A 461,373-nucleotide genomic window follows, 5' to 3' on the forward strand; every position below is an offset into this window, starting at 1 on the left:
CGCCGAGCGTATCTTTGGCCCAGCGGGTATGAACATTGTCCATATAGTTTTCACCATTTTTGAATTTGACTGTAGGGTCCTCGCTTCTCACCATTGTTACCGATACCGCAGGCTCGATTTTTCCATTCACAATTTTAATTTCTTTCGCTGGCTCATTCGATTTGGCAGTCTCTTCTTTATTGCTGCATGCAGCTAACAGACTAAAGCTCATCGCAAGAAGCAGACATCCCCACATCATTTTTCTTTGTTTTTTCATGCTCTTTCCCCCAAGTAAATTATTCTTTTACCGCACCGATAACGATCCCGGCTGTGAAAAACTTTTGAAGCACAGGATAGATGAGCAAAATCGGTATAGCCCCAATTAAGACCTGAGCTGCCCGAATAGAACGATTGTTAATTTTCGCAATGTCATTCACATTGCTGGCATCGACAACCGGTACAGCAATTAGAGATTTGAGGAGCGTACTGAGTGGTACATTGTCTCCCCTCATATAAATGGAGCCCGCAAACCATTCATTCCAGTCGTTCACCACCATAAATAGTCCTACGGTTGCAAGGACAGGCAAGGATAGCGGCAGAAACATGTTGAAAAATACCTGCCAGTGATTGGCTCCGTCCATAAAAGCAGATTCTTCGATCTCCTTCGGTAATGCTTTGAAGAAGTTCATGATGAGAACGAGATAAAAGACATTGACCAAACCTGGAAGCACAAGTGCCCAGATGGAATTATACAAGCCAATTTTGGTGACGAGCAGATAGGTAGGAATCAGACCGCCATTAAACAACATGGCAACTACAAACAGGCCTACAAACAGTTTGTACCCAGCAATGCCGTCTCTCCCGCTGCCTTTGGATAACACATAAGCTGCCATACAGTTGATCATAAGTCCAAGCACCAGACTTAACACAGTACGCTGTATTGAAATCCATATCGCTGGCAGGAAAGCGGGATTCTCAAGTGCTTTCAGATAGGAGTTAAAGGTGATATCGATCGGAAAAAAAGTAACTCTGTTTGCCATAACGGCTTCTGTTGAACTTAGCGATATCGCAACAACATGAAGCAACGGTATAACACAAATTAGTGCCAGTAATATCATGAGTACATTATTAAATGTCTGAAACCAGCGCTGAGGCGTAGACATCACTTGCATAAGATCCCACCTTAGAAAATTTTATAGTCAGCTACTTTGTAGGCAATCCGGTATGCACCCAGAATTAAAATCAGACTGACGATGGACTTGAATAAACCGATTGCAGTAGAGAAGCTGTAGTTGCCATCAATCAGACCGATCCGATAAACAAAAGTATCGATGATATCACCTTTTTCATATACCAGAGGGTTATATAAATTAAATATTTGATCAAAGCCTGCATTCAGTATTTGACTGAGTGAAAGTGTTAGTACCACAGCTATCGTTGGAATTAGAGATGGTAAAGTGATATGCAGCATTTGTTTCCATTTGCCTGCTCCATCAATCTGAGCTGCTTCATACAGTGCTGGATTGATTCCAACTATGGCCGCGAGGAAAATGATGGAACCATATCCAAACTCTTTCCACACTTCACTCGATACCACTGTAAACAGAAACCAATTGTTATCACCTAGAAAGAAGATGGGGTTGAATCCTAATGCCTGCAGTGCCTGATTAACAAGACCGCTGTCCGGGTTAAGAAGCTCAATAAAAATGCCGCCTAGAACAACCCATGAAAGAAAGTGTGGGAGAAAAACAAATGTCTGAACGGTACTTCTTAATACTTTGCGGCGGACTTCATTAATCAGCAGTGCAAAGCCCATCGTCGAAATAAAACCAAAAACCAGTTTTAACACCGCGATCCGAAGTGTATTCCAGATGACTTGCACGCTGTCTGGATATTCAAATAGAAATTTGAAATGTTCCATGCCTACCCATTCGGATCCCGTTATCCCCAGATAAGGTTTGTAATCCTGAAACGCCATGACTAGTCCGCCCAGGGGCATGTAAACAAATACAAGAACCAATAGTACGGCGGGGCTTAACATTAGGTAGAGCTGCCAGCGATCTCCTCGTCTATTGATTTTCATTTTGTCCTTTTTTGGGGCTGCCAACTCCATTTGAGACCTCCTCATGTCTGATGTAGAATAGTATTGCTGGATTTATTGTAAGCGCATACAAGTCTGCAGGATATAATGCAATACAAAGGATGAATAGCGTTTTCTTAACTTATAGTTGAAAATGCTTATCGTAAAAAAGCCGCCATACCGGCGACTTCATTACGTATATCGTTCTATGGGCCAACCTAATGTACGACAGGCTGCTCTTTATAACTATTTTTGGAAAGAGCGTTTGTACTCAAGGAGCATTGAAAGCTGTGCTGTCCACTCGTCAAAATGTGTATCTCTCCATTGGGCATGTGCAAAGAGCATGTTGTAGAAACGGGAACTGTAACCTCAACATGGAATAGATGTTCATCCCGTTTCCAGTCTACACTTGCCAGGCCGTAAGGTGTAACTGTAGAGGCTTTAGCCCATGTAATACCTCCGCCAATCATAGGAGCGACTCGGAAAGTCTGATATCCGCCGCTGGTGGGCTCCAGACCTGCCAGCCTTTTATAAAGCCAATCGCCCACAGCTCCATTCGCGTAATGATTAAAGGAAACCATTCCTCCATTCGATTCTTCTGCTGACTTATTGCCGCTTAGTTCCTCAATATTTACAGTTCCATCAGGTCTGAGTGCATCCCAGCGTTCCCAGATCGTTGTCCCTCCAGCCTTCACCTCGTATAGCCAGGATGGACATTCCTCCTGTAACAGCAGTTCATATGCAGCGTCAAGCTGTCCATTGTCAGAGAGGGCAAATAGCAGATAAGGGGTTCCGGTAAAGCCTGTTGTAAGGTGATTTCCAGCTTCGTGAATTAATCGAGTCAAATTATTCACCATTTGCTTTGTTTCCTCACCTTCCGTCATACCAAAATGAAGGGGGAGCACATAGGCCGTCTGAAATTCTTCTTTCATATTCCCCTGTTTATCAGTAAATACCTTCCGGTACGCGGTAATAATTTTTTTTCTTAAATCGTAGTAATAGGATACATCTTCGGTGTGCCCTAGAATGGAAGCAATCTTTGCCATAATGCCACACGAGTTAGCGAAATAAGCGGTGCCTACCCATTTCCCTTTTTTAATCCATGCTTTGGCATCTCCTTCCGGTGCAGCCCAGTCGCCAAAATGGAACGGGAAACGCCAAACATAACGATCTGCAGGCGAGACGGCTAGGAAAGAAGACCACCATTTCGCTGCTTTTAGAAATTTCTTCATGGAATCATATTGTTTTTCAAGAACCTGTTTATTGCCGCGTGCCAAGTATTCAGCCCAAGGGACCAGAATACTGCTGTCTCCCCAACATGAATTAGCCATTGCAGGCCAGTGATCTCCACCTCGGGGAATAACCATAGGAAATCCGCCACCTTTGGATTGTTCTGCACGCATATCCATCAACCATTTATCAAAGAATCGGCTCATGTCAAAGTTAAAACAAGCTGTTGAAGCAAAAACAGCAATATCCCCTGTCCATCCCTGACGTTCATCCCGTTGCGGACAGTCTGTTGGAATATCAACAAAGTTGGAGCGCCCACCCCATCGAATGTTACTCTGAAGCTGTGTTAACAGTGGATTGGAACATGAAAAATGACCAATCTCCTTGAAATCAGAATGCAACACGTAAGCCGACAGTTCAATCTGGTCCGGATCTATCCCGGTCAAACCCACATAACGAAACCCCATATAAGTCAACCGAGGTGAATACGTTTGCTCTCCTTCCAGACAAACATATGTCGCAGCAGCCTTCGCGGTACGTAAAGATTTTACGAAGAGTTCCTGTTCTACCAATACTTCAGCGTGTCGGAACACAATCTTTTGATTGTGTTTTCCTACAATTTTGGCTGTGATTACGCCTGCAAAGTTTTGACCAAAATCATAGATGATTTCACCACTCGGTGCTACTGTGCGGGATACCGGTTTCAATTCTTCCTGTACACGCACGGGCAAACCATACTGCGCTAATAGTTCCGGATTTTTGCGAGGGCGGGTTATATCTACCGGCTTCCATCGAACAAGGTCCAAATCAATAGCGGCATCATAATGTTCACCGTCATACCATTCTGCCATACGATAGTTTCCATGCAGAGTAACTTCCCACGTTGGATCGGTAACGATTAAATCTGATGTACCGTCTGTATACTCAATGTACAATTCCAGCAATAATGCTTGACGATCAGCACTAATTTTATTTTTGCGAACATAATTAAATGAACCGACAGCCCATCCCCCTGCTACTACAGCTGTGACTGCGTTTGATGATTTCAGTTGATGTGTAACATCATAGGTCTGGTACTGGATCTGATGATCATATGAAGTAAACCCTGGAGCAAAGTAATCTTCTCCCACCTTTTCACCATTCAGAGCAAGTTCATATACCCCCAGTGCCGTTACGTTTATCCACGCCCTTGTCACCGTCTGCGTGAGTTCAAAGTTACGGCGAAACGTCATAGGTACAGGAGAAACCTTTTTAGGGAAATCGTAGGACATATCGGTAATCCATTGAGCAGACCATTTTGTACCCATTCTGCCTGTCTTGAATAAAGCAAAATGCTCTGCCTGTTCTCCACTGGTTCCGGTTGCTATGATCCTGACATGATATTCCGTATGCGGTTTTAGCGGCCCGGTGTAAAGATTGTTAATCTGATCTGTGGTGGTCACACGCCAGTCACCAACTTCAATGATGGCTTCTTGCAACTTTTCTCCAGCTCGATCTGAAGAAAGTGCAAACGAAATCATGGGTGCATGATCTGTAATACAGCCGAATTCCAATCCGTTGATCTTTATGGAAGATAGCATTAACATTATGGCCTCTCCTGCCTTGTCAAAATATTATACATCCAGCTCGGAAACTATTTTTTTATAAACTCTGGTCTCATTCGGAGCATGTAACGGAGTCCATACTTGAGCAAAAAATGGATCTATTTTTGCACGTTCAGCATAATTCCAACTCTCACGTTCACATTCAGGGCACCAATGACCCGCATGCAGCACCAGTTTCGGACTGGCTTGGAATGTATGTCCAAATGCACATGTAAAACTCAATTTATTTCTCCAGTTTCCTTTTTCCATCTCTGAGGACAAGCATTGTCCTCCCCGAAATGCAGCGGCCGACTTTACATCATTAATTCCGAGATCCCTCTCAGGTTTGGTGTCATCGTATCCATGATCAATATGAACTACGGTGTTCCAGTCTTTGAAATGCTGGAACTCGCTTAATTTATCAGGGATGCTGTTCCATGCCTCTTTACTGCCCCAATACGCATCAATGTGGTCTTCCACATTCTCTTCGATGAACCGCAATGTGCCATGTTCCGTTCGGGCCGGTTTTTCAAATATTTTTTTCATGACAGTTCCCATGATTCGTTCGCCAAACGGCAGTTTACACAGAATTTTCGCCGCGGTTGCCTGAGAACCCAGATTTTCAAGGTAACAACGATAAAAATAATCCATACCGTCCTGACGGAAATGCAAATAATCGTTTAGCTTGTCCGAATCGAGGTAGTACTGTCCGTGAAAATTACGAGTGGCATACCATTTCGGATTAATCACATGGTCAAGGTTTTTGAAACCAATTGCCCCGTAGAGTTTTTGGTACATCTCAAAGGTACTGACACGGCAGGATTCTCCGCCTCCTATATTGTAAACATGACACCAGAAATCCTCTGGCAGCTTGCCTGTAAACTCATAATTGCACAAATTCTCCATCATTCTGCCAGAGTCACGGTCGGATACATACTCCAGGACGTTGTCCAGACAGTTGTGAAACATAATCGCATCCATAATTTTACTCATGGCGGGTCCCATAATTCCGGTTTGGCGCAGGCTTACCCAGTATTTGAGCCCGGATTCAATCACAAGACGCTCGGCTGCAATTTTAGAAACGGCATAATAGTCAAACATGCTTGGTTTAAGGGGATCACCTACTCGCCCCCAATGGATAGGTGGCATGCGATCACCGGTCTCTGCGATGGTTCCGATAAATACCAGCTTGGTATGGTCCTCTTGGCCATGTTCGTATATAGCACTCACCAGATTTTTGACGGCACCATAATTAATTTGCATAGCTTTCTTGGGAAAATAATCTGCAGCAGGTGACACAAATGCAGCAATGTGCAGAATCAAATCTACATCTTTGACACATTCAAGCACTTTTTCATAGTCCAGTATGTCTCCATACTTTATCGTTACTTCGTTCAACTCTTGATAAGGCTCCAGGGCCTTGCGATCCTTTTCCGTATCCAGACACAACGTAACAATGTCATACAGATGGCTGTCTTTGATCATTCTTTTCAGGCTTTCCTGTCCCATGCCACCGGATGCACCAGTAATAAAAACACGTTTTTTGCTGATCATGGTCTGACTCATGTTGTTTCCTCCTGTATGTTCGTGATTTAAGATATAGTCACTTCTGGTCTTTCGGAAGAGGGGACAAACGTTCTTTTCGAAGCATTCGTTTGATGCCTTGCATGATCTGACCATTCAGTATGTCAATCAGCCCGGCTGCGATATGGTAGCCAAAACGGCCTGTACTCGATACCGACATGGAACGAATGCTGTTGTTCGGCATCATTTTCATCAGAAACATGCCATTTTTGCGCTCCATGTCCCGCTCGGGACCTTCAGGCATCTTTTGTGATCGCTTAAACTGTTTTTTGCCAATACCGATAACCGATGTATAAAATAAATTTCCTATAAAGGATTCCCGCAATTCATCCAATCTGGAATCCAGAGTATATTTCGTTAATTGTTTGTTCGATGATTCTGTTACTTTCCTGCCAAGTAGAATTTCAAATTCTTCCATGCTCACTTGGGATAACAAATGGGGAGAAAAGTAATGCTTTAATTTTTCGCGAGAATACGGGCTTGCAATGTCAGGCTGGCTGGTGATAGAAATGCTGGCTGACAAGCGAATATCTGCTGCGGAAGCAGCAACCAAGACCTGATAATCCCCATTTTCTACAACCCACTCTTTCCGGTCCACATGATAGTAAGCGAGATCATTTAGAGTAAAGCTCATGTTCACTTGCTTTTTTTCACCAGGCTTCAAATATACTTTGCCAAAAGCACGAAGTTCCTTGGCAGGCTTAAACACATCTGAGGTTGGGTTTGCAACATATACCTGTACGATTTCTCCGCCCTCTATGTGCCCGGTATTCGAGATTTCACATGTGACTATGAAGGTTTCTGAATCTTGCTGGACTTGCAGCGATTCATAAGCAAACTGTGTATAACTAAGTCCATGACCAAACGGATAGCGTACACCTTTTCCTTGCAAAAAATCATAATAGCGGTAGCCTACATAGATGGATTCCTTGTAAAGCTCTGACTTCTGCTGCACAAACTGTTCACCAAAGGGTACGTCTGTATAACTGTTCATCCATGTCTCAGCGAGCTTTCCGGAAGGACTTTTTTCTCCGAAAAGGAGTTGAGCCGCAGCTTCACCCCCCGCTTGACCAGGCAAGTACATGTTCAAAATTGCATGAACCTCATCTTCAAAAGGCAATTCGACAGGTGAACCCCCAAATAATACAAGAACAATTTTTTTGTTCAGCTGGACCAGCTTGCGCAGGAGAGCAAGTTGATTATCAGGTAATGTCATCGACTCCCGGTCATAGCCTTCACTTTCTGTATAATCGGTTTGTCCTGCGAAGAATAAGACAACATCAGCCGACTGTGCCTTTGCCATAGCTGAACTAACATATTCCGGTTCTGATTCAAACTCGGACTCTCTGTAGCCACTTGCATAATCGTAGCGGATGCCGCGTTGATCAAAAGCAGTTTTTGGCGAAGTAAGCTTGCTCGGGTTGATCAAAGAGCTTCCGGCCCCCTGAAAACGCATCTTCTCAAACAATTCACCAATGACAACATAGTTTTGCAATGGATCTAATGGCAGGATGCCATCGTTTTTCATAAGAACAGCACTATCGGCTGCGATTTCACCTGACAGGTTATGATGTTTTTCTCTGTCAAAAGCAAGGCTGTACTGAATATCGTGTGTACGCCGAATCAGATTCAAAATATTGCTCACCGACTGATCCAGCGAAGAAATCGGTAATTCACCACTATCAACTGCATCTATAATTGACTTTCTAAAATATTCGCAATCACCTGGCATCTCCAGATCCATTCCTGCCTTAATGCCATCTACCCGATCAGATACAGCACCCCAGTCACTGATCACCGCACCATCAAAACCCCATTCTTCTCTTAGAATTTCAGTCAATAGTCTGTGATTTTCAGAGCAGAAGACACCATTAATCTTGTTGTATGCACTCATCACAGTTACTGGCTTTGTGTTTTTGACAATTCGCTCAAATGCTCTGAGATAGATCTCATGTAATGCACGCTCATCCAACACAGAATCTCCCATGAAACGATAATTTTCGTTGTTATTTACAGCGAAATGTTTCAGTGAGACTCCAATCCCTTCATTTTGAACACTCTCGACAAAAGCGCAGCCAAGAATTCCCGAGAGGTAAGGGTCTTCAGAGAAATATTCGAAGTTTCTGCCGCACTTGGGATTTCTTTTAATGTTAACAGCAGGACCAAGGAGAATATTAACCCCGAAATGGTGACACTCCTTCGCTATAGCTGCACCCATCTTACGAATATTGTCCGGGTTCCAGCTGGCAGCAAGCGTAACTCCTGTGGGAAAAGATGTTGTTTCCTCACTGTTGTTTAGACCGAGATGGTCTGCCTTCTCTCCTTGTTTGCGTAAGCCGCAAGGCCCATCCGTCATATATATAGATGGTATGGACAATCTCGGGATTGGATTTGTTTTCCAAAAATCCACACCAGCCATTAAAGCCGCTTTTTCTTCTACCGTCATACGTTGAATCAGTTCATCAACGGTCTGCATGATTTTTCTCCCTTCGCTCCGGATGCATTAGTTAAGATTTATTGTATTCCATTATGGAAGTGCTATCTTTCATATCTGTACTTAAAATTTCAGATTTGTTCTTAAAATATATTGACTGTCTCGGACGAGTTTGCTATTTTGATATGAATAATTAGAATGCTGGCACTCCATTCATTCGTTTATACTGGAGGAAATTTTGTTGAAGAGCTTACAAAAAACATTGAAATTTCTATACCAATCTACATTGATTCCGACGTATTTGTATAACCATCAGCACCATAAATTTAGTCATCCTGCTCAGAGTGAATTAACTCATCCGCCACTTGAGTATCTCTCTGAGCTTTTGCTTTCACACGAAGAGGTTACATATTTGTCTACTTCCTTCTTTGCTTATTATGGTGCGATCAAAGTTAGCTCCCTTCCGGGCCATGTCATTCTTGTCGGACCCGTCAGTCAAACACCTTATTTGAAAGACACACTGCGTATCGCTAAAAAAGCCTTTGTCGTTTCCGGTCAAGATGAAGCAAACTTCGAAAGTTTTCTAAAGCAGATCATACCAATGCCGCTGCAGCAATTTCTAAATCATCTTGTGACCATTCATTATTTTGTGAACGGCCAAGAGATGAGTTACTTGGACTTACTTCAAAAGAATTCAATGAAGGAAATTAACAACGAGCAAACAAAACGAATTTACGAGAATAAAGAAAACTTATATTTTAACAATTCCTACGAGATTGAAAACCGGATGTGTTATTACATTGAGAACGGTAATGAGGTTGGCCTTAAACAATTTTTGGAACAGCCATTTATGGTCCATGAGGGTATGACCGCTGGCAACACTATTCGTCAGACGAAAAATACGTCTATCGTTGCGATTGCACTGGCTACACGAGCCGCCATTCGAGGTCAATTAGACACAGAAGTTGCTTTTCAGTTATCCGACCTCTATCTCCAAGAGATTGAACAATTATCGACTCCTGAATCCATTCAAAATTTTATGAAAGAAGCATTGTTTAATTTAGCCAGGAGGGTCCAAGCCGCAAGGTACGATACAGAAAATGACGTAAGCATGCGAAGTCTGATTCAATATATTTTTAATAATGTGCATCAGAATTTGACCGTTGATCACGTGGCAAAACATTTCGGTTACAGTCGTACCTACCTCTCAACTACTTTCAAAAAAAAGATCGGTAAAAGCCTGCATCAATTTATTATGGATTGCAAGCTAAAGGAAGCTCAGAATTTGCTTGTTTATACGAACAAACCCATTAGTGAAATTAGCAACTATCTTTGTTTTTCCAGCCAAAGTCACTTCCAGACCGTATTCAAAAAATCCTTAAATATTACACCTGCTCACTTCAGGCAGCAGAGCAGCCATGGTGTGCGTCAGAATAAATAATCCTAATATTGCATTAAATATCTTGAGTCAGTAGAGTTTAACTTCTAATTTGAATGTATTTAAAACGGTTTACAACAAAAGAAGCTTTCCCTTATGGGAGAGCTTCTTTTTCTAATGAATCAGGCTTGTTTTCGGGCATCCAATTCTTGAATGATCTTAGGATATTCTTTATCAAGCTTATATTTATACAAGGCCACAGCAAGAATAAGCAAAATGAAAATAGGAACGTAAATGTTCAGGGCAATAATCGCTTGTTTAGCTCCTGCTCCCTGTGTAGCAGCCTGCTCGACATATCCTCCTAATGCAAGCAGCCAACCGATCATAGCGGTTCCAACTGCTGTTCCTACTTTGGAACCAAATGCGATAACACTATTGGTCAATCCAACCAGACGTTTATTGAACTTCCATTCCCCGTATTCGATCGTATCCGTCGTCAGAGCTGTACCCACGGCCATAAGCGGAATCGTGCCAAGAGCCTGAAAAATGGAGCAGACCAGTCCCAGAATAATGCTTTCCGGTGAGATCAGTCTGATCACAGCCGCGATTAACGCTATAATAATGCCGCCCAAGGCTGTATTCCGTTTCCCAAAACGTTTGATGAAAGGTCCGGAGAGTGAAAACCCGATAATAACGGGTATCAAACCGATTGCCCCCATCAAACCAACCAGGCTGACATTTCCCCAAATGTATTTGGCAAAATAGCTTCCTGCGGCTACGTTAAGAGCAAACAATACATTTACAACTGTCATCACGATGAGGATTTGAACCCAGTACTTATTTGCAAACAACATTTTAAGGCCTTGTGACAGCGGAACTTTATCCTGAAAAAAACCAAGTTCATCCAATTGAACATTATTATACTTTTCTTTGTTGGATAAAAAGGCAACGAATATACCGATGGCAGCAACGGCAGCAAATACACCGGCTAAGATCGTCCATTCCTTTCTTCCTCCCCCCATAGCTGTTACCACGGGAATGAAAGCAATGGCAACAATCATACCGGACAAATATCCTCCTGCGGAGCGGAAAATCCCCATCAATGAACGTTCATAGTTGTTACGTGTCGTTAGTGCCATTAGGCTTGAATAAGGAATAGATGTTGGTGTATACACAAAAAGATAAAAAATAAGATTGGTCACGACAGCATAAATAATTTTTCCTGTTGGACTGATGTCGGGAACAGAAAACACGAGCAGCAGCGAGACGAACAAAGGGATGGTCATCCAGCGAAGCCATGGACGAGCCTGCCCGTATTTCGACTTGGTGCGGTCCACAAGCACTCCCATTCCTACGTCTGCAAACGCATCCAATATTTTAGTTAACAGTAGTACTGTACCGACAATTGCAGCGGATACACCGACTACATCGGTATAATAATACGTAATTAAGCCAAGCAAGCCGCTGGAGATGTTAAGACCAAATTGACCCATGGAGTCTCCAAGTAATCTGCGTGTCGGGATTTCTCGTTCAGGTTGATTGGGCTTAACGTTCTCGGTTACGATGGGTTGTTTGTTTACTATGGTTCCCATGCTGTTTCCCTCCGGTATCTGGTTGGTTTAGCGCTCGAATGAGCCCTCTATCTTATATCTTTATTTTAATAACTCTATGATGGGAGGGATATAACGCATAACAAATATGGAATAACGTAATCTAAATGATTGGTTTAACTGAATGCAACAGTTCGAATGTAGTATCAACTCTCCCGATTCTTTTCATTTTCTATTTATGCCCTCATCCTCATATATATCAGGTTTTGTAACTGGATATTTGATCTCTCATATTAAAAGCGGAACCTCGGATGTTATCGGAAAAATGCTGTATTTCTTCTGCAATGACCATCTGATGTTCAACGGCCTGAACCATCGTTGTGCTTTCTGTATGCGCTTGTTTGGCAATAGAAGCTAAATGCTGCATTGAAGCGCTGACCTCCTCGGAACTTGCGGATAACTGCTCAGAAGCAGAAGAGATCTCTTGCATCTGACTGGCAACGTCTTTGGCAGATTCAAGAATCATTTCGAATGCTTGACCTGCTTGTTCTACTGCATTTATCGTTTGTGCCAACTCTTTTTTTCCTTGAGCTACGCTAGTGCTTGCTGAAACCGTATCTTCCTGAATGTGGCTGATCGTATCGAATATGTTACTTAACGATTGACGGGTTTGATCTGCCAGTGAACGAATTTCACTTGCAACAACGGAAAAGCCTCTTCCTTGTTCCCCGCTTCTTGCAGCCTCTATACCTGCGTTAAGAGCGAGCAATTCCGTTTGACGAGCAACTGTCGCTATAAGTTGAACGATTTCTTGAATAGTAAAGGAATGCTGATTCATTTTTGCAACAGAGCTTTCTATTTCATCCATCGTGCGATTAAAGAGGTCAATGCGGAGCTTAACGTTCTGTAAAAGTTCCTCTCCCTTTCGAGCTTGTTGTTCAGTCATAGATGAACATTCTGTAGCTTCATTATTTGACTCACTGATCAGAGCAATGCCCCGGGCTACTTCATCTATGGCTCGCACCGTTTCTTCTGCTGACTGAAGTTGTACAAGCGCTCCGTCTGAAACGGCAGTTGCCGACTGAGCGATTTTCCTCATTGAACTGGAAGAATTCTCCAAATTGTTTATTAGAAGCTGGCTTGTATGTACAACCACATTTGAATTATCCTGGGCTGAACGAATGAAGCCTGTAAGACCGGTTCGCATGACTTCAAACATATTTGCAAGTTTGCCAATCTCATCTGAAGCGCTTGATTGAAATGACTGGCTTAAATCTCCATTATGAATCCGTTCCGTTCCTTTAACGAGACGTTCCGTAGGCTTAATAATGGAACGCGCGAGTAGCAGTGAGATGACGATAACAAGTAAAGTCACGAATAACTGATATGTGACGGACTGCCAAAATGCATTTTTGTTGGACGTGATCAAGGTATGAATATTGGAATTCACATCAATCACACTTTTGGATTTTAATCCAAGGATTAATTCGTTTAGTTTCTGTCCCCCCTCCAATTGACCTTGGTCAATGTAACTGGAGTATGCTTCCTGAATCTGATCTACTTCATTTTTTTCGGATGGATTCAATGCAGAATACTCTTGCAAAGCTTGCTTGAACTTTGCTAACAATTGTGCACTTGCTTCTTCAACGGATTCTTTAGACGCATATCCGATTGCTGGAAGCATCATTTGAACCTGGTATTCCATCAGACTCTCCTGCATCTCCTGTGCTTTCAGCGAGGAGGTAAACTGAACTTTTCGTATCTCTTCTAACTTTTCATTTTGGATTAAAGATTTGTAATTTTGGTAACTTAGCGCTACGAGATAAAGTACAATAACAGTCCCAAACGCAAATAGCATTTTCTTGCGAATACTCATTTGATATCCACCTTCTCTAAAGTTACATATTTGTAATTATTATGCCTTTATGCATGTACGAGTTAAGGGAAAGGCTATACAAAGGATAAAAGTCGCCTTCATGGCGACTTTTATCTGAAATCAAGCTGAAAAGAAAGATCAGATTCTATGTGTCACTTTGTACTGCCTGATTCAAGGCTGCAAGTAATTGTGATAAGGCTTCCTCTGTCATCCCTGTGAAAGGTATCAGATTCCGCAGTGGCAAATATTGCATGGAGGCTTGAACCATTTCAGCCGATACTGCACTGGATTGAACCTCACCTTGATCCTGATCCGCTTGAGGTTGCATTTGAGAAAGAATCGCCGTCGTTTTGGGATTTGCAAGCAACTCCCCGAAGGTGGTATCGCGATGGTATGTTGGTATAATCTCACGGGATGTAGAATGTACGACAACTGTTGTTGCAAGCCTGATATCTTGAGATGATGCACCTACCAATATCTCGAATTCGCCGCTGTCCACATGCCAATCGGATCGCTCTACATCGTAATATGCAAATGAACGTTTATTGAGAGTTAGGGTGACTTGTTTCTCTTCACCAGGTTTTAAGTCTATCTTAGTGAAGCCCTTCAGCTCTTTGTCTGGACGTGTAACACGGGATGCTGTGTCATGAACATATAATTGAATAATCTCCTTACCCTGCACGAAACCAGTATTCTTGATGTTTACCGAGACGTTGATGCAATCTGTATCGTTGATCTCCCTTTTATCAACAATCAGGTTGGAGTATTCAAATTGTGTGTAGCTTAGTCCATGACCAAAAGGAAACAGCGGTTCTATATCTTTAGCTTCATAGTACCGATAACCTACGAATATCCCCTCTCTGTATTCAACCTGGTTTCCATCACCAGGGAAAAACAATGCGGATGGACTATGCTTTGTTGAACGCGGGAACGTCTCTGCCAGCTTGCCGCTCGGATTGGCATCACCAAATAAAATATCAGCGATTGCGCCTCCAGTAGCCTGCCCCCCCAGATAAGCTTCAAGAACGGCTTTGGCGTTGTGGAGCCAAGGCATTACGACAGGGGCACCATTGCTCAACACGACAATTACATTGGGTTGAACGGCAGCTATAGCGGTAATGAGCTCCTGATGATTATTGGGAAGATTAAGATGTTTGCGGTCATATCCCTCAGATTCATAACGGTCAGGCAACCCTACAAACAAGATGGCTACATCAGCTGCCGCTGCCGTTTCCAGAGCAACTTGTAATAATGGAGCATTGGTTTCATCCGAGCTTAGTTCATATCCCTGCGCATAGGTGAGTTGCGCTTGATCCCCGGCAGAACGAAGCAATTCTTCATAAGGGATGTCCACTTTCGTTGGATTAATGTGTGAACTTCCCCCGCCCTGGTAACGGGCCGATTGGGCTAGTTCTCCAATCACAGCGATATGACCCGTTTTCTGCAAGGGTAGGATTCCATTCTCGTTTTTTAGCAATACCATGGTCTCTTGGGCCACCTGTCTTGCAAATGCATGATGCTCTTCAGCATTGTACGTGGCATCTTGCTGCATATGATCTGCACATTTAAAAATAACCGTAAGCAAGCGTTCGACCGCTTGATCAAGTAACGAGATGTCGAGTGTGCCTTCTTCAACCGCTTGAATAATTTTACGTTGGGCTTCACCATTGGAAGGTGGCATTTCAAGTTCCATGCCTGCCGCTACGCTAGGAACAATCTCACTGACTGCACCCCAGTCCGACATGACAAATCCGTTATGACCCCATTCATCTCGCAATATATCATTCAGGAGGTAAGGATTCTCCGATGCATAGGTCCCATTCACTTTGTTGTAGGCAGACATAAGCGTCCATGGTTGGGCTTGTTTGACCGCTTTTTCAAAGCCGGTTAAGTAAATTTCGCGTAATGTCCTTTCATCCACTACGGCATTAACAGACATTCGACGATCCTCCTGATTGTTCACGGCAAAATGCTTCAGCGAAGTGCCGACTCCCTGGCTTTGTACACCGCGAATGTGAGATGAAGCCAGTTCACCCGTAAGATACGGATCTTCGGAAAAATACTCAAAGTTTCGTCCGCACAGCGGGGAGCGCTTGATATTCGCACCTGGCCCCAGTAAAACAGCTACATTCTCGGTTTGGGCTTCTTTACCTATGGTGCTTCCTACCTGTTCTATCAGGTCGCGATTCCAGGAGCTAGCCAGCCCGCTGGCTGTAGGAAAACAAGTCGCAGGTACACTTTCGTTCAGCCCCAGATGATCCGATTCTCCATCTTGTTTTCGTAGTCCATGTGGTCCGTCGGCTAGCATAATCGATGGAATACCCAATCTTTCGATTCCTGTAGTTGTCCAGAAAGTGCTGCCGGAACACAGACTGGCTTTCTCCTCGATGGTCATTTGATCTATGAGCTGTTTAATATCTCGTTTCATCCATTGACACTCCTTTTCGCTATGTATCATTCAAAGGTATCTATTTTATTCTAAGGTTGAGAGAGAAGAAGGCATATAACGCTTTCTTAAGATTGCATAACGCATTTCGCAAGGTTTATTTTAATTTTTGTATCCTTCTATATATCTATGGATAACTACATCCAAAGACTGATAACGATTTCTTAATATTTACAGGTTTATATCGAAATCCGGATTGTAATGCCTAGGATGATTGCCTACAATAAGAAGACTAATCATCAGGAAGGAAGTTGTTGCACTTATGTATGCCCTTTTAATTGTAGACGACGAGAAATCTGTGGTGGATAGTCTTGCTCTCACGATTCCTTGGGAAGATAGCGGCATTGAAGAAGTGCATCGTGCCTATTCCGCCGAAGAAGCCCTGGATATCACGTCCCGGTTTGCGATTGATGTGATGATTACGGATATACGTATGCCTGAAATGGATGGTCTTGAATTAATTCGCCTGATTCGTTTATCCGTTCCTCGCATTCGGAGTATTATTTTGTCAGGACACGATGAATTTGAATATGCCCAGCAAGCTATTCGCTATCAGGCGATGAATTATATGCTTAAACCTGTGGATACTCAGGCACTTGTCAAGGCTGTTGAAGAGGCCATTAAGAATATCGAGCAAGAATGGGAAAATATAAGTTCAATGCAGCAGATTCAGCACATGTTACATGCTAATCTTCCCGTTTTGCAAAATCAGTTTCTTAATGATTTACTTCAAAACAAACCTATGAGTCAGCACATTTTGGAGGAGCGCCTGAAGATTCTTGATCTTCCTATCCGTATGGAAGACAACTATCGAATGATGGTGATTCGAATGGAAGAGGAATTTTCAGGATATGATCTTCAATCTCTTTCCCTCCTTGAATATGCGATTACCAATATTGCAGATGAAGTTTTCACTCCATTTGGATTATGGCATTGTATTACCGATCAGGGGTATCTGGTGTTCCTCATTCATCATGAGGATCGTAAAACACTAAACTCTGTCGATTCTTTTGCGGTTAAGCTGCAAAATCATGTGCAGAAATTTCTAAAAGGGGCAATCTCCATCTGTTTGGGACAAGAGCGACTTTTTCCTGAAGGATTAAGCGAAGGTTTTAATCGGTGCGTGGCGGTTATTCAACAAAATGTCGGTGAGCATAAAAGCTATTTTATTACCGTCGACGATCAGCTGCCGAACCCCGTGATGGATCAAGGTTATCTTCAACTTTTGGAGCCTCCTCTTCTGCCGCAATTGCTGGAAGCTGGAAACTGGGAAGAAGCGATCGCCAAAATCAAACGTGTGCTTTCAGTGGATGGAGAAGGATCGGACCTGTCTCATGAAGTTCTTTATACATGTTTGCTGTACCTGTCATCTACCTTTGCCATTGTATTCCGCTCACAACATTTTACGTTAGATGAGCTCCTCAATGAAGAGTTCGATTTGATGATTCGAAAGAAAAGTCAAATTTCGAGTCACCGCGTATATGCCTGGGCTGAGAAAATAATTCAATTTCATCGAAGCAGAGCGATAAATCAGATCAGGCATACTCACGATGACATTGTTTCAAGCGTGCATGCTTACATTCAGAATCATCTTTCAGACGGGATCTCGTTGCAAATTATTGCAGATCATGTTGGACTGCATCCGGTCTACTTGTCTAAAGTCTACAAAACAGCGACAGGAGAAACGATTGGCGATTATCTGTTTCGGCTTCGCATGCAAAGAGCTGTTCATCTTCTGACCCAAACCGACCTGAAAGTTGCTGATGTGAGCAAAAAGCTTGGGTTTATGGCACCCCCACATTTTATAAAAATTTTCAAAAAACAATATGGCTGTACACCTCAAGAATATCGGAACCGTTAATTTTACAACAAGATCATCTGTTAATTTATAATATGAAAAAAACCTTCCATCCCATCGATGATTATGGGTGGAAGGTTCTTCTTTGTATTATGCATACTCCTCTTTCGTTGACAAACCACATCTAAGTTGATAGCATAATTTAATTGAACTTAAGGAGGTTATTCTCATTCAGCCCAAACAAAGGTTAGAACAGGAGCGTACCAGCTTGCGGCAGAAACGCCGGATCGAAATTATTAAAGCGGCTACTGCTGTATTTGCACGCCAGGGTTTTGAGCAAACGACGATGCAGGAAATTGCAAATGAAGCGATACTGGGCGTTGCGACCATTTTCCGTTACTTCCCAAAGAAAGAACACCTTATTGTGGAAGTTGCAGCTAACATCGTGCATTCAGAAATTGAGATACTTCAAGACGTATTGAATGACGAAGGTACGTGTTATGAAAAAATGGAGCGCATTTTTGACGCCTTGGTTTTCTATCATCAGGCCCATCATCAACAGAATTCCAAACTTATAGAAGCTTTTGAATGTTATGTTGCATTGTCTAAAGCACCCTTGGAGAACTTACAGATTTATCAGGATGCATATGACCAACTGATCCACCTGTTTACGGATCTTGCCTATTTAGGCGAACAGGATGGTTCTGTGCGCACTGACATGAATACAGTAGAAACATTGATTACAATGATGAATGTATTCGGTAATTTCTCCAAAAAAATGTCCATGCTGCATGATACGGATGCATTCAATACCCGGGTAGACTTGAATCAACAATTTAACATTCTAAAAACGACGTTTCTTTCAGCACTCAAAGCTTAAAGATATCTTTTTTATTTAAATGTTTGATTCCGTCTGAACTTTGGTATTTGGTGTTACTCTGTTCTTATTCATATTCTCTTGCATAATGGATTCACCTTCAATATCGATATTAGGTAGAAGTCGATCCAACCATTTAGGCAAATACCAAGCGTGTTTGCCGAGTATTGTCATGACAGCTGGTACAAGTGTCATTCGTACGATAAAGGCATCTACCAGGATGCCAAATGCAAGGGCGAGCCCCATCGATTTGATGATTGTATCCTCGGCAAAAATAAAGCTGGCAAACACAGCAATCATAATAAGTCCGGCGGCTGTAACCACAGGCCCGCTGTGAGTTAATCCACTTCTTACTGAACGGTGGGCGTCGCCCGTGTGGGTATAATCCTCACGCATTCTGCTGACCAGAAATACTTCGTAATCCATTGCCAGTCCAAACAAAATTCCTGTTACAAGTATAGGTAAGAAACTCAATACGGGACCAGGTTCTGGGATGCCGAACAAGCTACCGAGGTACCCATCCTGTATAACCCATACGATAAAACCGAGTGTTGAACCTAACGTGAACAAGAAGCCGGCAACGGCTTTAATAGGAACCAGGATAGAACGGAATACGAGCATTAGCAGAACGAAGGCGAGTCCAACGATAAGCAATGCAAACTTAGGCAGTGCCTCCTGTAATTTTTCAGATATATCAATATTGACTGCCGTTCCACCGGTTACCATAATCTCTACTTTGTCTTTTTTTGGCACGTTCTCCGATTGATCCCGAATAGCTTGTACTAGTTCAGTCGTGCGAATATCATGTGGTCCAGTCTCAGGCAATACGGTAATGATTGCTGCTTGTCCTGAAGGACTAGGGATCGCAGGCGATATACTTGCAACACCGGGAATATCTTTAATGTAAGCCGTTGCCTCTGCAATCTTGGTCTGGCTATCCTTGCCTTCACTGGTTTTGGCTACAACGACAAGTGGACCATTAAAGCCGGCTCCAAAACCCTCTGCTAATAAATCATAACCTCTTCGTTCCGTGGTTTCGGTTGATTTAAGCCCACTGTCTGGCAAGCCTAGTTCCATGTGCAGGAATGGCAATGTACATACGGTAAGAATGACTATGGATAGAATCGAAATTAACCACGGTTTTCGCGTGATCATTCCTCCCCAGGCATTATCTTTGTTCTTATCTTTCTTTTGGCCCGACCATTTGCGCAGCCAGCGATTTTCCCGTGCCGGACTGATCCGATTTCCAGCAACAGCCAGAAGAGCAGGAACAAAGATGATGGCAATAAGCACAGCGACAAATACACTGATTGCTGCGGCCAAGCCCATCATGGTTATAAACGGAATTTGAACAACGGAGAGCCCCACAAGGGCAATAATAACGGTCAGGCCTGCAAAAACAACTGACCCTCCGGCAGTAGCATTGGCTTGCGCAATGGCCGTCTCACGGTCATAACCTTCAGCCAGCTGTTGACGGTAGCGGGATATAATGAACAAAGCGTAGTCAATACCTACGGCTAAAGCAAGCATTACAGCGAGCGTGATTGAAAATGAAGACATGGATACAAAGTTTGATCCAACGATTACGGTCATCAAGCCAATTCCCAAACCGATCACGGCTGTCAGAATAGGTAATCCGGCTGCAAGAAATGACGTGAAGGTAAAAGCCAGAATCATAAACGCAATCAGAATTCCAATGACTTCAGAGATGCCGCCTACTTCAATTTCAGAGAAAGCCACACTGCCTCCGAGTTCTGTCTGCACTCCATTCTTCGTTAATGTTTCAGCTATGTTTAATACATGTTCTTTTGAATGTTCTCCTACTTCACTTGCGGCTTGTTTGTACGTAATATCAGCATATCCGATTTTTTTGTCTGGACTTAGTGTCATGGTTTCGTATGGATTGGAAACGGAGACGACGGACAGATCCGTTTTAACATCTTTCAATGCCTTTTTTATTTTCCATTGATTCCCCTCTGATGTGAGCAATCCCTGATTCGCTTTGAAAATTAGACGAATCTGACCACCACCATCCGACGCGGGGAATTCTGAGTTTAGTACCTCGGCAGCCTGGTCGGATTTTGTTCCGGGTATGGTCATCTCACCTGTAAACGAAGTCCCCATGCCTAGACCGAGAGATGCCATTACAATGAGAAGTGTGAGTGTTGCCGTAATTACTGTTTTTCTTTTTCTCGAAGACCAAGCTCCGAGACGATATAACCATTTTGCCATAATAAATGTCATGCCCCTTTCAAAACTTTCTGCAATTAGGAAGTGTGTCATCACCACCCTATGTCTGTATTGTATTGAAAAATAGACGAAAAAAAATCGTACATAAGGGCATTCCCCAAATGTACGATCGGGCATGATTGGGCATGTACGTTAGCTAAATCAAGACAATGCGAGTCATTAATTTTACTTAGAGATGCAGAAGTCCCTTTTCGACAGCGACAGCAACCGCTTCAGACCGTGAATCTACGCCAAGTTTGTTGTAAATATTCGTAAGATGAGCTTTCACCGTACGTTCGGCAATGCCCATATCAAAAGCAATCTCCTTGCTACGCATCCCTCTTGCGATGGCTTGCAGAACAATCGTTTCTTTATCGCTAAGCAAGGTAGGCCCCGTTTTTTTGGCTAACGATCGGGTCTGATGAGCAAATACTCTAGCTGTAATGTCTGGCTGAAGCAAAGTCTCTCCACGAAGTGCAGAGTCCAATGTGCGGAACAGATTTTCACGGCTGGTATCTTTTAAAAGATATCCTTTGGCACCCAGGGATAAACCTTCAATCATGAGTTCGTCCTCGTTATATGTAGTAAGAATGATAACGGGAATAAGCAGGCCTTGCTCATGCATTCGTTTCATTGTATCCAGTCCCCCAAGCCCCCCCGGCATGTTAAGGTCCATCAGGATGACATCAGGTTCTAAACTTTCCATGAGCTTTAATGCTTCAACACCTTCGCTCGCTTCTCCTACAATGCTATAATTATCATCTGTTTCAAGAATAAGCTTCAGACCTTCTCGAACAACCCAATGGTCGTCAACAATCAAAACTTTGTGCTTCATGCGGCTATCCCTCTTCTCCTACCAATTATAATGGAACGCTTAAGTATACAGCTGTTCCCTGTGGATTACTTTCAATCTCAATACTCCCACCAATGAGTCTAGCGCGCTCTTGTATACCAATCAAGCCGTAGTGGCCATGTAATTTTCCGATGTGATCCGTGTTAAATCCCTGGCCGTTATCAACGATGTCCAGATTAAACTGATTATTGCTATGGCTGGTAGTTATCTTGACAAGGTTCGCTTGTGCGTGACGGGCGATATTCATAAGGGTTTCGCTCAAAATATGCAAAATATGCTCCATCTGCACCTTGGACAACTGTGAAGAGAGCTCTCCCTGAAATTCAATTGTAATGCCAGTCGCCTGTCGGAAACGTTCCAGTTGTTCTTGAAACGCTTCGCTCAGCGTGATGGAAGGGGTAGATTTTGTGCGTAAGTCATCAATTGCTCGTCGTGCATCCGCCAGTGATTGTCTAGCCTGTGCCATGGCATTACGTATAATTTCCTGTGCTTTGAGCTGATTCCCCTTTTCCTGATGAATACTAGCAGCCTCCAACTGCATAATAATTCCGGCAAGACCTTGGGCCAATGTGTCATGTAAGTCCCTTGCCATCCGCTGTCTCTCACTAGTGAGTGTAAGTTCCTCTACTTTTTGGTGAGCCAGCTCTAATTCCCGCAAGAAATTTTGGGTCCTGACACGTGCATTTACTTGTTTGTAAAACAATGACGCGTAAGATATGACTACAACCATCATGAGTAAAAGTAATAAAACAAGCAATGCCGCCTCAGGGCCAGTTCGATTAAATAAAGTTAGAGAACAAAACATGACATAGAGCACAAATGCTACGAAAACCACTTTTGCTGTTTCGAAATAGATCGCAACGGTTTGCCCGATCAATACAGGTATAAGACCAATCAGAATCGCCGGCATGCCATCCGGCATAAGAATAGCACTACCGTATATTAAAATTGCTTGGATTATAATATATAACGGCCTAGAATAAGCAACGACTGAACCTGTTATCCAGTAAAAGTAACTATGGGCGAGCATCACTATGACAAAAAAAACACTTGAAATAATGGTAGGTGCTGACATGTTCTGTAATATAAGAGTTGCAGTGGTAACAAGGCAGAGCCATATTAACACAGGGATCCGTGAAGCGGATAAAGGATCGATATGTTCTTTTACATCTGAAGCGGTATTTGGTCTTCTTTTAAACCACATTAGATTCACCTCGGTATCCAGTATACCTCTTTTCACCAGGAATAATAGTACTTTAGTACATGCCCTTTCGGACATAAGAAACTAAGAGCGTTTTAAAGAAAAAACTTATCACACGTTTGCTAGGTAAATTTAACTGATGACAAAGACTCTGTACAGGAAGTTCTTAGGTCTTTGAAGTATTTGGTTTTTATCAAATACCTTCTAGCCTTGAAGCCCTTAGTCGATTCAATCACTCATAAAGAGACTCATCTCAAACTTAGACACTTATCTAATCGGAAAGGGGAACATGTTGTTGTCTATTTCGGTAAGCGAAACAAGTTTTTGTCCTAACCTCCAAGTTCTCGTACCAATGTTCGATCTTCTAATACTGAGCACTTATGTTTTACCTTCATCTTGTCAGTTGCTCTTAAACAAATTTGAAAATTTTCATGTATTTAGGTACTTAATGAAGTCTTAAGTGCACGTAATAATATTAGATGTATATCTAATCGGAAATCGGTACAAGTTCTTGTCCTTAAAACCAACTATTCCACCTTTTTTTTATATAATAAGTTTTATGGTAGATTTCAGAGTGTGCTTCTAAAGTTATAGATAACCTCCCCCTTTAAGATGCCTATCAAAATCAAAGAAGCCGCTAATAGTAGCGGCTTTCCACCGGGTTGCGAATCGTTGTAATGCCGAGCATTCTAGACAGCTCATTGTCATCAAAACCGATGATCGCCTGCTTTCCATCCGATGCCGAATATACAGAATATTGATACCAATCTTTGTACACGAGCAATCCGCGGCTTTCCATAAATGTTTCATAGGCAATGCGTCTGCTCTGAACATTATGGCTCTCCACCCTTCCGAACATGTTAGCGATTTGCGTGTACCCTCTGGATACGAGATGTTCGAGCGCCAATCGATAACCATTGGCTTGATCCAGTGCAACCGAAGTAATCTCGTCATTGCCCATGCGTTGCCAGGATACAATGGGTCCATACTGGCAATAATCTTTGAGCATTCTCGGATCGTTGACACAGGCCATGATGACAATACCATCCACCCTTTTGCTGCGCAAATCTTCAAAAGCCTGCAATTCGATTTCTTTATCCCCTGCGGGATGTGTAGATAATAGTCTGATAGCCGTAATCCATGGCTGTATCCATAAATTGATTCATGAATGTAAGCATGGAATGAACCATTTCTCCTGTTGCAGAATTCACAATCCCGATCTGTTTGGTACGTCCCGTCGATAACGAATGTATGTAATTTTATGAGATTAATCTATCCATATTATACCAGACACTTTAACACTTCATATTCAAAGAATTTATTTCAGCTCCGTATTAAACTAACCTACCCGTTAGTTTAATGAATTGAAGGTCTGGATGACGATTAGATACACGCCTAATCGGCAATAGGAACATGTTCTTGTCCAATACGTTAATCGGTACAAGTTCTTGTCCTCAGCAGCTAGTTTCAGTTCGATTTTAATACCTAACCACGTGTTATTTACCCCTCTTAATTTGTCAGTTGTCCATAACAATGTGAACATTTTCATGTATTATGGTGCTAAAAAAGGTTTTAAGTCCATGAGTGCATTGTTTAGATATACATCTAATCGGTAATCGGACTATGTTCTTGTCCATTTCGGCAATCGGTACAAGTTCTTGTCCTTAGCTTGGGACAAGAACTTGTACCGATAAAATAAAAAAGCCGCTAAAATAGCGACTTCAATGGGAACATGTTCTTGTCCCTCGACACGTGATCAGCTGCTTTTCTAATTTTATTGTGCTACCTTTTCCCGTTAGCTTAACGATTAAAAGCCTTGTTTCAGAATAGTTTATTTAATAATTCCTTTTGAATTGGCTTAATATTAATGATACTTCTAATGCCTTTTGCCTTCAGTTCAGCATCCTCTATTGTATTGGCTAACCCTAGCTCTAACAGAGTGCCAGCTGCAACAGTCCCCGTTCTGCCCTTGCCTCCACCACAATGAAAGGCGACCTTCTTACCGGCATTATATGCTCCAACAACCTCATGAATGGCTTGTTTAAAAAGTTTGGCTTCATATTCTTTCGTATCGTCATCAAGCGGAACCTTTATCCACTTCACCTGATCTGTTGGATACGCGCACTCTGTTGCTTCTTCCCTAAGATCCACCACGACTTCTATACCTTCGTTAAGAACCATTGCCTCTACGTCCGCAGCTCCGCCCATAAAAACTTTATTAGCAATAAGTGCATGGTATTTCTTTTCGGCATGATCCATGTTACTTACCTTCTTTCAAGAACTGCTCGATTCGAGCTTTAATTGAATCGCGGACCTCAGCGAATGTAGCTGTGATTTCTTCCTCTGTACCTGTCGCCTTGGCTGGATCATCGAAGCCCCAGTGCCATCTTTCAGCTTTGTCATTACGTACAACTGGACAATTATCGTTTGCGTGACCACAAAGCGTGATGATGTAGTCTGCTTGTTTTAAAATTTCAGGATCAATCACTTCGGATGTATGACTCGAGATATCGATTCCAGCTTCTTTCATCGATTGAACAGCACGAGGATTTAAGCCATGCGCCTCTAATCCAGCACTTTTCACCTCATATTTGTCACTACCAAGTGCTTTTAAAAATCCATCGGCAATTTGGCTTCTGCAAGAGTTTCCTGTACACAAAAAGTAAACAAGTGGTTTGTTGTTCATGATTATTGATCTCCTTTATCTTTGGCTTGGCTTACTTGTACTTTCGCTTCGCCCATTTTTGAGTTAATTAACGTTTTTATGATCATAGCGATAACAACCAATGCTACTGTGATTAAGGCAATCATTAACCAAACATTTATGTTTGTTGAATAAATCAAGTGTAGCCACAAATACAGTCCTGTTAACGTGATAAAGAGCGTTGGGATGGTGAGCACAATTCCAATTTTGAAATAACTTCCCCACGTGATTTTTACATCTTTGCGAGATAGTACATGTAGCCACAAAAGTGTGGCGAGCGATCCAATCGGTGTAATTTTTGGACCCAAGTCACTGCCGATAATATTGGCATAAATCAGCGATTCTCGGATGACACCTTGCGTACTCGTTCCATCAATAGCAAGCGCATCAATCATCACCGTCGGCATATTGTTCATAACCGAAGACAATACTGCAGCTAGAAAGCCCATGCCAAGTGTGGAGATGTAGAGCCCCTGGTCGGCAATAGCTTGAATGACCTTCCCCAGTTCATCCGTCAATCCCACATTTCGTAGCCCGTAAACGACGACGTACATACCAATGGAGAAAATCACGACTGCCCATGGAGCCCCTTTAATGAGCTTCCATGTTTGAATAGCGTGACTCCGCCTTGCAGCTAAGATAAACAAAATGGCTATAACCACAGCGATAACAGACACCGGAACTTGAATGAACTCGCTCATCAAGTATGCAATCAGTAGTACGACTAAGATCACCCAAGATATGTTGAACAGTTTTTTATCCTTGATCGCTTCGGCTGGCTTTTTGAGCTGACTGACTTCGTAGTTCCCTGGAATACTCTTTCTAAAGAACAAGAACAGGACAAGAAGACTTGCCAATATTGAAAAGAAATTCGGAACGATCATACGACTTGCATACTCCACAAAGCCAATACCAAAGTAATCGGCAGAAACGATATTGACGAGGTTACTCACGACAAGCGGAAGTGAAGTTGTATCTGCAATAAAGCCACTTGCGATGATAAAAGGTAAAATCATCTTTGGATCAAATTTGAGCGCTCGGACCATAGCAAGCACAATGGGCGTTAAAATCAGTGCGGCACCGTCATTTGCAAAGAAAGCTGCTACTCCTGCTCCAAGCAGCACAACATAAACGAACATCAGCTTACCATTACCTCTTGCGAGCCTTGCCATGTGTAGTGCAGCCCATTCAAAAAATCCGATTTCATCTAAAATCAGCGAAATTAAGATAATTGCTACGAAAGCAAGCGTGGCGTTCCATACGATTCCTGTGACTGTACCTACATCGGATAGACTCACAACTCCAAAAAGAAGAGCAAGGACAGCTCCAGCTGACGCTGACCATCCAATATTAAGTCCCTTAGGTTGCCAAATGACAAAAGTCAGTGTCAGCAAAAAGATTAAAATCGCAATAATGGTCATGCTTCCTCCTGAGGACCGCAGCAGTTTTTCAATCCTGCTATTTTATCTTTCATGGATGGCAGATACGGATACACACACTGAACATATGCTTCTGCATCTGGATTAAGAGAGTAGTACACCCACTGCCCTTTTTTCTTTTCATTAAGTAGACCGGCTGCCTTTAGTTTTCGAAGATGCTGACTGGCGTTTGGTTGTGACATGCCAATAATGTCTGTGATATCACATACACAAAGTTCCTGTTCCTGAAGTAATGCAATGATGGTCAAACGTGTTTTATCAGCTAATAACTTATACGCCTCAGCCATCTCCTGAATTCTTTGTTCCATATGTACACCCCCTGTGATTAGTCTTGTCGGCTTCATTTAATGATATAAGCATATAATAAATAACTTATATAAGCAATGACGAATATAAGGTGTCTTAGTGCATCAAAAAAAGTCGGCAATAAAGATTACCTACTTTACAAAAGTGTACCTTCATTAAAATCACCTCAAGAATAGTTATAATCACTAATTATAACATCCTCCTGAGATTCAATATCTCACAATCTTATCACAAGTGATTGTACAACTTTTTTCGCATCTTTCCCTGAGCCTCGAATCGTCGCCGAAGCAAATGAGGTCTGCCACGGTATACCTACAAAATGAATATTTTCATCGCTTTGTTTTAAAGGTACACCTGACGAATCAAGAACGTTTAATCCACTAAGATATTCGAAATTCGGAATATACCCTGTGGCAAAAATAACGGTATCCACATTTTCACGAGTCTCATCTGCCCACACTATCCCATTTTCCGTAAAAGCTTTAAACATCAGTTTGGCATCGGGTTTACCTTGATCAATAGCACTTTTATATATACCGGTATCAAGGACACCGTCACTGCTTTTTTGCAATAATCGTTTGCCCCAATTGGATTGATCAAGCCTAAGTATGGTTAGCCAAAAGTGAATATCTTTCCCTCCAATGACCTGAGGCTTGAATTTGATCGGGCTTCTGGATGCAATCGTTACATGCGCCGTCCGAGCAAGTTCAACCGCTATTTGGATCGCCGAGTTTCCGCTTCCAACAACAATGATCCGTTTGTTTTTAAACTCTTTCTCATTTCGGTAGTCCTTGGCATGAAGCATCTCCCCCTTAAATTCATGCATGCCAGGAATGTCTGGAATATGAGGATTTACGAATGCTCCGCTTGCACAAATGATGGACCGTGTACGAAACCGTTCTCCCCTTGAGGTATGGATTGTATAGATATTGCTTTTCTTATCTACTTTGATTACTTCTTGCCCTGAGTGTATTGGAAAATTGTAGGTAGCCGCATAAGACTTTAAGTATTGAACAACCTCATCTCTACGCGGATAAACATTTGCACCGCCTGGAAATGGGAGTCCTGGTAATGAGGAATACGACGCAGGTGAGAACAACGTTAAGCTATCATAATAATTTGCCCATGATCCTAGATGTTCTTCACTTTTTTCAAGGATGATAAAGCTCCGTTTAGCTTCCTGCAAGTAATAGGCTGCTGCCAAACCGGATTGTCCACCACCAATAATGATGCAATCATAAACCACATTTTTCAATTTATTTTCTCCCTCCTTCTATAAAAAGCTACTGCATCACGATTCGGATGCAGTAGCTCTAAATTCTTGATTATCCGCAGCAGGAATTTGATCCTGCTTTTTCCGTTTTTGAAGGTGAGCAGCAATCCGAAGATGCTTCCTTCACCTGAGCCGGTTCACAGCAGCTGTCCGCGCTACTAGCACTTAAACTACAAACCCCCGTCTCCGGCAGTTCCAGTTCTACTTTTTGTGCTGACTCCATATCTCCCACTAGAGCTGCTACAATGGATCTGACTTGCTCATATCCCGTTGCCATTAAGAAGGTTGGCGCTCTTCCATAACTTTTGGCACCAACGATATAAAAGTCCTTTTCAGGTTGACGGAGCTCTTTTTCGCCATGTGGTCGAACTGTTCCGCAGCTGTGGATGTTGGGATCAATTAATGGTGCAAGCTCATAAACACATTCTAAGTTTGGGTCCGTTAATACCCGTACTTCTCGCACCATCGATAAGTCAGGACGAGAACCTGTGTTACCTACAATTTCATCGATGTGATCAATAACCACTTGTTCATCTTTAATGGTTCCGGAAACCTGGATCTGTTCACCTTGTTTTTGAAGCTTTTCAATATGAAATGCTGTCAGGACCTTTACGACACCGGATTCAACCACCTTTTGGATACGAGTACCCAGTTCCCCCCTTGCCTGAAGCCCATCTAGTTCTCGTCCGCCATAAACATCCTCGATATTTTTTTTGCGAACAGCCCACACAATCTCAGTCCCTGATTCTTCTTTTTGAAGCTCTACAAGTTCAAGCAACGTGTTAATCGCAGAATGTCCGCTTCCTACAACAAGCACCTTTTTGCCACTATACCGATTTCTCTCTTTTCCTAATACCGCAGGAATACCATATGAAATGTGACTTTTAAGCGCTTTTTCCACTTCTGAAAATACACCGTCTGAACGAAGCGGGTTAGGATTGGACCATGTCCCCGTGGCATCGATAACAGCCCGCGCTTCATAAATAAACGAAGATCCGTTTTGTTCAACATGGATCACAAACGGCAGTTTCTCACGCCCATTTGTTTTCACTTTACTTAACCCTTTACGACTGATCGCAGTAACTTTCGTATTCAAATGCACATTTGGACTTAATTCAGGCAGCGCAGCCAAAGGTTTTAGATAATGCTCAACAATCTCCTTACCCGTTGGGATCTTTTCGTTTTGTGGAGCAACCCAATTCGTCTTTAGCAGCAACTCTTTAGCAGCTTTATCGATGTTATATTGCCATGGCGAAAACAGTCGTACATGTTCCCATTTTCGAATGTTTGCCCCCACTTCATGTCCAGCTTCAAACAACATAAACGGCTCACCTTTTGAAATGAGTTGTGCTGCTGCCGCAAGACCAACCGGTCCAGCTCCAATGATCGCAACAGGTAAGTTGCCCTTCTCTTGCACTGGTGCTTCGCAGCAGCTCACTTGGTTTACAGGAATATTTTTAATCATCTTAGTTTCCTCCTCGTAATTAGTTGCATTTTGCAAGTATTACATTAAATAAATGGGATAAGTATTACCCCAGTGGTGTACAGCATACGCTGGATTTCGCCATACTTTCGTTTAACAGTTTAACGGCGTTAATGACCATATCCCGTTCAAACTCAGACATATGCGAAAAAACTTCTTTTAAGTAATCATTCATCTGCTCATCAATGACCGTAGCAACAAACTTACCTTGTGTAGTCAAGGATAATATGTAAATCCGTCGATCTTCAGGTAGGGGCGTTTTTTGAACCAAACCCAACTTTACGAGACTTTGAACCTGGCGGCTAAACGTCGTGATGTCAATGGAGAGTGCATCTGCGACTTGCTGAATGGATGGATTATGTTTACGATCAATCTCATAAATGATATGACTCTGAACAAGTGAAATATCCAGCCCTCCTGCGGTGCAGCAGTTTTTATCCAACAATCCAAAACGCCGTGTCATGATCTGAAACATCTCTCTTACGTTGTTTTCCAATTAACTCACCTCTTGTTATAGTTATACCCTCATTATTTGCAAATTGCAAATGTTTTTTTATTTATCTATTCCCCTTCCCATTTCAAATTAGATTGTGATGTATAAACATATACAAAAAGAAAACATAGGAGTGATCAACTTGGCAATTCTGCGGCAAGCTAGAGAAGTCGATCTGGGAAGCATTCTGACTATTTATAACCAAGGTATTGAAGACCGTATTGCCACGCTAGAAACAGATATAAAAGATGAAGCTTACATGTCTGAATGGTTTAACAAGCACCAGGGACGTTACTCGGTACTTATAGCCGAACAGAATGATCAAGTGGTCGGATGGGCTTCTATCAATTCGTATAGCTCAAGAAGCGCGTATGACGGTGTCGGTAACCTCTCCATTTATATTCATCGTGATCATCGTGGCAAAGGGGTCGGAAAACAGTTGCTTGAGAAATTAGAGGAAATCGGTAAGCAGAATAACTTTTATAAGTTTGTTCTATTCCCCTTTCCATTTAATACGCTAGGTCAGAGCTTATATCATAAAGCTGGATACCGAGAAGTAGGTGTTTTTCAGAATCAAGGCGTTTTAGAAGGGAAATTTGTAGATGTGATGGCAATGGAGAAAATTTTATAAGCATCGCGAGCCGTATTTGATCTTATAATACTTAGGTTTTCGAATTACTTGAATACGATACATTAAACTAACCTGCCAGTTATAAATGTATTGAAGAGCAAGATACCGATTAGATATACGCCTAATCGGTAATCGGACTATGTTCTTGTCCCTCGACATTCGCCCTAAAAAACTAATAAATTGCAACATTCTTTGAATCACTTCTCTCTCTCTCTCTCTCTCTCTCTCATGACGTAAGTCTACGTTAGTTGAAGAAAAGCAACCAATCACATTGATCGGCTGCTTTCTTGATTGTATTGAGCAAACGTTTCTCGTTAGCGTAACTATTAAAATCCTTGTTTCAGAATATTTTAATCCGGCCATGGGACATTTTCTATTTATTTTCAGCGGGTGTCGCACTTCATATTACAATCCGCCATTACATTATTCCAAGTTTTAAGTAAATGAGCTTGAACAAGTTCTGTTCCCTCTTCACTTACATTTAAGTAAGCTAACCTGCCTGTTAGCTAAAGAAACAGATTACATTATCCCACTCGACAGCTGGAACGGAGATTTTGCCTCATTGGAAATATGGCTGAGTAAATTTAAAACTTGATCAAGACTTACGAAAAAGATACGTATCCTTTTAGGCTAATACAAACTCAATAACTTCCCGATTGAATTTTTCTTTTTCCTCATAGAAAGGGGCATGTCCGCTGTTTTCAAAACGAACAAGTTTTGACGTCGATACGATTTCGTGAGCTTGTTCGGCGGCGGGGAATGGACACACTTGATCGTGAACTCCATGCAGCATCAGTGTCGGGACACGGATGGCTTCAAGATCGGAGCGAAGATCCTCGTAGCCGATCGCTTTTACCGTTTCGATCGTAGCATGAACATTCGCCTTCATCCCCATGTGCCATAACCAGTTTTCTATCCCTTGGGAAGGCACCGTGTGGAAAAAACCTTTAAACATACTCGTTAGCGTTTGCGGCCGATCGGCTTGAAGTCCGGCGATCAATCCGTGTACCGCTTCTTCAGGCAGCTTACTCAACGTCGCTGCTCCGAAAAGCATCAGTTTGGAAACTTTATGTCCCAGATGTCTGCCCATATACCGCGTTACAACGCCGCCGCCCATAGAAAAACCGGCCAGTGTAACGTCGTTGAGATTAAGCTGGTCGATCACTGCCTTAATATCGTCTGCCATTCGATCATAAGTGTACCCGTTCAGCGGGTGGTCGGAACGGCCGTATCCTCGTAGATCGATTCCGATAAAACGGATACCATGTTGAGGCAGTACCGATTGCTGATACTCGTAGATCCTATGATTGACAGGCATACCGTGCACAAATACAACAGGTCTGCCTTCGCCTACATCTTCCACATAAAGAGTAACATTTTCCTCGACCTCAATATAATGACCATTAGCTGTATGCAACATTATAATTTCCCCCTTGTAGTTAAGCGTTCCATTCTATATCGTCACGGTAGATTTCATAAGCGCGGTCGTACTCCATGATTCGGGCTACCTCCGTAATGAAATCTTCGTCATAACCCGCTTTTCTGAACAAATGAAATCCCAGTTCCGACTAATGCGGCAGGCCGGCGCAAGCTCAGCCAAACGATCGGGAGCTTTGCGGCTCGTTGCGGCGATGCCGTCAAGCAATCCCATTTTTCCGTAAACCCAAGAAACTGTACACACACTTGTCAGTAAACATTGTTCTGGAAGAGAGCGTATATAGCGATACAAGCGACCGTTATGCATTTCATGGCGTGTTCCGAATCCCCCGGGAATAAGAAAAGCATCTAAATCCGGTTCTTCGACAAATGAAATATTCGGGATTACTGTCAACCCGTCCTGTATTTGTACAGGACTAGGCGAGTCTGCTACCAAAAACACGTCCAATTACGGATCAAGTCTTCTCGCTACCGAAAACACGCCGTAAGGTGCGGCATAGTCGATGACTTCCGCATCTTTAAACACATAAATTCCTAATCGAAATCCGCTTTTCCTCATCACGATGGTTCCTCCTTGAAGATGTTGTTGGCTTGAGAACATCTTCATGTTATCATCGGTTTATCCATTTTAAAAACAAAAATATATGATAGAATCCATTTGTTTTTTCGATACCTAGGAGGAAAAATCATGTTGGAGACCTTGGAAGGACGATCATTGCTTACTTTTTTGGCAGTATTGGAAGAAGGAAATTTCAGCCGTGCCGCTGAAAAGCTGGGATATGTACAATCGACGGTTACTTCACAGATCCAGTTATTGGAGCAAAGCTGTAATAAAAAACTTTTTCACCGACTTCCCCGTGGCGTAAAACCGACTGAAGCGGGCGAACAGTTTGCACGTTATGCCCGAAAATTTGTACAGTTGGGTCATTCGCTCGAAGAAGCATTGGAAAATTTGGATCATCCCCGAGGCACATTGCGTTTGGGATCATTGGAATCTTTTTTGGTGACACGAATGTCCAATTTTATGCATTCTTTTTTCACGGAATATACAGAAATCCATCTGCTGCTAGAAACGGGATTTCAAGCCGACATTGTTGAACAGGTTCAGTCTCATGTACTCGATTTCGGAATCGTACCGATGGACCCCAAAAAAGAAGATTTGATTTTTGAACCGCTGGTCGAAGAGGAAATGATCGTTGTCGCCTCCAAGAATCTGGCTCATTTGATCGAAAACGAAGGATGGGAAAATACTTCGGGGATTCAGATGATCGGTTTCGGTTCCCGCTGCGTATATCATACGGAAGGACTCAAACTGTTAAGCGAAATGGGGCTACCCCCTGGAATCCGTTCGACCGGATTTGCAAGTACCGAACTTGTACGACAGGTCGTGACTTGCGGACTTGGCGTTGCTCTTGTGCCGAAAATCTCTGTGACGCAAGAACTTGCGGAATGCAGCGTCATCTCGCTCCCCCTGCCTCGACAAGTCACCTTCGTTCACGGCATCGTCCGGCACAAAAAACGTGTATTGAACACGCCTTCCAAAGTGTTTTATAGGGCATTGATTGAATATTTTTCCAATCGAACTTCGATAGAACCGATCTGATATAAAAATGTCCCATACCGAACAGGAAAATCGTTCCCAGATATGTATTATGGTATTTAATGAAGCGTAAAAGCCTGTGATTAATGTTTAGATATACACCTAATCGGCAATCGGACTATGTTCTTGTCAATTCCGGTAATCGGTACAAGTTCTTGTCTTTTGCTCGGGACAAGAACTTGTACCGATAAAATAAAAAAAGCCACTAAAATAGCGACTTCAATAGGAGTATGTTCTTGTCCCTCGACAACATTATCCCATAGTGTTTGAGAATTCTTTTTTTCATTCGATTGCTTGTTATCTATTTCTAATTTATTTCTGTGTTTTGTCTCTCGCCATTTCTGCGTCAGCCGAACCTTCATATTTTAAGTTTGGGTTTGTGAATGAACTTTCAGAACGTTTCTAATACTACATATAAATACTTCGATAAAGGTGGGTTTTTGTTGCGGATCTTTATTGTCTCCATTGTACTCTTGTTACTTAGTGTAGGGTTTGTAATATGTATGGATTTGTTGGTTGGTTTACCTTTATCCGTATCTCTCGAGAATATCATATCTCCATTTACCTTTATGACCCCTCAGGAGTTGGTTACTGTCGTCATTTTTATGCTATATGTCATCGTCAAACCGATTAATGTCCATTTGAAAAAGCAAAAACAAGCAACAAACAAAACATATAAGTAAATGGAGTTAACGTCTGGCCATACCTCGAAAAATGCTGACCATAAGTAACGCGACTGGAATGCCTGCTCCAGCCACGACATAAACCGTCTGTAAGACAATATTGCCTTCTTCAATATGTTCTGCAAAGTTGCTTGACAGAATCAAGCCTATCAAGAAAATTAACAGACCTATAGGCAAAACGGTGCTCTGACGATCCCCTATTCTAAAAATATCAGCAATGGCTATGACGGCCGCGTAAAAGAAAATAGAGATTTTAAAAAAAACGCCGATGATCAGAGTTAAAACAACGAAGACATCTAGTCGTTGAATAAATGTCCCAATGTTAATTAAACTAATCATGTAAAGCGTAGGAAACGTAGATCTTTCAACAATATCTACCCCAAGTGTTGTAATTTTGAGCACACTTGAATAACTGAGCACTAAACCACTGACAATTACGGCAGCGAATCCTGCCTTTTTTGCATGGATTGGCTTGTCCAACATGGGAAGTATCATGGTAAAGCAGATTATCTCACTGTATGGGAATTCAATCGTTTGTTTCATTGTTGTTTCAACGATGGGTCTCCATCCATCTGCCATCGTGGGCAATATCCGATCAATTTCTAGACTCCCTGATAAGATCAGTAATACACTACTGATAAAGCCGATAAAGCAAAGCACAGTTAGGAAAATTTGGCCTGTCCTTGCCAATACTTCTATCCCTTTATTTAAGACATATGCAGCGGTCAACATCATTAATGATGTGATAACCACCGATGGGGTCTGATCTAAAACTGAATTTTCTAGAAGATCTGCCCCGTCACGAAGATCCCGTGCTGCACCATAGATGAAGAAAAGAATGTACAAGATACCTACGCATCGTCCCCCGCTACTACCTAGAATATCCTGAGTGTAACCGATGAGTGTACGCTTGGGAAACAAGCGATATAATTTCATGTAAATCCCTATAAGGAACAAACCGACTGATGCCCCAAGAAGAGTGGCGAGCCAGGCATCCTTACCAGCCTCAATTCCTAAGGAGACCACGAGTGCTGTTCCCATGTCAAAAAGAATAATAAGGGTAAACAATTGCATTGGACTAATGCGTTCGTTTTTCATGCTGCACCTCCTACTTCCTCACATATATCTTTATATATTTCTTGATCATAGCTCCTGCAAGCAAAAGAACAGGAATACCTACACCGAACAACAAAAATACGGTCAGCAGCAGTAGGTCTCCCTCTTCGATTTGCTCTGCAAAATTCCCCGAAAGCATGAAGGAAGCGAATAAAATAATAAGCCCGATGGGATAAACGAGATTTCGATATTCTTTGATTCGAAAAACATCTGTAGCTGCCATAACACTCGCATAAAAAAAGATCGCAACTTTGAAAAAGTCACCGACAATTAATGTTAATACACCCACCACGTCAAGTCGCTGAATAAACTCGCCTAGATTAATCAGACTGATTGTATATAACATGGGGAAGGTAGCTCGTCCGGATATCCCTGTTCCCAACACAGCTATATTAATTGCACTGGAGTAACTGAGAATCACACCGCTTATTAGCACAGCGACAAATCCCAATTGGATTCCTCTCTTCTTTGAGTGCACATATGGCAGTAACATCGTAAAACATATTAGCTCCTCATATGGAAACTCGATGGTTTGCTTCAATGTGATGTCTATTACTGGCTTCCATCCATTTCCCAGGACGGGTAAAAGGCGATCGAACTCTACAATACCAGAAAGAAAGATGAGTACATTACTCACCAAAGCTGTTATGGCCAAAATAGCAAAAAATATTTGGGCAGTCCTGGCTAATACCTCAATTCCCCTAATTAGTACATACCCGACGGCAAGGATCATAACAGAGCTGACGATCGTTCCAGGAGTTAGATCCAGTGAGGTACTAATGAGCAAATCAGCACCTTCTCGTAGATCTCGTGCAGCACCATGAATAAAAAAGAGTATGTATAACACACCTAAGAACCAACCTATTCGGTTACCAACGATGGCTCTTGCATATCCGGTGAGCGAAAGATCCGGATACAGACGATAGAGTGCAACATATACGTGAAAGATCAGCAGACCGCCCAACATTCCAAGCAAAATAGCCAGCCAGGCATCGTTCGCTGCTTGGGTCGCCAATACGCGTATAATGGCTGTTCCCATATCAAATAAAATGATGAGAATCATGAATTGACCTGCACTGATTTTTGCTTTTTCCATGCCTTATCCTCCGCTACTTTGTATGCTGAACCTATTTTTTCAAATCACTTATGTTGGTTTTGGTGATCTTGCCCGTGCGGCGTATTTTCGATTCCACTTTCACTTGAAATTCGCATGTGGCAAACAGCCTTCCCCATTCTTTCTCCAGTGTCTTCCACTTTGCAGGATTTGCTCTTTCAGCGGCATTGCCAAAACCCAGTACATCCGTTTTGTGTCGCTGTACTTTCCGAACAGCGTTTGTAACCTCTTTCTTCAATGCATCATTCCACTCTGATTCAAGTTGACGGAGTACCTTCGACTGAGATGGATCAATTTCAGCACAGGTTAGTTCACCGAGTGACCCAATATTGCGGATGGAAATCGTAATTACAGGATGATCGTTTTGAAATCTAGCTTTGATTTTCGTCTTTGTACGAATTACCTCAATTGCAATTGCCCCTTTCTTATCCTTACAATCCAGACTGACAATCGTATTCTTTATCTTACCGTTAACCCAGGATACACCTCTAGCTTCGTCGTCATAAAGCCATTCAATTAATCGTCCTTCTCGAAAAATAGCCATTCCTTCTGCAATCAACTTCGCAGGGACATCACTTCGCTCCAAAATTGATTTTTGAGAAGCAAGGCTGGTATTTCCTACAAGATGAATACCACTTATCACGGGACCTCCTCCTTTTACAAGTAGACCTCGAATAACATCATCCACTCCAGCTTCGTAAGTTTCGCCTAGAAAATCAGCTGTTGTTTGCAATTCCCCTAGCATGGAATTAGCTGGGATATTTTCAAGTGGCGTTAATGTTTTCAGAACTATTTCTGCGCGGCTTCCTTTGGCTATGAACACCCTTGTCTTCAATCGTGGTTCCGCGTCTCGCTCCATAAAGTCAAACACTTCTCCCATTCCCTCGCGAGCGAGCTCCTCCCCTATAATAAAATCCCGAACGTGCTCCACCGTTAATCTACGAGGAACTTTTTTTGATGCTTTACGAATGGCTTCAAGGAGCGTTGTTCCATTTGCTGAATATAAAACCACTGGCACTCCACTGCCACCAGCTTGTTGTCCTGCAATTTCTCGCGCGTTCACTACCTGAAGTGAGAACGTATACTCGTTTGTATCGGGGGTCTTGTCGATCCCCATGGCAAGTGGAATAGCCAGTTCATTCAACTCTCGGTAATTCCAGCACCCGGTCAATACCAGAGAGCCCATCAAAAGGCATACTAACATTAACAGTAAAGTTCTTCTGATTAGCATGTACGTTCTCCTTTCGCCAGTATGGTCTGAGATTCACCTTAGAACGGATCACTTTATTCTGGTGGGTTCTGACTATTTTTTAAATCAGGTCTAGTCTTAGGTGATTTGAACAGAGCACGCCATATGGTGTCCTTTTGCTTTCCTGCACCAAATGGAGCGAAGGGTGACAAATACGGAATGCCAAGTGAACGTAGACTGGTCATGTGTGCAATAAGTACTATCATCGCAAGGATAATGCCGTAGAATCCCAATGTCGATGCAACAAACATCATGGGAAACCGAATTATTCGAGCTGTTGTCGTAAGTGCAAAGGCTGGCATGGTAAAACTGGCAATTCCCGTTAACGAAACGATAATCACCATCATTGCTGTTACAATACCTGCTTGAACTGCTGCTTGTCCTAATACTACAGCTCCGACGATTGAAACTGCTTGCCCAACCGCTCGAGGCATACGTGTACCTGCCTCTCGCATAATTTCAAAGGCAAGCTCCATTAACAGTGCTTCAAGTACGACTGGAAACGGAACACCCTCTCGTTGAGAAAGTAGGTTGATCGCAAGTGCTGTTGGGATCATCTCATGATGAAAGGCGGTAAGAGCTATGTATACAGATGGCAGCAGAATAACAATGAAAAAACTGACATACCGAATCATCCTCATAAAAATAGGGAAATCAAAACGCTGATAATAATCTTCTGCGGCCTTAAAGAATTGCGAAAACGTCGTAGGCAAAATTAGGGTGTTTGGAGTTCCGTCTACTAATACTGCAATGCGTCCTTCCATTAGATTGCCTGTAATAATATCTGGCCGTTCCGAATTATATACCGTTGGGAAGGGAGTAAATGTCTCATCCTCAACCAATTCCTCGATGTATCCCGTTTCCAGAATCATATCAATACGAATATCTTTTAATCTGCGTCTTAATTCGTCCACCAATGCATCGTCAGCAACGCCCTTTAAATACATCATCTTCACTTCGGTATGGGAAACATTACCAATTTTTAACGATTCCATCCAAAGGTTAGGACTCTTCAATCTTCGACGAATCAAGGATACATTTGTTCCAATTGACTCGGTGAAACTATCCTTTGGACCCCGAATGTTCACCTCGGTTTCGGGTGGGGAAACACTGCGTTGTTCCCCCCCCCGTACGCCCCCCAATAGGCACTGGTTGCAATCGTCGAGCAAAATTAAGACGTCTCCTGACAATAAGCCGTACATGATATCATTCCAGTCATTTGTGACGCTGACGCTACCAACAGCCAGTGCTCTATTATGAAGCAAGTCATGTAACTCTTGTGATCCCTCAGACGAATGGTAAATCTCCTGTAGCTCAAGCCTCATCGTATAAGATATAAATTCGTTGATCTTCTCCTCGTTAGATAACCCTTCTACATATACTGCAGCAACCTGTCGCGATACCCCATTTCGATCTGTTATTTGAAAAGCACGGGTAATTACATCCGGACTTTGACCAAGTTTTCTGTTGATTCGCTGTAACGTATGATTCAAGTTACTTTGAATTTTTCCATTCTCGTCATTGAACCCCATCTCGCATGCGATTTCTGTGGTCATCTTTTTTTTGAAAAAACGGAGGTGTCTTTTGGTGGTCATGGATGAATCTCCCTCTGAATCGAATTAATTTGTATTATAAGTAGTGTAAGAAAAAATTATTCAGACTCGGGGTGCCTTGATCCTTATCCCTTCTATTGCTTCACTCCAAGCCAATACAAAAAAACTGCAATCTTTTCAGATTACAGTTTGAAAATCACACATTCACATAGTAGACATATTGGATTCTATATTTGACTCAGTCTGACCAAAGTACTAAACCCTTGTAATAATGGCTAACTGTCTTCTTTTATTCGATAGATTTCTGAATTATTACGGTTTGATTGCGCCCCCCTTGTTTTGCTTGATACAATGCATCATCGGCTGTTTGAAAAAGCTCTGTAGCTGACAGCGAATGAAGCGGAAACTCAGCGATACCAGCCGATAATGTAACGGATTGATTTATAACCATGATATTCTGTTCAACCGATATACGGATGTTTTCGGCAACCTCGAAAGCCATCTTCGAATTCCGATTCCGAAGCAGTACAACAAACTCTTCTCCTCCAAATCGGGAAGATACATCTTCCGATCCCAAAGCTGACTGAATTACTATAGCAGTTTGTTTTAGAACCTCGTCTCCAGCTGAATGTCCAAAGGTATCATTGATTAGCTTAAAGTGGTCGATATCGAAGACAATGATGGAAAAAGGAATCTCCGCCTCTATCCACCGCTGAATAGCTTCTTCGAAGGTTCTGCGATTGTTTAATCCGGTTAACACATCAGTTCTCGCATCAATCTCTAGCCGCTCTGTTTTCTCCTTGATGTTTTCCATTGCTTCGATGATTTTATGTGTAAGCAAGTCCGCTTCTCTGTTCCAGTGTGCTTTCACTGCGGGCAACTTCGTTTCACTTGTGGTCACTTGATATACGAGATTAGCTAGACTTACAAAAGGATGCGCTAGTTTGCTTGCAACTCTTAATACAATTAAAATTAGTATTACAAACGGCCCCAAAGTATAGAGTAGTAGCAAGTTAATTTGATTATTTAATTGATCAAATATTGTTTTGGTGGGGGTAACAACAACAATTCCCCAATGGGTTGAAGGAACTTTGACATAGCCAGCAAGCGAATCTGCACCGGCCAAATTGGAATACCGCTCTTTGCCCTTCAAACTATTAAGTAACTTCTGTACTACAATATTTTGGCTAATATTCTTACCAATTTGATTGATATCTGGATGGAAAAGCACGGTACCTTTGCGATCCACAATAAAGAAATAAGATCCATTGCCTGTCTTCATCTGGCTCCCAAAGGATAGATTCAATATATTATTCTCTTGTAAAAGTATACTTCCACTTAATGCACCCTTATATTTTCTCTTGGCATTAAAGATGGGTTCGCTGACAAAGACGATTTGCTGTTTCGTATACGGGTTGATGTAAGCTTCCGAAATGTATGAGGCCTTTGATGAGACGGCCGCTTTAGCAGCTTCTGAACGAACAGGTTTGCCTACTCTTACGTGAGAATAAGGAGACATAGAACGTTGTAACCCTGTCTCATCTGTTAAGGTAACACTATTAAAATAATTGCTACTATTCCGTATCATCTCAAGTGTATTTTGCAGCTTCGACTTGTCTGAGTACTCTTCATTCTGAAAATACGCAGTGCCGTACTTCAAGCTTTTTTGCATTGATTGAAAAAGCGAGTCAAGTTTTTGACTCATTTGTTTAGCACTTTCATAGTTTAACTGAAGCTGGTTGGTAATAAGGTATTGTTTCTGTGAGGTATAAGAGGTGAATACCATAATGGCCAGTGACAACAGTATTGAAACTATCACGAGTCCACTAAGCAATGTGGTAAGACTGATTTGTCTGAGATGTTTTTCTTTTCTAGGTAATATAGTTTTGTTCTGTGCAATCATTCTTACTTCCCCCGAATTTACATTTAAAGAATATGTTCCATATCATCTTATAATATAATATCAAGTGGAGAATTGAGGAAGAGGTTGTTTTAATGTATTGTCACAACTCGATTATGGAATTGAACAGGAGAAGAGCCTTGATATCAAATCAACGTGACAATGTAGGTAATAACCTAATTTGTCCTAGGGACAGAAGAAATTTACTCGTACTAAAAAGATCAGTAAACAATTTTCTCCTCTTGTTCTGAAACTAAATTCCTCCAGAGTTCATATTCATACGAATTCAGTTTAATTCTAGCAGAAATCCTTAATTCGATGACATCCCCGTGATTGTTGTAGTAAAAACAGATGCTTCGCGAATATATTTTACTCCGTAGTGTTTCCATGACAATCTAAGTTCCTTAAACTAAACTGCAATGAAACAATGTTCTTGTCCTCAACTGCTAGTTCCAGTAGCAATACTTCGATCTTTTAATACCTGACCACTTATATTTTACGTTTTTCGTGGCAGTTGTCCTGAAACAAGATGAATATCTTCATGTATCACGGTGCTTAATGAGTTTTTAAGTCCATATGTTCATTGTTTAGATATCCACCTAATCGGTAATCGGACTATGTTCTTGTCAATTCCGGCAATCGGTACAAGTTCTTGTCCTTAGCTTGGGACAAGAACTTGTACCGATAAAATAAAAAAGCCGCTAAATTAGCGACTTCAATGGGAATATGTTCTTGTCCTCCGACATCAGTGGTTATCGCCTGAATCCTCTTATTTAATTCAAGAATCGAAACGTTGGTTCGACTGCCCAGGATAAACTGGGTGACACGAGGATCATACATTGGATTAATCGGGTACACCGATTGCACGATCAGCCGGATATCTGGCTGTGAGGCCATGATAGCCTGACAAATTTGCTTTATTCTGCCAGAAATCTCATTCACGTCGGAGCTGAATGCAAGATCATTCACTCCTATGAGTAAAACTACAATTGATGGCTCCAGTTCATAGACCGTTTCCCGCAACTTTTGCAGCAATTCGCTTGTTGTATCTCCCCCTACTCCCCGGTTGTACACAGGCATTTCTCCACTATACATTTCGTGAATCGGGAATCCCTCGGTGATTGAATCTCCAATAAACGAAATTCCTTTCTTCGTCGCATGCGGATTCAGTCTTCGAAACGAATCAAGTCGGTTCTTCTTAGCTGCACTTACGAATTGATTACCGAATTCGGTTATAAACAATTGAATCATCTCCGGTGATAATTTGTCCATCGATATCATCCTTTTCTTATAGGGTCAGTCCGCCGTCAAAGTAATGACGGGATCCTGTCATGCAACGAGAGTTAATAATCTTTCCGCTTTTCAATTCCGAAACTTGTTGAGTATGTTGGAGAAACTTAACCTAAATCAATTTCTAATCTAAATAACTGGAACCACAAAACAATATGGCTTACACCCGTCCGCAGACACTGTCACTGTAATGGCGCCAGCCTTAGCTTTGGAACGGATAACTGCGAGTACCTTACCGTCAAATGTAGTTCTTTCAGTGTCAAAAAAATTCTCCAGGCTCGTTGGATCGGCGCTTCCGAAACCCTGCAATATTCCCTCACCCTCTACAGCTATTGATACCTTCCGATCAACTGCAGTCTGTAGAGTTCCCATACCATCTCGTAAGGATATATTAATATATGCAAGGTCACTACCTGTAGCCTGAAGAGATTCACGATCAACCTTCACAGCTAACTCCAATTCTTCTCCGGCTGATTGAAGTTTCATTCGTCCTGTTTCTTGACCATTCACGTAAGCAACTGCGGTTAACTCTCCGGGCTGATAAATTGTATCAAAAAGGGCTTTGAACCGATTGTCATCTCCAACAGGTGCTCTGCCAATAGATTGATTATTTATAAGCAGTTCTACTTCCTCTGCATCAGAATATACTTCAATTTTTACAGGTTTATTTTCATAACCGGGCCATGTCCAGCTAGAGATAGAATCACTCCAAGACCAACTAGTTTTACTGATTTTGTCATGATAATGTTCTGGTCTTTGTACAGTAATATATGGTTCTTTTCTTAATTCCCATACAATTTCTCTATAATAGGATTGTGGTCTACGGTTGCCTGTTATATCAATATCTCCGCAATAAGCAATGTACCATGGGTATGGTCCATAGATTCCTTTGCTGTCATCCAATGTATAATCGAGCTTTCCTATTCCTGCTTCGCCAAGGTAATCCCAACCTGTCCAAGTGAAATCGCCAATAAGGTGAGTATTTCTCTTTACCATTTTCCAGTTGGTGTCAATATCTTGAGGAAAGGTTTCAGTGCCGCAGATAATTCTGTTCGGATACAAAGAAGCATCCAGCTCATATCGACCACTCATATAGTTATATCCTGCAATATCAACACCAGCAAACGTTTCCTCAGTTAATTTTCCAACTTTTTCATGAGTAACAATTTGATTCATCATCCCCATGAGACTTGACATCAAATTATTGATTTCTTTCGTTTCTTCCTCGGCTACTGTTGATGAAATTGTGTTATCATTTAACTCTGCCATGATTTCACCTAATTGATCCGTAATGCAGATCATTCCATTCACAGCGTTTATGATAAATCTAGTTCCGTCCAAAGAGCGTGTCTTTTCTGCAATTTTGCGGTTCCAGTTTGCTCCTTCTTTGGTCCCGGCCTCCTGTATCTCATTGCCAATGCTGTAAATGATCACGGAAGGGTGATTGTAATCTTTATCAACCATGGCTTGTATATCTTTTTCCCACCACTCATGAAAATTCAAATGATAATCATGATCAACCTTTGAATTACTCCATGCATCGAATGCTTCATCCATAACAAACATTCCGATACGGTCACATGCATCTAGCATTGCTTTGGATATAGGTTGATGGCTACTTCTCACCGCATTAAATCCTGCTTCTTTCATTAGTTCAATACGTCTTTCTTCTGCTCTTTCAAATGTCGCTGCTCCTAGTACGCCATTGTCATGGTGAATACAAGCCCCTCGTAACTTCACTACTTCTCCGTTAATTCTTAAACCATGTTTTCGATCTAACTGTAATTTCCGAATACCAAATTGATTTTCCTCTTCATCAAGGACTTCATTATTTACCACGATTTTCGAGGAACACGAATATAAATAGGGAGTATCTACAGACCACAACTTCGGCGAGTGTACATCGAGTCTCTGTCTAACAGTAACTGCTTCACCCGCATATGCAGTTAAAGGCAATTTATCCGATGCTACTATGTTACCGCTACCATCTTTGACTTCAGTTAAAACATAAACGTTCTTTGTGACATTTCCATCGTTTTCTACAGATGTACAAACCTCAACAATTGAAAGGTCTTCTCTAATATTTGGTGTGGAAATTTTCACTCCGTCCACCTGAATATGTAACAAATCACCAATAATGATTTTTACATCACGATAGATTCCACTTCCGGTGTACCATCTCGAATTGGGCTCAGCACTTGTATTTGCGATCACCTTAATTTCATTCTCAGCACCAATTTTCAAAAAACGATTTGCATTTATATAGAAATTACTATAACCATAGGGGCGTTTACCGGCAAATTCACCGTTAATATAAACCATTGCATTCATGTATACGCCTTCAAATTCAAATGTAACTACTTTATCACTGTATTCCTCGGGTGCATAAAAATTTCTCTTATACTCATAAGTCCCTCCGGGGAAAAAGCCTGTGTGTGTTTGATTTTTAGTATCAGGTCTTCGTTGTTCCATGATCATAGCATCATGAGGTAATGTGACTTCTATAGGCTTCGAAGTAGCCTCACCGAGATTAGTCATACTTTCTATTGTGCTTAGTCTTCTACTATACAACCATTTCTCGTTAAATTTCTTTCTTAACATTTGTCTGCTCCCCCCAAAATAAACCCAATTATAATAATACTCATTATTTATATGGCGTGTTCAACGAGTGATATCATCGTAACAAAAAAAAATAAAAGGAGCATTGTTCCTTTCAGATTAGATCGCTAAGTTTGTGTGTCCATTTACGACTATTTAATTAATAACCAACCATTTTTTCTGTATTGTTCCGGGGTCATACGATATGTTTTTTGAAAAAGCTTATAGAAATAACTCCGGTTCATGTAACCAATAGCTTCCACAATTTCAGCAATAGTCATATTCGTATTTAAAAGCAATTCTTCTGCCTTAGAGATCCGGATTTTTTGTAGGAATCCTGAGAACGTAAGACCCGTATGTTTTTTAATAAGCCTCGTGAAATAATCCTCCTGAAAGTGAAACTGATAGGACAACTTTTTTAATGAGACATCTTTATAATTCTTCCTCATGAACTCCTCTACTTCAATGAAGAGCAGATCATTCATTTTATTTAGCTGTGTTGTCGTAAGATCTGTTTCATACTCCCTTGTCAAAAAATCAAATATTCGAATCATTAATCCTTTAACAATATAATTGCTCCCTTTTTTATTCATCGATTTTTCTGCACAAACCTGTTCGATTAAAGGGTAAATAAAATCATCTCCTTTAGGCGTGAATTTCAGAAATTGCTTTATACCTTTTTGTTCCAACAACGCTTTTCTTATAAATTGATGAAGATTGCTGTTTCCCAATTCCGCTAAGAATATTTCATCAAAAAAATTCTCATGCATGCATATGAATATTACGAAGTTATCCTGATTTTTTACATAATCAGCATGTTCACTGTTTCTATCGATAACAACTATGGAGCCTCTAGAAAAAGAGTGTTTTTTGCCTCCAATCATTTGGCTAAACTCTCCTTCTACAACATATGCCATTTCTATATAATCGTGGCGATGTACCTTGGTCATACCCAGATCAAATTGATCTATAATGTAAGTTAACTTAGGTGAATCAAGATTAAAAGATACTATTACTTTGGATTCCGGGAGATTTCTCCAAAAAATTAGAAAAAAGGAATCTATAATATGGTGTATACCCTCTTTATTATCAAAATTTAAGATAATATATTTAGAAAGTATTTGAGTTAGCATATTTTCATCCAATGTTGGTACTTTGCCAGTATTACTGAGTTCTTTATACTGATCAAGCAATTTCATACTTCTTACTCCCTTTAAAATGGAAATATTATGACTTATATAACACATACTTAATAAAAGTTTCATATGTTATTGATTATTTACAAATTGTTCAATTAAAATTTGTTGTGTCTATGTCCTTGATCCGCTTATTTTTCAATAGTTGATCACATAATCGTTGCTGTGCTTATACTACCATCAGAAGAAAAGTTTATATACACTTCTATGACTGAACAAGATATGCTCAAGGCTGATTACACATAATTTTAACTTTCCCCAGGGCCAATGAACTGAAAGAAGCGTCACTAACATCTTTCACCTCAACGATTTTTCCACTCAAAGGAGACATACTTACTTCTTTCTCAATTTTTACAGTCTCCCCCAGCCAGCAATCCGTTCGCATAGGCTTCGGTACCAGCTACAATTGCACCGCCTATCCCTGCCATGAAACATGAATAATAGAAAAAAACCTGAATCCACCACTGAAACTAACTCATTGGGAGATTCAGGTTTAGCTATGCTCGCGCATAGTAACAAGCCCATGAGCTCCATAAAAAACGAAGTTATCTTCATCCTTCTTTCCAGAATCCCCAGTTGTTCTGCAAATTTTCCTCGAAGACCACGCTCCGAGACGATATAACCATTTTGCCATAATAAATGTCATGCCCCTTTCAACTTGCTGCAATTAGGAAGTGTGTCATCGCCCCCCTATGTTTGTATTGTATTGAAAAATAGACGAAAAAAATCGTACATAAGGGCATTCCCTAAATGTACGATCGGGCAAGGTCGGGTACGTACGTTCATTAAATCAAGATGCATGCGAGACAATTTTTAAGTAACAAGCTTCTCAAGGTTCTGTGCTCTACGGATTTCAATCCGATCCTACTCTGGAACGGATGCTACGAAGTAATAATAACCATTCAAATGTCTGTAAATAAAAGATCAGCTCTCTGTTTAATGAATGGTTGAATGTCATGTGACGCTCGTTGTTGGAATTCCATCTTATCACTTATTTCATCATAATATATATTACCCTTTAACAGCGCCAGCGGTCATACCGTCTATGAAATATTTCTGAAAAGCAATGAATAGTATGAAAATTGGGATGATGGAGAAGAAGGAGCCCACGATCAATAGGTCATAGTTATTGCCATATGGAGTTAACAACGTTTTCAAACCGATTGGAAGTGTATATTTACTCTGATCTCCGAGCACCATGAATGGCCACAACAGATTATTCCAGCTATTCATCCCATTCAAAATAGCCATTGCCGCAAAGGATGGCTTCATAATCGGCATAATTAGTCTGAAATAAATCGCATACTCGTTTGCGCCATCAACCCGCCCAGATTGAATAATCTCTTTGGGTATGCTTCTTAGATATTGCCTGAAGAAAAATATTGTCGCGGCATTAGCTATACCCGGTAGAATGATTGCCGAATAGCTATTCACCATTCCCAAATCATTAATTAGGCTGTACAAAGGAACCAGCAATATTTCGAAAGGCACCATCATAATGAGCAAAACACATATAAAGAGGAAGTTCTTACCTTTAAAATCATATGCAGCAAAACCATATCCAACAAATGCGCTTACAAAAAGTGTTAAAACCACTTGAACAATTGTTAGAATCATACTATTCCAAAACCACACAAAATAATCATGTTCTCCAGTAAACAGAAAGATAAAATTATCAAAACTCATGATTTCAAAATCCAAACTTAGGTTAAGACCATATCTAACTAATGATTCACCTGGTTTAAAGGAAGATAGGGCCACTGCATAGAATGGGATCATAATTATAACGAATAGTATAATGAATAAACAAATAATTACTATTCTAGAGATGAAATCACTCCCTGTCTGACTTCTGCCCACTCTAATCCTCCTCCCTTTTGAACATTCCACTAAATTTCAACTGCGTTAAATTGATAACCATAGCAATGACTAACAGAACGATACCAACCGCAGCTGCGTAACCCAGCTTATTCTGCTCAATCCCTTGTCTATACAGATATCCAACAATGGTTAAGCCAATATTTTGGGGTGATTTGTTACCGTTGAACATCATCAGACTCTCGGTAAACATGGCTAAACCTGCATAAACACTAATTGTGGTAACATATACCGTGGTCGGCTTCAATAATGGCATTGTGATCATTCTAAACTTCTGCCAAGCAGATGCCCCGTCAATTGAAGCAGCCTCATAATATTCATTGTCAATGCTTTTCAAACCGGATAGATAGTAAAGTATATTCACGCCCGTCCATCTCCAACATGCGAGGATTAACAGTGCTGTCATACTCCATGCTCCGTCTTTCAAAAATTTAATAGGCTCTACACCAAATAGACCCAGGAAACTGTTCATTAATGAACCTTCCATTTCACCGAATGTAAGACGGAAAATGGTCCCCGCAACTGCGACAGATGTCAAGGCAGGGAGAAAGAACGAAGATTTAAAAAACTCTCTTCCCACCATTAACTTACTGTTGATCATAACGGCGAATAACATGGGAAAGGGAATTAACAGCACTAAGGTTCCTAACATGTACACAACGCTATTTTTAATAGATATCAAAAACACTTTATCTGTAAGCAATTTCGAATAATTTGCTTCACCAATCCATTTAGGATCCTGCCCCAACATCCGATCTTGAAAACTCATTACGAATGAATTTACAAGCGGATATAACCAGAAGATCAAAAATATGAGTATAAATGGCAATACAAAAACATAAGGCGCAACTTTTTGAGAGTATACAAATTTCTTTATCATATTCTCAATCTCCCTTAACTATGGTTAAACCTGCCGACCACTATACCTGCCAACAGGTTTAATCGAATCATTTACTTATTATATTTATTTCAATTCTTGTTCAATTGCTGCTTGTGCTTCATCCAACGCTTCCTTCACGTCTTGGCCATCTTCAAAGATCGCATTCAAAGTAACCGTATTGAATATATTGCCGATGGTTGGTGAAGCTTTAACGGACTTTATCGCTCTAATTTCGTCCTTGATTTCATTCAAAGTATCAAATGCATTTGTTTTAAAGTATTGGACGTATTCATTTTCAGGGTTTTTCGTAACTGCATCATCTTTCCATACTTCCATGTTGATTGGGTCAAATCCAAGTGTATTCCAAATTTCAGTAGTAGCTTCTTTCGAAAGCTTAGCAAAGGCTACAAATTCTTTTGCCAACTGAACGTCTGTACCATTCTTAGTAACAACTGTGCCAGTACCGCCTAAGCCAACGGAACGAGGGTTACCTTCTTCGAATACAGGCAATGGAGCTATTGCATACTTCCCTTTAAGGTCTTTCATTTCGTTTACAAAGCGGGACATGTACCACTCAGGCATTAATGCACTTGCGTAGTTGCCTTTGTTATATTCGCCTTTTGCTTCTTCTGTGTCGGGTTGTCCGCCAGGGATCGTATGAATAACATTGTTCTTCTGTAGATCGACTAACATTTCAAGCGCTTTAATCATTTCAGGCGAATTCACTTTTGGATTACCATTTTCATCAGTAAAATCAGCATTTTGCTGAGCTAGTAGCAGCGATGCTTGGAACGAAGCTGACGTATCAGCAGTACCTAAGTACTTGCCAGTCTTTTCGTAAACCTGGATACCTGCTTGTTTGTAATCTTCCCATGTTTTGATGGTCTTGTAGTCAACACCTGCTTGTTCGAGAATTTCAGTGTTGTAGAAAGCAAGCGTAGCACCTACGTGATAATCAAAGCCATAAACCTGATCGGCTTTGGAGTAAATCTCGACACGTGAAGGAACAACAGCTTCTTTGTATGGTGCATATACATCATTCAAAGATTCCAGGGGAACGTTGTCACCTTCCAAGAATTTAGGGAATTTACCAAGCTCGATATCCGCGATATCAGGAGCACCTTTTCCGCTTGTAACTGCCAATAAGAGCTTGTTGTGCATATCATCGTAAGGCATAACCGTTACATTCAACTTAATCTGTTTGTCTGGGTTCTGTTGGTTCCATAACCCCAGCATTTTATCCAAATGCTTGCCGTGCAAATCTACGAATGTCCAAAATGACAATTCTGTTGCATTCTCACCGGCATTAGCGCCTAATTGCTTTGTTTCCGTTTTTGAACCAGAAGAATTACCACATGCAGTAAAAACAAGTGACATAATAAGGAGTGTAACGATGGAGATTAAAGCACTGCGTTTTTTCATTTGTTCGTCATCCTCTCTCTTTTGTTATGCATTTGAAAAGTCGGCTGACTAGTTAGTTCTGTTAATTTAAGCGGTAAGCGCTTTCCGTGCCGTATTATAATATATATGAAATAACCTTTATATAACCAATTGATTATAAAATCATAAAGTTTATGGGGAGACGCTACTCTTTGAAAAAGCTGGCCCTCTAACCTAAATGAAACAATGTTTTTGTCCGTTGACAAATCATGACTTACCAAGAACTTGTTAGTACTGATAAAATAAAAAAAAGCCGCTAAAAATAGCGACTTTAATGGGATCCTGTTCTTGTCCCTCGACATGATATGAGTGATGTTTTACAGCCCACCTATTCGAACCTTTTAATCTGTCTTTACTCCACTTCGCTGACTTTCATAATAATTCGCAATCTCCACAATTAAAGCACCCATTCGTTCTTGTTCTGAAGGTCTTTACTCATGGAAAGTCTCTCCCCCATTCTTCAGTAATCCAACTCGTACCTCTTCTACGTGAACCTGAACCGGATAAGTCCGAACCTGTCCCGTATCAGGATCAAGCACCTGACCATCCGTCAACGAAATCTTCCAGTCACAGATTGGGTCGAACAGGACGTCCCCGGATATAATTCCTTCTGCAATCGTGCCTCCGCGCGGGCCAGGGCTTTTATTCTCAAGAGCATAGATACGTCCGTCCGTTGTCTTAAATATCGCAATCTCTTCATTACCTAAGCGCACTACTCGTCCCAGTCTCTCTGTGAAATCATCTACATTGCCAACAAGATAATACGTGTATTCATTTTTATTCAGTTTCGGTTCCATCATGCAGCCCCTTCCTGTTTCTAGTCCTGTTTCGTAGAGATACTAATCTCTTCAAACATCCTTTCCCTTAAATTCGAATTATTCAAGATTTCACTCCATGGTTCCTTCACCTGCGCCAGAGCGACCTCCATTCGCTCAGCCAAAACCCGGCGGTTATCCAGATCATTGACTACAGCTTCCGTGACGGATTCCAATCCCATCCTTTCAATCCATTCCGAGGTCCGCTCCAGATATTTGCCTGTCTCCCGGTAATGCTGCATGAACGCCGCGACAATCTCCAGAAGTTCTTCATCTGTTCGCACCTTACACAGCAGTTCAGCAAGTCGGGCTTTAATTCCGCCATTACCGCCAACGTAAATTTCCCAAGCTCCCTCATTACCGACGATCCCAATATCCTTGGTTGTTGACTCCGCGCAGTTACGCGGACAGCCGTTAACGGCAAGCTTGAACTTGGCCGGCATATCTAACCGCTCGAACTTCTTCTCAAGCATTATTCCCATCCCCATCGAATCTTTCGTACCAAAACGGCAGAACTGTGATCCCACGCATGTCTTGACCGTACGAAGCGCCTTCGCATACGCATAACCGGACGGCATGCCAAGGTCCTTCCAGATCTTTGGTAGGTCCTCTTTTTTGACCCCAAGCAGGTCCAGCCGCTGACCACCGGTTACTTTAACCAGCTTGACGTTGTATTTCACCGCAATATCAGCAATAAGTCTGAGATCGTCCGGAGTGGTTACCCCGCCGTACATTCGCGGCACAACGCCAAATGTTCCATCCTTTTGAATGTTCGCATGCATCCTTTCATTCACAAAACGTGAATCCTTCTCGTCCACATGCTCAGTTGGCCAGATCATACCCAGATAGTAGTTCAGCGCAGGACGACATTTAGAGCAGCCCTCCGGGTTATCCCATTCCAGCGCATATCTTACTTCTTTAGATGTGATCAGCCCCTTTTCTTTAATCGCCGTCACGACTTCATCTCTGCTCAGTGTGGTACAGGAACAGATTGCTTCCTGTTTCGCCGCCGCTGAATCATACTTGTCTCCGAGCACATATTGAAGAATCTGCTCTACAACCGGTCGGCAACCTCCACAAGAACGCGATGCACTTGTGGCCACCTTGATCTCTTCTACTGTGGTTAATCCTTTTTCGTTAATGGCATCCACAATGTGTTTTTTCGTCACACCATTACAACCACATACGATTTCCTCATCCGCCAGCTCTGCGGCTGTATTCCCGGTTTCGACCGAGGCTTGTCCCATAATCGCATTATGAATGGCTTCTGTCATTACCGTGCCTGTTCGAATCCACTGCTGCAGTCTGGAAGATTCCTTTCCGTCACCAATCAGAACACCGCCGACGATCCGTCCGCCGCGCAGGAGAACTTTTTTGTAAATACGTAACCACTCATCATGCATCCGCACTATAGACAGTCCTTCTGCATCCATAAACTCACCAGCGGAGAACACGTCTACACCAGATATTTTTAGTTGAGTAGATACCACAGATCCTTCATATGGCTTCGTATCCACTCCGCACAGATGCTTCGCAAGGACAGCTCCCTGTTCAAATAGTGGAGCTACCAGCCCATATGTAATGCCCCGATGCTCGTTGCACTCCCCTACTGCATAAACATCCGGTGCTGAAGTACGCATATAATCATCCACAAGAATCCCGCTATTAACCACAATGCCGCTTTTCTTGGCTAATGCAGTGTTTGGTCGAATTCCCACCGCCATGACTACGAATTCTGCATCCAGCGTCGTTCCGTCGGTAAAACGAATCCCGCTGACCCGATCATCTCCGAGAAACTCCTCAGTCTGTTTGCCGGTAGCAAATTTCAATCCTTGGCTTTCCAGCTCTGCCTGAAGCATTAGTGAGGCGGTATGATCGAGCTGACGTTCCATTATCTCCTCAAACAGATGGACCACTGTCACATCCATCCCCAGTTTGAGCAGCCCCTTGGCAGCCTCCAATCCGAGCAGGCCCCCACCAATAACAGCAGCCTTCTTGTACTGATCTGCTGCATGCAGCATGTTTTGGCAATCTGCGATATCTCTAAAACCTACAATCCCCTCTTTATCTGCTCCTGGTACCGGAAGCATAAACGGATTGGAACCGGTTGCAACAATGAGCTTGTCATATGGAACCTCCATACCATTGTCTGCCTTCACAATTTTTTGTTCCGTATCAATATGTGTTACAGTCGTTCCGGTATATAGCTCTATTCCATTCTCTAAATACCAGTTCCTGTCATTCAAAATAATGTCTTCTACTGCTTTACTCTTCTCTAGCACATACGATAACTGAATACGATTGTAGTTGGGATAAGGTTCACTCCCAAATACGGTAATTCTGTAGGTGCTGGGTGCCAGTTTTAAGATCTGTTCCACCGTGTTGATCCCAGCCATCCCGTTACCAATCAAGACTAAATGCCGACGTTCTTGTACTTTTACCATGCAAAAACCTCCTACTACCTATATATTCCTATCCATGACAAAGAAAACTTGTAACCTACTAAACAACTAACATACAATCGAACCATTTTTGGCAGTATTTATTGTATTTATATCAAAGAAGGTTATATAGGGCAACTCTTATTTTAATTTTTAACAAAATAATCACCTGCCCGTTAGTTTAATGCATTAACGACTAAATAATGATTAGATATACATCTAATCGGCAATCGGTACAAGTTCTTGTCCTATCATTAAGATTTTCTGAGGTGTATGAATCGTTTCTTTGTCTGATGCGGAAATTTCCATATAGATCCATTCGAATTATCTACCTTGCAATTCAAACTTTCCCATCAAAAGTTTTGTTTTGGTAGTATTTTTTTCTCGTATGCAGGTGCATTCACGTACTGGCTTGCGGGTAGAGCCTCACATACCAAACATGTGTAACGTATAGAAATTTAATATGCTTTGCATTGTATTCTTGGCTGTTTGGTAAGAGGCTTTTCAATATGTAAAAGAAGCTTAACGTCTAAATATTGCTCCATGAGATAGACAACTTTCCTCATAATGGGCCCTGTAATTTTCTGAATTATAGTTAGTTGTCTACGCCCCCAGTGATTACTGCACATAGTATGTGGAGAAATATCACGGAGGTGAGTTCATTGATCAATCATCACGGGAAACGGATTTGTAGACGTAAATTCAAAAAACATGTACCTTGCGGTGCGAAGGTTAAGGTAGTAAAGGTTAAACCTAAGGTTACAGTTAATGCACCACAAGGCGTACCAGGGATTCCTGGTCCAATAGGGCCGATAGGTCCCAAAGGGGCCACTGGTGCTCAAGGGATACCGGGTCCAGTCGGATTGCAAGGAATTCCTGGTATACAAGGACCCGTGGGTCCGGCTGGTGCGGTCGGAGCAGTTGGCCCAGCAGGCCCGGTTGGCCCAGCAGGTGCAACAGGAGCAACAGGTCCTGCCGGGCCAACGGGGGCTGGAATCTCCGATTTCCTGAGTGTTTTCCGAGCTGATCCCGGCACAGGTACGGACACCGTTCCAGGAAACTCGCCAATTACGTTGACTGGTGTTTTGGCTAACGTGGGGGGTGCCTTTACCTTCGTGCCGCCATCTTCAACGATAACCATCAATGAAACAGGAAGTTACTTTATCTCTTTCTCCATTCATAATCAGGGCGATGCCGATTTCAACCTTACAGTGAATGGGACGCCCATCACACCTGTGCCTTTCACAGGTAATGGCGGAGGCCCCATATCTGCTGAAGTTATTATTACGGTCACAACAGTTCCGACAACGATTCAACTGGTCAATGCGAATGCAACTCCTGTACAGTTGCATAACAATCTGAACACCACGGTGACTATTCTGAAACTGACTCCTTAATGTCGATCCACGATATAGTCTATGTCAGCATAGAAATTAAAGTATATGCTTTTTGTCCAGTCCATAAGTCTATTTATTGAAAAGATAGTATGGATGGCTAGGATTCAGGAGCGGCGGGATGCTGTTGTTAAAGACATGACCGCTGCTCTTTTCCTTTTCGTAGCCGAGACCTAAGTGAGGAGAATGGATTCTAGATCGGGAGGATTGTTATTGAAGGGTCAGCCTTCGGATAACAGTGATTAGGCTCGAACAAATCTTGTTGTAAGATAACATAGAACATAGTATATGGTGCAGAGTTCGGAATGTTACGGTACATATGGCTGGAGAGCGGATGCCTCATTGATTTTATAATCGCCGGGAATGGATGAACCATCGCGACATTAAACCTCTAATGCCCGCAACTTACGCTGTTGATAATCAAGCATGGCTTCGTATAACAATTGTCCGTTAAAGTCGCAGGTCCCTCCTCATCTATTGCAAAAGGAACTCGTGTCAGTTGTCTCATAATATTTTAAGTTTTTATTACAATGGTTTGACGGCCTCCGTTATTAAAGGTCATTCTATTAAGCCTAATTTTCTATTATATTAATTACTGTTGGGAGAGAATGTATCACTTTTTTTTAAAAAAGGTTTGCTTTGCTAATCATGGTACCCATATATTTTCCGAGCATATCAAAATTCTAGTCAGTCTGCTCAAGTGCTGAGAATTATGTTAGGTATCTCGATCTTTGTGTCTATGACCCAAGCTACATATATAAAGCTAGACTTCTTAAACAGATTTAATTCATGTTGCATCTTTAATAACTTGAGAATAGTCACTACGATGAGCCTGGATTGATTAGAAACAGGTGGATCAGCGGCCTTTTTTAACGAGCAATATTAATCATAGAATTTTTACACACTCAATAAGGGCTTTTTCAATGCCTGTTCTCTGAGTAACCCTAAGTATTCGGACGAGTTCTGACGATTGCATTTTTTCATATCCCACCCGTTCGTTCAACATAAAAGACAGCCGATCCATTGATCGACAAATATTTTGCATAAGATGGGAGATCATAAAAGTGGAAGGGAGCGTTATCAGCTAAAAGTAAAGAAATCAAAAATAAGGAGGGATTTTGTTGAACAAACAAAGAGCAATTGAAATTTCGGAATCGACCATTATGAAAAATGTAACTTATCAGGATGCACTGGTTTTTATCCAGCATGTTAATGAGGATGAGACGGCTCGAATCTATCCGATCGGAAATTCGGAGCAGGAAATGACAGTACCTTTGTCCAGTTTAACTGAGCATCCCTAGTTTGTAAGCTCGCTTCTTACAGTCCTGTTTCAAAGGGGTAACAAATCGAACGCCGTATCTTGACATGAGATACGGCGTTTGATTTTTAGTGGGGAAGATTACCGGAATTTTGTGGCTGAACCGGTGCAGGAGCGTAACCATTTTGCATTTGCTGCATGTCTTGCTGGGTAAGCTGCGGCACTTGGTAAAAGCCATTTTTATTTTGATAAATCGAGATCTCATAAGCCATCTCTATACAGTTTGGTAAGGAATCTGCAAGTACGCGACGTACAACCGGATTCGTTGTTTCCAATTGCTGCTGTTGTTTTCATTACAGCCCCTGATTTTACTGAGTTTAACATACTAAGGGATATGGATTGATCACATATCTCAGCTGCCGATTGAATTGGTTTTGTCGGTTGACTTGGTTTCATCCCATAAGTAAAATCATTATCTTGTTTCATTTTATAGCTCTGGGTCCGTTTTGAAGGATCTTGTCCGGTTTTGAAACTTTCCAATGTAATGTTATATTCATCAGCCATAAATTGCTTCTGACGCTGTAAGATATCCCGAAGTTCTGGATCTTGTACGTGCTCACTCAGCATGGTATACGTGTTCATTGTATTGATACTTCCTGCCAATACCTCATGGACATCAAACATCTCATGTCCGCCATGATTCAGTTGGGGTGGAACTATGCCTGTCTCAATGTTTTGATGGTTTTGCTGCTGCATTTCGTATGTCCTCCTATGTGTTGTTTCCTGCAAATAATGATTCCTTACATTCGCAGTCAGTGTTTATTATTAATATCATGGACTCAATATATTCAGAATAATTTTTATAGATCACCTGTACCAAATTCTTTCATCCAACTCTTGTTTAGAATGGTCGCAATCTTCGTAGTTTATCAGCTAGATCTCAAAAAAGTTATTCTCCTTCTCATCTACACGCAGCTTTACGTGTTGTTCACAAAGATTAACTAAGACCAACACCTGTTCATAAGCCAATGTACGCGTATACGCAAATATACTAGGATGATTAGCTTATAAATGTGTCCACTGTTCTCGTTCTCTATCAATCTCATTAATTAATCTAATAAGTAACTCCTTTTTTAACTGATATTTTTTCCCAGTATCCGTATCACCTATATTCATGAAAAATTCCCACGCTATTTATGGATACGATTCTCCATGACTAAAACGAACGATCCTGCCTTAGTTTAATGAATTGAAGGGCCAAGATGACGATTAGATACACGCCTAATCAACAATAAGAACCATGTTCTTGTTCCTTGACATGCCCGGTAAAATCCTTGTATTACGTGCAGCTCCCAGCACGTAGTGCACTCCTTCATGACGAGGGTGGTCAGCCACTATTTTGTTAAGTTCACTTCTTCCCTACACTTTCATTGTTATTCTATTAAGCCTAATTTTTTGTTATATTAATTAGTGATAGAGAGGACGTATCAGTTTTTATAAAAAAAGGTTTGCTTTGCTAATCATGATACACTTCTACTTTTTAGTGTTATATGTGGAATATCATATATTTTACTTTCAACCATATCAAAATTCTTGTCAGTCATCTGCTCAAGTGCTGAGAATTATGTTAGGTATCTCGATCTTTGTGTATATGACACAAGCTACATATATAAAGCTGGACCCTCTTAACACATTTAATTCATGTTGCATCTTTAATAGCTACCTGCTCTTTTTCTGTTAAAAATACAGAGTGACAAGAAAACATTGATTCTCTCTGCCGACTTAGTATGGATTTTAGTTCTTGTGAGAAAGCTGTACGGTTCAATAAAGATTGATTATGAGGTGAACAATGAACGGAACATTAGATCAATTGCGATACATCGAAAAATATGAAAGTTGGGAAGGATCATTGGAGGTTAAAGCTTCGGTAGATTTATTTAATACGGAGATATATTCGCTTAATACGTTTATCGATACTAAATATGCACTAACCACGGAAGATCTAAGTACAATTCATTTTGTTAAAAAGCATTTTCACGAGATATATACGATCTTCTTAGAAAGTTTGTTGGAATGGCAATTATACGGCATTGCTTATGAGATATATGATGAATAAAATCACTCGTTTGAATCGATTTATCCTAAAGAGATAGAGGACCTCCATTCATATGTAGGTCTTCCTATACTTCAGATTCTACATGAATATGCTAAAGATGCGCATTCATACTATTCCCTTAATTTTAACAAAAACTGCAGAATTTCTATTGAACACGGCTTTACAGCCCTATTCCATAAAAAAGAACTCATCGATCTCTCCCCTTCGGATATTGATTCTGTAATTAGCGGACTTCAATATATTGAACCCGATTGTTCACAGTGGGAAAAAGGTTTTTGGAGGTTAAAACCAAAACTTGAGAATAGTGACTACGATGAGCCTGGAGTGATTAGAAACAGGTGGATCAGCGGCCTTTGTGATTAACGAGCAATATTAATCATAGAATTGTTAGTCGTCCTAAGAGCATTAAAATGAATTCTAAATAAAAACTGCTTCATTATCTTCAAACTATTTACACACTGCTCTGCATTGTTGAGTATAGATTTGTGTTGTTGAACTTTTTTCATGCCCTGGCAGACTTTACTCTTGGTATCAAAAATTCTTTTTCTATTTTTCAAAGCCTAGCTGAGAATAATATTCCATAGCAGTCAGTGCAGAGAGTTTTCAGGCAATCGGTACAAGTTCTTGTCTCTCTTAAATCTGAACTAGTTGTTATATTTCAAAATCATTATTTAGTGGCTGAACGTTATCATAAACAAAAAAAGGCACCTCTGTGGGGAGGTACCTTTGGCTAATTTATCCGCAAGACATGTTTCTGGCTGAGCAAGGATAAACATTGAATAATGCTACAGATTTCAAACACCATAAATAGATTTAGTTGTCATTGTATACAGCTTCTCTTTTTCGCAGTACCACTACGATATCTGTCTGAGGTACAAATAAATTATAATTCGTTACATGCACTTGTCTCGTTTCGGTTACGGATTCAATCTTTAATTCAGGAGGAAGACAGCGCTCTATGTGAGTAATTAATGTTTCTTTGGTAAATCTCCAAATTACACCATCAATCGAAGAGTTCGCCATATATCCACCGTCCGTTACAGAACCTGAAAGAGACTTGAGAACGACCGGGTCTGCAATGATAATAGATCCACCGTCACGTAACAGTCTGCAGCTCTCTATGAAGGCTTTTTTGTGATAGCGAATGTGATGAAAGCTTCTTGCAAACAAAATCATATCGCAACTATGGTCAGGTAAAGAAGTAGGCTTATCAATGAAAGCATGGATATAAGAATCAAACCTTCCCCACTTCTTTCCAAGTTTTAGAGCATTTAAATTCGGATCCATGTTGAGAAAACGAACATCCTTCTGCTTGCGAAGATACTTGTTCAATAAACCTGTACCACAGCCCACTTGTAGAACATCGCCCTTTAAAGGGGGGAGAACTTTGTAGACATTACGAGGAATAGGGAAATTTTGAACGTACATGGCCAATTCGTAGAAAATCGGATAACGCTCTTGCAATCGAACCAATTTACTAGTGTAGAAAGGTTTCCGTTTTTTGTGACGTTTGAAGTCCCATTTGTTCAAATAGTAGACAGGGGTTAACAGCAAGAACAAAATAATAAAAACACTTTGGACGCTATAAATTCCAAGTTTACTAAAAAGATCATTGGAATTCTGAGGCATCATTTGTTTAGATGTATTCAAAATGACCCAATCCCCTCTCACAACACTATAAATGGTGTAGAAGCTGTTCTAACATAACAAATAATTCAAAGAAGAGCCGTTTACGATGATGCATCACCATGATTTTGTTGAAATCGCTTATGTATACGAAGAAGAAGGCTTTCATTAGATTGGGGCCAATGTATTTTGGTTTCCAAAGGCGACTTGTTTGTCATCCACCTTGGTGTATCACAGGTGTTTCAACCATTTGGATTTGAAGGAACAAGCTCCGCTATATATTATGAACTGTCTGTATAAGCCTTTTTTGGAGAAATAATTTTTTTGTGGAGGCATCAATTAGACAATGTTTGTCGAGCGGCGTAATGAATTACGCAACATATTCTTGTCTCTCATCATAGCATCGAAAAAGCCGCCCACAGGCGACCTTTTGAGCAAGAATACGATTTTCAACTTGAGGACGCTGGATTATAGAGGTCTGCATCATGTTCGGAGATCCAATCAATTTGCTTGTATCCACGGCCAGCCATCGTTTGCTGCCGCACATCCAGAACCTCTAATTTCGGTGCCTGCCAAGGCACTTTTTTCGTTTCCATCAGTCGTCCCCTCCTTTCAACAAAAACTAGAACCAAGACGCGAGCACCCTTACATTACTTGCGCACTACAAACCTTTTAAGATACAATATGTATCTTTGTGAAAATTATAAGACACAATACGTATCTAAGTAAACAACTATTTCATCCCTTTCTATATGAAGTGCGACATCCCTCATAAAGGCTGTGCTAATTCATCTATCGGTTACCTTGATCGGAACCATCTTTTCGTAATTCTAGTCCCCTACCCCCTTTTTTTTGTTGTATTTACAACAAAAATATTATCATTTATAATTTTCTAAAAGAACGTTTAATTTGTTTATAATTAAAAAATGAATTTCTGAAAGGATTATTAGAAATGAAATCAAAAAAAATAGACTTTATTGAGGAACTGAAGATCGCTTTTGAAATTAGAGAAGAAGTGTTTGTGAAAGAACAAAATGTACCACTTGAAGATGAGTTTGATGATTATGATAATTTAGATGGACAGTGTGAGCACATCCTGGTCTATTTTAATGAACGACCCGCCGGAACAGGCAGAATTATTATTCAAGATGGCGTAGGTAAACTCGATCCAATATGTATCTTAAAACCTTATCGCCAATATGGTCTTGGGAAATTAATCGTTACATCACTGGAAGAAATTGCAGAAAACAAAAAAATATCCAAAGTTAAATTACACGGACAGACACATGCAGAGGGGTTTTATCACAAGCTAGGATACAAGACGACCTCCGATGTATTTATGGAAGATGGAATTCCGCATTATCTAATGGTAAAAGAATTATTATCGAAATGATGCCGTTATCACGTGTAAATCAATATTTAATTTATGCAATAGGTATCTTAATTCTAACTCTTGGCATTACGTTGACCATACAATCAGAGCTTGGAAGCTCTCCATTCGACGCTCTTCTAGTCGGATTGTCCCTAAACGTAGGTTTAACTATTGGCAGCTGGGAGATTATTATCGCTCTAGTTATGATATTTTTAAATTCGTTGCTACAAAAACAGAAACCTGAATATTTGGGTTTAGTAACTGCACTTATAACAGGCATTTGTATTGATTTCTGGCTGTTATTGTTACGGACTTGGGTGGCACCTGATCTATTGTTTTTGAAATTTTTGTGTTTCGGCTCTGGTTTGGTTGTTGCAGGAATAGGAACGGCCATGTATCTACAGACCAATTTTGCACCGATTCCGATCGATCGGTTAACACTCTCACTACAAAAAATAACTCGAACGAATATATTTTTTGCGAGAACTCTGATTAATGTTGTAATCCTGTTCATGGCATTCATTTTTAATGGACCCATAGGTATAGGAACTGCACTGGCTGTCTGCTTCAGTGGGGCCATTTTAAATGTTTTTATACCATGTATTGGAGAAATGATGGAAAAATGGAGTTCAACAGAATCAGGAAGTAATGAGGTCGATGGAAACCATTCCGTTTAGAATACCCGAGGGCAAGAACTTGTACCGACAAAATAAAAAAGCCGCTAATATAGCGACTTCAATTGGCACATGTTCTTTCCCACGACACCGTACTTTGCATTGCTTAATTGTTACCTATCTTTTTTATTTGTGATTTTGGATTCCAATTCTTAGAAGGTTTTCTACCTTCTGAAAACCAATTACAACCATTGTTTATCCAGACTTCTCTCCACATTCGATATGATTCCTCATTGTTGTAAATTCCATCATCATCAAATCCGTACTGAAATCCGCAACAAGGACATATTTCGTCAGAGGGTACACCTCTATGATCATATGGTGCTTCATACAGCCCTTGATAATTGCACACTAAACAATTTTTTTTCATCCATATCCAGCCTCAATGGTTATTGGTCTATTCCATCAAATCGGTTACTGCACCTTTTGAAGCAGAAGAAACTAATTTGGCATATTTGCCGAGTACACCAGATTTTACTTTCAGCGGAGGTTGTACCCAAGCTTGTGCTCGAGTGGCTAACTCTTCTTCTGATACCTCAACCTTCATCTCCTGAATATCACTGTTAATGGTGATAATATCCCCATTTTGGAGCAACGCGATTGGTCCGCCTACTTGTGCTTCAGGGGATACATGTCCGACTACAAATCCATGTGAGCCACCAGAGAATCGACCGTCTGTGATGAGAGCAACTTTCCCGCCGAGCCCTTTGCCTACGATGAGTGCTGTAACGGAAAGCATCTCCGGCATACCTGGGCCACCCTTTGGACCACAATAGCGTATAACCACGACGTCCCCTTCTTTGATTTCATCATTTGTAATCGCTACTGTCGCCTCATCTTCGCTATCATACACCTTAGTTGGGCCAGAGAATTGTTGGATCTTCATACCAGACATTTTGGCAACAGCGCCTTCAGGAGCGAGGTTTCCTCGAAGTACAACTAATGGTCCATCTGGCTTCAGCGGATTATCGAGTGGACGTATAATCTCTTGATCATTCGGAAGTGGATCAGCTTCCGCTAAATTCTCCGCTAACGTTTTACCAGTTACCGTGAGGCAATCCCCATGAAGTAATCCTTCAGCAAGTAATAGCTTCATTACCCCTGAAACGCCACCAATATCGTTCAAATCCTGCATCACATATTGACCACTTGGCTTCAGATCCGCCAAATGAGGAACACGCAGGCGAATGCGTTCAAAATCATCTAAGGTTAAATCGACTTCTACCGAGTGCGCAATCGCTAGCAGATGGAGAAATGCGTTAGTTGATCCTCCCAGAGCCATAACAACAGTAATTGCATTCTCAAATGCTTTCTTCGTCATGATGTCTCTTGGGTAGATTTCCTGTTCAAGCAGTGAGATGACCTGCTTACCTGCTGCTTCGCATTCTAATGCTTTATCCGCTGAAATCGCTGATGTCGAAGAAGAACCAGGCAAACACATCCCCATGGCTTCTGCAGCTGCGGCCATCGTATTAGCGGTATACATACCCCCGCAAGCCCCTGGGCCTGGGCAAACACTACATTCGACCTTATGTAGCTGTTCATCTGTTATTTTGCCATCTTGATATTGACCAACGGCTTCAAAAGCTGAAACGATATCCACTTTTTTGCCATCGAGATTACCTGGTTGAATGGTTCCCCCATATACATAAACGGAAGGAATGTTCATGCGTCCAATAGCCATCAGACATGCAGGCGTATTCTTGTCACAACCACCGATCGCAACAACGCCGTCAAAACGCTCAGCTCCGGTCACAATTTCAATTGAATCAGCGATAGCTTCCCTACTAGGCAGTGAGAACAACATCCCGCCATGACCCATTGAAATCCCATCTGAAACGGTAATTGTATTAAAAATTAGTGGAGCACCTCCATTATTGCGTGCGCCCTGCTTAGCTTGCACTGCTAAATCATTAATGTGCATATTACACGGTGTGACCTCACTCCAGGTACTCGCTATTCCGATCATTGGCTTTTTAAAATCCTCATCTTGAAAACCAACTGCACGCAGCATGGCTCTATTCGGTACCCGGTTAGCTCCTTCACTGATTACCTTGCTTCGAATCCGAAGATCTTTTTTATTGTCCATGTTTCTTCCCTCATTTCAAAGTATTTCGTTCAGTTCCTGCATCGGCCTGATAAAATTTTGTTTCATTAGTTTATGGGCTTCTTCACTATTTTTGCCTTCAAAAGCTTGAATAATCAAATCATGCTCTTCGACTGAAGCAAGTGTAGCTGTCATAGGTTGTTTTAAAAACACATATTTAAATCGCCTAATGTGAATCTGAAGAGAGGCATTAAATGTGGCTACATAAGGATTATCTGAGAGCTCCACAATATAATTATGAAATTGCTCATCCACCTCCATGGCCTGATACACTTGACCATTTTTAATGGAATTTTCAAATTCCAAATTAATAGATCTTAGTTTCTCGATCTGTTCTGGAATAATAATTTTGGCGGTGATTTCAGCAGCCAAGGCCTGAAGAGCAGCCATGGTTGAATACATCTTGAAAATATCGTTTTTCTCAACATTCGTTACTTTTGTTTCTTTTCCTGGATGCATCGACACGAGGCCTTGAACTTCGAGTAACTGAAATGCCTCTCGAATCGGAGTCCGGCTGACTCCAAGGGATTCAGCCATTTCCGCATCAATCAGCTTTTCACCTGGTTGCAGTGTTCCATCAATAATCCATCGCTGAATCTGAGAAAACGCTCTTTCTTTTGCGGACATACGGACGGGTAAGGCAAAGTCTTTAGGAATTGGCATTGTTTTTCATCCTCATTACAATTTTCTTATATGCAATATATCGCATACACGATTAAGATGCAATTAATATTTCATTTTTTACTATGTCCTTATATAAAATTTTAAGGACCATTTTCTCTCGCCATCAAAAAAAGACCCCCATAAGCGATCATAAGGGGGCTCTCTGTCTTTTTCTGGCTGGTTCTGTCAACTTTAATATTTTCTAAATTGATTCGGCGACATTCCGGTCCGTGATTTAAAAAATTTAGAAAAATTGGCCGGATACTCGAAACCGAGCTTATAAGCAATATCGGAGATCGGTTCTGAAGAACCGGATAGCAAGTTTTTGGCATGATGGATGATCTGATAGTGAATATGTTCTTGTGTATATTTTCCTGTTTCTTTCTTTAACAGATCACTTAAATAATTGGTGGAGTACCCCATTTCTTTGGCAAGCTCTTTCACACTGGGTATACCGTTCTCTCCCAGTTGATGCAAGGTGAAGCTCTCTTTTAATATTTGCTCAAATCTGTCCACCACATCATGATGGATCGTTTTTCGGGTAATAAATTGTCTCCCATAGAATCGCTTTGCATAGTTAAGCAATACTTCAAGATTGGAAACAATTAAGTCCGTCGAATATATATCTATATTCTGATTGAACTCCTCAACGAGGATATGCACGATTTTGGTTACGATATCCTTCTCCTTCTCTGATAAATGAAGCGCCTCATTCGCTGCATAAGAAAAGAAAGAATACTCATCCATTTTGTTTCCTAATGCACTTTTTCTAATCAAATCCGGATGAAAACATAGCATCCAGCCTTCCGCACCGTAATCACCCGGATCGTAATCAACCGTTAATAGCTGTTCCGGTGCCACGAAGATCATACTTCCTTCATTGAAATCATAGTGGCGACGGCCATACTTGATATCAAAATTCTCACCGTTTTTTAATGAGATCGTATAAAATCCGTTGACAAACTGTCTATTCTGGTATGCCATCCCGGGATTAAATTTGTTTAGTTCTATACAGGTTATCAGAGGATGTTTGGGTTTGTTATACCCTATTAACTCATGCAATGAAGAGATTGAATCAATTCGGATTATTTCGTTCATCGTATCACCCTTTTGTCATTGCCATTGGAATTTAATTCCTGTCATTTCCTCTGAACGTTTCCATAATTCTCTGGCCATTGTTTCATCATAGGATAATTTGTTCGATGAGTGTGCAACGGGATATCCTCTCATATTCATCAGTTTTGATGGTCCATAAAACTCTCCGGCTTTGGCGTTTTCATCAAAAGCAGCCCGAAGGGTGGGTAAAACCCCCATTTCCACACGTTGCGCAAAAAATAGGTTCATTCCGCTCATGAGAGCCGAGTTTCTTTGTAAGTCCGTAGCTGTCCAACCCGGATGTGCAGCCGTGATTCTGGGGTGATTCCCTTCTTTATTTAACCTTCTTGCAAGCTCATACGTAAAGTAAAGATTTGCTAATTTACTGTCACCATAAGCTTTCTGCGTATTATATTTTCTCGCTTCCCAGTTCAAATCTTCAAAATCGAGATTTCCCATCGTATGAGCTAAACTAGATAGCGCTATAATTCTTGATGCTTCTATCTTTTTCAACAGCGGCATGAGTAGGCCAGTTAACGCAAAGTGGCCTAAATGATTGGTCCCAAACTGGTTTTCAAACCCGTCGACGGTTTTGGAGTAAGGACCAAACATAATTCCTGCATTATTGATCAGTATATCCAACCGGTCATAGTTTTCCATCATTACATTTGCAAAAGCTCTAATAGAACTCAGATTGGACAAGTCTAATTTCCTAACGTCAATATCAGCATTTCTAAATTCATTTTTGATTTCCTTGACAACTTCTTTACCTTTATCCACATTCCTTACAGCCATAATAACCTTTGCGTTCTTACCAGCAATGATTTTTACAGCTTCTTTCCCAAGACCGCTCGTTGAGCCTGTTACGATAATTACTTTTCCTTGTTGATCAGGTATTTTGGTTGCGTCCCAATGCTGTTTACTCATATTCGTCTCCTGCCCTTCTCTTCATTCACTGACTTCAGCTCTTATTGACTCATTATTTTCTTAATATTAGGATACTACTGATCAACAGCATGGTACATATACGCATCCACTACGAATTTATCCGAATCTCTGTATTAATTTGCTTGTTCTCAGAGAATCCCTAACCCAATATTTCGCTCCAGGCTCTCCTTCCTCAACAACAGCTTTCCAACCCCGTTTCTTATAAAAATTCAATGCTATTTGATTCTCGGAAACACATTTTAATGTGACTGGCGTTCCCAGTTCGGCTACAGCTCGTTTGAGTAACAGATCGCCAACACTTTTGCCAGCAGCGGTGGGGTGAACAAACAAATTATGAATAAATCGATTAGGTACATACAATGAGGTGAATCCGAGAACATGGGCATTCTCCTCTACAAGAAGGATTTGTTCTTCCAATGTATCCCGGTCAAAATCATCATGATCTAAGAATTATGTTAGCATTTTAATGGGGGTCAAGTAAGTACCAGTTGTATTCTTTTACAACATACCAATTCGGCTATTTGGGAAATTCGAAACAATTATGTAGTTCAACTGAATAGTCCACTATAAGTGCTTCAAGTTTTGTCAGCTAAAGTATTATGATATGAACTTGCATTTATAAACCGATCGGTTTATACTGATACAAAAGGTTTAGAAAGTGAGGAAAATCTAATGAATAATTTAGCTCCCCCATTCACACATGAGACAGCAATCCAAAAAACTCGTATGGCAGAAGACAGCTGGAATAGCCGAGACCCTCAGCGTGTCTCACTTGTGTATACCGAGGATTGTTATTGGAGAAATCGGAGCGAGTTTATCACAGGCCGCCAAGAAATTGTTTCTTTACTAACTAGAAAATGGGCCAAAGAACTGGACTACCGCCTTATTAAGGAGCTTTGGTCATTTACGGATAACCGTATTGCAGTGAGATTCGCATATGAATGGCATGATGATAGCGGCAACTGGTTCAGATCGTATGGAAACGAGAATTGGGAATTTGCTGATGACGGCTTGATGAAGCGAAGATTTGCTTCGATTAATGACATGCCGATTAAGGAATCGGAACGAAAATTTCATTGGCCTCTCGGCACACGCCCTGCTGAACACCCAAGCCTAAGTGAGTTAAACCTATGACTCGTACTGTTTTTGAAAAATCGGATGTCGTCCCTCTCGTTACGGAGGTATTTCGTGAATTAGGTTATGAAGGTGCATCTTTAAGTAAAATTACAGCCCGTACGCGTCTATCTAAAGGAAGCTTATATTATTTCTTTCCAGGTGGAAAAGATGAGATGGTTGCTGAAATTCTTACTCATATTGATCAATGGTTTGTCAAGAATATTTTTGAACCGCTCGAAAAGAATGAACCCCTGGCAGCCATTGATCATATGTGGCAAGAGGTCGATACTTATTTTCAATCTGGACAGCGTATATGCCTTATTGGTGCATTCGCTTTGGACGGAACAAGAGATCGATTCGCTTCTGTAATTCAGCAATACTTTATAAGATGGATTGAAGCCTTGAGCGCGGCGCTAGTTCAAACAGGTATCTCTAAAGAGACTGCTGATCAGTTATCAGAGGAAACAATTGCTAGTATTCAAGGAGCATTGGTTCTAAGTAGAGCGCTTAATGATGAATCCTTTTTTGAACGTACATTGGCAAATCTTTCGCAACGAGTCTCAACTTATGTCTCTAAAAGCAACTCTGGTCACTAACACAAAAGTATTCTCTTTAACGTTTTCATTAGCGACTTTATTTTATGGGAGGTCAATATCATGAGCCATTTTGTCGCAGATCAATTGAAATTTGTTCGCCGTCAGGCAGTTGATTATGTAAGGAATATAAATGACTCTGCATCCGAAATCATTCCAACAGGTTTGAAAAACAATATAAAATGGAATCTGGGCCACATGTATGTTGTACATGAGAAGTTCGCTTTCCAACTTACTGGTGAAGAAACCAAATATCCTGCTAATTTTAGTAAGTTGTTTAATCCAGGAACTAACCCGTCTGACTGGGATACAGAGCCTCCAACGTTGTCTCAATTAATCGACTTGTTAACTGAACAAATGGAAAGGGTTGAATCGGTACTTTCAAGCAAATTGAAAGAAGAAATCAATCCTCATTACAAGTCTTCTACAGGACTTAGCTTTACGAATGCAGAACAATTACTGAGTTTTCTGATTTACCATGAAGCAATGCATTTTGCAACAATTAAAAATATCAAGAGCATAATTGAATCCGACTAAGGAAACGACTGGGCTGGAGGATAAAAAAAGAAGCTACAACAAAAGGTCTTGGTAACGCCCAACCTCTTGATGTAGCTTCTTTTGTATTTCTACTCGCTTTACACAGCGAATTCAACATAACTTTAAGCTTTGCGAAGCATTTGTCTATCGCTTAGGTGTGAAAGCATATCCTTCGTTATGGCCCTCAAGTCGTAGCGGGCATGAAATCCCCATTCTGTTTTCGCCGCCGTAGCATCAATGGAATGCGGCCAGCTATCGGCAATTGCTTGCCTCTTCGGATCAACATCATAATCCAGGATGAATCCGGGAATCTCTTCCCGAATCGCGGCAGCGATCGCCTCTGGGTCGACGCTCATTGCGGTGACATTAAATGAGTTTCGGTGTATCAATCGGCATGAATCCGCTTCCATTAAATCAATGATAGCGTTTAGGGCATCCGGCATATACATCATGTCCATGTTAGAGTTTTTGGCGATATAAGATGTATACCGACCCGTCGTCACAGCTGCATAGTAAATTTCCACCGCGTAATCCGTCGTTCCTCCACCGGGAGGCGTCATATAAGATATCAATCCGGGGAATCGTAACCCCCTCGTATCCAGACCGTATTTATAAAAATAATAATCACAAAGTAGTTCGCCGGACACCTTGTTCACACCGTACATCGTATTGGGCCTCTGGATCGTATCCTGCGGTGTATTGTCTTTGGGAGTCGAAGGGCCAAAAGATCCAATGGAGCTTGGAGTGAAAAATTGGCAACCGAGCTCCCTGGATATCTCAAGTGCATTCATCAGTCCGCCCATATTCAAGTTCCAGGCAAGCAGGGGCTTCTCCTCTGCCGTAGCCGACAGTAGCGCAGCCAAATGCATGATGGTATCTACTTCGTACCGCTTGGCGATTTCAAACATCGCCTTATCATTTGTCACATCCAGCAGTTCGAATGGTCCGGATCGGGTAATTTCGTGGGACGATGACCTGAGATCCGTAGCAACGACGTGATCCGCACCATAAATTTCACGTAATTTAACAACTAACTCAGAACCGATCTGGCCCAGTGCTCCGGTCACCAATATCTTCTTCATAAGACATTCCTCCCGAAATAGACTCCCGTAGGTGCAACTAAATCAGCTTCATTTCTTTGCCAACTTTTTCATAAACGGAAATCACCTGATCCAGCATCTCCTTGGAATGCGCAGCTGTCGGCATGTTGCGTATTCTTCCGGTTCCTTTCGGAACCGTAGGGAACAGGATTGCCTTGGCGTAAACGCCTTCTTCATAGAGGCGTTTGCTGAACTGTTGGGTGGTTACTTCATCGCCAATGATACAAGGTGTGATTGGTGTTTCGCTTTGGCCTACATCATATCCAAGCAGGCTCAAGCCATTTTTCAAATGATTGCCGTTCTCCCACAGCTTCTCAATCAGCTCTTTGTCATTCATCAAAATGTCGACAGAAGCGCTACACGAAGCGATTACAGCCGGAGGCAACGATGTTGAGAACAAAAACGGACGGCTTCTCAGCTTCAACCATTCAATCAGTTGTTTCTTACCCGCGACATAACCGCCGACAACGCCGATCGCCTTGGAAAGAGTGCCAATTTGAAAGTCGATACGGTCGGACAATCCAAAATGCTTCACGGTTCCAGCACCTGCTCCGAGAACGCCTGAACCATGAGCATCATCCACATAGGTAATCAAATCGAATTCTTCTGCTATTTTCACGATTTCGGGCAGATTTGCGATATCACCATCCATGGAGAAAACCCCGTCGGTAATGACCATAATTTTATGGTACTGACCGGATTCCTTGGCCTCTTTCGCCTGCTGCCTTAAATCATTCATATCCGAATGCTTATAGCGGATCACCTTGGCTCTCGACAGACGGCAGCCATCAATAATCGAAGCGTGATTCAGCTCATCTGATAAAATCGCATCATGCTGGTCCATTACCGCGGATATAGCAGCCATATTGCAGTTAAATCCCGATTGATACACGATAACGGCTTCCGTTTTTTTGAAAAGGGCAAGTTTTTCTTCAAGCTCAATATGAATATCCATCGTACCATTAATGGTTCTCACAGCCCCTGCGCCTGCCCCGTATGTCTGAGCTGCCTTAACTGCAGCATCAATCAGGCGATTATCTGTTGCCAGCCCCAAATAGTTATTAGAAGACAAATTGATTAGAGACTTTCCGTTGATTCGAATAACCGGACCATTTGCACCCTGTAGCGTATCGATAACGTTATATAGACCTTTAGACTTTAGATCTTCGATGTTCGAACTTAAAAATTGATCCAATGCTTGACTTGACATTCTATTCCCTCCTCGATATACGTATGTCCTCGTACAGGAGACAAGAAATTTCTGTTTTAAAACCTTGTTATAAAAGGAATTTTCCTGATTTCAATGTAGCATCTTTTTTATTTTTTGTACACATATGGTGGACAAAATGACAAAAAAATCCGCAAATAAACATAGCGATTGCTTCCCCGATTTCCGGAAGCAATCGCTACTAAATCTTTGTTGATATCTTTTATTTTATTTCACTCATAAACTCCCTAAAGTTTTCGACGATTTCTTTGGATCGGGTATGGTGTAAATAATGTCCTCCTTCGAATGTCATCACTTTCCCATGTACAGAATTTTTAACTTGCTCTTCATGGAGAGGTATCCAGTTTTTCGTTTCTGTATCATTCGCTTGTAAGAAGAAAATCACAGGAAGTTCTTTGGGGAAGGTCAAGTTCTCAGTTGCTTTGAAATTAGAGCTGAAGTTTTCTCCTTCATTCAGGTTGTTCGGATTAAACGTATTTTTGAGTGAGAGTATTCTAATTTGTTCTCTGGTTTCATCATTAACGTCTGGTGCAATCAGTTGATCAGGGGCCAGTTTCATTAATAATCGGTAGAATCCTGATTTTTTAAGCAATTTGTAAGTATCAGTTGGAAATGGAGCATCGTTACCTCCCTGTGTTGGAACGCTGCTATCAATCCCGACAAATGCACTTACTTCGTTTGGATATTTGTTCACATAGTCGAGTCCGTAAATTCCTGAAATGGAGTGACCCATAAGCGTGTAACGATGAATATTAAGCTGCTGTAACGCTTCATGAATCTCAATAACCATATTTTCCGTGGTACGCTCTTTTTCAGTTACGTCACTTAATCCGTAACCGAAAGGCTCAATGACAACGACTTTGTAAAATGGTGATAGCTCATCGATTAGCGGTTTGAAATCAAGGGCTGGAGCTGGGGTTCCATATCCGGGAAGTAATACAACAGTTTCTTCCCCTTTTCCTTGAATGAACACATTCATGTTTTTTCCGTCGACCGCTACAAACTGACCATAAGGTTGTATCTTCCCTGCCTCCGATTTGTTGCTAAATACATTAACAATAAAAACAGTGGCGATAAATAATGTGATCAAGATAACTAGGGCTCCGACTATTTTGAGCAAAATGCTTAATATTTTTTTCATCATGATGTTTGTCTCCTGCTCAGTTTGATTGTTGTAGAAATGTTTGAAACTCCATTCACCTTACTTTTTTAGTGAAATTTCAAATTTGGCGCCAGCCTCACCAGCAAATACAATACGGCCGTTTTCGGGTAAAACAACAACATTCTTACCGCTGACCACGCTGTGATTAATACAAATTCCGTTCTGATCATAGACAGCAAAGGCTCCATTTGTAGGTAACTTCACTGTCATGACTTTTCCTTTCGCGGTAGCGGGTACAGAAAACCATTTGGCATATCCATCTGCTTGAATGGTCGTTGCGGATCGTTCACCCGAATAGATGGGTTTCACAAGTTCCTCACTGGCGAATACATAACCGGAAAATGTAAGATACTCTCCTCCGTACTTTTTGGAGAAATGAATGTCCATCGGATCTCGTCCGGCAACACCCGGAATCTGCAATTGATTGGCTGCTTCGTCTGCTCCAATAATTTTATTATTGGACATATACCCTGGATTCTCTTTACTCATATGAATAGGCAGGATTGATGTAGCATTAAGATAGAACATGGATGTGTATTTCGCATTCACCAGATAATATTTTTTACCATCACGCTTTGCCCATGCAGCGTTAATCTCCTTGGGTAATGTATTGGCTTTGAGCTTCTCCGAATTATATTCGGAGAAAGCCACCTGTCCGAGTTCTGGAACGGAGATATACGAACGGGACCACAGGTAGGTATTCCCATTTTTCTCCACAACGAATTTCAACTTTTCTGACCCATCTTCATTCACAAAAGTACCATCGGCTGTATACGTGTATTCTTGAAGGGGATTACTTGGAGCCGTGAGAGAGGAGACCGTCATTTGTCCAGCTTTATTTATCTGGATCTTCGTCACTGAATTATTACCACCATATCTCCCTGCAAACTTGGATATTTCTTTAGGCATCTCAGCCTTCACAGGTACACCAAATGATTTTTCCGGTTTCCGTGCTTTAATAATGCCCTTTTCTTCAAGTGCGCTGAGTAATAACTCACTCGCAATGAATTGATCGGTTACGCTTGACCCGTCTGAAGAGATCACGGCTGCAGCCATGTTGTATTCCGGAAGTACGACGAGTGAGGAGTGATAAGATAACGTATCTCCACCTTTCGTAACAGCCTTGATGCCGTAGTCACTGAATGGGAACAAGTCCACACTATCCCACCCTAATCCGTACGACATAGAAGAATCACTATCCTTTGGCCACATGCCTCTTCTGTATTCTTTTTTCTCCATGGCTTCTACCGACTTGTTGGAAAGAATCCCCTGAACCTCTCCTGTGAAGATTTGGGAAAATTTCACCAAATCCTTAGCGGTGGAATATAAGCCTCCTGAAGCAATGATATTATAATTTTCTTGTGGAAGCTGTCCCTTATACGAAGGAGAGTAGATTCCCGCCATTTCTACCGGGTTAACCACATCTTGTGGTGTTTTTGTATGATCCATTTTTAGAGGCTCTGTAAAGTGTTTGTGTATGAATGCCGTAAAACTCATGCCACTGACTCGCTCCACCAAAATTTCAGCTAAAGTAAACCCGTCGTTTGTATAAACCGAATATGCACCGGGATCTGCCTTCAGGTTTTGATCCGCCAATTGATCGAGAAACATATCATGTGAATACGAGTCATTGTCCCCGTACAATATGGCACTGCTGGTTGAAGTGCCCATAAGACCAGGTGAATGATTCAGTAACATACGGGGTGTAATCTGTTTGTATCGTTTATCTTTCATTGTAAAATCAGGCATATAGTTCACAACAGGCACATCCAAATCGATCTTGCCTTCATCCACCAGCTTCATTACTGAAGCTGTAAGAAACATTTTACTGGTTGAACCAATGCCATAGATCGTGTTCGTAGTAAGAGGTACCTTGTCGTTTAGATCGTTCTTCCCCGTTTGACCGGACACTATAATCTCTCCACCATCAATGAGCGCATATTGCAGACTCGTCGTACCGTACGTTTCAGTCAGTAATTTGGCTTTTTCGATTACGGTTTTCTTCGTTGTCTCATACGTAAGGCTACTGTTATTATCTATGGCAGCCGGTGTAGCCGTTGCAGACATTGGAGCAAGTATCGTCAGTATGAGAGTCACAGCAGCTATAGTATTTCTTTTTTTTGCTGTCCTCACACTTATCTTTGTTACCTCTCTTGGCTTCACTGTTGCATCCACTCCTGTCTTCGTTATTATGCTAGGCCACCTTATCGGGAGCGCTAAAGACAGTATAACTAACCAAGATGTCCCCCTAATTACTAGAGTATGAACGGAGGATGAACAGGCCAAAAAAGTTTGAATTATCATGTGAAATAAGGTTTATACATGGTTGCATGGCCTGGAAAAGGCATGCAGTCCAATTAATCTGCTCGTGTTGTGATAGGCAAGATGAGGATGAAGGTTGTTCCTTGTCCGTATTCGCTCTCAACCGAGATGTCCCCTTGATGAAGTGAGACAATCTGTTTTACAATAGCCAGTCCCATACCGCTGCCTTCATATATCTGGCTATGTGAACGATCTGCTTTAAAGAAGCGGTCAAATATACGCTTTTGGTCTTCCGGGAGGATACCAATACCCGAATCTGTTATACGGATCGTCACGTTCTTGATATTTTGTTTGATCTTGACTTCAATTCGGGCGCCATCTTTGGAAAATTTGATGGCATTGCCGATGATGTTGAACCACACCTGATTTAATTGTTCATGATCGGCAGTGATTTTGGTGGGCTGCAAATCTAGATCGAACTGAATGTTGCGGACCGACCATTGGGGTTGAATAGCGACGATTACTCGTCGGATCTGTTCATCCAGGCTGAACGTGGACAGTCGCATTTGCAGTGACTGAGATTCGAGCAAGCTCAGCTTCAGCAGACTATCACTTATTTTCGACATTCGTGCAGTTTCAGTAATGATAATGTCCAGATAAGAGCTTCGTTCGTCATCCGGAATGTCTTCCTGCTTGAGCGCTATGGCAAAACCTGAAATGGAGGTAAGCGGAGATTGAACTTCATGGGAGACGTTTGCTACGAATTCCCTGCGCATCTGCTCAAGCTGCTGTAAGTCGTGCATCATCTCTTCGAAGCTGCGAGCCAAAGTACCGATCTCACCCTTTTGTGTAATATTAAGTTTGACGTTGAAATCGCCAGCAGCTATAAGACGGGTCGCTTCTGTCAACTTTTTGATCGGTCTTACCAGAAAAATAGCTGCAATTAGCATCAATAAGCTTCCTGCTACAAAAGAACAAATCAAAAAGGTCACAATAAACTTGATGAGAAATGAGGTGGAAGAGGAAGTGAGGGGCTCTACAAACATGGCTTTGCTTCCTATTTCAGTTTTTATCGGCAATCCCAGGAAGATGGTATCGATTCCATTAATTTGTATCCTTCCTCCATTCAGCACTTTCTTCACTTGTTCCGTAGTCACCTGGAATGGATGTTGTCCATTAAGTTCTCCATAGGTTTGAAACTGATCCGTCGCTTCATAGATTTGAATGTGGTAGGAGTTGAGTTGTTTCATTTCACTTATGAGCATTTCTGCTTCGCGTACCGGCAATGTCTCGTAGATACGTGCGATATCCTGACCAAAGTCAAGCAAGTTGCTTTGCAGGTTTTCATTTAACTTATCTTGAAATATCCAGGTTGTAGCAAGAAAAGAAAGGATTGTACCTCCGATCACGGACACCAGAAAGGTCAGGACTACACGTGTGTATAGAGAGCCGGTCACTCTTGCACCTCTAGACGGTAGCCCAGTCCCCGAACCGTTTCGATACGAAAATCGGAGATATCGGCGAAACGTTCGCGTAAACGTTTAATATGTACGTCTATCGTTCGATCATCACCAGTATAATTAATTCCCCATACTTGATCGATTAATTGCTCCCGCGTATAGACTTGTCCCGGTAATCCAGCTAGTTTATACAATAATTCGAACTCCTTAAGCGGCAAGGTGAACGTCTCTTTACCCCACTGGACCTTATAAGACTGCCGGTTCAGAATAACGTTTCCTAACTGGATCGTCTGCGTTACACCTATACGGTATCGTTTCAGCAGTGCCTTGACTCGAGCCATCAACTCAAGTGGATCGAATGGTTTCGTCATATAGTCATCTGTTCCGAGTTGAAAAGCTTGTACTTTCTCCCAGGTTTCGCTTCTTGCCGTCAGCATTAGTAATGGAAGATCCGGATTGGCTCTTCGAAGTTCCTCGTATAATGTCCAACCGTCCATGACTGGCATCATAATATCAAGAATCACCAAATCCACTGGCGTAGAGTTATAGATATCCAGAGCTTCCTTTCCGTCTGCGGCGTTGATGGCTGTAAATCCGTTGTTACGCAAAAATAAACCAACGAGCTTGCGAATGTTCGCATCGTCGTCAGCAACCAATATTGTAGTCATCGTTTGCACTCTCCTAAAAAGAATAATTCATGGGTTGAGCAAGGGTAAGAGTTCTAAATCATGCTACCTCATTGGCTGAGATCATGCAATGGGGATGATGTGAGAAATGATCTCTTGCGGTGCTTTAGATCGAAACTTTAGTATAGGAAAGAAACCTTCGTTAATGCGATGAAGGTTTCTTTTTACTTGGAAAGCAGATGGTTATTGTTATTATCGCATTGGCGCAAAATGGCTGATGGAAGACAGGATTTTTTCTGTTTCCGAGATAATATCCGGTGTAAGCTTAAGCTCAATTGCTTTGAGATTCTCTTCAATCTGAACGGGTCTGCTGGAGCCAATAATGGCAGAGCTTACCGCTGGTTGTCGGAGAATCCATGCTAATGCGAATTGAGATAAGGTTGCCCCGAGTTCGTTAGCCATATCCGACAGCTGTACAGTACATTGGAGCACATCCTCACGTAAATAACTGTTGATGACACCATTCGTTTGATTATTCGCAGCTCGTGTGCCTTCTGGAATTTGTTGTCCCGGTTTGTATTTGCCTGTGAGTATGCCCTGTGCTAGTGGAGAGAACACAATGAGACCAAGCCCCTCCTGCTCGCATTGCTCAATCACACCTTCTCTCTCGATATATCGCTCAAACATATTGTAGATTGGCTGATTGGAAATTAACGGACGCAAGTTCAGACGTTTGCTGATTCCAGAGGCTTCCGCAATCTGTGCGGCAGTCCATTCACTGACACCTGCATATAAAATCTTACCTTGCGCTTGCAGATCATCCAATGCTCGAAGCGTCTCTTCAACAGGAGTTTCGGAATCAAAACGATGACATTGGTATAGGTCAATGTAATCTGTGCCCAATCGTTTCAAGCTCGCCTCACACTGCTCGACGATATGTTTACGGGACAATCCACGTTCATTCGGTCCCGATCCTTGCGGGAAAAACAATTTTGTAGCAAGGGCATAACTACTGCGTGAATACGACTTCAACGTACTTCCCATGACCTCTTCAGCACCTGTATATGAATTCGACGTATCAAAAAAGTTGACACCGAGTTCGTATGCTTTATGCATACATGCACGCGCTGCCTCCTCAGAAGTGGCCGATCCATAGGTCAGCCAGCTTCCCAATCCAATTTCACTAACTTTCAATCCACTTCTACCCAGCTTTCTGTATTTCAACTGAATCACTCCTTTTTGAGAATGGTTTGACTAGAGGCTATTTATGAAAACGCTCTATTGTACTATCTTAGGATAGTAGTTAAACTTAGGTTTAAGTCAATACCTTCAACCTTTTTTTTGAAAGGAAGATTTGTTTGGAATTTACGATTAAACAAGTTGCAGAACGCACCCAGTTGCCTGCTTCCACGTTGCGGTTCTATGATCGGACAGGTCTGATGCCTTTGTTGAAAAAGACAGAATACGGTACCCGTAAATATTCCGAGATGGATATATGTTGGCTGGAATTAGTACGCTGTCTGAGAGATAGTGGTATGCCACTTGAGGATATAAAAGCATTCATGCTGCTCTGTCTGGAAGGTTCAAGTACTAGTGAACAGAGGAAAGAAATGCTTCAGCAACATCGGCAAAACATAGTGAAGCAATTGGACGTGTTGAACTGTAGCCTGGGAACCATTGATTACAAGCTGGATCACTATAATGAGATTGGCATCTTTCATATCGATACCCCATAATATGATTGTTGTTTATCAGACGGGTGGCCTTTTCAAGTTTAGCTCTGAAAATACGGTTACGAGGAGTGATTTTCATGCGACAACCGATCCAAGACGAATCATGGTACTCATACCCCGGAATGGTTGCAATAGTGACTGCGCGTCATGAGGGAAAGCAAAATATTATGGCTTCAGGATGGCACACGTACATCGGCTCTTCACCAGGAATATATGGCATATCTCTTCGCAAAGAGACCTATACCTATACACTAATAGAGCAAAGCGGAGCATTCGGTGTACACTTTTTGCCTGCACATTGTTCAGAAATAATTCAAGCCGTTGGAACATACAGTGGAAGAGATTTGGACAAATTCAAGGAATTTAATATTGAGTATGAAGAAGGACTTCAAGTCGATATACCTGTTCTTACGGATGCCTACTTTGCTTATGAATGCCGTTCGCTGAGCATTACAAGTTTTGGCGACCATGAGTGGATCGCAGGAGAAATTGTTCAGCGCTATAGAGATGATTCATGTTTTTTAGAGAATGGACTCCCCGACTTCTCAAAGCTTGAGATTCCATTATATGCAGGCCGATCAACCTACAAAATACTAAATCAGGAAAGCGCGGAAAAGAACCATCCATTGCATCTCAATCGATCGAAGTAGAACTAAATCGACTGATTAGAGCTAAATAGAAGGAGTCCCCTTTTGGGAACTCCTTCTATCATTCCGGGTTTTTGCGGGTTGTTGTATTGATAATACTGGGTTTGACATGCTCACCCACATTTTTTTGACTTCGTCGTTCGAGGCCTCTCTCCCACGGGCTTTCTCACATTAACTTTAATATTTACGAATGATTCATCTGTTTCTTGGTATAGTACATTTCCATCACTTGATAAATAGTTTCACTTTTAATGGGTTTACTGATGTATTCATCCATTCCTGCCTTCAAGCATCGATCCCTATCTCCTCTTAGAGCATTTGCAGTCACTGCAACGATATAGGGACAGTCTTCAGGAGATAGATTCTCTTTGATCGCTTGGGTCACTTCAAATCCATTTAATTTTGGCATCTGCACATCCATAAATACTATATCGTATGCATTTCTCTTGACAGCTTCTAACGCTTCTTTTCCGTCCACGACATGATCTACGAAGTGTCCCTTTTTTTCAATCATTTTACTAAGGACAAGCTGATTCATATCATTATCCTCTGCAATCAGAATATGGAGAGGGATGTCTCTGTTCTTTTTTGGGGACAGATCTAAGCGCTGGCTGACTTCCTTATTGTTTTTTTTAAAGCAGGCTGTAAATATAAACGTTGTGCCAGGCTCATCTGCATCCTCAATCCATATATCTCCATGCATAAGTTCTATCAATTTTTTGCTGATTGCCAGTCCCAATCCCGTTCCTTGTGTTTTGCGGGTCATAAAGTTATCCAATTGGTAGAATGGCTCAAATAATTGTTGCCTTTTCTCTACTGGAATTCCCACTCCCGTATCTTTGACTTTAAACTCGAGAAACACGTTCTCATCACATTGTTCTTTAACCCGTACTTCAATTTCAACGCTACCTTCGAGAGTAAACTTCACGGCATTACCGATGAGATTAGTCAGTACTTGCTTTAAACGAGATGCATCACCATAAAGCGGAATTGGCAGCGTCTTATCCAAACAAATAAGAATGTCTAACTTCTTTTCGCGGATCAAAGGTTTCACGATTTGCACCGTTTCTGTCACAATTTCTTGAAGATCAAATGGATCAACCACTAAATCGGTTTTCCCTGACTCGATCTTAGAAAAATCAAGGATATCATTGATAATAGTAAGTAAGGAATCTCCACTTTTTTGAATAATTTGAATATATTCTGTTTGCTCCTGGCTCAGTCCCGGGGTATCTAGAAGAAGATCTGTCATTCCGATCACACCATTCATAGGTGTCCGTATTTCATGGCTCATCATCGCCAGAAAATCGCTTTTCGCCTGATTCATCCTTTCAGCTGTTTCTTTGGCAATGAGAAGCTTTTTCTGTTCCGTTATGTCCTTGGCTATTAAATAGTAGCCGACATTGACATTATTAATAATAATTGGGGCAAGCGTTACCAATACTTCCGTTTCACGGCCGTCCTTGTGCAAAACAGTGTTCATTTTCTTCTCAGCCAAACCATAGTGACTCCGCAGAATGAGGCCTAAATTACTAGCCCCAATAAATCTCCCTATACTTTTTCCAATCATTTCGTTTACTGCATAACCTGTCATCTTGACAGATGCAGGATTAGCATTAATAATGTTTCCACTCATGTCAAATGAAATAATAGCATCATGATTATACTTTTTGAGCGAGGTGTAACGTTCGATGGTTTCTTGAAGCCTGAATTCGATCTGTTTCTGTTCGGTAATATCCTGAAGTACTCCTTTTAACTCTACGGGCTGTTGATGTTTGTCATAAATGATTAACCCACGTAATTGAATATACTTTACTCTAGCTTCGGACCGAGCGTATTTAAATTCAAAAACAAATGGATCTCTTTGTTCTACGTTTCTTATTTTTTCTCGCAAAGATGCAACATCTGCAGTACTCATTACCTTATAGATATCTTTTGCACAATAATATGGGTTTGTGCGCTCAAGTTCAAAGATTTCCATTACCTGTTCAGAAATGGTGATCTGATCATGAACTACATCCCACTCCCAGCTTCCAATCTTCGCCAAGCGTTCGGCATTTTCAATAATGCCTTTACTGTGCGAAAGTTTCCGTTCAGATCGGATACGATCAGTGATATCTACAATAAAGCAAATAAAATAAAGGAGTTCAAACGTTACGTCGTCGCTGACGGGAGTTACATGAAAAGAACACCATAATTCTTCGCCATTCTTTTTAATGCAACGCCTTTCATATATATTTTCTGTTACTTTGTTCTCAAAAAGTCCAGCTTCTTCAACGTGATCCTTCGAGGAATCCTCGGGATGCGTTAAATCCTGGCAACGGAGCTCTATCAGTTCTCCCCAAGTGAAACCGGTCATATGACAAAAAGCAGGATTCACTTTCAGCCAATTTCCCGCTGGAGCTATGAGAGCAACTCCAATCGGTGTATGGTCATATATTTGTTCGAAGAATTCATGATGATTAACCTTCTGAACCTGCATTGAAAGCTCTCCCCTACTTCATTTTATGATTTAGAACCATTTTCCCAAAAACTTTATTCTTTGTAAATCAAAATAAAACGAGATAAAACGTTTTTAAATATTAGCCTTTATCACATATGTAATTTGACTTCCAGTAACGGACAAGATGACACTGAATTTAGCATTGGACTACATTCTAATCCTCAAGTTTACGATAAGATAGTATAGGCTCATAAATAATTATGCTTTATTTACTTCCGAGGGGGAACAGAACGTGAAACACAAGCGCAACAAAAGAATGGATTTAAGATTAAAACTATATTCGATCATCCTTGTCCCACTACTGGCTATGGGCGGCCTGATTTTGTGGGCAACGAACTACTCCAGTGAAAATTCATCCTTGATGACAATGCAGCATAACAACCAGAAGCTTGCAGTGAACATCGCTACTGAGATGGGTAAGGAATCAGCATTAATCAACTCGTTATATACTTCAGGTTCGGAGGAAAGCTCTGAATACAAAACACTTAGAGAACAGCTTGTTAAGGCTCGCCTTCAATCGGGGGCCCTTTATGTTTATATGTATAATAAAACACCGAATGGATGGGTCTACACCGTGGATGGCGCGGATTGGGACGATCCGGAATACAGTCCTTACGGGACTGCGTTTGAGCTGAACTCTCAAACTCTAGAACGTTTGGCAAGCGGTGAAGTTGTAACGACTGGCATTGTCGAAGATCCTGTCTGGGGACTGCTTATGTCCTCTTTTACACCAATTAAAGATTCGCAAGGAACGATTATTGGTTATTTGGGTATGGACCAGTCTGCAGCAGAAGTTGAAGGCGTTTCTGCATTAACGTTGAATAATACGTATGGTAAAGTTATCCCGATTTTTGCAGTAGTTTTAATTTTATCGTTCATCATCATGTGGCTTGTCGTAAGAGGGATCCTTCGTCAAGTATCTGACATTAAGTCAAGCCTGGAACAGGTCTCTTCCGGAAATCTCCGGGTTGTATCCACTCAGATGACAAACGACCAACTCGGGGACATCAGTAACCTAATTAATACTATGGTTGTTCAACTAACGAACATTATGAAGGGAATACAACAAGGCTCCGCTACACTGCAACAGTCTTCTAAAAATATTGCCAAAACGTCTCTTACCAATCAGCGTCAGTCTGAAGAGCTTTCCAGAGCTATCGAAGAAATTGCCATAGGCTCCATGAAACAAGCTGAAGAGACAGAACACTCCGTCCAGCATTCTGAAAATCTGGGCAGTATTATGAATGAAGTAGGTTCTTATGTGGAACAGTTCACCCGTACTTCCGATCAGTTATCTGCATTGCAAATACAAGTGACACGCCAACATGAGGTTCTGCTAGAAAAGGGCCGTGAGAACGCCAAACTTGTTGAGGATCAACAGAGTATTTCCAAGTCGCTGACGACACGTTCGGAACTTGCTTCTTCCATCAGTGGACAGATTCACAACATATTAAAACAAACTCAAATCTTATCTTTGAATGCTTCGATTGAAGCAGCCCGTGTTGGTGAAGCAGGTAAAGGCTTTGGAGTTGTTTCTAATGAGATGGGACATCTCGCTCAAGAATCCGAACGTTCGATTCAGGAGATTGATGAGATACTGAGTTCGTTTGTTCAAGAAATTCATCATATGGGAACGCATCTGGATTCAAATATGTTAGCTGCCAAGGAGCAGGAAGAACAGATCGCTGAATGTCTTCAAAGCTTCAAACAGGTAAGCCGGTTATCCTCTGAAGTGCATGAGCTTGCTCAACGTCTGGAAAATCGGACAATCCATATGCAATCCATTCGCCAAGAGGTGGAGCAACATTTGAGTTACATTGCTTCCACAACTGAGGAAACATCAGCCATGTCCGAAGAAGTTTCCGCCAGTGCTGTAGAGCAACAGCGTTCGGCCAATGAACTATCAGGCATTTCCGGAGAGCTAACCCTCCTTGCTGATAACCTCAAATCGTATTCAGATCAATTTCAAATCGAAATCCATGATACGGATAAATAATAAGTAAAGACCGATGCTTGATTCAATAAAGTGTCGGGCTTTTTTTTATCGTTTTGACATTTTGTTTTACTTCATAGTTTGAGTTACGGTTCTCTGTAACTAAAATTCAGCCGGCCAGTGTTTCATTACATAGCGGTTTGTTTTAAATTATCAACAGCTGGCTTTTCGCATGATTACAAGCCGGACTAGCAATACTAAGGATTAGTTGGCTATAGCTTACATAACGGAGGTCTCATCATGGTATTCACAATCACAATTATCATCGTTGCACTCTTTGCAATATGGGGAGCCGTTGCTCCTGATCAGCTGGCTGATGTGGCTAACGTGGCCTACAACTTCTCGATTCACAATTTTGGCTGGTTTTATCTGCTGGCGACACTGTTCTTCCTGATCTTCGCCTTCTATCTGGCGTTCAGTCGATTCGGCAATATCAGACTGGGGGATGACGATGATGAACCGGAATATTCTACGATTTCCTGGCTGTCCATGCTTTTTAGCGCTGGTATGGGGATTGGACTGGTTTTCTGGGGAGTTGCCGAACCGCTGTCCCACTTTTTATCTGCACCGGAAGGAGCAGAAGCCGGAACCGCTCAGGCAGCAAGACTTTCCATGCGGTATTCCTTCTTCCACTGGGGGCTGCATCCTTGGGCGATCTATACCGTTATCGGCTTAGCGCTTGCTTACTTCCAGTTCCGAAAAGGGTATAAAGGGTTGATTAGTTCCACCTTTATCCCTTTGATCGGAGAGCGTCTTGCGGCAGGCTGGCTTGGCAAGGCCATCGATATTTTGGCGGTCATCTCCACCATTTTTGGTGTAGCGACATCACTTGGACTGGGTGCACTGCAGATTGGTGGAGGACTGAATCACTTATTCGGTATCGCTAACTCCACGACGGTACAGGTGATCATCATTACGGTAGTAACCGTACTTTATTTAATCTCGGCAACCTCCGGACTGGACCGAGGGATTAAAATTCTAAGCAATACGAACCTCGTTATAGCTTTGCTATTGATGTTATTTGTATTGGTGACCGGACCGACTACGTTTATCTTTGACACATTTACAACAACCTTAGGTAATTATTTGCAAAATATTGTTAACATGAGCTTGAGACTAACGCCGTTCTCAAGAGAAACCTGGATTGGAGCATGGACTTTATTCTACTGGGCATGGTGGATCGCGTGGGCTCCGTTTGTCGGAACTTTTATCGCAAGGGTATCCAAAGGAAGAACGGTAAAAGAATTCGTGATTTACGTGATGCTCATTCCAAGCCTCTTCGGATTTGTCTGGTTCTCTGTCTTTGGTGGAACAGGTCTTCACATGGAGTTGTTTAATGCTGCAAATCTGGCGGAAGCTGTCAAGCAAGATACGACAACGGCTCTATTCCTTATGTTGGAGCAACTACCTTTAGGCACGATTGTAGCTTTCATTGCCACAATCTTAATCATGATTTTCTTCATTACGTCAGCGGATTCGGCTACGTTTGTTCTTGGCATGTTAACAACAGATGGTAATTTGAACCCGAGTGCAAGAGTCAAATTAACCTGGGGTATCTTTCAATCGGCAATTGCGGTCGTACTGCTGATTAGTGGGGGATTGAATGGTCTTCAGACAGCCTCTATTGTAGCTGCGCTGCCATTCGCAGTTGTACTTATTGGCATGTGTGTGTCCCTTCTCAAAGCTCTGCAAGCTGAAGATCGAGAGCGCCGTCAGAAGGAAAAACGACAGCGCCAAAAACTGAAACGACTGCTGGAAGAACAGGAAAACCTGCAGATCTGAATAGCCGGCAGGTAATGTATCCTTGATCTCTAACGTATGCAATCTCTACAGAAAGAAAGGACACTCACTTTTGTGTGGGTGTCCTTTTATTTATTCATGATGTTACTCCATTCGATTACATCACATTGTCCATAATCATTATCACCCACAGCAACCATGGTACCATCTGATTTCAGTCCTATGGTATGGGTACATCCTGCTGAAATAGCTCTAATATCTTGCCATTCACTTATAACGCATTGCTGATGTTTATTCGAACCCACAGCAATGACTGTACCGTCCGATTTTAGACCTACCGTATGATAACTTCCTGCGACAATAGCTACAATATTACGCCATCCGCTTACGTCACATTCACCTTCCTTATTCCTACCCACAGCCACAACCGTACCATCCGATCGAAGCCCAACCGTATGAAGGTACCCGGCGGAAACAGCTAATATGTCGCTCCAATCGTTAACGTTACATTGTCCATACTTATTGTTACCAACGGCTATTACTGTACCGTCTAATTGGAGGCCGACTGTATGCCAGTCCCCCGTCGTGACCGCTACAATATCGCGCCAGCTGTTAACGTTGCACTCCCCTTCGTTATTTCGCCCCACTGCAACCACGGTTCCATCTGACTTAACCCCGACAGTGCGACACCAACCAGCTGAAACAGCAACCATATCGCGCCATTCGTTTACATTGCATTGCCCGTGCTTATTCCAACCTGTAGCTACTGCCGTACCATCAGATTTAAGACCGACGGTGTGGGCATTACCCGTGTTCGTAGCCATATGAACATTGCCAGCATCAACTGCGACGATGTGGTTCCAATCGCTTACGTTACATTGTCCGTAGTTATTATCACCCACTGCTGTCACTGTACCGTCTGATCGAAGACGGGCGGTATGACGACGACCCGCCGCTATAGTAGAGTTTCTAAGTTGTTTCGTGTCAAACCATGCTTTTTCTCCTGAATTGTAGTCCATATCTCCCTCCACCAATTGAAAACCTGCGATTTTCAAGCAGAATATTTGCACTAATGAAAAAAACCTCAGATGATATAACTATTCTGAGGTTAATCCATTCATTATGTTATCAAAATTCTATCATGTTGCAGTCTTTTAATTCTAGTGACAGTTGTATCAGTTGTTTTCAATACCTTTGATAACTTCAACCTTTTTATCCCCTGCTGTTTTCGCTACCTCTAACGTGGTTGTGCCTTGGATCGCAACGATTACACCAGCAGCTAACATAGAAATGATTAAAGTTGCACTCAGGGCAGTGGAAATTTTTTTCTTGACCATAACAATACCTCCTTCACTGAATAATAACAATATTTCACTTTATTGTTGGGTAATTTCATCGGGTGATTGTATTATAACTTACTGATAATATTTGTAAAAGGATTTTACGATGCTCAAAGAAAGTCAGTTTCTACTGAATCCATATCTATGCTCTACTAAAAACAATCGAAGTCTCCTGATTTTCTTGCAGTGTTAAGTTCACGTATTTCTGCTTGCCATGCATGTGAACTTGTACCTCTACTCCATCGACCAGCGCGGTTGTCCATGGCAACCCCGAACTCAGTCGAATGGTGTTATTTTGAATAAGTGAGGACAAAACTACGCTTGTTATCCCCACGGATTGGTCCCAAGACAAACGGCTTACTTGCACTTGTGTTCTTGCCATTAGCCCTTCGATGTGACCCGATATCCAGTCTGAAGAAAGTGCAGGCAACACTTCAATCTCTCCCGTGTTGGAATAGAGCAGTGCTTCCTGTACCGTAGCAACTACACCAAAAGCTGTGTCCGTACAATAACAATGATTTCTACGGTTGGTATCATGATCAGTCATTAAAGAATCATAATAACCCCCTTCGATCATCATCGGCAGAAGTGAATGAAGGACACCATCTGCATTTTTCAAGCGTGCATGTACGAGTGCTTTATGCATCCAGCCATGTCCTGCTGTGGCATCCGTTGTGTTAAACTGGTCTCTGTTTGCCAGAGCTACAGCAGAAGCCGATGCGAGGTCAGCATCACTGTGGGTTTCATACGCAGGCCAGGCAGCATATAAATGACTCAAATGCCGGTGATTGTTGTTTTCAATATACTCGGCCATGGCCCATTCGCAGAGCGCACCATCTTCATCGTAACGATATGCTGGTAACTGTTCCAGCAACTTGTTCCACTTGCCTACCGCTTTGTCATATCCTGGGCGCTTTAAAGCCATCTCCGCTTGAATAACCATGTTTAATCCATCTCGTGCTGCAGAAATGTCCATCGTAGCGTTAGCGGTGATGGTGCTGTTATAACCGATTGGGTGATTTTCAGGAGAGTACGTAGGAATAATCATATAACGCTCTCCGGCAAGTAATGATTGTTTGCCTGGTTCATAACGTGATTGTCCCGCAACATCTGTGAAATACTCAGGTGTACAGATTTGCTCCCAGAAGTTAGCCTGTTTAGTGAGCAGCGGTAGCAAAATATCTTGAAGCAGATTCAGCGTACCGCGTTCTTTCAAACTAACAAATGCCTCATCAGATAAGCCGTTATCATTGACAGATAACAGCGGTTGCAGACGATCAATGTTCATGTCCTCTACTATGGGAATATCGCGATTGCCGAAACATTGCCAGTATTCAAAAATAGGAAGTAAACACCAGCTCGCGCCGGCATTCCAGTATTCAAAAGGATAGTCGTTATCATATTCGACATGCATAGCACGATCTCCGTCTGAGTTAACACTTACCTGAATCGCATCATGCATGCCGTAGGCCATACGGGCATTCGCTTCGAAATCCGGGGCATTTCTGAGAAAAAATGAGATGTACCCAAGCTGAGCTTGTGTCAAACTCCCCGTATTCATGGCTGCGACCTGCAGGTTCACATTCGCATCAAGTGTGTAAATGCCTCTCCATCCCGGATTCCACTCCCCTGTCCACATTCCGTATAAGCGAGGTGCACTGCTTCCGCTGCAACAGATCATAGCATACCGCCCCTGGTTATAGACCTGTTCCATAAAAGCATGATTAATTCGCTCTGGGGATGCTTGTTGCAGTTCGATGAGTTTCAGATTATCTACATCCTTGTGTTCTTCATCACCATCGAGGGCAAAACGTACAGTGTTAAATTCACGGGAATGCCATGCGGCATGTAATGAAAGTGCCTGTTCATAATCAAATGCACATTGCGCATGACTATACTTCTCCACGACCGACTGGGTGTGCTGTAACAACTCATCTACAAGGAAGTAGCTTGAGCAGTCGGCAAAGTTCTCTATACTGCCCATTTCATGAGTTCGTCCCGAAGTTGTGATCAGAAATACGGCATCGGCATCTTTAATCTGAATTGCAGGGTTCCGTTCAAGTCCTACATTCATCTCCTCGTGAGTATCTTCCAGCACAATACGTTCCTTCGTACCATTAACAACAATAACTTGAGTGACTCCGGCATATCCTCCATGGCACAACTCACTGCCAGCATAAGATGGATAGTGGGCCACTTGAGCAAGATAACGGGCTTCGGGATCCACCAGTTTTTTGTATTGAAGTGCATGAACTTCGGACATCCCATTATGCGCTCCGTCCATATGTGATATATCATCAAGCTGCAACACCATAGTTATTTTTTTGCCAAGATCCGAATGCTCCAGCTTGGTGATGGACACGTCATCTGTTCTGGATGTAAACGAGGTCCGTACCCACTGGCCATCGTTGTCACGATATTTTACGCCAGTTTCAGCCGTTTCATAGTTCGTCCAACGTTCATAATCTGCAACTTGTCCTCTGTTCACCATGTTCAAGCGAAGCTGATGACCTGGATGGTAGCTGTAATAGAATGTTCTTACACGGGTCTCACCATTGTTGTGTTTGATTTTCCATTGGTCATTCTGTTCAAATACATTTTGTCTGGCTTCCTGCAATTGACTAGTCAGTTCTGGTGGTATCTCTCTGGGGTCAGCGGAAGGGAAATTGAACCACATATGTTGAAAAATAAAGCTGTCGGAATACGGTGAACCTGACGTGATATAGCCGTTTCTTCCATTACCACTCACCATGCCATCTCTCCAGGCATGACCCGGATTTAAAGCGGGTATTTCGGTATAATGCAGAGCGTAATTGCCTCTATCGTACAGATTAGTTCGCGTTTTCGTTTTTCCCAACTTCTTCTCCCCCGTTTCCCAATCTTGGATTCATAGATATAATTATAAAGATGAGCAATGGAGTTGTGTTATCACAAGAGCCGACCAAGTTCCGTTCATGATGTCGCATTATGACAGAGGAGAATAGACCATGAATCTACCCCCGATAGATATTGATGATATGGATATCAAGTTAAAACTCGATGACCTTGTCCTTAACGTACTTTATGTAAAATTCGGTTATTTTCATCAAACGATGCCCAAACACAGCCACAGTCATGGAAGCTATGAGCTTCATTATATTCCGAGCGGTAAGGGGCTTCTTATTGCCGACGGCCAGCATTATTCCTTAACGCCCGGCACGTTGTTTATGACTGGCCCTGAGGTCGAGCATGAGCAAATTCCAGATCAAACGGACCCCATGGCTGAGTATTGTATTTTCTTCGAGATTATTACGGGACCACTTCAACTGAAACAAAACACAAGAGATCTTCCGAGAAAGGGGCTTCTCTCGAGGTGGCTACTGGATACGCCTTTCTGGATCGGCCCCGATCAGGAAAACATGATGACTTTATTTGAGATGCTTGCTCGGGAGGTGTCACTCAAACATATAGGTTTTCATCAAATGACATCGAACATACTTGAGATGATTGTAGCTCGAACAATCAGACATTATTACCAAGGTACCACCGCGGTACTGAATGCACCTGTTAAAACATTGAATGATAGCAGGCTTGTGACCATTGAGAACAGTTTCTTATATGATTATCAATCCATAACATTGAAACAGCTTGCAGATAAAATTGGACTAAGCACAAGACAGACAGAAAGGACCGTGCAGAAGCAATACGGAATGTCGTTTAAGGACAAGAAATGGCAAGCGCGTATGGAGGCTACAGCGCAGCTTCTGCTGACGACCGATTTGCCGATTCGGGAGGTAGCGATCGCGGCAGGTTTTTCAACACCGGAACGATTCAGTCATTCGTTTAAAAAATATTATAACCAGTCTCCCTCAAAATATCGCAGTGAGAATCGTGTAGAAGTTATGAATTGATAAAGGTTACGGTTACAAATGAGCTACCATAACTGCGGTCTAACTCTTCCGGTAAGCAACTTTATGAAAAGCGTTGATATAACGAAATAGTGCTTTACCGTCATCAGGCACATGCTTGCTTCTACCCAGTGGCAACATCATTGCCTGATACGGCTCAGGCACCATGCTATATTGATGAACATAGGAAGTCAGGACGAAGCCGTTGCGTTGCCAGAACTGAATACGTTCCAGATGTGCCTCCGTTGTCCCGGACTCCGCCTCGATAATTATACCTTTGACCCCATGTTCCCTTGTTGCCCAAGCTCGAAGCTGTTTCAGCATCCATGTTCCTATACCCGATCCGCGCAACTTCTGTTCAACCGCGAGATAATCGATGATCAGGATGCGTTCTTCGCCCTTCCCCCCGAGTCCAGTAACGGCCATTGCGACCACTTCCCCATGATGCATGCCCGTGTGTAAGTAACCAATGCCCCGATCCAGCATACTGCGCAGAATCACTTTTGTCTTGGCGCCGTATGGAAAAGCCTCTCGATAGATCCGCTCTATTCGCGCCCACAAGGCTTTATCCCAGGTCTCTATCGTTGTAAACTCTAATTCAAGCACTTTTATCGCCTCCAGATGGTTATCACAATTCCTGTCTCATGTTGTCGATCAACAGAGTCTGTTCCCCCTTACCTTATCTCAAGCGCCGCGGTTCTTCTGCTTTTTTCATTGATCGTGATCCAATCCATAACATGCTTAATGAAGCAACTACCAATAACACAATAAGGGCTACAATAACAGCAAAAAAGGACTGATCAAACGCAAATCGCGCGGCCTGTTTCAATGTTTCCGAGACTGTTCCAGGCAGCCCTTCTGCTACGATTAAAGCTTCATCCAAACTATCTTTCACATTTACTGGAACAGTCAATCCTGTTGGGATTTTCATGGTTAATGTGTACACAAGACCTGATAGACTGCCGATTATGGCTATTCCTGTAGCTCCACCAACTTCATATCCCACACTTTCCATCGATGCAGCCATACCTGCTTTTTCATACGGAGCACTACTCATTATAGAATGAGATGCTACCGTCATCCCGCCACCTAAGCCTACTCCAAAAATGGCTAGTCCAAATACCTGACCAGCAATGCCCGAATCAAATTGTACAAGATAGATTCCTAATCCTGCTGCTGTAAGGAATAGAACAGCACCCTTGATATAAATAACATTGAAGCGATTCAAGAGCATTCCGGTCACTGGAGCTGCAATGACAGATGCAAAAGGGATCGTTAACGTATATACTCCGGCTAGTAGTGGGCTGAAACCTTCTATTAATTGAAGGCGTTGCGTCACAATATATTGGATTCCCGTCATAGCAAATAAACCTACCAATGCCGTAATAAATCCTGTGGTAAACAGAGGTATCTTAAATAATGAAAGGTCAATAAGTGGGTCAGAACTTCTGTTTTGACGACGTATAAAGATAAGAAGTGCCACAATGCCGACAGCAGCTCCGATTACTGCAAAAGTTACCGAACCTTCGCGGCGAGTAAACTCCTTGATCGCATAAATTAGAGTCACCAAGGCAATCATAATTTGGATTGAACTGGTTAAGTCAAATTTTTTACTTCTATTCCCTTCATGTTTAGGAACGATCAGTATGGTTAGTGCAAATGCTAGTATTGCAATCGGTAAATTAATTAAGAATACAGATCCCCACGAGAAATACTCGAGAAGAAGTCCACCAACAATGGGTCCAAGTCCTGCACCTCCTGAGGCAACAGCACCCCAAATACCAATAGCCAAGCCTAACTCACGGGGATCTGTAAACGTAACTCTGACGATTGCCATGGTAGCAGGCATCATAATCGATGCTCCGACAGCAAGAAGTACCCTTGCCGCGATCAAAACATAGGGGTTGGGAGCAAATGCCGCAGTAAGTGAAGCGATTGAAAATATAATCAAACCTATTAAGAAAACCCGTTTATAACCCAGGCGGTCTCCTAATGTCCCCATTGCGGGAAGCAAACCCGCCATAACAAGTGAGTAACCATTTAATATCCATAATTTTTGTGAAGCAGTCGCACCTAATTCATGTGTTAACGTTGGCATAGCCGTGTAAAGAATGGTCATATCCATGACGATGAGTAAGAGTGCACTGGATACAATGATTAAAATCATCCAGCGTTTGAATGTTGACATAAGTAATCTTCCTCCGTACGAATTATTTTAAACTTTTAACATATTGAACTATAATGTATAGGGTAACCCTATAGTCAACAAACATTTTCAGCGAATTTAATACATAGCTATAGAGGCATGGAGGATAGAAAAATGTCGAATATATCAAACGAATATTTCACAACCAGTGAACTAGCTAAAACTTGCGGAGTGACTAAACATACCCTTTTTCATTATGATGATATTGGACTGTTAAAACCTGAATTTGTCAATTCTAAAGGCTACCGTTATTATTCCGTTCAACAATGTCTTGTACTTGATTTGATTATTGTGCTCAAAAAAGCTGGGAGTTCACTAGAGGAAATCAAGGTGTTTCTCCAGAAGCAAAATACGCCTCTATTAATCAATATGTTAAAAGAAAAACAGGTGGAGTTGGAAAGAGAACAACGTAGAATTACTCAGATGCAAAATATTTTGACAAGTGCCATCAAGATGACAGAGGAAGCAACAGTAGAGTTACGAAACGCACCAATGATTCTAGAATGCCTAGAGGAATATTTTATAACTACCCAACTGGATATAGGTGATGGTGATAAGGAGTTTGCCAAAAAATTAACCGAACATCGAGACTTTTGTGAAACACACTATATCGATCATGAATTTGCGATTTGGACGATTATAAGTAAAGACCGATTTGAATCCGGGGGCTATTATCCTGAATACATAGCAAACCAAATAAAGACCTCCATTCCTGAAGAAAAGATGTTGATCAAACCTGCAGGTTTATATGCAGTTATAGATCACAAAGGATCATACGATAGCATGCCACAAACGTATTCTGTCATTAAAAATTTCATTGCAAGTAAAGGAATGAATATAAGCGGAGATGTATATGCATTGGAACTGCACACCTATTGGACAGAAAAGAATCCAGACGACTATAAAATACGGATATTTGTTCAAGTATCACATTGATCTCTTCCTCATTTGCATGCCAGATGAATAACAAAATCCCCCCTTCTTTTTAAAAGGGAGGATTAATGTTAAACGTTTAATATGTTCACTCTCATTTGACTCTAAAATGGTGATGAGCATATTTGCTGACAAGAGGTACAGCACTGAATAGATAACCTACCGTCAACACGATTATGGCAGCAGTTAACAACCAGAGTGCAGGCCCTAGAAAGATCGCGACAACAATACCTAATGAGATAAGACTGTTCACGATTGTAAAAAGAGGATTGTTGGTCTCCAACTCGACTGTGTAGGGCTGGAGTACATAGTACAACAATAGATGATGTACTGAGAAAAAAACAGCCAGCGTAATGATTAAAATCCAGATAGCAAGAAGTGAATCTATATTCCGTCCCTCACTTAATATGAGTACAGGCACACTTGTGACAGCCGCAAAACACAAGCCTAATTTTAAATTGGTGCTTAATATATATTTAAACCTCAAAAGGGAATGCTGTTTCGCATCCTTACGGTAAAATGCATAACGCATAAGTGGTATATCGCAATGATAGAATAACATTTTGCAGATTTGACTACCTACCGTCAGACTTAGCATGGCTAGAATGAGTAAAGGCGTAAATCTTTCTACTACATTCAGCGAAATATGATCTTTGAAAATGAATGCCAAGCAAGATAACAATAAACCAATGATCATAATAGCGATTAAACGTCTGTGGATCGGTGCGAGAAGGAGATTCGAGTGCCTCTTAACAAATAAATCATGCATCTGCTCGTATCCCTTTTTGTTTACGGTGTTCTGGACGCTCTGCTCAATGACATGGAGGTTAGTGGATGAAGGCTGGCTAAGATCGCTCCCCTTCGACTGGATCATTCTTTGTTGAAGATCAGCGATCATGAGTTCTGTGTTCAACAGCGGATCAGCATTATTTGTTACTGCGCGCACTGCGGCTGCATATTCCGTATGTTTGAGCAAAATATACCCGGCGACAGTTCCTGACAACACGATGATGGTCACAAACCAACGTTGATCCAATATCGTAGCCCCAAATAAAGGAATGCTCCATTGGGTTAAAGGAAGGTAAGCGAGAGCAAGTGCGATTAACATTGTTAAACTCGTAGCCCACGTTTTCTGTATGAGAACAATGCCTTTCTGCTGAAATATTGCCAAATGTAAAAATTCGCATAAGACTCTCCAACAAGTCATGATTCCGACGACTTGCAATACATGGCTGATCGAAAAATTGAAAAATAAGGAGACCAGTGTAAAGGCCACTCCTTGATATAAGAAAAATGTGGTATACCTGTGAAACAGTATAGCTCGCATATATCGAGTTGGCGCTATTCGCATAAGCTTGATCGCAGTATACTTCATCTTATTTGTTTCCAGCACTTTCGCACCCGTCACTGCACCCATCACGCCACTAATGCAAAAATACATGTGAAGAGCGAGTACAAATCGATCCGTATAATGATCTTCCGTCCATAAAAGTATGGGCAATGCGAGCATTCCGCAGAAGTAGATTAAACTTTCTAATAAACCAGCTCCAAACATTAGAACTACTGCGACTGCACCTAATGTGCGTTTCGCCCGGAAAGCAGCATATGTTTGGTCACTAATGAGAGGGCCTACCACCGGTAACCTTTGCATGAAATATATTAAACGGTTGACTAGCGTGATCACCTGCAACTGCCACATGAGAGAAACTGTATTAAAGATTCCCTGCATCGGCATTCTCCTTCTGGCTACCCTCTTCGCCTTCATGTCGCAATAACTCAATAATCTGTGCTTCAAAGTCGGGTTGAGTGAGAATATCAGGTGAAATCCGAGTCAAACTCCCTTGATTTAAAATAACTAACTCGTCGCACAGATCCGTTGCCAGTTGCAGTATGTGAGTTGAAAAAATCAGGATATGGTCCCTTTTCAGATCACGCAGCAGTTGTTTCATCTCGCTCGCAACAATGACGTCAAAGGAAGTGAGCGGTTCGTCCAGTAGAATCACAGCGGGTTTCATCAGTAAGAATAGCATCATTTGAACTTTATTTTTCATTCCGTGTGAATACTGTTTAATGAGTTTGTGACGGTCTTCTAATGTCATGTGCATCATATCGAATAAGTCATCAATATTGTTTCCTCGCCCTTCGATTACATCAGCGTTAACATCTATAAAAAATCGTACAAACTCATATCCCGTCAGAAATTCTGGCAACATAGGCAGTGAATAAACATAACCTACATCATCTACCTCTAAGTGCCGCGATGTCGCATCGTTAACTAGTTCCATTGCGCCGCCATCCGCCTGAATCTCGCCACCTAGGCAATTGAATAATGTTGTTTTTCCAGCGCCATTTCGACCAAGAAGGCCATAGATTTTTCCTTTTTCAAATTGAAAGTTTAGATCGTTTAAAACATTTTTCTCACCAAAACTCTTCCTTACATTCTGTAATACCAGTTTCATTAATTAGCTCCTCGCTTTCAAAACCCTTATTTTCGTCCATATACAAATTGATTAATTGTTTAGTTTTCATACTTATCAATCCCTTCAAATTATTTTCATAAAAGGATAGCCATTCACATCCCTTTAGAAGGTAAATCGTCTTAATGGAACCCAGTAGATAATCTTGGGAAATTAGACAATTACTTAATCTTGTATTCGATCTTGATTTATAATATTCCTTGTTGTATCTAGGAATAAAAAACCGAACCATCTAATGATAGTTCGGTTTTGAACAGTAGATTTCTTTCCATATAGACCATAGCTGGTTGTGAGTTTCACTAGTAATGATCGGAACCATTCCCCTACGTCGTCCTTCTGTACATTTTTTTATTCCGAGTCATCCGCTATAAGGGGTCTGTTACCCATAAAATCCCAATATGTATATTGTCTATCGCAACTACTCCTGTGTCGAACGTATACCCGAATGAGTCAGATATCGTTGTCCATGAGGATAGCTTAAAGTCGCCAGCATTTGAGTCAAAATCTGCGTTTGTATAGAAAATGGCGTTTGGGGAGTGAAGTTATACACTTATTTTATGAAATAACCGAATGTTTGAAGAGTAGATTTTATACAGAAAATAGTTCGCTAAATCTATTAAAACAAAGGAGTATATCTATGCTCAAAATTTTCTCCAAAATCTATTCTGAGTATTTAGTAATTCCACGACCATTTCGCATGCTTATTTTGTGGGGGTGGATTTCATGTTTTTAACAGTTGGATTTAAGTTTAAATGGTTCTTTTTTTGATAGGTCCTAAACACATGGAAGAATAATAAAACTAAAAACCGTTGATCATATTTCAGATTAACAACGGTTTTAAGAATTGAATTTCTTTAGCAGTTTAACGTACCCGATAAAATTTGATAGAAACGTTCCTTATCGACTTCCCGAGAAATTTCTACGTTGCCATTACGGGCTGCTTCGAATGAGGTACCTCCCATTAACGTTTGCTTTTGGGTTTCCACGCGGACAAATCCTTTTTCGAATTGACAAACTTCGGGATAAAAAATACTAACAGCCGCGAGCGGATCGTGTAGAGTCAGCTTGTTCGAGCTTTCCAGCCACGAATTACCAAAATCAAATACGGATTTCATCAATTCGGATTTCGCAGGGAAAAGTTCTCCAGCTCTGGTTGCCTCTATAGTCAATTGTTCTGTAATCTCCAGTGTGATGGCTCGGTGAGTCGCTATGTTAGAAGCGAAAACAATTTGAGATGCGAGCGGATCTGCCCATGAGTTCCAATTGTAATAGGGCTCAGGCAATGGTTCATGGCCGAAATATCCATTCATCACATAGAGTCCTTTTAACAGGTATGCAGCATCAGGATAGGTATTGAACAACGTTGCAATATTCGTCATGTTTCCAATGCCGAGTAACACTATTTCACGTGGATGAGACCTAATCATCTCGTACATAAAAGCAGGCGCATCCGATTTGTCATAGATATCATGTTCCCAGTTGGATAAGGCCGCCGCACCGTCAGGCTTTGGATAGACAGGCACAGGCTGCAACGTTGTGTCCAATCCAGCAATAATCGGAATGTCTCTGTTCACGTTTCTACATATCGCACTCGCAATGGCTGCCCGCTTCTCCGGCTCTCCACAAACGGTGGTAATGCCGACTAAGTCACACCGTGGCTCTTTTAATAAATAGGCTAGACAGATCGCGTCATCAATGTCTCCACCAATATCAGTATCAAGTAGAACGTTTTCCATGTTTTAAACCTCCTGTATATGAAATTAGCTATACAAGAGAACAGTGCAAATCCCCATACTGTACCTCCAGCATTTGATATAGCTCAGTTTATCATAAATCTTTAGACAGATATCAAAATGTTTGCGCTTGGCCGATGGGTTGTAACTCCCCCACTCTCTCTCATGTTCCTTCCCCTAATATAGCAAGATATTGTAGAATAAAGGGTAGTCATTATGCTTCTTTGCTGCACAGGGGGAAAAATATGTTGAAGGAAAAGTTTTCAAAAGAAAACGCTTCTATTTTTCAAAAACTGGCGCTGGGCCTGGTTTTGATGTTTGTACTAATCATCCTGATCTTTTGGTGGATCTATCGATTAAACGTGGATGAAATTCAGCGTGAGCTGCAGAAGAACAAACTGGGTGAAGTGCGTTTCATGTCTTCCCAGCTGTCCAATCAATTCGAGCAGGTATTAATGAATGCGCTGACATTATCGGAGGACCAATCGGTTAGAGGTTATACGTATGCGCTCACTTTCGGGAATGATTTTGCTAAATACAAAGCCAAACTCGAGCTAATGGAGAAGTTGGCCCTTAACAGTGCTTCAACGGCTTGGAACAATACGATCATTCTATATTATCCAGATGAGAAGGCTACCGTATCTTCGGACCGTGAATTTTCATTTCAGCCGTTTGTCATGTCCAAAGATCCGCTGGATAAATGGACGTTACATATGAACAAGGATGGTACGGGGTATTATTCGCATCTTACCAAGGGACATCGAGGACCGATGTACATCGAGATTCGAATATCCTTGGAGGTGTTGCAGAAAATGATGTCTGAATATACTTCCGGGACACCAATGCTTTATGATTCGCATTTTAAGACAGCAATCCGGGGATTAGGCTCCTCACAACTTACCGAAGCTGACGCACAGGTTATTCCACAGATCAGAAATGATAGCGGTTTCTTCGAAATCGAATTTCAGGATCAGAATTATTTCATCAGTTATATGAAAGCAAGCATTCTCGATTTGTACTTTATTGATTACCATCTTACCAATCAATTGCAACAGTCAATCTCACGTAACAACACATTATTTGTGCTGGCCCTGGTGGCGATGCTTCTGCTCTCTCTACTGTACACTCTGGCGCTACGGAATCAGATCCAACAACCGATTATTCGTCTACGCAAAGCGATTGATCGTTTTGACCGGGGAGATTTCTCCAGCCGTGTTGATGAAACACAGACTCTTGAGTTTCGAATATTAGGCCGGTCGTTTAACAGAATGGCCGAGAATACCCAGACGTTAATCGAGCAGGTGCTACTTGGAGAGCTTTCGGTCAAAGAGGCCAGGTTGAGGCAGTATCAAGCCCAGATCAATCCACATTTTCTATATAACTGCCTCAACTATATTCAAAGCAAATCCAGTGTCAAAGACTATGAATCTGTAACCGCCATGACCTTGGAACTGGCTGCATATTGCCGTTATATTCACCGCATTGAAGATATGGATACAACGCTTGGTGAAGAGCTCCGTTTTGTGAATCATTACATGTCCATCATACATATGCGAAAAAAAAGTATTACCTGTGAGATTCATGTGCCAAAACAGCTTCTACCTATTCGTATTCCTCGCATGATCCTGCAACCGCTCGTTGAAAATGGTGTCAAACACGGGATAGAACCTTCCATGGGTCCTGGGGAAATTACAATTCGTGCAGAGCAGGATCAGGAGTTCATACGTATCACAGTTGCAGACAATGGTGTAGGCATGCCAGCAGAACGGCTTGAACTCATCAGTGAGCATATGGATGAATTAACACGTCCAGAAGAACAGATTGGAACTGGGGTCCGAAATGTGAATCAGCGAATCAAGCTTACATATGGCAAACGATCGGGCTTGTCCATACAATCCAGCCTATATGAAGGTACCACGTACATCATTACTATACATAAGGAGGATATTGCAGATGCATCAGATTCTGTTAGTTGACGATGAATCCTATGTGATCGACGATCTTGAGATCTCATTCCCATGGGATCAATACCGTATTGAGCGTATTCACAAAGCATACTCCGGCATGCATGCATTATCCATTCTGGAGGAACAAACGGTAGACATTGTGATCACTGATATTTCAATGCCGGTAATGAACGGACTTGAACTGATACGGCAGATCAAGGCGGTAAAGCCCAATCTTCCCTGCATTTTGCTTACCGGTTATGCCGAGTTTGAGTATGCCAAAGAAGCGACGAAATATGGTGTTGTCGAGTATTTATTGAAACCGCTGGATGTCGAAAAGCTGGCATCCTGTCTGGAAAAAACAGTGCTGTCCATTGAAGAACAGATTCGCAGGGCTTTGTCCTATGAACAAGCCATAAACTCATTTCGTGAGCACCTGCCTTCGCTGAAGGACAGATTACTGAATCAACTGATTGAAGGTAATCGTTATTCAGAAGATGTTTTGAACGGCAAGTTGGGCCATTGTCAGCTACCATTCCATGCCCAAGATGAAGTACAGCTTGTTCTGGTGCGGCTGGAAGAGCATTTCACCAGGTATACGACGACCAGTTTGCAATTGTTTGAATACGCTGTGACCAACATTGCATGTGAGTTGTTTAATACGGCTTTTTATACCTGGCACTGTAGGGATCATTACGATTATCTGGTCTTTTTATTAAAGTCAGCTGGACCTGAAAACAACGAATTGGATACTTCACCAGAGACGGATCACAGTGAGCAACCCATGAAGCAAAATCAGGATCTCACCCATCTTTCCCTACAGTTGCATCACAATGTTAATGAATACCTGAAAGGTGGTATTTCGGTTATTCTTAGCCATGGAGGCAGACTCAGGCAAGATATTCGTGACATGTACGAGCAAGCCCTATCGGCTCTCAAAAAGCAGGTAGGTAACGGCACGGGATACTTCCTTTCCCTCGAGGAAAGTTATCGCCCCGTATCCATTCGTTCTTTGCATATATTATATGAACCCCCAACCTTCAATCATTTACTTGAAACGGCACAATGGGAAGTATTCAAAGAACGTCTACACCGAATTAAGATCGGATATAGTGCATTACCTGAACAAACCGAAGAACATATGGACGAGATTCAGATTGTATTGTTATCATCCTTTCATTACATTGCCCACAAAAACCAAGCGTTGTTGTCCGATCTGGTAGGAAATGAATGGGTTCCACGTGTGCCCTTTCGTTCAGTCTCCCAACTTACGGATTGGGCGGATAACATGCTTGATCGGCTGCGTATAAAGCTGGAAGAACAGTCTTTTGATGAGCAACATGACGTTATTCATCAGATCAAGACATTTGTTTCTTCTAATCTGCACTCCCTCAGTCTTCAATCGATCGCAGATCATGTATCCTTGCATCCGGTATACGTCTCCAAGCTGTTTAAACAATTTCAAGGTATCAGCTTAAGTGAGTATATTTTAAGTGTGAAAATGGATCTTGCCCTCTACCTGCTCAATCATTCGAAGGATAAGGTATATGAGATTTCAGAAAAACTGGGGTATGCCAACTCCCAATATTTCATCAAGGTGTTCCGTGATAAATTCGGGATGACACCGCAGGAATACCGGGAACAGTAAAGCGCGTATCGTGAAGAAAGTTAACGTTAAAACAAAGCAAAAAACCGCGCTTGACGTACACAGGTAAATGAAACCCCTTGTACGTGAAGCGCGGTTCGTTTTTTATTTTATCGTGTCATACCATGCATTGACTTCTTCCGTGATCTCTTTACCTCCAGAAGTCATGTACTGCTGCGCAAAAGTATCAAATTCCTCAATCGGCGCTTGGCCATAAATGATTTTGTTCAATACTTCTTTTTCCAGCTTGGTTAGCATATCGCCTCTGGCAACCTGTGTTTTCGTTGGAACACCCGTGAACATCTGAGGCATTACAATATCTTTTTGATCAATGACAATTTTGGCTGCCTTAATCTGTTCAGGGATTCGGTCCGCCAGGTTTTTCTCATACTGAGTGGTCGGCTCTTTCCCATTCGCAAGATCAGCTAACGTATTCATCATCAGGTTAGGAATGATCGCTCCATCAAAGGTTAATGAATAACGGATCGCATCAATCCAGCCGCCCGGAATTTTGTCGCTTTGCTGCTCTTTATATACTTCACCGTCAGGGCCGATATCATAATCATAGCCTTTGGCAAACCCGTGTACGAATGTTGTGCTGTCCGGATTAGCCCAGTTATCAAACAGATAGTTCTGGTATACAAAGAATGCGTCTTTGTGTTCCATATCTTTGTTGATCAGAACAGCACCCGTGCTAATTGGTGTTCCGTGACGTCCCATTTTACCATTAGGACCAGCAGGAAGTGGATATGCTTTATATTCAGCACCTGGCACATTTTGCTGCAGATCCGGGATTGGCCAGCCTGTCATCCAGTAAGGACCAACGATAATACCAGACTTGCCGGCAGTGAATGCTTCAGCGGCCTTAGGCTCATCGTACAGCCCCGCTTCCTTATCAATGTAACCTTTCTGCATCCACTCTTTCATCTTCTCCAGTGCCGGTTTCATCTCGGGTTGGATAGAGCCGTATGCAAGCGAACCGTCTGCTGCTTTATTCCACTGATTCGGCATCGCTCCGAACATGCCAAAGATCCAGCCGGATTCTGCCATCCATGTGTTCAAATTGTTTTTGAACCCTACAGAGAGAGCAACGGTGTCCTTCTTCCCGTTTCCATCCGGGTCTTGATTGACGAAGGCATCCATTACCGTTTCTAATTCATCTAATGTTGTTGGGGCTTTCAGATTCAACTTCTTAAGCCAGTCTTCACGAATGTACATCACTGGATCATTGTTGTAAGCGTTCTCCAGAATAGGAATTGCCATTCGTTTACCATCACGGATGTAAGGATTCCATACATTTGGATCTTCCGCCATCGCTTTTTTATACGTATCCGAAGCATATTTATCGAACAGTTCTCCTGCATCCACGAATTGACCTGATTCAATTAAATCACTAATTAATGTTTGGCTTCCGCGGAAAGAGATAATATCCGGCATTTTCTGACCTGATGTGAGCATGAGACGAAGTTTGGTCTGGTAAGCATTATTTTGTTCACTGACCGTCCATAAATATTTAATATCGATCCCTAGTGTATCGTGAGCCCACTTTGTATGCACGTTATTTTCAATGTTTTCCCCATTTTTGAACTTCAAGCTACTGGTGATCGGGAATACCGTCGAAATGGTAACCGGTTCAACATACTTACCATTTTCAAACGGTGCCGAATAAAATTCATTACTTTCGCTAGGATTTTTCTGTGATGTAGAATCGTTGCTGCATGCTGCGAGTACACTAGATAACATTGTAGCAGCCATCAACATACGAAGCGGCTTTTTCCATGTTTTAAACATGTTGTCTCCCCCATATCATATAAAATTTAGTTAACCCTGAATTGGTCTTACTCTTTAACAGCACCAAGTACAATCCCTTTAACGAAAAAGCGTTGCAGTAAGGGGTACACCACCAAGATCGGTGCCATGCCAATGAAAATCTGAGCCGCCTTGATCGTCCGTTGTGAGATATTCTCAAGGTCTTCGGGACGCACGGAAACTTTACTGAAATCTTGCTGAACGATGATCGTCTGCAGGAAGGTGGCGAGTGGATATTTTTCGTGATCTGTCAGGAAAATCAAACCGTCGAACCAGGCGTTCCAGTGCCCTACCATGGAGAACAGGGATAGCGTAGCGATGGCAGGCATCGACACGGGCAAAAAGACAGAGATCAATGTTCGAAAATAACCCGCACCATCAATGAAAGCAGCCTCCTCCAGCTCCTTAGGCACATTGCGGAAGAAATTTAACAAGAGAATCATATTCCATACAGATACCGCTCCGGGAAGAATAAGCACCCACATCGTATTGAGCAAATTGAGCTTCTGAATAAGAATGTAGAATGGAATTAAGCCTCCACTGAACAGCATCGTAAACACAAAGTACCACGTATAGATATTACGACGTTTGAAGCTTCGGTTTTCCCGGGATAACGGATACGCTGCCAGAATGACAACAAGCATACTGAGAAATGTACCCAGCACGGTTCGCTGTACGGCAACCCATAGGGAACGGATAAAGTTTTCATTGGCCAATGTTTTCTCATAAGCATCAAAGGTAAATTCAACCGGAAAGAGTCCGACCAGATTCGCATTGGCAGCTGCTTTACCGCTGAAGGAGACCGCGAGAATGTGAATCAACGGGATAATACAGAGTAACGATAATAAAATTAAGAACGTATAGTTAAACACGGTGAAAACTTTGTAAGGTTTTGTTTTATGATACATGCCGGTAAGGTCTCCTTTCTAGAAAATACGGTAATTTGCAAATTTATAAGCTGTACGGTATGCGAGCACAATTAGCACGAATCCGACAACCGATTTGAAGAGTCCAACCGCAGCCGAGAATCCAAACTTCCCGTCGATGAGACCTATTCGGTACACAAAGGTATCAATGATATCACCCTTATCGTACACGAGCGGATTGTATAGATTGAAAATCTGGTCGAATCCTCCGTTTAAAATGTTTCCAAGGGACAACGTTCCTACGACAATCATGATCGGAATCAGAGCAGGAATCGTAATGGACCAAGTCTGCTGCCATCGGCTCGCTCCATCTACTTCAGCAGCTTCATATAGTGACGGATTAATGCCTGCCAGGGAGGCGAGAAAAATAATCGCGCCGAACCCGAATTCTTTCCAGATATCACTGGTGACCACAACGATTCTAAACCATGTACCTTCTCCGAGGAAAAAGATGGGTTCCAGGCCAAACACGGCCCCAAGAAACTGATTGATCATGCCTTTTGTAGCGAGCATGTCCAGCAAAATTCCGCCTAGAATAACCCATGACAGAAAGTGCGGCAGATAAACGAACGTTTGTATACTCTTCTTAAGCGTTTCCTTTCGTACTTCGTTGAGGAGTAATGCAAAGATCAATGGTGCAATCAGACCTCCAATCAGTTTCATTCCAGCAATAATTAACGTGTTCCAGATCACCTGTACATTCTCCGGAATACTGAATAGAAATTGGAAATGTTCCAGTCCGATCCAAGAAGATTTGGCAAACCCGAGCCAGGGTTTGTAATCCTGAAAAGCAATGACCAATCCGCCCATCGGTATGTAAGCAAATATGAACGTCAAGATAACCGCTGGCAGTAGCATAAGATCCAGTGCCAGTGTTCGCTTAAAGCCCTTTTTGCGTTTGATGCGCCGGGGACTCGGACGAATCACATCGGCTTGCGTGGGTGTGGTGGCTTTTGCGTTACTCATTCGCGTGCTCCCCTTCTTTCTCTATGTTCTGCAGAGATAAACATCATACTCTGGTATATCTCCGTACATTTAGTATAGATTCGCAACTTCCAAGTCAACATGATAAAACGATAACTTCGATAACAAATTGTTAATATGACACGTCCGTTGAACGAAAATAACCCTCATGCCTATAGAGTCTCTCCACAGGTAAGAGGATTATTGATTTACAAGCATAATTCACCGAAAACAACTTCACATGTGTTTAGTATGAAGTGTAAGGGTTAGTATTTGGATAAAATATTCTGGAGTACGTCTCCATCTATATAAATCCCCGATCTCACCGCATATATGGCTTTCTGCAATCTTGCCTTCCTTCAGCGGTATTTCAATCTCGCCCACTTCTATACAGTGCTCCTGATCATCTACATATAAGATGGCTTGTGACACCAGGTTGGAGTCAATCTCCTGTTTCCCCGCCATATCTGCACCTATGAAAGAAAGGTATGTGCCTTCTCTGACCCACTCCCTCTTAATGATCGGCGTTCTGGATGATGTGACGGTGATGATATATCACTGCTTTTTACAGCTTCTTCTAGCGATTCCGCTACTTCAAATGTAACCTTCTTTATGTTCATACCAAATTCAGATTGAAGTCTGTGTGGTATTGCGTCAACAAAAGTTCTCAGCTTCTCTACGTCCCTACCGGCAACACAAACCGTTTTCAAGTTCGGAAGCACTGATAAGGCACAAGCGATTTGGAAGATCGCCTGATTGCCAGAACCTACGACAAGGAGAGTTTCTGATTCTTTTCTTGATAAGTATTTTGCTCCAATTGCCCCCGAAGCACCTGTACGTATGCCCGTAATAAAGGATGCCTCGGTTATACCTAAGGGTCTGCCTGTATCGGCATCAAATACGTTTATAAGCCCGTCAAAGTAGGGAGCTGCTTCGCTTCATTCTCGGCAAACCATGTGATCTTTTTATGTCCGAATACCTTATCACTTTTCAGATATCCTGATTTGATGTCCATATCTGCCTTGCCTGGAACAAAATCGTAAAAGATTGTCGGCCAAGTCTCCGTGTTCTCTTCACTCCTAGCCTTGTAGACCGTTTCCACTAAATGTATCACCTGAGGTACATTCAATCCTTGTCTGACATCGTGATCACTTAAAAATCGCACCTGGTATGCCTCCTTCTTTATCAAAAAAAGCACTGAATCTCATCCCTCCTACATTACATAGGCCCTAGTGGGGATTGAGACTCAATGCTTTTCATCGTTCTTACCCGGGGATAAAAACAAGCATGATATAAAATTTGTAGCTTTATTTTAGCTGAACTTTGTTGAGAATACAAACGATTATTCATTCAGGTTTACATAACTTTAATTATGGTGATTATATACCTATATATTTGTCTGAAGTCCAATGTGTATGCTATCCTTTGCGCCGGGCTGTCCGTTCAATTCCATCAACAACGGTTTCAAACAGTTGCTGCGGCAAATCATGGCCCATACCTTCAAGTAACATCAATTCTGCACCGTTGATCGCTTCCGCCGTGTCTCTACCGCAAGCGGGAACAAACATCGGATCTTCCACACCATGAATCACTAAGGCTGGGACCTTAACTTTTGCCAGTCGCGCCCGTCGATCACCTGAAACTGCAATTGCAGCAATCTGTCGCCCAACACTGCCCGGATCATAAGCGCGCTGTATTTCCTCTCGAATGAGTGAACGATACGCGTCTTCCTCAAATGGGTAACCTGTACCGGCAATACGTTTAGCAAAAGCTACGCTGTGAGCCAAATATCCCTCTTCATCCTCCATCGGATTCGGTGCTGGTCCAGTCATCAAAGCCATGACTTCCGGGGATGTGGGTGGAAGTTCCGGGTTACCTGTAGTTGACATTATTGAAGTAAGCGAGAGAACACGCTCGGGATATTGGCTGGCCACAAGCTGGGCAATCATACCGCCCATCGAACGACCAACGATATGTGCCTTTTCGATCTCAAGAGCATCTAACAATCCAAGCGTATCAGCAGACATATCATCAAGGGTATATGGAAGATAAGGAAGTTTTCCGGACATGAGTGTTTGGGCAAGTGCTTCGAAATCTAATGATGCATGATTGCTAAAATGGGTCGATAAACCCGTATCTCGATTATCAAAACGAATCACTCGAAATCCACGTGCCGCTAACATCTCACAGAATGGAACCGTCCAACGAATCATCTGTGTGCCGAGCCCTGCAATTAATAGAATAGTTTCATTCTTTTCGCTGCCATAACTGTCATAAGCAATATCAATATCGTTTACTGTTAAGATATTCATTATGATGTTCTCCTCTATTCCTGCGTGAATGCATTACTGGCCAAAGACTTAATATAGTCTCTGATATCGGGTGTCCAATCATTAATTGATTCGTAAAAACGATTTTCATTCTCGGCATAAAGTGCTCTTAAAGCCTCTTCGTATTGAGGGAAATCCCCCGCCATTGCTGTCATGAAATGATACGTTACTTCCTGCGCCGCACGAACTTTATTTCCGTTCTCCCCTGAACGGCGAGCCTCATCAATCAGTTTTCGCAGGGTTACCGAAGCGCCTCCGGGTTGAGCTTTAAGCCAATCCCACTGCCTGGGCAGCAAAGTAACTTCACCGGATACTACCCCTAGTTTGGGACGGCCGGCTCTGCGAGCGGGTTGTTCATTTTCTTTCGTATCCTTTATTCGTTCCGGTTTACTATTAAGGCGGTCTAATACATCCTCTAAGCTTCCTCGAAAATCAGTATCTATCGGTTTTCCAGTAGAATCGTCAAAAACAAGCAAATCAACAATTTCACTCTCTTCCAGGTTTTCTTTTATGACCTTAACAACATCTTGTAATGTGCCTTTGGCGAAATGTTTTCTACCTACAAAGGCAGTGCAGTTTATTTCGACAGGTGAATCCTGCATGTTAACCCTCCTTTAATGATCTTCTTAATGGATTATACCCGGGTAAAAATACAAAGTCAATATTACCCGGGTATAATTTATGTATTAGCACCTGGGCTTCTTTTCACATGAAAAAATTCCCTCACAGTAACAAAAGTAACTATTTCACTGACTACCGTAGGAGAACATATTGCATATATAAAAATGCTGTTAAAAATCAAATTTAAATACAAAATGACTGCCGGCAAATATCGCCGACAGTCATGCTCTTAGTCCGTAGTATTCTTCTCTTCATATTCGCTTGATATTTCTTTGAGCGATCTGATTTTACCATGAGGGTGCTGTTCTTGCTTACGTGACTTCCAAGCAGCTTCCTGCCTTTTCTTCTGGCGAGCCATATAAGATCTCCTCCTCAGGAAATGAGAATGGTACTACTTCTCTAGGATGTCATGAACAAGTCACTTTCATTCATACTACAAATAACAGCAGTCTGCTTCGGACTGCTGTTTCAAAAATGATCACTTGTATAATGGGCCATATTATATAAATATTATAAATCGGCTACTCTGCTCTAATTTCAGACTATGTTAATGCTCAATGTTGTAAATAGACTCGCAGGACACCGCAAATTTCATACCAGTCGTCTGCAATACATTTCCTTGTATTTCAATGAAACCATCTTCTACGGAGACCGAAACATCAAGTGTTGATATCAACTTTGTCCAGAACTTAACAGCTTTCATATTCGATTTGAACATCCCCACCTCATACCGACCCGAATAAAGTTTGAAGATTTGCATGACAGCATCTTTGGCTATATTCGAGCCTCTATATTTGGGCATTACAAATAGCTCCTGCACCGAATAGTCCACTTCATTTGCAACATAGGGAGGAGAAGTAACCAGAATAAATCCAACCATTTTTTCATTATATGTGATGAAGTACGGATACAACCGTTCATCCTTATAATATGGCGAGATATCTTCCATTTCGAATGTTCCTTCTGTTCCAATATCCTCCTGTGAGTAAGCAGAAAGCTCATAGAGATAATAATTAAATAAATTTTCAAATTGTTCTTTGTTTGTATCTGTTATTTGTTGAATTGTCGCCTTCATCGTAACCTCCGTAATATATTGTTCTCTTTTCAGTGCCCTTAGTTGGCTGGACACCTATGCTATCCTGACGATTATGTTGTATCAATATCATTAGTATATTGTGTAGAATCAGTCGCTAATAGGCAGAGTATAATTTAACTTGTTTCTTACATAAACAATAATAAAAGGCTCACGCTGGATTAATCCAACGAAGAGCCTTTTGTGTTTTGCACGAGATTTATCAGCTTGGTTGTAAATTCTCCCACCATTTTAGAAATGGGTTCATCTGTTCGTGTGATCCTTCCTAGAACGGCTTTCTCTGAGCTGAATTGTTGCAAAGGAACCGTAACTAATTGTTCCAGATAGACCGAAGGTAACGCATTTAATATAAAATCGGGAGCAATCGTGATGGCATTCCCATAAACAATCATTTGACATAATGCATCCATATTGTTGGTGATCAAGACGATACGGTTGGTATGATTGGCGGACATTAATGTGTGTGCGATAGTTTCGATCTGTTCATCTTTATATAGGACAAATATTTCGTTATGTAAGTCTTCAGGCGATAGCGTTTTAAAAAAACGTAAAGGTGAACGGGTGTTCATGATCAATACTGCGTCACCTTCAACAATTGGGACCCATTCAAATAAAGTGTTCCGTTGGCTTTTAGGGTACGATAGCAAGCCCATATTTGCATGACCCTCTTGAACGTCCTTCATTACTTTCTGAGTATCCCCTTCGATCATCTGAACTCTAAGTGTCGGATAGATTTTCATCAGTTCCAGCATCGTCTGCACCACTTGAGGAACAAAACCCGGAATGCTGGAGATTGTAATACTCTCTAAGGATTCTTCTTTTAGACTAAGCAATGCACCTTGCATCTGTTCAATATTTTTGAGAACGGCTGCCGCATGCTGGAGAATCAACTCCCCTTCTGCTGTTGGAAAGACACCCTTTTTTGTTCGGAGGAAAATAACAGTATTCAGCTCATCTTCCAATTGTTTGATCGATTGACTAATGGTTGGTACGGTAAGATGATGTACATTTGCAGCTTTCGTAAATGAACCCCATTGTGCAGCGGAAAGCAAATATTGCAACTGTGAAATATTCATGTTCATCCCCTTTATACTTAAATATATATTTATGATACTAAATTATATTTAAATATCTTTTATGTTTAAAATCAAGTATTCTCATTACAGGAGGGCGATATGATGCGGAGTATACGAAGTTTTCTTGTAGAAGTATTGCTGAGAATCACGAAAAAAAAGCTGGACGTAAATGAATTTATGGATAAACGCAGTCAGATCAATAGCGAATCCTATCAGGTCCCTGCTAAACTTAAACAGAAGTACAATATCACTAAAGACGGTAACCTGCCTTTGGATACGTATGTACTAAAATCCAATTCTCGTTCCGACGAACGAATTGTGTTGTATTTGCCTGGCGGAGGATATGTTGAGCAACCACTAACTTGGCACTGGCATTTCTTACACAACTTAACGGAGCAATTGAATTGCACGGTTTTTGTGCCAATCTACCCGAAAGCTCCAGACAATCAATATACGGCTGCAATAGAAAGTGTCCTTAAGGTGTACCAGCATCTATTAAAAATAGCGAAACCTGAAAATATGGTCATCATGGGCGATTCTGCTGGAGGTGGTCTTTCTCTAGCCTTTGCACAATATTTATTAGAGCAAGAATTGCCACAGCCTAAGGACATCATTCTACTCTCTCCGTGGCTTGATATCACCCTAAATAGCCCGCAAGTCCTTGCCATGATTGATAAAGAGCCCATGTTGAATTGGGACATGCTGGTTGAAGCTGGAAAGAGGTACGCTGGTGAAACATCTCGTTCACATTATTTAGTGAGTCCGATTCATGGAGAAATTAAAAATCTGGGTAAGATTTCTCTGCTTATTGGTACACATGAACTTTTCCTTCCGGATGCTCGAAAATTTAGAGAAAAAGCTGCCCGTCAGTCGGTTGACATAAACTATTTTGAGTATCCAAAAATGAATCATGTCTTCCCCGTTTTTCCGATACCTGAAGCGAAAAAGGCGCTTAAACAGATTGTAGACATTATTCAAAGATAAGCAGAAGTATCAATAACTTTCCGGAAAAAGATACTTTGAAAAATGACATTGTAAAAAAGTCTAATCTAAACCAAAATTAAAAAAGCCGCTCAATAGCGGCTTTTTTAAACGTCCTGAGCACTTTCCTACACTTGCTCGGCTCGTTTAGTTCGTTAGGTATCCTTAGATTTTTTGCGAAAATTAGATTTTGTGCTAATTCTACTTTGTTGAAGGATGAATGTCGCGGATCAACAAGATTCCGTCATATTGATCGCGAGGAATCATCTTTTCATCCAATACGCCCCACGCCTTGGCTATACGAGGTGTAAACATCCATTCCGTCGCTGGGCTTAATTTTTGGTCTCTCATGTTGATAAATCGGGCTGCCTCCATTTCTGTTCCTAGAATATCTTCCAGGCTACCCTTGTCATGAGATTGAACCTGTTCCTCTTCGCCATTATTTTTGGATGAGCTTCCTTGGTAAGCAAATAAACCGATTACATAATTAGCTTGTTTCAGTGAATAAGGCAGAAGCTCCCCCATGGTGGGATATGGATTCTCGTCAAAATCATAACCGTTATGCTCTGTGATCATCGTAGAATTGTGTTTACGAATGTGATAGTTGTGTCCCCAGACGATCATTTTCTCGTTGGGATACACCGTTTTGGCAAGCCAAGTCAGGTTATCGGCCATTACGCGATCACGTTCATAACTCGCCATTTGCAACTGCTTCTCAGGATCAACTCCAGCAAACATGTTTATGATGTGTGGATGATAGTTATCCAGCATATCCAAACGGTTTTGCAATACACGTTCAATCAAGGGTACCAAGTCGGATTGTTTTGGCTGTGCTTGATGTAATTCATCTTCATTTTCGCTTACGAATTGCTGAAGAGCTAGATATTTTTCTTTAATCTTCTTTTTCTGCTTGTTAAATTCATCCATGTCGGTAATCGTGTTCATTTTCAAATACCATTGTTCCGTTTGAGCAAAACCGCTCGCTTTACTTGGATCGACTTGGGCGAACCAATCTTTGATGTAAGTAATAAAAGATTCCTTTGGGCCTTGTGCGTCAAATCCGGTTAAAATCAATGGATGATCGGTCTTGCTCTGCGCTGCAATGTATTCAAACAAAGGCAAGTTTTCTTTAACCTGCCACACACCAAAAATAGAATTTTTCATCAATTGTTCCGGCGTCGTCTGATGTACCTGTGAATACGCAGTAGCTGTATCCGAAAGATTAGACTCGAATGCGATGACGTTAAATCCTAATTCCTCATGCAAGAATTGAACTAACCGCACTTTCATCGAATTGTACTCAGAGGCACCATGCGAAGCTTCGCCCAAGCTAACGATTTGTTTATCTGCTAGAACAGACTTCAGAAACTTCAAATCATTGTATTCATCCTCTTTTTCCAGTTTGACCGATGTGATCGTTTTGGCATTTGTACGAACGTGTTCTTTCCAGATTAGATCAGAAGACATAAGGCTCTCTTGTCCCGCTTTAGAAGATCCTGCCATATATGCCGTTGCACTCACAGACACCATACTTAAGCTGCAGATTACTGCTGTAGATAATAAAACCTTTTTGTACCATGGATTCATTAGGCTGACACTCCTTCTGCTGTGATGAAGTTCAGCTTAACATTCTCTGTTTAAAACCAGTCCACGTTATGTTTAAGGTTTGTTTAAAAATGGTAATGATACAAAGCTCATGGAAACTCAAAAAAGCAGCTTCTCCTAGAGAAGACTGCTCTCCCATGTCTACACAAGCGGTGTAACTTGTGGACGTATTTCTACGGGTAACTGCTTATTAAAGTTTAATCGAATCGGACATTATTTGTCGTAAAAAATGATGCAAATTGTCTGCGATTTTGTTAACCTCTTCAAACTCAGGTTCTTCTCCTCGTACTGTAGAACCAATCTCATTGTATAAATCTATGGCATAAAAAGAATACCCATCACGAACAGACATCATAATCGGCAGATACTTATCCCACCATGCCGTAATTTCTGATCGCCACGCCTCATCGTCCACTGCTGCATCTAGGCTGATTAATTCAAATTCGTTCCAGTGAAAGTCCGAATCAGAGCTATTGTTATAGTCAGCCTCACACAGGAACCACGTCTGCTCGCTAGGTGTCATACATTCGTTGACCACACGTAAAAACGCTGTATACTCCGCGGGAATATTTGTGTATCTAGTGAGTAAACGAGGATCCAGATGGAGGTCAAGTTCGGATTTAAGAGTTACAATCCATCCGTTTGACTCAGCCCAAGTCACAAATTCCAGAATCGTTTTATTCATAACGTACATCGCCCCTATCGTACAAGATTTTCCTCCAGAACGTTTGAGCATAGTCTAGTCCATCTGAAAAATAAGAGCTACAGTTAACCTTCATCCTTAAAATGGAAATGTTCGTGATGGATTGAATCCATTCCTGCCAGCTTCCCCGTTTTTTTGTGGTAAAACGCAAAGTTATGATTCAGCGGCATTCGCAGCAATTGATAATTGTGATCTCGGGGTAAAGTGTCGATTTCTTTCACGGCCTCTTCCCTCGTGCTGTACATGCCAATAGGAAAAAAGTTAGGAAAGTGTGCAGAGGCATCTACTGCGAATATTCCCCAAACGAATTCAGTCAATGGATTTCATCTCTTTTCTGTAAATGATCGCCTGCTGCTTGCTCAATTGCTATTCCTTTCGTGTACCTTTCCATAAACCGGTTGAACCCGTTCACATCAGAAATGTCCGGATCAATCTTCAGGGCTTCGATGTCTTTAAATACTTTCAGATGGAGGTAATCTGTCAAACTTTCGTTTTTCTCCTTACAAACCATATAGGAAGCCAATACGGCTATACCCCATGCACCACCCTCACCAGCAGTCGGCATGACAGATACGGGAACGTTAAGTGCAACTGCACACATTTTCTGGCCAACGAAGGGCGTCTTGAATAGTCCGCCATGTGCCAAGATCTGGTCAACCTTTACATTCTCCCTCTGCGTTAAAATGTCCATTCCGAGCCTTAATGTGCCAAACGCACTGAACAGATGTGTCCTCATAAAATTAGCGAGTGTAAAGCGGCTCTCTGGAGAACGAACAAATAACGGACGCCCTTGAGTCATACCGGTAATTTTCTCTCCCGAATAGTAACCATAACTTAGCAAACCGCCGCCATCCGGGTCTGCTTCGAGGGCTTTATTAAACAGAACATGGAACAAGTGACTGGCGTCAGCTTTATATCCTAATGCTTCATAAAACTCATGAAAAATTCTGATCCATGCATTGATATCACTAGTACAATTGTTGGCAAGAACCATACCAACCGGACTTCCATCAGGTGTAGTCACAATGTCAATCTCGGGGTATACTCCTATATCTTTGTCCAGAACAATCATAGCAAAAATAGATGTTCCTGCGGATAGACTGCCGCTACATGTATGGATACTATTCGTAGCTACCATGCCTGTTCCTGCATCCCCTTCCGGAGGGCAGAACGGAATACCGGCTTGTAGTTCGCCAGACGGGTCGATGAGACGTGCACCAGCTTCATGAAGATAGCCTGCATGTTCACCAGCCGAATATACAGAAGGTAAAAGATCTTCAAGTTTCCATGGGTAATCTTTATGGCTAATGAATTCGTTGAACTGCTCAATCATCTCTTCATTGTATCCTCTTGTCATTCTATTGATCGGAAACATGCCCGAAGCATCCCCCACACCAAGCGCTTTATTGCCTGTTAGAAGAAAGTGCATATAACCCGACAACGTTGTCATATAGTTAATCTTCCTTACATGTTCTTCATCGTTTAAGACGGCTTGGTACAGATGCGCAATACTCCATCGCTCCGGAATTTTATATTGAAACTCCCTGGTTAAGAATGCTGCTGCAGTACTCGTTGTGATATTACGCCAAGTACGAAATGGAACTAACAGTTCTCCCGCTCTATCCAAAACAAGATAACCTTGCATCATGCCGGATAGTCCGATGGAGCCTATTCTATTCAGGGTTATTTTATAATCCATCATAACCTGTTGTTTCAGTTGAGCATACACTTCTTGCAACCCTAGAATCATCTCATTATGGTGATAGGTCCAGTAAGAATCGTTCCATTGATTTTCCCATTCATAGTTGCTGGAAGCAATGATTTCAAACTTGTTATTGATCAGAACAGCCTTGATCCGGGTTGATCCAAATTCAATGCCAAGCGAGGTTTCTCCGCTGACAATCGCCCGTTTGAGATGTTGGTCCATTATGGCTTTGCACCACCTTTTACTTGAACTTGGTGTGATAATAACATGTTTACAGCACTTTGTATATTGGATAAACTAAGTATCGCCTGAGAAGTAAGAAAGACATGCCCAGTTCTCACCTGCCTAAGATGGATGTTAAAAAACATTTTTGGCAAATGAAAATAAGACATGTCTCATAAAAATACGATTATTTTTAATTTATGGAGCACTCATGTTTTAATAGATACACTTTCAATCTGTTATTTCATGCTTTAAAGCCGCTTAATTTCTCGATAGCCTGATGTTCGTCTGACACAAAGAATATATCATTACCATTATTGCTCTCGTAGATAAAGTCTTTCAGACTTTTGCTGGTATAGCCTGAGTAATCGCCAATAATCGCAATTTTCGTCTGATAATTGATGAATTTTTGCAGTACTTCACCAGCCAGACGTGTTTTCAAATCAAAGAAAGTTTCACTAACTTCGGATTTATTAACAATGATCAGGTTACAGTCCACTTCATATCTAACAGTTGCCATTAAGTCCAAGGCTGATTGCACATCCGAGATTAGTATTTCGTTATTTGTGACGTAAGCTATGGATACTCCGTTCTTGTTTATTTGTTGAATGTTCATGTCTGATCCTCCCTCATCTCTGTGACTAAGTATCAAAAATCATCTAAGTATACGTTAGAGCTACAAGAATCTCTTCTTCCGATGTATCACCGTCAAAATCTTCGAGAGTCATCTCATCGGCATTAGCCCAGTGAAAGCTCTCCCGCCGGGAATGCAAATAAATTTCTCTCAATTATTCATTATCTGAAGTCCTCGCTTCTATAATGATCATTCGATCAATCCCCCATCCGTCTGTTTCATCAATTTAGTTGTCATTTGGAGCTGACGTTTACCATTTGTTTAGCCTGTGTACGACCTGCTTGTAACAGATCATCACTGAGCTTTGAATCACTGACTGCACGTGCCAAAGCAACGGTTCCTACCATACTGCTCACTAGCGCATAACCAGCAGAAGTATCGATTTCAGCCAACTCTGTAATAAACGTAATAAAACGCTGTAACTCTCGTGTATAAGCCTGCCGTATCTCCTGCGATAGCTGAGAAATCTCACCTGACAGTGCAGGTAGGATACAACCGACTTCCGTTTGATCTCGATGCAAGGAGCCTAAATAAAAATCAATGACAGCCTCAATTGCAGACTGATCTTCATTTTTGTTTTTATCAGCAACTTTTTGCAGCATCTCCATAGTGTCACTTATAGCAAAATGACAGGTCTCCATCACAAGCTGATCTTTGTTTTCAAAATGGGAGTAAAATCCCCCGTGTGTCAATCCAGCACCTTTCATAATATGTGGAAGACTTATATTCCGAACGCCGTGGGTTCGAAATGCTTTAGCCGCACTAGTAATAATATGGTTGCGAACTTTGAGTTTGTGCCCTTTCGGATAAGGCATCTTACTTCCTCTCCTTTTTGTCTAGGTCTGTATATATCGATCGTTTTTAAAATATTATATTTATCATATTATTTAATGTCAATTCATAGATCAGTACTTTCAGCAGAGGAAGAGTGATTATAAATGGAGTATTGACTCCTTTAAAATATGATGATTATAATATATTACGATCATCATATTTTACATCGGAGGTGCCCATTATGAATGCATTAGAAGTTGTAGACACCCTGGTCATTGGATCAGGGCCAGGAGGTTATGTGGCCGCACTACGATCCTCACAACTCGGGATGAAAACAGCTGTTGTGGAGCGTCAACAGATCGGCGGCGTATGTACACATGTAGGCTGTATCCCTTCCAAAGCGCTAATTGGTGAAGCGGAGCGTTTTACCTTACGCAGGCAATGGGGTGCTGTGGACAAGGGTATTTCCTTTCAGGAGGCTCAGGCTTTCAAGCAAGCCGTGGTGGATAAGCAGTCTGGAGGAGTTCGGTTTTTGCTGAAAACAGCGGGTGTCACTGTTCTGGAAGGTGAAGCTAGCTTAATAGATACACATACTGTCGTGATTCACCATGCTGAAGATGGTCAGCACCGAATCGTTTTTAAGCACCTCATTCTGGCGACCGGCTCCCGTCCCATTGAAATAAGTGCTCTTCCCTTCGGCGGACGTATTCTTTCATCCACCGAAGCGCTATCACTGCCCGAAATTCCTGAAAGCCTTGTTGTGGTTGGAGGCGGTTATATTGGCGTGGAGCTTGGTCAGATGTTTGCGAGATTTGGAACCAAAGTTACGATGCTTGAGGGGGGTGAACAGATTTTGCCCGGATTCGAAGCAGAGCTTGTTGAACCTGTTATTCGTCAACTGAAAAAGGACGGCATAACCGTCTTAACCGGAGCCAAAGTGACAGAAGCAGACCAGTATACGAGTCACATCGATCTCCACTATACACGTCTGAATGAACGCGGCATTGTTCAAGCGGAATATGCGTTAATTACGGTAGGCAGGAAACCGAACACAGACGGCACTTTAGGTCTTGAAAATATTGCTCTCTCCCCTACTCCACAAGGCTTGATCGAGATTGACGGGCAGTGCAGAACATCCATCCCGCATATTTATGCTATTGGAGATATCGTTCAAGGCCCTGCTCTAGCTCATAAAGCTTCGTATGAAGCAAAAATTGCAGCAGAGGTTATCGCAGGTAAACCCTCTATCCTCGACTACAAGGCTATTCCGCTAGTTGTGTTTTCTCATCCGGAGATCACTAGCGTCGGTCTTAGCGAGACGGAATGTAAGCAAAAATCCATTCCCATTGTTGTTGGAAAATCTGTTTTTTCCATCAATGGCCGTGCACTCGCTCTAAAGGAAACCGAAGGTTTTGTGAAAATTGTATCTCACGCTACCACGGGTCTTGTATTAGGTGCACAGATTGTCGGGGCTGAAGCTTCTACGCTGATCTCCGAGTTGTCTCTTGCTATTGAAATGGGAGCAACGGTGGAAGATTTGGCGATGACCATTCATCCTCACCCGACGCTGGGGGAAATTATTATGGAGGCCGCAGAACAAGCATGTGGGAAAGTGGAAAAACTGACAACGAGGGAATATTGAATACAGTGCAAGATACAGCAGCGTATTACTTCGACTTGTATATTCCCGAATCGCAGATTGAGCAGTTTCATGCAGATCAGAAAGTAAACGTTCACTTTCCTTATTTGGATTAACACCGCTTGCGTTCCCCATCTTTTTCATATTACGGCATAGACACTGCCTATGAACTGGCTTAATCGGTTGATCCTTGGAATGGCTTTTCGGAACGGTGAATTGAAGCTGCATAGAATGAATAATCGCCGCAAGCCTGTTCAAACGAATAGGTTGCGGCGATTTGTACTGTGAATTTGTGTAGGATCTGTAACAGCTTAAAAGCTCTAATTCAATGATCGAACCTGATTTTGGTAATTTTCTTATCAGCTTTTTTGCGCTTCATTACCCTTAGGAGCTCCAACAGCTTTTCTCCCCATGTTCATGGATAACTGTACACTAATCATTAGCATTACAATGACCAGCATAGCAATAATGGATACGTTAAACCGTCCGCTGAGATCAAAGATCCATCCAATAACAAGTGGACCGAAGGCACCCATGATATAACCTCCCATCTGTGACATCGCTGACCACGATCCTGCTTCCTCGGCCGTATTTGTTGCCATAATGGGTAGCATCAACGCTAGTGGAAACAATCCACCAGCACCGATACCAAGAAAAATAACGGCTGGTAGCATGGGCACAGGCAACAAGAGTAACACTAAACCAATGAGTTCAGAAACACTGCACAAGACAAGCCATAGCTTAATCTTTCCTGAGCGGTTTACAAGATTCGGAATCAGTAATGCAACAGGAACTTGAATCAATGTAAACACGGTCAGAAGCAACGCTGCGTTTGGTGCGCTGTATCCGAAGCTAAGAGCGATTGGTGAAATCCAAGCTGTCAAGCTATAGAACATGCTGGCCATGAAGCCAAAAAACAACGTGAATTGAATCGCTTTTTTATTGCCCAGAGGTAGTTTAACGCGTTGTGATCTGCTACTGGAGGGTTTGTTTTTTCGAATGAGTAAGGTCCAGAAGATCACAGCAATGAAACCAAAAGCTGCCCAGCAGGACAAGGCTAGTGAAAGATTGTGTTGATTTTGATTATAAATCGGAATGGTTAATCCGGATGCCAATGCTGCCCCAATCGTCATCGATACGGAGTAAATACTCACTATGCCTGGGCTTGCCGGGAAATACTTTTTAATAAAACTTGACAGTAGCGGTCCCGCAAAGCTGATGCCGATCCCTCCGACTAAGGCGGTAGCAAGTAGTAAGGTAATAGATTGATCTACACTGCGAAGTGCAGTGGCGAGTGTGATGAGCAGAAGCGAGATAAAAATAGTTCGCTCCAAACCGAGCCTCTGACTTAACGCGGTGGCGACGGGAGCAAACAATCCCATACACAAGACAGGCAGTGTGGTCAGAAGGCTTGCTGTTAATGCGCTTATACCTAACTCGGTTTGAATCATGCTCATCATGGATGCTACGGAAGTAATGATGGGTCGCAGGTTTAATGCCGCAATAAATAGAGCGAATAAATATAATGTTTTTTTCACTGTTCTTTTCCTCCTGCTTCTTCTTGAAGTCCCTTTGAGTATACGTCCGCCCCATCCATTGATCAATCCAATAATTTGTATTATTATGATAGTAAAATACTATTATTAAACGAGGAGAAAAAGATGGATACTCGAAATATAACATATTTTATGGCCGTCTTTGAGCATCTTCACTTCACAAAAGCCGCAGAGATTCTCGGGATTTCGCAGCCTACATTAAGTCAGCAGATACGTCTTCTTGAGGCTGAAGTCGGAATGCCTCTTTTCGATCGAATTGGCAAAAAAGTAGTTGCAACCGAGGCTGGCAGGCTGCTCCATCAATACGGAATGAAAATGATTCAGGCTGAAATGGATGCAAAAAGTGCGATTCAAGAACTTGTATCTGAGAAGCGTGGAACGGTCCGGCTTGCTGTTTTACCCTCTGATCTTGATTTTCAACTTGTTCCGCTGTTTGTTGAATTCAAGACTCGGTACCCTCATACGAAGCTACAGGCTTTTTCAACCATTTTCGTTCGAGACGAAGTACTAACACATAAAGTAGATCTTGGTATTGGTCTTCGTGGTCCCAAGGACAAGCGCCTTGTGCAGATTCCACTGGGAAGTGAGCCTTATGAACTGTTTGTTCATGCATCTAGTGATCTTGCGAAAAAACACGAAATAACCTTGGACGAATTGACACGGCTCGCGCTGGTCATGTATCCCAAAGGGTATATTGGCAGAGATTTGGTGGATGAGGTTTTCCGTGACCAAGGCCTGGAGTTAACGACGGTTATGGAAGCAGGTTCTGCATCTTCCCTTTTGCAGCTGGTAGCTGCTGGCATTGGTGCGACAATCCAGCCGAGAGAACTGTTAAAACAGCATTCCGGCTGGGAAGATATCGCAACGATTCCCATTGTTGGGCCTGCACCTGTTCGACACATGGAGTTGACCTACTATGCGGATCGATTCATTAGCAAAGCGCAACACCAACTAGCGGAGTGGTTGATTGAATTTTTTAAATCGAAAACGAACTAGTGAAAAGCGAAAATTCGAAGAGAATAAATGAGGTTTTATAAAATGGAGAAATCGAAAGAAATATTTGCCGTTTCGGAGCGTCTAGTGATTCGAAAGTTCGGCATGCAAGACGTTGAGTCATTCTATCAATACCGCTCTAATCCCGATATAGCTCGTTTTCAATCGTGGGAAAATTATACGATTCAAGATGCAGAATCATTTGTCAGCCGTCAATTAGAATCTTCCCCTGATCAGCCAGGGACTTGGTTTCAACATGCGGTTGCTTTGGCTGCGTCTGATCAGATTATCGGAGATTGTGCGATTCATACCCTTGGAGCCGAACCTCGAATTGTCGAGCTTGGATTTACTCTCGCGCCTGAGCATTAAGGGAAAGGATATATGCATGAAGCACTTTGTGCCCTACTTGACTATGTTTTCGGTACACTAAACAAACATAAATTGATCGCTTTTTCCGATGTGCGTAACACAAAGTCTATTCACGTTCTGGAACGTTTGGGCATGAGACGCGAAGGACATTTGCTCGAAAATTACATGTCCAAGGGTCATTGGGCCGATGAGTATCAATACGCGATTTTGCAATCGGAATGGCTAACCATGCGTAAGTAATCTTTGTGAAGAAATGGGTTGTTCCATTATGACGTAGAACCCAACGGGTCATTGTTCTAATGGAGTGATGACTTTGTTGGGCACCCAGCCCTTCTCCCCTTCAGTTGTATGCACATAGCTCCATTCGTTTAGTTCTCGTTCTTTTTGCACTACCGTACCTGGAGCCACGTTTAGTTCGTATGCTGAGTAGTCTTCTTGTACTTTTGCCATTTGTTCTTCATTAGGCGTGCTCAGTATTTGCTTGGGTACCCAGCCACGCTTCTTAGACTTGATAGATTCACAAAAAATCCAGTTCGGAAATTCAGTATCTTCCTCTCCATAATGAACAATATCTCCCTTAGCCAATACAATAGGGTCTGGATAATTCGACTGATGCGGGTGAATTACCTTGTATTGCTTCATATGTACTCCCTCCAGAATGTAATTCTTTAAAAAGTGAACCCAACCATTAAGACGATTCTTCATTTTTGTAATGAATGGCACGTTGTCCATAGGCGCGAAGGAAGACTCGTACTCCTTCAGTGATGATCCGTTTAGTTTGTTCATCTTGAACATTTCCGATTTTTTTCGGTTGATTAAATACCATCAGAAATGTTAATGCGGCGAAATGCTTTGTAGCCAGTTCGGGATCGGGCACATCAAGCAGTCCGTTTTCTCCAAACTCGGCAAACCTCCTGATCATCCCCTCTTCCGTTGCGTTGTCTAACTTTTCTAAAAAAGATATGGGTAGGTTGGCTTCTTCCATCGTCACCAGACGGATCAAAGCTCTATAATCAGAAGAACCGTTCGCAGAAGCTACGAATTGTTCACAGAACAAGATAAGCGCCTGCTCCAAATCTTCGAATTCCGAGAGGTAGTCTGTTATTCCTTGTTTGATCATGTCCAAAACCGCCCAACTCGTTTCTTCCACAACAGCAAGCAACAATTTTTGTTTGTCACCGTAATAATCATAAACTGTTCTTTTCGAAACACCTGCTTTAGCTGCGATCGCATCGACGCTGGAACGATCAAACCCATCTGAGAGAAACAAGTCTCGTGCCGCCGCAATAATTTTCGCTCTTTTGTCAGAAGAGCCTTTGCGGACTTTTTTGTTTTCCGTAGTATTCATCCTTAAGCTTCCCCCCTATAACTATACTATCAAAAATGAGTTCCTCTTTACAAACTACACTGCACGGTGTAGTTTAGTTTATATGACCTATCCCAATCCATGATCAAGGAGGAATTAACTTATGAACACGCCACAGTCTTTTGTTGATGTTCTTATTGTCGGGGCTGGGCCTACAGGGCTGACACTTGCCTGCGACCTTGCCCGTCGAAACGTAGACCATCGGATTATCGAACGAAGCACTTCGTATAACGTAGCGTCCCGTGCCAAAGGAATTCAGCCCCGTTCGCTTGAAGTCGTTGATGATTTGAAAGCCGTTCGTTACATTATGGACACAGGTGTCGTGGATTTACCTGTGCGCTATTACAACGAGGATGGCAGAAGTATAGTTAAGCCCTCTATTACCGTTGCGGCCAGCGCTGAACTCGGTTCACCCTATCCAGATCCGGTCTGGATTGCTCAATTTGATGTGGAAAAGGCGCTACGTGACCGATATGAGATGCTTGGCGGTAAAGTGGAGTTGGATATGGAAGCTGTAGGACTTGTTCAAGACTTGGAGGGTGTACTGGTAACAGTGAATACATCAGAAGGAAAAGAGCAAATTCATGCCCGTTACGTAGTTGGTGCTGATGGTGGTAAAAGTAGTATTCGCAAATTTATCCATCATCCGTTGGTTGGGAATACACACGATCATGAACGCTGGTATCTTGGCGATGTGCGTTTGGAAGGACTGGATCGTGATCATATCCATATCTGGACTTCGCCGGAGGGGATGGTCGGAGTAACGCCATTACCTAAATCCGATATTTGGCAACTGCAAGCTACCATTCCGTCAGAGATTAAGGAACCGGAAAAGCCATCGTTAGAAGTGTATCAGGATATGTTTAACCGTCGGGCAGGTGCTGGGCATGTTCAGTTTATCGATGCCTCCTGGCTATCTATCTACCGGATCAACGTGCGAATGGTTGAATCTTACCGCAACGGTCGGGTTTTTCTTGCCGGAGACGCCGCGCATGTTCACTCACCAGCCGGAGGGCAAGGCATGAATACCGGGATGCAGGATGCCTACAACCTAGGATGGAAACTGGAATCCGTCATACGCGGAGCAAACACCACCCTGCTTGACACCTATGATGAAGAACGTCGTCCCGTAGCTCAAGCGGTGCTTGAGGATAGCACCAAAAAAATGGGAGCGATTTTAGGGACAGCTACTGAACGCGGGGCATTATCCCAATCCTTAAGCACCGTATCTGATGATCTAACGAGCGGGCTTCTTATTTCTTATCGCTTCAGTTCTCTTACCCGCCCAACTCTTCAAGCCAATGTTACCCGTTCAATGCCTGGAGATCGTGCTCCTAATGCCGAGGGCCTGCAAGGTGCTGAGTTCACAGGAGATGTCTTTGACCTGTTGCGCGGCCCACACTGGACTCTTTTAGCATTTGTAAACCGTATAGATCACCTTTCTCTAAAGGACTTCACTTTTGATGCACTCCATATGCACTGCATTGTGCCATCACATGTCGAAGGGGAAGAATGCATCATTGACACAGCGGGTAATGCCTATAAAATATACAATGTTACAAGCGAGACATTTTTATTGATTCGTCCTGATGGCTACATCGCATTACGCACTTCCATTGAGGACAGCGCACAGATTCTACAATACATGAACTCTATGTATCACGCGAACTAGGTTATCCGCTGGAAACTTCTGTCGCTCAACCTAAAGATGGCCCCTGTGAAAACAGGAGCCATCTTCATCATTTTTTATGATGTAGAATAACGAAAATAATCAAAATCAGCATGTTTGCGGGTTCCACCCAGATCTTGCACACAAAGACCAATATAGGCTCCCGTGAACCGGATGTATTCCGGGGATTCATCGCATAGATGGGTAATATCCGTCCACTCACCGACCTGTTTCCATGACGCTTCACGATCTCCTAACGCATAGTAAAAGCAGGCACGATCATGATGGACGACTACTTTTAAACGAATTGGATTACCTGTCTGTAGCGGAATGTCTTCCTCCAAAAGCTCATCATACACCCCATATTTAGACTGAAGGATGCCAAGGCATAGTCCCTTCTCTTCTTGATACGTCACCCTAAGGTAAAAGTAATCCTGCGTATCGTAATAGAGGATCAGTCCAGCCATCTGCTGTGGATGATCAGGCTCGAATTCCAGACACGTTTCAGCTTCACACTCGAAAGCCTCAAGTCTGCGAGCAACCATGCTTTGTCTATGGGTTGAACTCATGGATTCCATCCCATACAAGCGTAAATGGCTAGGACGTTCTGTCAGTGTAAGCCAAGTTGCGTCAGGTGGGATACGAAGGGTGTTCCAGTCGTTGCGAAGCTCCGCTTGATCAAAGTGGTCCATCTCCACTGTCGCTTCTAACGGGTGAAGCTTTATATTCGGTGCGGGCACTTGAAGTTCTGGATATCGATCCCCGCTTGCAAGCCTTAACCACCCATCCTCGCTCCACGTACAACGCTGCAGAGCCGTTTCACGTCCAAGGACACAGTGTTTCTCCTGAACAGGTCTGCCTACCAGATGTGCCATGTACCATTCGCCCGTGTGCGTCTCGACGAGACATCCGTGACCTGCCTTTTGCAGTGGTAAATCCGTTCTTCCGTGTGATGTGAGGATCGGATTGTGCGGATCAACTTCATACGGGCCTTGTAATGTACGTGAACGGGCAACCGTCACAGCATGCTCATAACCTGTTCCGCCTTCAGCGGTTACTAAATAATAATAACCATTGTGTTTATAAAGATGTGGTGCCTCTGTCAGTCCCAGTTCTGTTCCTTTAAAAATGTTGATAGCACTTCCGACCAGCTTCTGCTCCTGAACCGAATACTCCTGAAGTACAATACCTGCAAAGCGGTTTTTGCCCTTACGATGATCCCAAATCATGTTTACCAGCCACTTACGTCCATCTTCATCATGAAACAGAGAAGGATCAAAGCCGCTGCTGTTCAGATAGATTGGTTCAGACCATGGCCCTTCGATATTTGTTGCGGTCACGAGGTAGTTGTGAGTATCTTTAAAAGCACCTATTCTACTCTTCACATCCGTATATATTAGATAAAACATACCGTGATCATAGCTGAGACAAGGTGCCCATACGCCTCCAGAATTGATATTCCCCTCCATGTTTAACTGGGATTTTCGCGTCAATGGTGAAGGTAACGCATGCCAGTGAACTAAATCCTTGGAGTGATGAATGCGGACACCTGGGAACCACTCGAAGGTGGATGTAGCAATATAATAATCTTCTCCTGCCCGGCATATGGAAGGATCGGGATGAAAGCCGGTGAGGATTGGATTGGTAATCATGGTTGTGGTTGTATTCATGAAAGCAACCTCCGGTAAAAGTAATAGCTATGAAACATTGCTGGCTACCACATGGTAAAAGAATGCGTTGATTGCAGGGCCTCAGTTCCAACCGAGCGCCTTTTTGCCAGCCTCAAGTGCAGTTATGATGCGGTCTACATCGTATATATTCCCTCTCCAGGTGCCTCCACTGACCGATTGCAGCGCTGCCCACAAGCGTGTATCGTCAGGCAGTGCTTGGTCTGGTCGCATATCCGGATGAAAAGGCCGCTGTGCCAGGATCAATGCTCCTTCTTCGGGAGAAACTTCGATCCCTTCCGCTCCGACAAAATTAACACTTCCATCCAGCGTGTTCCGGTCTACGACAATGTCAATTAAATCACCGTTTCGCAACTTTCCGATGGGACCGCCGGCAAGAGCTTCCGGTCCAACATGACCAATGCATGCACCGGTAGATACACCGGAGAAGCGGGCATCGGTAATGAGCGAAACATGTTTTCCAAAGGAAAGATGTTTAAGTGCAGAAGTAAGTTGATACGTTTCCTCCATCCCTGTTCCAGATGGCCCACGTCCAAGCAGGACTATAATATCACCCGCGACTATTCCACCTGTTTTAATTGCACGGATGGCTTCACGTTCAGTGGTAAATACCTTGGCCAACCCCTTGTGACGATATACTCCTTGTTCATCGAGTACATCCGGGTCAATGGACGTAGATTTGATAACAGAGCCTTCGGGAGCAATATTGCCCGTTGGAAATGTCACAGTAGAGGAAATGCCCAGCCGCTGGGAGTGTTCCGCACTCATAATGACACTGTCCGGATCGATGCCATCGACCTCTTGCAACTGTTTTCGCATAACATGCCTGCGCTCGGATGACTCCCACCAATCCAGGACGTGACTCAAGGATGTGCCTGTTACCGTCTTCACAGACTCATCCAACAAACCAAGTCGTCTAAGATGGAGCATAACTTCTGGCACACCACCGGCCTGGAAAATCCGAATGGTCGGGTAGAAAATAGGGCCATTAGGGAGCGCACTCACCAGTCTCGGAACATGTTTATTGACCTGAATCCAGTCCTGTACATTGGGCAGGGTTAAACCGGCCGCATGTGCAATGGCAGGAATGTGAAGAAGCAGATTGGTGGATCCGCCGAAGGCTGCATGCACGACCATGGCATTACGAATCGATGCATCGGTGATAATGTCCGCCATTCTCAACCCTTGAGTCTCCATCTGGATCAGTGCACGTGAGGATTGCCGAGCCATCTCAAGCCAGATCGGTTGCCCTGAAGGGGCTAGAGCAGCATGAGGCACAGTTATTCCCAGTGCCTCTGCTACAACCTGCGCGGTTGCCGCTGTTCCTAGAAACTGACAGCCCCCGCCCGGGGTAGCGCAAGCCCGGCACCCTAACTCTGACGCCATCTCCAGTGAAAGCTCTCCGCTTGAGTACCTTGCACCGATCGTCTGAATTTTCCCGGCGTCTTCTCCATCCGTAGGCGGAAGAGTTACACCGCCAGGAACAATAACACCTGGCAGCTGCGGCATACCCGCCAGAGCAAGCATCATTGCGGGCAGTCCCTTGTCACATGTCGCCACCCCTAACACACCTTTGCGTGTGGGCAAAGATCGAATCAATCGGCGAAACACCATCGCAGCATCATTTCGATATGGCAGGGAGTCGAACATGCCGGTTGTTCCTTGCGATCTGCCGTCGCAGGGGTCGCTGACATAACCGGCAAACGGAATTCCGCCGCGGCTGGACAATTCATCTGCCGCTGCTTTCATCAGTAGTCCAACTTCCCAGTGGCCCGTATGATAACCGAGTGCTGTGGGACTGCCGTCCTCATTGCGTATACCACCTTGCGTACTTAAGATCAGATACTGTTTGCCGTTTAACTCTCCAGGCTTCCACCCCATGCCAACATTCTGGGACATGCCGAACAAGTCGCCACTTGGCGCATTTCGCAGTAAATCATCGGTTAGAGGCAGACTCCCTTCCACCCCGGGAGCATGGGCTTGAATCGTGAAGAGGTCAGATTGATTGTTACTCAGATCAGGCGAATTTTCACCCATAATGGATCGAATCTGTTCGTACATGATATCTCTCCCCGCAGTTTAAGATTTCACGAAGACGGTTTTGATTGCGGTGAAAAATTCAATAGCGGCCTGACCTTGCTCTCTGGAATGGGAACTGGACATCTTCATCCCGCCAAATGGAGCCTGTAGCTCGACACCCGCTGTTTCCGCATTAATTCTTACAAGTCCAGCGTCCATATCACGAATAAACGAAAGCATCGATCCAACGTTTTGTGTATAGATTGAAGCACTTAATCCATAGTCGCTATCATTGGCTAGCTCTATAGCTTCTTCAATGGAATCTACAGGCATTAAGGCCAGCACTGGGCCAAATATTTCTTCTCTAGCGATCGACATATGGGATTTGACACCTTCAAATACCGTCGGCTGTACATAGAATCCTTCTGCAAGCTCAGGACTGTCCGGTCTGTTCCCTCCGGCTAATAGTATTGCACCCTCATCCTGTCCTTTTTGAATGTAACTCAGGACTGTATTAAGCTGTCCTTCACTTGCGCATGGACCCATCCAGCTCTCGCCAGACATACCATCGCCCAAACGAATTTCCTCAACTTTTTCCAGAAGCTTTTCCTTGAAAGCATCATAGACTTTTCGTTCAATGATTACGCGGCTGGTCGCCGTGCATTTCTGACCCGTTGATTTCAGGCCACCGCTAATCGTTCCTTCCACAGCCAAATCCAGGTCTGCATCAGCTGCAATGATGACCGGGTTTTTGCCACCCATTTCAAGCTGATATTTGGCTCCCCGAGAAAGTACAGCAGCACCGACCCGTTTACCCACTTCATTGGAGCCCGTAAACGTAATCCCGTTCACATCTGGATGTTCAGCCATTGCAGAACCGATTACCGAGCCTTTACCACACACCAGGTTGAGAACACCAGCCGGAAGGCCTGCTTCTTCAAAACATTCCAACACTTTGGCTGCCGTAACCGCTGTCTCCTGTGCAGGTTTCAAAACAACCGTATTGCCGTAGATCAACGCAGGTGCAGCTTTCCAGATCGGGATAGCTACCGGGAAGTTCCACGGTGCAATTACACCAACAACACCAAGCGGTACACGCGTTGTAAACATTAAAGCTTCGCTATCTGTGGACGGGATGACATCACCCGTTTTACGCATGCCTTCACCTGCGTAATATCTCAAGATCGCGACGCCGCGCATTGTTTCTCCTTTGGCTTCAGGGAACGTTTTCCCCATTTCTCTCGTCATCGCTTCTGCGACTTCATTCGCTCTGCGTTCAAGTACGTTTGCCGCCTGAAAAAGAAAATTACCTCGTTCAGAGCCAGTTAACTTCCGCCATGACTTTGCCGCTGCTTTTGCTGCTGTCACGGCTTGATTCAGGTCTTCCACGCCAGATGCAGGTACATGCCCCACCACTTCATTTCGATTGGCCGGGTTGATGCTAGCGTCTGTTTTTCCACTGGCAGCTTTCATCCATTCTCCATTAATAAAATTGCTATAGGTCTGCTCTAACTGAAAAGTGCTCATTGTTTTCATCCTCTCTAATCAGTCATTAGAATTTAGTATTTAGAATTGTCGGATTGTCACGAGTTCGAAATAACGGGATTAATTAGCGTTCCGATGCTGCTGATTGAAATCTCGATACGGTCTCCTGGCTCAAGTGTAAAATCATTTGGCGGTACAATATTAGTACCGGTCAGAAGTACTGTACCGTCGAACAAGTCATTGTCTCTTGCCAAAAACGAAACCAGTTCATCCAGCTTACGGTTTAATTCACTCGTGCTAGCATCACTTTTTACAATGACTTCTCCATTGCGATAGATCTCGCAAATAATGCTCAGGTCATAGGGGTTCTGCACCGTTTCCGCTAGCCGGATCGCTGGCCCGATAGAACAAGAATTGCGCCATATTTTGGCCTGCGGCAGATACAGTGGGTTCTCCCCTTCGATATCCCGGCAGCTCATGTCATTGCCTGCGATGTATCCTACAATGCTGCCATCAGCGGCAAGCACAAGCCCAAGCTCGGGCTCTGGAATCTGCCATGTGGAATCACTGCGGAGCGTGACCGCTTCATTGGGTCCAATGGTACGAGCAGCTGTGGATTTGAAAAAAATTTCCGGACGTTCTGCATCATAAACTTTATCGTAAAAGGTAGTCGCATCCAGCTTGCCATCCGTTGCTTCATAATTACGAGCTTCCCGGCTTCGCTGATACGTTACACCTGCTGCCCATACTTCGGGTGCTTCAATGGGGTTGACAATATGCAGGGTTGTCCAATCGTCGGTCAGTTTGTTTACAGGTTTAAAAGCGCTTTCAACAAGTTGGACTGTTGAAATGCCCTGTTCTCTCGCTTGGTAGATTAAGGTCATGAAATCGGTCTGTGGCAAACGATAGGCTTGTTCATCATCCGTCACGGCTGCCAGCCACTTCTGTTCTCCATCCAGAAATCGAATAATTCGCATATAAACGTGCCTCCTGTGCCCCTATTGGGTTGATAATTCTAGATTAGCATTCACCATGTCTCATGACGATGTTCTAATCACTCTGACCATTTACCCTTTTCACGCATCATATTTCTGTTAAGATAAGGATATCTGTTTCACAAGGAGCTGATTTACACAGACACTCCGATGACAGAATAACCTTCCAATCGCTGTTATCCCCAGACTTTTTTAATTCCCCTTGTAAGGTGAAAATCCGGTGATAAAGGCGACCGCTTCGCTTTTTCAGGTTTTTTCTGTCCTCTCCGTTTTTGTGTAAAGGATTAGTTCAACCACAACCAATCTAAAAATTGTACAAGGGGGTTGAATTGCTGTGGCGAAGCATTCAGAAGCGATGTATTTAGGCCGTTTGCCTGATGTTCGTCTGTCGTTCCAATTAATGGGGTTGCATGCCAGAAAAGCAGATTCGAACTGGACATATCCATCCCATGAACATTCGATGTATGAAATTCATTGGATGATGGAGGGTCAGATGAGCATGGTGATCAATGGAAAACTGCATCAGCAGTCCAAAGGAGATCTTTTGTTCATTCGTCCGGGAATCACCCATGCTTGCACAGGGGCAGGGCCAGAAGGGTTTACCTATTTTTCAGTTCATTTCAGTGTGCACGATACTTCTTTTTGCGGGGAACTCAACCGCAGCAAAGACACCTACTATCCAGCAACATCGAATCTGGCCATGGCGATGTCCCCGATCCTCTCTACGTTGTATGATCTGTCCACAGAGCATTTGTCTGAATCCTTATCCTCCTCGAAACAAATGAAGGTGCATGCCGCTGTATTTGAGCTTCTTGGCTCGCTAGTTGGACAGTTATCGGAAAACGCATCCGTTACTGTATCCAGAAAAGAGGCGATTGCCCATCAGATCGCTGAGTATATCGAGGACTCGGTAAGATATATCCATCTACATAGTGAGATTCAAGAAACGGATAGAACCTGGATTCAGGATATTGCAAAATCGCTCAACTTGAGCACGTCACAGGTCAATCGAATTTTCCGAGAAGTGTACGGTCAGGCGCCGCGCAAGTATTTATCCGAAACATTACTGAACGAAGCACAGCGGCTATTAAAACAAACGGATCTGAATATTGATCATATTGCCATGATGCTCGGATACAAAACGAATGCACATTTTAGCCGCCAGTTCAAACGGTGGACAGGCATTGCGCCAAGTGAATTTCGCGTGCATGCCCAGCAGGATGTGATGAGTCTTACGCAAGATAAATAATGCGCAAAGATGGAGAAGAACGTACTGTTTAAATGAAACGCGATTCCATGTGAAAAAGAAAAAAGCAGCTCAAGGATGAGTGCCCTCACCACTGACTGCTTGGAACTTTTGAAGACAAATGAAGTTAATTCAGTTCAAATGAAGCCAGGCTCGCGCTGCCCATCCCCTGGTATGTAAAATACAAGGCCTGTTTACCGTCCGGAATGTGAATCGCGGCTGAATACGGCTTCCATACGTTGGTGAAGTGTACCGGGATGGTTCCCAGGACGGGGCCGTCCCAAGCGGTTTTTACCTCAAAGCTACCATTACAGTATCCACGCACCTTAATCGTGACTTGTTGAATGTCTTTACAATCGAAGTATTTAAAACCAGCTGTCGCAGATTCCGTCATATTGGCAATATATCCGGTTTCTTCGTCACCATCTCGGCCATCTTGGGTAATTTTCGGAAAGCGACTGTCGAGCCAAGCACCTGCACCAAATCCACCCGTATACAATTGATCTTCTTGGGTAAAAAGGTTGCACGCAAGATAGGCGGGGTACTCTCCTCTACCTTCCAAAGGTTCCCCATTCGAACCACAGGAGGTCATTTCAACTTGAGGGATGAAGCCATCCTTTTCAAACGTAAGCTTTTCAATACATCCCTGCCGGTTAAATGCATCTCCATTCGTATGTCTGTGGTAAAAAATGTACCATTCTGCGCCGATCTGTACGATACTACCATGATTGTTCCCTCCATAATACATGGGCTTTCCAGCTGGCTTGTATGAATCGATGTGAAGATCGCAGTTGCTCACAATTACACCTTGATATTCAAAGCCTTGAGTTGGAGACGTACTGATTGCGTAACATAATTCATGCATGACGACCGAGGAGTATACGAGGTAGTAGAGGTCTCCCCTTTTGCGAATCGAAGGAGCTTCAAAAAATTCATGTCCTTCATACCCGCTTCCATCACTATATGGCTGACTTGGGGCTATAAATACCGGTTCCTCTACAATCGTTAGCATATCCGAGCCAAGCACTGTCGCCATTGCTCCATGTCTGGAACGGTCACCAGGTGCACAGAAGCCCGTGTAGAGATAAGTGAGCTCTCCTTCTGTCAACACACCTGGATCGAACTGCGGCTCATCCCCTTCTCGTTCGCCAAGCCGAGTGCCGTCTGTATATTGAACATAACCATAGAATTCATATTTACCCGCAGGCGAATCGCATACCGCTACAGAAACAACAGGCACTTTATCAAGTACATAATATAGATAATAACGACCATCGGGGCCGAGTGTCACATCGGGGGCATAAAGACACATATGACCGTCGGGGTTCAGCGGATCATCTGTTTTTTGATAAATAACTCCCTCATTCCGCCAGTTCCCCAGGTCATCTACGGGTGCGGACCAGCATACATAATCGTTCAGACAAAACGCATGTCCGTTAAACCGATCATGTGACCCGTAGACGTATACTCTGTCGTTAAACACATAAGGCTCGCCGTCAGGCACGTACTCCCATGATGGGAGATAAGGGTTTAAACCTTGTTTTTTCATTGGAAAATGCACCCCTTGTTTAGATTTGTCAAGATAACTTTCGTATAATTAGGAGACACCGAGCATGTTCATGTTTCAATGGCGTTTCGATGTACACGTAGACGAGATTCACAATACGCATGGTAAAGGTGAAATACGATGAATACGATTTATTACGTTGAATATGATGCTGAGCATCACAGTCCATTTGTGTTTGATATACCTGAAGGTCATGATTGCTGGCTGTTGGTCATTACGCAGACTCCGGCACTGTTCTGGGTTAATGGTCAACTGCAAGAATTCCCGCCCTATTGTGCTGTTCTGTATCCGCCCTATTCGAAAATATACTATCGCGCTTGCTCAGACCAATATGTGAACGATTGGATACGTTTTGCAAGTGACGAGCTCTATGTAACCGAAACCTCTCTCCCTCTGGGCGAGCCTTTTGCATTGGATGATCCTGAATATTGTCATAAGCTGTTTCAATTACTTGTCGCAGAGCATTCTCTCCAGAAAGGCTACAAGGAATCATCCATCGATTATTTGCTTCGCACATTGTTTAACAAACTGCTTGAATCTTATGTGCAAAAAAATATTGGCCCGCAGCATTATCCTCTGATGAAACTTCGGACAGCTATTCACAACAATCCAAGTCATCCATGGACTGTGGCTACAATGGCCAAAACTATGAATATCAGCCCGGGATACCTGCAACTCATTTATAAGAAATCATTCGGTTTGTCCTGCATAGATGATGTCATCCATAGCCGAATTCGCTTGGCTAAAGAGTATCTTCGACATCATGCCTATACGGTTGCAGAGATTGCGGACAGGTGCGGGTACCATAATGTCGAGCATTTCTGCCGGCAATTCAAACAAATAACAGGTGTATCGCCTAAGCGATTCAAACATCAGTGAGTCTTAATGAGCATCTGCACTTCTGAAACAGACTTGTTTGTTTCTCTACATTTCTTCGTAAAATGGTAGCGCTATCTTATGATTTAAGATAAGGTTTTTAACACATGCATACAATGACTTATCCTGACCGATTATTGATCAATCCTCATATGAGATCAGTTGTTGTAGTTTTCTTCGGTTCTACCTTAGATTAATGGTAAAATAAACAAAAAATGATGCCCATTAAAGGAGAGTTAACATGAACGAAAGACCGAGTCAAGAAGAATACGCTGCTTTCTACGAAGGATACATCCACCTTGTTCCTGAAGGAAATGTCATTGAGTTATTACAAAAGCAAGCGGAACGTGTGGAGAGCGCAATTCGCGCATTATCAGAGGAACAAGCCAATTACCGCTATGATGAAGGGAAATGGAGCGTTAAAGAGGTATTTGGTCACCTTATTGATAATGAGCGAATTATGAGCAGCCGTTTGTTACGCATCGCCAGAGGAGACAAGACCTCTCTTCCAGGATATGATCAGGACACACTTATGGAAGGTCACCCTTTTGAAGCATATAGCGTGGTTGATCTGGCTGAAGAATATGCAGCGGTACGGTATTCCACCATTGTACTGCTCCGCCGGCTGAGTCCGGAAGCTTGGATGCGTATGGGGCAGGTCAATGATAACACGGCATCTACTCGTTCCATTGCTTATGTGATTACTGGACACGAACTACATCACTTGTCAGTCCTTCGCGATCGTTATGATGTACAGATATAAGAGGTGAAGTGAAATTGAAAGGATCTCCAGCCTATTTGAGGCAAATACAGCTTAAACGGAATCAAATTGCTACTTATGATGAGTATCCGTTTGACTTGCCCGTTATTCGTAACCTGCATACGATGGATTTTCATCCCAAAGTTACGTACATTGTTGGTGAGAACGGGATGGGCAAGTCTACGTTAATGGAGTCGATTGCCGTGTCATGGGGATTCAATCCCGAAGGCGGCACGATGAACTTTACGTTTTCTACCCGAGCCACGCATTCGGACTTGTATGAGTATGTTCAATTAGTCAAAGGCACACGGCGTCCCAAGGATGGTTTCTTTTTCAGGGCCGAGAGTTATTATAATCTGGCAACAACCATTGATGAGTTGGATCGTGAGCCTTCCTATGGTGCTCCCATCAAGGATTCATATGGCGGGAAATCGTTGCATGAGCAATCCCATGGTGAGTCTTTTTTTTCCACGTTTGTTCATCGGTTTGGCGGTCATGGTCTTTATATTCTGGACGAGCCTGAGGCGGCATTATCGCCGCTTCGCCAGATGGCCATGCTTGCCCGAATTCATGAGTTGGTAGAGCAAAATTCACAGTTTATCATTGCTACCCACTCTCCTATTCTGATGGCTTATCCTGATGCGCAGATCTATAACCTGACACCGGAAGGCATCGAGGTACAGATCTTGGAGGAAACCGATCATTTCTTGATCATGAAGGAATTTTTGAATAACAAAGATAAGATGATTCAGCAGTTGTTTGAAGGAGCGGACACAGAGGATTAAGGACACCAACTACCGATTCTGATGCCGCCTCCTGACCTGCTCCTATAACCTGTGTTATCACTGCTACTAAATAAAAAAGAGCCAGCTAACCATATTGATTAGCTGGCTTACCTATTGTTCACTAAAATTACTTCTTGATTACTCGGATTGCTTCATGTCATATTCCTGCTTCGTTCTTAGCCCTTATAATAAAAATCAGGTATGTTCGTCCAGCGTCTTTTCAGTTCATGTGCGATAGCTTTCGGTTTGCGATCCCGTGTGAAAATGCCTTTTTTATTGCCTTGAACACGAATAATTCCCTGACTGGTCGCAAAATCAGCAAAGTTCCATACTTGTTCACCGACAAAGTGCTCAAATTCATCGAATACTTCATGGTTGGCTTTGTAAAATTCCACTTGGTATTCCTCCGTAAACATGACAGGTTCAACATCGTGCAATCCGGCAACCGTGTCTGCCCCGTATTCGGTCATCATGAAAGGTTTGTCCGGGCATCGCTTTATCCAGCCATTGAATTCAGCGCGAAGCTTTTCCTTGGCAGCATGCAAATCCCCACCGTCCACATACCAACCGTAATATCGGTTAAAAGTGAGAATATCTAACAGCTCCGCAATCTGATCCTTCTCAGGTGAGGATTCCATTTGAGTAACAATGGTCACCGGACGTTTCTGTGGATCTAACTCTCTCGTTAGATCAATCAGCGGTTTAAAATATTCATAGGCTCCCTTTTCTTCAGAGGCAGGCTCATTGGCTATATTCCACATGACCACACAGGGGTGATTTTTGTCCCGCTGAATGAGTTCCCGAATGACTTCCTGATGATGTCCAAACGTATCAAGTTCATCCCATGTGTTCTTCAGCACGCCTCCGCGATGCACGACCAGCATGTTCAGATGCATGCCAACTGCGGCCACCTCATCAATCACAACAAAACCTTCCCGATCAGCCAGCCGCATCACTTCTTCTGAGTATGGATAGTGCGCGGTACGGAAGGAGTTGGCTCCCGACCATTTCATCAGATTAAAATCAAGCACATTGGCGGCCTCATTAAATCCCCTGCCATGAATAGTCGTATCCTCATGTTTGCCGTACCCTTTGAAGTAAAAAGGTTTATCATTAATCAGGAACTTGCCTTCCTTCACTTCGACACTTCTCACCCCGAATGGCTGTTCATATACATCTATGGTTTCCCCTTCGGTTTGCAGTTCTACGCGCAAGGTGTATAAATAGGCATCCAGCGGCTCCCAGAGTCTAACATCTGATATAATCATTGTGCCGGATTTGCCTTCGGATTTTGCAACCAAATAGCCGGATTCATCGATAATTTCGGCTTTAACCGACGCAGAGCCAACCACATCAATGGAATAATGAACCTGTCCGTCCAATTGGGTTACGATCGTGACATCCTTAACATAGGTCGTTGGTGTTGTATATATTTTTACAGGGCGATGCAGACCGGCATAGTTGAAAAAATCAAAGTTCGGCAGATTTTGCACCGTTGTTTGCCCATTTGAATGTTTTTTCTCGATGATAGAGCCGACGGGTAAGGTGGTTTCGTCTACGATATTGTTTACAGCGACGGTTATACGATTCTTGCCTTTGTGCAGGTAACGGTTTATTTCAGCTTCAAAAGGTAAAAAACCGCCTTTGTGCTTGGCAACAAACTCCCCGTTCACATACACTTTGGCCAAATGAGTAACGGAGCCGAACCTTAATACAACTCTCTCTTCACTCAACACACTTGGCAAGGTGATCTCCCGTTCGTACCACACCCAGCCGACATGGTCCCGAATTTTGGCGCTTACTCCAATGTCGTTATATGAAGCCGGAACAGCCATGCGCATCGGATCTTGGAGTTTTGACTTTTGCCAATTTTCCTGAAATCCCTCTCCGGCATCCAATTTGAAATTCCAGATTCCATTCAAATCGATTAGATTACGTGTTTCGGTCAATATAGGGTATAACATATGAACATCTCCTTCATTCTCTATAAAATAGGCGCGTCCTCTACCTCCTGCCTTCTACACGTTGTGAAACGGATTTCGGGTATCAGTTCATTCGTTTTGCTTTGATATCGCTTACAAGTTGAGCTGTACGTTTCTTGTTTAATGGATATAGGAAAGCAATGCAGATAAATACGAGAAACATACCCATAGCCGGAACAAGCGTTGCCAAGAAATAAATGCCTTCAAGTGTACGTGGTGTTTGCACATGCAGTGCAGCGTTGTACCCGACAGCCGCCATGGCTACCCCGCCAATACCACCTGCAACGGCCTGCCCGACTTTACGCGAAAAGGAATAGATGGAGTAGATCGTCGCATCCTCTCGGAGTCCTGTAACATGTTCATGATAGTCAACCAAATCTGTGATAAACGCCCAGCTGATTAGATTGAACAGAGCGTATCCTAACAAGCCAATGAACAGAATCGCCATGTATTGAATAGCGGAAAGATTCGGAATGAAATAGAGAAGCAAGTAAACGAGCGTTGAGAGTAAAAAGCCAGCAGCGGCAACTTCTTTTTTCCCGAACTTTGCTACGAGTGGTTTGATTAACGGCATTCCGATAAATATAGGCGCAGCTTGCACCAGACTGAACACACTAAGTAATTGCGCGTTACCGAAATAGTCTTTGAACAAATACGTATTAACCGTGCCCAGCAACATTAAATTAATTAAGAAAATGAGCGATCCGATCAGGAAGACGATAAGCGGTCTATTTTTCAAAAGGCCATATAGTGTTTTTCTCAAATTGGTATTTGGCTTCTCATTCATATCCGGGATAACACGTTCGAGCGATAATTTATAACACGCCATATAAGAAGCAATAGACAATATTCCAAAAATAACAGCTCCCAGTAAAAAACGGCTTGCATTCGCTTCGTTATTAACAAACAACAGCAACGGGCCCACCACGCCTACAAATAATTGCGCCAATGTTGCTCCGAGCGATCTCCATGTAGACAGCACGGTTCGTTCTACAGGGTCAGCAGTAATGACTGAAGCCATGGAACCGTAAGGAATGTTAACGGTGCTGTAGAGCGTTCCCCACAGAATGTAAGTAACATAAGCGTAAGCGAGATAAAATCCATCGGACATTCCGGGAATGTAAACAAACATGAGTACCCCGGAGATCACAAGCGGAAATGACATGCGATAAATCCATGGTTTGAATTTACCGTGTTTGCTTGCTTTACGCGTATCAACAAAACGCCCCCACGAGACATCCGCTATGGCATCCCACAAACGAGCTAACAGGAATAATCCCCCGACCGCTGCCGGGTTAATATGAAATACATCCGTGTAATAGACCATCAAAAATGAGCCAACTAATGCAAAAAAGAAATCGTTTCCAAAATCACCAAACAAGTAGCCGAATTTATCCTTATATCCGAAAGGACGCATAAAAATCCACCTCTTTATTCAAAATTTGGAATAACTATTGTCGTATTTTATTGCAAAACAAATATGTTCTTTTGATAACGCTCTCAATTCAGGGTGTAGGTCGTGTATTATATTGGCTAAGTTGCTGATCCCCCTTAAATCCATGCTTGAAATCGATTTCATGACAAATTATAATCGGTCTTGTGAGGTTTCATATGGTAAGTTTCACATGTAAATAGGAATATTCACATGTGTTTTTCGCTTCTTAGACTGGAACGGAGGCTTGGTGATGAATAACTTTTGTGATGAAAACCTTGAATATATATGTAATATGACACATCATTTATACAATGTACCCGTCTACTATTTTGATAATGAATACACGCTAGTCTATCAGGTCACCCCTGTGGATTTCCGGTGTAACCCCTTATTCCCCTCTGACTACAAGATCATGACAGACCTGTTTTTCAGCATGCCAATCGAGCAACTCCCTGTCCTTCGTGAAACAATGTATTTGGAGAAATTTTTCGCCATACGTATTCATGCGGATCATCAGTGGAAAGGAATCATCATTGTAGGCCCGATTATCAATTTTAAAATGACAGAGGAAATTATTCGTGTGACTCTAAGTGATTTATTAGCCAAAGCGGATCATCATGAAATGAAGATGTATTACGACGGAGTGCCTGTGATGAGTACTTTTAAATTAATTAATCTTAGTATGGCGATGTATTTCATGCTCTATCAGGAAAAGCTAACGCTGGACGAAATCTTGTTGAAAAACGAGGATGAGCGTTGGAGAAAGACGCTGGAAGTCGAGCAACCGTATAAGCAAATCATAGACGACCGTCAAAATAATCTCGTTCACACGGAAATCGATAAAGAGAAAAAAGTATTTGATTTCATTCGATTGGGCAGAACCGATAAGGTGCTGGAATCCTTTCATACCATCCACAAACAAGGCAAAAAGAGTGTGTTGTCCAAGACGAGTTATTTGCGTAGTCAAAAGAATCTGGCGATCTCCCTGATCACGCTTGCGACAAGATCAGCGGTAGAAGGTGGTGTTTTTCAAGAGATTGCTTATAATCTTAGTGATTTTTATATCCTTAAAATTGAGGATTTAACCGACAGTCAAGCGGTAGAGGATTTAATGGAGGTTGCTCTGCTTGATTTTGCGGAACGTGTGAAGCGTAGTAAAAAACACAAATACTCCAAACCGATTAACATTTGTCAAAACTATATCTTTAACCATTTAAATGAACGAATTACGATCTCACAACTGGCTGAAATCACTTCGTTGAATCCGAATTATTTGTCCAATCTGTTCAAAAAAGAAGTCGGCATCTCCATTTCGCAGTTTATTTTGAAAACGAAAATTGAAGAGGCGCAAAATCTGTTGACGTATTCTCACTATACGTTAGCGGAGATTTCTACGCTTTTAAACTTTTACGATCAAAGTTACTTTGCGAAAGTGTTCAAAACGTATACGGGATGTACACCCAAACAATTTAAAGATCAAAGAACAAACGGTTAAATTAATTGGATCAGAAACAACAAAAAAACCGCTGTAAAAGCGGCTTTTAAAGGTGTATTTAGTAACTTCCAAGTTACATTCCGGTGTTTGAAAGTAACCTGTGATTTGCGTATGCTGCTGCACCGATTACACCCGCTTGTCCACCCAATTTAGCTTGCACGATGGTACAAGCTCCTGAAGAGAGCTTTAATGAGTGATTTCTAACGGTATTACGTACGGTATTAAGCAGACGATCACCAGCTGCGGACATGCCGCCTCCAACGATAATCATTTCTGGATTCAACATATTTATCACATTGGAAAGGCCGAAACCTAATATCTCTCCTGTTTCGTGCATGACTTCAACAGCAAGTGCATCGCCAAGATCATACGCATTCGAGATCATATGGGCTGTAATTCTGGACGAGTCTCCCTCTACCCACTCCGTAATCATACTGGATCGACCTGCCTCCAGCTTTTCCGTCAACGTTCGAACCATTCCAATAGCGGATACGTATCTTCCCAGGCACCCTGAACTCCCGCAACGACAAGCGCGGCCTTCTCTATACATATTCATGTGTCCCAGTTCTCCTGCACTTGAAGTTGCTCCGTAGATCACCTTTCCGTCATTGACGATCCCAGAGCCCAGACCGGTTCCTAAGGTGAGTAATACCAAGTTGCGGCAACCGACACCTGCACCAAACAGCCATTCACCATATAGATTAACGCGTACATCATTGTCGATAAAAATGGGGAAATCGAAATGGTTGTTCATGTGATTCACTACCTGGATATTCTCCCATTCGGGAAAATTAGGCGAAAATATAGATAAGCCCGTTTGTGGATCTAACAAGCCCGGCACACCTATACCCATGCAGTTCACCTGATCTGGATGGATTCCTTCGGCCGCCATCATTTCTTGCGTAATGTTCGCCATTCTATTTAACACATGAATCGGGCCTTCATCGGCTTCCGTGGCATCACTTCGTTCGTGGATTTCCTTAAATGCTGTATTAAACACAGCGGATTTAATATTGGTGCCGCCCAGATCTATTCCAATTATATATTTGCTCATATTAACATCCTGACCTTTAAGGGTATAAACACCTCACTATTAAACCACGAAACCAGGGAAAACGGTACATTGTAAGCCGTCTTCTTCGAATATATTCAGCCAGTGGAACATTCGTAATGAACGAGAACATCCTCTGAAACTGATATGAAGAACAACAAGCACACTGCGCAACGTCATTTAAACTGATTTCGTTGGATAGATTCGTTTCAATATGATCTAGAGCACGATTCATTCTCATCAGCCAATCCATCTGATCCCTCCTCTCAACTAAGGTAAAGTATAGCGTTATGTAACCGATTCTTCGCAACGATCTGTGCATTCTGAAGTTTCATCATGCCCCACCCATCTCTGTGCAAATATTATGTTCAACACCTTTTCTTTAACAACCATTTGTGATCTTGCACAAATCAATCTTCTGATGTTATGTTGTTTGACATTCTTGTTTGACTCCCCTCCACAACCATGTTACATTTTCAAACATAAGCAATGATTGGAAAGAGATTACATGGAACCAAGCCTGTTATTTCTTCTCATTTTAACTCAGCGAAGGAGTTGCTGACTATGCATTTAACTGTACAGGAACGTGAAAAATTACTGATGTACCTCGCTGCAGATATGGCTGAAAAGCGGCTGAAACGTGGCGTTCAGTTGAATTATCCGGAAGCCGCTGCCTATATCTCAGGATTTGTCGTAGAGGGTGCACGGGATGGGAAAACCGTAAAACAACTGATGGAAGAAGCTCGTCACCTTTTATCAGCAAATCAGGTAATGGATGGCGTAGCCGAGTTGCTGAGTGAAGTTCAGATTGAAGCCACGTTCCCCGATGGAACGAAGCTGGTGACTGTACATGAGCCTGTTACTCGGATCGATGGTGCGATTATCCCCGGTGAATATGAATTTGCGGATGATCCTATTGTCCTGTTGCCTGACCGCAAACGGATTACCCGTTCCGTTACCAATACAGGAAGCCGCCCCATTCAGGTCGGATCACACTTTCATTTTTTTGAAACGAACCCCGCTCTATCATTTGACCGCGAAGGTACTAAAGAATATCGGCTGGATATCGCTTCAGGTCTTTCCGTCCGCTTCGAACCGGGAGACGTTCATGACATTACGCTGGTTGAAATCGGTGGAACGAAGGAAATCCATGGATTTGCCGGGTTAGCCAACGGGAGGGTTGAATGATGAACACCATTGATCGTGCGACATATGCAAGCATGTATGGCCCCACGACCGGAGATCGGATCCGGCTCGCGGACACCTCGTTAAAAATCGAGATTGAAAAAGACTTTACTGTGTATGGAGACGAGTGTGTTTTTGGCGGAGGTAAAACGGTCAGGGATGGCATGGGACAGCATCCTCTAGCAACGCGTAGCGAAGGCGTTCTGGATACGGTCATTACCAACGTTGTTATTGTGGATACATGGGGAATTGTCAAAGCCGATATTGGCATTAAGGACGGACTGATCCGAGGCATTGGCAAAGCGGGAAATCCATTTGTGATGGATGGTGTCGATCCTGACATGTATATTGGGGTAGGTACAGAAGTGGTCTCTGGTGAAAATTTGATTGTAACCGCTGGCGGTGTAGACAGCCATGTTCACTTCATCTCTCCGCAGCAAATTGAAATTGCGCTTCAGAGCGGGGTTACGACGATGATCGGCGGAGGTTCTGGACCGGCTACAGGTACACTTGCAACCAACTGTACCTCGGGTGTGTGGCATATTGAACGCATGTTACAAGCGCTCGATTCATTGCCAATGAATTTTGTGATGCTTGGTCGTGGTAACAGTTCCAGACCTGAAGCGTTGATGGAGCAAGTGCTTGCAGGGGTCGGCGGGCTGAAAATTCATGAAGACTGGGGAAGCACACCATATGTTATCGACAAATGTTTAAGCGTGGCGGAACAGTATGATATTCAGGTCAATATCCATACCGATACGCTGAATGAAGCCGGATATGTGGAAGACAGTTTACGTTCATTTAATGGTCGTGCCATTCATACCTACCATACGGAAGGTGCGGGCGGTGGTCACGCGCCGGACTTGTTACGTGTCGCTTCCATGCCGAATGTCTTGCCTTCTTCCACCAGTCCAACGATGCCTTATACCCGAAATACCGTCGATGAGCATTTGGATATGCTAATGATCTGTCATCATCTCGATCCCAAAATTCCGGAGGATGTCGCCTTCGCCGCTTCGCGGATTCGGGAGACAACGATTGGTGCAGAAGATATTTTACATGATATCGGTGCAATCAGTATGACTAGTTCAGATTCACAGGCGATGGGCCGTGTAGGTGAGGTGGCAATCAGAACCTGGCAGACGGCGGATAAAATGAAAAAACAACGCGGTTCGCTTACCGGAGATACCCAGGCGGATAACAATCGTGTGAAACGATATATTTCCAAATATACGATCAACCCTGCAATTACTCATGGCATTTCAGCGTATGTAGGATCGATTGAAGTCGGTAAAATGGCGGATCTTGTGTTATGGAAACCCGCTTTTTTCGGAGTTAAACCCGAACTTGTTATTAAGGGCGGCATGATTATGCATAGTGTAATGGGAGATCCAAACTCCACGATCTCGACACCACAGCCCTATATGTACAGACCGATGTTTGGGAGCTATGGCAAAGCACGTTCTACCATTTGTGCAACCTTTGTGTCCCAGGCCTCTATTGATGCTGGTACCCTTTTCCCTCTGGGGCTCAGTAAATCTTTAAAGCCAGTGACGGGCTGTCGTGCAGCTAGCAAAAAAGATATGATTTTAAATGGAGAAACGCCAACGATTATGGTTAATCCGAAAAATTATACCGTATCCGTGAATGGTGAAACGCTACGCTGTCTTCCGGTTGACGAATTACCCATGGCTCAGAGATACTTCTTGAGTTAATATGTGAAATCGTTGTTGCCTTCATTGAATAGCTCCGTTTAAATCTACAAAAAAGCCCAGCTAACCTAGCCGGGCTTTTTATGATTCTAATCATATTCTTTCCAGCAACGTTCGATTATTCTCGAATGAATCCACCTTCCGAATGAATAACTTGTCCCGTAATCCAAGCTCCTGCTTCACTCACGAGAAAATCAATAATGTTCGCTGCATCCTCAGGTGCTCCAATTCGTCCCAGCGGGAACTTTGGCATCAGATAATCACGAATGGAATCATCCATCCACGTTGTATCAGTTGGCCCCGGATTTACGGCATTTACTGTAATCTTCAATGGTGCAAGTTCACGGGATAAGGACGTGGTAAAGGCAGAGATCGCCCCCTTGGTTGCAACATACGCTAACTCACCTGGCATCGGCGATATATCCTGTCCCGACGTCATATTGATAATCCTGCCTGAGGTTAGATTGGATTTCTCGAATTCGCGGGCAAATATCGTACACAGTAGAAACGTCGATCGCATATTAACAGCATAGTGGTTATCCAAGAGTTCGGCGTCAAAGGACTTGTAATCGGTGTTGACACCATAAGCCGCATTATTAATCAGTATTGAGGGTTGTCCCAGTTGCTGTACTGCACTTTCATATACTCGTTGTGCTGCGTTACGCTCGGTTAGATCGATCTCGATTGATGTACAGCGAACCCCCATGTCTTCAATTTCCTTGTGAAACGCAAGTGTCCATTCCGGATCAGCCTTATAGTGTGTGAAGAAAATATCAATATCTCTGGAAGCTAGTTTGCGACAAAAAGCACTTCCCATTTCTCTGGGACCGCTGGCACCTGTGATAATCGCGATTTTTCTCTGATTTTGAGTCATCATTCTACCTCCACTTGTGAAAGTTGCTAGATCATATTTATTATTCTTCATCATAATAGATAATAGAGTTGATGAACATCATCTTTGATGATTTGACCAATGTTCCTGGTTCCGTAGATAAAGTTGATTGAAAATTTTCGTTTTGCTTTATAACTTCAGCGATGATAACGGAATCTGATTTCTTCAAAATTTGTTCAAAAGGAACATCTATGGTTAGAGCATAATCAGAGTGACCATCGGAAAGCGGGTACTCTTTGCGAAGTTCCTTGATTCTTTCATCGCTAAGTCTCAAGCTGGATTGTTGATCCGTTGAACAACCTAATACAACCAATGTTAAACTAAGTAATAGAATCATCACTATCATTTTCTTCAATGCTCTCTCCCCCATTTCAGTACCTAAAGTTGACATCATTCAGATCAGGTTGTCTAGGTACATAAGTGATTTTTCTATCCAATTATTTGATACAATCTATTAGATCCATCTATTTTACCTATGAGGTGATACCCGTTTGATGAATTTATATGGCGCGCAGCATCACATTCTTGTGCATTCCAATGCCATCGATGCTGAGGTACATCAACATACGTTTATTCAAGTTACGATTGCACTAGAAAATCATTTTCAGATTGAGGTTCAGGGAGAGATTATAAGTACTGCTGTAATCGTGCTTAACTCCAATATATCTCATCGTTTGCAGGTCTCAGGGCAGCCCGTAGTATTGCTTTTAATAGATAGCACATCCCAGAGGGCAACAGCATTTAAACAATATATGGGCAAGCGGAATTATGCCAGTTTTCCCGAAGAGCTTAGTAAAGAAGTCGCCGAACATATCAAAAGGCGGTTACCGTTACTCAATGATGCAGAGACTTACCGTGTATTTTTACAAGAACTCATGACTCTTTTTCAACTGGATTACACTCCACCTGCGATTACGGATTCACGAATCAAGGAACTGATCCAACGTATGAAGGATTGCACGGATTCGGAGCACTCTATTCGTATGAACGCTGAACAGTTCGGTCTATCGAACAGCAGGCTGTCACATCTGTTTAAAGAAAATACAGGCATATCGCTTAGCGGTTATATGTTGTTACATAAGCTACAGAAAGCATGTTATCTGATTTTCCAAGGAACCAGTATCACGGACGCAGCCATGGCAACTGGTTTCGATACACCCTCTCATTTTGCCAATACCAGCAAGCGATTGCTCGGCATGACCGCCAAAGATATTCGCAAAGATAGCGTGTTTTTGCAAGTTTCCTCCCTGCACTGACGATACAATGTTTGCAGGAGGTGCTCATCATGAACCACAATCTCGAGCAAACGCAATTGTTAGATTACAATCATTCGACCATTCAGAGCCTCATTCGCAGTCGTAACTGGGCCTCACTCCCTGTAAAGGAGCAGATCCTTCACGTATATAATTACGTTCGTGACGAGATTGAATTTGGTTATAACCGTAGCGATAATATCCAGCTTCAGAAGTACTGCAAGACGGATACGGGCAGTGTAATACGAAAGGCATTTTATTCATGGCGCTACTCAGAGCGCTAAGCATCCCTTGCCGGATTCACGGTTTTACGATTCATAAGCAATTGCAAAAAGGGGCCATGAATGGCTGGTATTATCATCTTTCTCCGAAAGAGATCATTCATAGCTGGATTGAAGTGTTATATAACGACAGGTGGTTAAATATGGAGGGTTTCATCGTTGATCTCCCTTATCTGAGCAAGCTTCAGCAAAAGTTCGAACAATGTACGGGTTCATTTTGTGGTTATGGCGTGGCGACAAACGATTTTCAGAATCCAGCTATTTTCTGGAATGAAAATGACACTTATGTACAAAAAGAAGGTATTGTTCAGGATTTCGGTACCTTTGATAACCCGGATCACTTCTTTTCTCTTCACCCGCAAAAGTTAAGTCCAATCAAGAGCATGATATTTAGCCATGTGGTTCGGCATCTAATGAATAGGAATGTGAGACGCATTAGGCGGGGATGATCGTTTATTCTTTTGAAGCAAAACACGAACAAAAATACGGAACGATCCGAGGCAGACCCTCCGTTTCGTTCCGTCTGAAAGCTAGTATTAATCCATTTTTACAGGCTCGATCACTTCGAATAAAAATGGATTACCGTTCAAATATTCTCTTATATATGCTTGGGCATATTTTTGTTCATCAATTAAACTGGCGGTTTCTCTTGGATCAGAGGCGTGATGACAATAATTCTCGATCATGAACATGATGAAAAAACATTCCATATCCCGGGTATAGTCCGTTTCCAGCTTCCCACTACGCTCATAACCTTGGATAAGCTGCCATCGATGTTTAGGCCAAAGCTCCAGCATGGTGCCTGCCATATCGTAGAGAAAATATCCGTAACCACATCTTTCAAAATCAATTGGTGAGGGTTGATCATCGTTAAAAACCATATTACCGGTATGTAAATCAGCATGAATTAGTCCGTAGTTATGTTCAGTTGGACGCATAGTGGTAAGTTGGGATACAACCTTCTCCGCTGCATCTTGATACAGCTTCCATGCCTTTTCAGATAAAAAACGTTGATAGTAACGTTCCAACTTAGCCAGTTCACGTTTAAAGCTTTCTACTCCCCAAGTCGACCTTACAAAATCAGAAGGTGGATTGAAATCCTTTGCTGCTGCATGGAGCCTGCTTATCATTACTCCCATATTATACGCATGACTATCCGTAAATTCCCCTGTTGTTTTCTCACCCTCGATCCACCGCATCATCGTTACATAAGGCCGTCTATATCCCATTTCTGTTTCAATCTCCAAAACATAATTACCATCACAACTTGGTATCCCTTCGGATACATTTAGTTCTTTCGATTTGTTCAGTGCTTGTAACAGTAGGAGCTCCGAACGAATTTCCTCTCTGCTCAATCGGTCCGAATGAATGCGAAGCAAATAATGGTTAGCTGTACTGGTTTCAATTTTATACGTGATCGATTCAGATAGTCGAATAAACTCGATTTTATCCCATTCTAAGTCATACTGTTGGATTGCTGATAAAGCAACCTTCCTTGCTCTGATTAACAACGCTTGCCGTTCTTCATTCGTATCAAATTTTAAAAAATCTTTCATTGGTTATCCTCCTGCAATTTTCATGTAGTAAAAATCACCTACTTCTCTTATACGTTATTGTAACGATCGCAAAAGCTTAAAAATATGTAGTAAACAATTTAAACTATGTTATACACAAAAAAGCCATAAGCCTAATCAACAAAAAAGGAACGAGGCGTCATCAAGTGATGCTTCGTTCCTTCTGAATCGGGTCTACTGAATGGAGAATACTTCTTTTTTCAACAGTTCTTCAGGTTTCTGACCAATAGGATCGCTGTGGAAATAATCACGGATAACTCCATCCTTCAGATAGTTCGCAATAGATACCATAATCATGCCTTGGTCCAATGCCAGATAAGCTTTGGCGATTTCTTTGGTCTCCAGATTGATGGAGTCGTATAAGCCATATTTGCCCATCATGTTTAACTTTTTCAGTGTTTTGATGTTTTTGCGTGCCTCTTCAGGCGCATAGTCCAAGGCAAGGAATGTTGCATGCGCAGTTACCGTTGCTCCGTCTTTGTAACCTGAGATGCCAAGCGGTGTTGCTGCAAACTCACTATATCCGGTAGGTGTTGCCGATGGCGAGAATCCCCATGCAGCATAGCCTTTTTCTTTGGCATATTCGATTTGCAGATCGACATGACGTTTATTGTTTAGACCTAACGCCTTAGTACCCAAGTCTTTTTCCTTGATCACCAGACCCGGCATCAGTCCTTCAAACATACTGCCTCCCCAGCTAGGAACGAACTTTTTACCTTGATACTCATAACTTCCTTCAAAGACATCCACGCCATCATAATTCACCGTGTGACCCTGTGGAATCTGAGACTGCCAATCCCATTCAAGTGGCATCGTGCGGTACATCTTCCACCAATGTTCTTTTGGTACATCTCCTTTACCGATGGCAATATAACTTCCTACACGAGGTTCCGTATAAAAGGACCCATAATGATGCTCTGTCAGTGCGCCTTTCGCGACATCATAGCCACCACGGAATTGGCCGACTTCCGGATCGTATAACGTTGTATAGTTCATTTGTTTAACGAGTGTGCTGGTTTGTGCATTTAATTCCGGATAAGCTTGACCAATTACGATTAAGCCTGCGGATAACCAACCGTTATCCACTTGAGATATAAATTGCCCCCAATCTTTTTTGACGGAACCATCGTCCGTGTTGTACCAGTTATAAAAGAGACCGTTCCACTTATCCATCTTCTCCAGTGTGTTTAACGTTGTTTTCAAGCGGGATACGGCTTCTTTTTTCGAAAGCAGTCCCATTTGTTCTGCAGAAACGGTACTCATCATGTACATCGCAATGTTTGTTGGTGAGGTACGCCTGGCTTCTTCCGTTCCCGTTTCCTTCATTCGCACTTCATCGTACGTTAACCCGGTTTTGGGATCGGTGAAATCTTTGAAGTACTTGTACGTTTTTTTGGCAACCGCTTTTAATTCCGGTTTGAAGCCTGGCGGCTTGCTTGAATCATGTGCAGATATGACAGGAGTGAAAGCTGTACTGGCAAACAGACAAAAAGTTATTATTAGTCCTAACCTTTTTACAATGTTCATCTCTTTTCTCCCTTCAAAAACGAATTCGAAACGTTTCGCATTTATGATATCATGAATGTCCATATTTGGTAAATAACAAAATGAAAACCCTTACTTTAAATAGTTGTATTTAGATTCGCTTTTTATTTTTCGACTCGAAACGTTTCATATGAAACGTGAATTCTTGAAGTATACAACTGCCCTCTTTCGTAATAACAATGCTTCGAGCCAGGTACATATATAAGCAAAATCTAAAAAAGCCGCTATAGTTAGCGGCTTCCATGAGACATACAAATGATGAGTTCAATCACGATACTCTAATCGAATTGTATTGGTTTGTATCGTGATTGTTTGCTTTAATGCTCAAACCATCCCATCATATTACAACACAACGGGCTTCATTCGCCCATCCGCTCCAAACTGAATCGGGTCAATACACACTTCACGGTGGTATCCTTTTCCCTCCGAGAACCGCGATAACGGAGTGACAAAACGATGGTAAGCCATGTAATACTGATCCGTTTCAGAATCATGGAAAATACAGTGATGTCCTGTTCCAAGCATGTCTTTTTCTACATTTTTGCTTAAGACAGGGTAGTGATAGGTGACCGGTCCGTAAAGGCTTTCCGACGTACCGTAATTGACGTGATAATCCTCACTTCCCGTATCATCACAAGACCATGTGAAGTGGTATAGGCCGTTCCTCTTTAACACGGTTACGGCCTCCCTGAAATCATGCAATCCTGCAAGGTTACGCATCGTTTCTTCACGAACAGTTATCATATCGTCACCAAGCTCCACAATTGCAGCATCACCGTTGCCAAACAACAGATACATCTTGCCATCCTGCTCTGCATAGATTGAAGGATCAATGGCTTGCCCCATCTTGATCCCAAGATGTCTTAATTGATCCATTGTAATTAAAGGCTCAGGCTCCGCTCGGAATGGACCCGTCGGTAAATCGGCAATAGCGACACCAATAGCACTTTCCTGGTTAGGCATTTTGCCGCAGAAATAATAGTAATATTTGTTGTTGTGGCTGGCAATCGCTGGTGCCCATGCATTCCCGATGGCCCAAGCCACATCATCCGTTGCCAGATCAAGAATAATCCCTTCATCCTGCCAATATTGCAGATCGCTGGAGGAAAACACCTTAAACTGCGTACCTGACCACCCGTCGAAGCCATCCGTAGTAGGATACATATAATAGCGGTCGCCAAACTTCGCCACATCAGGGTCAGCATATTGACCAGCCAGTACCTGGTGACCGTCTCCATAAGCGGCCAGCAGACAATTACTTTCTTCCGCGGTAATTGGCAGAATGCCGCCGTGCCGTTTCTTCGTCGTTCCCATATCAAATTCGTTCTCCGCTGCAATGCGGAAGTCTCCACTTGCCAAGTCTTTGGTCAGCAGTGGAAGATACCCCTTCCCCTCGGCAAACCGATCCACAATCAGGCACCACTCATCCCGGTCATTGAATTTAAATATCTGTGGCCCTTCTACACCCATCAGAGCCTCCAACACAGGCGCATGGAGCGGAGTGAAGGCGTCCTTGTCCAGAGAGTTCCCCTTTTCAACACGAATGTTTTTGGTTGTTTCATCTTTGGAGTATCGGTAGTAAGAACCCGATGAAGCCAGAATGGTCGTATCAATGATGTGGTTTTCACGCTCGATATACTTTACCGATGGAGTGAATGTACGGAAGTTTTTGGTGCGTGCGCTGTAAATCTTCTGTTTACGTTCAGATTCATCTGCATCTTGTGTGGCCGAGGCCCAGAATACAAGAAACTCATCAGCCGCTTCATCATAGATGGCTTCGGGTGCCCACACACAACCTGCTCCTTCAATACCAAGTGTAACTGTCCAAGGAGAAGACCAATCCATGAGATTACTGGACTCCCATACGACAATATCACGACTGCCTTCGTTTACAGCAACACCCCAGCCTTTGCCGTTTGCGATTCGCAGATCGGTTGCAATCAGATAAAACTTATTCTCCTTAGCGGAGCGAATGAGAAACGGATCGCGTACCCCCTGTTCCCCCAGATTGGAGCGCAATACGGGCTTACCCCCGTTTAAGTCCTTCCAATGAAGGCCATCCTCGCTATATGAAAAATAAACCTGCTCTCCATCGGGCTGCTCGCCGATAAAATGCACAAAAAGATATCCTGCGTAATTGGTGTTTGTATTCAACAAGTTTAGTAGCCTCCTAAGTATGTATATTGAATTTGATCTAAAAGAAAGCGCTTAACCTAGTATATATCATACTGCAAATCAGGGTTTAGGAGTAGGGAAACTTCCTGCTTTTCCTTATTTACCGTTGTAGTCTCTCCAATTACAATGGTATAACTGTATCGTTGACCAAAAGATGAAATGGAGGCCCCCTTATGATTCAGTCGATTATACATATCGCTTTGGTCGTTAACGATTATGATGAAGCGATCGAATTTTATACTCAAAAATTGAACTTCACATTGCTTGAAGACACCTATCAACCTGAGCAGGACAAAAGATGGGTGGTGATTGCCCCTCCGGGATCTATAGGCACAACCATTTTACTCGCGAGAGCTTCCAAACCGGAGCAACAGCCTTTTATCGGTAACCAGGCTGGTGGGCGTGTTTTCCTGTTCCTGAATACCGATGACTTCTGGAGAGATTATAAGGACATGGTTGCCAAAGGCATTGAATTTGTGAGAGAACCAAAGGAACAAGACTATGGCATCGTTGCTGTATTTAAAGACCTTTATGGGAACCTGTGGGATTTGCTGCAAATGAATGAGGATCACCCTATCTCCAAACGTATGAAGTAGTATTCAACTACAAGTAGAGATAACTTTAGTCAGAATGTTTATCTTAAGCAAAAAAAATGAAAGTAGCCCCTTACTTCCGAGGGGCTACTTTCATTTTCAAACCATTAGTTTAGCTCATTTAATGCTGTAGAGTGTCTACTTATACATCTTTGGTTCAACTTACATTTTATTTCGCATGCTGTTTCTTTAGATTCTTCCCTTCTCTTCCTGCGCCATGGAACGAATGTAGAACGCCCCAAGTACGGAACAGAGCAAGAAAGAGAAAAATGCAATCGCTGCGGCCTGTTCGCGCTCCTGAAATACACTGAACACCTGTTGCATAGATACGCCGAGCATTTGGGGAGAGTTGGCTCCGATCAGAAACGGCGCGGTGAACGAACCGATGACTCCCATAAAGACAAAGGTAATTGCAACAAGGAACGTTTTGTAGGACAGTGGGAAAATAAACCGGGTAAACAGTGTCAACCTGCCTACACCTATGTCCTTTGCACTTTCGATCACCGATGACGGGATGCCCGACAGTGCTGAACTGAGCAGCATTGTGGTAAACGGTATGTTGAACCAGAGGTTCGCAATAATAATTCCTTTTTCATCAAAAATGATTCGTGGTAACGTAACCCCCACCACTTCCAGCATACGTGCCAGCCAGCCATGGTTTCCAAGCAGATTAATCAGACCATAGGTTGCGATGACCCCCGGGATAAAAAGCGGAATCATGTACGTTTTACGAATCAGATTTACAATCGGACCCTGATTGAAACGCATGTAGATCGCCAGACTATAACTGATAAGCATGACGACGATGCAGGTTATCACTGTGATTCGCAGCGTAAAAACGATATTGTCACGCATACCTTTATCGGTAAACAAATACATGTACCTGCTCAGATCATAACCACCTGAGTCATTGCTCAGACTCATTATAAACGATTGAATAATGGGAATGATGACTACAATCAGCAGGATTGCGAAGGAGGGGAGTACCATCGCTATGCCCGTAATTGACTGTCTGAATTCCTTACTCATTGGGCCGCAACGTCACTCTGCCAGCGTTTATTAATCTCTGTGCCCAGATCCCCGATGTTGAATGTGCGAAAGCCCTCAGCTACTCCATCAAATTTGCTTTGTACTTCACTGGACATGTTAGAAAGCTCGATTCCCGGGAATCCATTCATTTTGTTTACAATCACTTCTTGTGCTTCTGGAGAAAGAACAAAATCCAGGAAAGTGTTGATCACTTCTTTTTTGTCCGACGCTTCATTCACCATCAGGTATGTTGGCCCACCGTTAAATCCTGGTGTAATCTGTTGCATTTTGATGGTATCCGGCAGCAATCCTTCGTTTAATTGTTGCAGTACCATATCTGACCAAGCCGGAATCATGGATACTTCTCCATTCATGAGCAAGTCCAGGGTACCCTGGTTTTTCTTTGGATAGATCCCCTTGCCGTATACAAATGGTCCAATTTCTTTAAGGGTATTAAAACCGGCACTCCACTTCTCCATAACCGCTGGATCGGAGTTGTGAATGTCTTCTTCCGGAAGGTCTTTATACACGATCGTTTGCACAAAAGAGCTTCCCGAACCGCCGGTTGAAGGGTCATTATAGGCAAATTTCTCAGGGTTTGCTTTGATCCATGTCAGGAGTTCATCCAGTGTTTTGGGCGGATTGCTAACCTTACTGCTGTCATACGCTAGCACCACTGCCGATGAACGATAGGGAATCGCATAATTGTTAACATCCTTCATCGTGTTTGTATTAACTTTGCTCAGATTAGGAATGTCCTTTGTATCCAATTGTGCCCATACGCCGTCTTTCATCCCTTGAGAAACAGTGACGATGCCATCCTCATACAGATCGATATCTCCTGATCCTTTGCCTGCCTTCTTGGCAGCAACGATCCGGTCATATGTCGGCTCTGCTCCGGTTCCTGATGGAATGTAGACCATTTTTACGTCGATATCCGGGTGTTCTTTTTCAAACATTGGTTCGAGGTAATCCCACAGATCCTTAACGTTTTGTGAGCCTGTAAAGTAGAAGTTAAAGGAAACGGGTTTACTTGATGCCGCTGCACTGCTGTCACTTGAAGCTGTCTTCGCATCACTTGCACTGCCACAACCAGCTAATAGGGACATCGACAATCCAACTACCGTCAACAATGATAGAAAAGGCTTTTTCTTTAACATACTTTTCATCCTCCTCAGTATGATTCCTCATGTGGATATGCGATCATTTTGCTGATCGAAACGTAAATGTCCTTGCCTGTGTGAAGCTGATCTACTCGATCTTTGTTCAGAAAAGCACGGACGACACCTAACTGGCCCAGATCAACGGTAACTTCTGCATAATGCCCCAAGATCATGACTTGTTTAATCTTACCTGCCAAGGACGGCTGATCCCCTGCGATTAATTGCAACTGTACATCTTCCGGACGAACGGCTGCGATCACCTGTCCATCCAGATTTTTTTCATTCGGGAGATGGATATCTCCAATTTGAATGCTTTCCTGTGCTGCCACCCCTCTCAGGAAATTCATTTTGCCGATAAAACTGGCAACATATAATGAAGCAGGCTCATCATAGATTCGTTGAGGCTCTGCGATTTGTTCGATACGCCCATGATTCATAACGATGATGCGGTCGGATAAGGATAAGGCCTCTTCCTGATCATGCGTGACAAATACCATCGTGAGTCCGGTTTTCATCTGAATCTCACGCAATTCCTCACGCATCTCATGTCTCAGTTTGGCATCCAATGCTGAGAATGGCTCGTCCAGTAAAAGCACCGCCGGATTAAGCAGCAAGGATCGTGCAAGGGCAACCCGTTGCTGTTGTCCCCCGGACAGCTCGGCCGGATACTTTTTGTCAAAGCCTGATAACCGAACCAGTTTGAGCGCATCCTCTACAGCGGATTGAATCTCGGCCTTGGATTTTTTACGAATCTTCAGACCAAACGCCAGATTGTCGTATACGGACATATGGGACCATAGATTATAGCTTTGGAACACCATGGAAGTTGGCCTTTTCTCGGGCGGCAGTTGTATTACACTTTGGCCTTCGATCAGAATGTCGCCAGAGTCCGGTTCGAGAAATCCACCGATGCTTCGCAGCACGGTTGTTTTACCACAGCCTGAAGGACCCAGCAGCGTAACCAGCTCTCCTTTTTGAATATCGATGTTGATCCCACTGACCCCATCACCGGTTTTATAACGTTTGGATAACGCGCGTACAGACAACTGCATCTTACTAACTGCCTCCCTTTTGCCTCGGTTTCGTGACCGAAACGTTGTTATTTCATCTGAAAACCACTTGCCAGTACATCCGCGCTCACAAGTCGCTGGGCTGCCACGAGCAGAATAATGGTTGGTAGCGTCAAAATAATCGAGAATACGGCTCCAGCGCTACTTGGAAAATCGGAAATGATTGAATACATCACAACAGGCATCGTTTTATAATCGGGGATTCCGACCAGGAACGTTCCCTGCGCTTCATCAAGTGAATTGAGAAACGTGAAGATAGATGCAACCATGATGCCAGGCATCGCCATAGGCAGTGTGATGCTGCGGAACACTTTGAAGGGGCTCGCTCCAACATCTCGCGCGGACTCTTCCTGTGCCCGATGTACATTACGGAAGGCCGAGGTTGGAATCCAGGTCATGAACATCAGTACGTTGATCATATGGATCAGCACAACACCAAGCAGGGTATTCATCAGACCAAGCTGATAGAAAAGCACAGCGATGGATACGTACAACCCCATTTTGGGAAAGGCATGTGTCAGAAGGAACGAAAACAGAAACATACGCTTAAGCGGAAACTGTAGTCTGGCAAAAGCATATGCAGCCGGAATACAGATCACGATGGACAGCAAGGTTACGAGTGTCGCAATCAGGAAGGATAAGGAGATCGACGAGACAATGTCATCCTTAGCCAGTACAAATTTCCACCATTTGAACCCCCAGATCTGAGGTAGAATGTCCGGGTAATTCCATTTTTCAGAAAATGCAAGTACAAGCAGATTAACCAGAGGCCCTGCAAAGAAAATGGCGAATAGAGTTAGTAACACGAATTCAATGATTCTCCTTGGTCCAACATGTTTCCAATACCAAAACATCGCTATTCCTCCTTTCTTTTCGTTGATTGACGAATCAGTACGTGGCTTTCATATTCGGTCAAACGAGGTACATTCTCTTCCCCACGAATCAGGCGATCCAGAAGGGATACGGCATCCCGTCCGATGCCTGTAGCATCCACGCTGACGGTTGTTAGTGAAGGGTGAACCATTATCGATAACTCTGTGTTATCGTAACCCATAATAGCTAAATCTTCCGGGATTCGCATGCCACGATCTAACATGACCTTCATCGCTCCCAGTGCCAGCATATCGTTTGTACTGAAAAGAGCACTGTATTGTCCTTCCCGGAATGTTTGATACTGATCTTCCATCAACTGGTGCCCGGATTCAAAACTCGATTCCGAGGATTGCACAATACGAACCTGTCCTTCAGATACGGATAAACCAAACCTTTCCAAACGTTGGCAAAAACCTTTCAGCCGTAACGAGTGGCTTCGATGTTCGCCTGGCCCTGCAATGATGAAGAAACGGCGGTGTCCACATGCAACCAGATGTTCTGCTGCACGTTCACCTCCAGCCTCGTCGTTGCTAACGAGATGCACAACCTCAGGATCTTCGGTAGATCCGTTAACCATGAGATATGGAATATTGAATTTTTTTACGTAATCGATTACGTTCTTCTGTAGTCTGCTCACCAGAATAAGTCCATCCACACGCTGCTCCAGCATATAGTCGGTAGAGCGTAACGACATTTCCCGATCTGTCTTCAAAAAGATCGAGTAACCCAGCGCTTCGGCGGCCATTAGAATCTCATCAATGATTCGCCCGTATAGTGTGTGGGATACAATCGGTAGCCTGTCCCGAAATACGATGACACCGATGTTATACGTGCGTTTGGAAACCATGGCTCTTGCCACCGCACTAGGTTTGTAGAGGAGCTGATCGACAGCCTGAAGTACACGCTCTCGTACATCCGGACTTGCGTACCCGTTTCCAGAGATTACTCGCGATGCTGTCGATTTGGACACACCCGCCAGCTCTGCGAGTTCACGCAGACTATAGTTTAGCTTTTGGTTCAACCTGCTTCTCCTCCGCTCGTTTCATCTCTTCGCGCACAGTCGTCAGTTTCAGCGGATCACGCGTTGTGATAGAATCGACACCCCAGCCTGCTAGCGTACGCATATCCTCTACGTCCATGACCGTCCATACATAGACATCAAGACCGTTTGACTTCACAATATCTATAAGCTGCTCTCTCACAACTTGAAAGGGCAGATTCAATCCAAAGCAGTCAGCATGTTTGGCCTCTTCGCACATCTGAATAATGGCATCCGCATAGTTGAAACGTTCAAGATGTTGAAGGTTCACATTCAGCAACCGGCGAATTTCAGCTGCATACTTGCCAGCTTTCAAAGCCGTGTCGTAGGCACAACCACTTAGAAATACGTGTTCTTTCATGTTCATCTGCTCAATCAGGGCAGACACGGGCTCTAATGCACGATCCGTTTTGATATCCAGGTTCATGATTTTACCTGCCTTGCGAATATGCACTAGCATCTCCTGAAGGGTCGGGAATGGCGTTAGACTCATGGCATGTACCTCATTCAACGAGAGCTTTTCCAGACTTCCTTGTCTTCCGTCGCCTAGTTTGATCTCATCATCATGTGCCAGCACTGGGATGCCATCCCGGGTTATCCGAATATCATCTTCATAAATATCTATCCCAAGTGTTAAGGAGGCTTGAAGGGATTCAAACGAGTGATCAGGATACCCCATACTGCCGGTATGCGCTGTAATCAGTGGAAAGCTATTCATAACGTCTTCCCTCCTTCCTCCCAATAGATCGCGTTGGTAAACGCAATTCGTACATAGGCGCCTTGCATCGTACCCCAGCATTCGGCTCGAATCCATCTTCGAGTTGATGCTTCATCGTTTGTGGACAACGGCATCTCCAGTTCCAGAACATGCTCATTATGTTGCACAACGACCTCTGCATACCCTTCCTCACCAAGATTGGAGAACAGCACTAACCTTAAAGGCTGCTCCGGCAAAGACCATTTCCCGACACGTACAGAGAAGTCCAAAGCAATATGCATCAGCAACTGCTGTTTAGTATTTCGCGTCTCGGGAAGCGGTGCCGGAATCATAGAACCTAGTGGGTACAAGGTTTCTCCAGCGCTCAGTGTCAGTGTGAGTAATGGCCCCATCGTTACAGACACTCTTCCTTCACGCAAGGAGCGAATCAAGCGATCGGGGTGATGTGAAGTCATATTTGCCCCTTCCTCAATGCCAAGGTATGTGACTGAGATCGGGTCAATAGTCTTATCCTGTGAATGCCAGTCTCGCCCTGATGTGGCCGCAATGCGGTATCCTTCATTCAGTTTTTGTGTCCACAAATCAAAAGCTCGATGATTATCCGTTCGAATGGAAGGAAATGTCCCTGACCACACTTCGATATAATCCACACTGGACCAGTCGGTAATCTCATATTCCCAGAAGCAACCTGTACAGGCAGGACTTCCGATGCGGAATGGATGTGCGATTCCAGCAATACCGCCGTGTTGATGAACGGCCGCGATCCCTTTTTCGATATGTTCCCGACTCACATCACGCCAATCTGCAAATTCATGAAGTCCAATGGTCACCATATGACCGTAGAAGGTCGTCCACTCCATACCAGGGATGATGTATAACTCATATTTTTTCTCTATCTCATCTTTGCCGATCAGACCAGACATCGTGTTATGGTCCGTCAAAGCGATTGCATCGAACCCGAGATCAACAGCACCTTTAACGAGTTCATCCAAAGTTTGACTTCCATCACTATGCAAAGTATGGGTGTGCAGTTCACAAGCGAGCCATCTCATCGGTTGTCCTCCTCGGATGTCCAGATTTGCATCTGGTACGTACACTCTTCTGTGACAATACAATGCACGCTCAACATGATCGTCCAGGTCCCCGCAGGAAGTTCACCCGGCATCAATCCGGGGGAAGCATCCATTTTACTTATGTAAAGTTCTTGGATCGGGTCATGCCGATGACATGCTCCTCTATATCGATTGGTATCATCCAGCGAGAGTGTAATCAGATTTTTTAACGGGAGATGACGAGTTGCGTTGGCAATGGCGTGTTCCCGGTGTTCGGGTAAAATGTACAGATCGTAACTTTTTATAAGCAACTCTATGGATCTATCCTGATCCTCAAGGGTTTTGGGTCCATATTGTAAACGCATATGAAGCTTCGAACATCCGGCTTCAACGACAAATGGCATGCATATATGTGTCTTTGAATCATGGGGAGTGAGGCTTCCTTGCAGATCCAGCACCTTCATTTGAACCACACCGTCCTTCAGCGTGTTATAAAAAAATGAAATGATTGTTCAGTGTGGGACCGTTCCCACATCCAATACTTATGTTAAGGTGAAATCATCAGCACTGTTTCAGGCACATGTTAATATTCTGTAAAGCACAAAAAGGCCTATCTTCTATTAAAAGAAGACAGGCCCTATTCGTGTGGATCTACCTGAATTGTTTTCGCATTGACAGAGGAGATTTCTGTATTTTTCCAAACCATCATTATTTTCTTAAAGCATCAGTAACAAATACCTACACGTGTGTTTATAAAACGGCGGTCGCTAAGTTGACGATAGGTGAATTCAGCGGTATCGCCAACGGTAATTTCTGTGCCGCCTTCAGGTAAAACGTCACGCTCTACACGATAATTGCCGCGGATCTCCCCATCGGGCAAATACGTAGGACATACAATCGTCCACTCCAAGGTGGAGGCCCTAAGCAACGTGTACACTTGTTCATGTTCCTCGGCAGCCCTAGTTGACTTACGTCTGGATTCACTCGACTGATATCGAAGTTTCTCCGGCTCGGTTCTGCTTTGAAGAATACCGGCTGTTCCTACAGTAATGATACGCTTTATGCCCTCCTGCCCCATGGCGTTGATGAGTAACGGCATGCTTTGGGACAGTGTGGTTGTTCCATCCGTGTTCAGCGCGCTGATTACCGCATCAACGCCATGCATGGCATGGACAAGATCATTGGGTTCAAGTACGTTACCTTGGATAACGGTTAAGCGATCGTGTTGTGTGTCTACTTTCTCTAGAGTGCGAACCATAGCCCTTACCTGATGACCGTCTTGAAGCGCAAGTGTTACGATTTGGCTCCCGACACGTCCAGTAGCTCCTAGCACTAAAATATGCATTTAGAGACCCCCTGTTTTATGTTCATGATGTGATATACCGGCATGTTACCCGTAAAACAATAGAATAACAAAAAAAGCGTTACACGGGTACTTTAAGTACGCCATATAACGCCGTTGCCTCAATCTGTAGTGATCTTTTCGGTGAATTCCTTGATCTTCTCAGCGATTTCCTTGGGATGGGAGCGATACAAGTAATGTCCTGCTTCCAGTAAAACCATTTCTCCCTGTTCAGTGTTCGCCATCTGTTTCTCATGTTCTGCAACCCACTCTTTCACGACCGGGTGGTTCTTTTGTACAAAGAAAAGAACTGGTAAATCACTTGGCCAGGTAAGCTGTTTCGCCGCTTGGAAATTGGAATACATGCCTACGGCCTCGTTTAATTGCGTGTTATTATACATGTTTTTGCGTATTAAAATGTTTAATTGCTCTCTGGTATCGTCGTCATAGGAGAGGCCTTCATACGGGTCATCAGTCAGTTTCAACTGAACACGGGCAAAACCAAGGTTACGGAACCATTTAATGGGCTCAATGTCGGACGCTTCAACTTTTTGCTCACTAAGAGACGGAACACTGTGATCTAGTCCAATGAATGCTTGTACCTCATCTGCATATCGGTTCACATAGTCCAGGCTATAGAGACCTGAGATAGAATGTGCCATGAGCGTATAACGTTTGATACCGAGGCTTTGCAACGCACTATGGATCTCATGCGTGATAGTAGCCGAACTACGTTCCTTGTCAGTCTGTTCACTTAGTCCGTAACCAAAAGGCTCAACAACTACGACCTTATAATAAGGACTCAGTTCGGATATGAGCGGTTTAAAATCAAGCACAGGAGAAGCTGTCCCGAACCCAGGTAAGATGACTATCGTTTCTTTCCCTTCCCCCTGCATGAATACGTTCATTCGTTTTCCATCGACAGATACCTGTTGCCCGTAATGTTCCAGTCGCTTTTGTTCAGAATGACTGCTGACTTGGTTCACCGTGAACACGGTCGCGATGAAAAGCAGGATGACGATAAGTATAGAGGCTATGACTTTTAGTAAAAGTTTAAGCACTCGCTTGACTTTGGAATTCTGGCTTGCTTTTGTTTTTTTTGAATCTGAATGACTTGGTTCATTCAACACCTTCAGCTCCTTTATGTCATGTTTCCTTCTCGGGTGAGTCTTGTTTTACTCCAAGTCAAGTGTACTCAACTTCGATGTCCCTAGAATGAATGCAATATGAACGGAACATGAACGAACGCTATAAACTTTCTTTCAAACCTTCTTCATTCTTCCTTCTACCTTATTTAAATGTAAAAAAACACCTCCAGTCATGATATCCCATAATGAACAGGACTACATGTTGCTGAAGGTGTCTGAGCTTATTAATCGTTAAACTGTCGTTCGTTTCGTGTGAGTTCTTAAAATAATTGATTCAGATAGTTAACCAGTTTCTGACGAAATTCAGTCTCTGAGCAGCCTAAAATGCCTTTGAGATCCTGCGGCTGACGGATCAATTGATTCATAGCTTCTAAACCGTACTTCTCTATGACAAACTCGACAAACATATACGAGAATTGGAATCCTTTCTTGGTTTCAAAATCCCACGTATCATCGTCTAATTGAGCAAAAGTAGGAATAGAATTCGTGCGAATGGCCTCTTTCGTCGAATTTTTAAGAAAATCGGGTGTCATCAGTTTAGCCTCGTATCCGCCAATTCCTTGTCTAATCCATTTGGGGGACAGCGGATTAATCTCCTCAATCAGCCACATGGAGAACAGGTGAATCGTACCTTTGATAATAGACTCGTAGGTATGTTCCGGTCCGGGATTAAGTGGTGATACGATCTTAAGAATATTTTCTTCATACGTACCCGTGAACCAGTTAGGCGCATGCGCTTCACCTACAGCCCGATGAAACGTTGGCAGATCTGGATACATTTCAATGATAACTTTACGTTTGGGCTGGTAATTGTATTTGGTCGCCAGTCGTTCGACATTTCCACTTAGTTGCGTGAAGAGATCATGATTTGCTTTTTTCAGACGGTTAACCGAATGTTCTGAACTTCCTTTATTTTCGATAGAAATCAATTGTTCAATCGACATGATGGCCATGTTCCCCCATTCATTTAATTCATGCTTCAGCTTTCCAAGAGCGCGATATAATCGGTTCTTCACTGCGCTCTCACGCATGCCAACAATACTCGCAATCTCGGGTAGCGTACAATCTGCGAAAAAACGTAACGCAATAATCTCCTGATTTTTCTCATCCAGTGTTTGTAGTGCCGCGCCAATGTCAATTCGAAAGTCAACATACTTTGTAAATTCAAGAGTGATGGATTGGGATTCTAACTGTGTAAAATCAAGCGGTGTTTCATTCTGACGTGACAATCTGCGATATTCGTTTTTTAACGTATTCTGAGCAATCTTGAAGATCCACGTGAAAATATGCGCACTCCCTCTAAAGCGATGCATGTTCTCCGAGACTTTCATAAACACCTGTTGTGTAAGGTCGTCTGCAACCATGGCATTTATTTTCAGCAAAAAGTAACTACGGATGCGGTCACGATATAATGCATAGATGTGTTCAAATCTGGTATTGCTGTCCTGTTCATCCGGATAAACAGGTGTAAAGTCTGTGTCATGAGCTCCTGACATGGTGTGAACCTCCTCTTGATTTACAATGAATTAGACACCGCAGCACAACGAAAAGCCACAAGTAACCTGAAAAATATGTATACTTTCGATAATTCTCACGATCTTCTTTGGTTCGAACAGGTCAAAAAAGTGCAACACAGTTCAAATAAGTGCAAGATCCGTACACACTTCCCATCCCATTCGCTCTTTCAATCTTCCTCTTAAGTAAAAAATCATACAGATTCTGGTCAATAACGTTTATATCCCCTCCTCTTATTCTCCATTACAATATCTTCAAGTACAACTTTCCTAAATATGACTTGAACTTGAGGGGGAACGTCAATGAACCAAAAGATGAAGCTTCTAATCATGTCGGTGAGTATGTCCGCTCTGCTCATCACAGCTTGTAGTGACACGGGAAAAGGTAAAACACAGACCGACGCGGACGATGACGGCACAGGTGCAGTCACCATTCATACGGTCACATCGGAGTACAGTTCAGCGAAATATCCAAAGGGCGATGATATCACCAATAATGTCTGGACTCGCCGGTATAAAGAGAAGTTAAACATTAACGTCAAGACGGACTGGGTCAGTGATGAATATGAAACAAAACTCAATCTCGCCATCTCTTCCAACGAACTACCTGACGTTTTCCGGGTGAATCCTTCTCAGTTACGCCAATTGGTTGAAGCCGATATGGTCATGGATTTGACAGAAGCCTTTGAACAGCATGCCTCGGAACGTCTGAAAGGTTATATGAAAGCGGATGCAGACAGCTACGAATCAGGAAAAAAAGACGGGAAGCTCTACGGTATACCGCAGATGCACTGGGGGTTAATTGAACAGCCCGACTTTATCTGGATCCGGAACGACTGGAAAGAAGAACTTAAACTTCAAGATCCGAAATCCGTTGAAGATATCAAAAATATGGCACTCAAATTTATGGAAAAACACGGCGGATACGGCATGGCTGTGGATCAATCCCTGGACTACCTCAATCTGCTTGCCATTGCATGGAATGCACATCCCGACATGTGGATTGAAGATAATTCGGGAAAACTCACCTATGGCTCCATTCAACCTGAAATGAAAAATGCGCTTGCCGAGTGGGCGGAGTGGTATAAATTAGGCATTATTGATCCCGAATTTGCAATTAAAGACTTCAACGCGATGAATGCCGATATCGTTGCTGGTAAAGTAGGCATCCAGCCTTACTATCAGTGGTGGGGGTATAATCCGGGCGTAGATACGATTGCCAATCTGGGCAAAGATTCGATCTTTTATCCGTATCTCATTCCAACCGTGGACGGTAAGGAAGCAAAACAGTCGATCTTTTTTGCCAACAACAACTACATTGTTATGAAAAAAGATGCCGCCAATCCGCAAGCGGTGATCGAAATCCTGAATGATTATGCCTACATCGTAGATGAAGGTAACGGCAAGGAAAAACCGGAGACACTGTCTGCCCTGCTCGACAATGATATTGCCCACGTGGTTGGTGCGTTCCGTGTACTTAATCCGAATTCGGACTATGAGCAGTTTGAAGCTGTGTCCAAAGCTCTTGAAACGAAGGATACAAGCGGACTTACGACTTCAGGAATGTGGCAGAAATACAATAATAGCGTGGAGTTTATTAAAAATGCGACACCGGGAGCAACTGGCGATTATTTGCAACAGGGTGCTCCGAAGAATGCATATGGTCTGGCCAAAAAAGTGCTTGATAGCAACAACTATATCAAAACCGCGCTATGGGGTGTTACGCCCGAAGCTCTCTCCAGTTACGGCACAACGCTGGATGACATTCTGACCGAAGGATTTACCAAAATCATTATGGGCAGTGAAAGCATCGATTATTTTGACGTGGTCGTACAGAACTGGCGAGCAGCTGGTGGAGATAATGCCATTGAAGCAGTCAACGAAGCCTACGGGAAATAAAGCATTTGCGGTGTGAAGCCGGAGGGGGTGAGCCCGTTCTCATCCCCTCTTTTTGATAACTGAACGGAGGAAAAGCCATGCTGAAAAAATGGAAGCAGCAAAGTCCTTACCACCTCATGTTGATCCCCAGCGTTGTGCTGGTATTTATTTTTAGCTACATCCCGTTCTATGGACTCATTATTGCGTTTCAAAAATATAACCCCGGTCTTGGCTTTAACTCACCGTGGGTCGGATGGGACAATTTCACGCATGTATTCAATCAGCCTAACTTTGTGAGAACGATCTGGAACACCCTCTACATGTCCATATTCAAAATGCTTGGCGGCATTGTCGTGCCGGTTGTTTTCGCACTGCTGCTGAACGAAGTCTTGCACAACGGGATCAAACGCACCTTTCAGACCCTCGTGTATATACCGAATTTCTTGTCTTGGGTCATTATGGCGGGTATCATGCTGGATGTTCTAAGTGCGAATGGCATCGTGAATACGTTTCTGAGTTTGTTCGGCGTCAAGCCGATCTCTTTTCTCGGTACCCCTTCCATCTTCCCATGGACAATGATCGTGAGCGACATATGGAAGGGTTTCGGTTTTGGAACGGTCGTTTATCTGGCGGCTTTAACCAGCATTGACCCCGGACTATATGAAGCCGCAGTGATCGATGGAGCCAAGCGTTGGAAGCAAACACTCTATATCACCCTGCCCCTACTCATGCCAACGATTGTTCTGATGTCTGTGCTTTCCCTTGGAAACGTGTTGAATGCCGGTTTCGACCAGATTTACAACCTCTACTCTCCTGTCGTTTATCAGACCGGTGATATTATCGATACTTATGTCTATCGTCTGGGGATACAGCAAGCCCAATATTCCATTGCGACCGCCGTTGGATTATTCAAATCCGTGATCTCCTGCATTTTAGTCGCTGTCTCTTACATTCTAGCTTACCGCGTGGCGGGTTACCGTATCTTCTAAGGAGGGCATATTCGCATGATTTATGATAAAAGTATAAGCAGACGCGTGTTTCTTATTATAAATTACACCATCCTGCTGACCATCTCGCTCCTCTGTGTGTTGCCATTTGTGAATTTACTCGCTGTGTCCTTCAGTAGCAGTTCAGCGGTATCGGCTGGTAGTGTTACCTTCTGGCCTGTCGAGTTCACAACCAAAGCTTATGAGTTTGCCCTTTCTGGTGGCGCGTTTTATTCCTCGCTATGGGTTGCCATCCAGCGAACAGTTCTGGGCACGCTTGTGAATCTGGTGTTAATTGTGCTAACAGCCTACCCTCTATCCAAAACCAAACAGAAAGTGATGGGGCGCAACGTCTACATGGGATTTTTTATCGTAACGATGCTGTTTAGCGGCGGTTTAATCCCGACGTATCTGGTTGTGGTGAAAATGGGACTGATTGATTCCATCTGGTCTCTGATTCTGCCAGGAGCGCTCCCCGTGTTCAGCATGATTATTCTGATGAACTTTATTCGTGGACTTCCTGAAGAGATCGAAGAATCGGCTATCATTGACGGCGCAGGCCCTCTGCAAGTGTTGATCCGCATTATGCTGCCGCTTCTCAAACCTGCGCTCGCGACGGTTGGATTGTTCAGCATTGTGGGTCACTGGAACTCCTGGTTTGACGGCATTATCTATATGAACAATCCCGCCAACTATCCGTTACAGAGCTATTTGCAGACGCTGCTTCAAAGCTTTGAGCAGATGATGCTGAAATCCGGATCGGATTACACGCAACTGTTATCCATGATGAATGCCCGGACAGGGCGAGCCGCGCAGATGTTCCTCGGTGCGATACCGATTCTGCTGATCTATCCGTTCTTGCAAAAGTATTTTACCAAAGGACTGGTACTCGGCAGTGTTAAAGGTTAAAGTGTGACATCAAGGGCCACTTCGCATGCGACTGTCTAATCCACATTCACTTGTTATCTGGTAAACAGGAGATCGCTGGAAGCAGAATTGCAAACGTTGTTCCTTTGCCGACCTCACTTTTCACCTGTATCCCATACGGCTCACCGAAGTGAAGTTGAATACGCCGTTGTACATTATAGAGGCCTATCCCCCGGCCTCCATTTCCTGTTTCATGCTTTTCCTCCATCAAGCTTCGTACCATACTCTGATCCATGCCGGTTCCATTATCACAAACTTCAATGCAGATGTCTTCCTCCTGAGATCCTATTCGAATCGTAATTACGCCATCCTCTTCGATCTCGGCCAGACCGTGAAAGAACGCGTTCTCGACGATGGGCTGCAGGATCATTTTAGGCATTGCATATTGTAGCAGGTTCTCATCGATCTCATATTTCATCTGAATACTGCCATAATATCGAACATTTTGGATAGTCACGTAATGTGCAATGTGAGTTAATTCTTCACGAATCATAACGAGACTTCCATCAGACTTGGTGGCATATCGGAGCATAGAGATCAGTGCATCGGTCATATCTACAATTTTGTCGGCCTGTTGCATGGAAGCGATCCATTTCACGGAACCTAAAGTATTATACAGAAAGTGCGGGTTAATCTGATCATGCAGTGCCCGCATCTCGGCAGCGGCTTTCTCGATCTCTTCCTGCTGCATGCGTTCCACCATTCGTTTCAATTCATGGGACATTCGGTTGAATCTGGTGGATAAATGACCAATCTCATCACGAGAGCGAATATCCTGCACCTGCTCAAACTGCCCCTTTTCGACAAGACGTATATTGTTTAACAGCTTTTTGATGGGACGTGTAATGACGTGAGACAGGAAAATGGAGATCACCGCAGCAAAAAGTGACATGACGATCGCTAGCGTTACGAGGTTTTTACCTAGTATTCTACCATCGGCAGTTAGCTCTTCCAGCGGCATATAGACATATGTAGTCCATTTCTGCTGACTAAGCGGACTCTTTACCACGACGTTGGTTGCTTCGGATGGACGAACGTTATCCCGAAACAAGGTGCCAATTAACTGGTCGTTGACGTTGTAAACGATCTTTTCGTCCTCATCAATGATCATAAATCTGGATCGAAGTCCTTCCTGCAAGTTACGATTGACGATTTCGATAAATTTAATATCGATGCTAACTACCATCACGCCAAGCAATTTGCCGTTCGTGACATCATGAATTTTTCGTGCATGGGACACGGCCAGCACTTTATTTTCGAGTTGCTTGTCAACCCGGGTTGTTAACGTGATCGTACGCTCATCCTCATGCATAAACTTCTTGAACCACAGCTCATTTCTCACATTGAAGGCCTTGTCAATCGGTTGATGTGGACTTACAAACAGATCTTCTCCTCCGTTCATATTGTAGAGATAAATGGAAAATACACGATCCTTCATCATGATGTAATTCATTAGTATGTTATATGCCGAGATTTCGTTTTCTTCATTACTTACGCGCAGAAAATCCTGAATCGGAAAGCTGCCTTCATGGGTAGCAGATAAACTGTCACTGAGTCCATTACTGGCGAGCAGCGTAATCTTTTCGATTTCTTTCAAAAACTCGTCGATGCGAATGTTCGTCTGTTTGGTCAAATCACTAAGCAGTGTATTGTAATTCTGTGATAATAACCTTTCGGAAGAGTAGTACGAATTAATAGTCATCACAACGACAGGAAAGATGATGACGATCATACAGATCACCATAATCTTGTATTTAATCTGAAAAGGCCGCTTATATTTCATCGATCACACCTCTATTTCCGAATGGCATGCACATGCTGCTGTTCCCGATATTCCTCTGGCGTAAGCCCTGTGTTCTTTTTGAAAATCTTACTGAAATACGTGTAGTTGTGATACCCGACTTTATCGGCAATTTCATATATTTTCAGCTCTTTGCTGAGCAGAAAAGCCTTCGCATGATCAATCCGAACCCGGGTCAGATAAGAGATGAAATTTTCCTTTTTCTCCTGCTTGAACAAACGGCTTAAATAGGACGGATTCACGTTAATCTGGCTAGCTACACTTTGCAATGAAAGATCCTCTGCATAATAACTGTTGATGATGTCTATCGCGAGGTCTGTGTATTTGAGCTCGTGTGTGACCTGGGAGCTAGCGTTAAATGTCTCCGTGATATAAGTCAGCACATTCTCATGGATATCCTCCCAATGCTCCCCATTCAGGACAATCTCATAGGGGGATTTCTCCGTCATGGAAAGCTTGCTTCGTGATGTGCTGTTCAGCAAATGGGCGTGCATTGTTTCGAGCAACGTAAGGTATTGCTTGCGGATACTGTTCTCGCCTGCCCTTACGGTCTTCAGGTCAATGTAGATTTCTTCAAGAAAATGCCGGGCTTTCTCCTTATTTTTGCTCATACAAATTTTCATGAATTGTTGCTCCTGCTGAGGACTCAGCAGATGTTCAACGTCTTCCCTACTGGGGGTTTCACGTATATCCTCAACATACAGGATCTGGCTTTCACCCGTAAAAAAACGTTCCTTAAGCGCAAATTCTGCCTCCTGACAAGCCTTCCGCAGCGACACAAAGCCGAAACTAATCGAACTTACTCCCGCTGTAAGTGACAGGTTCATAAAATCCTTAAGGGAAGTGAGTACTTTACGAATCAGCTTGTTCAGGTCAGCATGTGCTTCCGTGTCAGATCGGACATTAACCACTACCCAGTATTCAGACGAGCTTTCCACAAAAATCTCCTTTGCCCACCGGGATGGAATAACCTCTTCCATAATGTTGAGTATCGAGAAACGGAGCAGCTTTTCCCCTTTTTCAATGTATTTGCGTTTGACCTTCTCATAATGATTAACGATGAATTTGATGACCACTAACTGGTCTGATTGGATACGAAAATGGAGTTCTTTGGCTTTGGTAAGCAATTCTTTCTCATGGGTGAATCCGCTTACAATATCTTGGAAAAAGCTATCCTTCAAATAACGAATACTCTTGGAATAATCGGAGGATACATAGGGTAAGGCATTTAATTGATGCTGTTCACTTTGCAACTTCTCCCGTATATTCGTCAAAAGCTGGATGAGCGACTGCTCATTAACTTCGCTTTTAATCAAGTAATCGGTGGCACCGAACTTTAAAGCATTTTTCACGTAATCTAATTCATCAAAATTGCTCAGAATGACGTATTTACAGTTTTTTAACGATGGGGATAACTGTTTGATTAACGCTAATCCGTCCATTACGGGCATTCGGATGTCTGTAATGATCAAGTCAGGTACCTTTTCAAGCGCAAGCTCCAGTGCTTCTTTTCCATTACTAGCCTCACCTGCTATACAAAAACCGTATTCTTCCCAGTTCAGCATGGAACGAATGCCCACGCGCATCAGCAATTCGTCCTCCACAATCATCAGTTTATACATGGAAGTCCTCCAAAGTTGGTTATTTATACACGAGCCATCACCCAAAATATTCAGGGAGAGGTACATTCTATCTTGTACTTTATTCGGACTGTATGCATGAAATCCCCTTAAAAGGTTAGAAAAATGATCAGAAAACGATAAAAAATACACAACAGATTAGAAAACAGATAAAAGACCGCCAACTTTGGCGGTCTGTATGGTTCGCATTACTGTTCTCTTGCAATGTCGAGAATATATGAATAGATGCTGAGGCAGGATTTCTTTTCTACAACCATTAGGTCATAGCCGGGCTACTACCCTTTAACCGTTCGATATTAATATGGATATAGCACTTTTGGATTCCATGTATACAATAAGGCTCTCTTGATCTTGCATTTCAATCTTAATCTGTTTGCCTTCTTGTTCATCGTTAAACAGTACCAATGCTGTGCTTCCGTCCGTGTTGCGAAAAGCTACCGTGTATATGGAATCATCGCTGGATACCGATTGGATTTGAACCGCTTTAGGGCGAATCAAAGCACTGAAATGAGCTAGCGCGTAATAATCCAGCGTGTAGACTAATTCACCTGTCTGCTGGTTAATCTGTACAATTCCACGGCACGTGCTCTGCCCAAAACCTGGCACCGTAGGGCCATTGTGTTCATCCAGTGCCATATTCCATAGTACGAGTGACTTGCTATAGTTTCGCAAAATCTGAATGCCCGTTCGAATCACGTTGGAGAACGCTTGTTCAAAAGGCGGAATCCATTCCCCTCCAGAACCTTCGGTGAAATGCACTTCTTTTCCCGCAAAAGCTTCGTATACTTTGGATTGGGCAGAAGCATCTCCCCCATACCAATGCCATGCCACTCCATCCACCGCTTCTCCTGCTTGCTCCAGAACCGTTAGCGGATAATCTGGGCGATCCCAGTTATGGTCGTAACACAGGATTTTAGTTTGAAGGTTGTTCCGCACGAAAGCAGGTTTAAGATGATTGACAATGAAATCTGCTTGCGCCTCAGCGGGCATCAGCATACCTGGATAATGTCCTGGCTCATATAAAGCCTCATTCTGCGGGGTGATTGCATAGATCGGCAGACCATGAGCTGCATATGACTGAATATATTTTACAAAATACTCCGCATATGCCGAATACCACTCAGGCTTGAGCTGGCCTGTAATCATGGAGCCGCTTGTTTTCATCCAGCCGGGTGCGCTCCACGGCGAAGCGAACAGTTTCAGCTCGGGATTCAGTGCAAGCGCCTGCCGGGTTAATGGAATAATGTCCGCTTCATCATGTGCAATGCTAAATCCGGCTAATTCCGGGTCCGTCTGATGGTCAGGCAGATCGTTATAACTGTATACCGTGCGGGCATAATCCGAAGCGCCCATCGGGTTGCGAATCACCGACAAACCGATCCCTTCTGTCGGATGGAATAGCCGTGACATCACTTCAACTCGCTGTTCATGCGTTATCTTTTGATTCATCAAATATGCCGCAGCATCTGTAAATGACGCTCCGAACCCGTCCATCTCCTGGTACGTTTGACGATCATCCAGTTGAACGGTTACGACCATCGAATCAGCGTCCATGGACTTGATCGGATTGTATTCCTCGGGAGGAACAAGACGAAACAGGTCATTTTCCCCCGTAGTTTTGAACATTTTAAATGTTGTCATCGCAAAGCCTCCTCATTATTGCATGCCTAATTTCTCTTTATTCTGCTTCATCTTCTCGCTGCGGATCTTCACAATGTCAGGCCAGCGATTTTCCTCCAAGAACGATTGATATGCGGCAAGGGCGTTGTCAAACGAGGCATCATCCTTCGAACGCAACATGCTTACCAGTGTTGAGTTCCATTTGGTGTTAATGGCGGACAAGGCGCGGGCTTCCGGTGTGCCCAGGTTCGGGTTAATATTTTCCAGAATAAAATGAGGTGTCAGCTTGCCTTTGCCCCATGATTGCATTTGTTTAATAGCCTCCGGGAAGGCATCGGCACTCAGCGCCTTATGACGGTCATGACCAAAAAACATAAATTCACCCAAGCGATAATCCTTCTTGAATTGGTCCGCATTATGCAATTGCATGTCCTTCACGGCCGGAAGCAATTCCACGGTACCGTCAGCTTTTTTCTTAAACGTCTCTCCTTCAACGCCATAGTTCATCAGTATCTGGCCTTCTTCACTCAGCAAATACGTGAAAACTTGCATCGCTTTAGCCGGGTCTTTGGCATCCTTGGAGATGAAATTAATCATCCAGCCTGTAATACCGGACTGATTCAGTGTTGGTACATTGCCCTTGGTACTTTGCGGCCCATCAATGGCGATGTACTCTTTGCCTTCGTTGTCACTCATGTAGATCTGAAGATTTCCGCCCTGCTGAGGTGTACCGTCAAGCAGCATCGCCGCATATTTGCCGGATTTCACCTTTTCTTCAAAGGCTGTACCGTCATCCGCAAAACTATCATCACTAATATTGCCGTCTCTATACACGGCATTTAATGTTTTCAGCCAAGTCAGATAATCTTCGTCCAGATTACGGTCATAAAACTCCCCGTTTGCCGTCTCCAGAGGTACGCCGATAAAATCCTGCAACGCATCGCCAAGCGAACCGGTGCCTCCACCGATGGCGTTAAAGCCAAACGGAATAAGCGATGGGAACTTTTCCTTGATCTGTTTCATTACACTTTGGAATTGCTCCGGTGTTCCCATGACTGGACTGCCTAATGCTTCATATACGTCTTTGCGGATGATAAAAGCAGTCTTGGCTGGAATGTTACCGCTATCATAATCTGCTTGTGTGTTGGAATAATTCGGATAACCGTAGGTCTTGCCATCCTCTTGCTGGAACCACTTCATCGTGTCCGCAGCCGCGACCTTGTTGAAATACGGATCATATTTCTCGGCCAAATCATTCAGAGGAATGGCCCAGGTTGATGCTTTGCTCACGACTTGCGAATTGGAATCAAACACCGTCAGCAGGTCAGGCATATCTCCACCGGCAAAAAAGGTATTTAATTTGGTATCATCGCCTGTAATGAATTTGATGTTAATGTTCAAGTCTTCCTTGATCTTTTTGGTGACGATATCTTTGCCAAAATCGGTATTCCACCAGTCGGCATTGACGTACCAGGTCAGATCGGTCACTTCTTCCTTCTTATCGAGCTGCCATGCTGGTTTCTCCGGATCAACCGTATAACGATTCTCGATGGATACCCAGTTCGCTTCACTTGATCCATCGGAACCACCGCTGCATCCCGTAATCATTAACACAGCCGTCAGTAATGCTGCACATCCTTTAACCCCTCTTTTGCCCAGTACCCGGTGAATATTAAACATGTGTTTTCCCCCTCGTAGTCGAATATAAATCGTTGATGTGAATCTATCGTTTTATTCCTTCACAGCTCCAAGCATCATGCCTGAAATGAAATATCGCTGTAACAAAGGATAGATCAGCACAATTGGCAATGTGGTAATGACAATGGTGGCAAGCTGCACGCCTTTGGTTGTTGTTTCGATCACGACGGACCCGCCCACGTTCTGCATGGACTGTGTCTGGGATTGCACAATAATTTCATATAACATCATCTGTAACGGGTACAGGGATTGGTCTGTGATATACAGTTTGGTCGTCATAAAGTCGTTCCACTGCCCTACCCCGTTAAACAAAGCGATGGTTGCCATTGCCGGCATGGATAGCGGGATAAAGATTTTGAGAAAGATATGCCAGTCTCCAGCCCCATCCATCTTCGCCGACTCTTCGAGTGAATCCGGTACATTACGGAAGAAATTCATCAGGATGACGACATCGAAGAAACTGAACAAAGCCGGAATAATATACACCCAGAAGCTGTTCAGGAGACCCAGTGCCTTGATGAGCAAAAAGGTTGGAATCATGCCGCCGGAGAAAAACATGGTAATTACACCCATGGCTACATACAATTTGCGTCCTCTCAGGTACTTCTTGCTTAGTCCGTATCCGACCATGGCACAGAAGAATACATGTGTTACGACACCGATCATGGTTTTGGACACAGAGATGAAGAACGCCTGCCAGATGTTTGAATCATTAAACACCGCTCGGTAATTTTCCAGCGAGAACTCGGGTGACCAGAAGATAAATCCACCTTCTGCCAGTGCTTTGCCTGAACTAAAGGACGAGATGATGACATTCCAGAGCGGAACAATAATGACGATGGTACAGATTATTAAAAAAATGATATTGAGCGTATCAAAAATCCGGCTGTCCAGATCTTCTTTGGCCGCATTTCCGTTCATGAGGGAACCTCCTTCTACAGCACAGACTGGTTGTCGTTTAGCTTGCTAGTTATTTTGTTTGCCGTGACGAGCAGAATTACAGAAATGATGGAAACACCCAAACCTACGGCGGTAGCATACGAGAAATCGCCTTGCGACATCCCCATACGATAGACATAGGAATTAATGACTTCGGCCTTCTCACGGTTCTGTGAGTTCATAAGCACCAGCGTTTGGTCCAGATTCGAACCCAGCAATCCGCTGACCGTCAGAATCAGATTCAGGCTGATAATGGATTTCATATTAGGCAAGGTGATATTCCATATCTGACGCATCCGGCTGGCTCCGTCGATTTTGGCGGCCTCATAGTACGTAGGATCGATCTTGGACATGATGGCGAGATACAAAATGGTGCCCCAGCCAGCCTCCTTCCAGATATCCGATAACGTGGCGATCCACCAGTACTTGCCCGCGTCCAGCAATATGTTTTGCGGTTGTGATATGATGCCAAGACCGAGCAGTAGTTCATTGAACAAGCCGGTTGTGGAGAACCAGGTGATAAGCATACCGCCCAGCACGATCCATGAGAGAAAGTGAGGTAGATATGAAACCGTTTGCACGAATTTCTTGAATCGTCCGCTGTTCAGCTCGTAAATCATAATGGCCAGAATAATCGGAATGACAAACCCGATACCTAGCTTCAAAAAACTGATGCCCAGCGTATTCACAACGGCATCCCAGAAGTATTTGTCTGACATGATGATTCTGAAGTTATCCAGCCCCACCCATGGGGCACTGGACAGTGTATCAATGACGGTGTAATTTTTGAAGGCAATCGTTAATCCGTAGATCGGTATGTAACAAAAGACAATCATGAACAGAATGCCGGGTAGAACCATGGACTGGATCTCCCATTGTCTGGCGAAATCGATCCAGAACGTCTTGAACCGTTGCTTGGACGGCTTTTTGCCACCGGGTCTAAGAGGTTGTTGCTGTCTGTCTGCTGTAGTCGTCAAGTGACTCATCCTTCGTTGCTCCCCTCTGTATGTGTCGATAGATGCATGTATTCCGCTTTATAAAAACGTTTTTATTTTGTTCAAAAAAACTCCCTTCTCTGTAATAATAAGACGAAAAATGGACCCGCCGAGCCTCTCAGCCGTTATTTACGGCCATCTCTCCGGCTGTTCATTTTCACATGACTTGAACCGCGTACAATAAGTTCTCCAGATAACTTTTGCGCTACGCCTTCTTCCTGTCCCTTGATCATATTGACCAATTGCGTGACAGCTAGAATACCTTGTCTTGCAATTTGGTTCCGAACGGTGGTCAGCGGTGGGGAGTAATAGGGAGCGATATCAATATCATCAAATCCTACTACACTGATATCACTAGGAACCTCATAACCATGCGATTTTAGCGCTTGGATACATCCGATCGCGCTCAAGTCATTACCTGCCAGAAATGCATCAGGTAACTTGCCTGGGTGCTTATGAATGAAGGATTTGATGGCACTGTAAGTAGCCTCTTCTTCAAAGTACCCTTGAATAATGTAATCCTCATCGACTGGAAGTTCATATTCTCGAAGGGCCGCCAGATATCCCTCTCGACGCTGTACACTGTCAAACATCTCATCTACACCGGAGATATAGGCAATTTTCTGATGACCAAGCCCGATCAGATATTTGGTTGCTTCATAACTGGCTACGTAAGAGTCAAAGATGACACTTCCCATTCGTTCGCTCTCATACACACGATCCAGGAAAACAGCTTTAATCTTGTCTTTTTCCATCGACAAAATATCCTGCTCATCAATTCGAAGCTCTTCGTAGATGATTACCCCATCTACCCGTCTACCGAGAATATTGCTCATAATCACATGTTTATCTTTAGTTACAAATACGTTGAGTCCGTATCCGAGACGGTCACACTCACGCGACATGGCCTCGACTAACTTGTAAAAATACGGACCCGACACACTTGTCGTGAAGAAACCAAGCATCTTTGTCTGACCTGACTTCAACAGTTTCCCATTCAGATTGGGAATGTAGTTTAAACGTTCCGCCACTTTGAGCACATGGGACTTCGTTTCCGGATTCAGTACATCGACACCATTTAAGGCATTCGAAACCGTAGAGATCGAGACACCGGCTTCCCTTGCAACATCTTTAATTGTGATTTTTCCCATACACTTAGGTTCCTTTGCTATTAAAACGTTTTTATACATTCAAAATAGCATAAAACCGTTTTCAATACAACACTTAACTTTTCAAGTTTGTATAAAAGAAAACCGCTGATCTTCATTGATCAGCGGCTTCATCCCTTGATCTTATACTGCTCCGAGGGTGAATTGATTTATTGAATATAAGTTATTCACTCGAACGACATTAGGATTCAAGTTTATTTTATTTAAATGAAACGGTATATATTTGTCCTTTTTGCGTTGGCAGACTAACTTGATCGTCTTTCTCCTGAACGGTTTGTACAACCGTATCCCCTTGATATACTTTCAAGCCAGGCTCAACCTGCAAATAACATGTATTGCCCGTATGTGAGAGGACTTCTGCTTCAACTAGCTTACCGTTCTCCCAACTTAGGCTAACCTCAAACCCGCCTCTTGCTCTCAAACCTTTAACCGAACCTGTAGACCAGCGTTCAGGCAATGCTGGCAGGAAATCCAGATACCCCTGATGAGATTGCAGCAGCATCTCGGCAATACCTGCGGTTGCAGCAAAGTTTCCATCGATCTGGAATGGCGGATGAGCATCAAACAAGTTCGCGTATACGCCGCCAGTCTCATGTTTGCTTGGCTCATAGGCTTTAACGAGTGTTAACAAATTAGAGATGAGCTGTTCAGCGCGATTCCCTTCTCCAAAGCGAGCCCATAAACCGATTTTCCAGCCAAGACTCCAGCCTGTACCACCGTCACCCCGAATTTCAAGTGAAGTGCGTGCAGCCTGCATCAGTTCAGGAGATTTTTTCTTTGTAATCAGTCGTCCCGGGAACACACCAACCAAGTGAGATACGTGGCGGTGCTGCGGATCTTCTTCTGTGAAATCCTCGCTCCATTCCTGAAGGCGCCCTTTTGCGTCGATCTGCAAAGGCAGCAGTTGTTCTCTCTTCGCTCGTAGGAGTTCCACGAATTCCGCATCTGTTTGCAACACTTCAGCTGCTTGAATACAGTTTTCGAACAGCTCGGCAATGAGGGAAAGGTCCATTGTAGTTGCCTCACTGACAGCTGTATGTTCTCCGTTAATGACAAATTTCATCTCTGGTGACGTTGATGGTGATGTGATCAAATGTCCTTCTTTATTCTCAATGAGCCAGTCCAGACAGAACAAGGCGGCATCCTTCATCAGTGGATAACCGGTCTCCTGCAAAAACTCTTTATCCTCTGAGAACGCATAATGCTCCCACAGATGCTGCGTCAGCCATACGCCGCCCATCATCCACAAAGCCCATGACGGATCACCTGCACCATAATCCCCTACAGGGGCTGTTTGTCCCCAAATATCCGTATTGTGATGGGCTACCCATCCACGAGCGCCATAGTTTACTTCAGCTGTTTTTCGTCCGTTTTCCGCAAGTTTTCCAATAAAATCAAGTAATGGTTCATGCAGTTCAGCCATGTTACACGTCTCTGCCGGCCAATAGTTCATCTCTGCATTAATATTCAATGTGTAGTTGCTACTCCAGGGCGCACGTGTTTCCTGATTCCAGATTCCCTGAAGATTGGCTGGTAACGTTCCCGGTCTGGAGCTGGCGATCATCAAATAACGGCCATAGTTGAACAACAACTCGACCAGACCCGGGTCACTGCTTCCGTATTTCTCGATGCGCTCATCTGTAGGCATGTCCTGCGGAGCAACACTTTCACCTAAGTGTAATTGCACACGATTAAACAGCGCTTGATGATCCTGTACATGACGTTGACGCAATTCTGTATAATCACGAGTCATAATCTGCTTAATAACGTCCGCAGTCTTCTCTTGCGGGGAGGTTACGCTGTCCCCTTTTTGACCTGTAGGAGCATAACTTGTAGCCCCTGCAAAGTAAATGACCGCTTCCGTTGCACCCACGATTTGCAGTCCGCCACCGCTTGAATGCAGTGTACCTCCAGTTTGAGATACCGCAAGTCGGCCATGGAAAGTCATCGCACGACTAGTTGCTACATCTCCGTAACGGACAGGAATTTCAACATCGTGATAGTTCGGTGACACATACTCAGGAGCCGTTCCAGATAGTTCATATTGAGCGTTCGCAGCAGAAGTTTCATGTCTCAGCGGACTGCTCAGCCTAGTATGAAAGTTAAGTCTTCCTTCTTTGCTTGCGGTTAAACGAATGACAATACCCTGATCGGGATGGGAAGCAAATACCTCCCTGTCATATCGTACTCCACCAATTTCATAGGAAACGCTTACAACACCTGTAGATAAATCCAGCTTGCGCTGATAAGTTTTTCGTTCACATAATTGTCCGTGTTCCATCACAAGTTCCAGATCACCAAATGGCAGGTACGATTGTGTAAAAGGCCCCATCATTTTTTTGCTAAGTTGATCCGCTTCTACGTACTGTTTACGGGCGATCAATTCCCTGATTTGAGGCAATACTTCACGAGCCTCCGGGTTATTCCAATCCTGTGCATAGCCTGACCATAACGTGTCTTCGTTCAATGCAATGCGTTCTTTTTCGATACCGCCAAAGACCATTCCGCCCAACTTGCCGTTACCGATAGGCAGTGCTTCAACCCAATAGGTGGCTGGAGTGCCAAACTGAATATTCATGCTGATCGTTACCTCCGAATGCACTTGATTTTTGGACAAACTCTAATTTTACTTGCTCAGGAATCATTATAACTTTCAATACAAAGGGAAGATATATATTTAATAAAAATGATGTGGAAAAGCTTAAACCAGTGACAAATAAACCTTAAAATTCCATTTGGTAAGAGGAGATTTTCCGTGATCTCAACACGGTATCTATTGTGAAGTACTTGTATATTTGTGATAAGCAAAAAGCGGCACCTGGTCTGGCGCAGCTCTTTAAATAAAGTATGGAAATTGTAAGTACTTCCTTTATTGTTAGATTTGATTTGATTTATTTTAATTGAACGCTCTTCATATAAGCTTTGAATTCTGCTGCAATCTCTTTGTACTTTGTATGATGCAAATAATGCGAGCCTTCCATGGGGATCATTTTACCCTGATCGGATTGTTTGATCTGCTCCTCATGTAGCGGTATCCAATTGGGATTCGCAGTATTATTGGACTGAACGAAAAGCAACATCGGTAAATCGCGAGGATAGGTCAGTTTCTCTGCATTTTTGAAGTTAGAACCCAGATTTTTCAACTCATTCATTAAGGTTGAATTACTCGATACCTGATTAGAGATCAAGTTCATCTGCTCTATGGTATGCTCATCATAGTCCATAGATTTGTAAGGATCTGCACTCACATTTTTGAGGAATCGCATCAGCCCTGAGGTTTGAAGGAACTGCATCGATTTCAGAGGTAGTTTAACATCCATGCCAGGCTGATTAGGAACACTGCTGTCTATACCGATAAATGCGATCACTTCACCCGGATAATCTTTTACATAAGATGCGCTGTACAGTCCCGCAATAGAGTGCCCCATAAGAATATAACGGCCAAGACCTAGTTGCTCCACAGCTTCATGTATTTCTCTAACGATATTTTCAGAGGTACGTTCTTTGTCTGTACGATCACTTAATCCATAGCCAAATGGTTCAATCGTTACCACTTTATAATCTGACGTTAACTGATCAATTAATAGTTTGAAATCTAACACCGGAGATGGGGTTCCTTGTCCCGGAAGCAGCACGATGGTCTGTTCTCCGTGACCTTGAATGGAGACATTCATGTTTTTGCCATCCACTTGCACATACTGCCCATACGATTCTATCTTTTTCTTTTCCATTCCATTGCTAATCACATGGATCACAAATACGATGCCCATGAATAATACAAGCGCTGCGAAGATTCCCCCGAATATTTTTAAGAACAACTTGCGTTTCTTGCCACGTTTCTTCTCTGTCTGCTTTATTTCTACGATTTCTTCCATTCTCATCTTCTCCTGTCCCTTAGTCTGTGTAACTGTCTTGGTGACTTATTTACAGTATAGTGAGACAAGATGTTGCCAGCGTGACGCCAAGATGAACGGAATATGAACTGGCATATATAAGTTGAATTACTTTACACAGTCCACTCCGATGACAGAATAACCTTCCAATCGCTGTTATCACCAGATTTTTTTGGATTCCCTTTTCCAAAGGGAAAAATCCGGTGATAAAGGCGAGCGCTCCGCTTTTCCAGGTTTTTTCTGTCCTCTCCGTTAACGTGTAAATAATCATTCATTTTATATTGCTTTATTAACAGTATCTAAAAAAAGAGAGTTGCTTATATACAAGCAACTCTCTTTGCCGTGGTTCTAAATATTCCTAGTGGTCGAGGAATACAAGTTGAATGAAGAATAGAATCGCAAAAATATAAAAAATCGGATGAACATCTTTACCTTTGCCACGAAGTAGCTTGAGCACAGGATAGAAAATGAAACCAATCCCTATACCTGTTGCAATACTGTGCGTCAGCGGCATCAGAATAATGATCAGGAACGCCGGGAAGGCCTCTTCCAGATCACTCCAGTTCATTTTGCTAATGACACTGATCATAAAGAAACCTACAATGATGAGCGCCGGGGATGTGATCGCCGGGATGCTCGAAATGACACTTACGATTGGACTAAAGAACAAAGTCGCGGCGAGCAATACACTTACTGTTACCGCAGTCAGTCCCGTTCTCCCTCCTGCGGCTACACCCGTACTGGACTCAATATAAGCCGAGGTTGGGCTTGTTCCAAGCATAGCACCCGTCGTTGTACCAACAGCATCAGCGAGCAATGCACCACGAGAGCGCGGGAATTTGCCATCTTTCAGTAATCCAGCTTGTTCCGCGACACCAAGCATCGTTCCTGTAGTATCGAACAAAGTAATCAACAAAAACGTGAAAATGATCGTGTATATTCCATTCGAGAAAACACCGGCTAAATCCATCTGGAACGCAGTTTCCCCCAGTCCTGAAGGCATCGCTACAATGGATGCAGGCATTTGGAACAGTCCCATGAACCAGGCGATGATCGCTGTAATAACCATACCTATAAATAGATATCCTTTGACATTGTAAGCCATCAACGTAACGGTGATGATTAGACCAATAATCGTCAGGTACGTCATCGGTTGCGCCAGATTTCCGAGTGTAATCAGATTAGATTTAGAATCGGCAATAATACCTGCGTTTTGCAGTCCAACCGTTGTAATGAACAATCCAATTCCTGCCGTTATCGCATGTTTGAGACTTGCCGGAATGGCATCCAGCAACATGTAGCGAAACGAAGTCAGCGATAAAATAATAAACAAAATACCCGCAATGAATACAGCACCAAGTGCTGTCTGCCAAGTTACGCCATACCCCTTAACTACACTAAACGCGAAAAACGCATTTAGTCCCATACCCGGTGCGATAATAATCGGATAATTGGACCACAGTCCCATAATCAGCGTTGCTACAATACTCGCCAAAATCGTAGCAATGAATACCCCGTTAAAGCTCATTCCTGTGTCGCTCAGAATTCCGGGATTAACAATCACTATGTATACCATCGTGAAAAATGTAGTAATACCAGCAATAATTTCGGTTGAAACGGTGGTGCCTCTTTCTTTCAGTTTGAACCAGTTGTCCATCGTCAAGCCAGCCTCCAACTTTCATTTTGTTTTCTTAGATTCTGCAGCACAGTTAAAAACAAAAAATCCTAATTGCCTATAGGATTGGAATTCTTACGCTCCTATATTCGTCATTAGGATCTGAACAGCTCCGAATGTGAAGATCAAAAAAAGAATTTTGTTTTTAATCTGAGGTGCATTTCGAATTTTATTAAAAATAACACAGGATGTCAATGGAATTCGAGCTTTGTTCACATTATTTACGAACTATTCAAGTTGATAAATGAGATTTCATTCGCTTTTAGTGTTTAGACTGATCTAAGCTTGTATGTTAGTTAATTTTGTATATTTTACAATCAGCGTACAATTGTGATGGTTTTTATTTACAAATGAATGATAATCTTCTTAAGGATGAACAAATGAACAAAGCTTCATGCATTCATGTTAAAGAGATATCGAGGAGGAATCGTTGTGAAATTGTCTAAAAAAGCATTGCCTGCATTAGCTCTGACGTTGGCTGTATCAGCTTCTACTCTTCTTTCCCCTGGACAAGCAACTATCGCTAAAGCTGCCGGTGCAAGTACTGAGAAAAAACCAATCAAAAATATCATTTTCCTTATTGGAGATGGTATGGGAACATCGTATACATCCGCTTATCGTTATATGAAAGATAATCCTAAGACGAAAGTGATGGGAAAAACGGTGTTTGATCCGTATCTGGTAGGCGCTCAAATGACCTATCCCGACGATGACAAACAAAATGTTACGGATTCCGCTTCTGCCGCAACCGCAATGTCGTCAGGTGTGAAAACATATAACGCAGCCATTGCAGTGGACACAAATCAAAAGAATGTCAAAACCGTGTTGGAGCAAGCCAAACAGATCGGTAAATCCACAGGTTTGGTCGCGACTTCTGAGATTACCCATGCTACTCCAGCGGCATTTGGAGCTCATGATATCAGCCGCAAAAACATGGATGCTATTGCAAATGACTACTACGACGAGTTGATTAACGGCAAACACAAAGTGGATGTACTGCTCGGCGGAGGGAAAACCAATTTTGTACGTAAAGACCGTGATCTTACGAAAGAGTTTCAAAAAGCAGGTTATAGTTATGTGACGGATCGTACATCCCTGCTCGCGAATAAAAACAAACAAGTACTTGGGTTGTTTGCAGACGGTGGTCTGGACAAGTTCATTGATCGCACAAGCGCGACACCTTCACTCGCTGAGATGACGAATTCGGCTATTGATCGTCTTAAAACAAACAAAAAAGGATTTTTCTTGATGGTTGAAGGCAGTCAGATTGACTGGGCAGGACACGATAATGATATTGTTGGCGCAATGAGTGAGATGGAAGATTTCGCTAAAGCCTTTAAGGCAGCGATTGATTTTGCGAAAAAAGACGGACAAACACTGGTTGTAGCTACAGCGGACCACTCCACAGGAGGACTTACCCTGGGTAAAGATGGAGAATACAACTTCTTTGTAGACCCAATCAAAGCTGCACTGCGTACTCCTGACTTCATGGCTGCTCAAATTGCCAAAGGGGCTTCTGTTGATGAAACTTTGAAAAAATATCTCAAACTTGAGCTGACAGCAGAGGAAATTCAATCCGTTAAAGATGCTGCTCAAAGTGCGGATGTGACCAAAATTGATAATGCGATCGAAGCTATTATTGATAACCGCTCTTTCACAGGTTGGACAACAGGTGGGCACACAGGTGAAGATGTTCCGGTGTATGCCTATGGCCCAGGAAGTCAGCGCTTCTCTGGCTTAATTGATAACACTGATAATGCCAAAATCATTTTTGATATTTTGAAAAAGGGCAAGTAAACGATTTTGCACTCTGTCTTGATATCCAATGGTTAGCTGTATAAGTACTTTTCTAAATTGCCCCCTCTCTTCTTTCGAAAGAAATGAAGTGAGGGGGTTGTTGTATTAGCATTAATTTTATTCCCTGTTATATGAGAATAAGAGGTGAATTGCAGTTATACTCTGGCAAATTGTTGCATTATCGCCGTCGCCGCAAAGGTGCAGCCCCCAGCTTCTTTCAAAGATTTGCCGATGAGATGTGCCTGCTCTTTATAGATGGGATTGTGAAGTGCTTCCATAATCGCCTCCTGTAATTGGATTGCGTTCAGGTGATGCTGATCTAATACAATCCCGGCTCCAAGCTCTTTTACGCGACCGGCTACAAATGGTTGATCTGAGGTCATGGGAATCATAACAAGTGGAACATCGAAATATAATGCCTCGCTTACACTATTCATGCCTGCGTGAGTAACAAAAACGTCTGCATGCTGCAATATTTCAATCTGAGCAACATAAGGCTTCACGATAAAGTTTTCGGGAATCATTTCTTCGATGGATGTAATATCGGTGTATTTCCCCGAAGATAAAACAACATTTACTGCTTGATCTTTTAATGCATCAAAGCACAGTTTGTAAAACTCCAGGTTTTTATTCAGTATGGTTCCCATGGAAATGTATACTGTCTTCGTATGCCGTTCACGAAGAAGATGAAATGGGAATTCGGGAGCATCTTCCCGCGGAATAATCGATGAACCCGTGAATAGAAAACGATCTTGCAATTCTTCTGCCCGTGGCTGAAAATAACGGCTGGTGTAAACAATATTTAATTGAGCGTTATGTGCCATCATCTCCTCCACAGCAGGCAGGCTGACCTTATACGTTGTTGCTATTTCTTTTGCCTTGTTCATAATCGCTTCATATAATTCTCGTGTATTGATATCCTCTCCGTCATCTAAGCTTGCTGGCTCAACGGAAGCAAAAGAAGCTATCGTACATACGGATGGAATCCCTAATTTCTCAGCGAGAATTTGGCCTCCCCACCCCATCAGTGAATCATAGATGAGATAGTCAAACGTTTCATGCTCAATTAAACGAAGCACCTCAGGAATCATTCTGGGAATGATTCCGCAAGTAACCATGTGTAGGAATTGGTAGGGATGCCGATACGCCAAAGGCTTAAGTGTAGGTTCATGTGAGAACGCATCCTCCGCAAAAGGATAGGTCATGACCTTAGCTCCCGTTTGCTCAATCCGAGAACGATATTCCTCTACACAGACATAAACAACATCTTCCCCAAGTTTGACTAGCTCCGTAATTAACCCAAGGGATGGGTTCACATGGCCTTCAGCCGGAGTAATAACAACCAATACACGCGCCATAGTGCGCACCTCCTGAATGTAATATGTGCCTCCGATCCGTATCTGGTCTGACCGGTTGTTTGTTTACATCGGAAGTGTATCTATTTTTTGTCCAGCGGGATGATCTGTTTGGGACGTATGGGCTGTAATTCGCAACGATGAGAAAAAGCTCAGTATAACCAATAGAAGTTGAAGCGTCAGCACCATCAGAATGCCTGTGGATATGCCCCATCCCGTCGTTTTGGCTAAAGCAACCAATGAACCGCTTACACCAATGCTTACAGCCACATAAAAAGAATCGACAAACTGAAGGTTGGCAGACATTTTTCCTTCCTGTCCAAGCTCAGCATACTGTAAAGAAAGGACTGCGGTAGTCGGGTTAGCCAGACCCACACCAAAACCAATAATAATCTGTGAGAGGAGAATGAGCGCAATCCCGGTATCCGTCAAAAATAAAGCCAGCATGACGAGCATAACTCCGACGATCATAATGCCAATTCCATACATCACTCTCCGCTTCCGCCCATCACCTCGGTCTTTTACATCCAATCTGGCTTGCAACCAAGCCGCTCCAGACCAGCTTAATGAGCCTGCTGCGACAAGTAATCCGGCAGTTTCTGCCGATAACCCCTTCATCTCAGTCAAACCCAGAATAACAAAACTCTCGGTTGCAAAGTAACAAGACACATACAATCCTCTTGTTACCAAGGTTGCCGGTAAACCGGATTGGATTAGAAATGTTCCTTGAGGCAATAATTTGTGCATGAACGGTATCATGATTATGAATCCACTAATCGAAAGAGCTATGCCCTGCCAGCTCGTAATCATGCCAAGACCTGTCAGTAACAATCCCGTTCCAATAGCTAATAAAATGGCCTGGCCTGTTCTTGAGTCAACCGCTCGTGCTTCTTCTATAATGTGCTGATTGCGCTGCAGATCACGAAACGAGCGATATGTAAGCAGAAGAGCAAGTACAATCAAAGGGATAACGATCCAGAAAACAAACCGCCAAGACAGATAAGAAGCAAGAAGTCCAGCAAAATAAGGGCCTATTAATGAAGGAAGAACAAATGCCATCGAAAAAGCTGCCAAAATCTGAGTTCGGAGATTTTCCGGGTAGTATAATGTTACACACACATAGACACATGTAATTAAAGCGCCAGCTCCAAATCCTTGAAAAACTCTTCCTCCAATGAGCATGTACATGTTCATGGATGTCGCAGCAATCATTGTCCCCATTACAAAAATAACAAAAGATATAAGAATGGAAGTGAATACACCTCGCCTGTCCACTTGCTGGCCCATCACCAGTGTTCCTACAAGCTGAGATAACAAAAACGCGCTAAAAATCCACCCATATAGATGAATTCCCTGCATGTCTTGAGCTATTTTGGCAGCAATAGTTGTGATCGCTAGCCCTTCGAATGCCGAAGTAGTTAATACCAACATAATACCAATGGTCATTGCGCTGTAACGTCGATGAAAGATGCCGATTGGTTTCTCGTGTGTCACGGACACCTCCATAAATATTGAAATATTAGTAAAATACACCTGCAGATGTATCTTTAATATAGGATAAGCAAACCACTTTGTAAACAAAAATGTTTATTAAGTGGTCTTCTTCGTTGATCATGCTAATCCGAAGGCCAGTCCACAGGCGCCCTCTCTGTTCAGCGCTCTCGCCATTTGCTCCTTCATAAGAAACGTATGCTCTGCATTGACTTCCAACAAAGTGCTCATACTACGTATCGAATATATTTAAGGAGAGATTCGAGATGGATCTGCAGAGCGGCAAATTGTATTGGCCAACCACGGTAACAAATCCTCCTTCTTACCCGAAGCTTGAGGAAAATATTACTTGTGATGTTCTCATCATCGGTGCGGGCAGTTCGGGTGCACAGTGTGCTCATTTTCTTTGTAATCAAGGATTATCAGTCGTTGTCGTGGACAAGCGAAAGGTTGGAGAAGGCAGCACAAGCACCAACACTGCGTTGATTCAATATGCGGGGGAAAAGAGTTTTGTATCTTTGAAGAATACATTCGGTGAAGAAGCAGCCGCCCGTCATCTGAAATTGTGTGAACAATCGATCAATCATATTGAGCATATCAGTAGCGAGCTCCCGATTAAGCCTGATTTTATAAGACGTGATAGCTTGTATTACGCGAGTTACCTGGAAGATATCCCGGCATTGCAAGAAGAATATGAACTTCTCAAAAAGCACGGTTTCAACGTGGATTTTTGGGATGAGCAGCGTATATCAAGCGTATATCCTTTCTCTAAATCAGCTGCGATTTATTATCATGATGATGCCGAGATGAACCCGTTAAAATTCGTTTATGGACTGCTTGAGAAAGCAAAATCAGAAGGTGTACGGATCTACGAGGAAACCGAGATTTCAGGTAAACGTTTTGAGAACGATTCGGCTGTTTTCTATACCAAAGAACGCCACGAGATTCGTGCGAAACATGTGATTATTGCGGCTGGATATGAAGATAAAGACTTTAAAGCAGAAAAAAATGCCACGCTCTCCAGCTCTTACGCTGTTATTACCAAGCCGGTTTCTGATTTAGAAAACTGGTACAAACGCACGTTAATTTGGGAAACGGCACGTCCGTATGTTTATATGCGCACAACGACGGATAACCGTATTATTATCGGCGGCATGGATAAGGATACGGCCTACGTGGAAACCAGGGATTCTAAAATTTTGGCAAGTAAGGATAAACTGATCCAAGAATTTAATAAGCTTTTTCCAAATATTCAGGTTGAATCAGATTATTATTTAGGTGCTTTTTACGGGGGAACACATGACGGCTTGCCGGTAATCGGACAATATGACTCATATCCGCATTGTTACGTCATTATGGCTTATGGCGACAATGGAACCGTGTATAACGGTGTGTTGGCGAAAATTGTAACGGACAATATCGTGCATGGCTCTAGCCCGGATATGGATCTTTATTTGCAGAACAGACCCCTTGTTGAAAAAATGACTCTCTAACGCTAAAAGCCGATTCCACATCTACATCTGGAATCGGCTTTTAAGTATACCTTACAAAACCTTAATCGACCTCTATAGTTACAGGGTAATAATGATTGGCCCTTTTTTGGACAGAATGATCGTATGTTCAATCTGAGCTACATGACTGTTTTTGGTAGCAAACGTCCATCCATCCCCTTTTTGATACACTTCTTCTTCAGATGTAGAAATAAAGGGTTCAAACGCGATGACCATGCCTTCTTTCAGCAACTCATCATCTGACGTGTCATTATAATTATAGATATGATCCGGCGCTTCGTGAATGGCACGGCCAACCCCATGTCCTGTCAGGTTACGAATAACAGTTAACCCATTCTGCCGGGCAGTTAGAAAAACAGCTTTGCCAATACCGCTCTTTTTAGAGCCAGGATTCGCTTTTTTCAGACCTGCTTCAAAAGCGAGTTTGGCTACCTCACAGATTTTCGTTAACACTTCTTCTCCCTGGCCGACAACAAAGGAGATACCTGTATCCGCGAAATATTCGTTTTTGGAGCCGGAAACATCGATGTTGACGATATCGCCTTCTTGGATTACCCGATCCCCTGGAATCCCGTGAGCGACTTCTTCATTGACACTAATACACGTAAAACCAGGAAAGTCATATTCACTTTTGGGTGCGGAAATGGCGCCCTCTTTCTCAAACAGCTCTCCAGCTAAATCATCCAGTTCTTTGGTCGTTACACCCGGAACCGTCCGCTCAACCAACGTATCGCGGATGGAAGCAACGATCCTTCCAATTTCTTTTAAACCATTAAAATCCTCTTCCGTTTTTGCAATCATATGCGCTTACCTCACGTTCCTTCTTCTTTGTAAACAGAAAGTTTCATCTCATTGCAACATAAATTGCTACAGTTTGCAACATTTTTAGGATTCGATGTACTCGCACAAAGAAAAAACTCAACTATTTGACATCTATGTCTTTGATTACGTGCTGGCCTTTACCTCTCTTACGTGTACAAAAAAGAGGTGAACCGAAGTTCACCCCAGGTATATAGCGTTAATAATCATGTTACGTTACACGAAGGATTTCGCTCTCGCTAATTTAATTTAACGGACTAAGCTAAAACCATTATTGCTGTTTATACACCCGAACATAATCCACCTGCATGGTTGCAGGAATATCTGAAGCATCCGGAATGCGGCCACCATCGAAATTACCGCCGATCGCCAAGTTCATGATTAAATAGAAAGGTTCATCAAATGGAGCATTAGGGTTGTTCGGTGCAGCTGCAGACGACCATTGCTGGTTGGTAACTTTATAGAAGAATTTGCCGTCCACGTACCATTTGATGTTGTCCGGTTCCCAAACTACAGAATATACGTGATAATCGTTAGCAATAGTTTGTCCTGCGGGGAAGTGATACTCTCCACCTGCATACTGATTGGCAGGCCATTGCCCGCCAAAGTGAATCGTCCCACTGGTTGTTCCAGGCAGACGGCCTCTTGCCTCCATCACGTCAATTTCACCTGATGCAGCCCATGTGCCATATACCGAATCTTGCGGTAGCATCCAGAGTGCAGGCCATACGCCATCTCCTGTAGGCAGCTTGGCACGGAAATCGACACGCCCGTACTTCAAGGATAACTTGTCTTTGGTATTCACCTTACCGGAAGCATATTTAGCAAAACGATTCGGGTCTTGAGGGAATGATTGGTTACTATGTGTTGCACGGATATTTAATTTTCCATCCTGAACAAAAATATTTTGCGGACTGGTAGTGTAGTGCTGGAGCTCCGCATTGCCCCACCCCCAGGTTCCCGGATCATCATTGAGATAATACCCTGTTTCTATATTCCATTTGCTTGTATCCAGCGCAGAACCACTGAACTCATCCTGCCAAATCAGATTCATGCCTTCAATCGCCGGATTGTTCGGTGTACCGATGGAGATGTCTTCTTGGTCCGAACCATCGGGACGTGGAGCATCCGGGTTGCCAATGAGTGTATAGTTCACATAGTTGCTACCCACGTTTCCACCGGGTTGTCCGTTAAGCGGATAGCCGATTCGAATTTGCATATTTTCCTGAATAGGTCGGAACCATAGACCATAGATATGATCGGCCCAGTATCCCCACTGATTGGCATCGGAAATCGGATTGTAGCCATTGCCGGAATACGTAAATTTACTTTGACCACTATTACTTAAGTCTACCCATTGACCATTGATATTGATTTGGTATACAAAATTTTGTAATTCTTTCGCAATAGGTGTGCTCCCGCCAATCTTGGGCAGCGGAATACCTATGGAACCGCTTTCATCTGCTGTGAAAGTTGTCCCTTCATAGGCAGTAACTACGAATGAATTACGCACAGGTTCATTGAATGTAATGGTGTAAATAATATTGGCTGTCGATGTTTTGGACTGCAGCTTGACATGAATAGACTCGGTTACGTTAAACCAATATCCTCCCCCACCCTCGGTGAATTGGCCGAAGTTCTGATCGTAAATCCAGCCGCTGGCTGCGTTATTGTCAATATCAATCCACGTGTTGCTCTGCACCGGTTTCACATACACCTTGAGATCCTGAGCGACGGCTTCATAGGTGACTGATGGATTATTGTTAAAGGTGGGATACGTAAAGCCGGCGCCTCCGGTGCTGCTGGCAATGATGTCAGGCCCCTGTGTAGGGCTCATTGCTGTGATCGTTGTTTCGTTAATGTTTTGAAAGACCAGTCGATAGTCAAGCTTTATTCCGTTCGCTTTGGAATACAATTGAACATCGGTGGTTGAGGAGAGAGTGAACCAATATCCATGAAAGCCGGCGTCAGTCCAGTGTCCCCAGTTTTGGTTGTACGTAAAGCCTTCCGCCTGATCAATATCCACCCACTCGCTTCCTACCTTGACATTAACACCTAAATCCCCGTTCACTTCGCTCCATGCAGCAGAACCCCCATTAAACTTAGGCATCACGAACCCGAAACTGGCCTTGCCAACCCCGGATTTGGATATGACAGGTCCGTCAGCAGATGAAAAGTACTCCATGGACGTAATCGTCTTCCCGGCAGCCCTAGCCGTTGAGCCGGGCCCAAGTATAACACTGGCCAGCATGATGAATACGAGCATCACACCCATCCTTCTGTACACCAATTGCCTCTCCCTGCAAGCAGCCGATTTCATTCATTCTCCTCCTTCAAACCATTTTTCCAATCTGTTATCAATAAGGAAAAAGATTACAGATCAGATAACTCTATTCTACCGAAAAGAAGAATGTGCTGAAAGATATATTTATAATTTGTTTTAGCCTGTCAATTCATTGTACAAATGAAAAGAGATGATTCCTTTTTCTTTGTAAACAGAAAGGTTCATCTCATTGCAACATAAATTGCTACACTTTGCGACATTTTGCGTTGAAAAAGCAACCAGAAGCCTTAATCTATAAGACAAATCTTTTGATTAATGAAAAAAGCACTGTTGTCTAAAAGACGAAACAGTGCTTTTCATTACCATATGCTGTTTGGGACTTATATGTTTTGCCCGTGACTTGCAATACATTCCTTGTACCAGTAAAACGAATCCTTCCGCACCCTTTTCAGAGAACCTTTTCCCTCATCGTCTTTGTCCACATAGATCAAGCCATATCTCTTCTTCATCTCTCCGGTGCCCGCACTGACCAGATCAATGCATCCCCATGGTGTGTACCCGATCACTTCGACTCCGTCTTCCAAAATGGCTTTTTTCATTTCACTTACATGTTGTCTCAAGTAATCAATTCGATACGGATCATGTACTGATCCATCCGCTTCCAACACATCGATGGCACCCAGTCCATTCTCCACTATAAACAAGGGGATCTGATACTTATCGTACAGCCAGTTTAATGTAATCCGAAGACCTACCGGATCAATCTGCCATCCCCATTCGCTGGCTGGCAAGAGAGGATTTTTATAACCGCTGATTTCATTGCCTTCGCTCTTGTCCTGATCCGTTGGATTAGCCATCACGACTGAACTGGAGTAATAACTGAATCCGATATAATCTACGGTTCCTTCTTTCAGGAACAATTCATCCTCCGGAGCAGTGTCGATTTCCAATTGATGTTTCTTCAAGAAACGAAAATATGACCGCGGATATTCTCCTCTGACATGTACATCAAGAAAAAAATATGCTTGCTGAAGTTTCTTGACATGGGCGAGCACATCATTAGGGTCGCAAGTCGCTGCATAGGACGTTGGATGAAGAAACATGCCGCCAATGATAAAGTCCGGGTTAATCTTTTTACCAAGTTTAATTGCCTTGGCACTGGCAACCAGCATATAATGTGCAGCCTGATACATGGTCTGAAGTTTGTTTTCTCCTTCAACCCACTGAATTCCGCCTGGCTTCCAGGGCTTGCGTACAATCATATTGATTTCATTAAACGTCATCCAGTACTTGACCTTTGTCCGAAATCTCGTGTAGATTACTTCGCAATAGTTTAGATAGAAGTCAATCAGCTTTCGATTACGCCATCCCCCATATTCCGTCACCAGATGATAGGGCATTTCAAAATGGGATATGGTGACAACCGGCTCAATTCCATATGCCAAACAGGTATCAAACAAGTCATCATAGAACTGCAGGCCTTCTTCATTCGGCTGCGTCTCATCCCCGTTTGGAAATATTCTTGTCCAAGCAATACTGGTTCGAAAGCATTTAAAACCCATCTCATGAAACAATTGAATGTCTTCCTTGTATCTCGTATAAAAATCACTAGCCTCGTGACTAGGGTAATATACATTTTCCTCTATACCTTCTGTAATCCTCCGCTCAACTCCATGCGCGGCTGCTGACATTACGTCAGCGACACTTATGCCTTTGCCGCCTTTGTTCCAGCCGCCTTCAACTTGATTGGCAGCGACAGCGCCTCCCCATAGGAAATGTTCAGATAATTTGTTCATGGTCTCATCACCTCTAAGCATGAATGCGCAGCAATGCCTCATTTTGGACAATTCGATCTGTAGCGACCTGCTCTACACTCTGATATTCAAACGTATTTGAAATAATAATCGGAACCACGGTATCAAATCCTTCTGCACGAATAGCTTTATGGTCATATTCAATTAACAAATCACCTTGTTTAATAATCTGATCCTGTTGCACATGAGCAGTAAAATGTTTACCTTTCAACTTGACCGTATTAATGCCCACGTGAACAAGCATCTCTACACCTTCGTTCGACAGCAGTCCAATGGCATGTTTAGTCGGGAACAACGAGACGACCTTTCCGTCAAATGGCGCGTATACTTTGCCATCGATGGATTCGACTGCCGCGCCGCTACCTAAAGCAAAGATAGGATCGTCAATCTCTTTTATGTTCTTAACTGTGCCGTTAATAGGAGATCCGATGATTAACGTTCCTGAAGGCCGAATTACACGATCAATTCCTTTATTTGCAGATGTGGATGCTGACGATTCAGAAGTTGCCGCTGTTGGACTAGCCGTTCCAGCACTCACCATTCCATTACTAGCGTTAACTGTTGCTGGAGCTGGAATGTCCTCTTCAATCCCCCAGATTAAAACGGCAATCAAAGCAAGCGTTATACTTATGACAACACCAATGATAATGTGAATGTAGCTATCGGCAATATACGTTGGCAACGCAAGAATTCCGGGTAGAATCAAGGCTGTCGCTCCGCCGCCCCAGAAATTGATATAAGCTGCTCCAATCCCTCCGGCAAGCATTGCACATATAAATGGTCGCTTGTATTTCAGATTGAATCCGAAAATAGCCGGTTCCGTAATTCCAAACATGGCTGTTACACCACTGGACAAAGCACTCGATTTACTCGCTTTATGTTTTAGCAGGAGGAATACACCAAGACATGCTCCAGCCTGAGCCAGATTGCCTGTCAGGTTGGCAGGTGAAATGACCGAGTAACCATATTCTGCAATAAGCTGGCTGTTAATCGGTGTAATCGCGTAATGCATGCCAAATATGATCAAAAGCGGCCTGAATGTTCCGAACAAAAAGGCACCAATCACACCATTAACGGTATAGAGATACGTTACAATTTGAGCAACCCCGCTACCGAAATAGGTTCCGATCGGCCCGAATACAATCAATCCAAGTGGAACCATGATAAATAACACAATCATCGGTACAAACAGGATTTTAAACATATCGGGTATACGCTTATTTACAAAGCGATGTACGTAGCTCATAACCCATACGGAAATAATAATCGGAATAATCGTTGACTTATAGTTCACGAGCAACAACGGAAGTCCGAAAAAGCTTAAGCTGGTGACGCCGGTTTCTGCTACTTTTGCAGCTCCTTCCATGATCGTCGGATACATGTAAGCGCCGGCAAGAGCGACAGCTAAATACTCGTTTGTTTTAAACTTCTTAGCTGCACTGACTGCTAGAAAGAAGGGGAAAAAATAGAAAATTAGATCGCTGATCAGGTTAAAGGTTTGATATGCGCCGCTTGTTGTTTCGAGAAGATTCATTGTCGTCAGGATCGCAAGCACAGACTTGACCATACCGCATCCAATTAACACAGGAATGACGGGCCCGAATATACCTGCAACCGTTTCTACGACTCGGGATAATACATTCTTTTTTTGCTGCACTGCTTTTACTTCGATGTCCTGATTATCCAAGTCAAGCTTTTCACTGACTGCGTCAAAAACGCTTTTTACTTTTGCTCCAATAATGATCTGCAGCTGACCGCTGTTAAACTGAGCTCGCAGGACACCTTCCAGTCGATCAAGCGCTTTCAAGTTAACTTGAGTCTCGTCTTTGACGTTGAATCTCAGTCTGGTTGCACAATGCGTGGCATACGTAATATTATCCTGTCCAATGTTGGCGATGATTTCCTTAGCCAATTCCTCTGTTTTCATATAATTCCCCCGCCCTCTTAGCTGTCTTTACTTGCCTCCGGCAAAGTTGTATAACATCTTTTCACGCAAGTCAGATGTATCTTTGCCGAAAATCTCTGCAATTTTGTATGCAAACGGATAAGGCGTTGCAGGCCCTTGGCTTGTAACCAGGTTTTGGTCTGCTACGACAACTTCATCCTTGAAGATGCCACCAATCAATTTTTCTGCATACCCCACATAACCTGTTACCTGCTTCCCCTGAATGACCTTGGCATCGGACAGAACTACCGTGCCGGAACACATCGCGCCAATGTACTTGTCGTTATCATTGAAGTATTGCACTATATGAATGACATCGGGATTCTCCTTCAGATTTTGCCCACCTGGACGGCCTCCCGGCAGAACGATCATGTCATATTGCTTTACCTCTTCGCCAAATGCTTTATCTGCTTTAACAAAGATTCCGTGCATTCCCTTCACCAGCGGGTCTCCAAAGTAAAAAGTGTCACAAGTCAAACCTGCTCTTCTCAAAATATCAACAATCGTCAGTGTTTCACCCTCTTCATAACCTTCCGCCATCAATACGGCTACCTTTTTTGTCATTGTAGTTCCTCCTATTCAGCATCAAATGCATTGAAATATACCATACGATTCTTTACAGCCATACTATCTCCACCTAAAGCATCCACCAACGCATAAGCAAAAGCGTAAGACGTTGCAGGGCCACGACTTGTTATCAGGTTTCCATCTTGAACCACAATGTCTTCTTTAAACGTACCGCTCGTTTGAATCTTCTGATCATAACCTACATAGGCAGTAAATTTTTTGTTTTCCAAAACACCCGCTTTAGCCAGTGCAAGTGGAGCCGCACACATAGCCGCTACATATTTGCCAGATTGGTTCATTTCCTGAATTAGCTGGATCACACGTTCATCATCACGAAGATTGGCAGCTCCTGGCATGCCCCCAGGAAGTACGATCATATCGTAATTTGCAACATCGTTACTGATGAGAGCATCTGCTTTCACTTCGATATCGTGACTGCCGCGCACCATTTCTCCTGCTGTACTAATCATGTGACAATCGATATGGGCTCTTCTTAAAATATCAACAATCGTCAGCGTTTCACTTTCTTCAAATCCTTCTGCTAAAAGAACTGCAACTTTACTCACGCACATAACCTCCTATTTATTTTATTCAGTGCAAGCAATTGCTTATTGCTCACGCTTACAACGCTATAGGTGCCGCGATACATTCATAATTTAACATACATATCCGCAACCCTAAAGCACATTTAGACTGCTTGTATGTAACTATTAGTTGCAGTATGATGATCCTAACCTTGTTGGTATATGTCATCCGTTAATCAAAGTCACAGAGAGGAAACACAGGAGGTCAGTATGCTGAATAACTATAAATACTTTTTGGTTCTATCCGAGGAGTTAAACATTTCCAATGCAGCTAAACGGCTATACATTTCCCATCAGTCCCTAAGCAAATATCTGAAAAGCCTGGAAGAAAAACACGGGGTTGCGTTTTTTGAACGAAAACCCAAAATTGCTCTGACACCTGCAGGGAGAATTATGCAAAACACGCTTCGCCAAATTGAATTGCTGGATCAAAATATGGAGAACCAACTCACCGATCTGAAAGAGGATAAGTCAGGCACTATTCATTTTGGCATTACCGAAGGGCGTTATCCGATTATCGTACCGAAGCTATTAAAAGAATTTCGCACTTTACACCCTAAGGTTCAGCTTGAAATTCATCGTACAACTTCCCCGCAAATGCAGGAGATGGTGTTAAACAATTCACTGGATCTCTTTCTCTCGGGTGTAGATAATATCGTGACACAAAATGTAAAGTATGAAACGATTCTGCATGAACAAATGTACATGGTGATTTCAGACAATCTGCTTAAGCTTTATTTCCCGGATCAGTATCCCGAGTGTATCGAAACCTTTAATCAAGGTGCGGATCTGAGTCTGTTTCAACATGTTCCATTTGTGCTTAACAAGAAAAACTTCAATTCTCGTATTTTACTCGATAAACATCTAGCTGAACGTAATATTTCCTTATATTGCATTAACGAATTAACTCAACCAGACATTCATCACCTTCTATGTGCGGAGGATTATGCTGCCAGTTTTTCGTTAACGATGTACCTTTCAGGAATACAGGCGTTGAATGAGTCCGGGCATACCAACTCTCCGCTTCATGTATTTCCGATCGCTGATTTTGCCCATCTCCACCCACTCGCATTGATTTATCACAGAAACAAAATCTTTCCTTCATACGTTGAGGATCTGAAAAGAATAATCAAGCATTATTGCAACCCTTCAGTGCATCAAATCGAGTAGCGGATGAAGCGATATTGCCCTTCAAGCCATCTTGTGCATACAAAAGTTGAGTGATTGCAGTTAACTTGTGCTGGAGTTCATCAGCGTGCCAACTATATATTTTTGTTATGTAAACTTCTCATACATTCGTGGATGGAAGTCAAAATAACGAGGTGAATTGTTGTGAAAACGATGATTGTTGAACTGGCCGATTATGTAACTCGCCTTCAATATGAGGATCTCTCCGAGAGGGCGATTGAGGTCGGTAAACAAGTGATACTGGACTCTTACGGTAATATGATATTTGGTCGATACTCGGAAGCAAGTGAACGCATCCTGAAATATGCGACTCTTGCAGACTCGGTTATTAAAAATGAAGAATTGGTTTCACTACTTGGTGAACGGAATGTTCGCACGAGTACAGACCATGCAGTCTTTATCCATACGATGATGGCGCGCTGTGCAGATCTTGATGATGGGTATCGTCATGCGATGGGTCATCCCGGTTCTGTGCTGGTTCCACTTCTACTAAGTATGGCCCAATTACACCGAAACGATGGGAAACAGATGATTACAGCTATTGTTTCAGCATATGACGTATATGCGAGGTTAGGTGAAGCTATTAATCCATTTATGTATCGGGAAAGAGGTTTTGATGCTACCGGGGTGTGCGGAGCTGTTGCAGCTGCGGCTTTGGTATGCAAATTAACCAATGCGGATACCAAGCAGACCAAAGATGCCATGGGGATTGCATCTCTTTTCACAGGAGGTTTGATTGAATACCAGAATGATGGAACATCGGGGAAAATTTTGTGCAGTGGCTGGGCCGCATTGACCGGATTAAGAGCCGTGAGACTGGCATCCTGTGGATTTACGGGGCCTGATGCAGCATTAGAAGGAAGATATGGATTTTTTCAGGCCTTCAAAGGTACAAGCGGGCATTGTGATACAAGTGATGTATTAAATGGGCTGGGAATCGATTTTAAAGTAACGAGTATTTATTTTAAACGCCATGCCTGTCAGCGCGGTTTACACGCTACACTTGACGCCATGCTGGAACTTCGTGAAGATTATCATTTAACGCCTTCGGAGATTAAGTCTGTTGAGGTGAAAACATCTTCCTTTGTATACCGACTAACGAATCCAAAACCCAAGACAGCCATCGGAGCACAGGCCAGCACGCAATTCACTTCAGCCGTGGCTCTTAAATATGGCCGTATGGATTCGGAGGAATTAATATTCGATAGCTTCACTGATCCGGAAGTACATGAACTGGTTGAAAAAATTACGGTAACCCTGGATGATGACGTACAGCAATATCTGGCTGAACATCCGACCCACTTTTGCGCTGCTCATGTTGTTATAACAACTTATGATTCTCATGTGCATGAACGTTGGATGCCCGTACCTTTAGGAGATATTGAAACACCATTTGGCTGGAACATGCTTGAACAGAAATTTAATCGCTTGCTTGCGGGCACACCTTTTGATCACACCCACAAAGAACGATTTGAGATGATTCAATATATGGAGAACCTGGCCGATGTCGATAAGCTGCTTTGTTTATAAACGATTTGATTAACGAATACTTGAATAGGATCTTAACCCGAACAAAATAGTACAAGAAAAGGGGCTGTCCCATAAGTCATAATTATGGCTGGGACAGCCCCTGCTCTATTCAAGTTATAGTCCATTGTTCGCAATCAAATTTTGGTACCAGAAGAAACTTTCCTTCCGTCTTCGCTCCAGGGTGCCGTTTCCGTCATTATCTTGGTCGACATGGATTAAACCGTAGCGTTTTTCCATTTCGGAAGAGGAATAGCTGATCAGATCGATGATTCCCCAGACGGTATACCCCATGATTTCAACACCATCCAGCAGAGCCTCATGCATTTGTTCGATATGGGAACGCAGGTATTCAATGCGATAAGGATCGCTGATTGTACCGTTTTCTTCAATCGTATCGTAAGCACCAATGCCATTCTCTACGATAAACAGAGGTACCTGATAACGGCTGTACAGATTGTTAAGCGCGAGTCTCAACCCAATCGGATCGATCTGCCATCCCCAATCACTGACAGGAAGGTAAGGGTTCTTCACGCCGCCCATCGTATTGCCACTAACCGTTTCCAGGCCTTCGCTATCTGCACTTGCAACAAAGGAGTTATAGTAACTGAATGATATGAAGTCAGCCGTAAACTTTTTTAGCAACTCACTGTCGCCTTCAGTTTTTTCAATAATGATTCCCTGCTCTCTAAAATATCTCTCGATGTAACCTGGGTAAGCGCCACGCACCTGCACATCGGTAAAAAACAGATTAAATTGATTGTTCTTGTGTGCTGCCAGTACATCCAGCGGATTACATGTGTGAGGATAGTGCAACAGGCTTGTCAGCATGCATCCAATTTGAGCATCAGGAATAATCTCATGACATAGCTTAACCGCATACGCACTTGCAATAAATTGATGATGCAACGATTGGTAGACCGCCTGCTCAACATTCTCGAAACGATCCGGAACAATGCCACCGTTGGTAAACGGATGACGAACTATACCATCAATTTCATTAAAAGTGATCCAATATTTTACTTTATCTTTATAACGGTTGAATACTGTTGTGCTGAAGCTTACAAAGAAATCAACAACCTCTCTGGATGTCCATCCACCGTAATGATCGACCAGATACATCGGCATCTCATAGTGAGACAAGGTAACCAGAGGTTCGATGCCATTTTTAATCATCTCATCAAAAAGGCGATCGTAGAACAGCAAACCTTCCTCGTTTGCATTTGTTTCATTTCCATTTGGGAAAATTCGAGTCCACGCAATGGACGTACGTAATGTTTTGATGCCCATCTCACCCATTAAAGCAAGATCCTCTGGATAACGATGATAGAAATCGATTCCTCTGCGTTTTGGATAATTCACGGTAGATTGATCCTGAAGCGCTCTCGCGAGTTGCTCCGAGCTCACAGCATTTTGTTTTTTATAGTCACCTTTACTTATGTTTTTCTTATTCATAGCCGTATCAGCGGTAGAGATGCCTTTCCCTGCTGCATTCCAGGCTCCCTCAGCCTGATTCGCTGCAATTGCTCCGCCCCATAAAAATCCTTCGGGAAATGTTCTGATGGTCGTCATATCATAATCCTCCTGTTAATGCGCTCTGTCCATCACACGGCTAATGTGAATGATGAGATACAATCTCTCTTCGTTGGACATAAATCGTTCAAATTTCGCGCCAATATAATTATTGATCTTGGAAACACAATTGCTTTCCTCTGGATATTTACTCGAAATTCGTTCTAGCAATTCATCATCCTTGGATTCGAGCATGGTATTCTCCAATAATCGCTGAACAAAAAACTGCAGATGAGTCAAAAAGCGTGAATAATTAATGCTTGATGTATCCAGCTCGATTCCATAATGAATGCGAATAATGTTAAGAATATCTTTAACGGTAGTAGTCATCATCATGACCTGACTCATGTTCTGTTCCGTTTGCTGAGCGTTGACCAGATGGAAGGCGATGTTAGCTGCTTCCTCTTCCGGCAGATCCAATCCAAGCTTATCTTTAATAAACTTTAAAGCCTGCTTCCCAATTAGGAATTCTTGCGGGTAAAACTTCTGCACTTCCCATAACATTCGATTTTGTATCGTAATATTCGATTTGAATCGCTTGGCAGCCATATGGAGGTGGTCTGTTAACGAAAAATAGAGATTTTCACTCAGATCACGCGATAATACTTGTTTCGCATAGGATATGATTTCGTCTGCCAAAATTAAATACTCTTCCGGCGTCTCTCTCATCAGTGCAGTCATATCCGAGGACATTCCTTCATTCTCAACGATATATACTTTTTCAATTTCATTTTCGTTAATCATGTCCCCGGGCCTGCTTCTGAACCCGATTCCTTTGCCCATGGCAATAACCTCTTTATTGTCATTACGCTTGGCCAAAACAATACTTGTATTGAGAACCTTAACTACTCTCATATCCATGCTCCTCTATGTTCAGGGTGAATTTCACCCCATAATATTACAAAATGGTTATAAGTGGTGTCTCAGGTCCTATTTTTTCAGATTGCTCATGTCCAAGGATTTCAAGATAGTCACCACTGTTTGTTACAATGATCGGTGTTGTTGTATCAAAGCCTGCTTTTATAATGGCTTCCATATCGAAATCAATCAGAAGTTGACCGTGTTTCACGATATCTCCCTCCTGAACAACAACATTGAAATGCTGTCCTTTTAATTTAACGGTATCAATGCCGACGTGAATCAGAAGTTCAATGCCTTCTACTGATTTCAAACCGATCGAGTGTTTGGTGCGAAACACGGTTTGCACAGTGCCATCAAATGGAGCTACGACTTGACCTTTGGAAGGTTTAATCGCCATACCTTTCCCCATCGCTTCTTGGGAGAACGCTTCATCGTTCACTGCTTTTAACGGAATTGCCTCGCCCTCAAGCGGGGAGAAAACAACCAAACGCGATTGCAATTTCTCTTTCTTCGGAGCTGGTGAAGTTGTTTCTACTTGAGCGACTTCTCTTGATGAAGCTTGTGCATGATCTTCTGCTCCTGGATCATTAAAACCGATGAAATAAACGGCAATTGGAGTAACAACGATAGAAATAGCCGCTGTAATCAGCGCGTAGGTGAAGTTATTTTCAGCCCCGATAAACATAGGTAACGATGCAAGACCCGGCCCTACTGCTGCATAAGCCTTCAAGTTAACAATACCAGCGAACAGTCCCGCTGAGCCCGCTCCAATCATACAAGCTACCAATGTTCGTTTCAGACGTAAATGTACCCCGTACAAAGCTGGTTCGGTAATACCGAACAATCCGGATATACCTGCTGGCAATGCAACCTGCTTCAATTTCTTGTCTTTTGCCAAGAACCAGACCGCCAGTGCTCCAGCGCCTTGTGCCATGTTAGAAGATAGCATCGCACTATGGATCAATGTTTCATAGCCTGGTGAAACCATGGCTGCGAAAATAACGGGATAAAACACTTTGTGCATGCCGAACATCACGATAAACGGAAGGAATACGGCCAAAATCACAACCGTTAACCAACCGATTTTACCTTGAATCCAGAATAAACCGTCAGACAAACCTACACCCAAATAGTTACCGATGGGTCCCAAAACAGTGAGAGCCAGTGGTGCCATGACAAGTATGACAATTAAAGGTTTCAGGAAGATTTTCACTGGACCAGGGGATACCTTATCCGCAAATTTCTCAACATACGACATGAGCCATACGGTCAGAATGATGGGTAAAACGCTGGACGCATAACTGATATTAGGTACAGGAACACCAGCGATTTCCACGGGTACTTCTCCGCCAAGTAATGTGATCATTTTAGGATGCAGTAAAACCCCCGCCAGTGTAGCTGCAATATATGGATTGGTTTTGAATTTCTGTGCACTTGAGTATGCGAGCAATACAGGCAGGAAGTAAAAAGCTGCATCAGCGATATTAAGCAATAAGGCGTAAATCTGACTTTCTTTAGATAGAATACCGAGCGATGTGCACAATAAAAGCAAAGCTTTAAACATACCCGCCGCTGCGATTGCTGGAATGATCGGCTGGAAAATACCCGTAATCAATCCGGCAAAACTTTCAAACAAACCTTTAAAACTCATATCTCTTTTCTTGTTTGGCTCCGGTTTTTCATCTGTGTTTATCGTGATCATTTGTTTAAGTTCATTATATACATAGCTTACATCATTACCGATAATAACTTGATATTGCCCTCCGCTATATACTGCGCCCATAACTCCGTCCATGGATTTAATTTCTTCGGTCTTTGCTTGATTTGGATCTTTCAGATTCATTCTTAATCGGGTAGAGCAATGGAGAAAATCATTGATATTTTCTTGTCCGCCTACTTTGTCAAGGATAGCCTTAGCGGTTTCTTTATAATTCATGTAAACACCTCACCCTGAAATTGTGCATAAAAAAAGGCCTAAATTGGGCGGGTATAATAAATATACAAACCACCCAATTTAGGCCTTGCCTGCCGAACAGTAACACGCCAAATTGAATCATATATGATGTTGTTTAAAGCAAATATAAACGTTTACATCGATAATGTAGCATGGATTTCGACAAAAAGCAACACTTTATACACAAAGAATCTTATTACATTTATGAATTACCTTAAGATGTAATGGGCATCTTAACCAGATGATAGATGTACGCGACGGGGGTTGTAAACAATGCAACACATCAATGATTGGTTGAAACAGATCGCACACAATTACTTCTTGGTTGTTATCGCAGCTGTGCTCTTTTTTGCGATCAAAGCTGTGATTGGCTGGTATACGTACAGGCACTATGATCAAAAATTAAAAGCACTTACGGATAAAGTGAATCTTCTCCTTGAACAGAAAAAATCGGATTAATTGGCGAGAGTTCGTTTAGATATCACAGTTTAATTTGGAGGGAAAAGATATGCTGGGCAATTGGATCGTTGGTATGGTCATCCCCCTTCTGATAGGTGCTTGGATTTTACGGCGGAACTATAGACTCGTATTGATTTATTTTCCGCTTGGTGTGGCCGTATCTACTTGTATCAATAGTGTTGGGTTTAATTATTTCTGGAATTTATTACCCCACACTCGCAATGAGGCATATGCCGCCCTTCCGATGGATCTTGGTATATATCCAATCACAGGCTGCATCATGATGTATATGATTTTGGTCAAACACACCAGACCTTGGCCGAGTATCTTTGTAACTGCTCTCTTGTTAACATTGATCGAGTGGACTGCAAAGTTGATGGGTCATGTTGAGTATTTTAACGGATGGAATATTTTCTGGACATACTGGTCCTATTTCCTGCCTTTTGTGCTTGCCTATGGTTACAGTAAGTTGATAAAAATCATGATTAGAGACGATATCGTTAAGCGGATCGAACGTTAAAGGCCTCTGGTACAGGCATAGCATGAAGCACAGCAAAAGAGAGCGGGTTACGTTTCTGGGCATATGTGCATATCTTAACTCATCATTGGTATGGAGGGATTGGCATGTACACAACGTATCCTTATTTTTATCGAAAACCATTTACTCCCGTATGGGCAACATCAACAGCTGAAGCACTCGGGCTCATTCAATCGGCGGTTCAAGGCGAACGAAATGATGAAATGTTCTATGACGCTCTCATTCGTATGGCTCCTGATACGTACCAAGCCGCGATTATTACAAGCATTCGCGATGATGAGCGCGGTCACAATCAGATGTTCAGAGAGATGTACAAAGACCTCACAGGTCATGAGATCACAGGTGTAAGCAGTGAATCTCCGGAAAACGTTACATCGTATCTGGGTGGTTTACAAAAGGCATTTCAGGGCGAGCTTGCCGCGGTGGAGAAGTACAGAAGAATATGGTTTGGTCTCCCCTACGGTATTTACAAAGACACGGTATGGGGCATTATCCTCGACGAACAAAAACATGCGGATAAGTATAACAATCTGATTATGTACAATATGCCTAAATGATTGCTAGATAAGATTATTCGGATTGACGCGGGCATGTTAAAAAAGTGAACGAACCTTAAATACTTAACAACATCAAAAAACCAGTAAACATCATCGTTTACTGGTTTTTGCTTTTTCAAGGCCCTTTTTCATTTTTTATTTTTTTTATAAATATTACATGTATTCTTTGACCGCTTCCTGCTCTGGCTCCGGCTCGACGTGAACGTGTACCGTATACACATCATGCTCTTCCAGCAGCTCATTCTCCACATCGGTACAAATATCATGTGCTTGTTGCAGATCCAAATCTCCTCGAACCGTGATGACCACGTCAACTACGGCGTTGCTGCCGTAATTACGTGCTCGTACATCTTTAACCGTCTCTACACCATCAATTCCGGCAATGGTCTCCCGGTATTCTTGAATCAACTCTACATCAAATCCATCGGTAAGATGGTGCGTAGCTTCTCTGAAAATATCCCAGGCCGTTTTGCAGATCAGCAAACCGACGATAATCGCCGTTACAGGGTCAAGCCAAGGAAGGCCGAACTGAGAACCTACGATCCCGACGACGGCACCGATACTCACCCAAGCATCGGAGATGTTATCCCGTGCGGCAGCCATAACAGCCTGACTTTTGATACGTGTGGCCAGTCTTTTATTGTATCGATAGACCAAAACCATAATAATTGCACAGAAAATGCCTGTATACGCAGCAATTAGATCAGGAGATTCGTGCTTGCCCTCGAATACGGAACCAAAGGCTTCGAATAATACTTGCAATCCCACAGCCATCATGATGAATGAGGCCACAAGAGACGCCACTGTTTCTGCCCGCCAGTGCCCATATGTATGATCTTTATCGGCCGGACGCTGGGCGAACCTTAAACCAATCAGTACGGCGATGGACGCGACAATATCCGTTGCGTTATTCAAGCCGTCTGCTTTGAGTGCTTCAGAGCCAGCAATTGTGCCAATCACCAGCTTTATTGCGGTCAAACATATATAAGCGATGATACTGATGATCGCCCCACGTTCCCCGAGTTTTAAGTTATCGTATCTTACTTGATCCACATTTCGTTCCTCCTGCAATATTCAACTGTCGTAACACTTGTATGATGGTATCATTGAACATTTGTGTGGGTCTAGAGAAACGTTTTAAGTGTAAGCAAACATAGTCTGAGTGCCGCAAGAGTTTAATGGGAATCCAAAAAAGTTGCGTAAGGAAAACTTGTACTCCGCCTCATAACGACATAAAAACCTGCCCAACTCTTGGGCAGGTTCGAAAAGTAAATCTTATGATACGGCTCTATAAATCAAAGAAGTAAATCAATTACACTTTTAGTCCAGCAGGCTGAAGATATGAATGCTCTCGACCTTGGCATCCTTAATATGGAATGACATGACATCTACATAGTTCGATGGCTCGTAACGGAAGTCGTCTTCCTCGTCAGGTGCCCCATCTCCTACCAGCTTTCCTTCAGGATAAGCTTTTTTAAGTGTGTCTAGGCTATCCCCTGCTTTAATGTTTCGAACTGTTGTATACTTGGGATCGGTAATTTTGATATCAAAGATCGAGTCTTGTTTTCCTTCAGGTACACTGATCGTTTTAATCTCCATACCAGGATACGTGTATACTTTTTCCGTAAATCCGATTAAATTATCCATATTGGTTCCATCCCCAGCAGTGTACGTATGGGATTTGAAATTGTCTGGTTTGCCCAGCATCTGTTCCATCTGCTCTTCATTCGCTGTATCCGAAATCGCAATGGTGTGCTCATTATGAACAAAAGCAAGCTCCTTCAGCACCACATTGCCTTCTTTCTTCACTGAGCCTTCCTTCACTGCCTCAGAGCCCTGTCCTTCAGTACCTTCGGAATCCGGTTTTTTTGAATCGGATGTTCCTTCACCTTTACTTTGTCCATTCGACGTATTTTGCTCAGCAGAATTCTGTCCGGTTGTTGGTGACTTCGCATCAGTGGACTGACAGCCCGTCAGAGCTACCGTTAGTAAAGCACTTAGCAGGATAAAGCTGGCAGATTTCTTTGTTAATTTCATCATAATCCCTCCATAAATGTGTGATTTGTTCTTATGAAGTCATTATAAAAAAAGCATTTGTTAGTCTTATAACAGAAATGTATCAGTCTTGTAACGGTATTTATTTGGGCTTCGTTTTAGAAATGTGTTTAGGCACGAGGTAACACAATCGTAATTGTCGTACCTTGTCCTAACTCACTTTCGATGTCGATATATCCATTAAAACGCTCGACGATCTCTTTGCAAATGGACAAACCGAGACCTGAACCATTCGCTGTGCTTGCATTTTTCGCCCGGTAAAAGCGCTCCTGCACTCGCTCTAGTTCATCACCCGCGATGCCTATGCCTTGGTCACTTATCTTTACAACGACCTCGCTTGACGTATGTTCCATCTCCACATTAATTTGCGAATGACTGCCTGAATATTTGATAGCGTTATCCAACAGGTTGGCGATTGCATGGGACATGAGCATTGGATTGACGCTCGCATAGACTTTTGTCAGACCTTCATCCATCGGGTCTTCCTCTACTTGTTTAACTGTGATCCTGATCTCTTTATCCTTAGCTTTGGCTTCCATATTTCTGGCGACTTGCTGGATCAGTGCGTTCATTTCCGTCTTTTCGACCTCCAGCTCGCTTGAACCTGCCTTGTCAAATCGGGATAACAACAACAGTTCATTAATCAAACGGGTGAGCCGATCCGATTCCTGCAACAGATGAGCATAGATTTTTTGTAACTCTTCGTTCTCATTCTCTCCTTCGTACAAGTATTGAGAGAAACCACGAATGGCTGCCAGAGGTGTTTTTAATTCGTGAGATACGTTCGAGACAAATTGTTTCTGGTATTGAATGTAATTATGAAGCTGCTGTCCCATGGAGTCGAGTCCATCCGCGAGCATCCCCAGCTCATCCTTGCGGTTCAGATGAACTCGCTTAAATTCCTGTCTGGAGAAACTTTGCGCGGCACCAAGGAGCACCTTAATCGGTTTGGTTGTATTTCGTGCAATCCACAGACTGGCTAACGTAATCAGCACAATGAATCCGCCCGCGCCTGCAAACAGCACATAACGGATTTGATCCATGATTGCATAAAAGTACGAAATGTCCTCTACGAACTCGTACACATAAGCATTTTCGTAAAATTGATTCTGAATGGGAGTCGCAAAATAAAGCAGATGATCATCCGTTACAGTGTAGGCATAGCTACCGCTCAGAGCTTTTTCAATATTTTTCTCGAAAATATGTGGTTTGCCATCATTAATGATGATGCCATCTACAGCCAAGCCCAGTAGCTGCTTGGAGCTGTCATAGATACGCACTTCTTTGCCTGAAGCCTTCAGCTTCTCCAGTGCAAGTCTGACGATTTCCTTCGTCTGCGGCTCCCCTGATGATGATCGATGCTGTGCCAGCACTTCACGGAAGGACAGCTCGGAGAGATCTGCCTTCTCCATCATCTGTTTTTCAATAGTAATGAAGCTGTAGTAATCAATGGCTTTATTAACGGCAAAGATGATGATGCCAAAGGACAACACAGAGAAAAATAAATAGTTCAGCAGTAACCGGGTTGCGTACTTCAGGCCTCGCCACCTCCAAGTTGATAACCGAATCCATAGATCGTTCTGACATATTTCGGTTCGTCCGCGTTATCCTCCAGTTTCTTCCGTAGTCGCATGATGGTCATATCCACACTACGACTATCTCCCATAAAATCATATCCCCATCCGATCTGTAAGAGCTCATCCCGAGTATAGATTTTGTCAGGCCTTTTAAGTAAAGTTTCCAGAATTTTAAACTCTTTGGCCGTCAAAGAGACGGGAACATCGTTTTTCAGCACTCTTCGGCTTTCCATATCAAAAGTCAGCTCTTCATGGATGATACGTGTCGACGGCACTTCCGCCCCTTCACTTGTCTCCACCTTGCTCTCGTTTCTTCTCAAAACTACCTTGATGCGAGCGAGCAATTCCCGATTGTCAAACGGTTTGGTCATGTAATCTTCCGCGCCAAGTTCTAATCCAAGCACCTTATCTATAATCTCATTTTTGGCAGAGAGCATAATAACAGGAACAGCACGTTTCCCGGTAATCTCCTTGCATAAGTCATATCCCGAGCAATCGGGCAGCATCAAATCAAGCACTACCAGGTCTGGTTGAAAAGAGTCCAGCAATTGCAGCCCGGTTTTGCCATCTTCTGCGGTTTTTACATCATAGTTCTCTCTTCTAAGCACTAGCTCAATTAAATCCCGAATGGCGACTTCATCGTCAATGACAAGTATTTTATTCAATGGACTGTACACCCCTTCTATCCTTGTTCCCCAGCTTAAATCATAAGTACCCTCATCTTAGCACAGAGCATTTGCAGTACTCCACCAATATAAGATGAGGTATATTCCACTGAACCCAACATGACTTGTAATAAACCCGAAGAAAGGAGAACAAACCATGGATCTGCTCTGGGTACTTATTGTTGGTGGACTTATTGGCTGGTTAAGTGGCAACTTGATTGGGCGGGACGTACCGGGCGGTGTAATTGGGAACATTGTTGCGGGTTTTATCGGTTCCTGGTTAGGAACCGAATTGCTTGGACCAAGGGGACCGGTGATTGGCGGGTTTCATATCATTCCGGCGATCGTTGGCTCAATCATTGCCCTGCTCCTCTTTTTTGCTCTGGCACGCAGCGGAGCCTTCCGTAGACGTTAACCAAGAAGTGGAAAACACTCCCGTTGTTCAATAGAAAATCATAAAAAGACCGACAGCATTCATCGTTTGCAGATGAAAACTTCGGTCTTTTTTATTTTATCTATGGTTTTATTGATTTCATCCATTCTTCCAATGCCTGAACAACCTGCTTAAGCTGTTCCTGTTCTGTGATCTTAGGTGCGTTGTCTCCCTTCTGCATTCCGTAGGAGCCAAATTGACCATGGTTGCCGCCTTCAATGCTTACATATGCCGTGTTATTCGGAAGATTGGATTTGGCTTTTTCCCACGATTCCCAGTTCAGAACACCATCATTGCTTCCCGTAATTTGCAGTGCGGATAAGTTCGTTCCGTCCAGTCTTCCGCCATCATCCGCATAAGAAGCTAGGTAAAAGACACCTTTGATCTGAGCTGTGTGCGCTGCAGCATATCTTGAAGCGAATACACCTCCTAGGGAGTGTCCACCAATAACAAAGCTTTCACCCGCATGTTCAGCGAGAAACGAATCCGCCCGGTTTTCCCCGAACATCGCCAAGTTCAGCGGCATCTTCGTAATATACACACGATGTCCTTGCTCCGCTATTGCTCGTGCCATAGGCGCATAACTTGCCGGCTCCACTAGACCTCCGGGATAGAACACAAAATTAGGCTGTGTGATGTCCTGCCCTTTAGGTTCAAATTGATAACCGTTCTTCACTTCACTAACAACGACCCGATCATCACTTTTCATTGCCACTTCCGCTTGTTCCGAAGGGCTGTATGTGACAGATGCCAGGTACGCAAACACCCCTGCTACCAGGGCAATAATAATTACACTAATCCATATCGTTATTTTCTTCCATCTGCTCTTACGCACGGTTGTTTTTGCCATAACTTCGTTGCCCACCTTTAAACGTATCATTTTTAATTACAGAACTAATTATATTTACTGGTAAGTAAAATTACAAGCTTCTTTGCTTATATTTATGATTTGACATAAAATATTGTGGAAGGAGTGTGTACGAATCTATGCCAGAGCAAGTACCTAAACGTTTGCGCGGAAGACCCAAGCAGACGGACAATGACATTTCCATGCAACAAACTATTATCTATACGGCATCTACCCTATTTAAAGAATTTGGCTACGAGATGGTTACCCTTCAGCAGATTGGGAAGAAATGCGGCGTATCCAAACCAACCATATATTATCATTTCGCGGGCAAAGCGGATCTATTCGTGGCAGCCATGACAACGATGTTGCAGAACGTTAGAAAAATTACGGCGCATATGCTGGATGAGGCGGAACATTTACGAGACGGATTAATCCGATTAGCGGAAGCTCGTCTTGCTAATCCGCATGGTGAGATTGAAATGATGATGCGTGAAGCGGAGCGTTTATTGGAGCAAGAACAGATTCATGCGATACGTGAAGCGGAGCATCAGATTCATGACGTACTAGCCTCGCATTTTAAAAAAGCCATGGATGAGAAAATCTTTCGTGAAGAAGATCCGCTTTTCTTGGCTGAGGCTTTTTCGACTCTAATGTTGATGGGGAACCGGGTGCATGATCAGCAAAAATATGAGTCTCATCATGTCATGGCGGAGAAAATTGTACGTGTTTTTCTTAAAGGAGTAACGACTTCTTAGTCCATTAATTAATTAATTAATTAATTAATTAATTGGCTGATTTGATCTGATGATCAATTCTATAATTCCACTTGTCTATTCATGCTTTATTCATGCCCAAAAGCTCGGTTGTTCGTTCTAAAGCGAACAACCGAGCTTTTGGACGCGTTAATTTTCCCCGCGCAAACCATCTGTAATCTGAATTCGTTCAAGACGTCTAAGCGGCCAGTAGGAGGCTAAGAGGGTGGCAGCGATAGCACCCAAGCTGCTAATGAGAATGTTGCCCCATGGCATAATCCATTCGATCTGCACCGCATTCCTCATCAGATAGGACACACCATAGCTCAAACCTGTACCTAGAAGACTTCCGTACACAGCTGCAAATACGCCATAGAACACACCCTCAAGCAAAACCATCTTACGAATTTCCTTTTGCGTCATACCAATCGCTTTTAATACGGCGAACTCCTTCGTCCGCAGAATAAGATTCGTACTTACCGTATTCAAAATATTCAGAAACGCAATGGCTGCAATGACTCCTATAAAACCGTACAGGAATATATTTAGCGTCAGCGCATCGTTACGGGCTTGTTTCATCTCCTCTACCCGATCGCGATAGTTATACCCTGCATCCTGCTGAACAAGGCTCTTGAAATAACCCACAATTGCCCCGTTATCTGTCTCAGGACTCGCTTGAATGAATATTCTGTCATAAGCATTATCGGCCGTGATGTTTTCAATCACCTTCGGTGTCGTTATCATTTCAATAACAGCACTTTCGGTGTATTTACCAGAGAGAGGAGCTTGATCTGCGGTACCGACAACAGTAACGGTTTTGTATGCCTGCTTGTCACCCATTGACCGAACCTTAATTTTATCCCCTACCTTGAAACGGGTTTGATCAATGATCATGTTAGTTCCTTTTTCGGTGATCATGCTGATTTTCTGGATAACAATGACACCATTTTCATCATTCATTTGGCTTGCATCAATGCTTCCGGAGGTGAGTTTGGGACGAAGTTCCTGAAGTCCGTTTATACCGTAAGATGTCAGAAAGTTGTTACCCATCCGATACCCGTTTTCCTGTTCAACCGTGTACATTTCTTTCTGCTGCTGGTAGTAATCCGGATTTATTTTCTCTTTCGGAATGATCGCTTGAAGCTGGTGGTTGTAGAACGGATACGCCTCTTTAACTCCATCAAGTGTAACCAGCTTATTATACACCGAATTAGGGATACGTTTATTCATCCCTTGATAGTCCAAGGAGTAAGAGTAATCGATGCCTGATTCAGAGGTTGTTCCTAGAAGGTTCACCAAGCCGCCAAACACAATATACATAACAATGCTGATAATCATCGAAAAAGCCGTAATGCGGAATCTCTTTCGGTTCCGCCGAATATTTCGGCTGGCAAACCGACCTTCAAACCCTAGCCATTTGCTACCTGCAAAAGATAAGCGCTTGAAATCCCCCTGCTCTACCGCCGTGCTGCCTGAGGTTTTCAGTGCTTCAAGCGGTGAAACGTTGGAGGCCAGTTTGGCTGGACCCAGCGCTGACACATAGACAACAATCAGTCCTAAACCTGCTGCCGCAAGTAGAACAGGCAATGAAATAATCATGTGCATATCGTTCAAGAAGCCTAATGTCAGCATGCTAATGTTATAGAATAAAACTTTCATTAGAACTGTTCCTGTAAATAAACCGATTGGAATGGCAATTAGACTAAGCACAGTCGCTTCCTTGAATACGATCCTGCGAATCTGGGCTGGTGTTGCACCGATACAGCGCAGCATGCCAAACTGAGAAATGCGTTCAAGCACTGAAATATGAAATGTATTGTAAATCACTGCGCTTGTGCATCCCATGATGATAAGTACGATAGCTGCAAATGCATACATTGAGCTTTGGTTGACGTTAGCATAGGTGCTTTTGCCAAACAGTTTGAGCAATTCATTGTTATATTCAATGCGTATATCCTTTAACACATTTTCCCGGTTCAGCTCCTGAGCAGAGCCTTGATCGACATTCCCTAAACCCAACGAAGACAGAATGGCTTCGCTCTTCTCCTTTATATTGTCCATTGATTTCATGGTCGCATAGATAAAAAAATTCTGAGAAGGATCGATTTTTTGATGATCATCATACGTAACCGCTGAATAGATAAAAGTGGATGACCACGTTACATTTTTGGCAGTTTTCATCACCCCGACAACGGTATATTGCTGTTTCATACGCGGTTTGAATTTCTCATCCAGATTCCACCCATAATCACCAATGGAGTTCACACTCTTCACCTTTCCGGTGGAAGCTTCGAGCCGATCTCCCAGGTACAGCGTAATCTTATCTCCAATTGCTGGTTTCGAAGCAAACGTATTCATGCTCCAGGATGACAGGATGATTTCATCAGGTTTTTGCGGCAGGCGTCCACTCTCCAACTGAACTTGAAGCTTGGACATGGCTTGCGCGTCGTATCCTTTTATATTCAAATAACGATACGGTGCAGCAAACGGATTTTCCTTTTGCTCCTTTTCACCCGTGGGGCTTATGATTGCATAACCAATACGATGAATGACTCCTGCACTGCCTATGGCGGCCTGATTCACAATACGAGGTACGTCTTTGCCTGAAACTCCATTGAACGATACCTCATAATCTCCATAATCCCGAATCGTCTGACGCACCAGTTTGTCCTGATAACTCATCGCAAGTGTGCCGACAGCGGTAAGAAGTGTTACCGATAGAATGATGCCCACAATGGTGAGAATGGATCTTTTTTTCTGGCCAAGTAAATACTTCTCCGTGAGCCCTGTGTACTTACGCATCGCTCTCGCCCCCAGATTGCTGATCGAAAAGGACCCCGTCTTTAATATTTACAATCCGATCCGCTCTCCGGGCTACATTGGAATCATGCGTAATCATAATCAAGGTTTGATTGTATTTTCGAACCGAATAGGTGAGCAAATCTACAATTTCTTTACTGTTTTTGCTATCGAGATTGCCCGTGGGTTCGTCAGCTAGTATGATCGAAGGTTTGTTAATCAAGGCTCGTCCAATGGCTGTACGCTGTTGCTGTCCACCTGATAGCTGGTTAGGGAGATGATGCTTTCTGTCTTTTAGACCAAGTACGTTCATTAGTTCGTCTGCATAGTCTTCGTCGGCTTGACGATGGTCGAGCAGCATAGGCAGTTTAATATTTTCTTCTGCGCTTAGAACCGGAATCAGGTTATACGCCTGGAAAATGAATCCGATCTTTCGTCTTCTGAAAATGGCTAAATCCGTTTCGTTCAGAGAATACAGATCTGTCCCATCAATATTAACTTGTCCACTGGTTGGGCGGTCCACACCTCCAAGCAGATGCAGTAAAGAACTTTTCCCCGAACCGCTGGCACCAACAATAGCGACAAATTCACCCTGTTGAACGGTTAAGTTAATATTTTTCAGTGCGTCGACTCTGGCGTCATTACTTCCATATGTTTTACATAATTCTTGTGTTTTTAAAATTTCCAAAGCAAGTGCCTCCTTCATGAGCTGTGAACAATTGTTGTGTTTATATGGATTATTATAGGCTCGGAAGCTTACGTTAAAGTGAAGAGGAAGCTTACGTTATTGTAAGCTTCCTCTCAATACACTGTTTTCATGAAAGTAATTCGGAATTCAGCTCCCTCTCCAGGCTCGCTTGATACCGAAATCGTTCCACCCAAACCTTCAATAATGGACTTGGTCAAGGACAGACCTACCCCGGTACTGTGAGGTTTGGCATTACTTCTACCCAGGTAAAATCGTGTGAATACATGGGGGATCTGCTCTGGCGGAATCCCTTCTCCTTCATCCCGGATGATAATCGAGTGAAATAACCCCTCGTCTTCCATCGTAATGTACACTTTTCCTGATACCGGAGAGTGCTCCAGCGCGTTTTTCGTCAGATTAATAATCGCCTCAGTTAACCATTCTTCATCTGCATGCAGCAACATGCCCTCGCCGCCTTGAACGATGATTGTCTGTTTCTTCTGCTCCGCCAAGGGTTGCAAGGTCTGCACCGTTGATTCAATGATGTCTTTGGGTTTAATGTTTTGCAGTTGAAAAACGATAGCTCCCGCTTCCACTCGTGCCAGCTTCAACAAGCTGATAATCAGCCATTCCATGCGTTCAATCTGCTGCCTGCTTCGTTCCAGAAAAGTGGTACGGACCTTTTCTTTCATATGTGGGTCATGCAACATATTTTCATTGAATACAAGCAGTGATGCGAGCGGTGTTCTGAGTTGATGTGATATATCGGTCAGCAGATGGCTGAGAAATGTTTTCTCCTGCTTCAGCTGATCTACGCTATGACTTAGTCTGCCTGCCATCATGTTAAAGCTATGGCCAAGAGCGCTGAAGTCTCCTTCTGCATTCTCAGGCAATGAGGTATAGAATTGACCTTCCACTACCTGCTCCGCTGCATGTGTAACACGGCGTATTCTCGAAAATAGCTTACGGTACTCCCAATATAAAAGCAGCAATACCGGGATACCGCACAGAAAAAAGATCAACGCTGTATTCCCAGGTAATGCTGTTCCCGATAGGGCAGGCTGATCCTGAATATTCATATGATTTGTATATCCATATTGAGATAATATTTGTTTACCTAGCTTAAGATCCTGCGGGTCTGTCCCTTGAGTGATCGTATGAATGAGCTGATCTTCGAGCTGTGGTTGCTTACTTAACACTTGTCCGACAAAGGCCGCATGCTGGTTCACAACCGATTCATTAATGCTTTGTGTTTGTAGGTTCATCACAACATAAATGATTGCAGTCAAACCTATTTGAACAAGGATGAACTTGGTGAACACAGATTTCCACTCCGGATTACGGATGACTTCAACCATCAGCGGTATGCTCCTGTCGTTTCAGCGTTCCATTTGTATCCAACCCCACGAATCGTAACAATATACTTAGGCGCGGCTGGCGTTTCCTCCACTTTTTCCCTTAATCTACGTATATGTACGGACAATGTATTATCATCAATGAACTCACCAGAGACATCCCATAACTTCTCAAGGATCGATGTTCTGCTGCATATTTGTTTGGGATGGGACATTAACATGAGAAGCAGCCGGAACTCCAGCGTTGTCAGCGGAACTTCATTTTTGTTTTTGAAAACAACACCTTCCAGCACGCGAACTTCAAATTCGTCGGATTTCCATATGTTCGAATGTTGTTCAGGGCGGGAATGACGCCGTAAAACAGCTTTGATTCTGGAAAGCAGCTCCTTGGTACGAATCGGCTTGGTCATATAATCGTCAGCTCCCAGATCAAGTCCCGCGACCACATTCATCTCTTCATCCAGCGCGGTGAGAAAAATGATCGGTACCTCTGAGTCCACACGAATTTGCTTGCATAATTCATATCCCGTTCCATCAGGCAAATTAATATCGAGCAAAATAAGTTCTATCTCGTTCTGCACAAGAGCATCGCGAGCTTCCTTCAAGGTTCCGGCATGAGTGACCTCATATCCTTCATTGGTTAACGTATATACTATTCCAAATACAAAATTTTCATCATCTTCAACAAGCAAAATGCGATTCATTGCAGCACCCCCTATTCTAGCGTTACCTCTTAAATGCAAGTGTATGTGCTTCATCATTCTACTAAATGTAACATTTGAAATACAAGCGGAGGCTCGTTTGCCGTTTGTTGTGTGAACAGGTTCTGATGCTGACGTAAAAAACAAAAAAAGACAACCAATATGTATCGGCTGCCTTTGACGAAAAATGATAAAACGGTCATATCGTACAAAAAGTGCAGGATTCCTTTTGTATTCTCTCCCGAGAACTAATTAATTCGCCAACTTCTCCGGGTTTTTCACTTTAATGGAAACGACCTCACCGCAGTTTAGACAGATCGTATACACACGTTCAGAACCAAGTGACATCTTTTTATCCAAAGGCCGCAAATTAATAAAGTCGGTTGCCTCCACAAAGGATGTACCTCCGCAATCGTTACAAGTTCTAGATGTTGTTGTCATATCAAACATTCCCCTTTCTACTTATGTAATGTCAATCCATCATTTCAATCATTTTAATCATTTCAAAGCATACTTACCCTTTCCTACATACAGTAATTACCATTGGACTTGAGGGTTGAAACGGCGTTTGATCCCAGTTCGCATATTGACTCTCTATGGTAAAACCTTGCTTTTCCAGCAACTGCTTAAGTGTCAGCACATCCGTAAATCGGCAAGCAATGCGTGACGTCGTTTGGCGATGGCCCCAGTCCCGAACGGTTGTCCAGTGCATAATCCGGTTCTCGGCATCATACGTCTGGCTACCAGATACATTAACGGTCACGCCATCCACATCGACAAAAGTGCCCCAGTGTTCTTCTTGCTCATCCGATAAATCGTTGCCGTCCGGATTTCGCATCTCAAATGCAAATATGCCACCAGGCTCCAAATGATTATACGCCGTTTGCAGCAATGCCTGCTGATCCTCATCGCTCAGAAAAGCCTGAAATGCATTTCCCGTCAGAAAAATCATGGAAAAGCTCTGTTCGGATTCAAACGTACGCGCATCTGCTTCGATAAAAGCAACCGGTAGATCCTTCGCTTTGACCCTCGCATACGCGAGCATAGGCTCTACGATATCTACACCGCTAATTGGAACTCCTCTTTCGGCTAAATAAAGTGTGGCTAATCCTGTTCCACAAGCAAGCTCCAGCACATGTCCCGGATTTTTCTTGGCAAGTTGAAGGAAAAATTCGTATTTGTCCGTCTCACCGCCAAATTCCAGATCATAGTTCATTGGATCACGGTACTCTTCCTGATTGTTGTGATCAATCAATACGTCTCACCCTTTTTCCATCAAAAATGTATTTACAACAGGAATTATAACACACTATAATGGTTTACATTGAGTAAAGGTTAACTATGTGTAAACCACAAAAATGTGTACATGATGGAGAAGGAGAAATTTAAAAGTATGAGTGCGATGACACAATCTACCCGCTTTCCGATGTTCATTCTGATGTTAAATCTGTTTATTGCTTTGCTCGGACAAGGGATGCTGATTCCGATTTTACCGGAGTATCTTAAGCTGTTCCATGCAGGAGGCACCGTTGCCGGATTTTTGGTTGCCGCTTTTGGCGCAGCCCAGTTTCTATTTTCACCGCTTGGAGGACAATGGGCTGACCGTTTTGGACGTAAAAAGCTAATTATGGCAGGCATGTTTCTGGTTGTCGTTTCAGATCTTATTTTTGCGGTATCGACATCTCTGCCTCTTCTATATATCGCTCGTTTCATCGGGGGAATCAGTTTAGGTCTGATGGTTCCAGCCAATCTGGCTTATGTTGCTGATATTACAACTCCGGAGACCCGTGCCAAGGGGATGGGTTATTTCGGTGCATCGATGAACCTGGGTATGGTACTTGGGCCGGGTCTGGGCGGTTTTATTGCCGAGTTGAGTGTACGTATGCCGTATTTCGTCGCTTCCGGTTTGGGTTTGGTTGCCGCACTGCTTACTCTTCTCTTGCCAGAGACTCTTCCACCTGAAAAACGAACGATCCCAACGGCGAAGAAAAAAGGGTTCACTATGGGCGAGCAAATTTGGAGTTCGTTCAAAGTTCCTTATTTTGGATACTTGTTGATTATCCTTGTGATGACCTTTGGTCTGATGAGTTATGAGACGGTCTTCTCACTTTTTGCCAAATACAAATACGGCTTTAATGCTTCAACGATCTCCATTATCATCACCATGGGAGCGATTATCGGGATTGTGATCCAAATCTGGCTACTGGACGTTTTTGTGAAACGCTTGGGCGAAATCAAACTCATCCGTCTGTCCTTAATCATGACTCCGATCGCTCTTCTTCTGATGTTAATTAAGGTGAATCTGGTATTTCTTTTATTTGCGTCAGCACTGTACTTTGCATTTAATGCATTCCTGCGACCAACCGTCAGCTCCCTGATATCCAAAAGTGCCGGGGATCGTCAAGGTTACGCCTCTGGCCTGAATACGACCTATTCTAGTCTGGGAACCGTCTTCGGCCCGCTCGTTGCAGGTCTGCTATTTGACAAAAACGTAAACTTTCCGTATATTTTTGGTGCCTTTATGTTACTGGCAGCATTATTACTTACGATGAATGCACAACGCTCCAGGAAAGGAAACCGATATGCAAGCGAATGAGAATTGGCATCAGCAGTTAAAAAATCAGAATCGGGATGAACTGATCGAAGCGGGTAAGCACCTTTTTCTAAAGCACGGTCTGCTTCAAGTGAAGATTAAAGACATTTGCGCTGAAGCGAATCTAAGCCGAGTGACCTTCTATAAACATTTTCAATCGATCGATGAGCTGTTGCTTACCATTCAGATGCAGTTGGTTGAAACCATGACCGAGCACGTCGGAAAGGCTGCAAGGCAAAGTGATAGTGGCCGTGAACAGCTTGCAGCGATGCTGAACGCATGGGTTTCTTTTGCTAAGGAAAATCCGGACCATATTCGTTTTATCCAATTATTTGATATCAATTATGAGGTGGTTCATTTTCAGCCGGAATTGAAGGATACTTATGAACGGTTTATCCAAAACGGTAAAGAGAACCACTTCCTGCTTGAAGCATTGAACTCAGGAGTTGCCGACGGTAGCATCCGCAACGCTACCCCTCCGCTTAAGCTGGCGCAGTTCATATTTACGGTGATGATGGGTATGTTGCAGAAGATGTTTACGCAGCGCTCACATGAACTTCATCAACTGGATGATCAGATGACAAAGCAGTTGGTTGATATGCTGTTGCATTATGCAGGCAATGAGGGCAACCGATAGAGTCAATTCGTGGAGCAAGATTAGACAGATTGGCCAACGATCCCTAAGCTAGAGTTTGCAAATAAAAGAAGCCCTCCCTCACACGTAGAGTTCTTGTACTCATGTGGAAGGCAAGGCTTCTTTGTTTGCGTTTTGCGTTTTGTGTTATGAATTTGTGATTACATCAAGCTTCAAGTTTTACACCTGTGACATATTCAAAAGCTGCTCAAACGCATAGATGTTAGTTACAAACTCAGGTACGTTCTGTGCTTCTTCTGCGGCTTCGACCAGTTGAACGACCGTATCATTATACGGTGTTGCAATCCCGGTACCTATAGCCTTGCTCGAAACTACGCCGTTGATATAATGAATCTCCGTTTTACGTTGTTTCTCCAGATCCTGCAACATGCTCGCTTTAAGCAATCTGGAAGGTTCCATTACATGGCGTAACGTTTCAATACGTGCGGGGATTTCCTTTTCGCTCTGTAGCTCAAGCGAAGCCATATCGAATCCGTTCATGGTGACAAAAGAAACTCCATTCGCATGTCCGACCTTGATCGTTTCGTCAATGATATGAACCGCACTTCGAATGCCCGCTTCATGATCCAGAATATCTCCATACGTGCCGTTCAGTGCAGCAGATAAACCGCTAAAAGCATTGTTGATCAGCAGTTTTGACCATTTCGTTCCAACCAGGTTATCCGAGATATGTGTACCCCCAACGAGATCCAGTACTTCTTTTACACGCTGAATTCGCTCGGTTGTCTCTCCATTCAATTCACCGATCTGGAATGCGTACTGCTTGAATTGAGGATACGCCGTGGTCAGACTGGATACGCCGGGTTCCATGAATGTAGCACCAAACTCAACGGAACCCGCGATAACACGGTGCTCCCCAACTATAGATGCCACGTTGTCTTCGGGAATTCCGTTTTGCAGAGAACATACAACACTGTCTTCATGCAGATATGGAAGCAATTCTTTCAATACAGACTCATTGTACAATTGTTTCGTTAACAACAGCACAAGATCATATTGCCCTGACTTTTGTTCAGGGGTGATGGCTTTTACTTTGGCCTGAAACTCGGTCGTTCCGGTTACTTTTGCTCCTGTCTGATTAAGTGCATCGACATGTTCCTGATATGCATCAATTAACTCCACGTCCATTCCGCCATCTGCCAGATAAGCTCCAACGATGGTTCCAAGTGAACCTGCACCTACAATTGCAATTCTCATATGTGTTGCCTCCTTATTTTTCTTCCAGATAGTTATATACAGGCTGTGCTGCATTCAAAGTTAAGTTCGTCAGGATGTGTGAAGCAGACACGACTTCAAGCACTGGTAAATCAGCCAAAGGCGCAAGCGCATGCTCAAAAAGTTGTAGCCGAGCCGGGCCTGTCCAAGCTTCCTTCACCTCGATGTCGGTAATCTGGGTACGTATCAGGTCGCAGATCCGCAGATTCCCGGTATAATCCGTAGCTATTTTGATCATAAAGTTGGGACGGCAGATTTCATTTTTCGCAAGCTCTTTGTCCATCTCCACATGTTTGAAACCCATCGTTGCTGTGGCTACGCGCAGTGATCCATAGTCCAGTGTACCGACAAGTGTGTCAGAGTCTGTGTACAGCTTGGGAGCACCGAGCTTTTTGGGATAAGCGGTTAACTCTCGGCCACTTGCAATGGCGGGAAAGTTATCCACGTACATCGAATGCATGTAATCCCCGTCTTCCCCATTAAACTGCACGGGAATGACCTGTCCAGCTTCCGTATATGCGCCAAGTCCGGAGACGTCCGGCATCCACATCACTTCGAATTTCACCAAGGGTTCGGTGATTTGCAATGGCTCAGGAACAGCTGCCCGCAGAGCCTGTTCATCCGTTCGGTAGATGATGTTCAGGTACTCGCGATTAACGAATTTATACGGTGGCATTGGATATGCCGGGGCTGTTAAAGGCGTGTTCAGGTTTTTGGCGATATTGTTCACATCGATTTTCATGAAAAAGACACCTGCCTTTGCATTAATGATTGATTGGTTATGTCATTGCGTTGTGTGTTTATTTACTTATTTGCTATAAATAAAGTCTACATCTTTCTTTAAATTTAATATAATACATAATAAGTACTATATATATTTATTCAAATAAATAAGGAGTGCATAACAATGGAGCTTCTCCAGCTAAAATATTTTCAAACGGTAGCTTACACAGAACATATCTCCAAAGCTGCTGCTCAGTTAAATATCGCTCAGCCTTCGTTAAGTCTCACCATAAAGCGGTTGGAGGACGAAATGGGTACTCCCCTTTTTCATCGAAAAGGCAGAAACATTGAGCTGAATGCCGCTGGAGAAATTTTGCTGAAACATGTGAACCGCATTTTTGTTGAGCTGGAGAATGCCAAGCTGGCCATTACGGAAAAAGAGGATGAACTGTCGAGGTTGATCCGGATCTCTATCTCCAATTCAAGATTTCTATCAGGTTTGATACGTGAGTATATCGAAGTTTTCCCCGATTCACAGCTTCATCAAGGTATTGCAAGTCGAAATGACATTATTACACAGCTGAAAAAAGGAGATGTGGATCTGGGGATCACCGGCTACCCGGTTCAGGATGAGGAGATTGACAGCCGCGTGCTTGTCGAGGAGGACATTGTGCTTGTCTTGCCTGCTGATCATGCTTATGGCAGTGAAAAGCAAATTTCATTACACGCCGCTGCGAGTGAACCTTTTCTTTCTCTCGCCAATAACGATGAATACCGACGTTTCACCTTGATGCTGTGTGAAAGGGCAGGTTTTGTTCCCCATTTGGCATTCGAGGTCGATTCTCATACATTGGTCGAGATCATCAGACTGGATCGTGGGGTTGCACTGCTGCCTGTCTCTGTCTGTCGTAATCTTGGACTGCACTATGTGCCGATTGCTGACGATGCCGCCGTATATCCGATCAGCTTGTCATGGATGAAACATCGAAACCTCTCTTCATCATTGGAACAATTCCAACAATTTATTATTTCGTATTACGCATCCAATGCCTCGATGTTTAAGGTGTAATATGAATGAGGATTCGATGGCAGGTGATTGACGCAGCCTTGCCTCTTCGGCTGACTGCTGTTCGTGTTAAAAACAAAAAAAGCCGCTAAATTAGCGGCTGAATTGAAACAATTATGGTCCGTTCCACGGGACAGTATCTTTCCTCTACTCTAATTATAACGTTTATGAAAATAGAATAACAGACTGTTTTTTCACCGATGCCTGCACTATACTGCTTAGGGCGTGTCTTGAAACCTACTGAAGTGCATCTTTTACCGCCTTTTCGCCCCCTTCTGCGTCAGTTTCCCTTGACGTGCCTCGGCACGCCTGCAGAAAACTTCCTTGCTTGGAACGAAAATTCAGCAAAATCTGCTTTCTTCAACGTTTTCAGACACGCCCTAATACAAATCTAAAAGTTGAGGTGTGTCCGTAATGGATGACAAAAAAATAGTCTTAGATCCGGGTCCCTTTTTTCACGGTACCAAAGTAGAACTAAACATTGGCGATTTATTAGAGCCGCAATTTTTATCCAATTATCAAGACAAGAAGTCGAATCACATCTACTTCACCGGAACCTTAAATGCTGCTAAATGGGGTGCCGAATTAGCACGATCTGATTCAAAAGAACGAATTTACATCGTAGAACCCTTAGGAGATTTCGAAAATGATCCCAACGTAACGGATAAACGGTTCCCTGGAAACCCGACTCGATCCTATCGATCCAAATCCGCACTAAAGATCGTCGCTGAATTAAGTTCATGGGAACGACACACGGATGCAGAAATTGATCATATGACTTCATCTCTGAAAAAGTTAAGTGATGAAGGTAAAAATGTAATCTACGATTAATTTATCGAAGTCAATGATTAACATTCACTTTATTAAGGATGATTAATGCTATTATTGCGATAGCAATTCCACCAGCACCAATCCAGGTTATCGATGAGAGAGAGAACGTTTCAATCGCGATTCCTCCCATACCTGCACCGGCTGCCATAGCAAGCTGCATCATGGACTGATTAAGACTTAGCATCACTCCTGAAGCTTCCGGTTCAATGGTCGTTAAATGATATTGCTGCGTTGGACCGGAAGACCAGGCTGAAAAGGACCACAACAAAAGTACGATCATTACGCCCACTAATGTATGGGTCACAATGGACAGCAGGATCAGCATGAGAATATGTAGTGCAAATCCACTGAATAATGTGCGATGAACTCCCCACCGATCCGCACTGAAGCCACCAAGCTTGGAACCAATCATGCTTGCTATACCAAATACAAGCAAAGATCCACTGAGATATTGGTTATTTAATGCTGATACTTGAAGCAAATAGGGTGAGAGATACGTATAAGCGATTGAGTATCCTCCCAGCCAGAAGAAAGTGATCGCTAATCCTAATGCGACTTTTGGTTTTTTCAATAGACTTAGCTGCTGCTTGAGCGGCACAGGCGCGTCCCCCTCAATACGCGGAATGACGAAAGAAAGAATGATTATAGCCAAAATGCCTAAAATGGCAATTCCTCCAAACATGGATTTCCAACCTAGAGTGTCAGCTGCAATTCGCCCAAGGGGAACACCAATGATTAATGATGCTGTGAAGCCCATAACCACTGTAGCAATCGCACTTGCTTGTTTACCTGACGGTGCAATTTTAGCGGCAATGTTCAAAGCAGTGACCACGACAATTCCTGCTCCAATCGCCATCATGACCCGAGCAGCTGCAAAGAGCCCATATCCTGGAAGGACAAAGGCAAGGATATTAGAAACAACAAATATGCCCATACTGATCACGATTAACTTTCTTCTGTCCATACTCGCGGTGAGCGCCATTAGAATAGGTGTACAAAGAGCGTAGATCAAAGAAAAAATGGTAATTAACTGACCTGCTGCAGCCAGTGAGACATCAAATGAAGAGGCGACCTTGTCTAAAATACCTGATAGAGCATATTCGGAAGTGCCGACCAAAAAACTAACGATTGCTAAAATGTAAACTTTCGAATTGGATGACTTCAATGGAATACCACTCCTTAATAAATTTATAAAATGTTATATCTGAATTTATAGATATAACGAATACCAAAATTACATATTGCGAATTGTCGATATGAAAAGTTAAAGAAAAACTGAATTCTTGGTAAGAACTCAGTTGCAACTTACATATCACTCATCATATAACGAGTAAATTCAGCTATCGCTTCCTCGTCTCTCTGATAATACGTAAATTTGCCTATCCGTTTGGTTGTGATCAGCCCTGCTCGCTGCAATATTGTAAGATACTGGGAGGCGGTCGACTGTGTCATGTTGAGTTTGTCGGTGATTTGACTTACACATACCCCTATTTCGTTCATATCCACTCCTTCATGGGGTTTGAAATGCTCGTTTGGTTCTTTGAGCCATTGTAAGATCTGAAATCTGGATTCATTCGAGACAGCTTTCAAAATTTCAATTGGATTCATAATCATCATTATATCGATCTTTTGCGATATGTCAATTTAAAATGATTAATGATCTTTTGTGTTAGGCTTCAGGGGCGTGAAATGAAATATAAGAAGATTGCCTGATGAGGCAACCTTCTTATATATGTGAAAAAATTAGAGATAAGAATGACGAGTCCTAATTACATTTGATTAAAGAATCTCTCCATTGGACTCAATCACTTGTTTGTACCAATAGAATGAGTCTTTGCGTGTTCTATCCAGCGAACCATTACCCGCGTTGTCTTGATCAACATAGATAAAGCCATAACGTTTACCCATCTCGGATGTGGAGCAGCTGATAATATCAATCGGTCCCCAGCTGGTGAATCCCATCAGTTCCACACCGTCAGCTACCGCTTCTTTCATCTGCTCGATGTGGCTACGCAGGTAATCAATACGATAAGGATCATGTACAGTTCCATCCTCTTCGAGCGTGTCCGTAGCGCCTAGCCCGTTCTCTACGATAAAGAGCGGCATCCGGTAGCGGTCATACAACCGGTTCAGTGCGATGCGAAGACCGATTGGATCGATTGGCCATCCCCATTCGGTGGCTTTCAGATGCGGGTTTTTGATCTGACTTACCAGCATACCGGAGTTGCTGTTGTCATTCGGGTCGTATTTTCCGATATACGTCATGTAATAACTGAATGCAATGAAGTCCACTGTGTTGTCGCGAATAATCGCATCATCTTCAGGCTCTTTCACCAGTTCAATGCCTTGCTCTTTAAAATATCTTTGCATATAGGACGGGTACTCTCCACGCGCCTGTACTTCCGGATAGAACAGGTTCATCTGATCTTCCTTCATGGTTTGCAGTGCATCTTCCGGTTTGCTGGATGCAGCGTATGTTTCCAGACGGCAGATCATACAGCCGATTTGGGCATTAGGCATTTTCTCTTTGCCGCTTTTTACAGCCAGCGCACTTGCTACAAACTGATGATGTGTTGCTTGATAGGCTACCTGTTCAGGGGTGCCTTTGATTTTATCTTCCAAAATGCCGCCACCTGTATACAAGCTGGTCAACATCATATTCATCTCATTGAACGTGATCCAGTATTTCACTTTATCTTTGTAACGGTCGAACAATGTGTTGGCAAATTTTAAATACAAATCAATCATCTCGCGGCTTTCCCAGCCATTATATTTGCGGGTTAACTCAATCGGCATCTCATAGTGAGAGATCGTGACTAGTGGCTCAATGCCGTATTTCAACAGTTCGTCGAACACTTTATCATAGAAAGCAAGGCCTGCTTCGTTCGGAACGCTTTCTTCTCCTGTCGGGAAAATTCGCGGCCAAGCGATGGAAAGACGGAAAACTTTAAAGCCCATCTCTGCAAACAATGCGATATCTTCTTTGTAACGGTGGTAAAAATCCACTCCATTCCGTTTCGGGAAATACACATCGGTGTTACCACTCAAATATTGTTCCAGTTCAATGGAGTTTACGTCAAAGGTAAAATCTTTACCATTTCGCTCTTCATGGGGAACATAAGGTGCCATATCAGAGGTGGAAAGTCCTTTGCCGTCTGCGTCAAATGCGCCCTCCAGCTGATTGGCTGCGGTAGCTCCGCCCCATAGGAATCCTTTAGGGAATGTGTGTTTTGTTGTTTGTGTCATGATGGTTTCTCTCCTTTTTTGTGTAAATACAACGTTAAATTTTATAACTCGGTAAAATAGAAAGCCTTCATTCGTTTTGCTGTAGCTGTTAACGAACGGTGAGTAGCAGTAATTCATTCATTGGAACCACCCCCTTCACCTGAACGGGTACTACGTCAAGATAATCTGGCGTGTTGGCTACAATGACCGGGGTGGTCAGATCAATACCGGCGGCTTGAATGCTCTCGATATCAAATTCCAGCAATAAATCACCCTTGTTCACTCGTTGTCCGATGACAACCTTCTCTTCAAAAAACTTGCCTTTCAGGGACACCGTGTTAAGTCCAACATGAATGAGAATGTCGATTCCACTGGAGGAAGTCAGCATGATAGCATGTTTGCTTTTCGCGATCATTGTGACCGTTCCGTCAAATGGTGCGGTTACACGGCCTTCTTTTGGAAAAATAGCAATTCCTTTTCCCGTCATTTCCTCTGCAAACGTAGGATCAGGCAGTTCTTTCAGTGAGACCAGTTCACCGGTAAGCGGGCTGAATATTTCACCTTTCTTTTCCTCAATCGAATGAACGGTCACAGGCGGTGTTGCAGGTATTTGATTAGACTGATTTGTTGTTTCTGATCGTTTTGCTGATTCCGATGCTGTTGTTGGAGCTATTGCTGACGAACTTGCCCCAGCAGGTTGCTGCGTAATCGGTTCATCCCACTTAAGCAATAAGGTCACTGTAAACGAAACTACGAAGCTGATACCTACACCGATGAGCGCGTACCAAAAATTCGCCATTCCCCCATTTGGTCCAATGTATAAAGGCAATGACAGCAGACCCGGAACGGCAAAACCGAAACATTTTAACCCTACCGCTGTAATAAATCCACCGCCGGCTGCTCCACCGATGATCGAAGCATAGAACGGTTTTTTCAGCTTCAACGTTACTCCATAGATTGCAGGCTCTGTGATGCCCAGAAAAGCAGATATACCGCTGGATAAAGCAATCGATTTCATCGATTTGTTTTTAGTTTTGAGGAATACCGCCATTACGGCACCAGCTTGACTCATATTGGCTACAAGGTTAAGCGGCAGTAACAGCACGTCGTAACCGAGTTTGCTCAAATTCTGTAATGTTCCCGGGAAAAATGCATAATGCATACCCGTCATAACGATCACTGGCATAAGTCCGCCCAGCACGATTCCTGTTAATGGGCCCGAGTGAGCAAAGAGCCAGGATGTACCGATCTCCAGATAGATGCCGATGAAATTACCAAGCGGCCCGATGGCTATTAATAGAATCGGGACGGTAATCACCAGCACGATCATTGAGGTGAAGATGACTTTAACCGGACCAGGAATGAAACGATCCACCCAGCGGTGTACATAACTGAGAAGCCACACCCCGAGAATAATCGGAATGACAGACTGGGTGTAATTCACGATCGACACCGGCAGAAATAGAAAACGAATCGGCTCCAGATGATTTTCCAGATAAGCATTCAAAATGGTTGGATATAATAGTGTACCTGCAAGGGTCAAGGCGATATATTCATTCACTTTAAACTTCCGCGCAGACGATACAGCGAGCAGGAACGGCAAGAAATAAAAGGCCGCATTGGCTATGGACGCCAAAATCTGATACTCACCGCTAGTCTCTTGAATGGCCCCAAGTGTAACAAGTAATGCGAGAATGCCTTTCAGCATCCCGGTACCTACAATGGCCGGAAGAATCGGGGTGAAAATACCCGAGATCGTGTCCAGTACGGCATTAAGACCTCTTGAACGCGGCGGTTCTGCTTCTCTCTCCGTTGCACCAGCTTGTTTCAACTGGTCCTCCAGCTCTTCATAGACGGCTGCAACTTTGTTGCCAATCACAACCTGGAACTGATCGTTTTGGAACTGTGCCCCAAGAACACCATCCAGTGCGCGAATCTGTTCAAGCTGCACTTTCTTTTCTTCACGCACATTAAAGCGCAATCGAGTGATACAATGCCAGGCTTGCGTAATATTTTCCTGCCCTCCTGTTAATCGGATGATCTCTTTGGACAACTCCCGGTGATTCATGCTGCTTCCTCCTTTTTTGGCGAAAAAAAAACCAAATGTAAACCCGCCCCGCTACTGAAGCGGAATCGGAAACATTTGGTGGTGCCTGATCGTATCAGTAACACTCCATATTCAATTAACATGGTGATGGAATATCTTCTAAGAGCTGTTTTGAGGTCAACCCGTGTCGGTACGGGATGTTACTCTTTCGATGTGGATCATAAGGTATACCATCTCATCGGGAGTAATTACAAATCCGCGTTGCTGTTCCATCGTCTCTTTGATCTTGAGTGCGCATTGGAAGCTATCTGGATATCGATCCGACAATACATCATATAAAAACTGCTGATCTTTGAATGAGAGCACTTCCCGGTTCATTTGCCGAACGATGAAGTATCTCAGATGGGTAATGAACCTGGAAAAATCAGCAGACTCCTGATTCAGCGTTCTCCCAAAATGATCGGTCATGATCCCAAGAATGTCATTAATCATCTGTGTAATCTTGATCGTCTGATTCATGCTACCCGAATCAAATTGTGAATTCACAAAATGAAGAGCAATGGAGCTGGCCTCACCCGCAGGCAATGCGACCAGAAAAGCTTCATTGATCTTGCGTACCGCTAACTCACCAGCACGATATTCTGCAGGATACAGATGGCGAATATCCCAGTGTAGCGGGTTTTGCATGTCCACCCCTTTTCTGAAACGATCCAGAGCAAAATGAATATGATCCGCAAGCGTTAGTAGGATAGAATCATTCAGCTTTTTCCCAATGATCTCCCTGCCTTCTTCTATAATCTGATCCGTGATATCGATAACTTGCAGAGGGATATCGCTAAGAAATTGCTCGACTCGCTGATATTTATCATTCGAGCCGATCCGGAACGTTTTCTGAATCTGGCTTTGCTCGATCGGCTGTCCCTTTACTTTTTTGAAGCCTACACCTGTTCCGATGACAATGACTTCACAGCCTTCAGCATCCTCCGCCAGGGCGATATTGTTGTTTAACGATTTCTTGAACCTCATGATGTTTTCACCCCCATATATGCAAAAAGCACCACCATGGCCAGGTACACAAGAAATAAACTTGTGAAATCCAGACTGTGGTGGTGCCTGATCGAATCAGTGACACTCCTTATTTAGCTGTATTCTATACCAGCCATGTAATCGTTGTCAATACCATAACGCTGGAATGGGTATATGCTTCGTTTTAGTCGGATTATGCGCTGCTCTTATATAGGTTGATACCAAATTGCACATTTTATTCTTCTGAAGTGTTGTTTTCTAGGGAATTATCATAATAATACCGAATCAGGATGTCCTGATCATAGTTGCCAAAACCTTTGCCAAACAGCGTAAGCCCTCCTCGGTTTGCCGCACCTTCTTCCGGCTTCAGCCCAAACGTCCAATAAGTGGCTGCTTGCAGTTTCAAGTCCGAGACGGACACATCCGAGATTCGTTGACCATCCATAAACGTGCCTTCCTCGTTAATGCGCAGTACTTTTAACACACCATACTGGTTTACATCCAGTTTCCACCATAGTGGGGTATGCTTGCCCTTCCGATCTCCGAAGTCTCCAGGGCTTGTCCATGTACCGAGATCATTGCCATTAAGCGTAAAACGGATATCGGATGGCCAGTTTTCATTGACTTTGGGTGCTTCCGAACTGAGTTCAAGTGAAATCTCTATCTCCCGAAGATGCTGATCATTATTCAGATAATTGGGAATCTTATATTCCAGAAAACCTCGTGCCATCCAAAGAATTGCCGCGTTAACCCGATCGGGGTCCATGAAACAGGCGGGTGTATCGTATTGTCCGATCATCTGAGTGGTCGTTGCGAGCCCGCAGGTCGGCCATGCTTCATAATCTGTATAATGCCCAACGGGGATGGATACTTCATGATAAGAAGCCTCAGCGGGTTCGGGGGGCGACAGTTGAATGGTCATGAACTCCTGCACGATAAAACAATATTTATAGGTTCCGCCATTTTCACGTTTCATTCGGCTGCCTACGATGCCTGCTTTCTGCAGTTTGCTAACATGTGTACTGACGATGGCTTTGCTCAGATATAGTTCTTGGGCGAGCGCATTGATATGCATCTCCCTATTTTGCAGCAACAGCCTCACAATATTTAAACGGGCTTCACTTGCCAGCGCCTCGTAGACAAGCAATGAGGATGCATCTGTTCCAAGCATCATAGAATACACTTCCTTTTATATTTTTTGCTTATATATTTGGTATCCCATTTGTGTTCAAGCTTCTGTTCTATGGGTTAATTTGATCTTGTATTGAAATTATAGAATTCGCTATTTAGCGAACTGTGCAAAATGAACTTGCTCTGTATATTCGCATTATGATACATATTAGATAACAAATCAATGTATTGATTTTGCTTTCAGGCGAATTCAATATAGATTAGCGACATCATATGACATTACAAACGATGATATGTATTACACAATCATTCACATGCACTATAAAATTCAATCTTATGGAGGTTTTCACTATGCTTAAATCCAAAATGCTGATCGATAAAGATTTTCAAATTGCTGAAGTAGACCCGCGTGTCTACGGTTCATTTATAGAACATTTGGGACGTGCCGTGTATGGCGGCATATATGATCCAGGTCATCCAACCGCAGATGCACAAGGCTTCCGTCAGGATGCTATTGAAGCGATTAAAGCGCTTAACGTACCCATCGTTCGTTATCCTGGCGGCAACTTCGTATCCGGTTACAACTGGGAAGATGGCGTGGGTCCAGTAGCTGAACGTAAACGTAGACTAGAGCTGGCTTGGTGGACGATTGAAACGAATGCGGTAGGTACGAACGAATTTGCAGATTGGGCTAAGCTGGCAGGTACGGAAGTGATGATGGCTGTTAACTTGGGAACTCGCGGTATCGATGCAGCCAGAAATCTGGTTGAATATTGCAACCACCCTTCGGGCACATACTGGAGTGATCTGCGTATCTCTCACGGATATAAAGATCCACATAAATTCAAAACATGGTGCCTCGGCAATGAAATGGACGGTCCTTGGCAGATTGGTGCGATGACCGCATATGAATATGGCCGTATTGCCAATGAAACAGCCAAAGCGATGAAATGGGTTGATCCAGAGATCGAGCTCGTTGCATGTGGTAGCTCCAGCCGTGACATGAAGACATTTGCAGATTGGGAAGCAACTGTGCTTGATCTTACCTATGAAAATGTAGACTACTTGTCTCTGCATCAGTATTACAATAACAACAAAGACAACACGTATGATTTCCTAGCAACCTCACTGGATCTGGATCAATTTATTGATAGTGTGGCTTCGATCTGTGATTTTGTACAAGCGAAAAAACGTAGCAAAAAGAAATTGATGCTCTCTCTGGATGAATGGAATGTGTGGAAATCCATTGGTACAAGCCGTATGGAAGAACGTTGGCAGATTGCACCTCCTGAGTTCGAAGATGTGTACACGCATGAAGATGCACTGGCAGTAGGCTGTTACCTGATCACCATTCTTAAACATGCTGACCGTGTAAAAATGGCTTGCCTTGCGCAGTTGATTAACACGATCGCACCAATCATGACTGAAAATAACGGAGCAATCTGGTTACAAACGACGTACTTCCCGTTCCTGCACGCTTCCAACTTCGGACGTGGTACGGTGCTGCGGTCCATCACATCTTCACCTAAATATGATTCAAAAGACTTCACGGATGTACCTTATCTCGAATCCATCAGTGTACATGATGAAGAAAATGGCACCATCACCATCTTTGCGGTGAACAGACATCTCGATGAGGCCATGGAACTGAATGTTGATCTTCGTTCGTTCGGGGAAACAACATTTGTAGAACACATTGTCCTGGAAAACAATGACCTGAAAGCAAGCAATACCAAAGAAAATCCACGTAACGTGTTGCCTCACAACGGCGGACATACAACCGTGGATCAAGGTAAAGTACAAGCTGTGCTGAACAAAGCGTCCTGGAACGTAATCCGTTTGAAAACAAAACAAGCGTAATCGACAAATCGCATAAGATCAAAAAGCCCAGAGCATACCCGCTCTGGGCTTTAGCATTAGTATTAGCTTTTGCCTTTGCTGACGGACGTGTGGTAATGGGATATTGAGGTGCTTAAATGGCCTCAGTATGTAGCTTAAATTCTAACGATCTCAGCGGAGCTTATTTGGCTCTTTTGAGCCCATTATTTATTCTAACGATCACAGGAGACGCTATTTTGGACAATTCGGCTGTTTTCAAGGTACAATCTCGTGTTTCAACAAAATAAGGTCTCTCATGATCGTTAGAATTTGGAACGCTCGATATTCGGCCCAATAAGGTTCCTGGTGATCGTTAGCGCTTTTGCTCGATAAGATCTCTAATGCTCTGTTGTTTCCGCCTCTTAATTATAGAAATTGAGTAAGTATTGGAGCTCGCATTGAATCTTTATCCTATTCCGAAACAACTTAAATGATAAAAAAAGCCGCTATAATAGCGACTTAGGAGTGTTTACTAATCTTTTCTCCACTATTTCTTAGCACATCAACATGTTCTCGACACTACACTTGTGTACTCAAGTTACCCCCGTTGGGTTTCCGCTTCGGCTTCAGCTTCATCCTCGGTCTGCGATGCCTGACTTGCTGGTGACATCAACCCTTGCACAGCTCCCATAAACGGCTGGATTTGTTTAATCATGCCGTAGCCCATTTTCACAACAGGCACAAAACGCTGAATCATGCCGAACAAACGCATGCCGCCTCCGAGCATGCCTCCAAATGATCCTGCCCCGCCCAGTCCACCTAATAAAGATCCCATCATCGGCATAAAGGATGATACCTGTGCCTGACGTTGACGAGAGGATCTATGTGAAGTTACCCGGGGTTGCACGGAGGATTTGCGGGAACGATTAACCTTTTTCCGGCTTGAAGAAGATACGGACTTGTTTGACTTGATTGGTTTGTTTTTCATTTGACGATCACGACTCCGTACCGCCCGCGCTTTTTTTGCCGTGGTTGTTGAAGTTTGTGTAAATTTCCCGCCCCCGGTAAGCTCTACACCCTCGTTGCTCACGCCAGAGATGTACCCGATGTACGTCTCACCATTATGAAGAGTCACGCAGACCGGACGATCCTTGAATCGTTTTGCCTTCACGTGTATTTCATTGGTCTTAGCCATGGAATTCACCTCACTCGACTTGATCTACTCTAGTCTACGCGATGGGTGGACGACTTGCCTGTGCGAATAACACATGCTTGTGCCGAAAAGAGAAAAGATACGGGTTCTGTCAACACGGCTTATACCACATCGTCTCACTGAAACCAGCCTAAATCATAAACTGCATTAACCGTTAGCAAAAAACCAACGATACCTACAATCCAGGCAGTAGCATTCTGTGCATTGTTCACCAGCCACCTATCCATTTTAGCTAGAGGTTGTTTCAAAACAGGGTAGGCGAGCAATCTCCCTGCCAGCAAAATGAGCGAAGGTAATATCATAACGAAGCAATATCCCAGTAACAGAATTCCCGACATAGGCCAGGCAGGTCCTTCACTAACTAATACGCCTATGGCTGCTAGATAGGGCAACATCGTTCCAAGTTCCAGTACGACCGCGGTCAGGGCAAGCCCAATAAGTATACTAATAGAACTTCTGCTGGAAACGGTCTCTCCCGTAACACGAGCCCTCCATTTTAAAATAGTACCTTCCCCACTTCCTGCACGTTCCGCAGCACGAGCCCGAGATTTTTTGGTATCCATGAGTTGGCTTACAATCATTAACAATATACCTATCACCAGTTGTCCTAAAAGGAAGGGCTGAGATCCCATTAGGGGTGCATATTGTTTCAGAAATGAATCTGTTCCAAACATGATGATGAGGCCAATTGCAAAGTAACAACCGGACACTGTGAATATATAGATCAAAAACCGATCTACTCGAACACGCCCAGGTGTCATCAGTAACCAGACAGGAATTAAGAGAGTGCCCAAACTCGTTGAATCTATTAGTGCTAGCAGTACAAGGGTAAATAACATTGCTGTTAACGTCATGATGTTCCTCACTCTCTGTTATAATTTTAACCACTTGCTGGAACAAAATGTAGAACATAGAACAGGACCTCCATCTACGAACGAAGTTATCCTGGCCCCAGCTGGAACTTCTTCTCACAGACAGCCTTCGCATCGCTCCCTCGCGACTTATGAGATGCAACTAACTCCCCGTCATACCAAATGGAACAGCTTATCCAGCTTGCACTGTCATCTGCTTTTGCCCTAACGTGAGTTGAAAGCAGCGGAATAAACGTATCTTTTGGAATAACAAATCTATCTTTGTACGGAACTTCAATCGTATCCCAATATACACTCTCCGGATTTTTTCGAGCATTGATCTCTACTTCCAGATCAGATGCCGAATTAACATCACTTTCAACAAGCACCTCAACGACGATGCCATCCGACTCATGTGCTGTATTTTGTTTTGACTTTTCACGATCCAGTTCATCATTCACTACATCTTCTGTCATTCCACAAGCTGAGAATATTATAAGCAGACCCGAGAGCAATAACAGAATCCAGATGTTTTTAATTTTTGTCTTGTTTTGTTTAATCTCCTTCATTAGCAATGTCCTCTCTTTGTTTTAGAAAAAAGCGGATCATCTCATCAACATAGGACATGAATTCATGATCCATGCCCATGACTACAGGCTCAGACGCATCTCTTGGATTGATAAGTTCCCAATACTTGTCGAGTAGTTTTTCATCATGATCAAACAGCTCTAATGCTGTTTCATACAATTGCCTCGCAACGACTTGGACCTCTTCAGAATGGGGAGATGAGGGCATCAAGGATCGTACACGTTGGAAAATAGTTAAAAGTCCCTCCATTCGCGGATCGTTACTCCCGAGTATAGGCAGATGATTCAGTATATCCGTTTCTCTTGATGTTAACTGTAAATCATCGCTGTATTCGGGACGAATTATCCCTTCAGAGAGCGGCCGATCTTCCATTTGGGAAATAATTTGCAATAAACTTTCGAGATTGCTCATTCCTCCAAATTTTAACGTATGAAGGGTTGATCTGAGATAATATTGCTTTCGGCTTAATTCTTCTTTTTTCTGTTCAATTAGCTCTATTTGTTCGTTTAAAGAGGCCACCCAATTTTCATGGTCTCCCTTATTTTCTTGGTTCTGAAACAATTCTTTAATCTGTTCTAATGTATAGCCGATGGACTTCAACAGAAGAATTTTTTGCAGGCGAAGAATAGCACTCTCATCATAGTATCGATACCCGTTTTCCGTAATAAGTGTCGGTTGTAGCAATTCGATCTGTTCATAATAATGAAGTGTTCTTTTGCTGATATTTGTTTTTTTCGCTAATTCTCCAATCAGGATCATGCGTACCTCCCCTTCCTGAGAACATTATAAACCATAACGTATACGTTAGGGTAAAGCCCCATAATTTCGATAGAAGACTATTGCTCAATAAAACGAAAAAAAGACGATGCTTACATCGTCCTCGCTGTGATATGAACTTCCTCTCTCCTTGAAAACAATTTCTATTATTGTGCCTGCTGTTCTTTAGTGTAATATCTTTCGTATTCTTTCGTCATCGCGTATCGATTAACTCCTCTACTAGCTTGTACGGCTTGCGCAGCCAACTCTTCTGCTTCCTTGTAATGATTCAGCTTACGCTCAATTTCGGCTAGAAGGGCAAATCGCATCCACTCTCTTTTAATGGAACTTAAATGCTCTCTGGCTCGTTCAGTCTCTCCTTCTTCGATCAGGACAAACGTTTCATAGTATGTACGATAAACCGATTTACGCATCTCGCGTACCGCTTTTCTCACGGTAAACAGATCCTTCCGGTAAGCACCGTATGCTGCCTGATAGTTGGCCTTCGTCGACTTGCTGGCCGATGTATTGCTCATCAGCTTTTCCATCGTGAGCTCAACTTCTTCATCCAACCTGTTGGCTGTCGCATAATTAATATAAATATAGGGCGCATTTTGTTTTCTTCTTAAAAAAGCCTCTAACCGATCCATACGTGTTTCCCAGACCATAGGATATAAAACAAAAATGCTAAACATAATGAGTCCAGCAACCACCACTGTACCTAACACTAGTAAAATCGATTGGTCATTCAACAACATCACAAGCGTGTAAACAAATATAGCAACATAAGAAACAATTTCCCACTTACTCACTCCCAGCCTTCATTCCTTTCATAATGGATTACTTGCAGAACGGATAATCAAGATACCTTTATAGAAATTACTATTATACCAGAAGTACCAGATCTTTTTGTATTACAACTATATCGCCACTTTCGTCAAAAACGCTTCAATCTCATCCATATACCCTTCCGTTGTTATGCTTCTTGGCGCAAATAGAAAACGCAGTCCCATCTTCCATTCCGACCCGGCAATCGATGTAGGCAACATCGAATGCTCGGTATGTTGAAACGTTTTGACATGAAGTAAGGAAGAAGGATGAATCTCCTTACGATAGGTACCCTCCGTATCTTGAATATCCACATTAACATCATCTTCTCCAAGCAATAGCAACACCGGCGTTTTGAAATTATGCAGACTCACGGTAGCATCCGAATTAAAGTTTTTGCTGACAAAGCTCCAGCGTTCACGAGACATTGGTTCTTCGTCTTTCCGAATATGTTTCGTGTATTCCTCGTAAGATCCGTGATGTTTTAAAATATCTTTAATCTGATTATCGTATTTCACCTGTGCTTCAATCTCCTGTTGTGTATGCCCGTCCTTGGCCATCTGACTCCGCGTATTGTATTCCCCTTGCTTCAGCCAGTTGATCGCTGGTGATACCAGAATGCTGAATGCGAGATCTTCCTTACCTGCAAGCTTGGGGATGACCCAGCCGGCCTGACTTGCTCCCCATACACCAATCCGGGAACCGTCAATCATCGGTTGTTTTTTGGCCCAAGCAATTGCCTGTTGTGCTTCAACGACACGATCATCGATACTCTGATCCAGCCAGTTCCCCTCTGAACCTCCGATGCCACGTTTGTCCAGTGACAAGGACGCATAACCGAGAGAGGCAAGGCGTTCCCACAGCGGTTTGTAACCTTCACTATGCGTTGCATCAATAGGGCCATCACCATGGATAAAGAGCACTAAACCAAGCTTTTCTTTATCAGCACCCTTTTTAGGAAGTGTGAGAATGCCCGTTAATTTCCCTTGTGCGCTGGGAATCTCCAAGGATTGCAAGGCCATGTTATAGTCTTGCTGTGCAACGATATATAGGCCTGTACCGCCAAATATTAAAGTGACGATGAGTAAGGAAATCCAACTTTTTTTATGTTTAAGCTTGCTCTGTTTCATCTTAGCTGTCTCCTTTGCGGATCATATAATTCCATTGATGTTCACCAAGGAGCATGGCAGTTAACAAGCTGTTCGTGCTGTTTTGTTTATGAAAATGATAGTGCTCGTACATCTGCATCGCTTTCTGATTGTGATGGGCTACATGCAGACTGAGATACGATAAATTTGCTGTTTGAAGCATATATTGCTGTGCCCAAGCCAGGAGATGTCTGCCGACGCCTTTACCTTGGTGATCGGGGTGCACAACGATATCCTCGATATAACATTCGCCTTCCTCAGGCTTATGTTTAAGCAGTTGTATACGCATCATAAACTGAAGCAACTTCCAGTAATCATAGTAACGGTACATTTTCCACCATTTTGTCTGGATAGTTTTAGGCTGTTTGCCAATCTCACTACTCTTCCATCTCAGTGCCATCGTACCGATCACCACATCGTTCTCGAGTGCTGTGACGCGCAGACTTCCTGTTTGATAAGGGGTATGTCGTAACCAGTTCTCGAAAATGGAAGCTAGCTCCGTTACTGAAAGTGATGACAACTTTACAAATTTGTGTCCAAAGCCAAATGCCATCAGTTTCGCAACAGTATGATATTGCTCGGGTGTTATAGGTTCAATTTGTACCTGTTGCATAGGAGTTTGATCCTGTTTCGCGTTCAGGAGGTTCGTTGGCCTAAAATCGTTGTTGCCATGATGTCTGATCACTCTCCCACCTCCGGGTTCGAGACATACGAAAGCAGTTCATAATGGAGTTGGTCAGGTGTAAACAGCGATAAATATGATTTTTCGATTATGATTAATGGACCTGAGCACATGTATCCTCGCTCTTCAGCGTAAGCATAAAATTCCTGGGCGGTTGCGGCCACTCCTTCTTCATTTTCTACAAAAAGAGTGCGGGATAAGTATGAGCCTGACGGTAGTGTTAAATCAGTCTGCCCTCCCTCCGCTTTCGTGTACATCCCTACGATGCCTGAATCGTTGTGCACATAATGAATATCCGCTTCAAACAGATTGGAAATGTTGTTTCGATGCTGGATCAGGTGCTTAGCACTCAGACTTTCAGCTTCTTGCATCTCAAACCACAGGGACAAAGGAAACTCCTCACGCTGGACGATCGCATACGTCCCTTCTGTTGCCTGAGAAACTTGCTTAGGAATCTGCTCTTTTTCATCCAGCAGTTTTTCAATAAACAGTTTGGTGTCCTGTAGCCTTTGGATCTCCGCCTCCGTGTCTCTCAGCGCCTGTCGGAAAATCGGGGTGATCTGCTCGGCCGTCAGATGTGACAGGCATTCTTTGATCACTTGCACAGACAAACCCATCTTACGGAACAATAAAATATGAGCTAAACGGTACACTTCATCCATTCCATACATTCGGTATTGATTTTCACCGGTATATGCCGGGTGTAACACCCCTTTTTCTTCAAAATAACGAATCTGGTGCACGGATACTTGCATCAGCTGAGCTAGTTCGCTAATCGTAATTTCATCTTTCATATCATTCATCGTAAACTCCACCTTTGTTGTCTTATCTATAGGTAGCATAAACCTTAGGTCTGACCTAAGGTCAAGTTTAATTTTCAATTTCTTATGTTCCTTTATGTATGTGTGAAAACATAAAAATGAAAGACAAACCATTTCGCGGTTTGCCCTTCACGTTCACGTACGTATTTTTTGTTAACATTTCGAAAAAAAAGTGCGGTTTGCTCGCCTATCTTTTGGACTTCATATTTCCTTTGTGATACGCGCTAATCAGCATAGGGACGGCGATCAGCAAACTGACGATAATCGGTACAATGGATGCCTCCAGTCCGAAGCTTCCCCCTGTCAACCATAGTGATCCGGTTAGCTGTACATCAAAAAAGCCTTGTGTTGCTATGCCCGACACCGGTATACCCAACATTCCCTCCAGTGCATTCCATGCAAAATGAAGACCCATGACAAACCACAGATTACGCCGCCACAGAAATCCGGCTCCGAGCAAAATGCCTGCCTCAATGACAATAGCAACTGAACTCCAAAGTGTTGCTCCGGGATTTGGCAGATGAGCCAAACCGAAAAAAAGCGAAGTTATAGCCAAAGCGAGCCAGCTTCCCAGTCGCTTTTCAATCGCTTGCAGGAACAAGCCGCGAAAGATCAATTCCTCCACAATGGCCGCACCAATCGCCAAAGCCAAAATAGAACCAACTGCGTTCGTCGCTGACCATGTAAAGCTGTATCCACCAAGCAACGTGATGATCCCAACAGAAACCCCAATCAAGATAAGACCAACTCCCGAGCCTAATATCAACTCAGTTCCTGCTCTACGAAGTTGTAATTCCTGTACGTTGCGCCCTGCCATGAATTTCATTACAAACCAGTAGATCGCAATGGAGACGATACCTCCTGCAAGTGCCAGCATAATCGACAGAACCCCTTGCGAATCACCGAACAGCTTTTGGGTCATGAAACCGGACAGGCCCAGAAGAATAACACCTGTAAACATCCATACGAGCGGGAACTGCATTATTTTCCTCACTTCAACCGAACCTCCTCACATGATTGGACTAGTTACCTTTAGTATATATGTATGACGTGAATATTGCTTTCAAACAAACCTTCGTAATGGATCGTTGTATTTACAATAGTTTGGAGCAAAGTAACCATTTAGCCGTTTGGTAGTTTCGAATCTAACGCAAAAAAGCCGCTTATGCGCGGCTTTTCTTTATAGACTTAAGTTCCTTGCTCTCCAATCATTTGCAGTTCAATCTTCTTCATCTCGTAAAAATAACCCTTACGCTCCATCAACTCCTCGAAGGAGCCTGTTTCTACAATCCGGCCTTGATCCATGACCACAATCTGATCCATTCGTTCAAGTCCTGCCAAACGGTGACAGACGAGTAGCAGCGTGTCTTCTGCCGCCTGTCTCAGCAAGTTCTGTAACACACGTGCTTCCGTAACGTAGTCCAGCGAAGAGGTTGGTTCATCCAGCAACCATAATCTGCCCTTGCGCAACATGGCACGGGCCAGAGCCAGCCGCTGTTTCTCACCATCGGAGAGATTTTCTCCTTTTTCGTATACGGTGTCGTCCAAGGATACATTAGAAAGCTGAACTTGATGGAGTATATCTTGCACATATTCATCGGAGTGAGTCTCACCACTGAGTAGCAGATTATCCCGAATCGTTCCCCGGAAAAAGTGGCTCTGTTGCAACACAACATGTGTATTTTGCCACATGCTTGTTTCATTTAAGTCATTTACCGAGATGTCATTGAATTTTATGTTGCCAGCAGCAGGTGTCCGTAGCTTGAGAAGTAGATCCAAAATCGTAGATTTTCCAGAGCCACTTGGCCCGACAATCGCCGTTTTGGAGCCAGCTGCAAGGTAGAGTGAGACGTCATCTAGCGCAGATCGCCACTCCCCTTCATATTGAAAAGAAACATGAGATAGTTCGATCGTTACCGCTTCCGCTTCTGCATCGACTTCCAGAGATAAATGGGTTTTAGACAAATGAGCCTGATTAACATGGCCATTGGTCTGCGGTTCAGGCACAGTCTCAGCCAAACGTTTCGCAGCATGTTCGCTGTCCAACTTATACGCTGGTAACACAGCCATTGCTGCGGATTCTTCAAACATCGTTTGTGTCGCCAGAATCAACATCGCAAGATACACACCGGCAAAGACTCCGTCTGCAATGAGAAAAGCACTGATTACAAGCACGCCCCATGTGACCAAATAGGTGACAAAAATATGCATGGATTGTCCCAGCACCAATTGTGTAGCAGCTCTTTGTTGCTGCGTTGCGAGTTCAGCCGAATCCTGCTGAAGTTGCTGTTCACGCCCTGCCAATTGTCCATATACTTTCAAATCACGAAAACCATACAATACTTCGGTTACCTCTGTAGATAGCTTTGCCCGTTGCTGACGTACATGTTCGTTGATTTTCCGTTGACCGATCAGCACCAGGCTTGGGACAACAAAAGCTGTAATCAACATGCCCACGATGAGTAAACACGCAATCCAGAATGAAAAAATCGCTGTAAACAGGACGGTGCTCAGGAATACCATCACCACCATAATAGGCGGATAAGCAACACGCAGAAAATAATGTTGTAAGCTCTCTACATCACCAACGATCCGTGCCAGCAGATCCCCGCTTCGGTTTTTGTTCATAATTCCAGGTGTAACCGGTATAAGCTTGGCAAAAAATGAGGTTCGTAAACGGCTGAGGATAGAAAAGGTTGCCCGGTGAGAAGCAAGCCTCTCCCCATAACGGCTAGCTGCTCGCACGAATCCAAGCAGTTTGACCATCGACGTTAGAACAATCAAGGTGTACAGTGGCGGTGCAAATACCGTTTGCGAGATAAGGTATCCGCTTGCGGAGAAAAGGGCTACACCTGCTGTGCCTGCAATGAATCCGCATAATATAGAGAGCAAAATATCTTTGCGCTCCTGCATCATCGCCTTGGACAGAACAGCTAACTCTTTCATGCGATCCCTCCTGTTCTCTGAATTTGCACCATTTCGGCATATCCAGGCACTCGTTCTAGTAGCTCCTGATGTGTTCCCGAATCTGCAAGTTCACCATCCGACATGAACCAAATCTGGTCCGCTTGCTGAATCGTATATAATCGGTGCGCTACCGTAATGATGGTGGCCTGTTGTGACAATGCTGCGATAGAACGCTGTAGAATCTGTTCGGTGCGCAGGTCGAGTCCAACTGTTGGTTCATCAAACAGGATGAAGGCAGGCTTTTTCAGAAAAGCGCGAGCGAGAGCTAATCTTTGTTTTTCTCCCCCAGAAAGTCCACGTCCTCCTTCCCCAACAGGGGTATCTAATCCTTTATCCAGTTGAGTAATAAGTGAAGTGAGTCCTGCACGTTCAGCCGCTTTTTCTATCTCCGCACGAGGTTCATCACTTCCCGAACCTATAGCTATATTTTCAGCTAATGTGCCTGCAAAAATATAGGGATGCTGTGTAATATAACTGATCTGTTTAAACCAGTCGGCCTCGTTTATTTGTACAAGCGGTCTTCCGTTAATACAAACTTCTCCCGAGGTTGGATGTAACAAACCGGAGATCAGGCTTAATAAGGTTGTTTTACCTGAGCCGCTTGGACCAACAATGGCGAGCTTTTCTCCTGGTTTTATCGATACATGTCCCGTTTCAAGTGCAAACGAACCTGGGACATAGTGAAACCGGACATTTTTTAATTCAATGAATGAAGGCATATCTGACTTCGTTGACGCAGGTCCGGTCAATAATTGCTGATGTGACGACTTTTTCTCAACTTCCTTAGGCTGTGAATTCTCTTTTCGTTGTTCGTTTTCCGCAATTAGTTGCTCCACCTTACGAATAGCGCCCATGCTTGTTCGACCGCTGTGAAAGGCGGTACCTGTATTTTTTAACAAACTGTAGAACTCGGGAACGAGCAACAACAACAGAAAAGCGGTATGAAAGGTCATTGATTTATACACAAGTAGCTGAATGGCAAGCTCTAACGCAACGATACCGATACTTAACATGACAATCGCTTCAAGCATAAACGTATTCGTAAAAGCAATCTTCAAAATGCTCATCGTGCTATCCCGATAACCCAGACTGCTGCGTTCGATCTCTTGTTGCTGACGATTCACCCGTCCGAATATTTTCAATGTCACCAGACCTTGAAGCGAATCGAGGAACGTGCCGGAAAACTCCGCCAGCTGTGCATACTTTTCTTCAGATTTATTCTTGGTCTGCAAGCCAACAAGAATCATGAACAATGGAATAAACGGTGCTGTACACAACAGAATCCAGCCTGTGTTGGCATGTAGTGTGAAGGCAACAACCAGAATCACAATCGGAATCATCGAAGCTTCCATCATACGTGGCATGTACTGACTGAAATAGCTGTCCGCCTCATCGATGGCGTCTAGGGCAACGCTGACCTTGCCTCCTGTCTGTCCCTGCAATGCAGAGAACATGGAAGTGTGAGTAAGATTTTGTAACACCTTTGCACGCATATTGGTTTTGGCACGTGCAGCCATATGCAAACCAACTTTGCCGTTGCCGTATGTTAACAGCGTACGTAGAGCCATAACGGTGAGTAATACCCCGAGAAGTGGCATGATCGATGATAAGGACGCCTTTTCTACAAAAATACGCTGTACAGCTTCTGCCATAAATACAGCCTGGCTTATAATCACTGCACTAAGTGCCAGTGAAAAGGCCATAAGGAGAAGTCTGTTTTTTCGAAGTAAAGACATCTGCTGTTGAATCAGAATCGATTTTTGCCGACCAGATTGTTTACCTTGCTGTTTGGTTCGCTCTTTCCTTTGCCTTTTCACAGGGCGACCCTCCTTTTTATTTGTTGCCTTTGACATAATCCGCATCAAACAGGAACAGTTTGAACACCAGAATCAAAGATGGAATGAGCAGGCATAGTCCCCCGATAAAGACGACAACCAGTGCAAAACCCATAGCTGGCGAGGTGGCACTGCTCTGAATTGTGATGTACGGATCAAGGATGTATGGATACTGACCGATGCCATAGGCAAAGAACGCACAGAAAAACTGTAGCATGATGCAAATAAAAGCAAGTCCGTAGCGGCGTTCGTTATACAGCAACCACATGGCAACCATGAAGAAAGCGACGGATAAGGCGAGCAGCCACCAGAGATCCATCATATTTTGAAAATGACGTTCATTGTGCTGACCCAAATATATAAATGCAGTCAGCGCTAAAATAATCGTAGGTGTGCTCCAAAATAAGGAATAATTCCGCATGAGCTTCAAGGCACCTTGATCTTCTGCCCGTGAGGCGTAGAAGGTCAGAAAAGTCCCACTGATAAACAATACAGAGACAATCGCCAGTCCAACGATGCTCCAGGATAACGGGTTGGTGAATAACGCCCAGTAATCCAGTGAAACCGTCTCTCCCTGCTTCAGAATGAAACCACCTTCCGACAAGGTCAGGGCTACGGACAGAGATGCAGGAATCAACAAACCCGTTGCCCCATATAAAAACAGGTACACGATGTTGTTCTTGGAACCGTAATTCTCAAAAGCATAGAACGAGCCACGGATTGCTAAAAGTATAACGGCGATACTTCCGGGAACGATCAAGGCTGCGCCATAATAAGAGGCCGTATCCGGGAAAAATCCAACGATACCAATATAGAAAAAGACAAAAAATACATTCGTAATCTCCCATACGGGCGATAGATAGCGAGAGATTAAACGGTTAATCAGATGATCCTGTTTCGTTAGACGTGCATAAAAGGCAAAGAATCCAGCCCCGAAATCAATGGAAGCAACGATCAGATATCCGTACAAGAACAGCCAGAGCACTGAAATACCAATTAACTCATAACTCATGGGATGGCTCTCCTTTCTCTGCAACTGTTGCCGTTTTATTTGGTTTGGCCTGCAACCATTTTTCCATTTCTAGCTCAGCAGGATTGTTATTGAACAAATGTTTCAACACGAGAACGCAGATTACACCAAGCACGATATACAAAAGCAAGAAAACAAAAAATAAAATTCGCACACTCGGAGAAGATGTGGCGGCTTCTTCGACACGCATGTACCCACGAATAATCCATGGCTGCCGCCCGATTTCCGCATAGAACCAGCCCATCTCTACAGCGAGGAAAGCAAGCGGTGCGCTGAGTGCAACTAGGCCAAGCAGCCATTTGTTCAGCGGATTACGCTTCTTCCATAACACAAATAGGAAATATAGGCTGGAGATGGCGAGTAGAGCAAATCCGATGCCAGCCATTAGATCGAATAGATAATGCACCAGTAGTGGCGGTTGTTCATCGGGTGGAAATTCGTTCAGCCCGGTGACTTCTGCATTGAAGTCTCCAAAGGCCAGAAAGCTGAGCAACTTGGGCAGATGTAACGCGCCTATAATCTCATGTTCTGCATTCAGCCAGCCGAGTAGGATCAAATCCGCACCGCTCTCTGTCTCAAAATGCCATTCTGCTGCTGCCAATTTCTCCGGTTGGTGTTCAGCCAAAAACTTTGCAGATACATCTCCAGCAAGTGTGTTCAGCAAACTGAATACCAGAACTACGGCCATCATCAGGTTTAGGCCTTTCTTGTGGTAAGCAGATACCCCTCTCTTCAACATCGCAAGAGCCGCGATCCCGGCGAGCAAAGCCGCTCCTGTCAGATAAGCCGAGCTTAAGACATGGAACACTTTAGAGAACGTTGCTGTATTCAGCATGGCTTGTACGGGATTAACCGCTGTAAATTGACCAGCCTGCATCACAAATCCTTCCGGTTGGTTCATGAATCCGTTCACGGTTGTGATGAAAACGGCAGACATCCCTGCCCCGGCAACAACGGGAATCGTCAGCAGCCAGTGGATATACGGGTTTTTGAATCGATCCCATGTATAGAGATAAATGCCCAGGAAGATGGCTTCAAAAAAGAAGGCAAACACTTCCATAAATAGCGGCAATGCAATGACATTACCAGCCAGCTTCATAAAATTCGGCCACACCAGGGCCAGCTGTAGCGATATCGCTGTACCTGTCACCACCCCCACAGCCACCGAAATGACAAAACCTCGTGACCATCTTTTCGCCATAAGTATGTAGTGGGGGTCTTTCTTCCGAATACCGATAAATTCAGCAATCGCAATCATCAAAGGTATACCCACACCAAGTGTTGCAAAAATAACGTGAAATCCAAGTGTCAGACCCGTTACGAGTCTGCTCCATAACACCGTATCGACTGCCATTTTGTATTGCCTCCTCTCAAATTCCATTCATTGCTTCTTCTGTTTTACACATCCACTCCGATGACAGAATAACCTTACAATCGCTGTTATCCCCAGATTTTTTTGATTCCCTTTTTAAAGGGGAAATCCGGTGATAAAGGCGAAGCGTATGCTTCCGATGCTAGCTTTCTTTCAGAAAGCTTTTAGCTCCGCTTTTTCAGGTTTTTTCTGTCCTCTCCGTTTTTGTGTAAATTAGTTAGTTGTTAGCTTTCAAGCGAATCGCAAGTTAGTTATAGGCAAACGATTCCAATAACTTATGAGAAAAAAATCACAAACCAAAATACAAGGATAGGTTGCCACATGTCCCGTGCATTTAATCCTGAAACCCTTGAACGCTATCCAAGGTTGGATGTCTCTTCTTCTCTGATCACACAGCGTCTTAATCATTGGCTTAAACCTATTAATCAAAATTATTATATCCTTAATTTTAAGCAATTCAATCGCTGATACCCCCTTGTTCATAAACGTTCAAGAAAGGCTCAACTCTTTCTGACAACTTCGTGAAAATAGGCACAATCACCCTTTAGGGCTATTGCATTATCTAGCTTAGCCGTGATATGCCGTGTTAATGATATTAGCTGATTGCTCATTGATTGAGTTTGAATCCTTGAGAGATTATCCAACCAATATTAGAAATGATCTGTGTTACACTAGAGTTACTTCTGTCCTCCGACAGAGAGACATGCAATTCATAACGATTAATAACGATACATAGCGTAAGGAGATGTTCTATTGAGTAATATTAAAAATAAATTCGATTATATGTCAGAAACCGAAAGACTCGTGATCCGCCCACTACAAGATAAAGATTACGAGAACTGGCTTCACGAATTCGAGAGCCGTTCTCCCTCCCAGCATCGACACGATCCTGGAAAAATGGATATGAGCGAATGTACATTAGAATGGTTCGAGCGTCTGGTAGCAAGACATCAGGAACTGGCGTTTAACGATAAAGTATATGTCTTTGGAGTTTTCCGCAAAGAAGATGGCACCCACTTGGGCATGATCGATATTGCCACCTTGGCGAGAGAACCTTTTCAGTGGGCGAGCTTTGGGTACACGATTCACAATCAGCACTGGAAAAAAGGATACGGCAAAGAAGCAGTACGTCAGGTCCTCCGTATTGCAACCGAGTCTTTAAAATTCCACCGTTTGGAAGCACATATCAACCTGGATAACCTGCCCTCCATCAAGCTGGCTGAAAGTGTCGGTCTGGAGTTTGAATGTATTCGCAAAGGTTTTATCTATGAACATGAGGAATGGACGGATCATCTGGTATATTTCAAGAACCTGTTTTAAAGCGGTCTATTTATTTAAAAACAGATAACCTGAAAAAAGCAGCTACCATCCAAGGTAGCTGCTTTTACTTCAATATCAGACCAGACCAAGTGAACTAATAATACATTTATTTTACGATGTGGATTCAGATCAGAGATACACTTCATATATTAACCAACTCATATCCACATGTATTAATGTGACTTTATTTGAATACAGACCTCGAGGAATTTGCAATAACACATGGATAAATGTACTAATTCTATTTCTATCTTTTTCCTGAGTCAGTTACACCCGCTGAACAGCCATTTCATTTAAGATATGCCTTACTTGGTAGGTGCCCTTTTCTAATTCAGATTGTACAAATGACTCCACACGATCCTTCTCTACGTCATACAGTACTTCAATTTCTCTAGAGAACAGAAGATGTCCTTCTTTGATTTTGTTAGACAATGTAGCAATCTTCTTCGGCTTCGGCGCTTCACCCAGAATCTGCTGTAGCGCTTGAACGTAGGTTTCCAGAGGGCGAGCCCCAACCACTTTAATGCCTTGCTGCTCCTTGTTGACAATAATAATGGATGGGAAACCTCTTACGCCTAGCCGGGCAGTCATCTCAAAGTCTTCTTCCAACAAGTCTTGTGCAGATTGCTGAGCAGCACTGGCCACGATTTCTTTTCCATTCAGCCCTAGCCCATTCACAAGCTCAATCAGCACATCATCTTCTCCAATATTTCGATTCATCGCAAATACGGCTTCACGTGCAACTCTTAGAAAGGCTTGTTTTTTCCCAGGATACATGCGCTCTATGACTTTAAACACACGAGAAGGCGGATAGGATGACTGGATTGGGTTCTCAAGCCAAACGGAACCGTCAATCGGCATCCGTGAGTGCTCACCTACTTCTCTCCAATGCCCTGCCACATCTGCAGGTTTCGAAATGCCATTTGCCCCATCAGAGAACCCTTCCCAGCTCGCTAGCAAACCACCCATTTTGGTCTCCACATTAAAATAATGACCGTACTCTTCTATAAAACGATTCAACACAGGTTCCAGTGCCCAGCAGTGTGAGCAAATGGGGTCTGTAGCATAATAAAGTGTTATTTTTTTCTCTTCCTGCTTTAGATTAATCACTTGCATTTCTTCTTCATCACTTACACCACATACACCCGTTTCCAAATCACACATCATGGATTCATTACTCATCATTATCCCATCCTTTTTGATCTTATCTATTGAATTGACTTTGTGTTAGTATGATTATAATATCTACAATCTACAGAACAAGTACGATTCTTTTTCTGACTAAGTATCAAAAAGTATACTAATGGACCGGAACAACAACTTTGGCTTGGAGGTTTGTGTGTGAAATATGATTTTAATTTTGAGCAACTCTGTCCGGCTACTTATGCATTTCAAGTGATTGGTGGCAAGTGGAATCTGCCAATTCTGGCGATTTTAAGTGAAGATGACGCTATTCGATATAACGAATTAAAAAGAAGGCTGCCGGGCATCACACCAACGATGTTAACCAATTGTTTGAAAGATTTGATTCAATACGGAATCGTGCATCGTAAGCAATATAACGAAATTCCGCCAAGAGTCGAATATTCACTCACACCATCCGGTAAAGAACTGGTTCCTTTAATTGAATCGATGGTGTTATGGGGTCAAAGAAATATGAATGCAGGCACAGGGAAAACCGAGACAGTCTAAGCTGAATTTCTCTTTCTGACAATTCATGTATTAAAAAGGGCACCCGGCTACGGCTGCCCTCATCAATTTAAGGATGAATATTGATAATCCTTTTATTTACTCAAACTGTTCCATAATTGCTGAAATGCCCCCTGCTCTACTTCAAAAAATACAGGTATATGACCGTAACGCACCATGCCTTCCTCACCGAACAACACAAGCTGAACCTTTGTTTTATCTTTCAGGGTCAAATAAATCATTTTGCGATCTTCTTTGCCATAGAGACGTTCTTCCAGTTCAGAACTTGTTGCAACCGGTGTTGCTTTGTACAATGCTTCAATAAAACGGTTCAGTGACTCGTCTGCCGGAAGTTGCTGTAGCTGCCCCAGCCCATTATTCCAGCTATCAAAGCTCTCCCACTGCGCTGCAGTCACATGACCCTCGATGTTAAGCTTGCCAATTAGATCTGTGCCGCTACTAATCGACATACCATTGGTTTTATCGAACAATTGGGCGTAAACTTGTCCATCTATTTCCGTATAAGACATAATCCGAAAATCAGAATCGTATCCGTTCACGGTGTAAATATCTGCTGTACCAATCGTCGAGGCCAGCTCTTTGTAGTCATCCTTACCACTTAGCTCATGGATGCCACCAGTCGTTTTGCCCAGTTTCTCACCTCGTAGCGCCAAGGCATCTGCAGCATCCACCGTTGTCGCAGATTCGGTGTAGGCGTTACCATGATAAACAACTAATCCGATCATACTTGCTTTAACATTCTTATCATCACTGGGTAACTCAATCTTCGGAATCTCGACGGGAACAATATTTGAGTTTTCAGTTTTGATCGCAGTCTCTCCTTTGGTAACCTTTCCTTGGTTAACCTCTCCATTATTTAACGCAGTCTCTTTTGCAGGTGCAGTCGTTCCACCCCATTGCTGCCAGACGGTTGGTGCTGCAAGTCCGATACTGGCGGCGACAACAATGCTTGCTGCGACGATGTACAACGATTTACGAGGACGTTTCGTGGGTTGACGCTGGACATTCACGTTCTGTTCGATTCTTTTTTTCATCTGGTCATCTGGTTTCATCTGATCCACCGCTTTCTTATATCGTTGTTTGAATTGTTGTTCGTTCATGGTTGTTCCTCCCCCTCAAGCTCCAGTTTTAATAGTTGTCTCCCCCGTTGTAATCTCATCTTCACAGCTGATTCACTAATCTCTAAAATTTGGCTAATGTCCCGGATGCCATAGTCTTCGTAATAATAGAGATGAACTACCGACCTATATTTCACGGGCAGAGACAACACCAGTTCAATCAAAGCCTGATCTTCAGGATTATCCATCATGACGGGTTCCACGGTTCCCAGCTTGACTTCCCGTTTACGCCAGCCTTTACGGAGCAGGGATTTGCAATGGTTGGTAATCACCCGGATCAACCATGCTTTTTGATGTTCCGCATCGTTGAATGCAGGCGCTTTTTCCATCCATTTAATGAACGTATCCTGAGTGGCTTCTTCCGCGTCTTCCCGCCTGCCGAGGTGAACCATTGCAATCCGGAACAGCGTATCCGCGTATGTATCATAGATGTTCGTGACTTCATCACTTGGTTGGGATATGGTTTGCTGCATGGTTGTTGTGCCCTCCTTTATACCCTAAACACTCTTACGGACGACATTTGGTCACATTTTGTTTTCACTTTTTGTATCTCCGCTTGCAAAACACGCAAAAAAGGCTATTTCGCTGACAACACACTACCAAGTGCGTGTCATTGAAATAGCCCATTCATATTAACATTAACGGTAAAGTGCCCCGCTTTAAATGGGTTGATTCACAAACTAACTTATTTCCAAATAATCGAGATATGCGTCCCATGTACCGTCATCTGCTGTTACGATCAGCTCAATCACCTGATTTCCGGTGCCATGACTGATATTATTCAGCGTATACACTGCGGGACTGCTGCCTCCAAAATAAAACGTACCTTTCGTTTGCCCGCCAATCTTTAGATCCACTCTGGCCATATTGGCATTATTCGATGCACCTCGCAATGCGAATGAATGCGTCCCGCTTGAGAAGTTATGCGTCGTCCGCACGGCGTCGTTATTCGCATACAGGACAACACCATTGAAAGGAGAGCTGATATTGCCAGTATACTGTCCGCTCTTGGTCATATTTTCTGTTTCGATTCTTACCGTCGTTGCGGGTGGATTATTGGTTGCCCCATCCGGTGCAACAGCTCGTCCGGTGGATGGAGAGATCATACCGGCACACAGGCCTCGGTTTTTCAGATTTTGAGCAATCTGAGGAATAGCCTGAAGTGTTGTCTGGTACTGATCATGCATCAGAATAACATCTCCACTTGCCATACGATTCACCGCAGCTACTATCTGGGAGGCACTCGCCCCATTCCAATCCTGTGAATCGACATTCCACAACACTTCTCTCAAACCGTTCTGGCTGATGACCGATTTCACCGTTGCGTTGGTAGCACCATAGGGGGGTCTGAAGAGTGAAGGCGATGAACCGGTAATGGAACGAATGGTCTGCTGTGTACGTGTAATCTCAGATGCCATCTGAGAAGTATTCAGCTTCGTCATATCGGCATGCGTATAGGAATGGTTGGCAATCCACATGCCGGCGGATACCTGCGCACGAACCAATGCTTGATTGTTTTGCGAGTTTTGTCCGGTATTAAACATGGTAGCGCGCAGACCCGACTGTTTCAGTGCATTAAGTATATTGTTGGTATTGTTGGAAGGGCCGTCATCAAAAGTCAGACCTACATAACCGTTAGGACAGCGGGCATCGGCCGCAGTCGCAGAAGGCAGTGGCGGAATAGCGAATAATGAACCTAAAAGGGCAACAGACATGGCAGCTTTAATGAGCTTGGATTTAAACATGAATACACCTCCAGTTAGTTGGTTAACATCATATTTTTTCTGGTTCAATCGAAATGGCTTACTGCCGTACTTCGCTCTGCCTCCTCTCTTAAACAAAATCACCTTCCGATAAAAGCGCTTACATAGATGAATAGATTAAACTCTATCATTATGATGTTTCTAGCACTTCGCCCGGGTTGAATCTAGTATAAACGATGATTATATTGAAGTAAATTCAAATTATTACAATATATCCTATTTATTTTTCGATCCCAAAAAGAAAAACCTTGATACAGAGTCAACACCACCTAGAACATAGAGGGTTTAAACCTGTATCAAGGAGATAACTTTCACACTATTTATTTATTAAAGGTAACCTTTTCTACGCTACCATCCAGAGTAATGGATGTATCACGCGGTTTTGTTTCCGCAATTTTACGTCCTTCTCTGAAGGAGTACAGAACCGCTGCCTGTTTGCGCACCGCTTCGTATTCATTCTCTGCTTCCATAATGATGAAGTTTGCTGGCTTGCCTTCTTCAACACCGTACCGATCTTCAATGTGCAGTGTTTTGGCACTATTTTTCGTAATCAAGTCGATGGAATTCACAATCTGGTCGTAACCAAGCAGCTGTGAAGCATGAATGCCCATGTGTAGTACTTGCATCATATTACCTGTACCTAGCGGATACCACGGATCGAAGATATCATCGTGTCCGAAGCAGACGTTCAGGCCCGCTTCTTGCAGTTCCTTCACTCGTGTGAGTCCTCTTCTCTTCGGATACGTGTCAAAGCGTCCTTGCAGGTGAATGTTCACCAGCGGATTGGATACAAAGTTCAGATTCGCCATCTTGAGCAGCCGGAACAGCTTGTACGTGTACGCATCATTGTATGACCCCATTGCAGTGGTGTGACTTGCTGTAGTACGTGAGCCTAGCCCTCGTTCATACGCTTCCTTGGCAACAACTTCAATGAAACGGGATTGCTCATCATCAATTTCATCACAGTGAATATCAATGAGACGGTCGTATTTTTCAGCCAGGTCAAAAGCAACTCTCATGGAATCAACGCCATACTCACGTGTAAACTCAAAGTGCGGAATGCCGCCGACAACGTCCACGCCCATTTTAAGTGATTCTTCCAGCAGCTCCACACCGTTTGGATAAGAGTGAATGCCTTCCTGCGGGAAAGCAACCAATTGAATCTCGATGTACGGTGCCAATTCTTCCTTCACTTCAAGCATCGCTTTAACGGCGATCAGGCTTGGATCTGTCACATCCACATGTGTTCTCACATGCTGAATGCCTTGCGCCATCTGCCATTTCAAAGCTGTTTTGGAACGTGTTTTCACGTCCTCATGGGTCAGAAATGCTTTTCGCTCCGACCAGCGCTGGATACCTTCGAACAACGTACCACTCAGATTCCACTCCGGCTCCCCTGCTGTCAGCGTTGTATCCAGGTGAATATGTGGTTCAATGAATGGTGGCAACACCAGTGCTCCGCCTGCATCCAGTGTCTCTTCATTTGTATCCGAAGCTGGCTGTGAATCTTGCGTAATCTGCTCGAACTTCCCGTCTCTGACGACGATATTCCAGAGGCCTTCTTTACCCCGCAATTTTGCGTTCTGTATAATCATGTGTTTTCCCCTTTTCTTTGGATGATGTCATGGACACGATGCCCATGAGAGCTACATACGCCACGGCTGTACCGATCAGCGCGTTAAGCGGTGTTACTCCGGGAGCGAGCTGTGCAAACGCTACGCCAATGGCCCATGCTGCCATAGCAACCCAGTTTACTTTTTTGAAATTCATGTCGGCAAATGGTGCATACGTTCTGCGTTTTACAATGAAATAGTCCGCAATGATGATTGCTCCAATCGAGGGAATTGCTGCGCCGAGCACATTCAGGAAACCCACGAAGTTGTTGTACATCCACATCGCAAATACGGTCCCGATGATTCCGTTAACGATAACAAAGAATTTTTTCGATATTTTCGTAATGTTGGCAAAACCAAGACCCGAAGCATATAAAGCATTGTCGTTGGTTGTCCAGATATTGAGGCCCAGTACGATAATTGCTGGAATAAGTAACCCTTGCAGGAACATAACTTCTGATATGTCAGCCAGATTGTACGCCATTGCGCCGACAGCCCCGAACAAGAACATGAGTGAGTTACCGAGGAAAAATGCAATCACCGTCGCCGTAACCGCCTGCCGCGACGTCCGGGAGAAACGTGCAAAGTCTGGCGTGAGCGTCCCGCCGCTTATGAAAGAACCGATACAAATGGTGAGCGCTGCGGCCGCGGTAAGCGTCTGTGTTGGCGTGTAATCCAGCAACCCTTGTAGCCCGCCCAGCGAGCCAGCTCCCTCAAACATGGAGTACCCTCCGAGAATCGCTATGGCAGGTACTGCAATATAACCAAGAATAACAAGAGACTTCATACCGAATATCGCGGATGCGGTCATCGCCAGACCAAATACAACGATAAGCAGGTATACGTTCCAGTCCATCGCTTTGGCAACCGGAATGGCAAACATCGCTACCCCAACCCCGAACCATCCAACCTGTGTAAAACCGAGCAAGAACGAAGGCAGATAAGATCCTTTTTCACCAAACGAATATTTCGCCAGCAAATGGGTGGACAATCCTGTCTTGGCAGCGATATGCGCCAGTGCCCCGGTGTAGATGCCAAGCACCAGATTACCTGCCAGCACGATTGCCATAAATTCCATAAAGGTGAGGCTGACACCGAGTGTTCCACCAGCCAGCATACTAGCCGAGAAAAACGTGAATCCAAGCATGACAGATAACGTCTTCCAAAAATGATTGCGCTGTGCCTTCGGCACCTCTTGCCATGAAAACTCTTGATCTTGTTTGCTCATCAGAATACCCCCAAATTAAAGTGTTCTGATACCATAAAAAAAGCAGAAAAAGAGGCCACTCGTCACGCTTATACGCTGACAAGTAGCCTCTTTGTGCATCATAACCCGCGCGAAGACACAGAACATCCCTGTGCAGGAAATACTCTGATTTTCGCGTGATTACAAAATCCGCTGCCCTTGCCAGCCTCTCTGGACTGAATTAAAGGTACCAGTATTCAATTACGTTCTATTATTTTGGAAAAATGGTTGACTGTCAATGTCATTTTCATCCAAATTCATTAATATTCGCATCGCGAGAAGCCGGTATTTAACTCATAATTCCTGTCGTAGCTTGGTCTCCACATCTTCCCTTGCTACGTCAAAATAGGATGTAATTTATTAAAAAAGAATGAAGCACGTAGCAGGAACAATTCGCATAAATGTAGAATATTGTCACAAGCATAATTAAATTGAGGTGTGAAATGAGAAAATTCGTAAGTGTACTCTTGTTCAGTTTATTTTTTCTGATTGTCCTGCCCAATGTAGGACAAGCTGCCCCGCAAACTAAAATTATATTGGACGGTCAGGAGCTTGTGTTGCCGTCAGATGTCGAAGTTGTCAATGTAAACAACAATGTCATGATTCCCATTCGTGTTGTTGCTGAGAATTTGAAATTCAAGGTGAAATGGGATCAGAAGAGTCAGAATGTGAGCATTGAACAAAATGCCAAGATCCTGTCTCTCAAAGTAGGCAAGAAAGAAGCTAGGGTTCAGAATGAAAAAGTAACTCTGAACACGGCACCGAAATTAATCAAAAATACGGTCGTTGTTCCCCTTCGTTTTGTTAGTGAAGAGATGGGACTGTCCGTAAGCTGGAATAACAAAGAAAAAATTGTTGGCCTGACAAGCACTGAAGTTCCTCCTGTTGCTGAGCCATCCCCTGCACCCACTGTTCCAGGCGTAGGAAATAACATCGTATGGGGCAAAGTTAATGATCTCAGCTTTGCTAATCAGCAGCTTGTTGTATCTGTTGACAAAGAGGTTACGCCACAGATCACCAGACTATCCAATCCTGATCGTATCGTGGTTGATTTGCCGAATACCACCTTTGGAGATATCGGGTCAACATTACAGCAGGGCACGATGGGTAAGCTTGATGTTAGCGGTATTTCAAATGTAACAGAAATTCGATATGCCCTGTTTAAAAATGATCCGGCTCAAGTTAGAGTTGTCATTGAGTTGAATAATTTGAGCGATGTGCAGGTCAATTCTCAATATGTCAGTGGCAAACTAATTCTTGACTTAGTGCTTACACCTACGATCGGCGTTCCAATCAGCCCCGTTGGAAATGAAGGTGGCAAAAAAATCGTTGTCATTGATCCCGGGCATGGTGGCAAAGACCCAGGCACCATCGGCATCTCCAACACACAAGAAAAAGATTTCACGTTGCCGCTAGCTCTCAAAGTTCAAGCTCTTCTAATTCAGGAGCCGGATATTGAAGTTGTAATGACACGTGACACAGACGTTTACCCTACCCGCCCAGAGCGGGTGCAGCTGGCTAACACGTTAAACGCGGATGTGTTTGTATCCATCCATGGAAACAGCGTGAAAGCCTCACCACAGACCACAGGCACCGAGACGTACTATTACAAACGAAGCAGCAGTAAAGAACTGGCAGATATCGTACACAGACATCTCATAGAAGCCTTAGGCTTTAAGGATCGCAAGGTTAAGAACGGCAATTTGGAAGTGCTTCGCAATACAACGATGCCCGCTGTACTGCTTGAAATTGGATTTCTAAGCAATCTCGTTGAAGAACAAGCAATGCTTTCCGACAGTGTTCAGAATAAAGCAGCTCAGGCTATCGTGGATGGAATCAAGGAGTTTTTACACCAATCGCAATGAATAGTGAATGTAGTTGAGAACTGAATGTGAAGATAAGGATGTGCTTTGATGAAAAAAAAGACAAATATTATGCTCCTGCTCTACCTTACGGCTGTATTGCTCATCCTTGCCGGTTGCGGCAATAAACCGGCTACAGACCCTGGAAATGCGGAGCCTGCACCTAATACGACTCCATCTAACGGCTCTTCCCCCTCTGCACCAGATGCCGAGAAAAAAGAATCACAGGAAATTGAAGTGGGTTATGTGGACTCGGAACTCACGCAAGTCAAAACCAAAAAAGCTCAAATTGAATTTTCAAACAATAACGAGAAATATACACAAGCGTTTGATGTGATGCAGCGCTCGGATGACCCGGAGTATATCTCGTTGTGGAGTGACATCGGGCTGGAATCACTTGAGTTTCACGAAGCAGATGGCGCACTTACATTAAACATTCATATTCCCGACGAAGCCAGGCTCGGTTCTGGCGGCGAACTTCTTTTCCTGGATACGTTGAAACAAACTATGTTTCAGTTTAAAGAAATCGAAAGCATACAGCTTCTGGTAGATGGGAAAGAAAGCGAGAGCCTGATGGGGCATGTGGAATTGGAGAATCCCATCGTTCGTGGTACGGAATAATTGGATCAGGCCTGGTAAATGGCGTCTACGAGAGCAAAGATATGAATAAGGCAACGCGTGGATAACTTCAGCGATTGCCACACTGTAAAGCGTAAAAAACCTTGCTACCTGATTCTAGTCAGGGGCAAGGTTTTTCGACGATGAAACTTGATCTTTTCTAATGTGATCCGATTCGGTTTATTCGCCGGACTGTCCGTAATCGATTGGAAGTTTGCCTTTTGCCTCAAGTTTTCCTAGCAGTACCTTGATAGCAGCAAGCGTGTTGGGCTCCTGTTTACCATACACAGCAAGGGCTGAACGTACATTGTGCAAATGAAGCATCTCATAGGGATTGCCAAGAGACAGCAACGTATAACGCACTTGGCGTTGGTTCAGTTCGTTGATGAATAACTGCATCTCTTCCCAACGAAACTGACTTGCTACGTTGCGGAATTGATACGAAGGCATAAGAACATAGTCGGCCTTGTTTACGGTCTGGAGCACTGTTTTCATATTATTCGAATTCAAAACAACCGTCACCGTTTCAATGGAAGCATTACCAGCGGTTTGCTTGAGTTGTTTTTGCAACTGCTCAGCCTGATCGGCATCAGAAGCCACGATGACGACTCGATCACTGGCTCGAATTGTCTCTACGCTCTTGCCATCCGCTCCAGCCAAAACAGTAACCGCCCGCTCCGCAATGCTACGCTCCACCTGAAGGTGAGCATCAGATCCGATGATGCTTTTCAACTTATTTAACTTTTGTGTCAGGGACGGACCAGACTCAAACAGATGATATTTCGATTTTACCGTCAAAATACGTTTTACCGCCTCATGCACCCGTTCGCTAGAAAGTGTCCCGTTATTCACAGCTTGAATGAGTGCCTGATGTGCATTGGACACATCTTGTGGCATGAGTATGATGTCTACACCCGCGTCAGCGGCACGCCTAACGGCTTCCGTTTCACCAAAATGCTCACTAATCCCCTTCATCGTGAAAGCATCGGAAATAATCAGACCTTTATACTGCAACTCTTCACGAAGCAAGCCGGTTAACACCTTACGAGATAGTGTAGCTGGAAGCGGAACCGATGTACCGTCCTTGCGTGAGGTTACTTGCTCGTTATCTATCGCCGGAAAGGCAATATGTGCCGTCATTATCATATCGACACCTTCCTTCATTGCCGCCTTGAACGGTTTTAACTCCACCGCGTCCAGTCGCTCACGTCCATGTGTAAGCACAGGCAATCCCAGGTGAGAGTCAACGGATGTATCCCCATGCCCTGGAAAATGCTTCACGCCTCCAACAACATCCGACTGATGAAGTCCCTTGATCATGGCTAGGCCGAGCCGGGTTACCAGCTCCGCATTCGAGCTAAAGGATCGCATACCGATAATGGGATTTTCCGGATTGCTATTCACATCAAGCACAGGCGCAAAATTAACCTGAATACCAAGCGCTTTTAACTCTTCTCCAGTCAGTCGTCCGGCTGCTTCTGCCAGTGTAGGATCACCCGTTGCGCCTAGCGCCATCTGTCCAGGGAGATTGGTGCCGCCAGGAATACGACGAATCACCCCTCCTTCCTGATCGATGCCAATAAATAGCGGGATATCGCCAGTCTGGTTTTGGATCTGATGCGTAAACGTTGTAACCTGCTGTGCATCCACGATATTTTTTTCAAAAAGGATAAGTCCGCCCACATGCTGATCTTGAAGGTTAAGTTTCAATCCCTCGTTTACAGTCGTTGTCGCTTTGCCGTTCCATTGTCTGATATCGGGCATAAGCATCTGACCTACCTGCTCGCTAACGGTCATATACGAAATGAGCTTGTCCCAATCCTTCGCCTGAATCGCCGCTTCACGTTCAAATTGAATGACACGTGCCATGAATACGGCATATTCCGCTCGTGTCACCGTCCGATCAGGTTGATACGTCCCATCTGGATAACCTCCAACGAGTCCGTTTGAACTCATAATCTGGATCGGCGCCGCCCCCCAATGTTTCTCCGTATCGGTCCACTTAGCGTTCACAGTCCCTTGTTGAAGCGGATATGCGCGCGTCAAAAAAGCTGCTGTTTCGGCCCGACTAATCGGTATATTAGGCCGAAAGGAGCCATCTGGAAATCCACCAGCCAGCCCATGCTGCTCAGCGATGGCAATCTCACGGTAAAAAGGATGATTTATCGATACATCGGTATATTTCAGCTTTTCCACTGGCTGTTCAAGCTGATCCGGATAAAGTTCACGCACCAAGAAGGTAATGGCCTGTCCTCGGGTTACGGATGTCTGCGGCTGGAACTTGCCATTGCCATAACCTGCGACTGTGCCCCTTTTGGCCATATACTGAATACCATCCTTGGCCCATTGCGTATGCTGGAGGTCGACAAAGGTGGTTTCCGCGTTGGCACTCCCCGCCCAGATCAACATAGAACCGAACGCTGCCGCCGCAATGGTTTTATACATTAAACGCAATTCATTTCACTCCCTGTTTAATTCAATAGTTCATGAAGGGTTAGACGCGAACTCCCCCGCTTTTGTTGCTCATGCATGATATAATCGAATTCATATTACTATTCGTCAAGAAAACGTCTGACATGGTTTTCGGGGGAATAAGAGTTTGGAGACATCTTATGTTAATGGTAAATATAGTGCTTGTTATGTTTTTGCTAGGTCTTCTTCTTGGTTTTGTTGGCGCAGGCGGTTCCGGTTTCATTATCTCGATCCTGACGGTTGCATTCGGATATCCTATTCATGTTGCTCTCGGGACGGCGCTTGCTGCGATGTTTTTTTCCTCGCTCTCGGGTTCAATCAGTCATTACCGGGAAGGTAATGCAATGCTCAAAACCGGTGTGATCGTTGGTCTGGCCGGTGCAACAGGAGCCTGGGTCAGCTCGGGATGGTCATCCTATATTCCTGAGGATCGGCTTGGTATGCTGACTTCTTTTATGCTTTTTGCATCAGGACTCGCGCTGTGGCTTCGCTTGATTCTTGTTTCGCGGCGCCCTGCTGGTTCTGAAATACAGACTGTCGTACTCGGAAAAGGTCTGCGTTACTGGGTATATGCGTTATTGATTGGGGTAGTTACAGGTATGTTATCCGGACTGTTCGGTATTGGCTCCACGCCCTTTATCCAATTAGGACTTATGCTGTTGTTGAATATGTCTATGAGATATGCCGCTGGAACAACGATGTTGGTCATCATTCCCATAGCTTTGGCTGGCGGAGCCGGATATATGAGGATCGGTTATCTGGACTTGCAGTTGTTATTGCTGGTTGTAATCGGCACGATGTCCGGTTCATACGTTGGAGCGAAATTTACGAAACGTGTGCCTGCACTATGGCTGAAAGTGAGTATGGTCGTGACTCCGATGATTGGAGCAACTATATTATGGCTGTGACTTTCTTGAAGCGTTCTGTGTAAGGCGTGCTAGATGTAAAGAAGAAGTTCATTGTTCAATTAAAAAAGGATGTCCCCTAACATCTCGATGATGTGAGAGAGATCCTTTTTCGGGTGTCTATTTTTAAAGTAAAAATACTAATCTATCATAGATACCCTATTAGATTATACACGCTGGAGATGGGTATCCTTAAACTCCGTTTCATATTTCAAACCAAAACCAAACATGCGATCCATACCAATGTGAGCGATCCAGATGAAGCTGATCAACGTCAGTACTTCCATTTTCAACACGTACCCCGCTGCCAAAAATACCATAGGAATAATGTACGTATGTCCCACATTGTAGATTAGTGCGCCCAGTTTATTGTTAGCTACGTAGCCAATCATGAACACATCCGGGACGAGAAGCAACAGCAGGAAGAGCCACCAGGAATAATCATTGTAAAAGTAAATCGTTGTCGCTGCTGCGAGCACCAGCAAACCCTCTAATCGAATCCATAATCTAGTCATTTGGTTTGATCTCCTTTGTTTAAATGTAATTTATTTTGATTTTTATGTTCTCCATTGGGAGATTTCATTCCACTCAGCATCCACCCAATGCCCCGGGATACCTGTTCATGTGAGAGCGGCTGGGCTGACAGCAATACAGGCGATTGTAGCGTTAATCCGTCGAACACAGCTTGAATTAAGACTGCGAAGGTTTCTTTTTCACCTTCGTCCAGAGGCAGATCCAACCGATCAATGATTAATCGAATACCCGATTTCATCTCTTGATAGAGCTTTACTAACTCGTGCGCGAGTTTCTCATTACTGACACTTTCCGTCCAGAGACTGATTAACAGTGTAAACCACTCCGGGTTTGTTTTACGAAATTCAACGACGTGTTGTAACGCTTGCTGGAGCAATGCTGCAGGTTGTGCTGACATATCCAATTGTTGCAGGGCTTCCTTCATCCCCCGGTTAATCATCCATTCCCGCACAACCTCCACCAGAAGTGTTTCTTTCGTAGTAAAATGGTAGCCGATCAGTCCTTGTGCCACGCCAGCTTTGGCTGCAATTTCTTTCATGGTAGCTTTTGTATAGCCCACCTGACCGAACAATGTAAAGGCCGCTTGTAAAATGGCGTTTCTGCGCTCATCTTGATTTTCGGATTGTTGCTTAGACATTTAATTTCAACTCCAATACTGTTTGGTTGAACAGTCAATTTATGTCCTTATCTTAAAACTGTTTGGTCGAACAGTCAACATGTTTTTGACATTTCAAATTGTATGTTGATTATGCTGATTCGAAGAATATTGAAACGATGAGAAAAACAAACTTTATTAACATGGGTTACTTCCGTGAATACATGCTGTTAAACATGAAGAAAGCGTTGTTTGCCATAACAACGCTTTCGAGATATAAAGTGTCTCAACCAATTTTGCAAGATGTGTTCACGCACCGCCGTTCCCTTCAGCGACTTAAACTTATGACTTCACCTTGAAAATCTTAATATCTACACCGCCCTCTGCCGGATAACCCTCACCAATAAGCGCATCCACGTTCAAATATGATAACGCCTGACTGTTGGTTATAATTCGAGGTGAGGTGCGAAACAGCATGTCACCCTTTACTTCTCCGATATACCCATTATTTTCGATGTACATCTCACAAGCTTGCCCCGTATAATCTTGTCCCTGTAACATATATCTGGCTGACAAGCTGTGACGTCCTCCCGCTTTTCCAATAATTTGTGTATCCACGCCTCCCTCACGAACGAAGCCTTCGAAACAGGTTCCGGTGACATGTCCTGTAAACATAATCATCACTACTGAGTCTCCCTCTGCGCTCTTTAGCTCAATTGAATTTTCAATCTTAACGTGCACAGTAAACAACTCTTCCATCTCTAGCTTCGTCACCAATCATTGTCATCCTCTCTTGTCTGTTATTTCGTGATTCTACCCATGTATTGACCCTACCTTTCTTCACTTCGTCAGTTACTTAAGGACTCCTGCTAACAAGCGAGCTAATGAACAGCTTCTCTATGAAGCCTAACAAAAAAAGTTGCCAGAATAGCAACTTTGAGAGGTTGATCATATATTTTATAAGGATTGGAAGCAGACGCTTATAAAAGAACAATATATTACCAGACTTGATCCAGCTCAGGATGAAAGAAGGCATAACCACACTTTCCATTTTTCTTGATTCTGTACATGGCCATATCCGCAAGTTTGAGAAGTTCCGTTGCATCTTGTCCATGCTTTGGAAACAGACTGATGCCAATACTGGCAGACAGATGGATCTCAATGGCATTAACATGAATCGGAGCTTCAAACGCAGCAGTCAAGTTCCTGGCAACGATCTCCGCATCATCATCTTCCTTAAGCTGGTTCAAGATAATGCTGAATTCGTCACCTCCCAGTCTTGCTACGCAATCCGTACTACGAATATTGCCCTTCAATCGACGGGAAACTTCCATTAACACCTGATCACCTATATCATGACCATAGGTATCATTAATCTGTTTGAACCCGTCCGTATCGATATACATTACTGCAAACCGCGACTCACTTCTTAGCGCATTGCTGACAGCCCATGCAAGACGATCTTTAAAGGCTAAACGATTAGGAAGACCTGTCAAGGAATCATGCAATGAAAGATGTTTGCTGATTTTCTCGGAAACTTTGATCTTGGTATACTCCGTATCCAGTTCCTTAATCAGGTTTTTGAGTTTGTACACGCGAGTGCTCGTATTGGTTGTGTCGCTAATCTGCAGCAGTGCATAACTGTGATCATTTTCATAAAGGGGTTCAACATGCAGATTCTGTCTGTAAAAACTCTCATCTCCTCCATCCTTCGGAAGGACAAAAGATTTATGTAAAGCGCTGGAGCAGAATCTGCTCTGCCCGTGATACAGCGCATTTTGTATGATGTTCATGTACATATTAGCCTTGAATCTGGGGCAAATCTCGAGCAGGTTTTTACCCAGCACGTCTGCAGCGAGCATACCTGTTAAACGTTCCAACCAGCCGTTCCACACGAGAATTTTCAATTGTTTGTCGACAATCATAATGCCCATTTTGGTTTTGTTCAGCGCCTGTACAATGAGATTATCCATGGTTATCCTCCCAGTAGAGCATTTATCTTATCCAGCAGACTGGAGATGGAATCCATGCTCAATGCAATAACGATAATTCCTTTTATATCTGTATCCGCAAGTAAAAAGGAGGTATGCAACACCAATATGTACACTTCATTCTGAAGCAAAATTTGCGGGTCAGTTCGTGTAACATGAAGCAGCTCAATATCAGGCAGTACATACTCCAGCTTTATTTCGAGAAAATTTCCGAATTCGCCAATAATGGCATTGAGCAGCACATTGCTGATTTCCTGCAACACATCGAGATCCGTATCCATTAATAGACAATCGTTTGCATCCACGTTCTCTGTCAATTCTCCGAGACACATATTCGCTAACACTTTTGCCTGCTCGGCAGGAAACATCAGGAAAGCTTTGCCTTGGAACTGATACCCGAACTGCAACGATGACCGAAAGAGATGGCCTTCCGCAAATAAAATGTTGTACCTACGATCCTCGGGGTCTACTTCTTTAATGGAGATTAGATCAACCTCGGGGATATTGAGTACAATATGTTTGTCTACAATTTCCGATAACATATTAGCAGCTTGTCCGACGTAAACATTGACAAGTTCAGTAAGCAGATCTTTTTGTAGCTCATTCAGCATAACGTGCCACCTGAATCATTTGGAGCAATGTACCTGCTCTTTCTGCAGTTAAAGGTTTATTCAGGAATCCTGAAATGCCCAGCTCCTCCACTTCCTCACGGGTAGCCTTCTGAATATCGGCAGACAAAATAATAATTTTGACATTCTGATCATTCTCTCGAATCAAACGCAACATATCCTGACCATTCAGTCCTGGCATCAAAAGATCTGTTGTTATCAAATCAGGTTTGTAATCTTGATAAAGTTGGTAACCGTCTTCTCCGTTGGTGGCCGTTCGAATTTCGCAATCCGGAATATGATCGCTAATCAACTTGCTCATCAATTTCTGCACAAAAATCGAGTCTTCCACAATTAATACTTTCATGATTCTACTCAGTCTCCTTGATAAAGTTTTAAGGGCGCAAAGATATCAGGCGCTGTAGACAGTTTCTTGAGAAGGAGCTTCGCGCACAGGTGGAACCCCTTAAAAGTGACTGACGAATGAATTAGGCAAAACAATATAAATTATAGTTACTAGAAAAATAGATTGTCAACAATATTTAAAAATAAATTAAAACGTATTCATTTGTCAATGGAAGGGAATTTCCAAGGATTCACAAAGCAAAAAGGACGAGCAGATAATCTCCGCTTCGTCACTTCTTGGACTATATGCTTGATAATTGTCTTACATTTGGGAACATCTCCATTAATCATCGTTCCTTTACATCTTATAATAACGTTTTATTGTGTCTTCCCCATATTAACCAGCTGAACATCCGATAGTGTAATCGTGGTATCGGCTTGCTCAGTACCGTCGATCTTACCCATGTCAAACACAATCCGGCTGTTCGCATAACTCGCCTCTGTCGCCTGGAACGTAAATGTGAACTCTTGTTCTTCAGTGGTCAAATCCATTCGATCACCGTAGAATCCAGTCCATTTATAGTTTGCATCAACATCTACCCATCCAATCCCAACACCCAGCTTGCGTGCTTTATCCGCTTTTGCTTTGAATGTCAGTTTATATGTGTATCCTTGCTGCATGGCAAAGCCTTCCTGAATCAACTGCCGGTCCCATGGATTCTCCCCAACTTGCCCAATCCGAGCCTGCAACTTCTGATTGTCAGCGCTAAGCATCAAGTCTTCCGGCTTATTGCTGGCCGCATACGGGAACCAGCCGTTCGTTCCTTGCGTAAAGTCACCATTTTTGATGAGATTGACATGTACAGGTTGCCCACCCTCGTCTGCGCCGGGGTTGACCTCGAACAGCATTACATTTTGAATGGATACCACATGTTCGGCTGCCGGCTCCAGTGAATTACCCAGGCCGAAGTTTAATAAACCCGCCTCATCCGCAGTATCTCCCATCGTAAAGGTATAGGCATATGGCTGTTTCGTTGTGGCCAGTTCAGCTGCCTGCTCCAAATACTTCACATCATCACTTCCCGTTTGTGACACAACCACTTGCATTGGTTTCGGTACTGTAGCCGAAGCATCAAAGCTTAGACGATACGTTTTCCCTGCTTCAAGCGCTAGCTGTCCTTGCTGTAATATAGCATCCCACCAATTCTGGGTTGTACCAGGTACAGTTAAGCTAATGCCTTGGTCGTTACTATATGTCGCCGTAGTGACACTAGCAGGTACCATCCAATCCGATGTTGCTGTACTCAACTCGCCATTCTTTACTATACTACGAGAGATGTCCAGCCAGCGTGTGTTGTACTCGTTTCCTTCAAAATTCACGTAATACGTTGTTCCTGCTTTCAAAGATACCGACGGAAAATATACCGTTTTATATGTTTGCCAGCCGCCAGTATCTCCTAACGTAAGATTAGAACTTGCAACGGTATAGCCTTCTTCATCTTTGACTGTAAAACGTACCTTTGCATCAGCTTTTGCACTTGCCATCCGTGTGGAGAAGGCATATGCACCTTCATTCGCTGCAGTAATTTTGAATTGAAGTAGATCCCCTTCATCCATATAGCTAACATGCTCGCCGCCTTCATCGGAATTCTCAAGCTGTAATCCCTGCATCACGTAAGCATCTGCGGCAGGAATATGAGTATAATTCTGAATCGCTACCGGTTTACCACGTTTCGTCAGCCGCACATTATCTACATAAAGCTTGCCAGTAGCCCCGCCAAATAAAAGCTTTAATGTAGATGTTGCTGTAGCTTCACCTTCTCCGATCACAATTTCACCAGTGTATGTTTTCATATCAGACCCAATCTGAATCTGCTGGCCTTGATTAACTTGCACGTTATGGCCCTCCTCGGTAGATAAACCGATATCCATAACGCCTGTCGTATCTGCCTTGGCATCAAACGAGAACCCGTAGGTCGTGTTACCTTCTAACTTCATACCGGGCTGAACAACAGCTACCTGCTCAGGTTGACCATTTGTTTTCTTCACATCGACAACGAGTTGTCTCTCCATGATCGGGAATTTCAAGAAGTTATTGACGGATACCTGTGCTTCAGCATCGGACTGAATTTCAGTGTTCCAGAAGCCGAGCCGTTGTTTCCCTTGATCAAATGTACCATTGAATACGTAATTGCCATCCGGGAGTGCTTTTCGTTCCACTGGGAGTGGGTCAGCCTCCCCAATCTCTGTCAGTCTCACGTTGGTTACCGATACTTCGCCTTCGTTTAATCCCAGATTAAATTCGAAGCGTGCATTGTTGTCGGAACCATTACGCATGTTGAATTCGTATTCATACGGCTGCCAATCCGTTGTGACTGAAAATGCTATTTCTTCAGAGTAATTCGTCCAGCTTTTCTCAAACTGAGTTACTTTGGAGCGGATAATCCGGTTTGCAGAAGCTTTTGCATCAAACTCGACTTTATATTTTTTGTCTTTCTTGATATACATCGGCATTTGAGTGAGCTGAACCGAATACGTTTCCGTTCCTGCTTTGGCGATTGTTACTTTGGCAACTTTGTCTTTCACCGGATCATCGACAACTTCAACCTTGCCCTCTCCGCCAGCATTTGTAATGAACTTCCAGTCCGCAGGAACACCATTTGCATCTGCACCTTTGGTGAAGCGTTCATTGTAAATCTGGTTACCGTCCGCTTGCGGTGCGCGCTGTTTCTCAGGCTCAATCGGACTGGAAGTCACGTCAGGCCATTGATCCATATTTTTATATGAATAAACGCGTACAAAATCCACATTCATCTTCTCGGAAACAAAATCATTCTCCGGTGATCCCGGCCAGTCTCCGCCAACCGCAAGGTTGAGAATGAGATAGAACGGGCGATCAAACGGTGCAGGGAACGTGTAGCTTTCCGGCTGTCCAGCTGCCGTTGTCTGCCAGTTCTTAATCTGATGATGCAATTTGCCATCTACATAGAACCGGATCATACCAGGTAACCATTCCACCTGAAAATCATGATATTCATCGGCAAACGATTCACCTTGAGGCAATGTAAATTTGCCCTGATCATGTCCGTGAGAACCATCTGCTTTCTTTGAATCGTAATGGATCGTGCTGTAGATTTCATGATCTTTGTTTTGGCCGCCGATCAACTCCATGATGTCAATCTCACCGGAAGCAGGCCATCCACCATAATGCGCTTCATCCGTAGGCATCATCCAGATTGCTGGCCACATGCCTTGCTGGATGGGAAGCTTCGCTCTCACAACCACTTTTCCGTACGTCCAGTCGCCCTTCTCTTTCGTAATCAGTTTGCCGGAAGTATAATTTTTACTGCCCTTCTGCTCCCGCTTTGCTTCAATCTGCAACACATTGCGGTTGCCATCCTTCACAATACGTGTGTTATTCGGGCTGTAATATTGCAACTCATTGTTGTACACAAGCTCCGTATCTTGAACGGTCCATTTGGATGCATCCACGGAAGGCGCATTGAATTCATCATTCCAGACCATTTCCCACTGCTCATCCGGAATCGTCGTTGCCGGAATTGGTTTTTCACCTGAAGGAGTGCCCGGAACGGATGGTGTCGTTCCGCCTGAATTGGAAGAGCCGCCCCCGCCTGAGCTAGAACTACTGCCACCGTTAGAAGTACCTGGTGTAGCAGTGTTTGGTTGCTCGGACTGTCCTGTCCCAGACGTGATGTTATCCTTATATTGACCGGGTGCAACCGCTTTCCCATTTAGCAATACGTTGATGGCATCTACGTCCAACAGTTTGATTTTACCTTTGCCGTCAATCATCGTATTACGGGCTTTACTATTTACTTTTAAAGTATCAATTGTACTCTCGGCAGACAATTCAACTGTAGCCTTGCGTTCGACAAATAGCTCTTCAATTTGAGTTGTCCCTGTGATTTTCACATGTACCGGGCTCACGTTTTTGTCGACCACAACTCGATTTAGTTTGGAGTTATGAATATCGATCGAGTGGTTTCCACCGCCTTTCACGATTACACTTCCAGTGACCGTTACTCCGTCGAGCATCACTGTACCTTCTCCAATGGCTTCAGTAAGTAACAAGTTTCCGTTAACTGTTGTATTTTTCAGCGTCACATCTGTTGAGCGAACGATCAGATTACCATCTACATTGGATTCATAGGTGCCGGGTTTGCTATGCATATCTGCTATCAAAGTAGACATCATCGTAGCAGCTTCTGCTCTCGTAATGTTGGATTCAGGTGTTAGATTCCCATTGTATCCGTTTACAATTTTATTATTTACGAAGTAGTTCATCGCATTTCTTGCATAGTCAGCTACATCTTTTTCGTCTTTAAATGTAGAATCAAGCGCTTTATTCTCACTGCCTGTCGATAACTGAAACGCTCGATCTGCCATCACGACAGCATCCTGCCGGGTAATCGGAAGCTGGGGAGACAGATGTGATGCATCGGTTCCCTGAATAATGCCTGATCCGCTTGCCCGTGTGACCGCATCATAATACCAGTCTTTTTCACTAACATCTGTGTATGACGCCGCTCCTGAGCCTCCCGCGAATCCGAACACCCGATCAAGCATCACAACAAATTCGGCACGGCTGATACGTTCACTCGGTCTGAATGTGCCATCCGCATAACCTTTGGTTAGCGCCATATCCTGCATACGCATCACAGCATTTTCAGCCCAATGTCCCTTCAAATCTTTGTACGGCGCCCGAAGCAGGCCTGATGCCTGCCCCTGCTCCGTTACCGTTTGTTGCTTCATCTGTTCTGCCCCGACTACTGCCGGAGCTGCTAGTGAAACCATCATGCTTCCTGCTACGAGACAAGCCAACCCTTTTTTCACTCATATTCCTCCCTAGAATGTGTGGTCACTTGCAGGGCAGTACTACTCTTTTACTGCCCCAATGACGATACCTTTAACGAAAAAGCGTTGCAAGAATGGATATATGACCAAGATCGGCAATGCCCCGATGAAAATCTGTGCCGCGCGAACCGTACGCTGGGAAACATTCTCCAGCATGGACGGGTCCACGTTGATTTTACTGAGGTCTTGTTGCACGATAATAGTTTGTAGCAAGGAAGCCAGCGGATAATTTTTGACATCGGACATATAGATCATGCCGTCGAACCAAGAGTTCCACTGACCTACCATGGTAAACAATGACAAGGTTGCAATCGCTGGCATGGACAGCGGTATATAAACCAGCGCCAGCGTTTTAATATGACCTGCTCCATCCAGATAAGCCGCTTCCTCCAGCTCTTTAGGCAGACCGCGGAAAAAGTTCATCATCAGGATAACATTCCACACGGATAGCGCACCTGGCAGTACCAGCGCCCAGATCGTATCCATCAGACCCAGCTTCTGTACCAGGATGTAACTTGGAATCAGACCTCCGCTGAACAGAATCGTAAATACAAAGAACCAGGTGTAGATCGAGCGGCCTTTGAAATTCAGATCTTCCTTCGACAGCGGAAAAGCTGTCAGAAGCATAATCACCATACCGATTATGGTAGCAATGACTGTTCGTTTAACCGAGACCAGCAAGGAATTAATGAAATTGGAATTACCGAACGTTTTGACATATGCATCTGTCGTAAAGCCAATCGGCCAGAAGCCGACCAGATTGGATGAGGCCGGTGCCATGCTACTGAACGAAACGGCCAAAATATGAATGATGGGCAGAATGCAAAGCAGTGATAAGACGCCCAGGAAAATATAGTTCGCAACGCTGAATATTCGATAGCCTTTTGTTTTGTAATACAAGCCCTTTTCTCCTCTCTACTAGAACACGCGATAATTCGCCAATTTGTAAGCCATGCGATATGAGATAACGATCAGAATGGTTGCCACGACAGATTTGAAAAGTCCTACAGCCGTTGCAAAGCTCATTTTGCCGTTCAGGATACCAAGACGGTATACGAAGGTATCGATGATATCACCTTTGTCATAAACGAGCGGGTTGTACAGGTTGAACACCTGATCGAACCCTGCATTCAAAATGTTTCCGATCGAGAGTGTCATGAGTACGATCGTGATCGGCATCAGGGCAGGAATCGTAATGAACAGCGTTTGCTTGAACCGGTTTGCGCCATCCACTTCCGCAGCTTCGTACAGTGCCGGATTAATACCGGACAGAGAAGCCAGAAATACAATCGTGCCGAAGCCAAATTCTTTCCACACATCACTAACAATCAGTGTTATCCGAAACCACGTTCCATCCCCTAGGAAAAAGATCGGATCTCCGCCCAGTGCAACGACCAGTTTATTCACCATACCGCCCTGCGGCGAAAGGATATCAAGCAATATTCCGCCCAGGATAACCCATGATAGAAAGTGCGGCAGGTACACCAGTGTTTGACTGACCCTTTTAAAAGCAGATAAACGAACTTCGTTCAACAAAATTGCGAATAGAAAAGGAGCAATTAAACCTGCAATTATTTTGAAAAATGCAATGACCAGTGTATTCCAGATGACCTGACCTACGTCCGGGTATAAAAATAAATACTTGAAATTATCCCAACCTACCCATTTAGATTCGGTAAATCCAAGGTATGGTTTAAAATCCTGGAAAGCAATCACAATCCCGCCCATTGGTATGTACTGAAATACAATTGCCAGCAAAACCGCTGGTACGAGCATCAAATGCAAGGACCAATTCCGTTGCATGTTCCAGCGCTGTCTTGCCTTGATGGCACGCCCTTTGCGAGGCGTTTCTAACGTATGTTCCTTCACCCCTACATCCCCCATGTTCTAAAATTTGTATTTTACAAGTGGATATGAACTTGTATATTAAAATTATAGCAACGGTTATTAGCAATCTATATCCTAATATTGCAACAACGATAACAATATTTTAATGAGTTGAGGAGGCCACGCATTGTTCGCTCGTCTGAATGTCTTTACCAAAATTACACTGTTATTTGTAGCATTGCTTGTCCTGGTTTTGTTTCTGTACACCTATTCGAACCGGGAAAGTGTACGGGTGATCGAACACGAAATTCAGAACAATACTATGAATCATTTGTCCACTTTTGCCGATTCTGTAGAATCCAATATTTACCAACTATCTCTCTATGGAATGTCCATTGGGCAAGATTCGAGCATACAGGAATATCAGCGGCCGGATTACACAGATGTGCCTTATGAACGTGTCAAAGTTGGAAGCGCTATTCTTGAAAAGATGAATCTGTATAATGCAGCCAGCAAATGGCATTCCACCATCACCCTTTATTTTCCAAGGTTGCAAAAAGTCATTTCTACGGATTATTATGCTTATATCCCGTATGCGGAGGATGAATTTTCCAAGCCACTTTCGAAATCATGGGCATATAAGCATAATCAATTCGAGTGGTACACGACCGATCCAACGACAGCGATTGACACCCCTGGGAAGTCGAGGCTGATTACCAAGATCAGCTTTCCAGTACATCATTTGATCAATATGCTGGATCAGAACAAATTGAATAACAAAGGTGACCCCTTTATGTTCCATCCCGAGTTTGGCTTAATTAGCAACAGTAGTGGAAATGGCACATTGACTGCGATTCAGTCCAAGCTGAAAGAGATGTCGTTGCAGGGAAAAGGCGGATTCACCACGACGCTCGACCGCACAGAATACTATGTTTCGTACATAGAGTCAGGCAGTCTGGGATGGTACTATGTTGACTACGTGCCTATGCAGCAAATTCTAGGGCCGATCACAAATAGTCGCAATCTCTTCTACGCTTCCATAGCCGTTTTAATTGCCATGAGTGTTGTTGTGTTGTATGTGCTGTATCGTAGTGTGCAGCTTCCATTGCTTCAATTGGTGAAGGGAACGAACCGTTTGTCGACCGGAGATTTCTCTGTTCGATTACATCATTCGTCACGTAATGAGTTCAGTTTATTGTTTGCACGATTTAACATCATGGCACAGCGAATTCAGGAGTTGATTGAGAATGTGTACGAAGAACAACTCCGAAGACGTGAGGCCACACTGAAGCAGTTACAATCACAGATTAACCCGCATTTCCTATACAATTGCCTCTTCTACATCAAAAATATGGCGAGGATGAAAAATGAGAAAGCCGTTGTGGCGATGGCTCTTAATTTAGGTGAGTATTATCGATACATCACCAGGTCGGAGAATGATCAGGCCACCATCAAAGAAGAGTTGAACATGGTGAAAAATTACCTGCAAATCCAGGCACTCCGGCTGGAGCGAATGCATTTTACCATCGATGTACCGGACGATATGCTTCATAAAACGTTACCCCGTTTAAGCTTACAACCTATCGTTGAGAACGCTATTATTCATGGCATTGAACCCCGTACGGAAGACGGTCATATCAATATAACGGGTTATCATACGGATGAAATGTGTACGATCACCGTCGAGGACAGCGGGCTGGGTATGACCAAGAATCAGATGCAAGAATTGGTTGATAATCTTAACAAACCGCTTGATGGCAACATGGGATGCGGAACTTGGAATGTTCATCAGCGTTTGTCTTTTTTGTATGGTGAAGATGCGGGTCTAAGCTATGAACATACGCCTGGCGGAGGCGTTAAAGTAAGCATTACATGGTACAACAATATCAATGAGTAGGTGAAGTACATGTTACAAATTTTGTTAGTTGATGATGAACGTTCGGTAGTAGAAACGCTGGCGGAGACCATTCCGTGGGAAAGCTGCGGAATCGGCACTGTACACGAAGCGTTGTCAGGTGCCGTAGCGCTGGAAATTATGGAGAATCATGATATTGATATCGTAATCACTGACATTCGGATGCCTGAGATGTCCGGTATTGAATTAATCACGGCAATTCACGAAAAATGGTCGCATGTGCAGACGATTTTACTCTCGGGCTTTGCCGACTTCGAATACGCCAAACAAGCGATGGCTCAGGAAAGCTTTGATTATTTGCTGAAGCCTGTAAGTGATGAAGATCTGATCGAAACCGTACAGCGACTCGTTGACCGGATCAAGCAAAAATGGGAAGCGGCGGCCTCCTATCAACGTGCCTTACATGCATTCCAGGATAACTTGCCGTTATTGCAATCTACGATGCTTCATGAATTGCTGACAGGAAAAACCTATACCCCCTCCGCACTCGCGGACAAGTTGGAATTACTAAATCTGCCCTACTCGGTAGGTGAGGAGCTGGGCATGCTTGTCATTCGAATGGAAGAGCATCTATCCGAGATGGCTGACCATGATCTTTCACTGATGCAGTATGCCATTAGCAACATTATCAGCGAGGTGACGCAGCACCATTTTCATATGTGGCATACGCGGGATGTCCATGATTATCTGGTTGTACTGGTTAGTGTCAAAAAAGGCGGTATGCATAATGTGAGCAAAGAGGAGAAACCTCAAGCTTTGCTGGAACATTACGCTGCCCAAATTCAGACAAACGTTCAGTTATATTTAAAAGGGGCTATTTCAATCGCAGTCTCTCACTGGGGCAAGTTTCCTAATGAGATCGGAGAGATTTATGAGAGTGCTGTCAGATCCATGCGGAAGCGTATGGGACATGCTCAGGGCTTGTTCATTACGGCATCAGATGATAAGGATGTACATCCCCTTCCTGCCATCCGCTCTCTGTACAAACCCCCAACCCTAATTAGTCTTCTCGAAGCTGGTCGCTTTGACGATGTGGAACAGAAGATTGAGATCATTTTCGAAGAATTGCTTGAATCGGCCCAACATCATGATATCGCGGAAACAACGATTGAGGTTTATCATGCTTTGGCTGGAGCCTTTGCTTATATCATCCACAAGAACGGAAAACAGATCTCTTCTGTCCTTCCTGCCGAAACGTATAAATACTTTCAGGCTCCAAGCTATGCTACCGCCCAGCAGTTGAAAGACTGGTCGATCCGCACACTTCATTCCATCAGTGAAGACGCAGAACAGGAGCTTAAGGATAATCACAGCACCATCGTTCGCAGTGTCAAAAGCTTTGTGGATTTGCATCTGGCTTCCGATGTTTCCCTACCGGCTATTGCCGATCATGTCCATCTGCACCCGGTGTATCTTTCCAAAGTGTATAAGGCAGAGACTGGAGAAGCGCTGACAGCCTATGTCTATCGGTTACGGATGGAAAAAGCAGCATACTATTTGCGTTCATCCAGCGCCAAGGTATTCGAAATTGCGGAGCTTGTGGGCTACAACAACACGGCGTATTTTATTCGGGTATTCAAAAAGTTTTACGATCTGACACCGCAGGAATATAGAGAGAATCTGCCGGTGTGAAGCAAAAAGGCCTCGCTGGAATGTTTCCAGAAAGGCCTTTTCTTTGTAGTTTTCTACCTGCCTTAGCAGCTTCGTTAGAATGAAATAACGGAGAAAATCAAGTTACTTCGCTCGTACTTACTTGCCGCTAGTTACGGATTGATACCACTCATTAACTTCCTTCGTATTTTGATCTCCACCGGAAGAATTCCACTTCTCTACAAACGTATCAAAAGCATCAACCGGAGCTTTACCATAGATGATTTGCGAGAACAGGTCCTTCTCCATTTTGGTTAAGATGTCGTTGTTCATTTGCATGGACATCGTTGGTGCACCTGTGAACATCTGTTTTAATGCGATATCTTTTTGATCCTGAACAATCTTCGCCGCTTCCACCATTGGTGCTGGTACACCAGACTTGAGTTTTTTCTCGAAAGGTGTTGTAGCTTCTTCACCGTTAGCAAACTTCGCAAGCGTAGTCATGTTCAGACTCGGGATACGTGCACCGTCAAACGTTAATGTGTATTTCTCAGGTGCATAACCGCCTGTCACACTAGCATCCGTTGTTACTTTGCCGTCTTTCATTGCCCAGTCGTAGCCTTCAGCAAAGCCGTGTTCGAATTCATCACCTGCTTTTGGATTTGCATAGTGATCAAAGAGATAGTTTTGATATGTGAAAAAGACTTCCGGGTTCTTCATATCTTTGTTAATCAGAATTACACCGTTGTCGTTCGCGGTACCGCGTCTGCCTGCCTTGCCATCAGGTCCAGATGGAATCGGGTAAGCTTTGTACTCCGCTTCCGGATTGTTTTTCTTCACATCTTCGAGCGGCCATGACGGCATCCAGTGAGGTCCGACAACAATTCCTGCTTTACCTGCTGTAAACTCTTCTGCTGCTTTGGTTTCATCATAGACCCCGGCTTCTTCTGGAATGTATCCTTTTTTCATCCAGTCAGCCAGTGTTGCCAAAGCTTGTTTTGCTCCTGGATTTACAGAGCCATACTCCAGTTTGCCTTCTGCGTTCAGATTCCACTGATTTGGCATCGTGCCATAGGCTCCGAAGACCCAACCAGCATCAGACATCCATGTGCTGAGCCAGTTTTTGAATCCGATGGTCAGACCGTAGGTGTCTTTTTTACCATTGCCATCTGGGTCTTTATTCGTAAACGTATCCATGATCACTTCAAGATCAGCCAGCGTTTCGGGTGCTTTCAGATTAAACTTCTTCATCCAATCCTCGCGAATCCACATCACTGGATCACTGTTGTAGGAGTAATCCAGAATCGGAATACCAATTCGTTTACCATCCTGCATATACGGATACCATACGGAAGGATCTTCATTCACGGCAGCTTTCCAGGTATCACTTGCGTATTTGTCAAACAACTCTCCAGCATCGACGAACTTGCCCGTTTCAATCAGCTCACGTGCCAGATTGAAGTCGCCGCGATACGAGATGATGTCCGGCATTTCTGCATTGGAAGCCAGCGACAGACGAAGCTTCGTTTCAAACGCGTTGTTGGTGGATGGTGACACCCATTGATTTTTCAATTCAATGCCGAGCTTGTCTTTTGCCCATTTCGTGTGTACGTTATTGTCCTGATCTTCACCAGATTTGAATTTGATTTCGGGTCCCCAAGGACGTAAATAAGTAAGTTTTACGGGTGGATCATACTTCCCGTCCTTCAATTCCAGTGCAGTACTCGGTGTGCTCGGTGCAGCCTCTTTACTTGCTCCACTGTTACACCCGCTCAGAACTGCTGTAAGCGCCAACATTCCGGCCAAAGCCAAACCGCCAATCTTTCTTTTCCTGATTGTTCTCAACTTGTGTGTCCCCCTGTATGTAGTGATGTTGTCTACAGAGTCCATCATAATGAATGAACCATATGGATGCCCATACTAATATTGCAACATTTATTGTATTTATTTAGGATATTAAAAAGTGAATACATATGTTGCATTAGTACAATGTCTTACTTCTGTCTCTCTTGTTAATTAGGGGGAAAACACTTCCGGGTAATCACTCTTCCAAGCGCCCATACAGCCAATTAAGCAATACTTAACACATGTGATCACACTGCTGTCCTCATCCGTTTCATATTCAACAGAAATATTGATGTCGGATTTACGCCAAGCCAGATAAGGGCCACTGCCGCCAAGCCAGTCACCCTGCTCATAGATATCCGGTTGACCATATGCTTCAATCCATTCGTCAGGTGTTGCATTCATCGTTATGCCTTTGGGCAATTGTCCTGCAAACGGTTTTTTAATTCGATCGTCCGAACCCGGTGCAAGAAAATAAATCGCTCCAATGATCCACTCATCCGCAGGGAGATCATCACGTCCGGTTAACGTATTGATTTTGGGGGAGCGATACACATCAATACGCACAGATGCTTTAACAGACCAGATGATGTCATCCTGAAAAGGACCGTCTGGCTTCGCTATTCTTTTTACACCGAAAGATTCCAGTAAGGTTTGTACCTGCTTAGCATCATATGGTTGACCCAACAGTTCGATAAACTGCTCAGATGATTGATTGTTATTGGTATCGTTGTTGTTACTCATGTTCATGTTTTTCCATCCTCTCGAGTGAGATCGATTTTGCCCTTTTCTTTCATCATCTTACGTTTTATTCGTTCTGTAAAGATTGAAAATGAACATAAAAAACAGAGGAGCATGGGATGAGATCCCCTCCTCTGTTTCATGTGGCTATATGGCTACTCCTGAGTAGTCATAAGCTCCTGTTAATTACTTGTATATTTCACCCAATCATATTCGGCATGCAATGGATTAGCACCGTTATATGACCCCAGCCATCCGTCCACGCCAGTTCCATTCCAGATATTCATCATAATTTTACCCGGTGTTTTCGGAATATTGGTTGTAGCCGTATGTTTAAGCACACCGTCGACGTACCACTTAATGTGACCTGGCTGCCAATCAAACGCATACGTGTGGAATCCCTGGGACGCATCAAAGCCCAGATTTACGATTTTCTCATGATTTCCAACGCCGTTCGTATAATAATTGAATTGGACTTTCGTTGTGTCTTTGCCCAGGAACTCGATATCAATCTCATCCCATTGTGTGCCATGAGCAGGACCGGTATAGGTGAAAAAAGAAGATACAATTCCTGTATTTTTAGCAGGCTTCATGCTTACTTCGTACAGACCATACCCGTAAGTATTCGTTGACCGATATTCACCACAATCAAACTTGTTGTTTGAAGGACTTGTCAGACTCAACCGCAGCTTGCCATCATTCGTAAAATTAGCATTATTTGCCCGCCACGTACAATTGAACATGGAACCGTTGGAATACCCATCCGCCTTCTGCCAGGTACTTGCATTGTGATACGTCAACGGTTCCCAAAACACCCATCCCGCGAAAGCGCTTACCGAAATAAATAATGAAACCACTCCTGATACCATTAATGTGAACCATGTCTTCCTCTTCATCAATACACCTCCACCTTTGATTCCAACCATGTAAACAAATGAACACAACTCCTTTTCGTTCTTAGATTCAACAGCCAGTCAATCGATTTAATTATTTTTGTAAAGCGCTTACATTGGTTGGTATTTCCATTTTATATGCTACATAATGGACGAACTATAGCAAAGTTTAAAGAACTCATATTCATTTTTTAAGATTGCTTCCCTTTGCCAGGCGAAATGCCTAAAGGCCCATTTTAAATGAACAGGCCTCGTTATTTACTACGTACGACTCGCAATCCCTGATCGGGACCAAGGCCATTCGCATCGAATTTTCCTGGATATGAAATCTCTTCTGTATTTACACTGCTAACCCAGCCGCCTCCCTTGCTGACTCTCCAAGTGTTATCCGGGGTTTCCGGGTGGCTGTGCCAGTCCCAGCACCATTCTCTAACATTACCAGACATATCATAAATGCCTAGTTCATTGGCCTTCTGCTGACCGACTGGCTTGGTTTGATTCCGATTGTTTTCAATGGCAGGCCAGTTCCAATCTCCTGTTAACGGTTTTTCACCGGCATTCATCCAGTACCACGCCACTTCGTCTGGATTGTTGCTTCCGCTATAAGTAAAATTCTCACTCTTTTGTCCGCCACTTGCGGCATATTCCCATTCTTCTGCCGTTGGCAGCCGATATCCATTCGCATCTTCATTGATGGTTACAGTCCATTTGACATTATCGTTTTCATTCTTATTATTCGTATCCATCGTTTCTTTATCAATGGTGTAATACGGTTTGAGATTTTCCTTCATGCTACGTGCATTACAGTATTCGATTGCATCGTACCAGCTCACTCTTTCCACGGGCCGGTCTTCACCTTTAAAACCAGAGGGATTGTCTCCCATAACGTCAGCCCATTGTTTCTGGGTTACTTCATATTTGCCGATATAAAAGTCAGACAGTGTGATATCTTTCCCGCTATAACTGGTTTTACTGCTCTTAAATGCTCCACCCTCTACCAATACAAGATCATCGCTCACGGTTGTACTGCCACCTGTCGAACAAGCACTTAATCCAACAACAGTTGCGATGAGCAGAAATACCATCCACTTTCTCATCTGGAAGTCTCCTTTAAAACGGGAATTGAGAGCAAGACAGATCCGTAGACCTGTCTTGCTTGAATCTAGGCTGGAAAAAAACGATAATGACGACTACCAGACAGTCACATTCGAGCTACCGCTACTTTGATATCCTTCAGTTGCCATCACTTGATAGGACCAGCTGTTCCCTAAGTACATTCCTTTGCTCGCCCACGCATTTACGTGATTCTGGAACGTAATTTGGGAGTTCACACCGATTGGACGTTTAGATTGTCTAACACTCCAGTATTGCGGGAATGTTGAATACCCGTCAATAGATGGCTGATTGTATCTCATTGTTGTATAGATGTCATACGTACCACCGTCACTAGTCATCGTGCCTTTGTAAGTTCCTGTCGGGCGGTATGTGCCCCAGTTATCTACCACATAGTATTCAATAAGTGCGTTACGGGTCCAGCCATAGAACGTCAGATAACCATTGCCGGAAGGTGAAAATACACCAGCGTTATAGTTAACCACACGATTAGGTGTGCCGTAAGTCCAACCTTTACCAACAACAAAATTCCCTGTATTTTGCCAATTGACACTGTAATTACCACCCGAACCGTTCACAGCATTAACGTAACCCCCGCCATCCGTCCAGTTCTGCCAGTAATCTGTAGCACCCGTCGTAGCGGCGAATACACCAAAACTCATGGAAGCTGCAAGAACAACGGTCAACAATTTTTTGCCGAATTTGAACATAGGGAAAAACCTCCTGATATTTTATTTTTGTAATTCACTTACCTGAAGAGACGCTGGGAAAAAAGATACAGATCATTTTTCCATACGGGCCAGTCGTGCCCTCCGCTTTCTTCATACCAAATATGAGGTACGCCATGCTGCTTCATATACTCATGAACATCAACACTAATCTGAATCAGATTGTCCTGATCACCACAAGACACCCAGAGCAATGACAGAAGCGATGTCGCTGTAGCGGGATCTGGAACAAGTACTTCCGGCGCTTTAGTGTTCGGCGCTGCTGAAAAAGCACCAATCCATGCAAAATGATCCAGATTACGTAGTCCAATGTTTAAAGACTGTCCTCCACCCATAGACAAGCCAGCGATGGCTCTTTTGTCCCTTGTTTGAGCTACCGGGTAACGGGACTCCATATACGGGATAAGATCCTGAATAAGATCCGATTCAAATTGTTCAAATGCCCGAATTTTCTCAGGATCAAAGAGGTCGCCTTCCGCAAGGTCGTTAGACATTGCACGCCCATTAGGACAAACAACAATCATCGGCTGGATGAGATGATCGGTGTAGAGGTTGTCCAGGATGATGGCAGGAGAACCATAGGTATGCCACTCCTTCTCATCCCCTCCAATTCCGTGCAGCAGATAGAGTACAGGATAGGTAAGCTCCGAAGAAAAGCCTGGCGGCGTATATACCATCGCTTTACGCACGTTGCCAACCGTCTTGGAATCATACTCTATCGTTTCAACTACGCCGCGTGTTATGTTATCACGATACTGGTCAAAACCAGCAGATGCTGAAGCTATCATTGGTCTTACTCCTTTCACGGTTAGCAAAATCCTCTAAACCTCAAATCAAGTTCCCGCTAATCAACGTAACCAAAACCCAGAATGGTGAACTGCTTGTCCTTCTGTCCAGGTGCCATGTCAATCTCAATAACATGTTTCCCCACTTCCTTGTTACTAAATAGAAGCATGGCATGGCAATGAGTCCAGTTCACTTGGTGCGGATCCGCCTCTTTGACAAGTTCACCATCTACTTTAATATGGGCCGTTCCGAAGCTATCACTGTCTGAGTCTTTAAAGATCAGGATGAGCCGGCTGCACCGCAAATGCAGCTCGAAACCTTTGTCACCAGCTGTTTCGCCAGGAACATACATCCAGTTGTTCGGAAAAAGCGGTGTACCATAATCATGATCGTCCATCTCGGTCATCTGGAGCTCTGTGTCTATGAGACTGAAGCTTCCTGATTCAATCTGGCCAATCTGCTCCCCGTTTTTCCGATCCAATAGTTTGACATTCACATAATCATTTCCAATAATCGGTAACTTCGTTAATTCATCTTCTTTCTGATCGAGATTCGTACGATCTGTCACACGAAACAAATTCGCCAGTGCATCCGCCATGATCCGATGTCCCACATTGGTGGGATGATAAATATCATGGAAGTATTGCTCTTTGGTTATTATGCCACCTTCATCTTTCGTCTTCTGAAACTGCTCTACAAGAGCATCCTTCATGCTCACCATAGGCAGATCATAATGAAAGCCTACAGGAGCGAGACGATCCTGAAGATTCCAATCATTTTTAAACACACTGAAAAGCAGGATGACCGCTGGTTCGTTACTAGAAGCAAGCGCTTTCAATACTAAGCTTTCGTAACAGTTTCCACGCGTCTCATCGTCAGCATCGTTTACCGCAAACTCGATAATAACAATGTCCGGTTGCACGCTGCCATCCCGGAGCACATCCCGCTCATAACGAATGACGCCAAGTTGCGAAGGCGTCCCGCCTACACCCGCCTTGATCAGCTTTACTGCACTGCTGTCCATCGAAGCGAACATTTTTTTAAAGTGTTCATAAGAGTGGTAGGCATAACTTTGGAGATGAATCGGTGCTGCACCAGCGCCATGAGTAATCGATCCCCCAATAAAAGCAATGACAACAGGTTCACCACGTCTGGCTTTCTCGATCGCTCTCTTTAATCTGACGTTGTTCCCCAAATTCAGGAGTGATCTGTCGATCATGTCAAGATAAGTCGGAGAGTTATAATCAAATTCAGCCTCAAATGATGAAACGGTAACTCCTACGGGGTCACGTGGTGCATGGGTTCCTTGATTCTCATCTACATCTCCTGAATCGCCAAGCATGTTACATCCTCACCAACCTTCCAGCGAAAATTTACACTCTGAGTATTGCCATGTGAAGAAACCTGGACTTGACTGATGTCGATATCAGGCGGTTCCTTCTCTCCGAGTGTAGCGCTTACATAATTTAACAACAACCTGATAAACTATAGGACTTGCCTAAATATATCATCCGTATCACGAAATGGAAATAGATGGTATAACACACCTATAATTTTCCATGTAAACGCTTTAATTTGAGTAGTATTACGAATGATATACTTTCATATATAAGCATTTTAGAAGGAGGATCTCATGAATATCACAGGAAAAGGCGCTTATGAGACAGGTACATATGTCAATCTTTTTCACAAATCGGGGTATAACGAAGAAGAAATCAACGCAAGGCTGGAACAGACTTGGAATGATCTTTTTTATGGAGATGAACATACACGAATCTACTATCCTGTTGGCGAAGACAAAGCTTATATGTTGGACACGGGTAACGACGATGTTCGTTCCGAAGGTATGTCCTATGGCATGATGATGGCTGTACAGATGAATAAAAAAGAGGAATTTGATCGTCTGTGGAATTATGCTCATACCTATATGCAACATACGGAAGGACGATACAAGGATTATTTTGCATGGCATTGCAAACCGGATGGAACCCGTCTATCTCCGGGGCCTGCTCCTGATGGTGAAGAGTTCTTTGCCATGGCGTTATTTTTTGCCTCGAATCGCTGGGGTGATGGGCCGGCCCCTTATGATTACAGAACTCAAGCTCAGAAGATTCTACATGCTTGTCTGCATCAAGGAGAACAAGGTGAAGGCGATCCCATGTGGGAAGCGAGTAACCGACTAATCAAGTTTATTCCAGAGTTACCTTTCAGCGACCCTTCCTATCATCTTCCTCATTTCTATGAACTGTTTGCCGAATACGCGAATGAAGCAGATCAGACGTTCTGGAAAGAAGCTGCCGAAGCAAGCCGGGTTTATTTGCGTACAGCCTGTCATCCGGTAACCGGGCTTTCGCCTGAATACGCCAATTATGACGGCACTCCTGCTCCGATTCAGCCGCACGGGGATTTCAGGCATTTTTACAGTGATGCCTATCGCGTAGCAGCTAATATTGCCCTAGACTGGGAATGGTTCCGTAAAGATCCGTGGCAAGTGGAACAATCCAATCGGATTCAGGCCTTTTTCAGTGATATCGACGTAGCGGATTATCGCCGGTATACGATCGAGGGTGAGGCTTTTGACGAACCTGCACTGCATCCTGTAGGTTTGCTGGCAACCAATGCGATGGCTTCACTGGCAGCAGAGGGCCCTCATGCAGATGATTTTGTTCGGTTATTCTGGAACACACCGCTTCGCCAGGGAAAACGTCGTTATTACGATAACTGTCTTTATTTCTTCACCATGCTCGCCTTAAGCGGAAGATATCGGGCATATTAAGACGCAAATACGACAAAAAAGACGGGCCCACCGCATGCTGCGAGTAAGGTCCGTCTTTCCTTTAATTTGTTCTGTTATTTGGATGACACGGATGAAGCATCATACGCAGACTGCATAATTTCCAGATAACGATTCATATTCAACCCTTCCAGTCCTTTCACATACTCATCCCAGTCTTTATCCAAACTCTTTGCTCCTGTAACAAATTGTAACGCATTCTGGTCGATATAATCCTTGATATTGGTTTGCATCATGCTGGTTTCATCCGCAAGGGATGGATCAACCCACAATGCCCAATGCGGGAAAACCTCTTTAGGTTCTTTACCTTCCATCAACAATGTTGCTTCGTACAGGCGACGTTCATACCCATCGTTGGCATAGATATCTGTTCCCTGTACTTCTGCATCGCGATATGCCCGGTGATGATTGTACTGGCTTAATGCAGCCCAGCTATCATTACGAGGTTCTTCTCCGGATGGAAGCGGAATCGCTTTATAGAGCGGCTGTACCTGATCATTCAGAGCCACTTCTCCCTCTTCCGGTTTGCGCCAGCTTAAGCCTTCTTCGCCCAGATATGAAGCCATAGCTCCTTCTTGGGTATAGAAGTAATCCAGCATTTTTATGGCTGTAATCTGCGTTTGCTCACTGGCTTTGTTGGTCAGTACAAATGTTGCACCAGGATCGACCGGATAGTTGTACGAAGCATATTCAGCATTTGGCCCTTTTAATGGTGGAATCGGATTGTAATCATTGCCGTATGGTGACCCTTCAGCCGTGGTTACGAACAAGGATGGATGCATAGCCGCTCCTGCACCCAGAAGCTGCGCGTCAGCATTGTCTCCAATTTTCTTGAAGGCACCTACATTCTGCGTAAAAGCACCCGGATCAATCAACCCTTCATCATATAAGGATTTGATGTACATAAGACCTTCTTTCCACTCCGGTTTATTCGCTACCGTTTCAACTTTGCCTTGATTCAGAATGAGGTAATTCCGGTCATCGTCATAGATGAAACCATTCATCAGATAGGGAATAATGTGTACACCAAAGTTCTCCGTAGAACCACTCAGAGGTACTTCATCTGCCTTGCCGTTTCCGTTCGGATCTTTCGTTTTAAACGCTTTCAGCATTTCCCGGAACTCTTCTGTCGTTGTTGGTTCTTTGATATTCAGCTGCTCCATCCATTTGGTATTCACCCACATCTTGTTTGGATACGAACAGTGGAAACACTCATTCAGCCCGGTCAGTCCATAGATTTTACCGTCAGGTGCGGTATTCATTGCTTTGTAGTAATCATTGCTATCGAGCACCTTCTTGATGTTAGGCGCATGCTGATCAATCAGATCATTCAGCGGCAGGATCACACCCTGTTGCCCGAACTTCAACAAGTCAGTCTGTGAGAAACGATCTACCCAAGGGATGAGCAGGTACAGATCCGGATAGTCCCCGGAAGCCAGGGATATCTGTCTTTTTTCAGCTGCTCCATCAAAAGGAACTGTCGTCCAGTTGAACTTGATATTGAACTTTTCCTCCATTTTCTTCGTGAATTTATTGGTTGCGAGGTTCATATCCGATCCTTGGTGCACAAACACATTCATCGGGACTTTCCCGTCCGCATCCACTTCCCCATTGCTCTTATCGGATGACGAGCAGCCTGCTAGTACCAACGTAAGAACCAGCACACCTATTAATCCAAGCGCACTTATTTTTTTCAATAAAATCCTCTCCCTCATGAAAGTTGTAATTGACTTATCCTTTAACTGAGCCAATCAACATGCCTTGTACGAAATAACGTTGTACAAAAGGATAGATGATCAGAACCGGTAAGCTGGCCATGACAATCAAGGAGTACTTCATCAGTTCAGCCATTTGCTGTTGTTTGATCATTTCGGAAGCATCCATATTGCCTGAGCTACCTAGAATAAGAATACTTCGTAAAATCAGCTGTAGCGGGTAGAGCGACTGCGATTTCAGATAAATAAGTGCGTCGAAATAGGCATTCCATTGACCAACCGCGTACATCAACGACAGCACGGCCACAATCGGCTTGGCAAGTGGTAATATGACACTGAAGATAAACCGAATATCACTGCACCCATCGATATCAGCCGCCTCTGACAGCTCATCCGGTATGGAATTTTGAAAGAAGGTTCGCGCAATAATGACTTGCCACACCCAGATCGCATTTGGAATCAGAAGTGCCCAGCGTGTATCGATCAGTCCCAAGGATTTAACAACCAGATACGTTGGAATTAAACCACCAGCAAAGAGCATCGTGAACGTGATGAAGATCATCAACGTGCTGCGTCCGACAAAAGTCTTTTTGGACAATGGATAAGCAATCATAATCGTCAACGCTACGCTGATAAACGTACCGCAAATGGTATAGAACAATGAGTTTGCATATCCCATCAGTACTTGTTCATTTCGCAATACCGCTTTGTATCCTTCGAATGACAGATCAACCGGCCAGAGCCATACTTTGCCTGAAGAAACGGCTGACGGACTGCTGAGTGACGAACTTACGATGTAGATCAAAGGATACAGCACAGCAACCAGCACGAGTGACAGAATGATGTAGATTGCCGTAATAAACAGACGATCCCCAAGCGATTCTCTAATGACAGGGTTTTTGTTCGCTCGTGAACGGCCTGCCTGTGATTGTAAATTAGACATCCTTCAAGTCTCCTCCCCTCCGTGTGGTTACCATAAGCTTGTATTGGACAGCCGTTTTGCGGCTGCATTGACCGTTAACAACAAGATGAGATTAATGACAGAGTTGAACAAACCAACTGCTGTAGCGAAGCTATAGTTCGCATTGAGTAGTCCCATTTTGTAGACATATGTTGATATAATTTCCGAAGCAGATAGGTTTAACGGGTTTTGCATCAAGTATATTTTCTCGAATCCAACCGCCATGATGTTCCCGACGCTCAAAATTAAAATAATGACGGCCGCCGGCAACAAGCCGGGCAAATCCACGTTAATAATCTTCTGCAGTCGATTGGCTCCATCCACTTTAGCAGCCTCATACAATGAAGGGTCGATGCCAGCAAGGGCGGCCAGATAGATGACTGCTGAATATCCCATACTCTGCCATACATCAGAAAAAACATAGATTGAGCGGAACATGTCTGGATTGCCCAGGAAATTCACCGATTCAAACCCAAGTGCACCTGCAATCGTATTGACAATACCAAGCCTCGGCGAGAGGAATAACATGATAATCGATACCATAACCACTGTAGATATGAAATACGGTGCGTAGGTTACCATCTGCACGGTTTTCTTAAACTTCATGTTTTTGATTTCATTTAAAGCTAGTGCCAGCAAGATCGGGATCGGAAATCCGACAATGAGGCTGTAAAACGAGATGAGAAGCGTATTTTTGATTAAAGTCATAAAAGCGGGATTCTGGAAAAGCAGGTCGAAATACTTGGTGCCAGCCCAAGGGCTCCCCCAAATTCCTTTGATGACGTTATAATCCTTAAATGCAAGGACCGTATTCACCATCGGTACATATTTGAAAACGATAAAGTACACCACCGGAGGCAATATGAGCAGATATAACTGCCAATGCCTCCTGAAACTTCTGGCTAGCGCATGCTGTAATGTTGATCGCTTGCGCTCCTTCACACCGGCCTTGCTTTCACTTGTTATTGTTGTTCTCAGAATCATCCCCCCAGTCAGTGAACCCTATGGTTGAAGTGAGCGTCACCTTGTGTTGGTAGCGCTTTCTTTGTGCCCATATCATAAGTTCGACCTGAGGGAATCGTAAAGGTACATCTCGGAAATCAGCGTACATTATACGCATAGATACTATATGAGCAGCGTACATTCACTGACCTAATTATCCATCTTCCGAAATACACTTGGTGAAATGCCGCGTACTCGCTTGAATGCTCTGCGGAAAGAATGCGCACTGTTATATCCCGTAGAAAGTGCGATTTCATCAATGGTTTGACCACTTTCCCGAAGCAGTCCAGACGCTGCATCGATCCTCACCCGCTCCACATAATCGGAAAGATTCTCTCCGGTATGCTCTTTGAATAGTTGGGAGATGAATTTTTCGGATTTCCCCATATGCTCGGAGATTCGGCAGATCGTCAAATTCGCGTCGCCATAATGATTTTCAATATAACACGTAATTTCTTGTACGGTATCCGCATGTGTGGATGATCTTTTTCGCAGCACTTCTTTGCACATATCTTCGGTTAAGCGCTTGAATTTACCACGTAATGCGGCAATGGAATCGGTAATCTGGATACTGGTAACACCATTTTTGTATTCTTCTGCAAAGGAATCATCGTGTTTGATTTTGGGCTCATCCAGCTTCAGGTATGTTCCCTTTAACTCCATAATAAATTGTTGTGCCATCTCATAGGAAAGTTCGCGCTCTTCGAAATTGCGTGCAAACAGCTGATCCAAAATACGAAGAGCCTCTTCCAGTTCTCCTGCCTTGATCGTATTCAGCAAGCGCTGTTCTGACTCAATGGGATAATAGTACATTTCATTTTCCTTCAATGTATCTTCAAATCGGACGAGCTCATCTGCTCCCATATGAATCGCATATTCCATGGCCTGTTTGGCTTCATCAAATGAACGGCCTGCATCATTCCAAACTTCGTATGCGGCTCCGGTACCGATTGTTGTTGATATCCGGTATTCCTTATAAATGAGTTCGGTTAATCTGCTGAGTTCAGACTCACAATGACGTATTGCTGTTTCCAGCGGCATCTCGGTTACGGGACATATAAAAGCAATCTGATCTGTGCCCCAGTCCGTCATCAGCAGACCTTCGTTCCATTCTGTCATCGTCTGTCTGATAATTAATTTCGCCACACCAAGCTCCTGAATCGTTTCTTCGCTATCCAGACTCGCATAACCGTTCACCTTGAGCAAACCAGTGATCCCCTGGCTGTTCTCAATGGATAGTTGTGTCTGAGAAGAAATAGCTTCCAGTTCACGAGTAGTATAGAACTCACCCGTAAGCAGACGTTTGATGAATCCATCGCGCAAGAGCGGAATTTGTTCATTCAGCGCGTTCTCCAGCGATTGATTATTGGCGATTAAATGATGAATATGGCTTGCTAGAAAATCATACTCATTACGCCTTTTACCTGAAGGTTCACTGACTTGTTCTCGGAAGGCAGACAACAGTTTGTAGATGGGGGCACTATTTCGATAGGCCAGGATCAGTCCAAAACCTAAACCAAGCGTCAATGTTGCAAGCGTAAAGGCCAATGTCACTTTCTTGATCTGATCCGCATTGGTCATAAGTGCTTTCTCGGGAATACCTGCCATGTAACTCCAGCCGTTTCGATCTGAATGAATGGATATAAGCAGTCGGCCATCTTCAATAGGCTGTACCTCATTCGAATCGTTACCCACATTTTGCGCCAAACGCTGCGCTTCTGCTTCTTCAATACCGCGTGAGAAGATAATTTCGCCGTTCGCATCTCGAACCAAAGTCCAGCCGCCATACTGATCAACGATATGCTGGGTCAGGCTAGCCATCTCATCTTCATCAATTAAAACACCAATGGTAGCCTGTGGTTTATTGAAACTATTCAGCGGCAAGGATTGCAGAAAGGTAATTGCCGGTGCGGTGGTACGCAAGTTGCTGCTTATTTCACGTTTGTAATTCTGAAGTGGAATAATCTCATTAAAGTGTGGCTTTTTCAATATGTTTTCGCTCCACTCTTCGAAGGTCATACCCTCCATTGCATTGGCTGCATAATAATGTTCTGGCCTGTAATAGACCGTATTCGGTGTAATAATGACGTTATAGTTTGGAATGTAAATAAAAAAATGGGATAAGTATTCGTTTGTACTGCTGTACATGGATAAACTTCGCTGCATTTTACCTATGCCATAAACATTGTAGGAATCCAGTGGTTTGGGATCGGCAATCAAACGGTACAGCTCCTGATTAATGGCTAATTGCCTCGTAAACGCTTCGACCTGTAGCAGATTCCGTTCAATGATTTCTTTGCCCAGATTCAGAGACTTCAGACTGTTCTCTATCGAGCTGGCCCTTGCCGCTTCAATGGATGCCCGATAAGAGGCGTATCCGGCGATCTGTGGAATCATTAGAATGATTAGATACGAAATCAAATAACGACGGAACATCGGTGAAAATTTGGACCATAGGAGCTTCAATGTACTCCCCCCTTTTTCTAATCAAGCGCTTACATTTAACGGTGTATGATCATCATTTCATGATACAACGGGCATTTCTGAACAGTGAAGGTACAACTTCTTCCCTATGGTACATTTACACCTGTAGCTATACAATACTTGATTTCTCCAGCGTAATGTGCAACTTCACGAGACAAAGGCAATGAATAACAACCTTTCAGTCATCCCATTTCGTTGTATCCATACATAGGTACAATAAAAATAACCTTCTCAAGTCATCAGATGACCTGAAAAGGTTATTTGTTGCCACTAATTTCGTGATGGAAATGTTGAGGTTAGTTAATTACTAACCGCTACGAATTTCCACTGTTGGTTCGTTGCGCCCGTGTAGGTGTTCTGTTGAAGTTTGGCTCCATCCGATGTGGAAGCGTTCTCAACTTCAATGGCTTTATTGCTGTTCACATTGATAATGCTGTAGTACCCATTGCCGAGATCATTCACTTTGAAATGCTGTGCCGTTGTATTGAGATTAGCCATAAGTTGCACAGCTTCACCATTGGTCTGTGTACCGTTACGAATGTCGATCACTTTATCAGGTGAATTCACACTCGTCAGCGTGTAGTTGCCCCCACCAATGGAGGTTAGCACCCACTTCTGAGGATTACCGCCCAGATCACTCCATTGTTGTAATTGGAGATTGTTCTGATTTTGCCCACCGGGAACATCAATCACTTTATTGGAATGGCGTGCTACAATTTTGTACGTTGCACCAGACACCAGACCTGTAGACGGATTTGTTGGATTGGTTGGAGTACCGCTACCATAATTCTGGGACCGTTCATTGTACCAGTTGAACAAGAAACGTCCCATCGCACTTCGAGATGCATCTCCATCCCACTTCAGTCCTGCGGTTGGATCAGCGAATGAACTGCGTGCTCCCGGTTCGAGGATAAAACCATTCATATGAGCCGCGATACTGACATTGCCTGCTGCATTGAAGATGGTTTTGGTATTCGTCCCAAAACCTTCATTACTACCGTTGAACAGATTCCAGTAAGCTGAATCACCTGGTTTATTTTTGAACCATGTCACTTCCGTGATGTTAATTGGATATTTATCCGCAGCAGCCTTCACATTGGTGTTCCATTGATCTTGCAGAATGTTGAAGTTGTCATAGGCTCCGTACCCTGGATACCAGTGAACCGCATAACCGTAGTTATTCAGAGGGTCCGTCAACGGATGACTTGCTGTCAGGCTGTAGAACTGATTGTAACCCAGACCCGCAGCCCAGATGACGTTGTCTGCACCCTGATTACGAATGGTGGAGATCATGGAATTTTGGAAGTTACGCAAGTCATTCCAATGATCCACGAAATCATTTTCTCCGTTGTATCCACCCCAGTGTCCGTTGGCATACGATTTCACCGGCTCATTAATCAGTTCGAAGTGAACATTGTCTGCACTTTTAATCTCTGGACGGGAGGCAAGATAACCCCAGATTTGATTGAACTTCTGCAAGTTGGCAGCTGTCGTAGCCTGATCATCCTTCAAGGTGAAGTCCAAGCCCAGAACGACATATACCCCTTTGGTTTTTGCATACTGGATATAAGGAATGATGACGTTCTGCGTCACAGTCTGCACACCGGCAAAGTTATATGTACCTGCCGCCACATCTCCCATGTCCTGACGGTCAATGAACAGACGCACCTGATTCATTTTCCAGCCATGATTGCTGCCATATTTCGGACTGGTATCTGCAAATGTGTCTGTGATGTCTTTCAGATAGGCCAATGTTGCGGCATGACGATTGTTACCATGAAGGTTGAGGTAATAATTGCTGTCCTGATACGTCCAGTATGCGCCGGAGGGTTGATGCCAGCCATTAAGGAGTACAGGTTGATTGTTGCTGTTGACCAAGTGTTTGCCACTCACTTTTAGTTTCCCCATAGGCATACCTACCCAGGCATCAGCTTGGCTACCGCCCCAGGGAGCAATCGTAATCAGTAATGCCAGAACGAGTAAAAGCTTGCAAGACATCATGAACTTTTTCACTGCTATTCCTCCTGTTTGATTAAATTGGCTTACATTACTGCGATAGGAAGCTACCGTCAAACCTGATATTTAACAAGATCAACATTTAACCTCATCTAGACTCGGTTGGCGCGCGCTCCCTTAAGCCATTCCATATCCAATGATAACGCGGGTTGTAACACATAAGATTAGCTGTACGCCATTCGGTGAAACTCACCTCATTGAGGTAAGCTTCCTTGGAATAGTCCTTAATATAATTCTTGGAATCACTCATGAGATATGCCTCCTTTCGTTTAGGAATGTTTGAACATGTAATAGCTGTACACTTCTTCGCTCTAAACGGCTATCCTACGATACCTGTACGCTCCACACTTTCCACGAAATATCGTTGTACAAATAAATAAATGATAATTAACGGGAGAATTGCAAGCAGAATACCTGTATCCTGAATCATGCTCAGATAGAACGGATCGGCCTGAGAGGCTGCACCGTCTGTCACCTGTTGAGCGAGATTGTACGGCAACGACGATAACTGTGTTGACATGACTTTACTCGAAGTCAGATATGTTGTTGTGTAGAAGCTGTCGTTCCATTGCCATACGAAGGAAAATAGCATGACGGTGACCATGGATGGAATGGCATTCGGTAGCATGATCCGAGTGAATGTGCGACTGATCCCAGCGCCGTCAACATATGCAGCCTCCTCTACTTCTTTCGGGATGCCTCTGAAAAATTGGCGGAATATGAAGATATACAAACCTGCCTTTAGTGAATTTGCGGTAACGGCTGTCAGAATAAACGGCCAGTACGTATTGAGCAAGTTCACCGGCTTCCCGGAAAACAGCGTCATCAGGCCCATCAGATCAAAGCTTTTCAGATTGAGATATACGGGAATAAGAATGGTTGTTGGCGGAACAAGAATCGTCAGAATGACTCCTGCAAACAGCCAGTTGCTTCCTTTGAACTTCAATCTGGCGAATCCATAACCTGCAAGCGCGCATGAGGCTGTAGTCAACAGTGTTGTTGTAGCGGACAATGCAAACGTATTAAACAGCGTTACCCAGTAATCCATGACACGAATGGCCTGCTTAAAATTGTCGATCGAGAAGTTCTGCGGAATCCATACAACTACTGCCGAATAGAGATCGCCCTTGGCCTTGATCGATGTGGATATTTTTTGGAATATCGGAAATAAAATAACAAAGGAAAGTCCGGTGATCAGAACAAATCGGATGATAGACCACAGCCAACTCTTCCATTGCTCAAGCGATAATAATCGTGATGTCGTCACGCGGAATGCCCTCCTTTCTAATCTTGATAGAAGACTCGTTTTGAGAAAATGATCGATACGATCACTAGAATAATGGCAATGGCTACGAAATACACCCATGCCATCGCGGAGCTAAGACCAAAGTCAAATTTCACAAATCCCGTGTCCCGAATCAATTTGGTCATCGCATTATTCGCAAAGGAATCAATAATTGTATAGATCGCGTTTACAAAAATAAGCGGGCTGACCATCGGAAATGTGATTTTCCAGAAAGCCTCGTATCCTGTCGCCCCTTCCATCTTGGACGCTTCATAGAGCTGCGGGGAGATCGTTTGAATACCGGCCAGGAAGATCAAAATTTGTACACCCGATTGACTGACAATCTGGTAGATTCGATCAACTGCACCACTTAAATACGTAACAATCCATTCGCTTACACCTGCATTAAGCATCAGACCTTCCAGTTCCAATGTGCCAAAAGCACTTCCGCCTGTGCCGTTCTGGTTCACAGCTTCAATTAAACTTGTGCTTTCGAGCGACATAATGACGCCGGATGCCAGAATAACAGGCAAGAAAAAGATCGATCTTGCCACAGCTCGGCCTCTGAATTTCTGATTCAGAATGACTGCAAGAAACAAACTGAAAATGACAATAAGCGGTACATTCACAAGTACATCTGTAATGGACTCAATCAGTGCCCGGTTAAAGCTTGTATTTACGGTAAGTGCCTGAATATAATTGGCGAACCCCGTAAATTGAATCGCTATTCCTTCTGCGTTGGCTTGAATGGTGCTCATGCTGTATCGCAGAGACGCCAGTAGCGGAACGAAGAAAAACAATACAAATCCGATCAGCCACGGAAGTACGTAGATGACACCCCACATTGCTTTTTGCTGAGCATACGTACGACTTCCCCATTTCGATTTCAGGAGTGTCTTCAGAGCTGCTCACCACCAATCACATAACTTAGGGCTTCAACGGTATGATTCTCTACTTCAACAGAAGAGTCATTGTAATTGACAATTACATATCCTCCGCCTTCATAGGTTGTTCGAAATACACCTTCACTCAAAGATTCATGAGTAATCATTGGACGCCCGGTGAACGACTTGTTTACTTGGCTAACTTCGGTATAAACCTCCGCTGCCAGATCCATCCATTGCTCGTAATTCGCGGCATAGAGATGGTTGTAATCCGTTTCTTTCACCACATGGCCCGGGGCATTAAACCAGGCAAAATAAGGGCTCGCTCCATATTCAATCAGCTTCAGCACATACTGTCTTGCATCGGTATACGTGGACAGATTATACGGAGAACCGGTATAAGGAATACGGCCGTGAACGACCAGCTGAAAAAACGGAACTTCTTCATCCTCCAGTTTGAACCGACTACTGCTCATCGGAGCATCCGTAAGGCCTGTAATGTAAGGAAGCGCGTAAGCGTTACCGCCTTCAGCCACAATGGAGCCTGCTTGTTGTTTAATTTGATCCAAAGATTTTCGAACCGTATCCAGTGCTTGCGTACGATCAAGCAATTTCTTCGGATTCATATCGCTGTTTAACTGTTCTGCCATATCTTTCAGAGAGATGCCTCCCGCCTGGAGTGGTTCCATGTCCTTCAGCATATCTGTTGTCACATCGTCAATCTCATTCGGTGAGAGGACATAGGAAGCCGATACATCCTTCGTCCGTCGCTCCAAAGCCAGATCCATTGGATAGAGGACCGCTGGTTCCTGTGTTAAAGACCGGGAAGCCTCATTCGATGGACTGAATCCTTTTTTCGATTGCACGTTAAGTACAGCTACATCCGGATAAAATCCGATTCCCGCTTCACTCGTAAAAGCGCTGAAATCTTTCATTCCTTTTTTTCCGCCAATTACTCCGTCCACCTTAATGGAATCCGGCAATCGGTGGTGCAGTCCGCCATTGAACCATCCGGCATAACGCACTTGAATGTTCGACACATTTTTTTCCATCAGCTTCGAAAGAATCTCTTTTCCCTCATCAAACGTCGTCAGAGCCTCCGTGGAATTATAAGGTATGCCGAGCATATGCTGTCTTGTTGTCATGCCTCCGAAAAGCTTGAGATAAAACGGGATCGTAGACTGCTCCTCAGACGATTTCATTTCAGGAAGTCCCCCGGTTTGCACCAGGTACTCCCGGTACAGTGAGGCCAGACCAGAATACGAAGCCTGCTCCTCGCCTACAAAAGCGTAACGGACCACAAAATCAGACGACGTCGGTTTATTCTGGAACTTCGGTAATGTACGAACCATGTCACTGGACTGAAGTGTAATATCACTTTTGTTCACGACATAAAAACTGGGATATACGTTATTGTAGCTGTTCAGCTTCCCACTAATATCTGCATTCACTACAGCCACCGCATCCCCTTCTTCGATAATGCCCAGGAAAGCACCTTCCGGACGAATCACTCCAAAGACAGGCAATCTTGCTTTGCTTTCACTGGAACTGGCTTCACGCAGCTTCATCGTTAAGTCTGGACCGTAAATATCCTGCTGGTAGGATGGGTACTGTAACTTACCATTGTTGAAGTGGATGAGCGCTCCCGAACCATCTGGTACGAGAATCGATCCTTCTTCTTTGGAGCCTCCAGCTCCGAAGTACTCCAGCACAGACAGAGTGTTGATGGGATACTCTTCTGGAAAATGGATACCTGAAGCTGGCACTCGCACTTTAAGCTGCTCTCCGTCCAGTTCATATTCCATCGTGAGCATGAATAGACGTGGCCCGCTTCGTTCCTGCTCAATGCCATGCTCGGTGTGATCTTTGACAAGATCTTCTTCTGTGTATCCGGCGTCTTCGAAAGCTTTCAGTGCACGGGTAAGTTGCAGACCTTGCATAGCTTTGTCAATCCGATTGTATACGCCTTCATCTTTATCTTCTGCATATCCGACTTTCAAGGCCCGTTCGCCGGATTTATCGAGCTTAGCCAGCACATATTGTTCGAAACGCTCTTTGCTGATCTTCACTGGCAGATCTTCAATAGATCGCTCCGTGTTGCCAAATTGATAGTGAACGCGTACCCCGTTCGGTAATGTTTCGTAACTCACTTGTTTATGCCGAACACTGTCCGTGAACGAATTCACCATACTGCTCTGGCCTGAACTGTTGAAAAAGCTCAGTCTGGATTGGGAGGACAGAAGGTCCTTGTTAATTCCGGCTGCAATGCCATCCTTCTCGCGTTCTTCCGGGTTACTGCGCCAGATTTGTCCGCTTTTACTATGGATAACGGCAATTTCAGCAGTCTCCTCGTTGATCAACAACTGCAAAGCGTTGTTTCGGGCGATGCCGATCATGCCGGGAATGCGTGTATCACTAAAAGCAGATTTCAGTTTTTCTCCGGGAGGCAGGGAAGGAGTCTCCACTTGACTAACATCTGCTGCCGTCTCGCGAGCCGCCGTAGATGGCGAGAACTGACAACCGCTTAGAAGCAAGCTACTCACCAGCAGTATTCCGGTTATTTTTTTGGCTGCGGCATATTTCATTCTGATTTCCTCCTTCCTAGCCCCGAAGCACTAATTCCTGATAGATCGTGTAGACAAAAGAGACAATCTGCTGCACAAGGCTAAAGAACAACAAGCATAAGAAAGCCATAAATGCCATAGCTACAAGCGTGAGCAGCATCGTTAGAATCGTTTTGGCTGGGGTGTACTGATGCACAGTCATGTTGCCTACAAATAACAGGTACACGGTCCAGCAAACCGCAATCGCATTAGAGAAGTAATAAAATGCCGTTTCCTGTGCAGAAATAGCGAGACTCAGCCAGATCCACGGGAAATGCACCAGAAACATCGGAACCAGGGCAAAACACGTTGACATGAAAATTTCAGAGAACTTGCCCTCGCCATCCATCAATGTGGTTAGAGACCAGTTGGCCACACACCAGAACAACACGGGAATGACAACGTACACCATCTCAAGCAAGCTGTTCAGGTACTTTGGATTGTTAAAGTTAATCAGAAAGCCACTGTACTGGGCTTGCAAAATTTTAGTGAAGACGAGCAACACCATAATCATTAAAGAGATCAGCAGTGTCGTTTTTTGATTCCGCTCATATTTCAATTCCCAATACCCGTCAAAGGGATGAAAAATAAGATGCAGCGGATACTGGTACAATTGTTTACTTGATGCCTGCATTCGTTGTCCTCCTTTTCTGCCTGCGAACGATGACGATGGTGACGAACGCAGCTACAGCCAGGAATATACCGGACATCACCCATGAAAAGTGTTCACGCATCAGTTCCTTCCGATAGAGAAGAAAAGCTTTGGAGTATCCTTGACGCTCCATGCTTTGCTTGAAGTATTGCGCCGACTCGGCATATTCTTTCTGGCGAAGCAACGCTTTACCAATACCTGCATAGGCATATTCCAGATTGGCATTCATCTCGGCAGCCTTCGCAAACAGTTCCGAAGACTGATCTTCTTCGCCATTGTAATAACTGCGCACGGCATCATGTAGTGTGCGTCCATACTCTGTCGTCTGGAATACGGTAATTTCACCAAGCGCTTTGTCCAGAACAAGCATCCGGTCTCCCGCTCGCTCCAGCGCGACAGGTGTATTAAACATACCCATCCGGTTCCCGATGCCGCCAAAAATATGGAGTAGATAACCGTCGCCATTATAGGTAAAGATGCGGCCCCTGTTTGAATCGAGTACAGAGTACATATCGCTGTCACCTACATCGACATCAATCAGACGTGATGGTCCAGCTTCCGTGGTATACCTTAGATCACCTTGAGGTGCTGAATATCCTTCTCTCCGCAAAATGTCTGTTCCCTGAGCATTCAACTTCTTGATCGGATCTTTGCCGCGATCACCACTGGTGGCGTAGATGAATCCTTCTTCGTCCATATCCAGATTGGTGAACTCGGTCGGGGTAAACATGACCATCTGACTTCTCTGCTCCCGAGTAGCGAATCGTTTCCAGAGATATTCGACCGGATCAACCTGAACCCGATTTGCACCAATGAAGGAGGAGAACTCGCCATCGGCGCTGAATTCCATGAAGCCGTCAAATACACCTGCGGCCATTACGTAAATTCGCTCACCCTGATCCATCACAATCCGCATAGGTTTGAATTGAAAGTCCTCATTTAACAAGTCTGACTTCGGTTCAGATACAATTTTTACGAGCTGTCCCTTGTTATCCAAGTGCACAACCCGCTGATTATCCGAATCAGCCACCAGTAAATCCCCTTTTTCCGTTACAAACAATCCTTGCGGGTTTTTAAATTGATCTGTTTTGCCGTCATTTTGGAACGACTCAATTGTCCGTACTAGCTTGAAGTTGCGATCCATCTCGACAATTCGTCCATTACCCGAGTCAAGCACATAGACACGCTCATCTGCGGTAACATGCATATCACTCGGTTCCTTGAAAGGCGTTATATTCAGCTTCTTACCTGTAATAATCGTTGTGGCTTCATAAGCAGCCGGAGCTGGAACGGTATCTCCGTAATAGGAATAGTGATAGGCATCTGGCTCACCGTCTGCGCTTGCAGGCAGTGCTGCTGAACTGAACAGCAGGAGGCAGACCATGCCCATGATGACCCATTTACGTCCTTTCCATGTGCTTTTTCGCGTGCTATGCTGCACTTTGCTGCCTCCTTTCTATTCTTTCATGCCTGAAGTAGCCATCGTCTGCATCACACTGCTCTGAGAGATAACAAACAACGTGATCGGTACGATCATGAGCAGTAGCGCTACGGCAGCACCAACCCCTGCTCTGGCAATCCCGCCTTGTACGATCTGACTGAGTGCATAATGCAACGTTTTGAGATTTTCACTGTAAATAAAGCTACCGCCGTCTGTTCCCCATAGGGCAGGGAATTGCAAAATCATAAGTGTGAGCCATGCTGGCTTCACATTAGGCATCACAATGCTCCAAAAAATTCGATATTCATTCGCGCCATCAATTTTCGCTGCTTCCAGCAACGCATCAGGAATCTGTTCCATGAACTGTTTCATTAGAAATAGTCCTAGTGAGAACGCCAGCGAAGGAACAATGATGGAAGCGTGTGTGTTGATCCAACCAAGCCAGGACATCACCATGTAGTTCGGAATTGCCGTAACGTGCGGCGAGAACATCAATGACAGAATAACAATGGTGAATAATATTTTCGACCCCGGAAAACGATATTTCGCCAAGGGGTAAGCTGCTGCTGAAGCAAGCAAGATGTGCCCAGCTGTGCCCACTAGTGTAATGAGTAGTGTATTGGCAATATATCGAGATAAGGGGACCCAGGAATTGCCCATCAGATTAATCAAATCTGCGAAATTTTCTGTCGTCGGATTGTTCACCCAGAAGCGCGGCGGGAAGATAAACAGCTCATCCAGCGGCTTAAAGGCATTGTTGACCGCATAAATCAACGGAAGCACCATAAATGATCCGAACACAGCCAGTAGCGCAAACAACATGAAACTGACGGTAAATGACCGGTTAAGTCTCTTCGGCATGCCGAAGACGGCACGTACTTTGCTGGTCATCGTCATTCACCTATCTTTCTCAGCATTTTTTGCGTGAAAATGTTCGTTCCAAGCATCAATGCAAACAGCACGGTTGCGATCGCTGAAGCATACCCCATCTCAAAGCGAATCGTACCAAAGTCCATCAAATGGGTGACTACCGTATGCGCTGCATAGTTAACACTTGGGAATCCAGCCAAGGCAATCGAAATTTCGGCTACTGCGAACGATGCTGTAATCTGCATGACTGCACCAAACATCAACTGAGGTCTCATGGATGGCAGCGTAATATACCAAAGCTCCTGCCAGCGGTTTTTGATACCGTCCACCGTTCCGGCTTCCACGAGTGAGCGATCGATGGTCTGCAGACCTGCAATAAAAGCCAAAAAGCTGGTTCCGAGACTAAGCCATAGCTGCACCAATATAACGATGCCCAGTACATACTTCTCGTTAGAAAGCCACTGAATCGGCTCCAGAATCACGCCAAGGCGCATGAGGAAACCGTTCATATATCCGTAGCTGTCACCAGAGAAAATGATCAGCCAGATGAAAAATACATTACCTGAGATCGATGGGGCGTAGAAAACCAATGTCATAACTGCTCTGACTTTAGGAGACAGCTCATTGATAATCCAAGCAAATAAAAAACAGGCAATATAACTGACTGGACCCGTGATCACTGCAAACAACAACGTGTTTTTGAGTGCAATTAGGAATACGTCGTCGTTCAGGAACAACCGGGAATAGTTTTGCCAACCAACAAAACGTGGAAATTCAAGCATATTAAAGTGAAAAAAGCTGAGACCGAGCGATATGCCGACCGGAATAACCGTAAACATGAAAAAAATCAGCATAAATGGTGCCATTAAGACGTAATAATGCCTGCTGAGATACAGATTCCTTTTCAATAAGGACCACCAGCCGACCTGGCGTGTATGCATAACAGGAGCGGCGGCTGTCTTGGATGTTTTAGCTTGCAACCGTTACCCTCCCTTTCCTTTATTTCAGATTAAATTCCTTGCGTTTCAGTTCAATCTCATCGTCAATATACAGTACATAGTCTGATAAAGCCTCACGTGGATTTTCATTCGCATTAACGACTTTTCGGAAAGCATTATCCAAATGTCGACCTGTAAAATAACCCCCTGGCATCTGCGGAATCCCTTGCACCCATTCCCACTGCTTCTCCAGGTTCTGGTAATCCTTCACTGGCCAAGGTAACTGTTCTAATGCTTCAATGTTCGCTGTAGGGTAACGGGCAGCCGCGCCCATCAGACCTTCCATTTCTCGTCCGTACTCGATCTGGGTTGACTCATCCGTCCACCACTTCATGAATTTCCATGCCGCTTCTTTGTTGCTGGCATTTTCGAGCATCATGACTGCACTGCTCGCGCTAGCTACCTCATGCCGTATAGAACCATCCGGAAGCTGTGTGCCAGGCACAATCGTGAAGTCCCACAGGTTGCGGATTTCCGGTGCTAATACAGTCAGCATGTTATAGGTCGTGTAGTCGGCTATGCCGATTGGCATTTCTCCTGTACGGAAACGGTTTGGAAAATCGGCTTTCAACGGGAACTTGTAATTCGTATAAAATTGCGTCCAGCGTTTGAATGCCTCCATCGAAATTTCTGAATCAAGCGCACTCTTTTTCCCATCTTCGTTGTAGAACTTTCCATCATTCTGATATAAAAGCATTGCAAATGTGGCGTTAGGAACCATGTTGGCATTGTTCAGCGTATCTTCAATCGGCAGATAGAACTCCATATTGTGTTTCTGCAATACAGCGATCGCATTATACACGTCCTGCCAAGTTTTTGGTGGCTCCAGACCTAATTCATTCAATATATCCTTGCGGTAAAATAGCATTGGGAAATGTTGCTGCTCCGGTAGTGCGTACACTCCACCGTCATACTCATAAGGTGTTATTCCACTTGCCCGGAATCTGCTAGCCACCTCTTTGAAATCCGGAAACTTGCTTAGATCTGCTGCCGCATTTCTCATCGCATAGTTCACAGGAATATCTTCGCCCATTTGCATCGCCACATCGGGACCTTCTCCGGCCAGCGTTGCGGGCAACAAAATATTTGGCGGCACAAGTCTCAGCTGCACAGACACATCGGTATCCGGTGTAAACGTATCGTCAATCATGCCCTTAAGCACTTGAGCCTGATCCCGTCCGGTGGTGATCCATACGGTGATTGAGTCCTTCTTTTTCTCCACGTTACCGATACTGTCATAGTCTTCCGTGTAGGAAGCGACATAAGCACCCAGTTCATGCTTCACCTGTTGGAACGCAGACGCTTCAGCCTTTGGCATTTCTTGTCCTGAAGGAGCTACAACCAGGTAATCCATCGTAATCGGTTGCTCACGTACAGTCAGAATCCATGTGCCCAGGCCACCGACATTAATTTTGAATGTATCCAATCGTTTCGGAACGGTTTCCGGCCTTGCCGCCATATCCTTGAGCTGTACAACCATGGCATTCAGAATAGCTACTTTGTCACTCTGTTCTCCGGTTGCTTTTTCGAGATACTCCGCGACAGATGTGAGTACCACAGCTTGTTTTTCAAAAACCTCTATCATCTCTGGAATACGCTTCTCCAACTGATAATCCCGAAGTGGATCAGGTTTGTTGGAGGTAATCATTAGAATTTTGCGGTACATTTCATTCAGTTCAAGTACGCTTGATTCCACCGTTCGAAGTAACGGGGCAATATCGCCAAGTGTGACTGTCATCCGTAAGCGGTGTTTCCCCTTCTCCAGATGGAACTGATAGGGTTCTTCTTCACTGTTTCCAAGCACTTGTGTCTGCCAGGACGGACTATAATTGAAGCGAATTCGCTTCATCTCTTCAAACGGAACTTTGCCGTTAATGGTAAGACTGCGTGTGGCATAGATACCCCGAAGCTGATCCTGCTTCACTTTTAACGCAATCTGGTACAGTCCATCTTCAGGCACATCAATCTCCCATTCAACCCATTCCCCCGGAAGTTTCCAGTTCACGCCTCCGATGGCATTGATCCGAATTTTGGATACGTCGTAGGGTTCAAGTGATGGACTGGATCGATCCGAGATGGGCGCAAGTGTAGGTGAAGATTTGGTGATCGCTTCTTCGCCTTGCACTTTCAGCATGATGGGACTGGCTGGTTTTAAACCTAACGAATCATACGTCTTCTGGATTTCGGCATACGTAGGAACGGCCTCTTCCTGATACAGTTCGATGTAATCAATCGCCATACTCTCTCTGAGAGAAGTCAGAGATAATTGCTGGTTGCCTTTTTCAAAATAAAACTGAAACGGTTCCTCAAAATATCCGGCACTATCTCGAAACGAAGCGAGCTGCCATTCCGGCTTCTCCACCTGCCTTGGTCTGAGATCGTTGCCTCGATCATCCTGACGGACGTGATCTTCGCGATTGCCCCATACCCTGTCGAACAAAAGTACATCCGCTTCCCGGAAAGGAACTTCCCCGTTTAACTCCAGCTTGCGCTCAATTCCAGAACTTTTGCCTTCGACAGGATAATAATGAATGCGAACCTGATATAAACCACTCACTTGAACGGGAACATCCCAGCGAATGGTTCCGGATTCGGGTGTAATGACTGCACTGCCTTCCAACCCTTCATATCCTTGCACCACCTTGAACTCTCCGTTATCCGCCTCCGTATAAGCTTCACCTTGAATCCTTACGGTAGTGTCCGGTTTGGCAGTGCTCGCATACGTTTCCTGATAATGTTCATAACTTCGTGAATCCCTGGTGCCCGCTACAGCTTCAAAATCCTCAAGTGCATGCACTGTCCCGGGGCTCTGATTCTTGGATGGATAGATCACGATGATCGAGAACACCAAAGCCAGAACAAGTGCCAGAATCAGTACCTTTTTCTTACGTGACCGCATGTTTGCATGTATCCCCTTTCCTGTAAGCGTATCAGCAAAAGAATGATTGACTAACCCGGGCAGACCGCACTTGGTACTCGCGCGTTCTGCCCGTATTTAGCAGTGCTTATTTGTATACCTCATCAATAGCGGCTTGGAAAGGAGCCTTGTATTTCTCAATCAACGTAGATACGGATACGCCTTCTTTCAGTTCACCATCAAAATCCCAATAAGGAAGGGACGGGAACGTGTTATGGTCAAGAACAAGCATGCCAGCTGCCACTTCTCTGGCGTTGTTAATATCTGCTTCATCCGTCAGATGTCTTTCGAGCGTGGATTGTTCCGGATAGTCATAGATGGAATCAATCTCATTGATTTTTTCCCAGATGTACATCAGTTGCTCTGGATTCTCTACAGCTTTAGGGATCGTGATCGCTTGATAACGTGATTCACCAGAATGGTAGGCCGAAGCGCTTGGGCCTTTAGGATAAGGCAGGAAGCCGATATCATAGTCAGGCATATCTGTTTTGATGCCTTCAATCTCGTACATTGCGCCAGAATACATGAGTGTATTGCCTTGACGGAAGAAAGTAGCTGGTTCAGTCCAGTCGCCGCCTTCTGTTGGTCTGCCCACTTTCTCTGTAGCCAGTTTGTTCAAGAAATTAAGCGCTTCTTTTGTTTTCGGATCTTCAAGGTTCTGTTTATCCTCTTTGGTCAGTGAAGCTTCGTTGGAATACAGGATTGGTTCAAGCAGGCCCGTTTGAGCAAGGCCCCACGTATCCAGCTTGCCGTCATTATTCCGGTCTTTGTTGGCTTGTTTGGCTACAGCCAGGAAGTTATCCCAATTCCATTCGTCCGCATCAACATATTCCTGCAGTGGCTTCAGGCCAAGCTCTTGCATCAGAGTACGGTTGTAGAAAATACCGTTGATGAAGGAAGACTTATCTTCCGTAAATCCGTAACCTTTCCCTTCGTATTGCATATATTCCTTGGTTGTTTTTTGATTGAATACCTGATCGTTCTTGATATAATCATCTACCGGCCACAACAGATCCTGTTTGGTCAGTGCCGGAATAGCGTAGTTTTTACCGAGTCTGACAAAGTCGCCGAGCGGCTCGCCAGCCATTAATGAGGCTACAACTTTCTCCTGATATTCACCAAAATCGATGGATACATATTCGATATTGAAATTATGTTTTTTCTTCAAAGCTTCGAGATTCTCGAGTCGTTTGATATTGTCCGGATTGTTATCTGTAATTTGCATATCCCACCACGCCACAACCTTAATCGTTCTACCACCCATGTCAAAATCCATCTCCGGTGTAGAATTTTCATTTTTCGGCTCAGTTTCGGCTGGTGCTTGCTCCTCTTGTGGTGCCGGTTTTTCGGGTGCCGGCTCAGCAGCAGGTGCAGAACTACAAGCATTGATCATTAACATGACCGCAAACAAAAGACTCAGTAGCATAAACTTGTTTTTCTTCATTGTCTTCCCCCCTGATTGTCGTGTGCTACCAAAGTGTATCGTCCAAATGTAAGCGCAAACAACCCGCTTAAATACAGGTGTTTACCCGGGCAGATTATAGATCAGGTTCATTTGAGGAGTGAATTAGGGTATTTCACCTGCAATTGGTAAAGAAATGCACTATCTGCAAAATAATGCACATTGTATGCGCTTTCTTTTCTTCCCATAATGAAACTAAGCCTTATTTCAGTTAAACAGTGGATCGGAATATCAGGAGAAGGTGAGGTCATGCTTCATGTACAGTGTTTTACTTGTTGATTATAGCCGCCGCTTGAGTAGAGAGCTTGAACAGCTTCTGGAAGAAAACAAATTCCCATTTACAATTACAGATTCGGTTTCCTCTTCAAACGCTGCTCTTGCAGCACTATCCGATCGGGATTTCAGTGTTGTCGTCGTGCATACAGAGCAGTATGATACGGCAGGATTATGGTTGTGTCACCACATTCGGAAAACAAACGATATCCCTATTCTCCTGCTTGGTGGAAGGGATCAATTCAGACTAGTCCGCAAAGCATTAACTTATCAGGTGAATGATTATTTACCCTCACCTTTTAGCGCTTCCGCTCTTGTACACAGTTTATATGAACTTCTGAACAAACTTGGGCCTGTTCCTGTGAAAAAAAGCCCTGCCGTCAAGCCTACGATTCAGCTCAACGGCAAAGCGATGGATTCCAAGCATGTGATTCGGATCGTGAAAGCTTATGTAAGAGATCATCTGAATGAAGAAATTACGTTGAAAAAGATCGCTGACATGTTGCATTTCAATTGTGCCTATCTTGGTCAGAAGTTTAAAATGCAAGAGAACGTTTCCTTTAATGACTACATGTTGAAGGAGCGAATGAAAAAAGCCAAACAACTTCTCCTGTCCACCGACCTGCGGATTTACGAAATTGCTCTGGAGGTCGGATATCGGGATATCGATTGGTTTTATAAAAAATTCAAAGCTTACGCTGGGTCAAGTCCCAATGCCTATCGCAGACAAAAGGCTCACACCGCTTAATTAATTAAGTAATATACGGAGCCGTTTGTATTCGGAGCGTATCCCAGGCTACATATATATTGAAAATCTATCTAATAAAAAGCACGCAGGAGATGCTACTCCTGCGTGCTTTATTACGTTCTTATCACTTACCGATCCACCGAGCGAATCAGTAAGGATTCTCGATACTCCTGAGGAGTCATGCCCGTCTGTTTTTTAAACAGCCTGGTAAACGAATGAGCAGATTCATAACCGACTTGAAGGGCCACTTCCCGCACCATTAGCTCATGGTTCATGAGCAACTCCTTGGCCTTGCGAATTCGGCTATCATCAATAAATTCGGATAGATTAATGCCCATCTCCTGTTTGAAAAATCTGGATAGATACGAAGGATTAAAGTGATGCAGTTCTGCCAGTCGTACTAACGTAAGATCTTTTTCCAGATTACTCTTGATATAATTACATAAACTCTGTACGACTATATTCGCACGTTCCTCTTCGTTTGATCGTTTGAAGTTGACCAGTTCATCGGCTGCCAGATAGAGATATTGAACGGCATCTTTCATGCTTGGAAAATGGTCCAAATGCAGAAAACTTCGCTGATCCGGGGTTTTCTGCTTCAGTCCCCAGCGATTAAATGCTGCGTAAAAGGTCAATGCCAGATGATAGTATGTCTCCATGGCTCGCTCCATCGTCATATCCTGTTGAAGGAGCTCTCCCACAAGCTCTTCGAAGATATCATAGAAGGATTGAAAGCGTCCTGTCTCCAGAAAACCATTCATTGCTTCTACCCGGCTTGATATCCGCGGTGATTCCTTCGGCGTACCCGCTTGAGGCTCCTTGTAATTGTCTGTCAAAACCATCGACATGCCATCCCCGACTTTCATCCACTGTAACAAGCGCAGACGCTCGTATTGCTGCGGGAGTTGGAACCACTCACACCCCCGTCCACTAAGTGTGCATGCAATCGACACGCCCAGTGAAGCAAGACACGACTCCTGGACAAGCTCTAAGGTACCTTCCATGTATCTCGCAAAATGCTGGTCTGCATCTCGCTGGCCATCTTTAGGCTGAAGTAGCCACACCGTATCACCATAGTGATCCGTAGCACTGACACATTCCGTATATTCACTCATCAATGATGTTCCAATGATCCGAATAGATGATTCAGTACACCCTTGTTCAACTTCTGCCGGTTCATGTAGCTTATTCAATCTTGCAAGCACCAAAAACACCGGAGAATCAGCTTTTAGATGAATCTCCCTCTCTAGTAGTTCAGCCTGAAGTTCAATTAATGAAGCAGCAGTTGAACCTTCCTGAAGAAGCTTTCGGATGTATTCATCCTGCCTAAATGCGGTCAACCGGGATGTAATCTCGCTTTGTTGTTCCAGAAGATTATGCATATCATGACTTTGCCTGATCTCTTCCATAACCTGCTCCACCATGTGCATCACTTTATCGTACCCTTCTGTCTTAAGCAGGTACCGTACATTGTTCATCTGAAAGGCTTTGTATGCATATTCAAAATCACTGTGACCCGTCAGAAAAATAACACGGCACTGCGGCCAGCGGCTTTGAATCTCTTCCGTCAGCTCCAGTCCGCTCATGCCCGGCATACGAATGTCCGTCAACACAATATCAATTCTGGAGCGTCGCATCCAGGAGAGTGCTTCTGTAGCAGAGTATGCTTTGCATACATCCAGCCGATCCGGCATATGTCTCGCAAATGTTTCATACAAACTATCCGTAATGATCTCCTCGTCATCTACAATCAGAAGTCGATACATTCGTTTTCCCCCTCGTTCCACTGGATTCGGATGACAACCTTTAAACCTTGTAGCTCACTTCGTGACAAAAACAACCCGCTTCCTTCGCCAAAGGTCAGAAGCAATCGCCTATGAATGTTCATTAATCCCGTTATGTCATCTGTCGTTGCCTCACGATGCATGTTATGTTGCAACTTCTCTATATCTTCTGTCTGGAGATCATGCCCGTTATCTTCCACCGTAATTTCCGCCCATGATGACTCCATATGGAATTGGATACGTAGCAGACCTTCGGACGTATTTTTTTCAAGGCTATGCTCATAGGCATTTTCAATAATCGGCTGGATTACAAGTCTGGGAACCTGAATCTGTTGCATTTCCAGCGGAACCTCACCGAATTCAACCTTGATTCGTCTGGAGAATCGCAGTTGCTGGATATCCGTATAGATTCGGGAATGGTGTACTTCTTCCTTCAGTGGCACATGATCTGTCCCATTGCGTGTAATGAATCGAAAATATTCACCGAGCATATTCGTAAATTGTTCAATACGATCCGTTTCTCCTGTTCGTGCAAGCGAGTTGAGAATGAAGAAACTGTTGTACAAAAAGTGTGGGTTAATCTGTGATTGAAGCTGCTTTAATTCAGCTCGCTGCATCATCATCGTTTTTTTGAAATCACGGTCAATCAGCAATTGCAGATTCTCGATCATATGATTAAAGCGGCCATACAAGAATCCGAACTCGTCTTTGCGATGATGTACAATCGGGATATCCAGCACCCCGCCCTCCATCTTTTTGAACCTTTTCACCAGCAATAATAAAGGAATGTGAATCAGTTTGTACGTTGAATAGAGATATGCTGAAATCGCAATAAACGATGTGATCGCAAATATCCATGCCCATTTATAAAATTTGCTCAAGGGTTTGGTGACCATTTTCTCAGGCAAATATGTAGCAATGGATAAACCAAGAGGTTCCATATGATGTTGGTTCACATGGTACGCTGTATCCTCAACATTTACGCGAAAGCTCTCAAGGGAGTTCTTTTGACTATATTCACGGTAGTTGGCAAGAATGATCTCGCGCTCTTCCCGGTCTAAAATAGCAAAACCTGTTTTGTCTTCAATAAGGAGGGAAGCACTTTCAGGGTATAGATTAAGTTGAGATAATTCATTCTGAAAAGCAACATTATCCAGTTCCACCTGAACAACAAACAACGGTGCGTCTCCCATTTTGCCTGTTAAACGGACAGCACTCAGATTCAGGGTATCGTCTTTAACTGTGAATCGAATGCTTTCTTCGTGCGTGAATGAACTGAAATAATCGTATGAGGTACTATTAAATTCATCAATTCCCTGCACTGCGGAGATACTCTTGTTGACTGTAGGAATATGTACATAAACGTTCTTGATATAAACGCTGCTGTTTTTGAAAGAGGCCAGCCGTTCGGACAAATAGTTTAATATTTCCCGTTTTTCAATCTGGTCCATATTGTTCCAGAGGATCGCCAGCCGATTCAGCTTGCGGTCCTCTGCAATGTCAAACTGCTGCAACTCCATCCACTCGATCTCCCGGTTAAGTTCTGTCGCGTATTGACTTAACCGCCTCTCTGTCGATAAAGAAATTTCCTGACTTGCCGTATCATAGCTCCAGTGGTACAGATACACGCCCAGAAGAATCAAAGGTATGACAAAAACCAGGTAGGTCATAATCAGCCGCGCAAATATACTGTTAAACCACGACTGTGCCGGTATCTTGAACAACGAACTCCCCTCCTGATTTCAGATCAAAGACACCTGCCTTAATAGGATAAAGCGAACGCCTGGTGATCCCTGGCGGCTTGCGTTCTATACCATGCGTTCACCTCCGATGTAATCTCTTTTCCGCCCAGTTCAAGCCAATCTACTACAAATTGATCGAATTCTTCGATAGGTGATCCATAAATAATATTCATAAATACTTCAAGCTGCAGATCCCGAAGGATAATCTGCCGATCTACCATCGTTTCCGTAATTCCGCCTGTGAATTGATCATACAGAAGCTGTCCATTCAGATCGTAATCATCCGCGATGCTAAACGCACCTGTTGGCCCGTAAGTCTGCTTCCATCCCCACCCGCTCTTCAAACCTTCTGATTCATAAGCAGCAATTCGCTTGTGAATCGCCAGCGCTTCGTTCTCCAGCACAGAAAAGTCACCTGTTGTACGTGCATCCCGAATATCTCGATATGCATCTAAATTTTTGGTTCCCGGAAAAGGAGTGACCGGAGACAGCATCCACACCGCACGTGAGTCGTCATTATAGTACGTTTCATATTCCGCATTCTGTCCCCAGTTTTTGTCCAGATGCAAATTCATCAGTTTAACGACGACTTCAGGATGGGCAAAACCTTTTCTCACAGCAAAGTAGTTTCCTGTATTGGAACGCAACGGTACAACTCTGTTTCGACCTGTCTCAGCTACGATCGGATATGCCTGCCATTCTGCTTCCGGATCTTCATCACGGGTAGACTGGACAACAAAAGGAGTCCACTGCTCACCATAGAGCATGCCAATTTTCCCCTGATCAATGAGACGGTATGCCTTGCTTCCATTTTTGTAAGCAAAGTCCGGATCAAGCTGTCCCTCAAGGTACATGGTCTGTAATACTTCCAACGCCTTACGTACCTCAGGCTGTATGCCTCCATAGGTCAGACCGCCCTCAGGATCTTTAATCCAGATATTCGGAAACGCACCATACCCCGCCATAAATCCAGAAACGCCCATAACCGGGTCCCATAGATAACTCGTTAGCGCAAGTCCGTAGGTATCTTGTTCTCCATTACCATCCGGATCACGTGATGTAAACGCTTCCGAAACTTTCAACACGTCTTCTATCGTTTCAGGTGCCTGCAGCCCCAATTTATCCAGCCAATCTGTTCTGATCCACAAATACTGTGCCGTTTCAATGGAAGAAGAAGATTCGGGAATAGCCATTAGCTTGCCGTTAATCGTAGCTGCATCAAACGCCCCTTTCCCTTCGGCCTCCAAAATATTTTTGGTTAGTGGCGTGGCGAAATCACGATATACTTCCGTCAAATCTTCAATTAGATTGGCATTGCTCAGCTGCCTTAGCTGATATGGGTTAACTCTGACGACATCCGGGAAACGGCCGGCAGCAAGGGAAACCCCTAACTTTTGATTATACACATCGCCCGTTGCAATCCAGTCATACCGAATCTGAATACCAAGTTCCTGTTCGTACAAACGAGTCCAGCGGTTATCGACCAGTGTCTCACCGGGCAGTTGCTCAATCATGCGCTGTAAGTCTTCTCCCGTTTCTCTGACAAAAGAAACTTGAATGGGCGGGGAATAGGCCGCCAAAGATGAGGTCTGCTGATCCTTAGATAAGTTGTTGATATGACCGGAGTCTCCCTGCGTATGTCCAGTAGGTATACATACGGTTAGAAAGATAATAATCGTCCATCTTGTTTTGTACATCCATCGCTTATGCATGGTGACATGCCCCCATTTTGATTGAATGAACGTATCTATTTCTTTTTTCCATAATTGTTATCATTGTACAACATTTGATCTGTCATGAGTACGAAAAAGCCGCCGTTTGGCGACTTTTATTTATAACTTTGAGCAAGGATTGATTTACGGAGAGATATGATATTCAAAATTCGAAAAGTCGGCCATGCCCCCTATTTCTTGTGTGGAGAACAGAAACAATCCAATTCTACAGCCCATGAAGTGATCCAGCTTGTAGACCATTTTGTGCGGAATCCCGAGGCTCTTCCAATCTGCCCCATCCACATAGGCAAAGCGGCATTCATCTTGATTATCTATAAAATTGGCTGAGGCTTGCAGCTTCACTACAGGTCCTGTTACAGGTATGCGGGCGTACTCCGTGGCAGGCTCCTGGTCAATCATACTGCCAAATATGCTGTTATCCTGACTTACTCTGGCCTGCATAACGAGATAGTACTTGCCTTCATTTTTTGTCATTGCAATCAAACCATACGTGCCAATCAGAAAACATAAACCTGCATAATCACCATCGTTCAGGCCACTGCCATCCAATGTTACTGACGCTACACAAGCCGGCCCCATGGCCCGCTGAGTGAGTGTATTCACTGCAAACGTCAGGTTAGGGCTAAGTTGACCCGTTCGAATTCGGTACACTCCCGGTACTTCCGTAACAGACCACAGATCATCATGCGGTGTATGATTCCACTGCCAAACATCCCGAAGTCGCACATTACCCTGACCATCCAGCGTATATTCGAAACTATCGCTTGCAACCAGCGGTTGGTAACGGTAGCCCGGCCTTGTGCTGGCCAGATCGATTTGTTTCGGAGCCTCTTTTGCAAATACAGGTACGCCTTCCTCGAAACGCATCGGGACCAGAACCGGAATTCGCCCTACGGCCCCATGGTCTTGAAAAAGCACAGCGTACCAGTCACCATCCGGTGTATCCACGATTCCGCCTTGAGCAACCCCTGAATTAAAGTATCCCATATCATCATTGAACACTTCTCCGCCAACAAATGTACCATCCAGCGTATCCGCCCTGTAACAAGCTTGCGTTCGTCGCCCTGCTTCCTTCGTCATATGAATCAGGAAGACATAATAGATACCTTCAATTTTGTAAAAATGTGCACCTTCATACCCCAAGTAGTGCGGCTGATGGTCTGTCACTAGGATGCGATGCCTCCCTTCCGGCTTGGGGCCGGAGAGATCGGTTTTTAATTCGGTTAAGTGAATCTCTCGATTACCATGTACCAGATACACCCGTTCGTCATCATCAAAAAATAACGAGCAGTCATGGTAGAATCCTTCTACAATCTGTTTATTCCAAGGTCCGGTTATCGTTTCAGAAGTATACAGATACGTTTTACGAGTATCATTGGCTACAAAAATGACGTAGAACTTGCCTTGATGATAACGGAGTGAAGCCGCCCACATGCCTTTTCCGTAGATCTGCTGCCGGTTCTCCAGCCGCTGGGCTGGTGTATTATCCAGTCTGTCATATACATACGAAGCGGTTTCCCATTGAATCAGGTCATATGAACGGAGAATAACACATCCAGGCATCATATGCATGGTCGTACTTACCATATAATACGTATCTTCTACCCGAATGACGTCCACATCCGGATAATCGGCCCATATAATCGGATTTGAATACATCGTGTAAAACACCTCTTTTCGGAGTTCAGCATCATAGCTGTTCACTCTGGCTCCAGCTCTCCAATCAACAGGATAAGTCCCTTCCTGATGTTAGGCTTCTTCAAACATCCATTGGTTTAAAAGGATGCATGGGTTTTCTTCTGATGGTTTCAGTACAAGATACAGGTCGTGTTCATGCTTAGCGCCAGTTATTGAAGTCGATGCCTCCATCCATTCTTGACCCTCCGCTGATGCAGGAATATGCACCTTTCCAATTAAATCACCGTCTTCTCGCCCTAGTCGAAGTTCAAGAGTACATGATCCACCTTGACTGCATACGGTTGCAGTAAAGCTTGCCGCCCCTTTTTGACCAAAATCCACACGCGAGATCGCAATCCAGCTTCCTTCATGCATCACACTGGCAACTTCATCTGGTTTTGGAGACTCGCCTTGTGCCTCTTGCTCCGAACCCGAGCCACTTATTTGACGGGTGATCACTCCCGCATTCCAGCCAATCGTTGACCCGCTGACCTGTTGGTATGGATTGAATGATTTCAGTTGATCTACACCTTCGTAGTCCGCTTGAATCGCTTTGATTCTTCCACTTGTCTCTTCGTACTGCACCTTGTTCAGATGTGTGGAACGATACCCTTCCGGGATATCCATCGCCTGGCACAGAGTCTGCGCATGATAAGCAATATACCACTCATTCCCCAGTGGGAAAATAGCATGATGATTGTTACCGCCAATCCCGAAGAAGTGGCCCGGGTTTTTAAGGATTGTTCCCTGATACGTCCATGGACCCATAGGCTGGGCACTTGTCATGTATGCAATTTCTCCCGGCGGCGGGCTATCCTCGTCACGTTCAACTTGAAAAAAGTTGGAGCAGTAAGTGTAATAATAGATGTTATCATATTTATGTATCCCCGAATTTTCAAACATAAAAGGAGCAGGAATGATCTTGGCCTTACCCTCAACACTGACCATATCCTTTCCAAGTCTCATCACTCGCGCCGTATCCGGACGCTCTGGTTTCCCCTCAGGCACGCCTCCACCAAAATAAAGATAAGCTTGATGGTCATCATCCACAAGCACAGCAGGATCAAATAACCACGTTACGTCTTCAACACCCGGCGTTTCTCTTGTCACCAACGCTTTTCCGATCGGATCTGTCCAAGGCCCTATAGGTGTTGGTGCGCTCAGAACACCAATACCGCTGGCATTATTGGCAAAATATAAATAAAAACGATCTTCACCATTCAAATTGCGATGTGCAGCTGCTGGAGCCCAAGATTGGGAAGCCCAGGTAGCTGCCCCTTCTGGACCTGCTACTTTGATTTCCCCATGATCTGTCCAGTTGATCAAATCATCCGATGAGATGACTGTAATTTTATTGATCGACTGATAACTGTTTTTCTGAGGAATCTCATTCGCATCATACTCCAGTTTATCACTGGTCATATAGAGGTAGACCCGGTTATTAAACACGAGTGCATAAGGATCAGCTCCGAATTTGTGTGCCATTAGAGGATTAGCGTTGGGACGAAGCTTTCCAATCTCCTTTGGTGTATGCTGCAAGTGACCCGTTAAGCCAGCTTCAGTCTTCTGCTCCCCAGCTTGTGCCATCGTTTCATTGTTCATTTCATTTCCTCCCGCAAATAGAATGGATCTTGCATTATTTTCATATCTAATCAGGTATCCATATATTAGGGCACAACAAATAGAAAGCGTTTGCAAATCAAACGTTTTCATGATAGGATGATTACATTTTAAGTGAAACTAAGTCCAATTTCATTGCGTAGTTTGCATGTTTTATTGCGTGAAATGACAGGAGGTACTTCTACCATATGTCTTCTGATTATTTTTATGATGCGATTCAGCCAGAGCTTTTGTACCGCCATCCCCTAACAACCTACAGGTATGATTCCAGTTATCACCGCCACAACGCGTATGAAATCTACTTATTCCTGCAAGGAAATGTACACTTCTATGTCGATCATCGTTGTTATCCCATGCAGCGTGGTGACTTGCTTGTCATATCTCCTGAGGAGATGCATCGGACACTTATTGTGGACGAGACTGAATATGAGCGAATCACGATTAACCTCAAGAAAACCTATGTGTGCCAGCTATCCACAGTTTTGACGAATTTATTATCTTGTTTCGATCATCGCCCTGACGGAAGTGGCAACATCATTCATCTGAATGAGAACCAGTTAAATCAGCTTCTGTATTGGACCCGTCAGATTGAAGAATCTGCTGATTCTAACAAATATGGTGCAGACGTGCAGACCAATGCTGCTATGGCACAACTACTTGTTCTGATCAACCAGTGGTTTCAGCATAATTCCTTTGTACCCCAAGACATCATGCCTGAACTGGTACGCAGAACGATGGAATATATCGAAGCACACATCACGCAACATATTACTCTCGGACAATTGGCCGAACAATTTTATATGAACAGCACCTCCATCAGCCGGCAATTTAAAAAGCATACCGGGCTTACGCTTCGCTCCTACATTCTAGGTAGACGCATTGAACTTGCCAAAACACTTCTTACAGATGGACTGAGCATCACAGATGTTTGCTTCCAGTCAGGGTTTAGTGACTACGCCAATTTCATTCGTAGCTTTACCAAGATCGTTGGAATCTCACCGGGAAAATATATGAAACATCGGCAAGCCGAGCTTAGAATTGATTTGTTGCCGGAAACCGATTACCATTAAGAGCATTGTCATCATTAAAAGGAGATCAGAACATGCTTTTAAAAAAATGGTTGTATCCTCTATTCGTCTTGCTTTCCGTATTATTGCTTGCAGGTTGTACCTCACAGATTATTACCAATACCAGTTCTCACGCTGGTCAACCCTCCAAAGAGATGGGATTTCAGGAGGTCGCCGATTATATCAAAGAGCATCATGAACTTCCGCCCAATTATATTACGAAAAAAGAAGCTCGTAAGCTGGGCTGGGAGCCTAGTGAAGGCAATCTGGGTCAGGTCGCTCCAGGAAAGAGCATTGGCGGTGACGTATTCAGAAATCGCGAAGGGCTGCTTCCCAATAAAAAAGGTCGGATCTGGTATGAGGCGGATATCCATTATACTGGTGGAAAACGCGGAAGCGACCGAATTCTATATTCGAATGACGGTCTAATCTATCAAACCACCGATCATTATAAGACTTTTCAACAGATCAAATAACGGAGGAACACATGAATATCATTCAGATCGACGGTCGTTACCTTCTTAATCGGGAATCACTCCATAAGTTGTTACAAGATAAATTGCAATTGGATGAACATTACGGACACAATCTGGACGCTCTATGGGATGCCTTGACAGGTGAAGTCAAGATGCCGCTGACGATCCGCTGGAGTCACTTTGATATAAGCAGAGAAAAGCTCGGTGATTATGCAGATCAGGTTCTTGATTTAATGCGCGAAGCAGAGCAAGAGATTGACGAATTCTCATTAGAGTTATGGTCATAGTAAAACAGGCTGCCTAAGGGCAACCTGTTCTTTTTTCTTCTACTAAATTCTGCTATCTTATTTTAACTTCTTTTGACTTCAATTCCCTTCTATTTACTTCTTTGCCTCGTTCTTCTCGTTCTTCTCTTCCTTATATCTATACTTGCTCTTTTGCTTCTTGCCTTGTTCTCTTCATTAACATCTGTCCTTACGGTTGCACAACAAATGTTGTTACACTTTGGGCTGGCAGGTCTGCCGAGAATCCGTTGCCGGATATCTGCAACGCAGAGCCAGCCCCCAGATTACGTGTGCTGTCCGTTACCCAAGAGGATACAGTAGAGGCTGTTCCATTCTGTACAGTAAATCGCTGATTCACGCCTGATGTATTTTTGTTAATAGCAACGATAACGATTTTGTTGTTCGCTCCCTTGTATGCCGAGACATATACACCATTTGCCGGATTTTTGGTTGCATCTACTCTGACATCACCAGGGCGCACGAATTTGGAGTAATGAGCCATACTATAGCCACGTTTACTTATCGTTCCATCCTCTTTGATCGGTCCATAATGTCTACGGATATACCACCATACATACGTCTGAAAATTACCTTCAACCATTGCGTTATACATATGCTCCGCTACTCCTAAAGCTTCAGGCCAGCGATCTGCAGAATTGGTCTCGCTGTTCGGATAGTATACCTCTGTCATCCAAAGCTCTTTTCCTGCTCCCTTTTGTTCAAATAACGGATATGGAAAGTCGCTGTATTGCGTACCATACGTATGTGCACCCAAAATATCCATATTCGCAAGGGCTTGCGGATCATTCAAAATAGGGTCCGACATGTTTTTCACATAAGAGAAGGATTCCGGGGCAATGACCCGATTGTTGATGGAACCCGCGTTTTCTTTCATGAAACGAAGCATTTCCTCCGGAGACCACCATGTCCAGTCATGGGCATAGTCAGGCTCGTTTTGTACGGAAATCGCATACAAGTTGACGCCGTTATTTTTCATAAATGTATCGAATTCATTCAAATATTGAGCGTAAGCCGCGTATTTGTCGTACTTGAGTCGTTTGGCCTGTGTAATCTGCGTATATGCGGTTACGTTGATGTTATCAATGTTCGGTCCACCCGTTCCTGTAGTAACCAGCTTCAACGTGCTTGTGCCATTCACCATCGGTACCTGAATCGATTTGTCCTTCCAAGTGTTTCCACTGCCTGTAGCTTCAAATGGTACGTTACTAAGCGCTAATGTGCCGTTCACGTATACATCCAGGTTACTCGTTCCTGAAGGAAGTGAATACCGAATTTTAATGTTTTTGGTGCCGGTGCTGCCAATCAGAATCGTATTCCACTGAACAGCCGAGCCGCTCGCATTTTGGAAAGTAACATAACCTGATCCTGTATATCCTGTCAAAGAACTCCCCGCTACAGCCCCGGTCAACGTTGTCGAGGATTCAGCTTCATACGTTGAACCACCGCCCGAAGTAGTGCCGATGGTGACCAGTTCCGTCATATCTGTTGGTGGATTCCAAGGAGATGCAAATACAATCGCACCATGTTCAATCGCCTTTTTGGCTGTATCCACTTCCCGTTGCCAGTTGTTCTTGTTCTCATCAATCGGAATTCTTAGAACAGAGAAGCCAAGCTGGTTAGGCCCATTGCCAAAAGCGGTTTCCCTCTCAGAGGCAGTGAGATCACCAATCCAGCCGGAATGCGTCATACCTCCAAAACCCCGAATCAATTGTTTAGGTGCAGTTACATTAATTACAGCATCGTTTGCAGCAGACACTTTGGAAGAAACCGGTACGTAAAACAGAGGCAGTGCTGTCATAGCTGCAAGCATCGTACAGAGTGATTTTTTGATCAAAGCATTCACGATGTCTCATCTCCCGACAATTAAAATTCGAACACATCAACCTTAACTTTTATCCCTTTACGCCTCCGATGGTCATACCTTGAACGAAGTATTTCTGCAGGAAAGGATATACCATCAGAATTGGAACACTTGCAATAATAGTCATCGTTGCCCGAATAGAAGTTGGTGTCACGGCAACTCCGCTGTTCTCAGCAGACTGATACACATCACTTGCCGATGACGTTGCCGCCGTTGTTGACGTCTGCAAAATCTTCATCAATTCATATTGTAGTGTACTTAACTCCTTGTTAGATGAGTTATAGAGAAAGACGTCAAACCAGGAATTCCATTGACCCACGGCTACGAAAAGAGAAACGGTTGCCATCGCTGGAATCGTTAATGGCAGTACCACTCGAATAAACGTTGTAAATTCTCCCGCTCCGTCAATACGGGCCGACTCCAGAATTCCCTCAGGCAATCCTTCAATGAAAGAACGAATGACGATCATATTAAACACACCGATTACACCCGGAATGATATAAACCCAGAAAGAGCCAATCAGGCCGAGATCACGGATCAACAGATAACCCGGAATCAATCCTCCGCTGAAGTACATTGTGAAGACAAAAAACATCGTCACAAACTTACGAAGTACAAATTCCTGCCTGCTGAGTGTATAAGCAAGCATCGCCGTACAGAAAACAGACACGATCGTTCCGATAATCGTACGAAGCGCCGAGATCAGTGTGGCATGGTAAATGTCGGATTCTCCAAAAATATATTTGTAGTTATCCAGTGTCCACTCCCGAGGCCACAGATAAATGCCTCCGCGAATCGCATCATTTGCATTATTCAGCGAGACCGCGATCATATTAATAAACGGATAAATTGTAACAATCATCAAACAGATCATGAATGTGATATTAATGGCATCAAATGCCCGGTCCCCGGCACTGCTGTTCCGCAAGCGGGATGATTTTGCTTTTGGCATGGCCTAGGCCTCCTCTTAGAATAGTCTGCTTTCTCCCATTTTTTTGGCGATATAGTTGGCGGTAAAGAGGAAGATGAAGCTGACCACAGTTTTGAAAATCCCTGCTGCTGTACCCAAAGAGAAGTTCCCCATTCCCAAACCATACTTCAAGACAAAGATATCCAGGTTCTCAGAATAATCCATATTCATTCCGTTGCCCAGCAAATATTGAGGCTCAAACCCGGATTCAAGGATGCTTCCCATATTCATGATCAGCAAAATGACGATAACCGGTTTTAAACCTGGCAATGTGATATACAACATTCGTTTAAAACGACTGGCTCCGTCAATCTCTGCCGCTTCATACTGAGCAGGATCGATGGCTGTAATCGCCGCCAGATAGATGATCGTGTTCCAGCCAACATCTTTCCATACTTCTGTGGCCCCCAGTATACCCCAGAAATACTCACCTTTTCCCATCCACAGCACTGGACTGTCGATCAAGTGCAACTTCATAAGAATAAGGTTAATGATTCCATCGGGAGACAATACGGTGAGCACGATACTTGAAGCAACAACCCAAGAAATGAAGTGAGGCAAATAACTGACGGTTTGTACAAAACGTTTAAAAATAATATTTTTCAATTCATTCAAAAGAAGTGCCAAGGTAATCGCTGTGACAAACCCAAGCACCAATTTAATAGAACTCATCACCAGCGTATTTCGAAGCACTCGATAGAACGTATTATCTTCAAACAAGGTTTGGAAATGCTTCATTCCTACCCACTGCTGATCTGCGAAAGCTCTTGCCGGTTTGAAGTTCTGGAACGCCATCGTCCAGCCCCATAACGGCAAATATTTGAATACAAATGCCCAAATCACAAAGGGAATACACATAAAAGCCAGGGTACGCTGCTGTAGCAATCGTTTGTAGAAGCTGGTTTCGCGGTTCCCTTTTCGATGCGAAGTAGGTGGAATCGGTTGAAGAGTTACATTGGGTTCCTCCACGATGCAGTTACTCCTTTCCCTATCTGTTATTCATGCGCGGAGAGAGTATATACGGAGATATACACCAGAAAGCGATTCCCGCTTTCTCTCCAGCGCACGTAACAGTTTATTTTATATGGTCTTGATTAAATCACCATTTACCTGCGACACGATTTTGAATGACTTCAGTCATCTTTTTCTCGTAGCCTGCTTTGTCCAGCTTGCTAAATTCAGCCATGTAAGCATTCCACAGGTTATCGAAGTTCGAAGGTGCACTCAAAATCATCTCAGGCAAGTACTTGCGCTGTATGTCATCCGATTTGGTGGTGAAAACTTGTTCAGGAGAACCTTGTTCGAGCGCAATAGACCATGCCGGGAACCAAGGACGTTCCTCCGGTTTGTTGAACAGCTCACTGAACGTCTTGATACCATAGGCATCCAGGAATTTTTTATCCCCTTCTGTATATGTTCCTGCGACAACTTCCGGCTGATTGCCTGGATTAAATGCATTCCCATCGGACAGTGTCGATTCTCCACCATAACGTGGCCAGTCATTACTGAAATAGGTAAATCCAAATTTACGGCCAAGCTCGACATCGTCGTGAATTTTCCGTTGTTCATCATTGGCATAATAGTAGCGCCCTTTTTCATCTACACTATAAGTCTGATCTTTGATCCCCCACTGGATTAGAATCTGATTCTCTTCTTTGAGCAAATTATCAAAATACTTGATGATACGTTCCGGGTCTTTCGCATTTACGGTAATACCCGTAGCATAGTTGTTTACGAAGCCAGGAGGATCAATGTATTGGTCCTTGATGCTCTTATCGAACACAATCGGAAGCGGTGCATAACGTTTCTCATCGATACCTGCTGCCAGCAAGTTTTTAGTTGCATCTCCTACTTGCCATGCATAGTTAAAGTAACCGAGAACACGTCCTGAAGTCAGTTTTGCCAAGTACTGATCCTTGTTCATGGTGAATGACTCTGGATCAAGCAAACCTTTGGCGTTAATTTCATTCAGTTTTTTGATCCAGCGTTTCTGTTCTTCTGTACCTGAAACGGTTCTTGCGACATGGGTTTGCATATCTACCATAACGCCGCCGTCATTAGGATATCCTGCAAGGTGCATGGCTGGATTCTGCAGGGTGAAAAAGTTATTGGCTACGCCAGCAAGGGATACAAACCCGATCGTTTCGGCTCCATCCACTGTCGGGTGTTTCTCCTTATAGTCCTCGATCAGATCAAAATATTCATCCAGGGTCGTAATTTTAGGATAATTAAATTCCTTCAATACAGAACGTTGAATCCAGAAAGCTCCCCCACCAATGTTAGGGCTACCTGAATACTCACCTTGGTTAGCCGTATATGGCAACGCGTAAATTTTACCGTCTTCCGGGTTTCTCATTTTATCGAAGTACGGGCCATATACTTTCTTAATATTCGGACCGTATTTTTCGATCAGATCATCTAACGGAATGTAAGCTCCGGCATCCAGCAATTTGGACATTTCTCCGCTGGAGGCGATGACGTCAGGATAGTCTCCGGACGCAATCATAACGCCAGCTTTAGTCGCACTGTCACCAACCAGATATTCCAATTTAAAATCTACACCGGTCTGCTTCTGCAGTTCTTTACCAATCGTTGTTTCACTTGCCAAAGTATCCTTCTTACCCGAAGAAAACATATAATACGAAAATGTAACCGGGCTATTATCATCTTCTTTTGCTGTAGACGAAGCCCCTGGAGAAGAGCTGCCTGACGAGCACCCGGCCAACAGGGATGCCAATAATACGGCTAATCCTGTCGTTTTCAAAAGCGGTTTTAACATGTGTTTTGTTCCCCCTTTTTAGTTAAACGGTGTATGTAAGCATTTTCAATATATCAAGATAACGCTTTCATAGTTACCCATGAAACTGTACATTGTTCTTTAAAAAGTATATCGAACCATCATTTCCCTTCCACCTTATCCACATTAAGTGGGAGCCTGATTTGTATACACGTCCCCTTGCTTTCCTCTGAATGGATGGAAAAAGAGAATTGATCCCTATAACAAAGTTTCAACCGGCTATATGCATTTTTCATCCCTACATGCTCACCCATATCCATATTCTGTTGCAGATATCCTACCAATTCTTTCAATCTTGCTGCGGACATGCCAATACCGTTATCCTCCAGCCCGATATGAAGATTCTGACCCTCCAATTGAATAACAAGCCGAATAATACCTTCACCCGGTGTAGATTCAATACCATGTATGCTGGCGTTTTCCACGAATGGCAAGATGACCATTTTGGGAATCCGGTACTTTAACGCGGCAGGATCAGCTTCAATGTAATACTGGAGTTTTTCCCCAAAGCGATATTTCTGGATTTGCAAAAAGCTGTCGATTAGCTCCAGTTCCTCCTTCACGGTCACGTCATGCTGATTCCAGCTAATGGACTTACGGAACATTTTTGCCATATGATGCACAATCTTAGCGGTCTCTTTCTCGCCCTTGATCAGGCTCCGCATTCGCACAGATTCAAGCGTGTTAAATAGGAAATGCGGATTTATCTGACTATGTAACGCATGAAGCTGCGCCTGCTGCTGTTTAAGCTCCAGGTCTTTTTTTTGAATATCCGCTAGATATACTTCATCAATGAGATTCCGAATCGTCTCGGTCATCCGGTTGAATTCGGTTGTCAATTGTCCAATCTCGTCCCTTGCATCTTCAGGAGGAATGGTCTGAAAATTTTGTGTTTTTACTTTTTTCATATGTTTGAGAATACGTACCAGTCTGACGTGAATGGAGCGGGACATCGCCGCAATGATAATCGAAGGCAACACGAAATTAATACATGCCAGCCAGACGACGAAAGAGCGTGATTTACGAACTTCCTGTAACACGATTTCCTCGTCCATCACACCTTGCAGGGACCACCCTTCCAAATAGTTAATGCCAGAATAGACACGATCAAATCGAATGGTTTTATTGGGGAATTCCATTTTTCCGTAAAGCTGTCCAATTGAAACATTCTCTGTGCTCAAATCATTCGAAAAGCGAATATGGCCTCCTGGATCAACCAAATACACTTTGCCATCAAAACCGCTGTTGCGAAATTGCTCTTGGAGTAGATCCATATTAAAGTCAATTTTGAGTAATTGTTCGATACCGCCCGTGTCCTGATTGTTTAACCGCTGGATGAGGCTTAACATCTGATCGGTTGCAATCAAGGTTGGATAAGGTACAACATTATTCTGTAATTGCTTATACCAGCTCGTGCTGCGAACCGCTTCATTTAAGTGTTCAATGTAGCCTGAGGACAAAATCGTTGGATTATCAGTATACACTTGGTACCAACGAATGCCTTGACTCAGTTGACCGGAAAACTCTCCTTTGAGATAGGAGTTATATGCCCGAATATACTCCGAGTTACTTTCAAACGAACGAGATAACGTGTCATTGAATACAGGATCAGCATAGAGCGAATACGACAGACCTACCCCCTGGTCAATCGTCACACGTAATTCGTTCTTCAGATTGTTTAACGCCATTCCGGCATCACGAGATTTCTGGTTACGGATATTGGCTGTGGTTACTTGATAGAAAACGACATTCGTCACAACAATCGGAATGAACACCGATAACACGTACATCAGCAACAATTTGTCCCGAAGCTTCATGTAGTTCCACTTCCACTTGATCATTGGGCCCCCCGCTGTCCATCCTCTTTCAGAAGATTACGGTAGGTTGTTGGCGTCATATTAACGATTTTCTCAAACTGAGTCACAAAATAATCCGCATTCTGAAATCCGATACGAGCCGCCACTTCATACATTCGCAGATCCGTCTGGCGAAGCAACTTCTGGGCTTCCTGAACCCGAAGATTCAGCAGATACTCATTAAAATACTGGTTATAACTTTTACGGAAAAGTCGACCCAGATAGACCGGATTCATATAGAACTGGGCCGCTATACTTTTGAGACTGATATTCTCCATGTAATGGGAATCGATATATCGTTTGATCTTGTTGATATCTCCTTTGGACTGCTCCATCCGCAGTTGCGCAATATACTCCTCTGCTTCTTCCAATGCAGTCAAAAATGCAATTTTCAATAGTCGCAAATTCCATCCATCTTGACCTTGTTCGGCTAATAACTTGAGTTTCTGCAACCCTGCGTCCGTACCTCCCATTTCATGCACAACCGCGAGTATGCCCGTAATGCAACGCAACAGAGAACCTGTAACTGCCTGAGTAGAAAACCGGCGAGAGTGAAACTTGTTGAACATATCGTGCACAATCTCATGACAAGCCTCACGATTTCGCTCTTCCAGGCTTAGAATCAGGGGATCAACCTCTTCCTGATTTATGTTAAATACGTATAACGCTTTATCTTTCACTTCTGTATAATGGACAACACTTCCAGGCTCTGCAAACTTATGCTTGGATGCTTCCTCAGCTTCCGCGTAAGACCGAGGTGCTTCGGTCATGTCATCTATTAATGTACCTGCGTACAAGCCTACATCTGCGCCAAGGTGGTCGCTGAGCATGTTTTGAATCCACTGAATTTTATCAACTACACGTTGTTTTGGAGAGGCTTCCTTCAATAGAACAATCAAGGCAAATCTACCTAGCTGTTCCTCAATAACGTATAGATTGAACCGAGGATCTGCCAACGAATGAAGGATTTCATTAACCTGGTGAAGAGTCACTTTCCGGTGTTCTGAGCCTGTTTGTAATTCAAACAGCACAATGATCAATGACGTCTGATGGTCAATACCTAACATTTCTGCATACCGGATCTCATCTTCTTTTCGAATCTGACCCTTGATCATATCTTTTAACATAATTCGACTGGCTTGTCCTTCCTCCAAAAATGCATGTTTTCGCTTATTCTGGATCAGGTTAGCCGCCTTTTGCAGCGTTGCGGTCATTTCTTCGTCATCAATCGGCTTGAGGATGTAATCCTGGACACCGTACCTTATTGCTTGTTGTGCATACTTGAAATCATGGTAACCGCTAATGATAATAAATACAGGCTCTAGTGTAGGTGACTTGTCAACGGCACGGATGAGCTCGAGTCCATCCAGAATAGGCATTCGGATATCGGTAATAATGACATCAGGATGTAAACACTCCGCCTTATTCAGCGCCTCCAGTCCATTCTCTGCTTCCCCCGCAATCTCCATGCCAAGACTGTGCCAATCAATCAGTTCATGCATTCCTTTACGGATATACATCTCATCGTCGACCAGAAGAACTTTTAACATATGATCTGCCCCTTCCCCTCAAGCGAAAATCGTTGAATGAAATCAACAAAAAACGGTATATTCCAATTATAATTAGAAACCGCTTACAATTCTGCAGCTATTTATACAAGATGGTTTCCATTCTATCCTTTGCCGTTTGCAAATTCATTGCGCGAATCGTTGATTTTATTGCGCGAAAGTACAGCCTATCGTTTTCAAAAAGAAAAAGCGAAACTGTATCGAGTCTAAACTCGAACGTTTCGCTTAAGAAATGGAGATGAAATTTACTATATAAGTTGAATTAAAGATTTACACTGTGTACTCCGATGACAGAATAACCTTCCAATCGCTGTTATCCCCAGATTTTTTTATTCCCTTTCCAAGAGGGGAAAATCCGGTGATAAGCATATGCTTACGAAGCAGCTTCCTTTCAGAAAGCTCTCAGGCGAACGCATCGCTTTTCCAGTTTTTTTCTGTCCTCTCCGTTCAAGTGTAAAAAATAGTTCAACTTATGTAGATACTGGTCTTGTTATATTACTTAATATAATAAGACCATAAATATGACCAACAATCTTACATTGGGAAATACACTAGGTAGCGTCAAGAATTTTGTGTAAACGGAATTATCCATTTATTATAAATTCGGCTATTTAGTCTTTGGTGGTGAACATCTCTTGAAGTTCTGCTCGTGTTTGGTCGAAGCCAATATGACAGCGAGTAGCAAGCGTTGGTTGTAGCCTTCAAACTGAGATACTAGGAACTTCTCTAATGCTTCTTCATGTGGGAACTGTTCTTTTCGTTTCGTGTATTTCTTTATCTGTTTGTTGAACGATTCAATAAGATTTGTAGAGTAAATGCTTCTCCAGTTTGACTTTGGGAAGCTGTAGAATGTGAAGATATATGGGTTTTCACGTAAGGACTTTACCACTTTAGGATAGCTGGTTTTCCACTTGCTAGAGAAGTCTTCAAGAGCCTTTTTACCCGCCTGTTCATCTTCTGCAAGGTACACGGACTTGAAGTCGTTACAGATGTTGGCACGGTCAGATACACGAACTTTATGAGCAATGTTACGTGCTACATGCACACAGCAAGATTGGTACTTCGCATGCGGATAAACTTGAGCTATTGTATCTACAATTCCAGCTAACCCATCTGAGATAAACAGCAGAACTTCTTCTGTACCACGGGATTTAACATCTTGCAGCAGCTTATTCCAGACATATGCCGATCCTGTGGGCGCTATGGCATCCGTTAGCACTCCTTTTGAGCCATCTTCGCGAACTAGATAAACGGCCTCCTTTGAAACCGTTTCACGTTTTACTGCGATGTAAGTAGCGTCGATGTAGACACAAACATAGCGCTTAGACAGCGTTCGTTTTGCAAAAGCATCTACTTGTTCTACCATCACTTTCGTCATATTTGACACGATTTGTGGCGTGTAGTGATGACAATACATTTTCTCGATGAGATCTGCAATTTCGGTCATGGTAACACCCTTTTGAAACATGTAAATGACGAACGATTTAAGCGTGTCATTTGAACGTTTGTAAGGCGCAACGGTCTGTTGCTTAATCTCACCGTTGCGTGAATCCCCTGAATTCACACTAATTCGATCGTACTTTTCATAGTCTAAGAATGCAGTTAACTCGGTTTCAAGCAAACGATTCATCGCTAATTCAAGGTGCTGACAGAAAATTTCTGTCACATCCTGCTTCGTGACTAGAGCTTGGACTAGATCCGTAGTAAAATGATTCATGGGAAGACCCTCTTTCTGTGAATTGTCTTGTGGTGATTCAATTCTACAAAAAAGGGTCTTCCTTTTGTTATGTTAACTATTTACACAAGATATTTTACGCTCTCATTCTTTGAGGCGTGAGATGTTTATTAGAATAATATATATACTTCTATTTATTACAATATATTCACAAAAATATATTGTAAGTGTATAATTAAAAAAACCTTAATCTAACTATAAAGGGGGTAAATGTATTTCTTTGAATGTAGGTTTTTAATATGAGAGGTGGACGATAAAATGAAAAAAATATCCAAGTTTCTACTAACTTTTTCTGTTGCTTTGCTTTTGTTAGTTCCGGTTACTGTAGGTGCTCAAGAAAATGCTATTAACGAAGAGGATTTATCGATCGATAATATTATCATAGACTCTAATATTAGTTTGGATAAGAAAGGTGACGGAAGGGTTTATCTTCAAATGAGAAATTCAGATACCTCTCTTACAGTATCTCAACAAAGATCAGTTTTAGAAGAGATGGGGTTTTCTGAGAAAGAAATTGAAAAAATGAGTCCAGCAATAATTCAGGAAATCTCTTTGAATGGTGGAAAAAAAGTTGATACTCAAACTACAATAAAGCAATACTATAATTCATCTGACGGTAAAAAATATCTTGTAACAAACGAAAATAGAAAAGAAATTGAAGCGTTAAGTCAAAAAGAAACAGGGATTATTAATAGACCTGCAGGGCAATCATCAAACATTGGAACTATGTCAGATGTTTACCAGGAGTACCCGTTTACCGGAACTGGCTATGTTATATATAGAGGAAAAACGTCGAACGCCAAAGAGTTTGTATATGACTACTACAACACTGCATCATGGGCGGAACCCCCTTACTATAAGTACATCGATAAGTTAGCAAATTCTTGGCAATCGTTTGCTACCAGTGTGGGTAGAGAAGCAAAATTAACAACATGGATAACACCACAGTCTAGCCATGAAAGTAAACAACAGGTCACAATAGAGGGGATAAATGGTTCATCTGTTAAGTTTGATCACGCTGGTCTTTACCTCTATAAAAATTTAGTTCTTAAAGAAACTGTTACTATACCTGTTTCCTATAAAGGATTAACAGGAAAACATATTGCAAAATACGCTCATCCTTATACTCTTTTAACTCCTAGCGTTACTGTGGGACCTATTTCTCTTAGTTTTTCTAGTTATATAGGGGATGAGTGGGATTGGGATGTTACATTTACAATTGATAGTAAGTAACAACATAAAGTTTTAACTTAAAAAAGAACAATACTGGACTGAATCGTAGCTTCCCTCAAAGTACTCCATCCATATAAATAGTGGTTGAAGTACTTTGGGGGATTTTGCTATGGCTGATTAAGTAATAACTTAACAACTTAACAACTCTAGTATTTGTGTTTTAATTAATTTTTGTTAGTATCATCAGGTTTGTTTTTTTTGTTTTCATTTAAAATTTTTTTTAAATCCAAAACTTCATTTTGTAAATTATCAATTTTTGATTTTAAACCTGAATTATTAAGAACAGAGCTAACAACAAGATACATGATTAGATAGTTGGCGGCCATTATTATTAGAAAAATAATGAGCTCGGGTACACCTCGTACAACTAATGGCATATAATTTTCCTTTCTTTAAAATAATATTTTGAAATTCCTCTATATATGGCTAATTATAACATAATACAATTTTATATATATAAGTCTTTGATATCATTGAATCCGTGCAATACACTACTAAAATGAATGATACCTTGTCTTATTGTTTAATAACGTTCCTTTTAGCAAACTGTACGTCACATCCACTTTTCCCCTTTTAAAATAATTGAATCTTGTGCACTCTGAAAATTCAGTTCCATATGTTGATCCAGATAAGAAACGCTGACTTTACTTGCCTCGCTTGCACGTATACTGGCATGAAGCAACTTCCCTTCGCTCCATTCCATGTCCACTTCAAATCCGCCGCGCGCTCGCAGCCCTCGAACGGAACCTTTCGGCCATGCCTTTGGCAGTGCAGGAAGTAAACGAATCTCGCCGCCATGACTCTGGACCAACATTTCAGCTATGCCCGCGGTACCTCCAAAATTTCCATCAATCTGAAACGGAGGGTGATCACAGAATAAATTAGGCAGTGTCGAGGAGCGAAGCAACTCCATAACGTTATCATGTGCCTGTTCAGCCTGCTCCAGTCTTGCCCACATGTTCAGAATCCAGGCCCGACTCCAGCCTGTATGTCCACCGCCATGTTGCAGTCTGCGATCCAGCGTAATATGAGCGGCCTTTGCTAATTCAGGGGTCGTTTTCGGGTTAATCTGCGATCCCGGATGCAGTGCAAACAAATGTGATATGTGTCTATGACCTGGTTCAAGTTCATCGTAATCCTTGCTCCATTCTTGAATCTGTCCGTGTTTTCCCACAGCGATATCCGGAATACGAGTTAATGCTTCTTGTAACTGTGATGCAAATTCCTGATCTTGTTGCAAAATGTGTGTACTATAAATACACCGCGTGAACAACTCCCGAATAATCTGGTTATCCATCGATGCCCCGTAACAAAGCGCACCCGACTCACCATTATCCAGGATATAGATATTTTCCGGTGAGGATGAAGGACATATCGTGAGATTCCCCTCCGGGTCTTGTACAAGGAAATCCAGAATAAACAAAGCTGCCTCTTTCATCGTTTCATATACTTTTTTCAAAAAAATCTTGTCCCTACCGTATTCATAATGATCCCACAGGTGAAGAGACAACCACGCGCCGCCCATCGTCCAGAAGGTCGACGTTAGACATACATCCTGCGGGGCAGGATCTGCCCATATGTCAGAATTATGATGTGCTACAAATCCGCTACAGCCATACATTTTGCTGGCCGTTTCCCTTCCACGTTCCTGTAGTCGCTCGATAAAATCAAATAACGGGATGTGACACTCCGGCAGATTACAACTCTCGGCTGGCCAATAGTTCATTTCTGTATTGATATTAATGGTGTATTTACTATCCCATACCGGAAGCATGTCTTTGTTCCATATGCCCTGCAGATTGGCAGGTAACGAACCGGGCCGGCTGCTGGAGATTAGCAAGTATCGCCCGAACTGGAAGTACAAACTTACGAGTTCAGGATCATCACCGCCTGCTCTAAGACGCTCGAGTCGTTGATTCATCGGCAGACTCATATAACTGGTATCTGTGTGTCCACCCTCCAGATGCAAGTCCATACGTTTGAACAGCGCCTGATAGTCGGTGATATGATCCTGAAGCAACTGATCATATGTTTTGGCAGAGGCCGTATCTATTCTTCGTAAACATTCCGCCTCCAGCTCTTCCTTGGCATAACGAAAATCAGTGCATGCTGCGATCAGCACGGTGGCGGAATCTGCATTTAATAGTGACATTTGACCACTCGAATACTGAAGCTCCCCTGCTTCGTGCATGACCCGAATCGCACAGCAAAAACGGATCCCCCCTTCTCCTCCGCTTCGTCCCCGGATGATCAGTTCACCATTGCTGCACTGTTCGATTCGATCGATCAACGATTGGAACCCGACCGGATGTCTTAGCGCTCCCGATAGCGGCGACCAGTTTAATACGGAACCTCTGCCAAACAAGGTTGTGAATGATAATTCGCCTGGCTCGCTACTAGACAAACGGACTGCCATGACCTGATCAGGATAACTTGAAAAATATTCTCGCTTATGCTTGGTTTTTCCTGATGTGTACTGCACATTAACGATACCCTGTTCCAAATCAAGATATCTCTGATACGCTGCTGTCTCCTCGTCTGCATGATGCATAGCCAAATAGAAATCACCAAGCGGCTCGTAATGCCGTTGTCCATCAGGCACGCCTACTAATGAGGTTAACGCTAGCTCCTCTGCCTGCCGAATCTGGCCTTGAAACAGAAGTTCCCTTATGTTATCCAGTGATTGAAGTGAATGCGGGTTGTTCCGCTCCATCGGTCCGCCGTACCAAAGGCTATCTTCATTTAACTGCACTCTCTCTAGATGTGTTTTTCCAAATACCATACCACCGAGGGTTCCGTTTCCAATCGGAAAGGCTTCTTCCCACTGCTCGGCAGGGTGATCAAACCAAATTTTATTCGTATTCATCATTATACCTCCAACGAGAGATGCCAAGGTTCACTGCTGCACTAGCAGCATGACGAACAGGACTCAATATGACCCGTCTTACAGGCCGTATAATCAGTTTACTTTGTTCACCCGGCTTCGTTGAATGAAGAAAACTAACCTAAACCTTCACAATGCTAACCCGTTTGGAGGCATGATCGTATCTATTCAATCGCTGGAGGTGAATTGATCCCAGTAGTCACCAACGAGACCTTCGATGATGGAGCCGCTGGCCCACGGCATCAGACAGAACCAGGTGCTTGCCGGCGTACCATCGGCATAAGTCTCCGTAACGAGTCCTTGCGAGTGACAAAAGCGCTCGGACATCCATCCTTTTTTGCCATAACCATATTCACCATCAACACGATTATAGGTTTGACAGCCCCAAGCGATCGTATCATTCATACGCTGACGGATATAGTCATCCTCACGATGCTGAAGATAATACAAAAGCTCATCAACGAGATTGCTCGACATGGGATGAATGTGCGGGTTAGCTACCGAAGTGACGCTTCCTCCAGAACTTGACCAGTTCAATGTACTCAGCGGCGGAATCTGCACTGGCGAGTTATAACAAAATTTAAAACTGAACTCATAGCTGATGGCGTCTCTCATATGATCAAGGAACGTTTCCTCACCGGAGAGTGCATGCAGGAAACGGAGAGCTTTGATATATGCCAGAATGCCTTCCGAATCCACTGCTTTGTCTGCATCAAGCGGAGCACCGTAACATTCCATCTGTTTCACATAGGCATTATAATAATGTGTTTCACTGCGTCTCATCTCCTCCAAATCGGATAAATCATTGGTCAACCAGCTGTAATAAGCTTTCGCAGCGAGGCACCACGCCCCGCTAAAAGCATCATACTCCAGGCCTGCACCGGTGCGCTTGGACAATATCGTCGGATATTCGCCATCTGCATTTTTGCTCCGTTCCAGGCGTTCTAGTACTTGCTTCACATAAGCGAGCCAGTCATCATGCCTAATCTGTCTTATGCGGTATTCGTAGTCATAACATTTGAGGATATAAAACATGGCTTGAGCAACGAGATAGGATGAGTGCCCTGGTGTACGCATACCGTCAAACCACCAGCCTTTAATGCTCCATTTTCCATCCTGATAAGCATCATACGGAAGTCCTGACTCGGAATTCATCGCATTTTCGATAATGTTTGTGATACAGGACAAAGCCTGCTGACGCATGGGCTCATCGTTCTGACGCAATGCTGCAAGCAGCATGGGGGTTGCAATGGTCATGCCATTGGTCCAACTGATCGAGATGATTTTGTTATATCGATACCCCCCGCTCTCTGCGTCTTCGTACACAAAAGTAGAATAGTGACGGTCATCTGGAAGCCACGCGTAGTCTCGAACAGCAGCGGACATGTCGGATACGGCTGTGCGGATGTCGCTTCCTTGTCTAGGGTGTTCATGGTACTTTTGGTAGACATGCTCTAATGCAGGGTTAATACCCAAGGGCGAAGAGGATTCATAATCATATAGTTCAAGGGTGAACGCCACCGATTCTCCTGCTTCCAACACAAAGACGCTCTCTGCCAAGGCTGAGCGCTCGTGCACAAGTCTTGATTTGATAAACAGCAACGGAGCATTCTCATACCCTAAGGTATAACCAACGGTGCCTTTCTCGATTGAACATGTGAAACCTCCATATTGTAGAAAAGTTCCTGTTTGACCCGGATACCACGGCTGCTTCTGTCCACTATGCTTGCTTTCCACCCAATATGGGCTTGCGCTTAGCCCGACAATTCGGCCCGAATCATATACAAGTGCAGCCGGATGCGATAGACGATCGCTTCGAACCATCCACCAAGGGGATGAAGGACGGGAAGGTGTTCCTTCACGAAGTCTTGGAAATTCGTTAGGTACATTTTGGGGTGCTTCTCCCCGATTACGACCATACATAAAGGCAGGCAGAAAAAATCTGGGCTGCTGTTTGTCAAAAGCAAGCTCTACATGAATCACTCCACTCCACCGTTGACTGTCTTCATTCTTAATCGTAATCTGTGCTTGCTTTGGATCATCTGCACAGCCTGTCCCGGCACTCATATTCACGTCAGCCCGAAGATTATGCGTGCTCATTCCAGTATAGGCTGTCCCTTCCTGCCTTTTACTGCGTGCGGTAAAGATCAGTTCCATATAATCCTCTCTTTCTGTTTTCCCTACCTCTTCAGAAAACGCTTGCAAATTTCAAACCAAGATGCTAGGATGGTACCATTTTATAGGTTCAGGTTCGCAATTTCATTGCTTAGATCGTGATATTTATTGCGCCAAACGATTAGGAGGCTTTCATGATATGAATGAATCTCAGGAGTACCAGTATGATCCCATTCAGATGGATCTGCTGTATCTGCATCGTGTCACCACCTACAATATGGGCACATTCTACCATCGGCACAATGGGTATGAGTTGTACATTTTTCTTCGCGGCAATGTGAATTTCTATATCGAGAATCGATGTTACCATCTGGAGCGAGGTGATCTTATTGTTTTGAGTCCAGAGGAAATGCATCGTTCCTTTGCACTCGACAAGAATGAATATGAACGAATCACAATTAATCTACAAAAAACATTTCTTAACCGATTATCCACATCATCTACCAACCTCTCTGCCTGTTTTGATCATCGGCCTAAAGGTAAGGGGAATATCATTCATTTGAATGAAGAGGAGTTAGAGCGATTTCTCAATCTTACAACCCAAGTGGAACAAATGTTGCTAACCTCAGACTACGGTGCGGATATTATGAGAAATATGCTGATCGCCCAACTGCTTCTTATGACCAATCTGGCTTTTAAACATACAAATTTTGTGCCCACCGACATTATGCCTGAACTGGTTCGTAACACGATGGACTATATTGAAACGAATCTGACCGAATCTCTTACACTTCAACACTTATCAGAAAAACTATTTACCAACAGCAGTTATATCAGCCGTCAATTCAAAAAACATACCGGACTAACGATTCGAAACTATATACTTAACCGCCGCATCGAGCTCGCCCAAATCTGTTTATCGGAAGGCATGAGTATTACCGAGGCCTGTTATCATTCCGGATTCGGCGATTATGCCAACTTTATTCGCAGTTTTACCAAGATGGTCGGAACATCGCCAGGCAAGTTTGTACGTAAACATCGCACTGAAAAGTGTTAATTATCGTTGAATTACGGTATGGACCCAATGATCCAAGGACGGAGGATATACATGGAACTATCAAAAGGGACCTATGGTTTTCGATTTGCCGAAGATCGTGAACTTGAGCTCTGTAAGCTGTATGCAACGGGGAGCGATATCATTACTGAACCGTCGTATTACTGGGATGGGCTGGAACGAACGGATGGTCCTCTTCTTTTATTTCAGTACACCCTTGCAGGAGAAGGTATTTATGAAACAAAGGACCGTACATACCGTGTGACTTCCGGACAGGCTTTTCTTGCAGAGATCCCGAGCGCTCATCGATATTATTATCATCCAGAGTGTGCTGAGCCATGGCATTTCATTTTCCTACTTTTCCGTCCTGATCTCATTCAGGCTCATTGGCAGAAGTTTGTGCGAGAATCAGGTGAAGTTGCTTCTCTCCCCATGGATTCGACTCCCATCCGTCTGCTGCGAATGATTGTAACGGATGCGGCGGCAGGAAGGATAACGGACCCTTTAATTGCGTCATCCAGTGTGTATCAGTTCATGACAGAGCTTGTTCGCTTACAGACGACAACACGTCATAATCGGGAGAACTGGCCGGAACATATTCAGCAGGCTACGAAGTACATCGAAAGCGACTACGCCAGTATGGTCAGCGTGGATCAGCTTGCTGAACGCGTTGCTCTATCCAAATATCACTTTATTCGCAGATTCTCGGCCAGCACAGGTCTCACTCCAGGTGCCTATCTTACCCGCGTTCGAATCGAGAAAGCGATGGAGTTGCTTCGCGGCACGACATTAAGCATTGAACAGATTGCGGTCCAAGTGGGGTACTCCAGTGGAAGTTATTTTATCAAAGCTTTTCGAGGATTAACTGGACTTACACCAGGGGAATTTCGAAGCGGTGGCGAGAGTCTCGTATATCGGAAATTATTCTTCGACTAACCGCAATATATTGCTATTTGAGACTTAACATTACTGTAGATTATTGTATTTCGCTTCATTATGATAAATGTGATTGGAGCAATAATTTAAATTACGTTTCGTAAAGGAGCCTTCCAATGGATCACACTCTTGCAGCACCAATACCTCCTCTTGGCTGGAATAGCTGGGACTGTTACGGCGCTGCCGTCACCGAAAATGAAATTCGCGGCAATGCGGAGTATATGGCTACACATTTGAAAGAGTACGGTTGGAGCTACATCACCGTTGATATTCAATGGTATGAACCTCTGGCAAACTCATCACAATACCGCCCTTTCGTTCCACTCATCATGGATGAGTACTCCCGTCTTATGCCTGCCGAGAACCGTTTTCCTTCAGCGGCGAATGGTCAGGGATTCAAACCGCTTGCTGACTACGTACACAGTCTGGGGCTGAAGTTTGGCATTCATATTATGCGTGGTATTCCGAGACAGGCGGTTCACGCAGGTACAGCTCTGTTGGGCACAGCAGCTACTGCCCGTGATATCGCTCATACCAACTCCATCTGCCCATGGAATACCGATATGTATGGGGTGGATCATCACAAAGAAGGCGCCCAAGCCTATTATGATTCATTGTTTGACCTCTACGCTTCATGGGGTGTTGATCTGGTCAAAGTGGATGATATCGCTGCATCCAGGTTATATGACACACATCAGCCCGAAATTGAAATGATATCGAAGGCGATCAAACGTGCCGGACGTCCCATGGTATTAAGTCTGTCTCCGGGTCCTGCCCCCGTGGAGTACGCTGAATTCTTTGCGGAACAGGCCAATATGTGGCGTGTCACCGATGATTTCTGGGATCGATGGCCACTTTTGCTAGACATGTTCGACCGCTGCCGTAAGTGGCAGGGCCTTCCTAAGGAGGGATGTTGGCCGGATTGTGATATGTTGCCTCTGGGGCACATTGGTATTCGCTCTGTGGATGGAGGCGGAGCCGATCGGTGGACAAGATTCACCAAGGACGAGCAATTGACCATGATGTCGCTGTGGAGCATTTTCCGCTCTCCTCTCATCTTTGGCGGTGAGTTGCGGGATAACGATGACTGGACGCTGTCCTTGCTGACAAACCGTGAGGTTCTGCGTATGCATCGTGAGAGCCATAATGCTAGAGAAGCGCTACATCAAGGCGATCTGATCGTATGGACGGCATCTCATGTCGATGGTTCCACTTATGCAGCTGTGTTTAATGTTGGCGAGCAGTCAGTGCTCCCGGTGGAACTTGATCTCAATACAGTTGGTTTATCCCCTTCTGTTGCAAGCCATGGAATTGAATTATGGAGTGGCGATGTGACAGAAGTTAACGAGGATATTTTACGCACGGATGTGCCTTCGCACGGTGTGCGCCTGTACCGTTTTGCGTGAAGCACTTCGCCTGAACCGTTCCATAAAGAAGGGGCCTGTCGTTTATGACAGACCTCTTCTTCTCTATTTCTTTGAAAAAAAACGGATTGTAACTATTGGCTTGGAAGAGCATTTTCGGCTTTATTAGAACAATGTAGATGATCCATTCATTTGTCCTTCGGGCTTACGATCAAAATGCCATCTATACACAAAAGTCATTACCACAACCAACATGGCAAGCACAATAAATAGATTACTATATACAAATGCAGATGATCGGCTGATAAAAGGATTGAAACGCATCTGCTGTGCTCCCCCGTCGATGACCTTGCCAAGAACGGTTGTAGATACAGAAGCCGCGATGAAATTAAACATCGACAGTAGTCCCATACCAATGCCGACCTGTTCTTTGGAAAGGGTCTGTGCGATCGTATTAGACAGCGCAATTTGCATATATGATTGACCAAGAACCGCCAAGATTAGAAAAGATGAAACGAAAAACAATGACACGCCGGCAGCAAACGATAGACTTATGAAGCCGATAACAAGCATCGTCGAGGCTGTATAAATCAAAAAGACATTGTCTTTCTCATCCGCTAACTTTCCTCCTCGTCTTCCCAGTAATGCTGCAATCAGAGCCGATGGTAACATAATTAGACCTGTCAGAGCCGGATAAGCATCATACACATGGGTTAACAGTTGCGGGATAATAAATGGAATGCTAAATCCACATGCAACTAACACAAATGAAATAATCATTCCCCATGTATAGGAGCGGTTGCGAAAAACAGCTGGCTGCACAAACGGTGATGCTGCGTGGAGAATACGAAGGATAAACAAGGCTAAAACTACAATGCCCAGTAGCAAATACCACAAATTTAATTGAGTTAGTGCGAGCAAAATGGCTCCAATGCTTACGGTGAGCAGTATGCCTCCTAGATAGTCCATCTTTTCATACCCTCCCCTCTCATCATTCAAATACTTTCTATAGAAGGGGAGCGTCAACAGCGAAAGTAGCGGAATCGCAAATAGAAACTTCCAATTAAGTGCACTGGATACGAATCCGGCAACAATAGGACCTAACGCAGATCCCAGGGCGATTCCGATCGCAGAAGTACCGAGTGCCTGACCACGCTTGTTTGGCGGAAAATATCGAACTGGTATAATCATGGCCAGAGCTGGAATAACGGCAGCCCCTGCGGCCTGAATCAGACGAGCCAAAATAATCATAAAGTAGGAAGTAGAAAGAATTCCTATAACGGAGCCAGCAGCCAACAATAAGAGTCCAAATGTGATTAAATGTTTAATGCTATATCGATCTGTTAGCTTCCCGTAAGTGACTGTACCAACAGCGTATACAATTAAATATCCGGTAACGATCCAGCTTGTCTCAGAAGCTGACCGTTCGAATTGATCTCCAATGACGGGTAAGACAACATTAAACATCATTCCGTTCATTACGGAGATGATCAAAGTGAAGACAAGCACGCGAAGTAGTGCAGTTTCTTTGCCCGTTGCAGATGTATCCTGGATCTCTAAACTCTCTGCGGTCTTCATCGTTTCCCTCTTTTCCTTACGTTACTAAAAAATACGCAAAATTTACTGTCAGTACTTACTGTCATAATATGACTTAAAATACTAGGGCGTTAGCGCCCTAGTGAACGTCCATACACTTTCGGTAATCACATCTTCTAATGAAAGCCACGGAAAATGTACATGATCCTCCATATGGTTAATAAACAAGCCATAATTCAATGCCATGAAGGAGAAAGCCTGTAATTCAGCGTTGATCTGAATCACCTTGCCTTGCTCGTACATCGTTTGCAGATATCGGGTTAGAAGCTCAAGTAACTGCTGAGGATGTCTTATCGTTCGTGTTCTTAACTCCGGCAAATGATTCATTTCCTTCAGACTGATCATAAACAATTTACGGTTCTTATGCATGATTTCATGATAGGTTCTGCTGACTAACAATAAGTCAGAATGCAGATTCCACACGACTTTTTCCTCAAAAAGTCTTGTCATTTCCTCGACATAATGATATTCGTCAAATGCGCTCTCGAGCAGATTTAGTTTCGTACCAAAATGGCGAAATAACGTCTTCTCACTTACTCCCGCGGTTGAGGCAATCTCCTGCGTTGTAACACTTTTATATCCCTTTACCGAGATCAGCTCAATCGCCGTTAACATTAACTTCTCTCTTGTGTTCCGTTTACTTGAATTGGACATGAAGCTCTCCTTCTGCTCAAATGTCAGTGATCACTGTCATAAAAGAAGGTTACCTTTTGAATCACTCTTTGTCAAGTACTTCAACTCATTTCTGTTCCATCGCCTGCACAGCAAGTTGAAAAGCTCGAATTCTTCTCTCCAGTAAAGTATGTTGCGGTGTTCCAACTGTGGATTTATCCATCATCCGTTTAAGAGAAGGCAGGAGATTATTCATCACATGACGTGCCTCGGATATCTCCAGGCTGCCATAATGTTGATCAGCTCTCCCATTCCAGGTGTGTTCCAATATATACAAACTGACAATTAGCGCATGAAGTCGTTTTTCTAAAACCGATGTATTGGCTTCTTTCCCCAACATGTTCTTGAGAGCGTTCTCCGATTTTCGGATCACGGACTGAAAGGCTTCAATGGATTGTCGTTGTACAGTCTCAGATACGGATTCAATCATGGGCAAATACTCCTTTTCATAAAATTTATAAATGGTTTTATGTAGATGTTATATACAATATATTCACTGTTTCAGGAATCCTATTATAGTCTCTTATGGAATCAATGTACAAAACAAAAAAAGCCGCATATCGCGACTTTTTTTGTTGAACTAAGAAAAAACCGGGATTAGAGCACCTTTTCCAAAAAGCTGATTGTACGTTCGTGCTGCGGTTTGCCGAAGATCTGTTCAGGATTTCCTTCCTCAACAATATATCCGCCATCCATAAAAATAACCCGATCCGCAACTTCGCGGGCAAAGCCCATCTCATGCGTAACAATCATCATCGTCATGCCTTCGCTCGCGAGATCCTTCATGACACCAAGTACTTCCCCAACCATCTCCGGGTCAAGTGCCGATGTAGGCTCATCGAACAACATCACATCCGGGTTCATCGCGAGTGCGCGAGCAATAGCTACGCGTTGCTTCTGTCCGCCAGAGAGCTGGCTTGGAAAGCTCTCCGCTTTGTCTGCCAGACCGACACGGTCAAGCAAGCGAAGCGCGGTTTCCCTAGCCTGTTCTTGATTTAATTTGCCAAGTTCCATCGGCGCAAACATAATATTTTTGAGCACACTGAAGTGTGGAAACAGATTAAAGTGCTGGAATACCATGCCAATGTTCTCCCGAGCTTTGTTAAGATCGGTATCACGACTGTTCAAGTCTTGATCATCGACGATCACACGGCCTGCGGTAATGTCCTCCAGACAATTGATGCAGCGAAGAAATGTACTTTTACCCGAACCGGATGGGCCGATGACACATACAACCTCGCCTTCATTTACAGCCATGTCGATCCCTTTCAGCACCTGATTGGAACCGAAGCTTTTCTTCAGCCCTTCTACTTTAATTTTAGTCACGGCGAATCTTCACCTCCAGATAATCGGCAAGTCTAGTCAGTGCAATAATAACGATCAAGTACATTACAGCTACCGTTAACCATATGTCAAACGAGGATAAGGTTCTGGCAATAATGATTTTACCCGACTGTGTAAGCTCAACCAGCCCGATAACGGACAAGATGGACGTATCCTTAAGCGTAATTACCATCTGGTTAATAAACGAAGGAATCATCACACGAACCGCCTGAGGAATGACAATTTTCATCATCGCTTTGCGATATGGAAGACCTAGTGAACGAGCGGCCTCCATCTGTCCACGATCAATCGATTGAATACCCCCGCGAATAATCTCAGTAACGTAAGCTCCGGCATTTAAGCTCAGCGTCAGAATCGCCGCAAGGAACAGCGGCATCGTAAAGCCAAATGCCTGAGGAATACCGAAGTAAATGAAGAACGCGAGTACAAGTAACGGAATACCACGGAAAATATCAACGAATACGGTGGCAATGCCTCGCAAAACTCTGTTACGTCCTACTTTCATGAAGGCGAAGATCAAACCAATAATAAACGCGAAGAATAGAGACACGATGGTGTATAAAAGTGTATTCCCCAAACCTTTCAACAAGGCTGGAAAAGATTTGTATATAAGTTCCATACGCCCCAATTGTGCAACGGACTCCGCATTGTCACCTATATACTTATCTACAATACGCTTGTATTCACCGCTTTCCTTGATATTAGCAAGGCCTGCGTTAAACTTCTGCAGCAGCTCGGCGTTTTTACCTTTACTTACAGCAAACCCGTAAGGCGCACCTTTTTCTGGTTCTGTAACAACCTTCAGTCCGTTTTTCTGATTCTCCCCATATTTCAACACAGGGAAATCATCAAAACAGGCTGCAGAATTTCCCGTTTTCACATCATCATACATCTGTGCTGAATCATCAAAAGGTACAATGGTAAACCCATACTTTGATGCATTCGCTTCTGCAAAACGATAGCCTTCCGTCCCCGTTTTTACAGCTACCTTTTTACCGCGGAGATCTTCATAGCTTTTTACCGTATCATTGCTCGCTTTAACGCCCATGACAACGCCTGATTCAAAGTACATATCGGAGAAATCAAATTTGGTTTTGCGTTCATCCGTAATACTCATACCTGCAATGACGCCATCCACCTGGTTCGATTCCAGTGCCTGAACGGCAGCGTTAAATCCTAAGGCTTTGATCTCGTATTTAAAATTCTGATCCTTGGCGATTGCTGCCATGATATCCATATCGATGCCGACAAAATCGCCGTTAATTTCCTGAAATTCAAACGGTGCAAAGGTAATGTCGGTACCGATAACATAAGTTTTGCCCGAATCCGACTGTGCCTGCACACTTCCCGTCCAACCTGTAAAGCCGGACACCAGAAGCAGCACCATGGTAAGTATAAGTAATGTAATCCTGTTATTCTTCATATGTCCTCCTCGTCTTGACGTCATGCCATACGTATGTCCCGAATCATGCTAAGGTTATTATTCTCAGCTCTTGACCAATCAATGCTCTTTCTACCCACCTTCATTTTTGTTTCCATGGCATTTCTTCAATCCACTTGTAAAAGTCCTCTTATACTTACCCTGGTGGTCAGGTTGTCGAAACTTAAATTTTAAATTTGAAACATTAAAATGCAAAAAAGCCGCAAAATGCGACTTTTTGGCTATCTTATAGATAAGCATTAATTATAATTCTTAATAACGATCAGCAGTGTTTCAAAAACATATCATTTCGTTTATATCGTGGATTCATGCTTATTTTAACGTGATCTCAAAGAATGATCCTGCTTCACCTGCAAAGACAAGATAGCCTTTCTCGGGCAGTACCATTGTCGTCTGACCACTGACTACGCTGTGATTCAGACTGGCACCAGACGCATCATACACAACAAATGAACCATCGGAGGGTAAATTCACTTTCATTTCTTTTCCTCCGGCCGTAGTCGGAATCGAGAACCATTTGGCGTAACCATTCGACTGGATTGTCGTTTTTGATTGCTGACCTGCATAGATCGGTTTCACGATATCCTGGCTACCATATATATTGCCTCCTTGCGAGACATATTCCACACCGTCTTGTTTGAAAAAGGTAAATTCCATCGAGTCCCGACCCGCTACACCCGGAATCTGCAATTGATTCACAGCCTGATCCCCATCCGTAATAGCATTCGTATAAATATAACCTGGTAACTCACTTAACAACTGAATAGGTATCAGCGGCATTGCTGTATTATATAGAGTCGAGGTATGTTTCTCATTCACGAGTACATACGCTTTACCCACACGCGCTTGCCACGCAGCTTTGGCTTCGTCTGACAATAGATTGGCTTGAAGCTTTTCAGCCTTATACTCCGAAGAAGCAAGCTGACCGAGCCCAGGAGCCGATTGATACGAACGTGTCCAAAGATACGTATTTCCGTTATCTTCCTTAACAAATATCACTTTCTCCGTACCTGCCTCATTCACAAAAGAACCGTCAGCAATATAGGTGTACGTCTGTTTCGGGCTATTTGGTGTCGCTAACATCGACATCGTGAGTTGCCCATTCTCCTGAACATCCAGCTTCATCAACATGTTGGCTCCGCCACCATAGATTCCTGAATGTTTCATCTCTTCCTTCGGCATCTCTGCTTTCACAGGTACTCCATGTGACTTCTCCGGTTTACGCTCCGGAATCAGCTTCTTTTCTTCCAGGCTACTTAGCAACAGCTCTGTTGCAATCAATTGATTCGTTGAACTTGAACCTCCCGAAGATGTAACGGCTGCAGCCATATTATACTCAGGCAATACAATCAGAGAGGAATGATAAGCAATTGTATTTCCGCCTTTAGTCCATGCCTTGATCCCATACTGATTGAACGGAAACAAGTTTACACTATCCCACCCAAGTCCATACGCAATGGATGAATCACCGTCCTCTGGCCACATTCCCCTCTTGTACTCTTCCTGTCCGGTAGCTTTCGCTGATTCTTCGGAAAGAACACCATTCTTCTCGTTCGTGAATACTTGTGACAGCTTCACTAAATCTTCGGCTGTGGAATAGATGCCACCTGAAGCAATCATATTGGTTGTCTCCAAAGGCTGCCGTTCCTTCTTGGGGGAGTATGTCGTTGCCATGTGTTTCACATCGAGCGGATCTTGTGGCGTCTTGGTATGATTCATGCCTAGAGGTGTGGTGATATGACGATGCATGAATTCCGTAAAACTCAACCCGCTAACTCGTTCTACCAGAATCTCAGCTAATGAAAACCCGTCATTACTATAAACCGAGTAAGCTCCAGGATCTGCCTTCAAATGTTGTGAGGCTAGCTGTTCCAGTAATGTATCATGTGCGTGTGTATCTGGATCTTCGAACAGAATCGCGCTATTACTGGATGTGCCAAGTAATCCCGATGAATGATTTAACAGCATACGTACTGTAATCTGAGCATAACGCTTGTCCTTCATTTTAAATTCAGGAATATAACCCACTACAGGATCGTCCAATTTCACTTTGCCCTCATCCACCAACTTCATGACAGCGGTTGTGAGAAACATTTTACTTGTCGATCCTATGCCATACATGGTGTTTGACGTGAGTGGCACACGATTCTCCGGGTCATTCATTCCTGTCTGTCCAGAGAGAACGATCTCCCCTCCATCGATAAGTGCGTACTGTACACTCGCGACACCGTAGGTTTCGGTCAGTGTTTTCGTTTTCGCTGCAACTGATTTTTGAGTCAATCCGTAGTCTAGTTTACCTGGAAGCTCGGTAGCATATGCAGCTGTGGGCGTTAACATCGCAAATGCCAAGGTCATGGCAACGATGGACATTCTTTTTTTTCGTGTCAAATTCATCTTCTCCTATTCTGCTCTGTGGTCGTCGTGTATGAGCTGTTACCTAACGCAGTATAAACAAAGAAAATGAACTACCCACGTCCTGAATATGAACTGGAGATGAACAGGAAAAAATATATTCATCGTGATTCATCATTGCAGCTTGAACCATTGTCATGATAATATTCCCTACAATGGAAGGCCCAAATTTTCATTATGTGCTATTAATATACAATCCATAAATTCAACAACAACGGAGTTGTTATGATGTTAAAAGTGAACCGAAATGATGACCGTCCCATCTGGCAGCAGCTGCTTGACCAGGCTATTCACAACATTACAACCGGGAACTGGCCTCCAGGTGAGCTGCTACTTCCGTCACGTGAGTTAGCTGGGCGAATCGGTGTTTCACGATCTACAATTCAGATCGTTTACGAAGAATTATTCAGCCGGGGTTATACAGTAACTTCACGTCGCGGTGGAACAAGAGTCAGTAGCTCGATCCAAGTGCTCCCTTCATTAGAAGAGGAGCCGCAATCCGGGCCTGTGCCTCCCGTATTGCCTTTAGTACACGAATCCATTGCCAAACTACAGAGTTGGTTTGGAGATCATGATACAACGCAGGTGGACATTGATTTTAACCCGCATGAGCCTTACATCGATGAGACGTTCACCCAATCCTGGAGAAAATCATTTTTGCAGGTATCTGCTGAACCCAACCTTGATATCTGGTCGTATGGCGATGCCAGAGGTTTCCTGCCGCTACGGGAACAGATCCAGCGCTACTTGTCATTAGAACGAGGAATTCATATTGAAGCTGATCAGATTTTGTTAACTTCAGGTGCACAGCACAGCATTGATTTGATTGCTCAGGCACTTCTGACTGAAGGAGACAGAGTGTCCGTGGAGGACCCCGGTTTTCCTGCTGCCTGGACCACCATGAAATACCGCGGTATGCAGATCGATGCCGTACCGGTAGATGAGCAGGGACTATGTGTAGATCGCATCCACCCGGAATCGAGGCTCGTATTTGTCACCCCTTCGCACCAATGCGCGACCGGAATCATCATGTCAGAGCCACGAAGACAGCAATTCATGCAGTTGGCTGGAAAACGTGGAATGTGGATTATCGAGGACGATTACGATAGCGAATTCAGATATCGTGGAGACCCGATTCCTACCCTGTTCAGCCAGTTGCCTCAGAATACGCTTTATATGATGAGTTTCTCCAAAATGATTGCGCCCGGTATACGTTTATCCGCAATTATAGGACCTCAAGCAGCGATTGAGCGGCTTACCCAGATTCATGAACTGACTTATCGCCATCTGCCCATAATGGAGCAGCTGACGCTGAATCATTTTATTGAGCGGGGGCAATTTATGCGCCACATGAGAAGAGTTCGTAACATTTATCGCCGCAGACACGAGGTCATGACCAAAGCGATCCATTCTTCCGGTCTTAGTTCGCGTTTTAGATTAAGCGGAGTAGAAACGGGATTACATATCCTTCTTGAAGCAGATGCGTCATGTGATGAAGCAGCAATAACCTCTGCCGCCCGCAAGCAGGGTGTCTGTGTTTATCCGTTGAGCAGATACTGTCTGGAGAGTGATCGTAAGGGGTGGGTATTAGGTTTTGCAAAAGTGGATGAGGCACGAATTGAAGAAGGCATCTCCCGATTTGCCCGCACCGTATAATAACAATTGAATAGAGCCCGCCGGCAATGCTCATGGATCATTAGAGAAGATTGCAGACGGGCTTTATCTATTTATGAGGTAAACGATGTCCCTGCTTCGTAGAGAGGAAATCGTGATGTGATTTCGCGCACACAGCCTGATATGTGCTGTTTTACTTTAGTGTTCGTTGGATTTTTAAAAGCAAGCGCGATAAGCTCGGCAATTTCTTTCATCTCCCCAGCACCAAGTCCTCTGGTTGTCATGGCAGGCGTTCCAAACCGAATACCGCTTGTAACTAACGGACCTGCTGTATCATGAGGAATCGAATTTTTGTTTGCCGTGATGCCTACTTCATCCAGCATGATTTGAGCGTCTTTACCCGTAAGACCAACGCTACGCAGATCAACGAGAATGAGATGATTATCAGTACCCCCAGAAACAAGTGAAAGCCCTTCATTGATTAGCGTTTCCGCCATTACTTTAGCATTATTCAGAACGTTGCTCATATATACAGTGAAATCAGATTGCAATGCTTCCCCAAAAGCGACCGCTTTTCCCGCAATAATATGCATAAAAGGCCCGCCCTGCGTTCCGGGAAATACAGCTTTATCGATGGCCTTTGCCCAAGATTCTTTACACAAAATAGCACCTCCACGCGGACCTCGCAGCGTCTTATGTGTCGTGGTTGATACAATATGTGCATGCGGTACGGGGTTAGGGTGTAATCCTGCTGCAACAATGCCCGCAATGTGTGCCATATCTACAAACAGTAAGGCTCCCACTTCGGAAGCAATTTGAGCAAAAATCTCAAAATCAATACGCCTCGGGTATGCACTTCCGCCTGCGACGATCATTCGTGGACGATGTTTGTGAGCCAGTTTTCGAACTTCGTCAAAGTCAATAAGACCTGTTTCTGGATCGACACCGTAGGGAACAAAGTGATAAAATCTTCCTGAAAAATTAACAAGATTCCCATGCGTCAGATGACCGCCATGAGAAAGATTCATTCCAAGAATCGTATCCCCCATCTGGACTGAGGCAAAGTATACTGCCATATTCGCCTGTGAACCGGAATGAGGCTGCACATTCGCATGTTCAGCACCAAATAATTGTTTCAGGCGATGATTAGCAATATCCTCTACCGTATCCACATGCTCGCATCCACCATAATATCTTCTGCCCGAATAACCCTCTGCATATTTATTGGTTAATACGCTGGCCGTGGCCTCCATTACGGCTTGGCTCACAAAATTCTCTGAAGCAATCAGTTCTATCGTATCCCTCTGCCTTGCAAGCTCGTGACGGGTTGCTGCTGCCAAAATTTCATCTTGGCTCTCTATATGTTTTAACATTCTGATCATCATCCCTTCCAGGTTTCTTAACCATTTGTTCCAAGTGGTTTTTTGGCAAATTTAAAATGAATTAGTAGATGCGCCATGACTCCAGCCACAAGTCCCCAAAATGCTCCGCCGATGCCAAACAAAGTTACATTAGCCGCTGTTGCTAAAAATGTAATTAATGCCGTCTCCCGTCCGTTCGGGTCCGCCAGAGCGTTAGCCAGGCTGCCGCCGATCGTTCCAAGTAAAGCTAGCCCTGCTAATGTGGCGATAAAAGCTGCGGGAAGAATCAAAAATAATGCGGCTAAAGTCACGCCAAAAATTCCGACAGTTATGTAGAAGATTCCGCAGGCAATGCCCGCAATATAACGCTTGGACTTATCTTCATGAGCATCTTTCCCTGTGCAAATGGCTGCGGTAATGGCTGCCACGTTAAATGCATGTGAGCCGAATGGTGCAGCGATTAGTGAACCCAGTCCGGTTACCGTTAATATAGGGTTAGCACTCGTTCGAAAACCATCATTGCGGAGGACCAGCATACCTGGCATGTACTGCCCCGTCAGCGTAATAATAAATAACGGCAGGGCCACACCGAGCAACGCTTGAATTGAGAATTCAGGCGCAGTGAATACAGGTAAAGCGACTGCGAGCTGAATGGAACTGAAATCCGTTTTTCCCATAATCACCAGGTAAATCAGACCGAGAACCAATATACCAACGATGGCATAGCGAGATGTAAACCGTTTTAATACGATATAGGCGGTGAACAACAGAATAACCAGTACAGGTTCGACCTTGGCCCCTTCAAACGCGGAGATACCAAACTGGAGTAAAATGCCTGCAAGTAAACCCGAAGCGATCCCTGGCGGGATCAATCGCACGAACCGTTCGAACAAACCAGACATGCCCAAAATGATAAAACCCACGGCTGATATCATATAAGCACCTACGGCTTCTGAATAAGGAGTTACAGCCAGCATGGAGACAAGGAAGGCTGCAGCTGGAGTAGACCACGCAGTAATGATAGGTTCTTTATAGCGGTAACTAAGCCATATCCCCGTGATCCCGACGCCAATCGAAATGGACCATATCCAGGATGCGGTCATTTCCGGGCTCAATCCAGCTGCTTTGGCCGCTTGAAACACAAGAATGAACGTCCCTCCGTAATTGACAATTACAGAAATTAAAGCAGCGGTCACTGGTGATATCAGATCGCGCCCGCGAATCTTATTAGATGCTGTTTTCAATGTAAACCCCTGCCCCTCAACTAATCTTCTATCTTTTTATGTTCGTTCCAGTAATATTCATCGGGCAGATAACGTGGGCCAAACACATTGGTTCCCACACGAACGATGGTCGCTCCCTCTTCAATCGCCATACTGAAATCACCGGACATACCCATCGATAACATTTCCATCTCGACGCGTGGGATGTTTCTCTCTCTGATCTGCATGCTGAGCTGTTTCAACAAGCGAAAACATTGGCGGGTCTCATCAGCTGATGCATGCAGCTTCCCTATCGTCATTAATCCTTTTACATGAAGCGTTTCAAATTGAGACAATTGTTCAACGAGCTCCACTGCATCCTCTGGAGAAGCACCGAATTTACTTTCTTCATAGGACGTATTAATTTGTACAAGAATGTCCATTGTCCGCTGTTCTTTGACAAGCTGATCATGCAAGACCTGCCCGAGCTTCAGACGATCCACCGAATGGATCATTGTCACATACTTAACTACCTCCTTAACTTTATTCGTCTGCAGATGGCCGATAAAATGCCATTCCAACGCTTTGGACTGCTCCATAAGAGGATATTTATCTCGCAGTTCCTGCACCTTGTTTTCTCCAAACAGATGTTCACCTGCCTGCACGGCAATCTGTAACTTCTCCAGCGGTACCGTTTTCGTGGCTAAAAGTAGCTGCACATCGTTAACATTTCGTCCAGAAGCCTTGCAAGCCAGTGCCATTTGTTTTCTAACCATTTTTAAATTTTCTTCAACCGGATAATCCAAGCCGGATGCCCCTTTCCACTCACCATTTGAATGACAGTATAACAATCTATGGATTGAATACATATATCCAAAGATATGATTTTTGAGCAATCCAAAACTCTGCAATATGCAATTGGAGTCACGAATGAGCTTGATTCCAGTTAAACCAACTATAATTCTCACAATAAAAAATCCCGCCTCCGGCTTTCTCAGCCAGAGCGGGATTCATACAATACCTTATAAATATTTGATTATTGATTCACGTTTTCCTTGGTTACCAGCTTCAATTCAGCCGGGATGGATTTCTCCACTTGTTTACCGCTCAGCACATCGAGTGCGGCTTGCAATGCAAGCTGTCCGATCAACTCAGGTTGTTGAGCTACAGTTGCTGTTAGTTTACCATCCTGAATCGATTTAATGGCATCATCATTACCATCAAATCCGATCACCGGGATATCTTTCCCCGAACTTTGGATTGCTTCAATGGCACCAAGAGCCATTTCGTCATTATGGGCAAACACGGCTTGCACTCCTGGATTACCTTGCAATAAGTTCTCCATGACATTCAACCCTTTGGAGCGGTCAAAGTCAGCGGATTGTTTCGCAACCACGTCCAGCTTTTGGTCTGCAATCTCGTGGAAACCTTTGCCACGCTCACGGGTAGCTGATGCACCCGGTACACCTTCAAGTTCAATCACTTTAGCACCTTCACCAAGCTGTTTCACGATATATTCAGCAGCCATGCGTCCACCCTTTGCATTATCGGAAGCAACAAGTGCTGCAACTTCACCTTTATCCGCAGAGCGGTCAAGCGTAATTACTGGAATGCCCACACTATTAGCGGATTGAACCGCTGTAGAGATTGCAGCGGAATCTGCCGGGTTAATCAGCAAAGCATCAACGCCTTGCTGAATCAAATCGTCCACATCATTCGTTTGCTTCGCAGAATCGTTCTGTGCATCTACGACAACAACCTGAATACCTTGTTTCTGTGCTTCGGCTACGACACCATCTTTCAGTGAAACGAAGAACGGGTTGTTCAGTGTCGAGATCGACAAACCGATTTTCTTCTGTTCCTTACCTCCGGCTGACTTTGGTTTCGCCCAGCCTGGCGGCTCCAGCGAACATCCGGCTAGAACAACGATCAGTATCATGCTAACAAGCGTTAGTGTCCATTTTTTCATGTTGTTTTCTCTCCCTTAAGCGGTTTTCTTGCGGTCCAGCAGGACTGCGATAGCAATAACGACACCCTTCACAACCATTTGGTAGAAGGAGTTCACACCGAGCAGGTTCAGACCGTTATTCAGCACACCAATGATCAGCACACCAATCAAAGTACCTACAATGCGTCCGCGGCCGCCGGAAAGGCTTGTTCCGCCCAGCACAACCGCCGCGATGGCATCCAGCTCATAAGATGTACCTGCCGTAGGTTGAGCGGAGTTCAGACGCGATGTCAGAATCGCGCCGGCCAGCGCAGCAAGCATACCTGCAAGGGAGTAGATCATAATTTTGACGCGGGATACTTTGATACCCGAGATGATGGAAGCTTTTTCATTACCGCCGATGGCGTACGTTTTGCGGCCGAAGGCCGTTTTATGCAAAATCGTCCACAGAATTACAAACGTAATCAGCATCGTAATTGCTGGTACTGGAATACCGAGCAAGTATCCGCGTCCAAACAATTGGAACAGCAGGCTATCGCCCAAACCTGTAATCGGATTACCATTGGTATATACCAGTGTCAGACCTCTAAAAATGGTCATCGTTGCAAGGGTTGCGATAAATGGAGCCATGTTACCCTTGGTAATCATCAGTCCATTCACCATACCCATGACTCCACCAAGGGCTACCCCAATGATGATGGACAGGATTGGATCAAGACCGGATAACATCATATTGGCTACGAAGGCACTAGATAGCGCAAGTATAGAACCAACCGACAAGTCAATCCCGCCAGTAAGAATAACAAACGTCATGCCAAATGCAATTAAAGCATTAATGGAAACCTGGCGTAGCAAATTTAGAATATTAAGTGGTTCCAAAAAGCTTGGATTGAGCACGGAAACAATCACAATTAGAATGATTAATCCGAGAAGTGGGCCGAGTTTTTGTGTTACGCTAGACAAGCGGAACCCGCTTTTGGCTGTTTTAGTATTCTGCATCGTTGTCATGTTACTGTCCCCCTGTAGCTAGAGTCATAATGTGTTCTTGTGTCGCTTGTTCCTTCGGTAGAACGCCGGTAATGTGACCTTCATGCACAACGGCAATGCGGTCGCTCATACCCAGCACTTCAGGCAGTTCGGATGAAACCATGATAATAGCTACCCCGCGATCCGTCAGTTCGTTCATGAGCTGATAGATCTCACGCTTCGCTCCAACGTCTACCCCGCGTGTAGGCTCGTCCAGAATGAGCACGCTTGGACCGATACCTACCCATTTGGCAATGACAACCTTCTGCTGGTTCCCACCGGACAAATTCCGGGCTGCGGTTTCCGAGGATTGGGTTTTGATCTGCAACCGTTTGATGAGTGTGTCTACAAACTCCTGCTCTTTCCCATTCGAGATGAAGCCTTTGTTGGAAAAACTGAATAGGTTCGTCAGTGCCATATTTTCACGGATGGAAAAGTCGAGCACCAGCCCTTCATCCTTCCGGTCTTCTGTTATAAAACCGATACCGTGCTTCACCGCATCCGCCGGTTTGCGAATGTTTACCTTTTTGCCACGTATCTTGATTTCTCCGCTGTCCAATCGATCCAGACCAAAGATCGCTCTCATGATCTCCGTACGCCCCGATCCCATCAGACCGGAGAAACCGAGTACTTCACCGGCTTTTACATCAAAGCTGACATTTTCAAATAATCCCTTCCGATTCGCTTCCCTCACCTCAAGCACGACTTCACCATATTTCGGATGACGGGACGGATAACGCTCAGTCAGTTCACGACCTACCATCTTGCGTACAACTTCATCAAAGTTTGTCTCGGGAATGGCTTTGGTATCCACGGTTCGCCCGTCACGCATAATGGTGATGCGATCACAGATCGTGAAAATTTCCTCCATTCGGTGAGAGATGTAAACAACGGATACGCCATTTTTTTGCACAGAACGAATGACCTCAAACAATTTCTGAATTTCACGTTCAGTCAAAGCCGCTGTAGGCTCGTCCATGATAATGACTTTGGCCTCGGTCATAAGCGCTTTAGCTATCTCAATCATCTGCTGCTGTCCGACAGAGCACTCTCCTGCAGGGCGTTCTAGCGGAATGTCCACCGAAAGTTTGGCGAATTGTTCACTAGCAAGCGCTTTCATTTGTTTTGTGTTCAGCAACCCCACGGAGGACGATATCTCTTTACCGATAAACAGGTTATCCAGTACCGTCATCTCAGGCCAGACATTCAATTCCTGGTGAATAAACGTAAGCCCAAGCTGCTCTGCTTCTTTTGGACTACCGAAGTACGTCTCTTTGCCATCAATCTCTATGGTTCCTTGATCCCGTTGGTGCAGACCGATCAAAATGTTCATCAGCGTTGATTTCCCGGCGCCATTCTCCCCCATCAGGGCATGAACCTCGCCTTCTTTTAATTCGAAATCCACACCGCTTAACACTTGATTTGTGCCAAACGCTTTATGGATATTATGCATCTGAATGTGCATGGTGCTGCCTCCTTTTAACCGAAATGAACTCCCGATTGTAAAATGCAATTGGCATACGGTGTAGCCTCGCCTGTACGAATAACGGCCTTCACTTGCCGGGTTAACGCTTTAAACTGCTCATGGTTCTGGCTATCATCTATGATCTGTGAATCAAATTTCTCATTCAGGTACGCAAGTGTCTGCGGATTCCCTTCATGGATTTCACTAGCGATGATCACTTTCTCAATGACCATGTCTTCCGCAATGATGTCCAGCACTTCACGAAAGCTTGGTGTACCAAGTTTGAGTGCCAGATCAATCTTGGGCACACCATCCGGAACGGGCAAGCCCGCATCCGCAATGGCAATTTGATCTGTGTGACCCAGATCAGACAAGATTTTAGAGATGTGACTGTTCAAGATGCCGTTTCTTTTCATTACAAGCTCTCCTCTACTTCGTCCCTGGTTGGCATACCGCCCTGTGCACCAAACTTGGTTACGGATAACGATGCCGCCCGATTGGCAAAACGCACACTGTCCTGAATCGACTTACCCTCAGCCAGAGCGACTGCAAATGCTGCATTAAATGTATCGCCAGCTCCGGTTGTATCTACAGCTTCAACTTTATAGGTTGGCACAAGTACCTCTTCATTACCGTCATAATATCGAACACCCTTACTGCCTTCCGTAATGAATAATTTGTTTGGATGTTGACGTAGCGCTTCCGCAGGCTTCATGCCTTTGAACAAAATTTCGGCCTCATGCTCATTAGGTGTAATATAAGATGCATTGTCGATCACCTCTTGTGGAACCGCACGGGCAGGAGCCGGATTGAGCAGTAAGGGTGTCTTGTATTTGGCACATAATTGGCTGACATGAATCACCGTTTCTTCTGGAATCTCTTGCTGGATCAGCACAATATCCGCGTTACGAATCGCTTCAGCAGCTTCATCCACATAAGCAGGTGTCACTTCGCGATTGGCCGCTTCGACCACCACAATGCTATTATCTCCCTCTGCCAAGATGATATGAGCTGTACCACTCTCCGAATGTGTAACCGGTTTCACATTGCTTGTATTTACACGATTTGCTTTAAAGTTTTCTAAAATGTCTGTACCGAATGTATCATCTCCAACACGGCCGATCATGACAACCTCGGCTCCCAAACGAGCTGCCGCCACAGCTTGGTTGGCGCCTTTCCCGCCGGGTACTGTCTTAAAACTTTCACCAAGCACGGTCTCTCCCGCGCCCGGTCTTCTGGAGGATGTCACAACCAAGTCCATTGAACTGCTACCAATAACACAAATGTTAGCCATCGTTTCTCACCTTTCTCGTTGTTCCCCGTTCAATGAAAGACACGGGCAACTGTATGTTTTTATTCTCCATCTTATTTTGCTCTACTAACTGAATAAGTAATCCTGCTGCTTCTCTGCCCATTTCATATGCTGGCTGCCTGATCGTAGACAATGCCGGTGACAACAATCCACTCATTGGAATATCGTCAAACCCGATAACCTGTACATCATTCGGGACGTTCCTCCCAATCCGGTAAGCTTCATGCAAAACCGCCATTGCGGCGATGTCATTACTGGCAATAACGCCGTCCGTGTCCGGAAATTTTCTGAACAGTTCCTCCGCCCATACACCTGCCTCATTAAATGAAAAAGAGGTGGTTTGAATGACCTCATGATCCAGTCCTGCTTCCCGGATGACTTCAATCGCTCCTTCAAACCGATCTTGAGCCGGCCGAATATGGGATGGTCCTTGCATAACGGTAATTCTTTTGCTGCCCCGTTTGATGATCTCTTTGGCAGCAAGCCTTCCGCCTTCTCTGCCGTCGGCATAGACCGAAGGTCGTTCCAGCGAAGTTCTGTCCAGAAAGACAACGGGAATCTTCAGCTTTTCATATATCGAAGAGTGAGGGTAATTGGTGGATGAGATCACACCCACTACGTTATTCTGGATAAACGTCTGGATGTAATCATGCTCCTTCCGTTCATCCTCATCACTGTTTCCAAATATTAAGCGGTAATCCTGCTCTTGCATCCGATCCTCCACCCCCCGCGCAAGCTGAGGGAAATAAGGATTCGCAATGTCTGGAAGCAGTAGACCAATCAGTTTCGACTTGCGTGTGTATAGTGAACGTGCCACTTCATTCGGTGAAAAGTGAAGTGCCTTGACAGCCTCTTCAACTTTCTTGCGAGTATCTGCGTGCACATAGCCCCTGTCATTAATCACTCTGGATACCGTGGCTACGGATACACCGGCCAGATTTGCTACGTCTTTAATTGTTGTCATGGAATGTTCTCCTTATGTGTAACCGGTTACAGACATAAATTATCACATTATTTTTCATTTGGCAAGCGCTCTGTTGTTGGAAATAAAATCCATACACACTTTTCTCGCGATCATCTCTGTAATTTCTCTCATCACTTCATAACAAGGTTGCCTGCTCCAATCCATTTTTCTTCCAACACAAAAGCAGGTTTTTATGATATGGTCTATAAGGCATGATTGTTTATTCTTACATACAGATGTGCACAACAAGCGAGGAGAAGATTAAGCGTGATCGAGAGAGATTCAACACTCATTAGTCCAAAGGCAACAGAACATACGCAAAGTGAAAGTACAGCACGAGAAAACAAAAATCAAGGGGAACAGGAGAATCTGAGCAAATTAAGCGATCCATTCATTGTGATGCTCATTGCAGGCTTATGCTGCTTATTATGGGGGAGTGCCTATCCTTCCATCAAACTCGGCTATGTTGCTTTTCACATTTTACCCGAAGACATTGCTTCAAAATACGTTTTTGCCGGGTATCGATTCAGTTTGGCAGGTATATTGCTGTTACTTCTATATCGCGTTGGTTTCAGACGCAAGCCAAAGCTTAGCGGACGTGAATGGGCAGGTTTGAGCATGCTAGGCGTACTGCAAACAGGACTGCAATATATGTTTTTTTATGTAGGCGTAGCCAACACCACCGGTGTCAAAGGGTCCATCATGAATGCAACAACGACGTTTTTCAGTGTTGTATTGGCCCATTTTATCTATAAAAATGATAAGCTGAGCCGTAACAAAATCATCGGCTGTGTAATCGGGTTTATTGGAGTCATTATCGTCAACTTTCATGCAGACTTACTTACCTTTTCATTCTCTTTCACAGGAGAAGGATTTATCATTATGGCCGCTCTCGTTTTCTCGGTAACAGCCATTTACGCGAAGCGTTTAACTGGAACAATTGATGTTATGGTGATCACCGGCGTTAGTCTTCTAGTTGGCGGATTGGTGCTGACTCTGCTCGGTCTGTCACTCGGAGGTCAAGTTACTCATTTTACATGGGAATCCACACTGAATCTGGTGTATCTGGCTTTGCTGTCATCCGTGGCCTTTTGCCTGTGGAATCTGCTTCTGAAGTACAACAAAGTAGGCAAAGTATCGGTTTATAATTTCTTAATCCCCATCTTTGGTGCCCTGTTATCCGCATTGTTTCTTGGAGAAACGATCTGGGAACTAAAAAATCTTGTTGCGTTAATATTAGTATCTGTTGGCATTTATCTGGTCAACCGTGTAAACGCACTTCGAATGACAAAAAGCCGCTAATCAGCGGCTTTTGTTTATAATATCACAATATGATCATGTAAGAGGAAACATCTCCCTCTAGTTCCAATTACCTAAACCATAATATCATACTTTCTCCCACGGTAAATGTAAATAATAAGGAGTACGTGGCCCACTCCTTATACCATTAAAACAAACAAAAACCCTGCTGTTTTTCCTTAGCAGGGTCCAAAATAAGTTAATATTAATCAGAATAGCATTCGAGCATACAGCTTTTTATAGGCAAGAATACACTACGTTGCGTAAACGGCGCTGCACATAATGCTCCTGGCTGTTCAAGAGATGTTGTGCATACATCACCGTCAGTCCAGAATCCGGATCGATAATCGCCATACAGCCTGCCGCACCGGCCCATCCAAATTCACCAACCGGACTCAGTGATCCACTGCCTGCTGGGGAGATATGTGTACGAACCCCGAGACCATAACCGTATCCATACATATGATCCCATGAAAAGTCTGGTCGTGTCATGTCATTTAGATGATCGGCTCTCATGAGCTCCACGGAAGCTCGGGACAAAATCCGCACGCCTTCAGGGCTTGTGCCAAATCCGGTCAGTGCATTCAGGAACTTGGCGTAATCGTTCACAGTAGATAACAATCCGGCACCGCCACTATCCAGTTCTGTACCTACACGGAAACCGTTGCCGTCCATTCGTACCGCTTTATCTTGCTCTTCATCAAAAAGATATTGCGGAATCAAACGAGATTGTTGAGCTTCATTCAGGTCAAAGGTGGTATCATGCATACCAAGTGGTTTAATGATCTCATCTTGCAAATACGTGCCGAATCGTTTGCCACTTACGACTTCGACCAGTGCACCAAGCACATCATGACACATGCTATAATTCCAGTGGGTACCCGGCTCAAACATGAGTGGTTCTTTGGCCAAAGCTCTCGCAAACTCTCGCGTTGGCAGTGTTCCATTCGTGCGTTCTACGGCTTCCTTGATACTTGGCGAATGGATATCATATGAAAAACCAGCAGTCATCGTAAATAGATCACGCACCGTTATTGGTCTTGTCGCTTTCTCATAGTACACCTCGCCATTCGGAAGTGCCTTTTTCACCTGCATTTCCTCAAATTCAGGTAAGTACTGAGAAAGCGGGTCAAGTAAAAGGATATCCCCTTTCTCAACCAGTTGCAGTGCAGCAACACAGGTCATAATCTTGGTCATGGAGTACAAATTAAAGATGGCGTTATCCCGAATTGGAGTCTTCTCCTCCAGATTCTCAAATCCATTGCGATACTGGAAAACGGTTTCGTTTTGATGCATAATAAGCACTTCTGCCCATGGAACTCTCCATGAGGTTAAACGATCAATTAATGAAGCAACCGGTTTAAAGTCCATATTTCCCCATCCTTATATGTAAAATTGTGTTGTTTGTGCCATGAAGAGCACTTAGCGAAATATACTTCTCTTCCCTACGACATATACTACTATACGACCTTTTGAACCTGTTGACTAGTTTGATTAAATGTTAATTTCGTCAGGCCAGATATTGCATTTCAAATGGCAAAAAGCCGATCCATAACTGGACCAGCTAATAACCTTAATATCATATTCGCACGTTAATTTGGATAAGATCGTCTATTCTCAACCGATTTCATACGATTCTGGTCATCCGTTACGTGATCCTGACTAAATTCCTGCCCTGCCTCCATCTCACCATGACCGGATACGTTGCGGGAGAAATTGGTAAATTGTCTTTTGTGCTCATCCTGTTCGTGCTTCTGTTTCAAAAGTTCCTGCGGGTCTTGCTTTGTCATCGCACTAACCTCCATATTGAAATGTCTTGTACGTCTTCTCACTACATAAATCGAACTAAAGAGAATTTGCACACCAATCCAGTTCGACTCATATACAAAAGCTTTCCATACAGAAGCCCCACTTATGCAAGTAAATGCAAGTAATCCAGGTTAACGCAAAGGAAAGGAGATCATTCCCAATATGACGCGCCTTCTCTTGTCTTATCCGCTGGGTGTGAACACCCCGGTGTACAAAGGTAATCCTCCCGTCGTGATACAGCAACAATCCAGTATCGCTCAAGGTGATGCCTACAACCAGTTTATTGTCTCAAGCCTTAATCATAATGGTACACATATTGATGCGCCGTGGCATTTTAATCCTCAAGGCAAAAAGATCAGTGAGATTCCGATAGATGATTTTATTTTTACACACCCCGTGGTGATTGATATTCCCAAAAGTGATGATGAGTTGATCACCAAAGCTGATCTGCAGCCTTATGAGCATCAGATCGCTGGAGCTGACCTGCTGCTGATTCGCACGGGATTTGGCAGAATTCGCTCATCTGATCCTGACAGATACGCCAATCATAACCCGGGTTTATCCGCCTCGGCAGCACAGTACCTGATGATTTTCAACTCCTTGCGTGCTATTGGTATCGATATGATATCCGCTGGTGCAGCGAATCATCCAGACGAAGCCGTTGCTTTTCACCAGATTATTCTGGGTAAAGGTCGGGTCGACGGTAAGTACATTCTCGTCATTGAAGATCTGAATCTGAATCAGGATCTTTCCCATATCTCTAGGGTCTACGCGATCCCTCTGTACATTGAAGGCGTCGACAGCAGCTTTGCTACTGTTTTTACGGAAGATTAAGGCTGGCTAGCGGAATGATTATGGTTTTGTGAAAAAAAGATAAGAAAAAGCGCCGACAAGAGGGCTGCTCTTATCAACGCTTGTTCTTAGTGAATGTCTTTCTTCTTGAAATTGCCGCCCTTCACTTCGGCTACATCGTAGACAACAACAAAGGCTGTAGGGTCAATCTCGTTAATGATTTCTTTGATTTTACTCTCTTCCATCCGGTTGATGACACAAGTGATTTCCTTGAACTGCTCGTTGGAGTATCCACCATATGCCTCGGTGTACGTTGCTCCGCGTCCGAGTCGATCACGAATAGTCTCCACCATGACTTCCGGTTGTGTCGTAATAATTTTGAATGTCTTCGAACCGCTCAAACCTTCTTCAACAATATGTATCACTTTAGAGGCAATGAAATAAGCGAGTCCTGACAAAATCGCACCTTGCAGACCAAATACGGTCGAAACAACGATAAATACAAACATGTTCAGGAATAGAATCAGGTCACTCGTTCCGAACGGAAGCTTACGAGATAACAATACGGCAAGCATATCAATCCCATCAAGTGCTCCGCCGTTACGTAGTGCAAGACCCATACCAAAACCGATAATGATACCACCCACAACCGTTACCAGCAACGTGTCCCCTTTAATAATCGTGGGCACATGATGCATCAGACTGGCACTAATCGCCAGTGACGCAATACCAATTACAGAGTAAAGTGCAAAGCTTTTACCAATTTGCTTGTAACCGAGCCACACAAACGGAATGTTTAGCAATCCGATGAGTAATCCGAGTGGCAATCCGAACAAATTCGAGCCGACGATACTGAGACCGGTTACGCCACCATCAGATACCTGGTTTGGAATCAATATGGCCTCCAGACCATAGGCCGTGATGAATCCCCCGATAATGATGAGTAGCGCTTTGGAAAGGATTTTGAGCTGGTTCGACTTGTGTGGTTTGTGTTGATGCATTCCATTTCCCCCTTGATAAACGATAAACACGATAGATTTTAACAAACATAAAAAATAGTCTATAACAAAAATCACACATTTGGCAATAGAAGGGCAATCCAAAAGTTAGTTCAGTCTTCCAATCGCATTCTTTCTACGTTACATTATTTCCCGATAAAGGATCGATATGCCGTGATTTTAAGTTCAAGCATTTCATTCGCCGCATGAAGGGTATTCATCTGATCTTCAACGGCTTTTTTATGGTTCTCGAGCAACTTTAAACGTTCTGGAGCCGTATGCTCACCTTCTTGAAATAAAGAAGCATACTGTTTGATTATCGCAATCGGCATTTGTGTTTCTTTCAGCTTGATGACAAACTGCAGCCATTTAAGATGCGACTCATTATAGCGCCTGTCCCCACTGGAGTCACGCAAAGGAATTATAATTTGTTCCTTCTCATAATAACGCAACGTATGTGCACTGATGCCCAGCATCTCGGCGACTTCTCCGATCGTATGCATGGTTGTTTCACCTCCTCCTTCGGATGGCTTGACTTAGAGTAAACTCTAATCAGTATAATCAATTCGTGGTCATCCCACAATATAGATTGAATTTATCTCAGGAGGAGTTTCATATGAAATATACCGTTATTACCGGTGCCAGCTCAGGTATCGGGTATGAAGCCGCTTTGGCTTTTGCAGCCAGAGGCAAACATCTCATTTTAGCAGCCCGCAGAACCGAAGCTTTGGATTTGTTAAAAAATAAAATCGCCGAACTCAACTCGGAACTCGATGTTGTTGTTCGTACAGTGGATTTGTCCATTGCCGCAGATGTACATGCTTTCTATGAAAGCTTGAAAGGTTACTCCATTGAAACATGGATCAACAACGCAGGCTTTGGCAACTTTGCTTCGGTCGGTGAGCAAAATTTGCCTAAAATCGAGCAAATGCTTCATCTGAATATTGAAGCACTGACGATTCTCTCCACTCTGTATGTTCGGGATTATGCCAATACTCCGGGCACGCAGATTATCAACATCTCTTCAGGAGGCGGCTACACTATTGTTCCAGATGCGGTGACCTATTGTGCCACGAAGTTTTATGTCAGTGCCTTTACCGAAGGGCTAGCACAAGAACTCCAAAGCAAAGGCGCTCCAATGCAAGCCAAAGTGCTGGCACCTGCGGCCACAGAAACTGAGTTTGCTGAACGTGCCTTTGATCTGGATCAGTTCCAGTATGAAGGCCGTGTGCCCAAGTTCCATACAGCCGAGCAAATGGCTGGATTTTTACTCGATCTCTATGACAGCAAACATGTTGTAGGTATTGTGAATGGTCTAACGTATGAATTCGAACTGAAGGACCCAATCTTCCCCTATGCCGCAAGAGCTGCAAGCAAACCTGTCGATTCTAACGAATAATAGAAGTAGCCAAAAAAAGGCTGTCCTCTGGTCACACGAAGCCTGTGACCTTGGACAGCCTTTTACTTGTACTGCACTATTATTACTCTCTATTGTAATATCTCTATATTGCTCGGATATATAATAAAGTATTATGCCAAACGCATTTTGAAATCCTGATATCCGAATTCACGTACAACTTCGCAATCTCCATCTTTGCGTTTAACCGCAATGGCAGGAAGCGGCATGCCGTTAAACGTATTGGTTTTAACCATGGAGTAGATCGCCATGTCTTCAAATACGAGACGGTCGCCTTCTTTCAAAGGCTCATCGAATGAATAGTCGCCAATCACGTCACCAGACAGACATGTTTGACCACCTAGACGATACAGGTGAGCTTTCTCGCCCACTTCACCCGATCCAATCAATGGCGGACGATACGGCATCTCCAGAACATCTGGCATATGACAAGTTGCTGAAGTATCCAAAATGGCAATATCCATGCCATTCTTGTGGAAGTCCAGTACGGAAGTCACCAGATAACCTGCGTTGAGAGCAACCGCCTCTCCCGGCTCCAGATACACTTCCAGACCATAATCATTTTGCATCCGTTTAATACAAGCTTCGAGTCTTGGAATGTCGTAATCTTCACGGGTAATATGGTGTCCTCCGCCGAAGTTAATCCATTCCATCTGCGGCAACCATTGTCCGAACTTCTCAACAAATGCATTCAACGTTGTTTCCAAGTCGTCCGAGTTTTGCTGGCACAGCGTGTGGAAGTGCAGTCCAGACACCCCTTCAAGCAACTCTGCACGGAAATCCTCCTGCTTCGCGCCGAAGCGTGAACCTGGAGCACACGGATCATAGATCTCGTGTCCTTCCTGAGTGGAGCATTCCGGATTCACACGCAAACCAACCTTACAGCCCGCTTGCAGTGCTTTATCCTTGAATTTTGCCAGTTGTGAAAAGGAATTAAAAATGATGTGATCACAGATCGAAACAATCTCATCCATCTCTTCCTCACGAAAAGCCGGAGCAAAGACATGATTCTCTTTGCCCATCTCTTCGTGACCGAGACGCGCTTCATACAAACCGCTCGCAGTCGCACCGCTCAGGTATTCTCCAATAAGCGGATACATCGCCGTCATGGAGAACGCCTTCTGCGCAAGCACGATTTTCGCTCCTGTACGCTGCATTACACCGTTCAGGATTTTCAAGTTTTTCTCAATCAGACCTTCGTCAACAACAAAACAGGGTGTCGGTAATTGCTCGAACCGCATGTTAGCGAACAAGCTCCGATTCTTTAGCTTTAGACTCTTCTGGCAGCTCATCCACGAGAACCGGATTGAAGTCTTCTACCCAAGGAAGTCCCCATTTGTTCAGTTCTTCCATGAACGGGTCCGGGTTGAACTCTTCCACGTTGTATACGCCTGGTTTGTTCCATTTTCCTGTCATCACCATAGCCGCACCGATCATAGCCGGAACACCAGTTGTGTAAGAGATCGCTTGGGAACCTACTTCTTTATAGCACTCTTGGTGGTCACAGATGTTGTATACATAATATGTTTTGTCTTGACCGTCTTTTTTACCTTTGAAGATACAACCGATGTTCGTTTTACCTACTGTACGAGGTCCGAGGGACGCCGGATCAGGCAGAACAGCTTTCAGGAATTGCAAAGGAATGATTTGTTTTCCTTCGAACTCGATCGGCTCGATGGAAGTCATTCCTACGTTTTCCAGAGCTTTCAGGTGAGTCAGATAGCTTTGACCAAATGTCATGAAGAAACGGATACGTTTCAAGCCAGGCATGTTTTTCGCCAGAGACTCCAGCTCTTCATGATACAACAGGTACATATCTTTTTCGCCAACTTCTTTGAAGTCGTACACACGTTTGATTTCCATCGGTTTAGTTTCGATCCATTCACCATTCTCCCAGTATCTGCCGTTCGCAGAAACTTCACGAATGTTGATCTCAGGGTTGAAGTTTGTTGCAAATGGGTAACCATGGTCGCCGCCATTGCAGTCGAGGATATCGATATATTCGATCTCGTCAAAATAGTGTTTCAATGCGTATGCGGAGAATACGCCCGTTACGCCAGGGTCAAATCCGCTACCCAGCAGTGCAGTGATGCCTGCTTTTTCGAAACGCTCTTTGTAATCCCATTGCCAGCTATATTCGAATTTCGCCGTATCTTCCGGCTCATAGTTTGCTGTATCCATGTAGTTTGTTTTCGTAGCCAGGCAAGCATCCATGATCGTCAGATCCTGGTATGGCAATGCCAAGTTCATTACGATATCCGGTTGGAACTCGTTGATCAATGCAATCAGCTCTTCTACATTGTCCGCGTCCACTTGAGCTGTTGTAATTTTTGTTTTGCCGCCATCCAATTTTGCTTTCAGTTCATCACATTTGGATTTGGTACGGCTTGCGATACAGATTTCTTCAAAAACCTCGCTGTTTTGAACGCATTTGTGTACTGCTACAGAAGCTACGCCGCCGGCGCCGATGATTAGTGCTTTTCCCATTTTCTCATTCTCCTATCCCCATAATCAGGTTTTTTAGTTTTTGTTTTTTTCGTAAAATTCCATGACGTTCGCAGTTGTATTGTTTCATTATGCAACGTCCACCCGCTCCTGATACAATAAAAAAAGCAAGGTGAAAAATGTCGCACTTTTGCGCACACCATCACACTTGCTTGTCGATATACATCATAAAAAAGACGTGAAGACTCCTTGACCAAAAAAGTCCATAAGAACCCCTTCAGCGGAAAGCTTCTTCATGTATATCAATATTGGATCAGAGTCTATATAGCAAATAATTCGCCTTTACCACTCTTATTGACCGTTTCACAAGTTGATGTGCAGATGCACTGGTTGTAAAGTAACCAACTTATAAAATTTGAGCTTTGAACTCAATCAATAAGGCAACAGAAGTTGCCAATCGGCATTTGACCCGGCTGTCCGTATGGCCTTAACTCCTTGGTAGAAGTGGTCAAAAATTATCTGCTGGAAAGCTCTAATTCATATTGATAAATCAACTTTCCAAAATCACAGGTATTACACTATCAGACGTTTCCCGAAAAATCAAGAGATATTTTAAAATTTATTTTTTATTTTATTAGATCAGGAATGAACTGTTCATCATAACCTTTAAAGTCAACTTCAGCGTTCTTCACTTGAGATCAAACTTTTCTGCATAAATATGCCCCCTCTTTTATTCAAGTCCACTTCTCACGTAATTATAGATAAAGTCATGACTGTTATATTTTAACTTCAGCCTCTACCCTTCTGTATTGATTTAATCGATATATCCTCCTAATGAAGCCATACTTTTTCGAAAGAACGTTTCTCCATTTGTCAATATAGTTCTCTGATGGTGGTTTACGAATAATTCAAACAATCTACAGGGATGTAATCCAAAGAGCATCAAAGCATGCACTGTGTCTATAAAGTACAAATTTTAAATCGAAATAAGGTGCATATTAATAAACTATTATTGGATATTCATTCACACCATTAATTTGCACAATGAGTAAATTTGCACATTGGGCAAATTGTTGTTATGATTATTTTCACAAAAGAGATACTGTGGATATTTTCCTTTAATCCATCTTAAGGAGGTGAACGCATAGGCGGTATAAATTATGAAACGAACGTTGCGACACTTAAAAAAAGAAGCCACGGAGAAAGCCCTTGCCGGAGTTGCTTTTAATCTGACGCTGGAGCATGGACTAGATGGATTTACGGTAGAAGATATCGTGCGACAGGTCGGATGCTCTCGTAGAACATTTGCCAACTACTTTACGTGCAAGGAAGAAGCTGTTGCGCTTGGAGCTCTATCTGTACCAAATACAGCCGAGCTTGAACATCTGATCACAGAGATTCCGGATCATGCCTCACTGCTGGAAATTATGTATGAACTGGTTAAAATGCAACTCACGTCCGAATTGATTGGCAGACTGCATCAACTTGTCATCTTGTCCCGAACCTATCCCGTGCTTGAACCTCACTATTTGGCAGCGATGCACAGACTGCAAACTCAGGCGCAGGAAACCCTGCTTGACCTGTCGAACGGCCAAAACGACGAAATCTATACTTACTTGTTGATCAGCGCTATTTATGGCACCGTGTTGCCCTTAATTGAAGGAAGACTGAACGTACTGTTGCCCGGTAAGCAAATTCCTGCCGACTCAGGTTCAGATGCAGTCCCGTTTGAGCAGTTTATGGAAACGGTGTTTGATCATTTGCGAAAAGGATTTTAAGCTCCTTCTTTTATCGTCTTTTAATCATAATCCACCATTAGAATTGTCATACTTATAATAGAAGGAGTGTAAAAAAGAGAAATGTCTACCTTATTATATAAAATAGGAAAAACTGCTTTTCGCAAGCCGGGATATTTTATTATTGGCTGGGTGATCATTCTGGGGATCGTCATCTCCATGATCAGTATCAACGGCGTGCACATCAGCTCGGAAATGAAAATTGAAGGAACAGAATCACAGAAAGTTTTGGATCAGCTTGCAAAAGAACTGCCTGCCGCCTCTGGCGGTCAAGGAAGCGTTGTGTTCAAAGCGCCGGACAACGAGCGGCTGGATACACCTGAACGTACCGCTGCCATTATGAAAGGTGTCAGCGAAGTATACGGGCTGGACAAAGTGATTAATCCAGCCGACTATGCTGCTGCGCAAGCGAACAACTCAGGGGCATCTGCGGACGCGGCTCAAGCGATGAACATGGCCCAGTCGGCTACAGCCTCGCCGCCTCCATACGGTCCATTCATGGTGAACAACGTTCCCGTGCCAGGTTTGTTAATCTCATCGGATGGTAGCACAGCACTGTTTCAGTTCCAATTCACGATTGAACAGTCTGCTATTACGCAAGATGTGTTTGATTCTGTTATTCAATCGGTCATGAAAGTTGAAGAAGGCACACAGATTAAGGTATTGCCTGGTGAAACGCTTAAATCCGTATCCATCGGGGTTGGTTCCGCCGAAATTGTAGGGCTGGTTATCGCGGTCATCGTACTGCTCATTACCCTTGGTTCCGTTGTTGCAGCAGGCCTGCCACTGATCACAGCCCTTCTTGGTGTCGCTATTGGGGTTGGGGGAGCATTCTCGATCTCCAAATTTGTTGATATGCCAAGTGTGACATCCGTTTTGGCTCTAATGGTAGGTTTGGCTGTCGGCATCGACTATGCACTTTTCATCGTCAATCGTCAGCGCCGGATGATTATTGACCAACGCCTAAGCGCACAGGAAGCTACAGCGCGGGCAATTGGCACATCAGGCAGTGCTGTATTTTTTGCCGGCTTAACCGTCATTATTGCCCTCTGCGGTATGCTCGTCATCGGACTCACTTTCTTGTCCACGATGGCACTCGTCGCAGCGGCAACGGTACTGATCAACGTATTCGTTGCATTAACCTTACTGCCAGCCTTGCTCGGCCTTGTTGGTGAACGAATCTGCTCGAAGAAAGCTCGTGCGAAAGCTATTAACTCATCAGAAGCGTCAAGTCATGGCGTGGCTAACAGATGGGTCAAATTCGTTATTAAACATCGCTGGGCAACCGTTATTGCGATTATCCTTGTCCTTGGTTTTGCCGCAACTCCGATTACTAAAATGGAAATGGGCATTCCGGGAGCTTCCTCAGCAAACCTGGATACGGATGCAAGACAGAGCTATGATGCCATTTCGAAAGGTTTTGGTGAAGGCTTTAACGGGCCGCTAATCCTGGTGGCCGAACCACGTAATGCCTCTGCCAAAATGACACCAGAGCTTCTGGGTGGACTCGCCATGGAGTTGCAGGGTCAGAATAACGTGGCTCAAGTCTCTCCTTTAGGGATGACGGAGGATTTGGCTATTTTCAGTCTCATTCCCAAGACAGGTCCTAACGATCAATTGACTAAGACGTTGGTTAACGACCTGCGGTCAGCAGACTCTAATATGGCTAAGACCTATGACGTCAAACTTGGCGTAACCGGACTTACCGCCGTAAATATTGATATGTCCGCCAAGCTGGCTCAGGTTTTCCCGATCTATGTAGGTATCATCATTCTACTTTCATTGATTATCTTGTTGCTTGTGTTCCGTTCGATCATCGTTCCGATCAAAGCAACGATTGGTTTCCTGCTTAGCATTCTAGCTACATTCGGCATGACAACCGCAGTGTTCCAATGGGGCTGGTTGCACTCCCTTTTTGGTTTCGATACAGGCGGCCCGTTACTCAGCTTCATGCCTATAATCGTAACCGGGATTCTCTACGGTCTTGCCATGGATTATCAGGTATTCTTGGTTAGCTCGATGCGCGAATCCTATGTTCATGGTCACCGTGGAACGGAATCCGTTATACATGGTTATAATCAGGTTAGTCGTGTCGTTGTTGCCGCTGCGGTTATCATGGTTTCCGTATTCGCTGGTTTTATCTTTACTGATGATGTCATGATTAAACAGATCGGCTTCACACTCGCGGTAGGTATTTTAGTTGATGCTTTTATCATTCGCATGGCTCTGGTTCCGGCCATTATGGCGATGTTTGGCGATAAAGCTTGGTCTCTTCCGAAATGGCTGGATCGCATCCTGCCTAATCTCGATGTGGAAGGCGAAAAACTGATTGCTTCCCTCAATGCCCAAAACGAAGTTAAGTCACAGTCGGGTTCCAAATCATAACGGATTTTCAATAATATATCTTCAACAAAAGACCTCCTCAGTTCATGAGGAGGTCTTTACATTAAGCCTATTATCTAACACAATACTATCTAACCCAAACAACGCGACTTCTAAATACATGCTATAGCATGTATTTAGAATACTTTAACTCTCTATCTTAAATTCACCTAATCCTCTCGAACATTCATGTACAGCTTCTCTAATATTGCCTTTAATTGCTCCAGTTCCTCAGGCTCTATCCCCCGTGTAACATAGTTATGAGCGTCTTGGACCGTTAACAACAACTTTTCTTTCACTTCTTCTCCTTTGGGAGACAAATATAAATGGTGTGAACGTTTATCTTGATCATTAACGATACGTTGAACCATTCCTTTACGCTCTAATGAATGGATCATTCGAACGACAGTCGTTTGATCCCGATCGATAGCCTCTGCCAACTCTTTTTGAGTCGTAGCTTTATCGAGATCCATATAAGAAATAATACTCCATTGTTCAGGCGTGACCTCGTAAGGTTTCAATTGTTTGATAAAATAATTCGTAAGCTTGAGATCTGTCCGGTGAATTAAAAAACCAGTCACATTGTATAAGTCCATTGTTGTACCCTCATTCATCATTTTCTTACACCCAATTATAGGTGATCTGAACGAATGTTACAAACGACACTCATCAATGAATGAGCTGGCTAAACTGATTTTCAATCAGATGCTTACTTAATTAATCGATTTCAAATTTATATCCTAACCCCCATATCGTTTTGATCATAGAGGAGGAACCCGCCGAAATGTCATCCAGCTTTTCCCGAACTCGTTTGATGTGTGTGTCTACGGTACGATAGTCCACACTATAATCATAGTTCCATACATTTTGAAGTATATTCTCTCTCGAAAACAACTTATCTGGTGACGTCGCTAAATAAAATAACAATTCGTATTCTTTAGGAGTTAAATGAATCTCTTTCCCCCTAGAAGACAATTTGTGATCGTCTTCCAATATGAAATCACGCAATTTCAATCTTCGATAAAAAGTAAGGTTTTCGTGATTCCCCGCTTGTCTTCTCCGAACGACACTTCTAATACGATGAACGACTTCACGTGGACTAAACGGTTTGGTGACATAATCATCCGCTCCTAACTCAAAACCTTGAATAACATCCTCTGCACTATCTTTTGCAGTTAAAATTAAGATGGGAGTTGTCTTATATTGACGTATTCTTGAAGTTACGAAAAAGCCATCCATGCTAGGTAACATGACATCAAGGATCAACAGATCGTAGTCATAACGAAGTGCTTTTTCCAGACCAATCTCTCCTGTGGTAGCTTCATCTACTTCGAAACCTTCTCTCTCTAAATACAACCGTAGAAGATTTCGAATTCTCAGCTCATCTTCAACAATTAGAATTTGTTGGGATTGTAGTCCCATCTTACGTCTCCTCCTTATTCAGCGCTTAGAAGAAATAATACAGTGATACAATCAAGCTAAGAACGAATAGAACAATGGCAGGAATGGCTTTTTGTATAGGATCTTTAGCTAAAACAATCAAAGTAAAGGCTCCAGCAATCATTGTACCCCCCAGTAACAATCCTGCCCAAAATGCAACACCAGGTACCCATATGCCAGCAAGCATACCCATAGCTCCAACAATCTCAAACGATCCGGTCAAAATATTAAAGAATGAAGGCAATCCAAAACGTTTGAATTCATCGGCCATCTTCCCCGAAATAATTTTGCTTCCTGTAACCAGGAAAAAGAGGCCTAACAGAACCTGTAAAACCGTAATAAAAATGAACATCGCTATCCTTCTTTCATTCGTTATTACATATAGATCGCGCAAATCAATTACATGCTATACCATGTATCTGGTCTGTGACTCTGCTTATGAAAAAGGTTATTTAGTTGCACTGACAGCTCTCACGTTTAACAACAACCATCAATCCCATTGGCATTCTATATGCTATAGCATATATTTTGTTTTAAATTTAATCTAATGTCAACCCCGGAGTATAACTTTATTGAAATGTAACCATTCATACGTTATCTCGAATAAAAAAATAAGAATCACTTTCAAGCGTATGCTCTAATCTATACTCGAAAGTGATTTTTGTGTTCAACCTTTCATATCCATCGAACTAGAATCAAGCCGTAATGTCCTGCACAGGGCTCTTAAATCGTGCTGAACTGCATGCTCTGACGAAAGCTGCAAATAACTGCTGACTGTACCCGTCCACGGCATAACTATACTCCGGATGCCACTGAACAGCGAGTACAAACGAATAACCTGGCATGACGACAGATTCAACTAATCCATCCTCCGCAATGGCAACAGCCACTAATTGATCCGACAACATTTTGATGCCCTGATGGTGATAGCTGTTAACCTGAATCTGATCCGTCTGCAAGATATCATGAAGCAGATTATCTTTTTCAATATGTACGGAATGTACGAGATTCGTATACGGGGGTTTTTGTTGATGAATAATCTTAGGCTTTGCATCCATATCTGTCGGGATATCCTGATATAACGTTCCGCCTAAAATCACGTTAAACAGCTGTAATCCACGGCATATGCCGAAGGCTGGTTTACCAAGCGCTATCACTTTTTTAAACAGAATAACCTCCATCTGATCCCGCTCCATACACAACTCACCACAGACGCTCTGCATCCGCTCATCATAAAGTTCCGGATTAACATCATGGCCACCAGTAAACAGAAATCCGTCAAAGGTGTGCGCTAGCGCTGCGATAATGTCCTCGTCTGTCGTTAATGGCAACATGACCGGTATACCACCTGAATCTTCAATGGCCTTCATATAGTCAGGAAGCATCCAGTAACTTTTTTTGTCCGTATCGTATAAAGGCAGTACCCCTATCATCGGTTTGTTCATCCCAAGCCACCTCCTGTTTTATATTGGATTCAACGCTTCATTTATCGTTTATATCGTATCGGTATTTACATTCAAGTTTGTTTTATTCTATCAGAGTTTCCGCTTTACAACATGCACAAAACCTTGCATTTCCTTACCTGTTACATCCTCTGTTAGCATGAGAAAAAATAGATTTCAACGTAAAAAAAGCCGCTGTACGCAGCGACTTTCCTTTGACGTATTAGAGTGTAAACCGTTGAACCAGCTGTTGCATATTGTCAGCCGTTTTGGACAGCTGTACCGTGGATGCCGAGAATTATATGATTTAGAGGTAGTGCTATACATTTTTCACATCATACAAATCTTCAGGCAATGCCTGCAAAAAAGGCGACCAGTCCTTCGACGTATATAGATTCAACCGATGCATCGCGCGAGTACAAGCCGTGTAAAGAAGCTTGCGATCATACTCCTCTCCATATTTGCCGGATGAAGCATCATACACAAGCACTGCATCGAATTCCACACCTTTGGCAAGGTACACGGGAATGACCATCACGCCTTTTTCAAACTGCTCCGTGTCTTTCGTAATCAGCCTTAGTCCCTCTACACCGACCTCTCGCAAACGTTCATATGCAAGGTGACTCTCGGCTGCCGTTTTGGTTATGATCGCAATCGAACGAAAACCCTCTTTTTGAAGCGCCTCAACGTCAGATCGAATGAACTCATCACGCCCGTTCTCTCCTGCCTCCACCCGGATTAAAGCCGGCTTCTGGTCCCTTCTGTCAAAAGCAACAATCTCATCACCGCCAGGTAGCATCGCCTTCGTGAATTCAACAATTTCACGAGTCGAGCGATAGCTCTGTACTAGCCGAATAAGCGTCGTTTCTTTGTCTCCATATAACGAAATTAATGGCGAATCAGTAGCGGCAAGTTCTGTCGCCTGCATATAGATCGCTTGTCCGAAATCACCAAGTACCGTCATGCGGGCACGAGGGAACAGCTTTTTGAGATATTCATATTGAAATGCCGAGTAATCCTGACCTTCGTCGACGAACACATGACGGATATCCGTGTTGATTCGTACCCCTTCGATCATTTCTTTTACATATAAATATGGGGTAGCATCTTCATGGAACAGCTTGTTCTGACGCAACATATCTCTGGTTTGGGTACAGATTTCATCCCAGTGAGGTGGAACTGCCGCTCCATTTGTACGATCTTGATAGGCTGCGGAATCTACAAATAGTTGTTCATAGGCTGACTGTACATTGACGAATTTAAACTTTCGGACACGCTGCCTTAGAGGCTTGAACGTTTGCTTCACTATTTTTCGCCGTAGCAACTCTTCTTCTCGCTCCAGAAAATCAAATGAGCCTTCATCCAGGTCAGGGTGTTTGCCAGCATTCTCCCGTGCTGCATACTGCTCCGCCACTTCGAACACAGCCTTTTCCTTGTGCAGCTTACCGTACGCATCCGCGTAGTCGTCCGTGTCGAGGTAATTTAACTCTTCCTCCACCCAGTCCGCTTGTCGTTCCTGTTGCTCTAGAACAGACAGCTGTTTCAGTAACCATTCCTGTAATAACAATATCCGACTTGGTAACGAAAGGTGGATATCATACGTAGAGAATTGTGCCTTCATTTGAGCTGAAGTAATAAACTCCCGTTCACGGAACCGGACACCGATAAAGTTTAACCCTTCCCGACCCAGCCATTCCCCATAGTTCTTCAAAGCTTTCATAAATTCCGCGGATGCTTTATAGCGAATGCCTTCCATACGAGCAGTGTAATCTGGTTCCGCACCAGCAGTAAGCACATACTCGATCTGATCAAGTGGATCTTCCGGACTCAAGCTCGATCCCAGCCAATAATTCAAGTATTCCTGAAACGTCGTCTGTTGAATGTTCTCTTCACCTAGCTCTGGCAAAACGGTCGAGATATAACTCGCAAACATCGGATTTGGCGAAAAAAGAACCATCTGATCTGCCTTGATCGTCTGGCGATGTTTATATAATAGATAGGCCACTCGCTGGAGCGCAGCGGATGTCTTTCCGCTACCTGCGGCGCCCTGAACAATCAGCATTCGGCTGCGATCATCACGGATAATGGCATTCTGTTCCTTTTGAATCGTTGCTACAATGCTTTTCATCTGAGAGTTCGCACCTTTGGAGAGCACTTCCTGGAGCATGGCATCCCCAATGGTTTCACTAGCATCAAACATGCCCAGCAACTGACCATCCTGAATTTGAAACTGACGTTTCAGTTCAACGGTCCCCTCGATTTTCCCCATAGGTGTCTCATAATCTGCCGTACCGGAGCCATAGTCATAATAGAGACTCGCGATAGGTGTACGCCAATCATAGATGAGAAAATCCAAGCCTTCCTTGTCTGTAAAAGAAGACACCCCAATGTAAATTGGCTCCGTAAAACCAAGACCCTTTTCCTTAAAATCAATACGTCCGAAGTAAGGTAAAGGCAATAAACGATTTACATTTTTCCACTGCTGTACTAATAACTTATGCCCACGTTCTCGTTCAGCCAACACTCTCGCTTGCTGATTAATGGTATAAAAGGCTTCTTCAAAATCCGTGTATGAACCCGTATTAATCGTGACTTCTTCCCAGAAACGTTTACGAATTTCCGTAGCCTGATCCGCAAGACCTTCAACTTGGGGTTCAAGTTCAGCAAGTCTCGCCTGCAGTTCATTTCGCACGTAAGCCAATCTTTCTTTTTCCAATTGCCATTCGTTCGTTTCTGTCATATCTTTAACCACACTCCTCAGCCCATTTTTTTTGGAGAAAAAAAGCGCGTTGACAAACCGAAGAATCCGATGTATGATTAATTTAGGAGAAATAATGATACATCAATTACATATTCAACGAAATCAACTGCGCTCATGATTATATCACAGCGTATTTTTACGTTCAATCTTTTTTTATTATATTTACGGTCATGAGACCTCTGCATATCAAAGTTTCAACATTTAAACGATAGCTCCACTCTCTTTAAAGCCCTTTGGTCTGTTCCAAGGGGCTTTATTTTATTAGGTGCTCTACGTTTCTATACGTAAAAGAGTGCTACTCCCATTTTGATCGGATCAGGCAAACTTTTGATTGAAATGAACTACAGTTTCATTAGAGAATCATGACATAATAGAACAGAAAACAGCCATCCTATTAGATATGTGGAATACGTGGCAACTTGGAGAAGAAAGGAAATGTGATTACGATGGAATACGTTAAACTTGGTAATACAGGACTCGATGTCTCGCGCTTTTGTCTCGGATGTATGGGATTCGGGGACGCCAGTAAATGGGTTCACGAGTGGGTGCTGAACGAAGAAGACTCCCGATCCGTGATTCGCAAGGCACTGGATCTTGGTATTAATTTCTTCGATACAGCCAATATATACTCTCTTGGTACGAGCGAGGAATATCTGGGACGGGCTTTGAAAGACTACGCAGACCGTGATCAGGTCGTGATTGCGACCAAAATTCATGGACGAATGCATGAAGGCCCCAACGGCTCCGGGTTGTCCAGAAAAGCCATTTTAAGTGAAATTGACAAAAGTCTCAAACGCCTCGAAACGGATTATGTAGATCTATATATCATTCACCGCTGGGACTATAACACCCCTATTGAAGAAACGATGGAAGCACTCCATGATGTAGTGAAGTCAGGTAAAGCCAGATATATTGGCGCTTCAGCCATGTTCGCATGGCAGTTCCAGAAAGCGTTATATACAGCGGAGAAAAATGGCTGGACCAAATTTGTTTCCATGCAGAACCATTTGAACCTGATTTACCGTGAAGAGGAACGGGAGATGCTGCCACTTTGCAAAGAGGAAAAGATTGGCGTTACGCCATACAGCCCACTCGCTTCCGGCAGGTTAACAAGAGATTGGTCGGTGACGACGCATCGCTCTGAAACGGATATGATTCAGAAATCAAAGTACAATGCCACAAGTGACGCGGATCGCATTGTTGTCGAACGGGTGGCGGCTATTGCCGAGAAGTATGATGTGCCTCGTACACACATAGCGCTGGCATGGCTGTTACAGAAAGAGACCGTGACTGCTCCGATTATCGGCGCAACGAAACATTCACATCTCGATGTTGCCATAGGCGCATTGTCGGTAAAGCTTACCCTAGAGGACATCGCTTTTCTGGAAGGGCCTTATATTCCGCATCCTGTCGTGGGCGCACAGTAAACAACATTGATGGAGCACAAGAAATATTTATGATCTGTCAATGATATGGTCGTAAGGTTTACGGTCTTCAAAATGTTATCGTAACAACAATAGCCCCTCCTTTCCTTATGCGGAAATAGGGGCTATTTGCTGATGCATCAGTTTTATTTATTAAAGGCGAAGGCGTTAACTGAACTCCTTCCCCTCTGCTCTGTTAAATGGTGCTTGTATCAATAACAAAGCGATATTTCACATCTGAAGCGAGCACACGTTTATAAGCTTCATCAATCTGATCTGCCGAAATAACCTCAATGCTAGGGGCAATATCATGCTTAGCACAGAAATCAAGCATTTCTTGTGTCTCACGTATGCCGCCAATCATGGAACCTGCGAATGAACGACGATGTCCGATCAGCGAGAATGCATTGACGGGCAGTGGCTCTGGCGGAGCCCCTACATTAACGAGTGTGCCGTCCAACTTGAGCAGCGAGAAATAAGCGTTGATATCAATGCTGGCACTAACCGTATTAATGATCAGGTCTAATGAGCCTGCAAGCTTTTCAAATGTTTCCGGGTCGCTCGTTGCGTAGTAATGATCTGCGCCAAACTGCAATCCGTCTTGCTTTTTACTCAGGGATTGAGAAAGAACCGTAACCTCAGCTCCCATCGCATGTGCGATTTTAACCGCCATATGACCGAGACCACCCATCCCTACGACTGCGACTTTCTTACCCGGACCAGCGCCCCAATGATGCAACGGAGAATAAGTGGTAATTCCAGCGCATAGCAGAGGTGCGGCAGCATCCAGCTCAATATTGTCAGGAATGCGCACTACAAAATCCTCGGTTACCACGATATGGGTGGAATAACCGCCTTGGGTTGGCTCACCGTATTTGTCTACTCCTGCATACGTTGGAATGTTACCTTTCAGGCAGTATTGCTCTTCTCCTTTACGGCAATTCTCACATTCGCCGCAAGAGTCGACCATACATCCAACACCTACGCGGTCGCCTACTTTATATTTCGATACACCACTACCTACTTCAGTTACAATCCCGGCAATTTCGTGTCCCGGTACGAGTGGATAATTAACGGGTCCCCACTCCCCATGAGCGGTATGAATGTCCGAGTGGCAGATGCCGGCAAACTTAATCTCAATTAATACATCCGTGGTATCCAGATCACGGCGGTTAATCTCTGCGGAACGGAAGGGTTTATCGGGTCCATCCACGGCTCTGGCTTTAGCTGTAATCAATAGTATAACCTCCTCATGATTTTGGAATCTTCTTTATCTTACGCCCTATAGTTAACTCTAGGTCAAATGTTTTGCTCTACTTTTTCTAAAAAAGTGTTCGTTTTGACATCACTCCTGACCGCATGATAGAATTCACTCGCGTCAGCGAATGCCATGCAGCCTATCGGCTTTAATCTCGATCTGATCTAGAACTGAAAGGAACAAACTCGATATGACCTATTCCATTAGTGAAGTCGCTAAAAAATTGGATCTGACTGTGTATACATTGCGCTATTATGACAAAGAGGGACTCATGCCCTTCGTCGAACGTAATTCGACCGGAACGAGACAATTCAAGGACTCCGATATTGATTTTCTGAAAATAATCCAATGTCTGAAAGCTACCGGAATGCCTATCAAGGATATCCGGGAATTCATAGCCTGGTGCTCGGAAGGTGATGCAACCTTGCATCAGAGGTACGATATGTTTACCGAGCGCAAAGCCAGCGTCGAGGCTCAAATGGAAGAACTCCGAAGAACAATGGCCGTTATTGAGCATAAGCGCAGTTATTATCAGCAGGCCATCGAAGCTGGAACGGAGAACATTCATAAAACTGCACTGGCTCCCAACCCAGAGCATGTTACAAGCTCCTAGAGGAAACGAAAGGAACTTATGTTATGACTATGCTATATCAGCAGCAATTAGATGAAGTTGCCAGACTTATTCACAAGTACACGGTCAATGAAGGTGTCCATTCAACCGAACTTCGCTCCCTTTCTCTGATTCGTGAATCTGACATCACTGAACCGATTTTCAGGTTGAACGAAGCTTCTTTTTGTATCGTCGTCCAGGGTCAAAAGGAAATGTTGCTGGGACAGGAACGTTTCCAGTACGGACCTGGCAGCTATATTGTAGCTACGATGGATTTGCCTGTAAGCGGCCAAGTCATAGAGGCTTCGCCTGTCGCTCCTTATCTCGCATTAAAGCTTGAATTCACAGGCAGTGAAATTTTGGAGGTAATTCAGCATACCCGTCTCTCCCCTAATTCGAACGATACAAACGATGTTACCAGACGAGCCATGTATGTGAGCAAAACTTCTCCAGAGCTGCTGAATGCCGTGATCCGATTAGCTCAGTTGCTTGAAGGGGATGCGGAGGATATCTTCATGCTCTTTCCATTGTTTAAAAAGGAGATTTTGTACAGAGTACTCAAAGGACCTCAGGGCAGTGCGCTGAAGCAGATGGCACAAGAAGGATCTCACGCGTACCGTATTCGTAACGTGATTGAACACATGGTGACACATGTTAGTCGGCCCGTCCGGATTGAAGAACTGGCAGAGCTGGCGAATATGAGCCAGGCTTCCTTCCATCGACATTTTAAAGCAGTCACTGCAATGAGCCCGCTTCAGTTCATCAAACAACTGCGGCTACAAGAAGCACGTCGTCTGTTAATGTCTCAAGCTGTAGACGCATCAGAGGCTGCTTATCAGGTTGGATACGAGAGCCCGTCACAATTCAGCCGTGAGTATTCACGCATGTTTGGTTGTCCGCCAATGGAGGATATTAAACGTTTGAGAGGCAGTACGTACTAATTTCATCTCCAGAAAATAATCCCGTTCCACGTAAAGAGACTCACACCTAAACGGTGAGAGCCTCTTTTTTTTCTTCGTTCCATTTGCTCTAAAATACAGTCTGCCTGCCCGAAACTACTTGGATGCCGAAAGTAAGCTATCCGTAATAAATTTAAGCTGTCCTTCCAACGATACCGGATCGTTATACGTATCAGACGATGGATCTAGCTGAAATACATGATTGGCTTTGACAGCCGGGAGGTTCTTCCATAACTTATTTTCGTAAATCTTTTTAGAATCACTCGTGTCCCCGGACCACGGGCTGGTGAAAATAATGTCTCCTGCATAATCCGGCAGCACTTCTATCGAAATGGAAGCCCAGCCTGTTCCGCTATCAATAGCTTCCGCTTGAGCCTTGGTTGGTGCTTTCAGTCCAAACTCACCATAAATAATCTCTCCCCCGCGGCCATAGTTATGACCGAAGACATACAACCCTTTATCATACGGATTCAGGATCGATACGGTACGACTACCAACAGCTGCTTCTACCTTCGGTTTCAACTCGTTAATCTGAGCTTCCCACTTGCTTATCCAGGCCTTAGCTGCTTCTTCCCTGTTTGTAAGTTTGCCCATCTCCAGCATCAAGTCTTTGTAGTTACGTTTACCGTACTCAATCTGAACCACAGGTGCAATCTGTGACAGCTTGTCGATGCCTTCTGTACCTGTGTACACAATAAACAGATCGGGTTTCAGAGCAAGCAGTTGCTCTGGTGTTGGCGGCTGATCACCTAAATCTGCTGTTCCTTGTGCAGCAAGCTGCTCTTTGATGTATTTGTTGTTCATCGCACCTGTAGTTGCCCCCACCACTGGAGCATCCAGTGCGACAAAGTATCCCGTAGAGAAGGCCGTCAGATCCACAATCCGTTTAGGATTTTTCGGCACTTTCACTTCACCAGCATCAGACTGGAATGAAACCATCTCATCTTCTGCACCTGCTCCTGTGTCTGTCGTACCATCTGAATTGTTACTGGTTTTGCTTCCCGCATCGGATGATGCAGTAGTCATCTCCGCCCCATCTTTAGCTGTATTTGAAGCAGACTGACCACATGCACTCAAGATCAGCATAAGCACAAGCGCCATCATGATCCAAATTGAACTTCTTTTTGTACTACGCAAAAATAACCCCACCTTTAATGTATTGGATTCAATCAAATAAATGATATTGATAATCGTTATCAACGATATCACGACTCTAGCTTTTTTACAATACAAGTTTAGTATATTCATTCCAAACTTCGTCTATTAAGTGAGAAAAGAGAATATACATCCCATTTCTACTGACAATTTCATTCCAAACTTGCCATCTAGTAAGTTAAAAGGCTATCATCATTAGAGTGGATAGAGAGATTTAACAAAGAGAATGATTTTAGAACATGATTTTTGAGAATGTAGAGAAATGTTTCAAGGAGGACAAGATGGATCAGATTATACTGTGGTTAAAGTACTTTTTTTTGGGTATCGTTCAAGGGGCAACGGAGCCGATTCCGGTCTCCTCCAGCGGTCATTTAATTATTGCCCAGCGACTAATGGGACTGAAGCAAAATGGCCTTTCGTTTGAAATTTTGACGAACACCGCTTCATTAATTGCCATTGTTTTTATTTTTCGGGAAGACATCATGAAGCTGATTACCGGTGGATGGGGTTACTTAACAACTCGTAAACCGGAATATCGGGCAGACTTTATGTTTTGCTTATATATCGTCATCGGTACGATTCCTGCTGCCGTTGCTGCTGTGCTGTTCAAAGATCAGATTGAGAGCATCTTCTCGTCAGTTTATACGGTTGCAGTCGCTCTGCTAATTACGGGTGTTGCACTCTGGCTTATTCGTAATCTGCGCGGTCGCAAACAGGACGGCGATTTGAAGATGAAAGATGCTGTGCTGGTTGGGCTCGCTCAGGCCGTTGCACTTATTCCGGGCATCAGCCGTTCGGGTGCTACCGTTATTTCGTCCATTGCGGTCGGTATGAAACAGGAAACGGCGTTAAAGTTCTCCTTTATGCTCTACATCCCGATCAGTATCGGCGGTGTGATTCTGGGTGCTTCAGATATAGCGCATGATCCTAACCGTGCTCAGCTTGCTATTCCTTACCTGATCGCGTTTATCACGACGCTGGTCGTTACCTATTTCTCGATGAGATGGTTTATGGGCATTATGGCCCGAGGCAATCTGAAGTATTTTTCATATTACTGCTTTGCGGCAGGAACATTGTTACTTATCTTTTTATAAAAGAGATTCTCTATACACAGCAAAGGGACAACCACGACGGTTGTCCCTCTTTTATTCGATTCCATTTCTATGAATTCCACATACACAGGATTCAATTCAGAACAACCGTATCTTTTGGCAGTTCCTATTCGTTTACTTAAGAAATGTAAAGATCAGCAGTGCACTGAAATTTGTTATTAGGAGGTCTGATATGGATGTTAATTTCAAAAGGAATCCAGATGCTTGAACTCGATTTTCAAGGGGTTATGATTCATCCTGTTCTGATATGGGATAATGAAACAGCTGTGTTAATTGATTCCGGTTTTCCGGGACAATATGACGATTTATGTTTTGCGTTAGAGAAGATAGGCGTGCCGATTAGCCAACTTAAAGCAGTGATTTTGACGCATCAGGATGTGGACCATATAGGCTGTCTTCCCGAGATTTTGCAGGAGTGTGGTACTGGGGTCAGGATATATGCACACGAACTGGACAAGCCCTATATTGAGGGACAGCTCCCGCTTATCAAAGACGACCACCTGGAACATCCCCCAAAAGGCAAGATTGATGAAACAGTAACGGATGGTCAGGAATTACCGTTTTGCGGCGGAATTCGCGTTATTCACACACCTGGGCATACTCCTGGTCACATCAGTCTTTATGTAATGCGTAGCAAAACGCTCATCGCCGGAGATTCCATGTACAGTGTTAACGGCCAGCTTGAAGGTATCCATGGTCCGACTACACTGGATATAGAGACAGCGCGCTTCTCCTTGAATAAGTATCTGGAACTCGATATTTCATCCGTAATTTGTTATCACGGTGGTCTCAGTGATATGCATATAAAGGAACAGATCTCACGGCTGATCTAGAATTAAAAATGGTGATTTCTGTTTCTATTTCATATTTTAAGGTTTGGCATACTGTAAAATGGCTGTGGCCGCTTGCACTCGCAGCACTTCTTCTTCGCTTTGCAGGGCTTCTTTCAGCACTTGAAGTGCCGCTTGAATTAAACCTTCATCCACATGTGCTGTGAGAGCGTTGCTTGCTTCGGCTGCCGCGCTGACTGCAAGGGCGCGATCCAGCTGAGCTTCGGATACAGGGTGTTCAAATTTCACGAGGATGGATGGTGTGTTCCACAAAGCTTGGACTTTATCGTTCAATTCTGCATGTGGAACACGCCCTAACCAAGTGACTCCCCGACGGTGACAGATCAATTCATCTTCAGCACCTAAGGAGTCGTCGTAATAATAATCTCCGATATCCCCTACATAGGTCCATTCCTCATCCCTTATTAAGACGTAGTCCCCATCCTGCATCAGGTTAGCAAACATATGTAGTGTTGCAAGTGTATTTGTTAATTCCGTCTCCCCCAGACTATACCGCTTAGCCAGTTGTTCTTTCCATTGCTCCGGTGGTGTAAGCTCAAGGTCCCCTAGACCAGACCAAGGGATGCCAATAAAGTTATCTTCCAGAAATGATGTTGTCCTGTTGACGTCTTGCAATATCGTTTGAATATGATACAAATTCATTCGAGTTCCTTCCTTTCACTTATTCATATGAACATAATTAGTCATTGTAACATCCGCGGTGTCTCTTTCAAACTTACACATTCTTAAGCTCATGACAAACCTTTTCTGTTATATCCTAAGGCTATAACTAGATATAATATAAGGGAATTACGTTATAGCTGAGTATTTGTGATAAATTTTTGTTAACACATTGCAGAGGGGTTATGGCAAATGACAAAAAGCAGCGTATTGGGGTATCCACGAATCGGAGCCGATCGGGAATGGAAAAAAGCACTTGAGGCCTTCTGGTCAGGAAAATTACAAGAAAACGAACTTCACGCGAGATTACAAGAGATTCGTATAGATCATTTGCGCAAGCAGCAAGCCAAAGGCATCGATCTGATTCCAGTGAACGATTTCAGTTATTATGATCATATTCTGGATACAGCCGTGATGTTTGGTATTGTGCCAAAACGCTTTGCTTATACCGGAGGTGCTGTGCCTCTCTCCACCTATTACGGCATCGCCCGTGGAACGAAAGATGCCGCAGCGAGTGAAATGACCAAATGGTTCAATACGAACTATCACTATATTGTACCTGAACTGAACGATGCTTCGCCGGCATTGACCGAGAATAAACCACTAATCGCATACCTTGAAGCCAAAGAGAAACTGGGCATTGAAGGCAAACCGGTTATCGTTGGACCGCTGACCTTCCTGAAGCTTTCTAAAGGCTATGATGCCTCCGAAACGGACGCTTGGCTGGATCAGCTACTTCCTCTCTACACTCAAGCGCTGCAAGAACTTGCAGATGCTGGCGTACAGTGGGTACAGATTGATGAGCCGGTGCTCGTAACGAAATTGAATGATGCGGATCTACAACGCTTGAACAAAATCTATACCGCTTTTGCATCAGCTGCTCCAGGTTTAAATATCTTGTTACAAACCTACTTTGAATCCGTTGAAAACTACAACGAAATCATCAGCTTGCCAGTTCAAGGCATCGGTCTTGACTTCGTTCATGGTCTTGAAGGTAACCTTCAATCGATTCAAACGAGCGGTTTTCCGGCAGACAAAGTGCTGGGTGCAGGTATCATTGATGGACGCGGCATCTGGAAAGCGTCCCTTCAGGACAAGCTGACTTTACTCCAGACACTTACTTCACTCGTTACCCCTGAAAGGTTAATAGTGCAATCCTCCTGTAGCTTGCTGCATGTACCTGTCACAACAGCACGTGAAGCTAAACTTGCTGCTGAGCTCAAAGATGCACTTGCATTTGCGGATGAAAAGCTGGACGAGATCGTTATTTTGACCCAAGCAATCCGCAGCACCGATGCGGACATCACCGCTAAAATTAAAGACGCCGAGCAAAAACTACAGGCATTGCAAAGCTCCGGAGATCGTAATCGCAAAGCCGTGCAGGAAGCCGTTGCTTCCATCCGTGTACAAGAGCCTAACCGCTCACGTGCATTTGCAGAACGTCACGCAGCACAGCAAGATAAGTGGCAATTGCCTTTGTTCCCGACAACAACGATTGGCAGCTTTCCGCAATCAACGGAGGTCAGAAAAGCTCGCCAACAATGGCGCAAAAACGAGTTGAGCAATGAAAAATACTCTTCCTTTATCCGTGATCAGATTGACAGTTGGATTAACATTCAAGAAGAGATTGGTATTGACGTGCTGGTTCACGGTGAGTTTGAACGCACCGATATGGTTGAATTTTTCGGCGAGAAGCTGGCTGGATTTGCCTTTACGCAATATGGATGGGTGCAATCCTATGGCTCACGTTGCGTAAAACCACCTGTTATTTTCGGAGATGTCGAATTTGTAGGTGAAATGACGGTCGAGGAAACGAAGTACGCCCAGTCGAAGACAGACCGCCCTGTTAAAGGTATGTTGACTGGCCCGATTACCATCATGAACTGGTCCTTTGTACGGGATGATATTGAACGGGAAACCATCGCTTATCAATTGGCATACGCACTCAGACAAGAGGTTGAAGCGCTCGAAAAAGCAGGTATCGGCATGATTCAGGTGGATGAACCTGCCGTCCGTGAAGGCCTGCCGCTCAAGGAGAATAAACAAGCCGATTATCTGGATTGGGCCGTCAAAGCGTTCCGCATTACGACATGCACCGTACAGGAAACCACCCAAATTCATACTCACATGTGCTATTGCGAATTCCACGATATGATTGATTCCATTGAAGCGATGGATGCCGATGTGATTTCCATTGAAACATCGCGTAGCCATGGGGAGTTAATTCATAGCTTTGAAGAGAATACCTATGAGCTCGGTATTGGACTTGGTGTATACGACATTCATAGTCCACGTGTACCAAGCGTCGAAGAAATGAGTAACATGATTGACCGTGCTTTGCGTGTGCTCGATCCGAAGCTGTTCTGGATCAATCCGGACTGCGGTCTGAAAACCCGTGGACAGGAAGAAACCGTGGCTTCTCTAAAAAACATGGTGGATGCAACCCGAATTGCACGGGCGAAGTATAATGCTACTCCTGTTCTGAACTAGATAAGCTTACAACTGATGATTCGTATGGAAGTTTTAATAACAGATAAACTTAATCTGCATAGTCTCTGTTTTGTTCTAATAGCAACACTGAAAAAGCCGCAATCCTGATCATGCAGGATTGCGGCTTTTTAAAGTATCTCCCTGTGCAGGGGAACCAGATTAAACTTTGACTGTACACATCCATTCTTTTTCAAGAATATGGGTACGACCAGCTGATTCCACATCGGTATATTGATGCATGTTTGTAATAATGACCGGCGTAATCATGCTGTAACCCGCTTTTTCGATCTCTTCACGATCAAATTCCATCAATAGGTCGCCTACGGATACCTTAGCTCCAGCCTGCACCTTTGGCGAGAAAAATTGGCCTTTCAGCTTTACCGTATCAACTCCAATGTGAATCAGCAACTCTGCGCCAAGATCACTTACGAGACCAATAGCATGACCACTCTTAGAAACAGAGAATACTATGCCGTTAACCGGGGAAACTGCACGTCCTTCTGAAGGTTGAATGGCAAATCCTTTACCCATCATTTCTTCTGAAAAAGCAGGATCTGGAACCACGCTAAGTGGCTTAACTTCCCCACTGATTGGGCTGAATATTTGTTCATCCTGTAATTTAATATCTTCAGCTACTACATTAGTCTCTTCAGTTACTACAGGTATAGTTCCAGACGTTGCTGATGGTGCAGGTACGTCTTCCTGGAAGCCCAGAATATAAGTAATGACGCTAGCTACAACGAATGCAATTAAAGCAGCAATCAGTGCATATAGCAGGTTACTAATGTCTGGACCCACATATGAGGCAGCTCCCGGAAGACCTACTGTGCTAATGAAATAGGCTTTAACCGAAAAGGCTCCCAGAAACGCTCCAGCGACTGCGCCCCCAATGAGCGCTGCAATAAATGGTTTTTTGAATTTCATGTTAATGCCGTACATGGCAGGCTCCGTAATCCCCATAAGAGCGGTCAGTCCTGTCGAATAAGAAAGTGATTTGGTATCGGTGTTTTTAGACTTGAAGCCAACCCCAAATGCAGCACCACCCTGGGCCATATTAGCTGCGAACATCAACGGAACGATAAAATCGTAACCAAGTGTTGCAATCGAACCAACTGCAAGCGGCAACAGTGCATAATGCATGCCTGTAATAATCAGTACAGACATTGTGCCACCAATCAAAATACTTGCAAAAATGGATGCGTTATCAAATAACCATCTGATACCTCCGGATAAACCGTTTCCAATAATACCACCCAGTGGTCCGATCGCAATCAAGGTTAGGGGTACCATGATAAGTAACGTTACCGTTGGTACAATAATCATTTTGAGTGAAGCATGCGTAATACGGTCTATCGCTCTCTCCACGTAAGCAGTGATCCAGATTGCGATGACGATGGGAATAACCGATGAAGCATAGGATGTAGCAATAACTGTAATCCCTGCAAACGATGTATTCCCCCCTTGAAACAAGGCTCCAATGGTAGGGTGCATAAGACCAGCAGCTAAGGCAGCTCCTACATAAACATTGCTACCCATTTTCTTCGAAGCACTAACGGCTAGAAGTATAGGCAGGAAGTAGAATGCACCATCGCCAACGGCGGATAAAATGATATAGGTTGAACTTGTATTCGTCATCCAACCAACAGCCACCAGAATGGATATGATCCCTTTGATCATACCTGCGCCAGCAATGGCTGGCAGGATTGGCGTGAACATGCCCGAGATGAAATCAAACAATGCGCTAATCGGGTTCCTTTGTTTCTTTTCGCTGTTTGGAGCACTTTCTGTGCTAGGCTTATTGCTCATATTGTTCACTAGTGCTTTGTACACTTCGGAAACTTCATTGCCAATAATCACCTGAAACTGTCCGCCGTTTTCCGTTACACCCATAACGCCAGGTGTGTTTTTCAACGTAGTTTTGTCAGCTTGATTGTTATCGTTCAGATTGAATCTGAGTCGAGTCATACAGTGTGTAACTTGTTCGATATTCTTTTCCCCACCAACCAGTTTGAGAATATCTTTGGACAATTGTTGTTTATCCATGTTGTAAGGCTCCTTTGACGTAAATTAAGGTATTCTCTGACCATGGACGCGTCTGGCCAGATATAATGGAAGTGCGAAACATATGTTATAACGTCATGTTACTCAGAACAGGGAAGAAAATATATATGATTTAAGTGTTTAGTTTGCTTTGACACGAAATGATTTTTGTTACAAAAGTGTAACACGTTGTTTCCAAATCGTAGGTAATATATACTGTCTAAGCAGGCTACTTATTATTTTGACTATGGTCTAAGGAGTGCATATTTATGTTCACCAGTGAGCAAATCTCATCCTATAACGATTTAGAACTATCTTTATACAACTATATTTCTCAGAACATGGAAAAAGTGGCTTACATGCGTATTAGAGAACTAGCCAATGAAACTCATGTATCTACAGCCACCATTCTGCGATTTTGCAGAAAGAATCAATGTGAGGGATTTTCCGAATTTAAAGTAAAACTTAAGATGCTCGTTTCCCAAAAAGATAAATTAACGAAGCAAGAGTTGAAAAGTCCTCATCATGCCGTGTATGCGTTTTTTGAACATTCTCAATCTCCTGAATTGGTGGAAAAAATTTCAGCAGCAGCGAAATTAATTGCTACAGCTAGTAATGTCATTTTTATTGGTATCGGAAGCTCTGGAGTAATGGGTGAATATGGAGCTAGGTTATTTTCAAATTTAGGGATATTCTCTATGTACATAAAAGATCCTCATTATCCTATTCATACGAGAATTCAAAAAGATAGTATTACGATTGCTTTGTCTACGCGAGGTGAAAACCCATATGTTCAACCTTATCTCGAGCGGATCAAGCAGGATAAGCATAAAATTATTGCAATTACAAATAATCGCCAATCTACCATGGCTAAAATTTCAGATGTATGTATTCCATATTATGTAAAAGAAGAGTATCTCGGAAGTATTGACCTCACTACACACACACCTGTTATTTTCTTATTAGAATGGCTAGGTAAAGAGGTTTACAATCTTATTGCAAAACTAGAATAAGAGTTATAGTGGAGCATCCATTCTTTCTAAATTTACGCAAACAAAAAGAGAGTCATTTCGACTCTCTTTTACGCTGCTATAGTTCTCAAATGAATGCTTACTTTAAGCTCTTTCCATTCCTTTTTTCTTCCGTGTTGCTGCAATTTGTGTCATGATCATTAGAATGATGATCACCATCATTCCAATCATAGCAGGTGTGAAGCTATGGGAAGCATCATGAATCCAGCCTAGCAATATTGGACCCATCGCTCCAATGACATATCCAGCAGATTGCTGCATCGCTGACCAAGAAGTAGCATCGTTCACATTGGTTGTAGAATCAATCGGTAACATCAGGTTTAAAGTGAACAAGCCCCCTGCCCCAACTCCAAAGAGTACAACGGAAACCATCGGCATGAAATTCATCATCAATAAAACCAACCCAACAATCATGAACAGAGATTCACCAACCAACCATACTCTTCTTGAGGGAAAGTTCTTCAATAATACAGGAAGTACAAAGCTAATCGGAATTTGGATGACAACAAATATAGTCAGACAAAGCGTTGCATAGGATTTGCTATACCCCATTTCCTGAATCATCAACGGGAGCCACGCTGTAAAAGAATAAAACAACATCGCCATTAATCCAAATGAGAGCGTAATCGTCCATGCTCTTCTATTTCCCCAGGGAAGTTTAATTTGCGGACGTTCTTTTATTCCACTCACATGAGCAGATTCAGATTTCGGTTTCACCATGATCCACCACATGATCGCTGCTACAAAGGCAATGACTGCCCACCCTCCTACTGCGATCTGCCAAGAATTGAAATATGCCTCTAAGGGAATGGATACCATTGAACTGCCCGCAGCCCCTACAGTGATTGCAATACTATAGAGTGCAATCATGGATGGAACATGATCGGGAAAATACTTTTTAATAAAGCCTGAAGTTAACGGGCCAATCGAAGCGATACCGATACCTACGATCAATGCAGATAAAAGTAAAACGGACGTAGACTGTGTAAATAGCCGAGTGGCTATTCCGATTCCCAGCACAATCAGGGAATATCCAATGATTCGTTCTATTCCCCATCTCCCACTTGCTTTAACGGCAAAAGGTGAAAATACGCCCATACATAATACAGGTATTGACGTTAGCAAACTGGCTAGTGCAGCGTTCATCCCCAAATCTTCCCGAATCGTATCTAGCAGTGGAGATATGGAATTAATAGCTGGGCGTAAATTCAATGTAGCAACAAATAATGCAATAATTAAAAATATACTTTTTTTTCTCATCTTCTACTCCCGAAACAAACTGCTCCCGTTGCTTTCAATGACATCTTTGTACCAGTGGAAGGACTTCTTACGATAGCGTTCCAATGTTCCTGAACCATCATCATGGCGATCTACATAGATGAATCCGTACCGTTTTTTCATTTCTGCAGTTGTGGCACTCACCAAGTCAATGCAACCCCATGATGCATATCCCATTAATTCAACACCGTCTTGAATGGCTTCAGCGACTTGAAGCAAGTGCTCCTTCAAATAGTTAATACGATAATCATCAAGAACGGTTTTGTTACCATTTTCGTCCGTAATCAGTTCATCTACGGCTCCTAATCCATTTTCAACGATGAACAATGGCTTCTGATAACGATCATACATCGCATTCATGATGTACCTTAAGCCTTGAGGGTCAATCTGCCAACCCCAATCACTCGCAGTCAAGAGCGGATTAGGAACACCACCAATCAGGTTTCCTTCTCCTTTAATTTGCTTGGCAGGATCAGCCGTTTCGCAACTGCTTTGATAATAGCTAAAGGAAATAAAATCAACGGTATTTTTCAAAATTTCTTCGTCACCAGGCTCGAAATGAATGGTAATTCCGTTATCTTTCAAATAACGTTTCATGTAACCCGGGTAATAACCACGCACGTGAACATCCGTAAAGCCTGTATTCTTATGATCCGCGTCCATCACTCTGATCATATCATTAGGGTCAGGAGTCAACGGGTAAATCGGCATAGCAATGACCATACAACCAATTTTGAAATCCGGGTTAATTTCGTGCCCAATTTTAACCGCCAGTGCACTTGCAACAAACTCGTGGTGAACCGCTTGGTACAGGGCCTGTTTGCTAAGTTGATCCTTAGGGGTGTTAATCCCGCCACTTGCAAACGGGTGTTCAAGAATCGAATTAATCTCGTTAAATGTGAGCCAATACTTCACTTTGTTTTTGTATCTTTCAAAAATGGTTCGCACATATCGTTCATAGAAATCGACCATTTTCCGGTTCGCCCAGCCATCGTATTCTCTAACGAGATGTAACGGAGTCTCATAATGAGAGATTGTAACTAAAGGTTCAATCCCGTATTTCAGGCACTCGTCAAAGAGATCATCGTAAAATTGGAGACCTTTTTCGTTTGGCTCAAGTTCATCCCCTTTTGGGAAGATTCTGGACCAAGCTATCGACGTACGAAAAACTTTGAAACCCATTTCGGAAAGGAGTTTAATATCCTCTTTATATCGGTGATAGAAGTCAATCGCAAATAACTTCATATTATCCTCTGTTGGTTCATTCGTCGGAGGTGTCTGAATGCCGTTTGGCATGATATCCTGAATGGAAAGTCCTTTTCCATCTTCTTGATATGCACCTTCTATTTGGTTTGCAGAGACGGAACCTCCCCACAAAAAACCGTTAGGAAATTGAAATGTTTTACTCATTTGGTAAGCCACCTTTCTTTTAAACCTTCTGCGGATCTGGATATAAAACGAATCACGCTGTATCGGTTTTTTATCTTGTATTTGTTTTCACAACTTATGTTACATAGATTAGTGCATAAAATACATGTTATTTCGTATTTAGTACAAGGTATCAGAGATTCACATTTGTAACATAAAAGTAACACAGTGTTTCAGAAGCTTAATGCGTGCAAGCTCAAGGGTAACTGCATTCAACTACGCCATCATAGTTATGTAACAAAATAAAAAAAGCCGCCAAAATGACGACTTCATCCATGATAAGTTATTTCATATCTACAAAGTTCTGGAGACTTTCCTTAATCTGATTCGTAACTTCGTGACCATGATACGTAATCACTTTTTTAATATCAAGCTCTAACAGTTTGGCAATTGACTCTAGCGCAGTCGTATGATCCAAAGTTTGCTCGTCATTAAAGGACAAGAGACGACCATCTTCCGCATTTAAAGCATCACCAGCAATTAACGTTTGGCTCGGGATATGATATAGCGACATATGATCTGGTGTGTGTCCTGGTGTAAAGAGGACTTGAATACCACCTGCCAAGGGCAGAATGTCTCCATCCTTTAAAGCGGTATGAACGTGCACAGACGGTGCGAAATCTTTACTTTTGATAAGCGGAACGGTTCCGGTCAAATAGGGTACCGTTTCCTCATGTGCAAGTACCGTCACCTCGCTCTCTCTTGCCTCAACTAATTCCGGCAGACTGCCAATGTGATCCCCATCTTGATGCGTGATGATGATATGCGTCAGCTTATTGAAACTGAAATTCTCCTTTTTGAGTAACGTACGAATTTGTGCCAATTGCCCAGGAATGCCCGTATCAACGAGCACTACATTCTGTTCATCCCATAACAATGTTGGATATACTATAAATGGTTCTCCATAATATTCCATTTCAAGCTTTATCGTTTTTATTCCGGTATTCGGTTGAGACATAGACATTCACTCCTTCAATTCGTAAAGATATTATATTACTTAAAGTAAGTCAGAAGTCAACACTTTTTCAGCTCACTCTCTTATTGGTTTGGTACTTAATGCTACAAACATAGCTAAAAAAGATGCCTTCTCTTCTTCTTTTTTGTACGTTTTCATTTGAAAATGAAAGAAACCCAAGGTTATAATTCACCCGGGTTTCTCACTATTTAGTGCTGTATTCAGAATGACTCGCAACTTATAGTTCATCATCCATATGATCTACTCCCCACTTGCATAGCTCTTGCAGAGCAGGGATGAGGGACTTGCCACGCTCTGAAAGGTAATACTCAACTTTAGGCGGTACTTGTGAGTATTCATGGCGTGTAATGAGCGAATCAGCCTCCAGCTCTTTTAATTGATTACTGAGCATTTTGTGTGTAATTCCTTGAAGCGCTCTTTTCAACTCACCATAACGCATAATGTCTTCCTTCAGTAGTAAAAATAAGATATGTAATTTCCATTTACCACTAATTAGCGATAAGGTATACACAAATGATTCATTGCTGTCTTCTTTTTCATTTTTTGTTTTACTTGGAATCATCTAATACTCTCCTTTTTGATAGTATCTCACTAAAAAGTGCATACTATTCTTTTTTTATGCTTGCATTATACTATACATCAGTGTTCAACAAGAAAATAAGCTAATAATGAAAAGGTGAATAAATAATGGCAATTAATCCTGTTGATTTAAAGAAAGCATACCGTTTATTGCAAGTAGGTCCAACAACCATGATTTCTGCTAAACACGATGGGATAGAAAATGTAATGGCAGCCGCTTGGGTCGGTCTGGTGGGAAATAATAAAGTGATGGCATATATCGGCAAACAAGCTTTCACACGTGAACTCGTTGAAAAGAGTGGTTACTATGTAGTACATGTTCCAACTGTTCAACAAATGGAAACGGTCTTGTATGTTGGTGAGCACAGTGCTAAAGGAATGGACAACAAACTTGAACATATCCCAATCTTTTACCAAGAAGAGTTTGATTTACCACTAGTTGAAGGTTCCGCTGGCTGGCTAGTATGCAAGGTTATCCCCAATTCTCAAAATGAACAAGAACTTGATCTTTTCATGGGTGAAATTGTCGGTGCTTGGAGTGATGATCGAGTATTCAACAACGGACATTGGATTTTTGATGATGCTCCTGATGAATTACGTACAGTACACTATGTGGCTGGCGGTCAATTCTATGCGATTGGAAAAGGTACTAAATTTAATCACGGACCTGGTAAAGACTAAATTACATCGGTAAAGAAAACTCTCAACTTCCATTTTGGTTACATGAAATGATCAAAGAGATAATATAAATTTTCTCAGTACGAACAGGGGAATCTTTTTTGGGAATATACAAAAAAACACAAAAAAAGTAGCTACTATAGCGACTCTTTTTGTGTTTCGGGGTTGGAGCTAAGTTCATCTTTCACTATTAATGATAAGTCAAATTCTTCTTGCAAGCATATTAAACGGTTAAGAGAACTGGTAATACTTTGTAATGCAGGGGTTAGCTCATCGCAGGCTGAAGTGATTCCAGCAGTTGTTTAATCTGCTCATCATACTCCAGTTCAAATGATGGAAGAATCTCATCCAATCTTTGCTGGAACAAATCAGAATCATGTACACCAAGCTCTGCCCTTAATTCCATCTCCTCTTCTGAACCATTATCGTCCAGAATCATATTCAGCACGTCACAATTAAAATATTCACTTGGAGGAAGGATCAGCGCATTCATCAGGAATTGCATAGAGAAGAGATAGTTGTCTTTTTCCTGATCCGCTTTTTCCATCGCTTTCTTCGTAAATAAGTTGATATATTTCTGAGCAAAGTTAACTCCTTTCAGTTCGAATGCCCCTCCATGTTCCACCCCTTTCCAACGCATGTCAGCCACAGAACTAAGCCACCAAGCCGGTTCGATGGCCTTCTGCATACGCTGTAACGCCTTACGCTCAAACTGTGGTTCATGTTGTATGCGCTGTGCTCCCAAACATTTTCCTATCGTTTCCGCTTCGATTGCAGCAACGGTGATACCTTGTCCATGAATAGGATCGAAACCACACAGTGCGTCACCCAGGACGAGTAAGCCCGCGGGCCAATTCTCCATCAATTCAAAATGCTGACGAACAGACTCGGAAATACGGTATCCTCTAGGCCCTTGCAAGGGTTCTAATTGCTCCATAAGTTCGACGATTTTATCCCCAGTAAACAGAAGTTTGATTTGTTCTTGAAACTCCTCCGGTTGAGTAGACGGGTATTCATCTCCTCCTGCATTAAAAAGAATGAGTCCAGCAATATCATCCTCAATACGCGTAAATATACCTGCACGAATACCTTGCTCAGGGTCGGAGTCCGACATCACCCATTCGTTCGGAATGGAGCCTTTTATTTTGTAATACCGGGTACTGTAACCAAGAGATACCTTAAGCACTTCAGGCTCTGGTACTGTTAATCCGATCTTATTAAGCCATCTGATGATCTTGGAAGAACGTCCAGAAGCATCAATAACCATATTTGCTGGAATTTGCTCTTCCTTCTTTTCTCCACTTCTTTCTTTGGTATACACGCCTGTGACGGCACCCTGATCCTCAGATACGATAAGTCCAGTCACTTCCTTGCTTGTTAAAAAGCTGATCTGAGGCATGTTCTGGATTCGCTTGCGCAGCACCCATTCCAGCAAAGCTCTGCTACACGATGCAATTTTAAACGAAGAAGAGTCCTCCTTGTTGACTAATGTGCCGTATCGGTTAGCAATCTGGAACTGCTCATCATGCGAAGATATCGCTCCCATCTGGATTAACTCATCATTGTATCCCGGGAAGTAATGCTCCATAATAAGTGCGCCACGTGGTTGTACACGGTGTGGATGAAATGACTGAGGTACACCCTGCCTGTTATCTGGATCCAAAGGGAACTCATCCCTTTCAATCACACATACCTCGTCATAATAGTCAGCTAACATTCTGGCAGTAATCAACCCTGCAATCCCTGCCCCAATGACTATCGCTTTTTTCATGTCAGACATTTCAACTTCATCCTTTCTTCAGAATTATATTGAATGTACGGTTGTAGATCACTAAAAATATTACTTATAATACCAATATATAATCAAAATCTCTCTTATGTAAGAATCAATATAAAGACGCTGTATAGTTAAACTACGATAACCAGGAGGTGTAGATGAAATTATAGAGAAAAAGGTTGATTTAAGAGTTGCCCGAACTAAAAAGTTGTTAACCACTGCCTTTAAAGATCTGTTATCCGAGCAAGGACAATCATTCAGTAATATCACGATTAATGAAATATGCGACAGAGCGATGGTTCACCGTACCACATTTTACAAACATTTCGAGGATAAATTTGCACTGTTACACTCGACACTAACCTGGGTGCTTCAGGATTATTTACACATGAATATAGAAGATCGGCTACGGCAGCCCTTACAAAGCCTATCCAGATTCATGTTGGAGAATTTATTAGAACCGATTGTTCAAAATCAGAAGAATGATAAAGGATTTACTGATTTTTTCAAAACTTATATCGGAGATATTTCCAGAAGAGATTTTCTCGAACTAAAACGAAGAGGTAAACAGCTTTCAGCTCCAATTGAACTTTTAGCCGAATATCATTCAGGAGTCATTAGTTTACTTGTGACGTGGTGGATATATCATCTTGAAGAAGATATTACGGCAGAACAGATGGATGAGTATTATTATCAAATGGTTAATGAGAAAATCATGTTGGAATAGCAAACAACTCACTTTCAAATCAATGCCTGATTTTAGAGTGAGTTGTTTTTGCTTCATTTGGCTAATCATCAACATTTACATACTTTCCTCCAGCCATTGCTGCAAAGGAATATCCTCTGTCAGTTCACCGAGCAAAATATGGCTAAACTGTCCCGCTTGGTCAATAACCATTGTGGCTGGCAGGCCAGTGATACGGTACAGCTTGGATACTTTGCCCGTTGCGTCAATGATCACTGGAAAATCGAACTGATGACTTTTCATAAACTCGTTAATTGTGCCCTTGCTCTCCCCCACGTTAACAAACAGTGTCTCCACCTTATTTTGATTTTGCTGCGCTAGCTCGTGAACCAAGGGCATCTCTCTTACACATGGCGTGCACCATGATGCCCAGAAGTTAATCATCACGGCTTTGCCCCGGTAATCAGACAACTGGACTTGCTCCCCTTTGGAATTAACTGCTGTAAAATCAGGAGCCTCGACTCCTGTACGAATTGGATTCCTACTTTTCGAATCAGAGTCCGATAAATTTGCCAGCACAGCCCATATACCTGTAGCCAATGCTGCCAGTGCAATCAACATCGTAACAACGCGTCTTATTTTCGACCCTGTCTTTTTTTGTCCGTCCTGTTGTGCACTGTTCGTATCCATACTTTGCGGCTTGTTTTGCATGTTCACATCACCTTCACTTTATTCCCAGACTCTGATGAAAAGCAGCATGAAGTGAACCATACTGATTCCGAATATCTTCTACAGTACCTTCCCCGACATTACACCCCTGATTCATAAACATCACCTGATCTGCGATATCATTCGCCACTTCAAGCTGATGTGTGGAGAACACAACCATATGCCCTTCCTGTTTGATACCTCTCAGCAAATGTACGAACTCCTGCATCCAGAAGGGATCTAGTCCATTGGTAGGCTCGTCCATGATCAGAAGAGCAGGCTTTGCAAGCATCGCCTGAGCAAACAATACACGCTGCCGCATCCCTTTGGAAAAGGTCGTTACCCGTTTATGTTTTTGCCCGTCAAGTCCAACCATCACTAATACTTCCTGCACCCTATCTCGGGGAAGTTTACGCAGAGATGCCCAGAATAATAAAGATTCCTCGGCCGTAAGACCTTGGCTGAACTGATAATCATCCGGCATATACCCAATCTGATTCGCATACCGTTTGCGATCCTGTGACCAGCGTACGTTATTCACCATAATTTCCCCTGACGTTGGACGCAGAATGCCTGCCAGCATACGTAGCAAGGTGCTTTTGCCTGCACCGTTCCCGCCGCATACGGCAAGTACCTGACCAGAACCCAAACGGAAAGAAATATCATCTACAATTCTTTGACTTTTGATTTGTTTGTCTAAACCGTTCACGATAACTTCCGCTTCAAGCACGGGAACGCCCCCTTTCCCATATAACGTAAACAACAAGGATCGAGCAACTCACCCATAACAAACACATTCCAACAAATATGGCACTGCCGCTTGGCTGTTGCACCCACGTAACCCATTGATAGTACTCGGGCCCCAGGATAGAACCGCCGCCGAGCTTGATCACAATAAACAGCCGTACCAATTCAGCCGGGTTCAAAAAGGTTAACACCACCAGCAACGGTTTTATCCAGAGGTACGGCATTAGCCCTAATATCGCAAGTAATAATGTAGGCCAGCCAATAACGGCAAAGAACCAGATCGATACGGAAATCGTTAAAGCTTGCCAGCGATTGCGAGACAGTGAGCCGATCAGTAATGCAACACTTAGGAATAACAGCACAAGTCCACAAGAAAACGCTAAAAACAGTAGATAGGTCAGTAGATGGATCGGATTGCCAAGCAACCCGCTAACGAGCCCCATCAGGCCGTAGCCAAATGTCACGATGAGTAGCAGCACCGCAGCTAGTCCGAGATATTTGCCTGTAATGAACGATAACGTACCGATGGGATACGTCGATAGAAGCTGCCAGCTTCCGTCTTCCTTTTCAGCAGTCAATGAGAATGAACCCAGAAAAAGCGTCATTAGCGGCAAAAGATAGAGGATAAGGTTCAGCATAGAACCTGTCGTGCCCGAGTATCCTTCTACTGGATTCTGTGCATTTAGTAGTAATAAACTTAAGCTAAATGTGCAAAAAAGAACGAGAAACGAATATGACCAGGGGTTACGAAACCCCGTTTTCAACTCTCGTTTTGTTATTTGTAACATATCAGACATCGGCTTCAGCACCCCCCATCAGCATCAGTGGCTGCCTGATCCTTCTTTCGACTCACCTTCTTGATGCATATCTTTGCTCATATCTTCACCCATATTATGCTTCGAGCCTTGATCCGTCCCGCCCTCATCGTGACCATGTCCGTGCCCGTCTCCGTCTCCGTCCATATTCATGTTATCCATATTCTGAGTCCAATCATGAGAAGCAAGTTCATCCGCAGTCATAACCTTGCCTACACCCTGCTCGGCTACGAATGCCTCGGCAGAAGCTTTATCCTTGAAGTTAACAATGCCATACGCCATGGGTGTTCTGAGTGAAGGGTCATATACATAGGTCGCTTTATTGAATTCGATCCATTCCTTATCGTTATAATCACGCACATAGTCCATGCCAATGTTGTCTGTGCCGTTTTCTTTTTTCCATTCATTCATGCAGCCAAGGTCATCAAACTTGAAGTTTTTACCGTCCTTCGTTGTAAGCTGTGTGGCAAACGCATCATCCTTCACCTGCATGTTACAGATCGCACAGATATCCACGTCCTCGTTAATTGGCACAGCCGCATACTTCTGTCCACATGCCGTTAACATCACAGTACCTAAAAGCAACACCATTGCCAAAATCCATCGTTTATTCATTTTCTCCATACCCCCATATAAATCATTGTACTTGCAGACAAGCCAAGTAAAAGTAAACCAATTATCGTAACAGGACTTGACCTTGTTCCCGCATTTGTTCTATCTGTCTCGGATGTTCCCGATGTTGCTGCAACTTCAGTATGCTTTTTCACAATGCTCATCTGCGGTGACTCGTCTGTTGTCCAGTTGCTTTTCCCTTCCGAGTGCAGTTCACTCAGAAAGACCATGCCCGGTGATTGAAAAAACAGTTGATATGCTGCATTTCTGCTTATTATTTGTTCGTAGAACGGGTTGATTGCATAGGAAAGCTCGCTGATTCCATCCTGATTCAGATCCAATCCCTGAAAGGAATCCCAATAGTTTTCTTTCAAAATATTATCCTTGCTGTCCATTGTCGAGGCATCAATAACGTTGGAAACAAATCTATTTTGCGTAAATTGATTCCCCTCAGCAAGCACCATCTGAATTCCAACGAAATTACGAATTACGCTGTTGTCATCAATTTCATTGCCCGAGGATTCAGCGATATTCATGCCCACACGATTGCCCTCTACTGTATTGCTGTGGATCTTGGACTGATGCACGTCATAGAGCAAGATACCTTGCGAATGAACATTCGAACTTTGTTTGCGAAAGGTATTGCCTGATACAACTGTATTTTTAACCCCCATGATCATGGCACCTGTCATGTTACCTTCTCCTGTGTTATTCGTAACAGATGATCCATCAATATACATGCAATGAATACCGTACCTGGTTTGCATGAAACGATTATTGTTCACCGCTACGTTTCGGCTGTTCTCCACATAGATGCTATCGAGCACACCCTCAATCTGATTCCCTTCAATCCTACTGTTATGCGAATTGTAGAGATCGATCCCGTTGCCTTTTTGACTGCTGGATACTGTGCTTGCACCTGCCCATTGAATTGAATTATTTCGTATTACAGAAGTAGTCGCATCATGTAGAAGCAAACCAGCTCCCTTGGTACGAAGCTTAAGGTCAGATACTTCGTTATTGCTGCCCGTAATCTGCACAGCTGCTGCTGGCTGACGACCGTTATGTTCGATTGTAAACCCTTCCAATTTCACACCTTCCGCCTGAATGGATATCGCACTTTGTTCCTGTTCATTATGGATGGTAACCGAATCATCCCCAATTAGAGTGAGTGCTTTAGAGATGAGAACGGGGCCTTCATATCGACCAGGTTCAAGATGAATAACCGCTCCGGCATCTGCTTGGTCTATAATGGGCTGAAGTAGGGCGGATTCACGATCTCCAGTGACTCCAGTAGCATTCACGGTAGTTTGAAACACTAGAAGGAGGCCCAGTCCGATCACGATCAGAGTATTCGCTGCAAGCCTACGGATATTGAATCGTTTATTACTGTTCATATTTTTGTTCCTGCATTTTTTATCCATATCATCCCCCCTTCCCTCCGTTCCTTCTTTTTGATGTTACATTAATGCGTTATCCCAGTCCTTCACACAGTGTATCGAAAATGATAAATTTCCCATATAGCCCCATCAGGCTATAGCTTGCTTACTTTTGTGTCCAAATTGTGATTGAATGAAAAAAAGCCGCCAAATTGGCGACTTTAGTAAGTTTCAACTTATGCAAATCGATAGGTCCAGAACCGCTCACGTCCAAAGCGTGCTTGAAGTTCTTCGTCGTTCAGCTTGCGATTACCAAGCAACTCTGCGGCTTGAAATTGCGAGCGGTGGGCACGAATCGAAGCCAGCTTTTGCGCCAGAAATTGGGAGACATCTACGGTTACATCTGGCTTGCCAATATGCTGCTCATGATTATTAGAAAAAGCTACGCAGTGAACGACAGGACGCTCTTCCAGCGGTAGACGGCTAACAACCCTGATCACCGCAGCTCCTGTCGCATCATGATCGGGGTGAACACTGTATCCAGGATAAAATGTAAAGATCAGTGATGGCTTAATCTCCTCAAGAAGAGCCATAATGCTGCCATCGAGCAATTGAGGATCTTCAAACTCTACCATTTTATCATGAAATCCGAGCATTCTTAAATCTTGAATACCAATCGCACTAGCCGCTTCAATAAGCTCATCTTTGCGGATAGATGGCAGGGTCACGCGGTTCGCGAACGGCGGAATACCCATGTTACGTCCCATCTCACCCAGCGTCAGACAAGCATATGTAACGTGTGCTCCAGAATCAATGTATTTGGCTAACGTGCCCGATACGGAGAATGCTTCGTCGTCTGGATGAGGATAAACCACCAGGATGCGTTGATGCTCATCGTGTGCATTCTTTGTCATATGTTGTTCCTCCACTTCCATTAGAACTTCTCCCGGCTCAGCTGCAGAGCCACAACCAGTTTGCCCTGGGTGTCATGGCCGGCCATAATCAATCTATCTTGTTCCTGCTCATCAATATGGGTTAGCCCTTCAGCATACACCCAGCCATCTGTCGTCTTGAGACCGACACGGTAAGGTCCCTCACCTGAAATGGAGCCCTGTGTATATCGAATGGCGGCATTGGTGATAAAAGCTGAAGCCGGATGCCGTGAACTATCGTAATGTTGAGCGTAAGCGCCCGTTGTCATCTCAAGATGCATATATACATCCTGATCAACAAGGCGATCGAGCCGAAGCTGGATATCTTGTGGTTGTATCAGTTGCATGACGGCCTCCTTGTTTCTTGTAAAGTATGAACTCCATTTTATCATATGCATCAAAGAATATACATTTAAAGCTGCTCAGTTGCATAAAATGACAGACAAAAATATGAACTTTCTTCTTTATTTTTTTCTATTTTTCAAATGGGACAAAATCGATTAGATTAATATAAGTGATCATGCACACTCAAATTTACTCCAGATCAGAAGTGTCAAAAGGAGCTACTTCCTATGAAATCAATCATTCAGTTATTGCATTTTGGCTATCATCAGGCCATGAGCTGCATTTTTCCCGTAGCCATTTTCGGTACACTGGCTCTTTCAACGATCATTCCATTTCCTTTTATCCACCGCTATGATGCCATTCTGCTTATTCTGCTTGCTGTTCAATATTTGATGTTTCGCACTGGACTGGAAACGTTGGACGAAATCAAGGTTATTTGCGTATTCCACGTAATCGGTCTCTTACTCGAAATTTACAAAGTACATATGGGATCATGGTCTTACCCGGAGCCCGCATACAGCAAAATATTTGGCGTTCCGCTTTACAGCGGATTTATGTACGCCAGTGTAGCCAGCTTCATGTGTCAGATCTGGCGAAGACTGCGTATGGATATGACCGGCTGGCCGGGCATGGTTCCCTCCATGTTACTCGGCGCAGCAATCTATCTTAATTTTTTCACCCACCACTTTATCCCGGATTTTCGCTGGTGGCTGACAGCCCTTGTCTTTGTTGTCTTCTGGAAAACGTGGATTATCTACCGGGTGCGCCATACAACCTACCGTATGCCATTGTCTCTTGCTTTCATTATCGTAGGTTTCTTTATCTGGCTGGCAGAAAATATCGCTACCTTCTTCAATGGCTGGAAATATCCGGATCAACATGAGAGCTGGCAACTGGTGAGCTTCAGCAAGATCAGTTCATGGTTTCTACTGGTTATTATCAGTGTAATCATCGTCGCTCAGCTCAAACACGTGAAAGCCAATCGCACAGCAAAATAATTTAAAGAAGAACATGTCCGGATCACATTGACGCTGACCTTTTCCCCAGCGTCAATGATCCGCTATCGTTTACCATTTCATTTTGTTTGCTGCCCACTTGTTTTCCCTCTTCATCATATATTTTAATGGTATAGGGTGTACCCTCCGATGAAGGCAGCATCACAAACCAGATATACTCTTCCATATCTGTTCTGATCAACTTGGCTTCAGTAATGGACATGGAGCCGTTCTGTTCTGTTTCAGCAGTTACACGCTGGATACCCGGATGCTCGATTGTACCAAACACCATTGGAAAAGGAGTTTCTATCCCTTCAAGCTTCGGTAAGTTCATATAATACAATGCATACTCAGACGGATCTATATCTCCTATTCCATAACCTCCGCCCCACACCCACTTCCAGCCAAAACTATTTTTTCGTACGTACTCCAGCTGCATATTACTTGATGCTTCACTGTTCGTTCTCTGCGTAAACACGATCATACCGTCGTCCACAGGCTCCTGATGAACTACACGGACATTAGGAGTCGACGCTCTGAATTGTTGAACTGCATCCTCTGGCGTACTGCCGATCGGAATCGACATGGTTTCGTCCAGCCCCATAGCTTTGGACAATGTCTGATCCGCCAGACCACCCGGTTTTTCTTTTAAATACATATATGTGTTTACGGATATCACTGAGAGTACTAAGAGCGCTATCGTTGCGACTATAATCTTGAGAGTCATTCCTTTTTCTTTACTCATGTTCGAGCCTCCTTCTTGAAAACAGATAAATTAACAATATAACATATAAACCCATCTAATATTACCAAAATTATCATAATCGTTTTTTCGCTTCTTATAAGATATAGCAAAAAAGCCGCCATATGGCGGCTCCATCTTATTAACGACTCATATTCTAGTCATGGCTTACACGTGCTTTAATGCCCCAGTCTTCATAAACTGTGCCTGAATTAATATTCTCCAAGGAATATCACTTCAGTTTCTAATTCCACCTGGAACGTGTCCCACACCTTTTTCTGAATAAACTGAATCAGATCCTCATAATCCTTGGCAGTGGCGTGATCCACATTCACGATAAATCCAGCATGTTTAGTCGAGATTTCAGCCCCACCGATGCGAGTGCCTTGCAATTGACAATCCTGAATTAGTTTACCGGCAAAATGTCCTTCTGGACGTTTGAACACACTTCCGCAAGAAGGGTATTCCAATGGCTGTTTCGATTCTCTCAGGAACGTTAATTCCTTCATCTTGCTAGAGATCTCCTCCTGATCCCCTTCGTTAAGCGTAAACTCGGCATCTAAAATAATATAATGATCCATCTTGAAAAGACTGTTGCGGTAACTCAGCTTCATCTCTTCACGAGGGATAACAACAACGTTGCCTTCACGGGTAATGACCGTCGCCTTTTCAATGACATCCGCGATCTGACCACCGTAAGCGCCAGCGTTCATGTAAAGAGCGCCTCCTGTACTGCCAGGAATGCCACAGGCGAATTCCATACCCTTCAGGCTATGTGCCAAAGCGGCTCTGGATACGTCAATAATATCGGAGCCGCTCTGTGCCATGATACGTGTTCCACTGACTTCGATCTGATCGAAGCGGCTAAGCGAAATCGTGACTCCCCGGATGCCTCCGTCCTTAATAATAACGTTGGAGCCTTTACCAATAACGGTCAGCGGCAGCTGATGGCTGTTCGCAATTTCCACCACTTTGGTAATCTCCTCCACCGTCGTTGGATGAACGAGAATATCAGCCTTGCCTCCAATTTGGATAAACGTATGATTTTTTAGCGGTTCATTAAATTTTACTTTTTCGTTAGGTATGTGACTTTCAAAAATATTCATGATTTTCTCTCCCTGCGTTCTTCAAAAAGAACATGATTCCTACATTGTAAATCGAAACACACTCCAATGACAATCTATATAAGTTGAACCAAAGAATTTACACTATCCACTCCGATGACAGAATAACCTTCCAATCGCTGTTATCCCCAGATTTTTTTGATTCCCTTTTCCAAAGGAAAAAATCCGCTGATAAAGGCGACCGCTTTGCTTTTTCAGGTTTTTTCTGTCCTCTTCGTTTATGTGTAAATAAATAGTTCAACTTATATTTCCTTATATTTCCCTTTACAGACTGATGAAATTCAAACGTATTACTATAATGATATTCGCCTGTTTACTGAATAGATACTTGAATACAAGTTAAATTATACATGAACAACCATTTTCAGATTGTACGGCATCAAAAAAAGCAATAGCGCTGCGGATTTATCACCCGCAGCGCTTGAACATTCTACCACATATTCTTCTTATCCTCTACCTTTTGAACAGAAGTCCGGTTCATTCTCGTCCGTCAACTGGAATATCCGTCTTTGTCAATTCAGCAGATAACGCCCATAAGCGCTCCGCCTGCTCTGCATCAATCGCATATGGCTTCACGCCGTAAAAACCGCCATCTTCGGGAGCCATCTCACTGATATTGCAATCTTCACAGTACACACCGCCCATGCCTTTAAGCTTCGGAGAAGTCGCAGCCCACACCTGGGTTGCTGCACCCTGCTCCGGTGATTTGAACCCCGGATTAGCCACATTGCCGGACTCATCAATCCAACCGAGAGCAACCATCTCATCTTTGGGCATATAACGCTGTAATGGAGTCATGATTCCACCCGGATGTACAGCAAATGCACGAACTCCATGCTGCTTGCCAAGTCTGTCGAGTTCTACCGTGAACAAGCTGATCGCTGTTTTGGACTGACCGTATGCCGGGAACTTCTCGTATCCCTGTTCAAAATGAATATCATGCCAGCGGATCGGTGAGAAATGATGTCCTGCAGAGGAAAGCGAAACGACACGGGCTCCACCTTCACTGACCAGCGCAGGCCACAATTGATTGGTTAGCGCGAAATGTCCCAGATGGTTCGTAGCAAACTGCGCTTCCCATCCCGGACCAATCCGGGTCTCTGGACAGGCCATGATACCTGCATTCAGGATTAACATATCTATACTGCGTGAACTTGCCAGAAAACGTTCCGCAAATGCAGCAACACTGGACAGGTCAGCCAGATCAAGCTCGTGTACTTCCACGTTCTCAATATCTGCCAATGCTTCACGTGCAACATCTGGTCTGCGCGCAGTCACAACAACGTGTACTCCCGCTCGAACCAATGCACGAGTTGTTTCCAGTCCCAGACCGGAATATCCACCTGTCACTACGGCGAGGCGCCCTGACAGATCCAGGCCATGTATCACCTCATCCGCTGTACTACTCTTGTCAAAACCTGAATGTATGTTATGCTGAACTGTTCTTGTCTCTTTGTTTATGTTCATCTGACTCAGCTCCTTCATATTTGCACTTGTAACTGCTTATAGTATTTATCCCTATTAGGACTTCTATAATCAGTCTACACCCTAGAGTAAACTCGAAGTCAAATCATGCCCCTTAAAACGTCTATCCTGAAAATTCACCATTGATCTTCATTCGCCATCAGGATGAACAAAAAAGCCGCCATTCGGCGGCTTTATCCATATACATATATTTAAATGTACTGAAACATTTAACCATTTCTATTCTCTTTATTTCAGACGAATGTGGAAAACATCACCGGCGTTACCTCCAAATACGATAAAGCCTTTCTTCGGAAGTTTCGTGGACTGTTCACCAGTCGCGATAGAGAACTGTAGCGCCTGACCTTGATCATCATAAACCGCATAACCGCCGTGCTTAGGAGAATCCACCGTTATCGTTTTTTCAGCTGATTTCCCGTCAATCGCATACCATCGAGCTTGACCGTTAGCTGGTATAGTCGCAATTCCTGATTTCCCACTGAAAATAGGCCGAATCGCCTTTTCCGAGATGTACTGCTGTCCGTTCTGCGTGAGAATCTCAGCATCTTTTTTCATCATTAATTCCAAGTCGAATGCATCTCGGCCATTCATGACTGGAATCTCCGCAACATTAACGGCATAATTGGCATCCTTGATTTGCGTCCCATTTACATAGCCATGCTCTGCGTTGACCTTAAAATTTTTAATAAGCTGTGATGGAACCAGGTAGAAGAGCGATGTGATTTTTTCGTCCAGCGCAAAATAGTTCACACCGTTCCGTGCAGCCCACTTCTCTTGGGTAACTGCATCCAGCTTGTTAGGCTCCAGCTTTTGATAATCGTACGTGCTCATGCCCATCTGTCCCAGTCCCGGCAAGCTAAGATATCCTTGGACTTTAACATAGGTCTTGGCGTTCCGCTCCTTTACAAAACTCACCTTCACGCTTCCGTCCTTGCCGGTAAAATACCCGTCACCTGTATACACATACTTTTGTTCAGCAATTAGTCCGCCCAGCATAGCTGGTAAGGTGAATGCTCCGTCTTGAATATTAATCTCCGTTGTTGCACCAACGGTTCCATACAAACCGGAGTAATCTTTCAACTCAGCAGGCATCTCGGTCTGGACTGGGACAGAGAAGGTGCGATCCGGTTTAATGTTGTCAATAATGCCCTGTTCCTTCAGTACTTCCAGCAACACTTTAGAGGCAAACATCTGGTCAAAAACAGAAGATCCACCTGAAGATAACACAGCCATGGATATGTCGTGCTCTGGAATCGTAATTAATGAAGCGTGATACATGATCGTATCGCCGCCCTTGGTCAGTGCTTTAATGCCATACTCACTGAATGGAGCAAGTTCTACTGCATCCCAGCCGAGTCCGTAGTTGAACGAATTGATTTCGTCAGACACCCATATGCCTTTGCGATATTCTGGACTTTGCATCGCTTTAGCCGAAGCCTTGGATAGAAGATCCGGGCGGTTACCCATCAGTACCTCAGCAAATTGCGTTAACTCCTCAGCCGTTGAATAAATGCCACCCGTACCGATGATATTGGCATTTTCAACAGGCATCTTTGATTTAAAAGTTGGCCAATAGGTTCCAGCTAATTTGTCTCTATTGAAAGAATCCAGTGGTGTCTTCGTAGAACCAAGTTGCAACGGCTTGCTGATAGACTGTTCCACATATTTACTGTAACTTTGCCCACTCACGCGCTCAACTAGAATCTCCAGCAATTGAAAGCCATCATTGCAATAAACGGAGTATTCCCCGGGTTTAGACTTGAGACGTTCGGCCTGAAGTTTGATCAGCAGTTCATCATGATTGCGTGTGTCGTTATCATCAAAAAGAATGCTGTTTCCATACTGCGAACCGTACAACCCGGATGAATGATTCATTAACATACGCGGTGTGATTTCTTTATAGCGGGGGTCTGCCATTTTGAAATCGGTAATATACGTAGTAAGTGGCTGGTCCAGGTCAACCTTACCAGAATCGACCAACATCATGACCGCAGTTGTCACCACCATTTTGCTTACGGAGCCTATACCGTACATGGTATCTTTGTCCACGGCTTTCTGGCTCGCCTTATCATGAAATCCAGCACCGTCAGATAAAATCATTTCACCTTTGTCCATAATCGCATATTGCATACTTGTGACGCCATAATTCTGAACCAGCATGTCAGCGAGTTGTTTAGCTTTCGCTTGGGTTGTCTGCTTTTCTGTCGCCTCAGCTTTAACATCTGCTACAGGCATGATGACAAGCATAAACGCACATAAAACCGTAATTATCCTTTTCATTCAGATTTCCTCCTTCAGATCGATATACTTGAATGAACTCATCATACCTGGCAAAGACGTGGCCTGCGGAAAAGAACCCCGAATGGAAAAAAACAACCCCTGAACGACAGTTCAGACGTTGTTTGTGTTGTAAGGAAGAACGACCATATTGTTAAAAGACCCTTGTCCTTGCTCAATGGTCATATGTCCTCCATATTTGCTACATATTCTGGATATATTGGTCAGGCCAAAACCATGAAATTCTGAATCCGTTTTGTCACTTTTCAGATCCGGGGCCGGTTGGGCGGTATGGTTCATAATCTGGATTACCAGAGCAGAAGCTGTAGAATGAATAGATACTACGATATAACGATCCTCGGCGACCCGTACTTTCTTGGATGCTTCAACAGCATTGTCTAGAATATTTCCGAGCACCACGCACAAATCATAACGCTCAATGCCTATGTGCTGAGAATGGAGATTGATGCGCGTATCGATTCGAATGCCGTTTGCCTGCCCGACGGTTAGCGTATTTGTAACGAGAGCATCAATGACCAGATTACCGCTATTCACACGTTGGTACGCATGCTCAATGGTGTTCATTGTAACATGCATATGCTCTGTTGCTGCCGCAAGTTCGTTACGTTTCACACACTCTTCTATATATAGAAACTGCTGATGGATATCGTGGATAATACTTTTAATGCTTTTGAAACTATGCACGGTCTTCTCGTAGTTGGCATCCTGGTAATCCATCTGCCGCTGCAATTGTTCATTCTCATGAGCGAGATGCGCCTTCTCCACGATATTATCAAACACATACACAATAAATACGTTTAGAAAAAGGGAGCCTAGCACTGAAAAAATATAGAAGATATTTTTTTCGCTATATATTGAAATGACATTGATCTGGTACACCGTAATCGCAGTAACGATCAAAAATAAAAGATAAGACCTATGGTGCACCCGGAAGCTCCTGCGTTTGGCAATGAGATGAACAATGGGGATCACAACAAACATAATGCTGCATCCTAGCAGCAGAACTTTGGAGAACAACCATATCGCTTCCGGGCCATAGACAGCCACTTTCAGGTAGTCGATGCCGTCAATCACACTAAAAACATAAACTGAAATGATATTCACCGTGGTTAACAGCGCTGCATACATAACCGTAAACATAATCTTCAGTTTTAATTCTCCCCGGTAGGATTGCGCCAGAGTGAAGATAAAAATCAATGCAAGCAAAGTCGAAAGAAAAGAAGGTAATCGCGTAGCCAAATAAAAGAAATTGAGCAGGACAAACACAACAAAATAAATCGTTCTGCGAGGTTTACGTCTGGATTTGCCCAGCACAGCATCAAAGTAATAATTGGCTTGAAAGGTCATGAGCAGGGTCAACAAAATGACGGGTACTAGATGCAAAATATTCATTTTATTGAACCCTCATGATCATATATTTGGTATACGTATCCTTGACTTCTTTGATTTTGGAACGACCTATCGGCAGAGAGGTTCCATCCAGCATCGTGACTTGTGCCCCCGTGAACTTGTGTACATGCATTAGATTAATAAGCACGGATCGGTGAATTTGCATAAAACCATGCTCTGTCAGCGTTGCAGCATAAGCCGATAGAATACCTTTCGTTTCATAAGAGTTATCACGAGTAATTACCTTTAGTTTGTTTTTAACTGTGAGGCTTTTGATTACCTCAATCCACAAAATATCTTCATATTTCAACATCAAATCATCGTAATCCGATTTAATCACCAGATACTTTTTATCCATAGCTTGATAATACTGATGCAGTTTGACCAGCTTCTCTTCCAGCACAGCCTCTTGAACCGGTTTGATCAAATATTGGAACGTCATCACATCGAAACTTTGAACCATATACTCGGGATAACTGGTCAAAAACATGATCTGCACATCCATGATCTTGAGTTTTCTGATTTCCTGTGCCGTCTGTATGCCATTCAACCCACCCATCTCTACATCCAGAATAAGCAGGTGAAACGTCTCTCTCTGATCCTTATAATGAGCCAGGAGTTGTTCTCCTGAACTGAACATGGTGATATGAAACTCGATATTGGTTTTGAGCGAAAACGCTGTCAGCATATGCCTCATCAATTCTCGTTGCTGCTCGTCGTCGTCACATATCGCTACCTGATACATTTCATCCCGCCTTTCTCGAACACAAGCCGTTTTTATTCATTCTAATATACTATCTTATCACGCTCAGATCGTTAAGAATGGATTGAAAAGCATTTACACTACCCTGAAATGCAGGCAAATGTAAAAAGAACAACACCGTGATGATGTGTCCTTGTTCCATCCTTTGGTTGTTTTTTGATCTTTCCACTTCCTTGGTTGTAAGCACCACCTTACTCTTGAATAAAAAAAAACGACTGACCAGGAGTGGTCAGTCTTGTTAATACCGCTAATATAGGATGAGTATATAAGTTCTTCAACCACAGCTATTCGATGAGTGCGGCCTTAATCAATGCATTTACCCTTGAGTTATAGAGCAATCCGATATGAGTTACCAGACTAACGGAAATATTGTTTGCCCCGTCCAGTCTGGATAAAAGAGGCGAAACAATGGTGTCGCTGGTGGAGTAGATTGAGGTAACTTTAATGCCGCTTGGTGCGCTGTTCGTTGTCAACCGATTCGCCCCACCCAGCGTAATCAATTTATCCACCTTATCTATGCCACCGCGATTCAATATATAGTACAGGCTGTTAGCTCCACCCATGCTATGTGCAACGATATGAACTTTGGAATGCCCCGTTTGGCGAAGAACATCGTCCACAAATCGGCTGATCGCCGCAGAATTCAACAATTGATTCCCTGCTTTGCTCGGGAGATCAATGGCAAATAGCTCATTATTCGACCATCCTTCACCGCGCAGATACCTTTCAATTAAGGCAAAATTACTGTCCGAGCCTGTCAATCCATGAACAAAAACAATGGGTGTCCGCGCAGTGGCAGCAGAAGCTGTCGTACTCTGCCCAATTCCTGGTAAAGCAAAAGCAAAAATCGCACTCATCAAAACAATTAGCAGTGGTCTTAACCTTCTCAATCAGATCATCCTCCTGTAAATGGAATATCCACATTTTACAATTTAAAAATTGTAAAATAAATGGTATTTTAGTCTCATTTAACCAATGGAGTATGATGTTTACTGCTAATTATTTTGTCGAAATACAGAGGTTCTCCTCTTTCAGCCTGGCTCATCGTACGACTCGGAGCACGAGACAACTATCCCTCTACAATATCCGCATGCAGCTGCGATGCCGCTTCCATCATAACCGGAACAATCGCTTCATTCGAAATAGCAACGTACAACTCCCCCATATACAATCGGAATGGGTATTGTTGTCCTTCATGCTCCCACATAAAAAAGTCACCCTCAATGGTCATCGTGCTCTCCGCGCCAACGATATTTAGCACTGTGGAGTAAGTAAACTCCGGCTTGGTAGCAAAATATGTGCTGCACTCCTCCAAAGAAATATGTTGTTCCGGATTGTTTTCCTGCATCGATCTCGTTATTTTAAAACGCTGGTTCATCTCGTTATGCCTCCAACTTCAAATTATTTGTTTTTTCTTCATATCATAGAAAGGTATTTTCTCATTTCGTTCTTAATGTGTCAAAACATACGTTCAAAATTGCTTTAATACTCCATCTAACTTTCCTAATTTGGCTAGTCCTGAGCGCTCGTCCATGCGAATGTGACCTCATTGAATATAGTATTCTATCTGAATGTGAAGGAGGAATATCACATGACCCAATTACTTGATGCAAGGGTGTCATTGAATGCAGCTACATTTAATTCCATTGCCATTCCTATTCCTGTCATCAATACACCTACATTATTTGCACAAATCGGGTTACTAACTGCTGGGGCAGGTCCTAATCCAAGAGTTTCTATGAAAGGAACGATTACAGTTCAGCTTCCACTCGCTCTCTTCCAAGTCCGAATTACGATTGTCCGTGGCACGGTTGCGACAGATCCTCTCATATATTCAGCCAATCACACGTATGGTCTGAACGGATTGCTTGTACCTGAAGTCATCATTTTTTCCGCCAATGATTATAATCCGCCTGTAACTCCGCAAATCACCTACACCGCTTTTATCAGTACCAATCTGCTTGGTACGGTCCGGGTAGGTCCTGAAAGCTTCGACGGATTTATCGTTTCGGATTAATGTTTAAGATTAACGCTTTAGATTAAGTTTTAGATTAAGGTCTCGTATGTAATGCTTAGCGCCCCCAAACGTGTAATCTACATCTGTATTGTAGATTACACGTTTGGGGCTTTTATATGTCCAGCTAATTTCCGAAATAAACATCCAGCTTACCTGTCGGAGGTGTAGTAGCCATCCACACGGCAGCCAGGTTATCTGGAGCATATGTAGCTGCTGTAATATAGTCGCCGATTAGAACGGTTGGCACTGGAGAAACACCATTCGGATTAAAGGAGGTCGTTGTTAGCCGGCGATTACTGAAGCTTGCTCCGCCATCAAAGGACTCGGCAACAAAAACATCAAGCAGGAACCCGTCAATTTGATTGGAGTAATAGATTACCCGAATGGTTCCAGCAAATGGAGACACCGTGATGGCAGGAAAAAAGTTCTGTGTACCTGGCGGTGCGCTAGTAATGCTTATCGGATCTGACCAAAGAAGTCCATCGGGAGATTCACAAAGCAAAACATCGGTATACCCCGCGCGAGCGTCATTCCATACGGCATAAACGGTGCCGCTGTTCGGTCCAATAGATATGTCTGCTGCCAAACTCAGATTGGTCTGCACTCGAAAATTATAGTTCGGCACAGGCAGCGGCGATGGTGCCGGCACAACGGAAGATATGAAAGTAGACTGCCGTTCTATGGGCGGTTGATAATTGATTCCGCCATCATAAGATATGCGTATCAATGCCGAAGGGCTGGCTGGCCCTGTAATGATATAACCTGCGTAGACTTCGCCGGAGAAGCCGACGGCCAAAGCTGCCCGGTCATGAATTCCACGAGGACTCGATTGTCGATCCGGGGGTTCCCACGAGATTCCTTGATCAACAGATCTTTGAGTAAAAATAGCAGAAGAAGTTGTTGCAAGCGGTGTATAACCTACATACGCATGGCCTCGATATGGACTGCCAGGAGAGCGATCTACAGCAATGAAAGGTTCATCATTATGCACGATGGTTCCAAATCCTAGTTGTACAATGACTGGTGGCTGAAACGTAGCCCCATCATCAAATGAAGTATAGCTTACGATAGTCCCGTCATTGATCCCGTTAAACACATGCACCGTAACGATAAAAGTGCTCGGAAACGTATAGTCAATGGTTGGTGCTTCCGCCCCTGAATAGCCTGCGGGTTGCGTAAGAACGGTTGTGGACCATGTCGTTCCACCGTCGATGGAGCGATAAAATCCCGTAAGTGTAGGCCCTGTACTCGTATCCACAGCAACGACACACATAATATTAGGATTTAGAATATTCACTGCAATAGAGGGTTCAAACTGATTCCCTGCCAAAGCTCCAGTAATATTTACAACGGCCACTCTCTTCACCTCTTTTCTTCTAAGGGATATTGGTGAATCGGTCAATTAACGTCATTTCTGATTGAAGAATACGCTGTATAATCTGACCCGTAGAATCAACGCCATAGACATGGATTACCGTACTGGTTGCGCTAAAGAAGTCACTTTGAACTTCAAAAAATGCAGCGTTAATCAACGGATAGATGAAAGTCCTTGTGGCTTGCGGCAAGATTTCAACTAAATCATGACCAATCGGAACCCGAGTCAATTGAGTTGTATCCCACCTGAATACCTCCAATTCAACACTGACAGGAGCATTCAGCGAATCATTAATACACGTTACAATCAGTTGCGTAGATTGTGTTGCACCTGCCGTCGGATTGTAGATAAATCCTGTAGAATTCGGCAAAGAGTCTCACTCCTTTCACACCATATACTCCACTATACTTTCCATTAAGCTTGTGTTATGCAGATTCTATGTTTTCTCGTATTGGAACAATATGAAAATTTTGTTATGATAGATTTGCCAAATTTCATTAATTTGGTAGATTTACGCCAAACCACAACGCCTGGAGGTACACCTATTTATGTTCATACAACGTACTGGAAAAATCGCTGTGGCAGCCGCCATGGTAATATCCATGATGGGCAGTATACCTGCAACTCAATCCCACAAACTTCAAGCAGCCCCTACGATCTCTGTTCAATTGGATCATGTACCCTTAACCTTCGATGCAGCACCCCGGATTGATAAAGGAGTAACCTATGTACCATTCCGGACGGTCGGAGAAGCACTCGGCATTGGTATTAGCTGGAACAACAAAACACAGACCATAACCGCAGTGAACACATCCAAAGGAAAAACAACGAAAGTTGTGCTTCAGGTTGGAAGCAAGACAGCTACTGTAAATGGAGAGAAAGTGAATCTCCCTGCCGCACCTGTGCAGCGGGAAGGACGTGTACTTATTCCGCTGAGTTCATTCAGTAGCCAATTCGATGTCCGTACAGGCTGGGATCAGGCTACACGAACCGTCTCTATGGTGTCACCTCAACGTGAAATGCATCTCCGAGCGTTCTATGCCGTAAAAGCCTACCACGAAATCGATCTGTTACCTTCTATGAATTCGGTTGTTTTTGGATGGAGCCGCATTGACCGGGATGGTACGTTTACACTGGAAGGGAAAGAATATCAGGTTCCTGCTGCCGCGGGTGAAGTAACGCCTAAATCGATAGTGGCTGACGCGGCCAGTCAACAAATCAAGCCCAGTTTGATGGTGTATGCGCTGGATGGAAATGGCGAGCTAACTAAAGTACTGAGTGACAGCACTTTAAGGCAAAAATCCATTGAAGGCATTCAAGCAGCCATTCAGGAGTATGGCTTTGGTGGGGTTGTGCTTGATTTTGAGGGACTCGGCTTCAAACTGGACGCTATAGAGCAACAACAATTGCTGAATCAGTATGTGAAACAGCTAAGGGAATCGCTACCTCAAGAGATCGCCATCTCTCTGGCTGTTCCTCCGCTCAATAGCGCCTACAAAGGGTATGATTACAAAACACTGGCTACGCTGGCGGATGACCTTATCATTATGGCCTACCAATATAATCCTGCAGGAACCAAAGCTCAAGTTGCGGAGCCGAACAGTCTGGTCAATCAGGCAATTGCACTCGCACTCAAGGCAGGAGTGCCCAAAGAAAAGATTTTGCTTGGCATCAACATCAATAGTGAGACACCTGCATCTGTCGGGGACAAGCTCGGACTTGCCAAGCGTTACGATCTGAAGGGTGCAGCCTTCTGGCGGCTTGGCCTATTCCGTACGTATAGCGCTGATATGCAATCTGCTGTGCAAGCATCGGTAATTAAGGAATAATAAAGCTACCTTCTCATAGCTATATTGAACTTCATAATCTAATTCAAAATAAGCAGGAAAAAGCACGCTCCTTGACTGACTGTACAAGGAACGTGCTTTTTTTGTATACTCCATCACCTTTTCTTTTCATTTCATCACCTTATCTATACCACCAAACAGTAGCTTAATGATCACACCCGGTCCCGGCAACTGGGGATCAAATAACAGGATCGTGCCAATAACCGCACTGATAGCACTGACTCCTGTTGTGATTATCCGGACTTTTTTTTCTTCGCTACGTTGCCATTCCACATAGATGATCGTTCCGGCTAACAACAGAATACCTAGCATGGAAGCAATTTTCATGATTTATCACCTTCTGTCTATCATATCTCGTGTCCTCATTAGTGATGGCATTACTTCCACAGTTAATTGATCATCTCCCCTGCTCATCTGGGATGCCCTGAGGCCCAGCAGATTTACCTGTACGTACAACCTGCGCATGAATCTGGATGTCCACATCAAGCTCAGAGTAGATCTGCTCCCATCTCTTCTCCTGCTCCTTCCACTGTTTCGGATAATATCTGCGGAACTCCACCGCGAACTTGAACAGATCGGTTCGCATCTCTCGCTGGGATAATCGAAGGGCCGACTCTGCCATGTCTTTCAATTGTGACGCCCAGGTTTCCTCCAGCTTTTTCAACACAGCAGGATCTGTGAGATCCCCGTTGGTTGTATTCAACAACACCTCTCCCCTTGCCTGTACATCCACCTGCATGCTCCACTGTGAACCCGAAATTTTCGGCTTCAAAATCGTCTTCACTTCTAGCGGCTGGATCGAAAAAGAACCTCTCTCAGGCTCTACATTTACAGGCATGATGATGTTGTTTAATTCATTAGCAAGCATTAAAATGCCAACGGTTAACGGCTCCTGTACACTCCGATTAAACCTATCGCCCTTATAAAGACTTAGTCCTTTGATATATGGCGTCGTTGTTAATTTATCCTGTCCCTCGTCAGGTGCAAGAGTCAACATACGGGACAAAATGACAGATTGGTTAGGGCCTTCAATGGATTGAGCGAGTTCCAGAACGGTTATCCGTGTACCTAGTTTCATATTGGCCATCTCACGCAAAGATTCCGCAGAGCTTCGTTCCAATGGGTCAAGCAAGGCAAGAATGTTTTTGGCAGGGTCAGGTGTTGAAAAAACATAAGCATGTTCCCTGATCTGGGGGTATCGAAGGAAAAAATCGATAAATTCGCGTATGCCTTTTTTTCCGGCGTCTTCGCTAATCACAATTACTTCGCAGTGTCCCCAAAACATATTTCTCGGCACTTTCCGTTGCAAGCGATTCAAAGCCTCTGCAATGGTATGACCTTCAGCCGATCGAGTTAGTGTTACCCCGCTTGGACTGCCTCCACTCCCCGTGCTGTCTCCTCCCCCAGCTTTGCGGGGAATAAAAATCTGTGATGTCAGTTCGATCTGATCATTTTTGTAATCCACTCCGGTTGCCAGTACTATCGCGAGATCATTAATCTCAATCCGATCCCAGCATCCCGTGAGTAATGTGCAACAAAAACAGACAAGAAGCCAAGTATTGCATGCAGAGATCATTCTTTTTTTCATGGGATCAGCCATCCGTACGTTTTTTTCGCACATAAGCCCACCCCTTTTTGACCCAAGCTATCCCGTAAGTCACCCCTGGAAGAACCAGTAAAACGGCGATCGTATACAAATTGGCTGAAGGACTTACCAAACTGGATAACCCGGAACTGCTCGAAGCTACCCAAAACGAAAAAATCATACAGAGAAAGGAAAGCGGGCTCACTAGGGGCTTGTAATCCTTCAGACCGAACCATTCCGCTGTGGACGTCACAGATATATATAGAAATACGGAAACCTTCACAAACATACCAAAGATCCACACGGCAATAATGAGGGATTCAATATGTTGTAGAAAGTCTGCAATCGTAATGTACCGGGCAGCGATCATCACCGGGAAAACAAACGTATCTGTCAGATCTCCAATTAAAAAGAGACAAACCACATTAATAACGGTCATCACTATCGTTGTTGTCAATAAAGAGCCTAGCATCACACGAGCGGTTCTTTTTTGGCGATTTACATACGGCAGGAGAAAGGCAATTACGATATATTCACTGAACCAGGCGGCAGGAGCGAGCGCTCCTTTGACGGCAGGCATCGGCCCATTTTCCATAAAAGGAAACAATTCTGACGGGTGCAATTCCCCAATGAGCAGTACGAAGACGAGACCCAGCATAGCCATGACCAGTGTTACAAAAACCTGGGCTGTCCTGCCAACCACTTCAATGCCAAGTCTGACATTAATCGCACAAACGAGCATCATCGTGCCCATGATTACAAACATCGGTGTGCGCGGAAGTGCATTATTGGCGATAAACTCACCATATTCTCTTATAATCAGCCCGGTTAGATGAGGCATAAACAAAATATAAATAAGTCCGACTAGCTTGCCTGGAATGAGACCAGCCACGAGCACACTGGATTCAATGAGCGATTTTCCGGGGTACATCCGTGCTAGTCCAAGTGATATACCAATGGCGGCAAGTCCTATAACCGATCCAATAATAGGAGATAACCACATATCATGTCCGGCATAATGCATTGTAATTCCAGGTACAGACAAGATCGCAGTGGCAATAACAGCCGGGAAGATCATGAACGCCAGCTGTGTCTCCGATATTCTTCCTTGGTCAGTTAACATGAATCTTCCCGCCCTCTCCTACATCCTTAATGCAATCTAATCCCTATCGCGGCTTGTTCCAAGGTGCTGGACGCCACCACAGATCCTTCAACCCTTTGGCATTCGTTGGTGCAACCGGAGACAGATACGGCGCACCAAATGAGCGAAGACTGCTCAAATGAATGACGATCAAAATGATGCCCAACATAACCCCGATTAAGCCCAGCGTTCCAGCCAAAATCATAATGGGAAAACGAAGAAGTCGTGTCGATATGCTAGCAGAGTAACGAGGGATCATAAAGGACGCAATCCCTGTGATCGCAACGATAATAATCATCGGAGCGGAGACGATACCCGCCGTGGTTGCAGCTTGTCCAATGATCAGTGCGCCAACGATACTGACCGCTGAACCTACCTGTTTCGGCAGGCGAACACCGGCTTCCCGGAGCGCTTCAAAGGCGATTTCCATAATCAGTGCCTCTACAAGTGCGGGAAAAGGAATCTCCTCTCTGGCTCTAGCGATACTGAGTAGCAGCACTGTAGGAATCATCTCCTGGTGATAGGTCGTGATCGCGACATAAGCCGAAGGCAACAACAAGGACAAAACATAAAATACGTATCGCAGCCAGCGGAGGAATACGCTCATAAACACATATTGATAGTAATCTTCAGGCGACTGCAGCATGGAAAACAACGTTACAGGGGCGACCAGTGTGAACGGTGTTCCGTCCACCAGTATCGCAAATCGCCCTTCCATCAGATTGGAGGCCACCACGTCGGGACGTTCTGTAGCAATCATCTGAGGAAAAGGAGAGAATCGCTGATCGATGATATCTTCCTCAATATACTGACTTTCCAGAATGTCCCGGACTCTTAACCGATCCAGTCGCTGCTCCACCTCTTTCACCAGTGAGGCATCAATAATACCCTCCACGTACGCAAGTGCAATGCTGGTATTGGAGCTTTCTCCAACGGTGCGTGTTCGGAATTTTAGTGCAGGTGTTTTGAGCCGTTTACGAACCAAAGAAAGATTCGTTGCGAGCGATTCAGTGAATCCGTCCCTTGCACCACGGACCGTTGATTCAGCTAGAGGCTCTTCTGTCGAACGATTAGCTGCTTTATACAGCGGATACGTTGTTGCGACATTGGAGCCTTCCAGTAACAGAAGTGCTTCGCCTGCCAATATCGCTTCTGCGGCCTCTTTCGACGTTTCAACGGTTTTTACGGAAGATAAAGGAACCTGAGCAGCCTCCATGCCAATCTCCTGTACTGGCGTTAGCACCTGACGCTCAAGCCGCTCCGTATCACATAAACCCACACAATATACACATAGTGCGGAGGTGAAGCCCGCGGTCTCGAATGAATGAAATATGACATCGGAACAGTCCGTAAATACGGCGCGTAATGTCTCTTCATCAATAACCAAATCTCCTGTTAAGGGCAAGTCCTGCTGCGTTTCTTGTTTTTCTTGATCCGATTGTCCCTCTTGATCCGATTGATCCTTGCCTTTGTTCTCTTTGTTCTCTTTGTTCTCTTTCTTCTTCTCTTTCTCTTTCTCGTTTGAATCCTGATCCGTATTTTTCTTCGCGTTTTGATCATTATTCTGTTTTGATTTTTCGCTGTTTTCGCTGTTTTCGTCGTTTTCTTTTTCTTTTTCTTGCTGATCTTGATCTTGTTCTTGTTCTTGTCTTTTTTCTTCTTTTGTATCCTGTTTCATATTTTGTTCGGTTGACCGCTCTGCACCTTGCTTCGAATCCTGTTGTTCCGTGGTGCTTGAGTTGGTATTTGTACTTGAGTTCGTATTCGTGTTTGAGTTTGTTCCTGAGTTGGTATTTGTATTTTGACTGTTTTGACTCATGGGCTCCCCCCCTTTCCGCCGATTCGTCCAAGTATTCTCAGTAAAAGATATCATTTGCTTCCTTCACCAGAAATATGCAATCCGAACGACGAAAAGAGCCGCTCCGTGAGCGACTCTCTTCTAAACTAACATTTAACTGCCACTGCACAGATTGTGTGTATTAGCTATCCTTTTACAGCACCCAGTGCAACGCTTCCGATAATCTGCTTCGAAAATACGGCGAACACAACAATAATCGGCAATATCGAAATCGCTACGCCCAGATACAACAATCCGTAATCCATACCGTAGTAGCCCTGAACGAGAGCGACCAAGACGGGTAGCGGATACTTATCTAAGGAGAAAAAGAGTACGAGTGGTGTCAGAAAGTTATTCCATGACCCGATAAAGGTGAAAATCCCCAGAGCCGAGATCGCTGGCCCAAGGATGGGCAGTACAATCTGATTAAACGTCCTGAACTCATTTGCACCGTCTACTCTTGACGACTCAATGATCTCATCCGGAATACTGCTTTCCATAAACTGTTTGATGAAAAATACGTTAAAGGCATTCGCCGCCGCGGGTAAAATAATCGCCGCATAACTGTCCAGCAGGCCAAGCGTACTGAACAACCGGTATACCCCGATTAGCGCCAGTTGACCCGGAACCATCATCGTGGCGAGCAGAAACAGAAACAATCCGGTGCGTCCTTTGAAGTTAAACTTGGCAAAACCATAAGCCGTTAAAGCACCGATATACAGCGACAGCACTGTAGAACTGCCAGCGATAAAGAAACTGTTGGCAAAGCCACGCCAAATGTTGATTTTTGAAGCCATATTCACATAATTGTCTATCAGAAACGCACCCGGAAGAAACGTAAAGCTTGAAGCAATCGACGCATTGTTATGTGTAGAATAGATCAGCATCAGGTAAAACGGAATCACACACAATACAGCGAGGGCGATCAGAAACAGATAAATGAGGATTTTCCCCAATGTCAGCCGCTGACGAAGCGCATGATGTTGAACTACGGCTTCTCGCTGCGCGGCAACTTTAGCAGTTTGCATACAATCTCTCCCTCCCTATGAACGGCTCTTCCGTTTGGTCATGATGAAGGATGCAACCGATAACAGAATAATAATGATGAACAGACAAAATGCAATGGCAGCTCCATAACCAAAACGTGTACTTTGGAATGCTACATTATATAGGTACATGATGCTGGTCATTGCCGCACGGTCCGGCCCTCCTGTACCATTGGTCAACGTAAACGGCTGGTCAAAAATCTGAATGCCCCCAATGATCGAGGTAATAATCTGAAACAATATAATAGGTTTGAGCATCGGCACGATGATGTGCAGGAAAATATGTTTTTTCTTGGCACCATCGATTTGTGCAGCTTCTTGCAGCGCTGGATCTATCCCTTGTAATCCAGCCAGATAGATGACCATCGAATAACCAAAGTACTGGAAGAACAGAATGGATGACACGATCAGCCGCATAAACCAAGGGTCATCTTTCCAATTGATCGGGTCTTGAATTAACCCTGTCTGCACGAGAAAATGATTCAGTCCACCCGACTGCCAATCAAAGATCAGACTGACAAGCAAACCGAGCGAAGCAGCCGTAACGATGTTAGGGAAGAAGTATACCGCCCGGAAAATATCCCGTCCTTTTAACAACTTGTCGTTCAAAATAAAAGCAAGTACAAGGGAGACCGTCAGTTGTGGTACTACCGATACACCCCAAATGAAGAGTGTATTAAACAATGTTTTGTAGAAAAGCGGGTCTTGAAGCACCGCGACATAGTTACCGATCCCGACGAACTCAGGCGTGGTGATCCCGTCGAAATTCGTGAAACTGATATATAGCGAGTAGAGAATCGGATACAGTCCAAAGATGGCAAACACGATAAAAAAAGGAGCAATAAAGTAGTACCCGTAATGGTCTTTTCGAATTGTCTTGGCAAACATACGCTGTCCTCCAATCAATAATTGACCTAAAGCGAACTACGTTGGTTACACAAGCACTCCGATGACAGAAGAGTCTTTCAATCGCTGTTATCCCCGGATTTTTCTGATCCCTTTTTAAAGGAGAAAATCCAGTCATAAAAACGACCGCTTCGCTTTTCCAGCTTTCTTCTGTCCTCTCCGTTGTTTGTGTAAACACTTAGTTAACTTCCTAGGTTCTGGAGTAGTAAACTTACTCTACCTCTAGTTCTGGGAACCTTAAGCGCACGTCACGTTTGATGCGTTTCACCACTTCTTCCTTCGTCTGAATATCGCCGTTTAGATACAACTGCAGCAAGTTTCGATAGATATCATTGCTGATGATACCGTCATATTTAGTGCGTTCATACACCGGAACCTGCTTGGCGGCCTCTGAGAAAAATTCAAAATGCTTTTGTCCACCCAGATAGGCTGAAGTCAGCGAGTCTGCAAGCTGGTCATTCACGACCATGTTGCTCGTAAAGTAATCCTGCTCCTTGGCAAGTCCCGTCAGAAATTCGTGATTAAAGTTGTAAAATTCAATGAATTTCCAGGCGGCATCCTTCTGATCACTCTTGTTATACATCGCGATGTAAGTCCCTCCTGAACTGAAGGACGAAGGCCCGTGTGCCAAACCCCATAACCCTTCGGTATCGGGTGCGTTTGCTTTGAATGTAAACTGCAATCCCCAAGTCGCCGCAGGATAGAACATCACTTCACCTTTTTGCATCGAGGCTGCATAACCTGCACTTCCATCCTCGTACTCACCAAGTACACGGCGCTCCCTTGCCTCACGCACCAGATCAAGCACCTTCATATACGTAGGATCAATGACGAGCTTCCCATCTTTCACCCAAGGAATGCCACCGTACGAGTTGGCTATCCCGTTCCAGTTCGCCAGTGCATGTACCTTGTTGCCACTTTGTTCTTGTACCTTTTCTCCGATAGCAAAAATCTTCTCCCATGTATCAATCTGGGCGCTGACTTTCTCTGGATCATCGGTACCCAGATATTCCTTCGCCAGATCACGGCGATAATAGATGCCACCAGGTGTACCTTGATATCCAATGGCGCGAACGTTCCCCTCACTATCCTGCTCATTAGCCTGAACAAAAGGGTACTGCTCCTTAATTAACTCGTTTGCATTGTATGGTGCAGCTGATAAATTTTCCAAATATGGTACATCAATAAGTTCCCGAATATTTGCATTTTCAATCATAAACACGTCGGGTGCTTTGGAACTGGTCTGAAGTGCTGATTTGAGCTTGGTCAGGTAAAAGTTGCCTGGAATATTAACGAAATTCACTTTGATATCTGGATACTTCTCCTCGAATTTCTCAATCGCATAGCCTGCCTCATCCGTAAAACTCCAGACCGTAATCTCCTGTTGCTTCGCTTGATTGGATGCACCTGTCTGGCAACCGACGAGCAAGAGTATAGAACTTGCAAGCAGCGTGACTGGTACAACAAACCGCTTAAACCATCTCTTCATAAAAGTACCCTCCCTAAAAAGGAAACGCTTACAATTTATTTGAGTATAAGAATTTGAGCGGTGGCTTTCTCCACAAATATTGTCAATCATCCTTGATATTTTGCGATATTGGAACGATGACGTTTGCGAAATTCGGACGGCGTGCAGTTATTGTATTTTTTAAAAAGACGATTATAAGAGTTCACATTGTTGAATCCGTGACTGATCGCAATCTCCAAAATGGATTCCTGACGAAACAAAAGCGCCCACTCCGACTTAATAATGCGAAAATGATTCAAATATTCCATTAACGTGATGCCCTTGATTTCTTTGAATAGTTTGCAGATATGGAACTTACTGAACTTCATATGTTCTGCCACCTGCTCCAGCTTAATCGGCTCGGCATAGTGCTCTTCCAAATACTCGCATACGGATTCGAGAAACTCGAACTTTTTGGAAGATACGCAAGGCCAGCATGGCGACGAATCCGTTTGTGAAGCCGGGGGCGTGGTACGTAGTAACAAGACGATTAGATCATATAACCGGGATACCATAAGCCAGCGGTAACCGGGTTTCTGATTTGTTTTCTCCACGGCAATCGCATCAATATAAGGACCCGGGTTGGACTGACTGCCCGACGGAATGATGGACGTTTGATTCAAAAGTGTTCCCAGCTCTTGCATCTCCGCTTCACTCGTAAAGCTCCCGGTTAACAATTCAAGCCGAAACAGCAAAATCGTCAGCCTTCCGGTGCCTGGCATAAAATAATGCACGTCCCCCGGCTTGATTAGAACCATATCCCCTTGGTTCAGTTCAAAAATTTGCTCATTTACACCGATTCGTGCATGTTTTCCAGTCACGATAACAAGTTCCACTTCATCATGCCAATGTGCCGCATAATTGAATTCTGCACCTGTATAAATTAACCGAATGGGAAACCCTTCGGCCATGTGACCTGTTTCGAGAAAAGTAGGTACGCCCATGTCATTTGCCTCCTCTTTTTTCCATACACATCTGCCTCATGTTTCTATACTTATGCCTGAATGTACTTCCCCGTTTCTCATATTCTATCTAAAATAGGACCAAACATCCAAATTTCTGATCTCAATGGTTAGGGAGATTGAACATAAGCATGTTAATATATGCTAAGTAAATCCAAAGAAATCGGAGTGGTCAAACATGAAATTCAGCGATTTTAAACTAGGACAGCGTTACGAAACCGGATCGGTTCTCTTAACGAGGGAGGACATTCTTCATTTTGCCGAACTTTACGATCCGCAATATATGCATCTGGATGAGGACAAAGCAAAAAAAGGACGCTTCGGAGATCTGATTGCATCAGGCATGCAGACCCTGAATGTCACGTTCCGACTATGGATCGATGTTGGCGTGTACGGTGAGCATATTATCGCTGGCACTGGCATGAACCATATTCAATTTTTGAAACCTGTCTATCCAGGGGATGAACTTCACGTTATCGCTGAAGTCACCGGACTTCGTCCGAGACGAACCGGGAATGGCACGGTGACGGTATTGCTCAGTACATATAACCAAAAGGGTCAGAATGTATTTCGGGCAGAATTGAGTGCGCTGGTGGACAATTAAAAGGCTAAAAAAAGAGTCGTCTACTCGGTAAAATGTTTGTATCCTACAAACAACCGAATAGTGACGACTCCCTGGTCAACCTATAGCAATGCCTTTTAGTAGCAACTTAACCGCTTTGACATGCAGAGCCGCGTATTCATCCCCGCTTAGATTTGGCTTAGTTAAGCAGAGTTGGGTTGCTCCAGCCAAGGTTGACATGACCCCAAAGCTCAATGTTTCGATGTCCTCATTCATAAAAATACCTTGATTAATCCCCGTCTGCAACACCTGCCTAATTGCAGTATAGGCTACTTCTGTGATCTCCTTTAATGTAGTCAATGACTCGGATTCACTAGAAAGTGTTCTGGAATACTCTTCAAGCGCCTGGATTAATGGACTTTCACAGTCTCTTCCGAATAAATCAGCCATTTCAAGCAGCTGTTCGCTGGGGGACGAAGTATGCTCCATCAAACGAAGCCATTTTTGTGACATTTGTTCAGTATGCTGAGTAAGCAGCTGGAGAAACAGTACCTCTTTATTTTTAAAGTGATGGTATAAGTTTCCTTTGCTCATCTGTGTCAATGCACATAAGTCATCCATCGTAGCTCGGTCATAGCCTTTTTCGATAAATAACTGTTTAGCATGGTTTAAAATGATTGTTTTAGCTTCCTCTGCTGGCAATCTTCTTCTGGTCATGAGTCCTCCCGAAACCTTACGAACGGTTCCTTTTATGCTTGAATAATTGAAAAGCAACATATGAGATAACGATAACAAAAATCCCAAAGAATGCAAATGGCATGTCTAATGTGTGGCGGTATACAACATTTTGCAGACCCATGTTTTCCAAAGTCGATGTTCCATATCCCCAGATGGATGTATTAAACATGTTCGTGGCAAAATGAATACCGATGGGAGCAGCTAGACCATTCGTATGGTAAGCTACGATTCCCAAAAAGAGCGCTACCAGCAAATAATACAGAGGTCCAAAAATCCCGTAATGCAGCATTTCGGGGTTAAACCCATGGAGCAGAGCAAAAATTAGGGAAGTGACCAAGATAGACCAGAATGCACTGCCTCTTAATGATCTGAACATACGGTACATATAACCTCTAAATAAAATCTCTTCAGCAGCACTTTGAAACAAAACCAAAGGAGCAGTTACTACGAGTACACCTAACCACGGAAGCGGATCAAAATTAAGCGTAAAAGCTTGAGGATGCAAGGCGACATCGACAAGTAAATACAGGATAAGCGCAGTGAAGTACCATGCAAAATAAATAGCAAACTTGCGGAAATCAGGTCTTTTACCTTCAAACAAAAATGTTCTAAACGGGATTTTAAAGAAATACCTGGTGATCATGTAAACGCCGAGAATCAGGAAAGAAAAAGACAAATATAGTGTGACCAATTGAGGTAATCCGGAACGGGTAGCAGGAATCAGAGTATTTACTAAATGAAACCATAATATAGTACCACCCTGCCAAATGATCAAAATAAGTACGAAGCCTGCTACGGATTTTAAACTCAATGGGATCGGCGGCTGAAGGCCATAATTCCTTTCCATGATACACACCCATCTCTTATTGTATTTACCGACTTTATAGTCGGTAAATACAATATATATAGCCACGTGGACTTCTGTCAACATTGAACAAAATTTTAATGTTTGCTGGCGTGCAGATAAATATTCGGTTATGAAATGCTGTACCAGACTTATAACCTCTATCTTCTCTTGTTATACGAACCAAATAATGACGACTGGCTGATCTGATCATACAAAAAGCCGCCCATGGGCGGCTTCGTCATAAATTTGTTTTTTACGAGAACGAGTTCCTTAAAACTTGTCCAAGAATCTCCACACCTTTGGCAATTTGCTCGTCTGACGGTGTTGAGAAATTCAATCGAATGGCATTGCACGGATCTTGCTCATTCACGAGGAACGCATTTCCTGGTACTACAGCTACACCTTGCGCAGCAGCAGTTTTGGCATAATCCACCATCGGTACATGAGCAGGCAGATCACACCATAGGAATAGTCCGCCATCTGGACGAGTATAGGTCACAGCATCGCCTAGATGCTCTTGTAGCTTGTCCATCATCAGTGTAGCCTTTCGGAGGTAGACATCACGAATAAGATTGATATGCCCTGCATAATCATATTCCGTCATAAAACGATGAGCCAGAATCTGCGGAAGCATCGCTGTATGTACGTCTTCTCCCTGCTTGGCTACAACCATCTTCTCCACGACTTCATGCGGAGCCTGTACAAAGCCTACTCGCAGTCCGGCCGACAGAATCTTGGAGAACGACCCGACATAGATGACCAAGCCGTCTTCGTCCATAGACTTAATCGTTGGCACGTCCTCACCATTAAATCGAAGCTCTCCATATGGATTATCCTCCAGAATCATAACACCATATTTCTTAGCCAGTGCATAGATCGCTCGGCGCTTCTCCAGACTGGTGGTTACACCTGTAGGATTTTGGAAACTAGGAATAACATAGATCATTTTTACATTCGGCTCGGTTTGCAGCGCATGCTCCAGTTTATCAATGTCCATACCGTCCGTCTCCATCGGAACCCCTGCCAGCTTCGCACCGGAAGCACGGAAGGAATTCAGAGAACCGATAAAGCTGGGACTTTCGCAGATAATCGTATCGCCTTCATTACACAGCACTTTACACGCAAGCTCAATACCCTGTTGTGCCCCTGACACGATAAAAAGTTGGTCGGACAGCTTACCTGTGTTGAAATTCTGTTCCAGGTGTTGCTGGAGTGCTTCACGAAGCGGTACATATCCTTCCGTGATGCCATATTGCAACGCTGTAACCGGGTCTTGTTCCAGAATCGACTGGGTGAAGGTACGAATCGCTTCAATCGGGAACGTTTCTGGCGCAGGATTGCCTGCTGAGAATGGGATTACATTTTGACCTGAAGAAGCTTTCAAAATCTCACGAATAATAGACGGTTGCAGTGATGCAATCCGGTTGGAAAAGGTATAATTCATCTTTACTAACATCCTCTCGGCATCTAATCTATATAATTTCTAGCTCTAATCATACATTAGACTCTATTATACGAGCATTTTTCAATTTGCCAAAGAGTCCTGCTCCATTTTCATACAAAATGTTGTGAATCGTTGTTCCGAACACCTGTAGTAACGACAAAAAGCTGCTCTCGGCAGCTTATTTCATCTCAGACAGTCTCGTCGCTTTTACAACGTAGGTCGCAAGCCCAGGAAACATTCGAGCTAGAGCAGGATAAAAGCGGTTGGTTTTTGCAAAAGCAAGATTCTGAATCGTTCTGGCTCTTCGAAGCAATGGGGCGAACTCCCGATTCGCTTCGAGTGTATACTCGCTTTGCCATGTGCTATAGTCAACCTCGTCCTTAAGATATGCATCTGTCCACCGCGCGCACACAATCGAAGAACGAAGGGCAATGGACATCCCGTCTCCGCACAAAGGGGGAATGACCATCATCGTATCCCCAATATGCGGATAATCGGACCACGGTTCCGGGACATTAGACAATTGCAAAGGCGCAACAGACACTTGGGTTCCCTGAATGGCTTCCCCTTCTGCTAAACGAGCCGCCAGATTTGCATTCGTCATCGCGGCCGCCTGCAAAATCTCTGTTACGGACTTGCCGCTCCCCTGTACAGAATCAAGTGTTAACAATGCGGCAACATTAACCGTGTCGTTTTCAATCGGGGATATGCCCACATAACCACCATCACAAAAATATAATTCTACCCTCGCCGGTATGTTAATACCTCTGTAATGAGATTTGACACCGACATATATCGTCTCGTCCCGAACCCCTTCTTCGCTACTTGTTCCTCTCAACTTTTTGCTGCCATATGCCCCGATAACCGCCTTGGCTTGATAACATCTCCGTTCATTGCCCTGCTTCACCTCGACTTCATAACTCTGATTTTCAAGTTGCCGGATCGAAGCAATATTCACTTTCGTTAAAATTTCAGCCCCGGCGGTATATGCCTGCTGATGCAGTAGTTGATCCAGCTCATATCGGCTTATTCCATAGGCGAATCCAGGCAAAGGTGCTTCAATCTCACCACCATCCGGCATCGTAATTCGGGCATGATCCATACTGCTGGGGCTCTTCTCCTGATTCAATAGATGAATGCCAAGACGCTCCAGCATCTCCTTCGTTTCAGGTGACATGAACTCCCCACATGTTTTATGTCTGGGAAACTGTTGCCGATCGAGTAACAACGTTCGATGACCTTGCCTGGCCAGTTCGATCGCACAACTACTGCCCGCAATGCCAGCTCCAACAATGATTACATCGGTTGATTTCATCATGTTACGAGGCCTCCCTTTCGCGGAATCACCACAGAATATCGGAATAACGGTTTCCACTCATAGGTCATCGTGTCATGGTTCAACCGCTGTTTGAGTTCCTGCCAATCCTGATCTGTAAATCCCTTGGCTACCGACAACGGTCCGTCATGACGAATATAACGGTTACGCGAGATAAGTCTTGTTGTAATCCATACCGCTTTATAAGACACCGGATGACGGTGAATATCGTTGATAACCACACCATATCTCGAAGCACGAAGCATATGACCAACCATGTCCACAAGCTGTTCTCCTTCGAAATGGTGAATGAACTGTGAGCCTGTCACAATATCGGCTGAATCATCAGGCAACGCTGTTAGATCGGCACGCTGTACTCGAACACGAGGCTCGCTCTGAAACAACTGTCTTGCTTCTTCACAAGCCTCTTCGGTCAGATCCACTAGCGTAATTTGCATATCTATCCCTTGTTTTTTCGCCCAATGTAATAGCTTCTGATTCACATCTCCTGAACCCGCACCAACGTCCAGCAGTGTTAGGGTATCCGGCTTACCGACGGATTTCCATAACTTCTCCACACCGGACACGGTGGGACCCGGAGCAGCAAATATTTTGTTCAACCGCCGTAAATGTCGCAACGCTTCACGCAGTTCTTCTCCACCCATCGAAAAGTCATCCATCAGTTCGTCTTCTCTGGCACGACTGCTTAATCTTCTAAAGAAGGACATGATCCTGCTCCTCCATGACCGAAGTTAACGCCGGAACATACGTGAATTTCATTAATTCTGCAGTAAGTCCGGGACCAAAAGCCATAGCTACGCCTTCCGTCGATGATTGTTCCTGCTTTTTCATATCCATGCGCATCGCTTGCAGTACAAACAAGATCGTATTCGAAGACAAGTTGCCGTAATCTCTCAAAACATCCCGACTGTACTTCGTCTGTTCCGACTTCAAATTCATCACTTCCTGAACAGAATCTACGATTCCTCGTCCGCCCGGATGTATTGCCCATAGTTCGGGGAGCTGTTCACTTTGCAGCAAAAGACTCAGTTCTTCTTGCAAATGATTGCCAAGTAACTTCGGGATGCGTGGCGACAGATGCAAATCATATCCGTAATCGGCCACTTTCCACGTCATGTCCTCCGTCGAATCCGGTAGCAACACCGAATATCCGGTTCCCAGACTCAGGTAGTCTCTGTGCTGCGCTTCTGGCGTACCCACGATGGATGCAGAAGCGGCATCTCCAAAGAACGACGCAGCAAACAGTGCCTCCCGATCATGCACCGGCTGGAAATGAAGCGTGCATAATTCCACGCAAACAACCAACACTTGCGAGCCTGGAGCACCCTGTACGACGTCACGAGCCATCTGGATTGCTTTTAATCCTGCTGCACAGCCCTGGAAAATAAGTGGTAATCGGTTCACCCGAGCAGAAAGTCTAAAGTGTTGGATTAATTGCACATCAAGTCCTGGCAGATACTGCCCGGTGCAGCTGACCGTTATTATGTGAGTTATCGCTTCGGGAGAGATCTGTGCGTCTTGCATCGCTTCTTCCGCTGCCCTAATCGCCAGAGGGAGCGCCTCCCGCTGGTATGTATCCATGCGTTCCCTTGTCGTTGGAATATCTGTCTGTTCACCTAAGGGGATATAACGGCATTCTTCCAATGTTCCAAGATAACTCGGTTCCACGGTATACCGTGTCTCTACACCACAAGATTTGAAAATTCGCTTGGCAAACCTCGCCAAATCCGGTCGATCAACCAGTGAAGAAGCGATAAGCTCCGCAATGTCCGGCTGAGCTACCTTGTGTACAGGGAGAGCCGTTCCCATGCCAAGAATGGCGATATCACTCGAAGGGTTATTTGGATTCATATGAACCTCCTGATTTTGGTTATGATTACCTGCAATTAACACCTCTTACCCTTTATGAAAAAGTTGTAATCCCCAATTATATATTTTATTAAGATGATGACATACTCAGAAGCCCCGTTTGACGAACTTTATAACTTCACACAAAAAAGCCGCCCATAGGCGGCTTCAACGTCATCGTTTTATATCAAACTTCTGTGCGGCTAAAAACGTCCCTTAACTTGTCACTCATCAAATACCAAGCATCTTCAGCCATTTCAATATCGCCATGATGTGTAAAACCGTGCACTGCCCCTGCGTACTCTTTGTGGGTCACCTTTACACCGTCTGCTTCCAGCTTCGCGGCATATGCACGCGCTTCTTCAGCTAGAGAATCTCTCTCCGCAGTAATAATCAGAGCCTCAGGCAAATTAGAGAGTGATTCGGCAAGCAACGGAGAAACTAAGGGGTTCGAAGCATCCTCTGGTTTTGATAAATACATTGCATTAAACGTTCTAGCCACATGGGCTGGGATAGCTTCCGGAAAGTCAGGTTTCTCCCCGGGTTCTGTAGCCACGTCCAGCACAGCATAATCAATAATTTGGAGCAGTATTGGTAATTCGCCCCCACGTTCCCTATTCAGTAAGCATACCGATGCTGCCAGATTGCCTCCCGCACTATGACCACCAATAGCAAACATAGCTGCATTAGCGGAGAACTGATCTGCATTGGAATGCATCCATTTCACGACGTCATAACACTCATGGACAGCCGTGGGAAATTTGTGTTCAGGTGCTAACTTATAATCAATGTTTACGACGAGGCATGCTGCACGATCTGCAATCAAACGACACCAAGGGTCGTCCCCGTCGGCTTGACCCAGCACAAAGCCGCCTCCATGCATGTTAAAGAACACGGGCCAAGTTACGGCTTGTTCGTTCTTCTTTCGGTTTGGCACATACACCAACACCCGGGTTTCTCCGGCGGAGGTAGGAATCGTGTATTCTTTTACAGTAACATCATATGTAAGACTTGGTTGGAGACTCTGATCATTTCCCGAGCTTTGCTGACGCATTTGTTGAACCATGGCGATCTGATGCTGTTGATCCATTCACATCCACTCCTCATCATCTTTGTGTATTCCGAAAACTGCTACAACCGCATCTGGTCTCACTAAATCTATTCGCTCAGTGTCTCCTGAATCCTCTTTGGAAGCTTCTGCACGATCAAGTCATAGGAGTGATCAATCATGGCATATATGTCCTCATTCGGTAGGGAACCATCCAGTTTAACGGTATTCCAGTGCTTTTTATTCATGTGGTAACCGGGAATAACAGCCTCATGCTGCTCTCTCAGGTTCTCCGCAATGATCGGATCACATTTCAGATTCAAACGACTGTTCTCTCCATTGCCTTCAAACAGAAGTGCAAATATTTTATCGGCTACCTTAATCACTGCCGCTTCAGGCCCGAATGGAAATTCCTTCACAGCACCTTTTTTGCCAAGACAATAATCCATAATGCTACCCGTCACAATACTTCCTCCTCTAAACTGAACTCATTTATCTTCAATTTTAATCGAAGCCTTACACAAAGAAAACCTCCTCCTATAGATCGGAGAAGGCCTCGTTCTGTTTCTGTTGTCTATTAATTAACCTTATCATTGCGCGTTTTGCTACGACGCTGTTGGCTCTGATAGGTAGAACGGCTACCCGTTTGGCTATGATCTGCTTTACGCACTCTCTCAGATGACGGCGCACCCTTAACTTTGGCTTGAGGGTTGTCGCTACGTCCAGAACGTGAACCATTCGAGCTACGTTCTTCGCTTCTACCGCCGGATGCTGCTTTATCTCGTTTGGTAAACCATTCGGACTTAGGCTTACGCGCCGGATTGGCTTTGGATTTCGCCGGTTTATCCGCAGCGCGATTAAATCCAGATCTACTATCAGCTGTTCTGGAACTTTGTTTTGTCCGTTTACCTTGATTCGTTTGATTCATTGGGGCAAAAACGGGCATATTCGTCATCGGGTAAGGATGATCCTTCACTTCGGGAATCGACTTCTTGATGACTTTCTCGATATCTTTCAGGAAAGGAAGCTCATCCTTCTCACAGAACGAGATCGCCATCCCGCTTTTCCCAGCTCGTCCTGTCCGTCCAATGCGGTGAACATAAGTCTCAGGGATGTTCGGCAGATTGAAGTTGATGACATGTGTCAACTCTTCCACATCGATACCTCTCGCGGCAATATCGGTTGCGACCAGCACACGAGTTACACCACTTTTAAAATTGTTCAGCGCCCGTTGCCGTTCATTCTGTGACTTGTTACCGTGAATGGCCTGCGCCGTCACGTTTATTTTGGCCAAATCTCGCGTAACCCGATCAGCTCCGCGTTTGGTCCGAGTGAATACCAGTGCTGTAGCAATGGATTTATCCTGCAAAATATGATTTAACATGTTCTGCTTCTTGCCGTGCTCCAGCAAATATACAGACTGTTGAATACGATCTACCGTTGATGATACCGGGGTAATTTCCACTTTCACAGGGTTCACCAGCAGTGTTTGCACCATCTTCACAATCTCTGGCGGCATGGTTGCTGAGAAGAATAAAGTCTGTTTTTTGTTTGGCATCTTGGCGATGATGCGTTTCACATCGTGGATAAAACCCATATCAAGCATACGGTCAGCTTCATCCAGTACAAGAATCTCTACTTTGCTCAGATCAATCTGCTTCTGATTCACCAGATCCATCAAGCGTCCGGGTGTAGCAATGATAATGTCTGCTCCCTGTTGCAGCGCGCGTTCCTGTACTCTTTGAGATACGCCTCCCACAATCGCCACAGAGCGAATGTCGGTGTATCTGCTGTACATTTTAATATTATCGGATATTTGAATGGCTAGCTCCCTTGTTGGGGACAAGATCAGTGAGCGAATCGCGCGGACGGATTTTACTTTTTGATCTGACTGTTTACCGGGAGTACCTTGTTTCTGCTTGCTGCCTTGGCTTAACAACTGGATAATGGGCACCGAAAATGCCGCCGTCTTACCTGTTCCCGTCTGCGCACAACCAAGTAAATCTCTGCCCGCAAGCACGGCTGGTATGGATTGCTCCTGAATCGGAGTAGGTTTACTGTAATTTGCTTTTTTCAATCCTTCCAAAATCGGAGGGATAATGTTTAATTCCTGAAATGTCATGTTATCTCCTTCATCTACGCACATCTCTACATAAAACGAATCTTTATGTCACACGTAACAGTTAAGGATAACACTAAATCACGATTCTGTATATCTTTTTGAACGTTATTTGATGATTAGTCCCATTAATCCGGCAAACGTGGCTGCCTGATGCGGCGCGATTGCGCACCCGGCCAGATCCTCCAGCGTAAGAACAAGAGCATCAAATTCACTATCACTGAGGTCCAATCCTTTCATAGGTGTTCCGGTAAAAGTCACCTGATCCAGTCTACATGCACCGAATGCGATCTTTTGTAATTTCAGATATCCGAAATCCGCACCGTTCAAGCTACACTCGACATACTCAACCTGTTTGAGATGGGAAAAGCGAAAATTGCTATAATCGCATATACTCTGCACAATGCTAACGTTCTGCCACCTGCTACCGGAAAAGTCCGTGCCGACCAGTTTGCAATTGGCCCACTCCGTGCGATGCATAAACGTATTTTGCAGATTCACATTGGAAAAGTCGCAGTGCTCGAACCGCACATCCGTAAACTCACAATGTTCAAGTGATGACTCCAGAATGGTTACATGCCGGAACACCACGTTCTCGAATGATGCTTTGCTCACCTCCAGCATGTCCAGTGTCATATGTTCAAACAGTCTGTCCTTGTACTCTATTTTCGAATCCAAAGTATAGGTCGGTTCAGATTCAAGCAACTGCAAGGTCAGTTTGGGTTTCTCTATTTTCATGCGATCCTCCTGAAATGAGTCGAGATTATGCCAGCCTGGCTATTGTATTCTTAATCGTTAACCTTTTACAGCCACAACTCGCATTCTGGCAATATCCAGATTCCACTGCCCTTCACGATAAAGCTGCGCTTTTACTTTCTTTTCGACAACCTCCATCATTATCTCCTGCTCGGCTGCTTCAATATCATGGAACAGATACGAAGCAAAGCTAGTGAGCCATGGACGGACTCCCTGTTTCAGTGGCCTCATCGTGTCAGCATGTTGTATGAATAACACTCGTAATCCATGCTGCTCCAGCAAGCTTGAAAACTCACCTACGGTAGGGTGATACCACGGATTACGTCCTTCCCATGTGTATCCTCTTGTGAGCAACTCGTCCCGAACCGCATGAAGAAGGATCGCCGTATTACCGCTTCCTGCAAACTCAGTAACAAGACGTCCTCCTTCCTTTAACGCCAATTGCACGGTTTTCAAGGCAGCTGGTGCATCAGCCATCCAATGAAATGCAGCATGAGAAAATACAGCATCATAACGTTCCTTTGTCCGATAATGAGCAGCATCTGCGATCTGAAAATCCAGTCCGGGATGTTTCTCCATAGCCTGTGCAATACTCTCTTTAGAAAAATCAATTCCGGTGGTAATTGCTCCGGTTGCCGCAATTTTAGCCGTCAGTATGCCATTCCCACATCCCAAATCCAAAATCCGTTCTCCGGGGGATGGCTGTAACATCGTTAGGAGAGGCATGGATTGTATAGGAAGCTTATTTTGAAGGTCTTCGATCGCTGGAGTCGATTCATTTATTGAAAAAGTAGATGAATTTTTACCCAATGAACTTTTTGTTGGAAAGGATTGTTTATCTTCCGGTTGCATAACTTCTCTCCTTCACATTAGAGACATAATATATCTATAATACCTTAAATTATTCGGAGAAAGATGTCAATCTAACCTCACCACTAAGGTCTAACCACTAAAATTTAACAATCACAGTCTAACAACGGAGGTCTAATGTTTCTACCCCCTCCTAAACTATCCCTTAATAAACTCACTTCTAGTAATCTAATTTCTAATAAACTCACTTCTAATAAACTCACTTCTAATAAACTCACTTCTAATAAAAGAATTCCTAATATATTTAGCATTGCACATAAAATCCGGATTGCATCATTTTCATATAAAATACAAAGAAGTGCCTTACAGGTTACAGCTCACCTGCAAGACACCCCCAAATTCTATTCCAGGCACATCTAATCCCTATAATCAGCTCTCTATCCTTGGATGATTGTATGTGGGCACTAATTTATGAAAACAGTAGACCACTCCTGGCCAGTTAGAAAGTTCTAACGATCACCAGAAACGCTATTTGGCTCGAATCAGGCAATGCTAAATTTTAACGATCACCAGGAAGCTTATTTTATAATAAATCAGCATTTTATCCTGAAAAAGCGCGATTCTTAGTCGAATAACGTCTGTGGTGATCGTTAGAAAAATTTACTCGCTAAAACGCCCCGAATAAGCTCTGTCATGATCGGTAGCGTTTGACCCTTCACTCAACTCGCTTGCTGAGGAGGTGCTCTACTTCAGTGGCAGCATGCTTGATTCGGATAGCCCACTTGATTCTACTGTTATTTACGCATTCAATCACACCAATCCAGTTACACCATTACCGCAGTCTCTAACACCGCAATTTTTTCAGTCGATTCAGCTTGACCTTTGTCTTTCTGCAACAGTGATGCAATATCACGCGTTAGTGCTTCTACGTTTTCCAGACGAGTGGCCCAACTGGTACAGAAGCGAACCGCACTACGGGAATGGTCAACCTTTTCCCAAAATGTAAATGTGTAGTCTTCACTCAATTGTGCCAGCAAGGAATCCGGCAGAATCGGGAACTGCTGATTCGTTGGAGAATCATACAAGAACTCCACACCATGTTGCTTAAGGGTATCATGAATTTTCAAAGCCATATCAACGGCATGACGGGAAATTTCGAGATACAGACCATCTTCAAACAACGTTTCAAACTGAATACCTAGAAGTCTTCCTTTCGCCAATAAGCCACCCTTTTGCTTGATAATATAACGGAAATCGCGTTTCAACGCATCATTGAGAATAACAACTGCCTCACCCATCAATGTACCAATTTTGGTTCCCCCAATATAAAATACATCGCAGAGTCGAGCAAGATCGGCCATCGTCATATCACAATCTTTGGATGCAAGAGCATAACCGAGACGTGCTCCATCCACAAAAAATGGCAGACCACACGCCTTGCTTACTGCATACAGCGCTTCAAGTTCAGCTTTGCTATACATTGTGCCATACTCGGTCGGTTGGGATATGTATACCATGCCCGGTTGCACACTGTGCTCTGGTGACGATTCCTGTGCATGTGCATCATAGGCAGCTTTCACTTGCGTAGCCGTAATTTTGCCGTCCGGACTCGGAACCGTCAGCACCTTGTGTCCTGTCGCCTCAATCGCACCTGTCTCATGAACAGCAATATGGCCAGATACCGCGGCAATGACGCCTTGATGTGGACGAAGAATAGATGCAATTACCGTTGTGTTGGTCTGTGTACCTCCGACGAGAAAATGTACATCTGCCTCTTCTTGACCGCAGGCCTGCCGGATCAGCATACGCGCACGCTCACAATGATCATCTGTGCCGTAACCACTCGTTTGCTCCATATTAGTTTCCATTAATCGCTGCAAAATGCGTTCGTGCGCACCTTCGTTATAATCACATTCAAATCGTATCATCGTGCTCTCTCTCCTGCCTTCTTGTTCAGCTTCTCTTGGATGTTCATCATAGAGGCATACACCTCTTGAATCTCTTCTTCGTTTAAATTTTGCATTAATTTCATAATCTGCTGATCGGATCGGTCATTCAGTTCAGCAAATAGCACCTGCCCTTTTTCCGTCAGGCGAATGAGGCTAACCCGGCTGTCTTCTGTGGAATCCACCTTAATGAGCAGTCCTTCCTTTGTCAGCTTGTTCACAATGCGGCTCATGTAGCTGCGATCAATCGTTAGTGTATCGACCAGATTGTTTGCAATGCTTTCGCCGCGCATGCCAATCTCGATGATGACGCGTACCTCGGCAAAAGAATATCCCGTCCCGAGAATATGCTTATCAAGCACCCCGAGTATATTCGTATAAAAACGGTTAAACCGCCGCATGTCTGCCAGAACCTCAGGTTGAATATGTTGAGAGCTCATTACGAAACCTCCCTTTTAGTGGACATTGTCAACATTATATTAATCAGGATTGTGGACACTGTCAACATTATTCTTCCAGTTCAACATCTCCAGACATCGGATCTCTAAAAGAACACAAAAAAGCCGCGCATTGCGCGGCAACTTCAAACAAATTTAACGAACTTGGTGAGACACCAGCCTACGAGTGATTGTGTTGAACTTGATGCAGGCGGCTGTAAATGCCTCCGGCAGCAACCAGCTCTTCGTGATTGCCTTGTTCAGCGATGCCATCGGTGTTCACCACGATAATGCGATCTGCATTTTTAATTGTGGTCAGTCGGTGAGCAATCACCAGCGTTGTTCTGCCTACCGACAATTCGGCAAGAGATTGCTGGATGAGTGCTTCCGTTTCCGTATCCAGGGCAGATGTCGCTTCATCCAAAATTAGAATGGGCGGATTTTTGAGGAACATGCGGGCGATGGACAAACGTTGTTTTTGCCCACCGGACAGCTTCACTCCTCGTTCGCCAATAATTGTGTCCATGCCGTCAGGCAAGCTTAGAATCAGGTCTTCCAATGAAGCACGGCGCGCCGCCTCCCAGATCTGATCCTCGGTGGCGGTCAGATCGCCATACGCGATATTTTCCTTGATCGTACCCGAGAACAGAAATACATCCTGCTGCACGATCCCGATCTGTTTACGTAGAGATTGCAACTTAATGTCTCGAATATCCATCCCATCCACCGTAATTCGGCCTTCTTCTACTTCATAAAAGCGTGGAAGCAAGCTACAGATCGTCGTTTTACCTGCACCAGAAGGCCCGACGAAAGCAACGGTTTCCCCGGGACGAACCGACAAGCTAATCTGATTCAAGATGCGCCGACTGGACTCGTAACCGAACGACACATTTTCGAAACGGATATCTCCCTTCACCTCACGCAATTCGACCGCCTCTTTGCGATCCGCAATCTCAGGCTCGGTGTCGATGATCTCCAGATAACGTTTGAACCCAGCGATCCCCTTCGGGTAACTCTCAATCACGGCATTAATCTTCTCGATCGGGCGGAAGAAAATATTCGACAAAAGCAGGAACGCCATGAAATCGCCCATGTTGATTCTGCCATCGATGTAAAACCACGCCCCGCTGATCATCACAAACACGGTCACCAGACGCATCATCATATAACTGACCGAGATGCTTTTCGCCATTGTTTTATACGCGAGCAGTTTGGTTAGACGGAAATTGGCATTATCTACAGCAAACAGCTTTTTCTCATGATCTTCATTGGCAAAAGACTGAACGACACGCATACCGCCTACGTTGTCTTCAATACGTGCATTGAAGTTACCGACGTCACCGAAGAGTCTCCGGTACGTTTTGGTCATCCGACCGCCGAATACAATAATCACCCACGCCATAATCGGAATGATGATAAATGTCAGCAAAGCCAGTTCCAGATTAATATTGGCCATCAGCCAGAATGAACCAATCAGCGTCATCACGGCGATGAATACATCTTCTGGTCCGTGGTGAGCTACTTCGCCAATATCATTGAGGTCATTCGTAAGATGACCGATCAGATGCCCGGTTTTGCGATTATCAAAGAACCGGAACGAAAGCTTCTGCAGGTGGGCGAACATTTTCTCCCGCATATTTGTTTCGATGTTAATGCCCAGCATATGCCCCCAGTATGTAACAACGTAGTTCAATACCGTATTGAGTGCATAGATCGATAACAGCACGATACACGCCAGTAAAATCAGCGGCCAATCTTGGCCTGGTAGCAGTTCATTGATAAATTTACTAACCGCAAGCGGAAATGCCAGCTCCAGCAAACCCGCAAATACAGCACAGCCAAAATCGATCAAAAACAGTTTTTTATACGGTCGGTAATACGAAAAAAAACGACGAAGCATTTTGATTCACACTCACTCTCCACATTCATATTCGGTTATACAGTGTATATCATTCTATACAGTCTACCAAAACATGTAAACCTATTCTCGCTGATCTATAGCCAAAAAGCCTTCCCCATTATCATAGAGAAGACTTTTTACATGTTGATTCTGTTAATAAGTGCTAATACGCTCTCTATTTTTCAATGAAACTTCAAATCGAGAACCTGCCTCACCCGCAAACACAATACGCCCGTTTTCGGGCAGAACAACCTCATTCTTGCCACTAACCACAGTATGATTCACACAGACACCTATCTGGTCATATACCGCAAAGGCGGCATTTGCAGGCATTTTCACTGTCATAACCTGACCCTCGGCAGCTGCCGGTACGGAGAACCATCTGTTATAACCTTCTGGCTGGATCGTTATCTTGGATTGCTTGCCACTGTAAAGTGTCTGGACAATCTCTTCACTGGCGTATTCATAGCCTGTAAAATGAATATACTCTACACCATTTTTCCTGGAAAAGTAGATATCCCTCGCATCCCTGCCAGCCATGCCGGGAATCTGGAGTTGGTTCACTGCATGGTCCGCTCCAACAATTTTGTGGTTGATCATATACCCTGGAACGCCATTCATTGTATCCAATGGAATGATTGCTGAAGAATGGAGATATGCCGTGGAGGTATATTTTTCATTCATCAAATAATACCGCTGCCCATTACGCTGATCCCATGCCGCCTGAATATCCTTAGGCAATTCATTGTTTTCCAGCTTTTGTGCCGTATATTCCGAGAAAGCAAGTTGCCCTAAGCCAGGTATGGACAGATAGGTTCGAGACCATAAGTAGATATGACCATTTGACTCTTTAACAAATTTTAATTTTTTTGTGCCTTCCTTATTAACAAACGTTCCATCCGACGTATAGATATATTGATCTGAAGGACTATTCGGAACCATTTGTGGAGTAATCAACAGTTCTCCAGTAGAACCTACATCCACCTTCATAACCGAATTGTTGCCACCATAGATTCCTGCATACTCAGACATCTCTTTTGACATATCCGCCTTTACAGGTAAGCCAAACGACTTTTCAGGTTTGCGTTCTTGAATGATACCTTTGGTCTCGAGTGCGCTAAGTAACAGTTCGCTCGCTATCAATTGGTCAATTGCGCTCGAACCTCCTGAAGAAGTAACGGCTGCAGCCAGGTTATGCTCTGGAAGCACGATGAGGGATGAATGATACGATACCGTATCCCCACCTTTCGTGACCGCCTTGATGCCATAATCATTGAATGGGAACAAGTCCACGCTATCCCAGCCTAATCCATAAGAGATAGAAGAATCACTCTCCTCTGGCCACATGCCTCTCTTGTACTCCTTTTGTTCCATGGCTTTTACCGACTTCTCGGAAAGAATACCTTCAACCTCACCTGTGAAGATTTGCGAAAATTTCACAAGATCCTTGGCGGTCGAATAGATGCCTCCGGTAGCGATGATATTATAATTCTCTTGTGGGAGCTGCTCCTTAGACAAAGGAGAATAAATCGCCGCCATTTCTGCCGTGTTAACCACATCCTGCGGTGTTTTAGTGTGCTCCATTTTCAAAGGTTCCGTAAAATATTTGTGTATATATGCCGTAAAGCTCAACCCACTGACTCTCTCAACCAGATGTTCAGCTAATGTAAATGCATCGTTAGAATATACCGAATATGAACCTGGTTCTGCCTTTAGATGCTGCGTTGCTAGCTGATCCAAGAACGTATCATGTGAGAGCGTATCATTATCCCCGTACAAGGTTGCATTGTGACTTGAAGTGCCTAGAAGACCCGCCGAATGATTCAACAGCATGCGTGGTGTGATCTGTTTATAACGTTGATCTTTCATCTTAAATTCTGGAATATAACTCGTCAGTGGTTGATCCAGATTTATCTTGCCTTCATCAACAAGCTTCATCACAGATGCTGTAAGAAACATTTTACTAGTTGACCCTATGCCATAGATGGTATCGGATGTGAGTGGAACTTCCCCTGTTGAGTCATTTTTGCCTGTCTGCCCGGAAACAACAATCTCTCCTTGATCCATAAGTGCATATTGCACACTGGTTACCCCGTATGTTTCGGTAAGTAGGCTAGCCTTCTCCATCACTGTTTTCTTAGTGGTTTCATACATCAGGTCATTGCTTTTAGTGACAGATGGTGCAGCCCTAACAGTCCATGGTGTTAACATGATTATCACCAGACTCAACGCAGCAATTGAAGTCCGTCTCTTGACTATTGTTTTGATCATGCCCTTGCAGATATTCTGGATATCTTGGGTTATCATTCACATCTCCTCCTGTTCTGTGGTCAGACCCTTCACCTTTCGATATGAAACAAGCTTAATCGATTCAGATGTACTCTTCATGAAGTCTATATGAACACAATATGAACAGGACAAATAAGATTCGGTGTTAATCTGTCATCAGACAGCCTTCGACAGTTGCCCCGGTTCAACGAATTTCACCTCAGGATATTTGTCGTTTGCTCCTTGGATCAGGTCTCCACCTGTTCCTTTCAAATGTTTATTGAAAAAATCAAGTACATACTGGTTTACAATCCAAGATCCTCTGCTACCATTGATATCTCCCGTGATGCCTGTCAGTTTAATCAACGGAGAATAGAATTGAAGATCCGTGAAATTGAAATGCTGGGTTTCTTCTACATAAATCACATTTCCTTGATGACGGATTACATTTTTCATAATGTTCAGCTCATCTTTAAGTTGTTTAATCACTTCGTTATCCGACTCTGTATTGTTTTTAAAATCTTCCAACCATGCCTTGAAAACTCCTGATCTGATGAACATAAACGGCTTCTTGATAACGGCTCGATTCTCTACTTCATATAGTGAGCCATCCATATTAATCCCGGCCTTAATTCGATGATCTAAATAAGTGGTATTAAACGCAGTAGCTCCCCCAAACGAATGTCCCATTGCGCCCATATGATTTAAATCTATCTTTCCTTGGAATTGACTCTCGATTGCGCCTGAATTCAGCTTTTCTATCTGATCTATTACAAAATCTACGTCTTGTGTCCATATTTCACCGACTTTTCTACGGTCGTCAATGGTTTTCATCTTGGTTCGATAATCCGTTACACGTCCATCTGGAAAAATAGTAGCAAAGGTGCTATACGTATGATCGATGGTTACCACAATGTAACCATGACTGGCCAGATTCTCGGCCTGTGATGCATGTAAAACCCTGCTGGTTCCCATGCCATGGGATAACAGTACTACAGGATAAGGACTTGTTGAGGGCAGTATTTCTACATCTTTATATGAGTTCGTTTTACTATACTTCCAGTAATCAAACACAAAGTCAGGCAGGTTTAAAGAATTAGAGTATGTCTGAACATACTTTTTGAACATTTCTTTATCTTCAGGGAAAAGAAATTCACGCTTCTTGTTATCTTTATTTTCAGTAGGATACCAAATCTGAATCATGAGTTCCCTTTTATCACCCTGCTCCTCAGTGAGGACCTCATCTCTGCTTGAATCCGTCAAATGAAAGGTTTGAGTCCCCACTTTCTCTGGTCCATCAGGTTTAGGCAGATGAAAGACAGGTAAGTACACCATCAAGCAGACAGATAACGCCGTTAGAATAATGATTAACGAGGCTATACTGTATTTCAACAGCTTCCCTGTTTTGATAGTCTTACTCTTCTTCACGTGCTTGAATAGAACGATGAGTATAAGCAGGCTCGTCAGGACATAGATCAACAGCATCTGCCATCTGTACCCCTCAGCCAACAATTGAACTACTAGCAAAACGCCGCTAACCATACCAAGAGCGACACCTATTTTCTGCGTATTTCTTTTAACAAACCATAAATCAATGAACAACATGAAACAGGATAGCGTCAAAAGTATTTCAAATAATCTCATTTAGATCCCTACCTTTTTTTAATAGCCCCACTTCATCGAGTGTTTGATCCGTGTGTTGACCTGGCTTCTAACCAAATAGTAATCACTGAACATGTACTGCTCGTGACCCCTATATGAACAGGACATGAACAAACTAAAAATGCTACGTTTCACATACAAGCGAACTTGTACATGAACGTAGCAAATTAAAATTAATTGGCTCATTACCTGCCATTATGTGTAAACAACAAACATACAATGAGAAGATAGCTATTCTGTTATTGGTGGACTGTTTGGCAAGGTGATGATAAACGTTGTGCCTTGATCCACCTTACTTACCACCTTAATATCCCCTTGATGTAACGAAACAATTTGTTTGGTGATCGCAAGTCCCATTCCGCTGCCGTCATATTTACGGCTATGGGAACGATCAGCCTTAAAGAAGCGCTCAAATATACGCTTTTGATCCTCGGCAGGAATACCAATGCCTTCATCCGATATCCGCACGGTTACATTCCTGATATCCCGTTCCATCCTGACGTGAATTAAACCGTTATCTTCTGAAAACTTAATCCCATTGCTGATAATGTTGGTCCATACCTGATTCAATTGATCATGATCCGCCTTGATTTGAATCTTCTGTAAATCCAGCTCAAACCGGATATTTCGGGCAGACCATTGAGGCTGTAATGCAACAATAACCCGTCTGATCTGCTCATCGAGATCACGAGTAGCGAGTTGCAGCTGATGGGATTGTGACTCAAGCATACTGAGTTTGAGCAGACTATCACTCATTTTAGACAATCGTTTCGCCTCTGAAATAATAATGTCGAGATACCGTCCTCGTTCCTGATCCGGTAACTCTACCTTCTTCAACGCTTGAGCATACCCTGATATGGAAGTGAGCGGTGATTGTACCTCGTGTGAGACGTTGGCTACAAAATCTCTTCTCATCTGCTCCAGCTGCTGCAGATCCTTCATCATATCTTCGAAACTTCGTGCGAGTGTACCCAGTTCACTGGACTGTTTGATGTTCAGCTTTACATTGAAATCACCTGCCGCAATACGTTTGGTTGCCTGAGTCAATGTTTTGATGGGCCTTACCAGATACATGGAAGCAATCAAAATGATCAGACTTCCGGCGGCCAGAGATGAGGTGGCAAAGATTGTACCCCATTGAATCACAGCAGCGGCAGCAGGCGGCGACAGCGTTTCCAGAAACATGGCTCGAGTCCCGCCAGCAGTCCGGACTGGCAATCCCAGTAGAACTGTACCAAGACCATTCGGAGTCGCCTCGACTACGGCTCCCCCCAGTACTTTCTGAAGCTGCTCTTCCGTCACTGAAATCGGCTTATGATCTATAGCCTTCCCGTACGTTTGGAACTGTCCTGACCGCTCATACATCCGAATATAGTACAAATCGAGTTGCTTCATGTTGTTGACGAATGCATCCGCTTCGGAGAGTGGCAACGTTTTGTATATCTGTACAACATCCTGACCGAAATTGCGTATGTTGATATGTGAATTCTCATTCAGCTGATCTTCAAAAATCCAGGTGGATAAGAGGAAAGCAATCACGGTCCCGGCAATCACAGAAATGAGAAAAGTCACAACAACCCGGATATACAAAGACTTAATCATGCTTGACCTCTAACCGATATCCTAAACCACGAACCGTTTCAATCTGAAAATCAGGCGTCGTCGCAAACCGTTCACGCAAACGTTTGATATGTACGTCCACTGTCCGATCATCCCCTGTGTAATCCAGCCCCCAGATCTGATCGATCAATTGCTCTCGTGTATAGACCTGCCCCGGTGTTCCGGCCAGCTTGTATAACAATTCAAATTCCTTGAGTGGCAAAGTTAACGACTCTGTACCCAGGATAACTTTGTAACTCTGACGATCCAGTGTGACGTCTCCAAATTGAATCATATGTGTGGAGCCAATCTTGTATCGTTTTAGCAGAGCTTTCACACGTACAGTTAACTCCAACGGGTCAAATGGTTTTGTTAAATAATCATCTGTGCCCAGTTCGAAACCTTTCACCTTTTCCCATGTCTCACCTCTAGCTGTCAACATAAGTAAGGGTAGATCTGCGTTCATTTGTCTCAATTCTCTGCACAATGCCCACCCGTCCATCACTGGCATCATAATATCCAGTACCACTAGATCAATCGAGCGTTCCTTGTATAGCGTGAGCGCCTGATAGCCGTCCACAGCCTCAACGGTATCGAATCCGTCATTTCGTAAAAACAAACAGACCAGCTCACGAATATTCGCATCATCGTCTGCAACTAATATGGTAGCCATATGCTTCTCCTTCGGCAACATTATACGAATTGTTATGCATTTATATCGCCAGTTTGTTAATTTAGTGAATCCTCGTTCTTTGCAATCTCATTCGATCCTCTTTGCTTATTCCACATCCGTCAGAGATATCGTGAACATCGTATGTTTTTTCATCACTCCCTGAATAGGTACATCGTGTGTGCCACTTTCCTGGAAGCCTGCTTTCAAAAGCACACGAATGGAGCCGATGTTGTCTGGAACAGCACCAGCTTCAACATGCGTAATGCTCATCTCATGTTTGGCATATTGAAGCACACGTTTTAACGCTTCGCTCATATATCCTTTACCGTGGTGTTGCCGATCGGTTGCATAACCTATCACCCATTTATCTGCACCGTTCAGTTCAATTCGAAATAATGAGATTTCGCCCACCAGTTCATCTGTATCTTTAAGAAAAATGCCAAAAGAATGTCTTGTTCCTTCTTTTCTCAGCTCAAGCCATTTCTCAATCAGACGGGTCTGTCCATCCAGACTATAAAATGCTTCATCTCGATGACCAGCCGAAGTCCTCTCTATATCTTCTCTATTGCCCATTTGAAACTCCTGAAGCAACGTAGCATCTTCTAACGTCCAAGCTCTGATATAAATTCGTTCCGCCTCATATTTCATCTCAAGTTACTCCTTAGAAGTTCAGTTCATGTCATCTGAAAACGGCCTAATCCACTAGTTCATCCAATGTATTCTCCAGCTCTTCAAGCCGAGCTGACAGCATATTCACATGTTGTTTCGCGTCAGCAATCTTTTTCTGTAAAACCTTTGTCTGCTCGTTCTCTGCGACTTGTTCATACTGCTTCAGTTTATCAACAGCTACGACATGTTCTTCTTTGATTTGGTCAATCTGCTGTTCCAGATAGAATACTTCCGACAGGCTTGCTCCGCCTGATAAACGCTGTGAATACGTCATTTGCTCACCTCATTCATGCATATGTTATTCTGCCTTCGACTCGATCGCTTTACTTACATCATACGCGTCCATGTTGATATCCGGTGCCATGTCTAAAGCCAATTTGGCAAGCTGGCTACCAATATAAGGCCCCATGGTTAGACCAGAAGCACCCAATCCATTAGCTGTGATCAGACCTGACCATCCCGGGACATGTCCCATAACGGGCAAAAATCCTGGGGTAAATGGGCGAAACCCTACACGAACCTCATCAATTGTGCTGTCTGCAAGCTCAGGTGCCAGTTCTAGTCCCTTGTTCAACACTTCTTGCATGCCTCCGGCAGTAATTCGTGTATCGTAACCGTGAACATCATTTTCATGTGTGGCGCCAATAACTATTTTCTGTTCTGCAAACGCAAGTAAATACTGATCAGTAGGCGGCATAATGACAGGCCACTCTTCTGTATTTTGCTGATTAGAAGTACGCAAATGCACAATCTGACCCTTCTGATAATGGACGTTAAAATGAATCCCCAGTGGTTTCATTAACTCATTCGCCCACGCACCTGCACACACAACCACCCGATCCGCGACATAATGCTTCGATTGCACTTCAACGCCAGTTACTTGCTCATCCTCATAGAGCACTCTGGCTTCTCCCTCAATCAGACGAGCGCCGTGCCGCTGTGCAGAGCGGATCAATGCATCACGCAGCGCTCTTCCATCCACACGCGCAGCACCGCTGATGTGTACAGATGAATAACCTTCCCCAAGTAAAGGGAACCGTTCACGGGTTTCATTTTCATCCAGACATGTGATTGTACCAATCTCAGGCGCATCTTCTCTGCGCAACTTGGCACGCTCCGCTATTTTGTTAATCTTCTCCTGATCCGTATGTATGCTGAGTGCGCCTGTCTGTGCATACCCCGTCTCGGTTTCCCCAGTACATTCTAATTCAGTTATAAGCTCAGGGTAATAACGAGCACCTGCCTTGGCTAGCTGATACCAATCCTGATTCCGACGCTGAGACAACCAAGGACAGATGATACCAGCAGCCGCATCCGTGGCCTGCCCTGCATCTTTCCGATCGATAAGAAGCACTTCTGCTCCTGATTTTGCTAAATGATAGGCTGTTGATGCTCCTAATATGCCCGCTCCGACTACGATGACTTTTTTCATACGAGTATTCCTTTCCTTCGTCCATTCATCTATATAGCGTACCCTTTTTGCCATTCTGTTGGCAAGCTGTGGCACCTGGATACCGCGGATACCGTTTTCGGTAAAATACAAAGCTAAGATGTCGACACATTTAAAATAATTCCATTTATGTAATATAATTCTATTCAGATTTCTTTCATGCTCTAATCATGCTACCTGCACAAGACCTTTTAACGAAAAGAGGAATTATTCAACGATGCTGAAACCTAACATGGGAAATCTGCTAGTGCCCGATATGCCTCTCATGATTACTGGGCAAAACCGGTTAAACGTTAATGAATTAATGGATTGGAGCGACCATTCACGGGATTACACCATTGTACAATGCATCGGCGGAACAGGGAGAATCGCTGCCAAAAATCTCGAGCTTTCTGTTCGGAAAGGAACAGCGCTTATCATGTTTCCTGAAGTTCCCTACCGTTATAACAATTCAAGTAACTCATTACAGTTTGATTGTTTGTCGTTTAATGGCTACATTTTGCCGCGTTTCCTGCACTCCTTGCAGATCGGGGAACTGCGCGCCTTCAAACCGGAAGGCATACTTGGCCTCCTGTTACGTGAGATCACACTGGCGCTACAGTCCCGTCACAAGGATTATATCTGGCATGGTTCTACACTGCTCTATACTCTTTTGGTTCGTTTAACTATTGAGAGTGAACGCTACAGCAAGGTTGAGCGCTCTGAGGCTCGGCTGCGTCTGACAGAGCTTGTTGCTTTTATCAAAGAAAACTATCAACAAGATCTCTCCCTCTCCCTACTCGCGGATCAGATGAATGTGACCGAGCAACATCTGAACCGCATCTTTAAAAAAGAGTTCCATATGACTCCACTCGATTACCTGGTTCGCTATCGTTTGCTTAAGGCCAAGGAGATGCTTGTGCAGCAAGAGGATATCACCGCACATGAGATTGCAAAAGCCGTCGGTTTTAACAGTGCCAGTTATTTCGGTTCCGTATTCAAAAAATATGAAGGCATCTCACCCATTGAACTGCGCAAAAAGTTTCAGAGATAAAAAATCATATCTTCATCTCAGCCAGCGAGGATAACCGCCGTTCATGCATGGTGAATTCCAAACCGCGTGTTACCTCGTTCGGCACGATATAACAACGGATACCTGCTGCATTTGCTGCCTTTAGTCCATTGGGAGAATCCTCAAAAACAATCGCCTCATCTGCCTCCACACCAAGTTTCTGCAGCGTCAGCAGGTACAGCTCCGGGTCAGGCTTCACTCGCTTCACATCATCAGAAGTATGAATGACTTCAAAATAATCAAACAACCCAAGCTTTTGCAAGTACCCGTGTACCCAATCACGAGTGGAGCTGGAAGCAACCGCAAGCCGAATTCCCTTCTCCCGGGCAGCGTCCAGCAATTCAAGTACGCCTGGGAGCATGCTTGCTTGTCCCAAATATGATTCGTACTTCTGTTCAGAAAGCAAGCGGATTTGCTCATGATTGATCTCTTTTTGCAACATTTGCTCCAGATATCGATACGGATGAAATTCCTCGAAGGAGGTGCCTACGTTTTTAGACCATAGCTCAAGTCCCAGCTCCACACCATGTTCTTCATAAATATCACGAAAAGCGTAATACCAGGGCGTTTCTGTATCGACAATCAGGCCGTCAAAATCAAATATAATTGCTTTTAACTTCTGTACCATTGTTCTATTCCTCTCTCTCAGCCATCGCTGGAGAAACGGATCAGAAGCGTGCAGTCAAATCCGGCTGGGTCATGCTTACGGATAAAAAGTGGCAAGTGCAACCCGTGCCGGTCGGTGACTGAGCAACAACTCCAGCTCTAAGCTCTCCATCCATCGGCATGCCAAAGTATCGAATTAACTTCCATTCTTCCCCATCGGGAGAGTAAAAGAAGGATAGACATCCCTCCACTTTTCGTATACGCAGGTAAGGATCTGACACAGGCACCTCTGTCGAGTTACAATCATCGGATGAACCATCGCGTGTAACGACAGATACGATCGTTGCGACTTTACCATCATATTCAAAACACAGTTTGCACCAGTTACGTTCGTCGACCATCACCATCAAACATCCGGAATCATACTGATGCTTCATCTCTACCGTCAGCTGTGCAGTCATTTCGAAATCACCAGCGACGGGCATCGACAAGAATGGAGCGGTCGCTCGAATATGTTTGCCTGCCGGGTCTTGGAAAAAATCCGAGTCGGCTTGCGCCTCTATGATCAGTCCACCTTGATCCGTATATGACCAGTTGTGCGGCTCATTGATCCAGCTCATTTTCTCCCTTGCTTCCGTTGTCATTACATTCATCATTCAAAACCTCCCAAGGATTGTGCTAATAACTGCATTTTACCGTTTTATATATTCGGCAACATACAGAAAAGCCCTTCTTCTACATATTTTTGTAAGATTCCATCACTTGGGGGCGTTGCTGTGGATCATGTAAAAACAACATAATAATCATCAAGAAAATATACAGTGCAAGAATAACGCCGAACAGAAGGACCGGATGATAATGATACAGCAACCCGGTTAGATACCCGGAAGGTATTGCTGTTAACGTCATAACCGTCTGTACAGCCGAGAACATATCCGCCTTCTCATGCGTGCCCAGTCGGTTCATCAGTAATGAATCACGGTACGTTTGCAGAATGAAGTTCCCGGCAGCAAGTACAATAAGGGTAAGAAACAGCATCGCTATATTACCGGCCGGAATCAGAAGAAATAACACAGCACCCGCGGTACTGAGCACAATGGAGAAGCTAACATACTTTTCTTCCGATCTCTGCTTCAAGCGCGGAAGAATAACTAGATAGAGCAGCATGACGGTAACCGCTGTCACGACCGGAACAAACGAGATCACTCGATCACCAAAGCTTAACTGCTCTTTAAAATAGATGACCTGAAAGAAGTTTAACTGTAGAACCAGATTGGACAATACCGTAATTAAAATGATCGGAAATAACCTGCGCTTGTAGAACGACCTTCCAAACAGACGAAGGCTGGTGACGAGGCTGCGAAATACATGCGTTTTGCTGTGTATGCCCATCAATTCCTTGCCAACCTCAGTCTCTTCCGTGTAGCGATTACGAATAAAAAACATCGCTGTCATCAACAGCCCGCCCACAAAATAAATGCTTGCTAGCGTAGGCGCGATGCCAAAGTCTGCAATCACAACTCCCGCAATCGGTGTAAGCACTCCCGCACCGGTAATAATCATGTTCAACATGGCGAATACCTTGGATCGTTTATGTTCTTCTACATCTTCAATGATCAGACAATTGAAAGAGACCGTGACAAACTTTGATGTCGCATTGAGCAAATAAGCCATGAGAAACAGCCAGAAATTTTGTGAAAATGCCCAGATGAACATGGGTACACTCCAGGCGAGTAAATCAAAGATCAGTGTCGTTCGTTTACGTCCCAGCTTATTGGTCACTGACCCTGCAAATAGTTGAAAAATGAAGGCAAAATACAGATTCACCGAATTAATGATGCCTATCTCAATGTCGGACAAACCGGCCTCTTTCATATACAAAGGAGCGTAAAACAAAACAATCGTTCCCGGAATGGCCCACACCGGTTCTAGTAAAATGGAATACCGCGGATTTCTCGGCAAATCCCGAAGCAGCTTCACTCCATATCCCTTCTTTCTCTCTGCGGATCGCTCCGCTGTAACCTGCAAGATCCAATCGAAAACACATCTCACTTGCGCTTAACGCCTTATACCTCACTGGTCACAGCGGAGAACCCCACAATATCTACATTATTACAGAATCAATGCGGTCTTCACCGAATTCATCGGCAGCTTCTCCCCGCTTCGCAGGTCATAACCGATGGTGCCATTGAAAGCTTGCTCATAGTCCGTCAAAAATTCTTTGGCTGTTACCATCTGCTCTAGCTCAGGAATGCTTTGCGCGAATTTCAACGCCGTGCTGATCATGGAGTGTACAGCTACCGCACCAATAATACTGAGTCCATCGTTAATGACATGGGTTGATTTAAAAGTCACTTCGTAACTGTCGTCATACCCCATTGGAATGATCCGGCCGCCTTTAGCAATCATCTCAAATCCGACATGAAGCTGATTCCCTACAGCATCGACAACAATATCAAACTTTTTGTTATTGTTGATCTCATATACTTTGTCCAGTGTTAGATCCTCAGGATAGTAAACATAATCAGCGATCCCTTCTGCGAATTGTTTGCGATAAGGATCAATCTCAGTTCCCACCGTAAGTCTTGCCAGTCGTTTGCTCACCAGCTGACACAGCGAACCAATGGCGCCTGACCCCAGCACGAGTACAGAATCACTTGGCTTCACGCCTGCTTTCATGAATGTTTGCAACACACAACCCAGAGGTTCAATCATCATGGCCGCTTCCCAGCTCATGGAATCGGGAATAGGATAGATATATTTTTCATCTCCCACAAAGTATTCGGCAAACGTTCCGTGTGTGGTCATTCCTACTTGGTAGTCATCGAAATTTTCACAGTAAATGAACAAGCCTTCGCGGCAATACGAGCAGTGTCCGCAAGATTGCGTCGGGTCCACGAGAACCCGATCTCCTACGCTAATACCCCGTACTTCATCTCCCACCTCGACCACAGTCCCTACACCCTCGTGACCGATAACGGTTCCTTTATTTGCTGGGACTTTACCTTTAACAATGTTCAAATCTGTTCCACAGATCCCTGATCCATAGATTTTCACTTTGACCTGATTCGGTCTTTGAATGCTGGGCTCCTCAATCTCTTGTAGCTCCACCTGTTTCAAATCTTGATATACGAGTGCTTTCATGAGATATCCTCCTGGTCATATAATAAATTTTCGTGTTACTTTCCTTACAGATTGGCATATTTCAGATGTTCAAGCTTCTGCATTTCTTTCCAGTCCGACAAGATCTGAAGCAGTGCATCCTCCACCCAAATCAATTCCTCCCGCGTATGCGTATCCGAGAAAATAAAGTAACCTTTGGTGAAAATGCCGTAATGAGCCATCTTCTTCACCATAAATTCGCGGAACGGGTCCGTCTGAAAATTTTGCTCATCCAAAGATTGGATGTAAAAGCTCGCGTAGGTTCCCTTTAAGGCTAATTGTTCCGTGAGACCAAGCAGCACAAGTTCCGATTCCAGTCGTTTCATGATCCGTGTAGCGGGTTCACGCCAAGTGGGCCAGACTTTTGCATTTTTTATTAACCTTTCGCAAGCAATAGCCGCCGCAAGTGCTGTTGTCTCGCTGGAATGTGCATTGCTAAATCGCACCTGTCCTGCGAGGGACATGAGATGCTCTGGCCCCATTACTGCTGCAAGCGGAAGTCCGTTGGCCATGCCCTTGGAAATGCAGAGTAAGTCCGGCCAGATGTCATACTCTCCTGCAGTCGCCTGTTTGCCCATTCGAATTCCCGAAGTAACCTCGTCAAAGATAATAATGATGTCTAAGGAACGGCATAAATTCACTACTTTCTTCAGTTCTTCCTTATTCCACTCGTTGGGGCACAAGACAATGCAAGAGATATCATCCATGGATGAAGTGTGTTCCCGAATGTTAGTATAGGAAGGCTTATTCACCCAAATCGTGGAACGCTCAATATCCACCGGAATGCCGCGTTCTTTGGTCTGACTGCCGTAATAACCATACGCGGACCAGTCATGCCACCCGTGGTAAGCTGTTGCAATGACCTTGCTTTTACCACTTCCCGCACGGGCCAGCCGCACCGCTCCGCTTACCGCATCTGCACCGCTCTTGGTGAAGCGCAGGGACGGATAACGTCCCTCGAACCGCTCCAGAATTAACTCGGCACACTCCAGTTCAATATCCGCTGGGAGTGAAAAGCCTGTCCCTTTTTTCAACTGATGAATGACCGTAAGCTGAATTTCTCGTCTGGCATGCCCCCAAGGAACCGTGCCCATGGCCATCTCACAATCCAGCCATTCATTACCGTCAATGTCTGTGAATCGGGAATGATATGCTTCCGCACAGCAGACCGGGGTATGTCCCGGAAATAAGCGTTCTGGCGCTTTGGCTAGTGTACTGCACCCGCTCGGAATAACTTTTTCAACCTTCTCCAGCCACTCCAGATTTTGAGTGAATCTTGCGGCACGATCCAGCGTGCTTTTTCCATCGCTCACTTTGAAGTACCTCCCTAAGGCTTAATAGTGGTGTATCACAACCTGAATGATTAAGTTATCGCACTTTCGTGCCCGGCCAACATCCATCATAGATGCGATCCATCGTAATCACGTTACCGTAGAGGTCAATAATTAGATCCTTGGCTCTATGGGCATGCCTCATTTCGATCCAATAGCGGTTCTCCAACAATCGGGTGAAGTTGTCCACCAGAAACAGCAACCGATTTTCGCTATGAATTAACTCCTTGCCTAATACTTGGGGCAGCCATATGGCTCCATTCGAGTTAAAGCGGTTGGAGTAGTCTCGCACGTCGGCAAGGGGCGCGATACCTGCCTCGTCAAGCTTGCTCCAGAACGTGTCCGCATCACTTCGAACCTCGGCAAGATCGATACCGATCATTGGCAGATGCTCGTATTCGCGTTGATGATGCAATTGCTCCTTTAGATGACTGAATACGAAGGGCCATACATCGGCTTCGATCTGACTTCCCCACTTTTTCCAAAATCGTGCCAGATTGTTCTTGCGGTTAAAATTGCGATGAATGCCGCTACTGCGTTCCCAGTGATAGGCTTGAATATTAGGGTTAATAACCGTATCATAACCCGCTTCTCTGGCGCGCATCTGATAATCAAAATCTTCATATCCGTTGAAAAACTTTTCATCCAGGCCGCCAATCGTCTCATAGACTTCCCGTTTCATGCCAAACATCGCAAATACAACAAGTTGCACGGAGAATGTCTCCTTCGGGATATCATCCGGGGACGCGTTCAGAAAAAGATGGCGTCCAATCGAGTCTGCAAAGGCGATACCACAATGCTGCACACCGCCAGTCTGCGGATACAACAGTACGCCTCCGATCATACCGATCGTAATATCCGTGTCGAGCGTCTCCTTCATCATCGTTTGCCAGTGGGACTGCAATATCGTGTCGGAGTCGAGGAAAAAGATATATTCTCCCTTAGCAAGATTCAGGGCGCTGTTAATGGATACGGCGCAGCCAAGTGGAAAGTCATGCTGAAGAATATCAATGGTCACACCTTCTCCAAGCTCTTGTTTGAGTTTATCCAGGTGCTGGAAAACGGCAGAGCCAGATCCGTCGTTGATAAAAATAATTTGTGTTGATGGGACGACTGTTCGAAGCAGCGAGTCTGTAAACAGGTTCAGAATGTTATAGTCCTGATTGACCGGTACAATAATGGTATAAAGCATACAATTCCTCCTCATGAAGTTAATTTTGATGGAACCCGTTGGCCAAGATTATGAATATGTGCAAGATATAACTACTTGTTCTCTGTCGTCCTCCTCCACTCAAACTTTGTCTTAATTTGGTAATGATTTGAATCTAATAGAAATTTATATCATTTTTTGGAAGTTTTAAATCTTAAATTCTGAACTCTATTAATATCTGAATCTCTTTAAAAATCAAAAAAACTCTCAATGGGTCCCTCGCATCTAATGCGACAAACCGATCAAGAGTTTTTAGAAGTTGCTCTTCATTTATTAAATACGCCAATAATTGCTTAACTTTATGCCTTTGCAGGCAACCAATCGGACTCTTTGGCACCCAGATTCGTGATGAATTGTTGCAGTGCATGCGATATCCATTTGCGGGCATGAATAACAAGCTGAATTTCCAGTGTAAAGTCCGTATGAAACAGTGGTAATACCGAGAGCTTCTGTCGTTGGATCTCATCCATGGCAATCATGCGAGGTAAAAGCGAGATGCCCGGCCCAGCCATAATACTTCGTTTAATGGCCTCAGGACTTCCCAGCTCAAGTCCCACTTTGTAGGGAATAGCGTTGGTTCTAAGCACTTTCTCCAGCAACTGCCTGTAATTGCACGAATCCTCCGGCATGATCCATTCTTCATCGGCTAAATCACTCAATGTTACCTCGGATTTAGCTGTAAGTGGATGGTCTGAATTCACGATAAGCACCAGCGGTTCCTCGCGAATCGTAATCCATTGTAATCCGGATTCCGGTGAAGCATTGGCCAGAATAAGACCCACGTCTGCCTCCCCTTCTCTGACTTTTTGTAGAATCAGATCTTCCCGATCGGTCTGTAGCCGAATGCCTAGCTCGGGATATTGTTTACGTGTCGTTTGAATGGGCACCGGCAGATAATAAGAAGCAAGCGAGTCCATCGTAGCAATGGTAAGTGATCCGCCGCCCTGTTTGGTCAGCTTCTCCTGAGAATGTTCAAATATCTCCAGAAGCTGTCCAGACAACTTAAACAGCTCTTCTCCAGCCGAAGTCAGCCGGATTTTATTGTTATTAAAACGTTCGAATAGTTTGACCTGATAAATTTTCTCCAGCTTTTGAATCTGGGTTGTCACACTTGACTGCGCGTAACCAAGCTCTTCGGCTGCTTTGGTAAAGCTTTGCCTCAATGCCACCTCACGAAAAGTTTGAAAATAATTCAAATCCATCATTTATTCCCTCACATCATCGAAATTATTGATAACACCTATCATCTATTATAGCTAACTATGATACCTTTTCCCATGGTAAAGTGAATGAAATGGAATTCCAACATACATTTGGGGGTAATACGATGTTAACCGAACAACAGATTCAAGGTATTTATATACCTGTAATCACACCTTTTACCAAAGAACGCGAACTTGATCTTCCTTCGTTCCAAAATTACATTAAAGTTATGGCTAACAGTGGCATTCATGGCTTGGTGATTAATGGTACGACTGGGGAGTCACCTACCGTGACATGGGATGAAGTGGAACAGCTTGTGAAGGCCGCGAAGGAAACTCTGAGCAGCATCAACTCCTCCGTACCCATTATGGTTGGAACTGGAACCAATGATACCGCTTCAACGGTGGCAAGAACAAAGAAAGCTGCCGCACTCGGAGCCGATGCTGTTCTTGTCGTTACTCCATACTATAACAGACCCACGGAAGAGGGCATTTACGAGCACTTCCGCATGGCAGCCAGCGTGGGCATACCCGTGATGGTATACGAAATCCCAGCCCGCACAGGGGTTAGAGTTTCCATAGATATGATGAAAAAAATTATGAACATCGATGGTGTTATTGGTCTTAAGGATAGCACAAATAACCTCGATCTTATGACCGAACTGGTACGTTGCGGCTCGAAGCCCATTTTGTGTGGAGATGATACCTTCTTCTTCGATATGTTAACGAGAGGTGCAGCCGGCGGCATGATGGCATCGGCTAGTATTAATCCAGAGCGTTTCCTGGAAGTGTATAACCGTTTTGTGGCTGGTGAAAAAGAAGACGCCTACCGTCTCTATACGCAGTTGCTTCCGTTCATTAAAAATCTCTTCGAAGAGCCTGCGCCTGCCATGCTGAAACATCTGCTTGCACAGCAAGGCATTATCGCTTCCGCACAGTTGCGCCTGCCTCTCATGCCAGCATCTGAACAATTAAAAGCAAAGATTGCACTGTAAATTATGCGGAACACCTCTATAGAACATAGCCACAGATAGCCATAGGTCGAAATATAAAAAGCCGCAGTTTCATCTGCGGCTTTTGCTGTGCACTTGTTTAACACTCCATAGAAGCAACAACGTAAAAATGCTTGATATCCTGCTTCTTTTTCAGCTCATCTCGTAACAAAACCGTGATAGAACGTGTCCACAACAAGTGCAGGCGCAGCATTTCTGGCGATATTGCCATGGATCACTTGTTGCCACGTCAAGAAAAGAATTGAATACAGAACATCTACAATCCACGTTTTGTCCACATCCGAACGAAAAAAGCCTTTTTCTTGAAGTATACCAATGGCATGAAGCACCGGTTGTCTCAGCTTCTGATCGGCCCCTTCAATCTCGGCATTATAATTGACGGTTGCATCGTGAGCCAGAAAATATATCTTATCCCCAAGTGGAATTAGCGCTTCAATCAGCTCCGGGATATAGTGTTCAACCCGCTCCTCATCGAGCTTAACGTGTTGCAACGTCTCGTTAACAACATCAATTGCACGCATCGCCAAGTGAATCATCAGTTGCTCACGGCTCTCAACATACCGATGTAATGTGGCAATTCCGATGTTCGCGGCTTCAGCAATGTCGTTCATCGACGCATTGGGCTTCTCGATCAGTAATTTGGTGGCTTCAT

The 461,373-nt window shown here is 43.7% G+C and carries 385 protein-coding genes and 8 pseudogenes (2 of these 393 cut by a window edge); 93 read left to right on the forward strand and 300 right to left on the reverse strand.

Translation table 11 applies throughout. The features are described from left to right. The 6 genes from J2T16_RS02505 to J2T16_RS02530 form a co-directional block, all read right to left on the reverse strand. A protein-coding gene (locus tag J2T16_RS02505) for a type 2 periplasmic-binding domain-containing protein (protein WP_499017707.1) crosses the window boundary here: on the reverse strand, positions 1 to 256 show its 5' portion. 1,448 nt of this gene lie to the left of the window's left edge; 256 of the gene's 1,704 nt are visible here — the first part of the coding sequence; the start codon lies at positions 254 to 256; the stop codon falls past the left edge of the window. A 19-nt stretch (positions 257 to 275) separates the two neighbouring features. Continuing rightward, complete coding sequence (locus tag J2T16_RS02510; RefSeq protein WP_445645188.1) at positions 276 to 1,151, reverse strand: carbohydrate ABC transporter permease; 876 nt, start codon at positions 1,149 to 1,151, stop codon at positions 276 to 278. Positions 1,152 to 1,162: 11 nt separating this feature from the next. Beyond that, the gene (locus tag J2T16_RS02515; protein WP_441930183.1) at positions 1,163 to 2,092 is read right to left on the reverse strand and encodes an ABC transporter permease; all 930 of its coding nucleotides are present in this window, start codon (positions 2,090 to 2,092) and stop codon (positions 1,163 to 1,165) included. A 185-nt stretch (positions 2,093 to 2,277) separates the two neighbouring features. Next, a complete protein-coding gene (locus J2T16_RS02520) occupies positions 2,278 to 4,875 on the reverse strand; it encodes an alpha-L-rhamnosidase (protein ID WP_445645189.1) in 2,598 nt (865 codons plus the stop codon). 27 nt (positions 4,876 to 4,902) lie between these two features. Beyond that, positions 4,903 to 6,438, reverse strand: a complete 1,536-nt coding sequence (locus tag J2T16_RS02525) for an NAD-dependent epimerase/dehydratase family protein (RefSeq protein ID WP_445645190.1) — start codon at positions 6,436 to 6,438, stop codon at positions 4,903 to 4,905. Between the two features lie 37 nt (positions 6,439 to 6,475). Next, complete coding sequence (locus J2T16_RS02530; protein WP_445645191.1) at positions 6,476 to 8,932, reverse strand: glycoside hydrolase family 3 C-terminal domain-containing protein; 2,457 nt, start codon at positions 8,930 to 8,932, stop codon at positions 6,476 to 6,478. 199 nt (positions 8,933 to 9,131) lie between these two features. On the opposite strand from J2T16_RS02530, the gene J2T16_RS02535 reads away from it, so the two are divergent. Next, positions 9,132 to 10,331: a helix-turn-helix domain-containing protein gene (locus J2T16_RS02535; RefSeq protein WP_445645192.1), complete on the forward strand. Its 1,200-nt coding sequence runs from the start codon at positions 9,132 to 9,134 to the stop codon at positions 10,329 to 10,331. 119 nt (positions 10,332 to 10,450) lie between these two features. Here J2T16_RS02535 and J2T16_RS02540 read toward each other — a convergent pair whose 3' ends face one another. The 3 genes from J2T16_RS02540 to J2T16_RS02550 all read right to left on the reverse strand — a co-directional run bounded on the left by J2T16_RS02540 (position 10,451) and on the right by J2T16_RS02550 (position 16,122). Continuing rightward, complete coding sequence (locus tag J2T16_RS02540; protein ID WP_445645193.1) at positions 10,451 to 11,860, reverse strand: MFS transporter; 1,410 nt, start codon at positions 11,858 to 11,860, stop codon at positions 10,451 to 10,453. A 217-nt stretch (positions 11,861 to 12,077) separates the two neighbouring features. Further along, entirely contained in the window at positions 12,078 to 13,694 is a 1,617-nt protein-coding gene (locus tag J2T16_RS02545; protein WP_445645194.1) for a methyl-accepting chemotaxis protein, read from the reverse strand. 145 nt (positions 13,695 to 13,839) lie between these two features. After that, complete coding sequence (locus tag J2T16_RS02550) at positions 13,840 to 16,122, reverse strand: beta-glucosidase family protein (RefSeq protein ID WP_445645195.1); 2,283 nt, start codon at positions 16,120 to 16,122, stop codon at positions 13,840 to 13,842. 280 nt (positions 16,123 to 16,402) lie between these two features. Here J2T16_RS02550 and J2T16_RS02555 point away from each other — a divergent pair, with 280 nt between their 5' ends. After that, entirely contained in the window at positions 16,403 to 18,001 is a 1,599-nt protein-coding gene (locus J2T16_RS02555; RefSeq protein WP_445645196.1) for a response regulator, read from the forward strand. A gap of 205 nt (positions 18,002 to 18,206) precedes the next feature. Further along, a complete protein-coding gene (locus tag J2T16_RS02560) occupies positions 18,207 to 18,818 on the forward strand; it encodes a TetR/AcrR family transcriptional regulator (protein WP_445645197.1) in 612 nt (203 codons plus the stop codon). Between the two features lie 15 nt (positions 18,819 to 18,833). Here the strand turns inward: J2T16_RS02560 and J2T16_RS02565 are convergent, their stop codons facing one another. The 11 genes from J2T16_RS02565 to J2T16_RS02615 form a co-directional block, all read right to left on the reverse strand. Then, on the reverse strand, positions 18,834 to 21,047 hold the full coding sequence (locus J2T16_RS02565; RefSeq protein WP_445645198.1) for an MMPL family transporter: 2,214 nt from the start codon (positions 21,045 to 21,047) through the stop codon (positions 18,834 to 18,836). Positions 21,048 to 21,234: 187 nt separating this feature from the next. After that, positions 21,235 to 21,879, reverse strand: coding sequence for a response regulator (locus J2T16_RS02570; RefSeq protein ID WP_427051275.1), 645 nt, complete (start codon positions 21,877 to 21,879; stop codon positions 21,235 to 21,237). A gap of 25 nt (positions 21,880 to 21,904) precedes the next feature. Continuing rightward, the gene (locus J2T16_RS02575; RefSeq protein WP_445645199.1) at positions 21,905 to 23,101 is read right to left on the reverse strand and encodes a sensor histidine kinase; all 1,197 of its coding nucleotides are present in this window, start codon (positions 23,099 to 23,101) and stop codon (positions 21,905 to 21,907) included. Between the two features lie 634 nt (positions 23,102 to 23,735). Next, positions 23,736 to 24,164 carry a type 1 periplasmic-binding domain-containing protein gene (locus J2T16_RS02580; protein ID WP_499017708.1) on the reverse strand — a complete coding sequence of 143 codons (429 nt, stop codon included), beginning with the start codon at positions 24,162 to 24,164 and terminating at the stop codon, positions 23,736 to 23,738. A 755-nt stretch (positions 24,165 to 24,919) separates the two neighbouring features. Beyond that, on the reverse strand, positions 24,920 to 25,357 hold the full coding sequence (locus J2T16_RS02585; RefSeq protein WP_154985673.1) for a dual specificity protein phosphatase family protein: 438 nt from the start codon (positions 25,355 to 25,357) through the stop codon (positions 24,920 to 24,922). Position 25,358: 1 nt separating this feature from the next. Then, a complete protein-coding gene (gene arsC / locus J2T16_RS02590) occupies positions 25,359 to 25,784 on the reverse strand; it encodes an arsenate reductase (thioredoxin) (protein ID WP_186812424.1) in 426 nt (141 codons plus the stop codon). A gap of 2 nt (positions 25,785 to 25,786) precedes the next feature. After that, positions 25,787 to 27,223 carry an arsenic transporter gene (locus J2T16_RS02595; protein ID WP_499017709.1) on the reverse strand — a complete coding sequence of 479 codons (1,437 nt, stop codon included), beginning with the start codon at positions 27,221 to 27,223 and terminating at the stop codon, positions 25,787 to 25,789. Further along, the gene (locus J2T16_RS02600; RefSeq protein WP_154985670.1) at positions 27,220 to 27,549 is read right to left on the reverse strand and encodes an ArsR/SmtB family transcription factor; all 330 of its coding nucleotides are present in this window, start codon (positions 27,547 to 27,549) and stop codon (positions 27,220 to 27,222) included. Before J2T16_RS02600 ends, J2T16_RS02595 begins: the two co-directional genes overlap by 4 nt. Positions 27,550 to 27,764: 215 nt before the next feature. Beyond that, positions 27,765 to 28,793: a flavin-containing monooxygenase gene (locus J2T16_RS02605; RefSeq protein WP_261764701.1), complete on the reverse strand. Its 1,029-nt coding sequence runs from the start codon at positions 28,791 to 28,793 to the stop codon at positions 27,765 to 27,767. Between the two features lie 79 nt (positions 28,794 to 28,872). Beyond that, positions 28,873 to 30,285 carry an NAD(P)-binding domain-containing protein gene (locus J2T16_RS02610; RefSeq protein ID WP_154985668.1) on the reverse strand — a complete coding sequence of 471 codons (1,413 nt, stop codon included), beginning with the start codon at positions 30,283 to 30,285 and terminating at the stop codon, positions 28,873 to 28,875. Between the two features lie 64 nt (positions 30,286 to 30,349). Continuing rightward, positions 30,350 to 30,778 carry a MarR family winged helix-turn-helix transcriptional regulator gene (locus J2T16_RS02615; protein ID WP_029881702.1) on the reverse strand — a complete coding sequence of 143 codons (429 nt, stop codon included), beginning with the start codon at positions 30,776 to 30,778 and terminating at the stop codon, positions 30,350 to 30,352. A 118-nt stretch (positions 30,779 to 30,896) separates the two neighbouring features. Between J2T16_RS02615 and J2T16_RS02620 the strand changes: the two genes are divergently transcribed. Next, entirely contained in the window at positions 30,897 to 31,427 is a 531-nt protein-coding gene (locus J2T16_RS02620) for an arsinothricin resistance N-acetyltransferase ArsN1 family A (protein ID WP_186812423.1), read from the forward strand. 625 nt (positions 31,428 to 32,052) lie between these two features. On the opposite strand, the gene J2T16_RS02625 is transcribed toward J2T16_RS02620, so the two are convergent. Next, positions 32,053 to 32,847 carry an alpha/beta fold hydrolase gene (locus tag J2T16_RS02625; protein WP_154985667.1) on the reverse strand — a complete coding sequence of 265 codons (795 nt, stop codon included), beginning with the start codon at positions 32,845 to 32,847 and terminating at the stop codon, positions 32,053 to 32,055. Between the two features lie 705 nt (positions 32,848 to 33,552). On the opposite strand from J2T16_RS02625, the gene J2T16_RS02630 reads away from it, so the two are divergent. Continuing rightward, entirely contained in the window at positions 33,553 to 34,467 is a 915-nt protein-coding gene (locus J2T16_RS02630; RefSeq protein WP_154985666.1) for a LysR family transcriptional regulator, read from the forward strand. A gap of 380 nt (positions 34,468 to 34,847) precedes the next feature. Beyond that, positions 34,848 to 35,147, forward strand: a complete 300-nt coding sequence (locus J2T16_RS02635; protein WP_499017710.1) for a YczF family membrane protein — start codon at positions 34,848 to 34,850, stop codon at positions 35,145 to 35,147. Between the two features lie 6 nt (positions 35,148 to 35,153). Here J2T16_RS02635 and J2T16_RS02640 read toward each other — a convergent pair whose 3' ends face one another. The 13 genes from J2T16_RS02640 to nirB all read right to left on the reverse strand — a co-directional run bounded on the left by J2T16_RS02640 (position 35,154) and on the right by nirB (position 54,620). Then, positions 35,154 to 36,245 carry a GerAB/ArcD/ProY family transporter gene (locus J2T16_RS02640; RefSeq protein ID WP_499017711.1) on the reverse strand — a complete coding sequence of 364 codons (1,092 nt, stop codon included), beginning with the start codon at positions 36,243 to 36,245 and terminating at the stop codon, positions 35,154 to 35,156. A 10-nt stretch (positions 36,246 to 36,255) separates the two neighbouring features. Further along, the gene (locus tag J2T16_RS02645) at positions 36,256 to 37,359 is read right to left on the reverse strand and encodes a GerAB/ArcD/ProY family transporter (protein ID WP_499017712.1); all 1,104 of its coding nucleotides are present in this window, start codon (positions 37,357 to 37,359) and stop codon (positions 36,256 to 36,258) included. A 31-nt stretch (positions 37,360 to 37,390) separates the two neighbouring features. Continuing rightward, the gene (locus J2T16_RS02650; protein ID WP_499017713.1) at positions 37,391 to 38,608 is read right to left on the reverse strand and encodes a Ger(x)C family spore germination protein; all 1,218 of its coding nucleotides are present in this window, start codon (positions 38,606 to 38,608) and stop codon (positions 37,391 to 37,393) included. Between the two features lie 53 nt (positions 38,609 to 38,661). Next, entirely contained in the window at positions 38,662 to 40,221 is a 1,560-nt protein-coding gene (locus tag J2T16_RS02655) for a spore germination protein (protein WP_499017714.1), read from the reverse strand. A 247-nt stretch (positions 40,222 to 40,468) separates the two neighbouring features. Next, complete coding sequence (locus tag J2T16_RS02660; RefSeq protein WP_499017715.1) at positions 40,469 to 42,082, reverse strand: sensor domain-containing diguanylate cyclase; 1,614 nt, start codon at positions 42,080 to 42,082, stop codon at positions 40,469 to 40,471. Between the two features lie 612 nt (positions 42,083 to 42,694). Beyond that, positions 42,695 to 43,351, reverse strand: a complete 657-nt coding sequence (locus J2T16_RS02665) for a GDSL-type esterase/lipase family protein (protein ID WP_499017716.1) — start codon at positions 43,349 to 43,351, stop codon at positions 42,695 to 42,697. A 147-nt stretch (positions 43,352 to 43,498) separates the two neighbouring features. Then, entirely contained in the window at positions 43,499 to 45,970 is a 2,472-nt protein-coding gene (locus J2T16_RS02670; protein ID WP_499017717.1) for a glycoside hydrolase family 2 TIM barrel-domain containing protein, read from the reverse strand. Between the two features lie 149 nt (positions 45,971 to 46,119). Further along, positions 46,120 to 47,166 (reverse strand): AraC family transcriptional regulator, encoded by a 1,047-nt coding sequence (locus J2T16_RS02675; RefSeq protein WP_499017718.1) that lies wholly within the window; start codon positions 47,164 to 47,166, stop codon positions 46,120 to 46,122. A gap of 1,008 nt (positions 47,167 to 48,174) precedes the next feature. Next, the gene (locus J2T16_RS02680; RefSeq protein ID WP_423246145.1) at positions 48,175 to 48,993 is read right to left on the reverse strand and encodes a carbohydrate ABC transporter permease; all 819 of its coding nucleotides are present in this window, start codon (positions 48,991 to 48,993) and stop codon (positions 48,175 to 48,177) included. Between the two features lie 31 nt (positions 48,994 to 49,024). Then, on the reverse strand, positions 49,025 to 49,921 hold the full coding sequence (locus J2T16_RS02685; RefSeq protein ID WP_221789574.1) for a carbohydrate ABC transporter permease: 897 nt from the start codon (positions 49,919 to 49,921) through the stop codon (positions 49,025 to 49,027). An 84-nt stretch (positions 49,922 to 50,005) separates the two neighbouring features. Next, on the reverse strand, positions 50,006 to 51,343 hold the full coding sequence (locus J2T16_RS02690; RefSeq protein WP_221789577.1) for an ABC transporter substrate-binding protein: 1,338 nt from the start codon (positions 51,341 to 51,343) through the stop codon (positions 50,006 to 50,008). A 449-nt stretch (positions 51,344 to 51,792) separates the two neighbouring features. Further along, complete coding sequence (locus J2T16_RS02695) at positions 51,793 to 52,158, reverse strand: nitrite reductase (NAD(P)H) small subunit (protein ID WP_221789616.1); 366 nt, start codon at positions 52,156 to 52,158, stop codon at positions 51,793 to 51,795. A 20-nt stretch (positions 52,159 to 52,178) separates the two neighbouring features. After that, positions 52,179 to 54,620: a nitrite reductase large subunit NirB gene (nirB, locus tag J2T16_RS02700; RefSeq protein ID WP_341180937.1), complete on the reverse strand. Its 2,442-nt coding sequence runs from the start codon at positions 54,618 to 54,620 to the stop codon at positions 52,179 to 52,181. A gap of 659 nt (positions 54,621 to 55,279) precedes the next feature. Here nirB and J2T16_RS02705 point away from each other — a divergent pair. Further along, complete coding sequence (locus tag J2T16_RS02705) at positions 55,280 to 56,014, forward strand: collagen-like protein (protein ID WP_499017719.1); 735 nt, start codon at positions 55,280 to 55,282, stop codon at positions 56,012 to 56,014. Between the two features lie 1,118 nt (positions 56,015 to 57,132). After that, the gene (locus tag J2T16_RS02710) at positions 57,133 to 57,312 is read left to right on the forward strand and encodes an H-type small acid-soluble spore protein (protein WP_499017720.1); all 180 of its coding nucleotides are present in this window, start codon (positions 57,133 to 57,135) and stop codon (positions 57,310 to 57,312) included. A gap of 85 nt (positions 57,313 to 57,397) precedes the next feature. On the opposite strand, the pseudogene J2T16_RS02715 reads toward J2T16_RS02710, so the two are convergent. Together J2T16_RS02715 and J2T16_RS02720 are read right to left on the reverse strand one after the other, a co-directional pair. Further along, a pseudogene (locus J2T16_RS02715) lies at positions 57,398 to 58,025 on the reverse strand (spore coat protein). Positions 58,026 to 58,202: 177 nt separating this feature from the next. Continuing rightward, a complete protein-coding gene (locus tag J2T16_RS02720) occupies positions 58,203 to 58,319 on the reverse strand; it encodes a hypothetical protein (protein ID WP_373323179.1) in 117 nt (38 codons plus the stop codon). Between the two features lie 799 nt (positions 58,320 to 59,118). Between J2T16_RS02720 and J2T16_RS02725 the strand changes: the two genes are divergently transcribed. Continuing rightward, positions 59,119 to 59,385 carry a hypothetical protein gene (locus J2T16_RS02725; RefSeq protein WP_499017721.1) on the forward strand — a complete coding sequence of 89 codons (267 nt, stop codon included), beginning with the start codon at positions 59,119 to 59,121 and terminating at the stop codon, positions 59,383 to 59,385. Between the two features lie 813 nt (positions 59,386 to 60,198). On the opposite strand, the gene J2T16_RS02730 is transcribed toward J2T16_RS02725, so the two are convergent. Next, a complete protein-coding gene (locus J2T16_RS02730) occupies positions 60,199 to 61,035 on the reverse strand; it encodes a class I SAM-dependent methyltransferase (RefSeq protein WP_499017722.1) in 837 nt (278 codons plus the stop codon). A 425-nt stretch (positions 61,036 to 61,460) separates the two neighbouring features. Continuing rightward, on the reverse strand, positions 61,461 to 61,607 hold the full coding sequence (locus J2T16_RS02735) for a paeninodin family lasso peptide (protein ID WP_499017723.1): 147 nt from the start codon (positions 61,605 to 61,607) through the stop codon (positions 61,461 to 61,463). 356 nt (positions 61,608 to 61,963) lie between these two features. On the opposite strand from J2T16_RS02735, the gene J2T16_RS02740 reads away from it, so the two are divergent. Both J2T16_RS02740 and J2T16_RS02745 read left to right on the forward strand, forming a co-directional pair. Then, positions 61,964 to 62,404 carry a GNAT family N-acetyltransferase gene (locus tag J2T16_RS02740; protein ID WP_499017724.1) on the forward strand — a complete coding sequence of 147 codons (441 nt, stop codon included), beginning with the start codon at positions 61,964 to 61,966 and terminating at the stop codon, positions 62,402 to 62,404. Continuing rightward, a complete protein-coding gene (locus J2T16_RS02745) occupies positions 62,401 to 63,060 on the forward strand; it encodes a YczE/YyaS/YitT family protein (protein WP_499017725.1) in 660 nt (219 codons plus the stop codon). Before J2T16_RS02740 ends, J2T16_RS02745 begins: the two co-directional genes overlap by 4 nt. Positions 63,061 to 63,454: 394 nt before the next feature. Here the strand turns inward: J2T16_RS02745 and ilvD are convergent, their stop codons facing one another. The 5 genes from ilvD to J2T16_RS02770 all read right to left on the reverse strand — a co-directional run bounded on the left by ilvD (position 63,455) and on the right by J2T16_RS02770 (position 68,287). Next, the gene (gene ilvD, locus J2T16_RS02750) at positions 63,455 to 65,146 is read right to left on the reverse strand and encodes a dihydroxy-acid dehydratase (protein ID WP_499017726.1); all 1,692 of its coding nucleotides are present in this window, start codon (positions 65,144 to 65,146) and stop codon (positions 63,455 to 63,457) included. A 15-nt stretch (positions 65,147 to 65,161) separates the two neighbouring features. Further along, positions 65,162 to 65,827 carry a GntR family transcriptional regulator gene (locus tag J2T16_RS02755; RefSeq protein WP_499017727.1) on the reverse strand — a complete coding sequence of 222 codons (666 nt, stop codon included), beginning with the start codon at positions 65,825 to 65,827 and terminating at the stop codon, positions 65,162 to 65,164. A gap of 192 nt (positions 65,828 to 66,019) precedes the next feature. Then, a complete protein-coding gene (locus tag J2T16_RS02760; protein WP_499017728.1) occupies positions 66,020 to 66,925 on the reverse strand; it encodes a helix-turn-helix domain-containing protein in 906 nt (301 codons plus the stop codon). Between the two features lie 15 nt (positions 66,926 to 66,940). Further along, entirely contained in the window at positions 66,941 to 67,849 is a 909-nt protein-coding gene (locus J2T16_RS02765) for an oxidoreductase (protein ID WP_499017729.1), read from the reverse strand. Between the two features lie 117 nt (positions 67,850 to 67,966). Next, positions 67,967 to 68,287: a GNAT family N-acetyltransferase gene (locus tag J2T16_RS02770; protein WP_499017730.1), complete on the reverse strand. Its 321-nt coding sequence runs from the start codon at positions 68,285 to 68,287 to the stop codon at positions 67,967 to 67,969. A 255-nt stretch (positions 68,288 to 68,542) separates the two neighbouring features. On the opposite strand from J2T16_RS02770, the gene J2T16_RS02775 reads away from it, so the two are divergent. The 3 genes from J2T16_RS02775 to J2T16_RS02785 are packed head-to-tail and all read left to right on the forward strand — an operon-like array spanning position 68,543 to position 70,116. Continuing rightward, on the forward strand, positions 68,543 to 69,004 hold the full coding sequence (locus tag J2T16_RS02775) for a nuclear transport factor 2 family protein (RefSeq protein ID WP_499017731.1): 462 nt from the start codon (positions 68,543 to 68,545) through the stop codon (positions 69,002 to 69,004). After that, positions 69,001 to 69,582, forward strand: coding sequence for a TetR/AcrR family transcriptional regulator (locus J2T16_RS02780; RefSeq protein ID WP_336120011.1), 582 nt, complete (start codon positions 69,001 to 69,003; stop codon positions 69,580 to 69,582). Before J2T16_RS02775 ends, J2T16_RS02780 begins: the two co-directional genes overlap by 4 nt. Positions 69,583 to 69,642: 60 nt before the next feature. Further along, positions 69,643 to 70,116: a DinB family protein gene (locus J2T16_RS02785; RefSeq protein WP_499017732.1), complete on the forward strand. Its 474-nt coding sequence runs from the start codon at positions 69,643 to 69,645 to the stop codon at positions 70,114 to 70,116. Positions 70,117 to 70,238: 122 nt separating this feature from the next. Here the strand turns inward: J2T16_RS02785 and J2T16_RS02790 are convergent, their stop codons facing one another. The 7 genes from J2T16_RS02790 to J2T16_RS02820 all read right to left on the reverse strand — a co-directional run bounded on the left by J2T16_RS02790 (position 70,239) and on the right by J2T16_RS02820 (position 79,178). Then, positions 70,239 to 71,198 (reverse strand): L-threonine 3-dehydrogenase, encoded by a 960-nt coding sequence (locus J2T16_RS02790; RefSeq protein ID WP_499017733.1) that lies wholly within the window; start codon positions 71,196 to 71,198, stop codon positions 70,239 to 70,241. A 37-nt stretch (positions 71,199 to 71,235) separates the two neighbouring features. Next, complete coding sequence (locus tag J2T16_RS02795; RefSeq protein WP_499017734.1) at positions 71,236 to 72,426, reverse strand: glycine C-acetyltransferase; 1,191 nt, start codon at positions 72,424 to 72,426, stop codon at positions 71,236 to 71,238. A gap of 220 nt (positions 72,427 to 72,646) precedes the next feature. Beyond that, positions 72,647 to 73,588: an alpha/beta hydrolase gene (locus J2T16_RS02800; protein WP_336120008.1), complete on the reverse strand. Its 942-nt coding sequence runs from the start codon at positions 73,586 to 73,588 to the stop codon at positions 72,647 to 72,649. A 57-nt stretch (positions 73,589 to 73,645) separates the two neighbouring features. Beyond that, on the reverse strand, positions 73,646 to 75,673 hold the full coding sequence (locus J2T16_RS02805) for a serine hydrolase domain-containing protein (protein ID WP_499017894.1): 2,028 nt from the start codon (positions 75,671 to 75,673) through the stop codon (positions 73,646 to 73,648). A gap of 290 nt (positions 75,674 to 75,963) precedes the next feature. Beyond that, positions 75,964 to 77,325, reverse strand: a complete 1,362-nt coding sequence (locus tag J2T16_RS02810; protein WP_499017735.1) for a sensor histidine kinase — start codon at positions 77,323 to 77,325, stop codon at positions 75,964 to 75,966. Then, positions 77,322 to 77,996 carry a response regulator transcription factor gene (locus J2T16_RS02815; protein WP_499017736.1) on the reverse strand — a complete coding sequence of 225 codons (675 nt, stop codon included), beginning with the start codon at positions 77,994 to 77,996 and terminating at the stop codon, positions 77,322 to 77,324. Before J2T16_RS02815 ends, J2T16_RS02810 begins: the two co-directional genes overlap by 4 nt. 210 nt (positions 77,997 to 78,206) lie before the next feature. Next, complete coding sequence (locus J2T16_RS02820; RefSeq protein ID WP_336120005.1) at positions 78,207 to 79,178, reverse strand: aldo/keto reductase family protein; 972 nt, start codon at positions 79,176 to 79,178, stop codon at positions 78,207 to 78,209. Between the two features lie 134 nt (positions 79,179 to 79,312). Between J2T16_RS02820 and J2T16_RS02825 the strand changes: the two genes are divergently transcribed. Continuing rightward, on the forward strand, positions 79,313 to 79,690 hold the full coding sequence (locus J2T16_RS02825; RefSeq protein WP_336120004.1) for a MerR family transcriptional regulator: 378 nt from the start codon (positions 79,313 to 79,315) through the stop codon (positions 79,688 to 79,690). A 74-nt stretch (positions 79,691 to 79,764) separates the two neighbouring features. Then, positions 79,765 to 80,337: a flavin reductase family protein gene (locus J2T16_RS02830; protein ID WP_336120003.1), complete on the forward strand. Its 573-nt coding sequence runs from the start codon at positions 79,765 to 79,767 to the stop codon at positions 80,335 to 80,337. A 181-nt stretch (positions 80,338 to 80,518) separates the two neighbouring features. Here the strand turns inward: J2T16_RS02830 and J2T16_RS02835 are convergent, their stop codons facing one another. Then, complete coding sequence (locus J2T16_RS02835) at positions 80,519 to 82,816, reverse strand: PAS domain S-box protein (RefSeq protein ID WP_221789592.1); 2,298 nt, start codon at positions 82,814 to 82,816, stop codon at positions 80,519 to 80,521. Between the two features lie 277 nt (positions 82,817 to 83,093). On the opposite strand from J2T16_RS02835, the gene J2T16_RS02840 reads away from it, so the two are divergent. Both J2T16_RS02840 and J2T16_RS02845 read left to right on the forward strand, forming a co-directional pair. After that, positions 83,094 to 84,833, forward strand: a complete 1,740-nt coding sequence (locus tag J2T16_RS02840) for a methyl-accepting chemotaxis protein (protein WP_260510989.1) — start codon at positions 83,094 to 83,096, stop codon at positions 84,831 to 84,833. 237 nt (positions 84,834 to 85,070) lie between these two features. Beyond that, positions 85,071 to 86,612, forward strand: coding sequence for a glycine betaine uptake BCCT transporter (locus J2T16_RS02845; protein WP_154959215.1), 1,542 nt, complete (start codon positions 85,071 to 85,073; stop codon positions 86,610 to 86,612). Positions 86,613 to 86,698: 86 nt separating this feature from the next. Here J2T16_RS02845 and J2T16_RS02850 read toward each other — a convergent pair whose 3' ends face one another. The 3 genes from J2T16_RS02850 to J2T16_RS02860 all read right to left on the reverse strand — a co-directional run bounded on the left by J2T16_RS02850 (position 86,699) and on the right by J2T16_RS02860 (position 90,767). After that, positions 86,699 to 87,589, reverse strand: a complete 891-nt coding sequence (locus tag J2T16_RS02850) for an RCC1 domain-containing protein (RefSeq protein WP_154959214.1) — start codon at positions 87,587 to 87,589, stop codon at positions 86,699 to 86,701. A gap of 156 nt (positions 87,590 to 87,745) precedes the next feature. Next, on the reverse strand, positions 87,746 to 87,907 hold the full coding sequence (locus J2T16_RS02855) for a hypothetical protein (RefSeq protein WP_186809642.1): 162 nt from the start codon (positions 87,905 to 87,907) through the stop codon (positions 87,746 to 87,748). A 145-nt stretch (positions 87,908 to 88,052) separates the two neighbouring features. Next, positions 88,053 to 90,767, reverse strand: a complete 2,715-nt coding sequence (locus J2T16_RS02860; protein WP_260510791.1) for a glycosyl hydrolase family 95 catalytic domain-containing protein — start codon at positions 90,765 to 90,767, stop codon at positions 88,053 to 88,055. Between the two features lie 130 nt (positions 90,768 to 90,897). Here J2T16_RS02860 and J2T16_RS02865 point away from each other — a divergent pair, with 130 nt between their 5' ends. Beyond that, complete coding sequence (locus J2T16_RS02865) at positions 90,898 to 91,800, forward strand: helix-turn-helix transcriptional regulator (protein ID WP_499017737.1); 903 nt, start codon at positions 90,898 to 90,900, stop codon at positions 91,798 to 91,800. A 39-nt stretch (positions 91,801 to 91,839) separates the two neighbouring features. On the opposite strand, the gene J2T16_RS02870 is transcribed toward J2T16_RS02865, so the two are convergent. Both J2T16_RS02870 and J2T16_RS02875 read right to left on the reverse strand, forming a co-directional pair. Next, positions 91,840 to 92,403, reverse strand: coding sequence for a GNAT family N-acetyltransferase (locus tag J2T16_RS02870; protein ID WP_499017738.1), 564 nt, complete (start codon positions 92,401 to 92,403; stop codon positions 91,840 to 91,842). A gap of 73 nt (positions 92,404 to 92,476) precedes the next feature. Then, positions 92,477 to 93,985 (reverse strand): MFS transporter, encoded by a 1,509-nt coding sequence (locus J2T16_RS02875; protein ID WP_221788123.1) that lies wholly within the window; start codon positions 93,983 to 93,985, stop codon positions 92,477 to 92,479. 132 nt (positions 93,986 to 94,117) lie between these two features. Here J2T16_RS02875 and J2T16_RS02880 point away from each other — a divergent pair, with 132 nt between their 5' ends. Further along, entirely contained in the window at positions 94,118 to 94,939 is an 822-nt protein-coding gene (locus J2T16_RS02880) for a MerR family transcriptional regulator (protein WP_221788121.1), read from the forward strand. Between the two features lie 91 nt (positions 94,940 to 95,030). On the opposite strand, the gene J2T16_RS02885 is transcribed toward J2T16_RS02880, so the two are convergent. The 3 genes from J2T16_RS02885 to J2T16_RS02895 form a co-directional block, all read right to left on the reverse strand. Further along, positions 95,031 to 96,665 (reverse strand): hypothetical protein, encoded by a 1,635-nt coding sequence (locus J2T16_RS02885; protein ID WP_499017739.1) that lies wholly within the window; start codon positions 96,663 to 96,665, stop codon positions 95,031 to 95,033. After that, positions 96,649 to 97,395, reverse strand: a complete 747-nt coding sequence (locus J2T16_RS02890) for an ABC transporter ATP-binding protein (protein WP_154888732.1) — start codon at positions 97,393 to 97,395, stop codon at positions 96,649 to 96,651. The genes J2T16_RS02885 and J2T16_RS02890 overlap by 17 nt, the downstream gene beginning before the upstream one ends. Before the next feature lie 872 nt (positions 97,396 to 98,267). Further along, positions 98,268 to 99,149: a nucleoside hydrolase gene (locus J2T16_RS02895; RefSeq protein WP_336120000.1), complete on the reverse strand. Its 882-nt coding sequence runs from the start codon at positions 99,147 to 99,149 to the stop codon at positions 98,268 to 98,270. A gap of 245 nt (positions 99,150 to 99,394) precedes the next feature. Between J2T16_RS02895 and J2T16_RS02900 the strand changes: the two genes are divergently transcribed. Beyond that, positions 99,395 to 101,122: a sensor histidine kinase gene (locus J2T16_RS02900; RefSeq protein WP_499017740.1), complete on the forward strand. Its 1,728-nt coding sequence runs from the start codon at positions 99,395 to 99,397 to the stop codon at positions 101,120 to 101,122. After that, on the forward strand, positions 101,100 to 102,740 hold the full coding sequence (locus J2T16_RS02905; RefSeq protein ID WP_499017741.1) for a response regulator: 1,641 nt from the start codon (positions 101,100 to 101,102) through the stop codon (positions 102,738 to 102,740). The genes J2T16_RS02900 and J2T16_RS02905 overlap by 23 nt, the downstream gene beginning before the upstream one ends. A gap of 102 nt (positions 102,741 to 102,842) precedes the next feature. Here the strand turns inward: J2T16_RS02905 and J2T16_RS02910 are convergent, their stop codons facing one another. The 10 genes and pseudogenes from J2T16_RS02910 to J2T16_RS02955 form a co-directional block, all read right to left on the reverse strand. Next, entirely contained in the window at positions 102,843 to 104,528 is a 1,686-nt protein-coding gene (locus tag J2T16_RS02910; RefSeq protein ID WP_499017742.1) for an extracellular solute-binding protein, read from the reverse strand. Positions 104,529 to 104,575: 47 nt separating this feature from the next. Beyond that, positions 104,576 to 105,454 (reverse strand): carbohydrate ABC transporter permease, encoded by an 879-nt coding sequence (locus J2T16_RS02915; protein ID WP_499017743.1) that lies wholly within the window; start codon positions 105,452 to 105,454, stop codon positions 104,576 to 104,578. Positions 105,455 to 105,472: 18 nt separating this feature from the next. After that, positions 105,473 to 106,330, reverse strand: a complete 858-nt coding sequence (locus tag J2T16_RS02920; RefSeq protein WP_499017895.1) for an ABC transporter permease — start codon at positions 106,328 to 106,330, stop codon at positions 105,473 to 105,475. 342 nt (positions 106,331 to 106,672) lie between these two features. Beyond that, positions 106,673 to 107,343: pseudogene (locus J2T16_RS02925) on the reverse strand (ornithine cyclodeaminase family protein). After that, positions 107,340 to 107,600, reverse strand: a complete 261-nt coding sequence (locus tag J2T16_RS02930; protein WP_336119998.1) for a hypothetical protein — start codon at positions 107,598 to 107,600, stop codon at positions 107,340 to 107,342. Before J2T16_RS02930 ends, J2T16_RS02925 begins: the two are co-directional and overlap by 4 nt. A gap of 253 nt (positions 107,601 to 107,853) precedes the next feature. Beyond that, positions 107,854 to 108,747: an alpha/beta fold hydrolase gene (locus tag J2T16_RS02935; RefSeq protein WP_336119997.1), complete on the reverse strand. Its 894-nt coding sequence runs from the start codon at positions 108,745 to 108,747 to the stop codon at positions 107,854 to 107,856. A gap of 14 nt (positions 108,748 to 108,761) precedes the next feature. Beyond that, positions 108,762 to 109,367, reverse strand: coding sequence for a DUF2239 family protein (locus tag J2T16_RS02940; RefSeq protein ID WP_336119996.1), 606 nt, complete (start codon positions 109,365 to 109,367; stop codon positions 108,762 to 108,764). A 248-nt stretch (positions 109,368 to 109,615) separates the two neighbouring features. Further along, a complete protein-coding gene (locus J2T16_RS02945) occupies positions 109,616 to 109,744 on the reverse strand; it encodes a DUF6254 family protein (RefSeq protein WP_222128654.1) in 129 nt (42 codons plus the stop codon). A 189-nt stretch (positions 109,745 to 109,933) separates the two neighbouring features. Continuing rightward, complete coding sequence (locus tag J2T16_RS02950) at positions 109,934 to 110,461, reverse strand: GNAT family N-acetyltransferase (RefSeq protein ID WP_336119995.1); 528 nt, start codon at positions 110,459 to 110,461, stop codon at positions 109,934 to 109,936. Positions 110,462 to 110,640: 179 nt separating this feature from the next. Then, positions 110,641 to 111,555 (reverse strand): LysR family transcriptional regulator, encoded by a 915-nt coding sequence (locus J2T16_RS02955; protein WP_336119994.1) that lies wholly within the window; start codon positions 111,553 to 111,555, stop codon positions 110,641 to 110,643. 90 nt (positions 111,556 to 111,645) lie between these two features. Here J2T16_RS02955 and J2T16_RS02960 point away from each other — a divergent pair. Further along, positions 111,646 to 112,539, forward strand: a pseudogene (locus tag J2T16_RS02960) (alpha/beta hydrolase); the annotation flags it as partial. A gap of 198 nt (positions 112,540 to 112,737) precedes the next feature. Here the strand turns inward: J2T16_RS02960 and J2T16_RS02965 are convergent. The 7 genes from J2T16_RS02965 to J2T16_RS02995 form a co-directional block, all read right to left on the reverse strand. After that, the gene (locus tag J2T16_RS02965; protein WP_336119993.1) at positions 112,738 to 114,123 is read right to left on the reverse strand and encodes an erythromycin esterase family protein; all 1,386 of its coding nucleotides are present in this window, start codon (positions 114,121 to 114,123) and stop codon (positions 112,738 to 112,740) included. A 208-nt stretch (positions 114,124 to 114,331) separates the two neighbouring features. Continuing rightward, positions 114,332 to 114,877, reverse strand: a complete 546-nt coding sequence (locus J2T16_RS02970; RefSeq protein ID WP_499017744.1) for an SMI1/KNR4 family protein — start codon at positions 114,875 to 114,877, stop codon at positions 114,332 to 114,334. Between the two features lie 32 nt (positions 114,878 to 114,909). Beyond that, positions 114,910 to 115,161, reverse strand: a complete 252-nt coding sequence (locus J2T16_RS02975) for a hypothetical protein (protein ID WP_090916224.1) — start codon at positions 115,159 to 115,161, stop codon at positions 114,910 to 114,912. Beyond that, on the reverse strand, positions 115,158 to 116,771 hold the full coding sequence (locus tag J2T16_RS02980) for a xylulokinase (RefSeq protein WP_336119991.1): 1,614 nt from the start codon (positions 116,769 to 116,771) through the stop codon (positions 115,158 to 115,160). The genes J2T16_RS02975 and J2T16_RS02980 overlap by 4 nt, the downstream gene beginning before the upstream one ends. 244 nt (positions 116,772 to 117,015) lie before the next feature. Next, entirely contained in the window at positions 117,016 to 117,387 is a 372-nt protein-coding gene (locus tag J2T16_RS02985) for a DUF4180 domain-containing protein (protein ID WP_499017745.1), read from the reverse strand. Positions 117,388 to 117,430: 43 nt separating this feature from the next. Further along, the gene (locus J2T16_RS02990; protein WP_494390483.1) at positions 117,431 to 117,559 is read right to left on the reverse strand and encodes a hypothetical protein; all 129 of its coding nucleotides are present in this window, start codon (positions 117,557 to 117,559) and stop codon (positions 117,431 to 117,433) included. A 79-nt stretch (positions 117,560 to 117,638) separates the two neighbouring features. Further along, positions 117,639 to 118,220 (reverse strand): TetR/AcrR family transcriptional regulator, encoded by a 582-nt coding sequence (locus J2T16_RS02995; RefSeq protein WP_336119989.1) that lies wholly within the window; start codon positions 118,218 to 118,220, stop codon positions 117,639 to 117,641. A gap of 200 nt (positions 118,221 to 118,420) precedes the next feature. On the opposite strand from J2T16_RS02995, the gene lpdA reads away from it, so the two are divergent. Next, entirely contained in the window at positions 118,421 to 119,821 is a 1,401-nt protein-coding gene (lpdA, locus tag J2T16_RS03000; RefSeq protein WP_336119988.1) for a dihydrolipoyl dehydrogenase, read from the forward strand. Between the two features lie 356 nt (positions 119,822 to 120,177). Here lpdA and J2T16_RS03005 read toward each other — a convergent pair whose 3' ends face one another. After that, a complete protein-coding gene (locus tag J2T16_RS03005; RefSeq protein WP_221788094.1) occupies positions 120,178 to 121,356 on the reverse strand; it encodes an MFS transporter in 1,179 nt (392 codons plus the stop codon). A gap of 123 nt (positions 121,357 to 121,479) precedes the next feature. On the opposite strand from J2T16_RS03005, the gene J2T16_RS03010 reads away from it, so the two are divergent. Further along, the gene (locus J2T16_RS03010) at positions 121,480 to 122,370 is read left to right on the forward strand and encodes a LysR family transcriptional regulator (protein WP_221788093.1); all 891 of its coding nucleotides are present in this window, start codon (positions 121,480 to 121,482) and stop codon (positions 122,368 to 122,370) included. A gap of 42 nt (positions 122,371 to 122,412) precedes the next feature. Next, positions 122,413 to 122,976, forward strand: a pseudogene (locus J2T16_RS03015) (GNAT family N-acetyltransferase). 48 nt (positions 122,977 to 123,024) lie between these two features. Here the strand turns inward: J2T16_RS03015 and J2T16_RS03020 are convergent. After that, positions 123,025 to 123,378, reverse strand: coding sequence for an SH3 domain-containing protein (locus J2T16_RS03020; protein ID WP_221788091.1), 354 nt, complete (start codon positions 123,376 to 123,378; stop codon positions 123,025 to 123,027). A gap of 46 nt (positions 123,379 to 123,424) precedes the next feature. Beyond that, entirely contained in the window at positions 123,425 to 124,084 is a 660-nt protein-coding gene (locus J2T16_RS03025) for a TetR/AcrR family transcriptional regulator (protein WP_221788090.1), read from the reverse strand. 121 nt (positions 124,085 to 124,205) lie between these two features. Between J2T16_RS03025 and J2T16_RS03030 the strand changes: the two genes are divergently transcribed. Further along, positions 124,206 to 125,774 carry an FAD-dependent monooxygenase gene (locus J2T16_RS03030; RefSeq protein ID WP_499017746.1) on the forward strand — a complete coding sequence of 523 codons (1,569 nt, stop codon included), beginning with the start codon at positions 124,206 to 124,208 and terminating at the stop codon, positions 125,772 to 125,774. A 74-nt stretch (positions 125,775 to 125,848) separates the two neighbouring features. Here J2T16_RS03030 and J2T16_RS03035 read toward each other — a convergent pair whose 3' ends face one another. The 4 genes from J2T16_RS03035 to J2T16_RS03050 form a co-directional block, all read right to left on the reverse strand. Continuing rightward, on the reverse strand, positions 125,849 to 127,441 hold the full coding sequence (locus tag J2T16_RS03035; RefSeq protein WP_499017747.1) for a glycoside hydrolase family 43 protein: 1,593 nt from the start codon (positions 127,439 to 127,441) through the stop codon (positions 125,849 to 125,851). Between the two features lie 81 nt (positions 127,442 to 127,522). After that, positions 127,523 to 129,520 carry a YjhG/YagF family D-xylonate dehydratase gene (locus tag J2T16_RS03040; protein ID WP_499017748.1) on the reverse strand — a complete coding sequence of 666 codons (1,998 nt, stop codon included), beginning with the start codon at positions 129,518 to 129,520 and terminating at the stop codon, positions 127,523 to 127,525. An 18-nt stretch (positions 129,521 to 129,538) separates the two neighbouring features. After that, positions 129,539 to 131,005, reverse strand: coding sequence for an alpha-ketoglutaric semialdehyde dehydrogenase GucD (gene gucD / locus J2T16_RS03045; protein ID WP_499017749.1), 1,467 nt, complete (start codon positions 131,003 to 131,005; stop codon positions 129,539 to 129,541). 56 nt (positions 131,006 to 131,061) lie between these two features. Beyond that, complete coding sequence (locus tag J2T16_RS03050) at positions 131,062 to 131,940, reverse strand: fumarylacetoacetate hydrolase family protein (RefSeq protein WP_090916193.1); 879 nt, start codon at positions 131,938 to 131,940, stop codon at positions 131,062 to 131,064. Between the two features lie 352 nt (positions 131,941 to 132,292). Between J2T16_RS03050 and J2T16_RS03055 the strand changes: the two genes are divergently transcribed. After that, the gene (locus J2T16_RS03055) at positions 132,293 to 133,207 is read left to right on the forward strand and encodes an AraC family transcriptional regulator (RefSeq protein WP_499017750.1); all 915 of its coding nucleotides are present in this window, start codon (positions 132,293 to 132,295) and stop codon (positions 133,205 to 133,207) included. A gap of 124 nt (positions 133,208 to 133,331) precedes the next feature. On the opposite strand, the gene J2T16_RS03060 is transcribed toward J2T16_RS03055, so the two are convergent. Next, complete coding sequence (locus J2T16_RS03060; RefSeq protein ID WP_499017751.1) at positions 133,332 to 134,753, reverse strand: family 43 glycosylhydrolase; 1,422 nt, start codon at positions 134,751 to 134,753, stop codon at positions 133,332 to 133,334. Between the two features lie 138 nt (positions 134,754 to 134,891). On the opposite strand from J2T16_RS03060, the gene J2T16_RS03065 reads away from it, so the two are divergent. From J2T16_RS03065 to J2T16_RS03075, 3 genes are all read left to right on the forward strand, one after another. Then, positions 134,892 to 135,650 (forward strand): AraC family transcriptional regulator, encoded by a 759-nt coding sequence (locus J2T16_RS03065; protein ID WP_339830453.1) that lies wholly within the window; start codon positions 134,892 to 134,894, stop codon positions 135,648 to 135,650. A 238-nt stretch (positions 135,651 to 135,888) separates the two neighbouring features. After that, positions 135,889 to 136,410 carry a DinB family protein gene (locus J2T16_RS03070; RefSeq protein ID WP_154888862.1) on the forward strand — a complete coding sequence of 174 codons (522 nt, stop codon included), beginning with the start codon at positions 135,889 to 135,891 and terminating at the stop codon, positions 136,408 to 136,410. A 35-nt stretch (positions 136,411 to 136,445) separates the two neighbouring features. Continuing rightward, on the forward strand, positions 136,446 to 137,192 hold the full coding sequence (locus J2T16_RS03075; protein WP_434349164.1) for an AAA family ATPase: 747 nt from the start codon (positions 136,446 to 136,448) through the stop codon (positions 137,190 to 137,192). Positions 137,193 to 137,368: 176 nt separating this feature from the next. Here the strand turns inward: J2T16_RS03075 and uidA are convergent, their stop codons facing one another. After that, positions 137,369 to 139,156: a beta-glucuronidase gene (gene uidA, locus J2T16_RS03080; protein WP_499017752.1), complete on the reverse strand. Its 1,788-nt coding sequence runs from the start codon at positions 139,154 to 139,156 to the stop codon at positions 137,369 to 137,371. 82 nt (positions 139,157 to 139,238) lie between these two features. Beyond that, complete coding sequence (locus J2T16_RS03085) at positions 139,239 to 140,591, reverse strand: MFS transporter (protein WP_499017753.1); 1,353 nt, start codon at positions 140,589 to 140,591, stop codon at positions 139,239 to 139,241. Positions 140,592 to 140,859: 268 nt separating this feature from the next. Here J2T16_RS03085 and J2T16_RS03090 point away from each other — a divergent pair, with 268 nt between their 5' ends. Beyond that, the gene (locus J2T16_RS03090; RefSeq protein WP_499017754.1) at positions 140,860 to 142,104 is read left to right on the forward strand and encodes an AraC family transcriptional regulator; all 1,245 of its coding nucleotides are present in this window, start codon (positions 140,860 to 140,862) and stop codon (positions 142,102 to 142,104) included. A gap of 73 nt (positions 142,105 to 142,177) precedes the next feature. Here J2T16_RS03090 and J2T16_RS03095 read toward each other — a convergent pair whose 3' ends face one another. Beyond that, positions 142,178 to 143,158: an ROK family protein gene (locus J2T16_RS03095; RefSeq protein ID WP_499017755.1), complete on the reverse strand. Its 981-nt coding sequence runs from the start codon at positions 143,156 to 143,158 to the stop codon at positions 142,178 to 142,180. 58 nt (positions 143,159 to 143,216) lie between these two features. Continuing rightward, positions 143,217 to 143,408: pseudogene (locus tag J2T16_RS03100) on the reverse strand (helix-turn-helix transcriptional regulator); the annotation flags it as partial. Positions 143,409 to 143,719: 311 nt separating this feature from the next. Between J2T16_RS03100 and ureA the strand changes: the two are divergent. Together ureA and ureC are read left to right on the forward strand one after the other, a co-directional pair. After that, on the forward strand, positions 143,720 to 144,343 hold the full coding sequence (ureA, locus tag J2T16_RS03105) for an urease subunit gamma (protein WP_499017756.1): 624 nt from the start codon (positions 143,720 to 143,722) through the stop codon (positions 144,341 to 144,343). Beyond that, complete coding sequence (ureC, locus tag J2T16_RS03110; RefSeq protein WP_499017757.1) at positions 144,343 to 146,055, forward strand: urease subunit alpha; 1,713 nt, start codon at positions 144,343 to 144,345, stop codon at positions 146,053 to 146,055. Before ureA ends, ureC begins: the two co-directional genes overlap by 1 nt. Before the next feature lie 115 nt (positions 146,056 to 146,170). Here ureC and J2T16_RS03115 read toward each other — a convergent pair whose 3' ends face one another. Further along, positions 146,171 to 146,926, reverse strand: a complete 756-nt coding sequence (locus tag J2T16_RS03115) for an SDR family oxidoreductase (RefSeq protein WP_499017758.1) — start codon at positions 146,924 to 146,926, stop codon at positions 146,171 to 146,173. Between the two features lie 40 nt (positions 146,927 to 146,966). Further along, positions 146,967 to 147,299 (reverse strand): hypothetical protein, encoded by a 333-nt coding sequence (locus tag J2T16_RS03120; RefSeq protein ID WP_499017759.1) that lies wholly within the window; start codon positions 147,297 to 147,299, stop codon positions 146,967 to 146,969. 139 nt (positions 147,300 to 147,438) lie between these two features. On the opposite strand from J2T16_RS03120, the gene J2T16_RS03125 reads away from it, so the two are divergent. Genes J2T16_RS03125 through J2T16_RS03135 form a run of 3 tightly spaced genes read left to right on the forward strand, consistent with a single transcriptional unit; the run spans position 147,439 to position 148,927 of the window. Continuing rightward, positions 147,439 to 148,200 (forward strand): helix-turn-helix domain-containing protein, encoded by a 762-nt coding sequence (locus J2T16_RS03125; protein WP_336122684.1) that lies wholly within the window; start codon positions 147,439 to 147,441, stop codon positions 148,198 to 148,200. 29 nt (positions 148,201 to 148,229) lie between these two features. Continuing rightward, entirely contained in the window at positions 148,230 to 148,481 is a 252-nt protein-coding gene (locus J2T16_RS03130) for a hypothetical protein (protein WP_336119974.1), read from the forward strand. Next, a complete protein-coding gene (locus tag J2T16_RS03135) occupies positions 148,460 to 148,927 on the forward strand; it encodes a transglutaminase-like domain-containing protein (RefSeq protein ID WP_261769262.1) in 468 nt (155 codons plus the stop codon). The genes J2T16_RS03130 and J2T16_RS03135 overlap by 22 nt, the downstream gene beginning before the upstream one ends. An 87-nt stretch (positions 148,928 to 149,014) precedes the next feature. Here J2T16_RS03135 and J2T16_RS03140 read toward each other — a convergent pair whose 3' ends face one another. The 3 genes from J2T16_RS03140 to J2T16_RS03150 all read right to left on the reverse strand — a co-directional run bounded on the left by J2T16_RS03140 (position 149,015) and on the right by J2T16_RS03150 (position 153,754). After that, positions 149,015 to 150,034: a phosphotransferase gene (locus J2T16_RS03140; protein WP_154888879.1), complete on the reverse strand. Its 1,020-nt coding sequence runs from the start codon at positions 150,032 to 150,034 to the stop codon at positions 149,015 to 149,017. Positions 150,035 to 150,226: 192 nt separating this feature from the next. Continuing rightward, the gene (locus J2T16_RS03145) at positions 150,227 to 151,579 is read right to left on the reverse strand and encodes a glucoamylase family protein (protein WP_154888881.1); all 1,353 of its coding nucleotides are present in this window, start codon (positions 151,577 to 151,579) and stop codon (positions 150,227 to 150,229) included. A 360-nt stretch (positions 151,580 to 151,939) separates the two neighbouring features. Next, entirely contained in the window at positions 151,940 to 153,754 is a 1,815-nt protein-coding gene (locus J2T16_RS03150; protein WP_336119973.1) for a glycoside hydrolase family 43 protein, read from the reverse strand. A 191-nt stretch (positions 153,755 to 153,945) separates the two neighbouring features. On the opposite strand from J2T16_RS03150, the gene J2T16_RS03155 reads away from it, so the two are divergent. Then, positions 153,946 to 154,368, forward strand: coding sequence for a VOC family protein (locus J2T16_RS03155; protein WP_221788071.1), 423 nt, complete (start codon positions 153,946 to 153,948; stop codon positions 154,366 to 154,368). A gap of 186 nt (positions 154,369 to 154,554) precedes the next feature. Here J2T16_RS03155 and J2T16_RS03160 read toward each other — a convergent pair whose 3' ends face one another. The 11 genes from J2T16_RS03160 to J2T16_RS03210 all read right to left on the reverse strand — a co-directional run bounded on the left by J2T16_RS03160 (position 154,555) and on the right by J2T16_RS03210 (position 165,295). Beyond that, positions 154,555 to 155,394 carry an ABC transporter permease gene (locus tag J2T16_RS03160; protein WP_221788070.1) on the reverse strand — a complete coding sequence of 280 codons (840 nt, stop codon included), beginning with the start codon at positions 155,392 to 155,394 and terminating at the stop codon, positions 154,555 to 154,557. After that, positions 155,391 to 156,554, reverse strand: a complete 1,164-nt coding sequence (locus J2T16_RS03165) for an extracellular solute-binding protein (protein ID WP_221788069.1) — start codon at positions 156,552 to 156,554, stop codon at positions 155,391 to 155,393. The genes J2T16_RS03160 and J2T16_RS03165 overlap by 4 nt, the downstream gene beginning before the upstream one ends. A 14-nt stretch (positions 156,555 to 156,568) precedes the next feature. Next, a complete protein-coding gene (locus tag J2T16_RS03170) occupies positions 156,569 to 157,609 on the reverse strand; it encodes an ABC transporter ATP-binding protein (RefSeq protein ID WP_221788068.1) in 1,041 nt (346 codons plus the stop codon). Between the two features lie 47 nt (positions 157,610 to 157,656). After that, the gene (locus J2T16_RS03175) at positions 157,657 to 158,481 is read right to left on the reverse strand and encodes an ABC transporter permease (RefSeq protein ID WP_221788067.1); all 825 of its coding nucleotides are present in this window, start codon (positions 158,479 to 158,481) and stop codon (positions 157,657 to 157,659) included. 2 nt (positions 158,482 to 158,483) lie between these two features. Then, on the reverse strand, positions 158,484 to 159,521 hold the full coding sequence (locus tag J2T16_RS03180; protein WP_336119972.1) for a LacI family DNA-binding transcriptional regulator: 1,038 nt from the start codon (positions 159,519 to 159,521) through the stop codon (positions 158,484 to 158,486). Continuing rightward, the gene (locus J2T16_RS03185) at positions 159,499 to 160,257 is read right to left on the reverse strand and encodes a glycerophosphodiester phosphodiesterase (protein WP_221788065.1); all 759 of its coding nucleotides are present in this window, start codon (positions 160,255 to 160,257) and stop codon (positions 159,499 to 159,501) included. The genes J2T16_RS03180 and J2T16_RS03185 overlap by 23 nt, the downstream gene beginning before the upstream one ends. Continuing rightward, on the reverse strand, positions 160,254 to 161,309 hold the full coding sequence (locus tag J2T16_RS03190) for a CehA/McbA family metallohydrolase (RefSeq protein ID WP_221788064.1): 1,056 nt from the start codon (positions 161,307 to 161,309) through the stop codon (positions 160,254 to 160,256). Before J2T16_RS03190 ends, J2T16_RS03185 begins: the two co-directional genes overlap by 4 nt. After that, the gene (locus J2T16_RS03195; RefSeq protein ID WP_221788062.1) at positions 161,306 to 161,773 is read right to left on the reverse strand and encodes a hypothetical protein; all 468 of its coding nucleotides are present in this window, start codon (positions 161,771 to 161,773) and stop codon (positions 161,306 to 161,308) included. Before J2T16_RS03195 ends, J2T16_RS03190 begins: the two co-directional genes overlap by 4 nt. A 260-nt stretch (positions 161,774 to 162,033) precedes the next feature. Then, positions 162,034 to 162,654 carry an NAD(P)-dependent oxidoreductase gene (locus J2T16_RS03200; RefSeq protein ID WP_221788060.1) on the reverse strand — a complete coding sequence of 207 codons (621 nt, stop codon included), beginning with the start codon at positions 162,652 to 162,654 and terminating at the stop codon, positions 162,034 to 162,036. 119 nt (positions 162,655 to 162,773) lie between these two features. Continuing rightward, positions 162,774 to 163,781, reverse strand: a complete 1,008-nt coding sequence (locus J2T16_RS03205; RefSeq protein ID WP_499017760.1) for an alpha/beta fold hydrolase — start codon at positions 163,779 to 163,781, stop codon at positions 162,774 to 162,776. Positions 163,782 to 164,059: 278 nt separating this feature from the next. Then, a complete protein-coding gene (locus J2T16_RS03210; protein WP_336119969.1) occupies positions 164,060 to 165,295 on the reverse strand; it encodes an RNA polymerase sigma factor in 1,236 nt (411 codons plus the stop codon). A gap of 321 nt (positions 165,296 to 165,616) precedes the next feature. Here J2T16_RS03210 and J2T16_RS03215 point away from each other — a divergent pair, with 321 nt between their 5' ends. The 3 genes from J2T16_RS03215 to J2T16_RS03225 all read left to right on the forward strand — a co-directional run bounded on the left by J2T16_RS03215 (position 165,617) and on the right by J2T16_RS03225 (position 169,086). After that, on the forward strand, positions 165,617 to 167,212 hold the full coding sequence (locus J2T16_RS03215) for a type 2 periplasmic-binding domain-containing protein (RefSeq protein ID WP_336119968.1): 1,596 nt from the start codon (positions 165,617 to 165,619) through the stop codon (positions 167,210 to 167,212). Positions 167,213 to 167,289: 77 nt separating this feature from the next. Continuing rightward, entirely contained in the window at positions 167,290 to 168,180 is an 891-nt protein-coding gene (locus J2T16_RS03220) for an ABC transporter permease (RefSeq protein ID WP_090916142.1), read from the forward strand. A gap of 15 nt (positions 168,181 to 168,195) precedes the next feature. Next, positions 168,196 to 169,086, forward strand: coding sequence for a carbohydrate ABC transporter permease (locus J2T16_RS03225; RefSeq protein WP_090916140.1), 891 nt, complete (start codon positions 168,196 to 168,198; stop codon positions 169,084 to 169,086). A gap of 46 nt (positions 169,087 to 169,132) precedes the next feature. Here the strand turns inward: J2T16_RS03225 and J2T16_RS03230 are convergent, their stop codons facing one another. From J2T16_RS03230 to J2T16_RS03275, 10 genes are all read right to left on the reverse strand, one after another. Beyond that, on the reverse strand, positions 169,133 to 170,887 hold the full coding sequence (locus J2T16_RS03230; RefSeq protein ID WP_336119967.1) for a cache domain-containing sensor histidine kinase: 1,755 nt from the start codon (positions 170,885 to 170,887) through the stop codon (positions 169,133 to 169,135). An 11-nt stretch (positions 170,888 to 170,898) separates the two neighbouring features. Continuing rightward, complete coding sequence (locus tag J2T16_RS03235; RefSeq protein ID WP_499017761.1) at positions 170,899 to 172,527, reverse strand: response regulator; 1,629 nt, start codon at positions 172,525 to 172,527, stop codon at positions 170,899 to 170,901. Positions 172,528 to 172,827: 300 nt separating this feature from the next. Next, entirely contained in the window at positions 172,828 to 174,186 is a 1,359-nt protein-coding gene (locus tag J2T16_RS03240) for a glycoside hydrolase family 30 protein (RefSeq protein WP_499017762.1), read from the reverse strand. Positions 174,187 to 174,201: 15 nt separating this feature from the next. Further along, on the reverse strand, positions 174,202 to 175,845 hold the full coding sequence (locus J2T16_RS03245) for a type 2 periplasmic-binding domain-containing protein (protein WP_499017763.1): 1,644 nt from the start codon (positions 175,843 to 175,845) through the stop codon (positions 174,202 to 174,204). Positions 175,846 to 175,896: 51 nt separating this feature from the next. Continuing rightward, on the reverse strand, positions 175,897 to 176,784 hold the full coding sequence (locus tag J2T16_RS03250) for a carbohydrate ABC transporter permease (protein ID WP_499017764.1): 888 nt from the start codon (positions 176,782 to 176,784) through the stop codon (positions 175,897 to 175,899). Positions 176,785 to 176,798: 14 nt separating this feature from the next. Next, positions 176,799 to 177,788 (reverse strand): ABC transporter permease, encoded by a 990-nt coding sequence (locus J2T16_RS03255; RefSeq protein ID WP_499017765.1) that lies wholly within the window; start codon positions 177,786 to 177,788, stop codon positions 176,799 to 176,801. 134 nt (positions 177,789 to 177,922) lie between these two features. Further along, positions 177,923 to 178,948 carry a LacI family DNA-binding transcriptional regulator gene (locus tag J2T16_RS03260; protein ID WP_499017766.1) on the reverse strand — a complete coding sequence of 342 codons (1,026 nt, stop codon included), beginning with the start codon at positions 178,946 to 178,948 and terminating at the stop codon, positions 177,923 to 177,925. A 217-nt stretch (positions 178,949 to 179,165) separates the two neighbouring features. Beyond that, positions 179,166 to 181,544, reverse strand: coding sequence for a glycoside hydrolase family 95 protein (locus tag J2T16_RS03265; RefSeq protein ID WP_499017767.1), 2,379 nt, complete (start codon positions 181,542 to 181,544; stop codon positions 179,166 to 179,168). A 313-nt stretch (positions 181,545 to 181,857) separates the two neighbouring features. Next, complete coding sequence (locus J2T16_RS03270; RefSeq protein WP_499017768.1) at positions 181,858 to 182,841, reverse strand: alpha/beta hydrolase; 984 nt, start codon at positions 182,839 to 182,841, stop codon at positions 181,858 to 181,860. A 376-nt stretch (positions 182,842 to 183,217) separates the two neighbouring features. After that, a complete protein-coding gene (locus J2T16_RS03275) occupies positions 183,218 to 184,516 on the reverse strand; it encodes an NCS2 family permease (protein ID WP_154888912.1) in 1,299 nt (432 codons plus the stop codon). A 420-nt stretch (positions 184,517 to 184,936) separates the two neighbouring features. Here J2T16_RS03275 and J2T16_RS03280 point away from each other — a divergent pair, with 420 nt between their 5' ends. Beyond that, positions 184,937 to 186,331, forward strand: a complete 1,395-nt coding sequence (locus J2T16_RS03280) for an alkaline phosphatase (RefSeq protein WP_221788048.1) — start codon at positions 184,937 to 184,939, stop codon at positions 186,329 to 186,331. Positions 186,332 to 186,486: 155 nt separating this feature from the next. Here J2T16_RS03280 and J2T16_RS03285 read toward each other — a convergent pair whose 3' ends face one another. Then, positions 186,487 to 187,689, reverse strand: a complete 1,203-nt coding sequence (locus J2T16_RS03285; protein WP_499017769.1) for a macrolide family glycosyltransferase — start codon at positions 187,687 to 187,689, stop codon at positions 186,487 to 186,489. Positions 187,690 to 187,752: 63 nt separating this feature from the next. Next, on the reverse strand, positions 187,753 to 189,117 hold the full coding sequence (locus J2T16_RS03290) for an MFS transporter (RefSeq protein ID WP_373323180.1): 1,365 nt from the start codon (positions 189,115 to 189,117) through the stop codon (positions 187,753 to 187,755). Between the two features lie 326 nt (positions 189,118 to 189,443). Between J2T16_RS03290 and J2T16_RS03295 the strand changes: the two genes are divergently transcribed. Beyond that, entirely contained in the window at positions 189,444 to 190,670 is a 1,227-nt protein-coding gene (locus J2T16_RS03295; RefSeq protein ID WP_154959124.1) for an NAD(P)/FAD-dependent oxidoreductase, read from the forward strand. 78 nt (positions 190,671 to 190,748) lie between these two features. Here the strand turns inward: J2T16_RS03295 and map are convergent, their stop codons facing one another. The 6 genes from map to J2T16_RS03325 all read right to left on the reverse strand — a co-directional run bounded on the left by map (position 190,749) and on the right by J2T16_RS03325 (position 198,683). Next, positions 190,749 to 191,489 carry a type I methionyl aminopeptidase gene (map, locus tag J2T16_RS03300; protein WP_154888921.1) on the reverse strand — a complete coding sequence of 247 codons (741 nt, stop codon included), beginning with the start codon at positions 191,487 to 191,489 and terminating at the stop codon, positions 190,749 to 190,751. 289 nt (positions 191,490 to 191,778) lie between these two features. Further along, the gene (locus J2T16_RS03305; protein ID WP_499017896.1) at positions 191,779 to 193,782 is read right to left on the reverse strand and encodes a glycoside hydrolase family 16 protein; all 2,004 of its coding nucleotides are present in this window, start codon (positions 193,780 to 193,782) and stop codon (positions 191,779 to 191,781) included. Positions 193,783 to 194,171: 389 nt separating this feature from the next. Beyond that, positions 194,172 to 195,587 carry a 6-phospho-beta-glucosidase gene (locus J2T16_RS03310; RefSeq protein ID WP_499017770.1) on the reverse strand — a complete coding sequence of 472 codons (1,416 nt, stop codon included), beginning with the start codon at positions 195,585 to 195,587 and terminating at the stop codon, positions 194,172 to 194,174. 13 nt (positions 195,588 to 195,600) lie between these two features. Then, positions 195,601 to 197,532, reverse strand: coding sequence for a glucose PTS transporter subunit IIA (locus J2T16_RS03315; RefSeq protein ID WP_499017771.1), 1,932 nt, complete (start codon positions 197,530 to 197,532; stop codon positions 195,601 to 195,603). 27 nt (positions 197,533 to 197,559) lie between these two features. After that, positions 197,560 to 198,114 carry a DJ-1 family glyoxalase III gene (locus tag J2T16_RS03320; RefSeq protein WP_341180890.1) on the reverse strand — a complete coding sequence of 185 codons (555 nt, stop codon included), beginning with the start codon at positions 198,112 to 198,114 and terminating at the stop codon, positions 197,560 to 197,562. A gap of 11 nt (positions 198,115 to 198,125) precedes the next feature. Beyond that, positions 198,126 to 198,683 (reverse strand): DJ-1 family glyoxalase III, encoded by a 558-nt coding sequence (locus J2T16_RS03325; RefSeq protein WP_154888932.1) that lies wholly within the window; start codon positions 198,681 to 198,683, stop codon positions 198,126 to 198,128. Positions 198,684 to 198,911: 228 nt separating this feature from the next. On the opposite strand from J2T16_RS03325, the gene J2T16_RS03330 reads away from it, so the two are divergent. Together J2T16_RS03330 and J2T16_RS03335 are read left to right on the forward strand one after the other, a co-directional pair. After that, on the forward strand, positions 198,912 to 199,871 hold the full coding sequence (locus J2T16_RS03330) for a LysR family transcriptional regulator (RefSeq protein ID WP_186809659.1): 960 nt from the start codon (positions 198,912 to 198,914) through the stop codon (positions 199,869 to 199,871). A 171-nt stretch (positions 199,872 to 200,042) separates the two neighbouring features. Next, positions 200,043 to 201,419: an MmgE/PrpD family protein gene (locus J2T16_RS03335; protein WP_464681401.1), complete on the forward strand. Its 1,377-nt coding sequence runs from the start codon at positions 200,043 to 200,045 to the stop codon at positions 201,417 to 201,419. Positions 201,420 to 201,533: 114 nt separating this feature from the next. On the opposite strand, the gene J2T16_RS03340 is transcribed toward J2T16_RS03335, so the two are convergent. Genes J2T16_RS03340 through J2T16_RS03350 form a run of 3 tightly spaced genes read right to left on the reverse strand, consistent with a single transcriptional unit; the run spans position 201,534 to position 205,785 of the window. Further along, a complete protein-coding gene (locus J2T16_RS03340) occupies positions 201,534 to 202,988 on the reverse strand; it encodes a glycoside hydrolase family 1 protein (protein WP_487344718.1) in 1,455 nt (484 codons plus the stop codon). A gap of 15 nt (positions 202,989 to 203,003) precedes the next feature. Then, a complete protein-coding gene (gene licT, locus J2T16_RS03345) occupies positions 203,004 to 203,843 on the reverse strand; it encodes a BglG family transcription antiterminator LicT (protein WP_308721797.1) in 840 nt (279 codons plus the stop codon). Positions 203,844 to 203,886: 43 nt separating this feature from the next. After that, positions 203,887 to 205,785 carry a beta-glucoside-specific PTS transporter subunit IIABC gene (locus J2T16_RS03350; RefSeq protein ID WP_308721798.1) on the reverse strand — a complete coding sequence of 633 codons (1,899 nt, stop codon included), beginning with the start codon at positions 205,783 to 205,785 and terminating at the stop codon, positions 203,887 to 203,889. 291 nt (positions 205,786 to 206,076) lie between these two features. On the opposite strand from J2T16_RS03350, the gene J2T16_RS03355 reads away from it, so the two are divergent. The 3 genes from J2T16_RS03355 to J2T16_RS03365 all read left to right on the forward strand — a co-directional run bounded on the left by J2T16_RS03355 (position 206,077) and on the right by J2T16_RS03365 (position 207,357). Further along, on the forward strand, positions 206,077 to 206,262 hold the full coding sequence (locus J2T16_RS03355; protein ID WP_154888945.1) for a hypothetical protein: 186 nt from the start codon (positions 206,077 to 206,079) through the stop codon (positions 206,260 to 206,262). A 49-nt stretch (positions 206,263 to 206,311) separates the two neighbouring features. Next, the gene (locus J2T16_RS03360) at positions 206,312 to 206,782 is read left to right on the forward strand and encodes a hypothetical protein (RefSeq protein WP_308721799.1); all 471 of its coding nucleotides are present in this window, start codon (positions 206,312 to 206,314) and stop codon (positions 206,780 to 206,782) included. A gap of 104 nt (positions 206,783 to 206,886) precedes the next feature. After that, positions 206,887 to 207,357 (forward strand): ferritin family protein, encoded by a 471-nt coding sequence (locus J2T16_RS03365; RefSeq protein ID WP_154888949.1) that lies wholly within the window; start codon positions 206,887 to 206,889, stop codon positions 207,355 to 207,357. 153 nt (positions 207,358 to 207,510) lie between these two features. Here the strand turns inward: J2T16_RS03365 and J2T16_RS03370 are convergent, their stop codons facing one another. The 4 genes from J2T16_RS03370 to J2T16_RS03385 all read right to left on the reverse strand — a co-directional run bounded on the left by J2T16_RS03370 (position 207,511) and on the right by J2T16_RS03385 (position 211,654). Beyond that, positions 207,511 to 208,410, reverse strand: coding sequence for a cation diffusion facilitator family transporter (locus J2T16_RS03370; protein WP_154888951.1), 900 nt, complete (start codon positions 208,408 to 208,410; stop codon positions 207,511 to 207,513). Between the two features lie 267 nt (positions 208,411 to 208,677). Next, complete coding sequence (locus J2T16_RS03375) at positions 208,678 to 209,394, reverse strand: hypothetical protein (RefSeq protein WP_154889530.1); 717 nt, start codon at positions 209,392 to 209,394, stop codon at positions 208,678 to 208,680. A gap of 128 nt (positions 209,395 to 209,522) precedes the next feature. Continuing rightward, positions 209,523 to 210,905 carry a sensor histidine kinase gene (locus J2T16_RS03380; protein WP_499017772.1) on the reverse strand — a complete coding sequence of 461 codons (1,383 nt, stop codon included), beginning with the start codon at positions 210,903 to 210,905 and terminating at the stop codon, positions 209,523 to 209,525. A 41-nt stretch (positions 210,906 to 210,946) separates the two neighbouring features. After that, positions 210,947 to 211,654, reverse strand: a complete 708-nt coding sequence (locus J2T16_RS03385; RefSeq protein WP_154888955.1) for a response regulator transcription factor — start codon at positions 211,652 to 211,654, stop codon at positions 210,947 to 210,949. A 157-nt stretch (positions 211,655 to 211,811) separates the two neighbouring features. Between J2T16_RS03385 and J2T16_RS03390 the strand changes: the two genes are divergently transcribed. Further along, positions 211,812 to 212,069, forward strand: a complete 258-nt coding sequence (locus J2T16_RS03390) for a GlsB/YeaQ/YmgE family stress response membrane protein (protein ID WP_221788038.1) — start codon at positions 211,812 to 211,814, stop codon at positions 212,067 to 212,069. A gap of 100 nt (positions 212,070 to 212,169) precedes the next feature. On the opposite strand, the gene J2T16_RS03395 is transcribed toward J2T16_RS03390, so the two are convergent. Then, the gene (locus J2T16_RS03395) at positions 212,170 to 212,937 is read right to left on the reverse strand and encodes an alpha/beta hydrolase (protein ID WP_221788036.1); all 768 of its coding nucleotides are present in this window, start codon (positions 212,935 to 212,937) and stop codon (positions 212,170 to 212,172) included. Between the two features lie 137 nt (positions 212,938 to 213,074). Between J2T16_RS03395 and J2T16_RS03400 the strand changes: the two genes are divergently transcribed. Continuing rightward, positions 213,075 to 213,692: a TetR/AcrR family transcriptional regulator gene (locus J2T16_RS03400; RefSeq protein WP_221788034.1), complete on the forward strand. Its 618-nt coding sequence runs from the start codon at positions 213,075 to 213,077 to the stop codon at positions 213,690 to 213,692. A 147-nt stretch (positions 213,693 to 213,839) separates the two neighbouring features. On the opposite strand, the gene J2T16_RS03405 is transcribed toward J2T16_RS03400, so the two are convergent. The 6 genes from J2T16_RS03405 to J2T16_RS03430 all read right to left on the reverse strand — a co-directional run bounded on the left by J2T16_RS03405 (position 213,840) and on the right by J2T16_RS03430 (position 220,487). Further along, entirely contained in the window at positions 213,840 to 216,491 is a 2,652-nt protein-coding gene (locus J2T16_RS03405) for an FtsX-like permease family protein (protein ID WP_499017773.1), read from the reverse strand. Then, entirely contained in the window at positions 216,484 to 217,176 is a 693-nt protein-coding gene (locus tag J2T16_RS03410) for an ABC transporter ATP-binding protein (RefSeq protein WP_499017774.1), read from the reverse strand. Before J2T16_RS03410 ends, J2T16_RS03405 begins: the two co-directional genes overlap by 8 nt. A gap of 113 nt (positions 217,177 to 217,289) precedes the next feature. After that, entirely contained in the window at positions 217,290 to 218,534 is a 1,245-nt protein-coding gene (locus tag J2T16_RS03415; RefSeq protein ID WP_499017775.1) for a HAMP domain-containing sensor histidine kinase, read from the reverse strand. Continuing rightward, positions 218,534 to 219,235: a response regulator transcription factor gene (locus tag J2T16_RS03420; RefSeq protein WP_499017776.1), complete on the reverse strand. Its 702-nt coding sequence runs from the start codon at positions 219,233 to 219,235 to the stop codon at positions 218,534 to 218,536. The genes J2T16_RS03415 and J2T16_RS03420 overlap by 1 nt, the downstream gene beginning before the upstream one ends. 249 nt (positions 219,236 to 219,484) lie before the next feature. Continuing rightward, positions 219,485 to 219,673, reverse strand: a complete 189-nt coding sequence (locus J2T16_RS03425) for a hypothetical protein (protein ID WP_111270974.1) — start codon at positions 219,671 to 219,673, stop codon at positions 219,485 to 219,487. Positions 219,674 to 219,746: 73 nt separating this feature from the next. Continuing rightward, positions 219,747 to 220,487 (reverse strand): class I SAM-dependent methyltransferase, encoded by a 741-nt coding sequence (locus J2T16_RS03430; RefSeq protein WP_499017777.1) that lies wholly within the window; start codon positions 220,485 to 220,487, stop codon positions 219,747 to 219,749. A 138-nt stretch (positions 220,488 to 220,625) separates the two neighbouring features. On the opposite strand from J2T16_RS03430, the gene J2T16_RS03435 reads away from it, so the two are divergent. After that, entirely contained in the window at positions 220,626 to 221,828 is a 1,203-nt protein-coding gene (locus tag J2T16_RS03435) for an MFS transporter (RefSeq protein WP_499017778.1), read from the forward strand. Then, positions 221,815 to 222,462 (forward strand): TetR/AcrR family transcriptional regulator, encoded by a 648-nt coding sequence (locus J2T16_RS03440; protein ID WP_221788023.1) that lies wholly within the window; start codon positions 221,815 to 221,817, stop codon positions 222,460 to 222,462. The genes J2T16_RS03435 and J2T16_RS03440 overlap by 14 nt, the downstream gene beginning before the upstream one ends. 177 nt (positions 222,463 to 222,639) lie before the next feature. Here the strand turns inward: J2T16_RS03440 and J2T16_RS03445 are convergent, their stop codons facing one another. Together J2T16_RS03445 and J2T16_RS03450 are read right to left on the reverse strand one after the other, a co-directional pair. After that, a complete protein-coding gene (locus J2T16_RS03445; protein WP_221788021.1) occupies positions 222,640 to 223,677 on the reverse strand; it encodes a ketopantoate reductase family protein in 1,038 nt (345 codons plus the stop codon). Positions 223,678 to 223,690: 13 nt separating this feature from the next. Beyond that, complete coding sequence (locus J2T16_RS03450; RefSeq protein ID WP_221788019.1) at positions 223,691 to 224,437, reverse strand: acetoacetate decarboxylase; 747 nt, start codon at positions 224,435 to 224,437, stop codon at positions 223,691 to 223,693. 165 nt (positions 224,438 to 224,602) lie between these two features. On the opposite strand from J2T16_RS03450, the gene J2T16_RS03455 reads away from it, so the two are divergent. After that, a complete protein-coding gene (locus J2T16_RS03455; RefSeq protein ID WP_090916070.1) occupies positions 224,603 to 225,487 on the forward strand; it encodes a LysR family transcriptional regulator in 885 nt (294 codons plus the stop codon). Positions 225,488 to 225,898: 411 nt separating this feature from the next. Then, positions 225,899 to 226,315: an NAD(+)--rifampin ADP-ribosyltransferase gene (arr, locus tag J2T16_RS03460; protein ID WP_221788018.1), complete on the forward strand. Its 417-nt coding sequence runs from the start codon at positions 225,899 to 225,901 to the stop codon at positions 226,313 to 226,315. 10 nt (positions 226,316 to 226,325) lie between these two features. On the opposite strand, the gene J2T16_RS03465 is transcribed toward arr, so the two are convergent. From J2T16_RS03465 to J2T16_RS03490, 6 genes are all read right to left on the reverse strand, one after another. Then, positions 226,326 to 227,480, reverse strand: a complete 1,155-nt coding sequence (locus J2T16_RS03465) for an MFS transporter (RefSeq protein WP_221788016.1) — start codon at positions 227,478 to 227,480, stop codon at positions 226,326 to 226,328. Between the two features lie 140 nt (positions 227,481 to 227,620). After that, positions 227,621 to 227,923, reverse strand: coding sequence for an ArsR/SmtB family transcription factor (locus J2T16_RS03470; RefSeq protein ID WP_154888983.1), 303 nt, complete (start codon positions 227,921 to 227,923; stop codon positions 227,621 to 227,623). Positions 227,924 to 228,094: 171 nt separating this feature from the next. Then, positions 228,095 to 229,561: a glycoside hydrolase family 1 protein gene (locus J2T16_RS03475; protein ID WP_336119941.1), complete on the reverse strand. Its 1,467-nt coding sequence runs from the start codon at positions 229,559 to 229,561 to the stop codon at positions 228,095 to 228,097. A gap of 88 nt (positions 229,562 to 229,649) precedes the next feature. Beyond that, entirely contained in the window at positions 229,650 to 231,608 is a 1,959-nt protein-coding gene (locus J2T16_RS03480) for a beta-glucoside-specific PTS transporter subunit IIABC (RefSeq protein WP_499017779.1), read from the reverse strand. A gap of 156 nt (positions 231,609 to 231,764) precedes the next feature. Then, entirely contained in the window at positions 231,765 to 232,613 is an 849-nt protein-coding gene (gene licT, locus J2T16_RS03485; protein WP_499017780.1) for a BglG family transcription antiterminator LicT, read from the reverse strand. A 235-nt stretch (positions 232,614 to 232,848) separates the two neighbouring features. Further along, entirely contained in the window at positions 232,849 to 233,787 is a 939-nt protein-coding gene (locus J2T16_RS03490; RefSeq protein WP_499017781.1) for an ArsR/SmtB family transcription factor, read from the reverse strand. A 308-nt stretch (positions 233,788 to 234,095) separates the two neighbouring features. Between J2T16_RS03490 and arfA the strand changes: the two genes are divergently transcribed. Further along, positions 234,096 to 235,604, forward strand: coding sequence for an arabinosylfuranosidase ArfA (arfA, locus tag J2T16_RS03495; RefSeq protein WP_154888994.1), 1,509 nt, complete (start codon positions 234,096 to 234,098; stop codon positions 235,602 to 235,604). A 556-nt stretch (positions 235,605 to 236,160) separates the two neighbouring features. On the opposite strand, the gene J2T16_RS03500 is transcribed toward arfA, so the two are convergent. The 13 genes from J2T16_RS03500 to J2T16_RS03560 form a co-directional block, all read right to left on the reverse strand. After that, positions 236,161 to 236,757 (reverse strand): hypothetical protein, encoded by a 597-nt coding sequence (locus J2T16_RS03500; protein ID WP_154888996.1) that lies wholly within the window; start codon positions 236,755 to 236,757, stop codon positions 236,161 to 236,163. 134 nt (positions 236,758 to 236,891) lie between these two features. Next, complete coding sequence (locus J2T16_RS03505; RefSeq protein WP_221788010.1) at positions 236,892 to 237,629, reverse strand: GAP family protein; 738 nt, start codon at positions 237,627 to 237,629, stop codon at positions 236,892 to 236,894. A gap of 86 nt (positions 237,630 to 237,715) precedes the next feature. Further along, positions 237,716 to 238,195 (reverse strand): hypothetical protein, encoded by a 480-nt coding sequence (locus J2T16_RS03510; RefSeq protein WP_154889000.1) that lies wholly within the window; start codon positions 238,193 to 238,195, stop codon positions 237,716 to 237,718. Next, the gene (locus J2T16_RS03515; protein WP_221788009.1) at positions 238,182 to 238,973 is read right to left on the reverse strand and encodes a MerR family transcriptional regulator; all 792 of its coding nucleotides are present in this window, start codon (positions 238,971 to 238,973) and stop codon (positions 238,182 to 238,184) included. The genes J2T16_RS03510 and J2T16_RS03515 overlap by 14 nt, the downstream gene beginning before the upstream one ends. 164 nt (positions 238,974 to 239,137) lie before the next feature. Beyond that, entirely contained in the window at positions 239,138 to 239,782 is a 645-nt protein-coding gene (locus J2T16_RS03520) for a hypothetical protein (protein ID WP_221788008.1), read from the reverse strand. Between the two features lie 108 nt (positions 239,783 to 239,890). After that, the gene (locus tag J2T16_RS03525) at positions 239,891 to 240,928 is read right to left on the reverse strand and encodes an alpha/beta hydrolase family protein (RefSeq protein WP_221788006.1); all 1,038 of its coding nucleotides are present in this window, start codon (positions 240,926 to 240,928) and stop codon (positions 239,891 to 239,893) included. 1 nt (position 240,929) lies between these two features. Next, positions 240,930 to 241,631 carry a GNAT family N-acetyltransferase gene (locus tag J2T16_RS03530; protein ID WP_221788004.1) on the reverse strand — a complete coding sequence of 234 codons (702 nt, stop codon included), beginning with the start codon at positions 241,629 to 241,631 and terminating at the stop codon, positions 240,930 to 240,932. Continuing rightward, positions 241,628 to 242,431 (reverse strand): MerR family transcriptional regulator, encoded by an 804-nt coding sequence (locus tag J2T16_RS03535; protein WP_253494622.1) that lies wholly within the window; start codon positions 242,429 to 242,431, stop codon positions 241,628 to 241,630. The genes J2T16_RS03530 and J2T16_RS03535 overlap by 4 nt, the downstream gene beginning before the upstream one ends. Before the next feature lie 205 nt (positions 242,432 to 242,636). Then, complete coding sequence (locus J2T16_RS03540; RefSeq protein WP_499017782.1) at positions 242,637 to 243,443, reverse strand: CPBP family intramembrane glutamic endopeptidase; 807 nt, start codon at positions 243,441 to 243,443, stop codon at positions 242,637 to 242,639. Positions 243,444 to 243,637: 194 nt separating this feature from the next. Next, a complete protein-coding gene (gene cydC, locus J2T16_RS03545) occupies positions 243,638 to 245,395 on the reverse strand; it encodes a thiol reductant ABC exporter subunit CydC (protein ID WP_499017783.1) in 1,758 nt (585 codons plus the stop codon). Then, a complete protein-coding gene (cydD, locus tag J2T16_RS03550) occupies positions 245,392 to 247,152 on the reverse strand; it encodes a thiol reductant ABC exporter subunit CydD (protein WP_260510792.1) in 1,761 nt (586 codons plus the stop codon). The genes cydC and cydD overlap by 4 nt, the downstream gene beginning before the upstream one ends. Before the next feature lie 97 nt (positions 247,153 to 247,249). Continuing rightward, positions 247,250 to 248,263 (reverse strand): cytochrome d ubiquinol oxidase subunit II, encoded by a 1,014-nt coding sequence (locus J2T16_RS03555; RefSeq protein WP_090916035.1) that lies wholly within the window; start codon positions 248,261 to 248,263, stop codon positions 247,250 to 247,252. After that, positions 248,253 to 249,635: a cytochrome ubiquinol oxidase subunit I gene (locus tag J2T16_RS03560; protein ID WP_221787998.1), complete on the reverse strand. Its 1,383-nt coding sequence runs from the start codon at positions 249,633 to 249,635 to the stop codon at positions 248,253 to 248,255. Before J2T16_RS03560 ends, J2T16_RS03555 begins: the two co-directional genes overlap by 11 nt. A gap of 801 nt (positions 249,636 to 250,436) precedes the next feature. Between J2T16_RS03560 and J2T16_RS03565 the strand changes: the two genes are divergently transcribed. Then, positions 250,437 to 250,973: a GNAT family N-acetyltransferase gene (locus J2T16_RS03565; protein WP_221788130.1), complete on the forward strand. Its 537-nt coding sequence runs from the start codon at positions 250,437 to 250,439 to the stop codon at positions 250,971 to 250,973. A gap of 267 nt (positions 250,974 to 251,240) precedes the next feature. Here J2T16_RS03565 and J2T16_RS03570 read toward each other — a convergent pair whose 3' ends face one another. Then, positions 251,241 to 252,155, reverse strand: coding sequence for a DsbA family oxidoreductase (locus J2T16_RS03570; protein WP_499017784.1), 915 nt, complete (start codon positions 252,153 to 252,155; stop codon positions 251,241 to 251,243). A gap of 159 nt (positions 252,156 to 252,314) precedes the next feature. On the opposite strand from J2T16_RS03570, the gene J2T16_RS03575 reads away from it, so the two are divergent. After that, the gene (locus tag J2T16_RS03575) at positions 252,315 to 252,665 is read left to right on the forward strand and encodes a winged helix-turn-helix transcriptional regulator (RefSeq protein ID WP_336119930.1); all 351 of its coding nucleotides are present in this window, start codon (positions 252,315 to 252,317) and stop codon (positions 252,663 to 252,665) included. 92 nt (positions 252,666 to 252,757) lie between these two features. Here J2T16_RS03575 and J2T16_RS03580 read toward each other — a convergent pair whose 3' ends face one another. The 5 genes from J2T16_RS03580 to codB form a co-directional block, all read right to left on the reverse strand. Then, positions 252,758 to 253,783 (reverse strand): hypothetical protein, encoded by a 1,026-nt coding sequence (locus tag J2T16_RS03580; RefSeq protein WP_499017785.1) that lies wholly within the window; start codon positions 253,781 to 253,783, stop codon positions 252,758 to 252,760. Continuing rightward, the gene (locus J2T16_RS03585) at positions 253,780 to 254,274 is read right to left on the reverse strand and encodes an RNA polymerase sigma factor (protein ID WP_090916020.1); all 495 of its coding nucleotides are present in this window, start codon (positions 254,272 to 254,274) and stop codon (positions 253,780 to 253,782) included. The genes J2T16_RS03580 and J2T16_RS03585 overlap by 4 nt, the downstream gene beginning before the upstream one ends. 207 nt (positions 254,275 to 254,481) lie before the next feature. Further along, positions 254,482 to 255,546, reverse strand: a complete 1,065-nt coding sequence (locus J2T16_RS03590) for a polysaccharide deacetylase family protein (protein WP_154889021.1) — start codon at positions 255,544 to 255,546, stop codon at positions 254,482 to 254,484. 338 nt (positions 255,547 to 255,884) lie between these two features. Further along, positions 255,885 to 257,159, reverse strand: a complete 1,275-nt coding sequence (locus tag J2T16_RS03595) for a cytosine deaminase (RefSeq protein ID WP_336119928.1) — start codon at positions 257,157 to 257,159, stop codon at positions 255,885 to 255,887. Beyond that, positions 257,128 to 258,405, reverse strand: a complete 1,278-nt coding sequence (gene codB, locus J2T16_RS03600) for a cytosine permease (RefSeq protein ID WP_221787989.1) — start codon at positions 258,403 to 258,405, stop codon at positions 257,128 to 257,130. The genes J2T16_RS03595 and codB overlap by 32 nt, the downstream gene beginning before the upstream one ends. 461 nt (positions 258,406 to 258,866) lie before the next feature. Between codB and J2T16_RS03605 the strand changes: the two genes are divergently transcribed. Together J2T16_RS03605 and J2T16_RS03610 are read left to right on the forward strand one after the other, a co-directional pair. Then, positions 258,867 to 260,288, forward strand: coding sequence for an N-acetylmuramoyl-L-alanine amidase family protein (locus J2T16_RS03605; protein ID WP_499017786.1), 1,422 nt, complete (start codon positions 258,867 to 258,869; stop codon positions 260,286 to 260,288). Between the two features lie 48 nt (positions 260,289 to 260,336). Next, positions 260,337 to 260,906, forward strand: a complete 570-nt coding sequence (locus J2T16_RS03610) for a GerMN domain-containing protein (RefSeq protein WP_154985329.1) — start codon at positions 260,337 to 260,339, stop codon at positions 260,904 to 260,906. Between the two features lie 177 nt (positions 260,907 to 261,083). Here J2T16_RS03610 and J2T16_RS03615 read toward each other — a convergent pair whose 3' ends face one another. Then, positions 261,084 to 263,348, reverse strand: a complete 2,265-nt coding sequence (locus J2T16_RS03615; protein WP_221787985.1) for a glycoside hydrolase family 3 N-terminal domain-containing protein — start codon at positions 263,346 to 263,348, stop codon at positions 261,084 to 261,086. Between the two features lie 167 nt (positions 263,349 to 263,515). On the opposite strand from J2T16_RS03615, the gene J2T16_RS03620 reads away from it, so the two are divergent. Continuing rightward, a complete protein-coding gene (locus J2T16_RS03620; protein WP_154959085.1) occupies positions 263,516 to 264,283 on the forward strand; it encodes a sulfite exporter TauE/SafE family protein in 768 nt (255 codons plus the stop codon). A 164-nt stretch (positions 264,284 to 264,447) separates the two neighbouring features. Here J2T16_RS03620 and J2T16_RS03625 read toward each other — a convergent pair whose 3' ends face one another. The 9 genes from J2T16_RS03625 to J2T16_RS03665 all read right to left on the reverse strand — a co-directional run bounded on the left by J2T16_RS03625 (position 264,448) and on the right by J2T16_RS03665 (position 275,097). Then, entirely contained in the window at positions 264,448 to 264,795 is a 348-nt protein-coding gene (locus tag J2T16_RS03625; protein ID WP_154889033.1) for a DUF4260 domain-containing protein, read from the reverse strand. Next, positions 264,792 to 265,451 (reverse strand): TetR/AcrR family transcriptional regulator, encoded by a 660-nt coding sequence (locus J2T16_RS03630; RefSeq protein WP_221788785.1) that lies wholly within the window; start codon positions 265,449 to 265,451, stop codon positions 264,792 to 264,794. The genes J2T16_RS03625 and J2T16_RS03630 overlap by 4 nt, the downstream gene beginning before the upstream one ends. 300 nt (positions 265,452 to 265,751) lie before the next feature. Next, on the reverse strand, positions 265,752 to 266,183 hold the full coding sequence (locus J2T16_RS03635) for a DUF3237 family protein (RefSeq protein ID WP_312027618.1): 432 nt from the start codon (positions 266,181 to 266,183) through the stop codon (positions 265,752 to 265,754). A gap of 224 nt (positions 266,184 to 266,407) precedes the next feature. After that, positions 266,408 to 267,382, reverse strand: coding sequence for a sensor domain-containing diguanylate cyclase (locus J2T16_RS03640; RefSeq protein WP_221788783.1), 975 nt, complete (start codon positions 267,380 to 267,382; stop codon positions 266,408 to 266,410). 2 nt (positions 267,383 to 267,384) lie between these two features. Further along, positions 267,385 to 268,011 carry a chemotaxis protein CheC gene (locus J2T16_RS03645; protein ID WP_090915994.1) on the reverse strand — a complete coding sequence of 209 codons (627 nt, stop codon included), beginning with the start codon at positions 268,009 to 268,011 and terminating at the stop codon, positions 267,385 to 267,387. Further along, a complete protein-coding gene (locus J2T16_RS03650) occupies positions 268,001 to 268,375 on the reverse strand; it encodes a response regulator transcription factor (protein ID WP_090915992.1) in 375 nt (124 codons plus the stop codon). Before J2T16_RS03650 ends, J2T16_RS03645 begins: the two co-directional genes overlap by 11 nt. 356 nt (positions 268,376 to 268,731) lie before the next feature. Continuing rightward, a complete protein-coding gene (locus tag J2T16_RS03655; RefSeq protein ID WP_336119926.1) occupies positions 268,732 to 273,207 on the reverse strand; it encodes a carbohydrate binding domain-containing protein in 4,476 nt (1,491 codons plus the stop codon). A 42-nt stretch (positions 273,208 to 273,249) separates the two neighbouring features. Beyond that, positions 273,250 to 274,128 carry a carbohydrate ABC transporter permease gene (locus J2T16_RS03660; protein WP_221788779.1) on the reverse strand — a complete coding sequence of 293 codons (879 nt, stop codon included), beginning with the start codon at positions 274,126 to 274,128 and terminating at the stop codon, positions 273,250 to 273,252. A gap of 18 nt (positions 274,129 to 274,146) precedes the next feature. Further along, entirely contained in the window at positions 274,147 to 275,097 is a 951-nt protein-coding gene (locus tag J2T16_RS03665) for an ABC transporter permease (RefSeq protein ID WP_418792639.1), read from the reverse strand. Between the two features lie 145 nt (positions 275,098 to 275,242). On the opposite strand from J2T16_RS03665, the gene J2T16_RS03670 reads away from it, so the two are divergent. Continuing rightward, the gene (locus J2T16_RS03670) at positions 275,243 to 276,952 is read left to right on the forward strand and encodes a sensor histidine kinase (protein ID WP_221788775.1); all 1,710 of its coding nucleotides are present in this window, start codon (positions 275,243 to 275,245) and stop codon (positions 276,950 to 276,952) included. Positions 276,953 to 276,961: 9 nt separating this feature from the next. Next, on the forward strand, positions 276,962 to 278,602 hold the full coding sequence (locus J2T16_RS03675) for a response regulator (protein ID WP_090915981.1): 1,641 nt from the start codon (positions 276,962 to 276,964) through the stop codon (positions 278,600 to 278,602). 117 nt (positions 278,603 to 278,719) lie between these two features. On the opposite strand, the gene J2T16_RS03680 is transcribed toward J2T16_RS03675, so the two are convergent. The 7 genes from J2T16_RS03680 to J2T16_RS03710 all read right to left on the reverse strand — a co-directional run bounded on the left by J2T16_RS03680 (position 278,720) and on the right by J2T16_RS03710 (position 286,008). Next, positions 278,720 to 280,357 carry an extracellular solute-binding protein gene (locus J2T16_RS03680; RefSeq protein WP_186809677.1) on the reverse strand — a complete coding sequence of 546 codons (1,638 nt, stop codon included), beginning with the start codon at positions 280,355 to 280,357 and terminating at the stop codon, positions 278,720 to 278,722. Between the two features lie 219 nt (positions 280,358 to 280,576). After that, positions 280,577 to 281,155 carry a hypothetical protein gene (locus J2T16_RS03685; protein ID WP_260510878.1) on the reverse strand — a complete coding sequence of 193 codons (579 nt, stop codon included), beginning with the start codon at positions 281,153 to 281,155 and terminating at the stop codon, positions 280,577 to 280,579. Between the two features lie 173 nt (positions 281,156 to 281,328). Further along, positions 281,329 to 282,042: a beta-glucanase gene (bglS, locus tag J2T16_RS03690; RefSeq protein ID WP_090916502.1), complete on the reverse strand. Its 714-nt coding sequence runs from the start codon at positions 282,040 to 282,042 to the stop codon at positions 281,329 to 281,331. Positions 282,043 to 282,293: 251 nt separating this feature from the next. Next, entirely contained in the window at positions 282,294 to 283,136 is an 843-nt protein-coding gene (locus J2T16_RS03695; RefSeq protein WP_336119925.1) for a formylglycine-generating enzyme family protein, read from the reverse strand. Between the two features lie 93 nt (positions 283,137 to 283,229). Next, positions 283,230 to 283,862 (reverse strand): endo-1,4-beta-xylanase XynA, encoded by a 633-nt coding sequence (gene xynA / locus J2T16_RS03700; protein ID WP_154889082.1) that lies wholly within the window; start codon positions 283,860 to 283,862, stop codon positions 283,230 to 283,232. Between the two features lie 38 nt (positions 283,863 to 283,900). Continuing rightward, positions 283,901 to 284,668: an alpha/beta hydrolase gene (locus tag J2T16_RS03705; protein ID WP_336119924.1), complete on the reverse strand. Its 768-nt coding sequence runs from the start codon at positions 284,666 to 284,668 to the stop codon at positions 283,901 to 283,903. Positions 284,669 to 284,724: 56 nt separating this feature from the next. After that, positions 284,725 to 286,008, reverse strand: a complete 1,284-nt coding sequence (locus J2T16_RS03710; protein WP_154984044.1) for a GDSL-type esterase/lipase family protein — start codon at positions 286,006 to 286,008, stop codon at positions 284,725 to 284,727. Positions 286,009 to 286,299: 291 nt separating this feature from the next. Between J2T16_RS03710 and J2T16_RS03715 the strand changes: the two genes are divergently transcribed. Continuing rightward, complete coding sequence (locus J2T16_RS03715; protein ID WP_336119923.1) at positions 286,300 to 287,442, forward strand: family 8 glycosyl hydrolase; 1,143 nt, start codon at positions 286,300 to 286,302, stop codon at positions 287,440 to 287,442. A gap of 74 nt (positions 287,443 to 287,516) precedes the next feature. Here J2T16_RS03715 and J2T16_RS03720 read toward each other — a convergent pair whose 3' ends face one another. The 15 genes from J2T16_RS03720 to J2T16_RS03790 form a co-directional block, all read right to left on the reverse strand. Then, complete coding sequence (locus J2T16_RS03720) at positions 287,517 to 289,175, reverse strand: ABC transporter substrate-binding protein (RefSeq protein WP_336119922.1); 1,659 nt, start codon at positions 289,173 to 289,175, stop codon at positions 287,517 to 287,519. Positions 289,176 to 289,191: 16 nt separating this feature from the next. Next, complete coding sequence (locus J2T16_RS03725) at positions 289,192 to 290,118, reverse strand: carbohydrate ABC transporter permease (RefSeq protein WP_251503561.1); 927 nt, start codon at positions 290,116 to 290,118, stop codon at positions 289,192 to 289,194. A gap of 27 nt (positions 290,119 to 290,145) precedes the next feature. After that, positions 290,146 to 291,000 carry an ABC transporter permease gene (locus J2T16_RS03730; protein ID WP_499017897.1) on the reverse strand — a complete coding sequence of 285 codons (855 nt, stop codon included), beginning with the start codon at positions 290,998 to 291,000 and terminating at the stop codon, positions 290,146 to 290,148. Positions 291,001 to 291,288: 288 nt separating this feature from the next. Next, positions 291,289 to 293,604, reverse strand: coding sequence for a helix-turn-helix domain-containing protein (locus J2T16_RS03735; protein ID WP_499017787.1), 2,316 nt, complete (start codon positions 293,602 to 293,604; stop codon positions 291,289 to 291,291). A 318-nt stretch (positions 293,605 to 293,922) separates the two neighbouring features. Continuing rightward, the gene (locus J2T16_RS03740) at positions 293,923 to 295,635 is read right to left on the reverse strand and encodes an RICIN domain-containing protein (protein WP_221788761.1); all 1,713 of its coding nucleotides are present in this window, start codon (positions 295,633 to 295,635) and stop codon (positions 293,923 to 293,925) included. 91 nt (positions 295,636 to 295,726) lie between these two features. Beyond that, positions 295,727 to 295,888 carry a hypothetical protein gene (locus J2T16_RS03745; protein ID WP_221788760.1) on the reverse strand — a complete coding sequence of 54 codons (162 nt, stop codon included), beginning with the start codon at positions 295,886 to 295,888 and terminating at the stop codon, positions 295,727 to 295,729. 69 nt (positions 295,889 to 295,957) lie between these two features. After that, the gene (locus J2T16_RS03750) at positions 295,958 to 296,905 is read right to left on the reverse strand and encodes a carbohydrate ABC transporter permease (RefSeq protein WP_090915961.1); all 948 of its coding nucleotides are present in this window, start codon (positions 296,903 to 296,905) and stop codon (positions 295,958 to 295,960) included. A 17-nt stretch (positions 296,906 to 296,922) separates the two neighbouring features. Further along, positions 296,923 to 297,768, reverse strand: a complete 846-nt coding sequence (locus J2T16_RS03755) for a carbohydrate ABC transporter permease (protein WP_090915959.1) — start codon at positions 297,766 to 297,768, stop codon at positions 296,923 to 296,925. A 53-nt stretch (positions 297,769 to 297,821) separates the two neighbouring features. Beyond that, entirely contained in the window at positions 297,822 to 300,392 is a 2,571-nt protein-coding gene (locus tag J2T16_RS03760; RefSeq protein ID WP_499017788.1) for a DUF5696 domain-containing protein, read from the reverse strand. A gap of 16 nt (positions 300,393 to 300,408) precedes the next feature. Next, positions 300,409 to 301,044 carry a YIP1 family protein gene (locus tag J2T16_RS03765; protein WP_145412998.1) on the reverse strand — a complete coding sequence of 212 codons (636 nt, stop codon included), beginning with the start codon at positions 301,042 to 301,044 and terminating at the stop codon, positions 300,409 to 300,411. Continuing rightward, a complete protein-coding gene (locus tag J2T16_RS03770) occupies positions 301,028 to 302,452 on the reverse strand; it encodes a hypothetical protein (protein WP_499017898.1) in 1,425 nt (474 codons plus the stop codon). The genes J2T16_RS03765 and J2T16_RS03770 overlap by 17 nt, the downstream gene beginning before the upstream one ends. A gap of 66 nt (positions 302,453 to 302,518) precedes the next feature. Then, positions 302,519 to 303,394, reverse strand: coding sequence for a carbohydrate ABC transporter permease (locus J2T16_RS03775; protein WP_090915952.1), 876 nt, complete (start codon positions 303,392 to 303,394; stop codon positions 302,519 to 302,521). Positions 303,395 to 303,396: 2 nt separating this feature from the next. Continuing rightward, on the reverse strand, positions 303,397 to 304,314 hold the full coding sequence (locus tag J2T16_RS03780; RefSeq protein ID WP_423246135.1) for a carbohydrate ABC transporter permease: 918 nt from the start codon (positions 304,312 to 304,314) through the stop codon (positions 303,397 to 303,399). Between the two features lie 58 nt (positions 304,315 to 304,372). Continuing rightward, the gene (locus tag J2T16_RS03785) at positions 304,373 to 307,270 is read right to left on the reverse strand and encodes an extracellular solute-binding protein (protein WP_221788758.1); all 2,898 of its coding nucleotides are present in this window, start codon (positions 307,268 to 307,270) and stop codon (positions 304,373 to 304,375) included. 106 nt (positions 307,271 to 307,376) lie between these two features. Beyond that, a complete protein-coding gene (locus tag J2T16_RS03790) occupies positions 307,377 to 308,732 on the reverse strand; it encodes an extracellular solute-binding protein (RefSeq protein WP_145412997.1) in 1,356 nt (451 codons plus the stop codon). 274 nt (positions 308,733 to 309,006) lie between these two features. Here J2T16_RS03790 and J2T16_RS03795 point away from each other — a divergent pair, with 274 nt between their 5' ends. Further along, positions 309,007 to 309,771: a helix-turn-helix transcriptional regulator gene (locus tag J2T16_RS03795; RefSeq protein ID WP_221788757.1), complete on the forward strand. Its 765-nt coding sequence runs from the start codon at positions 309,007 to 309,009 to the stop codon at positions 309,769 to 309,771. Positions 309,772 to 309,899: 128 nt separating this feature from the next. On the opposite strand, the gene J2T16_RS03800 is transcribed toward J2T16_RS03795, so the two are convergent. The 5 genes from J2T16_RS03800 to J2T16_RS03820 form a co-directional block, all read right to left on the reverse strand. Then, the gene (locus tag J2T16_RS03800) at positions 309,900 to 311,537 is read right to left on the reverse strand and encodes a response regulator (RefSeq protein WP_336119914.1); all 1,638 of its coding nucleotides are present in this window, start codon (positions 311,535 to 311,537) and stop codon (positions 309,900 to 309,902) included. Further along, the gene (locus J2T16_RS03805) at positions 311,522 to 313,279 is read right to left on the reverse strand and encodes a sensor histidine kinase (protein WP_336119913.1); all 1,758 of its coding nucleotides are present in this window, start codon (positions 313,277 to 313,279) and stop codon (positions 311,522 to 311,524) included. Before J2T16_RS03805 ends, J2T16_RS03800 begins: the two co-directional genes overlap by 16 nt. 38 nt (positions 313,280 to 313,317) lie before the next feature. Then, the gene (locus tag J2T16_RS03810) at positions 313,318 to 315,009 is read right to left on the reverse strand and encodes an extracellular solute-binding protein (RefSeq protein ID WP_221788754.1); all 1,692 of its coding nucleotides are present in this window, start codon (positions 315,007 to 315,009) and stop codon (positions 313,318 to 313,320) included. A gap of 144 nt (positions 315,010 to 315,153) precedes the next feature. Continuing rightward, the gene (locus J2T16_RS03815) at positions 315,154 to 316,734 is read right to left on the reverse strand and encodes a glycoside hydrolase family 43 protein (RefSeq protein ID WP_499017789.1); all 1,581 of its coding nucleotides are present in this window, start codon (positions 316,732 to 316,734) and stop codon (positions 315,154 to 315,156) included. Between the two features lie 45 nt (positions 316,735 to 316,779). Next, positions 316,780 to 318,309 (reverse strand): glycoside hydrolase family 43 protein, encoded by a 1,530-nt coding sequence (locus J2T16_RS03820; RefSeq protein ID WP_499017790.1) that lies wholly within the window; start codon positions 318,307 to 318,309, stop codon positions 316,780 to 316,782. Between the two features lie 206 nt (positions 318,310 to 318,515). Between J2T16_RS03820 and J2T16_RS03825 the strand changes: the two genes are divergently transcribed. Genes J2T16_RS03825 through J2T16_RS03835 form a run of 3 tightly spaced genes read left to right on the forward strand, consistent with a single transcriptional unit; the run spans position 318,516 to position 320,157 of the window. After that, on the forward strand, positions 318,516 to 319,397 hold the full coding sequence (locus tag J2T16_RS03825) for an AraC family transcriptional regulator (RefSeq protein WP_221788752.1): 882 nt from the start codon (positions 318,516 to 318,518) through the stop codon (positions 319,395 to 319,397). A gap of 32 nt (positions 319,398 to 319,429) precedes the next feature. Further along, positions 319,430 to 319,870, forward strand: a complete 441-nt coding sequence (locus J2T16_RS03830) for a ribonuclease domain-containing protein (RefSeq protein ID WP_221788751.1) — start codon at positions 319,430 to 319,432, stop codon at positions 319,868 to 319,870. Positions 319,871 to 319,881: 11 nt separating this feature from the next. After that, complete coding sequence (locus tag J2T16_RS03835) at positions 319,882 to 320,157, forward strand: barstar family protein (RefSeq protein WP_221788749.1); 276 nt, start codon at positions 319,882 to 319,884, stop codon at positions 320,155 to 320,157. Between the two features lie 187 nt (positions 320,158 to 320,344). Here the strand turns inward: J2T16_RS03835 and J2T16_RS03840 are convergent, their stop codons facing one another. The 8 genes and pseudogenes from J2T16_RS03840 to J2T16_RS03875 all read right to left on the reverse strand — a co-directional run bounded on the left by J2T16_RS03840 (position 320,345) and on the right by J2T16_RS03875 (position 330,944). After that, positions 320,345 to 321,655 (reverse strand): carbohydrate-binding protein, encoded by a 1,311-nt coding sequence (locus J2T16_RS03840; RefSeq protein WP_423246134.1) that lies wholly within the window; start codon positions 321,653 to 321,655, stop codon positions 320,345 to 320,347. Then, positions 321,647 to 321,985, reverse strand: a pseudogene (locus J2T16_RS03845) (hypothetical protein); the annotation flags it as partial. The pseudogene J2T16_RS03845 and the gene J2T16_RS03840, both read right to left, overlap by 9 nt. An 82-nt stretch (positions 321,986 to 322,067) precedes the next feature. Next, complete coding sequence (locus J2T16_RS03850) at positions 322,068 to 322,988, reverse strand: carbohydrate ABC transporter permease (protein WP_221788745.1); 921 nt, start codon at positions 322,986 to 322,988, stop codon at positions 322,068 to 322,070. Between the two features lie 15 nt (positions 322,989 to 323,003). Continuing rightward, on the reverse strand, positions 323,004 to 323,975 hold the full coding sequence (locus J2T16_RS03855; protein ID WP_090915925.1) for an ABC transporter permease: 972 nt from the start codon (positions 323,973 to 323,975) through the stop codon (positions 323,004 to 323,006). Between the two features lie 130 nt (positions 323,976 to 324,105). Further along, complete coding sequence (locus tag J2T16_RS03860) at positions 324,106 to 325,785, reverse strand: ABC transporter substrate-binding protein (protein ID WP_090915923.1); 1,680 nt, start codon at positions 325,783 to 325,785, stop codon at positions 324,106 to 324,108. 119 nt (positions 325,786 to 325,904) lie between these two features. After that, positions 325,905 to 327,644, reverse strand: coding sequence for a sensor histidine kinase (locus J2T16_RS03865; RefSeq protein ID WP_499017791.1), 1,740 nt, complete (start codon positions 327,642 to 327,644; stop codon positions 325,905 to 325,907). Next, positions 327,641 to 329,209 carry a response regulator gene (locus J2T16_RS03870; protein ID WP_336119909.1) on the reverse strand — a complete coding sequence of 523 codons (1,569 nt, stop codon included), beginning with the start codon at positions 329,207 to 329,209 and terminating at the stop codon, positions 327,641 to 327,643. The genes J2T16_RS03865 and J2T16_RS03870 overlap by 4 nt, the downstream gene beginning before the upstream one ends. Before the next feature lie 629 nt (positions 329,210 to 329,838). Further along, a pseudogene (locus tag J2T16_RS03875) lies at positions 329,839 to 330,944 on the reverse strand (IS256 family transposase). Between the two features lie 276 nt (positions 330,945 to 331,220). Between J2T16_RS03875 and J2T16_RS03880 the strand changes: the two are divergent. Further along, the gene (locus tag J2T16_RS03880) at positions 331,221 to 332,195 is read left to right on the forward strand and encodes a hypothetical protein (protein WP_336119908.1); all 975 of its coding nucleotides are present in this window, start codon (positions 331,221 to 331,223) and stop codon (positions 332,193 to 332,195) included. 164 nt (positions 332,196 to 332,359) lie between these two features. Here the strand turns inward: J2T16_RS03880 and J2T16_RS03885 are convergent, their stop codons facing one another. The 3 genes from J2T16_RS03885 to J2T16_RS03895 all read right to left on the reverse strand — a co-directional run bounded on the left by J2T16_RS03885 (position 332,360) and on the right by J2T16_RS03895 (position 337,236). Continuing rightward, complete coding sequence (locus J2T16_RS03885; RefSeq protein WP_494390481.1) at positions 332,360 to 332,572, reverse strand: hypothetical protein; 213 nt, start codon at positions 332,570 to 332,572, stop codon at positions 332,360 to 332,362. 176 nt (positions 332,573 to 332,748) lie between these two features. After that, positions 332,749 to 335,061, reverse strand: coding sequence for a glycoside hydrolase family 95 protein (locus tag J2T16_RS03890; protein ID WP_499017792.1), 2,313 nt, complete (start codon positions 335,059 to 335,061; stop codon positions 332,749 to 332,751). Between the two features lie 186 nt (positions 335,062 to 335,247). Beyond that, a complete protein-coding gene (locus J2T16_RS03895; protein WP_499017793.1) occupies positions 335,248 to 337,236 on the reverse strand; it encodes a hypothetical protein in 1,989 nt (662 codons plus the stop codon). A gap of 157 nt (positions 337,237 to 337,393) precedes the next feature. On the opposite strand from J2T16_RS03895, the gene J2T16_RS03900 reads away from it, so the two are divergent. The 3 genes from J2T16_RS03900 (at position 337,394) to J2T16_RS03910 (ending at position 340,590) form a co-directional block, all read left to right on the forward strand. Next, positions 337,394 to 338,251, forward strand: coding sequence for a helix-turn-helix domain-containing protein (locus J2T16_RS03900; protein ID WP_499017794.1), 858 nt, complete (start codon positions 337,394 to 337,396; stop codon positions 338,249 to 338,251). Between the two features lie 51 nt (positions 338,252 to 338,302). Continuing rightward, on the forward strand, positions 338,303 to 339,184 hold the full coding sequence (locus tag J2T16_RS03905) for a helix-turn-helix domain-containing protein (RefSeq protein WP_499017795.1): 882 nt from the start codon (positions 338,303 to 338,305) through the stop codon (positions 339,182 to 339,184). Between the two features lie 116 nt (positions 339,185 to 339,300). Further along, on the forward strand, positions 339,301 to 340,590 hold the full coding sequence (locus J2T16_RS03910; protein ID WP_336119901.1) for a glycoside hydrolase family 27 protein: 1,290 nt from the start codon (positions 339,301 to 339,303) through the stop codon (positions 340,588 to 340,590). Positions 340,591 to 340,713: 123 nt separating this feature from the next. On the opposite strand, the gene J2T16_RS03915 is transcribed toward J2T16_RS03910, so the two are convergent. From J2T16_RS03915 to J2T16_RS03940, 6 genes are all read right to left on the reverse strand, one after another. Beyond that, complete coding sequence (locus J2T16_RS03915) at positions 340,714 to 342,126, reverse strand: MFS transporter (protein WP_336119900.1); 1,413 nt, start codon at positions 342,124 to 342,126, stop codon at positions 340,714 to 340,716. Between the two features lie 81 nt (positions 342,127 to 342,207). Then, entirely contained in the window at positions 342,208 to 342,798 is a 591-nt protein-coding gene (locus tag J2T16_RS03920; protein WP_221788727.1) for a TetR/AcrR family transcriptional regulator, read from the reverse strand. An 85-nt stretch (positions 342,799 to 342,883) separates the two neighbouring features. Further along, positions 342,884 to 343,246, reverse strand: coding sequence for a hypothetical protein (locus J2T16_RS03925; protein WP_260510876.1), 363 nt, complete (start codon positions 343,244 to 343,246; stop codon positions 342,884 to 342,886). 167 nt (positions 343,247 to 343,413) lie between these two features. After that, positions 343,414 to 344,142, reverse strand: coding sequence for an amino acid ABC transporter ATP-binding protein (locus J2T16_RS03930; RefSeq protein WP_221788725.1), 729 nt, complete (start codon positions 344,140 to 344,142; stop codon positions 343,414 to 343,416). Continuing rightward, entirely contained in the window at positions 344,135 to 345,583 is a 1,449-nt protein-coding gene (locus tag J2T16_RS03935) for an amino acid ABC transporter substrate-binding protein/permease (protein WP_221788724.1), read from the reverse strand. The genes J2T16_RS03930 and J2T16_RS03935 overlap by 8 nt, the downstream gene beginning before the upstream one ends. A gap of 330 nt (positions 345,584 to 345,913) precedes the next feature. Beyond that, a complete protein-coding gene (locus J2T16_RS03940; protein ID WP_499017796.1) occupies positions 345,914 to 347,995 on the reverse strand; it encodes a serine hydrolase domain-containing protein in 2,082 nt (693 codons plus the stop codon). A gap of 246 nt (positions 347,996 to 348,241) precedes the next feature. On the opposite strand from J2T16_RS03940, the gene pdxR reads away from it, so the two are divergent. Then, positions 348,242 to 349,669, forward strand: coding sequence for a MocR-like pyridoxine biosynthesis transcription factor PdxR (gene pdxR / locus J2T16_RS03945; protein ID WP_221788812.1), 1,428 nt, complete (start codon positions 348,242 to 348,244; stop codon positions 349,667 to 349,669). A gap of 71 nt (positions 349,670 to 349,740) precedes the next feature. Here pdxR and glyA read toward each other — a convergent pair whose 3' ends face one another. The 9 genes from glyA to J2T16_RS03990 form a co-directional block, all read right to left on the reverse strand. Then, on the reverse strand, positions 349,741 to 351,000 hold the full coding sequence (glyA, locus tag J2T16_RS03950) for a serine hydroxymethyltransferase (RefSeq protein ID WP_221788722.1): 1,260 nt from the start codon (positions 350,998 to 351,000) through the stop codon (positions 349,741 to 349,743). Between the two features lie 26 nt (positions 351,001 to 351,026). Next, positions 351,027 to 352,232, reverse strand: coding sequence for a benzoate/H(+) symporter BenE family transporter (locus tag J2T16_RS03955; protein ID WP_221788721.1), 1,206 nt, complete (start codon positions 352,230 to 352,232; stop codon positions 351,027 to 351,029). Positions 352,233 to 352,252: 20 nt separating this feature from the next. Then, positions 352,253 to 352,996, reverse strand: a complete 744-nt coding sequence (locus J2T16_RS03960; RefSeq protein ID WP_090915889.1) for a YggS family pyridoxal phosphate-dependent enzyme — start codon at positions 352,994 to 352,996, stop codon at positions 352,253 to 352,255. Positions 352,997 to 353,226: 230 nt separating this feature from the next. Next, positions 353,227 to 354,159, reverse strand: coding sequence for a ribose ABC transporter substrate-binding protein RbsB (gene rbsB, locus J2T16_RS03965; RefSeq protein ID WP_090915885.1), 933 nt, complete (start codon positions 354,157 to 354,159; stop codon positions 353,227 to 353,229). A 15-nt stretch (positions 354,160 to 354,174) separates the two neighbouring features. Further along, the gene (locus tag J2T16_RS03970; RefSeq protein ID WP_418792753.1) at positions 354,175 to 355,137 is read right to left on the reverse strand and encodes an ABC transporter permease subunit; all 963 of its coding nucleotides are present in this window, start codon (positions 355,135 to 355,137) and stop codon (positions 354,175 to 354,177) included. Positions 355,138 to 355,147: 10 nt separating this feature from the next. Further along, complete coding sequence (locus J2T16_RS03975) at positions 355,148 to 356,629, reverse strand: sugar ABC transporter ATP-binding protein (RefSeq protein WP_221788719.1); 1,482 nt, start codon at positions 356,627 to 356,629, stop codon at positions 355,148 to 355,150. A gap of 14 nt (positions 356,630 to 356,643) precedes the next feature. After that, the gene (rbsD, locus tag J2T16_RS03980) at positions 356,644 to 357,045 is read right to left on the reverse strand and encodes a D-ribose pyranase (protein WP_154889159.1); all 402 of its coding nucleotides are present in this window, start codon (positions 357,043 to 357,045) and stop codon (positions 356,644 to 356,646) included. Beyond that, positions 357,045 to 357,923, reverse strand: coding sequence for a ribokinase (gene rbsK, locus J2T16_RS03985; RefSeq protein WP_221788718.1), 879 nt, complete (start codon positions 357,921 to 357,923; stop codon positions 357,045 to 357,047). The genes rbsD and rbsK overlap by 1 nt, the downstream gene beginning before the upstream one ends. Continuing rightward, on the reverse strand, positions 357,916 to 358,905 hold the full coding sequence (locus J2T16_RS03990; protein ID WP_221788717.1) for a LacI family DNA-binding transcriptional regulator: 990 nt from the start codon (positions 358,903 to 358,905) through the stop codon (positions 357,916 to 357,918). Before J2T16_RS03990 ends, rbsK begins: the two co-directional genes overlap by 8 nt. Positions 358,906 to 359,172: 267 nt before the next feature. Here J2T16_RS03990 and J2T16_RS03995 point away from each other — a divergent pair, with 267 nt between their 5' ends. Next, positions 359,173 to 360,207 carry a DMT family transporter gene (locus J2T16_RS03995; protein WP_312027613.1) on the forward strand — a complete coding sequence of 345 codons (1,035 nt, stop codon included), beginning with the start codon at positions 359,173 to 359,175 and terminating at the stop codon, positions 360,205 to 360,207. 234 nt (positions 360,208 to 360,441) lie between these two features. Here J2T16_RS03995 and J2T16_RS04000 read toward each other — a convergent pair whose 3' ends face one another. Both J2T16_RS04000 and J2T16_RS04005 read right to left on the reverse strand, forming a co-directional pair. Further along, positions 360,442 to 361,575 (reverse strand): serine hydrolase domain-containing protein, encoded by a 1,134-nt coding sequence (locus J2T16_RS04000; protein ID WP_090915870.1) that lies wholly within the window; start codon positions 361,573 to 361,575, stop codon positions 360,442 to 360,444. Positions 361,576 to 361,796: 221 nt separating this feature from the next. After that, the gene (locus J2T16_RS04005) at positions 361,797 to 361,994 is read right to left on the reverse strand and encodes a hypothetical protein (protein ID WP_145330658.1); all 198 of its coding nucleotides are present in this window, start codon (positions 361,992 to 361,994) and stop codon (positions 361,797 to 361,799) included. A gap of 181 nt (positions 361,995 to 362,175) precedes the next feature. On the opposite strand from J2T16_RS04005, the gene J2T16_RS04010 reads away from it, so the two are divergent. Then, a complete protein-coding gene (locus J2T16_RS04010; RefSeq protein WP_090915866.1) occupies positions 362,176 to 362,847 on the forward strand; it encodes a cyclase family protein in 672 nt (223 codons plus the stop codon). 86 nt (positions 362,848 to 362,933) lie between these two features. Here J2T16_RS04010 and J2T16_RS04015 read toward each other — a convergent pair whose 3' ends face one another. Beyond that, complete coding sequence (locus tag J2T16_RS04015; RefSeq protein ID WP_090915864.1) at positions 362,934 to 363,806, reverse strand: YitT family protein; 873 nt, start codon at positions 363,804 to 363,806, stop codon at positions 362,934 to 362,936. Between the two features lie 143 nt (positions 363,807 to 363,949). Continuing rightward, on the reverse strand, positions 363,950 to 364,306 hold the full coding sequence (locus tag J2T16_RS04020; protein ID WP_090915862.1) for a MerR family transcriptional regulator: 357 nt from the start codon (positions 364,304 to 364,306) through the stop codon (positions 363,950 to 363,952). A 113-nt stretch (positions 364,307 to 364,419) separates the two neighbouring features. On the opposite strand from J2T16_RS04020, the gene J2T16_RS04025 reads away from it, so the two are divergent. Then, positions 364,420 to 365,202: an SDR family NAD(P)-dependent oxidoreductase gene (locus J2T16_RS04025; RefSeq protein WP_221788715.1), complete on the forward strand. Its 783-nt coding sequence runs from the start codon at positions 364,420 to 364,422 to the stop codon at positions 365,200 to 365,202. Between the two features lie 131 nt (positions 365,203 to 365,333). Here the strand turns inward: J2T16_RS04025 and nspC are convergent, their stop codons facing one another. Together nspC and J2T16_RS04035 are read right to left on the reverse strand one after the other, a co-directional pair. Further along, positions 365,334 to 366,461 carry a carboxynorspermidine decarboxylase gene (gene nspC, locus J2T16_RS04030; RefSeq protein WP_154889175.1) on the reverse strand — a complete coding sequence of 376 codons (1,128 nt, stop codon included), beginning with the start codon at positions 366,459 to 366,461 and terminating at the stop codon, positions 365,334 to 365,336. Between the two features lies 1 nt (position 366,462). Then, the gene (locus J2T16_RS04035) at positions 366,463 to 367,707 is read right to left on the reverse strand and encodes a saccharopine dehydrogenase family protein (RefSeq protein ID WP_154889177.1); all 1,245 of its coding nucleotides are present in this window, start codon (positions 367,705 to 367,707) and stop codon (positions 366,463 to 366,465) included. 1,118 nt (positions 367,708 to 368,825) lie between these two features. On the opposite strand from J2T16_RS04035, the gene J2T16_RS04040 reads away from it, so the two are divergent. After that, complete coding sequence (locus J2T16_RS04040) at positions 368,826 to 369,443, forward strand: TetR/AcrR family transcriptional regulator (RefSeq protein WP_260510875.1); 618 nt, start codon at positions 368,826 to 368,828, stop codon at positions 369,441 to 369,443. Between the two features lie 81 nt (positions 369,444 to 369,524). After that, the gene (locus J2T16_RS04045; protein ID WP_499017797.1) at positions 369,525 to 371,846 is read left to right on the forward strand and encodes an MMPL family transporter; all 2,322 of its coding nucleotides are present in this window, start codon (positions 369,525 to 369,527) and stop codon (positions 371,844 to 371,846) included. 167 nt (positions 371,847 to 372,013) lie between these two features. Here the strand turns inward: J2T16_RS04045 and J2T16_RS04050 are convergent, their stop codons facing one another. The 5 genes from J2T16_RS04050 to helD all read right to left on the reverse strand — a co-directional run bounded on the left by J2T16_RS04050 (position 372,014) and on the right by helD (position 377,465). Beyond that, the gene (locus J2T16_RS04050) at positions 372,014 to 372,439 is read right to left on the reverse strand and encodes a MarR family winged helix-turn-helix transcriptional regulator (RefSeq protein ID WP_499017798.1); all 426 of its coding nucleotides are present in this window, start codon (positions 372,437 to 372,439) and stop codon (positions 372,014 to 372,016) included. Between the two features lie 121 nt (positions 372,440 to 372,560). After that, entirely contained in the window at positions 372,561 to 373,265 is a 705-nt protein-coding gene (locus J2T16_RS04055; protein WP_499017799.1) for a response regulator transcription factor, read from the reverse strand. Positions 373,266 to 373,290: 25 nt separating this feature from the next. Further along, a complete protein-coding gene (locus tag J2T16_RS04060) occupies positions 373,291 to 373,641 on the reverse strand; it encodes a DoxX family protein (RefSeq protein WP_221788810.1) in 351 nt (116 codons plus the stop codon). Positions 373,642 to 373,978: 337 nt separating this feature from the next. After that, on the reverse strand, positions 373,979 to 374,728 hold the full coding sequence (locus J2T16_RS04065) for a gamma-glutamyl-gamma-aminobutyrate hydrolase family protein (RefSeq protein ID WP_499017800.1): 750 nt from the start codon (positions 374,726 to 374,728) through the stop codon (positions 373,979 to 373,981). A 316-nt stretch (positions 374,729 to 375,044) separates the two neighbouring features. After that, the gene (gene helD / locus J2T16_RS04070; RefSeq protein WP_499017801.1) at positions 375,045 to 377,465 is read right to left on the reverse strand and encodes an RNA polymerase recycling motor HelD; all 2,421 of its coding nucleotides are present in this window, start codon (positions 377,463 to 377,465) and stop codon (positions 375,045 to 375,047) included. A 467-nt stretch (positions 377,466 to 377,932) separates the two neighbouring features. Here helD and J2T16_RS04075 point away from each other — a divergent pair, with 467 nt between their 5' ends. Beyond that, positions 377,933 to 378,913: an aldo/keto reductase gene (locus J2T16_RS04075; protein ID WP_221788706.1), complete on the forward strand. Its 981-nt coding sequence runs from the start codon at positions 377,933 to 377,935 to the stop codon at positions 378,911 to 378,913. A gap of 193 nt (positions 378,914 to 379,106) precedes the next feature. Here J2T16_RS04075 and J2T16_RS04080 read toward each other — a convergent pair whose 3' ends face one another. Continuing rightward, on the reverse strand, positions 379,107 to 380,147 hold the full coding sequence (locus J2T16_RS04080) for an NAD(P)-dependent alcohol dehydrogenase (RefSeq protein ID WP_221788705.1): 1,041 nt from the start codon (positions 380,145 to 380,147) through the stop codon (positions 379,107 to 379,109). Positions 380,148 to 380,358: 211 nt separating this feature from the next. On the opposite strand from J2T16_RS04080, the gene J2T16_RS04085 reads away from it, so the two are divergent. After that, a complete protein-coding gene (locus J2T16_RS04085; RefSeq protein ID WP_221788704.1) occupies positions 380,359 to 380,781 on the forward strand; it encodes a MerR family transcriptional regulator in 423 nt (140 codons plus the stop codon). A gap of 23 nt (positions 380,782 to 380,804) precedes the next feature. Then, a complete protein-coding gene (locus J2T16_RS04090) occupies positions 380,805 to 381,719 on the forward strand; it encodes an AraC family transcriptional regulator (protein ID WP_221788703.1) in 915 nt (304 codons plus the stop codon). A 114-nt stretch (positions 381,720 to 381,833) separates the two neighbouring features. Here J2T16_RS04090 and J2T16_RS04095 read toward each other — a convergent pair whose 3' ends face one another. Further along, a complete protein-coding gene (locus J2T16_RS04095; RefSeq protein WP_336122672.1) occupies positions 381,834 to 382,874 on the reverse strand; it encodes an ABC transporter substrate-binding protein in 1,041 nt (346 codons plus the stop codon). Positions 382,875 to 383,173: 299 nt separating this feature from the next. Between J2T16_RS04095 and J2T16_RS04100 the strand changes: the two genes are divergently transcribed. Together J2T16_RS04100 and J2T16_RS04105 are read left to right on the forward strand one after the other, a co-directional pair. Beyond that, positions 383,174 to 383,986 carry an undecaprenyl-diphosphate phosphatase gene (locus tag J2T16_RS04100; RefSeq protein ID WP_090915833.1) on the forward strand — a complete coding sequence of 271 codons (813 nt, stop codon included), beginning with the start codon at positions 383,174 to 383,176 and terminating at the stop codon, positions 383,984 to 383,986. A gap of 194 nt (positions 383,987 to 384,180) precedes the next feature. Continuing rightward, positions 384,181 to 384,837, forward strand: coding sequence for an MBL fold metallo-hydrolase (locus J2T16_RS04105; RefSeq protein WP_336122671.1), 657 nt, complete (start codon positions 384,181 to 384,183; stop codon positions 384,835 to 384,837). Positions 384,838 to 384,873: 36 nt separating this feature from the next. Here the strand turns inward: J2T16_RS04105 and J2T16_RS04110 are convergent, their stop codons facing one another. After that, positions 384,874 to 385,497 (reverse strand): DUF8426 domain-containing protein, encoded by a 624-nt coding sequence (locus tag J2T16_RS04110; protein ID WP_336122670.1) that lies wholly within the window; start codon positions 385,495 to 385,497, stop codon positions 384,874 to 384,876. Between the two features lie 210 nt (positions 385,498 to 385,707). Here J2T16_RS04110 and metE point away from each other — a divergent pair, with 210 nt between their 5' ends. Further along, the gene (gene metE, locus J2T16_RS04115) at positions 385,708 to 388,005 is read left to right on the forward strand and encodes a 5-methyltetrahydropteroyltriglutamate--homocysteine S-methyltransferase (RefSeq protein WP_499017802.1); all 2,298 of its coding nucleotides are present in this window, start codon (positions 385,708 to 385,710) and stop codon (positions 388,003 to 388,005) included. A 159-nt stretch (positions 388,006 to 388,164) separates the two neighbouring features. Here metE and J2T16_RS04120 read toward each other — a convergent pair whose 3' ends face one another. Beyond that, positions 388,165 to 390,048: a beta-glucoside-specific PTS transporter subunit IIABC gene (locus J2T16_RS04120; RefSeq protein ID WP_499017803.1), complete on the reverse strand. Its 1,884-nt coding sequence runs from the start codon at positions 390,046 to 390,048 to the stop codon at positions 388,165 to 388,167. 266 nt (positions 390,049 to 390,314) lie between these two features. Between J2T16_RS04120 and J2T16_RS04125 the strand changes: the two genes are divergently transcribed. Continuing rightward, complete coding sequence (locus J2T16_RS04125) at positions 390,315 to 391,058, forward strand: MurR/RpiR family transcriptional regulator (protein ID WP_154889211.1); 744 nt, start codon at positions 390,315 to 390,317, stop codon at positions 391,056 to 391,058. 102 nt (positions 391,059 to 391,160) lie between these two features. Here the strand turns inward: J2T16_RS04125 and J2T16_RS04130 are convergent, their stop codons facing one another. From J2T16_RS04130 to J2T16_RS04145, 4 genes are all read right to left on the reverse strand, one after another. Continuing rightward, the gene (locus tag J2T16_RS04130; RefSeq protein WP_499017804.1) at positions 391,161 to 392,336 is read right to left on the reverse strand and encodes an MFS transporter; all 1,176 of its coding nucleotides are present in this window, start codon (positions 392,334 to 392,336) and stop codon (positions 391,161 to 391,163) included. A gap of 3 nt (positions 392,337 to 392,339) precedes the next feature. Then, positions 392,340 to 393,764 (reverse strand): glycoside hydrolase family 1 protein, encoded by a 1,425-nt coding sequence (locus J2T16_RS04135; RefSeq protein WP_499017805.1) that lies wholly within the window; start codon positions 393,762 to 393,764, stop codon positions 392,340 to 392,342. 301 nt (positions 393,765 to 394,065) lie between these two features. Then, positions 394,066 to 394,740: an MBL fold metallo-hydrolase gene (locus J2T16_RS04140; RefSeq protein ID WP_499017806.1), complete on the reverse strand. Its 675-nt coding sequence runs from the start codon at positions 394,738 to 394,740 to the stop codon at positions 394,066 to 394,068. Positions 394,741 to 394,975: 235 nt separating this feature from the next. Next, on the reverse strand, positions 394,976 to 395,320 hold the full coding sequence (locus tag J2T16_RS04145) for a winged helix-turn-helix transcriptional regulator (protein WP_154889219.1): 345 nt from the start codon (positions 395,318 to 395,320) through the stop codon (positions 394,976 to 394,978). 125 nt (positions 395,321 to 395,445) lie between these two features. Here J2T16_RS04145 and J2T16_RS04150 point away from each other — a divergent pair, with 125 nt between their 5' ends. Next, positions 395,446 to 396,018 carry a flavin reductase family protein gene (locus J2T16_RS04150; RefSeq protein ID WP_499017807.1) on the forward strand — a complete coding sequence of 191 codons (573 nt, stop codon included), beginning with the start codon at positions 395,446 to 395,448 and terminating at the stop codon, positions 396,016 to 396,018. Positions 396,019 to 396,280: 262 nt separating this feature from the next. On the opposite strand, the gene J2T16_RS04155 is transcribed toward J2T16_RS04150, so the two are convergent. Beyond that, the gene (locus J2T16_RS04155; RefSeq protein ID WP_499017808.1) at positions 396,281 to 397,786 is read right to left on the reverse strand and encodes an FAD-dependent oxidoreductase; all 1,506 of its coding nucleotides are present in this window, start codon (positions 397,784 to 397,786) and stop codon (positions 396,281 to 396,283) included. 214 nt (positions 397,787 to 398,000) lie between these two features. Between J2T16_RS04155 and J2T16_RS04160 the strand changes: the two are divergent. Further along, positions 398,001 to 398,132: pseudogene (locus J2T16_RS04160) on the forward strand (TetR/AcrR family transcriptional regulator); the annotation flags it as partial. Positions 398,133 to 398,180: 48 nt separating this feature from the next. After that, positions 398,181 to 398,519 (forward strand): hypothetical protein, encoded by a 339-nt coding sequence (locus J2T16_RS04165; RefSeq protein WP_244159198.1) that lies wholly within the window; start codon positions 398,181 to 398,183, stop codon positions 398,517 to 398,519. 75 nt (positions 398,520 to 398,594) lie between these two features. Here J2T16_RS04165 and J2T16_RS04170 read toward each other — a convergent pair whose 3' ends face one another. The 7 genes from J2T16_RS04170 to J2T16_RS04200 form a co-directional block, all read right to left on the reverse strand. Further along, positions 398,595 to 399,188 carry a redoxin domain-containing protein gene (locus J2T16_RS04170; protein WP_499017809.1) on the reverse strand — a complete coding sequence of 198 codons (594 nt, stop codon included), beginning with the start codon at positions 399,186 to 399,188 and terminating at the stop codon, positions 398,595 to 398,597. A gap of 13 nt (positions 399,189 to 399,201) precedes the next feature. Then, complete coding sequence (gene ccmA, locus J2T16_RS04175) at positions 399,202 to 399,915, reverse strand: heme ABC exporter ATP-binding protein CcmA (RefSeq protein ID WP_336122660.1); 714 nt, start codon at positions 399,913 to 399,915, stop codon at positions 399,202 to 399,204. Next, positions 399,908 to 400,729, reverse strand: coding sequence for an ABC transporter permease (locus J2T16_RS04180; protein ID WP_499017810.1), 822 nt, complete (start codon positions 400,727 to 400,729; stop codon positions 399,908 to 399,910). Before J2T16_RS04180 ends, ccmA begins: the two co-directional genes overlap by 8 nt. A gap of 24 nt (positions 400,730 to 400,753) precedes the next feature. Next, positions 400,754 to 401,362: a nitrous oxide reductase accessory protein NosL gene (locus J2T16_RS04185; protein ID WP_260510870.1), complete on the reverse strand. Its 609-nt coding sequence runs from the start codon at positions 401,360 to 401,362 to the stop codon at positions 400,754 to 400,756. After that, positions 401,359 to 402,756 (reverse strand): right-handed parallel beta-helix repeat-containing protein, encoded by a 1,398-nt coding sequence (locus J2T16_RS04190; RefSeq protein ID WP_499017811.1) that lies wholly within the window; start codon positions 402,754 to 402,756, stop codon positions 401,359 to 401,361. Before J2T16_RS04190 ends, J2T16_RS04185 begins: the two co-directional genes overlap by 4 nt. A gap of 218 nt (positions 402,757 to 402,974) precedes the next feature. Further along, positions 402,975 to 403,652, reverse strand: a complete 678-nt coding sequence (bshB2, locus tag J2T16_RS04195; RefSeq protein WP_154889229.1) for a bacillithiol biosynthesis deacetylase BshB2 — start codon at positions 403,650 to 403,652, stop codon at positions 402,975 to 402,977. A 20-nt stretch (positions 403,653 to 403,672) separates the two neighbouring features. Further along, positions 403,673 to 404,017 carry a YojF family protein gene (locus tag J2T16_RS04200; RefSeq protein WP_090915805.1) on the reverse strand — a complete coding sequence of 115 codons (345 nt, stop codon included), beginning with the start codon at positions 404,015 to 404,017 and terminating at the stop codon, positions 403,673 to 403,675. A 225-nt stretch (positions 404,018 to 404,242) separates the two neighbouring features. On the opposite strand from J2T16_RS04200, the gene J2T16_RS04205 reads away from it, so the two are divergent. Next, on the forward strand, positions 404,243 to 405,013 hold the full coding sequence (locus J2T16_RS04205; protein WP_154889231.1) for a DUF817 domain-containing protein: 771 nt from the start codon (positions 404,243 to 404,245) through the stop codon (positions 405,011 to 405,013). Positions 405,014 to 405,035: 22 nt separating this feature from the next. Here the strand turns inward: J2T16_RS04205 and J2T16_RS04210 are convergent, their stop codons facing one another. The 8 genes from J2T16_RS04210 to J2T16_RS04245 all read right to left on the reverse strand — a co-directional run bounded on the left by J2T16_RS04210 (position 405,036) and on the right by J2T16_RS04245 (position 414,189). Next, the gene (locus tag J2T16_RS04210; protein ID WP_154889233.1) at positions 405,036 to 405,755 is read right to left on the reverse strand and encodes a hypothetical protein; all 720 of its coding nucleotides are present in this window, start codon (positions 405,753 to 405,755) and stop codon (positions 405,036 to 405,038) included. A gap of 209 nt (positions 405,756 to 405,964) precedes the next feature. Further along, positions 405,965 to 406,858: a UDP-N-acetylmuramate dehydrogenase gene (murB, locus tag J2T16_RS04215; RefSeq protein WP_154889235.1), complete on the reverse strand. Its 894-nt coding sequence runs from the start codon at positions 406,856 to 406,858 to the stop codon at positions 405,965 to 405,967. 495 nt (positions 406,859 to 407,353) lie between these two features. Further along, complete coding sequence (locus tag J2T16_RS04220) at positions 407,354 to 408,343, reverse strand: SDR family NAD(P)-dependent oxidoreductase (RefSeq protein ID WP_499017812.1); 990 nt, start codon at positions 408,341 to 408,343, stop codon at positions 407,354 to 407,356. Between the two features lie 246 nt (positions 408,344 to 408,589). Further along, positions 408,590 to 410,641 (reverse strand): serine hydrolase domain-containing protein, encoded by a 2,052-nt coding sequence (locus J2T16_RS04225; RefSeq protein WP_499017813.1) that lies wholly within the window; start codon positions 410,639 to 410,641, stop codon positions 408,590 to 408,592. A 111-nt stretch (positions 410,642 to 410,752) separates the two neighbouring features. Continuing rightward, complete coding sequence (locus J2T16_RS04230; protein WP_336122655.1) at positions 410,753 to 412,051, reverse strand: GHKL domain-containing protein; 1,299 nt, start codon at positions 412,049 to 412,051, stop codon at positions 410,753 to 410,755. A gap of 1 nt (position 412,052) precedes the next feature. Next, on the reverse strand, positions 412,053 to 412,793 hold the full coding sequence (locus tag J2T16_RS04235) for a LytR/AlgR family response regulator transcription factor (protein ID WP_499017814.1): 741 nt from the start codon (positions 412,791 to 412,793) through the stop codon (positions 412,053 to 412,055). Positions 412,794 to 413,095: 302 nt separating this feature from the next. Next, positions 413,096 to 413,668 (reverse strand): esterase/lipase family protein, encoded by a 573-nt coding sequence (locus J2T16_RS04240; RefSeq protein ID WP_090916475.1) that lies wholly within the window; start codon positions 413,666 to 413,668, stop codon positions 413,096 to 413,098. A 212-nt stretch (positions 413,669 to 413,880) separates the two neighbouring features. Beyond that, the gene (locus tag J2T16_RS04245; protein ID WP_090915790.1) at positions 413,881 to 414,189 is read right to left on the reverse strand and encodes a hypothetical protein; all 309 of its coding nucleotides are present in this window, start codon (positions 414,187 to 414,189) and stop codon (positions 413,881 to 413,883) included. A 213-nt stretch (positions 414,190 to 414,402) separates the two neighbouring features. Between J2T16_RS04245 and J2T16_RS04250 the strand changes: the two genes are divergently transcribed. Next, positions 414,403 to 414,828: a hypothetical protein gene (locus tag J2T16_RS04250; protein ID WP_154889245.1), complete on the forward strand. Its 426-nt coding sequence runs from the start codon at positions 414,403 to 414,405 to the stop codon at positions 414,826 to 414,828. Between the two features lie 124 nt (positions 414,829 to 414,952). Here the strand turns inward: J2T16_RS04250 and J2T16_RS04255 are convergent, their stop codons facing one another. Continuing rightward, the gene (locus J2T16_RS04255; protein ID WP_499017815.1) at positions 414,953 to 416,185 is read right to left on the reverse strand and encodes a sialidase family protein; all 1,233 of its coding nucleotides are present in this window, start codon (positions 416,183 to 416,185) and stop codon (positions 414,953 to 414,955) included. 19 nt (positions 416,186 to 416,204) lie between these two features. Continuing rightward, positions 416,205 to 416,573 (reverse strand): hypothetical protein, encoded by a 369-nt coding sequence (locus J2T16_RS04260; protein WP_336122652.1) that lies wholly within the window; start codon positions 416,571 to 416,573, stop codon positions 416,205 to 416,207. A 178-nt stretch (positions 416,574 to 416,751) separates the two neighbouring features. Here J2T16_RS04260 and J2T16_RS04265 point away from each other — a divergent pair, with 178 nt between their 5' ends. Then, positions 416,752 to 418,032, forward strand: coding sequence for a stalk domain-containing protein (locus J2T16_RS04265; protein WP_336122651.1), 1,281 nt, complete (start codon positions 416,752 to 416,754; stop codon positions 418,030 to 418,032). 126 nt (positions 418,033 to 418,158) lie between these two features. On the opposite strand, the gene J2T16_RS04270 is transcribed toward J2T16_RS04265, so the two are convergent. From J2T16_RS04270 to J2T16_RS04305, 8 genes are all read right to left on the reverse strand, one after another. After that, a complete protein-coding gene (locus J2T16_RS04270) occupies positions 418,159 to 418,377 on the reverse strand; it encodes a hypothetical protein (RefSeq protein WP_251503392.1) in 219 nt (72 codons plus the stop codon). 70 nt (positions 418,378 to 418,447) lie between these two features. Beyond that, positions 418,448 to 419,638, reverse strand: a complete 1,191-nt coding sequence (locus J2T16_RS04275) for a Ger(x)C family spore germination protein (protein WP_499017816.1) — start codon at positions 419,636 to 419,638, stop codon at positions 418,448 to 418,450. 4 nt (positions 419,639 to 419,642) lie between these two features. Beyond that, complete coding sequence (locus J2T16_RS04280; RefSeq protein ID WP_154958647.1) at positions 419,643 to 420,758, reverse strand: GerAB/ArcD/ProY family transporter; 1,116 nt, start codon at positions 420,756 to 420,758, stop codon at positions 419,643 to 419,645. A gap of 43 nt (positions 420,759 to 420,801) precedes the next feature. Continuing rightward, a complete protein-coding gene (locus J2T16_RS04285; RefSeq protein ID WP_499017817.1) occupies positions 420,802 to 422,595 on the reverse strand; it encodes a spore germination protein in 1,794 nt (597 codons plus the stop codon). 164 nt (positions 422,596 to 422,759) lie between these two features. Further along, positions 422,760 to 423,641, reverse strand: coding sequence for a carbohydrate ABC transporter permease (locus tag J2T16_RS04290; RefSeq protein WP_090915782.1), 882 nt, complete (start codon positions 423,639 to 423,641; stop codon positions 422,760 to 422,762). 15 nt (positions 423,642 to 423,656) lie between these two features. Beyond that, positions 423,657 to 424,547 carry a carbohydrate ABC transporter permease gene (locus J2T16_RS04295; RefSeq protein ID WP_090915781.1) on the reverse strand — a complete coding sequence of 297 codons (891 nt, stop codon included), beginning with the start codon at positions 424,545 to 424,547 and terminating at the stop codon, positions 423,657 to 423,659. A 229-nt stretch (positions 424,548 to 424,776) separates the two neighbouring features. Next, a complete protein-coding gene (locus tag J2T16_RS04300) occupies positions 424,777 to 426,054 on the reverse strand; it encodes an ABC transporter substrate-binding protein (RefSeq protein WP_154889264.1) in 1,278 nt (425 codons plus the stop codon). A gap of 86 nt (positions 426,055 to 426,140) precedes the next feature. Next, positions 426,141 to 427,016 (reverse strand): AraC family transcriptional regulator, encoded by an 876-nt coding sequence (locus J2T16_RS04305; protein ID WP_221788684.1) that lies wholly within the window; start codon positions 427,014 to 427,016, stop codon positions 426,141 to 426,143. A gap of 196 nt (positions 427,017 to 427,212) precedes the next feature. Between J2T16_RS04305 and J2T16_RS04310 the strand changes: the two genes are divergently transcribed. Continuing rightward, positions 427,213 to 427,638 carry a MaoC family dehydratase gene (locus J2T16_RS04310; RefSeq protein WP_221788682.1) on the forward strand — a complete coding sequence of 142 codons (426 nt, stop codon included), beginning with the start codon at positions 427,213 to 427,215 and terminating at the stop codon, positions 427,636 to 427,638. Positions 427,639 to 427,713: 75 nt separating this feature from the next. Here J2T16_RS04310 and J2T16_RS04315 read toward each other — a convergent pair whose 3' ends face one another. From J2T16_RS04315 to J2T16_RS04415, 21 genes are all read right to left on the reverse strand, one after another. Beyond that, positions 427,714 to 428,313: a TetR/AcrR family transcriptional regulator gene (locus J2T16_RS04315; protein ID WP_221788680.1), complete on the reverse strand. Its 600-nt coding sequence runs from the start codon at positions 428,311 to 428,313 to the stop codon at positions 427,714 to 427,716. Positions 428,314 to 428,329: 16 nt separating this feature from the next. Further along, on the reverse strand, positions 428,330 to 429,265 hold the full coding sequence (locus tag J2T16_RS04320; RefSeq protein ID WP_499017818.1) for a CPBP family intramembrane glutamic endopeptidase: 936 nt from the start codon (positions 429,263 to 429,265) through the stop codon (positions 428,330 to 428,332). A gap of 169 nt (positions 429,266 to 429,434) precedes the next feature. After that, positions 429,435 to 430,625: an aminotransferase-like domain-containing protein gene (locus J2T16_RS04325; protein WP_336122645.1), complete on the reverse strand. Its 1,191-nt coding sequence runs from the start codon at positions 430,623 to 430,625 to the stop codon at positions 429,435 to 429,437. A 178-nt stretch (positions 430,626 to 430,803) separates the two neighbouring features. Beyond that, positions 430,804 to 431,943: an NAD(P)/FAD-dependent oxidoreductase gene (locus tag J2T16_RS04330; protein ID WP_499017819.1), complete on the reverse strand. Its 1,140-nt coding sequence runs from the start codon at positions 431,941 to 431,943 to the stop codon at positions 430,804 to 430,806. After that, a complete protein-coding gene (locus tag J2T16_RS04335) occupies positions 431,940 to 432,668 on the reverse strand; it encodes an SAM-dependent methyltransferase (RefSeq protein WP_154984096.1) in 729 nt (242 codons plus the stop codon). Before J2T16_RS04335 ends, J2T16_RS04330 begins: the two co-directional genes overlap by 4 nt. Continuing rightward, positions 432,655 to 433,812: a type III polyketide synthase gene (locus J2T16_RS04340; protein ID WP_499017820.1), complete on the reverse strand. Its 1,158-nt coding sequence runs from the start codon at positions 433,810 to 433,812 to the stop codon at positions 432,655 to 432,657. Before J2T16_RS04340 ends, J2T16_RS04335 begins: the two co-directional genes overlap by 14 nt. 184 nt (positions 433,813 to 433,996) lie before the next feature. Continuing rightward, positions 433,997 to 434,899, reverse strand: a complete 903-nt coding sequence (locus J2T16_RS04345) for an alpha/beta hydrolase (protein ID WP_499017821.1) — start codon at positions 434,897 to 434,899, stop codon at positions 433,997 to 433,999. 68 nt (positions 434,900 to 434,967) lie between these two features. After that, positions 434,968 to 435,321 (reverse strand): MmcQ/YjbR family DNA-binding protein, encoded by a 354-nt coding sequence (locus tag J2T16_RS04350; protein ID WP_499017823.1) that lies wholly within the window; start codon positions 435,319 to 435,321, stop codon positions 434,968 to 434,970. 113 nt (positions 435,322 to 435,434) lie between these two features. Further along, positions 435,435 to 436,979 carry a DEAD/DEAH box helicase gene (locus J2T16_RS04355; protein WP_336122639.1) on the reverse strand — a complete coding sequence of 515 codons (1,545 nt, stop codon included), beginning with the start codon at positions 436,977 to 436,979 and terminating at the stop codon, positions 435,435 to 435,437. A 105-nt stretch (positions 436,980 to 437,084) separates the two neighbouring features. Beyond that, positions 437,085 to 437,714 (reverse strand): pentapeptide repeat-containing protein, encoded by a 630-nt coding sequence (locus J2T16_RS04360; protein WP_336122638.1) that lies wholly within the window; start codon positions 437,712 to 437,714, stop codon positions 437,085 to 437,087. 57 nt (positions 437,715 to 437,771) lie between these two features. Continuing rightward, a complete protein-coding gene (locus tag J2T16_RS04365) occupies positions 437,772 to 438,584 on the reverse strand; it encodes a class I SAM-dependent methyltransferase (protein ID WP_339838813.1) in 813 nt (270 codons plus the stop codon). A gap of 782 nt (positions 438,585 to 439,366) precedes the next feature. Next, a complete protein-coding gene (locus J2T16_RS04370) occupies positions 439,367 to 440,470 on the reverse strand; it encodes a threonine aldolase family protein (RefSeq protein WP_336122636.1) in 1,104 nt (367 codons plus the stop codon). Further along, positions 440,467 to 440,928: a MarR family winged helix-turn-helix transcriptional regulator gene (locus tag J2T16_RS04375; protein WP_167375624.1), complete on the reverse strand. Its 462-nt coding sequence runs from the start codon at positions 440,926 to 440,928 to the stop codon at positions 440,467 to 440,469. Before J2T16_RS04375 ends, J2T16_RS04370 begins: the two co-directional genes overlap by 4 nt. 178 nt (positions 440,929 to 441,106) lie before the next feature. Then, positions 441,107 to 442,825, reverse strand: a complete 1,719-nt coding sequence (locus J2T16_RS04380) for an ABC transporter ATP-binding protein (protein ID WP_336122635.1) — start codon at positions 442,823 to 442,825, stop codon at positions 441,107 to 441,109. A 153-nt stretch (positions 442,826 to 442,978) separates the two neighbouring features. Further along, on the reverse strand, positions 442,979 to 445,132 hold the full coding sequence (locus J2T16_RS04385; protein WP_336122634.1) for a serine hydrolase domain-containing protein: 2,154 nt from the start codon (positions 445,130 to 445,132) through the stop codon (positions 442,979 to 442,981). Between the two features lie 138 nt (positions 445,133 to 445,270). Further along, complete coding sequence (locus J2T16_RS04390; protein WP_336122633.1) at positions 445,271 to 446,737, reverse strand: alpha/beta hydrolase family protein; 1,467 nt, start codon at positions 446,735 to 446,737, stop codon at positions 445,271 to 445,273. Between the two features lie 249 nt (positions 446,738 to 446,986). Beyond that, entirely contained in the window at positions 446,987 to 448,357 is a 1,371-nt protein-coding gene (locus J2T16_RS04395) for a sensor histidine kinase (RefSeq protein ID WP_336122632.1), read from the reverse strand. Further along, entirely contained in the window at positions 448,350 to 449,027 is a 678-nt protein-coding gene (locus tag J2T16_RS04400; protein ID WP_154889294.1) for a response regulator transcription factor, read from the reverse strand. Before J2T16_RS04400 ends, J2T16_RS04395 begins: the two co-directional genes overlap by 8 nt. A gap of 105 nt (positions 449,028 to 449,132) precedes the next feature. Then, the gene (locus J2T16_RS04405) at positions 449,133 to 449,675 is read right to left on the reverse strand and encodes a GNAT family N-acetyltransferase (RefSeq protein ID WP_336122631.1); all 543 of its coding nucleotides are present in this window, start codon (positions 449,673 to 449,675) and stop codon (positions 449,133 to 449,135) included. Positions 449,676 to 449,721: 46 nt separating this feature from the next. Then, complete coding sequence (locus J2T16_RS04410) at positions 449,722 to 449,970, reverse strand: hypothetical protein (RefSeq protein WP_336122630.1); 249 nt, start codon at positions 449,968 to 449,970, stop codon at positions 449,722 to 449,724. Between the two features lie 24 nt (positions 449,971 to 449,994). Next, positions 449,995 to 451,128: an NAD(P)/FAD-dependent oxidoreductase gene (locus tag J2T16_RS04415; RefSeq protein ID WP_336122629.1), complete on the reverse strand. Its 1,134-nt coding sequence runs from the start codon at positions 451,126 to 451,128 to the stop codon at positions 449,995 to 449,997. 235 nt (positions 451,129 to 451,363) lie between these two features. Here J2T16_RS04415 and J2T16_RS04420 point away from each other — a divergent pair, with 235 nt between their 5' ends. Beyond that, entirely contained in the window at positions 451,364 to 452,179 is an 816-nt protein-coding gene (locus tag J2T16_RS04420; RefSeq protein WP_499017829.1) for a helix-turn-helix domain-containing protein, read from the forward strand. A 4-nt stretch (positions 452,180 to 452,183) separates the two neighbouring features. Here J2T16_RS04420 and J2T16_RS04425 read toward each other — a convergent pair whose 3' ends face one another. The 7 genes from J2T16_RS04425 to J2T16_RS04455 all read right to left on the reverse strand — a co-directional run bounded on the left by J2T16_RS04425 (position 452,184) and on the right by J2T16_RS04455 (position 459,708). Next, positions 452,184 to 452,825, reverse strand: a complete 642-nt coding sequence (locus J2T16_RS04425; protein WP_336122627.1) for an HAD family hydrolase — start codon at positions 452,823 to 452,825, stop codon at positions 452,184 to 452,186. Between the two features lie 40 nt (positions 452,826 to 452,865). Next, positions 452,866 to 453,459, reverse strand: coding sequence for a DUF1349 domain-containing protein (locus J2T16_RS04430; RefSeq protein ID WP_336122626.1), 594 nt, complete (start codon positions 453,457 to 453,459; stop codon positions 452,866 to 452,868). Between the two features lie 79 nt (positions 453,460 to 453,538). Continuing rightward, positions 453,539 to 454,831, reverse strand: a complete 1,293-nt coding sequence (locus J2T16_RS04435) for an MFS transporter (protein ID WP_336122625.1) — start codon at positions 454,829 to 454,831, stop codon at positions 453,539 to 453,541. Between the two features lie 84 nt (positions 454,832 to 454,915). Continuing rightward, complete coding sequence (locus tag J2T16_RS04440; RefSeq protein WP_221788650.1) at positions 454,916 to 455,947, reverse strand: zinc-dependent alcohol dehydrogenase; 1,032 nt, start codon at positions 455,945 to 455,947, stop codon at positions 454,916 to 454,918. A 44-nt stretch (positions 455,948 to 455,991) separates the two neighbouring features. Beyond that, positions 455,992 to 457,278 carry an aminotransferase class III-fold pyridoxal phosphate-dependent enzyme gene (locus J2T16_RS04445; protein WP_336122624.1) on the reverse strand — a complete coding sequence of 429 codons (1,287 nt, stop codon included), beginning with the start codon at positions 457,276 to 457,278 and terminating at the stop codon, positions 455,992 to 455,994. Positions 457,279 to 457,333: 55 nt separating this feature from the next. Then, on the reverse strand, positions 457,334 to 458,488 hold the full coding sequence (locus J2T16_RS04450) for a glycosyltransferase family 2 protein (RefSeq protein ID WP_336122623.1): 1,155 nt from the start codon (positions 458,486 to 458,488) through the stop codon (positions 457,334 to 457,336). A 317-nt stretch (positions 458,489 to 458,805) separates the two neighbouring features. After that, on the reverse strand, positions 458,806 to 459,708 hold the full coding sequence (locus tag J2T16_RS04455) for a LysR family transcriptional regulator (protein ID WP_499017833.1): 903 nt from the start codon (positions 459,706 to 459,708) through the stop codon (positions 458,806 to 458,808). Between the two features lie 125 nt (positions 459,709 to 459,833). On the opposite strand from J2T16_RS04455, the gene dapA reads away from it, so the two are divergent. Next, a complete protein-coding gene (dapA, locus tag J2T16_RS04460; protein ID WP_154889314.1) occupies positions 459,834 to 460,703 on the forward strand; it encodes a 4-hydroxy-tetrahydrodipicolinate synthase in 870 nt (289 codons plus the stop codon). A 155-nt stretch (positions 460,704 to 460,858) separates the two neighbouring features. On the opposite strand, the gene J2T16_RS04465 is transcribed toward dapA, so the two are convergent. Beyond that, positions 460,859 to 461,373, reverse strand: the 3' portion of a protein-coding gene (locus tag J2T16_RS04465; protein WP_090915751.1) for a TetR/AcrR family transcriptional regulator. It continues 52 nt past the right edge of the window; the window shows 515 of its 567 coding nt (coding positions 53-567); its start codon lies off the right edge, out of view; its stop codon occupies positions 460,859 to 460,861.

It is taken from the genome of Paenibacillus intestini, assembly GCF_030803945.1.
In the GTDB taxonomy this organism is placed as follows: Bacteria; Bacillota; Bacilli; order Paenibacillales; family Paenibacillaceae; genus Paenibacillus; species Paenibacillus polysaccharolyticus.

Bases quoted from the DNA above. Each gene is read 5' to 3' on its own strand.
- J2T16_RS04370 (WP_336122636.1), bottom strand. From the start codon at position 440,470: ATGATACGATTTGAATGTGATTATAACGAAGGTGCGCACGAACGCATT.
- J2T16_RS04360 (WP_336122638.1), bottom strand. From the start codon at position 437,714: ATGAAAATAGAGAAACCCAAACTGACCTTGCAGTTGCTTGAATCTGAA.
- J2T16_RS04180 (WP_499017810.1), bottom strand. From the start codon at position 400,729: ATGTCTGATATGTTACAAATAACAAAACGAGAGTTGAAAACGGGGTTT.
- J2T16_RS03420 (WP_499017776.1), bottom strand. From the start codon at position 219,235: ATGAATCGCATTTTGCTTGTTGAAGATGATGAAAATTTTGTATTTGGA.
- xynA (WP_154889082.1), bottom strand. From the start codon at position 283,862: ATGTTCAAATTCGGCAAAAAATTGTTGACCGTTGTTCTTGCAGCTTCC.
- J2T16_RS04310 (WP_221788682.1), top strand. From the start codon at position 427,213: ATGAAATTCAGCGATTTTAAACTAGGACAGCGTTACGAAACCGGATCG.
- J2T16_RS04395 (WP_336122632.1), bottom strand. From the start codon at position 448,357: ATGATTAAGTCTTTGTATATCCGGGTTGTTGTGACTTTTCTCATTTCT.
- J2T16_RS02690 (WP_221789577.1), bottom strand. From the start codon at position 51,343: ATGAAAAAACGCAGTGCTTTAATCTCCATCGTTACACTCCTTATTATG.
- J2T16_RS02765 (WP_499017729.1), bottom strand. From the start codon at position 67,849: ATGAGTAAACAGCATTGGGACGCAACCAAAATACCTGATCAACAAGGA.
- J2T16_RS02575 (WP_445645199.1), bottom strand. From the start codon at position 23,101: ATGTGGTTTAAAAGAAGACCAAATACCGCTTCAGATGTAAAAGAACAT.
- arsC (WP_186812424.1), bottom strand. From the start codon at position 25,784: ATGAACAACAAACCACTTGTTTACTTTTTGTGTACAGGAAACTCTTGC.
- J2T16_RS03220 (WP_090916142.1), top strand. From the start codon at position 167,290: ATGCTGAAAAAATGGAAGCAGCAAAGTCCTTACCACCTCATGTTGATC.
- J2T16_RS03835 (WP_221788749.1), top strand. From the start codon at position 319,882: ATGAATATCATTCAGATCGACGGTCGTTACCTTCTTAATCGGGAATCA.
- J2T16_RS04140 (WP_499017806.1), bottom strand. From the start codon at position 394,740: ATGTCTCAACCGAATACCGGAATAAAAACGATAAAGCTTGAAATGGAA.
- J2T16_RS03580 (WP_499017785.1), bottom strand. From the start codon at position 253,783: ATGAACGAACAACAATTCAAACAACGATATAAGAAAGCGGTGGATCAG.
- J2T16_RS02525 (WP_445645190.1), bottom strand. From the start codon at position 6,438: ATGAGTCAGACCATGATCAGCAAAAAACGTGTTTTTATTACTGGTGCA.
- J2T16_RS04385 (WP_336122634.1), bottom strand. From the start codon at position 445,132: ATGATAACCCAAGATATCCAGAATATCTGCAAGGGCATGATCAAAACA.
- J2T16_RS04340 (WP_499017820.1), bottom strand. From the start codon at position 433,812: ATGAATCCAAATAACCCTTCGAGTGATATCGCCATTCTTGGCATGGGA.
- J2T16_RS04235 (WP_499017814.1), bottom strand. From the start codon at position 412,793: ATGTATCAGGTAGCGATATGTGACGACGACGAGCAGCAACGAGAATTG.
- J2T16_RS03070 (WP_154888862.1), top strand. From the start codon at position 135,889: ATGAACGAAAGACCGAGTCAAGAAGAATACGCTGCTTTCTACGAAGGA.
- J2T16_RS02735 (WP_499017723.1), bottom strand. From the start codon at position 61,607: ATGGAAACGAAAAAAGTGCCTTGGCAGGCACCGAAATTAGAGGTTCTG.
- J2T16_RS03510 (WP_154889000.1), bottom strand. From the start codon at position 238,195: ATGAAGGAGATTAAACAAAACAAGACAAAAATTAAAAACATCTGGATT.
- J2T16_RS03235 (WP_499017761.1), bottom strand. From the start codon at position 172,527: ATGTATAAACTGATGATTGTGGAGGACGAATTGCTGATGCGCGTGGGC.
- J2T16_RS03355 (WP_154888945.1), top strand. From the start codon at position 206,077: ATGCAACACATCAATGATTGGTTGAAACAGATCGCACACAATTACTTC.
- J2T16_RS02675 (WP_499017718.1), bottom strand. From the start codon at position 47,166: ATGAAATTGCTTGATCAGTATAAAGAACTCAGTAATACTGGCAAAGTA.
- lpdA (WP_336119988.1), top strand. From the start codon at position 118,421: ATGAATGCATTAGAAGTTGTAGACACCCTGGTCATTGGATCAGGGCCA.
- J2T16_RS03135 (WP_261769262.1), top strand. From the start codon at position 148,460: ATGGCGCTACTCAGAGCGCTAAGCATCCCTTGCCGGATTCACGGTTTT.
- J2T16_RS02995 (WP_336119989.1), bottom strand. From the start codon at position 118,220: ATGCCTTATCCGAAAGGGCACAAACTCAAAGTTCGCAACCATATTATT.
- J2T16_RS02805 (WP_499017894.1), bottom strand. From the start codon at position 75,673: ATGTCTGCAACGGCTACACCGGCTGCCATAGATAATAACAGTAGCCTT.
- ureA (WP_499017756.1), top strand. From the start codon at position 143,720: ATGCATTTAACTGTACAGGAACGTGAAAAATTACTGATGTACCTCGCT.
- J2T16_RS03315 (WP_499017771.1), bottom strand. From the start codon at position 197,532: ATGAAAACAGAGGAATTGGCTAAGGAAATCATCGCCAACATTGGACAG.
- J2T16_RS04335 (WP_154984096.1), bottom strand. From the start codon at position 432,668: ATGTCCTTCTTTAGAAGATTAAGCAGTCGTGCCAGAGAAGACGAACTG.
- ilvD (WP_499017726.1), bottom strand. From the start codon at position 65,146: ATGGACAATAAAAAAGATCTTCGGATTCGAAGCAAGGTAATCAGTGAA.
- J2T16_RS04165 (WP_244159198.1), top strand. From the start codon at position 398,181: ATGAATATAGAAGATCGGCTACGGCAGCCCTTACAAAGCCTATCCAGA.
- nirB (WP_341180937.1), bottom strand. From the start codon at position 54,620: ATGGTAAAAGTACAAGAACGTCGGCATTTAGTCTTGATTGGTAACGGG.
- J2T16_RS02755 (WP_499017727.1), bottom strand. From the start codon at position 65,827: ATGCCAATTCCTAAAGACTTTGCCTTACCCGTCCGTATGTCCGCAAAA.
- J2T16_RS03565 (WP_221788130.1), top strand. From the start codon at position 250,437: ATGTCAGAAACCGAAAGACTCGTGATCCGCCCACTACAAGATAAAGAT.
- J2T16_RS03920 (WP_221788727.1), bottom strand. From the start codon at position 342,798: ATGTCCAATTCAAGTAAACGGAACACAAGAGAGAAGTTAATGTTAACG.
- J2T16_RS02835 (WP_221789592.1), bottom strand. From the start codon at position 82,816: ATGCAGGTTCAGAAGGTTAATCATCATGAATTCTTCGAACAAATATAT.
- J2T16_RS03375 (WP_154889530.1), bottom strand. From the start codon at position 209,394: ATGAAATTAACAAAGAAATCTGCCAGCTTTATCCTGCTAAGTGCTTTA.
- J2T16_RS02785 (WP_499017732.1), top strand. From the start codon at position 69,643: ATGAGCCATTTTGTCGCAGATCAATTGAAATTTGTTCGCCGTCAGGCA.
- glyA (WP_221788722.1), bottom strand. From the start codon at position 351,000: ATGTTAAAACATATAGAGAGCCAAGATGAAATTTTGGCAGCAGCAACC.
- J2T16_RS04210 (WP_154889233.1), bottom strand. From the start codon at position 405,755: ATGAGTAAAGAAAAAGGAATGACTCTCAAGATTATAGTCGCAACGATA.
- J2T16_RS02905 (WP_499017741.1), top strand. From the start codon at position 101,100: ATGCATCAGATTCTGTTAGTTGACGATGAATCCTATGTGATCGACGAT.
- J2T16_RS03490 (WP_499017781.1), bottom strand. From the start codon at position 233,787: ATGATGCTTGGAACAGATGCATCCTCATTGCTTGTCTACGAGGCGCTG.
- J2T16_RS04405 (WP_336122631.1), bottom strand. From the start codon at position 449,675: ATGAAATATGAGGCGGAACGAATTTATATCAGAGCTTGGACGTTAGAA.
- J2T16_RS04355 (WP_336122639.1), bottom strand. From the start codon at position 436,979: ATGACATTTCAGGAATTAAACATTATCCCTCCGATTTTGGAAGGATTG.
- J2T16_RS04190 (WP_499017811.1), bottom strand. From the start codon at position 402,756: ATGAACAGTAATAAACGATTCAATATCCGTAGGCTTGCAGCGAATACT.
- J2T16_RS03060 (WP_499017751.1), bottom strand. From the start codon at position 134,753: ATGAAAAAACAAGGTTTAAACCCTTATCTCCCATCATGGGAGTACGTG.
- J2T16_RS03820 (WP_499017790.1), bottom strand. From the start codon at position 318,309: ATGAACAATGAAACGATGGCACAAGCTGGGGAGCAGAAGACTGAAGCT.
- J2T16_RS03250 (WP_499017764.1), bottom strand. From the start codon at position 176,784: ATGAACGGAAATGCGGCCAAAGAAGATCTGGACAGCCGGATTTTTGAT.
- J2T16_RS03715 (WP_336119923.1), top strand. From the start codon at position 286,300: ATGAATATCACAGGAAAAGGCGCTTATGAGACAGGTACATATGTCAAT.
- J2T16_RS02670 (WP_499017717.1), bottom strand. From the start codon at position 45,970: ATGTTAAGAAAGAAATTTAACGAGAAATGGTTGTATAGTAGAAGACTA.
- J2T16_RS03615 (WP_221787985.1), bottom strand. From the start codon at position 263,348: ATGTATAAAACCATTGCGGCGGCAGCGTTCGGTTCTATGTTGATCTGG.
- J2T16_RS03535 (WP_253494622.1), bottom strand. From the start codon at position 242,431: ATGAATGATATGAAAGATGAAATTACGATTAGCGAACTAGCTCAGCTG.
- J2T16_RS04150 (WP_499017807.1), top strand. From the start codon at position 395,446: ATGGCAATTAATCCTGTTGATTTAAAGAAAGCATACCGTTTATTGCAA.
- J2T16_RS04025 (WP_221788715.1), top strand. From the start codon at position 364,420: ATGAAATATACCGTTATTACCGGTGCCAGCTCAGGTATCGGGTATGAA.
- J2T16_RS02935 (WP_336119997.1), bottom strand. From the start codon at position 108,747: ATGAATATCTTAACAGTAAACGATATTGATATTGCTTATGACAGTTAT.
- nspC (WP_154889175.1), bottom strand. From the start codon at position 366,461: ATGCGGTTCGAGCAATTACCGACACCCTGTTTTGTTGTTGACGAAGGT.
- J2T16_RS04375 (WP_167375624.1), bottom strand. From the start codon at position 440,928: ATGAGCTCTCAACATATTCAACCTGAGGTTCTGGCAGACATGCGGCGG.
- J2T16_RS02955 (WP_336119994.1), bottom strand. From the start codon at position 111,555: ATGAATATTTCACAGTTGCAATATTTGCTTTCCGCTGCACAATGGGGT.
- J2T16_RS03390 (WP_221788038.1), top strand. From the start codon at position 211,812: ATGGATCTGCTCTGGGTACTTATTGTTGGTGGACTTATTGGCTGGTTA.
- J2T16_RS03595 (WP_336119928.1), bottom strand. From the start codon at position 257,159: ATGATTATACAGAACGCAAAATTGCGGGGTAAAGAAGGCCTCTGGAAT.
- J2T16_RS04320 (WP_499017818.1), bottom strand. From the start codon at position 429,265: ATGTTGACAGAAGTCCACGTGGCTATATATATTGTATTTACCGACTAT.
- J2T16_RS03340 (WP_487344718.1), bottom strand. From the start codon at position 202,988: ATGACGACCATCAGAACATTTCCCGAAGGATTTTTATGGGGCGGAGCA.
- J2T16_RS03695 (WP_336119925.1), bottom strand. From the start codon at position 283,136: ATGAGAAAGTGGATGGTATTTCTGCTCATCGCAACTGTTGTTGGATTA.
- J2T16_RS03625 (WP_154889033.1), bottom strand. From the start codon at position 264,795: ATGACTAGATTATGGATTCGATTAGAGGGTTTGCTGGTGCTCGCAGCA.
- J2T16_RS03705 (WP_336119924.1), bottom strand. From the start codon at position 284,668: ATGATAGCTTCAGCATCTGCTGGTTTTGACCAGTATCGTGATAACATA.
- J2T16_RS04380 (WP_336122635.1), bottom strand. From the start codon at position 442,825: ATGCTTCGTCGTTTTTTTTCGTATTACCGACCGTATAAAAAACTGTTT.
- J2T16_RS04415 (WP_336122629.1), bottom strand. From the start codon at position 451,128: ATGAAAAAAGTCATCGTAGTCGGAGCGGGCATATTAGGAGCATCAACA.
- J2T16_RS02985 (WP_499017745.1), bottom strand. From the start codon at position 117,387: ATGAACATTCAACAAATAAACAAGAACGGAGTATCCATAGCTTACGTC.
- J2T16_RS02880 (WP_221788121.1), top strand. From the start codon at position 94,118: ATGTCGAATATATCAAACGAATATTTCACAACCAGTGAACTAGCTAAA.
- J2T16_RS03900 (WP_499017794.1), top strand. From the start codon at position 337,394: ATGAATGAATCTCAGGAGTACCAGTATGATCCCATTCAGATGGATCTG.
- J2T16_RS03145 (WP_154888881.1), bottom strand. From the start codon at position 151,579: ATGAACATTGTAAAAAGGTTAGGACTAATAATAACTTTTTGTCTGTTT.
- J2T16_RS03630 (WP_221788785.1), bottom strand. From the start codon at position 265,451: ATGTCTAAGCAACAATCCGAAAATCAAGATGAGCGCAGAAACGCCATT.
- J2T16_RS03620 (WP_154959085.1), top strand. From the start codon at position 263,516: ATGTTAATGGTAAATATAGTGCTTGTTATGTTTTTGCTAGGTCTTCTT.
- J2T16_RS04040 (WP_260510875.1), top strand. From the start codon at position 368,826: ATGAAACGAACGTTGCGACACTTAAAAAAAGAAGCCACGGAGAAAGCC.
- helD (WP_499017801.1), bottom strand. From the start codon at position 377,465: ATGACAGAAACGAACGAATGGCAATTGGAAAAAGAAAGATTGGCTTAC.
- J2T16_RS03480 (WP_499017779.1), bottom strand. From the start codon at position 231,608: ATGAATCACCGGGAGTTGTCCAAAGAGATCATCCGATTAACAGGAGGG.
- J2T16_RS03445 (WP_221788021.1), bottom strand. From the start codon at position 223,677: ATGAGAATTGCAATTGTAGGTGCAGGTTCACTTGGAACCATCGTTGGA.
- J2T16_RS03865 (WP_499017791.1), bottom strand. From the start codon at position 327,644: ATGATCAAGTGGAAGTGGAACTACATGAAGCTTCGGGACAAATTGTTG.
- J2T16_RS03675 (WP_090915981.1), top strand. From the start codon at position 276,962: ATGTTACAAATTTTGTTAGTTGATGATGAACGTTCGGTAGTAGAAACG.
- J2T16_RS03590 (WP_154889021.1), bottom strand. From the start codon at position 255,546: ATGTTTAAATCCAAGCTCATTAAAGCTGCCATGTCTGTTGCCCTTTTA.
- J2T16_RS03795 (WP_221788757.1), top strand. From the start codon at position 309,007: ATGTACAGTGTTTTACTTGTTGATTATAGCCGCCGCTTGAGTAGAGAG.
- J2T16_RS03435 (WP_499017778.1), top strand. From the start codon at position 220,626: ATGAGTGCGATGACACAATCTACCCGCTTTCCGATGTTCATTCTGATG.
- J2T16_RS04410 (WP_336122630.1), bottom strand. From the start codon at position 449,970: ATGACGTATTCACAGCGTTTATCAGGCGGAGCAAGCCTGTCGGAAGTA.
- J2T16_RS04230 (WP_336122655.1), bottom strand. From the start codon at position 412,051: ATGAATATTTTGCATCTAGTACCCGTCATTTTGTTGACCCTGCTCATG.
- J2T16_RS04420 (WP_499017829.1), top strand. From the start codon at position 451,364: ATGCTGAAACCTAACATGGGAAATCTGCTAGTGCCCGATATGCCTCTC.
- J2T16_RS03330 (WP_186809659.1), top strand. From the start codon at position 198,912: ATGCTGAATAACTATAAATACTTTTTGGTTCTATCCGAGGAGTTAAAC.
- J2T16_RS04100 (WP_090915833.1), top strand. From the start codon at position 383,174: ATGGATCAGATTATACTGTGGTTAAAGTACTTTTTTTTGGGTATCGTT.
- J2T16_RS04135 (WP_499017805.1), bottom strand. From the start codon at position 393,764: ATGAGTAAAACATTTCAATTTCCTAACGGTTTTTTGTGGGGAGGTTCC.
- J2T16_RS03025 (WP_221788090.1), bottom strand. From the start codon at position 124,084: ATGAATACTACGGAAAACAAAAAAGTCCGCAAAGGCTCTTCTGACAAA.
- J2T16_RS02855 (WP_186809642.1), bottom strand. From the start codon at position 87,907: ATGGTCAAGAAAAAAATTTCCACTGCCCTGAGTGCAACTTTAATCATT.
- J2T16_RS02940 (WP_336119996.1), bottom strand. From the start codon at position 109,367: ATGCAGGATTCACCTGTCGAAATAAACTGCACTGCCTTTGTAGGTAGA.
- J2T16_RS03785 (WP_221788758.1), bottom strand. From the start codon at position 307,270: ATGCGGTCACGTAAGAAAAAGGTACTGATTCTGGCACTTGTTCTGGCT.
- J2T16_RS03265 (WP_499017767.1), bottom strand. From the start codon at position 181,544: ATGAATATTCAGTTTGGCACTCCAGCCACCTATTGGGTTGAAGCACTG.
- J2T16_RS04455 (WP_499017833.1), bottom strand. From the start codon at position 459,708: ATGGATTTGAATTATTTTCAAACTTTTCGTGAGGTGGCATTGAGGCAA.
- J2T16_RS03230 (WP_336119967.1), bottom strand. From the start codon at position 170,887: ATGAAATATAAGCGGCCTTTTCAGATTAAATACAAGATTATGGTGATC.
- J2T16_RS03885 (WP_494390481.1), bottom strand. From the start codon at position 332,572: ATGCCATTAGTTGTACGAGGTGTACCCGAGCTCATTATTTTTCTAATA.
- J2T16_RS04085 (WP_221788704.1), top strand. From the start codon at position 380,359: ATGACCTATTCCATTAGTGAAGTCGCTAAAAAATTGGATCTGACTGTG.
- J2T16_RS03970 (WP_418792753.1), bottom strand. From the start codon at position 355,137: ATGCAGAATACTAAAACAGCCAAAAGCGGGTTCCGCTTGTCTAGCGTA.
- cydD (WP_260510792.1), bottom strand. From the start codon at position 247,152: ATGTCTTTACTTCGAAAAAACAGACTTCTCCTTATGGCCTTTTCACTG.
- J2T16_RS02840 (WP_260510989.1), top strand. From the start codon at position 83,094: ATGGATTTAAGATTAAAACTATATTCGATCATCCTTGTCCCACTACTG.
- J2T16_RS02515 (WP_441930183.1), bottom strand. From the start codon at position 2,092: ATGGAGTTGGCAGCCCCAAAAAAGGACAAAATGAAAATCAATAGACGA.
- arfA (WP_154888994.1), top strand. From the start codon at position 234,096: ATGCTTAAATCCAAAATGCTGATCGATAAAGATTTTCAAATTGCTGAA.
- J2T16_RS02780 (WP_336120011.1), top strand. From the start codon at position 69,001: ATGACTCGTACTGTTTTTGAAAAATCGGATGTCGTCCCTCTCGTTACG.
- J2T16_RS02595 (WP_499017709.1), bottom strand. From the start codon at position 27,223: ATGACCATTATTGCGATTTTAATCTTTTTGCTGACACTGACTTTTGTC.
- J2T16_RS04010 (WP_090915866.1), top strand. From the start codon at position 362,176: ATGACGCGCCTTCTCTTGTCTTATCCGCTGGGTGTGAACACCCCGGTG.
- J2T16_RS03910 (WP_336119901.1), top strand. From the start codon at position 339,301: ATGGATCACACTCTTGCAGCACCAATACCTCCTCTTGGCTGGAATAGC.
- rbsK (WP_221788718.1), bottom strand. From the start codon at position 357,923: ATGGCTAACATTTGTGTTATTGGTAGCAGTTCAATGGACTTGGTTGTG.
- J2T16_RS03010 (WP_221788093.1), top strand. From the start codon at position 121,480: ATGGATACTCGAAATATAACATATTTTATGGCCGTCTTTGAGCATCTT.
- J2T16_RS02790 (WP_499017733.1), bottom strand. From the start codon at position 71,198: ATGAAGAAGATATTGGTGACCGGAGCACTGGGCCAGATCGGTTCTGAG.
- J2T16_RS04325 (WP_336122645.1), bottom strand. From the start codon at position 430,625: ATGAATTATACCTTTTCCAACCGGATTGCATCACTGCAACCGTCTATT.
- J2T16_RS04185 (WP_260510870.1), bottom strand. From the start codon at position 401,362: ATGAATAAACGATGGATTTTGGCAATGGTGTTGCTTTTAGGTACTGTG.
- J2T16_RS03415 (WP_499017775.1), bottom strand. From the start codon at position 218,534: ATGGTTGAAGTCATCCGTAATCCGGAGTGGAAATCTGTGTTCACCAAG.
- J2T16_RS03310 (WP_499017770.1), bottom strand. From the start codon at position 195,587: ATGAACAAATTATCTGAACATTTCCTATGGGGAGGCGCTGTCGCTGCC.
- J2T16_RS04090 (WP_221788703.1), top strand. From the start codon at position 380,805: ATGACTATGCTATATCAGCAGCAATTAGATGAAGTTGCCAGACTTATT.
- J2T16_RS02945 (WP_222128654.1), bottom strand. From the start codon at position 109,744: ATGGCTCGCCAGAAGAAAAGGCAGGAAGCTGCTTGGAAGTCACGTAAG.
- J2T16_RS02615 (WP_029881702.1), bottom strand. From the start codon at position 30,778: ATGTTTCAGATCATGACACGGCGTTTTGGATTGTTGGATAAAAACTGC.
- J2T16_RS02555 (WP_445645196.1), top strand. From the start codon at position 16,403: ATGTATGCCCTTTTAATTGTAGACGACGAGAAATCTGTGGTGGATAGT.
- J2T16_RS02965 (WP_336119993.1), bottom strand. From the start codon at position 114,123: ATGAATCCATGGTACAAAAAGGTTTTATTATCTACAGCAGTAATCTGC.
- J2T16_RS02830 (WP_336120003.1), top strand. From the start codon at position 79,765: ATGCGACAACCGATCCAAGACGAATCATGGTACTCATACCCCGGAATG.
- J2T16_RS03040 (WP_499017748.1), bottom strand. From the start codon at position 129,520: ATGTACGAACAGATTCGATCCATTATGGGTGAAAATTCGCCTGATCTG.
- J2T16_RS02920 (WP_499017895.1), bottom strand. From the start codon at position 106,330: ATGCTACTGCCAGCGGTTATCTTGACGTTCATATTTGCTTACATACCG.
- J2T16_RS03925 (WP_260510876.1), bottom strand. From the start codon at position 343,246: ATGATTGAATCCGTATCTGAGACTGTACAACGACAATCCATTGAAGCC.
- J2T16_RS03710 (WP_154984044.1), bottom strand. From the start codon at position 286,008: ATGCTTGGCGATTCAGGAGATGTAGATGAGAATCAAGGAACCCATGCA.
- J2T16_RS03175 (WP_221788067.1), bottom strand. From the start codon at position 158,481: ATGTTTTGGTATTGGAAACATGTTGGACCAAGGAGAATCATTGAATTC.
- bglS (WP_090916502.1), bottom strand. From the start codon at position 282,042: ATGAAGAGGAAGACATGGTTCACATTAATGGTATCAGGAGTGGTTTCA.
- J2T16_RS02625 (WP_154985667.1), bottom strand. From the start codon at position 32,847: ATGTTGCATACAGCTAATGGTCATTATATTGAGGTCGAGGAAAATGTT.
- J2T16_RS03440 (WP_221788023.1), top strand. From the start codon at position 221,815: ATGCAAGCGAATGAGAATTGGCATCAGCAGTTAAAAAATCAGAATCGG.
- J2T16_RS03400 (WP_221788034.1), top strand. From the start codon at position 213,075: ATGCCAGAGCAAGTACCTAAACGTTTGCGCGGAAGACCCAAGCAGACG.
- J2T16_RS02815 (WP_499017736.1), bottom strand. From the start codon at position 77,996: ATGACTACAATATTGGTTGCTGACGACGATGCGAACATTCGCAAGCTC.
- J2T16_RS03195 (WP_221788062.1), bottom strand. From the start codon at position 161,773: ATGAAGGTGCTGGATCTGCAAGGAAGCCTCACTCCCCATGATTCAAAG.
- J2T16_RS03800 (WP_336119914.1), bottom strand. From the start codon at position 311,537: ATGTATCGACTTCTGATTGTAGATGACGAGGAGATCATTACGGATAGT.
- J2T16_RS03560 (WP_221787998.1), bottom strand. From the start codon at position 249,635: ATGGCAGTCGATACGGTGTTATGGAGCAGACTCGTAACGGGTCTGACA.
- licT (WP_308721797.1), bottom strand. From the start codon at position 203,843: ATGAGAGTAGTTAAGGTTCTCAATACAAGTATTGTTTTGGCCAAGCGT.
- J2T16_RS03775 (WP_090915952.1), bottom strand. From the start codon at position 303,394: ATGACCAGCAAAGTACGTGCCGTCTTCGGCATGCCGAAGAGACTTAAC.
- J2T16_RS02620 (WP_186812423.1), top strand. From the start codon at position 30,897: ATGTATAAACATATACAAAAAGAAAACATAGGAGTGATCAACTTGGCA.
- J2T16_RS02885 (WP_499017739.1), bottom strand. From the start codon at position 96,665: ATGCAGGGAATCTTTAATACAGTTTCTCTCATGTGGCAGTTGCAGGTG.
- rbsB (WP_090915885.1), bottom strand. From the start codon at position 354,159: ATGAAAAAATGGACACTAACGCTTGTTAGCATGATACTGATCGTTGTT.
- J2T16_RS03770 (WP_499017898.1), bottom strand. From the start codon at position 302,452: ATGGGCATGGTCTGCCTCCTGCTGTTCAGTTCAGCAGCACTGCCTGCA.
- J2T16_RS04155 (WP_499017808.1), bottom strand. From the start codon at position 397,786: ATGAAAAAAGCGATAGTCATTGGGGCAGGGATTGCAGGGTTGATTACT.
- J2T16_RS02910 (WP_499017742.1), bottom strand. From the start codon at position 104,528: ATGTTTAAAACATGGAAAAAGCCGCTTCGTATGTTGATGGCTGCTACA.
- J2T16_RS04020 (WP_090915862.1), bottom strand. From the start codon at position 364,306: ATGCATACGATCGGAGAAGTCGCCGAGATGCTGGGCATCAGTGCACAT.
- J2T16_RS03030 (WP_499017746.1), top strand. From the start codon at position 124,206: ATGAACACGCCACAGTCTTTTGTTGATGTTCTTATTGTCGGGGCTGGG.
- J2T16_RS03760 (WP_499017788.1), bottom strand. From the start codon at position 300,392: ATGAAATATGCCGCAGCCAAAAAAATAACCGGAATACTGCTGGTGAGT.
- J2T16_RS02610 (WP_154985668.1), bottom strand. From the start codon at position 30,285: ATGATTAAAAATATTCCTGTAAACCAAGTGAGCTGCTGCGAAGCACCA.
- J2T16_RS03125 (WP_336122684.1), top strand. From the start codon at position 147,439: ATGAATTTATATGGCGCGCAGCATCACATTCTTGTGCATTCCAATGCC.
- J2T16_RS03610 (WP_154985329.1), top strand. From the start codon at position 260,337: ATGAAAAAAAAGACAAATATTATGCTCCTGCTCTACCTTACGGCTGTA.
- J2T16_RS04290 (WP_090915782.1), bottom strand. From the start codon at position 423,641: ATGCAAACTGCTAAAGTTGCCGCGCAGCGAGAAGCCGTAGTTCAACAT.
- J2T16_RS02655 (WP_499017714.1), bottom strand. From the start codon at position 40,221: ATGACCACCAAAAGACACCTCCGTTTTTTCAAAAAAAAGATGACCACA.
- J2T16_RS03050 (WP_090916193.1), bottom strand. From the start codon at position 131,940: ATGCGAATTATTCGATTTCTGGATGGAGAACAGAAGTGGCTGGCAGCC.
- J2T16_RS03170 (WP_221788068.1), bottom strand. From the start codon at position 157,609: ATGCAGTTGTCTGTACGCGCGTTATCCAAACGTTATAAAACCGGTGAT.
- J2T16_RS04065 (WP_499017800.1), bottom strand. From the start codon at position 374,728: ATGAACAAACCGATGATAGGGGTACTGCCTTTATACGATACGGACAAA.
- J2T16_RS03745 (WP_221788760.1), bottom strand. From the start codon at position 295,888: ATGAGTGATTCCAAGAATTATATTAAGGACTATTCCAAGGAAGCTTAC.
- bshB2 (WP_154889229.1), bottom strand. From the start codon at position 403,652: ATGACAAAGAATGCACACGATGAGCATCAACGCATCCTGGTGGTTTAT.
- J2T16_RS03020 (WP_221788091.1), bottom strand. From the start codon at position 123,378: ATGAAGCAATACAAGGTAATTCACCCGCATCAGTCGAATTATCCAGAC.
- J2T16_RS02795 (WP_499017734.1), bottom strand. From the start codon at position 72,426: ATGTCAAGTCAAGCATTGGATCAATTTTTAAGTTCGAACATCGAAGAT.
- J2T16_RS03940 (WP_499017796.1), bottom strand. From the start codon at position 347,995: ATGAATTTGACACGAAAAAAAAGAATGTCCATCGTTGCCATGACCTTG.
- J2T16_RS02915 (WP_499017743.1), bottom strand. From the start codon at position 105,454: ATGTATCATAAAACAAAACCTTACAAAGTTTTCACCGTGTTTAACTAT.
- J2T16_RS03505 (WP_221788010.1), bottom strand. From the start codon at position 237,629: ATGACGTTAACAGCAATGTTATTTACCCTTGTACTGCTAGCACTAATA.
- J2T16_RS03095 (WP_499017755.1), bottom strand. From the start codon at position 143,158: ATGAGCAAATATATAATTGGAATAGATCTGGGCGGCACCAATATTAAA.
- J2T16_RS04400 (WP_154889294.1), bottom strand. From the start codon at position 449,027: ATGGCTACCATATTAGTTGCAGACGATGATGCGAATATTCGTGAGCTG.
- J2T16_RS03895 (WP_499017793.1), bottom strand. From the start codon at position 337,236: ATGGAACTGATCTTTACCGCACGCAGTAAAAGGCAGGAAGGGACAGCC.
- J2T16_RS02635 (WP_499017710.1), top strand. From the start codon at position 34,848: ATGAACTTTCAGAACGTTTCTAATACTACATATAAATACTTCGATAAA.
- J2T16_RS03455 (WP_090916070.1), top strand. From the start codon at position 224,603: ATGGAGCTTCTCCAGCTAAAATATTTTCAAACGGTAGCTTACACAGAA.
- J2T16_RS03935 (WP_221788724.1), bottom strand. From the start codon at position 345,583: ATGAAGAATAACAGGATTACATTACTTATACTTACCATGGTGCTGCTT.
- J2T16_RS04105 (WP_336122671.1), top strand. From the start codon at position 384,181: ATGTTAATTTCAAAAGGAATCCAGATGCTTGAACTCGATTTTCAAGGG.
- J2T16_RS03280 (WP_221788048.1), top strand. From the start codon at position 184,937: ATGTTAAAGAGATATCGAGGAGGAATCGTTGTGAAATTGTCTAAAAAA.
- J2T16_RS03685 (WP_260510878.1), bottom strand. From the start codon at position 281,155: ATGAACATGAGTAACAACAACGATACCAATAACAATCAATCATCTGAG.
- J2T16_RS04300 (WP_154889264.1), bottom strand. From the start codon at position 426,054: ATGAAGAGATGGTTTAAGCGGTTTGTTGTACCAGTCACGCTGCTTGCA.
- J2T16_RS03525 (WP_221788006.1), bottom strand. From the start codon at position 240,928: ATGAAACAGAGCAAGCTTAAACATAAAAAAAGTTGGATTTCCTTACTC.
- uidA (WP_499017752.1), bottom strand. From the start codon at position 139,156: ATGTTATACCCTATATTGACCGAAACACGTAATCTAATCGATTTGAAT.
- J2T16_RS04280 (WP_154958647.1), bottom strand. From the start codon at position 420,758: ATGTTAACTGACCAAGGAAGAATATCGGAGACACAGCTGGCGTTCATG.
- J2T16_RS03290 (WP_373323180.1), bottom strand. From the start codon at position 189,117: ATGTTGGTATTAACTACTTCGGCATTCGAAGGGCTAGCGATCACAACT.
- J2T16_RS02660 (WP_499017715.1), bottom strand. From the start codon at position 42,082: ATGATTGCACAGAACAAAACTATATTACCTAGAAAAGAAAAACATCTC.
- J2T16_RS04075 (WP_221788706.1), top strand. From the start codon at position 377,933: ATGGAATACGTTAAACTTGGTAATACAGGACTCGATGTCTCGCGCTTT.
- J2T16_RS03470 (WP_154888983.1), bottom strand. From the start codon at position 227,923: ATGAATCCAATTGAAATTTTGAAAGCTGTCTCGAATGAATCCAGATTT.
- J2T16_RS03245 (WP_499017763.1), bottom strand. From the start codon at position 175,845: ATGTTTAATATTCACCGGGTACTGGGCAAAAGAGGGGTTAAAGGATGT.
- J2T16_RS04240 (WP_090916475.1), bottom strand. From the start codon at position 413,668: ATGAGTGCGATTTTTGCTTTTGCTTTACCAGGAATTGGGCAGAGTACG.
- J2T16_RS04050 (WP_499017798.1), bottom strand. From the start codon at position 372,439: ATGGACTTATACAATGTGACTGGTTTTTTAATTCACCGGACAGATCTC.
- J2T16_RS02570 (WP_427051275.1), bottom strand. From the start codon at position 21,879: ATGAAGCACAAAGTTTTGATTGTTGACGACCATTGGGTTGTTCGAGAA.
- J2T16_RS03860 (WP_090915923.1), bottom strand. From the start codon at position 325,785: ATGTTAAAACCGCTTTTGAAAACGACAGGATTAGCCGTATTATTGGCA.
- J2T16_RS04110 (WP_336122670.1), bottom strand. From the start codon at position 385,497: ATGAATTTGTATCATATTCAAACGATATTGCAAGACGTCAACAGGACA.
- J2T16_RS03500 (WP_154888996.1), bottom strand. From the start codon at position 236,757: ATGGCTAAGACCAATGAAATACACGTGAAGGCAAAACGATTCAAGGAT.
- J2T16_RS04305 (WP_221788684.1), bottom strand. From the start codon at position 427,016: ATGGGCGTACCTACTTTTCTCGAAACAGGTCACATGGCCGAAGGGTTT.
- J2T16_RS02970 (WP_499017744.1), bottom strand. From the start codon at position 114,877: ATGCTCAAACGTTCTGGAGGAAAATCTTGTACGATAGGGGCGATGTAC.
- J2T16_RS02890 (WP_154888732.1), bottom strand. From the start codon at position 97,395: ATGAAACTGGTATTACAGAATGTAAGGAAGAGTTTTGGTGAGAAAAAT.
- J2T16_RS04220 (WP_499017812.1), bottom strand. From the start codon at position 408,343: ATGAACATAAACAAAGAGACAAGAACAGTTCAGCATAACATACATTCA.
- metE (WP_499017802.1), top strand. From the start codon at position 385,708: ATGACAAAAAGCAGCGTATTGGGGTATCCACGAATCGGAGCCGATCGG.
- J2T16_RS02520 (WP_445645189.1), bottom strand. From the start codon at position 4,875: ATGTTAATGCTATCTTCCATAAAGATCAACGGATTGGAATTCGGCTGT.
- J2T16_RS04265 (WP_336122651.1), top strand. From the start codon at position 416,752: ATGTTCATACAACGTACTGGAAAAATCGCTGTGGCAGCCGCCATGGTA.
- J2T16_RS03555 (WP_090916035.1), bottom strand. From the start codon at position 248,263: ATGAGTTATGAGTTAATTGGTATTTCAGTGCTCTGGCTGTTCTTGTAC.
- J2T16_RS03870 (WP_336119909.1), bottom strand. From the start codon at position 329,209: ATGTTAAAAGTTCTTCTGGTCGACGATGAGATGTATATCCGTAAAGGA.
- J2T16_RS03160 (WP_221788070.1), bottom strand. From the start codon at position 155,394: ATGAGTAAGGAATTCAGACAGTCAATTACGGGCATAGCGATGGTACTC.
- gucD (WP_499017749.1), bottom strand. From the start codon at position 131,005: ATGAGCACTTTTCAGTTAGAGCAGACCTATAGCAATTTTATTAATGGA.
- J2T16_RS04200 (WP_090915805.1), bottom strand. From the start codon at position 404,017: ATGCAACTGATACAACCACAAGATATCCAGCTTCGGCTCGATCGCCTT.
- J2T16_RS02695 (WP_221789616.1), bottom strand. From the start codon at position 52,158: ATGGAACCGAAACTGAATAAAAATGAATACACGTATTATCTTGTTGGC.
- J2T16_RS02950 (WP_336119995.1), bottom strand. From the start codon at position 110,461: ATGAAGGCGACAATTCAACAAATAACAGATACAAACAAAGAACAATTT.
- murB (WP_154889235.1), bottom strand. From the start codon at position 406,858: ATGAATATTTTTGAAAGTCACATACCTAACGAAAAAGTAAAATTTAAT.
- J2T16_RS03035 (WP_499017747.1), bottom strand. From the start codon at position 127,441: ATGAATACAACCACAACCATGATTACCAATCCAATCCTCACCGGCTTT.
- J2T16_RS02745 (WP_499017725.1), top strand. From the start codon at position 62,401: ATGATGCCGTTATCACGTGTAAATCAATATTTAATTTATGCAATAGGT.
- J2T16_RS04390 (WP_336122633.1), bottom strand. From the start codon at position 446,737: ATGAGATTATTTGAAATACTTTTGACGCTATCCTGTTTCATGTTGTTC.
- J2T16_RS03880 (WP_336119908.1), top strand. From the start codon at position 331,221: ATGAAAAAAATATCCAAGTTTCTACTAACTTTTTCTGTTGCTTTGCTT.
- J2T16_RS04245 (WP_090915790.1), bottom strand. From the start codon at position 414,189: ATGAACCAGCGTTTTAAAATAACGAGATCGATGCAGGAAAACAATCCG.
- J2T16_RS02875 (WP_221788123.1), bottom strand. From the start codon at position 93,985: ATGTCAACATTCAAACGCTGGATGATTTTAATCATTGTATCCAGTGCA.
- J2T16_RS03365 (WP_154888949.1), top strand. From the start codon at position 206,887: ATGTACACAACGTATCCTTATTTTTATCGAAAACCATTTACTCCCGTA.
- J2T16_RS03335 (WP_464681401.1), top strand. From the start codon at position 200,043: ATGATTGTTGAACTGGCCGATTATGTAACTCGCCTTCAATATGAGGAT.
- licT (WP_499017780.1), bottom strand. From the start codon at position 232,613: ATGAGGTTCAAGAAATCGTTAAACAACAATATCGCCCTGGCGGAGGAT.
- J2T16_RS04225 (WP_499017813.1), bottom strand. From the start codon at position 410,641: ATGAAAAGGATAATTACGGTTTTATGTGCGTTTATGCTTGTCATCATG.
- J2T16_RS04275 (WP_499017816.1), bottom strand. From the start codon at position 419,638: ATGAAAAAAAGAATGATCTCTGCATGCAATACTTGGCTTCTTGTCTGT.
- ureC (WP_499017757.1), top strand. From the start codon at position 144,343: ATGAACACCATTGATCGTGCGACATATGCAAGCATGTATGGCCCCACG.
- J2T16_RS03650 (WP_090915992.1), bottom strand. From the start codon at position 268,375: ATGAAAGTATTAATTGTGGAAGACTCGATTTTTGTGCAGAAATTGATG.
- J2T16_RS03285 (WP_499017769.1), bottom strand. From the start codon at position 187,689: ATGGCGCGTGTATTGGTTGTTATTACTCCGGCTGAAGGCCATGTGAAC.
- J2T16_RS04330 (WP_499017819.1), bottom strand. From the start codon at position 431,943: ATGATGAAATCAACCGATGTAATCATTGTTGGAGCTGGCATTGCGGGC.
- J2T16_RS04035 (WP_154889177.1), bottom strand. From the start codon at position 367,707: ATGGGAAAAGCACTAATCATCGGCGCCGGCGGCGTAGCTTCTGTAGCA.
- J2T16_RS04365 (WP_339838813.1), bottom strand. From the start codon at position 438,584: ATGCAACCGGAAGATAAACAATCCTTTCCAACAAAAAGTTCATTGGGT.
- J2T16_RS02845 (WP_154959215.1), top strand. From the start codon at position 85,071: ATGGTATTCACAATCACAATTATCATCGTTGCACTCTTTGCAATATGG.
- J2T16_RS02895 (WP_336120000.1), bottom strand. From the start codon at position 99,149: ATGGAAAACGTTCTACTTGATACTGATATTGGTGGAGACATTGATGAC.
- J2T16_RS02545 (WP_445645194.1), bottom strand. From the start codon at position 13,694: ATGAGTATTCGCAAGAAAATGCTATTTGCGTTTGGGACTGTTATTGTA.
- J2T16_RS03905 (WP_499017795.1), top strand. From the start codon at position 338,303: ATGGAACTATCAAAAGGGACCTATGGTTTTCGATTTGCCGAAGATCGT.
- J2T16_RS03215 (WP_336119968.1), top strand. From the start codon at position 165,617: ATGAACCAAAAGATGAAGCTTCTAATCATGTCGGTGAGTATGTCCGCT.
- J2T16_RS03515 (WP_221788009.1), bottom strand. From the start codon at position 238,973: ATGATCCTGATTGGAGAATTAGCGAAAAAAACAAATATCAGCAAAAGA.
- J2T16_RS03065 (WP_339830453.1), top strand. From the start codon at position 134,892: ATGAATACGATTTATTACGTTGAATATGATGCTGAGCATCACAGTCCA.
- J2T16_RS03605 (WP_499017786.1), top strand. From the start codon at position 258,867: ATGAGAAAATTCGTAAGTGTACTCTTGTTCAGTTTATTTTTTCTGATT.
- J2T16_RS03200 (WP_221788060.1), bottom strand. From the start codon at position 162,654: ATGCATATTTTAGTGCTAGGAGCTACTGGACGTGTCGGGAGCCAAATC.
- J2T16_RS03790 (WP_145412997.1), bottom strand. From the start codon at position 308,732: ATGAAGAAAAACAAGTTTATGCTACTGAGTCTTTTGTTTGCGGTCATG.
- J2T16_RS02630 (WP_154985666.1), top strand. From the start codon at position 33,553: ATGTTGGAGACCTTGGAAGGACGATCATTGCTTACTTTTTTGGCAGTA.
- J2T16_RS03475 (WP_336119941.1), bottom strand. From the start codon at position 229,561: ATGACACAAACAACAAAACACACATTCCCTAAAGGATTCCTATGGGGC.
- J2T16_RS03260 (WP_499017766.1), bottom strand. From the start codon at position 178,948: ATGGGAAAAATCACAATTAAAGATGTTGCAAGGGAAGCCGGTGTCTCG.
- J2T16_RS04005 (WP_145330658.1), bottom strand. From the start codon at position 361,994: ATGACAAAGCAAGACCCGCAGGAACTTTTGAAACAGAAGCACGAACAG.
- J2T16_RS03240 (WP_499017762.1), bottom strand. From the start codon at position 174,186: ATGACAACATTTAAAATGTTCAAAACTACGGGGGAAAATGACCTGTTT.
- J2T16_RS02775 (WP_499017731.1), top strand. From the start codon at position 68,543: ATGAATAATTTAGCTCCCCCATTCACACATGAGACAGCAATCCAAAAA.
- J2T16_RS03115 (WP_499017758.1), bottom strand. From the start codon at position 146,926: ATGACTCAAAATCAGAGAAAAATCGCGATTATCACAGGTGCCAGCGGT.
- J2T16_RS02530 (WP_445645191.1), bottom strand. From the start codon at position 8,932: ATGCAGACCGTTGATGAACTGATTCAACGTATGACGGTAGAAGAAAAA.
- J2T16_RS03765 (WP_145412998.1), bottom strand. From the start codon at position 301,044: ATGCAGGCATCAAGTAAACAATTGTACCAGTATCCGCTGCATCTTATT.
- J2T16_RS04440 (WP_221788650.1), bottom strand. From the start codon at position 455,947: ATGAAAGCACTCGTATATCAAGATTTGAAACAGGTGGAGCTACAAGAG.
- J2T16_RS04450 (WP_336122623.1), bottom strand. From the start codon at position 458,488: ATGCTTTATACCATTATTGTACCGGTCAATCAGGACTATAACATTCTG.
- codB (WP_221787989.1), bottom strand. From the start codon at position 258,405: ATGAGCAAACAAGATCAAGAGTTTTCATGGCAAGAGGTGCCGAAGGCA.
- J2T16_RS04250 (WP_154889245.1), top strand. From the start codon at position 414,403: ATGACCCAATTACTTGATGCAAGGGTGTCATTGAATGCAGCTACATTT.
- J2T16_RS03585 (WP_090916020.1), bottom strand. From the start codon at position 254,274: ATGCAGCAAACCATATCCCAACCAAGTGATGAAGTCACGAACATCTAT.
- J2T16_RS03890 (WP_499017792.1), bottom strand. From the start codon at position 335,061: ATGAATACGAATAAAATTTGGTTTGATCACCCTGCCGAGCAGTGGGAA.
- J2T16_RS03320 (WP_341180890.1), bottom strand. From the start codon at position 198,114: ATGACAAAAAAGGTAGCCGTATTGATGGCGGAAGGTTATGAAGAGGGT.
- J2T16_RS03090 (WP_499017754.1), top strand. From the start codon at position 140,860: ATGAATAACTTTTGTGATGAAAACCTTGAATATATATGTAATATGACA.
- J2T16_RS03680 (WP_186809677.1), bottom strand. From the start codon at position 280,357: ATGTTGGCGCTTACAGCAGTTCTGAGCGGGTGTAACAGTGGAGCAAGT.
- arr (WP_221788018.1), top strand. From the start codon at position 225,899: ATGGATGACAAAAAAATAGTCTTAGATCCGGGTCCCTTTTTTCACGGT.
- J2T16_RS03640 (WP_221788783.1), bottom strand. From the start codon at position 267,382: ATGGATAATCTCATTGTACAGGCGCTGAACAAAACCAAAATGGGCATT.
- J2T16_RS02645 (WP_499017712.1), bottom strand. From the start codon at position 37,359: ATGGAAAAAGCAAAAATCAGTGCAGGTCAATTCATGATTCTCATCATT.
- J2T16_RS02565 (WP_445645198.1), bottom strand. From the start codon at position 21,047: ATGGCAAAATGGTTATATCGTCTCGGAGCTTGGTCTTCGAGAAAAAGA.
- J2T16_RS04345 (WP_499017821.1), bottom strand. From the start codon at position 434,899: ATGGATCAACAGCATCAGATCGCCATGGTTCAACAAATGCGTCAGCAA.
- J2T16_RS02640 (WP_499017711.1), bottom strand. From the start codon at position 36,245: ATGAAAAACGAACGCATTAGTCCAATGCAATTGTTTACCCTTATTATT.
- J2T16_RS02740 (WP_499017724.1), top strand. From the start codon at position 61,964: ATGAAATCAAAAAAAATAGACTTTATTGAGGAACTGAAGATCGCTTTT.
- J2T16_RS03270 (WP_499017768.1), bottom strand. From the start codon at position 182,841: ATGGAAGAAATCGTAGAAATAAAGCAGACAGAGAAGAAACGTGGCAAG.
- J2T16_RS02650 (WP_499017713.1), bottom strand. From the start codon at position 38,608: ATGCTAATCAGAAGAACTTTACTGTTAATGTTAGTATGCCTTTTGATG.
- J2T16_RS02800 (WP_336120008.1), bottom strand. From the start codon at position 73,588: ATGATGAAAAAAATATTAAGCATTTTGCTCAAAATAGTCGGAGCCCTA.
- J2T16_RS03295 (WP_154959124.1), top strand. From the start codon at position 189,444: ATGGATCTGCAGAGCGGCAAATTGTATTGGCCAACCACGGTAACAAAT.
- J2T16_RS04000 (WP_090915870.1), bottom strand. From the start codon at position 361,575: ATGGACTTTAAACCGGTTGCTTCATTAATTGATCGTTTAACCTCATGG.
- J2T16_RS03210 (WP_336119969.1), bottom strand. From the start codon at position 165,295: ATGTCAGGAGCTCATGACACAGACTTTACACCTGTTTATCCGGATGAA.
- J2T16_RS03645 (WP_090915994.1), bottom strand. From the start codon at position 268,011: ATGCTGAATGAGCTACAAAAAGATCTGCTTACTGAACTTGTCAATGTT.
- dapA (WP_154889314.1), top strand. From the start codon at position 459,834: ATGTTAACCGAACAACAGATTCAAGGTATTTATATACCTGTAATCACA.
- J2T16_RS03850 (WP_221788745.1), bottom strand. From the start codon at position 322,988: ATGCCAAAAGCAAAATCATCCCGCTTGCGGAACAGCAGTGCCGGGGAC.
- J2T16_RS03425 (WP_111270974.1), bottom strand. From the start codon at position 219,673: ATGACAACAACATCTAGAACTTGTAACGATTGCGGAGGTACATCCTTT.
- J2T16_RS02510 (WP_445645188.1), bottom strand. From the start codon at position 1,151: ATGCAAGTGATGTCTACGCCTCAGCGCTGGTTTCAGACATTTAATAAT.
- J2T16_RS04425 (WP_336122627.1), bottom strand. From the start codon at position 452,825: ATGGTACAGAAGTTAAAAGCAATTATATTTGATTTTGACGGCCTGATT.
- J2T16_RS03350 (WP_308721798.1), bottom strand. From the start codon at position 205,785: ATGAATTATAAAGAAACCGCTAAGGCTATCCTTGACAAAGTAGGCGGA.
- J2T16_RS02550 (WP_445645195.1), bottom strand. From the start codon at position 16,122: ATGAAACGAGATATTAAACAGCTCATAGATCAAATGACCATCGAGGAG.
- J2T16_RS02665 (WP_499017716.1), bottom strand. From the start codon at position 43,351: ATGGACAAATTATCACCGGAGATGATTCAATTGTTTATAACCGAATTC.
- J2T16_RS04285 (WP_499017817.1), bottom strand. From the start codon at position 422,595: ATGAGTCAAAACAGTCAAAATACAAATACCAACTCAGGAACAAACTCA.
- J2T16_RS04295 (WP_090915781.1), bottom strand. From the start codon at position 424,547: ATGTTTGCCAAGACAATTCGAAAAGACCATTACGGGTACTACTTTATT.
- J2T16_RS02540 (WP_445645193.1), bottom strand. From the start codon at position 11,860: ATGGGAACCATAGTAAACAAACAACCCATCGTAACCGAGAACGTTAAG.
- J2T16_RS03975 (WP_221788719.1), bottom strand. From the start codon at position 356,629: ATGCACATTCAGATGCATAATATCCATAAAGCGTTTGGCACAAATCAA.
- J2T16_RS03275 (WP_154888912.1), bottom strand. From the start codon at position 184,516: ATGGACAACTGGTTCAAACTGAAAGAAAGAGGCACCACCGTTTCAACC.
- J2T16_RS03190 (WP_221788064.1), bottom strand. From the start codon at position 161,309: ATGAGATGGCTCGCTTGTGAACTGCACACCCATACTTTGCATAGTGAT.
- J2T16_RS03840 (WP_423246134.1), bottom strand. From the start codon at position 321,655: ATGACGGAACTGGTCACCATCGGCACTACTTCGGGCGGTGGTTCAACG.
- J2T16_RS03165 (WP_221788069.1), bottom strand. From the start codon at position 156,554: ATGTTAAAGAAAAAGCCTTTTCTATCATTGTTGACGGTAGTTGGATTG.
- J2T16_RS03130 (WP_336119974.1), top strand. From the start codon at position 148,230: ATGAACCACAATCTCGAGCAAACGCAATTGTTAGATTACAATCATTCG.
- J2T16_RS03305 (WP_499017896.1), bottom strand. From the start codon at position 193,782: ATGGGTGTGATGCTCGTATTCATCATGCTGGCCAGTGTTATACTTGGG.
- J2T16_RS04120 (WP_499017803.1), bottom strand. From the start codon at position 390,048: ATGGATAAACAACAATTGTCCAAAGATATTCTCAAACTGGTTGGTGGG.
- J2T16_RS03810 (WP_221788754.1), bottom strand. From the start codon at position 315,009: ATGCATAAGCGATGGATGTACAAAACAAGATGGACGATTATTATCTTT.
- J2T16_RS03825 (WP_221788752.1), top strand. From the start codon at position 318,516: ATGTCTTCTGATTATTTTTATGATGCGATTCAGCCAGAGCTTTTGTAC.
- J2T16_RS03990 (WP_221788717.1), bottom strand. From the start codon at position 358,905: ATGACAACAATTAAAGACGTAGCAAATCTGGCCGGTGTATCCGTAGCC.
- J2T16_RS04055 (WP_499017799.1), bottom strand. From the start codon at position 373,265: ATGGGACTACAATCCCAACAAATTCTAATTGTTGAAGATGAGCTGAGA.
- J2T16_RS03085 (WP_499017753.1), bottom strand. From the start codon at position 140,591: ATGCGTCCTTTCGGATATAAGGATAAATTCGGCTACTTGTTTGGTGAT.
- J2T16_RS03140 (WP_154888879.1), bottom strand. From the start codon at position 150,034: ATGAAAGATTTTTTAAAATTTGATACGAATGAAGAACGGCAAGCGTTG.
- J2T16_RS02585 (WP_154985673.1), bottom strand. From the start codon at position 25,357: ATGGATCATGCCGAAAAGAAATACCATGCACTTATTGCTAATAAAGTT.
- J2T16_RS02980 (WP_336119991.1), bottom strand. From the start codon at position 116,771: ATGGACCAACATCTCAAACGGGCGATTGTCAGCGGAGAAACCTCGCTT.
- J2T16_RS03395 (WP_221788036.1), bottom strand. From the start codon at position 212,937: ATGGCAAAAACAACCGTGCGTAAGAGCAGATGGAAGAAAATAACGATA.
- J2T16_RS04430 (WP_336122626.1), bottom strand. From the start codon at position 453,459: ATGATGAATGTAATGACAACGGAAGCAAGGGAGAAAATGAGCTGGATC.
- J2T16_RS04315 (WP_221788680.1), bottom strand. From the start codon at position 428,313: ATGACCAGAAGAAGATTGCCAGCAGAGGAAGCTAAAACAATCATTTTA.
- cydC (WP_499017783.1), bottom strand. From the start codon at position 245,395: ATGAAAGAGTTAGCTGTTCTGTCCAAGGCGATGATGCAGGAGCGCAAA.
- J2T16_RS02725 (WP_499017721.1), top strand. From the start codon at position 59,119: ATGAACGGAACATTAGATCAATTGCGATACATCGAAAAATATGAAAGT.
- J2T16_RS03405 (WP_499017773.1), bottom strand. From the start codon at position 216,491: ATGCGTAAGTACACAGGGCTCACGGAGAAGTATTTACTTGGCCAGAAA.
- J2T16_RS03830 (WP_221788751.1), top strand. From the start codon at position 319,430: ATGCTTTTAAAAAAATGGTTGTATCCTCTATTCGTCTTGCTTTCCGTA.
- J2T16_RS03450 (WP_221788019.1), bottom strand. From the start codon at position 224,437: ATGAAAATCGATGTGAACAATATCGCCAAAAACCTGAACACGCCTTTA.
- J2T16_RS04015 (WP_090915864.1), bottom strand. From the start codon at position 363,806: ATGCATCAACACAAACCACACAAGTCGAACCAGCTCAAAATCCTTTCC.
- J2T16_RS02685 (WP_221789574.1), bottom strand. From the start codon at position 49,921: ATGATAAAGAAATTTGTATACTCTCAAAAAGTTGCGCCTTATGTTTTT.
- J2T16_RS03185 (WP_221788065.1), bottom strand. From the start codon at position 160,257: ATGAATAGCTTTCCACTGATTACAGCGCATACCGGCAGTATGGGGTAT.
- J2T16_RS04045 (WP_499017797.1), top strand. From the start codon at position 369,525: ATGTCTACCTTATTATATAAAATAGGAAAAACTGCTTTTCGCAAGCCG.
- J2T16_RS04125 (WP_154889211.1), top strand. From the start codon at position 390,315: ATGTTCACCAGTGAGCAAATCTCATCCTATAACGATTTAGAACTATCT.
- J2T16_RS03155 (WP_221788071.1), top strand. From the start codon at position 153,946: ATGATTCAGTCGATTATACATATCGCTTTGGTCGTTAACGATTATGAT.
- J2T16_RS02865 (WP_499017737.1), top strand. From the start codon at position 90,898: ATGAATCTACCCCCGATAGATATTGATGATATGGATATCAAGTTAAAA.
- J2T16_RS03570 (WP_499017784.1), bottom strand. From the start codon at position 252,155: ATGAGTAATGAATCCATGATGTGTGATTTGGAAACGGGTGTATGTGGT.
- rbsD (WP_154889159.1), bottom strand. From the start codon at position 357,045: ATGAAAAGAAACGGCATCTTGAACAGTCACATCTCTAAAATCTTGTCT.
- J2T16_RS03780 (WP_423246135.1), bottom strand. From the start codon at position 304,314: ATGCATACACGCCAGGTCGGCTGGTGGTCCTTATTGAAAAGGAATCTG.
- J2T16_RS04205 (WP_154889231.1), top strand. From the start codon at position 404,243: ATGAAATCAATCATTCAGTTATTGCATTTTGGCTATCATCAGGCCATG.
- J2T16_RS02760 (WP_499017728.1), bottom strand. From the start codon at position 66,925: ATGAACGAAATAATCCGAATTGATTCAATCTCTTCATTGCATGAGTTA.
- J2T16_RS04170 (WP_499017809.1), bottom strand. From the start codon at position 399,188: ATGCAAAACAAGCCGCAAAGTATGGATACGAACAGTGCACAACAGGAC.
- J2T16_RS03255 (WP_499017765.1), bottom strand. From the start codon at position 177,788: ATGAGTCACTTGACGACTACAGCAGACAGACAGCAACAACCTCTTAGA.
- J2T16_RS03360 (WP_308721799.1), top strand. From the start codon at position 206,312: ATGCTGGGCAATTGGATCGTTGGTATGGTCATCCCCCTTCTGATAGGT.
- J2T16_RS03915 (WP_336119900.1), bottom strand. From the start codon at position 342,126: ATGAAGACCGCAGAGAGTTTAGAGATCCAGGATACATCTGCAACGGGC.
- map (WP_154888921.1), bottom strand. From the start codon at position 191,489: ATGATTGCAAAAACGGAAGAGGATTTTAATGGTTTAAAAGAAATTGGA.
- pdxR (WP_221788812.1), top strand. From the start codon at position 348,242: ATGTTAAAAGTGAACCGAAATGATGACCGTCCCATCTGGCAGCAGCTG.
- J2T16_RS03225 (WP_090916140.1), top strand. From the start codon at position 168,196: ATGATTTATGATAAAAGTATAAGCAGACGCGTGTTTCTTATTATAAAT.
- J2T16_RS04145 (WP_154889219.1), bottom strand. From the start codon at position 395,320: ATGATTCCAAGTAAAACAAAAAATGAAAAAGAAGACAGCAATGAATCA.
- J2T16_RS02850 (WP_154959214.1), bottom strand. From the start codon at position 87,589: ATGGACTACAATTCAGGAGAAAAAGCATGGTTTGACACGAAACAACTT.
- J2T16_RS04130 (WP_499017804.1), bottom strand. From the start codon at position 392,336: ATGAGAAAAAAAAGTATATTTTTAATTATTGCATTATTTGTTGCTACA.
- J2T16_RS03725 (WP_251503561.1), bottom strand. From the start codon at position 290,118: ATGTCTAATTTACAATCACAGGCAGGCCGTTCACGAGCGAACAAAAAC.
- J2T16_RS03720 (WP_336119922.1), bottom strand. From the start codon at position 289,175: ATGAGGGAGAGGATTTTATTGAAAAAAATAAGTGCGCTTGGATTAATA.
- J2T16_RS03755 (WP_090915959.1), bottom strand. From the start codon at position 297,768: ATGTGGGGTGTCATCTACGTACTTCCGTGGCTGATCGGATTTGTATTG.
- J2T16_RS02600 (WP_154985670.1), bottom strand. From the start codon at position 27,549: ATGGAACAAAGAATTCAGGAGATGGCTGAGGCGTATAAGTTATTAGCT.
- J2T16_RS04270 (WP_251503392.1), bottom strand. From the start codon at position 418,377: ATGAAAATTGCTTCCATGCTAGGTATTCTGTTGTTAGCCGGAACGATC.